General features: G+C 47.8%; 418 protein-coding genes, 1 tRNA gene, 1 other RNA gene and 1 pseudogene. 195 read left to right on the forward strand and 226 right to left on the reverse strand.

Annotation, left to right across the window (positions count from 1 at the left end; translation table 11 throughout):
• The first annotated feature begins 845 nt into the window (after positions 1-845).
• The 5 genes from ACJJI5_RS17050 (at position 846) to ACJJI5_RS17070 (ending at position 4,307) form a co-directional block, all read left to right on the forward strand.
• On the forward strand, positions 846-1,445 hold the full coding sequence (locus ACJJI5_RS17050) for a thiamine biosynthesis protein ThiC (RefSeq protein ID WP_444898038.1): 600 nt from the start codon (positions 846-848) through the stop codon (positions 1,443-1,445).
• A gap of 93 nt (positions 1,446-1,538) precedes the next feature.
• Positions 1,539-1,877 carry a hypothetical protein gene (locus tag ACJJI5_RS17055; RefSeq protein WP_444898039.1) on the forward strand — a complete coding sequence of 113 codons (339 nt, stop codon included), beginning with the start codon at positions 1,539-1,541 and terminating at the stop codon, positions 1,875-1,877.
• Positions 1,878-2,125: 248 nt separating this feature from the next.
• Positions 2,126-2,584, forward strand: coding sequence for a hypothetical protein (locus ACJJI5_RS17060; RefSeq protein WP_444898040.1), 459 nt, complete (start codon positions 2,126-2,128; stop codon positions 2,582-2,584).
• A gap of 144 nt (positions 2,585-2,728) precedes the next feature.
• Positions 2,729-3,586, forward strand: a complete 858-nt coding sequence (locus ACJJI5_RS17065) for an AraC family ligand binding domain-containing protein (protein ID WP_444898041.1) — start codon at positions 2,729-2,731, stop codon at positions 3,584-3,586.
• A 91-nt stretch (positions 3,587-3,677) separates the two neighbouring features.
• Entirely contained in the window at positions 3,678-4,307 is a 630-nt protein-coding gene (locus ACJJI5_RS17070) for a LysE family translocator (protein ID WP_445354724.1), read from the forward strand.
• 14 nt (positions 4,308-4,321) lie between these two features.
• On the opposite strand, the gene ACJJI5_RS17075 is transcribed toward ACJJI5_RS17070, so the two are convergent.
• The 3 genes from ACJJI5_RS17075 to ACJJI5_RS17085 form a co-directional block, all read right to left on the reverse strand.
• On the reverse strand, positions 4,322-5,566 hold the full coding sequence (locus tag ACJJI5_RS17075; RefSeq protein ID WP_445354725.1) for a cation:proton antiporter: 1,245 nt from the start codon (positions 5,564-5,566) through the stop codon (positions 4,322-4,324).
• A gap of 50 nt (positions 5,567-5,616) precedes the next feature.
• A complete protein-coding gene (locus tag ACJJI5_RS17080; protein WP_445354726.1) occupies positions 5,617-6,915 on the reverse strand; it encodes a hypothetical protein in 1,299 nt (432 codons plus the stop codon).
• Positions 6,916-7,652: 737 nt separating this feature from the next.
• Positions 7,653-8,951: a hypothetical protein gene (locus ACJJI5_RS17085; RefSeq protein ID WP_445354727.1), complete on the reverse strand. Its 1,299-nt coding sequence runs from the start codon at positions 8,949-8,951 to the stop codon at positions 7,653-7,655.
• 715 nt (positions 8,952-9,666) lie between these two features.
• Here ACJJI5_RS17085 and ACJJI5_RS17090 point away from each other — a divergent pair.
• The 3 genes from ACJJI5_RS17090 to ACJJI5_RS17100 all read left to right on the forward strand — a co-directional run bounded on the left by ACJJI5_RS17090 (position 9,667) and on the right by ACJJI5_RS17100 (position 11,675).
• Positions 9,667-10,122: a hypothetical protein gene (locus ACJJI5_RS17090; protein ID WP_445354728.1), complete on the forward strand. Its 456-nt coding sequence runs from the start codon at positions 9,667-9,669 to the stop codon at positions 10,120-10,122.
• Between the two features lie 154 nt (positions 10,123-10,276).
• A complete protein-coding gene (locus ACJJI5_RS17095; RefSeq protein WP_445354729.1) occupies positions 10,277-11,368 on the forward strand; it encodes a PA0069 family radical SAM protein in 1,092 nt (363 codons plus the stop codon).
• Positions 11,343-11,675 carry a GIY-YIG nuclease family protein gene (locus ACJJI5_RS17100; protein ID WP_444905908.1) on the forward strand — a complete coding sequence of 111 codons (333 nt, stop codon included), beginning with the start codon at positions 11,343-11,345 and terminating at the stop codon, positions 11,673-11,675. The genes ACJJI5_RS17095 and ACJJI5_RS17100 overlap by 26 nt, the downstream gene beginning before the upstream one ends.
• Positions 11,676-11,694: 19 nt before the next feature.
• Here ACJJI5_RS17100 and tmpT read toward each other — a convergent pair whose 3' ends face one another.
• The 3 genes from tmpT to ACJJI5_RS17115 form a co-directional block, all read right to left on the reverse strand.
• On the reverse strand, positions 11,695-12,333 hold the full coding sequence (tmpT, locus tag ACJJI5_RS17105) for a thiopurine S-methyltransferase (RefSeq protein ID WP_444932631.1): 639 nt from the start codon (positions 12,331-12,333) through the stop codon (positions 11,695-11,697).
• A 240-nt stretch (positions 12,334-12,573) separates the two neighbouring features.
• Positions 12,574-13,083 (reverse strand): DUF1097 family protein, encoded by a 510-nt coding sequence (locus ACJJI5_RS17110; RefSeq protein ID WP_413664981.1) that lies wholly within the window; start codon positions 13,081-13,083, stop codon positions 12,574-12,576.
• A gap of 360 nt (positions 13,084-13,443) precedes the next feature.
• Entirely contained in the window at positions 13,444-14,139 is a 696-nt protein-coding gene (locus tag ACJJI5_RS17115) for an SDR family oxidoreductase (protein WP_445354730.1), read from the reverse strand.
• A 13-nt stretch (positions 14,140-14,152) separates the two neighbouring features.
• On the opposite strand from ACJJI5_RS17115, the gene ACJJI5_RS17120 reads away from it, so the two are divergent.
• From ACJJI5_RS17120 to ACJJI5_RS17140, 5 genes are all read left to right on the forward strand, one after another.
• Entirely contained in the window at positions 14,153-14,515 is a 363-nt protein-coding gene (locus ACJJI5_RS17120) for a DUF3301 domain-containing protein (protein WP_444898052.1), read from the forward strand.
• Between the two features lie 8 nt (positions 14,516-14,523).
• The gene (locus tag ACJJI5_RS17125; RefSeq protein WP_444916550.1) at positions 14,524-14,745 is read left to right on the forward strand and encodes a DUF1653 domain-containing protein; all 222 of its coding nucleotides are present in this window, start codon (positions 14,524-14,526) and stop codon (positions 14,743-14,745) included.
• A gap of 406 nt (positions 14,746-15,151) precedes the next feature.
• Complete coding sequence (locus ACJJI5_RS17130) at positions 15,152-15,637, forward strand: phosphatase PAP2 family protein (protein WP_444912523.1); 486 nt, start codon at positions 15,152-15,154, stop codon at positions 15,635-15,637.
• Positions 15,634-16,707, forward strand: a complete 1,074-nt coding sequence (locus ACJJI5_RS17135; RefSeq protein ID WP_445354731.1) for an MJ1255/VC2487 family glycosyltransferase — start codon at positions 15,634-15,636, stop codon at positions 16,705-16,707. The genes ACJJI5_RS17130 and ACJJI5_RS17135 overlap by 4 nt, the downstream gene beginning before the upstream one ends.
• A 170-nt stretch (positions 16,708-16,877) precedes the next feature.
• The gene (locus ACJJI5_RS17140; protein ID WP_445354732.1) at positions 16,878-18,680 is read left to right on the forward strand and encodes an acyl-CoA dehydrogenase; all 1,803 of its coding nucleotides are present in this window, start codon (positions 16,878-16,880) and stop codon (positions 18,678-18,680) included.
• Positions 18,681-18,708: 28 nt separating this feature from the next.
• On the opposite strand, the gene ACJJI5_RS17145 is transcribed toward ACJJI5_RS17140, so the two are convergent.
• The 12 genes from ACJJI5_RS17145 to ACJJI5_RS17200 form a co-directional block, all read right to left on the reverse strand.
• Entirely contained in the window at positions 18,709-20,076 is a 1,368-nt protein-coding gene (locus tag ACJJI5_RS17145; RefSeq protein WP_445354733.1) for an ATP-binding protein, read from the reverse strand.
• Positions 20,073-20,747, reverse strand: coding sequence for a response regulator transcription factor (locus ACJJI5_RS17150; RefSeq protein WP_444898058.1), 675 nt, complete (start codon positions 20,745-20,747; stop codon positions 20,073-20,075). Before ACJJI5_RS17150 ends, ACJJI5_RS17145 begins: the two co-directional genes overlap by 4 nt.
• Before the next feature lie 34 nt (positions 20,748-20,781).
• On the reverse strand, positions 20,782-21,099 hold the full coding sequence (locus ACJJI5_RS17155) for a PepSY domain-containing protein (protein WP_445354734.1): 318 nt from the start codon (positions 21,097-21,099) through the stop codon (positions 20,782-20,784).
• A gap of 65 nt (positions 21,100-21,164) precedes the next feature.
• Positions 21,165-21,728 carry a glycine zipper 2TM domain-containing protein gene (locus tag ACJJI5_RS17160; protein WP_413664972.1) on the reverse strand — a complete coding sequence of 188 codons (564 nt, stop codon included), beginning with the start codon at positions 21,726-21,728 and terminating at the stop codon, positions 21,165-21,167.
• Between the two features lie 143 nt (positions 21,729-21,871).
• On the reverse strand, positions 21,872-22,573 hold the full coding sequence (locus ACJJI5_RS17165) for a DUF3106 domain-containing protein (RefSeq protein WP_445354735.1): 702 nt from the start codon (positions 22,571-22,573) through the stop codon (positions 21,872-21,874).
• Positions 22,566-22,805: a hypothetical protein gene (locus tag ACJJI5_RS17170; RefSeq protein ID WP_445354736.1), complete on the reverse strand. Its 240-nt coding sequence runs from the start codon at positions 22,803-22,805 to the stop codon at positions 22,566-22,568. Before ACJJI5_RS17170 ends, ACJJI5_RS17165 begins: the two co-directional genes overlap by 8 nt.
• The gene (locus ACJJI5_RS17175) at positions 22,789-23,175 is read right to left on the reverse strand and encodes a hypothetical protein (protein WP_445354737.1); all 387 of its coding nucleotides are present in this window, start codon (positions 23,173-23,175) and stop codon (positions 22,789-22,791) included. Before ACJJI5_RS17175 ends, ACJJI5_RS17170 begins: the two co-directional genes overlap by 17 nt.
• The gene (locus tag ACJJI5_RS17180; RefSeq protein WP_444912518.1) at positions 23,172-23,696 is read right to left on the reverse strand and encodes an RNA polymerase sigma factor; all 525 of its coding nucleotides are present in this window, start codon (positions 23,694-23,696) and stop codon (positions 23,172-23,174) included. The genes ACJJI5_RS17175 and ACJJI5_RS17180 overlap by 4 nt, the downstream gene beginning before the upstream one ends.
• Before the next feature lie 362 nt (positions 23,697-24,058).
• Positions 24,059-24,472, reverse strand: coding sequence for a hypothetical protein (locus ACJJI5_RS17185; protein ID WP_444915971.1), 414 nt, complete (start codon positions 24,470-24,472; stop codon positions 24,059-24,061).
• Positions 24,473-24,621: 149 nt separating this feature from the next.
• Positions 24,622-25,986: an L-cystine transporter gene (locus ACJJI5_RS17190; protein ID WP_413664966.1), complete on the reverse strand. Its 1,365-nt coding sequence runs from the start codon at positions 25,984-25,986 to the stop codon at positions 24,622-24,624.
• 162 nt (positions 25,987-26,148) lie between these two features.
• Positions 26,149-26,610 (reverse strand): TlpA family protein disulfide reductase, encoded by a 462-nt coding sequence (locus tag ACJJI5_RS17195; protein WP_444912516.1) that lies wholly within the window; start codon positions 26,608-26,610, stop codon positions 26,149-26,151.
• Positions 26,528-27,931 carry a YihY family inner membrane protein gene (locus ACJJI5_RS17200; RefSeq protein WP_445354738.1) on the reverse strand — a complete coding sequence of 468 codons (1,404 nt, stop codon included), beginning with the start codon at positions 27,929-27,931 and terminating at the stop codon, positions 26,528-26,530. The genes ACJJI5_RS17195 and ACJJI5_RS17200 overlap by 83 nt, the downstream gene beginning before the upstream one ends.
• A gap of 172 nt (positions 27,932-28,103) precedes the next feature.
• Between ACJJI5_RS17200 and arsC the strand changes: the two genes are divergently transcribed.
• The 4 genes from arsC to sppA all read left to right on the forward strand — a co-directional run bounded on the left by arsC (position 28,104) and on the right by sppA (position 31,378).
• The gene (arsC, locus tag ACJJI5_RS17205; protein ID WP_282931887.1) at positions 28,104-28,448 is read left to right on the forward strand and encodes an arsenate reductase (glutaredoxin); all 345 of its coding nucleotides are present in this window, start codon (positions 28,104-28,106) and stop codon (positions 28,446-28,448) included.
• Positions 28,448-29,068, forward strand: coding sequence for an NAD(P)H:quinone oxidoreductase (gene wrbA, locus ACJJI5_RS17210; RefSeq protein ID WP_445354739.1), 621 nt, complete (start codon positions 28,448-28,450; stop codon positions 29,066-29,068). Before arsC ends, wrbA begins: the two co-directional genes overlap by 1 nt.
• Positions 29,069-29,078: 10 nt before the next feature.
• Positions 29,079-29,426, forward strand: a complete 348-nt coding sequence (locus ACJJI5_RS17215; RefSeq protein ID WP_445354740.1) for a DUF2069 domain-containing protein — start codon at positions 29,079-29,081, stop codon at positions 29,424-29,426.
• A gap of 86 nt (positions 29,427-29,512) precedes the next feature.
• Positions 29,513-31,378 carry a signal peptide peptidase SppA gene (sppA, locus tag ACJJI5_RS17220; RefSeq protein WP_413664961.1) on the forward strand — a complete coding sequence of 622 codons (1,866 nt, stop codon included), beginning with the start codon at positions 29,513-29,515 and terminating at the stop codon, positions 31,376-31,378.
• 30 nt (positions 31,379-31,408) lie between these two features.
• On the opposite strand, the gene ACJJI5_RS17225 is transcribed toward sppA, so the two are convergent.
• The 21 genes from ACJJI5_RS17225 to leuC form a co-directional block, all read right to left on the reverse strand.
• The gene (locus ACJJI5_RS17225; protein WP_413664960.1) at positions 31,409-31,702 is read right to left on the reverse strand and encodes a DUF3175 domain-containing protein; all 294 of its coding nucleotides are present in this window, start codon (positions 31,700-31,702) and stop codon (positions 31,409-31,411) included.
• Positions 31,703-31,774: 72 nt separating this feature from the next.
• Complete coding sequence (locus ACJJI5_RS17230) at positions 31,775-32,983, reverse strand: MFS transporter (protein WP_445354741.1); 1,209 nt, start codon at positions 32,981-32,983, stop codon at positions 31,775-31,777.
• 36 nt (positions 32,984-33,019) lie between these two features.
• Positions 33,020-35,050 (reverse strand): transglutaminase TgpA family protein, encoded by a 2,031-nt coding sequence (locus ACJJI5_RS17235; RefSeq protein ID WP_445356325.1) that lies wholly within the window; start codon positions 35,048-35,050, stop codon positions 33,020-33,022.
• The gene (locus ACJJI5_RS17240) at positions 35,050-36,060 is read right to left on the reverse strand and encodes a DUF58 domain-containing protein (RefSeq protein WP_413664958.1); all 1,011 of its coding nucleotides are present in this window, start codon (positions 36,058-36,060) and stop codon (positions 35,050-35,052) included. Before ACJJI5_RS17240 ends, ACJJI5_RS17235 begins: the two co-directional genes overlap by 1 nt.
• Before the next feature lie 4 nt (positions 36,061-36,064).
• Positions 36,065-36,976: an AAA family ATPase gene (locus ACJJI5_RS17245; protein WP_444898069.1), complete on the reverse strand. Its 912-nt coding sequence runs from the start codon at positions 36,974-36,976 to the stop codon at positions 36,065-36,067.
• Positions 36,977-37,124: 148 nt separating this feature from the next.
• Positions 37,125-38,306, reverse strand: coding sequence for an O-succinylhomoserine sulfhydrylase (locus tag ACJJI5_RS17250; protein ID WP_444916538.1), 1,182 nt, complete (start codon positions 38,304-38,306; stop codon positions 37,125-37,127).
• Between the two features lie 183 nt (positions 38,307-38,489).
• A complete protein-coding gene (purF, locus tag ACJJI5_RS17255) occupies positions 38,490-39,977 on the reverse strand; it encodes an amidophosphoribosyltransferase (protein ID WP_282931878.1) in 1,488 nt (495 codons plus the stop codon).
• A 45-nt stretch (positions 39,978-40,022) separates the two neighbouring features.
• Positions 40,023-40,517, reverse strand: coding sequence for a CvpA family protein (locus tag ACJJI5_RS17260; protein WP_282931877.1), 495 nt, complete (start codon positions 40,515-40,517; stop codon positions 40,023-40,025).
• Between the two features lie 241 nt (positions 40,518-40,758).
• Positions 40,759-41,403 carry an SPOR domain-containing protein gene (locus tag ACJJI5_RS17265; RefSeq protein WP_444942304.1) on the reverse strand — a complete coding sequence of 215 codons (645 nt, stop codon included), beginning with the start codon at positions 41,401-41,403 and terminating at the stop codon, positions 40,759-40,761.
• Complete coding sequence (folC, locus tag ACJJI5_RS17270) at positions 41,384-42,658, reverse strand: bifunctional tetrahydrofolate synthase/dihydrofolate synthase (RefSeq protein WP_445354742.1); 1,275 nt, start codon at positions 42,656-42,658, stop codon at positions 41,384-41,386. The genes ACJJI5_RS17265 and folC overlap by 20 nt, the downstream gene beginning before the upstream one ends.
• Before the next feature lie 77 nt (positions 42,659-42,735).
• Positions 42,736-43,590: an acetyl-CoA carboxylase, carboxyltransferase subunit beta gene (gene accD, locus ACJJI5_RS17275; protein ID WP_282931874.1), complete on the reverse strand. Its 855-nt coding sequence runs from the start codon at positions 43,588-43,590 to the stop codon at positions 42,736-42,738.
• A 160-nt stretch (positions 43,591-43,750) separates the two neighbouring features.
• A complete protein-coding gene (gene trpA / locus ACJJI5_RS17280; protein WP_444932617.1) occupies positions 43,751-44,560 on the reverse strand; it encodes a tryptophan synthase subunit alpha in 810 nt (269 codons plus the stop codon).
• 92 nt (positions 44,561-44,652) lie between these two features.
• Positions 44,653-45,876, reverse strand: coding sequence for a tryptophan synthase subunit beta (gene trpB, locus ACJJI5_RS17285; protein WP_444932616.1), 1,224 nt, complete (start codon positions 45,874-45,876; stop codon positions 44,653-44,655).
• Between the two features lie 310 nt (positions 45,877-46,186).
• Complete coding sequence (locus ACJJI5_RS17290) at positions 46,187-46,795, reverse strand: phosphoribosylanthranilate isomerase (RefSeq protein WP_444932615.1); 609 nt, start codon at positions 46,793-46,795, stop codon at positions 46,187-46,189.
• A 125-nt stretch (positions 46,796-46,920) separates the two neighbouring features.
• Positions 46,921-47,814: a tRNA pseudouridine(38-40) synthase TruA gene (gene truA, locus ACJJI5_RS17295; protein ID WP_444932614.1), complete on the reverse strand. Its 894-nt coding sequence runs from the start codon at positions 47,812-47,814 to the stop codon at positions 46,921-46,923.
• A 132-nt stretch (positions 47,815-47,946) separates the two neighbouring features.
• Complete coding sequence (locus ACJJI5_RS17300) at positions 47,947-51,330, reverse strand: motility hub landmark protein FimV (RefSeq protein WP_445354743.1); 3,384 nt, start codon at positions 51,328-51,330, stop codon at positions 47,947-47,949.
• Positions 51,331-51,527: 197 nt separating this feature from the next.
• Positions 51,528-52,523: an Asd/ArgC dimerization domain-containing protein gene (locus ACJJI5_RS17305; RefSeq protein ID WP_444927231.1), complete on the reverse strand. Its 996-nt coding sequence runs from the start codon at positions 52,521-52,523 to the stop codon at positions 51,528-51,530.
• Positions 52,524-52,713: 190 nt separating this feature from the next.
• Positions 52,714-53,829: an aspartate-semialdehyde dehydrogenase gene (asd, locus tag ACJJI5_RS17310; protein WP_445354744.1), complete on the reverse strand. Its 1,116-nt coding sequence runs from the start codon at positions 53,827-53,829 to the stop codon at positions 52,714-52,716.
• Between the two features lie 69 nt (positions 53,830-53,898).
• The gene (gene leuB, locus ACJJI5_RS17315; RefSeq protein ID WP_444928216.1) at positions 53,899-54,957 is read right to left on the reverse strand and encodes a 3-isopropylmalate dehydrogenase; all 1,059 of its coding nucleotides are present in this window, start codon (positions 54,955-54,957) and stop codon (positions 53,899-53,901) included.
• A 30-nt stretch (positions 54,958-54,987) separates the two neighbouring features.
• Positions 54,988-55,635, reverse strand: a complete 648-nt coding sequence (gene leuD / locus ACJJI5_RS17320; protein WP_108732431.1) for a 3-isopropylmalate dehydratase small subunit — start codon at positions 55,633-55,635, stop codon at positions 54,988-54,990.
• Positions 55,635-57,083 carry a 3-isopropylmalate dehydratase large subunit gene (leuC, locus tag ACJJI5_RS17325; RefSeq protein ID WP_444916529.1) on the reverse strand — a complete coding sequence of 483 codons (1,449 nt, stop codon included), beginning with the start codon at positions 57,081-57,083 and terminating at the stop codon, positions 55,635-55,637. The genes leuD and leuC overlap by 1 nt, the downstream gene beginning before the upstream one ends.
• A 197-nt stretch (positions 57,084-57,280) precedes the next feature.
• Here leuC and ACJJI5_RS17330 point away from each other — a divergent pair, with 197 nt between their 5' ends.
• The 3 genes from ACJJI5_RS17330 to ACJJI5_RS17340 all read left to right on the forward strand — a co-directional run bounded on the left by ACJJI5_RS17330 (position 57,281) and on the right by ACJJI5_RS17340 (position 60,236).
• On the forward strand, positions 57,281-58,153 hold the full coding sequence (locus tag ACJJI5_RS17330) for a LysR family transcriptional regulator (protein WP_445354745.1): 873 nt from the start codon (positions 57,281-57,283) through the stop codon (positions 58,151-58,153).
• Positions 58,154-58,315: 162 nt separating this feature from the next.
• Entirely contained in the window at positions 58,316-59,053 is a 738-nt protein-coding gene (locus ACJJI5_RS17335) for a TIGR04219 family outer membrane beta-barrel protein (protein ID WP_445354746.1), read from the forward strand.
• A gap of 130 nt (positions 59,054-59,183) precedes the next feature.
• On the forward strand, positions 59,184-60,236 hold the full coding sequence (locus tag ACJJI5_RS17340; protein WP_445354747.1) for an NAD(P)H-dependent flavin oxidoreductase: 1,053 nt from the start codon (positions 59,184-59,186) through the stop codon (positions 60,234-60,236).
• A gap of 39 nt (positions 60,237-60,275) precedes the next feature.
• Here ACJJI5_RS17340 and ACJJI5_RS17345 read toward each other — a convergent pair whose 3' ends face one another.
• Both ACJJI5_RS17345 and pcaB read right to left on the reverse strand, forming a co-directional pair.
• On the reverse strand, positions 60,276-61,016 hold the full coding sequence (locus ACJJI5_RS17345; protein ID WP_445354748.1) for a carbon-nitrogen hydrolase family protein: 741 nt from the start codon (positions 61,014-61,016) through the stop codon (positions 60,276-60,278).
• A gap of 320 nt (positions 61,017-61,336) precedes the next feature.
• Positions 61,337-62,686, reverse strand: a complete 1,350-nt coding sequence (gene pcaB / locus ACJJI5_RS17350; protein ID WP_445354749.1) for a 3-carboxy-cis,cis-muconate cycloisomerase — start codon at positions 62,684-62,686, stop codon at positions 61,337-61,339.
• Positions 62,687-63,362: 676 nt separating this feature from the next.
• Here pcaB and ACJJI5_RS17355 point away from each other — a divergent pair.
• Positions 63,363-64,133, forward strand: coding sequence for a class I SAM-dependent methyltransferase (locus ACJJI5_RS17355; RefSeq protein WP_445354750.1), 771 nt, complete (start codon positions 63,363-63,365; stop codon positions 64,131-64,133).
• Entirely contained in the window at positions 64,126-65,061 is a 936-nt protein-coding gene (locus ACJJI5_RS17360) for a TauD/TfdA family dioxygenase (RefSeq protein ID WP_445354751.1), read from the forward strand. Before ACJJI5_RS17355 ends, ACJJI5_RS17360 begins: the two co-directional genes overlap by 8 nt.
• A 389-nt stretch (positions 65,062-65,450) precedes the next feature.
• On the opposite strand, the gene ACJJI5_RS17365 is transcribed toward ACJJI5_RS17360, so the two are convergent.
• The 19 genes from ACJJI5_RS17365 to ACJJI5_RS17455 form a co-directional block, all read right to left on the reverse strand.
• Positions 65,451-65,798, reverse strand: a complete 348-nt coding sequence (locus ACJJI5_RS17365; protein WP_444898083.1) for a hypothetical protein — start codon at positions 65,796-65,798, stop codon at positions 65,451-65,453.
• A 266-nt stretch (positions 65,799-66,064) separates the two neighbouring features.
• The gene (locus ACJJI5_RS17370) at positions 66,065-66,559 is read right to left on the reverse strand and encodes a DoxX family protein (protein ID WP_445354752.1); all 495 of its coding nucleotides are present in this window, start codon (positions 66,557-66,559) and stop codon (positions 66,065-66,067) included.
• 1,506 nt (positions 66,560-68,065) lie between these two features.
• A complete protein-coding gene (locus ACJJI5_RS17375; RefSeq protein WP_445354753.1) occupies positions 68,066-68,581 on the reverse strand; it encodes a ClbS/DfsB family four-helix bundle protein in 516 nt (171 codons plus the stop codon).
• A 120-nt stretch (positions 68,582-68,701) separates the two neighbouring features.
• Entirely contained in the window at positions 68,702-68,950 is a 249-nt protein-coding gene (locus ACJJI5_RS17380) for a hypothetical protein (RefSeq protein WP_445354754.1), read from the reverse strand.
• A 527-nt stretch (positions 68,951-69,477) separates the two neighbouring features.
• Positions 69,478-69,822, reverse strand: a complete 345-nt coding sequence (locus tag ACJJI5_RS17385) for a lipocalin-like domain-containing protein (RefSeq protein ID WP_445354755.1) — start codon at positions 69,820-69,822, stop codon at positions 69,478-69,480.
• 61 nt (positions 69,823-69,883) lie between these two features.
• Positions 69,884-70,234: a hypothetical protein gene (locus tag ACJJI5_RS17390; protein WP_445354756.1), complete on the reverse strand. Its 351-nt coding sequence runs from the start codon at positions 70,232-70,234 to the stop codon at positions 69,884-69,886.
• A gap of 264 nt (positions 70,235-70,498) precedes the next feature.
• Positions 70,499-70,921, reverse strand: a complete 423-nt coding sequence (locus ACJJI5_RS17395; protein ID WP_445354757.1) for a hypothetical protein — start codon at positions 70,919-70,921, stop codon at positions 70,499-70,501.
• Positions 70,922-71,047: 126 nt separating this feature from the next.
• Positions 71,048-71,584 carry a hypothetical protein gene (locus ACJJI5_RS17400; RefSeq protein ID WP_445354758.1) on the reverse strand — a complete coding sequence of 179 codons (537 nt, stop codon included), beginning with the start codon at positions 71,582-71,584 and terminating at the stop codon, positions 71,048-71,050.
• Positions 71,585-72,137: 553 nt separating this feature from the next.
• On the reverse strand, positions 72,138-72,371 hold the full coding sequence (locus ACJJI5_RS17405; protein ID WP_445354759.1) for a hypothetical protein: 234 nt from the start codon (positions 72,369-72,371) through the stop codon (positions 72,138-72,140).
• A gap of 169 nt (positions 72,372-72,540) precedes the next feature.
• On the reverse strand, positions 72,541-74,097 hold the full coding sequence (locus ACJJI5_RS17410) for a transposase (protein WP_445354760.1): 1,557 nt from the start codon (positions 74,095-74,097) through the stop codon (positions 72,541-72,543).
• 183 nt (positions 74,098-74,280) lie between these two features.
• Positions 74,281-74,739: a hypothetical protein gene (locus ACJJI5_RS17415; protein ID WP_445354761.1), complete on the reverse strand. Its 459-nt coding sequence runs from the start codon at positions 74,737-74,739 to the stop codon at positions 74,281-74,283.
• Positions 74,740-74,834: 95 nt separating this feature from the next.
• Positions 74,835-75,329, reverse strand: coding sequence for an NUDIX domain-containing protein (locus tag ACJJI5_RS17420; RefSeq protein WP_444895873.1), 495 nt, complete (start codon positions 75,327-75,329; stop codon positions 74,835-74,837).
• A complete protein-coding gene (locus tag ACJJI5_RS17425; RefSeq protein ID WP_445354762.1) occupies positions 75,326-75,616 on the reverse strand; it encodes a hypothetical protein in 291 nt (96 codons plus the stop codon). The genes ACJJI5_RS17420 and ACJJI5_RS17425 overlap by 4 nt, the downstream gene beginning before the upstream one ends.
• 104 nt (positions 75,617-75,720) lie before the next feature.
• The gene (locus ACJJI5_RS17430; protein WP_445354763.1) at positions 75,721-76,167 is read right to left on the reverse strand and encodes a T6SS immunity protein Tdi1 domain-containing protein; all 447 of its coding nucleotides are present in this window, start codon (positions 76,165-76,167) and stop codon (positions 75,721-75,723) included.
• A gap of 156 nt (positions 76,168-76,323) precedes the next feature.
• Complete coding sequence (locus tag ACJJI5_RS17435; protein ID WP_445354764.1) at positions 76,324-76,719, reverse strand: hypothetical protein; 396 nt, start codon at positions 76,717-76,719, stop codon at positions 76,324-76,326.
• A 70-nt stretch (positions 76,720-76,789) separates the two neighbouring features.
• Positions 76,790-77,179, reverse strand: a complete 390-nt coding sequence (locus ACJJI5_RS17440; RefSeq protein ID WP_413662489.1) for a DUF6678 family protein — start codon at positions 77,177-77,179, stop codon at positions 76,790-76,792.
• Positions 77,180-77,243: 64 nt separating this feature from the next.
• The gene (locus ACJJI5_RS17445) at positions 77,244-78,452 is read right to left on the reverse strand and encodes an IS91 family transposase (protein ID WP_445354765.1); all 1,209 of its coding nucleotides are present in this window, start codon (positions 78,450-78,452) and stop codon (positions 77,244-77,246) included.
• 148 nt (positions 78,453-78,600) lie between these two features.
• A complete protein-coding gene (locus ACJJI5_RS17450) occupies positions 78,601-78,999 on the reverse strand; it encodes a hypothetical protein (protein ID WP_445354766.1) in 399 nt (132 codons plus the stop codon).
• Positions 79,000-79,072: 73 nt separating this feature from the next.
• Positions 79,073-79,405, reverse strand: coding sequence for an immunity protein Imm33 domain-containing protein (locus ACJJI5_RS17455; protein ID WP_444932599.1), 333 nt, complete (start codon positions 79,403-79,405; stop codon positions 79,073-79,075).
• Positions 79,406-80,226: 821 nt separating this feature from the next.
• Between ACJJI5_RS17455 and mutS the strand changes: the two genes are divergently transcribed.
• From mutS to ACJJI5_RS17475, 4 genes are all read left to right on the forward strand, one after another.
• Complete coding sequence (gene mutS, locus ACJJI5_RS17460; protein WP_445354767.1) at positions 80,227-82,878, forward strand: DNA mismatch repair protein MutS; 2,652 nt, start codon at positions 80,227-80,229, stop codon at positions 82,876-82,878.
• Between the two features lie 139 nt (positions 82,879-83,017).
• Positions 83,018-83,341 carry a ferredoxin FdxA gene (fdxA, locus tag ACJJI5_RS17465; RefSeq protein WP_108732342.1) on the forward strand — a complete coding sequence of 108 codons (324 nt, stop codon included), beginning with the start codon at positions 83,018-83,020 and terminating at the stop codon, positions 83,339-83,341.
• A gap of 63 nt (positions 83,342-83,404) precedes the next feature.
• The gene (locus ACJJI5_RS17470; RefSeq protein ID WP_445354768.1) at positions 83,405-84,100 is read left to right on the forward strand and encodes a polysaccharide deacetylase family protein; all 696 of its coding nucleotides are present in this window, start codon (positions 83,405-83,407) and stop codon (positions 84,098-84,100) included.
• 45 nt (positions 84,101-84,145) lie between these two features.
• Positions 84,146-84,304 (forward strand): DUF1328 domain-containing protein, encoded by a 159-nt coding sequence (locus tag ACJJI5_RS17475; RefSeq protein WP_282931841.1) that lies wholly within the window; start codon positions 84,146-84,148, stop codon positions 84,302-84,304.
• A gap of 25 nt (positions 84,305-84,329) precedes the next feature.
• On the opposite strand, the gene ACJJI5_RS17480 is transcribed toward ACJJI5_RS17475, so the two are convergent.
• The gene (locus ACJJI5_RS17480) at positions 84,330-84,872 is read right to left on the reverse strand and encodes a carboxymuconolactone decarboxylase family protein (RefSeq protein ID WP_444898118.1); all 543 of its coding nucleotides are present in this window, start codon (positions 84,870-84,872) and stop codon (positions 84,330-84,332) included.
• Positions 84,873-84,954: 82 nt separating this feature from the next.
• Between ACJJI5_RS17480 and dinB the strand changes: the two genes are divergently transcribed.
• The 4 genes from dinB (at position 84,955) to ACJJI5_RS17500 (ending at position 87,913) form a co-directional block, all read left to right on the forward strand.
• Positions 84,955-86,031 carry a DNA polymerase IV gene (dinB, locus tag ACJJI5_RS17485; protein ID WP_445354769.1) on the forward strand — a complete coding sequence of 359 codons (1,077 nt, stop codon included), beginning with the start codon at positions 84,955-84,957 and terminating at the stop codon, positions 86,029-86,031.
• A gap of 273 nt (positions 86,032-86,304) precedes the next feature.
• Positions 86,305-86,832 (forward strand): RNA polymerase sigma factor, encoded by a 528-nt coding sequence (locus ACJJI5_RS17490; RefSeq protein ID WP_445354770.1) that lies wholly within the window; start codon positions 86,305-86,307, stop codon positions 86,830-86,832.
• 13 nt (positions 86,833-86,845) lie between these two features.
• Positions 86,846-87,310 carry a hypothetical protein gene (locus ACJJI5_RS17495; RefSeq protein WP_444898121.1) on the forward strand — a complete coding sequence of 155 codons (465 nt, stop codon included), beginning with the start codon at positions 86,846-86,848 and terminating at the stop codon, positions 87,308-87,310.
• Between the two features lie 75 nt (positions 87,311-87,385).
• Positions 87,386-87,913, forward strand: coding sequence for a hypothetical protein (locus ACJJI5_RS17500; protein ID WP_445354771.1), 528 nt, complete (start codon positions 87,386-87,388; stop codon positions 87,911-87,913).
• An 89-nt stretch (positions 87,914-88,002) separates the two neighbouring features.
• Here ACJJI5_RS17500 and ACJJI5_RS17505 read toward each other — a convergent pair whose 3' ends face one another.
• Genes ACJJI5_RS17505 through ACJJI5_RS17530 form a run of 6 tightly spaced genes read right to left on the reverse strand, consistent with a single transcriptional unit; the run spans position 88,003 to position 93,057 of the window.
• Complete coding sequence (locus ACJJI5_RS17505; protein ID WP_445354772.1) at positions 88,003-88,461, reverse strand: MaoC family dehydratase; 459 nt, start codon at positions 88,459-88,461, stop codon at positions 88,003-88,005.
• 49 nt (positions 88,462-88,510) lie between these two features.
• The gene (locus tag ACJJI5_RS17510) at positions 88,511-89,287 is read right to left on the reverse strand and encodes an SDR family NAD(P)-dependent oxidoreductase (RefSeq protein WP_444898124.1); all 777 of its coding nucleotides are present in this window, start codon (positions 89,285-89,287) and stop codon (positions 88,511-88,513) included.
• 2 nt (positions 89,288-89,289) lie between these two features.
• The gene (locus ACJJI5_RS17515; RefSeq protein WP_282931833.1) at positions 89,290-90,066 is read right to left on the reverse strand and encodes an SDR family oxidoreductase; all 777 of its coding nucleotides are present in this window, start codon (positions 90,064-90,066) and stop codon (positions 89,290-89,292) included.
• A gap of 24 nt (positions 90,067-90,090) precedes the next feature.
• On the reverse strand, positions 90,091-91,143 hold the full coding sequence (locus tag ACJJI5_RS17520) for a phosphotransferase (protein WP_445354773.1): 1,053 nt from the start codon (positions 91,141-91,143) through the stop codon (positions 90,091-90,093).
• Positions 91,136-92,368, reverse strand: coding sequence for an acyl-CoA dehydrogenase family protein (locus ACJJI5_RS17525; protein ID WP_413664908.1), 1,233 nt, complete (start codon positions 92,366-92,368; stop codon positions 91,136-91,138). Before ACJJI5_RS17525 ends, ACJJI5_RS17520 begins: the two co-directional genes overlap by 8 nt.
• A 14-nt stretch (positions 92,369-92,382) precedes the next feature.
• Positions 92,383-93,057 carry a histidine phosphatase family protein gene (locus ACJJI5_RS17530; protein WP_445354774.1) on the reverse strand — a complete coding sequence of 225 codons (675 nt, stop codon included), beginning with the start codon at positions 93,055-93,057 and terminating at the stop codon, positions 92,383-92,385.
• A gap of 108 nt (positions 93,058-93,165) precedes the next feature.
• On the opposite strand from ACJJI5_RS17530, the gene ACJJI5_RS17535 reads away from it, so the two are divergent.
• Both ACJJI5_RS17535 and ACJJI5_RS17540 read left to right on the forward strand, forming a co-directional pair.
• Complete coding sequence (locus ACJJI5_RS17535) at positions 93,166-94,059, forward strand: LysR family transcriptional regulator (RefSeq protein ID WP_444905975.1); 894 nt, start codon at positions 93,166-93,168, stop codon at positions 94,057-94,059.
• 225 nt (positions 94,060-94,284) lie between these two features.
• Positions 94,285-96,321, forward strand: a complete 2,037-nt coding sequence (locus ACJJI5_RS17540) for an oxidoreductase (protein WP_413664906.1) — start codon at positions 94,285-94,287, stop codon at positions 96,319-96,321.
• Between the two features lie 84 nt (positions 96,322-96,405).
• On the opposite strand, the gene ACJJI5_RS17545 is transcribed toward ACJJI5_RS17540, so the two are convergent.
• Positions 96,406-97,671, reverse strand: coding sequence for an MFS transporter (locus ACJJI5_RS17545; RefSeq protein WP_445354775.1), 1,266 nt, complete (start codon positions 97,669-97,671; stop codon positions 96,406-96,408).
• Between the two features lie 637 nt (positions 97,672-98,308).
• Here ACJJI5_RS17545 and ACJJI5_RS17550 point away from each other — a divergent pair.
• Positions 98,309-103,066: a CapA family protein gene (locus tag ACJJI5_RS17550; RefSeq protein ID WP_445354776.1), complete on the forward strand. Its 4,758-nt coding sequence runs from the start codon at positions 98,309-98,311 to the stop codon at positions 103,064-103,066.
• A gap of 145 nt (positions 103,067-103,211) precedes the next feature.
• On the opposite strand, the gene ACJJI5_RS17555 is transcribed toward ACJJI5_RS17550, so the two are convergent.
• The 5 genes from ACJJI5_RS17555 to ACJJI5_RS17575 form a co-directional block, all read right to left on the reverse strand.
• Positions 103,212-104,120 carry a transglutaminase-like domain-containing protein gene (locus tag ACJJI5_RS17555; protein ID WP_444905978.1) on the reverse strand — a complete coding sequence of 303 codons (909 nt, stop codon included), beginning with the start codon at positions 104,118-104,120 and terminating at the stop codon, positions 103,212-103,214.
• Positions 104,120-105,364 (reverse strand): beta-barrel domain-containing protein, encoded by a 1,245-nt coding sequence (locus tag ACJJI5_RS17560; protein WP_445354777.1) that lies wholly within the window; start codon positions 105,362-105,364, stop codon positions 104,120-104,122. The genes ACJJI5_RS17555 and ACJJI5_RS17560 overlap by 1 nt, the downstream gene beginning before the upstream one ends.
• Positions 105,365-105,386: 22 nt before the next feature.
• Positions 105,387-107,585: a type I secretion system permease/ATPase gene (locus ACJJI5_RS17565; RefSeq protein WP_444898133.1), complete on the reverse strand. Its 2,199-nt coding sequence runs from the start codon at positions 107,583-107,585 to the stop codon at positions 105,387-105,389.
• A complete protein-coding gene (locus ACJJI5_RS17570; RefSeq protein WP_444905980.1) occupies positions 107,582-109,012 on the reverse strand; it encodes a TolC family outer membrane protein in 1,431 nt (476 codons plus the stop codon). The genes ACJJI5_RS17565 and ACJJI5_RS17570 overlap by 4 nt, the downstream gene beginning before the upstream one ends.
• Positions 109,013-109,156: 144 nt before the next feature.
• Positions 109,157-109,921 (reverse strand): hypothetical protein, encoded by a 765-nt coding sequence (locus ACJJI5_RS17575; RefSeq protein ID WP_445356341.1) that lies wholly within the window; start codon positions 109,919-109,921, stop codon positions 109,157-109,159.
• A 66-nt stretch (positions 109,922-109,987) separates the two neighbouring features.
• Here ACJJI5_RS17575 and ACJJI5_RS17580 point away from each other — a divergent pair, with 66 nt between their 5' ends.
• Entirely contained in the window at positions 109,988-112,393 is a 2,406-nt protein-coding gene (locus ACJJI5_RS17580) for a hypothetical protein (protein WP_445356342.1), read from the forward strand.
• A 144-nt stretch (positions 112,394-112,537) separates the two neighbouring features.
• On the opposite strand, the pseudogene ACJJI5_RS17585 reads toward ACJJI5_RS17580, so the two are convergent.
• Positions 112,538-112,753 (reverse strand): annotated as a pseudogene (locus tag ACJJI5_RS17585) (BapA/Bap/LapF family prefix-like domain-containing protein); the annotation flags it as partial.
• A gap of 275 nt (positions 112,754-113,028) precedes the next feature.
• Here ACJJI5_RS17585 and ACJJI5_RS17590 point away from each other — a divergent pair.
• On the forward strand, positions 113,029-114,588 hold the full coding sequence (locus tag ACJJI5_RS17590; protein WP_444905982.1) for a carboxylesterase/lipase family protein: 1,560 nt from the start codon (positions 113,029-113,031) through the stop codon (positions 114,586-114,588).
• A gap of 10 nt (positions 114,589-114,598) precedes the next feature.
• A complete protein-coding gene (locus ACJJI5_RS17595; RefSeq protein ID WP_444905983.1) occupies positions 114,599-115,147 on the forward strand; it encodes a histidine phosphatase family protein in 549 nt (182 codons plus the stop codon).
• Between the two features lie 42 nt (positions 115,148-115,189).
• Here the strand turns inward: ACJJI5_RS17595 and pepN are convergent, their stop codons facing one another.
• Positions 115,190-117,820, reverse strand: a complete 2,631-nt coding sequence (pepN, locus tag ACJJI5_RS17600; protein ID WP_445356326.1) for an aminopeptidase N — start codon at positions 117,818-117,820, stop codon at positions 115,190-115,192.
• Positions 117,821-118,337: 517 nt separating this feature from the next.
• Here pepN and ACJJI5_RS17605 point away from each other — a divergent pair.
• A complete protein-coding gene (locus ACJJI5_RS17605; protein WP_445354778.1) occupies positions 118,338-120,389 on the forward strand; it encodes a hypothetical protein in 2,052 nt (683 codons plus the stop codon).
• Here the strand turns inward: ACJJI5_RS17605 and ACJJI5_RS17610 are convergent.
• Positions 120,386-121,327, reverse strand: coding sequence for an IS110 family RNA-guided transposase (locus ACJJI5_RS17610; protein ID WP_445354646.1), 942 nt, complete (start codon positions 121,325-121,327; stop codon positions 120,386-120,388). The two genes, ACJJI5_RS17605 and ACJJI5_RS17610, sit on opposite strands and share 4 nt — an antisense overlap.
• A gap of 260 nt (positions 121,328-121,587) precedes the next feature.
• Between ACJJI5_RS17610 and ACJJI5_RS17615 the strand changes: the two genes are divergently transcribed.
• The 3 genes from ACJJI5_RS17615 to ACJJI5_RS17625 all read left to right on the forward strand — a co-directional run bounded on the left by ACJJI5_RS17615 (position 121,588) and on the right by ACJJI5_RS17625 (position 123,236).
• Positions 121,588-122,523, forward strand: a complete 936-nt coding sequence (locus tag ACJJI5_RS17615; RefSeq protein WP_445356327.1) for an intermembrane phospholipid transport protein YdbH family protein — start codon at positions 121,588-121,590, stop codon at positions 122,521-122,523.
• A gap of 181 nt (positions 122,524-122,704) precedes the next feature.
• The gene (locus tag ACJJI5_RS17620) at positions 122,705-122,899 is read left to right on the forward strand and encodes a YnbE family lipoprotein (RefSeq protein ID WP_282931815.1); all 195 of its coding nucleotides are present in this window, start codon (positions 122,705-122,707) and stop codon (positions 122,897-122,899) included.
• Between the two features lie 10 nt (positions 122,900-122,909).
• Positions 122,910-123,236: a YdbL family probable chaperone protein gene (locus ACJJI5_RS17625; RefSeq protein WP_282931814.1), complete on the forward strand. Its 327-nt coding sequence runs from the start codon at positions 122,910-122,912 to the stop codon at positions 123,234-123,236.
• A 92-nt stretch (positions 123,237-123,328) separates the two neighbouring features.
• Here the strand turns inward: ACJJI5_RS17625 and rpoS are convergent, their stop codons facing one another.
• The 15 genes from rpoS to ACJJI5_RS17700 all read right to left on the reverse strand — a co-directional run bounded on the left by rpoS (position 123,329) and on the right by ACJJI5_RS17700 (position 141,550).
• Positions 123,329-124,375 (reverse strand): RNA polymerase sigma factor RpoS, encoded by a 1,047-nt coding sequence (gene rpoS, locus ACJJI5_RS17630; RefSeq protein WP_413664895.1) that lies wholly within the window; start codon positions 124,373-124,375, stop codon positions 123,329-123,331.
• A 199-nt stretch (positions 124,376-124,574) separates the two neighbouring features.
• The gene (locus ACJJI5_RS17635) at positions 124,575-125,336 is read right to left on the reverse strand and encodes a peptidoglycan DD-metalloendopeptidase family protein (RefSeq protein WP_445354779.1); all 762 of its coding nucleotides are present in this window, start codon (positions 125,334-125,336) and stop codon (positions 124,575-124,577) included.
• Between the two features lie 194 nt (positions 125,337-125,530).
• Entirely contained in the window at positions 125,531-126,493 is a 963-nt protein-coding gene (locus ACJJI5_RS17640; protein ID WP_445354780.1) for a DUF368 domain-containing protein, read from the reverse strand.
• Entirely contained in the window at positions 126,490-127,161 is a 672-nt protein-coding gene (locus ACJJI5_RS17645; RefSeq protein WP_444927127.1) for a protein-L-isoaspartate(D-aspartate) O-methyltransferase, read from the reverse strand. The genes ACJJI5_RS17640 and ACJJI5_RS17645 overlap by 4 nt, the downstream gene beginning before the upstream one ends.
• 49 nt (positions 127,162-127,210) lie before the next feature.
• A complete protein-coding gene (gene truD, locus ACJJI5_RS17650; protein WP_282931809.1) occupies positions 127,211-128,173 on the reverse strand; it encodes a tRNA pseudouridine(13) synthase TruD in 963 nt (320 codons plus the stop codon).
• Positions 128,166-128,651 carry a 2-C-methyl-D-erythritol 2,4-cyclodiphosphate synthase gene (gene ispF / locus ACJJI5_RS17655; RefSeq protein WP_445354781.1) on the reverse strand — a complete coding sequence of 162 codons (486 nt, stop codon included), beginning with the start codon at positions 128,649-128,651 and terminating at the stop codon, positions 128,166-128,168. The genes truD and ispF overlap by 8 nt, the downstream gene beginning before the upstream one ends.
• Entirely contained in the window at positions 128,651-129,370 is a 720-nt protein-coding gene (gene ispD, locus ACJJI5_RS17660) for a 2-C-methyl-D-erythritol 4-phosphate cytidylyltransferase (RefSeq protein WP_445354782.1), read from the reverse strand. Before ispD ends, ispF begins: the two co-directional genes overlap by 1 nt.
• Positions 129,367-129,654, reverse strand: coding sequence for a septum formation initiator family protein (locus ACJJI5_RS17665; protein ID WP_445354783.1), 288 nt, complete (start codon positions 129,652-129,654; stop codon positions 129,367-129,369). The genes ispD and ACJJI5_RS17665 overlap by 4 nt, the downstream gene beginning before the upstream one ends.
• 95 nt (positions 129,655-129,749) lie before the next feature.
• Positions 129,750-131,036 (reverse strand): phosphopyruvate hydratase, encoded by a 1,287-nt coding sequence (eno, locus tag ACJJI5_RS17670; protein ID WP_444898143.1) that lies wholly within the window; start codon positions 131,034-131,036, stop codon positions 129,750-129,752.
• A 142-nt stretch (positions 131,037-131,178) separates the two neighbouring features.
• A complete protein-coding gene (gene kdsA / locus ACJJI5_RS17675; protein WP_413664888.1) occupies positions 131,179-132,024 on the reverse strand; it encodes a 3-deoxy-8-phosphooctulonate synthase in 846 nt (281 codons plus the stop codon).
• 55 nt (positions 132,025-132,079) lie between these two features.
• Positions 132,080-133,714, reverse strand: a complete 1,635-nt coding sequence (pyrG, locus tag ACJJI5_RS17680; protein ID WP_252085084.1) for a CTP synthase — start codon at positions 133,712-133,714, stop codon at positions 132,080-132,082.
• 125 nt (positions 133,715-133,839) lie between these two features.
• On the reverse strand, positions 133,840-135,150 hold the full coding sequence (gene tilS / locus ACJJI5_RS17685; protein WP_445354784.1) for a tRNA lysidine(34) synthetase TilS: 1,311 nt from the start codon (positions 135,148-135,150) through the stop codon (positions 133,840-133,842).
• Between the two features lie 661 nt (positions 135,151-135,811).
• Positions 135,812-136,561: an alpha/beta fold hydrolase gene (locus ACJJI5_RS17690; RefSeq protein ID WP_445354785.1), complete on the reverse strand. Its 750-nt coding sequence runs from the start codon at positions 136,559-136,561 to the stop codon at positions 135,812-135,814.
• Positions 136,562-137,241: 680 nt separating this feature from the next.
• Positions 137,242-139,833, reverse strand: coding sequence for a glycoside hydrolase family 3 protein (locus tag ACJJI5_RS17695; RefSeq protein ID WP_445354786.1), 2,592 nt, complete (start codon positions 139,831-139,833; stop codon positions 137,242-137,244).
• A 385-nt stretch (positions 139,834-140,218) separates the two neighbouring features.
• On the reverse strand, positions 140,219-141,550 hold the full coding sequence (locus ACJJI5_RS17700; protein WP_413664879.1) for a sugar MFS transporter: 1,332 nt from the start codon (positions 141,548-141,550) through the stop codon (positions 140,219-140,221).
• A 524-nt stretch (positions 141,551-142,074) separates the two neighbouring features.
• On the opposite strand from ACJJI5_RS17700, the gene ACJJI5_RS17705 reads away from it, so the two are divergent.
• Together ACJJI5_RS17705 and ACJJI5_RS17710 are read left to right on the forward strand one after the other, a co-directional pair.
• Positions 142,075-143,247 carry a sensor histidine kinase gene (locus tag ACJJI5_RS17705; RefSeq protein ID WP_445354787.1) on the forward strand — a complete coding sequence of 391 codons (1,173 nt, stop codon included), beginning with the start codon at positions 142,075-142,077 and terminating at the stop codon, positions 143,245-143,247.
• On the forward strand, positions 143,244-144,086 hold the full coding sequence (locus ACJJI5_RS17710) for a LytR/AlgR family response regulator transcription factor (protein ID WP_445354788.1): 843 nt from the start codon (positions 143,244-143,246) through the stop codon (positions 144,084-144,086). Before ACJJI5_RS17705 ends, ACJJI5_RS17710 begins: the two co-directional genes overlap by 4 nt.
• Before the next feature lie 147 nt (positions 144,087-144,233).
• On the opposite strand, the gene ACJJI5_RS17715 is transcribed toward ACJJI5_RS17710, so the two are convergent.
• The 7 genes from ACJJI5_RS17715 to ACJJI5_RS17745 form a co-directional block, all read right to left on the reverse strand.
• Positions 144,234-145,496, reverse strand: a complete 1,263-nt coding sequence (locus ACJJI5_RS17715) for a sugar MFS transporter (protein WP_445354789.1) — start codon at positions 145,494-145,496, stop codon at positions 144,234-144,236.
• 551 nt (positions 145,497-146,047) lie between these two features.
• Entirely contained in the window at positions 146,048-147,004 is a 957-nt protein-coding gene (locus tag ACJJI5_RS17720) for an acetyl-CoA carboxylase carboxyltransferase subunit alpha (RefSeq protein ID WP_444935341.1), read from the reverse strand.
• A gap of 93 nt (positions 147,005-147,097) precedes the next feature.
• Positions 147,098-150,616 (reverse strand): DNA polymerase III subunit alpha, encoded by a 3,519-nt coding sequence (dnaE, locus tag ACJJI5_RS17725; RefSeq protein WP_445354790.1) that lies wholly within the window; start codon positions 150,614-150,616, stop codon positions 147,098-147,100.
• A gap of 58 nt (positions 150,617-150,674) precedes the next feature.
• Complete coding sequence (locus ACJJI5_RS17730) at positions 150,675-150,890, reverse strand: DUF1289 domain-containing protein (RefSeq protein ID WP_444898156.1); 216 nt, start codon at positions 150,888-150,890, stop codon at positions 150,675-150,677.
• A complete protein-coding gene (locus ACJJI5_RS17735) occupies positions 150,883-151,419 on the reverse strand; it encodes a gamma carbonic anhydrase family protein (RefSeq protein ID WP_445354791.1) in 537 nt (178 codons plus the stop codon). The genes ACJJI5_RS17730 and ACJJI5_RS17735 overlap by 8 nt, the downstream gene beginning before the upstream one ends.
• Positions 151,420-151,517: 98 nt before the next feature.
• Positions 151,518-152,039 carry a methylated-DNA--[protein]-cysteine S-methyltransferase gene (locus ACJJI5_RS17740; RefSeq protein ID WP_445354792.1) on the reverse strand — a complete coding sequence of 174 codons (522 nt, stop codon included), beginning with the start codon at positions 152,037-152,039 and terminating at the stop codon, positions 151,518-151,520.
• Entirely contained in the window at positions 152,036-153,502 is a 1,467-nt protein-coding gene (locus ACJJI5_RS17745; RefSeq protein ID WP_444942365.1) for an AlkA N-terminal domain-containing protein, read from the reverse strand. Before ACJJI5_RS17745 ends, ACJJI5_RS17740 begins: the two co-directional genes overlap by 4 nt.
• 1,329 nt (positions 153,503-154,831) lie before the next feature.
• On the opposite strand from ACJJI5_RS17745, the gene ACJJI5_RS17750 reads away from it, so the two are divergent.
• The 3 genes from ACJJI5_RS17750 (at position 154,832) to ACJJI5_RS17760 (ending at position 156,227) form a co-directional block, all read left to right on the forward strand.
• Positions 154,832-155,242 (forward strand): DUF6896 domain-containing protein, encoded by a 411-nt coding sequence (locus tag ACJJI5_RS17750; protein ID WP_445354793.1) that lies wholly within the window; start codon positions 154,832-154,834, stop codon positions 155,240-155,242.
• 72 nt (positions 155,243-155,314) lie between these two features.
• A complete protein-coding gene (locus ACJJI5_RS17755; protein WP_413662942.1) occupies positions 155,315-155,698 on the forward strand; it encodes a hypothetical protein in 384 nt (127 codons plus the stop codon).
• Positions 155,699-155,789: 91 nt separating this feature from the next.
• The gene (locus tag ACJJI5_RS17760) at positions 155,790-156,227 is read left to right on the forward strand and encodes an SUKH-3 domain-containing protein (protein ID WP_445354794.1); all 438 of its coding nucleotides are present in this window, start codon (positions 155,790-155,792) and stop codon (positions 156,225-156,227) included.
• A gap of 72 nt (positions 156,228-156,299) precedes the next feature.
• Here ACJJI5_RS17760 and ltrA (ACJJI5_RS17765) read toward each other — a convergent pair whose 3' ends face one another.
• A complete protein-coding gene (ltrA, locus tag ACJJI5_RS17765; protein WP_445354795.1) occupies positions 156,300-157,571 on the reverse strand; it encodes a group II intron reverse transcriptase/maturase in 1,272 nt (423 codons plus the stop codon).
• Positions 157,572-158,307: 736 nt separating this feature from the next.
• On the opposite strand from ltrA (ACJJI5_RS17765), the gene ACJJI5_RS17770 reads away from it, so the two are divergent.
• From ACJJI5_RS17770 to ACJJI5_RS17780, 3 genes are all read left to right on the forward strand, one after another.
• Positions 158,308-159,864 (forward strand): transposase, encoded by a 1,557-nt coding sequence (locus ACJJI5_RS17770; RefSeq protein WP_445354760.1) that lies wholly within the window; start codon positions 158,308-158,310, stop codon positions 159,862-159,864.
• 157 nt (positions 159,865-160,021) lie between these two features.
• Positions 160,022-160,354: a hypothetical protein gene (locus ACJJI5_RS17775; protein WP_445354796.1), complete on the forward strand. Its 333-nt coding sequence runs from the start codon at positions 160,022-160,024 to the stop codon at positions 160,352-160,354.
• Positions 160,355-160,469: 115 nt separating this feature from the next.
• Positions 160,470-161,162, forward strand: coding sequence for a tetratricopeptide repeat protein (locus ACJJI5_RS17780; RefSeq protein ID WP_445354797.1), 693 nt, complete (start codon positions 160,470-160,472; stop codon positions 161,160-161,162).
• Between the two features lie 56 nt (positions 161,163-161,218).
• Here the strand turns inward: ACJJI5_RS17780 and ltrA (ACJJI5_RS17785) are convergent, their stop codons facing one another.
• On the reverse strand, positions 161,219-162,490 hold the full coding sequence (gene ltrA, locus ACJJI5_RS17785) for a group II intron reverse transcriptase/maturase (RefSeq protein ID WP_445354798.1): 1,272 nt from the start codon (positions 162,488-162,490) through the stop codon (positions 161,219-161,221).
• Between the two features lie 659 nt (positions 162,491-163,149).
• Between ltrA (ACJJI5_RS17785) and ACJJI5_RS17790 the strand changes: the two genes are divergently transcribed.
• The 14 genes from ACJJI5_RS17790 (at position 163,150) to ACJJI5_RS17855 (ending at position 175,544) form a co-directional block, all read left to right on the forward strand.
• A complete protein-coding gene (locus tag ACJJI5_RS17790) occupies positions 163,150-163,659 on the forward strand; it encodes a hypothetical protein (RefSeq protein ID WP_444957082.1) in 510 nt (169 codons plus the stop codon).
• 66 nt (positions 163,660-163,725) lie between these two features.
• On the forward strand, positions 163,726-164,091 hold the full coding sequence (locus ACJJI5_RS17795) for a hypothetical protein (RefSeq protein WP_445354799.1): 366 nt from the start codon (positions 163,726-163,728) through the stop codon (positions 164,089-164,091).
• A 64-nt stretch (positions 164,092-164,155) separates the two neighbouring features.
• The gene (locus ACJJI5_RS17800; RefSeq protein ID WP_445354800.1) at positions 164,156-164,554 is read left to right on the forward strand and encodes a hypothetical protein; all 399 of its coding nucleotides are present in this window, start codon (positions 164,156-164,158) and stop codon (positions 164,552-164,554) included.
• Positions 164,555-164,689: 135 nt separating this feature from the next.
• Entirely contained in the window at positions 164,690-165,118 is a 429-nt protein-coding gene (locus ACJJI5_RS17805) for an MAPEG family protein (protein WP_445354801.1), read from the forward strand.
• Positions 165,119-165,209: 91 nt separating this feature from the next.
• Complete coding sequence (locus tag ACJJI5_RS17810) at positions 165,210-165,572, forward strand: hypothetical protein (RefSeq protein WP_445354802.1); 363 nt, start codon at positions 165,210-165,212, stop codon at positions 165,570-165,572.
• Between the two features lie 111 nt (positions 165,573-165,683).
• Positions 165,684-166,019, forward strand: a complete 336-nt coding sequence (locus ACJJI5_RS17815) for a hypothetical protein (RefSeq protein ID WP_445354803.1) — start codon at positions 165,684-165,686, stop codon at positions 166,017-166,019.
• A 124-nt stretch (positions 166,020-166,143) separates the two neighbouring features.
• The gene (locus ACJJI5_RS17820; protein ID WP_445354804.1) at positions 166,144-166,470 is read left to right on the forward strand and encodes a hypothetical protein; all 327 of its coding nucleotides are present in this window, start codon (positions 166,144-166,146) and stop codon (positions 166,468-166,470) included.
• A 127-nt stretch (positions 166,471-166,597) separates the two neighbouring features.
• A complete protein-coding gene (locus tag ACJJI5_RS17825) occupies positions 166,598-166,843 on the forward strand; it encodes a VF530 family protein (RefSeq protein ID WP_445354805.1) in 246 nt (81 codons plus the stop codon).
• 631 nt (positions 166,844-167,474) lie between these two features.
• The gene (locus tag ACJJI5_RS17830; protein ID WP_445354806.1) at positions 167,475-167,885 is read left to right on the forward strand and encodes a hypothetical protein; all 411 of its coding nucleotides are present in this window, start codon (positions 167,475-167,477) and stop codon (positions 167,883-167,885) included.
• A gap of 1,449 nt (positions 167,886-169,334) precedes the next feature.
• A complete protein-coding gene (locus ACJJI5_RS17835; RefSeq protein ID WP_445354807.1) occupies positions 169,335-170,105 on the forward strand; it encodes an alpha/beta hydrolase in 771 nt (256 codons plus the stop codon).
• An 873-nt stretch (positions 170,106-170,978) separates the two neighbouring features.
• Positions 170,979-171,818: an alpha/beta hydrolase family protein gene (locus ACJJI5_RS17840; protein ID WP_445354808.1), complete on the forward strand. Its 840-nt coding sequence runs from the start codon at positions 170,979-170,981 to the stop codon at positions 171,816-171,818.
• 824 nt (positions 171,819-172,642) lie between these two features.
• Entirely contained in the window at positions 172,643-173,026 is a 384-nt protein-coding gene (locus ACJJI5_RS17845) for a hypothetical protein (RefSeq protein WP_445354809.1), read from the forward strand.
• A 1,014-nt stretch (positions 173,027-174,040) separates the two neighbouring features.
• The gene (locus ACJJI5_RS17850; RefSeq protein WP_445354810.1) at positions 174,041-174,649 is read left to right on the forward strand and encodes a hypothetical protein; all 609 of its coding nucleotides are present in this window, start codon (positions 174,041-174,043) and stop codon (positions 174,647-174,649) included.
• A gap of 484 nt (positions 174,650-175,133) precedes the next feature.
• Complete coding sequence (locus ACJJI5_RS17855; RefSeq protein ID WP_282931751.1) at positions 175,134-175,544, forward strand: DUF4288 domain-containing protein; 411 nt, start codon at positions 175,134-175,136, stop codon at positions 175,542-175,544.
• Between the two features lie 169 nt (positions 175,545-175,713).
• On the opposite strand, the gene ACJJI5_RS17860 is transcribed toward ACJJI5_RS17855, so the two are convergent.
• The gene (locus ACJJI5_RS17860) at positions 175,714-176,757 is read right to left on the reverse strand and encodes an AraC family transcriptional regulator (protein WP_445354811.1); all 1,044 of its coding nucleotides are present in this window, start codon (positions 176,755-176,757) and stop codon (positions 175,714-175,716) included.
• A gap of 178 nt (positions 176,758-176,935) precedes the next feature.
• Here ACJJI5_RS17860 and ACJJI5_RS17865 point away from each other — a divergent pair, with 178 nt between their 5' ends.
• From ACJJI5_RS17865 to ACJJI5_RS17885, 5 genes are all read left to right on the forward strand, one after another.
• A complete protein-coding gene (locus ACJJI5_RS17865; RefSeq protein ID WP_445354812.1) occupies positions 176,936-178,852 on the forward strand; it encodes a DUF3604 domain-containing protein in 1,917 nt (638 codons plus the stop codon).
• A 104-nt stretch (positions 178,853-178,956) separates the two neighbouring features.
• Positions 178,957-179,871 (forward strand): peptidylprolyl isomerase, encoded by a 915-nt coding sequence (locus ACJJI5_RS17870; protein WP_445354813.1) that lies wholly within the window; start codon positions 178,957-178,959, stop codon positions 179,869-179,871.
• Positions 179,861-180,922, forward strand: coding sequence for a HupE/UreJ family protein (locus ACJJI5_RS17875; RefSeq protein ID WP_445354814.1), 1,062 nt, complete (start codon positions 179,861-179,863; stop codon positions 180,920-180,922). The genes ACJJI5_RS17870 and ACJJI5_RS17875 overlap by 11 nt, the downstream gene beginning before the upstream one ends.
• Before the next feature lie 224 nt (positions 180,923-181,146).
• The gene (locus ACJJI5_RS17880) at positions 181,147-181,605 is read left to right on the forward strand and encodes a GNAT family N-acetyltransferase (protein WP_444916435.1); all 459 of its coding nucleotides are present in this window, start codon (positions 181,147-181,149) and stop codon (positions 181,603-181,605) included.
• Between the two features lie 568 nt (positions 181,606-182,173).
• On the forward strand, positions 182,174-185,191 hold the full coding sequence (locus tag ACJJI5_RS17885; protein ID WP_445354815.1) for a thrombospondin type 3 repeat-containing protein: 3,018 nt from the start codon (positions 182,174-182,176) through the stop codon (positions 185,189-185,191).
• A 463-nt stretch (positions 185,192-185,654) separates the two neighbouring features.
• Here ACJJI5_RS17885 and ACJJI5_RS17890 read toward each other — a convergent pair whose 3' ends face one another.
• From ACJJI5_RS17890 to ACJJI5_RS17925, 8 genes are all read right to left on the reverse strand, one after another.
• Entirely contained in the window at positions 185,655-187,172 is a 1,518-nt protein-coding gene (locus ACJJI5_RS17890) for an MFS transporter (RefSeq protein WP_445354816.1), read from the reverse strand.
• Between the two features lie 620 nt (positions 187,173-187,792).
• Entirely contained in the window at positions 187,793-188,605 is an 813-nt protein-coding gene (locus ACJJI5_RS17895) for a right-handed parallel beta-helix repeat-containing protein (RefSeq protein WP_445354817.1), read from the reverse strand.
• A gap of 340 nt (positions 188,606-188,945) precedes the next feature.
• Entirely contained in the window at positions 188,946-189,977 is a 1,032-nt protein-coding gene (locus ACJJI5_RS17900) for a hypothetical protein (protein ID WP_445354818.1), read from the reverse strand.
• A gap of 33 nt (positions 189,978-190,010) precedes the next feature.
• Positions 190,011-191,036 (reverse strand): hypothetical protein, encoded by a 1,026-nt coding sequence (locus ACJJI5_RS17905; protein WP_445354819.1) that lies wholly within the window; start codon positions 191,034-191,036, stop codon positions 190,011-190,013.
• 104 nt (positions 191,037-191,140) lie between these two features.
• Entirely contained in the window at positions 191,141-192,166 is a 1,026-nt protein-coding gene (locus ACJJI5_RS17910) for a hypothetical protein (protein ID WP_445354820.1), read from the reverse strand.
• A gap of 110 nt (positions 192,167-192,276) precedes the next feature.
• Positions 192,277-193,365: a hypothetical protein gene (locus ACJJI5_RS17915; protein ID WP_445354821.1), complete on the reverse strand. Its 1,089-nt coding sequence runs from the start codon at positions 193,363-193,365 to the stop codon at positions 192,277-192,279.
• 687 nt (positions 193,366-194,052) lie between these two features.
• Positions 194,053-195,687: a PepSY-associated TM helix domain-containing protein gene (locus ACJJI5_RS17920; RefSeq protein WP_445354822.1), complete on the reverse strand. Its 1,635-nt coding sequence runs from the start codon at positions 195,685-195,687 to the stop codon at positions 194,053-194,055.
• A gap of 4 nt (positions 195,688-195,691) precedes the next feature.
• Complete coding sequence (locus ACJJI5_RS17925) at positions 195,692-196,063, reverse strand: hypothetical protein (RefSeq protein WP_445354823.1); 372 nt, start codon at positions 196,061-196,063, stop codon at positions 195,692-195,694.
• 437 nt (positions 196,064-196,500) lie between these two features.
• Between ACJJI5_RS17925 and ACJJI5_RS17930 the strand changes: the two genes are divergently transcribed.
• Entirely contained in the window at positions 196,501-198,573 is a 2,073-nt protein-coding gene (locus ACJJI5_RS17930) for a TonB-dependent receptor (RefSeq protein WP_445354824.1), read from the forward strand.
• A gap of 90 nt (positions 198,574-198,663) precedes the next feature.
• Here the strand turns inward: ACJJI5_RS17930 and ACJJI5_RS17935 are convergent, their stop codons facing one another.
• Positions 198,664-199,548, reverse strand: a complete 885-nt coding sequence (locus tag ACJJI5_RS17935; RefSeq protein ID WP_445354825.1) for a hypothetical protein — start codon at positions 199,546-199,548, stop codon at positions 198,664-198,666.
• Positions 199,549-200,258: 710 nt separating this feature from the next.
• Here ACJJI5_RS17935 and ACJJI5_RS17940 point away from each other — a divergent pair.
• A complete protein-coding gene (locus tag ACJJI5_RS17940; protein ID WP_445354826.1) occupies positions 200,259-201,071 on the forward strand; it encodes a right-handed parallel beta-helix repeat-containing protein in 813 nt (270 codons plus the stop codon).
• Between the two features lie 309 nt (positions 201,072-201,380).
• On the opposite strand, the gene ACJJI5_RS17945 is transcribed toward ACJJI5_RS17940, so the two are convergent.
• On the reverse strand, positions 201,381-202,004 hold the full coding sequence (locus ACJJI5_RS17945; protein ID WP_445354827.1) for a NosD domain-containing protein: 624 nt from the start codon (positions 202,002-202,004) through the stop codon (positions 201,381-201,383).
• On the opposite strand from ACJJI5_RS17945, the gene ACJJI5_RS17950 reads away from it, so the two are divergent.
• The gene (locus tag ACJJI5_RS17950; RefSeq protein WP_445354828.1) at positions 202,003-202,128 is read left to right on the forward strand and encodes a hypothetical protein; all 126 of its coding nucleotides are present in this window, start codon (positions 202,003-202,005) and stop codon (positions 202,126-202,128) included. The two genes, ACJJI5_RS17945 and ACJJI5_RS17950, sit on opposite strands and share 2 nt — an antisense overlap.
• Positions 202,129-202,484: 356 nt before the next feature.
• Here ACJJI5_RS17950 and ACJJI5_RS17955 read toward each other — a convergent pair whose 3' ends face one another.
• From ACJJI5_RS17955 to ACJJI5_RS17990, 8 genes are all read right to left on the reverse strand, one after another.
• Complete coding sequence (locus ACJJI5_RS17955) at positions 202,485-203,327, reverse strand: right-handed parallel beta-helix repeat-containing protein (protein WP_445354829.1); 843 nt, start codon at positions 203,325-203,327, stop codon at positions 202,485-202,487.
• A 223-nt stretch (positions 203,328-203,550) separates the two neighbouring features.
• Positions 203,551-204,372: a right-handed parallel beta-helix repeat-containing protein gene (locus ACJJI5_RS17960; protein ID WP_445354830.1), complete on the reverse strand. Its 822-nt coding sequence runs from the start codon at positions 204,370-204,372 to the stop codon at positions 203,551-203,553.
• A gap of 372 nt (positions 204,373-204,744) precedes the next feature.
• Positions 204,745-205,362 (reverse strand): hypothetical protein, encoded by a 618-nt coding sequence (locus tag ACJJI5_RS17965; protein ID WP_445354831.1) that lies wholly within the window; start codon positions 205,360-205,362, stop codon positions 204,745-204,747.
• A gap of 780 nt (positions 205,363-206,142) precedes the next feature.
• Positions 206,143-207,366 carry a VWA domain-containing protein gene (locus ACJJI5_RS17970; protein WP_445354832.1) on the reverse strand — a complete coding sequence of 408 codons (1,224 nt, stop codon included), beginning with the start codon at positions 207,364-207,366 and terminating at the stop codon, positions 206,143-206,145.
• Positions 207,354-209,657: a DUF5682 family protein gene (locus tag ACJJI5_RS17975; RefSeq protein WP_445354833.1), complete on the reverse strand. Its 2,304-nt coding sequence runs from the start codon at positions 209,655-209,657 to the stop codon at positions 207,354-207,356. Before ACJJI5_RS17975 ends, ACJJI5_RS17970 begins: the two co-directional genes overlap by 13 nt.
• A 10-nt stretch (positions 209,658-209,667) precedes the next feature.
• Positions 209,668-210,747, reverse strand: a complete 1,080-nt coding sequence (locus ACJJI5_RS17980; protein WP_444898200.1) for an ATP-binding protein — start codon at positions 210,745-210,747, stop codon at positions 209,668-209,670.
• Between the two features lie 105 nt (positions 210,748-210,852).
• Positions 210,853-212,352, reverse strand: coding sequence for a DUF5691 domain-containing protein (locus ACJJI5_RS17985; protein WP_445354834.1), 1,500 nt, complete (start codon positions 212,350-212,352; stop codon positions 210,853-210,855).
• Entirely contained in the window at positions 212,346-213,734 is a 1,389-nt protein-coding gene (locus ACJJI5_RS17990; RefSeq protein WP_445354835.1) for an SWIM zinc finger family protein, read from the reverse strand. Before ACJJI5_RS17990 ends, ACJJI5_RS17985 begins: the two co-directional genes overlap by 7 nt.
• Before the next feature lie 365 nt (positions 213,735-214,099).
• Between ACJJI5_RS17990 and ACJJI5_RS17995 the strand changes: the two genes are divergently transcribed.
• Positions 214,100-215,080, forward strand: a complete 981-nt coding sequence (locus tag ACJJI5_RS17995; protein ID WP_444898203.1) for an alpha/beta hydrolase family protein — start codon at positions 214,100-214,102, stop codon at positions 215,078-215,080.
• 83 nt (positions 215,081-215,163) lie between these two features.
• Here the strand turns inward: ACJJI5_RS17995 and ACJJI5_RS18000 are convergent, their stop codons facing one another.
• From ACJJI5_RS18000 to ACJJI5_RS18035, 8 genes are all read right to left on the reverse strand, one after another.
• Positions 215,164-215,502, reverse strand: coding sequence for a YnfA family protein (locus ACJJI5_RS18000; protein ID WP_444898250.1), 339 nt, complete (start codon positions 215,500-215,502; stop codon positions 215,164-215,166).
• Between the two features lie 20 nt (positions 215,503-215,522).
• A complete protein-coding gene (locus ACJJI5_RS18005; protein WP_445354836.1) occupies positions 215,523-216,077 on the reverse strand; it encodes a hypothetical protein in 555 nt (184 codons plus the stop codon).
• Positions 216,078-216,341: 264 nt separating this feature from the next.
• Complete coding sequence (locus ACJJI5_RS18010) at positions 216,342-216,998, reverse strand: glutathione S-transferase family protein (RefSeq protein ID WP_445354837.1); 657 nt, start codon at positions 216,996-216,998, stop codon at positions 216,342-216,344.
• 406 nt (positions 216,999-217,404) lie between these two features.
• Positions 217,405-218,229, reverse strand: a complete 825-nt coding sequence (locus ACJJI5_RS18015; protein ID WP_445354838.1) for a right-handed parallel beta-helix repeat-containing protein — start codon at positions 218,227-218,229, stop codon at positions 217,405-217,407.
• Between the two features lie 219 nt (positions 218,230-218,448).
• Positions 218,449-220,170: a DUF8614 domain-containing protein gene (locus ACJJI5_RS18020; RefSeq protein ID WP_444912390.1), complete on the reverse strand. Its 1,722-nt coding sequence runs from the start codon at positions 220,168-220,170 to the stop codon at positions 218,449-218,451.
• A gap of 66 nt (positions 220,171-220,236) precedes the next feature.
• Complete coding sequence (locus tag ACJJI5_RS18025; RefSeq protein ID WP_445354839.1) at positions 220,237-222,054, reverse strand: ABCB family ABC transporter ATP-binding protein/permease; 1,818 nt, start codon at positions 222,052-222,054, stop codon at positions 220,237-220,239.
• Between the two features lie 1,372 nt (positions 222,055-223,426).
• Entirely contained in the window at positions 223,427-224,338 is a 912-nt protein-coding gene (locus ACJJI5_RS18030) for an alpha/beta hydrolase (protein ID WP_445354840.1), read from the reverse strand.
• Positions 224,339-224,349: 11 nt separating this feature from the next.
• Positions 224,350-224,727 (reverse strand): Cif family virulence factor, encoded by a 378-nt coding sequence (locus ACJJI5_RS18035; protein ID WP_413664820.1) that lies wholly within the window; start codon positions 224,725-224,727, stop codon positions 224,350-224,352.
• 111 nt (positions 224,728-224,838) lie between these two features.
• Between ACJJI5_RS18035 and ACJJI5_RS18040 the strand changes: the two genes are divergently transcribed.
• A complete protein-coding gene (locus tag ACJJI5_RS18040; protein ID WP_445354841.1) occupies positions 224,839-225,723 on the forward strand; it encodes a LysR family transcriptional regulator in 885 nt (294 codons plus the stop codon).
• 285 nt (positions 225,724-226,008) lie between these two features.
• On the opposite strand, the gene ACJJI5_RS18045 is transcribed toward ACJJI5_RS18040, so the two are convergent.
• On the reverse strand, positions 226,009-226,362 hold the full coding sequence (locus ACJJI5_RS18045; protein ID WP_445354842.1) for a hypothetical protein: 354 nt from the start codon (positions 226,360-226,362) through the stop codon (positions 226,009-226,011).
• 336 nt (positions 226,363-226,698) lie between these two features.
• On the opposite strand from ACJJI5_RS18045, the gene ACJJI5_RS18050 reads away from it, so the two are divergent.
• Complete coding sequence (locus ACJJI5_RS18050) at positions 226,699-227,214, forward strand: nuclear transport factor 2 family protein (protein ID WP_444898211.1); 516 nt, start codon at positions 226,699-226,701, stop codon at positions 227,212-227,214.
• Between the two features lie 26 nt (positions 227,215-227,240).
• Here ACJJI5_RS18050 and ACJJI5_RS18055 read toward each other — a convergent pair whose 3' ends face one another.
• From ACJJI5_RS18055 to ACJJI5_RS18065, 3 genes are all read right to left on the reverse strand, one after another.
• Positions 227,241-227,852 carry a CoA pyrophosphatase gene (locus tag ACJJI5_RS18055; protein WP_444906063.1) on the reverse strand — a complete coding sequence of 204 codons (612 nt, stop codon included), beginning with the start codon at positions 227,850-227,852 and terminating at the stop codon, positions 227,241-227,243.
• Positions 227,853-227,986: 134 nt separating this feature from the next.
• On the reverse strand, positions 227,987-231,160 hold the full coding sequence (locus tag ACJJI5_RS18060) for an efflux RND transporter permease subunit (protein ID WP_444912383.1): 3,174 nt from the start codon (positions 231,158-231,160) through the stop codon (positions 227,987-227,989).
• Positions 231,161-231,172: 12 nt separating this feature from the next.
• Positions 231,173-232,495, reverse strand: a complete 1,323-nt coding sequence (locus ACJJI5_RS18065; RefSeq protein ID WP_413664814.1) for an efflux RND transporter periplasmic adaptor subunit — start codon at positions 232,493-232,495, stop codon at positions 231,173-231,175.
• A gap of 69 nt (positions 232,496-232,564) precedes the next feature.
• Between ACJJI5_RS18065 and ACJJI5_RS18070 the strand changes: the two genes are divergently transcribed.
• Complete coding sequence (locus ACJJI5_RS18070) at positions 232,565-233,104, forward strand: NUDIX hydrolase (RefSeq protein WP_413664813.1); 540 nt, start codon at positions 232,565-232,567, stop codon at positions 233,102-233,104.
• Positions 233,105-233,152: 48 nt separating this feature from the next.
• On the forward strand, positions 233,153-233,692 hold the full coding sequence (locus ACJJI5_RS18075; RefSeq protein ID WP_444957021.1) for a DUF4124 domain-containing protein: 540 nt from the start codon (positions 233,153-233,155) through the stop codon (positions 233,690-233,692).
• Here ACJJI5_RS18075 and ACJJI5_RS18080 read toward each other — a convergent pair.
• From ACJJI5_RS18080 to nhaA, 5 genes are all read right to left on the reverse strand, one after another.
• Complete coding sequence (locus ACJJI5_RS18080; protein ID WP_444957020.1) at positions 233,689-234,036, reverse strand: YqfO family protein; 348 nt, start codon at positions 234,034-234,036, stop codon at positions 233,689-233,691. The two genes, ACJJI5_RS18075 and ACJJI5_RS18080, sit on opposite strands and share 4 nt — an antisense overlap.
• A gap of 72 nt (positions 234,037-234,108) precedes the next feature.
• Positions 234,109-234,963: a thioredoxin gene (gene trxA / locus ACJJI5_RS18085; RefSeq protein ID WP_445354843.1), complete on the reverse strand. Its 855-nt coding sequence runs from the start codon at positions 234,961-234,963 to the stop codon at positions 234,109-234,111.
• A 45-nt stretch (positions 234,964-235,008) separates the two neighbouring features.
• Entirely contained in the window at positions 235,009-235,389 is a 381-nt protein-coding gene (locus ACJJI5_RS18090) for an MmcQ/YjbR family DNA-binding protein (RefSeq protein ID WP_282931699.1), read from the reverse strand.
• A 2-nt stretch (positions 235,390-235,391) separates the two neighbouring features.
• Positions 235,392-236,768, reverse strand: coding sequence for a hypothetical protein (locus ACJJI5_RS18095; protein ID WP_445354844.1), 1,377 nt, complete (start codon positions 236,766-236,768; stop codon positions 235,392-235,394).
• Between the two features lie 103 nt (positions 236,769-236,871).
• Entirely contained in the window at positions 236,872-238,347 is a 1,476-nt protein-coding gene (gene nhaA / locus ACJJI5_RS18100) for a Na+/H+ antiporter NhaA (protein ID WP_413664807.1), read from the reverse strand.
• A gap of 126 nt (positions 238,348-238,473) precedes the next feature.
• Here nhaA and ACJJI5_RS18105 point away from each other — a divergent pair, with 126 nt between their 5' ends.
• On the forward strand, positions 238,474-239,235 hold the full coding sequence (locus tag ACJJI5_RS18105) for a TlyA family RNA methyltransferase (protein ID WP_445354845.1): 762 nt from the start codon (positions 238,474-238,476) through the stop codon (positions 239,233-239,235).
• Positions 239,236-239,384: 149 nt separating this feature from the next.
• On the opposite strand, the gene ACJJI5_RS18110 is transcribed toward ACJJI5_RS18105, so the two are convergent.
• On the reverse strand, positions 239,385-240,287 hold the full coding sequence (locus ACJJI5_RS18110; RefSeq protein ID WP_445354846.1) for a LysR family transcriptional regulator: 903 nt from the start codon (positions 240,285-240,287) through the stop codon (positions 239,385-239,387).
• Positions 240,288-240,423: 136 nt separating this feature from the next.
• Between ACJJI5_RS18110 and ACJJI5_RS18115 the strand changes: the two genes are divergently transcribed.
• Both ACJJI5_RS18115 and ACJJI5_RS18120 read left to right on the forward strand, forming a co-directional pair.
• The gene (locus ACJJI5_RS18115; RefSeq protein ID WP_445354847.1) at positions 240,424-241,113 is read left to right on the forward strand and encodes a pirin family protein; all 690 of its coding nucleotides are present in this window, start codon (positions 240,424-240,426) and stop codon (positions 241,111-241,113) included.
• A gap of 468 nt (positions 241,114-241,581) precedes the next feature.
• Complete coding sequence (locus tag ACJJI5_RS18120; RefSeq protein ID WP_445354848.1) at positions 241,582-242,085, forward strand: thermonuclease family protein; 504 nt, start codon at positions 241,582-241,584, stop codon at positions 242,083-242,085.
• 113 nt (positions 242,086-242,198) lie between these two features.
• Here the strand turns inward: ACJJI5_RS18120 and ACJJI5_RS18125 are convergent, their stop codons facing one another.
• The 5 genes from ACJJI5_RS18125 to ACJJI5_RS18145 form a co-directional block, all read right to left on the reverse strand.
• Positions 242,199-243,386 (reverse strand): alpha/beta hydrolase-fold protein, encoded by a 1,188-nt coding sequence (locus tag ACJJI5_RS18125; protein ID WP_445354849.1) that lies wholly within the window; start codon positions 243,384-243,386, stop codon positions 242,199-242,201.
• Between the two features lie 204 nt (positions 243,387-243,590).
• On the reverse strand, positions 243,591-244,331 hold the full coding sequence (locus tag ACJJI5_RS18130) for an NUDIX domain-containing protein (RefSeq protein WP_444906074.1): 741 nt from the start codon (positions 244,329-244,331) through the stop codon (positions 243,591-243,593).
• A gap of 120 nt (positions 244,332-244,451) precedes the next feature.
• Positions 244,452-244,847 (reverse strand): GNAT family N-acetyltransferase, encoded by a 396-nt coding sequence (locus ACJJI5_RS18135; RefSeq protein ID WP_444906075.1) that lies wholly within the window; start codon positions 244,845-244,847, stop codon positions 244,452-244,454.
• A gap of 85 nt (positions 244,848-244,932) precedes the next feature.
• The gene (locus ACJJI5_RS18140; RefSeq protein WP_444906076.1) at positions 244,933-245,406 is read right to left on the reverse strand and encodes an OsmC family protein; all 474 of its coding nucleotides are present in this window, start codon (positions 245,404-245,406) and stop codon (positions 244,933-244,935) included.
• A 154-nt stretch (positions 245,407-245,560) separates the two neighbouring features.
• On the reverse strand, positions 245,561-245,905 hold the full coding sequence (locus ACJJI5_RS18145; protein ID WP_108732232.1) for a 4a-hydroxytetrahydrobiopterin dehydratase: 345 nt from the start codon (positions 245,903-245,905) through the stop codon (positions 245,561-245,563).
• A gap of 208 nt (positions 245,906-246,113) precedes the next feature.
• On the opposite strand from ACJJI5_RS18145, the gene ACJJI5_RS18150 reads away from it, so the two are divergent.
• Positions 246,114-247,937, forward strand: a complete 1,824-nt coding sequence (locus ACJJI5_RS18150) for a DUF885 domain-containing protein (RefSeq protein WP_445354850.1) — start codon at positions 246,114-246,116, stop codon at positions 247,935-247,937.
• Between the two features lie 42 nt (positions 247,938-247,979).
• Here the strand turns inward: ACJJI5_RS18150 and ACJJI5_RS18155 are convergent, their stop codons facing one another.
• Positions 247,980-249,488, reverse strand: coding sequence for a fumarate hydratase (locus ACJJI5_RS18155; protein ID WP_413664798.1), 1,509 nt, complete (start codon positions 249,486-249,488; stop codon positions 247,980-247,982).
• A 152-nt stretch (positions 249,489-249,640) separates the two neighbouring features.
• The gene (locus tag ACJJI5_RS18160) at positions 249,641-250,399 is read right to left on the reverse strand and encodes a coiled-coil domain-containing protein (RefSeq protein ID WP_282931689.1); all 759 of its coding nucleotides are present in this window, start codon (positions 250,397-250,399) and stop codon (positions 249,641-249,643) included.
• Between the two features lie 332 nt (positions 250,400-250,731).
• Here ACJJI5_RS18160 and sodB point away from each other — a divergent pair, with 332 nt between their 5' ends.
• The 3 genes from sodB to ACJJI5_RS18175 all read left to right on the forward strand — a co-directional run bounded on the left by sodB (position 250,732) and on the right by ACJJI5_RS18175 (position 255,737).
• Entirely contained in the window at positions 250,732-251,313 is a 582-nt protein-coding gene (sodB, locus tag ACJJI5_RS18165; RefSeq protein WP_108732228.1) for a superoxide dismutase [Fe], read from the forward strand.
• 234 nt (positions 251,314-251,547) lie between these two features.
• Complete coding sequence (locus tag ACJJI5_RS18170) at positions 251,548-253,422, forward strand: DUF885 domain-containing protein (protein ID WP_445354851.1); 1,875 nt, start codon at positions 251,548-251,550, stop codon at positions 253,420-253,422.
• 428 nt (positions 253,423-253,850) lie between these two features.
• Positions 253,851-255,737: a DUF885 domain-containing protein gene (locus tag ACJJI5_RS18175; protein WP_445354852.1), complete on the forward strand. Its 1,887-nt coding sequence runs from the start codon at positions 253,851-253,853 to the stop codon at positions 255,735-255,737.
• Positions 255,738-255,962: 225 nt separating this feature from the next.
• On the opposite strand, the gene ACJJI5_RS18180 is transcribed toward ACJJI5_RS18175, so the two are convergent.
• The 5 genes from ACJJI5_RS18180 to ACJJI5_RS18200 all read right to left on the reverse strand — a co-directional run bounded on the left by ACJJI5_RS18180 (position 255,963) and on the right by ACJJI5_RS18200 (position 261,596).
• Positions 255,963-256,358: a cupin domain-containing protein gene (locus ACJJI5_RS18180; protein WP_445354853.1), complete on the reverse strand. Its 396-nt coding sequence runs from the start codon at positions 256,356-256,358 to the stop codon at positions 255,963-255,965.
• A gap of 272 nt (positions 256,359-256,630) precedes the next feature.
• Entirely contained in the window at positions 256,631-258,448 is a 1,818-nt protein-coding gene (locus ACJJI5_RS18185; RefSeq protein WP_445354854.1) for a DUF885 domain-containing protein, read from the reverse strand.
• 127 nt (positions 258,449-258,575) lie between these two features.
• On the reverse strand, positions 258,576-259,508 hold the full coding sequence (locus tag ACJJI5_RS18190; protein WP_445354855.1) for a universal stress protein: 933 nt from the start codon (positions 259,506-259,508) through the stop codon (positions 258,576-258,578).
• A gap of 275 nt (positions 259,509-259,783) precedes the next feature.
• The gene (gene hda / locus ACJJI5_RS18195) at positions 259,784-260,497 is read right to left on the reverse strand and encodes a DnaA regulatory inactivator Hda (protein ID WP_282931683.1); all 714 of its coding nucleotides are present in this window, start codon (positions 260,495-260,497) and stop codon (positions 259,784-259,786) included.
• Position 260,498: 1 nt separating this feature from the next.
• Positions 260,499-261,596, reverse strand: coding sequence for a DUF2066 domain-containing protein (locus ACJJI5_RS18200; RefSeq protein ID WP_445354856.1), 1,098 nt, complete (start codon positions 261,594-261,596; stop codon positions 260,499-260,501).
• 277 nt (positions 261,597-261,873) lie between these two features.
• Here ACJJI5_RS18200 and purM point away from each other — a divergent pair, with 277 nt between their 5' ends.
• The 6 genes from purM (at position 261,874) to ACJJI5_RS18230 (ending at position 268,632) form a co-directional block, all read left to right on the forward strand.
• A complete protein-coding gene (gene purM, locus ACJJI5_RS18205) occupies positions 261,874-262,935 on the forward strand; it encodes a phosphoribosylformylglycinamidine cyclo-ligase (protein ID WP_282931681.1) in 1,062 nt (353 codons plus the stop codon).
• Positions 262,935-263,579 (forward strand): phosphoribosylglycinamide formyltransferase, encoded by a 645-nt coding sequence (gene purN / locus ACJJI5_RS18210; RefSeq protein ID WP_445354857.1) that lies wholly within the window; start codon positions 262,935-262,937, stop codon positions 263,577-263,579. Before purM ends, purN begins: the two co-directional genes overlap by 1 nt.
• 101 nt (positions 263,580-263,680) lie before the next feature.
• Positions 263,681-264,385, forward strand: a complete 705-nt coding sequence (locus ACJJI5_RS18215; RefSeq protein ID WP_282931679.1) for a DUF3108 domain-containing protein — start codon at positions 263,681-263,683, stop codon at positions 264,383-264,385.
• Positions 264,386-264,629: 244 nt separating this feature from the next.
• Positions 264,630-266,033, forward strand: coding sequence for an outer membrane protein transport protein (locus ACJJI5_RS18220; RefSeq protein WP_413664789.1), 1,404 nt, complete (start codon positions 264,630-264,632; stop codon positions 266,031-266,033).
• A 506-nt stretch (positions 266,034-266,539) separates the two neighbouring features.
• Positions 266,540-267,313, forward strand: a complete 774-nt coding sequence (locus tag ACJJI5_RS18225; RefSeq protein ID WP_444927015.1) for a type IV pili methyl-accepting chemotaxis transducer N-terminal domain-containing protein — start codon at positions 266,540-266,542, stop codon at positions 267,311-267,313.
• A gap of 2 nt (positions 267,314-267,315) precedes the next feature.
• Positions 267,316-268,632, forward strand: coding sequence for a YlbE family protein (locus ACJJI5_RS18230; protein ID WP_444927014.1), 1,317 nt, complete (start codon positions 267,316-267,318; stop codon positions 268,630-268,632).
• A 106-nt stretch (positions 268,633-268,738) separates the two neighbouring features.
• Here the strand turns inward: ACJJI5_RS18230 and ACJJI5_RS18235 are convergent, their stop codons facing one another.
• Both ACJJI5_RS18235 and ffs read right to left on the reverse strand, forming a co-directional pair.
• Positions 268,739-270,598 carry a M2 family metallopeptidase gene (locus tag ACJJI5_RS18235; protein ID WP_445354858.1) on the reverse strand — a complete coding sequence of 620 codons (1,860 nt, stop codon included), beginning with the start codon at positions 270,596-270,598 and terminating at the stop codon, positions 268,739-268,741.
• 250 nt (positions 270,599-270,848) lie between these two features.
• Positions 270,849-270,946: signal recognition particle sRNA small type (gene ffs / locus ACJJI5_RS18240), an RNA gene on the reverse strand.
• A gap of 134 nt (positions 270,947-271,080) precedes the next feature.
• Here ffs and ACJJI5_RS18245 point away from each other — a divergent pair.
• From ACJJI5_RS18245 to ACJJI5_RS18255, 3 genes are all read left to right on the forward strand, one after another.
• Complete coding sequence (locus ACJJI5_RS18245; RefSeq protein ID WP_445354859.1) at positions 271,081-271,941, forward strand: 6-carboxytetrahydropterin synthase; 861 nt, start codon at positions 271,081-271,083, stop codon at positions 271,939-271,941.
• A 54-nt stretch (positions 271,942-271,995) separates the two neighbouring features.
• Positions 271,996-272,712, forward strand: coding sequence for a 16S rRNA (uracil(1498)-N(3))-methyltransferase (locus ACJJI5_RS18250; RefSeq protein WP_445354860.1), 717 nt, complete (start codon positions 271,996-271,998; stop codon positions 272,710-272,712).
• A gap of 259 nt (positions 272,713-272,971) precedes the next feature.
• Entirely contained in the window at positions 272,972-274,324 is a 1,353-nt protein-coding gene (locus tag ACJJI5_RS18255) for a phosphate ABC transporter substrate-binding/OmpA family protein (protein WP_445354861.1), read from the forward strand.
• A gap of 283 nt (positions 274,325-274,607) precedes the next feature.
• Here the strand turns inward: ACJJI5_RS18255 and ald are convergent, their stop codons facing one another.
• Positions 274,608-275,753 (reverse strand): alanine dehydrogenase, encoded by a 1,146-nt coding sequence (gene ald / locus ACJJI5_RS18260; RefSeq protein ID WP_282931671.1) that lies wholly within the window; start codon positions 275,751-275,753, stop codon positions 274,608-274,610.
• Positions 275,754-275,948: 195 nt separating this feature from the next.
• Between ald and ACJJI5_RS18265 the strand changes: the two genes are divergently transcribed.
• On the forward strand, positions 275,949-276,434 hold the full coding sequence (locus tag ACJJI5_RS18265) for an Lrp/AsnC ligand binding domain-containing protein (protein WP_282931670.1): 486 nt from the start codon (positions 275,949-275,951) through the stop codon (positions 276,432-276,434).
• A 50-nt stretch (positions 276,435-276,484) separates the two neighbouring features.
• Here the strand turns inward: ACJJI5_RS18265 and ACJJI5_RS18270 are convergent, their stop codons facing one another.
• From ACJJI5_RS18270 to putP, 3 genes are all read right to left on the reverse strand, one after another.
• Positions 276,485-276,949: an Mpo1 family 2-hydroxy fatty acid dioxygenase gene (locus tag ACJJI5_RS18270; RefSeq protein WP_108732210.1), complete on the reverse strand. Its 465-nt coding sequence runs from the start codon at positions 276,947-276,949 to the stop codon at positions 276,485-276,487.
• 107 nt (positions 276,950-277,056) lie between these two features.
• Entirely contained in the window at positions 277,057-277,569 is a 513-nt protein-coding gene (locus ACJJI5_RS18275) for an O-acetyl-ADP-ribose deacetylase (RefSeq protein ID WP_413664781.1), read from the reverse strand.
• Positions 277,570-277,721: 152 nt separating this feature from the next.
• Complete coding sequence (putP, locus tag ACJJI5_RS18280; protein WP_282931667.1) at positions 277,722-279,188, reverse strand: sodium/proline symporter PutP; 1,467 nt, start codon at positions 279,186-279,188, stop codon at positions 277,722-277,724.
• Between the two features lie 288 nt (positions 279,189-279,476).
• Here putP and ACJJI5_RS18285 point away from each other — a divergent pair, with 288 nt between their 5' ends.
• The gene (locus tag ACJJI5_RS18285; RefSeq protein WP_445354862.1) at positions 279,477-280,004 is read left to right on the forward strand and encodes a hypothetical protein; all 528 of its coding nucleotides are present in this window, start codon (positions 279,477-279,479) and stop codon (positions 280,002-280,004) included.
• On the opposite strand, the gene ttcA is transcribed toward ACJJI5_RS18285, so the two are convergent.
• Both ttcA and ACJJI5_RS18295 read right to left on the reverse strand, forming a co-directional pair.
• Positions 279,889-280,806 carry a tRNA 2-thiocytidine(32) synthetase TtcA gene (gene ttcA / locus ACJJI5_RS18290; protein WP_444912358.1) on the reverse strand — a complete coding sequence of 306 codons (918 nt, stop codon included), beginning with the start codon at positions 280,804-280,806 and terminating at the stop codon, positions 279,889-279,891. The genes ACJJI5_RS18285 and ttcA overlap by 116 nt on opposite strands.
• 120 nt (positions 280,807-280,926) lie before the next feature.
• Positions 280,927-281,595: an arylesterase gene (locus ACJJI5_RS18295; protein ID WP_445354863.1), complete on the reverse strand. Its 669-nt coding sequence runs from the start codon at positions 281,593-281,595 to the stop codon at positions 280,927-280,929.
• A 45-nt stretch (positions 281,596-281,640) separates the two neighbouring features.
• Between ACJJI5_RS18295 and ACJJI5_RS18300 the strand changes: the two genes are divergently transcribed.
• The 4 genes from ACJJI5_RS18300 to ACJJI5_RS18315 all read left to right on the forward strand — a co-directional run bounded on the left by ACJJI5_RS18300 (position 281,641) and on the right by ACJJI5_RS18315 (position 286,947).
• Positions 281,641-282,363: an ABC transporter ATP-binding protein gene (locus ACJJI5_RS18300; RefSeq protein ID WP_445354864.1), complete on the forward strand. Its 723-nt coding sequence runs from the start codon at positions 281,641-281,643 to the stop codon at positions 282,361-282,363.
• Positions 282,363-284,813 (forward strand): ABC transporter permease, encoded by a 2,451-nt coding sequence (locus tag ACJJI5_RS18305; RefSeq protein WP_445354865.1) that lies wholly within the window; start codon positions 282,363-282,365, stop codon positions 284,811-284,813. The genes ACJJI5_RS18300 and ACJJI5_RS18305 overlap by 1 nt, the downstream gene beginning before the upstream one ends.
• A 7-nt stretch (positions 284,814-284,820) precedes the next feature.
• Complete coding sequence (gene bioA, locus ACJJI5_RS18310) at positions 284,821-286,125, forward strand: adenosylmethionine--8-amino-7-oxononanoate transaminase (protein WP_445354866.1); 1,305 nt, start codon at positions 284,821-284,823, stop codon at positions 286,123-286,125.
• Between the two features lie 405 nt (positions 286,126-286,530).
• Positions 286,531-286,947 (forward strand): DUF6746 family protein, encoded by a 417-nt coding sequence (locus tag ACJJI5_RS18315; protein ID WP_445354867.1) that lies wholly within the window; start codon positions 286,531-286,533, stop codon positions 286,945-286,947.
• A 122-nt stretch (positions 286,948-287,069) separates the two neighbouring features.
• Here the strand turns inward: ACJJI5_RS18315 and csrA (ACJJI5_RS18320) are convergent, their stop codons facing one another.
• A complete protein-coding gene (gene csrA / locus ACJJI5_RS18320; RefSeq protein WP_444894824.1) occupies positions 287,070-287,258 on the reverse strand; it encodes a carbon storage regulator CsrA in 189 nt (62 codons plus the stop codon).
• Between the two features lie 1,473 nt (positions 287,259-288,731).
• Here csrA (ACJJI5_RS18320) and ACJJI5_RS18325 point away from each other — a divergent pair.
• From ACJJI5_RS18325 to ACJJI5_RS18335, 3 genes are all read left to right on the forward strand, one after another.
• The gene (locus tag ACJJI5_RS18325; protein ID WP_445354868.1) at positions 288,732-289,334 is read left to right on the forward strand and encodes a hypothetical protein; all 603 of its coding nucleotides are present in this window, start codon (positions 288,732-288,734) and stop codon (positions 289,332-289,334) included.
• Between the two features lie 113 nt (positions 289,335-289,447).
• On the forward strand, positions 289,448-290,314 hold the full coding sequence (locus tag ACJJI5_RS18330; RefSeq protein WP_445354869.1) for a TIR domain-containing protein: 867 nt from the start codon (positions 289,448-289,450) through the stop codon (positions 290,312-290,314).
• Complete coding sequence (locus ACJJI5_RS18335) at positions 290,311-290,886, forward strand: hypothetical protein (RefSeq protein ID WP_445354870.1); 576 nt, start codon at positions 290,311-290,313, stop codon at positions 290,884-290,886. Before ACJJI5_RS18330 ends, ACJJI5_RS18335 begins: the two co-directional genes overlap by 4 nt.
• A gap of 802 nt (positions 290,887-291,688) precedes the next feature.
• Here ACJJI5_RS18335 and ACJJI5_RS18340 read toward each other — a convergent pair.
• From ACJJI5_RS18340 to ACJJI5_RS18355, 4 genes are all read right to left on the reverse strand, one after another.
• Positions 291,689-292,987 carry a hypothetical protein gene (locus ACJJI5_RS18340; protein ID WP_445354871.1) on the reverse strand — a complete coding sequence of 433 codons (1,299 nt, stop codon included), beginning with the start codon at positions 292,985-292,987 and terminating at the stop codon, positions 291,689-291,691.
• Positions 292,988-292,999: 12 nt separating this feature from the next.
• Positions 293,000-294,976 carry an ATP-binding protein gene (locus ACJJI5_RS18345; protein WP_445354872.1) on the reverse strand — a complete coding sequence of 659 codons (1,977 nt, stop codon included), beginning with the start codon at positions 294,974-294,976 and terminating at the stop codon, positions 293,000-293,002.
• A 2-nt stretch (positions 294,977-294,978) separates the two neighbouring features.
• Positions 294,979-295,779, reverse strand: coding sequence for a DNA adenine methylase (locus ACJJI5_RS18350; protein ID WP_445356328.1), 801 nt, complete (start codon positions 295,777-295,779; stop codon positions 294,979-294,981).
• A gap of 845 nt (positions 295,780-296,624) precedes the next feature.
• Entirely contained in the window at positions 296,625-297,416 is a 792-nt protein-coding gene (locus ACJJI5_RS18355) for a transposase (RefSeq protein ID WP_445354873.1), read from the reverse strand.
• 307 nt (positions 297,417-297,723) lie between these two features.
• Here ACJJI5_RS18355 and ACJJI5_RS18360 point away from each other — a divergent pair, with 307 nt between their 5' ends.
• A complete protein-coding gene (locus tag ACJJI5_RS18360) occupies positions 297,724-300,396 on the forward strand; it encodes a CBM96 family carbohydrate-binding protein (RefSeq protein WP_445354874.1) in 2,673 nt (890 codons plus the stop codon).
• A 1,904-nt stretch (positions 300,397-302,300) separates the two neighbouring features.
• Here ACJJI5_RS18360 and ACJJI5_RS18365 read toward each other — a convergent pair.
• Complete coding sequence (locus tag ACJJI5_RS18365) at positions 302,301-302,639, reverse strand: hypothetical protein (RefSeq protein WP_445354875.1); 339 nt, start codon at positions 302,637-302,639, stop codon at positions 302,301-302,303.
• Between the two features lie 139 nt (positions 302,640-302,778).
• Here ACJJI5_RS18365 and ACJJI5_RS18370 point away from each other — a divergent pair, with 139 nt between their 5' ends.
• The 12 genes from ACJJI5_RS18370 (at position 302,779) to ACJJI5_RS18425 (ending at position 313,881) form a co-directional block, all read left to right on the forward strand.
• A complete protein-coding gene (locus ACJJI5_RS18370; protein ID WP_444932504.1) occupies positions 302,779-303,036 on the forward strand; it encodes a hypothetical protein in 258 nt (85 codons plus the stop codon).
• A 263-nt stretch (positions 303,037-303,299) separates the two neighbouring features.
• Positions 303,300-303,764 (forward strand): Tse2 family ADP-ribosyltransferase toxin, encoded by a 465-nt coding sequence (locus ACJJI5_RS18375; RefSeq protein ID WP_445354876.1) that lies wholly within the window; start codon positions 303,300-303,302, stop codon positions 303,762-303,764.
• Between the two features lie 801 nt (positions 303,765-304,565).
• Complete coding sequence (locus ACJJI5_RS18380; RefSeq protein ID WP_445354877.1) at positions 304,566-304,859, forward strand: hypothetical protein; 294 nt, start codon at positions 304,566-304,568, stop codon at positions 304,857-304,859.
• A gap of 769 nt (positions 304,860-305,628) precedes the next feature.
• A complete protein-coding gene (locus tag ACJJI5_RS18385) occupies positions 305,629-306,126 on the forward strand; it encodes a hypothetical protein (protein ID WP_445354878.1) in 498 nt (165 codons plus the stop codon).
• Between the two features lie 582 nt (positions 306,127-306,708).
• Positions 306,709-307,380 carry a hypothetical protein gene (locus tag ACJJI5_RS18390; RefSeq protein ID WP_444915796.1) on the forward strand — a complete coding sequence of 224 codons (672 nt, stop codon included), beginning with the start codon at positions 306,709-306,711 and terminating at the stop codon, positions 307,378-307,380.
• Between the two features lie 80 nt (positions 307,381-307,460).
• Positions 307,461-308,135, forward strand: a complete 675-nt coding sequence (locus ACJJI5_RS18395; RefSeq protein ID WP_444915795.1) for a penicillin-insensitive murein endopeptidase — start codon at positions 307,461-307,463, stop codon at positions 308,133-308,135.
• Between the two features lie 798 nt (positions 308,136-308,933).
• Positions 308,934-309,566: a DUF1294 domain-containing protein gene (locus tag ACJJI5_RS18400; RefSeq protein ID WP_445354879.1), complete on the forward strand. Its 633-nt coding sequence runs from the start codon at positions 308,934-308,936 to the stop codon at positions 309,564-309,566.
• Between the two features lie 779 nt (positions 309,567-310,345).
• Positions 310,346-310,564: a nuclear transport factor 2 family protein gene (locus tag ACJJI5_RS18405; protein ID WP_445354880.1), complete on the forward strand. Its 219-nt coding sequence runs from the start codon at positions 310,346-310,348 to the stop codon at positions 310,562-310,564.
• Positions 310,565-311,090: 526 nt separating this feature from the next.
• On the forward strand, positions 311,091-311,606 hold the full coding sequence (locus ACJJI5_RS18410) for a hypothetical protein (protein ID WP_445354881.1): 516 nt from the start codon (positions 311,091-311,093) through the stop codon (positions 311,604-311,606).
• 108 nt (positions 311,607-311,714) lie between these two features.
• Complete coding sequence (locus tag ACJJI5_RS18415; RefSeq protein ID WP_445354882.1) at positions 311,715-311,891, forward strand: hypothetical protein; 177 nt, start codon at positions 311,715-311,717, stop codon at positions 311,889-311,891.
• 263 nt (positions 311,892-312,154) lie between these two features.
• Complete coding sequence (locus tag ACJJI5_RS18420; protein ID WP_444912330.1) at positions 312,155-312,496, forward strand: hypothetical protein; 342 nt, start codon at positions 312,155-312,157, stop codon at positions 312,494-312,496.
• A 527-nt stretch (positions 312,497-313,023) separates the two neighbouring features.
• On the forward strand, positions 313,024-313,881 hold the full coding sequence (locus tag ACJJI5_RS18425; protein WP_445354883.1) for a PA4780 family RIO1-like protein kinase: 858 nt from the start codon (positions 313,024-313,026) through the stop codon (positions 313,879-313,881).
• 743 nt (positions 313,882-314,624) lie between these two features.
• On the opposite strand, the gene rho is transcribed toward ACJJI5_RS18425, so the two are convergent.
• The 3 genes from rho to ACJJI5_RS18440 form a co-directional block, all read right to left on the reverse strand.
• Complete coding sequence (gene rho / locus ACJJI5_RS18430) at positions 314,625-315,563, reverse strand: transcription termination factor Rho (RefSeq protein ID WP_445354884.1); 939 nt, start codon at positions 315,561-315,563, stop codon at positions 314,625-314,627.
• 439 nt (positions 315,564-316,002) lie between these two features.
• A complete protein-coding gene (locus tag ACJJI5_RS18435; protein WP_445354885.1) occupies positions 316,003-316,224 on the reverse strand; it encodes a hypothetical protein in 222 nt (73 codons plus the stop codon).
• Positions 316,225-316,227: 3 nt separating this feature from the next.
• Positions 316,228-316,473 carry a hypothetical protein gene (locus tag ACJJI5_RS18440; protein WP_445354886.1) on the reverse strand — a complete coding sequence of 82 codons (246 nt, stop codon included), beginning with the start codon at positions 316,471-316,473 and terminating at the stop codon, positions 316,228-316,230.
• 293 nt (positions 316,474-316,766) lie between these two features.
• Here ACJJI5_RS18440 and ACJJI5_RS18445 point away from each other — a divergent pair, with 293 nt between their 5' ends.
• The 17 genes from ACJJI5_RS18445 to ACJJI5_RS18525 all read left to right on the forward strand — a co-directional run bounded on the left by ACJJI5_RS18445 (position 316,767) and on the right by ACJJI5_RS18525 (position 333,844).
• Positions 316,767-317,102 (forward strand): hypothetical protein, encoded by a 336-nt coding sequence (locus tag ACJJI5_RS18445; RefSeq protein WP_445354887.1) that lies wholly within the window; start codon positions 316,767-316,769, stop codon positions 317,100-317,102.
• Positions 317,103-317,438: 336 nt separating this feature from the next.
• The gene (locus ACJJI5_RS18450; protein ID WP_445354888.1) at positions 317,439-317,984 is read left to right on the forward strand and encodes a PIN domain-containing protein; all 546 of its coding nucleotides are present in this window, start codon (positions 317,439-317,441) and stop codon (positions 317,982-317,984) included.
• Positions 317,985-318,644: 660 nt separating this feature from the next.
• The gene (locus ACJJI5_RS18455; RefSeq protein ID WP_445354889.1) at positions 318,645-319,274 is read left to right on the forward strand and encodes a LysE family translocator; all 630 of its coding nucleotides are present in this window, start codon (positions 318,645-318,647) and stop codon (positions 319,272-319,274) included.
• 585 nt (positions 319,275-319,859) lie between these two features.
• Positions 319,860-320,282 carry a GNAT family N-acetyltransferase gene (locus ACJJI5_RS18460; RefSeq protein ID WP_445354890.1) on the forward strand — a complete coding sequence of 141 codons (423 nt, stop codon included), beginning with the start codon at positions 319,860-319,862 and terminating at the stop codon, positions 320,280-320,282.
• Positions 320,283-320,954: 672 nt separating this feature from the next.
• Positions 320,955-321,722: a hypothetical protein gene (locus tag ACJJI5_RS18465; protein ID WP_445354891.1), complete on the forward strand. Its 768-nt coding sequence runs from the start codon at positions 320,955-320,957 to the stop codon at positions 321,720-321,722.
• A gap of 464 nt (positions 321,723-322,186) precedes the next feature.
• Positions 322,187-322,711, forward strand: coding sequence for a hypothetical protein (locus ACJJI5_RS18470; protein WP_445354892.1), 525 nt, complete (start codon positions 322,187-322,189; stop codon positions 322,709-322,711).
• Between the two features lie 141 nt (positions 322,712-322,852).
• On the forward strand, positions 322,853-323,110 hold the full coding sequence (locus tag ACJJI5_RS18475) for a hypothetical protein (protein ID WP_445354893.1): 258 nt from the start codon (positions 322,853-322,855) through the stop codon (positions 323,108-323,110).
• Positions 323,111-323,241: 131 nt separating this feature from the next.
• Positions 323,242-323,457, forward strand: a complete 216-nt coding sequence (locus ACJJI5_RS18480) for a hypothetical protein (RefSeq protein ID WP_445354894.1) — start codon at positions 323,242-323,244, stop codon at positions 323,455-323,457.
• Positions 323,458-323,460: 3 nt separating this feature from the next.
• Complete coding sequence (locus ACJJI5_RS18485; RefSeq protein WP_445356329.1) at positions 323,461-323,700, forward strand: DUF2314 domain-containing protein; 240 nt, start codon at positions 323,461-323,463, stop codon at positions 323,698-323,700.
• Positions 323,701-324,337: 637 nt separating this feature from the next.
• Positions 324,338-325,183: a hypothetical protein gene (locus ACJJI5_RS18490; RefSeq protein ID WP_445354895.1), complete on the forward strand. Its 846-nt coding sequence runs from the start codon at positions 324,338-324,340 to the stop codon at positions 325,181-325,183.
• A gap of 1,092 nt (positions 325,184-326,275) precedes the next feature.
• Positions 326,276-326,539, forward strand: coding sequence for a hypothetical protein (locus ACJJI5_RS18495; RefSeq protein WP_445354896.1), 264 nt, complete (start codon positions 326,276-326,278; stop codon positions 326,537-326,539).
• 70 nt (positions 326,540-326,609) lie between these two features.
• A complete protein-coding gene (locus ACJJI5_RS18500) occupies positions 326,610-327,023 on the forward strand; it encodes a putative signal transducing protein (RefSeq protein ID WP_445354897.1) in 414 nt (137 codons plus the stop codon).
• An 888-nt stretch (positions 327,024-327,911) separates the two neighbouring features.
• Positions 327,912-328,592: a DUF6629 family protein gene (locus tag ACJJI5_RS18505; RefSeq protein ID WP_445354898.1), complete on the forward strand. Its 681-nt coding sequence runs from the start codon at positions 327,912-327,914 to the stop codon at positions 328,590-328,592.
• 843 nt (positions 328,593-329,435) lie between these two features.
• The gene (locus ACJJI5_RS18510) at positions 329,436-329,765 is read left to right on the forward strand and encodes a hypothetical protein (RefSeq protein ID WP_445354899.1); all 330 of its coding nucleotides are present in this window, start codon (positions 329,436-329,438) and stop codon (positions 329,763-329,765) included.
• A gap of 853 nt (positions 329,766-330,618) precedes the next feature.
• Positions 330,619-330,876: a hypothetical protein gene (locus ACJJI5_RS18515; RefSeq protein ID WP_445354900.1), complete on the forward strand. Its 258-nt coding sequence runs from the start codon at positions 330,619-330,621 to the stop codon at positions 330,874-330,876.
• Positions 330,877-331,578: 702 nt separating this feature from the next.
• The gene (locus tag ACJJI5_RS18520; RefSeq protein WP_445354901.1) at positions 331,579-332,286 is read left to right on the forward strand and encodes a hypothetical protein; all 708 of its coding nucleotides are present in this window, start codon (positions 331,579-331,581) and stop codon (positions 332,284-332,286) included.
• A gap of 493 nt (positions 332,287-332,779) precedes the next feature.
• Positions 332,780-333,844 carry an ABC transporter ATP-binding protein gene (locus ACJJI5_RS18525; RefSeq protein ID WP_445354902.1) on the forward strand — a complete coding sequence of 355 codons (1,065 nt, stop codon included), beginning with the start codon at positions 332,780-332,782 and terminating at the stop codon, positions 333,842-333,844.
• Positions 333,845-333,850: 6 nt separating this feature from the next.
• On the opposite strand, the gene ACJJI5_RS18530 is transcribed toward ACJJI5_RS18525, so the two are convergent.
• Positions 333,851-335,536, reverse strand: a complete 1,686-nt coding sequence (locus ACJJI5_RS18530) for an ABC transporter permease (protein WP_445354903.1) — start codon at positions 335,534-335,536, stop codon at positions 333,851-333,853.
• Between the two features lie 122 nt (positions 335,537-335,658).
• Positions 335,659-336,690 (reverse strand): Fe(3+) ABC transporter substrate-binding protein, encoded by a 1,032-nt coding sequence (locus ACJJI5_RS18535; RefSeq protein WP_282931603.1) that lies wholly within the window; start codon positions 336,688-336,690, stop codon positions 335,659-335,661.
• 149 nt (positions 336,691-336,839) lie between these two features.
• Here ACJJI5_RS18535 and ACJJI5_RS18540 point away from each other — a divergent pair, with 149 nt between their 5' ends.
• The 4 genes from ACJJI5_RS18540 (at position 336,840) to ACJJI5_RS18555 (ending at position 339,782) form a co-directional block, all read left to right on the forward strand.
• On the forward strand, positions 336,840-337,247 hold the full coding sequence (locus ACJJI5_RS18540) for a hypothetical protein (RefSeq protein ID WP_445354904.1): 408 nt from the start codon (positions 336,840-336,842) through the stop codon (positions 337,245-337,247).
• 130 nt (positions 337,248-337,377) lie between these two features.
• Positions 337,378-337,644 carry a PepSY domain-containing protein gene (locus ACJJI5_RS18545; protein WP_282931601.1) on the forward strand — a complete coding sequence of 89 codons (267 nt, stop codon included), beginning with the start codon at positions 337,378-337,380 and terminating at the stop codon, positions 337,642-337,644.
• Positions 337,645-337,881: 237 nt separating this feature from the next.
• Positions 337,882-339,327, forward strand: coding sequence for a coniferyl aldehyde dehydrogenase (locus ACJJI5_RS18550; protein ID WP_445354905.1), 1,446 nt, complete (start codon positions 337,882-337,884; stop codon positions 339,325-339,327).
• A gap of 149 nt (positions 339,328-339,476) precedes the next feature.
• The gene (locus tag ACJJI5_RS18555) at positions 339,477-339,782 is read left to right on the forward strand and encodes a hypothetical protein (RefSeq protein WP_413664728.1); all 306 of its coding nucleotides are present in this window, start codon (positions 339,477-339,479) and stop codon (positions 339,780-339,782) included.
• Between the two features lie 99 nt (positions 339,783-339,881).
• Here ACJJI5_RS18555 and ACJJI5_RS18560 read toward each other — a convergent pair whose 3' ends face one another.
• The 8 genes from ACJJI5_RS18560 to ACJJI5_RS18595 all read right to left on the reverse strand — a co-directional run bounded on the left by ACJJI5_RS18560 (position 339,882) and on the right by ACJJI5_RS18595 (position 346,176).
• Entirely contained in the window at positions 339,882-340,880 is a 999-nt protein-coding gene (locus ACJJI5_RS18560) for an AraC family transcriptional regulator (RefSeq protein WP_445354906.1), read from the reverse strand.
• 18 nt (positions 340,881-340,898) lie between these two features.
• A complete protein-coding gene (locus tag ACJJI5_RS18565; RefSeq protein WP_445354907.1) occupies positions 340,899-341,672 on the reverse strand; it encodes an SDR family NAD(P)-dependent oxidoreductase in 774 nt (257 codons plus the stop codon).
• 205 nt (positions 341,673-341,877) lie between these two features.
• On the reverse strand, positions 341,878-342,306 hold the full coding sequence (locus ACJJI5_RS18570) for a hypothetical protein (RefSeq protein WP_445354908.1): 429 nt from the start codon (positions 342,304-342,306) through the stop codon (positions 341,878-341,880).
• A gap of 37 nt (positions 342,307-342,343) precedes the next feature.
• On the reverse strand, positions 342,344-342,760 hold the full coding sequence (locus tag ACJJI5_RS18575) for a PaaI family thioesterase (protein WP_445354909.1): 417 nt from the start codon (positions 342,758-342,760) through the stop codon (positions 342,344-342,346).
• A 117-nt stretch (positions 342,761-342,877) separates the two neighbouring features.
• The gene (locus tag ACJJI5_RS18580; protein ID WP_444894875.1) at positions 342,878-343,240 is read right to left on the reverse strand and encodes a hypothetical protein; all 363 of its coding nucleotides are present in this window, start codon (positions 343,238-343,240) and stop codon (positions 342,878-342,880) included.
• A gap of 252 nt (positions 343,241-343,492) precedes the next feature.
• Complete coding sequence (gene groL, locus ACJJI5_RS18585; RefSeq protein ID WP_108732154.1) at positions 343,493-345,133, reverse strand: chaperonin GroEL; 1,641 nt, start codon at positions 345,131-345,133, stop codon at positions 343,493-343,495.
• A gap of 48 nt (positions 345,134-345,181) precedes the next feature.
• Complete coding sequence (locus ACJJI5_RS18590) at positions 345,182-345,475, reverse strand: co-chaperone GroES (protein WP_020412315.1); 294 nt, start codon at positions 345,473-345,475, stop codon at positions 345,182-345,184.
• Positions 345,476-345,690: 215 nt separating this feature from the next.
• Positions 345,691-346,176, reverse strand: a complete 486-nt coding sequence (locus ACJJI5_RS18595) for an FxsA family protein (RefSeq protein WP_445354910.1) — start codon at positions 346,174-346,176, stop codon at positions 345,691-345,693.
• Between the two features lie 144 nt (positions 346,177-346,320).
• Here ACJJI5_RS18595 and cfa point away from each other — a divergent pair, with 144 nt between their 5' ends.
• Positions 346,321-347,469, forward strand: coding sequence for a cyclopropane fatty acyl phospholipid synthase (gene cfa / locus ACJJI5_RS18600; RefSeq protein ID WP_444916332.1), 1,149 nt, complete (start codon positions 346,321-346,323; stop codon positions 347,467-347,469).
• Between the two features lie 90 nt (positions 347,470-347,559).
• On the opposite strand, the gene ACJJI5_RS18605 is transcribed toward cfa, so the two are convergent.
• Positions 347,560-348,321 (reverse strand): SDR family oxidoreductase, encoded by a 762-nt coding sequence (locus ACJJI5_RS18605; protein ID WP_413664719.1) that lies wholly within the window; start codon positions 348,319-348,321, stop codon positions 347,560-347,562.
• Between the two features lie 84 nt (positions 348,322-348,405).
• Positions 348,406-349,437, reverse strand: a complete 1,032-nt coding sequence (locus ACJJI5_RS18610) for a DUF481 domain-containing protein (protein ID WP_444926956.1) — start codon at positions 349,435-349,437, stop codon at positions 348,406-348,408.
• Positions 349,438-349,678: 241 nt separating this feature from the next.
• On the opposite strand from ACJJI5_RS18610, the gene ACJJI5_RS18615 reads away from it, so the two are divergent.
• On the forward strand, positions 349,679-349,984 hold the full coding sequence (locus ACJJI5_RS18615) for an MGMT family protein (RefSeq protein ID WP_444942508.1): 306 nt from the start codon (positions 349,679-349,681) through the stop codon (positions 349,982-349,984).
• Positions 349,985-350,004: 20 nt separating this feature from the next.
• On the opposite strand, the gene ACJJI5_RS18620 is transcribed toward ACJJI5_RS18615, so the two are convergent.
• The 8 genes from ACJJI5_RS18620 to ACJJI5_RS18655 all read right to left on the reverse strand — a co-directional run bounded on the left by ACJJI5_RS18620 (position 350,005) and on the right by ACJJI5_RS18655 (position 360,427).
• Complete coding sequence (locus ACJJI5_RS18620) at positions 350,005-351,276, reverse strand: AmpG family muropeptide MFS transporter (RefSeq protein WP_444942509.1); 1,272 nt, start codon at positions 351,274-351,276, stop codon at positions 350,005-350,007.
• Positions 351,277-351,512: 236 nt separating this feature from the next.
• A complete protein-coding gene (locus ACJJI5_RS18625; RefSeq protein ID WP_445354911.1) occupies positions 351,513-352,886 on the reverse strand; it encodes an AmpG family muropeptide MFS transporter in 1,374 nt (457 codons plus the stop codon).
• A gap of 71 nt (positions 352,887-352,957) precedes the next feature.
• The gene (locus ACJJI5_RS18630) at positions 352,958-353,530 is read right to left on the reverse strand and encodes a YbhB/YbcL family Raf kinase inhibitor-like protein (RefSeq protein ID WP_413664714.1); all 573 of its coding nucleotides are present in this window, start codon (positions 353,528-353,530) and stop codon (positions 352,958-352,960) included.
• 15 nt (positions 353,531-353,545) lie between these two features.
• On the reverse strand, positions 353,546-354,532 hold the full coding sequence (locus ACJJI5_RS18635) for a threonine ammonia-lyase (RefSeq protein ID WP_444894885.1): 987 nt from the start codon (positions 354,530-354,532) through the stop codon (positions 353,546-353,548).
• A 113-nt stretch (positions 354,533-354,645) separates the two neighbouring features.
• Positions 354,646-356,073, reverse strand: a complete 1,428-nt coding sequence (locus ACJJI5_RS18640) for an aldehyde dehydrogenase family protein (RefSeq protein WP_445354912.1) — start codon at positions 356,071-356,073, stop codon at positions 354,646-354,648.
• A 238-nt stretch (positions 356,074-356,311) separates the two neighbouring features.
• Positions 356,312-357,187 carry a regulatory signaling modulator protein AmpE gene (gene ampE, locus ACJJI5_RS18645; protein WP_444894887.1) on the reverse strand — a complete coding sequence of 292 codons (876 nt, stop codon included), beginning with the start codon at positions 357,185-357,187 and terminating at the stop codon, positions 356,312-356,314.
• An 89-nt stretch (positions 357,188-357,276) separates the two neighbouring features.
• Positions 357,277-357,834, reverse strand: a complete 558-nt coding sequence (ampD, locus tag ACJJI5_RS18650) for a 1,6-anhydro-N-acetylmuramyl-L-alanine amidase AmpD (RefSeq protein WP_413664710.1) — start codon at positions 357,832-357,834, stop codon at positions 357,277-357,279.
• Between the two features lie 190 nt (positions 357,835-358,024).
• Positions 358,025-360,427 (reverse strand): DUF1631 domain-containing protein, encoded by a 2,403-nt coding sequence (locus ACJJI5_RS18655; RefSeq protein WP_444894888.1) that lies wholly within the window; start codon positions 360,425-360,427, stop codon positions 358,025-358,027.
• A gap of 429 nt (positions 360,428-360,856) precedes the next feature.
• Here ACJJI5_RS18655 and nadC point away from each other — a divergent pair, with 429 nt between their 5' ends.
• Entirely contained in the window at positions 360,857-361,711 is an 855-nt protein-coding gene (gene nadC, locus ACJJI5_RS18660; RefSeq protein WP_444894889.1) for a carboxylating nicotinate-nucleotide diphosphorylase, read from the forward strand.
• A gap of 27 nt (positions 361,712-361,738) precedes the next feature.
• On the opposite strand, the gene ACJJI5_RS18665 is transcribed toward nadC, so the two are convergent.
• From ACJJI5_RS18665 to ACJJI5_RS18710, 10 genes are all read right to left on the reverse strand, one after another.
• A complete protein-coding gene (locus tag ACJJI5_RS18665) occupies positions 361,739-362,488 on the reverse strand; it encodes a sulfite exporter TauE/SafE family protein (protein WP_444932469.1) in 750 nt (249 codons plus the stop codon).
• Positions 362,489-362,674 carry a cbb3-type cytochrome oxidase assembly protein CcoS gene (gene ccoS, locus ACJJI5_RS18670; protein ID WP_445354913.1) on the reverse strand — a complete coding sequence of 62 codons (186 nt, stop codon included), beginning with the start codon at positions 362,672-362,674 and terminating at the stop codon, positions 362,489-362,491.
• Between the two features lie 34 nt (positions 362,675-362,708).
• Complete coding sequence (locus ACJJI5_RS18675; RefSeq protein ID WP_445354914.1) at positions 362,709-365,141, reverse strand: heavy metal translocating P-type ATPase; 2,433 nt, start codon at positions 365,139-365,141, stop codon at positions 362,709-362,711.
• Positions 365,138-365,662 (reverse strand): FixH family protein, encoded by a 525-nt coding sequence (locus tag ACJJI5_RS18680; RefSeq protein WP_413664705.1) that lies wholly within the window; start codon positions 365,660-365,662, stop codon positions 365,138-365,140. Before ACJJI5_RS18680 ends, ACJJI5_RS18675 begins: the two co-directional genes overlap by 4 nt.
• A gap of 85 nt (positions 365,663-365,747) precedes the next feature.
• Complete coding sequence (gene ccoG / locus ACJJI5_RS18685; protein ID WP_413664704.1) at positions 365,748-367,166, reverse strand: cytochrome c oxidase accessory protein CcoG; 1,419 nt, start codon at positions 367,164-367,166, stop codon at positions 365,748-365,750.
• A gap of 139 nt (positions 367,167-367,305) precedes the next feature.
• Entirely contained in the window at positions 367,306-368,214 is a 909-nt protein-coding gene (ccoP, locus tag ACJJI5_RS18690; RefSeq protein WP_444906137.1) for a cytochrome-c oxidase, cbb3-type subunit III, read from the reverse strand.
• Positions 368,214-368,447, reverse strand: coding sequence for a cbb3-type cytochrome oxidase subunit 3 (locus ACJJI5_RS18695; protein WP_413664702.1), 234 nt, complete (start codon positions 368,445-368,447; stop codon positions 368,214-368,216). Before ACJJI5_RS18695 ends, ccoP begins: the two co-directional genes overlap by 1 nt.
• Before the next feature lie 18 nt (positions 368,448-368,465).
• Positions 368,466-369,083, reverse strand: a complete 618-nt coding sequence (gene ccoO / locus ACJJI5_RS18700) for a cytochrome-c oxidase, cbb3-type subunit II (RefSeq protein ID WP_413664701.1) — start codon at positions 369,081-369,083, stop codon at positions 368,466-368,468.
• A gap of 11 nt (positions 369,084-369,094) precedes the next feature.
• Positions 369,095-370,549 (reverse strand): cytochrome-c oxidase, cbb3-type subunit I, encoded by a 1,455-nt coding sequence (gene ccoN, locus ACJJI5_RS18705; protein WP_413664700.1) that lies wholly within the window; start codon positions 370,547-370,549, stop codon positions 369,095-369,097.
• Positions 370,550-370,704: 155 nt separating this feature from the next.
• Positions 370,705-371,925, reverse strand: a complete 1,221-nt coding sequence (locus tag ACJJI5_RS18710; RefSeq protein WP_445354915.1) for an argininosuccinate synthase — start codon at positions 371,923-371,925, stop codon at positions 370,705-370,707.
• A gap of 319 nt (positions 371,926-372,244) precedes the next feature.
• Here ACJJI5_RS18710 and pyrC point away from each other — a divergent pair, with 319 nt between their 5' ends.
• The 3 genes from pyrC to ACJJI5_RS18725 all read left to right on the forward strand — a co-directional run bounded on the left by pyrC (position 372,245) and on the right by ACJJI5_RS18725 (position 374,443).
• Entirely contained in the window at positions 372,245-373,276 is a 1,032-nt protein-coding gene (pyrC, locus tag ACJJI5_RS18715; protein ID WP_445354916.1) for a dihydroorotase, read from the forward strand.
• 130 nt (positions 373,277-373,406) lie between these two features.
• Positions 373,407-374,078: a ribonuclease T gene (rnt, locus tag ACJJI5_RS18720; protein WP_282931564.1), complete on the forward strand. Its 672-nt coding sequence runs from the start codon at positions 373,407-373,409 to the stop codon at positions 374,076-374,078.
• Positions 374,079-374,248: 170 nt separating this feature from the next.
• Positions 374,249-374,443: a PFL_1563 family small protein gene (locus tag ACJJI5_RS18725; protein ID WP_413664697.1), complete on the forward strand. Its 195-nt coding sequence runs from the start codon at positions 374,249-374,251 to the stop codon at positions 374,441-374,443.
• Between the two features lie 105 nt (positions 374,444-374,548).
• On the opposite strand, the gene secF is transcribed toward ACJJI5_RS18725, so the two are convergent.
• The 4 genes from secF to queA all read right to left on the reverse strand — a co-directional run bounded on the left by secF (position 374,549) and on the right by queA (position 379,856).
• Positions 374,549-375,550, reverse strand: a complete 1,002-nt coding sequence (gene secF, locus ACJJI5_RS18730) for a protein translocase subunit SecF (RefSeq protein ID WP_444894896.1) — start codon at positions 375,548-375,550, stop codon at positions 374,549-374,551.
• An 11-nt stretch (positions 375,551-375,561) separates the two neighbouring features.
• Positions 375,562-377,430 carry a protein translocase subunit SecD gene (gene secD, locus ACJJI5_RS18735; RefSeq protein WP_445354917.1) on the reverse strand — a complete coding sequence of 623 codons (1,869 nt, stop codon included), beginning with the start codon at positions 377,428-377,430 and terminating at the stop codon, positions 375,562-375,564.
• A gap of 219 nt (positions 377,431-377,649) precedes the next feature.
• A complete protein-coding gene (gene tgt / locus ACJJI5_RS18740; RefSeq protein WP_444898252.1) occupies positions 377,650-378,768 on the reverse strand; it encodes a tRNA guanosine(34) transglycosylase Tgt in 1,119 nt (372 codons plus the stop codon).
• A 14-nt stretch (positions 378,769-378,782) separates the two neighbouring features.
• A complete protein-coding gene (gene queA, locus ACJJI5_RS18745; protein WP_445354918.1) occupies positions 378,783-379,856 on the reverse strand; it encodes a tRNA preQ1(34) S-adenosylmethionine ribosyltransferase-isomerase QueA in 1,074 nt (357 codons plus the stop codon).
• Between the two features lie 444 nt (positions 379,857-380,300).
• Here queA and ACJJI5_RS18750 point away from each other — a divergent pair.
• The 6 genes from ACJJI5_RS18750 (at position 380,301) to ACJJI5_RS18775 (ending at position 382,630) form a co-directional block, all read left to right on the forward strand.
• Positions 380,301-380,387 (forward strand) — tRNA-Leu (locus tag ACJJI5_RS18750).
• A gap of 440 nt (positions 380,388-380,827) precedes the next feature.
• Complete coding sequence (locus tag ACJJI5_RS18755; protein ID WP_445354919.1) at positions 380,828-381,217, forward strand: hypothetical protein; 390 nt, start codon at positions 380,828-380,830, stop codon at positions 381,215-381,217.
• Between the two features lie 21 nt (positions 381,218-381,238).
• Positions 381,239-381,790, forward strand: coding sequence for a hypothetical protein (locus ACJJI5_RS18760; RefSeq protein WP_445354920.1), 552 nt, complete (start codon positions 381,239-381,241; stop codon positions 381,788-381,790).
• Between the two features lie 192 nt (positions 381,791-381,982).
• Positions 381,983-382,267 carry a BrnT family toxin gene (locus ACJJI5_RS18765; RefSeq protein WP_445354921.1) on the forward strand — a complete coding sequence of 95 codons (285 nt, stop codon included), beginning with the start codon at positions 381,983-381,985 and terminating at the stop codon, positions 382,265-382,267.
• Between the two features lie 2 nt (positions 382,268-382,269).
• The gene (locus ACJJI5_RS18770; protein WP_445354922.1) at positions 382,270-382,473 is read left to right on the forward strand and encodes a hypothetical protein; all 204 of its coding nucleotides are present in this window, start codon (positions 382,270-382,272) and stop codon (positions 382,471-382,473) included.
• Positions 382,451-382,630: a hypothetical protein gene (locus tag ACJJI5_RS18775; protein WP_445354923.1), complete on the forward strand. Its 180-nt coding sequence runs from the start codon at positions 382,451-382,453 to the stop codon at positions 382,628-382,630. The genes ACJJI5_RS18770 and ACJJI5_RS18775 overlap by 23 nt, the downstream gene beginning before the upstream one ends.
• A 91-nt stretch (positions 382,631-382,721) precedes the next feature.
• On the opposite strand, the gene ACJJI5_RS18780 is transcribed toward ACJJI5_RS18775, so the two are convergent.
• A complete protein-coding gene (locus ACJJI5_RS18780) occupies positions 382,722-382,973 on the reverse strand; it encodes a hypothetical protein (RefSeq protein ID WP_445354924.1) in 252 nt (83 codons plus the stop codon).
• An 86-nt stretch (positions 382,974-383,059) separates the two neighbouring features.
• On the opposite strand from ACJJI5_RS18780, the gene tnpA reads away from it, so the two are divergent.
• Complete coding sequence (gene tnpA, locus ACJJI5_RS18785; protein ID WP_445354925.1) at positions 383,060-383,350, forward strand: IS66 family insertion sequence element accessory protein TnpA; 291 nt, start codon at positions 383,060-383,062, stop codon at positions 383,348-383,350.
• Positions 383,351-383,387: 37 nt separating this feature from the next.
• On the opposite strand, the gene ACJJI5_RS18790 is transcribed toward tnpA, so the two are convergent.
• The 3 genes from ACJJI5_RS18790 to ACJJI5_RS18800 form a co-directional block, all read right to left on the reverse strand.
• A complete protein-coding gene (locus ACJJI5_RS18790; protein WP_445354926.1) occupies positions 383,388-386,012 on the reverse strand; it encodes a DEAD/DEAH box helicase in 2,625 nt (874 codons plus the stop codon).
• Between the two features lie 4 nt (positions 386,013-386,016).
• Complete coding sequence (locus ACJJI5_RS18795) at positions 386,017-387,531, reverse strand: site-specific DNA-methyltransferase (protein ID WP_445354927.1); 1,515 nt, start codon at positions 387,529-387,531, stop codon at positions 386,017-386,019.
• Positions 387,532-388,006: 475 nt separating this feature from the next.
• The gene (locus ACJJI5_RS18800) at positions 388,007-388,423 is read right to left on the reverse strand and encodes a hypothetical protein (protein WP_445354928.1); all 417 of its coding nucleotides are present in this window, start codon (positions 388,421-388,423) and stop codon (positions 388,007-388,009) included.
• Between the two features lie 485 nt (positions 388,424-388,908).
• On the opposite strand from ACJJI5_RS18800, the gene ACJJI5_RS18805 reads away from it, so the two are divergent.
• The 3 genes from ACJJI5_RS18805 to ACJJI5_RS18815 all read left to right on the forward strand — a co-directional run bounded on the left by ACJJI5_RS18805 (position 388,909) and on the right by ACJJI5_RS18815 (position 391,141).
• Positions 388,909-389,340: a GFA family protein gene (locus ACJJI5_RS18805; RefSeq protein ID WP_445354929.1), complete on the forward strand. Its 432-nt coding sequence runs from the start codon at positions 388,909-388,911 to the stop codon at positions 389,338-389,340.
• 722 nt (positions 389,341-390,062) lie between these two features.
• Positions 390,063-390,482, forward strand: coding sequence for a hypothetical protein (locus ACJJI5_RS18810; RefSeq protein ID WP_444894946.1), 420 nt, complete (start codon positions 390,063-390,065; stop codon positions 390,480-390,482).
• A gap of 2 nt (positions 390,483-390,484) precedes the next feature.
• A complete protein-coding gene (locus tag ACJJI5_RS18815; RefSeq protein ID WP_444894947.1) occupies positions 390,485-391,141 on the forward strand; it encodes a hypothetical protein in 657 nt (218 codons plus the stop codon).
• Positions 391,142-391,657: 516 nt separating this feature from the next.
• Here ACJJI5_RS18815 and ACJJI5_RS18820 read toward each other — a convergent pair.
• The gene (locus tag ACJJI5_RS18820; protein WP_445354930.1) at positions 391,658-392,557 is read right to left on the reverse strand and encodes a hypothetical protein; all 900 of its coding nucleotides are present in this window, start codon (positions 392,555-392,557) and stop codon (positions 391,658-391,660) included.
• Positions 392,558-393,467: 910 nt separating this feature from the next.
• Here ACJJI5_RS18820 and ACJJI5_RS18825 point away from each other — a divergent pair.
• From ACJJI5_RS18825 to ACJJI5_RS18840, 4 genes are all read left to right on the forward strand, one after another.
• Positions 393,468-393,605, forward strand: a complete 138-nt coding sequence (locus ACJJI5_RS18825; protein ID WP_445354931.1) for a hypothetical protein — start codon at positions 393,468-393,470, stop codon at positions 393,603-393,605.
• Between the two features lie 258 nt (positions 393,606-393,863).
• Positions 393,864-395,156, forward strand: a complete 1,293-nt coding sequence (locus ACJJI5_RS18830) for an amidohydrolase family protein (protein ID WP_445354932.1) — start codon at positions 393,864-393,866, stop codon at positions 395,154-395,156.
• Between the two features lie 151 nt (positions 395,157-395,307).
• Entirely contained in the window at positions 395,308-396,339 is a 1,032-nt protein-coding gene (locus ACJJI5_RS18835) for a sensor histidine kinase (RefSeq protein WP_445354933.1), read from the forward strand.
• Positions 396,336-397,073, forward strand: a complete 738-nt coding sequence (locus tag ACJJI5_RS18840; RefSeq protein ID WP_445354934.1) for a LytR/AlgR family response regulator transcription factor — start codon at positions 396,336-396,338, stop codon at positions 397,071-397,073. Before ACJJI5_RS18835 ends, ACJJI5_RS18840 begins: the two co-directional genes overlap by 4 nt.
• A 262-nt stretch (positions 397,074-397,335) precedes the next feature.
• On the opposite strand, the gene ACJJI5_RS18845 is transcribed toward ACJJI5_RS18840, so the two are convergent.
• The 4 genes from ACJJI5_RS18845 to ACJJI5_RS18860 form a co-directional block, all read right to left on the reverse strand.
• On the reverse strand, positions 397,336-398,013 hold the full coding sequence (locus tag ACJJI5_RS18845; RefSeq protein WP_445354935.1) for a DUF7822 domain-containing protein: 678 nt from the start codon (positions 398,011-398,013) through the stop codon (positions 397,336-397,338).
• A gap of 514 nt (positions 398,014-398,527) precedes the next feature.
• Complete coding sequence (locus tag ACJJI5_RS18850; protein ID WP_445354936.1) at positions 398,528-398,794, reverse strand: hypothetical protein; 267 nt, start codon at positions 398,792-398,794, stop codon at positions 398,528-398,530.
• Positions 398,795-398,819: 25 nt separating this feature from the next.
• Positions 398,820-399,047 carry a hypothetical protein gene (locus tag ACJJI5_RS18855; protein WP_413664682.1) on the reverse strand — a complete coding sequence of 76 codons (228 nt, stop codon included), beginning with the start codon at positions 399,045-399,047 and terminating at the stop codon, positions 398,820-398,822.
• 433 nt (positions 399,048-399,480) lie between these two features.
• Positions 399,481-399,978: an SMI1/KNR4 family protein gene (locus ACJJI5_RS18860; RefSeq protein ID WP_445354937.1), complete on the reverse strand. Its 498-nt coding sequence runs from the start codon at positions 399,976-399,978 to the stop codon at positions 399,481-399,483.
• A gap of 872 nt (positions 399,979-400,850) precedes the next feature.
• On the opposite strand from ACJJI5_RS18860, the gene csrA (ACJJI5_RS18865) reads away from it, so the two are divergent.
• Positions 400,851-401,030 carry a carbon storage regulator CsrA gene (gene csrA, locus ACJJI5_RS18865; protein ID WP_299588813.1) on the forward strand — a complete coding sequence of 60 codons (180 nt, stop codon included), beginning with the start codon at positions 400,851-400,853 and terminating at the stop codon, positions 401,028-401,030.
• Positions 401,031-401,150: 120 nt separating this feature from the next.
• Here csrA (ACJJI5_RS18865) and ACJJI5_RS18870 read toward each other — a convergent pair whose 3' ends face one another.
• The gene (locus tag ACJJI5_RS18870) at positions 401,151-401,879 is read right to left on the reverse strand and encodes a helix-turn-helix transcriptional regulator (protein ID WP_445354938.1); all 729 of its coding nucleotides are present in this window, start codon (positions 401,877-401,879) and stop codon (positions 401,151-401,153) included.
• 170 nt (positions 401,880-402,049) lie between these two features.
• Between ACJJI5_RS18870 and ACJJI5_RS18875 the strand changes: the two genes are divergently transcribed.
• From ACJJI5_RS18875 to ACJJI5_RS18900, 6 genes are all read left to right on the forward strand, one after another.
• A complete protein-coding gene (locus tag ACJJI5_RS18875) occupies positions 402,050-402,994 on the forward strand; it encodes an alpha/beta fold hydrolase (protein ID WP_445354939.1) in 945 nt (314 codons plus the stop codon).
• 343 nt (positions 402,995-403,337) lie between these two features.
• On the forward strand, positions 403,338-403,811 hold the full coding sequence (locus ACJJI5_RS18880) for a LabA-like NYN domain-containing protein (protein WP_444906160.1): 474 nt from the start codon (positions 403,338-403,340) through the stop codon (positions 403,809-403,811).
• Positions 403,812-404,168: 357 nt separating this feature from the next.
• Positions 404,169-404,369 carry a hypothetical protein gene (locus ACJJI5_RS18885; protein ID WP_445354940.1) on the forward strand — a complete coding sequence of 67 codons (201 nt, stop codon included), beginning with the start codon at positions 404,169-404,171 and terminating at the stop codon, positions 404,367-404,369.
• A 41-nt stretch (positions 404,370-404,410) separates the two neighbouring features.
• Positions 404,411-404,983 (forward strand): hypothetical protein, encoded by a 573-nt coding sequence (locus tag ACJJI5_RS18890; protein ID WP_444894961.1) that lies wholly within the window; start codon positions 404,411-404,413, stop codon positions 404,981-404,983.
• A gap of 20 nt (positions 404,984-405,003) precedes the next feature.
• Entirely contained in the window at positions 405,004-405,363 is a 360-nt protein-coding gene (locus ACJJI5_RS18895) for a hypothetical protein (protein ID WP_445354941.1), read from the forward strand.
• A 284-nt stretch (positions 405,364-405,647) separates the two neighbouring features.
• The gene (locus tag ACJJI5_RS18900; RefSeq protein WP_445354942.1) at positions 405,648-406,664 is read left to right on the forward strand and encodes a patatin-like phospholipase family protein; all 1,017 of its coding nucleotides are present in this window, start codon (positions 405,648-405,650) and stop codon (positions 406,662-406,664) included.
• Between the two features lie 56 nt (positions 406,665-406,720).
• Here ACJJI5_RS18900 and ACJJI5_RS18905 read toward each other — a convergent pair whose 3' ends face one another.
• Positions 406,721-408,667, reverse strand: a complete 1,947-nt coding sequence (locus ACJJI5_RS18905; RefSeq protein WP_445354943.1) for an aconitate hydratase — start codon at positions 408,665-408,667, stop codon at positions 406,721-406,723.
• Between the two features lie 353 nt (positions 408,668-409,020).
• Positions 409,021-409,677, reverse strand: a complete 657-nt coding sequence (locus ACJJI5_RS18910) for a class I SAM-dependent methyltransferase (RefSeq protein ID WP_445354944.1) — start codon at positions 409,675-409,677, stop codon at positions 409,021-409,023.
• A 945-nt stretch (positions 409,678-410,622) separates the two neighbouring features.
• Between ACJJI5_RS18910 and ACJJI5_RS18915 the strand changes: the two genes are divergently transcribed.
• The 5 genes from ACJJI5_RS18915 to ACJJI5_RS18935 all read left to right on the forward strand — a co-directional run bounded on the left by ACJJI5_RS18915 (position 410,623) and on the right by ACJJI5_RS18935 (position 416,048).
• Positions 410,623-410,934, forward strand: coding sequence for a cupin domain-containing protein (locus tag ACJJI5_RS18915; RefSeq protein WP_445354945.1), 312 nt, complete (start codon positions 410,623-410,625; stop codon positions 410,932-410,934).
• A gap of 257 nt (positions 410,935-411,191) precedes the next feature.
• Positions 411,192-411,569, forward strand: a complete 378-nt coding sequence (locus ACJJI5_RS18920) for a hypothetical protein (RefSeq protein WP_445354946.1) — start codon at positions 411,192-411,194, stop codon at positions 411,567-411,569.
• A 465-nt stretch (positions 411,570-412,034) separates the two neighbouring features.
• Positions 412,035-413,054 (forward strand): cytochrome-c peroxidase, encoded by a 1,020-nt coding sequence (locus ACJJI5_RS18925; RefSeq protein WP_445354947.1) that lies wholly within the window; start codon positions 412,035-412,037, stop codon positions 413,052-413,054.
• Positions 413,055-413,597: 543 nt separating this feature from the next.
• On the forward strand, positions 413,598-414,764 hold the full coding sequence (locus ACJJI5_RS18930) for a patatin-like phospholipase family protein (protein WP_445354948.1): 1,167 nt from the start codon (positions 413,598-413,600) through the stop codon (positions 414,762-414,764).
• Positions 414,765-414,941: 177 nt separating this feature from the next.
• Positions 414,942-416,048: an acyltransferase family protein gene (locus tag ACJJI5_RS18935; protein WP_445354949.1), complete on the forward strand. Its 1,107-nt coding sequence runs from the start codon at positions 414,942-414,944 to the stop codon at positions 416,046-416,048.
• A gap of 97 nt (positions 416,049-416,145) precedes the next feature.
• Here the strand turns inward: ACJJI5_RS18935 and ACJJI5_RS18940 are convergent, their stop codons facing one another.
• A complete protein-coding gene (locus ACJJI5_RS18940) occupies positions 416,146-416,766 on the reverse strand; it encodes a LysE/ArgO family amino acid transporter (RefSeq protein ID WP_282933969.1) in 621 nt (206 codons plus the stop codon).
• A 130-nt stretch (positions 416,767-416,896) separates the two neighbouring features.
• Here ACJJI5_RS18940 and ACJJI5_RS18945 point away from each other — a divergent pair, with 130 nt between their 5' ends.
• On the forward strand, positions 416,897-417,799 hold the full coding sequence (locus ACJJI5_RS18945) for a LysR family transcriptional regulator ArgP (RefSeq protein ID WP_413664659.1): 903 nt from the start codon (positions 416,897-416,899) through the stop codon (positions 417,797-417,799).
• A gap of 11 nt (positions 417,800-417,810) precedes the next feature.
• Here ACJJI5_RS18945 and ACJJI5_RS18950 read toward each other — a convergent pair whose 3' ends face one another.
• The gene (locus ACJJI5_RS18950; protein ID WP_445354950.1) at positions 417,811-418,686 is read right to left on the reverse strand and encodes a nucleoside deaminase; all 876 of its coding nucleotides are present in this window, start codon (positions 418,684-418,686) and stop codon (positions 417,811-417,813) included.
• Complete coding sequence (locus ACJJI5_RS18955; protein ID WP_445354951.1) at positions 418,677-419,546, reverse strand: LysR family transcriptional regulator; 870 nt, start codon at positions 419,544-419,546, stop codon at positions 418,677-418,679. Before ACJJI5_RS18955 ends, ACJJI5_RS18950 begins: the two co-directional genes overlap by 10 nt.
• A gap of 90 nt (positions 419,547-419,636) precedes the next feature.
• Between ACJJI5_RS18955 and ACJJI5_RS18960 the strand changes: the two genes are divergently transcribed.
• The gene (locus ACJJI5_RS18960) at positions 419,637-420,137 is read left to right on the forward strand and encodes a lactoylglutathione lyase family protein (protein ID WP_444914509.1); all 501 of its coding nucleotides are present in this window, start codon (positions 419,637-419,639) and stop codon (positions 420,135-420,137) included.
• 100 nt (positions 420,138-420,237) lie between these two features.
• Here the strand turns inward: ACJJI5_RS18960 and ACJJI5_RS18965 are convergent, their stop codons facing one another.
• On the reverse strand, positions 420,238-421,443 hold the full coding sequence (locus tag ACJJI5_RS18965) for a multidrug effflux MFS transporter (protein WP_445354952.1): 1,206 nt from the start codon (positions 421,441-421,443) through the stop codon (positions 420,238-420,240).
• 280 nt (positions 421,444-421,723) lie between these two features.
• On the opposite strand from ACJJI5_RS18965, the gene ACJJI5_RS18970 reads away from it, so the two are divergent.
• Entirely contained in the window at positions 421,724-422,827 is a 1,104-nt protein-coding gene (locus ACJJI5_RS18970; RefSeq protein WP_445354953.1) for a glycosyltransferase family 25 protein, read from the forward strand.
• An 11-nt stretch (positions 422,828-422,838) separates the two neighbouring features.
• Here the strand turns inward: ACJJI5_RS18970 and ACJJI5_RS18975 are convergent, their stop codons facing one another.
• The 4 genes from ACJJI5_RS18975 to ACJJI5_RS18990 are packed head-to-tail and all read right to left on the reverse strand — an operon-like array spanning position 422,839 to position 426,191.
• Positions 422,839-423,276, reverse strand: coding sequence for an ion channel (locus tag ACJJI5_RS18975; protein ID WP_192879377.1), 438 nt, complete (start codon positions 423,274-423,276; stop codon positions 422,839-422,841).
• Positions 423,263-423,718 carry a tRNA adenosine(34) deaminase TadA gene (gene tadA / locus ACJJI5_RS18980; RefSeq protein WP_445354954.1) on the reverse strand — a complete coding sequence of 152 codons (456 nt, stop codon included), beginning with the start codon at positions 423,716-423,718 and terminating at the stop codon, positions 423,263-423,265. The genes ACJJI5_RS18975 and tadA overlap by 14 nt, the downstream gene beginning before the upstream one ends.
• A gap of 35 nt (positions 423,719-423,753) precedes the next feature.
• Positions 423,754-424,557: a putative RNA methyltransferase gene (locus tag ACJJI5_RS18985; RefSeq protein WP_444906179.1), complete on the reverse strand. Its 804-nt coding sequence runs from the start codon at positions 424,555-424,557 to the stop codon at positions 423,754-423,756.
• Positions 424,554-426,191, reverse strand: a complete 1,638-nt coding sequence (locus ACJJI5_RS18990; RefSeq protein ID WP_445354955.1) for a GMC family oxidoreductase — start codon at positions 426,189-426,191, stop codon at positions 424,554-424,556. The genes ACJJI5_RS18985 and ACJJI5_RS18990 overlap by 4 nt, the downstream gene beginning before the upstream one ends.
• Before the next feature lie 84 nt (positions 426,192-426,275).
• Here ACJJI5_RS18990 and ACJJI5_RS18995 point away from each other — a divergent pair, with 84 nt between their 5' ends.
• Entirely contained in the window at positions 426,276-426,965 is a 690-nt protein-coding gene (locus ACJJI5_RS18995) for a class I SAM-dependent methyltransferase (protein WP_445354956.1), read from the forward strand.
• 26 nt (positions 426,966-426,991) lie between these two features.
• On the opposite strand, the gene ACJJI5_RS19000 is transcribed toward ACJJI5_RS18995, so the two are convergent.
• A complete protein-coding gene (locus ACJJI5_RS19000) occupies positions 426,992-427,144 on the reverse strand; it encodes a hypothetical protein (RefSeq protein ID WP_413664650.1) in 153 nt (50 codons plus the stop codon).
• A 165-nt stretch (positions 427,145-427,309) separates the two neighbouring features.
• On the opposite strand from ACJJI5_RS19000, the gene ACJJI5_RS19005 reads away from it, so the two are divergent.
• Positions 427,310-427,798 carry a hypothetical protein gene (locus tag ACJJI5_RS19005; protein ID WP_413664649.1) on the forward strand — a complete coding sequence of 163 codons (489 nt, stop codon included), beginning with the start codon at positions 427,310-427,312 and terminating at the stop codon, positions 427,796-427,798.
• An 88-nt stretch (positions 427,799-427,886) separates the two neighbouring features.
• On the forward strand, positions 427,887-428,381 hold the full coding sequence (locus tag ACJJI5_RS19010) for an RDD family protein (protein WP_444906181.1): 495 nt from the start codon (positions 427,887-427,889) through the stop codon (positions 428,379-428,381).
• A 13-nt stretch (positions 428,382-428,394) separates the two neighbouring features.
• Here ACJJI5_RS19010 and lptG read toward each other — a convergent pair whose 3' ends face one another.
• A complete protein-coding gene (gene lptG, locus ACJJI5_RS19015) occupies positions 428,395-429,456 on the reverse strand; it encodes an LPS export ABC transporter permease LptG (RefSeq protein WP_444935099.1) in 1,062 nt (353 codons plus the stop codon).
• Complete coding sequence (gene lptF / locus ACJJI5_RS19020) at positions 429,449-430,579, reverse strand: LPS export ABC transporter permease LptF (protein WP_444894983.1); 1,131 nt, start codon at positions 430,577-430,579, stop codon at positions 429,449-429,451. The genes lptG and lptF overlap by 8 nt, the downstream gene beginning before the upstream one ends.
• Positions 430,580-430,768: 189 nt before the next feature.
• On the opposite strand from lptF, the gene ACJJI5_RS19025 reads away from it, so the two are divergent.
• The 6 genes from ACJJI5_RS19025 to ACJJI5_RS19050 all read left to right on the forward strand — a co-directional run bounded on the left by ACJJI5_RS19025 (position 430,769) and on the right by ACJJI5_RS19050 (position 438,277).
• Positions 430,769-432,235, forward strand: coding sequence for a leucyl aminopeptidase (locus tag ACJJI5_RS19025; RefSeq protein ID WP_444892960.1), 1,467 nt, complete (start codon positions 430,769-430,771; stop codon positions 432,233-432,235).
• 128 nt (positions 432,236-432,363) lie between these two features.
• Positions 432,364-432,786, forward strand: a complete 423-nt coding sequence (locus tag ACJJI5_RS19030) for a DNA polymerase III subunit chi (RefSeq protein WP_108732077.1) — start codon at positions 432,364-432,366, stop codon at positions 432,784-432,786.
• A gap of 24 nt (positions 432,787-432,810) precedes the next feature.
• Positions 432,811-433,731, forward strand: a complete 921-nt coding sequence (locus ACJJI5_RS19035; RefSeq protein ID WP_445354957.1) for a hypothetical protein — start codon at positions 432,811-432,813, stop codon at positions 433,729-433,731.
• A gap of 173 nt (positions 433,732-433,904) precedes the next feature.
• Entirely contained in the window at positions 433,905-436,679 is a 2,775-nt protein-coding gene (locus tag ACJJI5_RS19040; protein ID WP_445354958.1) for a valine--tRNA ligase, read from the forward strand.
• 573 nt (positions 436,680-437,252) lie between these two features.
• On the forward strand, positions 437,253-437,807 hold the full coding sequence (locus ACJJI5_RS19045; RefSeq protein ID WP_413664643.1) for a hypothetical protein: 555 nt from the start codon (positions 437,253-437,255) through the stop codon (positions 437,805-437,807).
• 65 nt (positions 437,808-437,872) lie between these two features.
• Positions 437,873-438,277: an ABZJ_00895 family protein gene (locus ACJJI5_RS19050; protein WP_444935093.1), complete on the forward strand. Its 405-nt coding sequence runs from the start codon at positions 437,873-437,875 to the stop codon at positions 438,275-438,277.
• Positions 438,278-438,378: 101 nt separating this feature from the next.
• Here the strand turns inward: ACJJI5_RS19050 and csrA (ACJJI5_RS19055) are convergent, their stop codons facing one another.
• Positions 438,379-438,567, reverse strand: coding sequence for a carbon storage regulator CsrA (gene csrA, locus ACJJI5_RS19055; protein ID WP_445354959.1), 189 nt, complete (start codon positions 438,565-438,567; stop codon positions 438,379-438,381).
• A gap of 713 nt (positions 438,568-439,280) precedes the next feature.
• Here csrA (ACJJI5_RS19055) and ACJJI5_RS19060 point away from each other — a divergent pair.
• From ACJJI5_RS19060 to ACJJI5_RS19115, 12 genes are all read left to right on the forward strand, one after another.
• Positions 439,281-439,736 carry a ribonuclease E inhibitor RraB gene (locus tag ACJJI5_RS19060; protein ID WP_445354960.1) on the forward strand — a complete coding sequence of 152 codons (456 nt, stop codon included), beginning with the start codon at positions 439,281-439,283 and terminating at the stop codon, positions 439,734-439,736.
• Positions 439,737-439,871: 135 nt separating this feature from the next.
• The gene (locus ACJJI5_RS19065; RefSeq protein WP_445354961.1) at positions 439,872-440,387 is read left to right on the forward strand and encodes a hypothetical protein; all 516 of its coding nucleotides are present in this window, start codon (positions 439,872-439,874) and stop codon (positions 440,385-440,387) included.
• 33 nt (positions 440,388-440,420) lie between these two features.
• Positions 440,421-442,037 (forward strand): ATP-dependent nuclease, encoded by a 1,617-nt coding sequence (locus tag ACJJI5_RS19070; RefSeq protein WP_445354962.1) that lies wholly within the window; start codon positions 440,421-440,423, stop codon positions 442,035-442,037.
• An 821-nt stretch (positions 442,038-442,858) separates the two neighbouring features.
• The gene (locus tag ACJJI5_RS19075; RefSeq protein WP_282933996.1) at positions 442,859-443,401 is read left to right on the forward strand and encodes a hypothetical protein; all 543 of its coding nucleotides are present in this window, start codon (positions 442,859-442,861) and stop codon (positions 443,399-443,401) included.
• Positions 443,398-443,574, forward strand: coding sequence for a hypothetical protein (locus tag ACJJI5_RS19080; protein ID WP_445354963.1), 177 nt, complete (start codon positions 443,398-443,400; stop codon positions 443,572-443,574). The genes ACJJI5_RS19075 and ACJJI5_RS19080 overlap by 4 nt, the downstream gene beginning before the upstream one ends.
• Positions 443,575-444,209: 635 nt before the next feature.
• A complete protein-coding gene (locus ACJJI5_RS19085; RefSeq protein ID WP_445354964.1) occupies positions 444,210-444,680 on the forward strand; it encodes a hypothetical protein in 471 nt (156 codons plus the stop codon).
• 780 nt (positions 444,681-445,460) lie between these two features.
• Complete coding sequence (locus ACJJI5_RS19090) at positions 445,461-445,967, forward strand: HEAT repeat domain-containing protein (RefSeq protein ID WP_445354965.1); 507 nt, start codon at positions 445,461-445,463, stop codon at positions 445,965-445,967.
• 953 nt (positions 445,968-446,920) lie between these two features.
• Entirely contained in the window at positions 446,921-447,220 is a 300-nt protein-coding gene (locus tag ACJJI5_RS19095; RefSeq protein WP_413664627.1) for a hypothetical protein, read from the forward strand.
• 818 nt (positions 447,221-448,038) lie between these two features.
• The gene (locus ACJJI5_RS19100) at positions 448,039-448,764 is read left to right on the forward strand and encodes an SIMPL domain-containing protein (RefSeq protein ID WP_413664626.1); all 726 of its coding nucleotides are present in this window, start codon (positions 448,039-448,041) and stop codon (positions 448,762-448,764) included.
• An 821-nt stretch (positions 448,765-449,585) separates the two neighbouring features.
• Positions 449,586-449,933, forward strand: coding sequence for a ribonuclease E inhibitor RraB (locus ACJJI5_RS19105; protein ID WP_413664625.1), 348 nt, complete (start codon positions 449,586-449,588; stop codon positions 449,931-449,933).
• Between the two features lie 255 nt (positions 449,934-450,188).
• Positions 450,189-450,587: a hypothetical protein gene (locus ACJJI5_RS19110; protein WP_413664624.1), complete on the forward strand. Its 399-nt coding sequence runs from the start codon at positions 450,189-450,191 to the stop codon at positions 450,585-450,587.
• A gap of 627 nt (positions 450,588-451,214) precedes the next feature.
• On the forward strand, positions 451,215-451,649 hold the full coding sequence (locus ACJJI5_RS19115; RefSeq protein ID WP_413664623.1) for an FxLYD domain-containing protein: 435 nt from the start codon (positions 451,215-451,217) through the stop codon (positions 451,647-451,649).
• 28 nt (positions 451,650-451,677) lie between these two features.
• On the opposite strand, the gene ACJJI5_RS19120 is transcribed toward ACJJI5_RS19115, so the two are convergent.
• Positions 451,678-452,619, reverse strand: coding sequence for an IS110 family RNA-guided transposase (locus ACJJI5_RS19120; protein ID WP_445354646.1), 942 nt, complete (start codon positions 452,617-452,619; stop codon positions 451,678-451,680).
• A 1,577-nt stretch (positions 452,620-454,196) separates the two neighbouring features.
• Between ACJJI5_RS19120 and ACJJI5_RS19125 the strand changes: the two genes are divergently transcribed.
• Positions 454,197-454,541, forward strand: coding sequence for a hypothetical protein (locus ACJJI5_RS19125; protein ID WP_444912234.1), 345 nt, complete (start codon positions 454,197-454,199; stop codon positions 454,539-454,541).
• 49 nt (positions 454,542-454,590) lie between these two features.
• On the opposite strand, the gene ltrA (ACJJI5_RS19130) is transcribed toward ACJJI5_RS19125, so the two are convergent.
• Complete coding sequence (gene ltrA / locus ACJJI5_RS19130; protein WP_445354795.1) at positions 454,591-455,862, reverse strand: group II intron reverse transcriptase/maturase; 1,272 nt, start codon at positions 455,860-455,862, stop codon at positions 454,591-454,593.
• Positions 455,863-456,437: 575 nt separating this feature from the next.
• Between ltrA (ACJJI5_RS19130) and ACJJI5_RS19135 the strand changes: the two genes are divergently transcribed.
• The 4 genes from ACJJI5_RS19135 to ACJJI5_RS19150 all read left to right on the forward strand — a co-directional run bounded on the left by ACJJI5_RS19135 (position 456,438) and on the right by ACJJI5_RS19150 (position 460,998).
• The gene (locus tag ACJJI5_RS19135) at positions 456,438-457,013 is read left to right on the forward strand and encodes a hypothetical protein (protein WP_445354966.1); all 576 of its coding nucleotides are present in this window, start codon (positions 456,438-456,440) and stop codon (positions 457,011-457,013) included.
• A gap of 811 nt (positions 457,014-457,824) precedes the next feature.
• Positions 457,825-458,301, forward strand: a complete 477-nt coding sequence (locus tag ACJJI5_RS19140) for a YcxB family protein (RefSeq protein ID WP_413664620.1) — start codon at positions 457,825-457,827, stop codon at positions 458,299-458,301.
• A gap of 868 nt (positions 458,302-459,169) precedes the next feature.
• Entirely contained in the window at positions 459,170-459,772 is a 603-nt protein-coding gene (locus tag ACJJI5_RS19145) for a class I SAM-dependent methyltransferase (RefSeq protein WP_445354967.1), read from the forward strand.
• Between the two features lie 581 nt (positions 459,773-460,353).
• Entirely contained in the window at positions 460,354-460,998 is a 645-nt protein-coding gene (locus ACJJI5_RS19150) for a hypothetical protein (RefSeq protein ID WP_445354968.1), read from the forward strand.
• Positions 460,999-461,373: the final 375 nt, after the last annotated feature.

The raw sequence follows: 461,373 nt of genomic DNA on the forward strand, positions 1-461,373 counted from the left end.
TTACTTCGGCCTCACCAGCAGAAGTAAAGTTATTACACCCATTACTTGATGTTACATATAAAAATTGAAAGATTCATCGTTTAGTTTATGGTAAGGCGGCGGACTCTGATCCTCTTCGAGATAGTCTATTGTGTCCTGGAATTGACCTTATCTGGTCACACAGGATTAATAGGAAAAAAGCCTCAAGGCAGGATGGTAGAAGGCTCAGAAGGTATGCCCTCCGTTGGAAAGTTAAGCAGATTTCATGTGGCTAGTAAATTACCGCCGTTTGGTTGTTAGAAGGGAGCGATATTTGTCCACTTATCGTGCTTTTTCTATGTTGCATGTATGTTAATTACGTTAAAGAAGTCATGGAATAGCTTCTAGTTATTTTTATAGTTTTAGTTGCTTCAATTATCAACGTCTGTCAAATTGGCTAAACACGTAACAAACAGCAACAGCATGATCACTTGAAAAACATACGGACTAGACGGGCTACACTTCACTTCGAGCTCTCTTTGCAGATCTTTAGGCGTAGATAGTTATACTAATACCATTCACATATCCATTTAACAATATGATAATAAAATGAAGAAATTGCTCTTTTTTCCAATCGCTTCTTTTTCACAACCATTTTGCCAAGCTATGATGCGACCTCAATCGCGAGGTCCGATCCTAAAAAGTAGACTTTGACACATATAATCTAAAAATTTTCGTTGGGGACGCTTGCTTTCCTATAACCCGATATAAATATATAGTTAGGTTCGAGAAAGCCGCATATCCCAATATTTCGATATAAAATAAATAAGGCCAACCCCTATCTTTAGAAGCAAGATCCATATATAGATAATACAAGGCATCTAACTATGAAGTTCACCAATGCGCGAAATATCCAAATCATAGCTTTTCTGCTGTTGGCGCTAGTAGTTACACAGGCACTCTTTACCATGCTGTATGTTGCAGAGATTAACCCCTCACGGCAACTTTTCTGGGGGCTGGAGGGCTTGCTGTTTACCATTCTTTCAGCTTTTGCTGGAGCGGCCATGGTGCAGACTAAAAACCACCATGTAGGGTGGTCCGCTATTGCATTCAGCTCTGTATTCAATGTGGTGCAAGTTAGCATTGGCGCCACTATGTTTATGCCATTTCGGGAGGTCGCTAGCCAATTAGAGGCGCTTGGAGCTGCAGCGGGGGCCGTTGTGGCTTTTTCATTTATGATCTATTACGCGGCGAAATTTTTGCTGGGCTTTGCTGCTCTTATTTTTGGGGTTGCCAAAATGAATGGGAGCTCCAAAGTGCTGGGAGGTTTGACTGCCTCAGTTGGCGTTATTGCAATGTTTGCTAATGCTATTTCGGTTACGTTTGGACGTGATTCCTATTTACCCTCTTCCGTTGCTGGAGCATCGGGTGTTCTTGCAACCTTACTCTTGGCGATTTGTCTTTTGACTATTGCCCGCGAGGACTGATATACGAAATTTAATCTAATAATCAAGTCGGGCGTGACTTCACAACAGATTGCTCGGCCGCCCATTTAAGACTTATAGAAAGAGACCTTTATAGTGGATGAACTAATATATAGCAAAGAAGAGATCCTGTCGGTTCTTAGAGATATCAATGAATTCGTGGTCTCACTGGATCAAATGAATAAAGTACACCACGAGTTTGGTGAAGAGGCGTGGAAGGATGAAATTATTGATTATTTTCAGAGTGCAAGGGTAAGTGACAGGCTAGCGCAAGTACGCTCGATGCTTTCAAAACCGTTTCCGAGTGATATTGGACCCAATGATATGGATGAGCTTGAGAGAGAAATGCAGGGGGTACAGTATTGGACTTTTGAGGAGTACCTGGCAAAGAACAACTCACCCCACTTTCCAGAAACCGCTTATCGAAAGCGTTAAATTTCGGTAAGGTGATCGGTTATTAATATATAAGAAAATCGTTTCCAGCCTATCATAGGCTTTCTTAAGGAGCCATCTACAAAAAAGAGGGTCATGCTAGTAATGAAATTACTCAAGTAGCATCGTTACACTTTACAAGACTAGTCAACGCCACCTACTATGAGGGCTGGATCTCCATTCTTGGGCTTCGAAGGCTTAAATTAAAAACTTGCCTCTTCACGGGATCCAAAGTCATGGCGTTAAGCAATATGAATAAAATTCGAAGAAAAATCCTAACCAAAATCACTTTAATTATTTTCCTAACAGGTATAGTTTTCTATATGTCAATTGTATTCAGATCAAATAAACCTGTAGATTACGCAAGGAAAAATCAATTTAGAGTTGTGCCAATAGATAACTTATTGGTAGATAAGCCAAAATTATTTGGGCGAGATGAATTGCCAGTCTTTATTTATATTTCCTCTGCTACAGGTGATCCTGTGGTACTGGAAGCTTCTGTTAAATATGATGACTCCGAGTACTATAGATTGATCAGATACAAGCCAGGAGTTTATTCAAATGGGAATAAATGTGCCTTCGTTGAGGAGGGTAAAGGTGGTTGGTTTTCTTTGGACGGAACAATGGTTTCAAGTCCTGGCTGGTACACGGGCAGGATAAAACCAGTGATCTATGAAGTAAGAATGGGCAATATATATTTCGCAAGATAAATACTTACCAAACAAAGGCACTCGACATCAAAAGTACCACTTCAAAATTATCCACTATTCAGTTGTCACTCTCCTATCTGTAACTTTGCCTTACCACCCTTTCTTTCTGTAAAGTGATGGTTATTTATCATACGAGGGTTATCAGTGCGAAAGGAATTCTCTAAGGCTTGGCGAAGTCCGAGTCATTGCGGCATAGAGCTTTTTCACGCCTACTTCCATAAGTTTTCCTTTGCCAAGCATTGGCATGATGAACTCGCTATTGGAATCTTCCTTTCTGGCGTAGAAAAGCTCGATTATCGCGGTGAAATAGTGACTATTCCTCAGGGAACCCTTGCTGCGCTTAATCCAGGGGAGATTCATACCGGTTTTTCCGGAAGTGACTCCGGTTGGTACTACCGTATGTTTTACTTTGACACGGCGCTCATTGAGGAAACCCTCAGAGAACACACTCTGCTGAATCAAACACCCGTACCATTTTTGAAAGGACCACTATTGGATGATCCTGAGCTTTTTCAGCTTCTCTACAAGCTACATAGCAGTCTTGAAATGAACGCTTTATCCCTTTCAACAGACTCTCTACTCACCCTGGCAATTAGCCAGCTCTTTGCCCGTCACGGCGACCAAAAGATCTACCCGAAGGCATCGTCTAACAAACAGGGAGTCTTGAAGGCCCGTGCTTATTTACAGGAAAACTGGCAAAGAAATGTGACACTGGATGAGTTGTGCCAATTAACTGGCATGAGTCGATATCAGCTAATTCGTAGTTTTAATGCCCAGTTTGGCATTCCTCCACATCAATTCCTAATCCTCCTAAAAACCCAAAGGGCCCGCGCATTATTTCGTGCGGGAGCCCAGGTGGCTGAGGTGGCTATCGACTGCGGTTTTTTTGATCAGAGCCATTTGAGTCGAAACTTCAAGCGTGCTTTTGGTATCACACCTGCTCGCTACTTAAAGTCTGCACAGCGCAATTTCGTACAAGAACCTTCCCTCTACTCCCTTTAAGCTCCCCTATCTCTGGGAAAACAAAGCGCACCGTTAAACAGTGTGAGCTACTTCTCATAGCGATATCTCTTCTATGACATGAGTAATATATATGAGCTTAGAGTTTCTATTAGCCTGGTTGGCAGTAATGTTCCCACTAATTTTTAGCCCAGGACCTGCCAATATCACCTTTGCTGCAGCCGGAGCCAGCTTGGGTATTCGTCGCTCCTTACCTTTACTGGCAGGCATAGACATTGTATTTCTGATGAAGGCTTTATTAGTTGGCTTCGGATTTATGAGCTGGCTAATTCACTACCCTATGGTAATGACCATCTTGCAGTGGACTGGTGCCATCTACTTAGTTTACCTTGCTTACGTTTTTGTAAATCCTAATAAAAAGCCTGGAAAAACTGCCACTAAATCGATAAGCATTTGGCAGGGAATGCTGATTCAAAGTATGAATATTAAAGCTTGGATGATAGTAATTACTATGTTCTCTGTGTTCACACCAAAGCAAGTGGAGAGCAATGAGAGCAGTGTTATCACCTTGATTATTATGATCACCATACTCAACTTTGTGACACACTTCTCATGGATCGCTTTTGGTCGGACCTTATCGAAAGCACTTATCAGCGATAAAAATAGAAATCTGCAAAACAAGCTTTTTGCACTCAGTCTGCTTCTTGTCGCTGTGTGGTTAATTGCTGATAACCCTACCGCTATTAGCCTAAATACTGTATGACTTGGAGACTTATCTCAAAGGTTTAATTTATGAATCAAGCGGCCACTGGTAGTCCCCTGCACCAACAATGAGAAAAGGACCACGCCAAATACCATAGATTGAATTGTCCACCAATAGGGCAATTCAACTGGAAGAGAAAGTACCAGAGCGACCGCAATAACCCCTCGCAGCCCGCCCCAACTCATTAACAGACGCCAGGATTTCGGTATCGGGGGGCCAACAAAGCGAGTCAGAGGTGCCACTAAGAATACAGATAATGCTCTAGCTCCTAAAGCAGCCGCTGTAGCAATAAACATTGCCAGCCATTGGTGGGTAAACATCTCAAAAGTTATCACCAATCCCATAATCACAAAAATAATGCCGGTAAAAAACAACCCCATCCACTCCCAGGTTGGACCCGCATTAATCAAATAGGTGTTATTTTGCTTGCTTAAGCACGCTCGAGCAACAATTGCACATATCATTACCGAAATGATACCTGATACATGAAAGATACTTTCCGCCAAATAGAAACTACCAAATGCAGCGATCACTAAAGTCATTAAAGCCGCACTGGGAGATCGCAAAAACAATATGACAAGAGTGGTTATCAAGCCAAAAACAAGCCCAATTGCAACGCCACCAAAAAATACCATGCAAAAATATAGTGTCACTGAAGTGGCGTCCAACGAAGGGGCTGCAGCCCCCATCGACGAGCTTTCCACAATACCATAGGTAGCTAGCCCTAATACTAACGAATAGAGAACTACAGCTGCAGCATCATTAAAGAGACTCTCTCCATCCACCAAGGTTAAGAGATCTTCTCCTGTTTTTTCCTGACGCAACTTATTAACTACAGAAACTGGGTCAGTAGCCGCTAAAATAGCCCCGGTTAGCATGGCCGCTACCCAAGGAAAACCCTCCGGATGACCAATGCCGTAATAAGTAATTGCTGCAATAAGAACTGCACAAATAACCAAACCGAGTGTAGAGAATAACAGTACAGGTCCAATCCAGCGCTTTAAGACTTTGGGCTCCAACTGCCAGGCAGACTCAAAAATTAATACCGGTAAAATAACAAAGAATACCAGCTCTCTGATACTGGTTGCACGTAAACCTGTATCATAGTCAATTATGGGAAGTAACAAAGCCGCCAGCACTCCTGCGACAAGGCAGCCAAGTGTATTATCAATACGTAAGATCCTTGCAATGCCCAGTCCAATAACTGCAGCGGCAGCGAGATATAACCCCTGCCCTACAACAGTGACTATATCATTCACCTATCCACTCCCATTGCCAGTGCATTCTAACTTCGAATACAGACACATCCTCACTGAACACGCCCATCTACAAGTAGAGACTTTACAAGTTTTATATAAGACTCCACATACAAGTGCGCGCTCTCATGGCTAGTTAATGGCTCACAGTATCCAAATACAAAAATAGCGTTTCTACTGGTGGTATACGTAATTACCATTAGCGGGTGTGCGGCATGGGTTTGTACGACCATGCCTGACTCAATTTCAAAGTATCGAAGCTCTCCGGCTAGCCGCTTCATATTGCCGGCATTAGAAACACAAATACCAGATGGAAATACAGTACTTTCTGCTGTCAACATTTTTGCAAAATTTTTCACATCAGAAAATTCGTAATGAGTATCAAAGCTTATTGCAAATGGAGCCTCTTTATTCAAAATCAAACGCAGCTGTTTATCTAAGCCTTTAGCTAGAGACTTTAGACTTTTAGAAAGCATCTCTTCTGTAACACATAAATTGGCCGTTGCCGAAAAGGATCCGACTTCATCCAAGCTTACTGATGGCTTGCATAGTCCACGAATATCTAACGTTACAACTATTTCAGTCTCCCCCGGGAAGGTAGGCATGCTCTGCGCAGCGCAAACGGCTACAGCTCTAAATAATGAACTTAGCGAAACTCCCCAATTTTTAGCAGTTTGTGATAGAGCTTCTGCTACTTCAGGAGGCATCAATTTAAGAATTGAGTATCCTTTTCTATCTTCAATAGGTGCCGCTTGCTCTACTTCCCATCTTCTACAGCTATTGGATTTCTGTATGCTAAATAAATCAACATCCTTAAACCCAGCCAAGTGAAGATATTCACCCGCACTTTTTCTTAACGGCTTAGGTTCTTGGCTAATATAGCTTCCCTCCTTCTCCAGAAAGCTGTCTAAATCACGAAAAAGTGTCATTATTGACCGGCCATCCAATGCAGCATGGTTACTAACAATGATGACCCACTTAACTTCACCATTAACATTAACATGCAAGGTAACCCCATAGACGCAGTTTTCTATGTCAATAAATTGATTTTGCTGCCAAAGGTATTCGCTTTCGTATTCTAAAGGTTCATTTAACTGCTTTATGATTAGAGGTACTTTTTCAAAACCGACATCACAAACCCAAGAAGGCTTGGCGCCCATTTTGATTCTCGCCCGAAGCATCGGGTGCTTTCTATGCAAAAAGATAAAGCCTCTGCATAGCTGTTCGACAGTAACAGAATCGCAGAGACGAACAAACGATATTAGCTGAGCTCCACCACGAGACTCATTAGTCAATTCAACAAATAGAGCTTCTTGGGGCCCCAACTCACGTGAGAGTGGCTCATTCTCCATGCAGGCCTCGCATTTACTAATGGGTACATCACATGTGATACAAGAAGCACCCTCTTCAGTATAGGAAAATAGTTGGACTGTGTTTGTTTGAGATTGTCTATTGACACAGAGAACGGATCACTAAGACAGCTAGCATAATCACAATGCAGTTAATAATCGATTTGTTCCTTTGTCTATACAGATTAAAAGATTAAAATAAATTGCTCATGCATAGATATCTTATTATTCCTTACTTAAGCAGAATTCAACTGATTTTTTATATGAAAAGCGATTATTAATGATCTCTACAAGAATTCCTTTTTGCCAAACCGTCATCACCACTATGGAGAAACTTACCTCAACCGAGTACGAAATAGCAAGTGCGCCTAGCAATCTAGAAATCCTGTATAAAAATTAATGAGCTAGACCAACCTAAGACAACCCAACCAACCCACCAATTATTATTAACAAACAAAATTACTAAACAGGCACAATTTTCAAGTTAGAAATTCATTTCATTAAGTAGACTTTTAATTTACATCCAAACAATAAAACATCAGAAAATATTTTATCAAAACTTCACACACACTCCTCCTCACACCCTAGCAGGCAGCACACCTTATTTAATTGAAGCTAGGCTACGCAACCTAACAAATTAAACAGCCAGAAAAGTACCGTATTCTTTATTGGCCAACTCAGAAACTGAGGCTTTTAAATCTAAGTGAGATAAAATAGAGCCAGCTACTTACTATAAAAAATTAAGAGCGCCATCTCTGAGAGACAAGAGTACGTATGATACCCATAAATCGATCTGCGTAATTAACGGCACTTTTATGGCTGAGTAATGGCTCACAGTAACCAAAAATAAAACTGGAATTACGATTGGTTGTATATGATATTATTGTTAAGGGGCTCAAACCATTTGTCTGTGTAACCATTCCTTTTTCAACTTCAAATATTTTCATTTTCCCACCCAACTTATCCAAGCTACCTAAATTTGATACACAAATTCCTGCCATAAAGGACTCATTCGCAAAAGTGGTTTTTGCAGCCATATTCTCTATGTCGGAAACCGTATAAACGGATTCTAATTTCTTAGCTAGTGGAGTCTTTTTAGACAGAGCAGAAAGCACCTGAAACTGGAAATCTTCTGCAAGGTCTAGAAAATCAATCAAGGCAGCCCCCTTGAGAACCTTCAAACAAGTGGTATATGAAAATGAGCCCACATGCTCAAAGGAAATAGGGGGATCACAAAGCCCCCTAACATCCATAGCTAAAACAATCTCCGTTTCTTTTTTGAGGCCAGGCAGCGTCTCTGCAGCAATAGAGGCAATTGCACAAAGCATCGAAGTAATTCTTATATTCCTAGGCTTACCAATTTTTGCCAGTGACCGAATAATATCTGGATTTAATAAGCGAGCTATCGCATTAGCTCTTCGCTCACCTACAGGCGCAGGTGTCTCTACAAGTCGATTATAAGAATTTTCTTCTCGCCCATGAAAAATATGTTTCTCCCCTACATATCCTGCATCCTTCAATCTACTTACTATACTTTCCTGCAGTGGTAAAGATTCGACCTTTGCTTCTATATAGTTCTCAAGCAGCAGCCTATCCAATTCCAGATATATAGTCATGATAGAGCGGCCATCCATCACAGCATGGATATTATTAAATACCACCCACTCTACCAACCCCTTGTCATTTGTGAAAATCGTAAGGCTATATGCATGCTTCTCACTATCCAAATAGTTCTCCGCTTGACGGGCATATTCCAACTCAAAATTTAAAGGGTTATTTAGCTGGAGAATTTTAATAGGAATGTCTGAAAATTTCACATCACATACCCATTTGTAATGGGCATTCTTTACAACCCTCGCCCGCAATAGGGGATGGTGCTGATGAAGCACAGCAAACCCCTTACATAGTGACTCGGGGGTAAGTGACTCACATACCTTAGTGAAGGTAATTAATTGCAATCCGCCTTTGGACTGCTTGGTCAACTCAACGTAAAGCGCTTCTTGCCGCCCTAATTCACGAGAAAGCACTCTTGAATTCATGCTAAAAAATGTCACCTTATAGCGCGTATAATCACTTAGTATAGGCAACATTATTTAGTAATTTATGTATTTGAAAGCTGAAGAGCAGCCTCTACTAGAAAACTTGATTCCAATTGATTTACCAAGGAAACAGTATATGGTGATATATACGATATGCAGCTTTATGGCGCCCTCAGCAGAAGGCCAAATCATCATATTTACGTCTAATCTTTTGACACAAAAGCAAAATGACAGCCCTCGGATTAGACATATCGGGCAAGAATTATCGCTAAATTTCGCAGCGACAGAACTTCATAAACACTATTCCATGGTGTTTTATTTTAAATTTTACACTTTTTTCAATTGATTACTCTGGGTTTCTAGTGAGTTAAAATATTCATGCATCAACTTAAAGAATGAACATTAAGACTTAAACTTAATAAAGCTATATTAGCAAACACATCGATGATAATTTATTCTCCTACATAAAAATCAAACTTTCTGTGACGCCGCAATAGGTACGAACGCCTCACGGTCTTTCTTGCACAGCTGAGATCAAGCTCACACTTCTCTACTGACATCAATAGAAAAAGGGATTAAGCTCAATTCCAATATAAAGAACATTAAGAGCATGAGAGCAATAAAATCAGTTAAGTATTAGTGGCAAACGTCAGCTAGTACGCTTTCGCAAAGTCCCAGCAGTTTGACTTCATACTTAAAAAGCAAGGAGATGAGTATGAAAGACAAGCTTCAAATTCAAAAAGTAGTAGATGAACTTTACAGCGGTATTTCCGGACCTGCTGGTTTTCAGCGAGACTGGGAAAGACAGGCATCATTATTTTCCTCTGATGCGAAAATGATTCGCACATTTGTGGATAGCAATGGCAAGCCCCAGTCTACTATCCTCAGCGTCCAAGAATATCCAGAAAATTTTGAAAATCTAATTGCAGATCGCCCTTTCTATGAAGCTGAAATACACAACATTATCGAGCAATTTGGAAATATTGCTCATGTCTTCAGTGTTTATGAAGCCTGGAGCGATAGGGAGAAAACCCAATTCCTAAAAAGAGGGATAAATAGTATCCAGCTTTTGAACGATGGCGAATCCTGGAAGGTAGTGCATATGATTTGGGATGACGAAAGACCCGGGCTGACAATGGAATCGAAATATAACCCCGCAGTCACTGCCTAAACAGTATCTAAGAGCACAATTAGACCCTAAGAGGCATTGCCTCTTAGGGAAACCAAATCCAGACTTATTTTCCTCTCCAGGTAAATCCGCTAAGGCTTGCAATCCTCCAAAATTAAGGCGTAAACTGTACATTAATACAGTTATCGCCAAAAAAATGTCAGATCATCCTTCCACTAAAGCGCCATCCCCATGCAAGGGCCGAGGAACCGCTTCTAACCTCCCAGGGCGCTTTGCTGAACTTTCCAGCTCCCGTGAAACTGATGGCTGGCAAGTGGAGCCTGATCAGCCGGTGAGACTAATAACCTCATCCATTGAGGAAAAGGCGAAAACTATTATCTCGACTAATCAATCTCCAGATATCCCTTTCTCCCAATCGATAAACCCCTACAGGGGATGTGAGCATGGTTGCATCTATTGTTATGCCCGCCCAGCCCATGCCTATATGGATTTATCACCAGGGCTCGATTTCGAGACCAAGATTTTCTACAAGCCAAATGCTGCTGAGCTTTTAGAGAAAGCGCTACGAAAGAAGAGCTACCAGTGCAGTCCCATCGCTCTGGGAGCCAATACCGATCCCTATCAACCTCTGGAACGAGAGAAAGAGATAACCCGTAGTTTACTGGAGCTTATGCAGGAGTTTCGCCAGCCGGTAACCATTGTCACCAAAAGCCAGCTAATCTTGCGGGACCTCCCACTGCTGGCAGAAATGGCACAAGATAACTTGGCCCAAGTCGCCATTAGTGTGACCACGCTAGATAATGCCCTTAAGCGTAAGCTTGAGCCAAGGACCGCTAGCCCTGCTGCTCGTCTGCGAACAATTGAACAGCTGAGTACAGCGGGCATTCCTACCGCAGTACTCGCTGCGCCTATGATCCCCGCTCTCAATGACTGTGAGCTGGAGTCGATTCTTGCAGCTGCACGGGAATCAGGGGCTGTAAGAGCCGCATATATCCTATTACGCCTCCCCTATGAAGTTGCCCCTCTATTTCGGGAATGGTTAGAGGTACACTACCCAGAAAGGGCAAAGCATGTCATGAGCCTGGTGCAGCAAAGCCGTGCAGGTAAGGATTATCAAAGTGAATTTTCCCAAAGGCGAACTGGCACAGGCATATTTGCTCAACTACTCCAAAGACGCTTTCAAGTGGCAATGAAAAAGCTGGGCTTGGATCATCGGCGCCTTACCTTGGATCGCTCCCAGTTCAAGCCGCCGCCTCGCACTAATGAGCAGCAGGATTTATTTTCTTGAATCTATGGGCCATATAAAAAAGAAGGAAGAGCTGAGGGTGAATTGGTTTCTCTATCTTGTTCGAACGGCCAGAGGAACACTCTATACCGGTATAACCAATGATTTGGAGAGGCGTTTTTCTGAGCACTGTAGTGATGGCCCAAAGGCGGCAAAAGCACTACGAGGTAAGGGGCCCCTTACGCTCGTGTTCTCTGTGGGGCTACCCGATAAATCAACCGCCTTGAAAATGGAGATAGCCATTAAGAAGTGGCCAAAATCAAAAAAGGAAAAACTAATACTTGGCTCTCATTCCCTGCCAGAAATTTAGCTTGTTGAGAAAGCCATTATCACTTTGGTGTTAACAACCATGCCTCTTCTCTTGCAGGAACCTTGCCTTTAAGTCCACCAACAACATCTCTTGTCGCCAATACTTGTAGGCTATAATCGGCATCATAATATTCATAAATCAAACGGCTCCCAACAGAAAAAGGTGGGCCAGGCATCTGGGTTTGTTCATACTCGAAGGATACGAGGAGTTGCGGTGCGACCTGGGTGATAGCCATTAAGTGTCTGACATATTGCTCACGAATATCTGAGGGGAGGGCTACCAGTGCAGCCCGATCATAAATCGCTACAACCGGCCCCAACTCCTCTCTACCCAAATCGAATATATTGCCAACAAAAATATCGATGTTGGCAGCAGAGTAGCACTTCAGATTACCAACCTGGCTTACCTGTGGGATTACTGCCATTTCACTGAAGAGCTGCTTCACGGCCTCCTCATTGAGTTCACAGCCAACGACTGAGATATTCTGTTCTAATAACCAAGCAATATCTTTCGTTTTGCCACATAGCGGCAAGAAAATCCGATCACCCGGAGACAGAGAGAGACTGGAAAAGAACTCTGTCAACAACGAATTGCCGGCCGCCTCGTGAAAGCCAATATCATTTCTTTTCCACTTATCGTGCCAAAATTCTTCCTTCACAACTGGCTCCTACAATCCAAGGTAAAAAAATAGATAAGAAACGAATTACATCAATGAAGAAGTGTTCTGTAGTATTCCATTTCGATACTACTTTCAGACTCATAGGGTTCAGTAAACGCCAAAGCCGTTACAAATACCATTGCTGTAGATAGCAATATACGTTTTAACATTGAACTACACCTCTATTCAATCTTACTGAACCCCTTACAACCCTTTCCCTCAAGCACTCAGATTCATCTTTCAACAAGTCCTTACTGCTCGTTGCTGACGCGGCCATAAAATATCAATCAGGCCGGCAAATGCTGCACCGATAGATACCGTTGCAATCAGTTGAAAATAGGCATCCAAGGTAATGTCCAACTGCGCAAGAAACGCAATAATGATACCAATGGCATAGCTGGTGACATTCCGAATACCGGTCACCATTCCCATTGCCCATACACTGATAATCGAGAAGAGAAGTGCAATCGGCCCAACCAGGATACTTGGGTCAATTTGCCATTTATGTGCCGCTGTTTGAGCGCCCAACCCCAACCCCAGCCCGGTCACCACACATGCGAGATTGTAGGCACCTGCCCGCCAATCACGCCCCCTGGAGTAATAGGCAATAACACCCAACACCGCTACCCATATTGGCATTCCTCCCAGATAACCGACGAGTGCCGCAACAATGAGAATTGCAAGGATTGGTGACTTCAGTAACTGGGGGGACAAGCTTTTACGCTTGGTTAAAACACTGGGCCACTTCATGATTTCCACTCCTTCGAGGACACCCTGATAAGAGGTAAGATTCCTTGCCTAAAACGTAAAACCCGCCAACACTCTGAAAGGATCTATCAGAACCATTCCTTGATATGAAGCTATTTTCAGCTAGTTCCCACTCTGGGGGATAGAAAACTTCTTCCGTATTCTTGCCCAATCTTGCAATCAGCAGGCAGTAGCACGAAGCAGATAAAACAGACTCACCCGCCGGTCATATGCAAAAAAGTTGAAATGCATAAATTCGACTGATCAAGGCTACTCAAGCGACCTCGTATTCAGGCCGGCAGAGTGTGGGAGCTGCATTCTATTAGATTCTCAAAGGAGTTTTGTCACAGCCCATTACAAGCGTTACCAGGGAATTTCTGTCCCGTCATAGTTATAAAATCGACCCGTTTTTGCTGGCGTTGCTGATAAAAGCAGCTTTTTTAGTCCGCCGACACTTTCCTCAGCAGAAATTAGTGCTCCGGGGCCGCCCATAGCTGTTTTTACCCACCCCGGATGCAAAGCGAGAACCGTGATTCCCCTCGGCTCTAAATCGATAGATAAGCTTTTGACGACCTGGTTTACGGCTGCCTTTGAAGTTCGGTAGATATATCCCCCGCCAGAGCGATTATCAGCGATACTCCCAACCTTGCTGCTCATCACCGCGATTAGCTTGTGCTCACTGGCCGCAACATTGTCACAAAAAGTTTCTGCCATCATATAGGGGGCGATAGTGTTGGACTCTAAAACTCGACGCCACTCTGCGCGGTCAACAGCGCCAAATCCCACGCCCTTCGGCCCGTAGTAGCCTGCATTGTTGAGCAATATGTCTATCGGCTCTCCTCGAAAGGCCTTACCTAGAGAGATCATCTGTTCGTAGTCGGTCACATCTAGGCGAATCAACTGTATCGAGGCGTAGCGCTCTTGCAACATCGCGAGCTCAGCGGCTTTCTTCGGTTCCCGGCAACAAGCCAGGACCTTCCAGCCAATTTCGGCAAACTGGGCACACAACTCAAGCCCTATTCCGCGATTGCAGCCAGTAATTAAAATCGTGCCGGACATTGGCGCTCCTTAAATGGTATTCTTGCAGGAAAGCGATCATAGCAACTGTATAGCAATGTATTACACTCTCAGCGACATACTGTGGCTTTCCCTGTTCTTTGTGGTTCTTTGGTATATCTGGGCCAGTATGGCCGCTAAAGAGCACGTCCGGCGAGCCGCTTCTGATCACTGCCGACAGCTCGGTGTCCAACTGTTAGACGACACCGTGCTTTTGGTTCGTACTCGAATCAAAAAGGATAAGAGGGGGTTTTTCAGCCTTCACCGCAGTTACAAGTTTGAGTTTACTTCTACAGGCGAACATCGCTATTCAGGCACTGCTGTACTTCACGGGAATCGCATCCAACAGCTACAGCTTGCCCCCCACCACGTAAGTTAGAGGTACCCATGCAACGCGGCATATATCGTCACTACAAAGGAAATCTGTACGAGGTTTTACATACCGCAAAACATAGTGAATCCGAAGAAGTTATGGTTGTGTACCGAGCCCTTTATGGAAGCTATGGTGTCTGGGTGCGACCCCAAAGAACATTTAATGAAACAGTTTCTAAAAATGGCGTTAAATCTCCACGCTTTGAATTAGTCCAGGCATTTGACATAGCTGCCTGACCTGACTGAAATATCATTAATTTTGGAGGGGCCATGCTTCCTCCAAAGTCACTTTATCTGTCTATTATTTTTTCCAATAAGATAAGCAACTTTCTCCAGTTATATCTGCACCCAATCCAACTCAATCTTTTGTCTAACTTGCTGGTACTCAGGTGTACTATCAGCTTACAACTGACCCCGAAAACCCCCAGTGTTTATTAATCGAATTACTTATAATTTTGATTTGGAATAATTTTGCGCCAACTATTCGTTGGATCTTTCAGCCTTTGAAATAAGCTCTTTCATTCTATTCTTCCCGCCTGGTCAAGATTTCATTATTGCGACATAAATCGGTCAAGTCCGTGCAATAATCGATTTGTAACTTGTCGGCATGCGAGGCTTACCGATGAATCTAAAGAGTTTTGATGTGTCCATAGTGCTGTATATGGTTGAGCGGGCATCACGCCCCAGCTCTCGCCGGCGCTATCTGTGGCTATCTAAATCTGGGGATGGGTGGGCAGCCGGGGCACTTTTATTCACCTATGTATGGCTCAATTCAGCCATTCAACTGCTGTACTTGGCATGTACCGCAGTTGCCTTGGAACGCGGATTGTACTGGGGGATAAAAAACACGACACGACGACTTCGCCCGCCCCAAGCAATCCCGGGCATGCGTCCCGTAATTGTGGCGCACGATCGTTTCAGCTTACCGTCGGGCCACACCTCATGCGCCTTCCTATTTATAACCGCGATGTCTATACAGGTGAGCCCTATGTGGAGCTTCGGTTATATCTGGGCCACCGGTGTCGGAGCCGCCAGGGTTGGCCTGGGAGTTCATTTCCCGTCTGATATTTGTGCCGGCGCTATTTTGGGGACCAGTGTCAGTTTAATTGTGAGTGCTGCCTTTTTATGAAGATACTTTACGGCGTTCAATCCACGGGTAATGGGCACATCAGTCGCTCCCGTGCGCTGGCTAAGCAATTCGAAAAGTATCCAAATCTCGAGGTCCAGTGGTTGTTTTCAGGCCGTCCTAGAGAAAGCTTATTTGAGATGTCTTCTTTTGGAGACTATTGGTGGCGGGAGGGAATGACCTTTATCCACAGTCATGGCCGCTTGAATAGTTTCGCAACACTGCGAAACATCAATGCAGTAAGATTCATCAAGGATATAAGAACACTGCCGGTTAATAATTTTGATTTAATTATTAGTGACTATGAACCTGTTACGGCCTGGGCAGCGAAATTTAAGAAAAAACGCAGCATCGGTATCGGCCATCAATACGCCTTTGAATTCCCGATCCCTGCACCTCGAAATAAGTGGGCATCCCGCACAGTACTAAGATCATTTGCCCCAACACAAGAGAGTATCGGTTTGCATTGGCACCACTTCGGCAACCCAATACTACCGCCAATCGTCCCTCAGAAATCTGAACTCTCCCAGGAGTTGGGTGAACATATTCTAGTTTACTTGCCTTTCGAACAGCCTATTCCGATGCTGGACGAACTTTCCAGACTGCCCTATCGGTTTATCGTCTACGGTATACCCCACAATTTACCTACCTCTAGTAATATTCAAGTTAAGGCCCCCTCAATTAATGGCTTTCAGAAGGATCTGGCAACCTCTAAAGCAGTAATCTGTAATAGCGGATTTGAATTATTGGCTGAAACCCTGGCTCTGGGAAAACCCATTCTCAGCAGGCCTCTCGCCAATCAATTTGAGCAGGAAGCCAATGCCAAAGCGCTCGATCAGCTCAAACTGGCCACAATCGTAAAACAGATAAATGCCTATACGATCGACAAGTGGCTAGCCAACTGCCCCCCTCCACTTCGGATAGTTTGGCCTGATGTGGCTCAATCACTGGGCAACTGGATTGCTTCCGGGTGCCGACAAAGCCCAGCTGAACTATCCTCCCAACTGTGGCGCAAGGTGGTACCAAAGCCCGTTGCAGAAGCAGCACCAGTATTTCAAAGAATATCCGAGTAAAAGCACTCTAATAATCGCCAAGTCTATTCATAGAATCAGTCATTGCCCAATGCACCCTCTCCACGTTTACATATACACTTGAATCGTAGTGTTCCAGCATAAAAATATTCAATGGAAAACTACCTGGAAATTAAACGGATTACCCAAAAAGAATAATGTAAGAGGTAAACATGGCCCATCAGCTGCTCAACGAGCGTGAAATCGATTTTTTGCTTTACGAATTTTTAGATACCGAGGCCCTAATCAATCGCCCTCGGTACAGTGAGCATTCCCGTGAAATTTTTGATGCAACACTGAATACTGCACACACCATTGCAGAAAAATTTTTCGCTAATCACAACGCCAAAGGCGATGAGATTGAACCGAGCTTTGATGGTGAAAACGTCAGCGTTATCGAAGAAACCAAACAGTCCTGGGATGCTTTTGCCTCTGCAGGATTTCTTGCCGCTCACTGTGATGCAGAGGAAGGCGGACTGCAATTGCCAGAAGTTATTCTGCGCACAGCACTCGCTTATATGGCTGCAGCAAACGTTGCAAGTGCTAGCTACCCGTTCTTGACCATAGGCGCGGCCAATCTGGTTCGCACTTTCGCCAGTGAGTCACTTAAAAAGCAATTCCTTCCACAAATGTTGGACGGACGTTTTGCCGGGACTATGGCACTGACTGAACCGGATCAGGGCTCCGCGCTGTCAGACATTCGCACTAGCGCCCTACCAGAAGAAGACGGCAGCTACCGCATTCATGGGCAGAAAATGTATATTTCTGGTGGCGATCAAAACCTCACTGAGAATATCGTTCACCTGGTTCTGGCAAAAATTAAAGGCGCACCCGCAGGTGTGAAGGGAATATCACTTTTTCTGGTTCCCAAATTCCTTCTGGACGAGCAGGGGAATCCAGTAAAACGCAATGATGTAAAACTCGCAGGCCTGCTACATAAAATGGGCTACCGCAATACCACATCAACGGTATTGAGCTTTGGTGAGGACAGCGGCGCTGTAGGCTACCTGATCGGTGAACCCCACCAGGGCCTGAAGTATATGTTCCAAATGATGAATGAAGCCCGTATCAGTGTGGGAGCTGGCGCTTCTGTACTTGGATACCAGGGGTACACTTACTCTCTTGAGTACGCCAAAGGCCGCCCGCAGGGACGTATGCCCTCTAACCGAGATCCTGAATCCAAACAGGTCCCTATCGTCCAGCATGCCGATGTTCGCCGTATGCTACTGATGCAAAAAGCCTATGCTGAAGGTGGCTTAAGCTTGAGTGTTTATGCCACCTCACTTTACGAGGATGAGCATACAGCCCCTACAGAAGAGCAGCGCAACAGTGCTGCAACACTGCTCGATCTGCTAACTCCCGTAGTAAAATCCTGGCCCTCCAAGTACTGCCTAAAAGCTAATGAATTGGCGATTCAGGTTTTGGGGGGAGCGGGTTATATTCGTGAATATCCGGTAGAGCAGTTATATCGAGACAATCGCCTTAACGCAATTCACGAAGGTACAGAAGGCATCCATGCCCTGGATTTACTGGCCCGGAAAGTACCGTCAAAAAATCTTGCTGGCTACCAACTGTTACAGGCAGAGATCCGCAATACGATTATGCAGGCCAGGGATAAACCTAAGCTCGAATCTATGGCCAAAATGCTGGAAGAAGCCCTGGAAAAGTTGGATGAGACAAGTTTTGCATTATTCTCCCAGCTTCAGGAAGATGTGGATCGCGGCCTGGGTAATGCCACCCTATACTTGGATTTATTTGGCTGTACCGTAGTCGCCTGGTTGTGGCTACAGCAGGCAGTTATCGCAGAAAAAGCACTGGAAAAAAATCCTAACAGTGAAGCTCAGGGTTTTTACCAGGGTAAATTACACACTGCGAAATACTATTTTGAATGGGAGCTGCCAAAAACAGAGACAGCTATCGCACTGCTGAAATCAGGCAATAGCGTTCCTTTCGACATGCAGGAAAATTGGTTCTAGTTAAACGACTTGTCGAGCAAAACGGAAATTACAGTTGTACCGTAATTTCCGTACCTCCCTGAGGAAGAGGGGCCGCATTTATTTGCCCTTCATAGCTCTCAACAATATCCACTACCACGGCAAGTCCAATACCCTGCCCAGGTTGCTGTTCATCGGCACGAACGCCCCGCTGGGTAACCGCTTGCCATTTCTCACTGTCCAGCCCTGGGCCATTGTCTTTAACCCGAATAGACAGTTTGCGAGTATCTTCCATATTCTCAACGGCAACCGATAATTTCCCGTCACCATATTTATAAGCGTTATCCAGCAAGTTACCTAGGACTTCCATCAGGTCACCTTCGTCACCATAAAACAGGGTGTTTTCAGCACAGGAACTTTCGACATCACACGGCTTACTGCGATACACCTTTTCAAGCGCATCCAGTATTTTATGGAGCAGTGGCGCGACCGGTGTCCCCCGTATAATGGATTTCGGCGAACTGGTTACTGCCCGCTGCAGTTGATAACTGATAATACTGTCCATCCGCTGCACCTGATCCGTTAGCGTCTTGCCGGCGGTTGTTGAATCTCCAGAAAATTTAAGACCTTTCAATACCGCTAATGGCGTCTTCAGGCTGTGGGCCAGGTCAGCTAATGTATGCCGGGTTTTTTCTCTCTGGCGGCGCTCATTTTCAATCAACAGATTTAAGTTATCTGTCAGTGGGCGCAGCTCCCGCGGAAAATTACCCTCCAATCGATCAGCACCCCCACTCTGCATCTCCTGGAGAGCGTTAGCTAAGGCTGTTAACGGCGCAAATCCCCAACGTAGAACCAGCCACTGAGCGAAAATTAATAGCAACCCGCCCAATCCAAGCCAGTGCCACATCGTTGAACGGAACTGTTCCACCTGGGCCTGAAGCGGAGCCGCATCCTCAAGTACTGCAAAGGTAAACAGCTCTTCACCTTCCAGCCCCCAAACAACGCCTTGGCGAAAGCTGCTAAAGCTGCCTTCTTTCCCCGGAATAGATACTTGTGAATAGGATTCTTGCCCTTGGGAGAGCGGATAGAACTTCAGTTGTGGCATTGCCAGCGCCGACTCCGACCGCCAGATAACCTCACCTTCACGATCTATAACGGCCCCAACCAAACCTGAATCGGGTTGGTTAAAGCGTTGCTCTGGCAAACTTGAGGGAAGAGTCAGAGTGTTGCCTTCCGGCTCAGCAACAGCCAGTAGAGTGTAAATATAGAGCTGTAGCTCCCGCTGCTTAGCGTCATCTAATGAAGTTCGGTAGGCATGTTCAAGGACTCCCGAGATGAGAAGGATAAAACCAATCAGCACGAGACTGGTAACCAGGGCCAGGCGGCCCTTTAAGGAACCCAAAATGTAAGAAAGCAGGGAAAAACCGACTGATCTCACTGCGGAATCACAAAGCGATAGCCACGACCGCGCAGAGTTTCAATGGGCTTGATCTTGGCCGCTGCATCAATTTTTTTACGCAGGCGACCGATGAACACCTCTATCACATTGCTGTCCCGATCGCAGTCCTGCTCGTAGATATGCTCAGTCAGAGTAGTTTTTGATACCACCTCATCTGGGTGCAGCATCAGATATTCAAGTACCTTGTATTCAAATGAAGTCAGGTCCAACTCAACTTCATCCACGCTAATTCTTTGCGCACTGGTATCCAGAACGATAGGTCCGGCTTTAATCGTCGGTGATGAGAAACCTGCGGAACGGCGAACCAGGGCATTCAACCGTGCGAGCAGTTCTTCAGTATGGAAGGGTTTTACCAGGTAATCGTCCCCGCCAGCTTCCAAGCCGGAGACCCTTTCCTGCCAGTGTCCCCGAGCCGTTAAAATCAGGATAGGAAAATGCTTCTCTTCACGGCGCAGTGTTTCAATAACCTGGATACCATCAATTTTGGGTAAACCCAGGTCCATTACTGCAACGTCGTAGGGATATTCCCTCCCCAGATAAAGTGCCTCTTCTCCATCGGGGGCTTCGTCAACAGTGTACCCGGCCGTGCGCAGGGACTCTGCCAGCTGCTGCCGCAGTAATGCTTCATCTTCAACTAATAGTGCGCGCATAGTAATTACCTTATTGCGGCTCGCAATTATTCTGCTAGCGGGATATACGGCCGCTCTGTTTATCGACAAACACCACATAAACCTGGCTTTTGGCCGACAGTCCTTTCACCCGATACACGGCTCGCCCCTGTTTCTTGGTCTCAGAAATGGCGAGAATTTTTCCACCATAGCGTTGTTTTACGATTGAAGCAGCCCGATCCCTTGAGATTTCTCCCCCTTGAACACGAAGAAAGTGGGGTTGGAAACTCTCCCGCTCATAAGCGGGGTAGCTGTGTACCGTGGCACTGCAGAGCGCCGGCAAAAACACAGCGGTAAAAGCAATAAAGCCAAGTAAGGTACGATTCAGTTTCACGGTGCGGCTCCTGTGGATATCCAATTTTCCACCCTTTATAAACTCCCTGCCGCCCTCAACCGGGCTCAAAGAGCCGGTGAGACGTCGACATGGACCCGGATTCTATCGCCCGGATGATGGTCAGTGCGAGTCAAGTAAACTTGCCCATTATACCGATAGCGGACATCGTATCCGACTAATTCCCTTCTTGTAGAGTATTCATCTACAACATGGCAACGGGACTCTGTTGCATAGTGGACTGGAGCATTGGCACGGCTGATCTGGTTACCTACCAGGGCGCCCACCAAAGCCCCTGCGATTGTGGCGCCGCCACGATTGTGACTGCGATGATAACCGTAGCGTCCACGGTGGCCGTGATCGCCTAAGTTATTGCCGATTGCAGCACCTATAAGTCCCCCCACTACAGTACCTGCCGGGGAAGTCGGCTCGCGATAGGCAACCTGTTCATCGCGACACTGAGTCGTCGGTGTAACAACCTGAACATCGGTGTAGACGGGAGTAACCTCGGTAACTCGCGCATAATCATAGCCACCCGCAGCATAGCCTCGGGGGCCCGCGCTGGCAGTAGAACTTAGACCCACCAGTGCCGCAACTGCCGCACCCGCGATTAGCTGTTTGTATAGTTGCACGATATATCTCCCGCTAGTCATCAACGGGAGCCAGATTACTTAAGATGATCTGAATAGACGCTGAATTACACTGTCGTACCAGCGTAGCAGCGAGGTAAAACGATAAGCCAGCCTCTCAGGATTGGAATTTGAATGGCAGGGCACTATTCAGGAGCCCCAGATGAACTATCAGTCTCCTCATCACCCTCTCGTCGGTCACTGGCCCCTCGATCACGCCTTGGCCGTGAATCCTGGTGCCTTCTCCCCCTTTCGTGCTCCCTTCTGGGCCTATCTCCTCTCGCCCGGTCGCCCCTTGGTCGGTCTTCTCTGTGCCGGTTTCCTCTAGGTCTATTCTCATCGGACCTATCCCTCCTAGGCCCATCTTCCCTGAGTCTATCCCCTTGCGCTCGCTCTCCCCGAGCCCTATCACCTCTGGGCCTTTGCGGTTCACTCTTATCGCCCCTAGCTTCCCGCCAGCGCTCGCGCACTTGCTCTCTCTGTTCGGGGGACATCTGCCGATATCTCTCACGAGCCTCACGGATACTCTCACGCCTGCCTTCCGGCAGGGCACGGTACTGTCGATAAGATTCCCGCAGCTGATTACGGCGTTCCTGGGGCAGAGACTGCCATTTTTCATAGCGCTGCCGAGCATTGTCGCGCTGCTCAGGGCTCATTGAGTTCCATCGACGCGCACCCCGCAACAACCTCTCCTGCTGGCTATCAGACATGTTGGGCCAGCGCTCTTCCATGCCCTGTAACAGCTTGCGATCACTATCACTTAGGCTTTTCCACTCCACCGACCACGCCATACCAGCCCAAAGCAGAGAGGCTGCCATCAAACAAGTTGCGACCAGGGTTTTAGTCATGACTGTCCCCCAGCCACATATCTTTGCTTTTGGTGCCTTCTTGGGTTTGCCCCGGCCCCTGAACCAACTCGGGATCTTCAGGGATAACGACATCACCTTGTTCATCGACCCACTCTTCCAGGAATAACAGGAATTCCTCCGGCAGAGGCTCAGCTTCCTCCGCCTCGGTAGTACCTGGAAATACGAGCGTACACATAGATATGATGAATAAAACACTACGAAGAGTGCCCATCCAACTCCTCCGCCAACCACTGATAAAACTCCATATCCTCAATCATCTCGATATCCATATCTTCATCCAGCAGCCAATCACCACTCACTAGCAGCTCTGTACGACTTCCGTTGTTGATAACAGAACTGGGCCACCATAGAACAAGGAATAGCACTGCGGCAGAAGCCGCTGTAACTGGAAGGTAGGGATACAAGGTGTTGAGTGAAAAGTACCGTTTTTTATTATTTTGATCTTGCGCTGCGGAGCGGATTCGCCGCAACTCAGCCAGGGTTTCCGTATCGAGCGATCTCTCTCTACGTATAACAGCGGCACTGGCCGCTCCGAGTATACGCTTCTCGTTAGTCGATGAATTGTTTTCTAAATTACTCATTCCATCGCCTCCAAATGAACCCGCAGGCTGCGCAATGCTCGAGAGAGGTGAGTCTTCACACTTCCCTCGCTACAAGCCATAGCCCCTGCTGTCTCACTGACATTAAAGCCTTCAACGCAGCGCAACAAAAAAGCCTGCTGTTGACGCAGAGGTAACTTTTCAATGGCGCGGTCAATGGCATCAATCGTACGTTCACCGATTAGGACACTATCCGGGCTGCGGCCGTTGGGGTCGGGAAATTCACTCAGATCCCATTCATCGCCTTCGCTATTAATAGGAAGTTTATCTTTCAACAGCTGCCAACGGGACAGGTTTTTCTTGCGACGATGCCAATCGGTTATGCGGTTATTAAGAATGGTAAAAAATAATGGGCGCCACTCCGCACGGTCTCGGCAGCTATAGCTTTTGACGAGTGCAAGCATAGAGTCCTGAACGATATCCAGCGCATCATCACGGTCCCCTACAGCATATTTCGCCATAGTGAATGCCCGCTTTTCTACTGAAGCGAGAAACTGATCCATAAAAGCCGATTGAGGTCCCTTGACGAGGATGCAATCCTTCTACGGCTATTGCGGAGCCTCTAAATAATTCCGTGATAATTCTTTGGCTGTCAGGGCAGCTCACAGTCTAGGCGCGGCTTCACAGGAGTGTTTAAACCTTTTGAGAAGTCGCAGCACAGAGTATGAACCACTCTGAAATCCCCGTAGGACAGACTTAGAAGGCCCCAGCTACTGCATAGCTCTTGCAAAGGACTAAGCCCTTTATCAGCAGGCTGCGCCTAGCGACTGTAGTCTTCCAAGACTATAGAAATATCACGGAATTATTCAGAGGCTCCTTAGTTTGCCGCAACCCACTAGATAATGCCTGCTACAACCAACAATCACTAATCGTTATTGTTGTCACGGGATCTACGATGGTGCTTTTTTGTCCGCTCGCCGCGTTCGTTCTTCCGATCGTATCTATTATCTATTCGCTCGCCTTTTTTATCGAGGCGCTCGTTTATTTTCTCACCTTTGTTATCCAGGCGCCTATCGATACGATCACCTTTTTTATCTAAATGTGCAGCTAATTTATCTCTCCCATTAGCGGCAGCCTGCTCAGACCGCTGGTCCAGGCGCTCATTAATACGATCACCTTTATCATCAAGGCGCTCTTCAATGCGATCCCCCTTTCGATCGAGACGATTTTCAATACGGTCGCCGCGATCATGTCCATTATCCTCACTGCTTTCAGCTTGCAGCGAGAGGGGAAAACCAAGGCTAAGCGCCAGTACTGACAGTCCTATCAGTTTATTCATAAGTTGCTCCAGTTCCGTGAACAAAAAACTCAATGCATTAACAGCACTGACTATAACGTCAGGCACTGGAGCTGGTTGACAGGACTCCTATGAAAAATCAGCGAAATCAGAAGACAAAAATAATCGGTGCACAAAGTACCATTCTCTGTTCAACCCTCTACAACTTCCGGGCCGGGCACTTCATCGCCGAGCCAGCGTTGTGTCAGGGTGCCAGCGGTCATAGCGCCGTTAACATTCAGCGCGGTTCGCGCCATATCAATCAGAGGTTCAACAGAAATCAGCAGAGCCGCGATAGTGACTGGCAACCCCATCGCAGGCAGTACCACCAAGGCTGCAAAGGTCGCCCCGCCACCAACGCCCGCTATACCGAAAGAACTGATCATTACAACCGCCACTAAAGTAGCAATCCATACTGGGTCCCATACATTGATCCCCATCGGCACTGCCACCATTACTGCCAGCATGGCCGGATAAATACCGGCGCAGCCGTTTTGCCCAATAGTCGCACCGAAAGATGCAGAGAAATTGGCAATTGCTGGAGACGTACGCAGCTGGTCTACCTGAGTCTCGACATTCAGGGGAATAGTTGCAGCACTGGAGCGGGAGCTAAAGGCAAAAACCAGCACCGGCCATACCTTGGTGAAATAGTGCAGCGGATTGATACCATTAATCAGTAGCAACAGACCGTGCACCAGGAACATCAAACCAATAGCCGTAAAGGAGGCCAGCACAAAACTCAATAAGTTAAGAATATCCCCCATACTGGATTTAGCGATCAGGCCTGTAACCAGGGCCATCACGCCGTAAGGGGTAAAAGCCATCACTAGTCGCACCAGCTTCATAACCCAGACTTGAGCCACATGAACGAAGCGCTCAATCGCTGCGCCCTCTTCGGGAAATTCACGGCGAACCGCCAAGGCTGCCAACCCTAAAAGCACCGCGAATATAACCACCGCTATAACAGAAGTAGAGCGAGCCCCGGTCAGGTCCAGAAAAATATTGCGCGGAACAAAAGAGGTAATAATCTCAGGAATGGAAAGGTCCGTGACCTTGCCAATGCGCTCATTCAGCACTTCCACTCGCGCAGCTTCCCTGGAACCCTCAACCAATCCCGCAGCCGACAAACCAAATAGCTCGGCCATAGCCACGCCAATTAGAGCGGCCACCGCCGTTGTTCCTAATAGCACCCCCAGGACTGAAATACTGATTTTGCCCAGCGCCTGGGTATGGCTGACTTTAACTACCGCCACTAATATGGAAGTCAGAACCAGGGGCATCACGAGTAAATACAATAGATTTACGTAACTGTCCCCTATCATCTCTACCCAAGGTATCACCTCTGCGGGTGCAGCCCCCCATCCGCGAGACAGTTGCAGGGTGCCTCCAAAGATAACCCCAAGAATCAGGCCAGCCAGCACTGCTGGTGCGAGGGAGTCACGGCCTCGCTGCCAGCGAAAAAGTCCGTATATAAAAACAATAAATAGAAGCAGGAAAGCAAATGAACTGATATGCATAAGGTCTGGGTCCCACCCGGAACAAAAGGGGAAAGTGGCGGCATGCTATCAGCGATCCGCCACAAGCCTATAGATGTGTTAGTTATAGTTTTATAAAGTTTGGGAGCTTCTAATAATCCACTGTTACCCCGCCGGCTTTTACCAGCACTCCATTAGTACTCGCTATAGATTGAGAGCCGAAATGAAGTCGTCTCTATCCTGCGGGCCAACCAATGTTTTATGCCAGCGACCATCGGTACCAATAATGAACGTAGAAGGCAGCACCTCCGGCTTCTCCTGCCCCCAGCGCCCTTGCGGTTCGGCCACTAGAACGGGAAAAGTAATACCCAACTTATCCGCCTGTTTTTGTATTTCCGCAATCGGTAAATTGTCGAAGTTCACCCCAACAACAACGACATTGTTGTTACCGTCGGCCAGTTGGTTAAGGACCGGGATCTCCTCTCGACAGGGCTTACACCACTCTGCCCAATAGTTAACCAGCAAAACCTTACCCGATACATCCAACTCTTCCCCATCAATGGCTAGAAGCGATTTATCGTCTTTAGCGCAGGCGCTTATTCCGCACACCAACAAAAGAAAGGTGACCGCTGCTGCTCTTGTCATCTTCACTTTGACTATTTTCATCAGGCCCACTTTCTCCCCCGGTTTCAGAGTTTGTTTGCTTATCATCAGTCCCGCCGTCGTGACCCAGCTCAAGGGGCTTATCTTCAGCTTCCTTTTGCTCGGCCTCCAGGAACAACTCCCCAACAGTAATACCTAATTGCTCTCGGGTTGACTCTCTGGCATTGGCAAAGCGTTGCTCTACCTCTCCATACCAGGGCAATCCATCCAGACTCGCAGGAATTCCACTGGGCATCCAATCCGAACTCAGCCAGCCTGCCAATTCAACCAGGGACACCGTATTCAGGTCCCTCAGCAAAACATAATCATTGCGATCAGTCTGGGTCACCATACGATTAGCCTGAAGGATATTCCGCAACCTTCGCCACTGAACAAACTTGATTCCCATACGGGAAATATCTCGCTCCTTCAGAGGCCTCCCCTTCGCGCATTTCTTATACATCTGCCAGAGAACAATAAGGAGGGCAACCAGGTCAGAATGCTCCCGCTCCTGGGTCGCAGCTTGATAAACCGATAGTGTGCGCACCAACACACAGCCAGCCAATACCAGTATCCACATCAGATAAATCCAAAGCAGGAACAGGGGAACAACAGCGAATGCCCCATAGATTGCCTGGACCGAACTCCGCGCTACCAACAAGCCGAATAAGTACTTCATAACCTCGAAAACAATCGAGATTATGATCCCCCCCTCTATTCCGTGGCGCAACGGGACATAGCAATTGGGCACAGCTATGAACAGTAGGGTAAAAACTATGGAGCTGAAAACAAACGGTAGAATCCTGAATAACAACGAAGTTACCTCAAAAGAATCAGCTCCACCCAAGAAAAATTTTTGTGAAAAGACAAAAGTACTTGTCGCCAGTCCCGCCCCTAATAGGATTGGACCGAGACTCAATATCGCCCAGTACAAAAGAAAACTCGAAACGCCGCTGCGGCCTTTTTGGACGTCCCAGATAGAATTAAAGGTCCCCTCGATACCGCGAAGGGTCAAACCCGCAGTAATAATCAGCATCGCGATACCAACGCCAGTCAAACGCTGTGCCTGTTCGGAAAAACTGCTGATATATTTTTGGATCTCGCGCCCACTCTGAGGCAAAAAGTGGGTGAACAGTTGATCCTGTAACCTACTCTGCAAGCCGGCAAAGTCGGGAAACAGTGATAACATGGCGTAGCTCACCGTCACTAGGGGAACTATGCCAAAAAGTGTCAGGTAAGTGAGAGCAGCCGCGCGTTGCCGACAATCCTTTTCATCAAACAGTTTCCACAGTGACGTCGCAAAGCGCAGCCAGTGGTTTCCCCAATCCTTTACGGTGCTTCTCATTGTGATCTCTCTATGCCTGGACATCTCGCCCAGACCGCAGTATTACTGCCCCAAATAGCCAAGGAGCTCCCGAAAACCCCGCAGGACGTTGGGGGGATTATTCAGAAGCGCCTTAGAACTCCGCAACATTCTTCGGTTAGAATACGCCAAACAGTAACAGGATGCCGCCATAATGTGGACGATTTACCACAACCCCCGCTGCTCAAAATCCCGCCAAACCCTACAGCTATTGCAGGATAACGGTATTGAACCGGAGGTGGTTCTCTATCTACAAACCCCACCTTCTGCCGAGGATATTCAGCAGTTGCTACACAAACTGGATATTGATGCACGACAGTTGTTGCGCACTGGTGAAGAGCCCTACAAGCAGTTAAACCTGAAAGATAAAGATCTGGCCGAATCCCAGTTAATTGACGCAATGGCTCAAAACCCTATTTTGATCCAACGCCCGATCGTTATAAAAGGCGACAAAGCAGTGATAGGACGGCCCCCTGAAAATGTACTGGGGCTGATCTGATGGATCGGGACAACGAAGGCTATGTCCTCATTCTCTACTACAGCCGCACCGGTGCTACGGCGCGCATGGCCACCGAACTGGCTCGCGGCGTAGAGGCCAGCGGGATTACCGCTCGCCTGCGCACCGTGCCCGGCGTATCCCCAGACACTGAAGCCAGCGAGCCGCCGGTACCCACCGAAGGTGCCCCCTACTGTACAATCGAGGACCTGCGCAATTGCTCCGGTTTACTGATGGGCAGCCCCACCCGCTTTGGCAACATGGCCTCTCCGCTGCGCTATTTCCTTGACCAAACCAGTGATATTTGGCTCGATGGCAGCCTTACCGGTAAGCCGGCTGCGGTATTTACCGCCACTGGCAGTCTTCACGGTGGTCAGGAAACTACGCTGGTATCCATGATGCTGCCCCTGCTGCACCACGGCATGTTGATCGCCGGCATCCCATACTCCGAAGCCGCCTTAATGCGCACCCGCACTGGCGGCACACCCTATGGTGCCTCACACTGGTCCGGTGAACACGCCACATCACTTTCCGATGACGAAGTAACCCTGTGCCGGGCACTGGGCAAGCGAGTCGGCAGCCTGGCACAGAAGCTGGATAATTCGCATAACAGCGACAACTAGAGGATAAAGTGTGAACGATTCTGTACAGCGCAAGCTCAAGATAGCGCTGCGAATTAACTGGATTTGTTATATCGGCATGCTCGTACTGTTTGTTGCCTGGAATCTATTCGTCGAAGGCGGCTCGTTGTTCCTGTGGTGCTTGCAGACCATACCACTGCTGTTGGTACTACCTGGGTTACTCAAGCAGCGCTATCGCAGCTACCTATGGCTCTGTTTTATTCTTTTGCTGTATATCACTGCCAGTATTGTCGGTGTAACGATGCCTACACGCGGCTGGCAGGATGGCGTACTGGTAGTCCTTAGCCTTATCCTATTCTTTTCATCAATGATGAGCAGCCGCTGGCATCGCATGCAATAGCCATCGGCACTACTCACATTACTAATGATTTTGTAATCGATAAATAGACAACGCTTGCCCCTCAGCGCACTAAGGAGTTTTGAGGTTTGACTGATTCATCCAATGAGAAAGGACTGTTCCGCAGCTTTTTTGGTGCCATTGGCGGCTCAATTACCTGGCTGAGGCGAGTGTTTACCAACCTGGTATTCCTGTTAATACTGGTATTCCTGGGTATCGCAATTTTTGGCAAGGACGAACAGCTGGTGGTCCCACAAGGCGCGGCCCTTCGAGTGGCTCCGAGTGGATTTCTGGTAGATGAGCTCAGCCAGCCCAGCGGATTACCGATTTTCTTCGGTGGCTCCCAGGGGCCAGCGGAAATCAGGGTTAAGGATCTTGTCGACTCTATCGACAAAGCCGCACAGGACAAACGCATTTCCGCACTGGTGCTGGAGCTCGACAATATGGTCGGCGGCAGTCTCAGCAAGCTCGACGAGATTGGCGCAGCCCTGCAGCGCTTCAAGGCTGCCGACAAGCCCATTTATGCGGTGGGTGATAACTACACCCAGGCGCAATATTTCCTCGCCAGCCACGCCGACAAGGTGTACCTGAATCCAATGGGTTCCGTGATGCTCACCGGCTTTGGCGTCTATCGGAATTACTATAAAAGCGCCCTTGAAAAGCTCAAAGTCAATTTCCACGTGTTCCGCGTTGGCGACTACAAGGATTTTATCGAACCCTATACTCGCGACGACATGTCTCCGGCTTCCCGTGAGAATAACCAGCGCTGGCTGCATGAGCTCTGGAGTGAATACACCGAACAGGTAACCGGCCTTCGCAACCTGCCAACTGAAAGCATCGATCTATTTATCGACGAGTTACCCCAGAAACTGCAGCAGCATGAGGGCGACTGGGCACGTACTGCTCTGGCCAATAAACTGGTCGACCAACTCGCCAACCGCAACTTGGCAGTTCAAGAGCTGCGCAAAACCATTGGTGAAGATGAGAACGATGAACGCAGTTATAAGGCCATCGATGCCCTCACCTATTTACGCAGCCAAAAGCTCAGCGAAGTCGCCGCCAAGAAAGAACCCAATAAGATTGCCTTAATCACGGCAAGCGGTTCTATTGTCGATGGCCGCGCTCCCGCCGGCAGGATCGGCAGCGAAAGCCTGGGTGAACTAATCGCACAGGCGCGCAAAAAAGAAGTTGATGCACTGGTTCTGCGCATTGACAGTGGCGGCGGCTCCGCCTTCGCGTCAGAAGCAATTCGACAGGAGTTACTCGCCACCCGCGAAGCCGATATCCCTGTCGTTATCTCCATGGGCAGTCTGGCCGCATCTGGTGGCTACTGGATTGCTACCGGCGGCGATCGAATCTGGGCCTCTCCCGCAACCCTGACAGGCTCCATTGGCGTATTTGGTGCCTTCCCGACCTTTGAGGATTCCCTCGAGGCACTGGGTATTTATACCGATGGTGTGGGCACTTCAGACCTGGCCGGCAGCATGCGGTTGGATCGTGCCCTACCCGAGGCAGCCGCCAGCATCCTGCAACAGGGGGTGGATAATACCTACGCCAGGTTCCTGAGAATTGTGGCCGAGTCCCGTGGCAGCACTCCCAAGGAAGTGCACAAAATTGCCCAGGGCCAGGTCTGGACCGGGCGCGCGGCTAAAAACCTGGGGCTGGTAGACGATCTGGGCAATCTCAACGACGCCATTGCCGACGCCGCACAGCTTGCTGAGATCGAAGAATACGATGTAATAGAGATCCAGCGCGAGCTGACTCCCGGCGAAAGATTCCTGCGCGCCCTGAGCGATAATGTGGATGCACGTATCGCCGCCAGCCTTGAGGCAAACCTGCCACTCGGCGCCTGGTTAAACAGCTTACAACCGGTTTTGGCACCAATCGGCGAACTGCAGAGCTTCCGCGACCCGCGCGGACTCTACGTGCGCTGCCTGCCCTGCCTAGCCCCCTAAAAGACTTCATCGCCTCTAGCCTGCGCCGGCTCAATGCCGGCGCGGACGCCCATAAAGCTCACGCAATTCATTTTTCGCGGCCTCCAGGATTCTGCGCCTGCGCGCAGGTAAATGGTGACCCGCACGATTGATATAAAAAGTGAGCATAGACATGGCTGAGCGGAAAGGCTCTGATTTGCGCTGCTGACTGGCCTCAGCTGCACTCTTCAGGGATTTGGCTATCGCTTTTGGATCATCCAGGCTAAATACACCGGCTTCAAGGTCCAGCGCATGGCTGTTTGTCGTGACTCTCTGTGACCATTTGGCACTTTTTACTGATACCAAACCCCACCTCCATAACCGCAGTTCCCTGTTAAATATATGGTGGCTCAACCGGATTTGGTCGTTGCGGAATTCCTATACCTCGCTATCGGAAATTTTAACCTGCCGTAGAGCCCCACTCAGGGCAACCAGTGCGAATGCCAATAAACTCAGGACTCCCGCCCACAATAGTGTCGTCAAAGGCGCTGCGACCTCGCTCAAAACACCCGCTGCCAGGGCTCCCAGCGCCGCAGAGCCAAATAGGGCAAATTGATAAATGGAGATAATGCGACTGCGATAATCCGCCGGCGCCATCAATTGCACAATGCCTCGCCCCAGCCCTGCGGAGGCTGCCGCAACCGCCCCCCAACACAGACACAACAGGATCAAGCCAAACTTTGTTGGCCCCAGGCTGATAGCAATCAAGAGTGCTGCGCTGTAAAGCAAGCACATCAAAATTCCCCGCCCAGGCTCCGGTCCCTGCCCCCGTCTCAACATAGTCACCGTCGCGATCACCGTGCCCGCTATAAATGCCAGCTGCAGGGTCGCGTAGTAACCGGCACCGCGACCGTAGTCCTCGGCCAGCAGCGGTAAGACCACCAGGAAAACCCCGATATGCACAAAGCCATTGAATGCCATCAATGCGGTCAGCTCCCGCAAAACCGGGTGTTTCCATGCCTGACTGAGACCATCCAGAATCAGGGTATGAGGTCGCTTCTGTGGTGCCTTTTGACGCTCTTGAGGCTGACGCAAGGAGAAAAGTAATAATGAAGCCACTAGCACAACGGCAATCTGTACACCCAGTAAGTGCTGCAAGCCCCACTGGTCAAATCGACTCGCTAGCAGCATTCCCACCGCCTGGCCGCCGTACTGCGCCAACATCATCCAGGTTACGGTTTTTTGCACGCCTCGCTCAGTGGCCTGCCCCTTGCGGTTGCGGGCACTGCGCTGCACCAGGTTGTCCCGTGCCGGCTGTAAAAAAGCACTGCACACCCCCAGGCAAATTCCGTAAACCATCAAGGTGGATAAATTCAGGACATGGAAGGTGAAATACAACAACAATGCGGTATGACAAAGCGCCAGGCCCAAACAGGCCAGAGCCGACACCAGAGCCGGGTCTCGCCTATCCGCCAAAGCACCGCCAAACAACAGGAATACCAGGTTTGGCAGCAATACTGATGCCTGAATCCACCCCAATTGCAGGGCCGGAAGATCCACGATCGTCAGCGCGATCCAGGGCAGCAATATCACCTGCAACCCAGTTGCCAGGGAGGTGCCGCTATAGCCCAACAGAAACCTTTGCAATTGGGTTGGCATTCTAGATACGAAATAACTCAATGATTAATAACCTGCCAACTCACGCTTGTGCGGCGTCATATTTGCCGAGTGCCGCAACCAGAAATACCAGCTTGATAGCTTCCGAAGTGTTCTTAGCCCAGAGCCATCACCACCATAGGCGGCAGACTCAAAAGCCTCTGTCACTGCTGCGGCATAACCAGACATCTCCGGTTTTTCCTCGGCAATCCGGCGGGCATAGGATCCTGCAGTCTCACCGGAATGCCGCTGGACCCCATTGCGGGCCATGCGCCGGCAAAAGCGCTGGTAGAGCTTCTCTGCAGGCGCCAACTTGGGTCCTCCTGCGGAGCGGGCCGCCCATAAACTGATACCCAACAAAAGCACAAGAATCGGCGCCCCCAGTAATAGGGCGATACGCATTGGAGACAGATCACCAAATAGCCGCTGTAACAAATTCTGCTGCCGATCGGCATCAAAGCTCACTACGGTTTGATACCAACGGTAGTTGATCATATCCCACTGTAAGCGCAACTGGCTGAGAATGCCGATACGGTGTAAAGGAAATAGGGAGTCCTGCATAAACTCTTCACCTGCCGCACTCTCCAGACCGTCGCGCACCCGCTCCGGAGCTACTGCCGCTGTGGGGTCTACACGTTGCCAGCCTTGGCCGTCGAGCCAAATTTCAGCCCAGGCATGGGCGTCGTACTCTCGCACCAATAAGTACTCTTCTCCACTGACCCACTCACCGCCCTGGTAACCAGCCACTACTCGCGCCGGTATCCCCCCTGCGCGCATGGCAAACACATAACTACCGGCAAAGTGCTCGCAGAAGCCCTGCTGGCTATCGAAAAGAAACTCATCAATAGTATCGCCGCCCAGTGCTGGAGGCTTCAGGGTATAAGTGAAAGCACTGTGGAAGTGCGACAACAGCTGGGAGGAAACCGCCTCAGCACTGAGCCCCTGGTCCCGCAGGGAAGCCATCCACTGACGAGTACGGCTATTGCCGAAACTGGGAAGTTGCAAATTCCTGCGCCGCTCCGCATTGCTGAGAGTAGCACTGAGCGACAGGGTTTCTCTCGGCCAGGAACTTACCTGGTAAGAAAAGCGGTTGAAAACCGGGGTCCGTTTTACCAGGCGATCATCCGTTGTCTCTCCTACACCCGCGCTCTCTGAAGCCGGTTTTGCCATAGCGAATAGCCAAGGGCTGCGGCTCGCCTCCTGGATAATCTGGTAGCGATAACGGGGACCCACTTGCGGAAGCACCTGCTCACCACTTCTCCAATACACTCGCCCGCCATTTCGAGGGTCAACACCATAGCCCTGGCGCCAGGTACGCCCATCAAATTCCGAATACACCAAGCCCCTCCAGTAGCGCTGCTCAGGCGGGGGGACAGGTCCATCAAAGGAGATACGCAAGGTCGGCTTGCTGGATTTGGAAAGCTCAGTAAAGTCTCCCGGGGCCATCGAATCACTGACACCAGTACGCCCAACGGAGGTATTCTGCGGCACAGACCAAAGGGGCCCCAGCCTAGGTATAACCAAAAACAACAACACCATTAACGGCGTGGCCTGTGCCACCAACCGCAGGGATAACCCCAGAGCCCGGCGCGGGCGCGCACTAAAGTGTCCCAGCTGCGCCGCCATGGCTGCAGTAATTACCAACACACTCAGTAGACCGTAAAGTGCATAGGGAATGGTCTGCTCTTGCACAAACAGAGTGGCGGCTACGAAGTAGGCCAGCAGTAGACTGACAAAGGCATCCCTGCGGCTGACCAGTTCGAGATTTTTCAGGGTGAATGACAGCGCCAAGAGTGCAATCATCGGCTCCAAAGCAAACAAGCGCCGATAGGACAGAGCCAGTCCCGCCACCGTCAATAGAATCACTGTCAGTTTAAGAGCGCGGCCGGGTAAATCCCTGCGCCCGCGAAAGACTTCCAGGCGCCAATAAACCGCAAAGGCCCAGGCAAAAGCCACCCACAGTGGCAGCATTGTGAATTGCGGCAAAAGGGCGACAAACTGGGCAGCAAAAATCCACAGCAAACTTTCCCTGGGCAATAAATCCTTATTCGCAATCATCACTGGCCTCGCCCGGGGTACAGGGCCAATGCCTGCAAGACCTGCTGCTGATGCTCGGGACCGAGCGAAGGCTCTATTGAAATGCCAGGCAGGCACAAACCATATGCAATGCCTTGCTTTTCCGCTTGTAGGGTCCAGTCACAGAGATTGCTCAGGCGCATCTCTATATCCCTACCATCGAGTAAACCCCAGTCGAGCCACAAGCGCGTGTCAGTTTTGCGCTCATAGTCCTTGCTGTAAAGATCGCGTCCGGCCGCGTATTGCTTCCAGGCTACATGGCGTAACGAGTCACCCGCTTGATAGGGTTTTAGCGCGGCAAAATCATCTCCCCCCCGCTTCACCTCACCAAACTCCCCCTCGGCAACAGTCTCTCCTAGCGGTAAAGGGCCCGCAGAAATTGGACGGGGGTAAACCAAAAATTCAACATCCAGGTCAATGCGGCTCCAGCAGCGAAATAACCCGAGAGGGAAACGACTTTCAACCCTCAACCGAGGTGCCTGCACTCGCCCACGTTTTACTACCGGCATAGAGATACAAATATCCGCACTTTTCTGCTCGCACAAATCCACGCGACTGCCCTGCTCCGGTGGCCAACTCAGCTCGAGCCATTCCCGCTCCCGCTTGCCCTCACAACTGACATTAATTTCCGCCTCGGCAAAATCACCAGCAAAAGCTGCTCGGGTATCCACAAGGCGCAAGTGCACGCCACTTAAATTGGCAAAGGTGTGTAGTGGTAGCACCGCCAAAATGCTGACCAACAAAAATGTCAGAGCGAAAACCAGATTGTTTTCATAATTGGTGCCCAGCAACCACAATAATGCCACCACTATTAGGAAACCTAAGCCTGCGCGCGTGGGCAGGATAAATAATCGGCTGTGGTTCAAGGTAATCGCTCGGGCCCGCGGTGCCCGGCGACTAAGCCAGCGCTGCATAAGGTTGCGCCAATATTCCACCAGCAGGTGTATCGGATTGCGGGAAGGGTTCCGACGTTGGGGGTGACTTACACTCATCGACTCAGGCCGCAATCACATCCACTTGGCGCATCAGACGCTCAACCAACTGCTCGCCGTTGCTGCCATCGCTCTGTAATCGATGTCCTGCCACCGCCGGCAACACAGCCTGGATATCCTCCGGCAAAACATGGCCACGATTGTGAATCAACGCCCAGGCTTTGGCTGCGCGCAAAAGGGCCAAGGCGCCTCGGGGTGATAAACCCACTGCGCAATCCGGGCTCTGGCGGGTTTGCAAAACCAGTCGCTCAAGGTAATCCAACAGACTGTCAGAAGTTTTCACCTGCGTAACCAGGTTTTGCATTTTTCCGAGTGTGGCGGTATCGATTCTCGGCTTTAACTTCGCCAGCTGCTGCCTCGGATCGGCCCCCAAATACAAAGCTCGTTCCGCCTCCCGGGTGGGATAGCCGAGGCTGATACGCATCAGGAAGCGATCCAGTTGAGATTCCGGCAATGCAAAGGTGCCCGATTGTTGCATCGGGTTTTGCGTGGCAATCACAAAAAATGGCTGGGGCAGTGTGCGGGTCTCGCCATCGACACTCACCTGGCGCTCTTCCATGGCCTCTAACAGCGCACTTTGGGTTTTTGGCGATGAGCGATTAATCTCGTCCGCCAATAACACCTGACTAAACACAGGTCCCTCGTGAAAGTGAAATTGGCTGGACTCCCGATCAAATATCGAAACACCAAGAATATCCGCCGGTAACATATCACTGGTGAACTGCACCCGCTTATACGTTAGCCCCAGCACCTGTGCGAGTGCATGGGCCAAGGTGGTCTTACCCATGCCCGGTAGATCTTCGATTAACAAGTGGCCTTTTGATAACAAACAGGCCAGCGCCAACTTCACCTGGCGTTCTTTACCCAATAAAACACTGCCGATATCAGACACTATGGCGGAAACTATTTTTTGCACGGCAAATCCATTACTGCTCAATTTTTCTCAAGGAGGCTATTTCTGCACACCGGCAGGGGCGCAACAAAATGCAAACGCTACCGATAGCAGCGAACAGTATTTCACTGTCCGCTAATAATCATAGGTAGCTGGGCGCTTACACCAGCGCTTATAGTTGGGATAATCCACGCATCAGGTCGCGCTTGAGGTCCTCAACATTTTCCAGCCCTACCGAAACACGAATTAAATTTTCGGTAATTCCGGCGCGAGCCTTATCTTCATCACTAAGGCGGCCGTGGGTTGTCGTGGCAGGGTGCACAATAGTGGTTTTTGCATCCCCCAAGTTGGCGGTGCAGGAGAGGATTTTACAATTGTCGATCACTTTCCAGGCAGCTTCGCGACCACCGCGCACAGTAAAACTCAGCACTGCGCCAAAAGCGTCTTGCTGTTCCCGCGCTAGGCGGTGTTGGGGGTGTTTAGGCAAGCCGGTGTAATTTACCTTCTCAACCATCTCCTGCTCATCGAGCCACCAAGCCAAGTCGAGTGCATTGGTGCAATGCGCCTGCATACGCAGCTTTAAAGTTTCCAGGCCTTTGAGGAATACCCAGGCATTAAACGGGCTCATACTCGGTCCGGCAGTGCGCAGGAAAACCACCAACTCATCCATTACATCCTTGCGGCCAACAGCAACACCGCCCAGGGCCCGGCCCTGGCCGTCGAGGAATTTGGTTGCGGAGTGCACCACAATATCGGCGCCCATGGATAGAGGTCGCTGCAGTGCCGGGGTACAGAAACAGTTATCGACAACCAGCATGGCACCAGCGCTGTGGGCGACCTGTGCCAACGCGCGGATATCGGCTACTTCACACAGAGGGTTGGAAGGCGTCTCCATAAACAGCAGCTTGGTGGAACCATCTACGGCCTGCTTCCAGGCATCCATATCGGTCAAATCGACATAGCTCACCCGCACGCCGAACTTTTCCATATAGCGGCCAAATAAAGCCGTAGTTGTGCCGAAAACACTGCGGGAACAGATAACGTGGTCGCCACTTTTCAGTAACGCCATACAAATACTGAGAATGGCAGCCATACCGCTAGCAGTGGCTACCGCAGCTTCACCGCCTTCGAGAGCAGCGATGCGCTCTTCAAAAGTGCGTACTGTGGGGTTGGTATAGCGGGAGTAGACGTTGCCGGAGCTTTCGCCAGAGAAGCGCGCAGCAGCCTCTGCAGCGGAGGGGAAAACATAACTGGAGGTGAGGTAAAGTGCCTCGGAGTGCTCTCCTTCCGGTGAGCGAACCTGGCCGGCGCGCACCGCCAGGGTTTCCAGAGCGTAACCGTCGTCTTCAAACATATACCGCTTCCTGGTCAGTATTTTTGGAAGCAGTCATCTTAACCGAAACGATCTTAACTGGCGCCCTCTTCTGCCGCGAGAAAAGGACGCTTACGCTTTTTTACTATTGGCAGGCTACAAAAACGGTTTTTTTGCCGCCCGCCAATCAGGTGAAGGATATTTAGATATTCCCCCAAGGACGAATTACAAAGCGTTGGCGTCGGCCTTTTTACGCTTGGCCGTATCATTGCGCTGAGCGTGCAGATCGTTCAAGTATTCCTCGTCCACATCACCGGTGATGTAATTGCCGTCGAATACAGAGCAATCAAAACGATCAATTTTTTGCTTGCCGCCGCTGGAGCTGACTACCAGATCTTCCAGCTCCTGGTAGATCAACCAGTCTGCGCCAATCTCCTCACAGATTTCCTCGGTGGTGCGACCGTGAGCTACCAGCTCAGTGGCGGAGGGCATATCGATACCGTAGACATTCGGGTATTTTACCGCAGGGGCAGCACTGGCGAAGTACACTTTGGCAGCACCGGCATCGCGGGCCATCTGGATAATCTGCTTACAGGTAGTTCCGCGCACAATGGAGTCGTCTACCAGCAACACATTCTTGCCACGGAATTCCAGCTCGATGGCATTGAGCTTCTGGCGAACCGACTTCTTGCGCTGCTTTTGACCGGGCATGATGAAGGTCCGGCCGATATAGCGGTTCTTCACCATACCTTCACGGAACTTCACCCCCAAGCGGTGGGCTACCGTCTGACCTGCCGTGCGGGCAGAATCCGGGATCGGGATAACCACGTCGATATCGTGATCCGGGCGCATGCTGAGAATTTTGTCCGCCAGATGCTCACCCTGACGCAAACGCGCCTTGTGTACCGATACGCCATCCATAATGGAGTCAGGACGGGCAAAATACACATGCTCAAAAATACAGGGAGTCAAAGACGGGTTATCTGAACACTGCTCGGAGTGCACAGTGCCATCCAGCTCGATATAGAGCGCTTCGCCAGGAGCGACATCGCGCACCAAGGTGTAACCCAGTACGTCCAGAGCCACGGACTCGGAAGCCACCATATATTCGGTGCCCTTCTCGGTTTCACGCTTGCCGTAAACCAGAGGGCGAATTCCGTTGGGATCGCGGAAAGCAACAATACCGTAACCGACAATCAGGGCAACGCAAGCGTAGGCGCCGCGCACGCGCTTGTGTACAGAGCGCATCGCACTGAAGATATCTTCGGCTTTCGGCTGCAGCTTGTGCAACTTGTGCAGCTCGTGGGCGAACACGTTCAGCAACACTTCCGAATCAGAATCTGTATTGATATGGCGCAGGTCCTGCTGGAAGATCTCATCGACCACCTCGTGCACATTGGTGAGGTTGCCGTTGTGAGCCATGGCTATGCCGTAGGGAGAGTTCACGTAGAACGGCTGAGCCAGCGCCGGGCCGGAGCTACCGGCAGTGGGGTAGCGGACGTGACCAATACCAAAATTGCCTTTCAGACGCTCCATGTGGCGCGCGCGGAATACGTCGCGAACCAGACCATTGGCTTTCTGCTGGTTCAGGCGATCATCGTCACAGGTAACGATACCGGCGGCATCCTGTCCCCTGTGCTGTAGCAGAGTGAGCCCATCATAGAGCTGCAGATTGACGTCACTCTTACCGACGATACCGACGATACCACACATATATTTGACCCTATTGACTCGAGAAGAGCGCTTTTGGCGCTCTATTTAAAACAACTTTACGAAGAATTCCTTAACGGAGCCCGCCAGCTCCCGCGCACTATCCTCAAATTCGAGGAAATGGGGAATCAAAACAGACTGACTCCACCAGCTGTCCTGTTCCACCGGCACCAATGCCGGGGCCAGGATCAACAGCGCCATCACGACAATGGCTCCCCGCACCAAGCCAAACGCCATTCCCAGCACTCTATCTGTACCGGATAGCCCAGTTGCCTCAACAAAGGCAGAAAGCACCATGTTGAGACCGGCGCCAGCGAGTAAGGTGCCGATAAACAGGATGCCAAAAGCTGCAATCATTTGGAGAGAGGGGGTGTCGACGAGGTTGGATAGCATTGGCGCCAGCTGGTCGCGAAACATCATGGCGACGATAAAAGCGGCAATCCAGGTAAGCAGAGACAAGGTTTCCTTGATGAAACCTCGACTAAGGCCGATAAGCGTGGAGATACCCACAATAGCCAGAATGATCCAGTCAGCCCAATTCATTCAATCCTACCTGCGTGGCGGCTGCTGCCGCGAAGAGCGCGCATTCTAACTGAAGGGACTAAGCGCGTGAAGCCGTAGGCCAACCGATTGGAATTTATTACTTGTAGTACCGCTTTCCCTGGACGTTTGGCGCAGTGGCAATCGGTTAATTGCGAATAAAAGTGCAAAGTGGAAGTCTGCCAGCGAGTTGCCACCATCCGCCTCGGGCTGAAATGGTGGCAACCTGAAGTCAAAGGCCAGATCAGGCCTTGAACTGAAGCACGAGGGTCTGGGCTTTCAGAAGGGTATCCAGTTCTTTTTTCAGCTGATGGGCATCGGCCTTGTTGACCTTTGGCCCAACAAAGACCCTCACCAGGCGACCCTTGTCTGTATCCACTGCCCGAGTATAGGCACTGTAGCCCTCGTTCATCAGGCGCAAACGCAGCTTGTCCGCATTGGACTCATCCCGGTAGGAAGCCACTTGAACCACCCAGGCCACAGGCAGGCCATAGGCATCCACAAGCGGCGAGGCTCCCTTCTTCGGCGCGGCCAGTTTTTCCTCCGGCTCATCACTCTTGGCGACCTCTGACCGCTCCTCTCCCTCATCAGCTACTGGAGCCTTCGGGTTGGAGAAGTTCTCCGGCAGATCCGGCTGGAAAGCCTCACCGGGCGCCGGTGCAGGCACAGCATCCGCTACCGGTTGCGGCTCGGCAATTTCAATAGGGCGTATATCCGGCTCCGCCGGAATCTGGCTGGTTTCACTGATATTGCCTGCGGCCTCCCGGTCCAACAGGCTGGGCAAGAAAATAACGGCAAGCGCAGCCAAAACTAGCGCACCGACAATACGCTGCTTAAATCCGTCGTTCAATCGCCCTCGGCGGGAGGGTTTACCCTCGCAATTCTCCATTACCTTCGTCTCGCATCTGCTGCAGAACCTCAGCCACAGTAAAGAAGGAACCAAATACAAGCAACCTATCTTGTGGACCAATGGTCGGCAGCAGCTGTTGTAAACCATCGGCGACGCTTGGACAGCGGCTATCGGCGTTCGTTGCCTCAACACCTGCTGCGGCCAGACCTTCCAGCAAGGTCTCTCCGCTCGCAGCGCGGCTATTGCCCGGTAACTCTGCGGGGTGCCAGGCATCCACCACATCCCGCAAAGGCGCGAAGAGTCCCACCAAATCCTTATCGGCCATGGCCGCTACCAGCGCATGGGTCTCACCATCTACAGGGTGATCTGCAAGGCATTTAGCCAAGTGTTCGGCCGCTGCCGGATTGTGCCCCACATCCAACAGCAAGTTACACCCCTGCCATTGAACCTGCTGACAGCGCCCAGGCAGGGCAATTTCAGCCAGTGCAGATTCGACCTCACCTTGGGGCAATACATTGAGCAGAGCCAGCGCGGTAATCCCAGCAGCGATACTCGGGCGCGGCAAGTTGATCGGGGGGATAGTAAGTTCCAACTCACCAAAACGGTAAAGTTCTTTTTTACCCTCTCCCAAATTGAGAGAGAAATCCTGACCTATAAAGTAACTGGAACTGGACAATTTTTCTGCCGCAGACAGCACAGATTGGGTGGGATTGTTATCAGCACAGACAAAAGGCGCCCCGGCACGCAGGATACCGGCTTTTTCATGGCCGATTATTTCCCGGTCACTGCCAAGCCAGTCCTCGTGATCAATGGCAACACTAGTGATAATAGCGAGATCCGCATCCACCAGGTTAACTGCATCCAGGCGTCCACCCAGGCCAACTTCCAGAAGTGCAAACTCGACGCCTGCCCTTTGAAATAACCAGAGCGCCGCCAGGGTGGTGTATTCAAAATAGGTCAGGCTGGTCTCACCGCGAGCAACCTCGATAGCCTCAAACGCCAGCACGAGATCTTTATCGGCAACCTCTTCACCCCCGATACGCACCCTCTCGTTAAAGCGCAGAAGGTGTGGGGAACTGTAAGCGCCTACGGAGCGCCCTCCCTTACACAGCAGCGCCTCCATAGTGGCCACGCAGGAACCCTTACCATTGGTGCCCGCCACAGTAATCACTGTCGGTGCCGGTTTCTGGATACCCAGTGCATCGGCCACAGACGCGACGCGCTCAAGACCTAATTCAATTTCGGAAGGGTGCAGCTGCTCCAGGCGGGAGAGCCAATCTTGCAGTGAAGGCATAGTTGAAAACATCAATGATGGGGGCTGCAATCAGCGGAAATTAAGCTGATCACAGCATTACCCTATGGGAATGGAAATCAGTTGCCGGTCAGTTTACCCAATATGCGGGACACTGTAGAGCGCATTTCCTTGCGAGGAATAATCATATCAATTGCGCCGTGCTCCAGCAGGAACTCACTGCGCTGGAAACCTTTCGGCAATTTCTGGCGAATGGTCTGCTCGATAATATTCGGGCCGGCAAAACCAGCGCGCGCTCCGGGCTCCGCCGCGTTGATATCCCCCAGCAGGGCCAGGGATGCGGAAACACCACCGTATACCGGGTCGGTCATAATGGAGATATATGGCACGCCGGCCATCTTCATTTTTTCCAGCACCGCTGAGGTTTTAGCCATCTGCATGAGGGAGATCAGGGCCTCCTGCATGCGGGCACCACCGGTAGCAGAGAAACAAACCAGCGGGATACGTTGCTCCAAGGCACGCTGAGCGGCACGGGTAAAGCGCTCGCCGACCACATAGCCCATGGAGCCACCGTGGAAAGCGAACTCAAATGCTACCGCTACCAGGGGAGCACCATTCAGGCTGCCCTGCATAGCGATCAGGGCATCCTTCTCACCAGTGGACTTTTGTGCCTGCACCAAGCGGTCTTTATATTTTTTAACGTCTTTAAACTTCAGGCGATCAACCGGCTGCACATCGGTGGCCAGCTCTTCACGACCTTCCTCGTCGAGGAAGATATCCAGGCGGCGACGGGCGCCGATTCTAAAGTGGTGATCGCACTTGGGGCACACATCCAGATTGCGTTCCAGCTCCGGGCGATAAAGCATCGCATCGCATTTGACGCACTTCTTCCAAACCCCCTCGGGGACCTTGCTGCTGCCGGTGCGACGCTCTGTGCGAATTACCGCAGGGACAATTTTTTCTAACCAGCTCATCTCGTTTCCAAATCCGGATGCTTTCTTTGGGCCGGCACATTTTACCGACCAGTGGGTTTCAGGCTAGGAATTAAAACACTAAGCTGAACAACAAACCCGGCCAGATCAGCCGCTATTTTTGGCTTTCTGGCCAGCTTTGTGCTTAGAGCTATAGCTGCTTTTAGCGATCCAGGGCTTCGCGCATCTCGCTGACAATAGCCCCAACCGCCGCTTTAGCGGCTTCCAGGTCTGCCGCCGCATCTACCGCCGACACCAGCACGCTACCGACTACAGCACCGTCGCCATGGGCACTGACCTGGCGGGCCGAGGTACCATCTTTGATACCGAAGCCAACACACAGGGGCAGATCGGTAAACTGGCGAATATGGTCCAGATTGTTACGCACTGAATCCAAATCCAGGTGGCCTGCTCCGGTAACCCCCTTCAGGGATACATAGTAAACAAAGCCACTGGCGACATCGGTAATTTCACGAACACGCTCTTCAGTGGTGGTAGGCGTCAGCAGGAAGATATTGCGCAGGTTGCGCTCCGCCAAAAAGGCATTCAGGGAACCGGACTCTTCAGCCGGCAGATCTACGGTCAGGGCACCATCGACACCCGCAGTGGACGCCGCTTCAGCAAACTCCAATTCACCCATACGCTGAATAGGGTTGGCATAGCCCATCAGGATTACCGGGGTGTCACTATCCGACTGACGAAATTCTTTCACCAATGCCAAACATTTGCGCAGCGAAGCCCCATTGGCCAGCGCTCGCTCATGCCCTTTCTGAATTACCGGGCCCTCTGCCATGGGGTCGGAAAACGGCACCCCCAATTCAATAACATCGGCCCCGCTGGCTACCAACTGATGCATCAGCGGCACAGTATTTTCCAAGCCGCCATCGCCAGCGACAATATAAGTTACCAGTGCCTTGCGGCCCTCATCGCGCAACTTGGCAAAGCGGCGATCAATTCTATTTTGTTCTGTCACAGTTTATTCCCTGAGCTACTCCTGGCAAAAAGCCAGCTCAATTATTTGATCTTCACCCATTTTGCCCGCCTCAGAGGCGGGCGGTGATATTGCTACACCTCGATACCGTCGATAGCGGCAACGGTGAAAATATCCTTATCGCCTCGGCCGGAGAGATTCACCAGGACATTCTGCTCAGGGCTCATGGAAGCCGCCAATTTGAGCGCGTACGCGACTGCATGGCTGGATTCCAATGCCGGCAAAATGCCCTCAGTGCGAGTGAGACGGCGGAAGGCATCCAGGGCTTCATCATCATCGGCGGTGACATATTCCACCCGGCCGATATCTTTCAGCCAAGAGTGCTCAGGGCCAACACCCGGGTAGTCGAGCCCCGCAGAAACTGAGTGAGTCTCGATAATCTGGCCGTCATCATCTTCCATCAGGTAGGTGCGGTTACCGTGCAGAACACCGGGAATACCATCATTCAGTGGTGCAGCATGCTTACCGGAAGCCAGGCCTTCACCGCCGGCTTCGACACCAAACATTTTCACTTCAGCATCATTCAGGAACGGGTGAAACAGGCCGATCGCATTGGAACCACCACCGACGCAGGCCACCAGCGCATCGGGCAACTGGCCAAAGCGTTCCAGACTCTGGCAACGGGCTTCACGGCCGATAATAGAGTTGAAGTCGCGCACCAATTGCGGATAAGGGTGAGGACCAGCCACAGTGCCGATAATGTAGAAAGTATTATCGACATTGGTTACCCAATCGCGCATGGCTTCATTCATGGCGTCCTTTAGGGTCTTGGAACCGGATTCCACCGGCACCACTTCTGCCCCCAGCAGCTTCATACGGTATACGTTGGGGGACTGGCGCTTAACGTCTTCCGCACCCATATAAACCGTACACTGCAAACCGAGACGCGCCGCCACGGTTGCCGTAGCCACACCGTGTTGACCAGCGCCGGTTTCGGCAATTACGCGGGTCTTACCGCTGTGTTTGGCCAGCAGTGCCTGGCCCACCGTGTTATTTACCTTGTGCGCACCGGTATGGTTCAGGTCTTCCCTCTTAAGCCAGATTCGCGCACCGCCCGCCTGCTCAGTCAGTCGCTCAGCAAGATACAGCGGCGATGGCCGGCCTACGTAGTGCGCCAGATCGTGATCAAAGGCAGCGACAAAATCCGGATCATCTTTCAGGCGGCTATACATTGCCTGAAGCTCATCCAATGCGCTGATCAGCGTCTCCGATACAAAGCGACCGCCGTAGGGACCAAAATGTCCGCTCGCATCCGGGAAGGTGGAAAAATCGATAGCACCTGGCTTACTCACACTCATACTCCGTGGGTCACGTGGGGTTAAAACTTTCTTTCTATTTACCTACTGTTTGAATAGTTCTTCCTGAACTATTCAAACGTCGCCAGAAAATACTGGCGCAGATGCGTCGATCTGCTGGTATTTACTGGCTCGCGCCGGCCAAGCCGGCGGGCGGCACTTCCCTGTGCCGCTTTAATACTATTAGCCCTAGCTCTTCCTGAACTATTCAAACGTCGCCAGAAAATACTGGTGCAGATGCGTCGATCTGCTGGTATTTGCTGGCTCGCGCCGGCCAATCCGGCGGGCGGCACTTCCGGTACCGCCTCTAAATCTATCTCTTCGCCGCGCTGACAAACGCAAAAACTTTTTCTCGATCCTTGCGTCCCGGCTGACACTCTACACCTCCGCTCACATCCACCCCCTGTGGGCGCGCAGCTTCTACTGCTGCAGTTACATTCGCGGGATTCAAGCCACCGGCAAGAACGATCGGGCGATTGCTATCTTGGGGAACCCTGCCCCAATCAAAGGTCTCTCCAGTACCACCGGGGACACCAGGCCTGTAGGCATCCAATAGAAAACCCCGGGCTTTGGGGTGCTCAGTCATTGCGGCTTTGACATCGAGGTCATCTTTCATCCGCAACGCTTTGATATAGGGACGCCGGAATTGTTCGCAGAAACGGGCGCTTTCATCGCCGTGGAATTGCAACAGGTTAAGCGGCACCGATTCCAGTACAGCGTCCACCTCACTCTGTGCCGCATCGACAAATAACCCCGTCAGGGTGACAAATGGGGGAACTGCCGCTGCAACTTTAGCTGCCATATCAAGATCGATATAGCGCGGGCTCGGCTTATAAAATACCAGGCCCAACGCGTCGGCACCTGCATCTACAGCCATCAGGGCATCTTCTATACAAGTGATGCCGCATATTTTTACTTGCATCGTGTAACCTGGACTCAGCCGGCTGGCCGATCAAAAGAGGGAACGACGGATACTAGCAGATAGTCAGAAGGCGCGAAATGCACGCCCTCTCCCAGATTTGCTTTAGCCTCGAAAAATTCAGCAGTCTAACTGGAAAGCAAAGCACCCAAAGGTTGTGGCACCAGCAGTGGCCCAGGCTCACATTGGGGAAGCTGGAAATGATCCGGATAGCGCACATCAACGAGATACAGGCCAAACGGCGGCGCAGTCACGCCTCCGACGGAGCGGTCCCGCTGATCCAGCACCTCTTTTACCCAAATTGGTGGACGCTCACCTCGCCCCACAGCCATCAAAACCCCGGTGATATTGCGCACCATATGGTGAAGGAATGCGTTAGCACTAATCTCCAAGGCAATCAGCTGACCCACTGGAGCAATATCCAGGCGGGTAATTTCACGCACCGGGCTCTTGGCCTGACACTGAGAGGCGCGGTAGCTGGTGAAGTCGTGGCGGCCGATCAAGTAGCTGGCTCCCTCACGCATCGCCTCCAGGTCCAGCGAATGCTGGGTCCAGGTTACCTCAGCGGCGCTGTGGGCCGAGCGGGTCGGTGCGCTGTGGATCAGGTAGCGATAACTGCGGGCGTGAGCGGAAAAACGTGCATGGAACTGCGCCGGCATTTCCCGCGCCCAGCGCACCCGCACTGAATCCGGCAACTTGGTATTAACTCCCTGCACCCAGGCGCGGTCCGGGCGCTGCGCTCGGGTATCAAAGTGGATGACCTGATTGGTAGCATGAACGCCCGCATCGGTACGCCCGGCACAAACCAGGGTCACATCCTCCGCTGCAATAGTGGATAAAGCCCGCTCCAGATGAGCCTGGACAGTCTCCGATGCAGACTTCTGCTTCTGGAAACCGTGCAGCTTGGCTCCGCAATACTCAACGCCCAGGGCTATACGGCGCAGCCCTTCGGGCAGCCCCTCACCTTCAGGTACCTCCCCATTGGGCTTGTAAATATATTCCCTTTGCGTCACCTGACTCATATCACCAAAACCACTCGCTCTCCCCCGCTGCGTCTGCGCCGGGTAAAAATCACTGCCGGGAACTTCCCGGTAAACATAAAAAAACCTCGCAACCAGTGCGAGGTTTTTTCAAAAACGGAATATGCTGCTAGCTTACACCATCCGCTCCAGCATTTCCTCGGCGCGGTCTTTGTGTTCACCGCCACCATCCTGGGCTACCTCTTTGAGGATATCCTTGGCACCCTCTTCGTCACCCATATCCATATAAGCTTGAGCCAGCTCCAACTTGGTCGCCATCTCATCGCCGCCTTCCAGCAAACTCAACTCTGAATTGAGGTCGCTTTCCAGGTTGAAGTCGAGGTCACCAAAGTCAGAATCTGACGGCTTCTCGACAATCGCCTCAACCTGCTCTGTCGCTTCAGGTTTAGCTTCAACCAAGGGTTCTGGCTCAAGAGTCAAATCACCCTCAGTGGATTCATCGATGAGAGCCAGCTCATCCTCTAGGGAGAACTCCTCTTCGATTGCATCCGCATTGAAGTCCAGGTCGCTAGCCCCGGCCAGCTCCATACCTGCAGCATCGAGAGTATCCAGGTCAGCATCGAGGGATAAATCTGCTGCCGGCTCACTGCTGGCCGTGGCTACCTCTGCCGAGGGCTGCTCAGTTGCGTTGAGATCCGCAGCAATATCATCCAGGTCGATACCGTCGAGATCCAGGTCGGAATCCAAGTCGCCGCCGATCATCTCCAGATCGCCATCAGAGAAGTCATCCATGGATAACTCTTCTGCAGACTCCTGGGCAGAGGAGACTCCTTCTGCCAGGGAGATTTCCTCGCTCAAACCGCTGTCAACGGAATCCAGTTCCAGAGCATCATCCAATTCAAAGGCCGTATCCAGCTCAACCGAAGTCTCTTCTTCTGTCTGGGGCTGAATCTCTTCCTCCATCATGGAAAGATCCAGCTCAAAATCCAAACCCGGAACGGAACCACCGCTGGTAGTTGCCTTTTCTTCCAGCTGGGCCTCAACTGAGGCCTCAGAGTTTTCTTCTGCCGCCGGCTCCAAGTCGAGGGAATCCAGATCCAAATCAGAGGTATCGAATTTTATTGGAGCATCGACACTCTCTTCTGTGTTATCAGAAAGCTCAAGCCCCAAATCGTCTTCAATCAAAGCGGGCTCTTGATTACTTGAGCCCAGATCACCCAGGTCCAACTCACCCAAATCAAGTTCATCAAGATTTAAATCGCTTTCAACTTCTGGTTCCGATACCTCAGCAGTAACTTCTTGGCTGTCTCCGTCTAGAGCACTGTCCAGGTCCAAATCATCCAGATTGAACTCGGTATCCAGCGACTCGCTTTGATCTGCGCTCGCCTGCAACGGCTCTTCAAAGCTGCTATCCAACTCCAGATCCAGGGACAGCTCTTGCTCAGAATCAGAGCTTTCCTCATCCAATGACAGATCCATAGTCAGGTCATCGAGGAGAGAGGTATCCGGCTCCAGCGCGTCACCGCTACCAACCAGTCCCGGCTCGGCGCTGGTGAAGTCATCGTCCAGGGCCGCGCCGATATCGTCGAGCTGCGCCGCTTCGAAGGACTCATTGGAAAGACCCATAGCTGGGGCTTCAAAATCCGGCGCACCAGCAATGGATTCACGCAGGCGGGCGGCGCGATCGGCAGCAGGACCGTCGCTGATGCTAAGCAGCTGGCGGTAGTGATCGTCAAACTTTTCAACGTCCTGGTTGTGGGCGTAAACCTCCATCAACATCAGGCGCGCATCGACTACCTGCGGGTCCTTTTCCAGGCCCAGCAGCAGCTTGCTTTCCGCTTCCTCATACTGCCCCAGGGACAGGTGAATCTCCGCTTCAGAAATTGGGTCATCAGTGCCTACATCGCCGAGATCGCCCAGATCGAAGGTATCGTCTGCCTCCATGCTCTCAACTGCAGCGAGAGTTTCATCGGGTTCGGCAATATCCTCAGGAATATCCAGCGGCTCTTGTTCCATAGCCATCTGCTGTTCAAGTTCCTGCTGCGCCTCTTGTTCAGCCTTGCGGCGACGCCAGGTGAACAGGCCAAATATAGCGGCCAGCAGACCCGCACCACCCAGGCCAATCAGCATTCCGTTATCGGCCAGCTGCTCCATAAGGGTTGGCTTGGGCTTGGTTTGAACTTCAACTACACGATTACGCGTCTCTGCTGGAGCCGGTTCGGCTTCAACAGTTTCTTCTTCCGTATCTGCAGCAACATCAAACTCTTCGCTGTCTTCAATAGTCAGGCTGTCATCTAAAGACTCTAATTCAACGCCATCCGCCTCAGTGGGATCGAGCAACACGTCTGACTGCTCCGCGGCGGCCTGCACCGCAGCCAGTTCCTCATTGGAAACATCAATCAGCGTATCCATGGTATCGATCTGCTCGTCGAGCTCGGCGATACGTTCACGCAATTCAGTGTTTTCGAGCTTGGACTTATCCAGCTCTTCCTCAGCTACTGTGAGATCGCCTTCCAGCGCCTCACTGTCATCAGTGCCGACTCCAGAACCGGAGGTAACGGACTCATTGTCTCCCGGAGCGGCTAAGCTAACGCGTCCTTCAACCGTTTCGCTGACAAAGGACTCCTCCTCAACCGCACGGGCATCCAGCGGTGCGCCGGTAGCCACTTCCACTTCGGAGCGCTGGCGCCAGGAGTCATTCTGTTGAGCCACCTCAGAAATCGCCTCCGTCATAGTCAGAGTGCGCAAATCCTCGGAGTTAGGCAGGCGCAGTACGGCACCTTTCTTCAACAGGTTGATATTGTCATTAATAAAGGCTTCTGGATTCAGCCTTTGAATCGCCAGCATGGTCTGCTGAACAGAGAACTCGCGACTGGCGCGATTTTGCAGCGCGATTTCCCACAACGTATCGGAGGAACTTACCGGGCCATATACCTGGCTGTTGCTCTCACTGGTGTCTGTAGTCGTATAACGTGGCTGCGGGCGAGCGGGCTCGCGAGTTTCCGGGGCAGTCCTTTCAGTTGGGGCTGGTTCGGCTGGTGCCTGACGAGCAGCCGGGGCCGGTGTTGTGCGAGGCTGGGGCTGCTGAACTGGGGCTGTGCGACGCACTTGCTGCCGCTCGCGCTCAGCTGCGCGCACGGGTTGCTGCGCAGCCGTTGGGGAAAACGCCGGCAGGTCCATCAGCAGCGTATATTCGCGCAGTAGACGGCCACTGGGCCAGCGAGTTTCAACCAGGAAATTCAAAAAAGGTTCGCGAATGGCATCGCGACTGGAAATGCGGATAACCGGCTTACCACCGGAGTAGTCCACTTCAAAACTTAAAGAAGTAAGGAGGTAAGAGCGCTCGACACCAGCGCGTTCGAATTCTTCAGGACCTGCGAGGCGAACCCTAATTTCGGTATCTTCCAAACCGCGAGTCTGCAGCAGTCCGATTTCCGCATCGAGAGGCTGGTTAAGGGTCGAGTTGAGCTTGATCTCACCTAGTCCAAGCGCCAGAGCCGCGTTGCTTCCCAGTGCACCGACTAGACCAACTGCAAGTGCCAACTTACGCACACGCATATCCGATTCCCTTTATTGTTAGAACCTTCCCAGGGTTTCCGAAAAGCGCGCCTTCAGAATATCCCCATTACTGAACGGTAATCGTTCAACTAATTAGCCGCCGTTTAGGCAGCCGCCAACTATGGCGAATTTTTCGCCAGTCTCAGCCAGGCCAAAGTTAAGATTACACCTTCACTATGGCCGCTAAGTATTAAATATCAGTAGTTTTTTAGCAACAAGTGGGCAATTTGTGCACAGTTTATTGCTACATCTTTACGCAGGTTGTCAGACACCGCACAAAGATTTAACTGTCGCTTGTTGAGTAGACTTTGGCGCAAGCGGCCGATGATTGTCACGTCACTGCCCACCGCACTTTCTGCCGAGGGCTGCTCCGCCATTTTGAGGCCAGCGCCATTTGCCAGCAACGCACGCACTTTTTCCAGGTCGACATCTTCAGTTAAAGCGACGCCCAAATTAGCTAGCTGACCGTGGAAAACAGAGACCGTATTGATGCTGGCATCGACTGCTACCGCGTCTCCAAATAAGCGGCGCAGGTCGTGAACCAAAGTCAGCTCACTGAGGGTGTGGCCACTGGCGAGCAGAGCCTCGCAGGCACTGAGCTGGTTAAACGCCAATCGGTGGCCAATCTCAGGATCAATTTCTGCGTCCTGGCCACTAAACATCCGCGCGGTTTGTGCCGCCATAGCATCAATTGCGGCCTTGCCCAGAGCGGACACCGGCTGATTGAGCTGTACCTCTACCGCTTGCAGTTTATCTTTCAGGGGCGCCAGGGCTTCCGCCACCATTGAGGCGCCGGCACTTGGCAGGGCAACAACGCGGCGCTCGGCAGAAGCGAGTTCACCGCTGTTAAACATTGGGTGTACCAGGGCAACACTTTCATCGCCACGGGTGTTGTTGGCCACGTCTACAATCCAGGCGCCATTTTGTTCTGCAGCAGCCATGGCAGCTTCAACGGCATCGCCGGCGCTCAGCAGAATCACGACCTGTTTATCGTTAAATGTAAATTTCTCCAGGGACTCCACCGGAATATTGCGATTGGCAAATACCTGGGGGTCTACTTCCCGTTCGTCAGTCTCCAGCAAACTCAGCTGCTCGGCGGAAATTACTTCACGCTCTTCGAGTACTTCCAGCAGGGGACCAAAGGCGGCGTTATCAACACCGACAATGACCAGTTCGCGGGTGGCTTCGGACATGGCAAATCACTTCATTGAATTGGAAAGGGAAAAATGAGGGGCGATTATACCCGTGGGGAAAATTCGAAAAAGGCGCTATGACAAACAGTAGCCGTTTTTTACGCGAAGAAGTTCACAGCTTGGCAAAAAGTCCTCCACTAAAGTGGCCTATTTCCACTCTTAGTAGAGGACTTACTCAGGTTCGTACCAGTTACAGTTTGCCGAGTAAAATCAGCAGGATTCTGCGCAGGGGTTCTGCGGCGCCCCAAAGCAGCTGATCCCCTACAGTAAAGGCGTTTAAGTACTCTGGACCAACGCTCAATTTACGCAGTCGACCAACAGGAATATCCAACTTTCCGGTAACTGCTGTTGGCGTCAGGTTCTGCACCGTAGCCTCACGCTCATTGGGCACCACATTTACCCAGTCGTTGGCACCATTTAACAATTGTTCAATGTCGGCAAGTGGCAAATCTTTTTTCAATTTTATGGTGAAAGCCTGGCTGTGGCAGCGCATGGCACCGATACGTACGCAAGTGCCGTCCACAGGAATCGGGGTTTCGGTCTGTAAAATCTTGTTTGCTTCAACTTGCGCCTTCCACTCTTCGCGGCTCTGGCCATTCTCCAATTGAGTATCGATCCAGGGCAACAAACTGCCTGCCAGTGGCGCGCCAAATTCTGCCGTGGGGAATTCTGCTGAGCGCATATCTGCTGCTACTTTGCGATCAATCTCCAGAATGGCGCTGGCGGGGTCGGCCAGCTCTGTTGCCACACCATCGCGCAGCGCACCCATCTGCGCAATCAACTCGCGCATATTGCGCGCACCGGCACCGCTGGCCGCCTGGTAAGTCATGGCGGTAACCCACTCGACCATACCCGCCTTAAACAGCCCACCCAGAGCCATCAACATCAGGCTCACGGTGCAGTTGCCACCGATAAAGTTTTTCTGTCCGGCATCAATCGCGCGATCAATCACATCGCGATTAACCGGGTCCAGCACAATCACAGCATCGTCCTGCATGCGTAAGCTGGAAGCCGCATCAATCCAGTAACCCTGCCAACCGGCCTCGCGCAAGCGAGTAAAAACTTCCTTGGTGTAATCGCCACCCTGACAGCTGACAATCGCTTCCAGCTGGATCAGTGCATCAATATCGTAAGCATCGCCCAGTGGCGGCAGGGGCCTGCCGATGTCCGGCGCCGTGCCTCCGGCGTTGGAAGTTGAGAAAAAAACCGGTTCGGCGATATGGGCAAAGTCATCCTCTGCTCGCATGCGCTCCAGTAATACCGAGCCGACCATGCCGCGCCAGCCGATAAAACCTATTTTTTGCATTGCGGTGTCCTGTATGTGAGGTGGTCAAAGTGCGCCGCCGGGAAAGCGGCGCGATAGTGGAATCGAAACTTAAAGTGCGGCTACAACGGCAGCACCCATCTCTGCGGTAGAGACTTTCTGGCAGCCGTCGGTATAAATATCAGCAGTGCGCAACCCCTGCTCCAACACCTTGCTCACTGCTGTTTCAATCGCATCTGCGGCCTCGTTCATATCGAGGGAATAACGCAACATCATGGCAGCAGACAAAATAGTCGCCAGCGGGTTGGCGATACCCTGGCCAGCAATATCCGGAGCGGAGCCATGGCACGGCTCGTAAAGACCAAAACCGCTTTCGTTCAAGGAGGCGGAGGGCAACATACCAATGGAACCGGTAAGCATGGCGGCAGCATCGGAGAGGATATCGCCGAACATATTGCCGGTTACCATCACATCAAACTGCTTGGGCGCCCGCACCAACTGCATCGCCGCGTTGTCCACGTACATATGGGACAGCTCTACATCGGGGTATTCCGGAGCCAGACGATCCAACACCTCGCGCCAGAGCACTGTTACTTCCAGTACATTGGCTTTGTCTACAGAACAGAGTTTGCCATTGCGCTTTTGTGCCGCCTCAAAGGCAGAGCGGGCAATGCGTTCAATTTCTGATTCGCTGTACACGTAGGTGTTAAAGCCTTGGCGCTCACCATTTTCCAGTGTCTTGATACCGCGCGGCTCACCAAAGTAAATGCCGCCGGTCAATTCGCGCACAATCAGAATATCCAAGCCGGCGACCACTTCAGGCTTTAGCGAAGAGGCATCGGCCAGTTGCGGGTAGAGAATTGCCGGGCGCAGATTCGCGTAGAGGCCCAGGCCGCTGCGAATTTTTAACAGGCCTTTTTCCGGGCGAATTTCCCGCTCCAGGGTATCCCACTGGGGGCCACCTACCGCACCGAGCAGCACCGCATCGCAGTCACCCGCCGCCTTCAGAGTTTCGTCGGTCAGAGGCTCACCGTGGGCATCGATAGACGAGCCACCAATCAGGCCCTGCTCAAAACTGAGCCCCAGATTGAATTTTCCCGATGCAACTTCCAGCACCGCCATGGCTTGTTCAACAATTTCCGGACCAATGCCGTCACCCGGCAGAATCATTACTTTTTTCGTCACAGGAATTTCCTTTAATTACTGAACCGCATCAAAAAGCCAGGGGGCTTTCTCTCGGCGCGCCTGCTCATAAGCGCGAATATCGTCGGCGTGCTCCAGGGTCAGACCGATATGATCGAGACCATTTAGCAAACAGTGCTTGTAGAAGGCATCCACTTCAAATGGAATCAGCTCGCCACAGGGCTTGCGCACATGCTGCTGTTCCAGGTCGATGGTGAGCGCATAGCCCTCCTGCCCGTGTGTTTCCTCAAACAACTGATGCACGACATCTTCCGCCAGGACAATCGGCAAAAGACCATTTTTAAAACAGTTATTGAAAAAGATATCGGCAAAGCTGGGCGCGATAATTGCGCGGAAGCCGTGATCTTCCAGTGCCCAGGGCGCATGCTCACGGCTGGAACCGCAGCCAAAATTCTCCCGTGCAATCAGCACTGAACCACCCTGGTAACGGGGGAAATTAAGGGGAAAGTCCGGATTGAGCGGACGGCCGGAACAGTCCTGCCCGGGAACCCCCTCATCCAGATAGCGCAACTCATCAAACAGGTTCGGGCCAAAGCCAGAGCGCTTAATGGATTTCAAAAACTGCTTGGGGATGATCAGGTCGGTATCCACATTGGCCCGATCCATCGGTACCACGAGACCTTCGTGCTGGGTAAACGCTTTCATCAGACCATCTCCTCTTCCAGCTGTACCGGTGCCATCTCCCGCACATCGACAAAGTGGCCGGCAATTGCAGCCGCTGCCGCCATACTGGGACTCACCAGATGCGTGCGACCACCGTAACCCTGGCGCCCTTCAAAGTTGCGGTTGGAGGTGGAAGCACAGTGCTCTCCCGCCCCCAGCTTGTCCGCATTCATCGCCAGACACATGGAGCAGGACGGTTCGCGCCACTCAAAACCGGCTTCAACAAAAATCTCGTGCAACCCCTCGCGCTCAGCCTGGGCTTTTACCGCCTGGGAGCCCGGAACAATCAGCACCTGCTTGACGCTATCCGCCTTGTAACGACCCTTGGCAACTTCTGCTGCTGCGCGAAGATCTTCAATCCGGGAGTTGGTGCAGGAGCCGATAAATACGCGATCCAGTTTGATATCGCTGATATTCTGCCCGGCGTTCAACCCCATATATTCCAGCGCTCGCTCCATGCCCGTACGCTTGGTGGCATCGCTCTCGTCACTGGGGGTAGGCACCTGGGCGCTGATCGGCGCCACCATCTCAGGGGAAGTGCCCCAGCTGACCTGCGGCTCAATATCCTCACCGACCAATACCACGACTTCGTCGAATACCGCATCGTCATCGGAGTGCAAGTGGCTCCAGGCCTCAACTGCCCGATCCCACATTTCGTCTTTCGGCGCGTAGGGCTTGCCTTTCACGTAATCGAGAGTGATCTGGTCTACCGCCACCATCCCCGCGCGAGCACCGCCTTCAATGGCCATATTGCACACGGTCATACGGCCTTCCATGGACATATTGCGCATCACTTCGCCACCGAATTCAATCGCGTAACCGGTACCGCCAGCAGTGCCAATTTTGCCAATGATCGCCAGCACCACATCTTTTGCAGTGACACCTGGGCGCAGCTGGCCGTCGACGCGAACCAGCATATTCTTCATTTTCTTCTGGGTAAGGCACTGGGTAGCCATCACATGCTCCACCTCAGAAGTGCCAATACCGTGGGCCAAGGCGCCGAGCGCCCCGTGGGTGGAGGTATGTGAGTCGCCACAAACCACCGTCATACCCGGCAGTGTCGCACCTGTTTCCGGGCCGATCACATGCACAATACCCTGTCCCGGCTCATTGATGCCGAACTGGACTACATCAAAGTCACGGCAGTTTTCATCCAGGGTCTGTACCTGGATTCGGGAGATATCATCGCGAATACCACTGACGCCAGCGGCGCGCTCGGCCGCCTCGGAAGGCACATTGTGGTCGGGAGTGGCGACTAGCGAATCCTTGCGCCAAGGTTTGCGACCAGCCAGACGCAGGCCTTCAAACGCCTGGGGGGAGGTCACCTCGTGAATCAGGTGGCGGTCGATATAGATAAGTGAGGAGCCATCATCACAGTTCTTGATCAGGTGGTCCTGCCAGAGTTTGTCGTAGAGTGTTTGCCCTGCCACAGCCATTCCTCTCAGTAGTTAAGAGCCTGAGTCTACCCAGCCCCACCAAATAACACCAATTTATATTTATTATCTAAAGCATTCCTAAATGGAATTCGAAAGCCAAACTGGGGTAATATCCATCTTCTGGCGTCTCTGCCATTTATCCAGCGGCTCAATTTGAGCCTTTATCGACAAACCGCTTCAGGGGAAACAGCTTGGAACTACAGTGGCTGCGGGCATTTCTGGCAATCGCCGAACAGGGTTCGGTATCTGAAGGCGCCGAGCTGCTGCACCTGACCCAGCCCGCGATGAGTAAGCGCCTGGCGGCCCTGGAGCAGCAACTGGGCTCCCCTCTATTCGATCGTATTGGGAGGCGATTGCAGCTCACCGATGCCGGTCGCGCCCTACTGCCCCGTGCCCGCCATATACTTAATGAAATCAGCGACACCGAGCGGGAGTTGCGCGCTTTGAGCAACTCGGTCAGCGGCAGCTTGCGTATCGCCACCAGCCATCACGTGGGTCTACATCATCTACCTCCAGTGCTGAAAGAGTTCAGTTTCCGCTACCCACAGGTTGCCTTGGACATCGATTTTGTCGACTCGGAACAAGCTTACGAAGCCCTGATGGCCGCCAAATATGAATTGGCCGTGGTCACCCTGGCACTTAAGGAGTATCCGCACCTGAATGCCGAAGTGATCTGGCCCGACCCCTGTGTTGTGGTGGCGGCCCCGGATCATCCCCTGGCAAAATTGCCGGAACTGGAACTCACCGACCTCGCCAACTATCCCGCCATACTGCCGGATATGAATACCTATACCGGGCGCCTGATCAAAAGAGAGTTTGATGCCCAGGGGTTAAAACTCACCGCGAAGCTGGCAACCAACTATCTGGAAACCATTAAGATGATGGCCTGTGTCGGTCTCGGCTGGAGTGTTCTGCCCCACACACTGGTGGACAGCAGCCTGGCAGTGCTGCCAGTCAAAAAGCTGCAAGTACTGCGAAACCTTGGCGTAATCAGTCACCGGGGCCGAACACTGAGCAATCCCGCCTGCGCGCTACAACAGATGTTGTTCGAAGCAGCTATTTAGTGAGGCAGGAAAAAAGCGACCAATTTACTAACAGGCAATACCCAAACGCACCATTTTTACCAGTGCAAAACGTTAAAGATTTGTAAAAATGTGCAACTTAGCCACGGCACGGGAAAAATATATCTGTAAACTCCGCGACAAATTCATCACGGAGTGAAGTCAATGAAGAAATCCGCACTTGCCTTGAGTACCCTCCTCGCCTGCGGCACCGCAAGCGCAGATACTATCCTCGGCCTTGATGCTACTGCCGGCGCATGGCTGCCAGGCTATAGCGGTAATATCGGTACCGACGAATACAAGCTGGATAACCTGTCCCTCTCGGAAGATAACATTACCTTCCTGCAGGTTGCCCTGGAACACCCCATTCCCCTGGTGCCCAATGTGCTTCTGGCCCACAGCAATATCGATTCCGACGGTGACGATACCCTGGCCACCTCCGTTACTTTTGATGATGAAACCTTCACTGCCAATTCAGAAATCCGCACAGATCTGAACCTCACCCATACCGACGCCACCCTTTACTACGAAATTTTGGACAACTGGGTAAACCTGGATGTCGGTTTAACTGCGCGTATGTATGACGGTGAATTTACCGCAGTGAGCGATACCCAAGCAGAGACTGTCGACCTCACTGGCTACCTGCCAATGGCCTATGGCATGGCGCGCTTTGATCTTCCATTTACCGGCTGGTCTGTAATTGCCCAAGGCAATGCAACGGCCTACCGTGGCGATACCCATACCGACCTGACAGCTAAAGTGCGCTGGGATTTTGTACCGGCTGTCGACTTTGCTATCGAAGCTGGTTACCGCGTAATGACCCTCGATCTGGAAGAGCTCGACGACTTGCAGAGCGATATTGAAATCAAAGGCCCATACATCGGTTTCAACCTGCACCTGTAAGCAATCCACCTAGGATTGCTGTTCGCGCTCCCCAAAAACTTTTGCAGCAGTAACGCCTGCGAGGTATAGCTACCTCGCACAATCTGCACTAAGGTGGCCCAGAAGGGGAGCGCAACTCACAGGCAGGGCCATGAATCCATTACTCGAAAAACTCGGAATTTCCCATCCCATTTTTGCAGCACCCATGGCCGGGGTATCCACACCCGCTCTCGCCGCCGCTGTATCCAATGCAGGAGGACTCGGCTCACTTGGACTCGGCGCCTGCTCAGTAGAAAAAGCCGTAGATGAAATTCGTTGTACTCACGACCAGACCGAGCACCCCTTTAATGTAAACCTCTTTTGCCACCAGCCCCCGACAAAAGATCCCCAACGGGAACAAGCCTGGCTTTCCCATCTCGCCCCACATTTTGCCGCCTTCGATGCACCGGTTCCCAAGCTGATCAATGAACCCTACTCAACATTTATCGGCAATAAGGCCATGCTGGAAGTTTTGCTCGAGCAAAAGCCACCGGTTGTCAGCTTCCACTTTGGCCTACCGTCAGAAGAGTTTATCACCGCACTAAAAGGTGCAGGGATTATCTTGATGGCCACGGCAACTTCTCCTCAAGAAGCCAAACTGGCTGAGGATGCTGGTATCGATGTTTTAATTGCCCAAGGTATTGAAGCTGGTGGGCATAGGGGGGTCTTCCACCCAGAGGGCGACCAGGAAATTGGAACTCTGGCCTTGGTGCGATTGCTGTGTTGCCACAGTAGCCTACCAATCGTTGCTGCGGGTGGCATTATGGATGGCGCTGGCATTCGCGCTGCACTATCTCTCGGGGCTAGTGCCGTGCAAATGGGAACCGCATTTGTCCTCTGTCCGGAATCTGCGGCCTCCGACAGCTACCGCAGCGCCTTTCAAAGTGAGCGCGCACAGCACACAGAGATCACCGCCAATATTTCCGGGCGCCCCGCTCGCGGTATCAGCAACCAATTCTATAAAGCACTAAGTAAGGGCGCTCCCCCTCTGCCGGATTACCCGATCGCTTATTCCGCAGGCAAAGCCCTGGCTCAAGCAGCTGCAAAAGCGGGCAATGACGAATATGCCGTTCAATGGGCCGGACAAGGAGCCCCTCTCGCACGAGCCCTGCCCGCAGCCGGATTGGTGACAGCTTTAGTAGCAGAGCTGGAAGCGAGTAAATGAAGGGAGCTATTGACCACTACCATTTATAGAGCTACACAATTAAAGAGATACAATCTCCGAACACCACCCTTCATCGTCACGCTCAACGCAAACTAGTTGGCTGGCTGTATCACTCGCGCTGACAATCTCACCTTCGGGGCCCCAAGCTGCACTACAGCCGGCTGTGGAATAACCACCTGTCGGCTGATTAAAGTTCGCAATAGCCACCAATAAATTGTGCTCTAAAGCATAATTTGCCAGCTGTTGACTATCCTCCGGGTATCCCGTCGGAGTAATCAACACCCCTGCCACATAAACTGAAGCCCCCTGCTTTTTATAGGTGGCAACATGACCTGGGTTACACACATCTGCACAAATAGCCAGAGCTACGGTCTCACCTTCGACGTTCAGTGATAGATATTCAGATCCGGGAACGAACCACTTTTCTTCTCCTGGGTGCAAATGTATTTTCAAATAAACAGAAATCTCACCCTGAGGAGAAAATACGAGCGAACCGATCGCAATACCATTCTTCTGACGAATAGGCGCACCCACAACTAGCCAAACACCACTGTCAGCTGCCACCTCCGCTAGAGGGCTTAACTGTGGATCGTCGATCTTAACCGCTAATTGTTCAGCCAAATCCGGCTCATAACCAGTTAAAGAAAGTTCAGGAAACACCACAATAGAGGCCTTTTTCCTTACTGCGACTTTTACAGCATGGATATGTGACTCAATATTGCGTTCTATATTTCCTTTCACTGACGGCAACTGTGCCAATGCCAGTTTGAACCTGCCCATCATCCCCCCCTTCAGATCACCATTTAAATACAACATGAATCGACTAAATCATTGTATATGTTACACCACAAGTAATAAGCATCGATTCTTGAGTGTGTTAATTTTTAAGTTTCTTCCAGCTATAGAATCCCTATCTTTAAATAAACAACCTAAATTTTCTTCAGGTATCTATTTAAAAAAAATAGTTGACTGAAAAAATAAAAACCAGCCAAGATAAAGATTTAAACTCTAATCTTAGAGAGTTTGCATTAAGAGCAGAGGACACAAGAATCAAACCACAGCAGCTAGCACTGACAATTGGGAAAAGGCAGGTTACTGAGTCAGCGCTCTTTTCCAGCAAGCGTTGCATCAACCATCTCCCCGCATGATCCAAGATAGTTATGAGGGTCAAGAAGTTGATCTAACTCCGCATCAGAGAGAGCCCCCGACACCTGTTTATCTTCCTTTAACAAGTCAGAAAAAGGGCGACCCGTCTCCATTGCCTGGCAGCAAATCTGGTAAACCAAATCGTGGGCATTCTCACGCCCCAGTTTCGGTCCCAGTCCCATCATTACAGCCTCAGAGAGCACTAAACCTCCTGTCATTTCCAAGTTTCGCATCATTTTTTCTGGAAATACCTGAAGTCCTTCTAGCGCAAAACGTGCCTGGGATAATATCGATGCGGTTAGGCAGAATATTTCCGGCAGAACAATCCACTCTATTTCCCACGGGCCCGTAGCTCGCTCATGGTCTTCAACCATCGCTTCCAGCAAAGAGGCAACCTGCTGTCTAACCACTGGGACAGTACCGCTGATAAGAACTGCTGATAGAGGATTATGCTTTTGGGGCATTGTACTAGACGCACCCCGGCCAGATATAAGAGGCTCCGCCACCTCCCCGACTTCTGTCTGTGCCATTAGTTTTATATCGAGGGCTATTTTTCCCAAGGTGCCAGTAATCAGCCCCAATAGACAAGCCACTTCGGTAACGCGATCTCTCATCGTATGCCAGGCGATACAAGGGACTCCGAGATCGAGTTCCTGCATAATTCCTTTTTGAACTTCTAGCCCCTGTTGCCCCAGGGAAGAAAGATTACCCGCCGCACCACCAAATTCCCCTACAAACGCCCGAGACTTTAACTCTTTCAAGCGCGCTTGATGGCGATGAATACCAGCCAACCAAACAGCCGCCTTGTAGCCGAACGTTATCGGTACCGCTTGTTGAAGATTGCTGCGCCCAACCATAGGCGTATCCCTGAAACGCTTGGCCAGGCTCGCTAAAGCATCTGCAATCCCATTGACCTCCGTCTCAACAATTTCAAGCGCCGCCCTAATCTGTAAGACGGTTGCCGTATCCGTAATATCTTGAGTAGTAGCCCCCCAATGACACCACTGCCCTAAATCTCGACTACACAGTGCCACTAGCTGCTCTACAACACCCAGCACCGGGTAACCAATCAGCTCCGTTTGCTCCTTGAGCTTTACAAAATCTATCTGCTTGGCATCACAGTGTTGGGTAATGTCCTCTGCAGCCTCTGCAGGGATTATATTTAACCGCGCCTGTACTTTGGCCAGCGCCGCTTCAACATCGAGATAGTACTGCACGCGTTGTTCATCCGAGAAAACTTTACGCATTGCTGATGTACTAAAAATATCGCAAAAAACGACCGAATCAATCGCGGTTGCTCTCATATCAAATCACGCTTAACGAGATGCCTAGACGCCAGAAAAATCAAAAGCACAATAACATCAGACTAGCCAAGGAAAAGATATCCTAAAAAATTAATCTAAGTATCGAGACGCCAAGAATATGGGGAGCTAGAGGCGCCGCTAATCAAACACAGTAATCCAACCGAAGAGAATCGAATACAACAAGATCGAACTTAACTTGCAATTATATTAACCCTTTATCCAAGCAGTACTTTAAAGCGAATTTAATCCATTAAATTCAACCAAAAAAACAAGCCCTATTTGACATATATCAATTTGAGAAACAAAAGCACTGCTAACCTAAGCCGACATGAAAAATATAAATAAAATGTGAGTTATGAGTATTTCACCTCAACTAAAAGCTCTTGACGCTCCACCTCTAGCTTTGCACACTCAACTAAGCAACAAAACCAAACAATGCAAAACTGCTAGCACGCCCACCAAAAAAACAAGTTGTAGAATACAAGAAAACTACCAAATGGACTTCCTGGTAGTGACTAACTTTATATATTTAAAACGCCAGCCTTATCAAAACAGCAACTAAACTTAGACAATTAAAGCCTCAGATAACTAAAACCTCACCAGCTATGTAGTAAACACAAAAAAACTTACCACTGCATAGCATACTTTATCCCAAAAATTGAAGGAGCAGTTCGGGATGAACTTACCACTATCAACTGAAAGCATCTATAACAAACAAGCTCACAGCTGGAATCGCTCGAAGAAAATTCTACTCAGTGACTTCACCGCCCGCCCCAAAGTTTTGGAGGCAATCGGAGATATCTCAGGGAAGAACATACTGGATATGGGCTGCGGTGAAGGCTATGTATCCAGAATGCTGCTCGATAAGGGAGCAGGTTCAATCTTTGGTGTTGACTCTTCTTCAGAGATGATTTCCCAGGCAAAGAAAACGGCTTCTGCTGGAAACTTGACGAAAGCAGAATATGCAGTTGGAAATGCCGTTACATTTAAAGAATTCCCTAGAGATAAATTTGACCATGCTATCGCTGTATTTCTTTTCAACTATCTAACCATAGAAGAAATGACAAAAGTGATAAGCAAGGTCAAGAATCTACTAAATAAAGGGGGAACCTTTATTTTCACAGTGCCGCACCCCTGCCTTCCGTTCATGAGGGAAGAAGCTCCTCCGTTCTACTTTCAGCATGGCAACATGACTTATTTAGATGGCATAGATCAAACATTTGAAGGGAAAATATGGCGCAGAGATGGCAAGCCAGTTTCAGTGCGATGTGTGCATAAAAATTTTTCACACTATTTTGAAGCTCTGGCACAAGCTGGTTTTAAATCCCTACCAACTGTTCAAGAACTCTCAGTGACTCAAGAGCACCTCGACCTAGATCCAGATTTTTTCTCACCACTAGCCGGCTATCCACTACACGTATTATTTAAGGTGCAAGTAAATGACTAACTTAGCCCCAAGTGAAGTAGTTCAAGCTCAAGCCTGGACTGCTAATGATATGACCGCAACTTCCAACTGGAAGTTTCTGTGGCCTTCAAACTGGAAATCTGAAGTCGAGGCTTTGGAGAGCTGGGCCAAACAACAAAACAACCCGATTGAAAATCTGACCCAAGAATCAGTTGCCACACCTGAGTTCGACCAGCTTGCCAACCAGATAAAACATGAAATAGAACATGGTAGTGGTGTGGCATGGATACAGGGCGAGGAATCATTAAGCAAGCCAACGCTTAACCTACTATTTCTAAAGCTTAGCCTGGCAATGGGCAATACTATAGATACTTATGGCCGGCTTTATGGGATTCTCGACACAGGAAAAGACTACACTAGCGAAGCTATTCCTGTATCTCAAACAAATGCACCCACTGGCGTCCATACTGATAGCTCACAACGTACCGTACAACCAAAGATACTTGGATTATGCTGCCTTACTCCAGCAGTTGAGGGTGGAAAATCAAAAATCGTGTCTGCGGCTCAAGTTCATGAAAACTTACGGAAAACTGCTCCACAAAAACTAGAGATCCTGTACAACAATTATATTAGAGACTTAGTTACTCCAGGCAGTGACAAAAACATAAAAAGCATACTTGAGAACTGTTTTCCTATTTTCGAATATTCAAACGAAAAGCTCAGTATTCGTTATATGCGGTACTGGATTGAGAAAGGCCATCAGCGCGTGAACCAGCCTTTATCAAAAGAAGTACTTAAGGCTCTGGATATACTGGATAAGGAATTAAACAGTGCGGAGAATACATTAAGCTTCTACATGAACTCTGGAGATATGGTCTTCGTTGACAACACCAAAGTCCTACATGATCGGGATGGATTTATTGATACTCCGGATCAGAAGCGGGTTTATACCAGAGTATGGATTGATTAGACTCCATCTAATCAATCCATAAACCATATACTATTTAGCAGAACACCATTATTTTGTGAGCTAATAATTTTCGAAATGCTGATTAGCAGCCTAAGAAAAACTGGAGAAGTACTTTAAATACTTCTCCAGTTTTAACGGGTGAAAGACTTCCCCGCAGAAACCCCTATTAACTCCCAATTAAACCTAACGATACCGGATACCCACTAAACACAGGCTAGTCTTTTTATTAACACCTCAAACACCGGACTTATGAAGTTGGAGGCTTTTTTGTGGGCAAAACGAGGCCAGCTTTTCAAAGCTTCATGCTTTAACTTACATGGTTTCACTTGCCTGATTTTGACTCATGTATGCAGCAAAAGATAGGTTGTATGACATGGGGCTATAAGGTATCACAGACGCTGTATTTGAACGTGCTGAATTTTACCACCATATACAACCACATCTTCCAAACCGGAATACTCTACTTTCTCTCCAGCATGTGTTTCACCTGTAAAGTTAAAGTTGAAATGAACTATCCCGGGTTTGGTTTCTGTAACACTGCATACTTCCCACTCAAGCTTTGAAAACATACCATGATGAAGTCTCTGCATAGACATGATGTCATTCACACCTAAGAATAGATCTCCTTTTCCTGACCTGAATGTGGAGCTTTCACAAAATAGCTTTGTGATTTCATCAAAGTTACTTTCGTTTGAGAGTTTGAAATAATACTCTGCTACCTCCAAAGAACTCATCATCTTTTATTCCTCTCGATTACACATATCTGAGTTGTAGCATAGACCTACTCATAAGCGCAACGCTTTACTCATGCCATCACCGGGATAAAGCTGCTTTGGCCTACAGCACAAAGCGAGCAGAACATAGGATTCAGCAGTTTGTTATGCTTTACTCCAAATAATTGAAAAGAAACCCACATGAATATAGGAGTATTGATTCCTAGTGATAAAACACCAAAATATTGAAAACGTTTAAGCTTGGGCAGGCCTTACACACAACACCTCAATCAGCCGACTGCATTAGTGGTCGACTGCTTTAAATTGTTATGACCTTTCACACACAGAAAATATGCCCATGCAATTAGTATGATTTGCAGTGGCGCACGTAATAACAAATAAATAGGCCCCCATTGATGCCCGCCAAGACCAATACCGTTTAATGCCGCATAAATATTTGCAGGAAAGAAAATAACGAAAACTACAATGGCAAGCCATGCAGCATGGAGCTGACATCTTGGCACAAAAAGAGCAATACCTATCAATAGCTCAATCAATCCAGTGAGATAGATTATCGCTAGGCGAAAAGGAACCCAAGACGGTAACATTTCCACCATGCCCTCCGTTTTAACAAAGTGCCCAACGCAGAAGAATATGAAGGTTATTCCCAATCCCCAATAGGCGTACTTTTTAACATTCAGAGGCTTGCCGCTAAACTTTGAATAAATAAAAGAGATACCTAAGGGACTAGACAACAGTAAAAGAATAATTATTGGAGTTATCATAGTTTCCTCATAACGCCAAACTCACACACAGAGACGCATTCGCGCTGGAGCCGGTGACAGCGACTTGTGTGGTTGTTCTTGCCCGATTCTGATATTGAAAGTACTTTTCGCTAACGGGTAAATTGGGAACCATCTTCGGTGGCCACCGAAGACCTTGTTAGTCACAGTTCATTACTGAACCGATTAGTTTATATAGACCATTAAAGAGTACGAACGTGACAGATATCCGCAAGGCACAACTCAGATAGTTATGTGGACCTCAAACCCGAATAGCAAGGTGGAGATAGCTTATCGTATGAAACCTCAATAGATCAATGTCAGAATTGATACCGGCAATAAATAACTCGATATTCATGTGAGATCTACAGGCCAATTCTTTAGTGTCACCAATATAAATTTCATTAAGTCATTAAGGACGCCTCTCAATCTCAAAGAATATTAGCAGAGTCTACAGAAAGACTCGAATTAGAGTTTGTTTGTGCACGGAGAAAGCAGACTCCCCCCTAAATACGACCGTGAAAAATAACACCTACTGAGATGAAAGTATGGCTTAAAAAATTGACGAACAACCATAGTCACTTGCTATGAGAACCTCTCCTTGCGACGTAATCCCAATGAGCGAACTGATTGAGAGTGATTGTTTACAGCTGGGGGATACTCCCTCTGAGCAGCAATATTGGATAGTTATCGCCATATCATAACCCGATGCGGGCATATGAAGTAAAACACTGGGTTGCTCACTGCCGACTTTATAATCCATAGAAGAGCTTGAAATTTCCTTTTTATCAAGCAATAGAAAGGTTTGAACCCGTCCCGCTAAGCAACTTTCGAGTTTGTTAGCAAACTCAAGCTGATATAGAAAAGTATCAACACTTCCAGAATCTATTTTTTCCAACTTAATAGACAGCAAGTCAGCATTTACTCGTGTTACTTAAGTATTTTTAGGTGGGCCAGAGGCCATACATTCGCCACAAAGCGCTAAAAATAAAAATTTTAGAACATGCGTAAACATAGCTCGTTTAGCTCATAATGGCGGATTCAGGCTCGCCAGGAGCGAAGCGCCACTTGTGTATTAAGGGAAGCGCAGCAGCCTTACACTCAAAAGTACGTAGTTTTGGGTATCGACTGGAACCCCTTGTTGTGTAGGGGATTACCATATGAGACTTGTAATTACTATTACTGCTACAATATACAAAACACCATTAATCGCAGTACGAATAGTTAACGGTGGATCAGATTCTCTAGTGCTCAATTTCTTATATAGATAAATACTACTTAAGCTAACAAATACACATATCGTAGCAGTTACATAATCTTGAACGCTAGGCACTGTCTTGTCTGTAAGAATATATGCAAAAAAAAGTAAAATACCTGATATAGGAAGCCCTATAGCTGTATATGCACTTAGCAGTACGCTTTTTGTTTCACTGTTCATTCTTCACCTCGAACAAAACGCTTAAATTAGATACTTCTTAGGTGTCATCTGGGTTTACAGGTTGTATGAATTTACTTGATATTATTCTGCCTCTTAAACCTGCGCACCTTTGTGCGGATATTTTTCATTGGAGATGAAGTATTAAACTGAATCATCCTCCCAAGGGTGTAACTTTTATACCAACTGTGTCCATAAAGTTCATCATTGCTCAATGAATCTACAAGCTTCAGTATTTTTTGTATTGTAAACTGGAATTCTGTCAGCAACTGTTTATAAGACCAATCCTTATAGGATGCATGAAAGTGCTGCGCTAGCTTCCCAAGCTCATTCCAGCTGTAACCTTTTTCTGGAAAATCTACTTCGAGATTATTTGCCCTAAGCTCATGCCATTTTAGGACAAGATTTCCCCAGCCGATCAGATATGAAATAGTATCAGAAACGCTTATTTCTGTGTTTTTTATATTACCTTCAACACCAATCTCCCTCGAAAGCTCCTTGGGGATTTCCAAATAATCAGCAAATAACTTTTTATAAGCATATTCAATCGAGGAAAATAATTCTTCTTTATTTTTCGAAATTGAAGACATAGCTATCAATGGTTACTCGACTACAAAGTTCTTATATAACGTTCACATTTGCGGCGGGTGAAGCGTAGCGTAAGCCATTCGACCGCGATAGCGGCGAATAATATGTGCTTGCTCAGTGATTTAACACCCACCATCACCGCCGCCTCCATCTCCACCACCAAAACCCCCTGAATCACCACCGCCAAAGTAAGCGCCAGAGCCAGATCCCTGAGTTAATCCAAACTTTACAATAAACCACAGCACACTGGAAATTAGGAAGCCAGTGAATACTAACGGGGCAAAAACTGAATTAAGAAAATTTTCGGAAGTAAGATCGATCATATACCAAGATCCGACTAGGCCGAAAAAATTAATTATGAATGATTTCATTTGCCCCTCTTGTACCACTTAACACCTTGCGGAGACCCATAGGGCCGTAGACTCGCTGCCTGTGATTGTTATTTCTGTATACACTCGCCGTCCAGATTGTAGCTTATTTTGAGCTTTACGCCATGAACTGGGGTAGTTACACCTATTAATTCCTTAGGCACTAACTTGTACTTGATAAGAGCTTTTCTAGCTGCCTCATCAAATACGCCTTCAGGATAAGAATCTATGATTTTAACATTTTCAAAAAACCACCAGGCATTACCGTCAGTTCGAACTCTACCCAACCCTCTATGCAATTTTTAAGTGCCTCTAAAGGATAATTTGGCTTTACATAAATTATTGTTGCCGACGCAAATCCGGACACGAGAGAAATAGTGAGAATGAGAGTTATTGGAATGCTCTTCATGTTCTTATTCTCATAGCACTAAGATCAGCGGCGGCTTACTTCGTGAACATTTAACATACATATTGGAGCGCAGCAACGGTATAAAAAGCGCACAAAGTAAAACGTCAGCTACATTGCCTTGTTAAGGCTTTTGCCTGCTAAACGTAAATTTATTGCCATTTTCTACCAGCCCTCTAAAGAAATCCTTATCAATCTCGGCAATATGAGCCTTTACCATATGAGAACCATCCAAGCGAAGAATGAGAGTGTTACCTATTATCTCCCAAGTTCCTTCAAAAGGTAAAACCAAACTGCCTAGCTTTGGATAGTTTGCACACTTAAAAGTGTTGTCATATCGAAACTCACACTCGTCCCAGCCTGAATCACCACCAAATATGCCCCCACTCCTATCCTCCCAAGTGCCTACTAGATCCTGAGCTAGGAAAGTATTGCCGCTTAGTAACAATAGAGTGATGAGCTTATTCATGGAGAACCTTAACGCCTTTAGTATGTGCGGCCGCGTAGCAAACGTCACATGCCTAATTTTATTATCTGCATTTACCTACTGCCTTAATTGAAAAATGTACTGTACCTGCATGACTTGTCTCTTTATATAGGCACAGCTCTGAGCCTATTTTTACTTGGCCAGGAGAGCTTACCCCCACATGAGCCAAGTTGCCGTTAGCTAATTTGACCAAGAGCTTAGGCTCATTTCCAGTTTGGCTGCCATCATAAACCTGAGCATGCGCGACACCTGAAACAAGCTCAGTGCTTTTAGGAAAACCGACATATAGGAAGAGCACTCCAATTCCTAGCGTAACCAAGATTGCGAACAGAATGCCTTTGTGTTCGCAATACCAGAGTTCAACTGTCGCAAATATGGCTCGTTTATCTTTCATAGTCTAGACAATGCTGCCATTGCTTGTTAGCTTTTTTACTGAAAGTCCCCACGAGCTTTTAAAATACCATTTTTCTTCTAAAGAAACAGCTTATCGATATAGTTGCCGTAAACTACTACAGCAGAACTTCCCTCTATTTTGTAGTAAGGCTCAGGGAACTCGATCTTCACTGGCTTGATCTTCATGTTCTTATTATATGAATGGGCATAGTCATAAGTGGCATATGGAAGCCACGCAGAGGCTGGAACGAACATCACCTACTTGTTAGCCTTTGCCACCAAGCTCGAATTTCTGATGCAACTCATAGATTTGCTCCGTAAGGATATTATTACAATTCTGAACCGAAATCCGAGCGCCTGACTTATCTCCGATAACCACATATCTTACCCCGACTTGAAAGTCGTATTTGCACGTACAGGCTGTATCAAGTTTTAGATAGATTTTTTCAATTCTATTTCCATTAAGATCTTCGACCTTATCAAATAGAACTTCAATAGACTCTATTCTTTCTTCATGCCCTTTTTCTTGCGATACGGTAGCCTTTCGATATTGAACCTCTCCACGAAAGGTAAAATTCGACTCTTCTATTCTTTCAGATAATGTTTTCTTCGTATACTCAATCCAGCAGCTTGCCAGCCCACTTGGCGGGCATATCAATAGAGCTAAGACTACTAAGAATTTATTCATGGCTTAGAGGCTAACGCCGCGCTCAGAGGCGGCTTACTTTGGGCGCTTTATGCGCGAAAATAGGAGCAAAGCAACTGCGCATAAAATGCACAAAGTAAGACGTCGCCTTGCAGCGCTTTGTTAGGGCTAACCCCGGGCACTGCCTCTGTGCTTAAGCCAAAACCCAGAATGATGCTGTGCAACCGACAGCCCTAAGCAGAAACGCTCAATGTTCAGCTGTGATTTTGGAAACGTGAATTCACGCACGAACATCGATTGCAAGAGTACTAGTGCCGCCCCTATCTGGGTAGAAGACTCCGGCCCATGCCCGCCATTTATATAGCTGGGAAAAAAGTCCATCATTTCCCTGAAATGAAGGCGAGCCATTGCAACAGCAATTTGTGGGCTAACCATACTACCATTTTTGAAGCGGTTCTTTAGCTCTTCCAGATGCGACTTATTCTCCGAGACAATGAGGCACATACATGCAATTAAGTGCGAACGCCAATTCACATCAAGTAGCAGAGTTTCATAACCTGCATGTTCGGTTTCAAGCTCAGTAGCTAGAGCACTAAAGATAGAAAGATCACTTTCTACTTCAAATGGTTGAAAACTCAAATCAAGGGCCTTCAGGTAGAAGCTACCATCATTACTGAGCTCTTCTAACCTCTTAAATACGTTCATCCACCAATTGCCCTAACGCCCGGTTAATGGGCAAGCGGAGCAACGCGTAGCCTGTCCCAGTGAAAGCTGCGTTTTTCGCAGCTGGAACGAATTGAACCGCTTATTATATTTATGCACTACCAAAGACACGAGCCACACACCGATTACAACCCCAGATTGAAGTCACCAACCCAAGGAAAAATAGAAAGCCAAGAAAAATACAAAGTGACTTTGTAACCATATCTAAAGGTCCTTCGCTTTGGGCTACCCAATATACTCCATAGCCTCCGCCCACTAGGGCAATAAAGCTGAGTATAAAGAGTGTTGGACGTTTCCAGTTTGCTTGAGGCATATCACCCCAAAAGCATAAGAAATTGACAACACTACAAAGATTACAATTTTTTCTCATATGATTTAAATATAACGCCTTTAGCATGGGCGGCCGCTATGGAGCGAAGCGGAATAGTGGACGTCCTGCCCGGCGGCTTTTTGCCGGGCGAGCATACCTAAACTTGTATGGTGTACGGACTCGCAGTATAGCACCATGAAACCATCCCCGATTTTTTGTATGATGCTAACCCCACTGCCCCAAAACGACGACGGATATTGACACCACCAAAAACAGTAAAGCAGCAATAGTAAGCGTTGAAACTAAAATGTACTTGTTGCGATGGAGAGCATACGAACCAAAGGTTAGCTTCGATACAATGCTACCCACTGCGACTGGCGCACCTATAGCTAGGGCTATAGCCATCCAGGGACCTATTGCCTGAATGATTGTGCCTGCGCCGACGAATAATGCTTCCATTCCAAACTCCATCGAGTACACCTAACGAGGCTGTAGAAAAACAGTTTTAGAAAAAGCTGCCAATCCTCAGGCTCCTCTAATTAAAATTTCGGGCTAAATTTAGCTATACCACCAAATTTCTTTCATTGTATTAAATTTAGGCGTCTTGACGCCCTTAATTCATCCTCAATCAGTGAATACTGCCATATCTCATCAACTTTTCAATGTTATGTACCAAGCAGAACATCCGCCATTGTCCCTGAACCTTACTTTTTCCTCGTAGCGAGAAGCGATTTAATCGCTTGTTGGTACCGATGTTCCCAAACACAGGCTCAACAACAGACATTCGATGCCCATAAATGGTCTTGCCTTCGATACTATCAACCCGCTTTTTCATCCAGTCAGTGGCTGTCCGTCCGTTTGTCCAAGTTAGGGATACTTGCCTTCCATGTCCTTTTCGAGAGTCGGCAGAATCTGGATTTCGCATGCACTGATTTTTAAGGCTGCATTTCCTGCAGTCAGTAAGGCGCCCTTCGAACATTAGTTTTTTCTTACCTTCACTGACATGCTCTTCTTTTAACAAGAGCATGGTTTTTTCTGCTGGACAGATGCAGGTTTTCTTTTTCTTGTTGAATGTAAATTCACTAGCAGGGATAGTCTGCTGGACATTAGCCCCACCTTTTTGTTTGCGCTTGCCATGCTTGGTTTTTTGCTTAGCAAAAGCTTTATCACGCGAACGGAATTTATTGTCAGGTATGTAGGCATTGATGCCGTTCTCTCGCAGGTAGCTGTAGTTAGCGTCGTTAGAGAACCCAGTATCAGCAGTAATGATGACCTGTTTGGCCAAGATGTCTTCATCTATTCCTATATGCTGATAATGGCAACTGATGCCATCGAGAATAGGCTTCAGTGTATGATGTTCTTGCCCCTCACCAAAGGCCTGTGCTTCAACGACTATCTGATGCTTCCTATCAACTGCGGCAACACCGTTATAGCCCTGGATGGTTCCCTTGCTGGTAGTCATCTTGGCTGATTCATTGTCCGTGATATTACTTTTTACCTCTTTAGGGTTTTTACCTTGCCCCATTCTGGGAGAGTGATTCTTTAAGAACTGATCAATTTTATCAAAGTGTTTCTGCAGAGTATCAGCCGCTTTAGCTACTGCTTGCTTTCGTTCTTTTTCTTTAGGTTTCCTGCCATCAAGCCTCTTATGCTCTTTGAGGCAATGTTTGATCTTCTTGCGAATTTTTTCCTGCTTCTGTTCTAGCTCTTTAAAAGTCCCCGAATGTTCTTTGCTGGCATTGGATGGCATCTTGCACCCATCTATTGCAAAAAGTTCGTTGCCAAGCAGCCCCTGCTGATCGCAGACCAGTAACACTTGCTCAAACACCGACTCAATCGCATCAGGATAACTGCTTACAAAACTTGCAATACTAGTAAAATGCGGAACGGTATCGCATGACAGTGCTTTGAAGAGGATATTTTTCTCACATTGCCATTGAATTTCACGGCTTGAGGTAATGCCTTTTGAGTAAGCAAACAATATGATTTTCAGGAGGATAGCTGGATCATAAGCTGTTCGTCCGCCGCTATCATTTTGATATTTTTTATGGAAGACAGAGAGGTCGATATGGTCATCAATCAAATGATGAAGTGTAAACTCAAAGGTTTCAGGTTGTAGTTGTTCTTCGAAATTGATGACGACCATTGCATCTTGGTTGTAATCGTAACGTTTGAAATTGGGCATATGGATAATCTCGACATCAAGACCTCCATTTTAACAAAAAAGCTACCTTCTAAGAGTTTTTCTACGGCCTGAACGTTGCCAGTAGAGGCGGCCTACGCTGTGTGTGTGCGCGCAGCGCATAGCGTAGGCCGTCCTGCGGAGGCGCGCAGCGCCGGAGCGTACTGCCTGGCTAGGTTAGGTGACTTACCGATAAATAAGTTCGCCATTCTTCTTTACAAATACAGGTTCTGTTACTGTAAGTCTCTGTCCATCTCTATAAGCAACGGTTTTTAGCTCTAACTGAAAGAACCTGTCGTCCGAATAAAACCATTTAGTTACTGTTGTTTTTACGTTTTCATACTTAGTTCCTGGTGCACCTAATTTACCGAGATTTGCATGTTCGATTTTACTCATGTCGGTTACATGCAGGTCACCTGCCCCGAAGATAATTAAGTAACATTGTGAAGACTCTTCTTTGTAGCAAAGCGCATAAGCGCTTTTCCACTTATTCCACTTTCCTTGGTCAATGGCTAGCGAAAGTTTCTCTCGTGAAATATTTTTGAATTCAGAGATCCGGCTCAAAGTATCTACAAGATCACACTCACCACAAGCAGTCGCTTGTGAAGTAAGAGCTAAAAAAATAGTTAAAAGTATTGATCTCATATTCACCTAACGCCGGTCACACAGGCGAGCGAAACGAAGTGTAGCGAGTCCAGCCAAATGCTGGTTTTTGCATTTGGCGATTGTGCTGGCCCTTGTTATGCATTTTCTTTCGCTAGCCATTTTTTGATCAGTGGTATTGAACCCTTCCCAAAGCTCCAAGACTCTAACTCTTTGCGAGATAGCAACTTGTATGAATCATTCTCTTCGTTGAGGATGATTTCACCCTCTGCTCTAGCATAGTACCCGATCATTACTTGGTTAAGGTTTTCATATATTGAGGTCGTGATAAGTTCAATATAGGTAGTTTCTAAATTTAGTTCTTCGCGAATTTCACGCATTGCGGCTTTTTGTGGATCTTCGTTAGTATCAATAAAGCCAGAGACTAAAGAATACTTCCAATCTGGCCACTCAACGTTATGAGTCACAATGTATTTTCCATCATGTTCCACCAGAACGATTGCAACAGGAGTAGGGTTTTCCCAGAAGATAAACTCGCAAGCATTAGTACTGCAGCATAGTTTATAACCTGACTCTACTAATCGTTCTTCAAGTTTGTGGCTACAGACTGGACAATATTTGAAACTGCTCAAACTTCAACCTCTTCTAGCTTTCTTTTAAGGTCATGGTTAATCTCTTTAGCAGAGTAAATCTTTGGCTTGCTTTTATAGCCTTCAGTATCAACTTGATAATTAATCGAGAACACTTCATCTCCATCTTTTTCAAGTTTGAAGCACAAAAATTCCTCCCAGCGTCCCGCCCAACCAGAAGTAACCGAAAGAGTGTAGCCGTCCTTTTGGTAGGTACTCCCCTTCAATTTATCAAATCTAGTTCTAGAAAACCCAAGATTTGAAACCAAATAGTCAGTAAGTTCTTTCATGTGTATAAAACTTAGCGCCGCCATAACCGGTTTGGGTAAAGTGGCGGCTTTTTTGCGTCAGCGAAAAAGATGACGCTTTACCCAAATCCGAGTTCATGGCCTTGTTATGAGGGTGCATTGATCACTTTAAGATCAACTTTATCACCAGCTTTTAGATCTTTCAGCTGGTATCCGTAGCTTCCAGAAACACGGATTAACTCGACAAACGATATGCTTTGAACATTATCACCATAATATTCACCACCTAACACACCAGGTATTACAAGATAATATTTTCTACCTTCAGGAAGAACCCCAAGCCTACTTATAGCGTCCGATGCAATTTCTTCCATGTACCAATCTTCTATAAAATCCGGCTGTTTAACTAAGACTCTAAAATCTTCAGTAGACTCGGAAATAACCTTACAATAAACGTCTTCTGGAGATAACCTCCAGATTTTTCCTTCAATATCTCTAAGAATGATATTTCCAAATGAGTTTTCATCTATAACATCGATAGGGACAATTCCTGTCCATCCCCATGAATTTCGAACCTCTTCGATGATATTCATATGTGATTACTCATAACGCCCGCAACAGGGGCGACCAATGCTATGCACATTTTGTGCGAAACTGGGAGCGAAGCGATCCGCACAAAATGTGCATAGCGTTGGGCGTCCCGCGGAGGCCCGAAGGGCCGGAGCATCCTGCTTGCGTTTGTTATGAATTTAGCACGCCACTTCACGAATCTCTTCAATTGCAGGTAACCCAGAAAAAATGCCGACTAGCCCAGACACATAGGTAGTCTTACCAATACACCCTTCCATCTCGGAGTGAACGCTGCCATTTCTAATTGCTGTGTCGGAGAACAACAGTAAACTCAATACGTTAGCTGGAGGCTGTGTCTGTAAATTAATATGATCTTTTGATGGGATTAATACTAAAACATTGCCTCTAGGCGGTTTGTACATATAACCGACAACTTGAACATTCTTGCCATAGTAATTTTCAAACATACCGACAACCATAGGCACATCTCCTCGCATAAACCCGCCGGACGGCTTATTACTACAAGCGGTCAGCCCCAAGAGAACTAGTAGTAGTATTGATTTAGTATTTCTCATGAATTCATAACGCCCGCAACACCGGGCCGTTTTGAGCGCAGCGGAAAACGGGTCCGAGTGCTTGCGTTTGTTATACGAAAACTGGTTGCTGGTCTGCATATCCCCATACCCTGTAACACCCATTTTCTAAGGAGTATGGGATATTGTACTTTTTCAGAACAGTTGCTATAAAGCCACTGAAGTCAGTAATTCTATCACTCAAAAGGTTGCCCCTTCGCTCTCTTTTGAATGGGTCAATATCCATCCACTCGATACAGCTAGATTGACCGTAGCGAACCCATTCCCAATCAAGCAGCGAAAACCCAGGCATTGCCTCTAAGTCTCGTAGATATTTAAGCCTTACTTGAGGTTCGAAATCACTGTTACTTGTAATGGCATTAGCGAGTTCTCGCCACTTTGTTTTGTTCATATACGAAACAAGGTGCCGCTCTTCAATAAATTTTAGTGTTTCTTCGTTCATTGCCTACGTATAACGCTTAGATAACCTGCACTGCAGGCGGTAAAAAAATGAACTGGCATTGAATTTAGGCCGAACTAAAGAGGCCCATTCCTGCAGTGTCTGGTTCATCGCCATGTTGTACATTCCCGCCGGCACTATCTTGCCGAGCCGCCCCCTTTATAAAGGAAATTCCTTTTTTCGCCTTAGACCACACTCTGCCAGTCAACTTTGTAGATTCATGGCACTGCCCACACTCTACCACCAGATCTTGGATTTGCAATCCAGCTGGGAGTCGTTGATCTTTCATTAAACCCACTTGATTACTACATAGATCGTGCTTTTTCTTATTGCACCCAGCATATAATCCATAACTCCGTACCATGTGTTTTCCTATTGGAGGTATGTGCTGCAAGACACGTCTTAAGAACTCTTCAGGCTTTAATCTTAGTCGCTTGCGTCGCTGGTCACGGTGATCAAAATAACGAAATTCCGGCCCCTTATGATCCACGTTTAATATCTGCTTTGGCTTCAGCGGGCCACCTTTGATATATCGTGAAAAATACAGAAGCACTCCTTGTCCATGCTCATATCGATCCTGAATACGAACTGACCATTCTTTGCGATAGCAAGCTTTAAAGAGAATATCAAACTGGCCAATGGGCCAACTGGGAGGCAGCTTGATTAGCCCAGCACGATACTGCTCTAGTAACAGCGCTTGAAACTTTCCCCTATAAAGACTCTTAACCACTCGCACAGGTAATAAATACTCACCTGTTTCTTTCCAGTTTTCTCTTAAAGTCAGACCGCCAGCGGTGATCAGGCAGTGTATATGTGGATGTAAAGTTAACTGTCTTCCCCAAGTATGCAGAGCCATAAGCATCCCGGGGGTTACGCTGTGATAGTCCTTACTTGCCATCAATTCAAATAGCGTTTCTTTACTCGACAAAAAGAGTATATCTGTAAGCTTCTCCTCGTTGTATTGCCATATCGGCAGATACTCATGAGGTATAGTAAAGACCACATGAAAATGTTCTGTATCAAATAATTTACGACGCTGCTGATCAACCCACTGGAGCTGTTTTCTGCCTGAGCAAAGGGGGCAACTTCTATGCCTACAAGAATGATGCTGCTCAGTGACATGGTTGTGCTTACAACGATAATAACTGCTTCCCATCGATTTTGTACGGCATTCTTGTATCGAGGAGATAGCCTTTAAATTTTTTAGTGGTTGCGCAGTTTTAGATAAATAACCACTGTACGCAGAAAATATATTTTGCAATACCCGGTTATGCATTTTCTAAAATGCCTCTTATAATTTAAAAGTGGCACCACTCCCGCGCAGCGGGTTTGTACAACGCTCTAATAACCGGCAGCCGAAGCGTCGCGTAGGCTGTCCGGCGCGCGCCTTTCGCGCGCGAAGTTCATTAGCTTGTTAAGCATGGCTACCTAACAAGCTTCAATGCTCGACGGTTATATGCTTCTGCAAAATTTACATTCTCAGAGCACGTAGATGGATCCAAACTTAACCCTAAAGATTTACACCCTAGAGGGTCCGTGACATACCCGATTTTTACAGAGCTACCTTCCAGTGAGCGTAGAAATTCGAGCGCATCCTTACGATCCAAGCCATAGAGATAGAGCCGACTACTCTCAATACGGCCTTTGAATACTATGAAGCCTTGATCGAAATCTGATTTAGCTTCCTCAGCGCCCATCTCGGCACCAGCTTCATTAGAGGAAACCTCCTCAATAACCTTCTCACTACTTTGTATTTGTGTAAATAACACAGCCGAAAGAGTAAGAAGAACCGCTACCCCCAAAATCACTATATTCTTAGACATATGCTTAACGCCTAAAGCACTTGCGTCAAAACTAAAGCGAAGCGGCAGTTTTGACGTCGGGTGCCTTTACTTGTTACATGCTGGTGAGCTGTGGATCATGCCAAACATCCACATACTCTCCAGCTATTAAAAATCTATAACCCGGCGGCAATGCAAGATATTGCTCCACTTCAGGTAAATATTCTGAGATATGTCTAACGTGCAATGGCTTGAAAAAATCTGCATCTTGAGACATTTCTTCGCCGCACCAAATATACCAACCACATGTTCCGTTTTCTGGATTATGTCGCAAGCCATTGATTGGGACCTTGCCAATGGTTTCGATAGCAATACCTAGCTTCTCTTTACCCATGCAAGGAAAAGGTAGAGTATTGAATCTTTTACATACATCCTCTTGACTAGACACAATTTTTCCTAAGGCATGTAACAGTTAATTCAAAAGCAGCGTCTATATATCACCCTTCTATATAATTCTACCGCCCTCAATCAAAGCCCGCTTAAAAACCCAATAAAATCAAAAAAATACATTGAGTGTCACGAAACGAAACAAGTAGATATAAAGCAGCGTCTTTATAATTCCGCGCTCTCCCTGCTTTATATCACTTTTCACATCCTTTAAAAATCAACAAGTTATAGAATTTTTCCCAGAAATAGGAGCAGCGTCTTTTGAATTCTGATATACGAAGCAGGACTTAATTATCAGTACTGTATTTCATCAGCCTACTATGCACATATGTCCCAGCTGGAGGGATGCGCTACCGCGTAAAGAATTGGCTTGCTTAGTACTCGACCTTACTGAGTCAGGAATCTTTTTTGTTGAGATCAGCAGCAGATTCATTAGAGCAAAGAAAAGTGACGATCCCTACCTCAAAGACGAAAACGTCCCGCTTCCCTACAAGGCTCTCATAAAATCACAGGGTCGCTGCTGGCCATTTCACTTGCAGTTGATAAGCCATCCATAGTGGTTTGCCCCCCACTCTGCTATTCTGCGCCCCCTATAAAGAAGCCCTTCGAACTTTGGCCTGGACCTTTCTGTTCAGATCTTTCCCGATTGCATGCTTCAGGAACATCAGGTTTGGGCTTGCCGTTCATTATTTGATCGAACGCTTCTGCTTATTAAGCCCCCGAGGAAACCTGCCCCCTACCCCAATCTGAGCCGGCCGCCACTCCTGCGGGGCTCTTGGGGTTTGCGAACACTTTTGTAACTTACTGATTTTCTTAGAAAAAATGCCAAAAACCGCAAACAAGACCAAGGCCGCGAAACCCGAACACACCCCCATGATGCAACAATACATGCGCATCAAGGCCCAGCATCCTCAAGAGCTGGTGTTCTACCGCATGGGGGACTTTTACGAGCTGTTCTTTGATGATGCCAAGAAGGCGGCTGAGCTATTGGATGTCACCCTTACTGCCCGTGGCAAGTCCGGGGGGGAACCTATCCCCATGGCCGGTATTCCCTACCATGCAGCTGAGGGCTACTTGGCACGGCTGATTAAAGCTGGGGTTTCCGTTGCCATCTGTGAACAAATCGGTGATCCCGCCACCAGTAAGGGGCCGGTTGAACGCCAAGTAGTACGTATTGTTACTCCGGGCACGGTTACGGACGAGGCACTTCTCAACGATCGCCGCGATAACCTCCTGGCTGCTATTTCACACTTGGGCGATGTATTTGGCCTGGCACTGCTGGACCTGGCAACCGGTCGTTTTGTGGTTCAGGAAACAGATACTCTGGAAGCTCTGGCCGAGCAGGTGCAGCGCCACAATCCCGCTGAACTGCTTGCGCCGGAAGAGCTTAGCCTGCCGATTGAAATCGAACGCCGCGCGGGCGTGCGCCGCCGGGCACCTTGGGAGTTCGAGCTGGAGAGCGCTTTGCGTCTGCTCAACCAGCAATTCGGCACCATGAACCTGGAGGCCTTTGGTTGTAGCCATATGCACGGTGCTGTGATCGCTGCCGGCTGCTTGCTGCAATATGCACGGGACACCCAGCGTACCGAGCTGCCCCATATTCGCGGCCTGCTGACGGAAAGTGGTGATGAGACAGTCGCCTTGGATGGTGCCAGCCGCCGCAATCTGGAGATTGATCTGAACCTGAACGGTGGCGATGACAATACCCTATTGTCGGTCTTCGATAGCTGTAAAACCGCTATGGGTAGCCGCTTGCTGCGCCGCTGGTTTAACAACCCCTTGCGCCAGCTGACTACCTTGCGCAACCGCCAGGATGCCATCGCAGCATTAATTGCCGATTATGGCTTTGAGCCTCTGCGTGATGCCCTCAAACCTGTGGGCGATATGGAGCGAATCCTGGGCCGTTTGGCACTGCGCTCTGCACGCCCTCGGGATTTGGCTCGCCTGGGCCAGTCCCTGGCTCAATTCCCGGAAATTCAGCAACAGTTGGCGGAATCTGACGCAACTTTATTGAGTGAATTGTGCAGCCAGATCGGCGAGTGGCCAGAAACCGTAGAGCTGCTGCAAGATGCCATTATTGAAAACCCTCCGGTGGTAATTCGCGACGGTGGCGTTATTGCTGCCGGTTATGACGAAGAACTGGACGAGCTGCGCGCTATCAGTGAAAACGCCGGCGATTACCTGGTGCAACTGGAGCAGCGGGAAAAAGAGCGCACCGGTATTCCCACCCTTAAGGTGGGTTACAACCGGGTGCACGGCTACTTTATTGAAATCAGTCGCGGGCAAAGCGATAAGGCGCCAGCTGAATACATTCGCCGCCAGACCCTGAAAAATGCAGAGCGCTTTATCACGCCCGAGCTAAAGGAGTTTGAAGACAAGGCGCTCTCCGCCAAGAGCCGCGCGCTGGCTCGTGAAAAGGCGCTGTACGAAGAGCTGATCAATCAGCTGAATGAGTCCCTGGCAGAGCTCCAAGCCGCTGCTGCGGGTATCTCCGAATTAGACGTGCTGGCATGCTTGGCCGAGCGCGCTGACGATTTGCGCCTGTGCCGCCCAGAACTGGGCACTGAGCCAGGCCTGCATATTACCGGCGGGCGCCACCCGGTGGTGGAGCAGGTATTGGACGAGCCCTTTGTGGCCAACGATATTGAGTTGCACGACGACCGCCGCATGCTGGTAATTACCGGTCCGAATATGGGCGGTAAATCTACCTATATGCGCCAGACAGCATTGATTGCCCTGTTGGCCCACTGTGGCAGTTACGTACCCGCCGACAGTGCCCAGATCGGCTTGCTGGATCGTATCTTCACTCGCATCGGCAGTGCCGATGACCTGGCCGGTGGCCGCTCCACCTTTATGGTGGAAATGACCGAGACCGCCAATATCCTGCGCAATGCCACCGAGCACAGTTTGGTACTGATGGATGAGATTGGCCGTGGTACCAGCACTTACGACGGCCTGTCCCTGGCCTGGGCCTGTGCCCACTACCTGGCAGGGGAAGTGCGCGCCTTTACGCTGTTCGCCACCCATTACTTTGAACTGACTGACCTGCCCAACCAGTGCCCTGAAGCCGCCAACATCCACTTGGATGCCACCGAGCACGGCGAGGGAATTGTCTTCCTGCACCGCATCCAGGAAGGGCCCGCCTCTAAAAGTTACGGGTTGCAGGTGGCCAAACTGGCCGGTATCCCCAGTGATGTATTGACCGAGGCCCGCGCGCGCTTGGCAGCATTGGAAGCCGGCGCCCAGTCGGTAGATGTGCCAGCTCCTATTGCTACGCCTGCATCGGCCCCCAAACAGGAGCCGGAAGAAGCCGCTGTGCCAATGGCTGCGGGCCCTGGTTCCCCCCAGCAGGTAGATCTGTTTGGCAGCCCGAGCCACCCGGCCGTGGATGCCCTTGAGGAGCTTGATCCAGACGATTTGACGCCACGCCAGGCACTGGAAGCGCTCTATTCTTTACGCAAGTTACTGAAGTAAAAGACCGGGCGACTCTAGTCGCCCAATTCATCCTGTTATAAACAGTGAACTAAATCGACTGAAAAGCCACTACAATTCGCGCCAGTAATTGATAAAATCCGCTGCACGAAGAATTCAGTGGCACTATCGAGGGACAAACATGACATTCGTAATTGGGGAAAACTGCATTAAGTGTAAATACACCGACTGTGTAGAGGTTTGCCCGGTAGACTGTTTTTACGAAGGCCCCAACTTCCTGGTAATTCACCCAGACGAGTGTATCGACTGCGCCCTGTGTGAGCCGGAGTGCCCCGCCAACGCGATTTTCTCTGAGGATGAGGTTCCGGACGATCAGCAGGAATTTATCGAGTTGAACGCAGAACTCGCCGAGGTATGGCCCAATATTACAGAGAAGAAAGACCCATTACCGGATGCCGAGGAGTGGGACGGCAAGAAGGGCAAGCTGGACCAGCTGGAGCGCTAAACAAGTTCAAAGAAAAAAAGCCGTCATTGACGGCTTTTTTTCTATCTGTGGAAAACCCAAAAAATGAAAATAATAATTAATGCTATTTGCATTTGGCTTTTTGTATTTTCAATCTGTGCCCAGGCAATTACCGGCAAGGATAAATGGGTAGCGCTTATTTTTGATGAGGGGCCCTCCCCCGACAAAACCGAGCCACTGTTAAAGCGGCTCGAATCTTTGGACGTGACCGCCACTTTTTTCCCTACAGGGCAGGAAATGGAAAGGTACCCGGAACAGACCCAGGCAATCATTCAGGCTGGACATCAGTTAGGTAACCATGGTTACTCACACACAAACCTTTCCCAGATGCCTTTGAGTAGTGCCAGGGAAGAGATTAAAAAAACCTGTCGGCTACTACAAAGTAATGGCTATACCAGCAAGCCCATGTTTCTCCCTCCTCACGGAAAGATGTCTGACGAGCTGGGCACGCTTTTAAGCGATCACCAGTTCAAGATTGCTCACTGGGATATCGATCCTACTGAGCAACTGCAAGCAGGCGGCGCTCAAGTCGCAGCTGACTATATATCCCAAAAGGCAAAAGACGGAAGTGTGGTTCTGCTGCATCCCATGTATGGTCAGCACCATCAGGTAATGGAGGCCCTGCCCCTCATTACTGCGCAACTCAGGCAAAAGGGCTTCCAGTTTGCCACACTGGAGCAACTAACCCTGATGAAAGCAGGCGACCATTTGGAACCTGTGGAGCGGGACTCTATCAATTAGCGGAACGGGAGCCCAAGGCTCCCTCCACTCTATTGGGAGCCTCTTATGTTGCGCTGGGCTGTCACCTTTCTGGTTATTGCGCTGATCGCCGCCTTCTTTGGCTTTAGTGGCATCGCTTCGACCGCAACTGAAATAGCCAAGATTCTCTTCTTTATTTTCCTTGTGATGTTTGTGCTGGCACTAATTTTCGGCAGACCCAAGTAGAACAGCCGCCCAAGGGCGCCTGTTATTACTTCTTGTGAGGCACTCGGGTCGGCGCCAGGCTGAGCACTTCAGCAATGTGATTGGCCCCCAGTACCATCTCCATTACGCCCAATGCCTCAAGAATCTCATCATCACCGGCACCGAGCTTTCGCGCAGCGGCAATCAGGTGCTCGCGATGGTCATCAGGGGCGCTGTTGGCATTGCGCGCCAAGTCAAACAGGGCGTGCTCTTTTTCAGAAAAGTGCACATGCTTGGGGTCAGTGCGAATCCGCATCACTTCATCGGTTTCCACCCCAAGCATTTGCAGGGACATACTGTGATGGTAAATGCCATAGTCACAGTGGTTATCGGCTGAGACTGCCAGGCCAATGGCTTCTTTCAGCTGCGCCGACAAACAGCCGTGAATCATCACCGTCTTAAACTTGTACCAGTTTGCCTCAAGCAATCCCGGGTGTTGGGCGTAGACACGGAACAGACTGGGGATTCCCCCCAGCTCGTCATCAATCTCAGCAAAAACCCTGGCTACATCATCGGAAGTTGGGTGCTCGACCAACGGAATACTGCTCATTATTCACCTACCTGTCATCGCCGGGTGTCCAAGTGGCATAAATTACTTTCTGGCACGACATAACACTGTATATAATCACAGCATGAGAAAGATTATCCACTGTGATTGTGACTGCTTCTACGCTGCGGTCGAAATGCGTGACGATCCCAATCTCCGTGGACGCCCTTTGGCCGTTGGAGGCAGTAGCGACCGTCGCGGAGTGATCTCTACCTGCAACTATGAAGCCCGCAGCTATGGGGTTCGCTCCGCAATGCCTACCGCCCAGGCCAAGAAACTGTGCCCTGATTTGATTGTAGTACCCGGTAACATGGCTAAGTACCGGGAGGTCAGCGGGCAGATACGGGAGATATTTCTCGACTATTGCGATGATATTGAGCCCCTATCTCTGGACGAAGCCTTCCTGGATGTCACCGACAGTGGCCGCTGCCACGGCAGCGCTACTCTAATCGCTGAGGAAATCCGGCAAAGGGTGCGCGATACCCTGGGTATCACTATTTCTGCCGGGGTGGCCCCGAATAAATTCCTGGCCAAAATTGCCAGTGATTGGCAGAAGCCTGACGGATTGACAGTCATTACGCCGAGCGAGGTCGATCAATTTGTTTTGCGCCTGCCTATCAACAAAATACACGGAGTGGGACGGGTGACCGCAGAGAAAATGCATCGACAAGGCATTCGCACTTGCGCGGATTTACGCAATTTTTCACAAGTTGAACTGAGTAAGAAGTTTGGCAAATTTGGCCGCCGCCTTTACGACCTTTGCCGTGGTGTTGACGATCGCCCGGTAAGCGGCGATGGCTCCCGCAAGAGTGTTAGTGTCGAGCGCACCTTTCGCGAAGACTTATCCAGTTTTGACGAATGGCTGGAACAGCTGACAGAGCTGTATATGCGTCTGCTGGAGCGGCTGGAAAAACTCGGCGATCGTTACGAAGTAAATGGTGCCACCGTTAAAGTAAAGTACGCAGATTTTACTACCAGCACCCACGAGCGCAGCAGCCGTGCCGGGCGCATTTCTGAATTCCGCCAGCTACTGCAGGAGTGTCGGGAAAAACGCCCTGCTCCCATCCGCCTTCTTGGGGTAGGCCTGCGACTCACAGACCTCCGGGCGGGGCAAGGCCCTGTCCAATTGCCACTACCCTTGCCGGAGCAAGCCTCTTTTTGACGTTTGATGGCTTAATTAGGCGCATCATCACCTATCGATAAATCTGGCGTTGGCCCTTACCCGAGCAACCACCTCTCAAACCAGGGGCAACTATACTTCGCAAGCCCGAAGATTCGTATCTGTCGTACCGTGACATCGGCTGAAATTATAAGTACTGGCCAGAGAATAATTGCGACGCAGAACCATACTACAATCTTCTTTATTGACGCCGCATAAACCAATACTCGGCCAGTGGTTCGAGGCGGGATAATTTGCGTACGGAGGCTCAAGACATTGTCTCTCAAAGAGTTACGCCAGCTATCTGACGAGGCGCTATTCCAATACTACAAGGAGTCGCGCAAACCTGCTGTGTTCCGTCAACTCTACGGCCGTCATAAAGATTCCCTGTATCGCTACTGTATGCAAATGGCGCCGTCTTCATCCACTTTACTCTTGCAAAAACTCTGGCATGGTCTTTTGGAAAATCCGCCAGAATTGCACGGGCGCCTGCTTAAGAGTTGGCTTTACATCCAAGTCAATAAATTGCTCAAGCTTGAGGAATTTTCCAGTTCGAAGAAATCCGCGCAAGAGTCTCCCCAGCAGAATAGAATTCTCGCAGCGATTCAAAATTTACCTTCTCAATTGCGCAATGTTTTATTACTGCATATGGAATGCAAGCTGCCACTGGCAACCGTGGCTGACATCGAGCAGCTCTCTCTCAATAAATGCCGCACCCTATATCATCGCGCCCGAACCGCACTGGACGAAGCGATATACGGTTCGGAGAGAAGACCTTGGCAAGTAGAAGTTATCGAAGAGTAATCGAGTTAATGCTATGAGCAATTGGGAAAATCAATATTTTAAAGAAGCCGAGACGTTGACTTCCCCGCAGCAGCTGGATGACGATCTATATAAAACAGCCCAAACCTATAAGCCGAAAGTAAACGTCAATCATCTACTCTCTCGTGCAACAGTAAGTTGTAGCTTGGTAACCGCCTTGCTATTGCTTCTTCATCCAGCCCAACACCTGGGTGCCTTCACTCACAAAGCAAATTCCACCGAGCAGCATTTGTACGAGCCGGCGTTAAGGGATTGGAAAGAAACTGTGATGGCAGTTACCCCAGCACCAGATCCCTGGCTCGCACTACGCAATCAGGTAAATAGTGGCGAGTATGTTGCCTTGTGCCACTATTGGCGGGCAGAACAGCAGGATGCAAGTGAAGAATCCCTACCCGATGAATTACGTAAAAGTGCTAAGCGTCACTGCCGGATTTTATCGAGCACGGCTTCAAGGAGCTAGAAACAACTGATATCAAGTTCAAGCGGCCAATTCGAATTCTCACTCCCCATACAGTCCCAACTTAGCCACTACACTGTGGTGGGCATCTACGGTGCCGGTGGTCCTTCTGCCGGAGAAAATCCGGTACTAAAGTCAGTAATCAACCAACTTCATGGGCGGATATTCTCCCACACTCGAAAGCTCACTATTTACCGTTACCTTAAAAATGGGGTTTCGCGCAAAAAAGCAACGATATTGTTTGGCTACAGCAGAGGGGGAAATGCTGCGATAAAAATCGCCAATGCACTTGGCCGGCAAGGCATCTCTATACAATGCCTGGTGATATTTGATGCCCACAGCATCAATGACAAAAGAAAATTCAAACTCAAATATGACAATATCAAAAGGGCTTACAACTTCTTTCAAAGAAACCCCAGAACCGCTGGAAAATATGGCTGGTGGGGTATAAACCCCTATTGGGGATGCACCCTATTCTCACCATTTATCGAAGTCCAACAGTTTGACTTTACTGGTGAGTACTACAAAAAAGGTATTCCCGCTTCTCACTTGAACATTGTTCGCATGGGTCTCAACACCCTTAAACAAGAAGAAACATTTTTGTAAACTCGCCTTAAACAACTCTCAAACAGATCGAAACCACCACTTTCCTCTGCGACTTAGAAACATGGTGGTCCGGCCTGATACTGATCCCACTAGGTAATCTGTAGGAAAATCCACTCTGCAACTAAAGCTGGCTTCGCCTCACCCTCTATTTCCATTGTTACCATCAGCTTAATTTGATAGTGGGACTCTTTTTTCTCCATAATATCCAGTATTTTCCCAAATACGCGCACCCGGCTACCGGTCTTTACCGGGTTGATAAAGCGGACTTTATCCAAACCATAATTCACCCCCATATAAGCACCTGTAACCGTTATCTGTAGAGCCCCTACAAAATAAGGCAGCAGTGACAGTGATAGAAAACCATGGGCAACCGTTCCCCCAAAAGGCGTTTTCGCCGCGGCCTCTGGGTCTACATGAATAAACTGTCGATCCAAGGTGCACTCAGCAAAGCTATCAACTCTCTGCTGGTCAATTTCAAACCAATCTGTGGGCTCTGTTTCAAAACCAATGTAATAGCCGAGGCGATCAGGTGAAATTTCTACAGGCATCGAAGGCTCCTTTTCGATTCTCTATTCGCTTTCTCAGCGACTCCCAACCTCAATAGGCCGAGAGGCCGCCATCTACTGCCAGTGCCTGCCCGGTAATGTAAGTCATTTTTGGGGAAACCAGCATCAACATGGCCGCTACGACTTCTTCCGGCTTGCCCAGGCGTTTCATCGGGCATCCCTCAGCGAGAAACGCTTGAACTTGTTCAGGGCTGGCATCTTCAGTTGCAATATCGGTAACCATCGGGGTGAGGCAATAGAAGGGGCAAATTGCGTTTACACGGATACCGTACTTGGCGTTTTCCATCGCTGCCGTTTTGGTCAGGCCGATCACACCATGTTTTGCCGCTGCGTAAGAGGCAATCTTGGGAGCGCCGCCCAGCCCCGCCATAGAGGAAACATTCAGTACAGCTCCGCCGGTCATCTTCAATAGGGGCAACTGGTGTTTAAGCCCCAGGAAAACACCCTTAAGGTTAACGTTGTACTGAAGGTCCATCATGGCCTCATCTGTCTGCTTGAGAGACATCATCGGAGGCGCGATTCCGGCATTGTTAACTGCGATATCCAGCTGTCCAAACTCTGACTGAGCCAATTGCGCCAGAGCCGCGCAATCAGACTCTTGGGAAACATCACAGCGCTGGGCGCGCACAGCAATATTTTGGCTTCCCAGTTTGTCCGCCAACTGCATCAAAGCCTCTTCATTGATATCTCCCAATACTAAACGAGCGCCCCGAGAACCAAGCTCCTCGGCCAGTAATTTTCCAAATCCACTGGCAGCACCGGTTATCAGTGCGACTTTATCGCTAAAATCGAGAATTGGATCATGCATGGTTAAATCCCCCCACAAGAAGTCAAACCACCATCTACAACGACACACTCGCCGGTCGTATAACTGGAAGCATCGGAGACCAAGTACAAAACGGTACCCGCCATCTCTTCCGGCTCCGCATGGCGGTGCATGGGAATATGGCCAACCGCAGTTTTATAAATATCCTCGTGGGAAAACAATGCCCCGGCGAATTTGGTTTTTGTAAGCCCTGGTAGTAAAGCATTCACCCGGATATTAAATTGCGCACACTCCTTGGCAAACGCTTTGGTCATATTGACTACCGCCGCCTTGGTGATTGAATAAATACCCTGCCCTACACCCGGTTGCAAGGCATTCACTGAGGCGGTATTTACAATAACGCCACCACCCTGCTCTCGCATCAATTTGCCGGCTTCTACCGACATAAAGAAATAACCGCGTATATTGACCTCTACCGTCTTTTCGAAGGCCGCTAGATCAGTATCAAGAATATGCCCAAAATAAGGGTTGGTTGCCGCATTGTTGACTAAAATATCCAAGCGACCAAATCGCTCGCGAATATCGCCAATAACCTGCTGGATATTATCCATGTTGCCAATATGGCAGGGGATTGCATCGGCACAGCCACCGGCATCCACAATTGCGTCGGCTACGGCCTGACACCCCTCAATTTTTCTGCTGGAAACCAAAACATGGGCACCCTGCTCAGCCAAAAGTTTTGCGATGGCCTCACCAATACCTCGACTGGCACCCGTCACCAGGGCAATTTTTCCCGAGAGATCAAAAATATTCTTTGCCATTTCTTATCCTTATAATTTAAAAAGTTAACCGTTAGCAGCGATATCCAATGCAGCTTGTGCGAGGGGTTCTACCAGGGCTCCCAGTTTTGCCGCATTTTTATTGGAGGCATTGCCGTCTTTTGCACGCTTCACCACCCCCTGAACAATCGCTGCCAGGCGAAAGAAGCTAAATGCCAGATAAAACGGCCAATTATCAATCCCATCAATACCCATTCGCTGGCAGTATTTGGCCACATACTCTTTTTCGGAGGGGATGCCCAAGGCCTTTATATCCAAGCCTAATAGGCCGGACATTTTGTCTTTGCCGGCGGGCATTCGCATTTGCATACACTGGTAAGCGAGGTCGGCATAGGGATGTCCCAGTGTGGAAAGCTCCCAATCCAAAAGCGCTATGACCCTGGGCTCCTGAGGATGGAAAATCATATTATCGAGCCGGTAATCACCGTGCACCAATGCGATACGCCCATCATCATCCGGTAAAACGTCACCCAACCAGGCCATCAACTCATCCATTGCGGCAATGGGCTCCAGCTCAGAGGCTCGATATTGAGTGCTCCAGCGGTCCAGCTGCCGCTGGAAATAATTACCTGGTCGGCCGTAATCCGAAAGACCGACGGCATTAATATCCAAACTGTGCATGGCCGCCAGTACACGATTCATTTCATCGTACATAGCGCTGCGCTGCTCGGCGTCAACTTCCGGCAGTGCCGCATTCCAAAATATCCGGCCCTCACAATATTCCATTAAATAAAACATAGAACCGATTAGGTCCCGGTCCTCACAGAGGTGCAATACCTTGGGCACCGGCACATTAGTATCGGCGAGTGCCGACATTACCCGGTACTCCCGATCTACGGCATGGGCAGATTTCAATAACTTGCCGGGAGGCTGGCGCCGCAAAACATAAGATCGCGCCGGGGTTTGCAACTTGAACGTGGGGTTAGACTGGCCACCGGGAAATTTGGTGACCGTTACAGGCCCATTGAAACCGTCGACTTTGCCGGACAAATATTCTTGCAGTCGCTCAACAGGCAGCTCTTCCACAGAGCTGCGCAAATTGTTTACCGTCTCAGTCACTGAGTCCTCCATGATTTTCCGCGGCGGCATAGTGAGCAGCCAGGTTTCTGCCCAACTGCATCATATGGACTTGATCGGGACCATCCGCCAGACGGATGGTCCGAGCATAGGCATAGTGATGGGCGAGACTGTAATCCTGCCCCAATCCCGCGGCGCCGTGAATCTGTATGGCGCGATCTATTACCTTACAAGCCATCTGTGGCGCGACAATTTTTATCATCGCGATTAAATCTTTGGCCGCCTTATTGCCCAACCGATCCATTTGCGCAGCGGCCTTCAGAGTCAGCAGGCGTGCCTGCTCAATTTCGCAGGCAGATTTGGCAATATCTTCCCGCACTGATCCCTGCTTGCTCATCGGGCGGCCAAAAACAATGCGCTGCTCCGCGCGTGCCGACATCATCTCCAGCGCTCTTTGTGCCTGGCCAATCAACCGCATACAGTGGTGTATCCTGCCCGGCCCCAAGCGTCCCTGGGCAATTTCAAAACCGCGCCCCTCTCCAAGAATTAAATGGCTTGCGGGCACCCGGACATTTTCAAAAATCACCTCTGCATGCCCTTCCGGTGCATCGTCATAACCGAATACCGTCATCGGGCGAACTATTTTGACTCCAGGCGTATCGGTGGGCACCAGGATTTGCGATTGCTGCTGGTGACGATTGGGATTTTCCGGGTCGGTCTTACCCATCACGATCATCACTTTACAGCGTTTATTCATCAGGCCACTGATATAAAACTTGTGGCCGTTAATAACGTAACTATCGCCATCGCGGGTAATCGACGTTTCAATATTAGTGGCATCGGAGGAGGCAACCCGGGGTTCGGTCATAGCAAAGGCAGAGCGGATTTTTCCATCCAAAAGCGGGGTTAACCATTGTTCCCGCTGGGCCTCAGAACCGTACTGAGCCAAAACTTCCATATTGCCGGTATCCGGGGCATTACAGTTAAATACCTCCGATGCAAAAAGCACTTTCCCCATTTCCTCAGCCAGGGGGGCATACTCCAGGTTATTGAGCCCGGCACCGTAACGGGAATCCGGCAAGAACAGATTCCAGAGTTCCGCTTCCCGGGCTTTAATCTTTAATTCTGCCAAAATCGCCGGCTCTCCCCAGCGATCCTCCTGCAATTGCTGCATAAATATCGCTTCGGCGGGATAGATATACTCCTGCATAAAATTTTGCAGGCGTTCCAGCAGTCCTTTTACCTTGTCTGAGTATTCAAATTCCATCGCTACCTGCCCGATCAACTGTAAGTGATATGTTCGTGACGCCCATCCCGATCCAGGTGCGGCACATGATTGAAACTGTGCAGACTGATATTTTCTGCACTGAAAAATAAACGGCTAACGGCTGTGTTTTGGATTTGCATATTGAGATTGGCGACGGTGGAAGTTGAGCCGCCCAATATTTGCGTCAACATCATGGCAATGGCACCGCCCGAACTAACAACCAAGGTTCGGCTGCCTTTGGGGCTATCACAAATGTTTTTAAGCGCATCTGCGATTCTGGCTTCAAAATGCGACCAGGTTTCCGGTGGACTGATGTCACCGGCGGCCCAAGCCAGCATCCCCTGCTTCAAGAATCGATAAAAATCGGCGCGACTGGCACCTGCTCCCGGTGCCTGATCCGGGTATAGCTCACTGTAATGCTTGGCAACCGCTAGAAAATCAAATTCATTAAGCTGGGGGAGTACACTGCGAGTATTTTCACTGGGGAGTTCCAACCCCTCGCAAATACCGTCCAAAGTTTGCCGATGCCGAGTTAGGTTGCCGCACAGCAGCCGGTCGAAACGAATACCCTTATCCCGCCAGTATTCACCCAACCAGCGCGACTGTTGCCAGCCAGTATCGGAGAGATTGTCATAGTCATCGGCCCCAAATGAAGCCTGTCCGTGACGTACCAGAATAAATTCAGCCACCTATTTCCCTCCCCTTTTGATCTCCCCAACCCTATCCCCAGCATTTGAATCATCAAAGTTTATTATGCGAATATTGAATCATTCATGAGAGTGATGACGGTGGCAGCAATGCAATTACAGCGAATCGACATGAACCTCTTTCCCGTGCTGGAGGCGATATACGCAACCCGAAACCTGACTCGTGCCGCTGAGCAACTGCACATCACCCAGCCGGCTGTCAGTAATGCTCTGGCACGACTTCGCCGTACGTTAGACGACCCACTATTCACTCGCAGTCCCACCGGTATGGCACCGACGCCACTGACTGAAAGTATTATGCCGAAGGTCCAGGAAGCTCTTTCTCTACTGGGGGCAAGCCTTAGCGAGCAGCGTCACTTTGTGCCACAGGAAGCCAGAAAAACCTTGCGCCTCTCCATGAACGATATGGCGGAGACTTTCCTTTTACCCAGGCTGCTGGAAGTGCTGGAGCAGGAGGCCCCAGGTATTACTGTCGAGTCTTTCCAGGTCCCAAGGGAGCAGCTGGTCAAGGAACTGGCCGCCAACACGCTGGACTTTGCCCTGGATGTTCCCGTACCCACTTCCCCACAGATAAAACAACAGCGACTGATGAACGATCGCTACCTGTGTATGTTGCGCCACGATCACCCCTTGGCGGATTCCGCCAGCCTTACCCTGGAACAGTACCTGAAGCTGGAACATATCCATGTCTCCAGCCGTCGCAGTGGTCCTGGCCTGGAAGATATTGCCCTGAACAAGTTAGGGCGCCGTCGCAATGTGAAATTGAGGGTCCAGCACTACCGGGTCGCACCGTTAGTGGTATTGAGAACCGACCTGGCACTGACAGTCCCCGCCAGCCTGGCGCGACAGTACTCAGCCCGATTGTTTGAGCTTCCGTTTCAAATACCGCAAATGGACTGGCACCTGCTGTGGCATAAAAATCAACACGACGACCCAGCCAATCAATGGCTGCGAAACAAGTTGGTAAGCTTGGTAGAGGAGTAAATGAGCCTCTGTATACGTCGAGACAGGGAACCCTTAAAAAACACTTTATTTATAGATGAGAATGGGACGCATCAAGGTTAGATAGGGCCCGTAATTGATCACTGAATTCGACCGGTTAAGTCACTGTTTCACAGTGGGCCGTCTTGTTATCCTGCTGGGCAACGATATGCACCTTTTTGCATATACATAAATGAACCCTAAAGGTTACAAGAAGAGAAATTTGCCATGTCCCAAGCCTACCCTAATATGCTTGCCCCCCTGGACCTGGGCTTCACCACCCTGAAAAACCGGGTGCTGATGGGCTCCATGCACACCAACCTGGAAGAACACCCCAATGGCTTCACCCGTTTGGCGGCCTTTTTTGCCGAACGTGCCCGCGGTGGCGTTGGCCTGATTGTAACCGGTGGTATTGCCCCGAACGAAGAGAGTGGCGTATTCCAGGGCGCTTCGAAGATGACCACTTCGGAAGAAGCCCAGCAGCACCGCGAAGTCACCGATGCTGTTCACGCTGAGGGCGGCAAGATCTGTATGCAGATCCTGCACACCGGCCGCTACGCCTACAACGAAAACCTGATCGCACCCTCTCCCATCCAGGCGCCGATCAACCCCTTCACCCCGCGCGAATTGACCAGCGAGGAAATCGAAGGCCAGATCGATGACTATGTACGCTGCGCCACCCTGGCTCGCGAAGCCGGCTATGACGGTGTGGAGATCATGGGCTCCGAGGGTTACTTTATTAACCAGTTCATCGTGAAACGCACCAACAAGCGTACCGATGAATGGGGCGGCTCCTTCGAAAACCGTATCCGCCTGCCGATCGAAGTTGTGCGCCGCGTACGGGAAGCCGTCGGCGAGAACTTTATTATTATTTACCGCCTGTCCATGTTGGACCTGGTAGAAGATGGCAGTGACTTCGATGAAGTAGTGGCTCTGGGCCAGGCTATCGAAAAAGCTGGCGCCACAATTATCAATACCGGCATCGGCTGGCACGAAGCGCGAGTTCCCACTATTGCCACCAGTGTTCCCCGCGCGGCATTTACCGATATCACCGCCAAGGTGAAAAAGCACCTGTCTATCCCGGTAGTCGCCAGCAACCGTATCAATGTGCCGGAAGTCGCCGAAGAAGTTCTGTCCTCCGGCCAGGCTGACATGATCTCCATGGCACGCCCCTTCCTGGCAGACTCTGAGTTCGTCAACAAAGCCGCCGAAGGCCGTGCCGACGAGATCAACACTTGCATCGGTTGTAACCAAGCCTGTCTGGACCACACCTTCCAGCTGAAACTGACCTCCTGCCTGGTAAACCCCCGCGCTTGTCACGAAACCGAATTGAACTACCTGCCTACGGACAACGTGAAAAAGGTAGCTGTAATCGGCGCCGGCCCTGCGGGCATGGCCGCATCTACCGTTGCCGCAGAGCGTGGACACGAAGTAACCCTGTTCGAAGGCAGCGATAAGATTGGTGGCCAGTTCAATATCGCCAAGCAGATCCCCGGCAAGGCAGAATTCCAGGAAACCCTGCGCTACTTTAAGCGCCGCCTGGAAGTCACCGGTGTTGAAGTAAAACTTAATACCATCGCCACAGCGGAAGATCTGCAATCTTTTGATGAAGTGATTATTGCTACCGGTATCGAGCCGCGCACTCCACCGATCCCCGGCATTGAGAGCGATAAAGTCCTGGGTTACCTGGATGTACTGAAGCACAAGAAGCCGGTTGGCGAGAAGGTTGCCATTATCGGTGCCGGCGGTATTGGCTTTGATGTAGCGGAGTACCTGACCCACGATGGCCCCCACTCCACTGAAGATGAAGTGGTCGCCAGCGATAAGGAAGAGTTCTTCAACGAATGGGGTGTCGATATTGCCCTGGAGAATCGCTCCGGCCTGAAGCCTCGCGAAGCAGTAAGCTCTCCGCGCCAGGTATACCTATTGCAACGCAAAACCACCAAAGTGGGCGCGGGCCTGGGTAAAACCACCGGCTGGATTCACCGCGGCAGCTTGCAGCATCGCAAGGTAGAGATGATTGCCGGTGCCCTTTATGACAAAATTGACGATAAAGGTCTGCATATCCGCGTTGGTGAAGAGGAAAAGGTACTGGAAGTCGACAATATTATTGTCTGCGCCGGTCAGGAGCCTGCACGCAAGCTATATGAAGCTCTGCAAGAGCGCGGCGTAACCACCCATCTGATTGGTGGCGCTGATGAAGCCGCAGAACTCGATGCCAAGCGCGCTATCGACCAGGGCTCACGTCTCGCTGCCGAGATCTAATCTCCCGGCGATCACAAAATAAAATACCCCCGTCGACCAGAGTTGGCGGGGGTATTTTTTTGCCCTTAAATTCTGTATCCCTTGCTAGGACACATTGGCGACTCGATCCGCGACTACCGTTCCCTCAGGCTCAGGCCACTCAGGGCGAGACAGATACTCGGTAAGGCGATAGAGCACGAACACAACTCCACATAACGCCACTAACAAGCCGTATAAGGCCGGGCCACTCCACCATTGAATAATCACTCCACCAATTAATGGCGCCATCGACCAGCCAATGGCATAAAAGGAAGAGGCCCCAAAATAGGTACCCCGTAAATGGGATGGTGCCAACCGATCAATTTGAATGCTCATGGTTGGAAACAAAATTGCCTCAGCCAGACTCAAAATAAAAGTCGCTCCGAGCCAACCCCAAAACCAATCTACCGGATTTAGGGCATACCAAATCTGGGAGATCGACAAAATACCCAACCCAATCACAATACGGGTGTTAATGGCCAGCGGCCCCATTAACTTCATAATGGGAAACTGCAGTAATACTATCGTCGACGCATTAACAAAGATCATGCTGGATATCAGCTCCACCAATCCCGGCGCTTCAGCGCGGGTGAGGTATTGCACCAAGCTTGAATCCATATGCGCATAGATAAACAGCGTTAAAATATTCGCAATAATCACCACCAGAAATACCTGATCACGACGCAATACCGAAAGCGTATTTCCCAGAGATACGCCCGCATCCCTTTGCTTACTCGCTAAACGCCCGCTCTCGGTTCTGGCAAAACCCCAAACAAAGGCCAGGGCTAAGAGTAGGTAGCTGAGAGAGGTGAGCCCAAAGGTGGATTGCTGTGCACTCAAACCAGCCCAGACACCTACAATCGGCCCCAGCGCGGCCCCCACATTAATCAGGAAGTAGCGGAATTGCAGCGCCAATTCACGGCTGGCTTGATCGTCAATTAAGTCGCCTATCAGCGCACTCGCCGGCGGCTCCCACATCGCACGACCGATAGCACACAGGGTCATCGCACAGATAAATCCTGCCAAGGTTTGCGTCACAGCCAACAAGGCAAAGGAAAAAATACTCACAATACAGCCAAGCAATAGCATATTGCGGCGCCCATAGCGATCCGATAGCGCACCGGTAAAGAAGCCCAACACAGCAGCACCAACGGCAGATGCACTTAAGATCAAACCAATTTCAGCCGCGCCGAGGTGAAACTTTTCAAATAGAAGGATGGCCAGGAAAGGCCAGACCATAAAATAAGTTCCACGGCTAAAAAAACTGCCAAATAAAATAATCCAAACTAACGGAGGGAAGCTCCTCAAGCTTCTCCACCACTTCCCGTTCATGGTTACTACTCCAATAGATTCACTGCCAACAAATCGATAGAGGCACCTGTCCTGTATGGTTTAAGTTGGCTGGTTCCAGATAAAAGAATGGCGCTAAGGCCACTCGGCGAGTGCCCGTAAGATATTGGTACAAATACAAACCCCGAAGGTTCTCTCACTATTCGGCCAAGGTGCCCATCTTTCGGGGGAGGGCAAGCAGCCTACCTCAGAAAATTAAGAGGCAGACAAAGAAGAGTTTCAGTAAGCAAGATGAATTTGAGACAAACAACCTATATTTACCGACAAAAAAACCCGAGATGATAAGATCCCGGGTTTCCTTCTTGGCAGAAAATGCTCCTGCCCTACGGCTAAACCTTGGTATTAACCCACACTGTTAATTACAGGTTAATAGAGAATAATCTGAGCGAGTTGCACAACAATCATTCTGAATACGGTTACCCAATACTATCCGACAAGATTTGTTTTGAAAACCCAAATTGACAGATAAAACAAAAAAATATTTTCCACACCACCACCCCAGTACAAAGCACTAAAAGCAGAATCTTCACCCCCGTCTATACTCGTTCAGGAAAAGCACCCGAGCCGACCAGCAGAAAAAATACTGCCACGCTTTTTTAATAGAGAGATAAGTCGCGACATGTCCCTATCCAACATGCTCGTTCAAGTGCGTGCTCAGGTTGAGCAGGCATTGAGGAGCCAACGCCCTCCTTATACGTTGTTTTTTTCAATTAGCGATGTAAAGAAGCGTGCCATCGTAAAACATAAAACGGCGGCAGATATTGCAGAGGTATGGCAAGACCTAGCAAAGATCATCCAAAGTGCAGCAAAATCGCACAGGGTGAACCCCTGCTGGTTGAGAGTTGACTGGGTAACTCAAAAAAGTGCAATGACGTTTGCTGGGCTGGAACAAATACTTAGAGATACCAAACGATCATACTTTCGCTATGGTCTGGCATTGGATGATAACTGTGATGTCGCATTCCTTGAACAGGAACTCAATGCTAATGCCATGCTTTATGGCGGGAATCAGATCGATCACGTAATCATCAACGAGAATAATTTCCTTGCCTATGCTAAGAAACGTTTTGGACTAAACACCAAGTTAGATTTTTCAGATGACAGCCCAGTATATCTTCTGTCAACTCAGGGGATTTTTTGTGAAGCTAAACGTGAACCCGTCTGCCTCTATGGTCCAGGATTAGACGCTGGTCGGCGTATCATCGAAAAACTAAATGCTAATACTGTTACGAAATTAATTAAAACAAGCAGCCATTACCTGGGCAGCCAAGTCAAAAACAATGGAGCATTCCACTATGGTTGGCATGCCTGCTTCGACCGGAAGATAGATACCTATAACAATTTGCGTCATGCAAGCAGTACCTATGCGATGATTGAAGCCTGGGAGGTAACCGGTGATAAAGCACTGATGACTTCCATCCTTCGGTCACTAAAGTACCTGACAGAAAAGCTAATACAATCCGCGCTCCTTCCTTCAGGGAAGATGGGTGCATTTTTAGTAGAGTCGAATAATGAGATTAAATTAGGGGGCAACGCTGTATCACTCCTGGCACTAGTAAAGTACTCTGAGGTAACAAAAACCGAACACTACTCCGATTTAATGGAGCAGCTGGCACTTGGTATGGAGTACATGCAAGACGCCGTCACTGGGCAATTTTGTCATGTTCTTGAATATCCTGAACTTCAAGTTAAAGACAAGCATAGAGTCATCTATTACGATGGTGAAGCTGCCTTTGGTTTAATGCGTCTTTACGGATTTACTAAAGATTCCCGCTGGCTGACATTGGTCGAGAAGGCATTCAATTATTTTATCCGAGCTGAGCACTGGCGTGCCCACGATCACTGGCTGAGCTACTGTGTCAATGAGCTGACACTATATCGCCCTGAAGAAAAGTATTATCAGTTCGGTATTCGCAACTTTTCCAGTTACTTGGATTTTGTTGAAAATAGAATCACCACCTTCCCAACTCTGCTTGAATTGATGATGGCTGCTGAAAAGATGGTGACTCGCTTACGCAAAGAGCCCAAGTTTCAGTACCTACTAGACCAGGTAGATCTAAAGCACTTTTACAGAGCGTTACACAAACGTGCAATGTACCTCCTAAACGGCTATTTCTGGCCCGAAATAGCCATGTACTTCAAGAATCCCAGACGAATCTTAGGAAGCTTTTTTATACGGCACCATGCTTTCAGAGTTCGTATTGATGATGTCGAGCACTATCTATCTGGTTTTATCGCCTATCGAAATTATCTTATTGCCGCCAAAGATATACCGGAGGATATTGAGGAGGCATACCAAGAAATGCTTATCGAACCAGCTGCCGATTCACACAAGTCATTGCCTGTGCTCGCTTGGGGGGGGGACGTAAACTTGGCACGAAGGCAACATTATCGCACGGCACAATTTGGAACCGAGAAAGTGCTCGGCACAATTATTGCCCTAAAAAACGCAGATATAAGCGTAGTGAATCTAGAGTGTGTGATAGGGACTGAGGGCGAACAAGGAATCAGTAAGGGAGAGTCATCCCCATACTATTACCGAGCCCGCCCTGAAATGCTATCCGTGTTAATGGAGGCCGGTATTGATGTCGTTGTTACTGCAAACAATCATAGTGGGGACTATGGAAGCAAAGCACTTTTGGAGCAACAACACTGGCTGGATGCAACCGGTATCGGTTACGCTGGATCAGGTATTAATATCGAAGAAGCACTTACCCCAGTATATCGTCCCGCCGGTCGGCTAAACGTCGCCATTTTCTCTATTGATGCCACACAGCCCCGCTTTGCCGCAGGTCCAAGTACGCCTGGTTGCGCTCATCTACCACTTACCATACCCAGCCTCTGGCTTGATAACCTAAAGCCTAGGATTGAAGCAGCGCGCAAAAAAGCACATCTCGTGCTCGTCGCTGTTCATTGGGGAAACAACAGAGAACCAAAACCAAGCGAAGATGAAATAACCATTGGCCACGCCATTATCGATGCCGGAGCAGATGGTATATTAGGTACCAGCGCACATAACCTACAAGGTATTGAAATTTATCAGGACAGACCTATTATCCACGATGCTGGGGATCTTTTGTTCGATGCGGTCCGACGTAACCTAGCCGATAGTGGAATCTTTCGCCTCCAATTAAGCGAAAATGGAATAGAAAAAATCATTTTTGTGCCCGTAGGTGTTGGGTTTGGTTTCAGTAAGCAACTATGTGGAGATGTAGCAAAAGATCTTACGCAACGATTTTCGAAAGCTTGCTCAGAGCTGGGGACACACCTGACCTTAAATCCAGATGGTAGCGGAACCATTCTACTGTCACCTCCAGACAGGCAATACCGTAAACTTCCCCATCTTCTTAAAACCCATTACAAACGAGAAGTAATTAGAGAAAAGCGTCCATTGAACCCTAATTGGACTGTAGATCAAGTCCCCCTAGATGCTCGCATCCCCCCAATAAAATGCGGGCCGCTTAAACTATTGGGAGTAAGATTTTTTCCGCGTGAAATAAAGACTAGACAAATGTTATGGGTAGAGTCATTTTGGACTACCGATAAAAAGGTAAAGGAGGATTTCCGTTTAGATTTTCGAGCGATCCCAATCAAAGAAACATCTATGCCTTATTGGGGAAAGGCGATGGACCACGATCCTTGTGATTGGCAAGTACCCACTTCTCGATGGGAACCAGGAAGAATCTACCGTGACTTTTATGGGTTAAGGGCCCCGGCAGCCAATCAAATTAAGCCTGTTCACCTTCAACTTGCCGTAGGTATTATTTCCAACACACAACAAGTAAAGCCTGTAATTGTTGGCGGAATGATTACACAGCTAAACTTTTCTAAGAAGCCGCCACAAATTCCTACATACAAAACAGATTTTCCTCCGGCTGTATACCAACATACGCCTATGCAGACTTGGAATGCTCAACAACTTGAACTAGTTTCTGGAGGAAAATGGCTAACGCCGCCACCTGAAAATTGGTACATTCGCAGCGTAATTTCTGGGAGTGGATTTTTAGACCAAGCAGTGGGGCCTGTCTTATTTGTTGCTCATACAAGTAAAGACAGAGATTTTCACGAACAGCGCTCAAAGCCATCTGCCAATTACTTTGACTGCCATAAAACCCTTCCTGAATTTGCACATCGTATTGCTGGCGCCATTGTTTCCCACCCTGTAGATGGATTACCTAAGGAACTGCCTGTACTTCAAGTTGAAGACCCATTAAAAGTTATAATTGAGCTCGGATTAGCAGCCAGAAAACGATTCCAAGGCGATGTCATTGCCATTACAGGTACTGCAGGAAAATCAAGCACCCTAAAAATGCTTGTGCAAATTCTGGGCCCCAAAGAAAAGATATTATCCAGTTTAGGTAACTATAACTCACGTGTAGGCGCACCTTCGATGCTTGCCAGTCTAAATCCTGACCATGAAGCTGCCGTTATCGAAGTGGCTCAGAGCGCATTATGGATGAAACGAGGCCCCATCACAAGACAGATAAAACCAACTATATCTATAATTACGGAAATTGGTCTATCACAAACTAACCATCGCATAAAATCAGTTGAAGACACTGCGAAATGGAAATCGTGCATTTTTGACGGATTAACGAATTCTTCAGTAGCTATATTAGGGGACCACCTAAAGTGCTTCGACTATATTCTTTCGCAAGCAAAAAAACATGCTAAAAAAATAATAGTGTTTGGCAAAGGAGAAAGGGCAGATGTTAAGATAATAAATATTGATGCCGATGAAACTGGAAGCAATGTCACACTACAGCTCCCAACTCAAAGATTAGAATTAAAGGTTCCCGCACCCAGCACTGGCATGATGTACAATGCCATAGCTGCTATTTGTGCAGCTTACGCGCTAGATAAAGACCTAGCCCAATGCGCAAATAGATTGCTTGACCTAGAACTTGATGAGGGACATTTAAAAAGAAAAAATTTAAACATTCAAGGTAAATCCCTAACACTTATTGATGATAGCTGGAACGCTGAAGTTTGCTCCATGATTAATGCATTCTCAGTATTTTCTCAGAGTAAAATAAAAAATAATGGACGAAGAATTGCGGTACTAGGTCGCATTGTCCATTTAGGTAAAAAAGCACAAGAATTACATGAAAGTCTCACTCACCCCTTACTCAACAGCAATGTTAACTGGGTAATAACACACGGTGAGGAAATGAAATTTCTCCGGGAGTTATTACCGGAAGAAATTTTAGGACCACATTTTTCAGAGGCTTCACCTCTCGTTGACTATCTAGCTGATTTCTCCCAGGATTCAGACCTAATACTTATCAAAGGATCCAGAAGGGACTCCGACTTTGGCTCAATCCCCATCCTACTAGAAAAACTTCAAAAAACCGGACAACCCATAGAGGTAGAATAAAACTTAAAATCCAACACATGACAACTCAAGAAAAACATGATACAGATCAAACTTACACATCTGGCCGACAGATGTAATTCGCTATACCACTGCACGCCCTACTAAACCCACCCATAACAAATAATTGAATCCAGAAATTCAATATTTATTGCAAACTCCACAAAACAGAAACACTAACATTATTTTTTTTACCTTTAAAATCTTTCGGAAACAAATTAGACCAAACCCATGAAAACTCTCGAGTAAGAACAATTTTACTTATACTACCCTTACCGAAACCATATCCAAGATAAGGCTTCTGCGCCAAATTGGGGTCTACCGGTACCCACCGACCACCCATAAAAACTTCAGCGGCATGATGATTAGGTCGATCAAATCTTTTTTTCTTGGAAAAAAGAAACTCTGAAGTAACTCTTGCAGGATACCCCATAGAGCGTGCCAATGCGACAAAAAGCGCCGCATGCTCTGTACAATCACCCTCCCCTGACTCAAGGCCCGCCAGAGCGCCTTTTGTAGGCTGAACTTTATATTTAATTATTGCTTGAGGAATCAAAAAAGCTGCCCTCAAACGACTCTCTTCATCTTCAAAAGTATTTTGTATTTTAAGGGATAACTTTTTAATTGGAGTGGAATCTGACTCGATAAACCTCGCTGACTCTAAGTAAGTACCACTTGGAAAAAAGTCTCGCCCCCTGCTCAATTGAGTATAATCATATGAAGTAAGCATTAAATCAAACTCAACAATCCTGGAAACTGTCCTTCCAGCAGGAATACTCAGCACAAACTCAAGGTACTTAGAACCCCCTACACCATGCTTCTTGTAAATAATTTTTTCTGGATAATTATATCTAATCTTCTTTAATGACTGCTGCAAACTATACTCTACAGGCATAGAAAGTCTTTGAACATAACCATTAATATCCTGCTTCGAAGAGTTCGTAATTGCGACCTCAACCGAAAGAGTAACAATTTTTGATTCAGCTTGAGATAAGCTAGAAAGACCAAAGAAGCCAAAAACAATGTGCACCAATGAGTTAGCTAACCATTTCGCCATTACCTTTCCCGTAGCGCCTCACCCGCCTTATTGATTGGCTTCATAAGATAATCAAAAACAGTTTTCGAACCCGTTTTTATATCTACCGCTGCAATCATACCTGGCACTATCGGAAATTTATTACCCTCATGATTTTCCAGAGAATCAGTATCTGTAAGGATGAAAACCTTATAATAGTATTCGCCTGGCACAAACTCATCTTGAATCGTATCAGGAGATATAGTCGTCACTGTACCATTTAAGTCACCATAAATCGTATAGTCGTATGCAGTAATTTTTACTTTAGCTACCTGCCCAGGACGAATAAATGCGATATCCCTGGGGGAAATTTTTGCTTCAACTAAAAGCTGATCATCAAGTGGGACAATCTCCATTATCTTTCCATTTGGGGGGATTACGCCACCAATAGTTGTAACCTCAATAGCTTTAACAATGCCTCTTACAGGAGATTTGTGAGTAAGTCTTATTAGTGAGTCAGAACGCCCCTCAACTACAGAAGACAGCGCCTCAACTTCAGCACTAAAGTTTGCCAACTCCTCTCGGGCTTTCACCATGTACATAGATTTTATCTCATTTATCTTTGTCTCCAACTCAGACTTTTGCCTTTGCAGACGTAAAAGATCAACACTACTGGCTGCCCCTGATTCGACAAGCGACCTGGTGATAGACAACTCTTTATTGACCAACTCTAGGGTTTCCTTTGAACCTTTCAACGATTCTGCTAATCCTCTCCGCCGCGTATCAAATAGTTTTCTTTCTTTAGCAATAAGCTCGGCATGCGAAGACAGTTCCTCTGGAAATTTAATCGATGTACTATTTACCTCAGCACTCAATCGCGCGACACTAGCCAAAGCAGCTCTGTAGCGAGCCAATATTTCTTCTACATTCGAACGTAATTTTGTAGGATCCAACTGCGCCAACACTTCACCCTTTTCGACAATATCCCCCTCAGAAACTTTAAGATCCTCCAGTATTCCTCCCTCTAATGATTGGATAATCTGTGAACGCGAAGTCGGAACCACTTTACCAGCGCCAGAAGAAACCTCATCAACCTTGGCCAAGTAAGACCAAAAAACCAACGCGGCTAACAATAAAAAAAATACCCAAACTATTCTTCCTGAGCGTACGAGAGATGCATCATCAATATCATCCTCATATTGTTTTTCATCATTTTGTGAATCAATATCTAAGAGAGCGATGCGTTTTGGTTCGCAGCGAAAACCGAAGTCATCTGGAATTGGCATTACAGCTTCTCCATCCTAACCTCTAGGAAACTTCTTCATCCTTCTTAGGATCCTTCCGTCGAGAAAGAATAGAGAGTGCTTTTTCTTTTGGCTCATCGAGAACAACTCGACCACTATCCAGCACAATTATTCGATCTACAAAGCTAAGGATGCTAGTTCTATGAGTTGCAATAACAACTGTTTTGTTTACACTCCAATCTGATAATGCACAAATAAATTTTTTCTCAGTGGCTTCGTCCAGTGCTGAAGTAGGCTCATCCAGCAAAAGAACATTTGGTTGACGTAATAAAATCCTAGCAATCAGCAGAGACTGCTTTTGCCCTCCAGACAGCCCGTAGCCACCTTCTTGAATCATAGATCCCAAGCCTTTCGGGAGCTTACTCACAAAAGTCTCGGCACCACTCATTTTAAGTGCGACGAGAATTTCATCGTCGCTGGCATTGGGAGAACCTAAGACAAGATTTTCATAAATAGTCCCATGGAATAGCCCTGTCTTTTGGCTAAGGAGAGAAATATCTCGTCTTACATCAGCGGGATCTATATGAGCCAAGCTGACATCATCTAACCGTAACTGACCACGAGCGGGCTCAATATAACCCGACAGTGCATGTAGCAACGTTGACTTACCGGATCCATTTCGACCTAATATAGCAATCCGTTCACCTTGAGTAATTTTTAATTCAGGAATAACTAGAGCGGGATCAGACGTATCATCTCCATAGTTATAAACCGACTGTTTAAAGTGATAATTTCCTTGAAGCGAGGACTTCTGCACTTTCTTTTCATCTTCAGGGTTATCAACCGGTAACTGCATAATCTGATCAATTCCTTTCATCGCAAACCGGGCTTGCTGCCAGCGGCTTAAAACCTGGGTGATATTTGCCATTGGTGACATCATCCGCGAACCAAGAATAGAGGCAGCAACCAGTGCGCCCGTTGTCATGTCGCCAGCCATGACCATCGGAGCTCCAAATAACACAACTACAGCAAAAACTGATGACTGCACGTTATGGGTCCAACTCAGTAAAACACCAACCAGATATCGCAGCTTTAGATTGGAATCTGCGGTGACTGCGTTGAAATGATTCCACTGCCCTTGAAAGCGCTGTTCCGCCTGCATGGCTTTTATATCTTCCAGCCCTTGAACCGTTTCTATTAGCATTGCATTACGTAGCGCTCCTTCTTTAATAGATTCCTTCGATAACTTTGCAAGCCTCGGCTGAAGAAGCAACCCAGGAATAATTAACAAGAAAACTGCTACAAGAGGTATTAGTGCCAAGCTCCCAGCAACCCACCACATAACAAACAGAAAGAGTACAAAAAAAGGTAAATCTGCAAGAGCCAAAACGGTGGAAGATGTAAACAATTCTCTTATGCGCTCAAGGTCTCTAATCTGAGAGATAAATGTACCGGTTGATTTTGGTCTGGCTTGATCTTTAACCCTAATAGCATGCCCAAAAACCAAATCCGACATACGAATATCAGCACGCTTCCCCAGCAAGTCCGTTACCCTGACTCGCATAGTACGCATAATAAAATCAAAGATAATTGCTACTACAACACCGCTAAATAGAACGTAAAGGGTAGGAAAAGACTCAGCTGGAATGACTCTGTCATAGACCTGTTTTGAAAAAACAATTCCAGCTAGTGCTAGAGAATTTGCAATTGTTGTGGCAATCATCACATGAAAATAGGGTTTCAAATCCCTAAGGATAATCCGGCGAAACCAATGCTTGTCTTCAGTCTTAACATAGTCATCTATACGAGAGTCTGTTGCCGTTCTCCTGGGACGAAATATAGCCAGGTTCAGAACATTATTTTTTAAATCGTCCAGATGTACTGTACTCTTTAGACCTTTATCGCCACAGTAGATAACACTCAGTTCCATATCTTTAGATACAGACTCTACAACAACTAACTGACCATCCACCAATTGGGCAACAATGGGCAAACGCCACGAATTGATCGCAGACTCATTGAACGAGCTGAATGTTGCCGTAAGCCCGGCCTGTCGCGCCATCTGCCTAACAACGCTTTCTATAGAGTTATATCCCCCCCAATTCCCAGCTATTCGGACCCTTTCATAAGAGCAATCAATTCGATAATGTCGAGCAATAGAAATTATTGCCTCACACCAAGGAGTAACGTTAGCGGCATTATTTTTAGAGCTGGAAAATGGCTTTTCAATTTCACCCGCAATATCTAATTGGCTTCCATTCAAGGCAACACCTCCACACCCTGAATCTCGGTTCCATCCAGTTTAAATGCCTCGCGCAAACCACCACGACTATGTAGACAATCTATTTTTAGAAGGTGCAAATCAAAAATCGTATTATTTTTTTCTCGGCGGGCAATGTGTAGCTCCTGTTCTGAATTTAGCAAATCAATTAGAGTCCGCGTGCCTAGAGTGGAATACTGCTGTTTATATAGATCCCTTGTTTCAGCTATAGCGCTCTCCCTAGCGCTAAGCGAACTCAAACTACGCATTAACCCTTCAGCTTCTTCTTGTGCCTCACGATATTTTTGGGTTACAAATAATTGTGCCGAGTCTCTCGCCGCATCAGCCGACAGCAAGGCATAACTCGCCCCCTCTCTTCCGGCAGATATCTTTCCACCTTGATAAATAGGCATGGAAACATTAAAGAAAATCGCCTTCTCATTACTATCAAGTGCATTGGCATCAACATAGTTTTGATCCAAGTACTGATTCACATTTCCATCAAGGGTTAAGGTTGGCCATGCATTTGCTTTTGCCGATTTAAGCTGTGCTTCAGCTTCAGCTCTAGATGCGGCAGCAATAAGTACATCTGGTACTGACGACAAATCAAAAGACTGGACATCACATGCTTGTGCGACGTCCTCAGGAACATACATAGCCACCCGAAATGGAGATTGGAATCCAGTGAGATTCTGTAAAGTGGTACGCCATCGGCGTAACAAAGCTTCTACTTGCTGTTTAGATGCCTGTGCAGCATCAACTCTTGATTGCGCCTGTAACACATCTGAGCGGGAACTAACTCCACGCTCCTTTCGAATTTGCACAAGATCAGCAATAGCAGATACGCCATTAACTTGTGCATCAGAAGTTAAAAGGAGAGACTGATAGCGCTGAACCTCAATTGCCGCTTTTGCGGTTCTCCTTGCAACTTCGTCAATAGATTGGAGAACTTCAGCCTGAGACCTTTGTACACCAGCCTTTGCAAAGTCAACATTGCTAGATACTTTGCCAAAGTCATAAACCATCTGGGAAATATTCACCTGGAACGCGTGTCCATCACCTTCGCTTTTGTACTCGGAGTCGTTCCCGGCCACAATTCCAGCATTCAGTCGAGGAAAATATCCCGATCGTGCAGCTTTGACGCCTTGCCTCTGCTGATAGAGATTCCCAACGGCTTCTGCAATTAATGGATGCCAACCGACGGCTTGGTGCACCACTTCAAGCATATTGAATTCAGTTCGCTTTATACCTTCCTCATACTCCCTAAAGGAAAACTTTTTTAATGAATCATAAGCCTCTACTTCCATGCTTCTTGGGCTAATTACTTCAGAGGAACGGGGAGAAATTAATATATCGGCGTCACCTGTGATTGACCAAAACACCAGAGTCAACACAAATGATATTTTCATTTTCTGTTTAAACACTTCCACTATATTCACTTTCAATAATTACCGGGAGGTTAAACACTCTATTAACATCTAATTACATAAATTCTGTAGAGTGGCCACAAAAGTCTAGCCAAAAAAAACCGGGCCTTACGGCCCGGTACTTAAGTTAATTTGTCGCTTTCAGATCTAAGTGTCGCTCAAGCTGTTTTGTTGCCACATATCTCCGATAGTGTCGTCAATTGCTGCCGACATCTCCATCGAATCCATTACTCCACTAGAAATTTGGCTCGTATCTACGCCAGCCACCTCTCCAGCAGACTCGAATATTTGAGTATCGCTACCCACAGATTCGAATAGATCATCAAGAGTCAAGTCAGAGCCACTACCCAGCATGTCAATACCAGGCACAGTTGCAGTACCAACATCCAATATGCCGTCAGAGTCCATTGCCACATCTGATCCAATATTGATGATGGTAATGTCAATATCAATATCGATATCAACTGAAATGTCGATGTTGATATCAATGTCAACGCTAGTATCGGCATCGGCATCGGCATCGGCATCGGCATCGGCATCGGCATCGGCATCGGCATCGGCATCCGCGTCAGAATCCCAAACAAATATCTCATCTGTTGGCATTCCAATACTTTCAACCATGAAAGCGACACCTTCATCTGGGAGCGCATCTGGCTCTTGGTAGTCCCTTCCAATATTGATAATGATGATATCAACGTCGATATCGATATCGATGTCGATATCAATATTTATGTCGATATCCACATCGGCATCAGCGTCGGCATCGGCATCGGCATCGGCATCGGCATCGGCATCTGCATCTGCATCTGCATCTGCATCTGCATCTGCATCTGCATCTGCATCTGCATCTGCATCTGCATCAGCATCTGCATCTCCGTCCGGTTCCCAAGTGAATAACGGCGGATCTGCCAAAATATCTCCGTCGCCACCCAGAGTCGCTACATCACTTCCATGAAGTGCACTCTGCTCGTGCGGATGATGTCCGATATTGATAATGATGATGTCAACGTCGATATCAATATCAATGTCGATATCAATATTTATGTCGATATCTACGTCGGCATCCGCGTCGGCATCGGCATCGGCATCAGCGTCGGCATCCGCATCGGCATCGGCATCCGCATCCGCATCGGCATCCGCATCGGCGTCGGCGTCGGCGTCGGCGTCGGCGTCGGCGTCGGCGTCGGCATCCGCATCCGCATCCGCATCCGCATCAGCATCAGCATCAGCATCAGCGTCGGCGTCGGCATCTGCATCGGCATCGGCATCGGCATCAGCGTCGGCATCCGCATCCGCATCCGCATCGGCATCGGCATCGGCATCCGCATCCGCATCCGCATCCGCATCGGCATCGGCATCCGCATCCGCATCCGCATCGGCATCCGCATCCGCATCCGCATCCGCATCAGCATCAGCGTCGGCGTCGGCGTCGGCGTCGGCGTCGGCATCTGCATCTGCATCTGCATCGGCATCGGCATCGGCATCGGCATCGGCGTCGGCATCTGCATCCGCATCCGCGTCGGCGTCGGCGTCGGCGTCGGCATCGGCATCGGCATCAGCGTCGGCATCAGCGTCGGCATCCGCATCCGCGTCCGCGTCAGCATCGGCATCCGCGTCGGCATCCGCGTCGGCATCGGCATCCGCATCGGCATCCGCATCGGCGTCGGCATCGGCGTCAGCATCGGCATCCGCATCAGCGTCGGCATCGGCGTCGGCATCGGCATCTGCGTCGGCATCCGCATCCGCATCCGCATCCGCATCCGCGTCGGCATCCGCGTCGGCATCGGCATCGGCATCCGCGTCGGCATCGGCATCGGCATCGGCATCGGCATCGGCATCAGCATCTGCATCTGCGTCGGCATCCGCATCCGCATCCGCGTCAGCGTCGGCATCAGCGTCGGCATCCGCGTCGGCATCCGCATCTGCGTCGGCATCGGCATCGGCATCGGCATCGGCATCGGCATCGGCATCGGCATCGGCATCGGCATCAGCGTCGGCGTCGGCGTCGGCATCGGCATCGGCATCGGCATCGGCATCGGCATCGGCATCTGCATCTGCATCAGCATCCGCATCGGCATCCGCATCCGCATCCGCGTCGGCATCCGCGTCGGCATCGGCATCGGCATCCGCGTCGGCATCCGCATCAGCATCTGCGTCGGCATCGGCATCGGCATCGGCATCGGCATCGGCATCCGCGTCGGCATCAGCGTCGGCATCCGCGTCGGCATCCGCATCTGCGTCGGCATCGGCATCGGCATCGGCATCGGCATCGGCATCGGCATCGGCATCAGCGTCGGCGTCGGCGTCGGCGTCGGCGTCGGCGTCGGCATCGGCATCGGCATCCGCGTCGGCATCGGCATCGGCATCGGCATCCGCGTCGGCATCCGCATCAGCATCTGCGTCGGCATCGGCATCGGCATCGGCATCGGCATCGGCATCCGCGTCAGCATCGGCATCGGCATCGGCATCCGCGTCGGCATCAGCGTCGGCATCAGCGTCGGCATCCGCGTCGGCATCCGCATCTGCGTCGGCATCGGCATCGGCATCGGCATCGGCATCAGCGTCGGCGTCGGCGTCGGCGTCGGCGTCGGCATCGGCATCGGCATCGGCATCGGCATCAGCATCCGCATCGGCATCGGCATCGGCATCGGCATCGGCATCGGCATCAGCATCCGCATCGGCATCCGCATCCGCGTCGGCATCCGCGTCGGCATCGGCATCGGCATCCGCGTCGGCATCCGCATCAGCATCTGCGTCGGCATCGGCATCGGCATCCGCGTCGGCATCCGCGTCAGCATCGGCATCGGCATCGGCATCCGCGTCGGCATCAGCGTCGGCATCAGCGTCGGCATCCGCGTCGGCATCCGCATCTGCGTCGGCATCGGCATCGGCATCGGCATCGGCATCGGCATCGGCATCGGCATCGGCATCAGCGTCGGCGTCGGCGTCGGCATCGGCATCGGCATCGGCATCGGCATCGGCATCGGCATCGGCATCGGCATCAGCATCCGCATCGGCATCCGCATCCGCGTCAGCATCTGCATCCGCGTCGGCATCGGCATCCGCGTCGGCATCCGCGTCGGCATCGGCATCGGCATCTGCGTCGGCATCTGCATCCGCGTCGGCATCTGCGTCGGCATCTGCGTCGGCATCAGCATCCGCGTCAGCATCTGCATCCGCGTCGGCATCTGCGTCGGCATCAGCATCCGCGTCGGCATCGGCATCGGCATCGGCATCGGCATCGGCATCGGCATCGGCATCGGCATCAGCATCAGCATCAGCATCAGCATCAGCATCAGAGTCAGGAATAAAAAATTGATCGCGATTGTCATCATCGTTATCGCTAGCCGCTACAGCGATAACAACAACTCCAAGTGCAATTAATGCAGGAATCCACCAAGAAATACCCGGATCGACTGGTGCTGGTGCTGGATAAGAAGCGCCACCAGCCGCAGCAAAGGCAGAGATTAAATCTCCATTAGAAGCTAACATAAGAGGCTCTCCAGCCCCTGTTAGCACTAGCTCACTGTGCTCGCCATCTTCATCTAACAGGTAAAACCCTGAAACAATGACGATCTGGCCGGATTTTAAAACAATAACGAGGTCTAATCCGTCCTTGGAAAAAGACGCAATATCCTCAGGATCTGCGGGCATTTCGACAAGACCAGGAGAGGTCAAAGATAGCCCCTCCAGTGATCGCTCGTCGATTGAGCCCGTGGATTTGTCAAAGATTTTCGCAATCATGCTCTCACCAACTTCAAACGGTGCAACTTCCTAAATACACAGTTCATGGCCTGAGCTTAAAGACGGAAAATACCCCACTTTGAGCCCATCCGTGACTAGATTCACTAATACATTGCCTTACTAATTTCCCTCCATAAAAAAACAATTACGCCAGTACGTTTTTACGCGCACTACTTTTGTATGGACGTAATTCAAAACGTTTTCAAGGAGGAGTTAGGCAGCGGCAGGAGAAAAACAGTTTTCGTGCTAACTTCAGCAAGATTAGGAAGTTACAAATGACTACAGACCCGGAAATTGGCAGGCACTTAAACAAAAAACCTACACCCGTTGTTGATACGCCTGCCGGGCCAATCATCGGAACCACAGATGAAGAAACTGGCGTATATAAATTCTTGGGTATTCCCTACGCTCTCCCTCCTGTAGGGAATTTACGTTGGCTACCACCGCAAGAGTTGGACCCCTGGAAAAATCCTTTCCAAGCGCATAGCTTTGGTTCACCAGCAGCGCAAAACTCATCCGCCCTAATGGAAGTTCGAGATCAAAACGGGAATCTTCCTGAAAGGGAGGAATGCCTCTATTTGAATGTATTTTCTCCCGCAATGTCGCAAGGAAAAAAGCTGCCAGTAATGTTTTGGGTTCATGGCGGCTCTTTTTACATGGGATCAGGATGCCAAGAAATTTACAATGGTAAATACTTAGCAGCTAGCGGTCGGACAATTGTTGTCACTATAAACTACCGTTTAGGCGCACTGGGATTTCTACGTCTAAAGGATATTAGTGATATACCATCAACCGGCAATGAAGGGCTTTTAGATCAAATAGCCGCCCTACAATGGGTTCAAAAAAATATCTCAGCATTTGGCGGAGATCCAAACAATATCACTCTTTTCGGTGAATCAGCTGGGGCAATGAGTATTGCCTCCTTACTTGAAACTCCACAATGTAAAGGTCTTATACGCCGTGCAATTGTCCAGAGTGGGCACCCAAGAGCCTCCCACTCCCTGCAAAGCGCTAACCATGTTGGTAAGACTTTCATTCAACAATATGAAAAAATCTCTGGTGGCATCTCACTACAAAATTGTCCAACCAAACTTCTTCTGAAAACCCAAAAAGCAATACTATCTGACACGTCGATGACAGCAAAATGGGGGCAACTGCCATTTAAACCTGTCGCAGACAGGGAACTTTTTTCCCCTGAAAAGAAGCTCTCCCCGACACACCAAACATCCCTTTTGTTAGGGAACAATTTGGAGGAATGGAATCTCTTTAGCGCGATAAACCCTGAAAGCTTTAACATGGACTACCGGCAAATATGCACTCATCTGGAATGGCTTATCTCAGAATCCGAGCTAAAGCCCCTACTCAGACATTACTATCAACTAGCAAAAAAAATGACAGACAACCCCTGGCCAGAGTGGAGCCGAGCCTGGAACCTTTTGCTCACTGATATGGTATTCACCTTGCCTGGGCTGAGACACCTACAAAGTCATCAGGGGGAAAACTATCACTATCACTTTGCACAACCTCTCGCAGCACAGCCATTGCTAGGGGCTTGTCACGCCGTTGAGCTTGGCTATGTATTTGGAACCCATAGCGATCACTCCTTGAAAACACTATATGGTGCTGAAGAAAACCCCCATTTATTAAGTGCCTCAATGCAACAAGCTTGGCTGAATTTTGCTGAAACAGGGAACCCCGGCAATGATTGGCCAGAGTTTTCAGGAAAACACAGTAAGCGATTTGGCAATCATCCCTCAGCCAGAGCGTTTAACTCACCAGAGCTTCTCAGTTTATGGCAACATATACCCGACGATAGTTTGAATGGTTATCTTTAGGTTGGCATAGATGGCAAGAATTTTTTTAATCAGGCATGGAGAAGCAGCGAAAGGGGAGCACATCCCCGACCCAATACTCACAGACGAAGGTTACAAGCAGGCAGAAGAGCTAGCCCTAAAACTTTCCTCTCTTGAGAAAGTTCAATTAATCAGCAGCCCCAAACTCCGTGCACAGCAAACAGCAAAGCCTTTGGCCGAAGTTTGGGATATAGAGGTTGTAATTGAAAATGCAGTGACGGAAATACCTACACCAGAAGAAATACCCAAAGCTCAACGCCTAACCTGGTTACGAACATTACTTACTGGAGAGTGGGACCCCTGCGACAGAGAACAAAAAGACTGGCGCGAGGGAATAATCAGGTATTTGGAAAGTCTTTCAGAGGACACCTTTATCTTCTGCCATTTTATGGTCATCAATTCAGTTGTTGCACATATCCGAAACCACCAAAAAGTACAACAGTTTAGGCCCGATTACACTTCAATCACTGAGCTAAAAAATGATGGGAACAAGCTACATTTAGTTCAGCTAGGCGAAGAAAAAGTTAACAAAATCCTATAAAAAAATGGGGTATGTGCAGCATACCCCAAGCAGGTATTTATTTTAAATCAAGCTTTTGCTGACCACCTCAAACAAATCCTTAGATAGGTCTCCCGAATCAGCAACCCTTTGCAGGGCAACTTTCATCTTCTCACCCAGGCTACCAGAGTATTTTTTCCAACGTGTGATCGGTATAACCAGCCTTGCTGAAATTTGTGGATTTAGCTTGTCCAAGGCCAGAACCTGATCGGCAACAAACTCAAACCCGCTACCATCGCTCTTATGGAATTGCTTAAAATTACGATTAGCAAAACCACCTATTACAGACCTTACTTTATTGGGGTTTTTCATTTCAAAAGCAGGGTGATCCATAAGTGCACGAATATTTTCCAATGTACCGCGCTTGGGACTACAACTCTGCTGGCTCAGCCATAGTTCTACGACTTGAGTATCGGTTTTCCAGCGCTCATAAAATTGCTCAATCAACCCCCTGGCTCGGTCTTCCGGTGCATGATTAATAATAACAGCGAGAGCCGCCGCACTATCTGTCATATTACTAGCGCTCTCAAACTGAACCTGGGCTATATTTAAGGCCTCCTCAGTTTCTGTTATGCACATATAGGATAAACAGGTATTTTTGAGTCGTCTTTGCGCAACATCTAACGCATTCGGGCTATAGGGCTTTGTCGTATTCAATTCTAGATAGCGCTTGCGAAATTCATCAAATAATTCACCTGCAATTACCTTCCTTACAAAATCCCTCGCAACAATTATTGCTTCCGCATCAATAAATGATGACTCTTCAGCGATAAACTGCTCACTGGGTAACTGCAAGATCTCTGCAACCAGCGCTAGATCGAGATCAACATCCTGTAAAACCTCTTTATAAGCACTGATTAAACTTGATTGTACCTGTAGTTCCTCACCTTTACGAAAAGCCACCTGAAGATCACACAAAGCACTTAATGCTAGGCGCTGACTTGCATCCCAGCGGTTAAACGTGTCCTTATCCTTCCTCATTAAAAATTGAAGCTGCTCATTACTATAGTTATACCTTATTTTTACTGGAGCAGAGAAGCCCCGCAGCAATGAGGGTAAAGGCTTCTCCGTAAGTCCGGAAAACTCAAAAGATTGCTCATCTTCTGTTAACTGTAAAACAGTTTCAGTATCACCCTGCTCATTGAGTACAAGCTCTGCGCCATCAGCCCCCAGCAATCCAATTCTTATTGGTAAGTGGAAAGGTAACTTCTCTTCCTGACCCGGCGATGAAGGGCAAGACTGGCGAATAGCTAGCCTATAAGTGCCATCAGTTTCATTAAAGCTATCTGTCACATCAAGTATCGGCGTGCCTGCTTGGCTATACCAGTTGCGGAATTGCTTCAGTTCAACCTTGTTAGCATCTTCCATCGCCTTGACGAAATCTTCACAGGTTACCGCGCAGCCATCGTGCCGCTGAAAGTACAAGTCACTTCCTTTGCGGAATCCTTCTGCACCTAAGAGTGTATGAATCATCCGTACAACTTCCGCACCCTTTTCATAAATTGTCAGAGTGTAAAAGTTTGAAATTTCTATATAAGAATCTGGCCTGATAGGATGGGCCATAGGGCCGGCATCTTCAGCAAACTGGGTAGTACGCAAAAGGGATACATCTTCAATACGCTTAACCGCTCGGGAATTAAGGTCAGCGGAGAACTCTGCATCACGAAATACGGTAAAACCTTCCTTCAGACTCAACTGAAACCAATCCCGGCAGGTGACCCGATTACCGGACCAATTGTGAAAGTACTCATGCCCTACAATAGACTCGATCCGCTGAAAAGCTGAGTCCGTCGCTGTTTCTGGGCTAGCGAGCACGCAGGCCGAATTGAAAATATTCAATCCTTTGTTTTCCATAGCCCCCATATTGAAATGATCAACAGCAACAACCATAAAGATATCTAGGTCATATTCCCTTCCGTAAGTTTCCTCATCCCAACGCATCGCATTTTTAAGGGATCGCATAGCATGATCACACTTCCCAATATTTTTCGCTTCCGTAAAGATCTGCAACTTAACCTTTCTACCAGAGGCTGTTGTGAAGCTATCTTCCACATGCTCCAAATCCCCGGCTACCAACGCAAATAAGTAAGCCGGCTTGGCAAATGGATCTTCCCAAGTTACAAACTGACGACCATCTTCATATCTACCTTTCTCAATTTCATTGCCGTTGGAAAGTAGTACCGGGTGGTCCATCGGCGCGACGATGGTGGTGGTAAATTTGGACATAACATCCGGCCGATCAGGATAGAAAGTAATTTTTCTAAATCCTTCAGCTTCACATTGAGTGCAATACATACCATTAGAGAGATATAATCCCTCTAAAGATGTGTTTTCCTCCGGATTTATCCGATTGCGGATTTCCAGCAGAAATTCTGGTTTCTCTACAGGGATAGACAGGCCCTCAGGTAGAACCTGATAATCAGATGTAGATAACAAAACTCCATCCAAAGAAACCGAAAGTAATTCCAGCTCAACACCATCCAGCACTAAAGGCGGCAGCCCTGCGTCCGCTTGCGGATTTCTGCGAATATTCAAACGAGATTTGACCAAAGTTGCCTTGGGTTCCAGCTCAAAATGTAAATCAGTAGCATCCACCAGGTAATCTGGTACTTGATAGTCTTTCAGGTAAATGGTCTTTGGCTGGCTATCATTCATTATTGAAACACCTTCAGTCATTCTATGCCCTTCCGGAGCAGTATGAATTCGATTAATTGGACCAACAATATCGTTACCCGGGCTAATACTATTTATCACCCAAGTTAAAAACCGGACTATAGCTTCCCAGCGCGATTGGTGCCACGCATAGATAAGTTAGATTAATACTTGCCCTTGCAGCCTTGCCCACCGGCACTCTTGGCACATCTGCCCCCACAGACGTGGCGGCAACAGCGGCGGAGAAACTAAAAACTATCAGCACAACCATTCATATAGATAAAAACTATTAATTAATGGTCGATTATCTATCTACATAAAGCACTTATTGTCTGCCCCACCCCTTAGCACAGTAGATACTCATCAACATGGCGAGAAATTGCAGCAAGTATAATTATCCAATCTGGTAAACTCCCCATAAGGTAGAAGTAAGGGATTAAAGTATTCCTACTCCGCCCTTTTGTAACGAATAATAGATTTAAGTTTGAACTAATCTCTTGCGAGAACTCCGAGGTTCAGTGTGCGTAAACTCCGTATATCCATCATAACCCTATCTTGTTTTTTAGCTGCGCTCATAGCAGCTAGCTGGTGGAAAAAGGATATCGTTGCTTCTCAGCTAATCAATATTTTCTCAGGAGAGGTAGTTATTCAGGAGCTGACAGGACTACGACTGGGTTTTAAAGAAGTTTCGATCCAGGAAGTTCGCCTAAAGTCCAGTGTAAATAGCATTATCCTCCTTGAGGGAGTAAAAATTGTCTATCCTTTCCATATTATTTATGACCGAGATAACACTCAAAAAATTGAACTATCAATAGAGAAGCTAACCAGGAGCATGGAAGCTGAAGATATCGTTACCAAAGCCCATATCAACGAGCAGCTCCCGGAAAATAATGTCAAGACAAGTAATACATTATCGTTAAGTGCCCTAAGCCAAAGTCTAACCCGCTTTTTGCCAGGCAAGATATCCGTTAAGCAAATAGTACTCGATGGCCAATTGATTGGCGGCCCACTAAATATAGCTCGCGACAACACAAAAATTCATGCCGAAACTCCCCTTAAACACCCCCAGTTTGGCGAGATTAATTTATATTTTGAGGCTTTTTTAGGTTTGTCAGAAATCAAACTAAAACCCAGAATACTAACTAACAACTCAAAGATTCTGTCTGAATCTGATATAACTATTGCTAAACTAGAAACTGACACATGGGTTTTAAACAGTGAACTTGTATCAGAGCTGGAATCTATAGCCCCACTGATAGAGATATTTGAACCTAAAGCTAGCTCTACAACTAAGCCGACAGTATCAGGCAAAATTATAGCTACCACCGCGATTAGCTTGCCAGACAATCTGCTATCCATTTCAAGCTACCGAGAAATTGACATTCAACTTAATGGCAATAACCTAAAGGCCACAATCCCATACGCTCAACTAAACTCCAATATAAAAGCCCAATTATCTATAAGCAATCCAATAAAAATAACACTTGAATCACTATTTCCATTTAAACCTCGACATATCAAGGGGAGTGGCGAGCTTGATATAGCTTTAGGTACTGATAAAAACACCAATACCCCGCTATTAAGTGCGGACTTTAGCTCGAGCACATCGACGACATCTCCCGAATTAGATATCGAAGGTACTTTTCATCTAACAAGTGCAAATACTATAGTTAATTCCCCCCTATATCTCAGGCACTTGCCAGCACTACCTATAGATAGTGTTAATGGAGATGTGGCATTTAAGGGTAAACTTCAACTAAGTTCGCTTAACAATATTAACTCTCCAGAAGTAAATAGCTTTCAATTAGAATTAATACCAAACCAAACTATTCAATTGGATATTTCAGCTCCCACATCAGGGAAAAACTCGCCTTTAATTACTACCGGATTACATCAAAGCAAGATTCAGGCAAGCATTAAAGATCTTATCTCCATTACAGGTGACCTGACCAATCCCAACAAAAGAGATATTGAGGTCGAACAAGGATCTCTAACTGCAACAATACAAGGCTCCAATGGGGACTCGACAGTACAGTTAACCGCTAGCGGCATACAATGTCACTTCTCTGATATCAGTGCCTGTAACTTTGAGCTGAAGACAAAGGTACCCCAACTTTATGAGCGGGCCAGAGAATTAGCAGTTACCAATCTGAGCTCAACGGCCAAGGCAAAGATTGAAAGCAATCTTAAAGGTCAAAAATTCACGCTAGAGAGCATTAAAGTATCTGGAGAAAAAATAGCAACCAAAACATTGGCGGCTGACAGAGTAAACTTAGATATACCAACAGTACACTGCGAAGTAACAGAACCTACAATCTGCACTCTCCCAGAAATAAGCAGTCAGTTTGGAATTATCAACACCGAGCAATTTTCCCTTTCTGGAGACCTCAATTTTCTTGATAGTATCGTTACCATCAAAAATGGTGCTGCAGCGCTGGACAGTGAATTTAATAGTAACAATTTAGAGATTGAGACATCGGAAAAGTACAAGGTTAACTCTTCAGCCAAAGGCAAGCTATCCCTGCAACACAATAAGCTAACAAGTGACTATGGTTACTCGTCAAGTTTTTAAGCCATACTTTCATCCCAGTAGGTGTTGTTTTTCACCATTGTATTCAGGATCGTAATCTGCTTTCTCATGCAGGCAACCAGAGCAACCTTTTTAGGTTTGCCAGCGTCGACTAATCGCTTATACATGGGCTTTAGTTTGGGATGATGTTGTATGGCCGACATGATGGAAACAAAAAGAACCGTGCGTACGCGATGCCTTCCACCTCGAATATATCGTTTGCCCTGGAAGTTGCCGCTATCACGGTTCATCGGGGCGATACCGACAAGTGCAGCGATTTCTTTACGGTTCAATTGTCCTAGCTCAGGAAGTTCACTCATTAACGTATAGGCCAATACATTTCCGACCCCTTTGGCACTCAACAATAGGTCACGCCTTTGCCGCCACTCGGACACACTGTTAACCAGTTTATCCAGTTGCTTGTCGATACCTTGTAGCTCTTTCTTGATGGTGTTTAGAATGGTCTGTATAGGTTTGTGTACTGATTTCGGCATTCTCTGAAGCCGATTCTTTTGCATTGTACTCATCTCTAAACACTGACTTCTTACCGCCAGTAAGTCACTGATCTCCCTAAGTTTTTCTGGTTTTGGCACCGACAGCCCTGGCTTCATGGCCTCACCAAAATGTGCAATATCCATTGCATCTAGCTTGTCAGTTTTGGCGAGGCGCCCTGCGGATTTAGCGAAGCTCCTTATCTGCGACGGATTGCAAACAACAATAGGTAATCCGGCTTTGTCGGCGGCGCAAACAAACTCTAACTCGAGCCTTCCCGTAGACTCTATTAATACTCTTTGAGGTTTAAGAGGTTGTAGTTGTTTAATGGCATCTTTAATGCCATTTTTATCATTGGCAACACTAAAGAACTGGCCAGTAGGTCTCACATAAATATCGAGTTGTTTACTGCTGGTATCGATACCGACATTGATCTCTTGAGGTTCCATAAGATAAGCTATCTCCGCCTTGCTATTCGGGCTCGAGGCCCACATGACTATCCGAGTTATGCCTAGTGAGTGCTTATCACGTTCATACTTGTTATCGGTCTTTTACGAACCAGCCAAGCAGCGAACTGTGATAAACAAGGCCTTCGGTGGCCGCCGAAGGTGGGTCTCAATTTACCCGTTAACGAAAAGGATTTTCAACATCAGAATCGGGCAAGAACAACCATACAAGTCATAGTCAAATTAAAGCAGGTGCAATTAAAATTGATTTAAGCGGCTCTTACGACTTATCAAAATCCTCAGGTGGAGTTGAATTTTCCGTTCCTGAAGTTACCTTTAGTACGGATCGCTCTCTAAACGATACGATCCAGGGGCTTCCCCTCAATATCGTCTCGGGCAGACTTTCTGCCGGTGGTTCTGTGTCTTTGCCCCCCCGGTCCAAAGATAGTATCCATGTTTCATTGGACGATATTGCAGCAACCTATAAGGATAGTTTTGCCACCGGAATCAGTGGAGATCTAAAAGTAGAAAACGAAGATGGGCACTGGATCACACCTACACCATACTCACTATCGATAGAATCTATTAACGCGGGTTTACCAGTAAAAAATATCCAGTTATCACTGCAACTGGATAAACAGAAAGATATTACATTGCATAATTTTTCTGCTGACTTTTTGCAAGGCAAGGTTACTTCATCAGCCCTTATTTGGAATCTCGCTGAAGAGACTCGAAAAAGCATTGTACATGCACAAGGTATTTCTCTAGAGGCTTTAGCACAGGAGACGGACTCAGAGAACTTTGAGGCCAGCGGGCTAATTAATTTAGAAATCCCCATTGTAACGGGGCCTGAGGGTATCACTGTGGAAGCCGGTCACCTTCAGGGTGAAGCTCCAGGCGGACGCTTGCGCTACTACGGAGCCTTTTCTCCGCAGATGCTGGCAAGCAACCCTCAACTCAAGTTGATAGCCAATGCATTGGAAGATTATGAGTTTCAAACACTGGAAGGCAGCATAGACTATCCAGCCAGCGGAGATCTCCAACTACAGCTAAAGCTGGTTGGGCGAAGTGAGGCTATCGATTCTGATCGAGACCTGGTGATCAACCTGAACCTTGAAAACAATATCCCAGACATGTTGCGCTCATTGCAAGCCAGTCGTGATTTGACTGAAACCCTAGAAAAGCAGCTGGACCAATAGGTCAGGAGTGAAGTAGCCTTTATTGGTATGTACAAGCCTGCTTGGTTCATCACCGGTTAAGGTTGACTCAATAAAATACTTGGGTCTGCCGGCATCCAACTCACCTGCTGAACCAGGCAGGTAACACGGGCTAGGTACAAAAAGTAAAAGGGTACCAAAGAGGTACTGTGAGGAGTGTCAGATGAAAGCCAGCCGACTGATTCCTATGGGGCTGCTATACGCTATGGTTGCTACAGGGTGTACACCCACTGTAGCGGTAAAGGCTCCCAGTGAGCCAATTACAGTAAACCTGAATGTGAAAATTGAGCACGAAATTCGGGTCAAGGTCGACAAGGACCTGGACAACCTGTTTGAAGACAAGGAAGGGATTTTCTAAGGAGGCAAATATGAAGACATTAATGAAAGCCTTTTTGGCACTGAGCTTATTAATCGCCCTGCCTGCAATGGCAATTTCCCTAAATGAAGCCAAAAGTAAGGGCCTGGTTGGTGAAGCCAATAGCGGATACATCGCTATCGTAGATGCCAGCTCACCAGAACTGGAAAAACTGGTCAAAGAAGTGAATGCCAAGCGAAAAGCTGCTTACGCTCGAATCGCTGAGCGCAATAAAATTGATATAGCCCAGGTGGCAACACGCGCCGCTGAAAAGTTGGAAGCCCGCTTGTCACCCGGAGAATACTACCAGGACAACCTGGGACGCTGGGTAAGGAAGTAACTCATAGCCCGAAGACTTCAGCTCAGCAAGAAGAGATGATAAAAAACCCCACAGCCAGAAACTGGCAGTGGGGTATTATCAAGGAGTAGAGGCTACAAATTGCCAAATAGTGAATGCCCGTCGAGCCCCTGCTTCTCCATAACCTCTCTTAAACGTTTCAGTGCATCCACCTGTATCTGCCTGACCCGCTCCCTGGTGAGACCGATTTCACGCCCTACTTCTTCCAGGGTGCTCGCTTCAAAACCGCGCAAACCAAACCGCCTAGAGACCACTTCACACTGTTTGTCAGGTAACTCTCCCAACCAGCGGTTGATGCTGTCAAAAAGGTCCCTGTCCTGTAAAAGCTCTGCTGGGTCAGATTCCTGCTGATCGGGGATGGTATCTACCAAGGTCTTCTCAGAAGAGGGCCCAATGGGAGTATCTACAGAAGTAACCCGCTCATTGAGCCCCAGCATACGCTCGACATCTTCGACTGGCTTCTCAAGGAGGGTCGCAATTTCTTCTGCGGATGGCTCGTGATCCAGCTTTTGCGCCAACTCTCGAGATGCACGCAAGTACACGTTTAACTCTTTCACGACATGGATGGGCAGGCGTATGGTCCGGGTCTGATTCATTATGGCCCGTTCTATCGTCTGACGTATCCACCAGGTGGCGTAAGTGGAAAAGCGAAAACCTCTCTCTGGATCAAACTTCTCAACTGCTCGAATCAGGCCCAGATTGCCTTCCTCAATAAGGTCCAGCAGTGCCAAACCTCGGCTAACGTAGCGGCGAGCAATCTTTACAACAAGGCGAAGATTGCTCTCGATCATTCGTTTTCTTGCCGCAGCATCTCCACGCAAAGCCTTGCGCGCGTAATACACCTCTTCTTCTGCGGTCAATAGGGGGGAGAATCCAATTTCATTGAGATAGAGTTGAGTAGCGTCGAGATTTTTCTGCAAATGGCCATCGCCATCCAATCTACAAACTCTACTTTTCTCTGCCTGGGAGGGTGCGGAACTCTTTTTAGCCGCAGATTTCCGCGTGCGACTAACACCTGCTTCAGTTGAACCTAATTTCTGCTCATCATTTTCAACGTCTAACTCAGGAGGAAAGTCTTCTGCCTGGCCAGCCATAGACTGGTCTTGCCGTTGTGCTTCCATTTCCCCTGCTCCTTGTACTTTGCCAATTTCAGCCGCACAACACACTCGGACATTGATAACACAACTATCAATGCCACAGGTATGTGGCGACAGCCACTGAATCGGCTGACCCTGGGATGGCCACGATTACAGTGACTACCTCAAGTGGTACTAGTTAAAAGTCCATTTTTATTTGCAGAGCTTTACTGCGGCCGTGAACTTACGGTAAGTAGGCAAGAGGGTCTACTGGCTGACCGTTTTTGCGAATCTCAAAGTGGAGCTTGTTGCGGTCGGTACCACTCGAACCCAGTTCCGCTATCCTTTGCCCCGCCTTTACCCTGCTGCCCTCCTTTACGAGCAACCGGTGATTGTGTGCATAGGCACTGAGGTAAACCTCGTTGTGCTTGACGATCAGCAGCTTTCCATAACCTCTCAAGGCGCTTCCTGCGTAGATCACGGTGCCATCAGCCGCTGCCAGTACAGACTCACCCTTTTCACCCGCGATATCAACTCCCTTACGCAATGGGTCCCCAGAGCGGAAGTGACTAATCACTTTCCCCTTGGCGGGCCAGCGCCAGTTGACCGATCCGCTCCGGCGAGATGCTGTTGATTGGCGCTTTGGGCTTGGTGTTAAAGATTTTTTAGCAGTGGTCGTTTGTGTTGTTTTCGGTTTAGCTCTTGCGACTGGCGCTTTTTGCTTCTTTTGCGTGCTGGCAGTGCTCTTGGTTGGCACTGAGCCCGTCAGCCTGATTCTCTGCCCAGGATATATTTGATAAGGGGAGCGGATACCATTTATCGCCGCCAATTGGCGAAAATCCTTGCCGTAACGCCAGGCTATCGAATAAAGGGTATCCCCTTTACCAACCGTGTGGTGGGTAATTTTGATACTCGGAGGCTGGCGTAGGGAGCTTGAGGGAGCCTTATGGCTGGAACAGGAGGAAACGGCCTGCAGCAGAACCAGCAAGCCTAATATTTTAAACACCCCCCACAAACAATGACCGATTTTAGGGAGTTTGTTCCGCCAACATCGGCGCTCAAGAGGTTGCAAAAGATGACATTCCATTATTCTCTTTTTACATCAGACCACGGCATTTATGGAAAAAGTGTCTAAAGAAAAGCTCCAAAAATCTCTGAAAAAGTTTGATAAAACGCTGCCATACCGAGATTTTCCAGATCTTATTGCGGAGTGGCGCAAGACTTCTCTCTGTGCACCTTGCCAAAGAAGTCTACAGCGAGAACTAAGAGCGCTGCCACTAGAGCCGCAACAATTGCGCCCCCCAAATGAGCACTGTCGCCGGTTTGCTCGACATAAGTTAGCGGAGAAGTGTTGGATAGCAAAGGGGCCAATTTGCTTGATGCTTCGATTTCCCCAGACATTGGCAGTTTCCAGGGCCAAATAATCTTCAAACTACCCAACAAAACCCCGGCAAGAAATGCCAATGTCCTGGCTACATATTTGTGCATCAGCCAAGACAACAAGCGACTGAAGAGCATCAGCCCTATTGCCGCCCCTGCCGCAAAGCACAATAGGTTTGAAATTTGGAGTTCATGAACTGCAGCTAAAACCTTGGGGTATATCCCGATTAATAACAGTAGGAAAGCGCCGGAAATTCCCGGCAGTGCCATCGCACATATTGCCAAAGCACCTGATAAAAACAGCGTAAGTGGAGTTGCCGGTATCTCCGAAGGCCGCATCTCACTCACTGTTACTGCAAGCGCAATACCCAGTGCTAGAAAAACCAAAACAGATGGCGACCACCGGGGGATATTTCTCACAATGGGAACAATTGAGGCGAGAACCAAACCGAAAAAGAAAGACCACACAACAATTGGATAATTTTGCAGTAAGCCACTAATCAGGTGGGCCAAGCTAAAAACGCTCAACAATACCCCAAGGAAAAGAGAGAGAAGAAAGCTCCCATTAATATAGCGCCAAGCGGGTAGAAACCCCTCCTTCCGCCACACTGTAATACAATGCGGGCCTATTCGACTGAGGGAGTCCAAAAGCTCCTGGTAGATGCCGGTAATAAAGGCAATAGTTCCCCCGGAAACACCGGGCACCACATCGGCAGCCCCCATTGCCATTCCCCGCAGAAGTACTCCGGGGTAGCGACTTTTTAGAACCTCAGTAAATCTCATCGAACCACGCCACCGAGTAAAGGCACGAAACGTACCGCTTCCAACTTTTCCACATCAAACTTATTACTATCCTCACGACGGGTCACCATCGTCAGGTATTGCTGCTCAGCCCCCACCGGAATTACCAAAACCCCATTGGGAGCCAGCTGTTCTCGCAGCTCATCAGGAATCATTGCGGGTGCTGCTGCAGCCAGGATAGCATCGTAAGGACCCTCTTCTTTCCAACCAAAGCCCCCATTGCTGAGCTTGTACTCTACATTGCTATAACCCAGCTCCCCCAACCGATGGCGAGCGGTTTCCAATAGAGGTTCGACACGCTCGACGGAATAAAGTTGTTCAACCAAGCGAGCAAGAATGGCCGTTTGGTAGCCAGAGCCCGTACCCACTTCCAGAACCCGGTGTAGAGACTTGGCTCTACTCAGTAAGAGTTCAGTCATACGGGCGACAATGTATGGCTGGGAAATAGTTTGGCCATACCCTATGGGCAAAGCAGTATCTTCATAAGCCCGAATAGCCAGGGCCTCATCCAAAAAGAGGTGTCGAGGCGTAGATGCCATTACATCCAGTACCTCCTCGTTGGATATCCCCTCTTCCCGCAATCGCTGGATCAAGCGATTACGGGTTCGCTGGGAAGTCATCCCCAGACCTTCTTGTCTCAAGCGATCCATATTCTTTTCTTGTCCATGATTTGTGCAACAGTGCCAGTCACCTAAAATTTTATGTGCACTGTTTAACATTGACCAGCTGAGCTATCTCCCGTAGCAAAGCCGTAGCAAAAGTACCCGGTGGCAAGGCAAATTCGACGATTAAATGATCACCTTCCCACTCATAGCGAAACGCCTCCGGGGATAAAATCATGGCCCGGCGCTCCTGGCTAAGACCGCAGTGCTCCAGCCAGTTGCACCAAGGCTGCCACGGAGACAGCACTTGCTCTTCCAACTGCCCCAGGGCATCCGTTGACAGGTTTCTGCCACGCCCCCAAAGAGGCCCGGTTGGGTAATCTTCAGGCTCTCCAACGAGGGGGCTCTGCCAGGTTCCGGTGTTGACTCGTTCAGCCAAAACCTGATTGAACAGCCAGCTACGGGCAGCAGACATGGCGAAGGCCTTTTCGCTTTTGCGGCAGCGACCGTCTTCTTCAGCTAAGTTTTTTGCCAAGCTAAGGTTATTGCCATCAATCCCAAAGCGCTGTTCACCGAAGTAATTGGGCACCCCTTTGGGAATCAGCTGAAGTACTTCTTCTGCTTTGTCCCGATCACCTTCTACATTGCGCAGACGAATCTTGAAGCGATTCCCCATATGCTCGCCACGACGCAACTTGCGTGGTCCCCGGAAGGCCTGGAGCAATGAAATCTCATCGCTGTTAATTTGCGACCAGTCTGCTTCTGGCTTTTGTCCGAGCCATACACTGAACCATTGAGTGGTAACAGCATGTCGGTCTTTCAAGCCATAAAAGCTGACATCCCGGCTTTGCACCCCAGCTAACTTCGCCAATTCCTTGGCAACCCAGGCGGTATTTGCCCCGCGCTTTTTAACCTGCAAGTAAACATGCTCGCCATCTTTATCAGCCGGCGGCATAGCCAGTTCATCGACAATAAAATCTTCTGGTTCTGTGCGAAAATCGCCAGAAATTACCGCACCCCCAAGCGCTCGGGGCCAATCCAGGTTCCAAACTTCAGACATCTTTGCGCTCTAATAAAACAGTAGCTTGCGCGGCGATACCCTCACCGCGACCAGTAAATCCAAGCTTTTCTGTAGTGGTTGCTTTGACACTGACCGCATCGCAATCAACACCACAGTCAGCGGCAATATTGACTCGCATTCCATCGATATGCGGAGCCATTTTGGGGGCCTGGGCAATCAACGTCATATCCGCATTAACCAGGCGATACCCTTTACTATCGATTAATCCAACAACATGTCGAAGCAGGTTTCTACTATCCGCTCCGGCAAATTGTTCATCGTTATCGGGAAAGTGTTTACCGATATCTCCCAGGGCCAGAGCACCCAGTAAGGCATCCGATAGGGCGTGCAGTAAAACATCCCCATCAGAATGAGCTACCAAACCATACCCATAGGGGATTTGTACTCCTCCGAGCACTACATAATCACCAGGGCCAAATGCGTGCACATCAAAGCCCTGGCCTATTCGAAAACTCACTATCGCTTATCCTCAGTCGGGGAGTAGCGCAGACGTAAAATAGTTTCTGCAATTATGATATCGGCGGGGTGCGTCACTTTAATATTGTCACTATCACCCGCAACCAATTGCGGTGAATGGCCAAAAAACTCCAGTGCGCTGGCTTCATCGGTTACAGCGACCCCTTGCTCCAGGGCTTTACCAAGGCATGAGTGCAAAGTGCTGAGAGGGGCACGTTGTGGGGTTTGCGCCAACCAAATACTTTCGCGGTCAACCGTTTCTTCCACACAGGCTACGCCGCCATTCACATGACTGCGCTTTAATGTGTCGCTCGCAGGGCGCGCCAAAAGTGCCATCGGTGAGACTTCGTCACTGAGTAAAGCGCAAATATCGCGCTCAGACACACAGGGTCGTGCAGCATCGTGGACTAAAACCGGAGTATCGCCGCTTTCTCGCTCCGCCAGGAAATCCAGGGCGGCCTGAACGGAGTCCGCTCTCTCGGCTCCACCAATAACTGTGTGTACCAGGGGGTGGTTTGCTTCTTTCAGGTGGGGGAAGTAGGTATCCTGCTCCGACAGCGATACTACAACACCGGCCAAACCCGGCCACCCAAGAATATTTTTTAAAGTCAGAGATAGCAGTGGACGCCCGAGCAATGGCAGGTACTGTTTCGGGCGATCAGCCCCCATACGTTTGCCAACGCCGGCAGCGGGTACAATGACCCAATAATCCTTAATCAATTTTCAGCCTCTTCCTTATCCAGGAAGATAAACAGTGTTTCCCCTTCCTTGATCAGTCCCAGGTCATAACGGGCTTTCGCTTCCACACCATCAGTGCCAACTTTCAAACTGCGGACTTCCCTAAACAGTTGACGGTTTTCCCGCACCAGCGCGATATTTTTTTCTTGCTGTTGGGCTAATTGACGCTTGAGACGGGTAACTTCGGCGAGACTACCTTCACCAACCCAAAATCGGTACTGGGTGGCGAGGAGCATAATGGTGAGTATTGCCAGCAGCCATTTCATACGAGATTACGATATTTCGCTTGTTCGTATTTATAGTACTACAAAGAGGGGCTGGCCCCTCTTTGTAGTACTTGCACGCTAATTCAAATAATAGATTACTTGAATTCAGCGCGGCCGCGATAAGGAGCGGAGCCATTCAGCTCAGCTTCGATGCGCAGCAGACGGTTGTACTTGGCTACGCGGTCTGAACGGCAAAGGGAACCGGTCTTGATTTGACCAGCAGCAGTCGCAACCGCCAGATCCGCAATAGTGGTATCTTCGGTCTCACCGGAGCGGTGGGAGATCACAGCGGTATAGCCCGCATCTTTAGCCATTTTGATCGCATCCAGAGTCTCGGACAGGGAGCCGATCTGGTTGAACTTGATCAAGATAGAGTTACCGACACCTTTCTCGATACCTTCTTTCAGGATCTTGGTGTTGGTTACGAACAAGTCGTCGCCTACCAGCTGTACTTTTTCACCAATTTTGTCGGTGAGAACTTTCCAACCGTCCCAATCACTCTCGTCCATACCGTCTTCGATAGACAGGATCGGATAGTTGGCGGACAGATCGGCCAGGTAGCTGGCAAAACCTTCGCTATCGAACTGCTTGCCTTCGCCAGCCAGATCGTACTTGCCATCTTTGTAGAACTCGGAAGAAGCGCAGTCCAGAGCCAGGGTAATGTCATCGCCCAGGGTGTAACCGGCCTTTTCTACCGCTTCAGCGATGACTTTCAGTGCCGCTTCGTTGGAAGGCAGGTTCGGAGCAAAGCCTCCTTCATCGCCAACTGCAGTGTTCAGGCTGTTGCTGGACAGTACTTTTTTCAGGGAGTGGAAGATCTCAGCACCTTGGCGCAGAGCTTCAGCAAAAGATTCAGCCTTAACCGGCTGAACCATAAATTCCTGGATATCCACATTGTTGTCAGCGTGTTCGCCGCCATTAAGGATATTCATCATCGGTACCGGCATGGAGTACTCGCCCGGAGTGCCGTTTACCTCAGCAATGTGCTGGTACAAAGGGATTTTTTTGGAAGCAGCAGCTGCTTTAGCGGCAGCCAGGGAAACCGCCAAAATGGCGTTGGCGCCGAAGTTCGCCTTATTTTCAGTGCCGTCGGCATCGATCATCGCCTTGTCCAGGGCGCGCTGATCAGTAGCATCCATACCCTTGAGCAGGTCAGCGATAGTAGTGTTGATATTTTCAACCGCTTTCAGGACACCCTTGCCCAAGTAACGGCTTTTATCGCCATCGCGAAGTTCCAGCGCTTCACGGGAGCCAGTAGAGGCACCGGAGGGGGCGCAGGCGGAGCCAATAGAACCATCCTCCAGGATTACATCGGCTTCAACGGTAGGGTTACCGCGAGAATCCATTACTTCAAAGGCTTTAACAGCGACAATCTTGCTCATTTACAATGGGCTCCGTATTGGTACTTACTGAAAATAGGTTTTCGTAAATCAGACTTTACGCACTTTTGCTACAGCACTCAGGCTAAATAGCAGAGGGGAAAGTGCCGCACGCCCAATCAGGGCGCGCAAAAATATTTCTTTTTTATTTCGTATCCAGCGGCTCAAAACCTTTAATCAGGTCATCTACCGCTTTCATCTGCGCCAGGAATGGCTCCAGCTTTTCCAGTGGCAATGCACTGGGGCCATCACACAATGCTTTGTCTGGGTTCGGGTGTGCTTCCAGGAACAGGCCGGCAATACCGATGGCCAAACCTGCGCGGCCCAGCTCAGTGACCTGTGCGCGGCGACCACCAGAAGCTGCACCGGAAGGATCGCGCATTTGCAGTGAGTGGGTGACGTCAAAAATCAGCGGCGCACCGCCGGAGGCATTGATCATGGTGCTAAAGCCCAGCATATCGACAACCAGGTTGTCGTAGCCAAAGCAGGCACCGCGCTCACACAAAAGAATATTTTCGTTGCCACACTCAGCAAATTTCTCCACCACATTTTTCACTTGCGGCGGGCTCATAAACTGGGGCTTTTTGACGTTTATCACTGCACCAGTCGCTGCCATAGCGGCGACCAGATCAGTTTGGCGGGCCAGGAAGGCCGGCAGCTGGATAATATCCACGACTTCGGCAACCGGAGCAGCCTGGTGTACTTCGTGGACATCGGTAATCAAGGGAACCTTAAAGGTATCTTTGATTTCCTGAAAAATCTTCAGGCCTTCTTCCATTCCCGGTCCGCGATAGGAATTGATGGAAGAGCGATTGGCCTTGTCAAAAGACGCTTTAAAAACATAGGGAATACCCAGTTTTTCAGTGACTTTTACATAGTGCTCAGCCACCTGCATCGCCAGGTCGCGGGATTCCAGTACATTCATACCGCCAAACAGCGCAAAGGGCTTATCGTTGGCGACCTGAATATTTCCGACTTCAATTGTTTTCACTGTCAGCTCCCTGTCATCTCACCCCCAGTCACAGAGACCGGGGGCGGATTACTGATTAACCCTGGTTTTCACGCTGCTTCATTGCGGCGGCAACAAAGCTTTCGAACAGCGGATGGCCGTCGCGTGGGGTTGAAGTAAATTCCGGGTGGAACTGGCAAGCAACGAACCAGGGGTGGTTCGGCAATTCAACCATTTCTACCAGGGTATCGTCTGCAGACCAGCCGCCAATTTTCAAACCGGCTTGCTGCAGGCGATCAACGTAGTTGTTGTTCACTTCGTAGCGGTGGCGGTGACGCTCTACAATGACGTCTGCGCCGTAGATATCGCGAGCCTTGGTATCTTTAGCCAAGCGACACTCCTGGCCACCCAAGCGCATGGTGCCCCCCAGGTCAGACTGCTCGTCGCGCTTCTCGATATTGCCTTCACTATCGATCCACTCTGTAATCAGGCCGATAACCGGGTGCGGGGTTTTAGTATTGAATTCAGTACTGTTGGCACCTTCGAGGCCGAGCACATTGCGCGCGAACTCGATAACCACAGACTGTAAACCGAGGCAGATGCCCAGGTAAGGGATATTGTTTTCACGAGCGTAGCGAACAGATTCAAGCTTGCCCTCTAAACCGCGCTCACCAAATCCACCGGGAACCAGGATTGCATCGGCATCCTTGATCAGGTCAATGCCGTTCTCACCCTCAACGTCTTCAGCGTTGATAAAGTCGATATCCACTTTGCAACGATGCTTGATACCCGCGTGGGTCAGGGACTCGATCAGGGACTTATAGGCATCCAGCAACTCCATGTATTTGCCAACCATGGCAATTTTCACTTCGTGCTGCGGGTTCAGCTTGCCATCGACCACTTCATCCCACTCGGAAAGGTCTGGTGCCTGGCATTCCAGCTGCAGTTTTTCCACAACGATATCGTCGAGGCCGTAACTGTGCAGAAGACGCGGTACGCCATAGATGGTCTTGGCATCGGGCAGCGGTACAACAGCGCGCTCTTCAACATTGGTGAACAGTGCAATCTTGCGGCGGGAGTCCTCATCGATCTCACGCTCGGAACGGCACAGCAGAATATCCGGCTGCAAGCCGATAGAACGCAACTCTTTAACAGAGTGCTGGGTCGGCTTGGTCTTGGTTTCACCAGCAGTGGCAAGAAAGGGCACATAGCTCAGGTGGATCAACAGGGCGCGGTTGGTGCCCATTTCCACACGCAGCTGACGCACAGATTCCAGGAACGGTTGGGATTCGATATCACCTACAGTGCCACCGATTTCAACAATAGCGACGTCGACATCGCGGCCACCTTCTACAACGCGGCGCTTGATCTCATCGGTAATATGGGGGATCACCTGTACGGTGCCACCCAAGTAGTCACCACGGCGCTCTTTGCGCAGTACGGTCTCGTACACGCGGCCGGTGGTGAAGTTGTTACGCTTGGACATCCGGGTACGGATAAAGCGTTCGTAGTGACCCAGGTCCAGGTCAGTCTCGGCACCATCCTCGGTGACATACACCTCACCGTGCTGGAAGGGGCTCATGGTACCCGGGTCTACGTTGATGTAGGGGTCCAGTTTGAGGATGGTAACCTTGAGGCCACGAGCCTCGAGAATGGCGGCCAAAGAGGCGGAGGCGATACCTTTCCCCAACGAGGAAACCACGCCACCAGTTACAAAAATATAGCGCGTCATGCAAAACCTTGGTCAGTTGAGCGCTCGATGAATGTCGAGCTTACAGGGCTGGCCCGGGCGGATAATCCAGCTTCTCCCGGTGCCTTTTAGACGGGGCGCCAGGGTAGCAGAAACCCCCTTAACACTCAATCGAAAAACCGCCAGCCGGGTGGTTCATCCGGGATGGCGCAGCCTGCTTTGCATGAAAAGAGCCCCGCGACAGCCACCAGATCATCCCCCAAAAATACCAATGGGACACGATCCCTGAGCCAGGGCTCTAGAGCCCACTCCTGCAAGAGCTTCTTAAGCGTTTGTGACCTGGAGCGATTTACCGGGTGCGCACGCTCCCCTCCTCTGCGATAACACACTCGATAATCGTCCACTGGCCAATCCGACGAGGGCCTAAGAATGCCACCCGCTGGCAGAGCCAGATTAGAGCGGCCATCCCAGTGCCAACTTTTATCGGAGTTATTGGCAATTGGCGCCAGCTCAGGGGTCAGGTAAAGGCGATTCCGAAAACGCCGCACCACACAACCGCCCAAATTAACTTCAAGCTGTGCATCCTCTGCCGCATGAGTCACCTGGAAAAGCGCCTGATTTAATAGGGCCGACTCTGGCGGCTGCCCCCCTTGGCGCAATACCCAATGCCGCATAAGGTTTTTACGGCGCCCCTCGCTAAAGCTGAAGAAGCGAGGCAGGGCCAGACTTTCGCCAAATCGCTCCACCTTTAAATCAGCCTCCTCCAGGTCAGCAAGTGCCAACTCAGACAGCAAGTCCGCAGACTCCCTAAGGTTCTCAGCTGCCCGAGCGATCTGGCGACTCACTCCCCAACGCTGGTTGAGCAGTGGCACAACTCGATGCCGCAAAAAATTACGCTCCAAGGCCTCATCCGCATTGCTGTCATCTTCAATCCAGCTCAATCCGTGAGCCTCAGCCCACTGCTCTAGCTCTTTTCGCCCCGCTCCGAGTAGAGGGCGTAGTAAGTACTTATTATCTCCGATCGTTCGACTCTCGGACATGCTGGCCAATCCCAACACGCCCGCGCCCCGCATTAAGCGCAGCAGGAAAGTCTCAGCTTGGTCGTCCGCGTGGTGACCGAGCAGAATTTGATCACCTTCGGACATCACCTGATTGAAGGCCGCATATCTCGCCCGGCGAGCCCCCTGCTCCAATCCGCCATCTTTGTAATCAACAGTAACCTGAATGGCTGTGAAGGGTACTGCCAGATTTTCAGCAAACTCTTTACAGTGAGCCAGCCAAATGTCCGCATTTGTATTTAGGCCATGGTGAATATGAAGCGCACGCACGGGAACCTGGCAAGTTACCAGAAGGTGCAGGAGAACAGTGGAGTCCAGACCACCAGAAAACCCAACCCACAACTGGCCGCTGGCAGGGTGGGACTGCAGTATATTCTTTATCAGAGATGGGAGTTTTTCGCTGGGATTTACATTTTTCACTGGGAGTTAAACAAAGTCTAAGCTCCAAACAGTATACCGCTAATAGTCCAGAATGCGGATAGTGAAGCAAAGCCCCACAACTTCAGTCGCGCCAATACCGCAAAATTAAAAAGGCAGTCACTAAAGGTTAAATTTCACACAAAGGCTTTACCTTACACTTTTGGAGCAATTATCTAACACCTCAAATGTCCCTACTAAGACGATTAGCTAGTTGCATATATAAACCTAGAAAGTTAGATGAAATTAATCTTGGAGAATTCACTTCAGGATTTAAGGCACTCACCCTAATTTATACCTTTGTAATGAAGGCGATACTTACCATACTACCGTCAAATTCATCTCAAAACTGTGCCGAAAGGACAAGGTTATTTTTTATCAATCGGCTTATAGCTAACCATCACGATTTTCATACCGTTAATATATAAACCCATAAAATTTAACCATTCACTCTAATCTCAGAGCAATCAATGAATACCGTCTGCTTTTTTTCTCACCTTTAACAAAAATTCTGGGATCATGTAAATCAAACTTTTTATTCAACTTCTAACTTAAAAACCCAACACAAAATATTCGGCAATCGACAGTCAAACACCTAAAAGAACACTACGGTCACACAGCTATAGCAGATACTTTTACCGCTATAGCTATGCAAAAAACGCAGTCAAGCCGTTTTAGCTAGAGGACTTATTAGACTTGAGAGATATCCAGAAAGAAGCTGATAAAATTCTTCAGGCTTTTCCAGCATAGGACTGTGCCCACAATCATACACTTCACAATAATCCAAATTATCATTCTGGGAGGCCAGCGACCGCCAGGATTCAGCCGGTGTTATTTGATCGAAGTCTCCCCATATTAATTTGATCGGGCACCTAACTTTCTTTAAGCTGCCATGAACATCATACTTCCTACTTATATTCAGCCATTTAACTACCGACTTAAACGTTTCGTTGGTGGAGAAAATAGTATTGATATCGGCGACGCCCTTTTCGTAGTCCGGTTTCGGCAGGCGGTTAATATCTCGGAAGACCCGCTCACAAAGTATATTTGCTGCTCCAGGTACCGACCCGCGTAAATCAGAAAGGGAAACTCCTGCCTCCAATTCCTCAAGCCCCGGGGCTCCACTGATAACCACCCCAGCTACCAGTTCAGGATACTTTGCGGCAAAATCTAACGTAATAAGCCCACTCATCGAGTTCCCGACCAGAATATTATTATCCATATCTCCATTTAACTGGAGACACTCTCGAATCATTTCGTGGGCCGAATCCAACTTACCCATAAAAACCTCGGGGATAGATGGCTCGATAACAGTTATTTTATGCCCCTGCTGCCGGCAAGCGTCTGCAACCTGGTTCCAAATCCATCCACGCGCGAAAAGTCCTGGTAAAAAAACGATATGACAAGGTGCCATTAGTTCCTCCAATTCCATTTCAAGTTAATTTATCCGCACCACCCCCGGCACTACCATGACCGAGGACCTCAAAATGCACAAAAATCAAATAGGGAACCAACCCACCATAACCGTCATAATTCAATGGAAGGCCAGGTCTGAAAAGTAAACACTCGAAAAATAACCAGCAATAAGAATGCCAACTATCCAAGAGCCCTAATTTTGAGAGCGAAGTCATACTAACCAGAGTGGAATGGCAGCTTCATTTCAAATTAATTACCTTTCTGTTCCTGAGAAAATGGAACCTGCGCAAAACCTAGTTCACCCTGAAATTTAAATAAGATTAGAAAATAAAATTTATTGAATTACCTATTTGCCTGCACGCTTGCAGTGCTTGACAACTCAACACAGCACCAATAGCGGCAATAATTTTGTGACAAGTAATACTATGAAGGCATGAAATAACAAAAATCAAAAGAGGCAGATTTATTGTGGGATAACGCCGCCCATTGAAAATCTATGAGATGAAAGAAATAGTAATATCTGGAAAGAAGAGATTGGCGGGTAAAAAAGTGCCAAGAGGATAGAACATCACACTGGCACCGTTCCTGTGAGAACAAATTGTTTCAGCCACTAACCGGAACCAAAAAACAGGCTCCGGTTAGAACTGAGGGTAATTAGCCCTTTAAGTGTGTTGTAACTTAACCGTCACAACGAATATCAGCAGATACTCCAGCTTCCGGGGTCAACTTAACGTTGGCAACCGCAATAGCCATCGGAGCTTCACTCTCCAAACCAAAGGCACTAAACACCTTGCCGAAGTCCGCACCGGCTTTTACAAAGCACTGCAGATCTACAGAAACCCGGGTCCAGCTTTTCTGCTCCATGGATTTCAGCGCTGACTCCAGCGGTACCTTGGCAGAACAACCATCACCACAGTTCATGGTAGCCACCACCGGCTTTTCAATTGGCTGATCGACACGGATATTCAGTGTCAGCGCAGATTTCTCTTCCAGGTAGACATTCAGGTCCTGCATATATTCAGCAGACAACTGAACTGCACCAGGACGCAGGCCTTTCCAGGTAATCAGTCGAGCATCTTCCTGGGAAGACATATCGATGGAGCTGACAGTGATGTTTTTATCGTCTCCGCTAACCGCGAAGTTACCGTGTACAGGTACAACCTCTGCCCCAGCTTCAGCAATATTCAACACCCAGGGAGCTTGCGGGCGGGATACCAACAGCCAGGCTTCTTCCAAACCGCCACCGGCACTGGATTCACTGGTCTCAGGCAATTCGTTGCTCACCAGGGATTCCTGTGCCGCAGCCAGGCCATAGCCCAACTCAAACAATGGCTCGTAATTGTCGTGGTATGGATTCAGGACATTCTGATAACTGTGCATTGGCCAGCTGAATGGCAGCTTGCCGGTAAAGTCGTAATGGGCTTCCCCATCGGCGCCTTTAATCAGGACATCCGCAACACCAGCACCTTCAGAGCCAGGCAGCCAGGCGGCAACAAAGGCATCGGATGCATTCAATTCACTGTTAATCCAAAGCGGACGGCCGGACAGGAACACACTGACTACCTGAACACCCTGCTCGCGCAGTTTTTTCAGCAGCGCCAAATCCTTCTTGTTACCGCGCTGGTATTCCAGGTTGGTAATATCGCCGTGCCACTCTGCATAGGGCTCTTCGCCAAATACAACAATAGCAACCTTGGGCGCCTTACCATTGGCAAAAGTGGCATCTGAGAAGCTGCCATCCGCACTCAACACCGCTTCACCGCCAGCCGCTTTAACCGCCGATGAAATACCTTCAAAGATGGAAGTCGCACCGGGGAAATCTGCGCGCGTGTTGCCGGTACCCTGCCAGGAAATCGTCCAACCACCACTCTGCTTGGACAGGTTATCCGCACCATCGCCGGCAACCAGAATATTCTGGTCCGCAGCCAATGGCAGCAGCTGGTCGTTGTTTTTCAGCAACACCAGGGATTTGCGTACCGCTTCACGAGCGATTGCGCGGTGCTCCGGGTTGCCCAGGATGCCGTCTTTGCCTGCCAGCGGCATATTGCGGTCAAACAGGCCTGCGCGGATCTTCACTCGCAGGATACGGCGAACGGCATCATCGATACGCTCTGCACCGATTTCACCGCTCTTGGCCTGGGCCAGGGTGTTGTTGTACAGGGCTTTCCAGTCCGCCGGCACCATAAACATATCGAGGCCGGCATTAATCGCCGCTGCACAGCTCTCTACGGTGCAACCGGGCACGAAACCGTGGCCATTCCAGTCGCCCACCACAAAGCCATCAAAACCGAGGCGCTCTTTCAAAACAGTGGTCAGAAGATATTTGTGGCCGTGGAGTTTTTCACCGTTCCAGCTATTGAATGAAGCCATAACGGTCTGTACGCCTGCCGGCAGAGACGTCAGGTAACCCGCCGCATGGACTTCTGCCAGTTCTTTTTCCGGAACCGCATTATCACCTCGGTCAATTCCTCGATTCGTACCACCGTCACCGACAAAGTGCTTGGCAGTGGCTACCAGGTTTTCGCCGCGCAGGAATTCAGCGCTGGATTTTTCGCCCTGGAGCCCCTTCACCATTGCCTCGGCATAATCCGCAACAATCTTGGGATCTTCGGAATAGCTCTCGTAAGTTCTGCCCCAGCGGTCATCGCGGACTACCGCGACGGTGGGAGCGAAAGTCCAATCGATACCGGTCACTGCCACTTCGCGGGCGGTGGCGCTGCCAATACGCTCAATCAGCTCCGGGTCCTGGGCGGCACCCAGACCAATATTGTGCGGGAACAGGGTCGCACCGATCACATTGTTGTGGCCGTGAACCGCATCGGAACCCCAGATCAGGGGAATCGCAACACCGCCATCGGAAGTGTCCATAGAAGCCTTAAAGAAGGCGTCAGAAAGGGCCAACCAGTCTTGCGGCGTGGCAAACTTATCGTTGTTCGGGAAGGCGCCACCACCATTCAATACGGAACCCAGGTGATAGGTCTTCACATCTTCAGGAGTAACGCTGCGGATTTCCGCCTGGATCATCTGACCCACTTTCTCTTCCAGAGACATGCGGGACATGATTTCAGTGATTTGGGCTTCCAGCTTTTCATCGCGTGGTAAGGCTGGCTTGAGTTCAGGCCAGTTGTCGATGCCCTCGGCGGCACTGGTGCCAGTATCGGCCTGCGCTTTATCGGCTTTTGGCTCAGTTTGTTGGCTCTCGGAATGACACCCGGCGAGCACAGAAGCACAGAGCACAAAGCCCAGCGAAAATCGCTTACTAAAATTCACGAATAACTCCCAAAATTATTCCACGCTTGTTAACTGGCTCTACGAGTTGCGCTCAGACAAACTTCAGAGGAAATATCTCCAAAGCCTTACGCACAGCGCGACCTACTATCGCCATATTTATTATGCCGCACATCACCTGCCCCGGCAGTTGTGCACGGTCTGCCTCCACCGAGCTGAAATATTAGAGATAACTCCAGATCCAGCTCTCGTCGGAATCAAGTTCTGCTAATGCCGTATTCACCGATCGGCCATAAAACTGAGTCATGGCTACCCAGTGGGCACAGTTCGCAATGACAACAAATTGCAGTACTTGTCTCTACAGGCCAATAGAAATCCGATGGGCTGGTCCAAATTGCAGACAAGGCGGAAAGGATAAATGAAGGTTCTACTCCACCGCGCTACCGCGCAGGGTTCGTGAAAAAGCCCCGTAATAAACGATGTAGCAGTAACACACCAGAGGCACCAAAAATGAATACTGGATACCGGCGCTATCAGCCAGCATTCCCTGGAAAAGAGGAATAATTGCACCGCCTACAATAGCCATGCATAAGATACCGCTACCCTGGCTGGTATGTTTGCCCAGCCCGCGCAAAGCCAGGCTGAATATAGTCGGGAACATAATCGAGTTGCACAGGCCCACTGCAACTATGGACCAGACCGCGATCGGGCCTGACGTCATCATTGCGATTGCTATTAGTACCACCGAACCCAGGCCACAAACCGCCAGGGTTTTTCCAGCAGAGACAAAGCGCAGCAAAAAGGCCCCGGCAAAGCGCCCAATCATCGCTCCGCCCCAGTAATAAGAGACATACTTTGACGCTTCAAAAGGAGCCATCTTTGCCACTGATGGTTCACCAAAGAAACTCACCAGAAAACTGCCAATAGCCACCTCCGCACCCACATAGGCAAAAATACCTACAGCCCCCAGGGTCAAGCGGGGGAAACGCCACAGAGAAAACACATCGTGACCATCCGCTCCTCCACCCTGTTGGTGCTCGGGAATGGCCGGCAACCTAATCCAGGAAAAGAAAGCGACCATCACCAGTAGTAGAACCGCTAACCAGAAATAAGGGGTCTCCACCAAAGCCGCTTCGCGAGCCCTGAACTCAATAATACTCGCCGCTGTATCCGGGTCAGCGGTAATAGTAAGTCCCGCAAAGAAAACTGCGCCGCCAATCACCGGTGCCAAGGTGGTTCCCAGGGAGTTAAAAGCCTGGGTAAGATTCAGTCGACTGGGCGCCGTGCGAGCACTGCCCAGCGCGATAACATAGGGGTTTGCGGAAACCTGCAGCAGGGTAATCCCGGAAGCCAGAACAAACAGCCCCAGCAAAAACACTTCGTAGATTTGCAGGCGGGCAGCGGGAATAAAGACCAGGCAGCCCGCACAAGCCACCAAAAGCCCGAGCACCAGCCCAAGCTGATAACCAACCCGCCTCAACAACATGCCTGCCGGCACGGATACCAGGAAATAGGCGGCAAAAAAGTAAAACTGCACCAAGACAGCTTTGGTGTAACTCAACTCAAAAACATTTTTTAAGTGCGGCACCAGCACATCGTTCAGGCCGGTAATAAATCCCCAAATCAGAAATAGGGACGTAAGTGCAATTAAATTGATATAGCGCGGGGCAACGCCGGCCGCTACTCCGGCACGGGCATCAGTGTCATATTTAGCCATCTCGCTCGAGGAGAACCCCGATTCGGGCAACATCTGGCTCATCGGAAACCGATCCCCAAATCTAAACTATTTCTTTCTAGCGGTTGGTCCATTCACCCGGAATTTTTTCCGCCACCACATGATTTTGCGCAAAAGTTAGTATCACCTTTGCGACTGTGGATTCATTCAAGCCGTTAAAGGCCCTGCACATTTTTACCACAATTATTGGCAACTACCTATCTACTCAACCAAATTTCAAATTACCGTTTTTGACCAGATAGACAATCTAATAGTGTCGAGCTGGATAAACAGAAGTACCACTGAACTTTAGCCTCAAAGAAGTCCGGGCTGATTAACTCGTATTTAAAAATAGAGAGGTGTTGTCTTCTGAATCGAGATTGCCGAAAATTACTCGACTATTCACCCCGAAATCAGATAAAAAGGACTTTCTCGGGGACAAGCCGGAAGCGTGGCGCTATCCCCTCTGGCGGGTCACGTTTCTGCAAGGTAATATTCTGCGGATAATAATGAACGCGACGATGAGCGTCTATCCCGTCCTTTTCACAATACTAAATATGCGGGAAATCATGCAGTACTCGACCCGTCTAGATACGAGACCGAACACTGAAATTCAGTCGACCCGCTGGTTTTGGAAACTGCAGCTGGTCAGCTGGGTTGGCATACTGCTGGTCACTTTTCTTTCACTGACCCTGTGGCACTCCCCTACAGAGTGGCCTCACTTCGAGCCGGTCAATACAGTATTCCAGTGCGCTATTGCATTTTTATTATCCCTGTTTCTAAAACCGATTTTTGATGTCGCCTGGGAGTCAGAGCTCGCTTTCCGCACCGTGATCTACCTTCTGGCTGTCGCTGTTATTTCCGGAATATGGACCCTGGTTCGAATGGAGGCCTATATACGCCTCAGTGGTGAACACTCGATCTGGTCTGAGTTCGGCGGCTGGTATTACGCCTCTTTATTTGTATTTTTATTCTGGAGCGCCCTGTACTGCGGGGTAAAATATCACTTCCTACTCAATGAAGAGCACAAGAAAATGCTGGAGGTTGCAGCAGTACATGAACGGGAGCAGCTCCGCAGACTTCAAGCAGAGGCCATTGCCAATGAAGCGCAACTAAAAATGTTGCGCTACCAGCTTAACCCCCACTTTCTCTTCAATACGCTCAACTCCATTAACGCCCTAATTCGATTCCAGCAAGCTGATGAAGCGCGGGAAATGGTTGTGCGTCTCAGTGATTTTTTAAGGCTCTCCCTAAAAGAAGACCCGATGCAGAAAGTTGAGCTTGAACGAGAGATCGAGGCGGTATTGCTCTACTTGGAGATTGAAAAAACCCGCTTTGCCGACAGGTTGTCCGTAGACCTGTCGATCGATGAAACCGTACGCTGCGCACAAGTGCCCAGCATGTTGCTGCAACCACTGGTGGAAAACTCGGTGAAATATGCCATAGCCCCCAACGAAATGGGGGGCACTATCGGTATCCACGCGCACAACACCGATGATCGCCTGGTGCTGGAAGTCTACGACACCGGCTGCCCAGATCACTTTGCCAGCGAATGTGACCCAGAATCCTCCTCAACGGGAGTGGGCCTCAAAAACGTACGCGAACGCCTGTCGACGCTCTACCCACAAGATTTCAAAATAGAACAAAACAAAAACTCTGATGGCGGTATGCAAGTACTCATCAATATTCCACTGGAAATTTCCAACCAATCAACCCACCTGACACAGGGAGAAGTTCAATGAGCAAGCTCAGCGTCGTACTGGTGGACGACGAGCCCCTGGCTTTACGACTACTGAAAAGTATGCTCGAAGAACGCAAGGACCTGGATATTCTCGCCTGTTGTCGCAATGGCCGGGAAGCTGTCCAAGCAGTTTCAGAGCACAACCCGGACCTACTCATTCTCGATGTGCAGATGCCGGGAATGAACGGTTTTGATGTGGTGCGCAACCTGCAGGCTGACACCATGCCCTTGGTGATCTTTGCCACAGCCTACGACCAATACGCCCTTAAGGCTTTTGAAGTCCACGCGGTTGACTATGTCCTCAAGCCACTGGACCCGCGCCGACTGGAAACCGCCCTCGACCGCGCCCGACAGCGCCAGGCACAGATGTTATCCAAAGGAGAGGATGGTCATCAGGAAGAGAAAAATCGCCTGATGCGATCTTTTGAAAGCAGTGCCAACAAAGCCTCAAGTGGAGAGAGTACCGCTGCGGCAGCAACCCAGCGTCTCGCCATTAAAGACCGAGGCAGTATCACAATGGTTAACCAACCGGATATCGAGTGGATCGATGCGGCGGGTGACTATATGTGTGTGCATGCCAAAGGGGAAACCCATGTAATGCGCAGCACTATTAAAGACCTGCAAAAACAACTCTGCCCAGACACTTTTAAACGCATCCACAGATCCACACTGGTTAACCTGAACTTTATTGTACATATCAAGGTTTTAACCAAAGGCGAGTACTTTCTCACCCTGAGCAGCGGTGCAAAGCTGAAAGTAAGCCGCAACTATCGCTTACCGATTAAAGAGTTTCTCGATTCCAACAAACAGTCTGATCTAACTGCCCCCCAAGCTTCCTAACCCCCAACCTCTCTAAAACTGGCAGGGATCGCCGGTACCCCCTCTTCGCCCACCATCCAAAACATTTCAAATTGACCATTTATTCCGGACACAAAAAAGCCGGCATAAAAATGCCGGCAAACGAGCTCAGAAGAGAAGAAAAGAAACTTAAGCGCGTTTATCTGTACGGTGTCCTGAGAGACCGTAGTAGAGAATATAGAGGTAACAGAAGATCGGCAGAACGAACGCCAATTGGATACCAATTTGGTCAGCCAGAAGCCCCTGCAACAACGGCACAATGGCACCGCCTACAATGGCCAGGCATAAGATTCCAGAGCCCTGACTGGTCGATGGGCCCAGCTTGGCCAGCGCCAAGCTAAAGATAGTCGGGAACATAATAGAGTTGCACAGGCCGACAGCCAGTACCGCCCACATCGCCAGATAGCCGCTACCCGTAACAGTAATCAACAACAGTACACAGGAGCCGATAGAGCAGATTGCGAGCACTTTGCCAGCAGAGATAAAGCGCATAATCAAAGCGCCGGCAAAGCGGCCGACCATAGCGCCACCCCAATACAGGGAGATATAGAAGGCGGCTTCAGACTCTTCCAAACCGGCGATGGAATCCTCAGCGATAAAGTTCACCAGGAAGCTGCCGATAGAAACTTCAGCGCCCACGTAGACAAAAATAGCGATCGCGCCCAACACCAAGTGACGGTAGCTCCAGGCGGAAGCGGCTTCAGTATTGGAAACAGACTCAGAAGTTGCACTACTGACAATCGCCGGCAAATTCAAAAATGCGAAGACGATAGCCAGGATCGCCAGCGCGGAGGCCAGAATCAGGTAAGGCACTTCAATAACAGCAGCGCTGGCAGCACCCACTGCAACACCGGCAGCGGGTAAAATCAGCAGTGCACCAAATTGAGGGGCGATAGTGGTGCCCAGGGAGTTAAAGCCTTGGGTCAAGGTCAGGCGGCTGGGCGCCGTGCGCTCATCGCCCAGTGCTGTCACATAAGGGTTGGCGGAAACCTGTAAAATAGTAATACCGGAAGCCAGAATAAACAGAGCACCGAGGAACAGTGCATAAACTTCCATTCTTTCAGCGGGGATAAACAGCAAACAGCCAACCACCGAAATACTTAAGCCGGTCACAATCCCTTTCTGATAACCAATTTTACTGACCAGAGCACCGGCAGGCAGGGAAACGAGGAAATAAGCACCAAAAAAGCAGAACTGCACCAGCATTGCCTGGGCATAGTTCAGCTCGAAAATTCCTTTCAAGTAGGGAATCAAAATATCATTCAGGCAGGTGATAAAGCCCCACATAAAAAATAGTGAGGTCAGCGCCACCAGGGCAAACCTGTGCCCCGACTGGTCACCCGTCGGTATCTGCGCAGCATCCGTTGCTGTATTACTCTGCATTATTGCCATAATTATTAATCCTGAGACTTCAGCTCACAGGCCTCTCCGGTCGATATTTTTATCCGGGCAAACCTGTGCCTATTGCACCAATCTTTATTGTTGGTACTTTCTATCATGGAGGTAGCGCCGCCTCAGAGGGCTTTTCGATAAGGGGGTTCAAAATGGAGGCAGCGTGGACATACAGCGGCCGTCAAGCTCCAGACTGTCTGCTACCAGCCAATAGAGCCTCTCCCTCAACGGCTCCGCTCACAAGAGTAGATCACACTGTTTGTAGTACTTTATTTCTCTTTTCAGTCTTCCCGAGGGTCCAATAACCTATCTATGTCGACAGCTATTACCTAAGGAAACCCAGTAAAGAATAGATTTTTCAGAAAAGAAGCGACGAAGGGAGAGCCCGGCCACACAAAAATGACACACAGCCGCAAGTATCTATGAGTAGGGAAAGAAGGGGCCAGGAAGTAAGCACCAACCGCGCACAAGGGCAATAAGTTTATACACTTGGCGCGGCAGGGGAAGGATCTAGGGAGCCTCTGAACAACTCCCTAAAGCAAAAAAATAGCTTAGGAAACGATATTGCCGTAGCTCATCAGGCGCTGATAGCGCTTCTCCAGCAGCTCATCAATGGGGATGCTGCTCAGCTGGTCCAGCTGCTCGCTGAGACGGTCTTTGAGGCTACTGGCCATTGCATCCGGGTCGCGGTGAGCGCCACCGAGGGGTTCGGGGATGGTTTCATCCACAATACCCAACTCTTCCAACACACTGGAAGTCACCCCCATCGCCTCAGCGGCCAAAGGCGCTTTCTCGACCGTTTTCCAGATAATGTTGGCGCAGCCTTCCGGTGAGATCACAAAGTAGGTGGAGTACTGCAACATGTTCAGCTGGTCACCCACACCGATTGCCAGTGCGCCACCAGAGGAACCTTCACCAATCACGGTACAAATAATCGGCGTGCGCAGGCGGGACATCACTGCCAGGTTCTGGGCGATGGCTTCACTGATGCCGCGCTCCTCACTGTCGATGCCTGGATAGGCTCCCGGGGTGTCGATCAGGGTCAGCACCGGCATTTTAAAGCGCTCGGCCATTTCCATAACACGCAGGGCTTTGCGGTAACCCTCCGGCTTCGGCATACCAAAGTTGCGCGCAACCTTCTCGTTTACAGAGCGGCCTTTCTCTTCACCAATCACCGCTACCGGCTTGCCATTTAAGCGCGCGATACCGGCGATAATCGCCTTGTCATCACCGAAGTGGCGATCGCCGTGCAGCTCATCCCAGTCGGTAAACAAGCGCTCAATATAGTCCTTTGAGTAGGGACGTTGCGGATGGCGGGCTACCTGTACGACCTGCCATGGGCTCAGGTCGGAGTAGATGGACTCGGTCAGGGTTCTACTCTTCTCCCGCAAGCGGGTAACTTCATCGGCGATATTCAGCTCGTTGTCATCACCCACAAGCTGCAGCTCTTTTATCTTGCCTTCCAGCTCTGCAATTGGTTGCTCAAACTCGAGAAAATTAAAATTCATGAAATCTGCGCCTTTAACTCTTTTTGTTACCACCGGGCTATCACAGCGGCATAGCTTAACTGTACAGAACCAGTCAGTCGAGCCCGGTAGATTTTAACGCCGTTGTGCGTATTGAAGCGCCACCTGCTCACGTCCCAACAGTTCCCTGAGGGACTGGACCATCTGGTCGTTTGGTTCTACGTTCCACTGCGGCGGCAGTCGGTACAAGCCCCGGGCATCGTGGCGGGAAACCTCAAGGCTCACCCCGCACTGACCACCGGTATAGGGTTGCAGGCAAGCGGCCAGCCGCTTGGCCAGCCCCGGTGCCACACTGCCGCTATCCACTCGCAAACGCACCCCGGTTACCCGGCTCTGGCGCAGCTCATCGAGCGTGGAAACGCTGTTTACTGTCATCTTCAGGCCGCCGCTGTAATCGTCAGTGGCAACCGGTCCATCCAATACCAGCAATGCATCTTTGGCCAACTTGTCTCTATGTTCGCCAAAGGCCTCGCTGAACATGGCCGCTTCAATACGGCCACTGCGGTCATCCAGGGTAACAATAGCCATGGAATCACCGCGTTTTGTTTTCATTACCCGCATCGCCACAACCAGACCCGCAACTTTTTGCGATTCCCGGCCGGGTTTCAAATCGGCGATTCGCGCCTTCACCAGGTGTTGTAACTCACCGGCATACTCGTCAATCGGGTGCCCAGTGAGATACAGACCCAGGGTATTCTTTTCGCCTTCCAGGCGCTCGCGGATACTCCAGCAGCGTGTGCGACGGAAATCCTCGTACACATCGCCTTCCGATGCCTGGGGCACCACTTCGCCAAACAGGTCCATCATGCCCGCATTGGCATTGGCCTTTTGCTGTTCCGCCGCTTTTACCGCTTCATCCAGCGCGTTAAACAGCACTGCACGGGAATAATCCAAGCCGTCGGCACCATTGGTATCCGGGCCTATGCTGTCCAGTGCCCCGGAGCGCACCAATGCCTCCAGCGCGCGCTTGTTCACCTTGCGTGGGTCAACCCGCGAGCAGAAGTCGAACAGGTCGGTAAAGGGACCGCCCTCTTCCCGCGCCGCAATAATATTTTCAATTGGACCTTCACCCAGGCCCTTAATCGCACCGAGACCGTAGATAATGCGATTGTCGATATCCACCGAGAACTGGAAGCTGCCCAGGTTCACATCCGGCGGCACCAGCACCAGCTCCATGGCTCGGCACTCTTCGATAAAGGTCACCACCTTATCGGTCTTATCCATATCCGAAGACATAGTCGCCGCCATAAACTGGGCGGGATAGTGCGCTTTCAGCCAAGCGGTTTGGTATGACACCAGTGCGTAAGCCGCAGAGTGCGATTTGTTAAAACCATAGCCTGCGAACTTCTCTACCAGGTCGAAGATCTTAATCGCAAGTTCGGGGTCAATTCCTTGCTCTTTTGCCCCATTTTCAAAAGTGGCCCTCTGTTTGGCCATTTCCTCCGGTTTCTTTTTACCCATCGCCCGTCGCAACAGGTCGGCGCCACCGAGGGTATAGCCCGCCAACTCCTGGGCGATCTGCATCACCTGTTCCTGGTAAACAATAACCCCGTAAGTGGGCTCCAGTATCGGTTGCAGTTTTTCGTGCTGGTATTTGGCATCCGGGTAGGCCACCTGGGCGCGACCGTGCTTACGGTTAATAAAGTCATCAACCATGCCCGATTGCAGCGGACCCGGACGGAACAGGGCCACCAGGGCGATCATATCTTCCAGGTTGTCCGGCTGTAGGCGCTTGATCAGGTCCTTCATACCCCGGGATTCCAGCTGGAATACCGCCGTGGTCTCTGCCCTTTTGAGCATTTTGAAGGTTTCTTCATCGTCCAGCGGCAGCGCGGCAATATCCAGGGGCTCCTCACCCACGCGCGCGCGGGTCTCATCCACCATGCGCTTGGCCCAGTCGATGATGGTCAGCGTCCGCAGGCCAAGGAAGTCGAACTTCACCAGGCCCGCATCTTCCACATCGTTTTTATCGAACTGGGTTACCAGACCCGCACCGGTCTCGTCACAGTAGAGCGGCGCAAAGTCGGTGAGCTTGGTGGGGGCGATAACCACACCACCGGCGTGCTTGCCCACGTTACGGGAGACCCCTTCGAGTTGCAGGGCCATCTCCCAAATTTCCTGGCCCTCATCGTCGTGGTCGAGGAATTCCCGCAGGATCTCTTCCTGGTCGAAGGCCTTTTGCAGGGTCATGCCTACATCGGGGGGAATCATTTTGGACAGCTTGTCGGCGAGGCCGTAGGACTTGCCCTGTACCCGCGCCACATCTCGCACCACCGCCTTTGCGGCCATGGTTCCGAAGGTAATAATCTGGCTTACCGCCTGGCGGCCATAGTTATCCGCAACGTAGCCAATTACCCGGTCGCGCTTCTCCATACAGAAGTCGATATCGAAGTCGGGCATCGACACCCGCTCCGGGTTCAGGAATCGTTCGAACAGCAGATCGTATTGCAGCGGGTCCAGGTCGGTAATGTCCAGCGAGTAGGCCACCAGGGAGCCGGCACCGGAACCCCGCCCCGGGCCCACCGGGATATCGTGGTCTTTGGCCCACTGGATAAAGTCCATTACGATCAGGAAGTAACCGGGGAATCCCATCTGGATAATGATATCCAGCTCAAAGCGCAGGCGGTCTTCGTAGACCTGGCGACGCTCGGCATAGTCCGCAGCAGACTTGTCGAGGATGGTGGCGAGGCGCCGCTCCATACCTTCATAGGAGACTTTTTCGAAGAACTGGTCTTCGGTCATACCCTCGGGAATCGGATATTCCGGCAGGAAGTATTTACCCAGCTGGATCGGTGCGGAGCAGCGCTTGGCGATCTCCACAGTGTTTTCCAGGGCTTCAGGGATATCGCTAAACAGCTCCCACATCTCTTCCGGTGTGCGGAAATACTGCTGCGCGGAGTAGCGGCGTTCGCGGCGGGGATCGTCGAGAGCGCGGCCTTCGTGGATACAAACGCGCACCTCGTGGGCCTCGAACTCGCTCTCGTCCATAAAGCGCACGTCGTTAGTGGCTACCACTGGCAAGTTCAGGTTCTGGGCCAACTTCACCGCCGAGTGCAGGTAGTCCTCATCGCCGGCGCGACCGGTGCGCTGTAACTCCAGGTAATAGCGGCCGGGGAATAACTCCGCCCAATCCCGTGCCAGCTCCTCCGCCTGGGCGCGGCGCCCCGCTACCAATGCACGGCCCACATCGCCGTACTTGGCACCGGACAGCATCAGCACCCCTTCGCTGTACTCCTTAACCCATTCGCGCTTGATATAGGCGTTACCGTGATACTGCCCCTCCATCCAGGCGCGGGAAATCAGCTCGGTAATATTGCGGTAGCCGTCGGCGTTCATCGCATAGAGCGTGATCAGCGTAGGCTTGCCCTCGCCGCCTTCGCTGAGCCAAAAATCCGCTGCGGTAATCGGCTTGATACCGGAGCCCAAACAGGCCCGGTAGAATTTAATCTGCCCGTAGAGGTTGCACTGGTCGGTAATCGCCAGGGCTGGCATTTCCAACTCCTGGGCGCGGGCGATGGCCGGCTTGATTCTTACCAGGCCATCGATCAGGGAAAATTCTGAGTGAATTCTTAGGTGGACAAAGGGTTGGGTCATAGTCGCATTTAGTTCCGGGCCCTGCGAGGCCCGGCCCCGACAAAGCGCTATCTATTGTTTACCAGATTCGGCCCATTTGCCGCGCGCGCTCGGTGCAGAGCTTTAACACTGCACGGCGCTCATCATTGTTCATGGCGCCCCAGCGGCTGATTTCATTACCACTGCGAAAACAGCCCTCGCACAGGTCCTGCTCATTCAGGGCACATACGGAGATACAGGGGGATTTCACCGGGCGCTCTTTCGGCTCCACGGTTTTTACCGGTTGTTCAGACATCTTTAGCCTCAAGCGGGACCAGTTCACTGGCGAAATGTTTGCCGTTGGCCGCATAGTGATCGCTGCTGGCTTTGAGCAGCTCGTAGGTGGCGGGATCGAGAGATTTTACTACCTTGCCGGGAGAGCCCAGCACCATAGAGTAATCGGGGATTTCTGTGCCCTCGGTCACCAGCGCATTGGCGCCAATGATACAGCACTTGCCGATTTTGGCCCGGTTTAAGATCACGGCATTGATACCAATCAGGCTGTAATCACCAATGTCACAGCCGTGCAGCATCACTTTATGGCCTACGGTGACACCGGTGCCGATGGTTAATGGCACACCCACATCAGCATGCAGAACCGAGCCATCCTGTACGTTACTGTATTCACCGATAGTGATCAGCGCACAGTCACCGCGCACCACCGCGTTAAACCATACGGAGCTGTGCGCAAGCATACGCACATCTCCAATCACATGGGCACCGGGCGCAATATAGTGGCCCTCACCTTCCAGTTGTGGCTGTTTATCCCCCAATCTGTACAGCATTTGGCCTCCGGCTCAATATGATTATGAACCGCTCATTATCTCGCGCCAAAGAGGCCGTGGCTAGGGAGAGATGATTGCGCTTTTCCCAATATTACCGGCTAGAGCAGCTCGCCCTGCTGGACAAAGTTGGCACCCTCAAGGGTGAGCAAGCGCGCTTTCAAAGACAGGCCGCCGGCGTAGCCGGTAAGGCTGCCATTGGCTCCGATTACACGATGGCAGGGAATAACGATGGCAATCGGATTCGCACCATTGGCCCGCGCCACCGCGCGAATAGCCCGTGGCTGACCCAACCACTGGGCTTGCTGGCTGTAACTGCGGGTTTCGCCAAAGGGAATTTGCAACAGGGCATCCCAAACCCGGCGCTGGAATTCAGTGCCCTTTGGCGCCAGAGGCAGATCAAAATTTTTGCGCTGGCCGGCGATATATTCCCGCAACTGCTGGGCGGCCAAATCCGTCAACTCCGAGGCGCCCCGCTGCCAACCGGCCCCCAAACGCAGTGGCCGTTCATCGTCATAAAACTGGAGTGCAACTATACCTCGGGAGAGACCCTCTCCCTCCTGCTCGCAGGCCGCGATGGCAACATCCCCCAATTCCGTGGTGTAACTCTCATAGACAATCATTTTTTCTCTCCAGATTTCAGGGACTGCCACAACAAGATGGCTCCATATGCCCGCCAGGGCCGCCACTGCTCAGCCCGCTCCAGGGCCTGCTTGGGTTTTGCCTTTTCACCATCACTGCCCAGGGCTTGTAGAATACCCAAATCCGACGCGGGGAAAGCGTCCGGCATCGACAGGCCGCGCATAGCGATATAATGCGCAGTCCAATCGCCAATACCCGGCAGTGCTGTGGCCTGGCTGCACCAATCCTCCAGGGACTGATCGGCAAAACTCACACGGCCATCCAAAGTTGCGGCGACAAACTCCTGTAGGGTTTTCATCCGGGCCCGAGTCAAGCCCAGATCGGCAAAGTCTGCCTCAGCGAGACGCTCCGCCGTTGGGAATAAAAACCGCTCCCTGCCAGCATCGTCCACAAACGATTCCCCGTAGCGGGCCACGATACGTCCGGCAATAGTGGTCGCCGCCGCGACACTGATCTGCTGACCGAGAATCGCCCGCAGTGCATATTCGAATGGGTCCCAGGCACCGGGCAAGCGCAGGCCCGGATTCTTCGCCAACTGATCCGCCAGCAATGGATCTTCGTTTAATACCGTCTGGATCTCTTCAATATCCGCATCCAGATCAAACAGCCGGCGCAGGCGCTGGTTCAGTAGATATAACCCTGCCCCACCTTCCTGACCAAAAACTTCCACCACCAGACGATTGCGTTGCGGATCGTGGGAAACCTCCATCACGCCACGACAGGCATCCAGTTCGAAACTGCGTGAATAGACCTCCCCCTCCACCTGCTCTACCCCGGCCAAAGCGCGAGTTCCCAAGAAAGCCAGGAGTTGTTGCCAATCTAACGGCGGGCGGTAATCCAGGTACAACCGCACCCGTGTGGCACTCGCCTTCTCCGCGCGCTCTGCGTGTCCCTCCCTGCGCACCTCGGATGGGGTGCGCTGATAGATCTGTTTGAATACGCCGTTAAAGCGCCTCAAGCTGTTAAAACCAGACTCGTAGGCGATTTCAGCAATAGGCAAGTCCGTATCTCGCAGTAAGCGAAAAGCAAACAGTGCCCGCTCGGTTTGCCAAACTGCCAAGGGGCTTACGCCCAGATGCTCAGAGAACAGGCGGCGCAAGTAGCGGCTGCTGACCCCGAGACGCTCTGCCAATCGCTCTACAGATTGAGGCTCGCGCTCACTGCGCATCAGTTTTAAAGCGCGCTGTACGGTGGTCGAAACCAATCCCCAAGCTGGACTGCCCGGCGCAGAATCGGGGCGACAGCGCAGGCAGGGCCTAAAGCCCGCATTGGCCGCCTCCGCCGCAGTCTCAAAATAAGTGACATTGCGCTCCAGCGGTGGCCGAGCGGGACAGATCGGACGGCAGAAAATGCCGGTTGTTTTCACTGCGGTATAGAACCGCCCATCAAAGCGCCGGTCTCGGGCCAATCGCGCACTGGAGCAAACTGCTGCATCAATCTTCATAAGTCTCTCTCGTTTCTGGCTACCAGTGTATGGATTGGACGGTATCGGAACTAGTCATAAACGGAACTGACCATTTTGGGCTGTAGACTTATAAGTCAGGCAGCCGCGGCCTGAGAGAGGGAAGCCAATTAGATACTCTTGACTACCTTACGCAAAAAGGCCCTCTGCCGATAAGTCACACCTAAAGATTTTTCTTTAAATAAACTGATAAAACGGAGGCTTTTAACCATTCCAGGGAGGTATTTGTAAGTGGGTTAAACAGCCCCGGAATAGCCCAACTAACCATCAGAAACGCTAATTGATACAAACCCTGAAACGTAAATGTTCAAGGCAATCGCAACGGAGTCACTCATTCTTTGCGCACCTTGAAAACTACAAATAGTAAGCGCAACTCGCCGCAAATGGACCTAATCCTTTCCAAGCCCCGTAATGCAGCAGCTATCGCTTTCAAGACACACCCTTCGACGCTTGTAGAGTTATTAGCAACCTGCACCGCGACGTCGTAATGGTCCAGACATTTCCGTCGAACCGCGTCTTGATTGGGAAACGCCCGGTTAGCCAGAAGTATCATGAAATTAATCAGCAGCACTATAGATTTGAAATACCCAGGCCATAGCTGTTGCTCAATTCCAGCCCTATCTGCACTAACGATCGCTAACAATTAATGGGTATACAGAGGTATTTTTGATCATCTGGACTGTTATTTTTGAAGAACAGCTTTATCAGGCAAAAATTTTATGAAATACAAAGAGTTACAAAGGTAGTCTTTTTTGGGGATAGTAGTCAAAGTGATCATTTTTATATTTGGTACGACTGACATAAAAGCAAGCAATCTTTTGATTTGAATAACATTTTTTAGCCAAGGCGTAAGATTGATTCCAAGATAGTAATCAGGATAATAGTGATCATAATGATTACTATATAGCTGTTATTGGTCACTCGCTCCAGTTTTGCGGGGGTTCAATAAAGGATAGCAGGTAATTATTAGTTTGCTGTATAAAAAAACAGTATTGGCGGGAAAGCCCATAGTCAACGGTTCGACCTTCATGTAAGCTTCGAAGCTTCAGCGACGCTCGCATAACGAAGTTAATGCGGACGGCGCAGCCGCTTCGAAGCAAGGCCGCGAACCTAGTGCTGCTAGTTTCTCTCTCCGAATCGTGGTAGAAAACAAAAGAAAGATATTTGTAGTGAATTTGTACACAGTGCCACGAGCAACAAATAACAACCCGATTATGCGGAAACCTAAAAGTTGTCATTCCCTTTGCTTGCGCAAAGGCACTGCCAACTTTCTTAACGGTTCCGCATATCTATTTTCGTTATGTGTAAATCATGAATACTGAACTTCTAAAAATCATCTCCGACTTCAAAGAAAAAGTTGAAGAGGCCAATGAGCTACTTAAGAGGTATCTTGAGATTGATGAACCTCATAATTGGGGGCCGCCTATTGAGCAGGTTGGCATGCTTGGAGGGAAGCATAAGTACTTTTTCCACGGTATTGGCTGTAAAGTTCATATCAGTAAAAAAGACATTGTTGACTTCGACTATGGAGCCAATGGTCGTATTGATGGTTTCGATGAGTGGAGACTATGTGGCTTCGTTCGTACTCGTAGCAAGCAATATCCCAATGTAAAAGAAAGTAATATTAAACAATGGTTTCAAGAGGCTATTGAAGCCAAAGAAATAAAGAAAGCGGATCCGAGAGAATATGGCAATTTGTACTATCTCGTGCAAAACACATAACAAAGCAAGGCAAAATCGCCCTGCGGGCTGGACGCGCTAACGCGCGCCTTTGCTTGCGGCGTTAGAGAACCAATGAATAACGAACATAGGGCGCGGGATTGGATTAACTTTATTTTAGAGAGATGTCAGTTCCCTGATGCACCAGCGCTAAAGAATCACCTCGATAAAGCCGTGTTTTCTGAGTTCTGTCAGTGCGGTTGTAATAGTTTCAAGGTCCTGGTCCCGGCTTTCACCAAAGCAATTGCAGTTCCAGGTAAATATGGTGTAATTTTTGAAGCACACTTTAATCTTGCAGAAGCCGGTAAAACGTTAGAGATCCTAATATTCTCAGGAAAATCAGGAATGGTTGAGTACATTGAAATAGACTGTTGTGGTAACAACTTGCCTGTTCCAGAAGCAGTTGAGGTTGTTGGGGAACCGTTTCATGTCAGTGCCGGTAGTGCGCTCGCTCTCTAACAAGAGCCGGCACAAGCGCGCACTTCGTGCGCTGGACTCGCAACAAGTTGCTCGCCTGTGCGGCGGGCGTTAAGCCTCTATTGAGATCGAGATGAATACGGATGAATATCTAAATAAGCTATTTGTAGATGCTGGTTGGTATGAAGGTAGAGATATCGAATTAGAGGACCTACGTGATATCGATACGGGGTCACACTCAGCCGCAGTGAAAATCCTCAAAGAGTATGGAGGATTATCTGTCGGAGAAACTGGGCCAGGTAGAGAGTGTGCAGCGAGTGATATCGAATTCTATACAAGGCCTCGTTACGAAGCTGATGGCATGTGTGAAGAATGGGAAGGTAAAGTTGGCCACCTAGTAGCTATTGCAAGTGCTCACCATCAGCATATTATGGTTCTGGTGGATTCTCAGAGCAATCTATACATATTTACAGATCCAAATGAACAACTTTACTATGGTGGCTCATTTTCTAAGGCTACTGCAAAATTGTTATTTGGCTTAGATTATGGCCCCGCAATAAAAAAGGCTTAAATCGGGTAGCCGGTAGTTTCTAGCTACCGGCCCCCACACCACCCATCGTGCGGGTCCGCAATGGGCGGTTCCCTATCCGTAATGAATCTCTACCCAACGATCTCGTAATGAAATCAAACCCATCTCTTCGAAGAACTCATTATTGAGCGCAATATGAATACCCTCAGTTTTTGCGCTTCGCCAGTAACTTTTACCGGACGAGCCGCAGGTAACTGCCAGCGACTCACTCACACCCATACGCAGTAAATTTCGAACTTTCGTTCTCACTCTGCGCCAATTCTTCCAATAGCTCATTCTTAATCGCCGTCGTATCCAGCAGTCAAGATCGATACATTTTTGATAGCCTTGCGCTATCCTAAAATAGTTGATCCAACCACGGAGGTATACGGTAAGTTCTTTCAGTTTCTTTTCCATCGAAATACCACGAGATCGCCCTGTAATCTGGCGGACGCAGTATTTAAATTGGCGCAGTGACTTATCATGCCAGACAAGCTTTGCTCCACGGAAAGAAAAACCCAGAAACTTACAACGACTAACCGGGACTACTTGGCTTTTTGCATCGTTAACTTTGAGTTTAAGCTTGCGCTCAACAAAGCGTTTGATGCTAGCCATAACCCGTTCGCCGGAACGCTTAGAGGAAACAACAATCACAAAATCATCCGCATAGCGGACAAAAAGGTGTTGGCGTTTTTCCAGCTCTTTGTCGAGCAGATCGAGTACAATATTGGACAGCAGCGGCGATAAAGGGCCACCTTGCGGCACCCCCTCATAACACGCTTGCCAACATCCATCTTCTACCCAGCCTACGCGCAAGTAGCTTGCGATCAGTTTGAGTAAACGCTTATCGTTAATTCTTTGGCCGAGTAAGCTCATGAGAAAGTCATGATTCACTCGATCGAAGAACTTGGATAGATCGACATCCACCGCTATTCGCTTGCCACCCTCGATATACTTTTGTAGCTTTTTCACCGCGTGATGCTGTGATCGCTTTGGCCGGAAGCCATAGCTAAACTCTGAAAAAGTCACATCGAAAATAGGGTTGATGATTTGCGCGATTGCTTGCTGAATAACACGATCAAAAATCGTAGGTATCCCTAGACCTCGCTGACCACCGTCTGACTTGCGAATGTAGATGCGTCTAACAGGCAGCGGCTGGTAATGACCTTGCCGAATGGCTTCGATAATTTCATCCCCAACTGCCTTGAAGTGCTGCACAAAATAATCAACGGAAATCCCATCGATACCTGCGGCACCTTTATTGGCTCGAACGTGCTTCCATGCAGCATTGAGGTTTTCTTTGCTGAGGATAGCGTCGAGTAGATTTTCATTTGAGTTGAGTGTCATGGCAGTGCGCTACGTCAATTTTATATCCGGCTGGCAACATATCGGTAGGCTAGCCCTGTCTTTTAACTCGTGGATTTTGGGTTCAGGCCTTCACCCTGTCCAAGGTATTAATCTTGGCATTTGGCTACTATGCCGTCGGCTGACTTCTGTTTAATCACCTCGATCATTACTGACCAAGGCGCCGCTGTGTCCCACCATTTTTGTCTACCCCACGATGGTGGCTAGCGGGCTGGGCCTACTTATGAGTCAGCGGCCACGCTGACAGCTTCACAGCAGCAAGCTAAACAGATCTCCCCAGATAAGAACGTGAACTTTCACTACACAACTGCATCATTTACTCTACCCGTTAGACCACATGGCTTTGGTATCCTTGGCTACCTCGCCTCCAGGCTAAGCCTTATATGATGTTTCTGTTCGTCAGCTCGTAGTTTTGCTAGCGGCTTCCTCCCCACAAGACCTCACGGTATTGCAGTTGCCATTCGCTAGTAGTTGGCATTTAATGAAGTCCATTAAACGGTGATCTTTCTACAGGGGACTTTCACCCCATTAGTTCACGCCCATGCTGGGCGTACCAAGTGGCTGCAACCGACCGCAAAAACCGTCACTTGTTTTGCCAAAAATCCGGCAAAACAACCGCCATTTTTGCGGCGGCTGAGCCAGGCGTTCAGGCCGTAGAAAAACTCTTAGAAGGTAGCTTTTTTGTTAAAATGGAGGTCTTGATGTCGAGATTATCCATATGCCCAATTTCAAACGTTACGATTACAACCAAGATGCAATGGTCGTCATCAATTTCGAAGAACAACTACAACCTGAAACCTTTGAGTTTACACTTCATCATTTGATTGATGACCATATCGACCTCTCTGTCTTCCATAAAAAATATCAAAATGATAGCGGCGGACGAACAGCTTATGATCCAGCTATCCTCCTGAAAATCATATTGTTTGCTTACTCAAAAGGCATTACCTCAAGCCGTGAAATTCAATGGCAATGTGAGAAAAATATCCTCTTCAAAGCACTGTCATGCGATACCGTTCCGCATTTTACTAGTATTGCAAGTTTTGTAAGCAGTTATCCTGATGCGATTGAGTCGGTGTTTGAGCAAGTGTTACTGGTCTGCGATCAGCAGGGGCTGCTTGGCAACGAACTTTTTGCAATAGATGGGTGCAAGATGCCATCCAATGCCAGCAAAGAACATTCGGGGACTTTTAAAGAGCTAGAACAGAAGCAGGAAAAAATTCGCAAGAAGATCAAACATTGCCTCAAAGAGCATAAGAGGCTTGATGGCAGGAAACCTAAAGAAAAAGAACGAAAGCAAGCAGTAGCTAAAGCGGCTGATACTCTGCAGAAACACTTTGATAAAATTGATCAGTTCTTAAAGAATCACTCTCCCAGAATGGGGCAAGGTAAAAACCCTAAAGAGGTAAAAAGTAATATCACGGACAATGAATCAGCCAAGATGACTACCAGCAAGGGAACCATCCAGGGCTATAACGGTGTTGCCGCAGTTGATAGGAAGCATCAGATAGTCGTTGAAGCACAGGCCTTTGGTGAGGGGCAAGAACATCATACACTGAAGCCTATTCTCGATGGCATCAGTTGCCATTATCAGCATATAGGAATAGATGAAGACATCTTGGCCAAACAGGTCATCATTACTGCTGATACTGGGTTCTCTAACGACGCTAACTACAGCTACCTGCGAGAGAACGGCATCAATGCCTACATACCTGACAATAAATTCCGTTCGCGTGATAAAGCTTTTGCTAAGCAAAAAACCAAGCATGGCAAGCGCAAACAAAAAGGTGGGGCTAATGTCCAGCAGACTATCCCTGCTAGTGAATTTACATTCAACAAGAAAAAGAAAACCTGCATCTGTCCAGCAGAAAAAACCATGCTCTTGTTAAAAGAAGAGCATGTCAGTGAAGGTAAGAAAAAACTAATGTTCGAAGGGCGCCTTACTGACTGCAGGAAATGCAGCCTTAAAAATCAGTGCATGCGAAATCCAGATTCTGCCGACTCTCGAAAAGGACATGGAAGGCAAGTATCCCTAACTTGGACAAACGGACGGACAGCCACTGACTGGATGAAAAAGCGGGTTGATAGTATCGAAGGCAAGACCATTTATGGGCATCGAATGTCTGTTGTTGAGCCTGTGTTTGGGAACATCGGTACCAACAAGCGATTAAATCGCTTCTCGCTACGAGGAAAAAGTAAGGTTCAGGGACAATGGCGGATGTTCTGCTTGGTACATAACATTGAAAAGTTGATGAGATATGGCAGTATTCACTGATTGAGGATGAATTAAGGGCGTCAAGACGCCTAAATTTAATACAATGAAAGAAATTTGGTGGTATAGCTAAATTTAGCCCGAAATTTTAATTAGAGGAGCCTGAGGATTGGCAGCTTTTTCTAAAACTGTTTTTCTACAGCCTCGTTAGGCGACAAGAATGGCGATTGAGATTTACTATGATTCAGCTCTTAAAGGCACAGACATACGTGGAGCCGCTATTCATATTGATGATGTTCTTCATGAACAGTTAATAAATTTGTGTGTTTCGAATGAAGCTAAATATAGCCACCTAGTTGCTATAGCTCTTATCGAAGACGATCAATGTCTAGATATAGACCCAGGAAGTACAGAACGGTTTATCCTTGAGCTAAGAGCTCTAATGGATGAAGACACTTTGTTTGAACCAGTAAAACCAAGCATTGAACGGTTTATTTGTGTTTTAAATAAGGCAAATGAACATCATAGTAAATTAAATGTGTACCTTGACTGAATTTTACCGCCTAACAAATAGCGGCAATACGCAGCCTTTGGCTGCCGGACTCAGCACTGTGTGCTTCGCCGTTGCGCCAGGCGTTAGCTACTCCCACACCTAAAAGTACGAGTAAATGAAGAAGATAATTTCAGTAGTAGGATTAATCATTTCAATGAACACATATGCGGGTCTTGATGAAGGAATAGAGCTTTATCATGCAGGAAAATACAAAGAAGCATTTGTAATGTTTAATACTGAATCTGAAAAAGGTGACCCTGCTGGTCAGCATTTAACTGCAAGCTTGTATTACCAAGGGTTAGGAGTCGAAAAAGACCTAGAGATTGCAGTAAAGCTCTTCAAGCAAGCTGCTGAAGGAGGGTATCTACCTTCTATTGCTAATTTGGGTCTTATGTATATGCAGGGTGACGGTGTAGAGCAAGATCCAAATTCATCATTTAGGTACACTGAAAAAGCAGCAGAACTTGGTGATTTGCAAAGTATTTTCAACCTTGGTCAATTTTATCGTAAAGGATTTGGTGTAGAGCCGAACCAAGAAAAAGCGGCTCAATGGTATGGGAGTGCAGCTGAAAGTGGTGTTATTCAAGCACAGAACGAGTACGGGCTTATGTTTGCTCAAGGACATGGCGTTGAACTTGATTATGTTAAAGCTTATGCATGGATCAAAATGCCTGCCGAAGCTGGAGATGGTCAAGCGTTAAAAAACCTTGCCCAACTCAAAGAAATTTTAGGCTCTGATATCAGCAAAGCCGAAAAACTTGCTGAAGAGTACAAATTAAAATATGCAGCTAAATCGGGTAGCCGATAGTTTCTAGCTACCGGCCCCCACACGACCCATCGTGCGGGTCCGCAATGGGCGGTTCCCTATCCGTAATGAATTTCTACCCAGCGATCACGTAACGAGACCAATCCCATCTTTTGGAAAAGCTCTTTGTTGAGTGTAATATGAATACCTTCCGTCTTTGCATTTCGCCAGTAACTTTTACCGGACGATCCACAAGTGACAGCCAGTGATTCACTCACACCCATGCGCAGTAAGTTTCGGACTTTCGTTCTCACTTTACGCCAGTTTTTCCAGTAGCTCATTCTCAATCTTCGTCGTATCCAGCAGTCAAGATCGATACATTTTTGATAGCCTTGCGCTATCCCAAAATAGTTGATCCAACCACGGAGGTATACGGTAAGTTCTTTCAGTTTCTTTTCCATCGAAATACCACGGGATCGTCCTGCAATCTGGCGGACATGGTATTTAAATTGGCACAGTGACTTATCATGCCAGACAAGCTTTGCCCCCCGAAAAGAGAAGCCTAGGAACTTACAACGGCTGACAGGAACCATTTGGCTTTTAGTATCGTTAACTTTGAGCTTAAGCTTGCGCTCAACAAAGCGTTTAATACTCGCCATAACCCGTTCACCCGCGCGTTTAGAGGAAACCACAATCACAAAATCGTCCGCATAACGGACGAAATTGTGTCTGCGTTTTTCCAGCTCTTTGTCGAGCAGGTCGAGTACAATATTGGAGAGCAGCGGCGATAAAGGACCACCTTGTGGCACTCCCTCGTGACAAGCTTTCCAACATCCTTCTTCTACACTTCCTGCGCGCAAGTAGCTTGCGATCAGTTTAAGTAAGCGCTTATCGCTGACTCTTTCGCCAAGTAAACTCATGAGGAAATCATGATTTACCCGGTCGAAGAATTTAGATAAATCGACATCCACTGCTATTCGTTTCCCTCCCTCAATATACTTTCGCAGCTTTTTCACCGCATGATGCTGCGATCGCTTTGGGCGGAACCCATAGCTGAACTCCGAAAAGGTTTTATCGAAACTGGGACCGATGATTTGGGCGATAGCCTGCTGAATAACACGATCAAAGATCGTAGGTATCCCGAGACCACGCTGGCCACCATCTGGCTTGCGAATGTAGACCCGCCTGACGGGAAGCGGCTGGTAATGACCCTGTCGAATGGTCTCGATGAGGTCGTCGCCAACTGCCTTGAAGTGCTGCACAAAATTATCGACAGTAATCCCGTCAATGCCTGCGGCACCTTTGTTGCTTCGCACGTGTTTCCATGCAGCATTAAGATTTTCTTTGCTGAGGATGGCTTCAAGCAGATCTTCATTTGAGTTGAGTGTCATGGCAGTGCGCTACATCAACTTTAACCGACTGGAAACATATCAGTAGGCTAGCCCTGTCTTTCAACTCGTGGATTTAGGTTCAGGCCTTCACCCTGTCCAAGGTATTAATCTTGGCATTTGGCTACTATGCCGTCTGCTGACTTCTGTTTAATCACCCTACTCATTACTGAGCGGAGCGCTGCTGTGTTCCACCATTTTTTTTCTATCCCCGCGATGGTGGCTAGCAAGTTGGGCCTATTTATGAGTCAGCGGCCACGCTGACAGCTTCACAGCGGCAAGTTAAACAGATCTCCCCAGATAAGAACGTGAACTTTCACTACACAACTGCATCATTTACTCTACCCGTTAGATCACATGGCTTCGGTGTCCTTGGCCACCTCGCCTCCAGGCTAAGCCTTATATGATGTTTCTATCCGTCAGCTCGTAGCTTTGCTCGCGGCTTCCTCCCCACAAGACCTCGCGGTATTGCAGTTGCCATTCGCTAGTAGTTAGCATCTAATGAAGCCCATTAAACGGTGATCTTCCTACAGGGGACTTTCACCCCATTAGTTCACGCCCATGCTGGGCGTACCAAGCAGCGGCAATACGCACGCTTTGCGTGCCGGACTCAGCACTTCGTGCTTCGCCGTTGCGCCAGGCGTTAAACGGTAATCGTAGATATGAGTAAGAAAAAGGCATTTAGCTTCACGAAGGGTTATACGTTTACCTTCGAAGAAGACGGAGCCGTAGTTGAGGCTTGGTTCAGTGCTCTTTCTGGACTTGAGAAAGTATTTGTAAATGGCGAGCTAGTATCTTCTCAAAGAAACCTATCAACTGATTCAACCAATAACTTTTCTATTGGGGAAAATGAATATTCGACAAATCTCAACGTAGTAAGCTTATTGAAAGGTCCGTTTGTATGCACACTAAGTAAAAACGGCAAGGAGTATAAGAGGCAAAAGCTAGTTTTTCCCAAGGCTGAACCATCGAGGAAAGGCCTGCCTTTTATTGTTAGGCTTTCGTTCTTCATTCTTTTAGGTACATGCTTTGGCGCTGCCAGTTCTTATTGGCAGCTTTCCAAAGAGTCTATTTGCGTGTTTATCGCTCTAATATTTGTAGTTGTATTCGCCTATCACTCCAAGAACTACAAAGGAAAGGGACCGGTGATTGAGTATGAAGAAATCGTTTAACAAACATAGGCAAGGGGCGGACAAACCGCTGGTTTGTCCGCCCCTAATACGGTCGTTAGGCATCTAATGAGAGTAATCGCACTTTTTATAGTTTTATTTTTATCACTAGCAATGGCCAAGGAATTTGAGCCCCCTAAGTGGTATCCACATAAAGACTATACACCGTCAGATAAACTAATCCTGGCCTTCGATGTCGCTCAGGAATATTATGTAAAGAATTTAACCAGCACAAACCAACCTATTGATTATGAGTTTCATGCTTATGCAACAGATGGTGGCTATATCGTTTCAATTATGGTGCTTTATCGTGAGAAGGATGGCAGGCATAGCGTGGCGATGGATGGCGAACACTGTATATTTTTGAATCAGCAATACATAATAAAAGAATCAAGGCAGTGCATAGCAACAGAGCCAAATCCTTTAAAGCAGTGATATCTAACAACCCACAGCAATCGCTTCCGTTGGTTGCTGGACGTTAAGCATACAGAGAAATATCGTGCCACGATTAAAAAAAATATATATTTGTGTAATTGCTGCATGCTTTATGATCGGATGCATTAATCACGTAGCAGATATCGTAAATGGTGGCCCTTTTCCATATACCTTCGCGCCATTCGGTTTTAATGTGTTCTGGACTGCATTGTCTGTAATTGATCTCCTTGTGGTGGTTTTACTTATAGCTAAATTGAGAGCAGGCCTAATTTTCGCTGCCATAGTTATGGTGCTAGATGTTACCTTGAATTCATATGCAATTTACGGTGTAGGAGTGAAGCTTGCATTTTGGCCTGTACAAATTCAAACGCTATTTTGTGGCTTTGTTCTTGGAGCATTACCGGCATTGTGGGACATAGCTCCTCGCCATAGTATGGTGGAGGCCAATGAGATAAGTGCTTAACAATCACAGACACATTACTGCGGGACTTTGGCCCTTCACGGGATGGCCTACGCGATGCTCCAACAGCCCATTTTTGTAGCCGTTATCCCGCGTTCAACCCTCTAACATCAGTAACTAATAAAAAGGAATCAACGGATGATTGAAAGTGCTCAAATAATTCAGCCTGTAATTGCCTTGATAGCTTGGTCTATGATTATGTGGCTGTGGATGTACGCGACACGATTACCTGCTGTGAAGAAAGCTAAATTAAAGCTTGATCCGAATGCTCCTCGCGGAGAGCAAATGTCAACCCTGCCTCCCCATGTTCGTTGGAAAGCTGATAATTATAATCATCTCATGGAGCAACCAACTATTTTCTATGCATTGGCAATATCGCTTGCAGTCCTTGGCGCAGAAGATGGCATAAATTTTATTCTGGCATGGACATATGTCGGTATTCGAGTAATTCATAGTATTGTGCAAGCAACTTTCAACAAAATTGAAATCAGGTTTTTAATATTTGCTCTATCAAACATTCCATTAATAGCCTTAACGGTGAGCGCTGTGCGAACTACATTCATGTAATAAAACCAGCGGGCATAACAAAACTTCGGCGTTCGGCAGCAAACTGCCAGGGACGCCTACGGCGCCTCACAACTTCGTGTTAGCACAATATATGAAAGCACATATACCTTACGAAGAAAGATCTGGAAGAAAGCCGGATTTTGTAGTCAGGTACAAGATAGACTTATCTGAAGAGAATAAAAATGCCAAGCCGGGACAAGGAATGAGAGTGGATTTTCTATATGACGGGGATGATCCGCAAGTTGAAGGTATACACATGATCTGGCCAGAGATTCTTGATGAAGATGGCAGAGTCATAAGAGATACTACTCCAGGTAATATTCCTAATGAAGGCTTTGCCAATATGTGGATATTAAGTGAAGAGCGCCGTGAGTATCACCATAAAAGGCTTAAGATTGGTACAAAAGGGACTTGGTGGCGCGGTGGTCGCATTGCTAATGTCACAGTAGTTTAGATCAATGCTGTTAAGTAGTACTTACAAATTGTGGCACAATCGCCCACAAAGGATGCGGGCTGGACTCGCTACACGTCGTTCCACTCGCCTGTGTATAAGGCGTTAAAAGTTATGAAAATAATCGCAGCATTAATTTTGACTGCTCTATCTTCTAGTGCCTTATCATATCAGGTAGTTTCAACAGCGGTCAGATCTCTATTAGAATCAGGGAATACAGATAGCTTCGTTCACGTCGGAAACAGCACACAGTCAGAATTCAATAAGCGGCGAAGTATTGCTTCGTCATGCACCCTCAACATTCTAGAAGGCGATACCAAACAACCAATAGGTGATGGTAGTGCTAACAATCATGCTCTTATTATCTGCCCTGGATTTAGAGCTCTCGGCATTCGTTTAAAATCTGAAGAGTCTAGCAAATACCATATATTGGGTTACTGGTGCCAGTGAGCTTTTAACAAGTTGCTGCATCCCCCCACCTATACTCCGTTCGCTTTGTGCTGTACGCTACGCTAGCACAAAGCGGCTCCATTCCGGCGGCACCGGTGCAAGGCGTTATGTGTAAGGAAGAATTGTGGATGTAACTACACTGAGAGAAAAGCAGGAAGAGCTATTTCAGTCAGGTAAAATCAACAAGGCTGAATACAATGAGCTGTCATCGATTCACCAGAGGATATCTGAAATATCATCGAAGGCTGAAATGAGCTCAGAGGAAGCTGAAAAGATAGGTGAACTATTGCAATCTAGCTCAAACATTCTATTAAAAGATGCTATCGAAACAGATACCACCTTTACTCAAAAGTTAACAAAACGAAGTAATCAAAGATTTAAACAATGTATCACTATATTACTTATATCCACATTTATTAGTATATCAATTATAATTATTAAAGGGCTTTAAACACATAATAAGTTTAGGGAAAGGACTGGCAAGCCTGTCACCTAATTTCATTTGCGATTACGTGCCAACTTCATCAGCCCATGTTCACGGCATTATGCGTCATTAAACATAGAGTATTAATTGAAAAATGAGTAAAGATCAACCAAATAATCCGCTACACGGTATTACTCTTGAGAAAGTTGTTACACGTTTGCAGGAACATTATGGCTGGGATGGTTTGGCAGATAGGATTAATATCAATTGCTTTAAGAGCGACCCATCAATTAAATCTTCGCTCAAGTTTTTACGCAAAACCCGGTGGGCACGAGATAAAGTCGAGGATCTGTATATCTCAACTTTTGAAAATAAATCTCCGTGGGCTAATCGTAAATAAGCACTATTTGGTAGCCACATAGATGTCGCTGTGATTAGGTAGGGACAGGCGCATAAATAGGGTAGCCGGTAGTTTTAGCTACCGGCCCCCACACACATATCGTGCCAGTTCGCAATGGTGACTAGCGGGTTGGGCCTACTTATGAGTCAGCGGCCACGCTGACAGCTTCATAGCAGCAAGCTAAACAGATCTCTCCAGATAAGAACGTAAACTTTCACTAAACAACTGCATCATTTACTCTACCCGTTAGATCACACGACTTCGCTGTCCTTGGCCGCCTCCCCTCCAGGCTAAGCCTTATATGATGTTTCTGTTCGTCAGCTCATAGTCTTGCTAGCGGCTTCCTCCCCACAAGAACTCATGGTGTTGCAGTTGCCATTCGCTAGTAGTTAGCATTTAATGTAACCCATTAAACGGTGATCCTCCTACGGGAACTTTCACCCATTATTCCGTGGGCGTACCAAGCACATCAAAGTAAGTCCCAGACAAACGTGTGGGCCGGACAATTTGTCGCACCAGCATTTTGTGCGTTAAAATAATCGAAAAAAACACCTTCACACCAAATTGCCCTTTATGCGAGTGTTATGCGGTCAATCATTTAAATATTTATAATATATAAGGAAAACTAAGCATGCCTGCAGATTGGATATTGATTTTTCAAGGAATGGCCTCTTTATCTGCCATGATACAAGCCGCGAAAGCAGGACTAGATATAACCGGTATCACGAAAGATGAATTGGCCGAAAAAGTTCGAAGTGCAGAGTCAAATGCCAGGGCTGTTTACGAAGCCAGTACTGAAAATAGGGAGTTTGCTTCATCCTTAAGTGAATCAGAAATAGAGTTAATAAATAAAAAACTGGACGAGGCAAAGGAGCGCTGGTATGAGGCAATCTCACATAGTGATGATCAAGCCGATTGGGCTGAAGCTACCGATCGTTCAAGGTCTGATCAATGTGCCCTATTAAAAATTGCTAAGCAGTTACATCGAGGCGTTTTACCTAAAGAATGGTACAAGCTTTGGGTAGATCTCGGTTGCTGCTAGACACGTAACAAAAGCCGACACAGGCGCACCCTTCGTACACTGAACTCACAACAATTTGCTCGCCTGCGCAGTGGACGTTATGCATCTTAGGAACTTATGAATAAGAGAGAAGATAGTGTACTACCTTAGACCTAAGGGCTATCGAGCAAAAATTGAGTGAAGCGGACAGAGAAGCATAACAAACAGCAGCACGTACCCCCGGCAAAGATGACAGGCTGGACGGCCTACACGCCGCTTCGCTTTATTTTGGTTACCCGTGTATTGGGCAGGTTTCTAAAGCATGAATGACACAACACTAACAATACTTGCTGGTAGTTTTGAGTTCGGACTTCTAGCTACTCTTATAATTATTGCTATTCAGTTTCGATCTCAGAGGGATTTAGTCATTCCTGCTCTAGGAGCAGCCACTCCACTCTGTTTATTCATGCTTTATGGTTTGTTCCAGCATTATTTCCTAAACCCGCCAGAAAATAATATGCATATGGCAGGCTTCGTTATGGGCTTCATCCCATATATTTGGTGCATTGTAGCTGGCCTTGTATTGGGGTTGGTCACGCCTCAACAGGTAAGCCCTATAGCGCGCTATTTCATAGGCCTTATTTTTGGGCCTACTGCAGTGGCTATACTGGTAGCAAGCCTATGAATCAGGTAGCCAAGTAGTTTCTAGCTACCGGCCTCCACACCACTCATCGTGTAGGCCCACAAAGGGCGCCCCTTATCCGTTGAATCTCTACCCCAACGATACTATCGTGCAGCTCTTCATTTGGGCTGAATCTCATGGCAGTACGTTACCTGAACTTTATCCGACTATCGGTGGACTAACCTTGTTTTCTAACTTGTGGATTTTGAGTTCAGGCCTTCACCATATCCAAGATATTGATCTTGGTGTTATGCTACTATGCCGTCGCCTGACTTCTGTTCAAGTAGCTTGGCCATTACTGACCGAGGCGCTTCTATGTTCCACCACTTTTATCCCCGCGATGGTGGCTAGCGGGTTGAACCTATTTATGAGTCAGCGACCACACTGACAACTTCATAGCGGCAAGCTAAACAGATCTCCCCAGATAAGAATGGGAAATTCCACTACATAACTACATCATTTACTCTACACGTTAGGTCACATGGCTTCGGTGTCCTTGGCCACCTCGCCATCAAGCTTAGCCTTATATGATGTTAACGTTCGTCAGCTCGTAGTTTTGCTGGCAGCCTCCTCCCCACAAAACCTCACTGTGTTGCAGTTGCCATTCGCTAGTAGTTAGCATTTAATGAAGCCCATTAAATGGTGATCTTCCTATATGGAGCTTTCACCCCATTAGTTCACGCCCATGCTGGGCGGGCGTACCAAGTCAAGGCTATCGGACGCTTCGCTCCGCAGCTTGAGGCGTTAACTGCTTTATTAGCAATTTTACTTGCAAGTGGAAAATCAAGAATACAAAAAGAGGGATTTCATTGAAAACTATATTCTCATTAGTAATATTCTTAATATTTGCGACATTTGAAACTGTTGCTGAAGAAGTTGATACAAAAAAAGATTATCACACCTTTGTTTTGGTACATGGTGCTACAGGCGGTGGATGGGACTGGAAAGAGGTTGGTAAACACCTTAGCGCTAAAGGTCATACCGTCTACAGGCCAACACTAACGGGGTTAGGTGAGAGGCATCATCTTTCCTCTCCTGATGTTAACTTAACCACACATATCAACGATATCGTTAACCTGATTATTTTTGAAAAATTGAAAAATGTGGTACTTGTAGGTCATAGCTATGGTGGAATGGTAATCACCGGAGTTATCGATCGTATTCCAGAGCGAATTCATCATGTTACATTTTTAGACGCGAAAGTACCTGAGGATGGCATGTCAATGATGGAGGGGCAGCCAATACCTGCGGAACATAAAGTGGTAAATGGTCAAGTTCACTTCTCATGGATTGATGTTAATTCCGAATTTCCACGAGATGTTACGCAGCCATTAAAAACACTTACGGAACCTGTATCGTATAAGAATCCTCTGGCAAAACAACTCAATGTCACTTATGTAGCTTTTATTCCTGAGGGGGTGTCAAAAGCTGATAGAGCTAAAGATCCTTCTTGGCTTCGGGCAGTAGAGCGGAAATGGACAATTCGTACATTTAATGGTGATCATGTGATTTATCGGGCCAAGCCCAAAGAATTTTCAGAGATGCTTGAAGAAACCGTAAACGATACAAATAATATTTAAATATTTTGTGGCACGCAGTTAAATCGGGTAGCCGGTAGTTTCTAGCTACCTGCCCCACGCTACCCATTGTGCCGGTCCGCAATGACTGGTTCCCTATCCGCTGAATCTCTACCCAACGATAGCGTCGAGCAGATACTCATCTAAGTTGAGCGCTATGACAGTGCCCAACCTCAACTTTATCTGACTAGAAACATATCGGTAGGCAAATCTGGTCTTTTAATTCGTGGAGTTTGGGTTCAGGCCTTCACTCTGTTAAAGGTATTAATCTTGGCACTTGGCTACTATGCCGTCAGCTGATTTCTATTTAATCACGCTGTTAATTTCTGACCGAGACGCTGCCGTGTTCCACCACTTTTTTCTATCCCCGCGATGGCGGCTAATGAGTTCGGCCTACTTATGAGTCAGCGGCCACGCAGACAGCTTCATAGCAGCAAGCTAAACAGATCTCTCCAGATAAGAACGAGAACTTTATATACACAACTGTATCATTGACTCTGCCCGCTAGATCACCCGACTTCGGTGTCCTTTATCCCCCGCCTCCAGGCTAAGCCTTATAGAATACTTCTGTTTGTCATCTCGTAGTCTTGCTAGCGGCTTCCTCCCCACAAGAACTCATGGTGTTGCAGTTGCTATTCGCTAGTAGTTAGCATTTAATGGGACCCATTAAATGGTGAATGTCCTACAGGGGACTTTCACCCCATTAGTTCAAGCCTATGCTGGGCGTACCAAGCTTATCAACCAGCGCCACTTCGTGGCTGGACAGTCAAAGCGCTGCTTCTTTTGTGCATTTGCTTTGCAAATTGTCGCAGATAGCTTCATCACTTTGCCTGCCGGTTATAAAGGCCTTATACAATCATTTAAATAGGTAATGTTTTGAAGTACTTGTTTCTTGTAGTTTCTATAATTTCAAGTGTATGTTTTGCTGATCCACTAGAAAACACATCAAGAAAAGAGCTAGTCAATCCGAAGACCAATGGGAAGATTTGGGTTTACCTTCCGGCTGATTATGGTAAAAAATCTCTACCTGTGATACTTGTTCCACCCGCGGGAACACGATTATTTCACGGAATGAGCTTAAGTAGTGGTGACATCCCTGAACATACACCTTATGTAAAAGAGGGCTTTGCTGTAATTAGTTTTGATTTAAGCGGATCATGGCCGGCAGATGAAACAGATCAGAATATATTTATGGCAATAAATAACTTTGTTTCAAGAAATGGCGGTGTGGATGATGCGAAGGAAGCATTAAGTATAGCTAAAAGTAAATACCCCAATTTGGATCTTAATGAGGTTTATATTGCAGGTCATAGCTCAGCTGCGACAGTTTCACTTATGGCGGCTCAGCAAATCCCAGAAATAAAAGGAGCTATCGCTTATGCACCAATCATTGACCTTGAGAGTTATTTAGCCGATATAGCTAGTCAAGTTACACCGATAATCCCAGAATTTAAAAAAGTTCTAATTGATAGGTCACCTCATAAAAATCTGGGTATGTATCGCGTACCTGTTTTCCTCTTTGTCGCTAAGGATGACGAGCATATGTCCGATCAAAAGAACAGTTATATAAAATTTATCAAAGCACTTAGGAATAGGAATGTTCAACTTACTTTCAAGCAAGCTAACAGGGGCGGCCACTATCAATCAATGATTGATGAAGGTATCCCGTCAGCAATTAGCTGGTTAAAAACACTAAAAATAAGTAATGAGAAATAGGTATAAATCGTGTAGCCGGTAGTTTTTAGCTACCGGCCCCACACCACCCACCAATCGTACGAGCCCGCAATGGGTGGCTCCCTATCCGTAATGATTCTTAATTTGGTCTAGAATCAGGTGCATATCTTGGAACTGGTTGAACTTGTAAATCAGCTCATTTGGAAGAATCAAAGCACTAATCTGCCACTCAACTAAGCATAGGTGAGAATACAAATTGGACTTATTTTTCGAGACAGCCTAAATAGTTAAGAGCGCCAGATAATTGAGGAGGCAGCTTACAATAAATCCACTAGGCCATCTGAGGCTGCGCTCAAAGCGGCACGTTGTAATAGTGTTACACGCACGGATCAAGTGAATGTTTCTATAGCTGAGGCAGATCAAGATATACTCGCTTGTTATTAGGTTTTATCTCAACTCAGGCCACATATATCTAAAGAAAATTTCTTGAAAAGGATCTTATCTTTAATTCACAACAGCGGGTATAAACTGGCCTAGCTCGGCGATAACGGCGTAAAAGCCGTAGTAGGTTATCGCATATCTGACTGGCTACATACAGGAAAATATCTAGAAATTGAGGCTGCATCAGGTTCGCCTTGCTTCTGGTGTCTAACGAGAGCAAGCTCACAAATTCTATATGGGAAAAGGCATGGTATGGGAAGCAAAGTACTTTTACACTAATGTTTAAAATCCATAACCAAGCTATTAACCTAACCTCTGCGTACTATCAATTTTACGTAGGTGCCAAAAACTATCTCATTTAAGTATGATTATAGCGACGTTATACCTAAGACTTACCCACATTTACGTACAACAAGGTGAAACTTATGTTGAATCCATTTCATCTCTCTTTCGTGGTTCCCGACAAAGAGGAAGCGAAGCGCTTTTATTTGGACATTTTGGGTTGCTCCATAGGTCGTGACAATCCTAGCTGGTTCGACATTTTATTTTACGGTCATCAAATTACAATTCATCAAGCTTCCGACAAAATGCCGGCCTACCAAATTGACCATTTTGGACCAATTCTAAGTAAAGAGGAATGGCTGTCCGTATTAGAAGTTTGTAAATCAAATGACATAGAGTTTGTAGCAAATAGCCTTATAAAAAACGAAGGCACTGAAGATGAGTCAGGCAAGTTTCTTATAAAAGATGCCAGTGGCAATACGCTTGAATTTAAGTATTATATTAAATTTGAGCTTACAGTCGGGTAGCAACATATAAATAGATTAGTCGGTATTAGCGGCTTCTATCGGCCAAAATAAACGAATTTCTGCAACCAAGACCTTCGCCGGGTACTAATAATGGGGGCCAACCTACCCGTTTGTAGTAGAATTTTTCAACATCAAACTTAGATGAGCACAACCATATTAGCTGCTCTCTAGATTGCCTATATAAATGGCACGCAGGCATACCACCTACGTAGCCGATAATGCAGCCATTAGTCAGATTACACAAATGCCGGTTGCCTTCAATGCGGTATGGAATATTCAGTCAGATCGCCGGCCTCTGACCAATTGCGACTGGGCAACCTACTCCATCAATCTCATAAATCTACCTCGCTTTTGGCTACCGATATATTGATGGGAGACATGCGGAACTAGTAATAACGGAACTGACCATTTTGCTCTATAGACCTATATGTTAGAATATGAGTAACTTAGGTTAGCGACTGCTTTTAAAGTTGTCCTATGAAATTCTAAGCTCTATATAGATTCTAGGGGCTCCCTAGGCTCATAATAAACATCACTGAATACTCTTGATTATCAGAAATAAAATCACCGGTTAACTACGCAGTCTCTCTTTGTAAATTCGAATTTTATTTCTTGAGGCTCATTTCCAACAACTCTCAGGTGCTTGTATTTTGATCACCTTACTATCACCGTAGACAAGCTAAACCGTTAATTGGTGCGGATAATGTTCATGTGAACGAATATAAAGCATGTTTTTTGGTCAGCTTGATTGTTTTTCACGCAGACATCTAACAACCAATAAACGGTTGTGATAGCATAAATTACAGGGATTTCATTCAGCTAAAGTAAAACAAGTACGAGCTTTACAATTGGCACGATAACCTTAAGAAAACACCTTGCCGACCCCTCTGAGCTATTGTGTCATAGCTTTACATTGATTTTGGAATAGTAATCCGGATAATGGCAGCCTGAGCAAGCACCAAATAAATTTTAAGTCTCCCATTTGAGACAGACTTAATTAAAAAGGAATATGTTGTGTATAAAATATTATCGCTAGTCCTGCTTATCTCCATGTCACAGATATCTGCTGCGGCGAATTATGAGCTAAAAATTGGAGATAGCTCATATGAAATATCTTTGAATGAAGAAATAGAGATTAGTGTTGGAGAAAAGCACATACCAATAAAGCTGACTCAAAAGGAAATACTTACATATACAACCGATAATTTCTCATTTGAACACCCAAGACAGTATTTACCTTCAAAGACTGACTTAGGAAGTGGCATTTTCCAGACAGCCATGATTACTCCACTTGGTAGCGCTGTCATGGTGCAAGAATATTTAAACTTAGACCCTACCGGTATTATAGATTTAATGGTTAATGAAATAACCAAGGAAGAACGAGAGTACGGCTACAAAATAGAATCTACTGAAACATCTGTAACACTATCTGATGGCAAGATATTAAATGGACAAGCCGTGACATCTAAGTACAAAGGCTCAGATATCAAAAGGTTCATTTATACATATAGCACCAGAGATTCCGGGCTACTTATTTTAACTCAAGTTGATTATGAGTCTGAGCCAAATGCAGACATTTTTATCACAAACATAATTGACTCCCTTAAAATCACAATGAAGTGATTGCTTACCAAAAAAACAAGCAAGGAATCTTCGGGGCTGAATCTTTTATATAAACCTCTTCCATTGCAAGGGACACCATAGTCAAACTGACGAGGTGTCCTATAACAAAACACAACAACCCAAAAAAGGTGTAGCAGTATTAAAATAAACCAGTAATGAATTTATTATCCTCACCACCCTGCTGGCAATGCTTGGTTTGTTGGCTATTCGGTTTGTTAACCCAGAGATGCTAAATCTGCCTATTTTCAATACTCGGGTAGGTACCTTTTTACTTGGCTGCGCATTTTGCTATTTCATTCTAAATGAGTTCAAGACAGCCATAGATAAAAATGAGCGGGGCCCAAACGGAGTTGCAGGTATTATTCGTGTCCCCCTATATTTCGCTGCAGCTTTATTTCTATTTTACATGACCGCAAGCGGGGGAATTAATGCATAAGAAGAGATTATTAGCTTCCCCATCACCGGTGAGTACAAGGCAGTAAAAATGAGTAACCAGAGAATTCCTGACAGAAATAAGAGCCCCTACGGCTGGTGGGTCGCAACAATTATAGAGAGGTTTCAATTTGATGATGAGGAACTCGACAATATGCGTCGGCGCTGCCGGGCATTCTCAAATGTTGTGATACTAAGAGCTGATGATAGAGAGCAAGCTTACCAGAAGGCCATTCAGTACGGGAAGTCCGGCATCGAAGACAAAAGTGACTGGACAAATGATAAAGGGCGTAGAGGTCGCTGGATTTTTGAGGGACTAAGCAGTCTTATTCCCATCTATGATGAACTTGATCCTGAAGGCACTGAAATCCTGTTTGACGATGATAATGGGATTACAGTTGGCAGAGTTAAGTCTTGGGTTCGAAGCAAGGAAGAGCTTGAGGCATTTGATGATACCGAATGAGAAATTCAAGTACTTTATCAGCCCCTTTAAAGACTAGACTTCCCCTCTTTTCTCTCGATAACTATAGAATAGTCCAACCAAATGTAGCTGGGTGGTATGTAATATCCAATAGCCCTAGGAGTAATTAATGCAAACAAATCGAATCCTTTATTGATAAATAAAGTCGCTCTTAATCTATACAGATTTCTGTTGAGGTATCTCTACTATGCTTAGTCCGAAACTCTCGCGGAGATTGCCCAGTCCATTTTTTAAAGCTTCTGGAAAAACTACTGGTATCACCGAATCCCAGTTTGTAGGCGATTGACGTGATCGGAGTATCGTTTTGCTTAAGGTACTGCACAGCCTGATACTGGCGTATTTCATCTAGCACAGTTTGATAACTGGAACCTCTTTCTTTTAGTTTTCTATGCAAACCACGGCAACTAATACCAAGCTCCTTGGCCACGACCTCTTGTGAAAAATTACCTGTAGCCATCAGATCAACAAGCACTCTACTGGTCATGCTAACTATGTCATTCTTCTGCAAACGCTCCAAGTAACCAATTAGGGCTTGCTCGTTGACCCTGACCAGCTCATCGTTCCCCGAAGAGAGCTTTCGATCAACAAACTCTTGTTTAAACCTAATCTCACAAATGTCTGACGAAAAGTTAATTGGGCACTTATACATCAATTGATGCCGCTCAAGGGTAGCAGGTCTGGGCCTTTCCAGATTAATTGAAATCAAATGATGATGCACATCGGGGCATATCTTTCTTATGGACTTTATTAGCAGGGCCATAAAGGCATCTATAGCATGAATACTTGGATCATATGAAAAGTTGTCAACTTTTTCCCAGGAGACTATTACTTGCTGCTGTTCATCATGAACATTGATTCGCATAGCGGTGGTAACCACCTCTGAGAATCGAGCAGATCTTAGTAAGCTCTCCCTGATGGAGCTACTGGCCAAGTGGGCATAGCTTAGAGCGTGAAGGTTTGTATGATTAACATACTTAGTAACTTGCAGGCCGATACAATCATCACCTGATATAGATTCAGCGAGCCCCCATAGTTTTTTCATATTCTCTAAAGGAATTCTCTGGTTCGCATCCACTATGCATTTAGGGTCAATTTCTGCACGCTGCAAAATTTCTTGGGTAGAACAGAATGGTTTTAGGGCCTCAATAATAGGTAATACCCAAGTTGCAATGGTCGTGTGTCCATACTCAGCCATCTACAAGTGTGTCCTAATTGGTCAAGAGATTGGCTTTATTTGCAAAGAAACCTAAAAGCCAAATGATTAGCATCTAATCAATCACTTCCTTATTTACCAAGATTATCCTAACGATCCTGACATGTTAAGAGGATCTAGTCACCTAAAAGATAGCCAGCCGATGCTGGTAATTGGAAATATGAAAAATCCCATAAAAAGAATAGCACGTCTGGTAGGGGTTACATTATCCATCACTCACCTAAGTGTTGCTGCTAGTGAGCCCACTCAGGTTTTCTGGGGAGATATGCACCTTCATACCTCCTACTCATTCGATGCCTTCTTAAGCCAAAATTATTCGGCAACTCCAGACACTGCTTATCGCTGGGCCAAGGGACAGCCGGTTATTCACCCCTACACTCATGCGAAAGTACGTATAGACACCCCCCTGGATTTTCTCGTGGTTTCAGATCACGCTGAAGGGCTGGGTGTTATGAGGGCAGTGGTGAATAAGACAGATGAGCTAGACAGCGATATGTCCTTATACCAGTCGATGATGCGCTGGTTTGCCAAGCAGCATATCCGATATAAAGTATCTATGAATGAAGGTATGGATATTTTCAATGAGTTACTGCCCGCTAAGGCTCTCGGCACAGTAGCTCCCACCGACCCTGTCCAGGACCCGGCTAACAAGTTCCCAGAGCCGGTTCTTGGTGATTTGGATAAAACCCGGACAAGTGCATGGAGCGCAATAGTCGATGCTGCAGAGCGCCATAACAACCCAGGCACCTTTACCAGTTTTATTGGCTGGGAATGGAGCTCAACCCCAACAGGGGCCAACTTACACCGGGTTGTGGTCTCCCCTGATGGGGCGGATAAAGCTAAGCAGTATCTTCCTTTTGGGGCTGATCAGAGCCAGTACCCAGAAGATTTGTGGCACTGGTTAGATGAGACATCTAAACGAACTGGCAGTGAATTCATTGCGATTCCCCACAACTCCAATGTATCCAAAGGTTATATGTTTGCAGAAACCACTCTGCGTGGTGAGCCAATTGATACACAGTATGCGCGTACACGCATGCGCTGGGAGCCTCTGGTTGAAATAACACAAATTAAGGGGGACTCAGAAACCCATTCAACGCTTTCCCCGGACGATCCTTTTGCCGACTTTGAGAATTATCCATTCTACCTACAAGCTGACCCAGAGTCGTACCGTGTTGCCAAAGGTGACTTCGTCCGATCGGCCTTGCGCTCTGGGCTGGAAATACAGAAAAAAATTGGTGTAAACCCTTATAAGTTGGGGTTCATAGGGTCCACAGATTCACACACTGGTATGTCAACTGCGGAGGAGAACAACTTTTGGGGCAAGTTTGCCCACGACTCAGTACCAAGCAGCAAGCGAACTAACACTGTCATTGGCGGAACCAAGGCTACAGGTTGGAACATGTCTGCTTCTGGACTCGCCGCCGCTTGGGCAGAAGAAAATACCAGAGAAAGCCTTTTCGCTGCATTTAAACGCCGTGAAGTATATGCCACTACAGGCCCTCGAATTCAGGTGCGCGTCTTTGCAGGTTGGAATTTTCCTAAGCACGCTATAGATGCTGAAAACATTGCTGAACTGGGTTACTCCCATGGAGTACCTATGGGGGGTGATTTAGTGAAACCACAAGGAACTGACCAACCAATTCAACTACTTATACGCGCGACAAAAGATCCTAAAGGAGCAAATCTGGATCGAGTTCAGGTGGTAAAATCTTGGTTAGACGCAACGGGAAAAAGTCATGAGAAAGTAATTAATGTTGCTTGGTCTGGGGAGCGCACTCTTAATAACCAAGGTCAGTTAAAGCCAGTGGGTGATACCGTGAGTCGAGAAACGGGGCAATACACTAACAATATTGGTTCTATTGAGTTATCGACCTTGTGGCAGGATCCAAGTTTTAATGTGAACGAAAGAGCATTTTACTATGTTCGGGTATTACAAATCCCTACTCCTCGCCATTCACTTTACGATGCAGTGGCCGTAAAAGAAATTAACAACGGAAATATTCAGATACCCTCTGAAGGACCCGCTGTTATCCAGGAGCGCGCTTATACATCCCCAATTTGGTATACCCCCTGATACCGATAGGATACCTCGACGCTACAGCAAGCAAATAGCATATCTAAAGAGTAGCTTGCATACTGATATCAATACTCTCTGCAGGTTTCAATGGAGGAAGCTTCATGCAGCGGAAATTAGAGATTCTGAAAAGGGAGCCTCTGGTACACTTTTCTATTATCGCTTTAGTGCTATTCGTTGTCGCAGAGTTGTTAATAGAAAAAAATGGAACCAACTTTGAAGATACCTTGCTTATCAGCGAAGACATACTAATTGAGCACCTCCAATTCCAGAAAAAAACATTTAACCAGAGTTTTGCACGACGTTACTGGGAGGGCTTGACTCAGCCAGAAAAGTCCAATCTGATTAATGATTACATTAAAGAAGAAGTACTTTACCGAGAAGCCCTTAATCTAGGCCTACAGAAGCATGATCAGATTATACGACGGCGCCTTATTCAAAAGCTGGACTATGTAAATGGAGGCTTTTCCAGTAACACTGACATTAGTGAAGAAGACTTGGAAAACTACTTCCAGCTTCATCACGAAAAATATCGAATTGAAGCATCTATTACCTTCACTCATGTTTTCTTTGATTTTAGACGCCATCCTAAGGACAAGTTAGAGAAGACTGTTAAACAGAGCTTGAACCACTTAATAAAGCAGTCAGTTCCATTCGAGGAGTCCGCCCGCTACGGAGACAGATTCATCTTTCACCGGAATTATGTAGATCGCACTCCCAGTTTAGTGGCCAGCCACTTCGGAGATAATTTGGCAGAAAGTATCTTTCAACTACCATTGAACACCTGGTCCGGTCCATTTGAATCTCCGTATGGTCTACATCTAATTTTGGTTAGTGAAAACAAAACAAGCCGTCTACCCAGCTTTAGAGAAGCCTCCCCCTTAGTACTTGAGGGTTATCGACGAAATAAAATGGAGAAAAACAGACAACTTAGGATACAAGAGCTGTTGGCAGGCTACAGAATAGAGAGGGATGCCTCGATACCATATGTACCTGTGGATATCACCTATGCCAACTAAAAACCCCTACAAGATCATCAAAGCCCTTCTATTCTTATTGTTACTTACAACAATTAGTAATTTTAGTTTCGCTCATGACGGAAGACCGATATACATTGAGTTAAAAGAGGTCACGGAAAGCAGCTATATCCTTCGATGGAAAGTCCCGCCTATCATGCAGCCAGGCACTGAACCTGAGATACACTTAAAGGGCGAATTCTGCCAAATACAACCAGAGATAACAGGACCTGCCGGACCCAACGTGAAGAGTTACCTATGCAGAAACCCCCACCCAAACAATTTTACAAGGCTATATAATCCCCTAACTATAAAAATCACATACCCCATTGCCAACCCAGCCTTATCGAGCTTAATTCATTTTGAAAAATCAGACGGTGACACTATTAATCTCTTTAATAGCCCCAAGGTCTTAGAGATAAATTTACCTTCCCGCCTAACTATTTGGGATTGTGTCAAACAATATATTGAAGCAGGTTTCTTACATATATTGGAGGGCTATGATCACTTACTATTCGTGTTATGTTTAGTCTTTATCGCCAGAAATTTTAGAAGCACTTTAATAGCGATTAGCGGATTTACATTAGGCCACTCCCTCACCCTGGGACTCGCAAGTTTAGATTTATTCACCATAAGAGTAGATGTTGTTGAAGTGTTGATCCCATTGAGTATTATGCTGTTAGCCGCAGAAATTGTATACGCGCATAATGGACAGAGTAAAACGAGTTTAACCCGACGCTATCCTGCGATTGTTGCCAGTGGCTTTGGGTTACTTCACGGATTTGGTTTTGCCAGTGCGCTAGCGGAATTAGGCCTTCCTCACAGCAATAAAATCACCGCATTATTTAGCTTTAATATAGGTGTAGAACTGGGGCAGATATTATTTGTCTTGGTTTTGATTTTCTTATCATCTACAGTTCAGTGGATATTCTCGAACTGGAAGATCTCAATTTTGTATCAACACATTCTAACACAATCAAAATACGCTATTTATCCAGTTGGAGTAGTCAGTGGGTATTGGGCAATTGAAAGGACCGTTGGGCTAATTTCCTAAACAAACAAAGCTTGAATCACAAAAGCTGCTTCAAGACTTACAATCTGCTATCCTCACGCAATCACACAGATCACGGCCTGCAGTAGAGGCCAGTTATAAGTATGAATTGACCGCCACTCAATAGAAATTTGTCTAGCTTTGTTAGCCCACACCAAAGTCAGATACAGGCCTTTGTAGAGTTGGAGCAGTTTTCATGACCAAATCTATCACCACTGAAAATAAAGATGTTAAATTTTAGAACAGCACTTATAGAAGACCTTCCTGATTTACTTAAGCTGGAACAGTGTCTTATCGAAGCCGAAAGGCCATACAATTCATCCATTAAAGCTGAATCAGCATTCTATTATGATATGGAAAAGTTGATACTATCTGATGACTCATATCTTCTGGTAGTTGAAATCGAAGGTGAGGTTATTGGAACGGGATATGCCCAGATTCGAAGCTCAAAAATATCTCTTGATCATGAGCGGCATGCTTATCTGGGTTTTATGTATGTATCACCAGCGCACCGAGGAAAGGGCATTAACTCAAAGCTAATAGAAAAATTAATTGCATGGGGTAAACAGAATGGTGTTCAAGATTTCTATCTTGATGTTTACTCTCAAAATAGCTCAGCGATAAAAGCCTATGAAAAAGTTGGCTTCCAACCATCACTTATGGAAATGAAGTTAAATCTTAAATAGAAAGTTCACAGCCTATAAACCCAGGTGATGTCGATGCCCTTGGCTCACCTGATTTACACCAGGCGATTTCAAAGAGTGTTATTAAAGAAGCCTTAGCCAATATACTTCGATCTAAATACCTGCCTGCAAGATTTATAATCAACTTGAAATGGCGGGGTAATTCCCCATCTTAGTAGCGGCTTAATCAGGCTCAGAATCAGATTCCACTTTAGAAAGAGTCAAGAGCAACAGCAAATCAAGCTGTCAAATTATCTATTCCATTATATTTTATGGCGTAAATTTGTCTTCACTAATTACACGCTTTATCACCCATAAATTATCCCGCCAAAATTTCGCCATTCATCACACATTTAGTGAGAAAGAACGCATAGTTACCACACTCATAAACGGTTGTGCGCCATAACTTTAGTATTAGAAATATGCACAACCAAAATAATGACATCTATCTAAAAATTAGCCGGAGTCCAAGTGCGCCAGCATAAATGATTTATTGCAGGCGTATTTTTATAGGTCTACTGCGCTTGTCCGACAGATAACAAAAATGGATTTTGTTCGGGAGATTATGACCATGCGTCTACCTTCGCTTATTGCGATACTATTTTCAGTGGTGCTTTTAAGTGCCTGCGGTTCTGATGGAGGCCGGGGCGATGCCGCCGATGACTTGCTCCCACCCCCTGGCGTCACAGACTCAGATGGTGACGGTATCGATGATGATAATGACAATTGTCCGGCTGTTAGTAATTCAGACCAGGATGATTTAGATGGCGACGGCAGCGGTGATGCCTGTGATACTGATGACGATGGCGACTCCCACCCCGACACTTCAGACAACTGCCCACAAACCCCAAATTCGGACCAAGCCGACAGTGATAGCGACGGCATAGGCAATGCCTGTGACAGTGATCTGGATGGCGACAATGTCCCCAACGATTCTGACAACTGCCCTGCTGATTCAAATAGTGAGCAGGGTGATATCGATGGCGATGGCGTCGGGGATGTGTGCGACAACGACCGCGACGGGGACAACTACACCGACAGCTTGGATAACTGTCCAGATGTAGCCAACCCAGACCAATCAGATCAGGACAATGACGGTATCGGCGACGCCTGTGACGAAGATAGCGATACTGATAATGACGGCCACGACGATGGCCAGGATAACTGCCCAGCCGTATCCAACCCAGACCAAGCCGACCTTGACGGAGACGGCATTGGCGATGCCTGTGACAGCGATGACGACGGTGATGGCGTAGACGATCAGGACGACAACTGCCCAACCGCAGCCAACTCCTCACAAACCGACCAGGATGGCGATGGTATAGGTGATGCCTGTGATGACGATGCGGACAGTGACGGCATCGATAACGAAGATGACAACTGCCCATCCACGCACAACCCAAACCAAGACGATAACGACGGAGATGGCATTGGCGACGCCTGTGACAGCGACGACGACAATGACTCTGTCGATGATGAGGTCGACAACTGCCCCAGCCATAGCAATAGCGACCAAAGTGATATCGACGAAGACGGTGTCGGCGATGCCTGTGATAGCGACCAGGATGGTGATGGCATTGATAACGACGATGACAACTGCCCTGCTACCGCCAATTCAGACCAAAGCGATATCGATGGTGACGGGCAAGGCGATAGCTGTGACAGCGACGATGACGGCGACGGTATAGACGATAGTAATGACAACTGTCCGGCCGTTGCCAACGATGATCAAACCGATACCGACGGCGACGGCACCGGCGATGCCTGCGACAGCGATCGCGATGATGACGGCGTTGAAAATGAAAATGACAACTGCCCGCTGGTACCCAACGCAGATCAAACAGATACAGATGGTGACGGTTACGGAGATGCCTGCGATGACAACACCGATGTCGACGGCGATCAGGTACCTGACAGCGTCGACAACTGTGTACTCGTCCCCAACACCGATCAAATAGATCAGGATGGAGATGGTGTCGGGGATGCCTGTGACAGCGACCTGGATGGAGACGGTACCGATAACGATACCGACAATTGCCCATCAATACCCAACTCAGACCAACTCGATACTGACGGGGATGGCAGTGGCGATATCTGCGATAGCGACGACGACAACGACGGCGTCGATGACATAGCCGATAACTGCCCCACGGCATCCAATAGTGATCAAACAGATACCGACGGGGATTCAGTCGGTGATGCCTGTGACCCGGATCTCGATGGCGACGGTATCTTCAATGACGACGATAACTGCCCCTATGTCAGCAATACACTACAGGAAGACAGTGACAACGACGGAATCGGCGATGCCTGCGACGGCGACAACGATAACGATGGCGTAGATAACGCTAACGACAACTGCCCGGATACTGCCAACAGCGATCAGTCGGATATCGATCAGGATGGCGTTGGTGATGTCTGTGACAGCGACCGGGATGGTGACACAGTCCCGGACACTTCCGACAACTGCCCGGCTATTCCAAATGATGATCAAGCCGATCAGGACGGTGACGGTATCGGCGACGTTTGTGACGATGACAGTGATACCGACAATGATGGCCACGATGACGGTGAAGACAATTGCCCAGCCGTTCCCAACCCAAATCAAACGGACACGGATGGCGACGGTATCGGTGATGAGTGTGATAGCGATGCCGATGGCGATGGCACAGACAACACCGATGACAACTGTCCGCTAACTCCCAACGACCAAACCGATACTGACGGTGACGGTATTGGGGATGCCTGTGACGAAGACCTGGATGGTGACGGTGTTAATGATAACGTCGACAACTGCCCAATGATTCCGAATCCAGGGCAAGAAGACGGCGATAACGACGGTGCCGGAGATCTCTGCGATAACGACCGCGACGATGACGGTCTTGATGATACCGTCGACAACTGCCCGGCGATTCCAAATCCAAACCAAACCGATACCGATGGTGATGGAGAGGGAGATGCATGCGATTCAGACATGGATGGCGACGAAGTAGAAAACGATCTCGATAATTGCCCCCAGACTCACAATCCCGGGCAGGAGGATTCTGATAACGATGGTATCGGCGACGCCTGCGACCTCGAATCAGGCCTGTCCTGCGCAGCGTTTGAAGACCTGGAGATCGTTAACGGTGTAGATGCAGACCTGACCTACGGTATCGAACAGCCCTGCGATGGATGCTCTATTACTGCAGTAGAAAGGGTATTTAACGGCGTCCTATCGGATGCTGCCAGAATGGAAGTTGTCAGCGGTGCAGGCGGCTCTACTCATATTCAAGTCAACCACCACTCGGTTAAAGAGGGACGCCATGTGGTCGGTTTCCTGGTAGAGCACACCACACCACTGCTGGATATCATCTACCTCAACACCATCACAATCAGTACATACTTGGATGGAGTAGCTACTGGAGAGTCCACCAGCGGATATCGTCTGGCCCCATTCAAAGTCAACGGTGCGCGCAATCACCGCCTGCTATTAGTCACCACCAATAGTGACTTTGATCAGGTCAGGCTATCTTTGAGCGGCTTGAACTTTATAAACAACCAACTGGATGTTTACCTGGCCTGCTCAAAAGCTGTGGGCCAGCCATAACTAAAAGAAGAAATAAAAAGCCCCGGTACGCCGGGGCTTTTTATTTACAATTAAATTGAAAGGAATAAAGCACATAAAGAAAACCAATTCCAACCTTTAAAACAATAAAGAACGCAAGCTAAAGAACTTATTTACCCCCCACCTATTCCCCATACACCAAAAATTACAAAATCAAAAATCCTAAAAAATAAAACTTTTTTAAACATTCAAGATAGGTCTGATCAAATTGACAGCGGAGCGCCTTATAGTTACTGACCAGTAAGTTAACTATATATTGGCCGGCTTATTTTTTAGCCATAGTTGACAATTAAACTTATAGTCACTCGAACGCCTCTCAGAAGCCATTCCAGCTGCAATTAGACTTTAGAAAAAATATGGGCTTGCCATTATCAATAACATGCAGATGTATCTGTACATTCGGATGTGAAGTACTTGACGAGGAACTCCATGGTTTTTTTAATGATTAGCCAACGTCATCAAGTGACTTCCCCGTCATTTCTATCCGGTACTTCCAGGTTATCAGTGCGCCAATCAAGGAAGTCACCGCTAGTGCACTAAGCAACATACTTGCGCCAATGTCGCTAAGTAAAATTGGAAAAAAAAATGCGATTGCGACACCCCCGAACTTTGAGATGGATGCGGCCAATCCCGCACCAGCACCACGATAGCGGGTTGGGAATACCTCCCCAGCGATTAGATAAGTCTGAGAATTTGGCCCCAGATTATTCATCAAGTTGAACAACATAAACCCCCCGAAAATGAATGGTAACTGCTGGCTAGTATTTAAAGATTCTCCATAAGCGGCAATAAGAAGGCCGAGTGCACAACCAAGGAAGCCAAGAACTTGCAATCGGATACGCCCCACCCTATCCACAAATATAATTGCTAGAATAACGCCAACTACCAGCATTACATCGATTAATGCTGCCCCTTTCGCCGCCTCAACTTTGTTATGGATTAATTCCGAAATGGAGCGGGCATGGGGTGACGCATATCCCAACACATTCGCTAAAATTACTGGCGTGAAGATACCAACGCCATAGGTTCCCAAATCCTGCAAAAACCAGGGAATAGAAGAGAGTTTGATTGCTTTTCGAGAATTCTTATCCTGAAGTAAATGCTTAATACTCGATAGTTCACCTATCTTTTTTTCATTCGTCTCCGCTGTGGCAACATTCTTCAATAAGAATCTGGACGGGTATGGTGGATTTCTTTTCAACAGTTGGCTGATAGATTTCTCCGCCTCAGGCATGCGACCTTTAGCCAGAAGCCACATCGCACTCTCTGGAATATAGAAACGTCCAACCGTGATCAAAATCGCTGGAACAATCGCCGCAGCATACATATACCGCCAAGCTTCCAGGGAGGGATACCAAGAGAGGACCAAAAATGCGAGACCTGTACCCACCAAAATTCCAACAGCCTGAAAACTAAAGGCTCCGAGAACTAGCCTACCCCGCATCCGCGATGCCATACTTTCAGAGATCATCATGTGAGCTGTGGGATAATCACATCCAAGCGCCAATCCCAGACCAAATAATGAAATAACAATCACGAGATAAGAATCTGCGAAGGTTAATATCACCAGGAAAAAGATAAACATGATCATCTCAGCGATGAACATTTTCCGCCGGCCATAATGATCGCTGAGCCCTCCTAGGGTTATCGCTCCAACCAGAATTCCAAACAATGTCGCCGATGTCACAAAGCCCATACTAAAGGCGGTCAAACCAAATTCTTTAGCAATTAAAATGTGGGATACCCCAGTCATGAAGACGATCATTCCCTCGAAAAATTTACCAGCTGTCGCAAGCCACCAAATTCGCCACTGCATTGGCGTAAAAATATTCTGCGGAATCGAGGTTCCATCACACCAAACGGGAGTTTCATCAATGTAATAGTCAGCCGAATGGTGTTCGCTGAACCGAGCATTTTCAGTCAATGACGGATTTGGAGTGCCATCGGGCTCATTTCTCTCCATAACTACTTCTTTAAATACCCCAGTGAATTATGGCGAACACTAGCATAAAGTGATGACAACTAAGTGATCGAAATATCAGCATTAAGAAAGATTCGAAAGCATGGTCTGTTACTACATTAGACTAAGGCGGTCGGTGATGCTTTTGTAGGTAAAGACATACCATAAGGCAGCTACTATTATCAGCCCTTGAAGTGTAGTAGTTCAGACTTGACCTGACAGTTACCGATTTTTCATAAGGTGTTCTGCCAAGTCAAGCCTGAACTACTACAACTAATTATATAGTGGGCATACTATTATTCAGGTAATTAGTTAACTACGACAAACTACCAACATTAAGAATTTTGAAACTTTACTAAAATTAAAGGTGGGCACGGTATGGCATCCGCACTGCTCAACTTTTCTTTTGCCTTCACTTCCGCAATTTACAGTTTCACAAGCATACATGGAAATACCATCAGTGAAATTCGTTCCCATATCAATGACAGTCTCATTTTGTCTTCTCCTGATATTAGCCATGGCGCTAAGACAAAAGAGGTTCTAATCAGAGCTATATATAGCTTTGGATGGCATACTTATTGAGCAAGCAACACGCTATTCTCCCACCAATAACAAGAATTCAATTATTCCAAGCAACTTGGGCTAGCTGTATCGAATATGTTACCAAACCAAGTATTACTGGAGAGGCAAGCATCAGGAGTCTCATCTACCAAATCACCTTCACCATTACTACCAGTCACCTGATTTCCAGAAATAATGTAGTTCATTGAAGGTGGATCCACTATATCAAAATCCATCACGATGCCAATATCTGAAGAATTCGATATCACATTCTGTACCACCAATCCATTAACAGTTGGAGGCTCTATAATAATTCCAAAAATAGATCCATCAATGGTATTCTGAATAACCTGACTGAAACTACCCGCAATGACAATCCCTGCTATAGCATCACTATTACCACTTAGAGAGTTCCCTGAAATACGACTGAAATCCCCATTGAGTTGAAAACCAATGCTGCCAGGGCCACCTGAAAGAAACATTGAGCCATTAATAGAATTGTTGTCACTCTCCACTATAAAACCCACCCCTGGACTATCAGAAATCAAACCTTGAACTGAATGAAATCCATCGCCTTCTAAAAAGACAGAAATTCCACAAGTGCCTATGGTACCTCCTACTAATACTGCTCCTAAACCTTCAAGAGAGATCCCTGCGCTATCACTATCTTCACAAGTAAGTACATAACCGTTCATGTCCAGGCTTCCGGAAGGCCCTTCTATTGTGACCTGTGTATCAAGATCACAGGAAATATCCTGACTGAGAACTTCTGCTGTCGTTATCGTATCTCCACATTGAACATCCGCCAGAGAGAAAATTGGCTTTGATATTAAGGTTATTAATAATGCCAATGATGTACATGTCTTCAGGTTCATCTTTTCCTCTAGAATAAATATTTGTCAAAGAGCTTTGATATACGAACAAGAATAGCAGCCTATAAGAAATACTTTAAATGGCTCCGAAGACCAACAGAGGAGGATTTTAGTGAAGTGTTAAAGGCCTTCACTCCCTAACAGACTCCTTAAATTGCCAATGTGTACGCTAAAAATTCCTAGCCAAAAGAGTTCTCCGAAAAATTAAGCCAGGTGATGCGCCACTGAGAATCCCCGGGAAGAAAAAAGGCGCATCAGCTGACTAGTTTGATATAGAGCACGCTATTAAACAAAGTTCTTCACAAGCAGAAACCTACCCACCTCTACACATTGAGAGTAAAACTTATTGCAAGCCGAGCACGGTATTATTGTCCCCAAACTGGACGGCGGTGGCCAGATTACTAACCGTTGTCTGACTTAATCTCAACTGATTGGTATCACCATCCTGTATAGCCACTGCGGTATTAAAACTCTGTAGCTGTACTATCAAGGAATCATTAAGCAAACCACTTAACTGTAATGTTTCTCCAAAATTGAACTCATTGCTTTGCACAGTTTCCGCAGTATTAATCCCGCCGCGCTGTTCAGTTAGAGCCGTATTAAAAGCACCAACCTGTTCATGTATCACCTCAAGACTGGTACCGCTCTGCAGGATATAGCTGTCGTGACCCAGATTTTCCTGAGTAGAATCAATAGAATTAGTATTCCCACTTTGAAGGACAAAAGAACTAGATGCCGTAGCAGAATCTTGTGTAATCTCCAAAATCAAAGAGCTACCTAACTGAATCGCTACAGCAGAATTATCTATCGCCGACCTTTGATTTAGCTGAAAACTTGAGCCTTCTCCTATTTGAAGCACGAATACCTCATTCTCGGAACTATTTTGAACACCGCCCTGATTGATGGCGCTTTGATTAGCAACACCTAGCTGAGTAACCGTCGCTGAATTTCCGACTCCGTTATTCTGCCCTATAGTGGCATCGTTACTTATCCCACCCTGAAAAACAAAAGTAGAGCTATCGTCGACATCACCCTGAAGTGAAGTTGCCGTATTCCCCTCTCCAAACTGATACTGTACAGCTATTGAGTCAATTGCTGCCTCCACCTGTTCCGCACTAGCGGATTGATTACTGCCCACCTGTCGCTGGATAATAGTGCTGGATTCGGCAAAAGGACCTTGAGATGCGGAGGCCTCATTATTAACACCAATTTGTAGTTGAATAATGGTACTTCCATTTACACCAGGACCACTCTGATCGCCCTGTGCCGTATTACCTTGCCCGATTTGAATGAGCTGGTAGGTATTATCAGCAGCTATCCCTACTGCACTGGAAATCGAAAACAGAACGCAGGCCATTAGAGAACTGTACTTCATTAGCGGTTACTCCCTTTCATCTGATAATATTGATTACTGAAGTCCTAAAACTGTGTTGTTGTCACCATACTGGGCGGAAGCAGTTAAGTTTCCAGCCGTAGTTTGACTAAGCCGAGTAGAATTACTAGCCCCGGTTTGTACGGCAGCCGCTGTATTAAATGCCTCCAACTGCACGATTAATGATTCATTTAGCAGGCCACTAAACTGAAGTGTTTCAGCAGAGTTAAACCCTGCACCCTGCACGGTTTCAGCGGTATTTATTCCACCAAATTGCTCTGTATATGCAGTATTAAAAGCACCAACCTGTTCATGTACAGTCTCAAGACTGGTTCCATTTTGCAGTATAAAGCTATCATGCCCCAAATCCCCTTGGGTAGATTGAGCAAAGTTGTTATTTCCTCCCGCCTGTATAATGACAGCATTAGATAGTGAAGCCGAATTTTGCTCGATAACCAATTCCAGCAAGTTGCCCGCCTGGAAACCTGTTGCAGTATTCGCTGAGCCCATAAATTGATTAATAAGGTAAGATAGATTCCCCCCTGCTTGAATCATAGCCCCCTGATTGCCAGCACCATCTCTTTGCGCAGTAGAACCATTATTATTAACCCCGATCTGAGTTACACTAGAAGAATCATCAATACTGTTTTGGTGATCCACCATTACTCGGTTAGAAGAACCCACTTGTACAATTGAGCTTGAGCTACCTATAGACTCAAACTGCAACGAAGAGCCAAAATTATTATCCCCAATCAAATTAATTGTCGAAGATGTAAAAATAGTATTCCCTTGAAGAGAAGCTGCTGAGTTTGAATCTCCAATTTCGACTTGAACGATACTACTTGACACTACCAGTCCGCTCCGGATCACCTCTCCATCATTATTATTACCAATTTGCACTTGAATTATCGTACTGTCCACTACGACTGCATCACTATGATCAGCCGAGGCCATATTGTCATCACCGATTTGAATAAGTTCGTAGGTATTATCAGCAGCTACGGAAAACGTGCTTACTATCGTAACAAGTACACCTACCGAGAAAGACTTATATTTAGTCATCACTATATCCCTGTGAGATTAAATTTGGCCAAAATTATTGTTTCTAGACAGCCTCCCCAAATAATAAGGGAGGCTGGATCTATTCACGAACTTAAATCAACAAGTTACTGAAGTCCCAATACCGTATTGTTATCACCATACTGGGCAGAACCTGCAAGATTTCCGGCTGTTGTTTGGCTAAGCCTTGTAGAATTGCTGGCTCCTGTTTGAACAGCAGCCGCTGTATTAAATCCGCCAAACTGCAATATCAAAGATTCATTAAGTAAACCACTAAACTGGAGTGTTTCTGCAGTGTTAAACCCAACGGTCTGTATCGTTATAGCCGTGTTTATTCCACCAAACTGCTCCGTATACGCTGTACTAAATAGCCCCGCTTGCTCAGTTTCGGCTCCAAGGTTGGTTCCATTTTGAAAAATAAAACTATCATGTCCTAAACCTACCTGACTCGAAATCGCAATATTATTATTCCCACCTGCTTGAATCCCTACAGAATTAGATGCTGAGGCAAAATTCTGGCTAAGAGACATTGAGAGTAAGTTACCAGCCTGAAAACCTGTTGCAGTATTCATCGCACCAGCGTTCTGACTCATAAAAAAGCTGAGGTTTTCACCCGTCTGAACCATCACTCCCACATTACCAGATGCATCCGCCTGAGAGCCAAACCCATTATTATTAACCCCTACCTGGTTAATACTTATGGAATTATTAAAACTACTCGCTTGTTCAACGAACATGGTATTACTGGAACCCGCCTGGAAAATATCACTTACATCTCCCTCCGTATCAAACTGCTGGGAATTACCAGTATTACTTTCTCCATATTGAGCAACTGTAGAGGTCGTAGATATCGCACCTTCCTGCAGCACATCTGACATATTGGCGGTACCAACTTGTCGCTGGATAACTGTACTAGATATAGTCAAGCCTTCCTGTGTTACCTGAGCATTATTAGAATTGCCAATTTGTACCTGAATGACGGTACTGCCAACTACCGTTATCTCACTCTGATCCGCCGACGCGGTATTACCATTACCAATTTGGATAAGCTCATAAGTGTTATCAGCAGCCACTGAAAAAGCGCTAACCATCGCAGCTAAAATACCCACCGAAATAGGCTTAAACGAATTCATCACTAACTCCTTAAAGCAGCAGGCAATTAGGCTTGCCGCCCCTAATTTTTTACAGAGCCAAAGAATGTGACAGATATGCCCCTTATCACTTCAGCACTCGAACCTATAATTTACTGAGTTAACATACCCACATTACCGTCCCCTACTTGAGTAGTAGACACAGTATTATTAGCGTTGGCTTGTGTAAGAGTGATCTGATTTGAGTTTCCTAGCTGGGAAGTGGAACTGGCATTAAAGCTAGCCAGCTGAGTGACCATTACAGAGTTTCCTGATCCCCCTAATTGCATAATATCTACACTATTAAAGGCACCTGCCTGATCGATTTCAGCAGTATTGGTGCTGCCATGCTGTTCCGTAGAAACAACACTAAATTCTCCACTTTGAGTAATGTCTACACTATTTGATTCACCAAATTGCTGAGAGTATGCCTCGTTGTAGACACCGGACTGAGAGTGCCAGGCTTCCAGGCCTTCGCCTTCCTGGCGAATTTCACTATAGTGCCCGATAGATTGCTGCAGAGTATTTGCGCTATTGCCTGTACCACCCTGAACCACAATTGCAGTAGAATCAAAGGCAAGAATATGACTTATATTTAACGTATTAGAACTTCCATATTGCTCAGTGGTAATACTATTCCCTACGCTTGCAGTTTGTGTCACTGCCGCACTCTGCGCACTACCTTCTTGATGCATAGAGATAGAGTTTGCTGCCGAACCTGTCTGCGATACACTCAGAACGTTGGTATCTCCCACCTGAACAATACCAATAAATTCATTCAGTGTATTTGTTTGAGTAAATGAGGCTTCATGATTATCCCCAATCTGCACTATCAAAATAGTGCTTAACTCGGCAAACTCCTGCGCAGGTGTCGCTGAGTTATTATCCCCAATTTGCTCCACCAAAATGCTTGATAATACAGAGCCGACCTGAGTTGCCTCAATATAGTTACTATCACCCACCTGTGATTGCTGGATCAAACTGAAGGAAGTAAATAGGTTCTGGGTGGCATATACCTCATTATCATCGCCCACCTGAACTTGGATTACTGTATCACCAATAGCAGAAGGGTCACTTTGGTCCGAGTTAGCGGTGTTACCCGACCCTACCTGAAGGACATCATAGGTGTGATCTGCGGCAAAGGCGGCAGTTCCAATCATTGAAAGTAAAACAGTTGCTGCAACAGGTCTGTACATGCTCATCTAATACTCCTTAAAGATGACAGGTCCAGCTCGAAAGCTTTTACGACAATTTTTTCAGGAAAGCAGCATCATTGAGTAAAACAAATATTGAGGTCGTGGCGCATTGCATGAGCCACTTAGGGGCGGGTGGTGACAGTTGAATGACTAGCTTCATAAGTCAAACTCATACTACTTCGCATACAAACATCAATATTGCGATACTTCTTGAGTGATAAAACGATGCTGAAGTCAGTATTAATGAAAAAGGATACTTTCTCTATGGGAGATTAGTTGTGAGCGACTGGGAAGAAAGTGTCTGTCTAGTCGCAATGTACGCCTCACTAAATAATGGAAAATAGCTAGTCGTCAGGCAGGAGTATTTGCAGAGAGGAAAAGTGTCTAGGTTTTGAGAGCACCAGTAAATGAATTTAACTCCCAAAATGAAGCATACGATGACCGTGGAAAACCACCAGGCATTGAAACAGGAGGAATTGCACTGTCAAAGCAACTCGCTCTACAGACTAGTAGGATTATTATCAGAAATATTCTATCAAATTATTTCACCGCAGATCTTATTGACCACGACAATAATACTTGCTCATCTACCAGCGTACTTTTTAACATAACCATTGATACCACCACTCCCTTTTACCGACAGTAAACCAATAAAAAAGGGCTCTAAATAGAGCCCTTTTTTAGCCAAAATTGTTATCCCGATGCCTGTGGATGGGTATCAGGTAAAGGATCTTGAATACTGCTCTCTACTGCGGGTTTCTCCACAAGTCCAGACCAGACACTGTCCGCTTCGATTTTTGCCCGCCGCTTGCGAAGATGAATCAAGAGTAAAACAAATGATGCACCTATCAGTAGAGCAACAACGTCAACCGCCCATACCGAAGTGGCAGCTCCTAACAACTCGCCTTTGATAAGTGAGCTAATTGGTATCAGGAAGATAGCGGCGGCACAGAAAACAAGGAGCTGCCGAGCAGCTGCCATGGGACGACGTATAAATGCCCAGATCAGAGCAAATAAGAACCCTGTGTAATAAGCGGCTTTCTGCCAAAACTCAATATCCACCTGCGCATGAGGCAACCACTTAACTGCCAGCATACTAGCGGCGACCCCCAAGATAGTGCCCAGCCCAGCCCCCACTGTGAGCTTTGCCATTACCACTGATGAGGTTGTTTGTACCGGCAGCGCCCCCTGCCCCCTGCGTTTTTTGCGGCGGCTTTCAATCCACAGCAGATTGCCGGTGAAGAAGATCAGTGCTCCCATAATGCCGAGAATAAAGTACACCCAGCGCACGGCATTTCCACCAAAACTGCCAAAATGCAGCGAGAAAAAACTCATTACTGCACCACTGTACCCATTCAAGTTGCTGGGTAGAAAGCTGCTATAGGGAATCTCCCTTTGGTAGGGATTACCGAGCACATAGCCGTACTCAGCACCGCGCACCACCTCACCATGCATGAATCCACCTACACGCATACGCGGAGAGCGAGTATCGAGATTTATATAGAGAATTTCTGCCATTTGGTATTTCGGCTCCCGCTCCTGAATCGCGGATTCCAATTCGGCGACCGGCACCAATTCAGAGAAACTCTTCACCTCTGTTGGCATCGGGCGAGTGAACATGGGGGAGTCACCGTAGGCCGTCACGCGCAGAGCATCATAAAGCGGGTCATGGAAGGCAAATACAAAGGCGGTAAAAGCAATAATCAGGTGAAACGGCAGCGAGGAGATGCCCAGGACATTGTGAAAATCCAGCCAGTATCGCTTGCGGTTTTTACCCTTTCGGAGTACCAATAAATCCTTGACCCAAGTGGGCAGGAAAATAATCAGGCCCGAAATTAGCGCCACAAAATATAGAGCCGCCACAACACCCAGTACATAAGTACCAAAAGCATCGTGGCCCTCGCCACCGGGAATACCGGCAGTGCGATGTAAATGGTCGACAAATTCGCCAATGGCGGAAACTGTAAAACTTTGAGTGATTAGCTCCCCTTTCTCATTGAAACTCGCATACCAGAGAGTATGGTCATGGGTTTTTTCATCCTCTATTTCCCAACTCACCGGTGCCACCTGCAGACCCGCCAGTGGCAATTGGACGGTCATCTGCTTTGCTGCTTCCGGGTGCGCCTGCAGAACCTCGGAAATAAGGCTGTCATACTGATCGATAGAAATACTTGGCAGGGTGGTCTCAGGCTGCAGAGCCCATTGATTGAGTGGCCCTTTAAACATGGTCAGGGCACCAGCAACAAAAGCGATATACAGAAACAAGCCGGCAAGAATACCGGTCCAGGTATGCACGCTCTTATAAGTTTTAATCATTTCAACGCGCATAAGCTCAGCCTCCGAATCTTGCTATCCACAATAGGGTAAACAGCACCAAACTTAGCCCCAGGTAGAGGGACAACATACGCCTGACACTAATAAACAGGTAAACCAGACTCACCAAAGTGAGCCAGACTGGAGTGATCAACCACATTACGAATTGGCTTTTATCATCAACCACTACATCACCGGGGCCCCACAGAGCAATCAACCCAGCAATGGCAATTGCGATAGGCAATCCCAAGAAAACTGCACACAGGCTTTTTACCCACCAGTGGGGTTTATAGCCTTCTAACCCTTTTTCAATTCGCTTCTTTTTCTTTGCCAAAACTTTGCCTGGTTTATCCAGCACCCCGCTAAAAGGCAGCAATCCCAGAGCTAACATAAAAGTACTAATAAGCGTAAAGGAAGCTGACATTGCCGAAAAATTTTGATGGAAAAGCGCCCAGGAAATGACAAGGAGCGCGAAACTGATGAAAAGAGCAGGGTAAAACTCGATTGGCCTCTGCTCGCGCCACTGCTGATTGGGACAGCCTAAATAAAAGACAGAAGATGCAAGGACACAACTCAATAGCCCGAGTCCCGTTAAAACTGAGGAATACATTTCTAGTTTCACTTAAGGGTTAGAAGCACTACCACTAAAGTGGTAGAAAATTGTTTGCCAAGCGTTGATTAATCGGTGCCGCTAATCCGTTGCCAGACCAAATAATAGTGAGAGTTTATTGCGGCAATTTCCCATTTGCAAATAAGAATGATTAGCATTATATTCGCTGCCGATCTTCCTTGTCGTCCTGACATCTTTACCTTGCTAGGGATTACGCTATGTACAAACGCCACCTGCTCAGCAAAGCCGTTTCACTCACTATGCTTGCTTCGATTGGAGCGACTGCGATCGCCGCAGATGAGAAGAAAGAAGAGTATGCCCCGCAGGCAATGGAAAATGTCATTGTTATTGGCGAGAAAACAAAGCGCTCCCTCAAGGAAACCACTTCTTCGGTATCCGTAATTACCGAAGAAACCCTGAATAGCATGCAACACTTGAGCATCACCGATGCGGTGTCCAATATCTCTAACGTGGTAGTACTTTCCGGCGCTACTCCGGATATTCGCGGTGTGTCCGGTAACGGTTCAGCCACCGGCTTTAACTCCTTCACAGGCGGAGCCAAAGCACGAGTTTCCACCCTGATCGATGGTGTCGCCGAGCCATTTGTCGCAGATCTCACGGGTGATTCCGGTATTTGGGATGTGGAACAAATTGAAGTGTTCCGCGGGCCCCAGTCCACCAGTAATGGCCGCAATAGCATTGCCGGCTCTGTATTTATCAAAACCAAAGATCCCAGCTTCGACTGGGAAGGTGCAGCTCGCGTAGGTTACCGCGACCAGGACGGCTACATCGATACTTCTGGCATGATTTCCGGCCCAATTGTTGATGATACCCTCGCATTTCGGATAACTGCTCAACAGCTCACCGGCGACACACTGTCTAATGCTGAAGAATATGAAAATAATCCTGCTGATTTCGACCTAAATGAATTGGAAACCCAGCGACTAAAAGGCAAGCTGCTGTGGACTCCCACAGAAAAACTGAAAGCTCTCGTGGCTGTATCTACCAATAGCGAAGAAGGTAATACGGGGCGTATCTACTATACCCTGGACGATCCCTACGAATATAAGCCTGCTTTCTATCGCAATATGGATACTGAATCCACCACGACTAGCGTCAAAGTGGATTACCAGATCAACGATGATACCTCCATCGAAGTCCTCGCGGCCTATATGGATTATCAGTGGGGCTTTGACTCCTATGAAGAGGAAGCTACTGACCAACAGTATGTTCGTATGGACGAACAGAACATCACGCTCGACGCAAAACTGAACTTTGGCCTCAACAGTGATAGCTTGCACGGATTTATCGGCTTTGCTCACTTTGAAAGAGAGCAAGAATTTGACAGCACTGGTAGTACCATCTATTTCGGTGATGATGAAAGTACCTCTACTGCTTTTTATGGCGAAGTCACTTATGCACTGACTGATAGGCTGAATTTAATCAGTGGTCTACGCGTAGAGCAGGAGGAACAGGACCGTTACTTTAGCTTGCTATTCTTCGGCGAACCCAAGGACGACTCTCTTGATACCGACGAGACAATCGTTCTTCCAAAAATTGCACTGCAATATGATCTTACCGAAAACACTGTCATCTCTGCTAGCGCTCGAAAAGGATACAACTCAGCCGGTGGCGCCCTCACTTTTGACTCGGAAACATTCGAGTACAACTATTATTATTACGATGAAGAGACCGTTAATACCTACGAGCTGGCTCTGCGCAGCTCCCTAGCAGACGGCACCATCAACATAACTGGCAACCTCTTCTACAACGAATACTCCGGCTATCAAGCTCTCAGCTCTGCCCGTAGAATCGTCAATATGGATAGCGTCGAGACTTACGGTGCGGAAGTTGAAGCTATTGCTATGCTAACCCCGCAGTGGGAACTCCGTGCAGGTCTAGGCCTGCTAGAGAGTGAAATTACCGATGCCGGTACGGATTATACAGATGCGAATGGCAATGAACTCAACTCTGCCCCCAATGTCACCGCAAACTTGGGTACAAAGTATTGGTTTAATGATGCACTTAGTGTAGGTATTTCAGCCAATTATGTAGCTGAGTACTATGGTGATTTCGCCAACACTGAAGAAAGAGTCGCCGGTGACTATACTCTGGCCCGATTGAACGTGAACTACGAAGGTGAAGATTGGAACATTGCAGCGTTTATTAACAATGCCCTGGATGAAGAAGCCTATACAAATAGAGAGCCAGCTGGCCGCAGCTACCCAGACGGCTACGCTGCAATTATTGACCCACGTAATTTTGGTGTATCCGCTACCTACCGCTTCTAAATAGCGACGTTATTACCTGCTAAAAATCCGGCCCTGAATGAGTTTCTCTCACACAGGGGCCGGAATTCCGATATCGTCCTAATCCTCGCCCTACTGCACAATTATTACCATATTGCTGTTTCCAATCTGGGAAACATTAGCATTTTGAAAATCGTTAACCTGGCTAACGGTAAACATATTTAAGTTACCCTGCTGTAATGCCGTGGCAACACCATTCGCTCCGCTTTGGATAGTCGAACCCATATTAGTCAAACCGATCTGAGTGGTACTTGCCAAATTAAAGCTACCAGACTGAGAGTGGATAACCGTATTAAATTCGTTCTGCTGACTAATGGCACTGGTATTATTATTATCTGTTTGTATCACAGTAGCATTATTACTATTTCCCAGCTGGCTCAATGTGGAAGTGTTCGTGTCAGAGTTAAACTGCGACACAGTAGCCACATTCAAGTTCCCCTGTTGAGCAGTCACCGCCGAGCTCGTCGTGCTATTGGTTTGAACAACTGTACCGGTGTTGTTGTCACCCACTTGATTAATAACTGCCGTATCAGTAGTACTGTTCGACTGTGTAACAGTGGCAAAGTTAACCAGATTGAACTGATTAATAGTCGCAACACTGGTTGTAGACGCCACCTGATTAATTACGCCAATATTAGTATTCCCATTTTGAGTAATAACGGCAGTCACAGTGTCAGATGAATTTTGAGCAACAGTAGAATTATTTAAATTCCCTGTTTGTATCTGATTAACTGTGCTACCGGTATTTCCGTTTACCTGAGTGGCAGTGGCTGTATTAGTGTTCCCAGTCTGGGTTTGACTGATAAAGTTAAATGTAACGGTTGGATCACTTTGATCCGCTGTCGCGTTATTACCTACTCCACTTTGGTTCTGAACCGCAACATTGTCGGAGGCAAAAACACCCTGGCTTGCAACAGCAAGCAGGACCGCAGCCGCCAACGGGGCACACCTTTTCATATTTATCTCCTTAGAATATGAAATGTCGCTAAATTAAGATTCTTATACTGCATCAACACACGAAGTTAATTAGCACCATATGCAACAACATTAAGAGAAAGCGATTTACGATCAGCTGCGCTTAATTTTGCTAAAACAAATACCGGAACTTCAGCATTTATGCTTATAAACTCTTGCTTCTCAAGGACTCAATCCCCAGCTTCCTTCAGGAATTCATGCTTGATGCTGTGTTGAGTCTTATCTCCGATGGCACTTTCAGCAATAGGAGAATAGTGCGGAAAAAATAGGAAGAAAGTTCCCCCCCTATTTAGGAAATAGCCATACTGTAGGCGAATCCATTATTTTTAACGCCATCACTACACACACGACGAAACCGCTCAAACACACCCTCTCTTAATATCAACCAGGCCACAAACCACTCTAGAAAATCACGCCCTCACTAATTGACACGCCATCAAAGAACAATTATGGAAACACTACGCATATTTGAACCGAAAAGCCAACATTTAAACTCATCTATAAAACACCAAATAATAAAAATCTAACTCCTCCAGTACATATCCCATCAACATAGTTAATCAATAGGAATTATTCTCTATAAATATGAGAACAACTTCCTATTGTCATCAACCAAATAAAGACCAGAATTCGAAATATTTACACCCTATCAACCACTTCAAATATCAGACAATCACAATAGGAATATATCAATGAAGGTGATTTTAAATATTAAAACATCAATAATCGCAGCAGCAAGCTGCGGCTTAATAAGTGCATCGGGTATTGCTTTAGCCGTAAGTTGTGGTGATGTAATCTCTACCGCCGAAGTATTGGATGCGGATATATCTAATTGTGCGATTTCTCCTGCCATCACAATAATGGGCCCTACCGGTAGTCTCGATCTCAATGGATTTTCATTATCCTGTGATGGCTTGGTTGGCACAGGAGTTATGCTTGAAGGAACTGCAGCTGTGCTTACTAACAGTCAGATATCCAGTGGCATCATTACATCATGTGATATAGGCATATCTGTAGAGGGCAGCGGCCTTCACAACATCATTGGCGTTACAACGCAAGAAAATGGATCTTTGGGAATGTCTGTCAGTAGCAGTCGCAATATTGTCAGCGGCTCAATCAATGACTTTAATTTTGGCAATGGTATTATCGTTCTCGGCGACTGGAATAGTTTTTTTGAAGTAAGCGCCACCAGCAATGGGGAAGGTGGCATTATTATCTCAGGAGATAACAATCAAGTTTTCCAAAGCACCGCCAGAAATAATACTTTTTCTGGAATAGCAATCCAAGATGCAAACTACACCAACATTATACTAAATACTACATCAAGTAATAATGAATACGGTATTTCAGTAAGTAATTTTGGGCAAGTAGGGAATTTCGTAACAGGAAATACTGCTGAATCTAATGATATAGATGACCTATTTGATGATAATACTCCTGCCTGTGTAGGAACTACATGGTACGGTAATATTTTCAGCTCATCAAATGACGCCTGCATAAACTAGCTTAAAAATAATTGCGGGATTCAAGGCATTAAACATCTAGCCTTTGAATCCTGCACAAAAACAATTAACGCTTATCTATATCTTACTTCTGAGAATATCTCTCTATAACTGAACCAGCCTAGCAAACCAAGCTCTCCTCTCACCACATCAATCCACACTGGCCGACTAGATATCTCTCAGGAATAAATATGAAAACGAAAATCTAAAGGGAAATCAGGCTTTCAGCAATTACACTAGCTGCAGTATCCGTAATACTGTGGCGACACCATTAAACTGCCTGCAAGCCTATCAACTTATCGTAAAACGCTATTAATTTGACGTTACACAATCTCCGGAGGTAGTAGCGTCAGGTGAATTCCCAACCCAGCTATTTAAACAGGGTGAACTATTATTATCTTGCAGATCAAAATCTATATTGCTGAAAACAGTATTCCCAACAATCACATTGCCAGACTGCCCCAAAAGTTCCAGTAAGATTCCAGCGGTATTCGCCCCTCCAATCCCACTCATTGAGACGGTATTTTGGGCAACCGTATTACCATCTGCTTTACCAATTAAGATACCATTTAATGTGCTTCGACTGATCTCATTGCTTACAATAAGATTGTTATTACCCTCTAACTGAATACCATTCTCTAAATTATCTAGGATCGAGCTAGAAGACACATTATTATTATCACCAGCTATAAATATGCCGGTGCCACTGTTTTTAAATATTCCTGACTGAATAACAGAGTTAAAACTACTATTAACAGCGATCCCTGATATATCTGTTCCATCTACTCTGATTGCCTGTATATTGTGGGCTCCAGTTCCATCCAACGATATTCCGATGTCACATAGTGTTACCACACCATTTGATAGGAAAGCCGCAACACCGTCAATCTGGATACCAACAGCAGAGCCATCGCACCTAAGGGTGTACTCTGCCATGTCTAGGCTACCCGTAGGCCCCATTATCGTTAGTGCCGGTTCTGTTGAGCACAAGATCCTGATCAAGTACTTCAGGACTAGTAATTGTGTCACCACAATCAACCGCAAAGGCGGAACTACCTAAAGCAAAGTATAAAATACCAGGTACCACAAAGTGCCTAGCGGATCCCCTAAATTCATACACCATACAATCCTCCTTGAATCACCTTAACAATCATATCCCTCAGCCAACCAAAAGGCTGGGCTATCTCACGCAGACAAAATAACTATAGAATATATCCCTTGTAGTCTTAGCTAACCTCACCAGCAAAAAATCACACACAATAATAAAACCTATGGGAAATAGAGATAGACGTAAGGCACCTTAAAAAAACTTGCGGCACGTCTCATGAAATTTTTGTAGAGTAAAGACATTAACTCTAGAGATCTGAAGGCAAATAATGAACTGCCTTCAGATCCAAATTTGCAACTAAATTAATGTTACTGTGATGTCACACATTCACCAGAGGTAGTCGCATCAGGAGAATTTCCTATCCAGTTATTCTCACAGGGTGCAGAGTTGTCATCTTGCAAGTCAAAATCCACATTGCCAGAGACAGTATTGCCTACGATATTGTTTCCAGTCTGGCCAAATAGCTCCATTAAGATTCCTGCAGTATTTGACCCTTGAGTGCCATTATTCTCCACCGTATTCTGGCTGATAAGACAGCTACTGGCGTTATTAATTTGTATTCCAGTTAAAGTATTATCCGATACTGTATTTGACGATATTATTGAACTGCTACCATCTACCTGTATACCCGTTATTTCATTTCGACTTATGTCATTAGAAAACAGATTATTTGTTCCCCCAGCGATTATGATACCTGTACCTGTATTATCCGATATATTTGATATGGTTAGCGTATTATTACTACTAACAAACTCAATGCCAGAAGAAGTATTACCAGAGGTGTTCAGGCCGAACAAATTATGAATACCGGAACCTTCTACAGAAATACCTGTATTGCAATTAGATACAAAGCCATCCTGTAACACCCCACCCGATATTATGGCCGCAAAACCATCGACCAAAATTCCCACTGTAGCTCCATCGCAACTCAGCGTATAACCATTCAAATCCAGATATCCGGTCGGCCCAGTTACAGTCAAAGCCGGAGTAACATTGCAGAGCAAATCTTGATCCAGTATTACTGGACTGGTTATGGTGTCTCCGCACTCAACAGCACCATTTGCTAGTGAACACAAAGATGCAGACAATAAAGAAGCCGCCAAAGAAGTTATCAATGTCTTGCTTATCACAGATCGAGATATAAAGCTCACGAGAGTCCTCCCAAATAAAGCTCAAATACAGAAAAGATATGTCATGCTGATTTTGAGCCAAAAACTGGTAACAGCCATGGGAAATTTGTCCGCAAAATTTAGTAAAATAGTTTAAGCGGGGATTGGAGCATATTGATATACAAGCTACAGGAATATAAATTGTAAAAGATAACACCACTACCGAAGCCACCATAGTGGCACTATCTTTTTATATCCGTATATTTCAATCCAGGCAGCTAGGATCTACAGTGTCAAAAGTATTGTTTCGCCATAAATTGGTACCATTGCAGGGATCACTGTTTAAGTCTTGCGCATCGAAATCTTCATTGAGAATCCCCACATTTAAAATGATCAAGTTATATTGCTGATCAAAATCGTTCATTAGGATTCCTGCCGTTCCCGCACCTGAAGTGCCATTCTTTTCTGATGCATTTTCAACGATCCAGCTATTACTGGAATCATTAATCTCTATTCCTGAACCCATATTCTCAAAACAGGAATTCTCTGTTATATATGATCTATCTCCATCCACCTGAATACCACTCAGGGTATTTTCTTCAAAAGTATTCTGGAAGACATTATTTCTCTCCCCACTAACAATTAGTCCAACCCCCGTATTTGCTTGAGCGGTACAGGCTGTCATATAGTTGCTATTGCTCACTAATTCAAATCCGGCACTGGCATTTGCCGTGGTCGATACCGCTTGAATATTATGGAATCCATCTCCATTCGCTAAAACACCCACCTCACAATCTGCAACCTGCCCTCCTCGAAGTAGCGCTGCACGCCCCTCTAACAGCACTCCAACTTCACTACCATCACATTGAACCTCGTACCCGGTCATATTCAAGCGTCCATCTGGGCCTATCACAGTTAAAGCAGGGCTGACATCACAAGTGAGGTCCTCATCCAAAGTAACGGATGTGGTAATCGTATCCCCACATTCAACATCATCAGCCAGTGCTATCTCAGGGATGGATAGATTAGCCCCACTTATCAATATGATCGTGACGACTCTATTAACAATAGAATTAAATATGTTCATCTTTTCCTGCTGGAGTTACGTACATGATTAAAAACTTCCCACTACGCTAGAAATTTTGATCCAACAAACAAAAAGAACCATGAGAAATTACTACTGAATCTACGATGAATTATCATAAAAATTAAAAAACCGACTATCTAATCGCATACGGTAACATAGCAACTTTTCGCCCCAAAAATTAGACAACCTTATAAGCTGAAAAATATTTAGCCATATTGTTTACTCAAACCCAAATAAACAATATACAAATACAATTTGCAATAATATTTACGTGAAGTTATATATAACCTCTAAAATTTTGAGCCAAAATAATAATCCTATGAAACCACTAATTAAAAAATCAAATCAATTGAAACAGAAAAACCGGAATTCTTATTGCAGAATAATTGCACTCTGATTACTACCCAACTGATTAATAACCGCTGTCTGTCTAACTTGAAGACCTTGACTTACGGTATACATATTCATATCCCCTGTCTGTGAGACTGAAGCCAAATGTGATACTCCAGACTGTATTGTTGTACCTATGTTACTTGTACCAATCTGATTGGTAACTGAACTATTAAACATACCAGCATGAATAGTTGTTGCCTGGTTCATTTCCACCTGCTGATTAATGGTGGCGCTATTAAAACTATCTGTTTGGGATATGAAAAACATATTACCATCCCCTTGTTGGCTCCCTATAGCTACATTACTATTAGCTACATTATTAGCTGACATCGAAAATTGGACGGCGGAAACGAAATTATTATCCCCCACCTGAGTGATCATGATTGCACCTTGCAAACTTTCTCTCTGCTCTGAAATAATAGAATTGAAATCCCCTACCTGTTTCAGGGTAGAACTATCATTCATGCTTATCATCTGGGTGATTTGCGCATTATTATTATTACTTAACTGCTCAATTATTGCCGTACTTGAATCTGCCTGTGCTTGAACACAAGATGCCATCAAGGGAATTACTAAAATTGAAGTATATTTTTTCATGCTTATATCCTCAGTAGAGTTAATCTTATATAACCTGAATCATCAACCATCACTTATCTGAAGCTCTCTAGTATTCAAGGAATACCACTAGAATCCAAATGCCCCTTCAGCCTTAACTAGTGTACTCACACAAATTTAAGACCCCGGCCACCTCTACCCAACATAATGATCAATATATCCATGAATAGCGGATAAACAATAGGAGAAAAGCACTAGAAAAATAGGATAATTTTCCTTTTGAAAAAAAACAGTAAAATATTGCCACACCACTCAACAAAATATTCGTATAAATCCTCCCTTTATTTACCTACACTTTCTCCGGCTATTTCTTACCCTTTATATATACAAACATTTACGTAACAACTTAGATGTTTAAGTAAAGATGTGAACAGATCAAAATATTAACTAGGCTATCATTCCAATTGCACCATATGCCACTATAGAGTTCAATCTCTATAGTAATGACTGACTGAGACATGGAAATTTTGGAATGCTCTATAATTGGGCTAAATTGACGACCAGGACTTTTTTCGAGAAAGCTACATTAAACGCATCTTTGGGGTTGTAACCCATACGAACTTCCCAGGATCATACATTCAGCTATTAAACCGATGTCGAATTGAGCAATAACAAATCACTATAAACAATTTCATTTAAAAAATATGTTAGATAACTATCTAATGATTAAAAAACTATGGTTTTAATAATCTGAGAGAATAGAAAAAGTATCAGATATGGAGTAAGTGCCCACACTCACTCCATCACTTAACTAACAAGACATTAAGTCTTTGGCCGAACGGCTTTAATATCCTGATCTGCAGCCCAGTTAAGGACGTCTTCGCGACGCAGCGCCGTTGCCATCAGGTCCGGGAATTGATCCGGTGTACAGGCAAAAACTGGAGAGCCTATTGCAGCAAACTCTTCCGCCAAAGACTGGTCATAAGATGGACGCCCATCATCACTGAGTGCCAGCAAGGTAATCACATTTACATCCTGGCGAACAAGGTTAGCAACCCGCGCTTTTAACTCCTCTTCATTCCCCCCTTCATACAGGTCAGTAATCAGGATTAAATGCGTCTTGCCAGGCCGCTCAATTTTATCCTCACAATAAGCCACCGCCTGGTTAATGTCTGTGCCACCTCCCAGTTGTACGCCAAACAAAACGCTGACCGGGTCTTCCAGGTCCTCCGTGAGATCGACAATTGCGGTATCAAAGCAGACCAGTTTGGTTTTCACTGCCGGTATTGAAGCCATTACCGCTGCAAAGATTGAGCTATACACCACCGATGTCGCCATGGAGCCGGACTGATCGACACATAGAATGACTTCATCCAGGTCCGCAAGCCGGCGACTTTGTCGCATAAAACCAATCAACTTCTCAGGCACCACTGTGTGGTAGTCATGTTGGTAATGCCTGAGATTTTGCTGAATAGTTCTGTGCCAATCGATATCGGCAAAACGCGGTCTAAAGCTGCGTTTTGATTTATTGACAGCTCCCCTAACCGCTTCTGTGGTCTTTCGCTCCAAGCGCTCCATCAGCTCGTCGACCACTTTCTTGATGACCTGGCGAGCAGTCTCAATAGTCTTCTCGGGCATCACTGAACGCAGACTGACCAAGTCTGCGACCAGGTGAACATCCGCTTCAATCGCCGACAAAAACTCGGGCTCCATGAGCATCTGCTTGAGGCCAAGGCGCTCAAACGCATCACGCTGGACAACTTGTACTACCGAAGTCGGAAAGAACTCGCGGATATCACCCAGCCAACGGGAAACTTGTGGCGACGAGCGAGACAAACCACCTCGACCTTTTTTACCAGACTCCGAGTCTCCGCTGCCATAAAGCGCAGTTAACGCTTGGGACAAACGCATATCCCGCTCAGAAAGCCCGGATTCACCTTCATCAGCCCCCAATACCAGGCGCCAACGGCGCTCCTTTTGTTGGTCTTTATCGACCGTTACCTCATCGGGTTGTTGCCCTTCAGACACTTCGTTTACTGCGCCCATGTCTTGTCCTTGTGGATTAATTTGCCGATACGCAATAGATGCTCTGACCACAACGGCAAAACTTCGGGATTAATGGATTTGGATACCGAGTGGTTAGATCGGGCACCGAGTACCAGCTCCATCATGCGCCGACGCTCCATCGCATCGAGACTGGAAAATACGCGTCGGAACAAAGGCAAATACTCGATAAATATTTCTTCGTCCAGGTGCAGCAACCAGCGCTGTACTGCCCCCATCAATACCGGGTCGTACAGCAGACGCTCAACCGCTTCAGCAAAAAAGCCCTCGAAAAATCGTGCTGCATCAGCGGCAGCTACCGCTGGAGACAGTGATTTTTCCAGTAATTGCTGTAACCGATGCCCATCAATTCTCTCGGCCTGATACAAAAGACGCGCACAAAGGCCGCTAACTTGCAAACTGGAAAGAGAGCTATCTACCAGTTGCTCGAAGGCTTGCCACCAGTCCTCCATAACTTCATCACCCAACTCTGCCAATTGCAGTGCCTGGTGAGCGCTGTGAATACTGTTTCGCAGCCGTAGGGACTCTTCATCGTTAAGATTGCGACAGGCGTACGGCAGGGCCAGGGCAGATTGCATGGCTAATCGTTCTACCAGGCCGGCAACTTGCTCCAACGCTAATTCTCGCGCGGTACCATAGCGCTGAACCTGGATTAACGCCGGCAGGCTGTCGAGAAGCTCGATACCGTCACTGGCCAGAGCCGCTCTCTCGGCCAATCGCTTCAGCCCCGCTTCAGAAGCCCGGTGCAACTGAGATTCGAGGGACAGCAAAACCACTTCTGCTAATTTGCCCAAATGACTCTCAGCGGTAATCGCCTCGATAAGTTTATTGTTAGCCGCTTGCTCAATGGTGGAACCGTAAACTAAGTTTTCCACCAACTTAACTGCATACTCCGGCTGCCAGCTGAGCACCCAGTTTTCCCGAAAAGTACCGCGACTTTTTCCGGTATGGGAGGGTTTACCCCAAGGCACTTCCAGCACAGCAAGACGGTGCAGTAACGTAGATTTATTCAGGCCGATATCACTGCGTAAATCCAGGGAAACTTCTTTATCCAGAGCCGTGGGCTTTAGCTTGGTCTTTTTCTGCCAGCGCTGTAGATCCTCCAGCAGGGGCACCAGCGGGGCATCCTCGGGGATGGAGCCAACTTGTTCACCCAGTAGCAACTCTCTTTCTACCTGTTGCCAAATAAGGCGCTCGCCAAAACAGAGGCAGGCCACAGCGGCTTCAATAATTTCTTCAAACCCCGGAGCTGGACGATTTCTAACGGCTGCCAAACTGCGACTCAGACGCACGGCTTCAATAACCGAAGCCGTAGAGACCACTTGTCCACTTTCGCGCAATGCGCGCACCAGCCGCCCAAACCAAAGCTCCAGCCACTGCTCGCCGGTGCCCTCGCGCCAAATATGCTGATACCACATAGGTGCAGCAACCCCAGCCCCGTAACCGGAGGCCATCGCCAATCGCGGCGATGTCCAGGGAATCCAGGTGGTTTTCACTTTGCTCTTGGGCAATTTCGCCGGCAGCTGTTTAATCAGTGCGCGGTCATCTTTTGCTGTGTGCTTTTCACGAAATGCCGGTAAGTGCCAGGCCCCACAGACTACAGCAACCTCACCTTCCACCCCTTTCTTTTCTTTGGCAATTTCCAGGCGCATATAGGCTTCGCGCAGTAAATCCCTTTGCGATAACGGCGCGGTTTCAGTTATTTCTCCGCGCAGCACGGTCATCGCCGACTCTACCCGGGCAAATATCTCCGCACTGTCATCGTTATTCTGCTCAATCAGGTCATTCCACCAGGCCTCACCATCCTCATAACCCGCCAGCTTCGCCAAAAGGCCGATAGGATCAGAGGTATCAGATGGTGGCTCTGGCTCGCCTGCCACCGCAGGGGAATCAGACTCTCCGCCGTTTTGCTCCGCTTCAGGGTCCTGGGCTTCAGATTGGAGTAACTGCGCCAGCTGGATATTAATGGGCAGATCAATGAATTTAACTTCTACCCCCTGTTGTACAGCCCATAGGCAGGCCTGGTACTCAGGGGAGTATTCCACAAACGGGTAGTAAAGGCTGGAGCCGGGCGACTCTGCAGCATAGCCGAGTAGCGCTACCGGCGGCTGCATCTGTGCGCTAGCCAGCAGAGGCAGTAATTCACTGCAATCAGCGGGGCCCTCTATCAATACTTTTTTTGGCTTCAGCTGATCCAACGCGGCGACAAGGCGCCGCGCAGAACCGGGCCCGTGGTGCCGAATACCAAAATAATGACAATCCACCTTGGACACGGGATATCCCTTACAGTACTTCGTTCATGGTGTGGTAGTAACCGGCAAAGTCTCGGCGCTTTTTCAGGACCGTTTCCAAGTACTCTTCCAATACAGCTTTATCCTGCACTGGATCTTTGACAATGGCACCCACCAAATTACTGGAAAGCTCTTCTGCACTGAATTTACCATCGCCAAACCAGTTCGCCTGGCTCAATCCACCCACCATTACCGCAATTGCCTCAGCCGTAGACAAGTTACCGGACGGTGTTTTCAGAGTTATTTTTCCATCGAGTGTTTCACCGCCGCGTAGCTCGCGGAAAATGGTCACTATTTTCTCGATCTCTTCGCCGGCATTTGCCGGTACTGGCAACTCCAGGCTCTCACCCATCTCTGCCACGCGGCGAGAAATAATGCTGACCTCTTCATTCATATCATCGGGCAACGGCAATACCACAACATTGAAACGTCGTTTTAGTGCGGAGGATAATTCATTAACGCCCTTATCGCGGTTATTGGCTGTTGCGATTACATTAAAACCGCGCTGCGCATAAACCGCATCATTCAACTCGGGGATCGGCAGCATTTTCTCTGACAGCACGGTAATCAATGTATCCTGAACATCAGAACCCATACGAGTCAGCTCTTCCAAGCGACACAAGGTACCCTGCTCCATAGCGCGATATAAAGGCGTTGGCACCAGGGCTTCTTTGCTGGGGCCCTTTGCCAGTAGCTGAGCGTAGTTCCAGCCATAGCGAATCTGGTTTTCGTCGGTGCCCGCCGTACACTGGATCACACGGGTACTGTTGCCACAGATCGCCGCAGACAAGTGTTCAGATACCCAGGACTTTGCCGTGCCCGGCACACCGAGTAACAGCAGTGCTCGATCGGTGGCGAGGGTGGCAACAGCAGTTTCAATCAGGCGGCGGTTGCCGATATATTTTGCACTTATCTCAGCACCTTCAGCCGTTGTGCCGCCCATCAAGTATTTCACGACTGCCTGCGGAGACAGACTCCAATTCTCTGGTTTTTTTCCGGTGTCTTCTGCTTTTAAGGCATCCAGTTCTGATTGGTAGGTAATTTCAGCGGGTTGACGAAGTACGTCACTCATGGGGAATCCTTTTGTTTTACCTGCCCGGAAATTCACTGCTTATTTTATGAATTTTGCCGGGCAACGATCGGTCTTAAAATTAAATCTGTGTTGGGTGTGTATGGACTAAAGGCCATCCACGCCGGCAAGCTCGCTATTAAATCGAAGACAGTCAGTTGCGGGGTCTGCCCGTAGCACGCCCTGCTCAAAAAGCGCTTCCAGTAACTGTCGAGCGGTCTCTCTGGGTAACATCAAGCCCAACGCAGTCAACTCCCTCTGTAGATAAATAGACTGCAAATAACCACTCTCACTTAATTCCTCGACAACGAGCTTTAACAGCGCCTTCCAGGGTGACGTTTTTTTCAAATCATCCCAGGAAAGCTCCGTTAACGGTTCGGGCAAAAACTTGAGTAGACCCTGAAAATCAACCTTGGCCTTTTTATTACGCAAAAGTCCAAACATCAATTCGGCACGGCGGGACTGTTCCAGGCGCGGCAATAAACTGTGCAGGAGAGACATACCGGCCTCACCGGTATCCAGGTAGCTCTCAATATTTGTGACCAACAGGGCAATAGCCTTATCTGGCAAAGTATCTACCGCATTGGTAACAAAACTGTGGTTATCATAATCACGATTTTTATCGAGCTGCCAAGCCCCAGCTAAGTCAGTCACGGTGATACCCAGTGCTTCCGCAAGGCTTTGTAGAGATACCTTCTGCAAAAATTCCGAGCGAATGGCTTGCTGTTTTTTGCTCTTGAGCTTGCGGGGCAATAGTTGCAACTGCTTCTTTACCAAGCCCACTTTTTTTAATTCGTAAAACTCAGCCAATTCCTGCGCAGAAGACTCTTCCTGAGTATTGGATTCAAGTTCCGATGACAATCCCAATCGGGATAAATACTGATTGGCAAGACGCGCCACCTTTTGTGAACGATCTTTAAGCAGGGACTGTAAATATTCCCCATCGGACTCACTCAGCCGGATAGCAAGAACTCGCACGATCCTTAAACGTTTATCAGCGGGTTCACGCCCGGCGCAGGTCTGGATCAAATTTAAAGCGGCGGCGGGTTTACTGAAGCGCAACTCCCTGAGCTTTGCCAGGCGACTGGCAGGATACCAATCATCCCAGTTTTCCTCAGTTAACACTTCAGTATTATCAATACTACCCCGCTCATTCGCGGCCCATTGTGACCAGGGAAGATATACTTCCGGCAAGCCTTCATCATTACTTGTGGGAAGCCAGTCCGCAGGATGGGCAATAAATCCCCGCTGTAACAGCAACTTCAGGAGCAATCCGGTTTGCTCCATAGAGCGGGACTGAACGCTTTCAGTGACACGACGAAAATGGGCCCGCATTGGGTAGGGAAGCACGGGCTTATTCAACTCGGGCAACAAGGGAAATTCGCGTAATTCTGCTGGAGCCTGGGGCTGGTAGAGTGCGCTTTGATGCTGGCTGAGAAGCGCTACCGCCGCTGATGCCAAGCGCTCCTCTTCCAGGCCTTCAAACAATGGACGCCAGGACTCAGGTAGGGCGTCGAGCTCTAAGGGCAAATCACTGCCCACCATCCAACGCTGCTGTAGGCGCTCTACCAACAACTGCTCTTCCTGGATTTTCTCAGGCGTTAGCATGCGATTGTCCCCCACTCATCTGTCCGCGCGCTGTGCAGTTCAGCACTGCTTCCATCCCACAAAATAAACGCCGCCTGTAATTTTGAACCCAGTAATAGAGAAGGAATCTGTTCATTGTTGAGCGGTAGCGTTTGCTGACCACTCGAGCAGCGCCACCAGTAATGGCCGTTGGCACAGCGCAGTAGACGCCCCCCTTCAAGAAGGTGCGGTACCTGCTCTATCCAGGGTTGCTGAGACAGCTGCTTTTGGTAGTGGGAGAACACGCTCTCTTGCTGGGCTGGCCATCTCTGATTCACACCATCCTGCACGACTTTAAACTCCACAGGGAAAGCTCTCAGGGGCATGCGACCGGGATAAAAAACCAACTCCCCTTCTACACTGGCGCCGATACCAATTCCCACCTCCCGGCGCCCCGCAGAAGCCGGATAGTGATCCAACAACAGGGCAAATACTGGGGTATTACTATCAAGCTTGAGCAACCAGGAAGTGTGGCTCACCAAACCATCGCGGCGGGTGCTCACTTTCTCTCCTACATTCTGCCAAATGCCCCTTTGCCTGAGGCTGGCTGGGTTTTCCAAGACCTGGTCACGGTTCTCGGCAACGGCAATAGCTCTGCGAGCATCCACATCTTCCTCATCGGTTAGCCAAGCACTGCTGAGTAACATTAATTGCCCCAGCTCCTTGAATACCACTTCCGCCTGTTTCTGTGGTCCAAGCCCCAGGGCCTTGGCTGGAAGCTCATCAACCCTGGATGCCAGGCCGGCAGCTTTGGCATCCACTAAGCGCGCAGAGATATAGCGGCAGCGCTGGCGAAGTTCCTTGAGAAATCCCACCATGCCAGTACGCAATTGATCCTCAACCCACTGCTGGAATTCACCTAGTCCAGTGGCGATACTCTTGTTGGTTTTAGCGCGTGTCTGCGCTGCCCGCTTAGCCCTGGCCGCTTCCTTTTTTTTCTGCGCCTCTTTACTTTCCGAGGTTTCCTCAGAAATACCGTGAATGTTTTTATTGGTAGAAGCTTTTGTCTCAGCTTGGGCTTCAGGCTTACTCTTACGCCGCCGCCCCAACCACTCCACTACCCACTCCGGTGTTTCAGTCTCAATAAAGTCATCCGGGCCGTCGGCGAATTGCCACAAAAGGGCTAGAACATGCTTGCAGGGAAACTTACGTGAGGGGCAGGTACACTTGTAACCGTGATCTACTGTATCTGCCATGGTGTAATAGGGATTGGCCCCCGACCCTTGGCATTGCCCCCATATACAATTTACAGAAGCCGCTTTACCGCGCAAAGGCCATTTAGCCGGCTTCAACAGTTTTTTGGCTGCGTTTAAAGAAGCCTGGTCTGGGGCCAGTTCTTGCACAACCTCTAGGGAAATATTCATCTCTTGCCTTATACAGCTCAATACTGTACATAAATACAGCAATCGCATCTATGTAGCTATAGTGGCGCATAAAGTATCACGCAGCCCACAGAGATTAAAATCTAATTTCTCAAATTTTGATTTTGCCGTCACTCTTGTTGATTTAAGACAAAAAGTACACTCGGCGAGCATTTATTTGGCACGATCGAACAAGCTCTAAAGAAACAAGGTGTTCTCTCCTGCCAGCATTAGAGGGATTTCGCCTAGCCTCTCTAAATAAGTTACCATTTTCAGGAACTGGCTATATTGGCACCAATTCCAGCCAAACCTAATCGCAACAAGATATCCTTCTCTATACGATTAGGTCCATTGGATATCAACGGCCAGTGAAAAATGCAATTAAACTAAATACGATATTTGCTGTCATTAGCACATGCTTTAGCATGTCTAGCTTCTCTCAGAGAATTGCCAAACTTATTGAAAAATCTGAAAGCTTTCCTTTCAATGAGACAATAACCCAAGAACAAATTAAAGACTTAGGGTTTAAAAAAGGCAGCTATGATATAGAAAAAAGCAAAGAATACATCAGGTATTATCACGCTCCTGCTTCATCTAAAGACGGCATTCATTACTCAGTCAAATATGACACCGACGGCAAAGAAAGCACCGTTAAACTTGATTTACCAAAAGATGCACTGAAAGAAAAATATTCTGGAACAGTGATTTTATTACATGGGTTCCGATCATCAAAAGAGTTCATGTTATTTTCTGCTCAATACTTTCGCTTTCTTGGATTTCAAGTTGTAGCTCCGGACCTCCTTGGTCACGGGGAATCGAATAGCACCAAAAAATATGGTGTAGGAGATAGTGAAATCATCAATAAACTTATTGATGCACTCATCAGTAAAGGGGACATCAAGGACAAGCCCTTATATATCGTAGGAAACTCTATGGGAGCCTTAACGGCTCTCTATATCTCAGCCATGAGATCTGACTTAAATGGAATTATTTTACTTGCCCCAATGGTCCCTTTTGATCAAGCCGTGTATAACTACGGTAGGCTCAATCATCCCATACTTAGCCGGGTTATACCCGAAAATAAAATTCGAAAAGGAGCAAATCTGGCTCTGGAGCAGTCTGGTATTGAACCGAGTGATACCAATATACTTCCCCTTCTCTATTCTTCCAAGCTCCCCATACTGCTAATATCTTCCCCCTCGGATCTAATTGCACCCTATGGTAATTATATAGCTTTAGATCAATCAAATATTAATTTGGTGAAAATTCCCAATAGAAGCCACCCAAGCATATCGACCATTGGAAATATTGAACACGAAGCAATTATCAGCTGGCTTAATAAACTGTAAGATATTTACGCGATCCAAGAATTTCTCAGCTTTAAGGATAAATCACAAAGTCACCCTTAAATAAGCGCATAGATTTATCAAATCTAATTGATCATCTGCCTCGGTGAAAACATAATGATAGCCATACCCAGCATTGCTACAGCGGCACCACTCACATCCCAAACAGTGGGTTTAACACCGTTAACCAGCCATAACCACATTATTGAGGAAAAAATATAAATTCCCCCATAGGCGGCATACACCCGGCCCGCTGGAGCCGGATGCAACGTCAATAACCAAGCAAATATCGCCAAACTTATACCGCCAGGTACTAGAAGCCAAATACTCTTGTCCTGCTTTAACCACAAGTAAGCCGTGTAGCAGCCTATTATCTCTGCAAGCGCCGTAGCCAGGAACAAAGCTATAGTTTTTATTTCAAACAGTAGCATGAACGTCTAGGTGTTTAGCTATTTACCGGACAAACATTTTCAAGACGCATTGTGAAGGCTCTCTTCATGTATGAAAATTGCTCGATGGTCTCCATATGCTTACTCAGGGAGTTTCTTGCACGTGTGAATTTTCTCTTTTCCGCCGCATTCATTCCCTCGTTAAACATATATAAACTTTGCAGTGGCTCCATGGCAGTTTTCTCTGTGCGATAAAAAACATCATCAGACATCGCCAAATCAACCTTATCCCGTATGGAGCCGTCCGGCATAATTTGCACGGATACGCTGGGAACGTAATTTGCAATAGGGCCCTCAAAGTTAAGAACGGTGGATTCCTTCTCACTCAATTTCTTCGCCACATAAACCTTAAGCTTGTTATTGCGCACTTCCAATTTTACAAACGGTTTAATAATTTTAAACTTCTCCTTATCCTCCTCGAATAGTTTTACAGAGGCCTCAAGCATTACCAGGCTTTGAGTATTGATAAAGCGTTCATATTCTTCCAAGTGGCACGATGCCTGTACACCACTACTCAACAAGAAACATAGACTAAAGGCTAATCTTTTCATTGATCTAAATATTATCCTTAATATTTGATAAATTGATCGCCTCAAACATCAACTGGCGCACTGGTTAACCCAGCACAGTTTAGACCTCATTGGCATCACTATTAGCCAGTGATTGCGCTTGAAACTTTCTTACGATAAAAAATACGTACCCTGCTTCTTTTTCCGATTAATTTACGCCACTAATAGTAAAAAAGGTGAAGCTGGTACAGCTTCACCTAACGGGTTTAGTCACTAAAAAATCCTGATCTCTGCGGAAGTTAGTCCCTACCGATAATCCGACAGTACTACCGGCGGCAGTTCAGTGGCCTCTGACATCCACTCTTTTACGCTGTCACGCGCCAGCAACCGGTCTATCCACTGTTTAGTAAGCGGCCAGGGCTGCAAATTTGGGGCGTGGGAGAAAATTCTTATCACTGTTGGTACAAAGGCTAAATCTGCCAGGGACAAAGCACCCATCAAGTAAGGGCCACCACTTTGCTCAAGCTCTCCTTCCCAGGCGGCAAATAAGCGCTCCGCATCCATCTCTTCTTCGGGGGTCATTAGACGTTTATCTGGATAAAATGCACTTTCAAAGGATAGGCGTGGACACAACCCGGACAACCCGGAATGTTGCCAGCTAAGCATGGCCCGGGCTCGGGCCCGCATCAATGGATCTTGAGGTAACAGTTCACCAGAGCCAATGTCATTGGCATATTCCATAATGGCCAAGGAATCAAAAATAATTATATCCCCCTCTTCCAGTACGGGTACTGATCTCGCAGGGGATAGCTCTCCTATACGCTGTAAATTCTGGAATCGCTGTGGCCGGCGAATATCTACAACCACTTCCTCAAATTGAACTTCCTGTTCACGCAATGCCAACCAAGCCCTAAAGGCCCAAGTGGATGCATTTTTAGTACCCGAGTACAGAACACGAGACATAATTAATCCATTGTTATAGTTGAATTATATTGATCAATTGGGAGCTTCACTTATACCGCTTAACCGCCAAACAATTAGAATATAGCATCAAATTTATTGTGCATTAACAGCACTACGATTCATAGCCATCAATGCCTCATCACAAACAGCTATTTTTTGAATCGCCTCACAAACTTAAAGAAAACCAAAAGGCGACTCAAGTTTAGGCTAACTCTCACTATTCAATTGAATCGCCTAATAGACACAACTTACTACTGGGGTGGAAGGAAAGACTACACCGCACTCGAGACACGCAGTGAATACATCCCTGTAAGCTCCTAATCGGCATCCATGCCTCATAGGGTCCCGAGCGCGGTGTAGTCTTTCCTTCTCCCTTTTTAGTAAGTTTCGCAAATCGCGAAAAAATTCAATCCAGGCAGCTTGGACTTTTAGTAATGGCATCATTAGCGTACCAAATGTTGGTGCCACTACAATCGGGATCAACCGTATCATATAAATCAAAGGAAAGATTAAGTTCAGAGAAATTTCCAGTTATGACATTATTAGTTGAATTCGTGAATTCCAAAACGATACCTCCACCATCATTACTTGATACTAAATTTTGGGAGATTATATTACTGGATGAGCCCTCGATTAGAATTCCTGCTCCACCATTGAATGTAGATATATTATTGAACACATTTGAAAAGCTATCATCTACCTGAATTCCATCAGAGACACTGAGCGATACAACACAAGAAGAGAGAGTATTGAAATCATCATCCATATCAACACCCACCCGACCACTGTTGGTAATTATGCATCCATTAATAATGTTAAAGATACTGTCAATATCAATACCATCGTCAACACTATTAATAAGTTCAGTTCCTATGACCGTGTGATAACCCACACCCTCTATAAAAATATTGTCAAAACAATCATTAATGGCACCGCCAGTCAACACCGCACCTTGGCCCAGGATACGTATTCCAGCACCGCCAAATCCCGCACCTGTAGCACAGGTCACAGAAAAATCTCCCATACTCAAACTGCCTTCAGGACCAACTATCGTAAGGGCATCAGGCTCAGCGGCAGTAAGGTCACATAGTAAATCCTGTGTAAGCACTTCGGCGGTTGCAATAACATCACCACAGGATACCTGAGCGGATACTACAAAAGAGTATGACGCTGTAAATAGCCCCATTACGCCTAATATTAATAACTTAATAACTGACTGCTTAATATCCATGTAAAACCTCTGTCAATATTGTATAAGAGCTGGATTTCCTAGCCTGGGATGCAGACTGCCTCCTTAGTTTGGACGTGACTATTAATTCCGCCATAAGAAAAAGTACCTAAAGTACCAAGCTGCAATCAGCGGAGAAATAGCAAATCGAAGGGGGGGTAAAGTTTCGGGGCACAAAAAAACCCGGCAGGCGCCGGGTTTTTTAAACAAAAGGTAAGGAAATTACTTCAAACCAAGTACTTCTTTACCCTGAATAAAGGTAACGTCAACAGGAATATTGGCTTCGGCCAAACGATCCAAATCAGCCTGCAGTTCAGGGCCAATTACGCCTTTGGTCTCCAGCAATGATTTGGCTTCCTCGTAATCGCCATCACCCTGAATAGTAATGATTAAACGAGACAAGTTGGTCATCGCCTGCTGCATCTTTTCAAAATCAACACTGTATTGACCAGTCTTGGGATCGCGAGTGAAGGCACCCTGCTCCTTAAAGTAGTTAAAGCGCATCATGTTGGCTTTACCATGGGCACTGGCCGCACCAAAACGTACGCTGCGGAAGATACCCGCCAGGAAGGTCACATAGTTATCCATCAACTGGCCATCTTCCAGCTCACCTTTTTCATGTAAGCGGGTAACCATGTACAGACCCAGGATATCAGCCTTACCTTCTTCCAGGGCAGAAGAGGTTTCCTTCAAAGCCTGGCGAACATTATTACCGCCTTCTACGGTCTTTTTAATTCCCAAACCATGGGCCACTTCATGGAACATGGTATTGGCAAAGAATGCCGGGAAGGTAATATTCTTGCGCTGATCTTCTGCAATCAATACATCGCTAATCGGCACCAGGATCTTGTCAAACTTGGCCTGCATTGCATTCTTCAGCTGCAAACGGCGAGTGCCTTTGGCCAGCTGCACTTCCTCATCATTGGGAAGGTTAATGGCAATAGTCTTGGAGCCCGCGTTACTGTGGCCGGCGTAGAAGAGTACATCGTAGGCATTCAAGTCTGAATCAGTACCGGGCTCTTCAGATTTGTATTTTTCCTCAACTGGCAAACCTTTCTGCAACTCGGGCAGCAGAGCGGCAAACTTGGCCAGTTTTTGACTCCACTCTTTGTCTTTCAGCAGGACGTAGGACTCATAAGCGGTACGATAGGCAAACAGCTGGTCTTCATAGTTTTCAATAGGACCAATAACCACATCGATATCATTCTCCTTCATATCCATCCAGGCCATATCACTGGGGCGGAAATTATCGGAGAGAAGTGCATCGGCACGCATAGTGAGGTAGTTAGCAAATTCTTTGCTCTCAGCCAATTCAGCTGCCTGGCGCAGAATGCTGGCCGCCTTATTCAGGTCCGCATTGTAGGCTTCGTTGTAAGGCACCAGTTCGAGACTGCCAGACTCATTGCGGCGTACCAAGGAGTACAAGCCGTCTTTTCCTGCCTGGTCCCATTTCTCGAACTCTTCGCGGGTCATGTCCGCTGGGTAGAAATTAGCACCCAGGGGCTTATCTCCATAACCAACAATAAACGGCTTATTGTCGTTAAGACGGTCCCAGGGGCCATAGTTGATATCGGCAAACTTACGAGCACGGTTGTCTTCAATATCCGGCAGCAATTCCTCAGCTGGGCCGTAGGATTGCAACCAGAACAGGCGATCCATAATCTGGCTGGCGTCGATCAGCAGGCCAATCATTTTGCGCTGGTTGTCGGAGAGACCACTCAGGTTTGCGGTAAGCTCAACAGGTACATAGATATCAAAACGCTTGTCCGCATCTTCTACCTTTTGGCCTGAGGGTACAGGTACAGTCTTGGACTCCACAATCTGCGCCTCAGCTTCCGCTTTGGCAACTTCTTCGGGCTGCTGCTCTTTTTTGGAACAAGCGCCAACAAGGGCCAGTGCCAACACTGCTGCCGCTATCTTGGTAGCCTGAAAAGGAATGGTCATATCGCTCTGCCTATCATTTTTTTGTATCGGCGCCACATTAGTCTGGCTGTAGGGATTTATCAACCGTCATGGCGTAGGCACCTCGGCCGCCTGGGGCTCAGTTCCACGCTCCTGTTGCTGCATACGCCAGAGGGCCGCGTAGTGTCCGTCAGCCTGCATCAATTCCCGGTGGGCTCCCTGCTCGACTATTCCGCCCTGATCCATTACCAGAATGCAGTCTGCATCCACAATTGTGGAGAGGCGGTGAGCGATCACTAACGATGTCTGCTCGCGGGCGATCTCCTGCAGGGATGCCACTATGCCCTGCTCTGAGTGGCTGTCGAGAGATGAGGTCGCTTCGTCAAAGATCATAATCGGAGGCTTTTTCAGCAGGGCCCGAGCGATAGCAACCCGCTGCTTTTCCCCTCCGGACAATTTGAGACCCCGCTCCCCCACCAGGGTATCAGCCCCCTCTGGCAGTTGCTGAACAAAGCCTTCCAGCTGAGCGTGACGGATCGCCTCATCCACCTCAGTATCTGAGGCATCTACACGTCCGTAACGTACGTTGTCCCGGATCGACTGGTTGAACAACACTGCATCCTGAGGCACAACACCAATAGCCCTGCGCAGCGACTCCTGGGAAACACTGCGAATATCCTGGCCATCAATGGAAATGGAACCGCTGTTAGCGTCATAAAAACGAAACAGGAGCTTAAAGAGGGTGGACTTACCTGCACCGCTAGCGCCAACAATTGCCACTTTTTGCCGTGGTTCCACAACAAAGCTGATACCTTTGAGGATCTGGCGATTATCTTTGTAGCCAAACTGGACGTTATCAAACTCAATTCGGCCCTCCATCACAGTGAGGGGGGCCGCCTGGGGAAGATCTTCCACAGCAGGTTTTACCGCCAGTAAAGAGAACATCTTCTCAATATTTGCCAGTGCCCCCTTCATCTCCCGGTACACAAAGCCGAGGAAATTTAGCGGTATAAAGATCTGCATCATAAAGGCATTCACCAATACGAAGTCACCTATGGTCATAGTGCCTTTGGTGACTCCTACCGCGGCAAGAACCATTGCTGCACACATAGCGCTGGCAATAATCAGCGCCTGGCCACTATTTAGGCCAAACAAGGACAGCCTGTTCTTACGCCGGGCCTTCTCCCAACTGGCCAGCTCCCGGTCATAGTGACCGGATTCATGTCGCTCATTGGCAAAGTATTTAACGGTCTCATAGTTGAGCAGACTATCAACTGCACGGCTACTGGCCTGTGACTCCGCCTCATTCAACTCCCTGACAAAGCGCGTACGCCATTCAGTGGCTACCACAGAAAAGCCGATATAAATAATCACTGCGGCCAGCACTAATAGCGCAAATAACCCGCTGTAATTCCACCAGAGCAACCCCGCCACCATAGCTATCTCTACCAGCGTGGGTACGATATTGAAGACCATAAACCGCATCAGGAACCCGATGCCGCTATTGCCCCGCTCGATATCCCGAGAGAGCCCGCCGGTACGGCGGTTCAGGTGAAAATCCAGGTCCAGTTTGTGCAAATGCTGGAACACTTCCAACCCGATCCGGCGCTGGGCCCGCTCAGTGACACGGCCAAAAATCGTGTCTCGCAGTTCGCCAAACAGAGTGCTGGAAAGGCGCACAGCCCCATAGGCCAACAGCAGCCCCAAAGGTAATGCCACTGCCTGGGCCATACCCCCAGCACTATCCAGGTCATCGACAATATGTTTGAGCAAAAATGGCAGGGTAACGCCCGCAACCTTGGCGCCAATCAGGCAGAGGATCGCCAAGACTACGGCGCGGCGGAACTCCAATAAGTAGGGGAAGAGGGTTTTGAGTGCACCCCAGTGCACCTCATCCAAAGAGACAGTGGATTTGGGTCTCGGCATAATCTATCCAGGAGGAGGAAACAGGCGCCCATTATAATTCGTAGATTAGATTTATATAGACGCTTACTCTCAAATGGGGAAGAGATGTATTTCCTTATAGGATCTACCTTCTAAACTCATAAAGACACAGTAAGCCGCCAGACTTAATTATATTGCTTCAGAAAAACCCCAATTGGCGAAACCTTATAAACCCTGAAGTTTGCCCAATAAAATTACGGCCCGGTTATAGCTAAGCCTTACAATAAAACTCGTGTGCAATTCCCTTGCAAGGTAGCTATTTATTATTTTTTCCTGCTCGCCCAGAACTGTTTATCTATTAGGGTAGTTTAACGGTGACATTCTCATACACTGGGAATTAACAATACTGAATTATCAACCTCTAAACATATAGAATGAGATTCTTCGTCTATTTCTTTAACAAGAAGAATTATTTAAGCCCGCCTTTCTTAACTTGTAAAAAACAGCATATCTGAACCAATCTTTAAGCAACGTCAGTTAAGTCGGCGGGCCACTATATAAGTAACTTTTTATTCATCTTATCAAGTTAACATAAGGGGAATATGCGAATATTGTGCATTATTCCCCCTAACCCAACGAGTTCCGGGAAAGATAGCTCTGCCTGGTCCAAGACCAACCTCAGCATAAGTTAGAAATCGGTTACCTTTTTTAACCCTTAGCGTCCACTCTTGCGCAGCTAAATGGTTAGGATTTGCTCTCGAATCTGGGCCATGCCCCCAGACAGACCACCTGAAGGCAGTGCAGCTCCACTCGTACTTGAATCCAGCAAATGTTCTGGGGCCAGGAACATAAACATCCTGAGTACCCAGGGGAATTAACGCCCCCAAAGCCTCAACATCAATATACCCTTCAACTGCATCCTCAAAATCCTGTTCCGTTGGTACATTCAACCCCCGGGGCACTACCAATGTAGAGAAATTGACCATTGGCATATTAAATCCTCCTTAATTTATTTAAATCAAACCTCGTGTAAAAACATGAAAACTAAAGACCTGTCATTTATCACTTAGCAAACCCGAAAACAGATTTATTTTGAGTCAAACAACCTTATTCCTGGATAACGAAAACAACTTTATGCTTAGCCCCAGCAAAGAACCATTAAAAAAAATATATCAACCTGATAGATATTTACCGGCATGAAAACAATCTACGGATATGTCGAGACCTACTAACAATTTATTACACTAGAAACCAAAAGAATCACGCCATCCCGTCGACGGGCAAAGCATATGGCACTATTTATGTCGAATAGAGCCTCAACCGACAAAGCTGAGGCCTACCCAACCAACAGAGAGAATCAAATAAATTCAATTAATTTAATTTCAGCAGCAGAATTAAAAACAACCTCTTAAAACTACTCTTGCATATTACCAATCATGTAATTCATAATTTCATCTTGATCGTTAACTAGGTTTTCTATCAAGTCAAGATGATCCCGATTATTCGCTAATTTGAAATAACAGGGGTTATCCATTTTTAGCATTTTCTCTTGATATTCTTTCGTCTGCCGAAAAAACTCTGGCGTATCAAATTCAGGCACAATTAGATGCAGCGGGCATTCAGTTGTGTCAATACCCGGCTCTAGCAGCTGGGGGCTTACCTTTTCGGCAGATTCCATCGACATATTAATGGCGTCATTGACAAAACTATTGACCAGTGGCCGAATGTCAAATAGTCCTGCCAGGGAAAATGCACCTTTAAACTTACTTTGAGCAGATGCCGGTACACCAAATTGACTCCAATCCGTTTGATGCAACAGTGCTACCAGTTGACCACCTGCCGAATGCCCCACAAGATACACAGATGGAGCCCCTCTTTCTTCAGCCTCATTCAGCACGCTCGCCATTGCCCACTGCATCTGTAAGACAATAGACTCCATTGGAGTATCATTTTCCCAATCCGGGGCCATACGGTAACCCGGCATATAGACCGCAAACCCCTCTTTATTAAAAGGCTCGGCCAGAAAAGAAAACTGCTCTTTTGAAAACCACTGCCACCAGCCACCGTGAATATAAATTACGACCGGTGCATCCTCAGCAACTTCGTCTGACCTGAAAACATCCATCGAGCCAGCTAAATCACCTTCCCCAAAATTGACAGTTTGCAAACCGCCCTTAATCGCGTTGCGATATGCCGAGCTACGACTACCAGTAAACTCAGCATGAGAAGGCAGCAGCAGATCGGTTGGAAGGCGGCGGGTCCACAACGTTGGGTTATATTGCTCGTCCGTTTTCTCACGGGTAAAGCTATTCCAAAATTCACTCACGGCTAGCTCCCTTACTTTTCGCTAGGATTTATAGCTTCGAACTGGTCATCACGCAGTAGCATAGTACCGTCCTTCTGTAGGACCCAGAGCTCACGAGTGATGACACCTTCTGCGTTGTTCATTTTCCAATTACTTGAGAGTACGGTTGAGACTTCATCCACTACTTCAATTTTTGCGCCAATATAGGTCACATCTGCAAAACCCTGATCTACCAGATTTTGCCAGAAAGCTTGTATATTCTTTCGACCTTCGAACTGGCCAAAGGGTTTGGCAGTCATCTGAGCCTGCTCTTCATACATGGATGCACACCCAGCTGCATTGCCACTATTGAAGTAAGACTTCCACTGTTCACTGGCAGCTTTTGTTTTCTCAATCAGAATGTCGCTCATATCAAAATCCTCTTCTGTAATAGGTAACGACCTTGTGCCTATAGATTGCCCCATAGCCATGGTTGTGATAAACATCCATTAATTGATATTAGTGTTTAGGAAAATTAAACAATGAAGCCAAGCCTGGAGGATATGCAGGTATTCCTAGCCGTTGTAGAGGCGCGCAGCTTCACACTGGCAGCCGACCGCCTGGAGCGGACCAAATCGGCAGTAAGCCAAGCAGTTACCCGGTTGGAGTCTGATATCGGCACCCGCTTGCTTTACCGCAGTACCCGCTCCCTATCTCTCACCGAGGCCGGCTCAGAGTTTTACGCCCATTGCCGGGAGATCAAAGATATTTATAACTCAGCAATAGCGGGTCTTAGGAATAGCGGCGACAAATTGGCGGGCTCCCTATCTGTAACAGCACCTCACGCACTGTGCGAGCCAGTAATTATTCCTGCAATCATTAAGCTGGCCGAACAGCACCCGCAACTGAGAATCAGGCTGTTAGCCAATGACTCACCCATGGATTTGATTGAATCGCAGGTAGACCTGGCCATTCGCGTAGGCAGCCTTGCACTTCAATCGGCAAAAGTTTCAAAGTTGGGATTGTTAGGAGAAAGTCTCTACGCCAGCCCGCAGCTTATTGAAAAGCTATGTGGCATTCCCTCAGACCTTACTGAACTACAAAATTGGCCGCATATCGCTAATGATTGGCAGGGCATGCCATTAAAGTATGAATTGAAAAATGGGATTCAGGTAAAGGCCACGCCTAAGGTTCGCTGTAACTCCCTACACGATATAGTACAGTTAACCGAAGCCGGAATTGGGATTGCCAGGTTGCCCGATATTATCGCTCGAAAAAAAGTGGATACCGGCACACTTTGTCCAATAACATCTGTTGCCGCTGCGCCCATCCATTATATGCATCTATTTTCCAAAAGACCGCCAACAAAAGTTCAGACTTTTATCAAGGCTATCAAGTCCCAATTGCAAATCTGTAGTAAAAATTAATAGTAGAGAAAGGTTTAGTCTATTTATAACTATCAAGATAACCTCATAGCAGCCCAAATAGACCTGCATTTGAAACTTTAGAAATTCACTCTACAGGGAGCTACCTGCAGCCTGTTAACTCAATAGGTACAAAGGGGGGGGTGTTCATTTCACAAAGAAATACAAAGAGAAATTTGTCGCGTGGACCGAGTAGATATTTTAACAGGCAACTCCATATTTAAATGACCAGAGCTGCAAGCTCCAGTCATTTAAACAACTGAGTTCTAACCCAGCCTTCAATGCCAATCAATTGCAGCGGAAATACTTAAACGTAGAATCCTGGGTATAACGTACCAGTACCTTTCCGCCAGATGTCAGAGAGTACACCTCCTCTGACTTCCAAGCTTCTCCTTCACCTTGCATATTGAAAACCAGATGAAGATTGCCATCACTCTGGCTAGCAGACATCAACTGGCCTGAAGACTCCGTAAATTGAATACGACTATCCGCCAGAGTCATCGAGTCGGCCGATGAAGAAGCGTTACAGGATTCCTCGGTTCCAGCCCATTGTCCCTGATACTTAGGAGGTACAGTGGACATTGCACAAGCCTGGATTAATCCGATTCCCAGCAACACACAGAAAAAAGAGAGAGATCTCATTCAAGCAATCCAATAACGTATATAATAAGAAAAATTAAGGATATAAGAACCTTACAGTATATCTAGTGCTTACGTCTCAAATAAATCCCACCATTAGCTAAAACCGTGAAATAGTCACCAAACGACAAAGGATTTTAGGGCTTGGTATTGCTTCACTTTACACAAACAAACACTTCCCGATTTTATTAATAATTCTCTCAAGGTTACTTACAGGATTCCGGGTTAGATAACGGGTTTTGATTAATACTCAATTAATATCCTAGGTGCGCCCCCAAAAACCATCACTAGAAACTATCCTCTTCAATAGCTACTGGCGATAAAGGTCAAGGTGAAGAAATGGATGAGATTCAACAGCTAAAAGATCGACTAGCGATTAGTGATCTACTCGCCCGTTATACATTAACTATCGACAGCAATGATGCCCGAGGCTGGGCCTCATTATTTACACCCAATGGCCGATTTGAGCATGGCAATATTATGATTCGGGGAAGAGAAAAACTGGAGCGCTACGCAGCGGTTCACAGCAAGTTGGGAAGCCGGCATATTACAAGCTCCCCCCTACATTTTATTTCTGAAGATGGGCAATCCGCCTCAGGGAAAGCAACGACCGTAGAAATCATAGCAACACGATCCGGCTATCGCATTTCTGCTGTTGGAGAGTACCGGGACAAACTCGTTAAAATCGATAATAACTGGTTAATCGAATGTCGACGAGGAGAAGAAGTTAAACTTCCTGAAGCCCCTGATTTCCCAATCCTCAGCGCCGACCCTGATGCCGGAAAAATAATGAAAATATTAATCGATGCTTGGGATGACTTAGGTGAGCCAATACCTGAACCTCCCCCAAAATAAAACTAAATCCTATTTAGTAAGCTGAGCTAATTAAGTGCACGCAGCGGCACATCATCCCGGCGCCCTATTGATGCCCCTAATATTTTTACTAAAAATTCGGTTAATACCCCTGCAGTAAAGCCCCAGATTTCATAGTTTTCATACATATACGCCGGAAGGTATATTTCCTGGTTATCAATAATAATACGATCAGTGCGAATACGCGGGTCTGCAAGAAAGAAAGACAGGGGGACTCGAAATACCGCATCCAATTCTCCTGGGTTTGGGAACAATTGGATATCCGGTGAAATTATCCCTACCCAAGGAGTCACATGTACTTGCCAGCGGGTAGTGCGAGGCCAAAGGGGACCCAGTACGCGCACGTCATCCATAGGTAGGCTGACTTCTTCTTCCGCCTCACGCAAGGCGGTAAATTGAAGCGATGGGTCTGTGGCATCCCAGCGCCCCCCAGGGAGAGAAACTTCACCGGAATGTGTGGAGAGATTTGCAGAGCGCTTAGTTAGAATTACTTGAGGGTCCGGCTCTTCTGTCAGGGCAATCAGTACTGCGGCATGGCCTTGCAGGTCAGGTCCTGCCGGAACCCTTGCTTCCAAGTCCTCAATTTGCCCTACGATTTTCTGTTCAATAATCTCTAGCATAAATCTGTGCCCTGCCCCGATCGCTGCGGGGGCTCCATAACATTCATCATACCGTTTTTCAGCGGTAACACTGAGCGATATGCCACAATATCCATTTGTGACTTACCACCCTACCACACAATCAACAGCTTGGCTCAGGTGGATTCAGACCCACCATTCGCGGTCTTATCCTCATCAATTTTGGGGGTATAGCCCCCTTTCAGCTTTTCCCGCACCGTTTGCACCAAGGCGTAATACACAGGCACTAGCAAAGTGGCGAAGAGACTCGCAGCCAACATACCGCCAAAGACCACCAGCCCCAGGGAAACCCGGCTCACTGCGCCAGCACCGGTGGCGACCAGTAGTGGAATTACCCCTAAAATAAAGGACATGGCCGTCATTAATACCGCGCGGAATCGCAGGCGCGTAGCCGATAGAGCCGCATCCGCAATAGACCGACCCTTATCGCGTTCCACGCAGGCAAACTCTACTATCAGAATCGCACTCTTTGCTGCCATCCCAATCAGCAATACCAAACCGATCTGCGTATAGAGATTGTTGATAGACCCCGCGATAAATACCGTAAACATAGCGCCACCAATCGCAATGGGGACGCACAACATCACTGCAAAGGGGATAGTCCAGCTCTCATATTGGGCGACCAAAAACAAGTAGACAAATATAACGGCCAAAGAGAACAGGATTGGGGCCAGATTACCCGCGGTCACCTCCTGTAAGCTGATCCCCGTCCACTCGTATCCATAACCTTCTGGCAACTTTGATGCCAAGTCTTCCATAGCATCCATTGCCTGGCCACTGGAATACCCTGGTGCCGGTGATCCATTGATAGTGACGCTGTTATATAAGTTGTAACGGGTTATTGTTTGTGGCGCGACCACCGGGGTAATAGTTGAGATAGAAGTCAGCGGTACCAAACCGCCACTATTGGCACGAACATAAAAACCAGCCAGATTTTCCTCTTTATCGCGAAATTGAGCATCGGCCTGAGCGATTACACGAAAGACCTTTCCATATAGGTTAAAGTCATTGATGTAATAGCCACCCAAAAAGGTTTGCAACGTTAAATACACATCCGGCAGGGGGACCCCAAGCACATGCGATTTTTCTTTATCCACCTTTAATTCAAGCTGCGGTGTAGCGGCCTGAAAACTGGTAAAGGCCTGGGAGATTTCACTGCGCTGATTGGCATTGCCCAGCAGGTCAAACAAGACCTGTGACAATTCAGTAATACTGCGCCCCTGTAGATCTTCGAGTACAAATTCAAATCCACCAACAGTGCCAATACCCGGAAGTGGTGGAATGACAAACGGCAGCACTTGCGCATCGGGAATTGCAGATAATTTTTTCTGTACCCGATCCATAATGGCAAACTGGCTATCTTCTCTATTCGTGCGGTCATCCCAGGGTTTTAGCACAGCAAACATCATTGCCGTATTGGAAGAAACACTGCTGGTAAGCAGGTTGTAACCGGGCACACCAACCACATGAGCCATACCTGGCTCTTCCATTAGAACATCGGTCACTTGATTGACAATGGGTCCGGTTCGCTCCAGGGAAGATCCATCTGGCAACTGCACGTGCAACATAAACGTGCCCTGATCTTCATCGGGAATAAAACCGGTGGGGATTCGGGTAAAGAGCAAATAACAGAATAATAAAATCAGAATAATTGAGGCGATACCGATAAGCGGTATTTTGATACAAGCCCTCACCATTCCCACATAAAAACCTGTAGAAATATGCAGAGCTTTATTAAAGAAACCAAAAATACCGGTCTCCTTAATACCGGCAACTTCCCCGTCTTTACTCGGCTTTAACAAACTGGCACAGAGAGCCGGACTTAGTGTGAGTGCATTCAGGGAGGAAATGGCCACCGCCATTGAAATGGTGACAGCAAACTGCTGATACATTTTTCCCGTAATTCCCGGCATCAACATTACCGGGACAAAAACTGCAAACAAAACAAGGGTAGTAGCAATAACGGGGCCGGTAACTTCACGCATGGATTCCAGCGCGGCTTCCTTTGGCGGGAGGCCATCAGCCATTAACCGCTGGGTGTTTTCCACCACGATAATCGCATCATCTACCACTATGCCTATCGCCAGAATTAAGGCAAACAATGTGATGGTGTTAATCGTCATCCCAAATGCCAGCATTAAGGCAAAGGTGCCTATCAGGGATACGGGAATAGCAATGGCTGGTACCAGCGTAGAGCGCCAATCCTGCAGAAACAAAAAAACCACCAGGATTACCAGTATCAGGGCAATAATCAGGGTTTCCACGACTTCTTTAATTGACGCTTCTACAAACAAGGTGGTGTCGTAGAGAATCTCCGCTTCCAGCCCATCCGGGAAGCGCTTCGACAACTCAGCAACCTTGGCCTTAATGCCATCGGCCACTTCGATCGCATTTGCCTCGGGCAGCTGGTACACCCCTATCACTGCTGAAGCCTGGTTATCCAATTGCCCATAGGAAGAGTAAGATTCACTTCCCAGCTCCACCCTCGCCACATCCTTGACTTTTACCATGGCACCATCGGGCTTGGCGCGGATGGTGATGTCCTCAAACTCGCTGGGAGATACCAAGCGCCCCTGCACCAAAATATTGTATTGGAACTGCTGATCTTGGCGGATCGGTGGCGCCCCGATCTGACCGGCAGCTACCTCTACGTTCTGTGCCTGCACAGCAGAGATAACATCCTGGGCGGTGACATCTAACGAGGCCATCCGGTTGGGGTCGAGCCAGAGGCGCATGGCGTAATTGCGCGAGCCAAAAATAACAACACTGCTCACCCCCAGCACCCGCGCCAATTCATCTTTTAAATAAATCTCGGCGTAATTTGCCAGAAATAATTCATCAAACTTTTCATCTGGGGAAAACAAATTGACTACTAGTAACAGCGTGGTGCTCTGCTTGGAAACTACCACCCCATCCCTTTTCACATCCTCAGGTAGCTGGGGAGTGGCCTGCTCCACCCGGTTCTGAACATTAACCTGGGCGATGTCATCGTCGTAGCCAGGCTTGAATGTCACTGTGAGACTGTAGGAGCCATCATTGCCACTGGTGGAAGACATATAATCCATGCCCTCCACACCATTAACTTGCGACTCAATCGGCACAGCCACACTATCGCGCACTACTTCAGCGCTGGCACCGGCAAACGTGGCAGCGACATTGATGGTCGGTGGCGTTATTTCAGGGAATTGCGACACCGGTAATTGTGGCAAGGAGAGTATCCCTGCGAGGGTGATCAATATGGAAATAACAAAGGCGAATCGTGGCCGCCGGATACAAAAGGCACTAATCATGGGCAGCGACAGCTATTTGTAGTCATCGTCATGCCCCTCAGATTCAGGGCTTGCTGGTGCCGCTTCCCCATCAATTACCGGTAGCTCTCTCTCCCCTTGACTATCTGTAGAGCCAGATTTCGCCGCAGAACTACTACTTTGCTCGGCGGGAGGGGCTGGTGGTGCTTCAACATCGTAGGGGTTTCTAGGGGTGTTTTGCGGCGTCACCGGCTTTCCTGCGACAACCCTCTGCAAACCATTAACGATTACAGATTCACCGGCGACAAGCCCGCGATCTACAGCCCACAACTCCCCTTCCCTCTGCCCCAAGGTCAGGTAGCGCTTCTCCGCAATATTATCTTTGCCCAAAACAAAGACATAACGGCCCTGCATATCCTCCATGACCGCTGACTGGGGTACCAGCGGCCTCAGGGCGTCATTGCCGGTGTAGACACTTATGGAAACTCGGGCAAACTGGCCCTGTACTAATAGTTGGCCTGGATTGGGAAACAGGGAGCGCACCGCTACCGATCCGGTATTGGGATCGATCTGATTATCGATAAATACGATTTTGCCCTTATGGGGGTAGTAATTGCCGTCGGGTAACTCAATGCGAACATCCAGGCGAGTGGGACTTAAACCCTCTCGCTGTCGCCTCTGGGAATCCACCTGCACCGCATAAAGTTGCTCTTCTGGCACTTCAAAGAGCACATAAATGGGATCCATTTTTACGATGGTGGCCAGGGGATCGGTGCTTGGCCCCACCAGGGAACCCACTGGAAATTCTGTACGCCCGATTCTTCCAGTGAGTGGCGCGTAAACTTTGGTATAAGAAAGATCCAGTTCAGCGCTTTGAACTTTGGCGCGATTGGCATCGACTTGGGATTCCGCTTCCTCAAAATTACCTTCAAGCTCATCCATCTGTACCTGGCTGATAGCCCCAGTGGCCACCAAGCGTCGGCCACGCTGGAAGTTCCGTTCAGCAACTCTCAGGGAGGCTTGGGATTGTTCCAGAGTGGCGCGCTGATTCGCCAGTTCAGCAATAAAAGGGCGCGGGTCAATTTCAAACAGTAACTGCCCTTTCTGGACGGTTTCCCCCTCGGTAAAATTGCGGCTCTGGATATACCCTTGTACTCGTGGGCGGACTTGATATTCATCAGTTGCCTCTACCCGTCCGACGAATTCAAAGCGGGGGATAACAGGCTCCTCCCTAACAACCAGTACTTCTACTGGCGGGGGAGGTGGCGCCTTTTCCTCTTCGCCTTTACCACCACAGGCGCAAAGGGCAAGGAGCGCTAGTCCGAGCAGAAAAAAACGCGCCATCGCAGGGTAGATACCGCCTTTATACTTCAACATCACTAACAACTATAGGCGTCAACCGGTCCGGAAGCTGGCGCTCAAATCTCGCATAGGTATACTGACGCCATGAAATTTTGCAGCCAATGCGGCAGTAACGCCGTAACACTTTCCATTCCCAAGGGCGATGACCGCCCCCGCCACATCTGTGGCAGTTGCGGCGCCATTTACTACATCAACCCCCGTGTTATTGTCGGAGTTGTCCCTTACGTTGGCGACAAGGTGATGCTGTGCAAGCGCGCTATACAGCCACGCCTGGGGCTCTGGACTCTGCCTGCCGGGTTTATGGAGAGTGGCGAAACTAGCGAAGAGGGCGCCTTGCGGGAGTCCTGGGAGGAAGCCCGGGCCAGTATCCGCGTGGACGAGCTCTACTCCGTCTACGATATTCCCCATATCAATCAGGTCTACATGATGTACCGGGGTGAATTGACCGATATGAATTTCGGACCCGGGCCTGAATCGCTCGAAGTTGAGCTATTTCGCGAAGATGAAATTCCCTGGAGGGAGATTGCATTTCCCATTATGCACCGCACTTTGGAGCACTATTTCGAAGATACCCGTATCGGGCAATACCAGTTACACCGCGGTGTCATCAATCGAAAGCTGTAAACCACTTTACTTAGTTTGTTAATGACCCTGCATTAAAAGGATGTTTGCATGAAATACTTTCCAATGCTCGGTGCCTTGTTACTGGTAGGCATTGTCCTGCCTATGATTTTACCGGGCCCAGATGGCAAACCCATCATGTCACCCTCCGACTGGCTGCCGCAAAAACCGGATATTTCAGCGATTCGCGAAACCGGTGAGCGAGCTATGCAAAGTGTGCGCGAAACCACCCAGGAATCAGTGTCAAAAATTGAAGAGCTGGCAACTTCCAGCGGGCTTGTATCTCAAGGGGATTCTGACAAGCAAACATCTGAGGTTTTTACCTGGAAAGATAAAGATGGGAACTGGCACTTCTCAGACACCGTGCCGGAGGGGTTGGATTCACACGTGCGTATTCACCGCGTCAAGCCTCTAAATACAGTCACTGCCAATGACCCAATTGACTTGAGATCCGACTCGACCGTTGAAGACAGTAGCCCCGCTGAAAATAAACTGCCGACCCATCACACCAGCGTTTCAAAATTACTGGAAGATGCGAAAGCGATCGAGCAAAAAAGCCACGAACGACAAAAGGTACTCGATAGCCTTTAAGAGACCCCTGCTTTATTTAAGCCGGCACTACTGCAGCGATCATCCAATCGCCAGAGGTCAAACGCCGGTTCTTCATAGGGGTGGGCTGCTCGCATTGCATCGAGAGCAGCATCCACCAGCTCATCGGCACAGACCATCTCCACGCGGTATTCCATCACAGTCTCGACCTGGCCCGACTGACCAATAAATGGCTGACTCCCATCCAGCGGCCTGAACTGCCCCTCTCCCAGAACTTGCCAACAACAACTATCGTAGTCGCCAATACGTCCTGCGCCCACGGAAAATAGCGCTTGCTTTACCGCTTCCAAGTGAGACTCGGGAATATAAACACAAAGTTTATACATAAATAATCGTCCTTCTCTTCCCCAAAAAACAAAGAGGCCTCTTGGGCCCCTTTGTTTACCGGCAGAGTATTTTTAAAACATCATAGTCATTAACTTGCGCTGGAACTGAGTGGCAACAGGGTCGCCAGCACCCAAACTTTTTACAATATCTAGGAACGTCTGCTTGGCAGCACCATCGGCAAAGCCCATGTCTTTACGCAAAATATCCAGCAATAATTCCAATGCTTCTTCATGGCGGTTGGCTTGGCTGTACTGCACGGCCAATTGATAAGCAGAATCGCTATCCGCAGGGTTTTCTTCCAGCGCCTTTTGCAGAGCCTGAATTTCTGGAGTTTCCGCTGCCTGTTGCTTCAGCTCCAATTGAGCCATCAGCTGCTGGTATTCCGCGTCCTGATCTGCCAGCAGAATTTTACTGAGCACAGTCTCCGCTTCCTGGGCACGGTTTTGGTCGAGCAAGATAGCAGCCAGTTGTTTGGCGATATCAGTGCGTTCAGACGATTCCGTATAAGCCTGACGCAACAAAGGCAGGGCTTCCGCCACTTTATCTTCACCGATTAACGCCTGTGCCTGCTGCAACTTTATGTCCCAGGGTTTTGGCAGATACTTATCCAGCATCTCACGAATCTGTGTCTCTGGCTGCACACCGGCAAAGCCATCTACCGGCTGGCCATCTTTTAAAACCATTACCGTGGGCAAGCTGCGTACACCCAGCTGACCCGCCAGCATTTGCTCGGTATCTGCATTGACCTTCGCCAATAAAAACTGACCGCTATACTCATTGGCCAGTTTTTCCAACACCGGCATCAACTGCTTGCACGGCTCACACCAATCGGCCCAAAAGTCCACCACTACCGGGCGCTTCATGGACTCTTCAATCAGAATTTGCTGGGCGTTCTCTGCCGTTACATCGACAATAAATTCGTTCACATCCTCTCCTAGACTAAATCTGGGTATTTCTATTCTCAGGGGCCTCTAGCGGTAGAGCAGCTCCGCTCCATAGGCCAGTTCCAGGGACTCCCTCTCAAGCTTGCGAAGCCCCTTAACCACCAGGCCATATGAGCGATCTACCATTCGCTCAATCTCATAATCGGGCACTGTGCCATCCAACAACACCGTATTCCAGTGTTTCTTGTTCATATGGTAACCCGGGATAACACCGGAAAAGATGTCCCTTAACGCCTGGGCTTCATCGGGATCGCACTTGAGATTACTGGCGTCCACCCCGCGGTAACAGCTTAAGGTAGCAAACATACGCCCCTTAATCTTAAATACCGCTACATCCGGGCCAAAAGGAAAATCCTCGATAGCTTCCGGTCGCGATAGTAAATACTCTCTCAAAGTGCCTTTCTGCATGATTACCAATCCAGGGATGACGGCAGGCGCGGCGAGGATAATAAACGGGTAAAGCGCTGCCAGCGCTCTTCATTATTTTGACTGCCCTGCTCTACATAATCAGCAACCAGTGTCTTACCCCAATTGTAATTAATTACGTAGGCGCCGTAAGCATCTACAAAATCCTTCCGCTGTGCCGCCTTGGCAGGGCTCATCAAGGTATATTTCTCAAACAACGCAGGTACCTGCGCGCCCTCAATTTCCCCGTCGATATACTGGCGGGCAATCTCATTGCCGGCAAAGCCCAACTTATCTACCAGGGCCATTACCTGCTCATACTTTTCCGCCGTTTTCGGATCCAGGCCAGCTAGGGGGTAGAGAACTTCCATTTCAAAGCGGGTTTTCTCTTCACCGGGGAAAGTCAGCTCAATCCCGTAGTTTGCACTTCCTTCGGCAATCAGTGACTGTGGACTGAAAAGCGGGTAAACGCTGTACTCTGCCCAACCCCGTTCCTTGACCAGAGTTTGCTCCAACAGCGCGTTATAAGTGTGATGCCCCGGATACCCTTCGTGACACCCCAGATCAATAGCCCTATCTATCGTAATAGGCAGGCCATTGTTCACCTGTATAAGACTGTGCGAACGCCCCTTATACCAGTTGTAGCCACTCCAGGGTTTGTCGCTGACATACTCCAGAACAAAGCTCTCATCCGCTGGGAGCGATACATACTGCTTAGTGCGCGCGCGGCATTCTTTAATGGCAGCATCAAATACGGCTTGAAGGCGATCAGCAGGAATTTCATAAGCTTTGCGGAAGCTGGCTACCCTCTCACTCAAGGGCTGCTCACCTGGGAGTAATGCTTCCAACTCCTCCAGCATGGGTTCAAAACTTTCCAAATCCTGCTGTGGGGGCTCGGTGTCGTAGAGGGTTCGAGCTTCATTGGCGAAGCTTCTCGGGCTCTTTCCTGCCAGACTACGAGCATGGAACACCAGGGCCCACAACTGTGTCTTCAGGTAATGCATACGCAGGTTTTCGATAGACCCATCGCCGTCGATTACCGCTGGCAGCTCTGCCAGTAAAGATTCACCGCGCCGGGCAATATCTGCAGCGCTCGCCTTACTCTTGGTGGCAGTTTCACGCAATTCAGCCGGACCGTAATAGGCATCGACATAGCTGTCGTCATGATTTCCCAGTTCAAGTACTAGAAGGACATAAGCCTGGGCCAGACTATCCATCGCACTAACTCCATTATCGGATTTGGGATTGGTTGTAGTCGATTGATTATCAACCCCGACTTCAGAATCGGCTTTTTTATTAGCTGTAGTTTGGCCATCACAAGCCCCGAGCAGAAGGGAAATAGCCAGCACTGGTAGCGCCTGTGCCAGTGTTCTCAAATACATAATTCTTATTTCTCTCACGTACATTAACAATGGGAACTGGAGACTAATGGAATCAGGCCCCTCCAGGACCGAGGGGCAGTGACATCAGGAACGCTAAAACAACTTAACCCTGGCGGCTGGGCTGCTGTTCTGCGTCTTCCCCTTCCCCAAGGCTATCGCTGCCACCTTCATCCAGGGGCTCCCCCTCCCCATGAACTTCAAACTCATCGGCCACCGGAGCTTTGCGCAAAACCAGGAACCCCGCCACCCCAGCAATTACTGATGCCAGTAGGATACCCGCTTTAGCTTGGATCAACAGCTCATATTCAGAGCTAAAGGCCAGCTCGGCAATGAAGATCGACATAGTGAAGCCAATCCCGCCAAGGAGTGCAACACCGACAATATGTTGGAAATTGGCGGACTTAGGCAACTTGCCCCAGCCAAGCTTCCAGCCAATCCAAGTGGCGCCAACGATACCCACCAGCTTGCCCACAACCAAGCCGGAAATGACCCCTAGGGTGACAGGGTTTATCACTGCCGAAGAACTGGTAAAACTACTAAAGGGAATACCGGCGTTAGCCAATGCAAAAATAGGGATTATTACGAAACCCACCGGTGTGTGCAGGCGGGTTTCCATGCGCTGTAGCGGCGATTGCGCCAGGTTGACGCCATTTCCCAGCGCCATCACTCGGGCGCGCAACGCATCGTTAGCAATAATCTTATCTCCTGGACGGAAACAGCGGTCAAAGCTGCGAATAATATCCTTTACAAAGGTACTAAAGGCCACCGGGTCATATTTGGGTTTGGCCGGTAGTGCCATTGCCGTAATCACCCCCGCAATAGTCGCATGTACCCCCGCCAGGTAGAACTCATACCAGAGCAGCACACCGACAAATACATAGGCCGGAGAACTGCGAACCCCCGCCGCTTTAAGCAGCCACATAATCACTACCAGGCAACCCGCCGCAATCAGCGCGGTGATATTCACCTGTTCGGTATACCAGATTGCAATCACTAAAATTGCGCCCAAATCATCCACAATGGCTAGTGCAACCAGGAAAGTAACTACCGCACGAGGCACCCGATTCCCCAAGAGGGCAATACAGCCAACAGCAAATGCTATATCCGTGGCCATGGGAATGCCCCAGCCGCGTTCTGCACCACTATCCGCATTAAAAGAAGCGTAAATAAGTGCCGGCACCACCATTCCGCCAATTGCCGCCATCACCGGAAGTACAGCCTGGCGAAGGTCGGACAGCTCTCCCACCATAAATTCGCGCTTTAATTCCAATCCCACCAGAAAGAAAAAGATCGCCATCAAGCCATCGTTGATCCAGTGATGTAAGGAGAGAGAGAATTCCCAGTTTCCCGCGCTGAGGCTGATGGGCATGTGCAACAGGTGCTTGTAAGCCTCCTGCAAAGGAGAGTTGGCAATAACCAACGCCGCCAGAGCTGATAGCATCAACAAAATACCACTGCTACTTTGGCGATGGATAAATTCTTCAAAGGGAGTAACCAAGCGCCCAAAGGCACCCTCAAGTGGCGCCTCAAAGACCTTTCCCTTGCGAATTTTGAACTTATCCAGAACGCTTTTTGCCATCAGCTAACATCCTCCTTACTAAAGATTAGTCCCACAATTTGCGGAGCCGCACTTCTACCTGCTGGAGCCAGAGGTTAGCATGGGCCCTGTATTCTCAATTATGTAAACAGGATTGCACCGCGAAACATGACCCGATTGGATCAACTGCTTGTACAGAGAGAGCTGGCAAACTCCCGCACCCATGCAAAGAAACTGATTGATGCCGGAAGGGTCATGGTATCCGATGGCGGTACCCTCCAGCCCGCGCGCAAGGCCGGGCAGAGCATTCCGGAAGATTGCGCCCTTGAGGTCACCCCCCTACCGGAAGACCAATATGTTTCCCGAGCGGGCCTAAAATTGGCCGCCATCCTCGACCAGACAGGACTAAACCCCTCTGGGTGGCACGCGCTGGATGTTGGCTGCTCTACTGGCGGTTTTAGCGACTGCCTACTTCAACGGGGAGCAGCATCAGTTGTCGGTGTTGATGTTGGGCGAGATCAGTTGGCGCAGAAGTTACTGGATGACCCCCGTATGCACCTATTTGAAGGGGTAAATGCACGCCACCTGGAAGCTTCCCAAATCTCCCCCCACGGAGACGCAGGTTTTGATGCCATCGTTATGGATGTTTCTTTTATTTCCCAAGCACTCATTCTGCCGCAGTTACCCGCCTTGCTTAAACCTTCGGGGCAACTCTTAAGCCTGGTTAAACCGCAATTTGAAGTGGGCCCGGAGGGGATCGGCAAAGGTGGTCTGGTGCGTGATGCCAAATACTACCCGGAGGTGCGCGAGCGCATCACTGCCTTATGCGAAAATTTGGGACTGGAGGTAAAAGAGTATATTGACAGTCCAATAAAGGGCGGCGATGGCAACCGGGAGTTTTTACTTTGGGCCACTCGGCATCCACGCTAACCTGAATTTCTTCAGGTGAATTAAACCTTACAGAAAAAGCCTTTGCTGAAGTTTCGATAGCCCTAACGAATAAGGGCTATCTACCGAGTTAATATTTAAATACATATTTAGTTAGCTTGATATGCATCTTGAAAAGGTTTTTAACGCGTTCAGCCCAGTCGATTCATACACACCTGCTGAACAAAGGCCAAAAAAGAGCTCACCTTTGGCAATTTTTGTCGATGTTGTGGGTAGAGCGCATACAGATCCACCGGTGGCATCTCCCATTCAGGAAATACTGGCACCAATAAATCCGCAGCTACTTCTTGTTGGCACATATAGTCGGGGAGAATTGCGATTCCACAGCCATCAATCAGCATCTGCTTTAGCATCAAGAAGTCATCGACTCTCACTCTCGGCTCGATCATTATCTCTCGAACATCAGTTCCATTCGTTAAATTCAACCTGCCGCCATACTGTGCACTGCTCATAATTAGAAACTCGCAATCGGCCAAAGATTCTAACTCGGCATTCAGATTCTGACGCTCTATGTAATTTGGGCTAGTGTATAAACGACGCCGAATTTTCCCTAATTTCTTGGCTATCAACCGAGAATCAACCAACTCTCCCACACGGATAACCAGATCGTAGCCCTCCTCGATCAAATCCACTCTTTTGTTAGATAGAGTTAACTCCAACTCAATATCAGGATGGGCCTGTAGAAACTCACCCAGCACATCTTTCAATATCGCATGGCCTACACCAACAGAGACACCCACTCGCAGCCTACCACATTCCTTACTCACTAAACTGCCGACCTTACTTTCTGCTAGATCGACTTCATGCTGTATTCGGCGGCAGTGTTGCAAGTAGGTACTGCCGGCTTCAGTCAAGCTTTGTGTGCGGGTGGTTCGCTCTAGCAGAGTGACTCCCAGAGCATGTTCCAGCTTGGCAATTTTCCGGCTGAGATTTGCCTTAGGCAAATTAAGCCGTTCCGCAGCTGAGGTAAAACTACCTGCATCCACTACTGCCATGAAAAGCAGCATGTCGTTCAAATCAACGTTACGACCCATCCTATGAAACCTGCAAAGCTTTATTGTTGTTAAAAATGGAATAATGATTACGAAAAATAACTATATATCAAACAAAAAGGGATATCTAGAATGACTCCATCGACTACAGCAACAGACAAACCACCCGGAGAAAAAAATGGAAATTTTAGCCCGAGACACACTGGAGTTAGGCGGCTTCGCAGGTATTACTGAACATCGACTGGTGACTGATAGCCGCGTATTTGGTGCTCGCAAAAAAGCAGAGGCTTTTGAAGGACTGGGCAATATGGTGTATTTGGCTGATGCGCGCTACTTACCCCAGGGCTCATCGGGTATGCATCCGCACAGTGAAATCGATGTTATCTCTATCATTGTCGAGGGTCGGGTCAGCCATGAGGGATCTTTAGAACACGGCAAGGATTTAGCTGCAGGTGAAGTTCAGGTACAACGTGCGGGGGGAGAGGGTTTCTCTCACAATGAAATTAATCCAGACAAACAACAAAACAGAATGCTACAAGTCTGGGCGCTGCCAGAGAAAGCTGGCCAGCCTGCGGGGTATAAAACCTACAAACCGGCATTAAATGGCACCACTCGTATTTATGGAGGTATTGACGAGAAAGGCAGTACTTTTGATAGCAGCACTTTAATGGACATTGCACACTTAAAAACAGATGAACAATTATCTTTAAATGAAACTCACTTAATCTATGTGATTGGTGGAAGTGCAAAAGTAACCTCAGGACACATCACAGAGCAGGTAAAGGAGGGCGACTTAATCCGAGGGGATAACTTAACTCTCACCAGTACAGCGGCGTTACACTTGCTTCTTGTGAGCCATAACAATTAGATCCTCAGTTACAGAAATATCATTCAAAACTAGACGACTTACTGAGAATGACCTTTCTACCATTAGTTAGAATGTGAGCTACATCCATTTTGATGAAGGCGCCCAAATCAAAACCAAGCCTCCACAAAATTCTTTTGAAAGAAATTAAACCTAGACCTAAAAACAGTAAACTCAATTTAATGAAAACATCTCACATCAGCATCCAGTAGCTCTTGAGATTAAGAGCTACTGCCCCAAAAAAATCAAATAAATAGACCCACAATAAGACACATCTACCCACCCCTATTTTCGATTCAATAAAGCTAAATATAGCCTTTAGCAGGCTGCAAGGATATACCTCCCTACATTCAAAGCCTGACCTCACCATACATTTAATAAAAATCAATTTTTTATATCACTATTTCTACACAGCACCGTAACAACCCCTACCTATGCTACGCCATGCAATTTTTATCTGGGAAAATCATAATGAAAAAACTACTTATCATGGCGGCCCTATCCACTTCGATTCAGGCTGCTCCGCTAACAAACTATCAAGTTATTGATGGCGATACAGTTCACGGTTACGTCGATAATGAGTATGTAAAAATACGCTTGAATTGCATTGATGCCCCTGAGACCAACCCCAGTACCCAATCGTATGGCCCCGAAGCCACTCAAACCCTAAGCGACCTATTGTCATTTGGTTCAGTTGATTTTGAATCTACAGGGAAAGACATCTATGGTCGGGAAACTGGGTACCTGCATGTGAATGGGTACAACATCAATCAAGAAATGGTAATACGGGGAGCTGCCTGGAATTATGAATACTATTGCGGCAGCGAGTTTGAACTCGAGCAGGAATTTGCTTACTACTACGGCCTTGGGTTGTGGTCGAACACTGATGCTATAGACCCCTACTGTTTCCGTAAGAACTTGGACTACGATTACTGCTACTACAATCCAGAGAACAACTTAATTTTAGATAACTAGATCAAACGCAATAGAAATCAGAATAATACAGCATAAAATAACTTGGCGATCTGACTTTAGGGCAACGGCAGCACTTCAGATCACCAAGTTAAGCATAACTACTGAAAATAAATCTAATCAATCTCAAGTTGAGCCATTCTATTTCTTGCTGTTTCATTATCAGGATTAATTAACAATGATTTTCTATAGCAATCTATAGCAAGCTCTTTCTTACCCTTTACCATATAAGCTTCAGCCAAGCTATCCCAGGTCTTATATGAACCTGGATAAAACTGTGTATTCAATTCGAAAAACTCTATTGCCTTATCAACATCTATGCCAAACTGATCATTATAGAGACGATCATAGCCAAAGAAACTAATAACATCTTCCCTCAACATGAACGTTCCTCCGAGCTTTCTTGAAAACTGTTCGAAGTGATTTTTAACATTCACTGCGGGGCGAAATCTAGCTTGATCATCGATCATATAACCATCAAAAATTGATCGAAGCCCTCTATAAAAGCTAATAACGGGCATGGTATGATGATTTTCTTCTGTCCCATAGGTTACTGAATCTACGTACAGCCCTTTCTTGGGCTTCTCATTTAGCAGCCTAATAAATTCTGCAACATAGTTTTCATCAGGATATACACCTTCCACTCTCTCTGAAGTAGCGATAAACAGCCTGCGCTTCTCAGTTGATTTACCTTGTAGGAATTCAGAATACCGCTTTAACATAATCTGCTCATCCCACCACATACTTGGATCAATAGCGATATACGCATTAAAGTCTTCAGGCGATGAATATAAGCTATGGATAACAGGTAAACCTGTAAATGAGTAACCTGCAAGAATTTGATACCCGGATGTCGGATATTCCGCGTTTATCTCTGGGATAAGCTCTTCTCTTAAAAACTCAAGAAATTGATCAGCGCCCCCTGTATTGGATAGCGCCTGATTTTTACGTCCACCATATTCAGTTAGCGATCGAGTAGGTGAACTATCTCTTACACGCTCTTGACTTACGATACCTACAACAATCATTTCAGGAATTACTGGAGCGGCATCAGAACTCAGCTGCCGAACCATACCCGTGAAGACATGAAAGAAACTATTAAAATCTGCATCAAGTAAATAAAGAACCGGATAATCTTTATACCCACCTTCTTTAAAGGATGTGGGAAGAGAAATCCAATACTCCCTTCTCTCTTCGAGAGTTTGCGAGACAATAACCTTGCGCTCACCAATAGTTAACTCATTGGATTGAGCAGTCAAACTCCAAACTGCGGCAATTAAAATTGCTATAAATTTGCCTTTCATAGGACCACTCCATCTTTCCACCAGCTAACCATTTAACCCACTAATAATTTAATAATCATAAGAGAAAGAAAGGCATACACCGCGTTCTGGACTCAATGAGAATGAAGAATTCACGATGTGTTTAGAATGCAGCTTAGTCTTTCCCTCTGCCCAAAAAGTAAGTAGTTAAACTGCGATATATACTCAACCAATCATTTGGACCTTTTAGGCATTAGTCCAAAATATTTCCTGCTTTGCGAAGGGATCCTTGTAAGAATCCTGGCTGACCTGGGTTAAACCAAGCCTTTGCATGGACATTTCAGCTACATGTCTATTAAATGCTGAGATATGCCCTCCATTTAAATAGTGGTCAATATCTACCCAGGAAGCATGCTTAATTTCTTCCGTATCTGTTATTACAATATCCCGATTTAAGGCGCTCAATTCACATACGAAGTAGATATCCGTATAGCCTAAATTCGTAGGAAATCGGGTAGCAAATCCTAGTACTGAGGAAAACTCGCAGGACACACCGGTCTCCTCATAAACCTCACGAATCACCGCATCGGCTATCTTTTCACCCAGATCAACGGTTCCTCCAGGCAGCTTCGGGCTCGATGCTGCACTGTGGCCCTGGACACAGAGCAGTTGCCCATCAAGAAGTACGAATCCCCCAACTCCCACCGTATGGGTTGGGTAGAAGGGAACATATGCATCTTCCTGAAGCTTAAGAACCAGCCTTGTAGCAGAATCCCGACAGCTATGAAATGTAAAACCATGCTTTAGGCATATCGGGATAAACCGGGTAAGTGCATCTCGGAGATCTATCCATATCAACTTTCGGCTGTTAACTCTGGATACTTCTATAATGGCTACCAGTTCAACCAAGAACTGATTTTCCGTACCAGAAAAATTCTCAAGATCCAAAGTAACGCAATTAAAGGAATCAACTGTATGATGAAACACAAGCAACCTATTCAACACCTAAATGATTTCAATACCATAAACGATATAGCCGACACTGAATCAATCATTCGTTCATTGATGTAAAGCCAACTTAGAATCCACAATAATAGCTCTGTGCCATTATTTGATAAGATACATCCCTTCAGTGTCTGGACGGCTCAATTCAAATCCAAATTTTCTATAAAGCTCGGGAACATCTGCCATCAACGTAATATATGCTGAATGAAGGGCTTCTCGATCCAGGTAAGCCATAATGTGCTCCATGATCTGACGCCCCAGGCCAATACCTTGGAATTTTGGATCGACAGCAACATCCACTATCTCAAAATTAAGTGCGCCATCCCCCACTACCCGCCCCATAGCGACAGTTTCAGATTGTCTTTTTATATGGATACCATACAAACTATTTGGAAGGCCTTTTTCCGCTGCTTCACGGCTTCTGGGGGTTAAGCCTGTTATCTCTCGCAGTTTGAGGAAATCCTCGGTAGAAGCTACTTTCTCAATAATTGTGTACATACCTTGCCGAATAAAATAAACAAATAAATAGTACCGCTAAGCCTACCTAGTACCCAGCGACAACCCAATCGTTATAGGAAGGTACTTAAACTGGAACTTCCTGGATCTCTGTCACCACTTCAGCTTTCACGGAGTTCGCAATAAAACACTGTTTGTGGGAAAGGTGATGTATTTTTTCTAACTGCTCGCGACTGGGTTGTTTTTCACCGGAGAAGCGCACTGAAGGACGCAGGGTAACTTTAGTCATAGCAATTCGGCCATCCTTATCGGCCCCCATAATTCCTATAGCTTCATCGCAATATTCATCAACCACAAACCCTCGCTTGGCTGCAATCGATAGAAAAAACAACATATGGCAGCTGGACAGAGCCGCTACAAAAGCTTCTTCTGGATCAACGTTTTCAACTACTGAATAGGGAATGGGTACAACATGGGGGGAAGAGGAGGCTGGGATAGATGCCCCACCATCAAATTGCCAGGTGTGGGCTCGACTGTATTGATTATCGGTGAAAATCTGCTCGTCGCGTTTCCAGGTCACCGTTGAAGTATACTCTGACAAGACTTATCTCCCTTTAGACGACACCCCTAGTCTTGGAGAAAAGGGGCTAAATTGGGATGCTCACCAGCCCTAAGATTACCAAGAACCGGTGAGTGCTATTTCAAATGGTCCATCGCCTCCCGAAGCCGGATATAGGCGCCACAAGAAATACTAGTTAAGCGGCATCCACCTGCTCATCGGTGCGAGCAGCCATGATAAAGTCATTTTTGTGCAGGCCCTTAGCCTCGTGACTCCACCAGGTAACCGTAACCTTACCCCATTCAGTCAGCAGTGCGGGGTGATGCCCCACCTCTTCAGCAATCGCGCCGACACGGTTGGTAAACGCCAGAGCCTGCTTGAAGTTACGAAACTTAAACACGCGTTCCAGCTGCATAATTCCGTCACGGGTCATCGGCGTCCAGTCAGGGATCTGCCGCAGCAGTCCTGGCAGTTCGTCATCACTCACCAGCGGCGCATCGGCACGACAGGCTTCACATTGTTGTTGAGCTAGTTCGGTCATGAATCGGTCCTCAAAACCTTGTTTATTATCGGCTCAATTGGGCCGGCCTCACTCTACCCGCCCCCCCTTAACGAAACAAGTACAGGGCTCAAAAACGCATTTTATCCGGTTTTACCATCACAAAATGGAACCGCATGCTAAAAATATTGGACGATCTATAGCCACCGCAGCCTTGGGTCGACATCGGCAGATTAACGTGAGGATTGTCATGAAAGCACACCTCAGTCTATTACTACTTCTAGTATCTCTAGGAGCCTGTGAGCGCCAGCAAGTGGATAGAGAGCGCCTTCCTCCACCAGAGAAGGTTATCCTGGAGGAAATGCGCTCCGAGACAAACCTGGCATTCGAGCAGCTCTGTCAGCAATTTATACACGGCCTATGGAATCTATTCCCATCCTGGGCGCTCAGTGAGGGCTACTATGAAGTAGCCAAAGAGCTTCAGGTGCCCGATAAGAGTTATCGTGAATTTGTATTGGACTTTGCTCAAATCTATGAACGCAAATTTGCAGCCTTGGATAAAAGCCAGCTCAATATCAATTCACGCAGTAATCTCGCTCTTATAGAAAATTTTCTGCATCGACTGCAATGGCAATATACCCGCTTTAAGTCATACCAATGGGACCCATCCATATATAATGTTTCCCATTCTTTTGCCCTGATCCTAAACACCGACTATGCGCCACTTCTAAAGCGCCTACATACCGTTAGCACTCGTATGCTGCAAGTGCCCGAGTACTATCAGGCCGCTAAGGCAGCTATCTATCGTCCGGCAGCGCCACAGCTTGAATTAGCAATTCAACAGAGTACAGGCTCACTGGAAGTCTTTGGCGAAGAGCTGGAAAAAACGGTTAAAGAAAGTCAGATGCCTGCGGACGCAAAGGAGATTTTCCTACGGCGAATGCACGATTCTCGCTTAGCGATACAAAGCTATATCCACTTCCTACAAAACTTGCAAAAGAAATTGACTAAATCCGGAAAATTCCGTGATTTTCGTATCGGTGAAAAACTCTACGAAGAAAAATTCCAGTTTGATATCAATATTGGAATGAGCGCTGCTGAACTATACCAGCGCGCCATCATAGAGAAGCAGGTAACCCACGATAAAATGACCAAGCTTGCCGATCAACTCTGGCCAAAATACTTTCCTTCTGATTCCCCACCCAACGAGCCACTGGCAAAAATTGAAAAGCTGCTGAACAAGCTTTCCCAATATCATGCCACCAAAGACACTTTCAAGAAAAAAGTAGAGCAACAGATCCCGGAGCTGGCAGAGTTTGTGACCGAAAAAAACCTGTTAAGCCTGGACAAGGAAAAGCCACTGGTAGTTCGAACAACTCCAGCCTATATGCAAGGCTTTGCTGTAGCTTCCATTAATGCGCCTGGCCCCTACCATAAAAATGCAAATACCTATTACAACGTGATGCCCATAGAGACCTACTCCGATCAACGGGCGGAGAGCTTACTGCGAGAATACAACGACTATATCCTGCAGATACTCAATATCCATGAAGCGATTCCCGGGCACTACACCCAACTGGTTTACGCCAACCAGTCCCCCAGTATCCTGAAAACTATTCTCGGCAATACTGCCATGATCGAAGGCTGGGCCGTCTATGCGGAACGCATGATGCTGGATGCTGGTTACGGTAATTTTTCCCCCGAGCTGTGGCTGATGTACTACAAGTGGAACTTGCGCACTATCACTAATACCATTTTGGATTATGAGGTACAGGTAAAGGGTATCAGCCAAGCAGAGGCGATGAAGTTAATGGTCAGGGATGCCTTTCAGCAACAGGCTGAAGCAGAGGGTAAATGGCGCAGGGCGACCTTAAGCCAAGTGCAGCTCACCAGCTATTTTGCTGGCTTTACAGATATTTTGGCCCTGCGCGAGGAAATCAAAAAGAAAATGGGCAACAACTTTAGCCTCAAGGGGTTCCATGAGATGTTCCTGAGCTATGGCAGTGCACCAATACCAATTATTCGCGAACTGATGCTGGCGGACTTAGCTGAGCAAGGCAATAAATTCCAATAAAAAAGGCCCCTGTTGGGGCCTTTTCTTTAAATGGCGGAAGCGTTACACCTCACCTTCGGCAATCTTGGCTTTCCAGATCAGCGGGCCAGTAGTGTGTACTGACTCACCCTGACTGTCGACAGCCACAGTTACCGGCATATCTTCTACTTCGAACTCGTAAATCGCTTCCATTCCCAGCTCGGGGAAGGCGATAACTTCGGAGCCTTTAATCGCCTGGGCAACCAGATAAGCAGCGCCACCGACGGCCATAAGGTATACCGCTTTATTATCGCGGATCGCCTCAATTGCCATGGGGCCGCGTTCCGCCTTACCGATCATCCCCGCCAAGCCAGTTTCTTCCAGCATAGTGCGAGTGAATTTATCCATACGGGTAGCGGTGGTTGGACCAGCGGGACCAACAACCTCATCGCGCACCGGATCTACCGGGCCTACGTAGTAGATAAAGCGGCCGGTGAGATCCACAGGCAACTTCTCGCCTTTAGCGAGGATATCTACCATTTTCTTGTGCGCCGCATCGCGACCAGTCAGCATCTTACCGTTCAGCAGCAGGGTCTCACCGGGCTGCCAGCTTTGGATATCTTCTGCAGTAATGGTATTCAGGTTTACCCGACGGGTATTGCTGCCCGCTTCGCGGGTAATTTCCGGCCAGTCTTCCAACTTAGGCGGAGTCTGGCGCGCGGGCCCGGAGCCATCCAGGGTAAAGTGGGTGTGACGGGTAGCCGCGCAGTTGGGGATGATCGCTACAGCCTTGTTGGCAGCGTGGGTAGGATAATCCTTGATCTTCACATCCAACACAGTGGTCAGTCCACCCAGGCCCTGGGCACCGATGCCCAGTTTATTGACGGAATCATAGAGTTCCAGACGCAGCTCTTCAGCGCGGTTAGAGGCTCCGCGCTCTTGCAGCTCCTGAATGTCGATGGGGTCGAGCAGGGATTCTTTGGCCAACAGCATCGCTTTCTCAGCGGTACCGCCAATACCAATACCCAACATGCCGGGCGGACACCAGCCGGCACCCATCTGCGGAACCATCTTCAGCACCCAGTCAACCACCGAGTCAGATGGATTCAGCATGGCAAACTTGGTTTTGGCTTCACTGCCGCCGCCTTTAGCTGCCACATAAACTTCTACGGTATCACCGGGAACGATTTCATAGTGAATCACCGCCGGAGTATTGTCTCCGGTATTCTTACGAGCACCATCTGGATCTTCCAGAATAGAGGCACGCAGCACGTTGCTGGCATTTTGATAGGCCCGGCGCACACCTTCGTTAACCATATCGGTAACGCTCATGTCCGCTTCCCAACGCACATTCATGCCCACTTTCAACTTCACGGTGACAATGCCGGTATCCTGACAGATTGGGCGGTGGCCCTCGGCACACATGCGTGAGTTGATCAGGATCTGGGCCATGGCGTCCTTGGCCGCCGGGTTGACCTCTTTCTCATAAGCCTTGTTCAGGGCCTGAATGAAGTCCTGTGGGTGGTAGTAAGAAATAAATTGCAGCGCATCGGCCACGCTGCCGATCAGATCATCCTGGCGGATAGTGGTCATTGCCAACTCCGATTAACGTCTCGAGGCCGGCGATTCTACACGAAATGTAGGGTTATTGACCCAGATATTCCCAGAAATCCCATTCACCTTAAGGGAAAACGGAATAAAAAAAGGCGGACACCAGGTCCGCCTTTTTTAACTCAACCGGAAAACTACATGGATGAAGCTGTGGAATCACCGCTGGACTGCAGGGAGCGAATCGCATCGCGAAGCTGCACCAGATCCTTATTCACCGAACGGCGGTAAGCATCGATAGACTCTACAGCCTCTTCATTCGCACCGACACGCATAGTCAGGTCACTGCGCACTGAAGCCAGCTGGCGCTCCAGGCGAGCAAGCTTATCGGTCATCTCACGCTGGGAATCTGTATTGCCCTTGCGCAACTCTGCCAGCGAAGCCTCTACAGCAGCGATTTTCTTCACGCTGGACTCGAGGCCGCTGAGCTTAGTGCTGAGAGCGGCGACTTGCTTTTTGTTAGCCGCGACTGCTGTTTTATTTGCGGAGATACTCTTGCGGTTGGTGTCATAGGCAACACCCCACAATTTGCGGATCTCCGAGGAGTTTTCCTTGGCTTTTGCATTCAGTACCTCAACCGATGCCGTAGATTCCTCATCGGAGAGGCTAAAGCGCTTCTCCAGTTCAGCAATACGGTTTTCCGCATCGGCAATACGAGTCTCTGCATCACTCAACAGGGTCCGGCTGTCCTGCCATTGCTGGTACAGGAAACCCGAGGCACCCAGGCCACCCATCGCCATAATCAGGGCACATAGACCCAAGAAAGAGAAACCACCTCGGCGCTCCTCCACGATCACCTGGGGCTCTGGTGAATCACTCCTTTCTTCGCTGGTAGTGAGATCCAGTGATGGTTCAAGAGCGGCGCTGCCGCCCAATGTGGGCTCTTTGCGTTGCATGGTTCGATACACCCGATAACTGTGCTGATGAGTCCGGTACCCGCCAGTTCTATGCTGCTCTTTCCGGTACCGTATTTTCAGAAATATATGACAATAGAATCCATTCAGATTCGTCGAATTCTGCGGCAGTTATACCAAAAATTGACGAAAAAGTAAGCGGTCGTCAGTAATAATAGACGACAGTCGAATAGAGCTGACAGCAAAAGCTTCCCCCCTTGTGTTTGAGGAAATCGTCCCAAACTTCCCTAATCCATCGCGCCGGCTTAATTCTGAGATGCGGCACGTGTAGAATGCCCTCACCAATAACCCTCAGACAAAGGAAGGAAAACACCATGGCTTTCGAATTGCCTGAACTCCCCTACGCTAAGAACGCCCTGGCACCGCATATCTCCGAAGAGACTTTGGAGTACCACTACGGCAAACATCATAAAACTTACGTAGACAAGCTGAACGGCCTGCTGGAAGGCACTGCTGACGCTGACAAATCTCTGGAAGACGTGATCAAGTCCTCTTCCGGTGGTGTGTTCAACAACGCAGCCCAGGTTTGGAACCACACTTTCTACTGGAACTGCCTGAGCCCTAACGGTGGCGGCGAAGCCACTGGCGCGATTGCCGAGGCTATCAACGCAGCCTTCGGTAGCTTCGACCAGTTCAAAGAAGCATTTACCACCAGTGCTGTAAACAACTTCGGCTCCGGCTGGACCTGGCTGGTAAAAAATGCTGACGGCTCAGTCGCCATTGTAAACACTTCCAACGCAGCAACCCCGCTGACTGAAGAAGGCGTTACTCCCCTGCTGACCTGCGATGTTTGGGAACACGCTTACTATATCGACTACCGCAACCTGCGCCCGAAGTACATGGAAGCTTTCTGGGCCCTGGTGAACTGGGAGTTTGTAAACCAGAACTTCGCTTAATCCCGAAGTCACCAGAAAAAGCGGGCCATGTGCCCGCTTTTTTATTTCCTGAATACCCTCCCCTCAATCAAATTCTCCCCACTACTGGCCAAATGCTGCTCCAGTCAGCACAATACCTGCTGATCTGCACTACACATCCCGCATAAAGTGTGGGGGGTTTAGGCAGGCAACCTAAAGAATGCCACTGGAGTGGCACAAATTAGCAACGAAGAACCGAACACTGGGAATATGCTCATGAAGTTGAAACCAACCCTGATCGCAGCCGCCATAAGCGCGCTGGTAATCAGCGGCTGTGACCGCGCCCCGAACACAGCCGAGCAGAGTGCAACCGCCACAGCCACGGAAAGCACGGCGACTCAAGAAGTCGCAGGAAAAGTGGACCCAGCCGCAGTCAAACGCGTAAACCAGATGTTCGAGGACTTCTTCCAGGAGCACCTCGCCCGCAGTCCTGAGACCAAAACTTTCCTGGGTAAAAAAGAAGACTACGATAAGTGGGATAACCTCTCCCCAGAATTTGCCAAGGAAACCCTGGAGCTCGACAAGCGTCAGCTGGCGGAACTGAATAAAATTGATCCTTCCACCTTGGATGACGCTACCCGCCTGAGCCTGCGCCTGGCAAAACGCAACTGGCAACAGGATATTGATGGCTACAAGTGGCGCAATCACGGCTACCCGGTCAACCAGATGTATGCCACCCATACCAGCGCCGCCACACTGCTGATCAGCCAGCACCGTATCGATGATGTCAGCGATGCAGAGGCCTACATCTCCCGTTTGAATGGCATGCCCAAGTATTTCTCCCAGCTGGAAGAACAACTGAAAGCCAATGCTGCAGTCGGTACAATCGTACCCAAATTTGTATTCCCTTACGTTATTAGCGATTCCCGCAACCTGATCACCGGTGCACCTTTTAACGGTGAGAAAGACAGCCCACTGTTTGCAGACTTTAAAGAAAAAGTAGAAAAGCTGGAAATCAGTGAAGATCAAAAGAAATCACTGGTCGATAAAGCCAGCCAGGCCCTGACTGAAAGCGCCGGTCCCGCTTACGAAAAGTTGATCAGCTACCTGCAAGAGCTTGAGAAAAAAGCCACTACCGACGACGGCGCCTGGAAACTGGCAGACGGCGAAGAGTTCTATAAATTCCGCCTCGGTGTTTACACCACTACGGATATGACTGCCGATGAGATCCACCAAACCGGTCTTAAAGAAGTTGCCCGTATTCACGACGAAATGCGCGAGATTATGCGCAAGGTGAAGTTCGAAGGTAACTTGCAGGAATTCTTCGAATTCATGCGCACCGACAAGCAGTTCTACTACCCCACCACTGAGGAAGGTAAAGCGGAATACCTGGAAAAGGCCACCGCAATTATCGACACCATGAAGGGCCGCCTGGATGAACTGTTTATCACCAAGCCCAAAGCCGATCTCGATGTAAGAGCCGTAGAGGCCTTCCGCGAAAAATCTGCAGGTAAGGCCTTCTACCAGCGCCCGGCTCCCGACGGTTCGCGCCCAGGTATCTACTACGCCAACCTGTACAATATGAACGATATGCCGTCTTACCAGATGGAAGCATTGGCCTACCACGAAGGTATCCCCGGCCACCATATGCAGCTTTCTATCGCTCAGGAATTACAGGATATTCCCAAGTTCCGTAAATACGGTGGTTACACTGCTTATACCGAAGGATGGGGTCTCTACTCCGAGCTGGTACCCAAGGAATTGGGCTTCTATGAAGACCCCTACTCTGACTTTGGACGCCTGGCTATGGAACTGTGGCGCGCTGGCCGATTGGTGGTAGACACCGGCCTTCACGCCAAGAAATGGACCCGCGAGCAAGCGATCGACTACCTCGTAGAGAACACCCCGAACCCGAAAGGCGACGTGGTTAAAGCGATCGAGCGCTATATTGTGATGCCTGGCCAAGCGACCGCATACAAAATTGGTATGCTGAAAATTGTCGAGCTGCGTGAAAAAGCCAAAACAGAACTGGGTGATCAGTTTGATGTTCGCGGCTTCCACGACACTATCCTGGCCAGTGGCCCAGTCCCCTTGGATGTACTGGAAGAACTGGTTAATGAGTGGGTTGCAAAAGTAAAAACCCAACAATAAATAATAGAAGCGACAGATAAGTACCTGATAACTACTTGTCTGTCTTTTTCTTATCGTCAGTAGAGCATTGCAGAAGTAAAAATTCTGTATAGTTTTTACAATACGGCATTTATTGTTTTACAGGGAAGTCCGGAATGACACTCCGGACTTCTTATTAAGCAATCACCAGCTCCCAGCATGAATGGCACTGTGGTCTTATTTCAACCCCCCCTATTTTCAGCTCACCTTAGCCGCCACTGTCGTATAAAAGCACCAAAATAAAACATACCCAGTATTCCCCATACCAAAAAAGTGCACCGCTCTTATTTTCTGCTGAATTTATATCCACAAAACCAAATAATGGGATGCTTTTACATAAAAAAGTCCATTAACTGCAAAAATAATGATAAAAAAGTAAGAGCTACTCTTTGAACGCAAGGATTGTACTCATGAAGTTAAAAGTAACTCTGATTGCAGCGGCAGTAAGCTCACTCATTCTCACAGGCTGCAACGATAGTACCAACAATGCAGATGCACATAAGATTGCCCCCTTAGAGGAAAGTGCACTTAATCAGTCACCTCCCCCGAAAGTCAGCAAAGAAATGAGTGAGGCCAGCAAGAAGGTCAATTTGCTATTCGATAAGTTCTTCCAGGAGCATCTAGACCGCAGCCCTGAATTCAAAACATTCTTGGGTCTGAAAGAGGAGTACAGCAAATGGAATGATCTAACTCCTGAGTTTGCGCAAGAAACCCATGAAATTAATAAACGTCAATTATCCGAGCTGAATAAAATTGATCCCGCTATACTAGATCGACCTACCCAACTTAATCTTCGACTGGCAAAACGCAATTTGCAACAAGAAATCGAAGCCTATAAGTGGCGAAATCATAATTATCCAGTCAACCAAATGTTCGCCACCCATACCGGCGCCGCTTCAACACTTATCAGCCAGCACCGTATCGATAACATCAGGGATGCCGAAGCTTATATTTCCCGCTTAAATAGAATTCCCCAGTATTTCGCACAGCTGCAAGACCAACTGGAGGAAAACGCCAAAGCTGGCACCACTATTCCAAAATTCGTTTTCCCCTATGTTATTGGAGATGCACAAAACCTAATTACTGGTGCTCCTTTTGATAGAAAAAAGGACAGCCCTCTATTTGCTGACTTTAAGGGAAAAGTAGAAAACCTCGATATCAGTAAAGAACAGAAAAAGTCCTTAATAGATAAAGCTAAAACAGCGCTAAAAGACAACACTGGCCCCGCCTATAAAACCCTAATCGACTACCTGCAAGAGCTTGAGATACGCGCAACTACTGATGATGGCGCCTGGAAACTGGCAGATGGCAGTGACTTTTATAATTTTCGTCTCGGCTTTTACACTTCTACCGATATGACAGCCGAAGAAATTCATAGGATTGGCCTTGAAGAAGTGACTCGCATCCATGATGAGATGCGGGAAATTATGCGTAAAGTAAAATTCGAAGGTAAGTTGAAAAACTTCTTCGAATTTATGCGCACCGACCAGCAATTTTATTACCCGACCACAGAACAGGGGAAAGCTGCATATCTTGAGAAGGCTACTACCATTATCGATACCATGAAGGGTAGGCTGAACGAGTTATTTATCACCAAACCTAGAGCGGACCTCGATGTGAGAGCGGTCGAACCATTCCGGGAGAAATCTGCCGGTAAAGCTTTTTACCTGCAACCTGCTGCCGACGGCTCACGCCCAGGCATCTACTACGCCAACCTCTACAATATGGACGATATGCCCAGTTACCAGATGGAAGCACTGGCATACCACGAGGGCATCCCCGGCCACCATATGCAGCTCTCTATCACCCAGGAATTACAGGATATCCCTAAATTCCGTAAATATGGTCACTATACCGCCTATACCGAGGGTTGGGGCCTTTACTCTGAAATGCTGCCAAAAGAGATGGGACTCTACCAAGACCCCTACTCAGATTTTGGGCGATTGGCAATGGAGCTATCGCGAGCAGGACGCCTTGTAGTAGATACCGGAATTCACGCCAAGAAATGGACCCGAGAGCAAGCCATACAATATCTAATGGAAAACACTCCTGACCCTGAAGGGGATGTTATTAAAGTTGTCGAGCACTATATCGTATTACCCGGTCAGGCAGCAGCCTACAAAATTGGCATGCTCAAAATTTTACAGCTTCGTGAGAAAGCCAAAAAAGAACTGGGAGAGAAGTTTGATATTCGTCAATTCCACAATGCAGTTCTGGCCAACGGCCCAGTACCACTGGATGCCCTGGAGGAAATTATTGACGAGTGGATAGCAAGCACCAGAACTCCAAAAGTATAACTAAAAGGTTAAAACAGAATTAAGAAAGGCCACTATCTGTGGCCTTTCTTGTTTGAGCTATTAGCGAACACCTAACAATTCGAGAGCCAAATATACACGAGGACAAGCGATATACTTGGTTTACCTGCATTTTTAGAACCCTATAGCTCAAGGTTGAAAGCCCCAGCTAACAGCACGCACTCTTGTACTGCAAACCGCTGCCAGCATGTAGAATGATCTTATTTCTTAGGTATCGCATGGCTTAGTAATACTGTGCTCAGTTGGCTGCGGGGTAATAGTCATAACTTTTACTTCGCCAGGCGTTTCAAATCGGTGCCAGACACCTTTTGGTATAACCAATATTTGCCCAGCTGATAATTCGTTCCGCTTCTCTTCACCGTTTACGAGAAGAATTAGAGCTGTTTCCCCACCTATAACTTGAACAAACTCATCTCCATTGGTGTGTCTTTCCCACTCGCTATTCCCTGAATAATGGGCTACGTATATTCCACCATCCCTATACTCGGACAATAAGGCAAATGCATCTTTAGCTTCCTCATCCGTTGTTTCGGGAGTTCTTCCTTTTAGAAATTTAACTCTAGAAAACCCATCATCTACCGTAATAGCTTTTGACTTCGGCACTTACCAACCCCTTACAAGTACTATTCTTACTACTGGGGTGGAAGGAAAGAATACGCCGCACTCGAGACACGCTGTGAATACATCCCTGTAAGCTCCTAATCGGCATCCATGCCTCATAGGGTCCCAAGCGCGGCGTATTCTTCCCTTCTCCCTTTTTGGTAACTAAAACCACATGATCCGAGCACCTTCACCCTTTCTAGCGGTAAAGATGCTCAAACTTTTAAGTTACTCTTTTTTCGATCCTATAGCCGAATACTCTGCAAAAGTGAATCCTAACTCTTGTTGGTTGCTATCCACTGATCTACCTGCTGCTCCAGCACTGCCAATGGCAAAGCGCCATTGGTGAGAACTACATTGTGGAACTGGCGGATATCAAACTGGCTACCAAGCGCTTCTTTAGCGCGTTCACGCAACTCAAGAATCTTCAGCATACCGGTTTTGTAGGCCAGTGCCTGACCGGGCCAAACCATATATCGTTCGATTTCGGTGGTGACTTCAGACTCAGTCATACCGGTCTTTTCCAGCATATACTCAATCGCTTGCTCGCGACTCCAGCGCTTATAGTGCATTCCAGTATCCACGACCAACCGCACAGCCCGGAACATTTCCGCCTGCAACCGACCCAAATCATCATAGGGGTTTTCCTGGAAACCGGCTTCTTTAGCAAGCTTCTCGGAGTACAGTGCCCACCCTTCCGAGTAAGCATTAAACAACCCCATTTTACGGAAAGTCGGCACACCTTTTAGCTCTTGTGCAATTGCCAACTGGAAGTGATGCCCAGGTACCGCTTCATGGTAAGCCAAGGTACGCATTCCAAACTTTTTGGTTTCATGAACATCCCGCAAGTTTGCATAAAATACCCCGGGGCGAGACCCGTCCATTGCTGGAGGATTGTAGTAGGCTCCCGCAGAACCTTGCTCTTTAAACTCTGGGACTCGGCGCACCTCAACACCCATTTTGGGTTTTAAATCAAAATAGTCACCCAGGCCCGCATCAATTTCATCAATCATTACCTGGTAATCGGCAATAATTTTCTCTCGTCCTAAATCTGAATCCTCATAAAGAAACTGGGGATCATTATTCAGTGCAGAAAAACGTTCGCTAATAGTGCCACTGGTTCTACCAACGGATGAAAAAATTTCATTCATTTCCGTTTCAATTCTTGCAACCTCTTCCAATCCAATACGATGGAGTTCCTCCGGTGCAATATCTGTACTGGTAAAGTTGCGTACTTGATAGACATAGTAGGCATCCCCATCCGGCAATGCCCAAACACCATTGTTCTCTCCAACTTTTAACCGGAGAGTACTGAAATAATCGATTAGCCCTTGATACGCGGCGTAAACTTCTGTACCAATCAGCAACTCAGCTTGGCTGAGAATACCTTCCCGCTCCTGTTTATCCAGCTTTTCAATTTTGTTAAGTCGCTCCAGTAATGAGGTATAAAGTATATTTTCTTTTACCGGCGCGGCGATAAAACCCTGCATTTCCTCTAAAACACTATCGACAACAAAGCGCGGGGGCAGGATATCTTTCTCTTCCCTTATCTTCAGACCATCCAGCAATTGATCAAACTTACGTCCGACCTCTCCCAGACGAGACAAGTAATAATCAGCTTCTTTTACATTGTTGATCTGATGTACTTCAGCGAGAAACTCCGGCAACCTATTCTGCTCACCCGACATTTGGTTAAGCGGGTAATCATGGTGCCTCCAGCGTTCAACTTCCGCCTTTATACTGAGAAGATGCTCTAACACATCATAGGAAATGGCCTGCTGCCCTTCCAAACTTTCGCGATCGTAGCTGCGCAATACCGCCAGCTCGCTCTTCATCATTTCAATAACACGCAACTGCTCTTCTTCAGACAAATCATCGAGATGCGCATTGTGTCCATCAATTCCAAATTGTTCCAAAATTCTAATTTGTGAAAGGATTTCCGGACTGCTACTGCCGATTTTTATAAAGACACGTTCAAAAAATACATCTATAGACCAAGGCTTGAAATAAACTGCATTAATAGCAAAAGCAGAAACTGCCAAAACCCCCACAAAAAATAAGCCGCCAAACCATTTGGCAATAGTCTTAATCATTATATTTCTCCCGAATTCTTAGCTGTAATTTTGTCCCGGTATCAGGATCACCTCAACTCCCGCAGCAGAGAATTCCGATAGAGCGATCAGCGCAGGGGCCAAGCTGAATTAGACCCATAATCCACAACTATTTTATCGGCGATACAAAGTCACTGGGCTTCAGAGCCAGCAGGGAGCAACTGACCTTCTGCAATATATTCTCTGCTGTATTCCCCATAATGAAACCGGGAATACCCGCCCGTCCAACAGTGCCCATAACCAGCAAGTCGAGACCCTCTTCATCAATCAGCAATGGAATAAAGTTATCTGGATGGGCAACCACATGGTGAATACGTATTTCCCCCTCAATTCCGGATGCACGTATCAATACATCGAGCTTTGATCGGTGTTGGGCCCGCGCTGATTCAGTGGCTTCATCCAACTCTTCCTCAGAGGCGCTCAAGGGAAAATGGCGCCGCAAGTATTCATCGATATCGAAGTCCCAACAGGAAATAACATTCAATACCCCACTGCAACTGTCAGCGAGTACTCGCGACCAGCGCAGCAACCGGATCGCCAAGTCATAACTGCTGCCATCCTCGCATTCAGGGTCGAGAGCAACAGCCACCTGTATCTTGTTGCGATGTTCCTTGATTGGGCGGCACAGCCATACCGGGCAGGGACACTTTCGCAGCAGATCCATATCCATTGCCTTGAAGCCCTTAAGCTGGCTGCGACCCTCAACATTCTTGATCACCAGGTCATAGCCCTCAGCCAATACCCGGCGAATCACCCTCTCGGCAGGTCGGGCACCACAATCTGACTCAATCTCCAAATTGGTCCTTTCCGCCGATAACTCCATATGTACGCGGGCCGACTCAATTTCACTCCTGACCCTATCAAGCATTGTCCTCACACAGAGCCGACTAAACTCCTCAAACCCTTCCGGCACCTTCGGACAGACCAGTAACACCTTTATCTCCGCCTGATGATTGCGCGCCACTGCAAAAGCCTGCATGAGTCCACTGCTTTCATCCTCAGCAGCATGGCTGACATACAGGATTTTATGAATGTTTGGCATAACGCTGCCCTCAACCAGAGACATTTGGGAGCAAACAGGGGCAAGACTCACCATAAACCCACTCGCTGCTTCAAATTAGTATCGTGAGCAGAGCAGATTTCACACGGAAATACACAGGTGAAGGAGATCGCGCAGGAGTAGATAGGGGAAGGTGAAGTGAGCAAACACCAACCATAATAGACGGAAAAAGCGTCAAGTGTCACCAAAACACAAGGCAAAGGAGCCCAAATGAGCCCAGGAGGCTAAAGCAGGTCGGTGAGGGCCCAATTCTGGGGTCAGATATCCAAAACCTGCTTAACAAAAGGAATGGTGATTTTACGCTTAGCCATAAGAGAAGCCCGGTCCAGCTCCTCCAGACACAAAAAGAGTGCTCGAGTATCCCTCGGGGCGCGGTGCAATATGTACTGGGCCACATCTTCCGGCAGGTCGAAACCGCGCAGACGGCTGCGACGGCGCAGGGCGGCAACTTTATCGCTGTCATTCAGAGTTTTGAGCTGGAACACCAGGGACCAGTGCAGGCGTGACTGCAAATCAGCCAGGGCAATATCCATACCGCGGGGCGACTTGCGAGCCCCCATCAATAACTGCCTGCCGCCATCCTTAACTCGGTTATAGAGATGGAAAATAGCGGTCTGCCACTCGGGCTGTCCCTCCAACAAATGAACATCATCTATACAGACAAGGTCCAAGCGTTCGAGTCCGTCGAGAATAACAGCCGGGTCCATGTTCATTAGGTCTGCGAGAGGGAGATAATGGAAAGAGCGACCATTGGCCTCTGCGCACTGACAAGCAGACTGAAGCAAGTGGCTAATACCACTACCCGCCTCACCCCAAATGTAAATTACAGACTCGGGATTCTCGCCACTGGCAAAAGACTGCAGCAGGGCAACTACCTGTCGATTTGGATCTGAATCCGACAGGTAGAAGTTATCAAAAGTGGCGTCATCCCGCAGGGATACCCCCAGCGGCAATTGTTGCGGAATACTCATCTCAATCCCAGTGATAGCGCAACGGATTCTCAGCGCTGCCCAAGGGTGAACGGTATCCATTCAGGTTAATGGCGTCTCCGTCCGCTTGTGCTCGCAATTTATGGTTTAGAGCCAGCGTATCACGCAAATTGCTCAACCCTGCCGAAGTGACCAGTGCCAGGCGCATTCGGTCCCCTTCAACAGAGAGCAGGTTAGCACTGCTGACCTGTGCCAACCCCTGTAGATAACCAGATGCCTTGGCATAATCAGCAAAACTGTCGATACCAGATAACTCAACAATCACCGCGCCCAACTGATTGTCCTGGCCATTTGGGGACACCGCATAGCGCTGCGCGAGAATATTGGCCAGCTGGTTAACGCCGCGCAGAGCGACCTCTTCCAGCGAACCTCCGGCAGTATCAAAGGCATAACTGCGACCGCCGTGAATTAGCAACCAATCTGCCTGCCAGCGATGGCCCGAAGCTTGAAGCACCCGCCCCATCAAAGTGGCATCGGGACTATAGCGAAAACCCGCCTTCTCAGCTGCCTGCTCATCCTGGGCCCAGAGAGCTCCCAGGGGCATATTGCGCTGATCATTAAGATCCATTACCGGGAAATCCAGGGGGACACCGCGCTCGATAGCCATTGCCTCGAGTACAGAGAAGAGCTCCGGGGTCGCCTCTTCACTCAAAGCACTGCGTCCCTCTTGCAGGGTATCTACTGCAAGCCACACCAAAGTACCGGGGCGATTGTTAGGCCACACGGGCAAGTTCAATTGATTAACTTGCCGGGAGATCGCTTGGGGATCAAAGGAAAGGTGTAAGTAGAGCTGATTGTCCTCGCGGGTATAGCGATACCCCTGAACAAACTGCTGTGCATTCTTTAATATCGGCTGCACATTTGGGTTACTACCGACAGCGGCATCTCCCGTAACACGTACGAACACACGTTCCAGGCCGCGACTTCCGGCTGCTGTACGATCCGTGGCTCCGCGACTCGACACAGCCTCGACAACTTCGTACAAATCCGAGATGACTCGAGCTTGAACCGGTAGGGCTAGAACACTGATGATCAGAGCCAGCAACTGCAACACCAATCCCTGCCGGAGCAGCTTGTGCATAGGACTTCTCTCCAAACCTCTTATTTTCCGCCCCTGAGCTTGCAGAAATTATTATCGATGTGCAAGACGCCAGATTTTAGGGCGGACTAAAAATTGCGGCTATTGTATCAGCGTCAGACGTTTCTCTCAGCCCCGAGTTCTCACTATCGGAGTGATTTCACAGTTCAAATGGCGAGAAAATGCCGAAATCCCCCTTCGAGATGCCGTCTGGGCGTGGCTACCAAGGCAAGACCCAGATAGAATACGCGCCCTTCGAATACCCACCGCAGGAAGAATCATGAGCGATTCCAAGCCGCAATCTACGCAAACATCCCTCTCTTATAAAGATGCCGGTGTCGATATCGACGCAGGTAATGCACTGGTAGAGCGCATCAAAAATGTCGCCAAACGCACATCCCGCCCCGAGGTAATGGGCGGACTGGGCGGATTCGGCGCCCTGTGTGAACTACCAAGCGGCTATAAAGAGCCGGTTTTGGTTTCCGGCACCGACGGTGTGGGTACCAAGTTACGCCTGGCAATGGACTTGGGCATTCACGACAGCATCGGTATCGATCTTGTCGCCATGTGTGTGAATGACCTGATCGTAGCAGGAGCTGAACCCCTCTTCTTCCTCGACTATTACGCAACCGGCAAACTCAATGTCGATATTGCTGCAGAAGTAGTTACCGGCATTGGCAAAGGCTGTGAGCTGTCAGGCTGCGCACTGGTCGGCGGCGAGACCGCCGAAATGCCCGGCATGTACGAAGGCGACGATTATGACCTGGCAGGCTTCTGCACCGGTGTCGTAGAAAAATCTGAAATCATCGACGGCAGCAAAGTTAAAGCTGGCGACGTATTGATCGGCTTGGCCTCCAGTGGCCCCCACTCCAATGGCTACTCCCTGATCCGCAAGGTTCTCGAAGTCAGCGGTGCCGATCTCCAGCAGGACATCGGCGGTGAAACCCTGGCCAAGGCGCTGATGGCCCCGACCCGTATCTACGTTAAAAACCTGCTGCAATTAATGAAGACCTTCCAGGTGAATGCGCTAAGCCATATCACTGGCGGCGGCTTACTGGAAAACCTGCCCCGCGTACTGCCCGAAGGCTGCAGCGCGCGTATTGATGTCACCAGCTGGGAAATGCCTCCAGTATTTAATTGGCTGCGTGATGCAGGCAATATCGATAGCCGCGAAATGTACCGCACGTTTAACTGCGGTGTTGGCATGGTTATTTGCGTGCCTGCAGAGCAATCCGAGTCGGCACTATCCGCTCTCAAGCAAATGGGCGAAGACGCCTTTGTCGTTGGCACTATCGAAGATGCCAAAGAAGGGGCGGAAGCAGTAGAGCTGGCGGGGCTGTAATGTCTTGTAGAGTTGCCGTATTAATCTCCGGTAGTGGCAGCAACCTGCAGGCTCTGCTGGATGCCGCCGCACAAGAGGACGCGCCTTTTTCCGTGACTGCGGTTGTCAGCAATAAGGCAGATGCCTATGGGCTGACTCGCGCAGAACAGGCAGGCGTTCCCACCTCTGTGGTGAATCACCGGGATTACTCCAGCAGAGAAACCTTCGATCACGCCTTAATCGAAGAGATCGACAAGTGCAAACCAGATTTGGTTGTACTGGCTGGGTTTATGCGTATTTTGACACCCGACTTTGTGCGCCACTACAACGGCCGCCTGATCAACATTCACCCCTCCTTACTGCCGAAGTACCAGGGCCTGCATACCCATAAGCGGGCACTGGAAGCCGGGGACAAAGAACACGGAGTAACCGTGCATTTTGTCACCGAGGAGCTCGACGGCGGGCCACCTATCGTCCAAGCCATTGTTCCTGTAAAGGAGGGAGACACTCCAGAGCTATTGGCAAAGCGAGTGCAGGTTCAAGAGCACATCATTTACCCCATGGCGGTTACCTGGTTTGCTCAGCAGCGCCTGCAAATGGCGGATGATCGAGTTCAGCTGGATGGTGAATTACTACCTCACCACGGGGTTCAGGTTTCCGCATAAAACCAGCCCTTGATAGCTGGCGGGGTAAAAGTCCTTCAATGTACTTTGCGCGCCTCGCCAGCTAGTATTCAAAAGGGTTCAGTTTTTTGTGGGATATCACAGTGCGCCTTTTTGCTACCTCTCTGTTTCTTTTTTTAATTACCGGCCAGGCAATTGCTGCTGAGCTGGAACCTTTCAAAGCCACCTACGCCGCCCGATTTAATGGGATCAGCATTACCGCCACTCGGGAATTGTCCGGACAGGACGGCAACTGGCGCCTGGACTTCGATAGCAGCGCCCTTTTTGCCAGCATTAAAGAGTACTCTCGCTTTACCAGCCAGGATGGCCATATCACCCCCCAACATTACGAATATCGCCGCAAAGGCCTTGGTCGAAATCGCGCCACGGTGCTTAATTTCGAACCGTCAAAAGGTATGATCTTTAACGTCCATAATCCGGAGCGAGATCTCAAAGACGCCCCACCCAATATTCTTGACAAGGTGAGCTATCAAATCCAACTGGCACTCGATGTCGCCGCTGGAAAAACAGACCTTCAATACAAAGTTGCCGACGGCAAAAAAATTCGCGATTACAAATTCAGTCAAGTTGGCACTGAAACCCTAAAAACACCTCTGGGCCCGGTGGAGACAATTAAAGTCGCTCGAGTGAGAGATAAAGACTCTGGAAGAGAGACAACTGTCTGGATCGCACCGCAATGGAACTACGCTTTGGTGAAACTTATCCAAAGAGAAGAAAATGGCAAAAGATATCAAATCAACCTGACAAATTTATCCATCAACGGCGAAAAAGTCGCTGCCAGCCAATAAATGGCCACATTTTCGACTGATGGAAAAAAATCCGTCGACTTGGATAGATTTTTGTCCCCATTGTCTTTATAAAGTCACTCCTCTCCCTCACTAGGGCAATGACGTATTGCTAGACTTTTTAGTAAGGGATTTGCTACGGAAGTGGAAGGTACTTATATAAGTCTAAAGGCCTTCCTGCCATGGCAGAGTTTATTCCAACCTGTTTATGGCTTTCAGTAATCAGCAGACTTAGAGATGGGTTCTCATGAATAAAAAATACCTGCGACACGCAGTTCTGGCCGCAGCTATCAGCTCCGTTTCCCAAGGCGCTATGGCTGCAGGTTTCTACTTGCAGGAAACCAGTGCAACAGGCCTTGGCCGCGCATTTGCTGCCGAAAACACTATCGGCGACAACGCTGCAATTCTTGCGCGCAACCCAGCCGGTTCAGCTCTATTCAATACTTACACCATTTCTCTTGGTGCGACTTACGTTGATCCCGAAATCGATGTTGATGGTGATGTCACCTACTATGTCGGCAGTGAGGAAACTGGCTACCTGGGATTCGAAACTCCCGCGAGCGCCAAAGACTACGCCACCAGCGCAGTAATCCCCAACGGCTACCTGGCCGCCCCCATCAATGATGAGTGGTCCTGGGGCCTGGCCATGTACACCGACTTTGGCCTGGAAACTGATTTCCCGGATAACTTCCCCGCAACTACGATCGCTAACAAAACCTCTCTGCTGACTGTAAACATCCAGCCATCTGTTGCTTACGATTTTAACGATCAATTCAGCATTGGCCTGGCAGCGAATATTTTCTACGTTGATGCAGAACTGAACACCACCTTCCCCGATGACTTCCTGATCGGTGACGTTGTAGCACCCGCCTTTGGATTTAACCCCTCCGGCGCCACCGTGTTGGACGTAAAAGGGGATGCCTGGGACCTGAGCTGGACCATCGGCGGCCTGTGGCGCATCAGCGACAACACTCGCGCAGGTATTTCTTACCACGCTAAGTACGACCCCAAAATTAAGGGTGAAGTAAGCTCCGACATCGCTCCGAGCCCGCTGGATTCATTTGACGATACTTCCGGCAACCTGACCCTGAACCTGCCTGACACCCTGGAGCTGGGCTTCTACCACCGCTTCAACAATAATTGGGGTGTGGCAGTAGGTTACATGTGGACCAACTGGGACCGTTTCGAGCGCCTCGAAGCCTTTATCCCCTCCGCTGGTGAAGACTACAACCCGCTTCTGCTGAAAGAAGAAAATTTCCAAAGCGGCTCTCGTTTCAGTATCGGTGGTGAATACTACCGCAATGACGAGTGGACCTTCCGCTTTGGTTACGCTTACGATCAAGGCGCTGCCCGCGACGGCTTGAACCGCCATGAAACCGAAGAACTCTCAGAACTGGTAGGCGAAGACCTTCCGATTACCTGGCGTACCCTGTCTATTCCCGACACTGATCGCCAGTGGCTGACTGTTGGCGGCACCTACTCACTAACTGACAAACTCACTGTTGATGGCGCTTTCGCCTACATCTGGGGTGATGACGAAGTTATCCAGGAAGCTAACAACATTAACGACTCCCTGATTACCTACTTCGATGGTGGCACCACCAAAACCGAAGCTTACCTGTTCAGCTTGGCTCTGAATTACCAGTTCTAAATCACCTTAGATCTGATAGGAAAAAGGCTCTACCCCTGGTAGGGCCTTTTTTATTCCCAGCTATTGTCCTCCTCACCTAAGCCTCCATTAACCCCACAACAATCCACTCCCCAGAAAACTCCCCCTCACCCCCAATCCAAATACCACCAAAGCGTTAACATCGAAAAAAAGGGTTAGATATCTCCATCCTTAAATTTGATATAAGGAACGTCAAATCCTAAAACCAGATGAGTTTGCAAAATCATATTTCCTAACAACGTATTTAAATTATTTATTTTTGCTCAATCAATGGAATTTGGAGCTTATTTGTTTAACTTATCAATATTGTTCAAAATCGCCTTATTCAGAAAGCAGCACCTATAAGCTCACATCACTGTTACTCAAGGACCTCTGAATAACTCCGTAATACCTCTGCGACCTCTCATTAACCGAGAGGGCTCACGCATGCATTGCAAACATAAAACCCACTTAAATTGTGAAGTAAGTCAAACTACAAGAGTAAAATCATGAAGTTGTCAGCAGTATTTATCTTGTTAATTTTAAGCCTGGATGTCGCAGCCTTCTCTATGGGAGACGCCATCAATACGGCTGGTAAACAGAGAATGCTATCCCAGCGCATTACCCAGACTTACATCTTGCGCGGCATTCAACCGGATGCAGAGCGCCACGAAAAGGTATTTGCCCGATCAATTCACGAATTTAAAAAGAATCACGAGAAACTAAATAATTTTCATGGCGCAGAAAAGATCAGAGATCAACTTGTTGAAGTTGAAAAAGAATGGAAAGCGTTTGAGTCTGTCGCCTCACAACCAGTCAATAAACAAAGCGCCAGCGAATTATTTCAGCGCAGCAACTCCCTTCTTTCTGCCGCCCACACCTATGTGGTCCAACTCCAACAAGTCGCCAATCACAACAGCGCCGAGCTCATTAATATCGCCGGTCGCCAGCGTATGCTCTCCCAGAGAATCGCCAAGAACTACGCTGCTAAACTATGGGAAGTATCCTTGGATGATGCCGAAACCGGATTGCAGGAAGATCTCTCCGAATACTCCAACCGACTGAACCAGCTATTGGAGAGCCCCCTCAATACTCCAGAGATCAATGACAATCTACGCAAAGCAAAAGACCACCTGAGTTACGCCAGCCGGGGGTTTGAGGGAAATATGAAAATATCTGAAAAGCGCCAAATTCAGGTAATTACCGGCACCACGGATCTAATGCTACGCAATATGAACATCATTACTGAACAATATGCTGAATTGCTAAATTCAGGGGAGTAGGGATGAGAACGGATATTGAATTCAGGCCCAGTACCGAAGAAATCCTCCATAAACTGGCAACGCCTGAGTTCCAGGCACTCAATCAGCAAGCTAATGACGAATCCATTAAGCGCATGAAGCAGGCTGTGCCGATTTTGATCGGGATAGGTAAAGCTGGCGACAACATTCCCGGAATGCGAAAAAATTTAGTCCTGCATGCCGGTCCCCCAATAACCTGGCAGCGGGCATCTGGACCGTTAAAAGGCGCAATCATTGCCGGTCTGATTTATGAAGGCCTGGCTAAAAATAAAGCTGAAGCGGAGCAGGTTATGGAGGAAGGCCAGGTTGATCTTGAGCCTTGCCATAACCACAATGCGGTCGGGCCCATGGCTGGCATTATTACCCATTCAATGTCTGTGTATATTGTCGAAGATAAGCTATCCGGCAATCGGGCTTATTCCAACCTTAGTGATGATCGCGCCGATTACCGCGGCAGCTCTATTCGCTTTGGCGTGTATGACAAAGAGGCCATCGATTACCTTCGTTGGATAGAGGACGAAATTGCCCCCGTACTAAATCAAGCAATCCAGGATGAAGGCGGAATTGATTTTGTACCTATAATTGGCCGGAGTCTCCTTATGGGAGACGACTGCCATGTAATGACTAATGCCGCCACACTGATTTTCTCTAGAATTTTAATGCCGGGAGTTATTCGGGCCAGTAAAAAGCGAAAAGATATTGAAAGGATTACCAACCAAATCTACAAGGATGAGACATTCCCATTAAACCCAATCATGGCGACCTGCAAAGTTGTTTCCGATGCTGGCAGCGGTATTCCTCACAGCAGCATTATTACAACTATGGCTCGCAATGGGACGGAATTTGGTATTCAAGTTTCAGGGCTGGATAAGGCCTGGTTTACCGGCTTAGCGGGGGTTGGCCATGGACTGTTAATGCCGGGAATCACTCCTGCAGATGTCAACCGGGACATGGGAGACAGTGCTATCACCGAGACCATGGGTTTTGGCGGCACCCTTAAAATATCCTCAGGAACATACCAAGACAACATCGACAGCATATTGAAGATGTATGATATCTGCCACTCTGAGAGTGACTTTGTCGTTACTCCAGGCATTGAGGGTAGAGGCGCTCCATTTGGTTTTGACCTGCTAAAAATCATAAGAACCGGTACAACACCAACTATCAACTCTGGCCTGGCCCACAAAAGCATGAACCACTATCAAGTCGGTACCGGGTCTCTGCACCCCCCGCTGGAAGCATTTTTAAATGCTGCTGCCAGCTTCCTGGATTCAGAGGAAGAGCAACCCTCAGTCCACTAATAACTGAGCCTCACAACGAATTCCCAAGATTCATATTTCACATGGGCATAAAACAGAAAAAGGGGCAAAGCCCCTTTTTCTAATACCGACAAACTAAAAGCTCAGATTACCAACCGCACTGACGCCCTTGGTTCTGCTCTTCCAGATACGCCATCAGCGGCTGGAAGTAATCGATAATGGCGGAAGCATCCAGGTCGCGCTGACCAGTGAGCGCTTCCATAGCATCCGGCCAGGGCTTGCTTGCACCCATTGCCAACATAGCGCGCAGCTTCTTACCAGCCTCATCATTCTGGTAGATGGAGCAGCGGTGCAACGGTCCGGTTTCACCAGCGGCTTCACACAGCGCACGGTGGAATTGGAACTGCTGGATACGCGCCAGGAAGTAGCGAGCGTAAGGTGTATTACCGGGGATATGGTACTTGGCACCCGGATCGAAGTTCTCTTCGGAGCGCTCTACCGGAGCGGCAATGCCCTGGTAATCTTCACGCAGTTTCCACCAGGCTTTGTTGTAATCTTCCGGCTTCACCTCACCGTTGAATACCTGCCAGCGCCACTTATCAACGAGCAGACCAAATGGCAGGAAGGCAATCTTATCCAGCGCCTGCTGCATCAGGTAACCGATATCTTTACTCTCATCCGGCACCTCATTCATCAAACCGATTTCCTTCAGGTACTTCGGCGTGATGGAAAGCGCGATGGTATCGCCAACAGCTTCGTGGAAACCGTCGTTAGCGCCATTTTTATAGAGGAAAGGCTGATCTTTATAGATGCGCTGGTAGAAGTTGTGGCCCAACTCGTGGTGGATGGTAACCAGGTCTTCACCCGTTTTATTGATACACATCTTGATGCGGAGATCGTCCTGCCCATCCATATTCCAGGCACTGGCATGACAAACCACATCGCGATCACGTGGCTGGGTGAACTGAGAGCGCTCCCAGAAAGTTTCCGGTAGAGGCTTAAAGCCCAGGGAGGTGAAAAACTTCTCCCCCACTTTAACCATGTCTTTTTCACTCATGCCGGAATCAACCACCAGCTGAGTCAAATCATAGGGCGCCTGCATGTCATCGTCTTTGACGATGTCATAGACGTTACCCCACTCCTGGGCCCACATATTACCCAACAAGTGTGCAGGGATCTTACCCTGGGCCGGCACTACGTCATCGCCGTAATGCTCATTCAACTTGGCGCGAACATGGCAGTGCAAAGCTTCGTACAATGGCTTCACTTTACCCCACTGGGTATCCATATCCGCCGCAAAGGCATCCGGAGCCATATCGTATTTGGAGCGCCAGAAAACACTCAGGTTGTCATAACCCAATTCTCTGGTGCCCGCATTACCAATCTCCACCTGGCGCTCATACAGAGGCTTCATGGGAGGAGAAACTTTACGCCAACCAACCCACAGATCCTTGAGCAATTCAGGATCGCGGTTAGTCGCCATCACCTGCCCCATCTCGGTCAGGGTATAGCACTTTTCTTCACCAGCATCTTCGCGGCAGTATTTACCGGCACCGTACATGCCCTGCATTTTTGAGCCAATTTGCGCCAGCTCAGAAGTTAATGCCGGATCTTTCGGTGCGGGGAAAACCAAACCCTGCTTCAACATGGTCAACTGGCGACGGGTATCCGGGTCCAGGTCCAGGTCGTTAAATTTGGCGGCCTCTGAAGCCAGCTCCACTGCCAGGGTGGTGTATCGCTCTGAAGCCAAAGCCTCTACATATTGGGAATCAATATTGATATAAGTAGAAGCGAGCCAAGCGGCATGACTTGCCTCTTGTCCCATTTTTTCCATGCGAGCTTGGGCGTCTTTTAAGAAAGCTTGCGCATCTTTGGCTGTCAGCTGGGAATTATCAGCTGGACTTTCCGCAGTCGCCTGGGCCACACCAACCGGTTTTACCGCTTGCTGCCCACTGTCACAGGCAGACAGTGCAACGGCAACCGCTATCGAGAGAGCAACTTTTTTCATTTTCTCCTCAAGAATCATTTTTAGATCTGCTTATAGTTGACGCCGTTTATAGCATAAGCCCCACACGATCAGCGACGGCAAGGCCGAAGATCGAGCCAGATCGACACAAAATCCCCTTTTATATCGTCTTTGCGGGAAAAAATTTGGTGAGGAAAAGAGTAAAAACCCAGGACACGGTCGAGCAAAACACTCTCAACGGGATTTTTCAGGGGATGATTTTTGAAACAAAGAAGGGAGAGATTGGAGGCAGCCCAACCAGCAACACCCTCGGCACATGATACCACTGCTACCGTTGCTCCCTTCCGGGCCTGGCGGAGTTCACAGCTGCTCATTGCGAGGGGACCGGGAGGGCCGCCACAACGATCTTCGGTGCCAGTGCATCCGAAGAGGGCGCGATTATAGAGGCATAAACGAATAAGATCCAGCCCTATTAACAGGTTATAATAAACGACTACTATCTCACCCCCTGCAAAGAGTTACTCATGCACTTGTTTGTCGATAATTTAACCAACGTTGACTTCAGCTACCTCGACTCAAGACGAGGCATCGTAGGCGAGACCTGGCTGGCAAACGCAGCCCTCGATGGCGCCTTGGATGAACAGGGGATGGTTTGCGACTTTGGCATAGTGAAAAAGACCCTGAGGCATTGGCTGGATGATCAAGTCGACCACCGCCTCCTGGTACCTACCCGCTCACCCCAACTGACCCTGGAGCACAATAGAGACCAGGTTAACCTAACCTGGCTACTGGAAAACGGGGCTTCTATTAAAGTCTCAGGTCCAGAACAAGCTTTTGCCTTAGTGGACGCCGAGTTAATTACTCCTGAGAGCGTCGCCGTCTGGTGTGTCCAGCAGCTGGCCAGCCACTTCCCCGACAGCGTGGAGAAGCTCAAGCTCAGCTTCCACTGTGAAGTGATTGAAGATGCCTTCTACCACTACAGCCATGGCCTGAAAAAACACCTTGGCAACTGCCAACGTATCGCCCATGGACACCGTTCACGCATTCAGGTCATGACGGGTGGCCAACGCGATACAGAGCTGGAAAAGTACTGGGCTGAGCGCTGGGAAGATATCTACCTGGGCACTCGCGAGGATCTGGTTTCAACAACTGCCGATGATCGCAGTGAGGAAATCCATAACTTTGCTTACAGTGCGCAACAGGGAAACTTCACCCTGTCCATCCCTGCCAAAGTTTGTGAAATTCTTGACTGTGATACCACGGTGGAGCAGTTGGCCCAATATATCGCCAACACCCTGGCGGCAAGAGAACCGGGGAAAGCGATTACCGTAAGAGCCTACGAAGGTATTGGCAAAGGCGCGATTGCTTCAGCTCAAACCAGCTAATCCAGCCCCATAGCATCGACACCATTATAAATTGAAGTACCAAGGCGCCCGACTTTGAACCTGATTGTTTTACAAAAGCACGACTTTATTAGTCCCAATCGCGTCCGCCTTAGTGGACGCCAGCTGGAGCATATCACCAAGGTTCACAGAGCAGCACCGGGACAACAACTTCGTGTCGGAATGCTCGACGGGCAAATAGGTAGTGGCGAGATTGTTAAACTCGACGAGAAGTGCGTTGAGCTTGAAGTGGCATTCGCAATTGATCCGCCCCAGCCATTACCTCTCACACTTATTTTGGCCCTGCCTCGCCCCAAAATGCTCAAGCGGGTTATCCAGCACCTGACTGCGCTCGGGGTCAAAAAACTGGTTTTAATTAATAGTTACCGGGTCGAAAAGTCTTACTGGCAAACTCCCTGGTTGCAGGAAGACAAACTCTTTGAGCAATGCTTGCTCGGACTAGAGCAGGCTGTCGATACGCAAATGCCGGAAATTCTGTTGCGCAAACGCTTCAAACCGTTTGTCGAAGACGAACTCCCTTCCCTCTCCAGTGACTCTCGTAAACTGGTGGCTCATCCAGTAGGGGGAACGGCTTGCCCTGTGGACATAAAGCAACCGACCACTTTAGCCATTGGCCCTGAAGGCGGCTTTATCAGTTATGAAGTCGAGAAACTCCAGGAAGCAGGTTTTCAATCCGTTCACCTGGGTCCACGTATTTTACGAGTGGAAACTGCACTGCCAGTCCTAATTAGCCGGTTATTTCCCGCTTTTTAACTTACTCAAACTTTAGAGGCTCTAATACACCTTCACGGGGGCCTCTAAACACCTATTTGATTTATTGCTTTTTAAAACATAGAGCAAGCTTTTACGAAAGCTTAACTCTCCATACTTCATTTGTTCAAAAAAAACCCATTAAAGTTACCTATCTCTCACGATGAGACAATTGCGTAATTTAGCAATCAATATTTCATCAATTTGTCACAATTAAGTCATATTTTGCGCCCTCGTTTTACCACCTTACGGTCGAATTACTATGAGCGTATTCTTAAACCGGCTAAAGCAAACCCTTTCCCTCCTTCTTCTTGGGGGGGCACTGGCTGCTACTTCCACAGCCCAAACCCGCTTCCCTCCCGACACATCGGGCCTGCTTTTTACTTTACATGGCTCCAATACTGTCGGTGCAAAGCTGGCGCCCAACCTGGTGAGCGATTACCTCGAAGCCCGTGGTGGCAGTAATCTGGAGATTATCCCTTTAGGGAAAGAAAATGAGGTTCGAGTACAGGGGGATCTCGGTGGCAAAAAAATATATGTCGATATTGCGGCACACGGTTCGAGCACCGGATTTAAAGGCCTTGAACGTTCCCAGGCCAATATCGCCATGGCTTCGCGACCAATAAAAGATACTGAGCACACAGCCCTGAGTCGCTTTGGAGATATGCGCGGCCAAAGTGCAGAACATGTTATTGCCATCGATGGCCTGGCAATTATTATTCACCCTCAAAACCCCATCAGCCAATTAACCCTGCAACAAATAGCAGCAATATTTTCCGGAAAAATTACCGACTGGTCTGAAGTGGGCGGGCAGAAAGGTCGCATCAAAGTTCTGGCGAGAGATAATCAATCCGGCACCTGGGATACGTTTAAAAGCTTGGTGCTTGGAAAAAAGCACTCCCTTATTGCCAATGCAAAACGCTTCGAATCGAATGATCAATTGTCGGACCGTGTTTCGGCAAACCCCAATAGTATTGGATTTGTCGGCTTGGCATCTATTCGACGGGCCAAGGCAGTGTCAGTATCCGATCAGAACACCCAACCACAAGCTCCAGAACATCTGACAATTGCAACTGAAGACTACCCCCTCTCCCGCCGCCTTTTTCTCTATACCGCTGCTTACGGTTTAAAACCCGCCGCCGAAGAGTTCCTGCACTTTGTACAGAGTGAGCAGGGGCAGGAGCAGGTAAAGGCCACTGGGTTTGTCGCGCAGACGCCGATCGGTGTAAAACCTGAAGCCAACCGGGAGGGCCCCAGCGAGTACCTGAAATTAACGGAAAATGCTGAGCGCCTAAGCATTAACTTCCGCTTCTCTGAAGGCAGTGCCTCTTTAGATAACAAGGCAAAACAGGATATACAGCGCCTTGTCCGCTTTATGCAAAAGCCTGAGAACAGCCACAAGCAACTGCTATTGATCGGGTTTGGCGATGAAAAAGTCAGTGAGGGGCGCTCAATCGTTTTATCAAAACTACGCGCAGTTACCGTTCGCTCCGCACTCAGGGATCACCAGATTAATACAGCACCGGTTCAGGGCTTTGGTGCCTATCTGCCGGTAGCCTCCAACAGCTCAAGCTCAAAGATAAAAAATCGCCGGGTAGAAATCTGGGTTATTTAATCCTAGCCCTTCTCCCCCGTGAGGCGACAAGGAAGTCCCTCAGCATCCTTTTTCTTTTCCTCCTCCCCTTCCCCAGTTTTTCCCTAAACAACAAGTTAAGCTTTCTCCAAAACATAAATAACGCGCATAAAAAAGCCGCGTAAGTACGCGGCTATCAATTAGTGGCTATGCCACCAGGTCTCACAGAGAGGAACGCAAAGAGCGCTCCGGGGGAAACTTCCCAACAACAAGCGCGTTACCGCTTATTTACAATGCGGCCGCCCGCAGGCGGCCACCGGGGCAATTAAGCTACAGCGTCTTCCGCTACTGCTTGTTTTTGCAGAGCCAGCTTGGGATCTACAAACTCGTAACCCAATACATCGGCTACGGCTTGGTAGGTCACCATGCCAGCGTGAACATTCAGGCCTTCCAGCAGGTTGGAATCGTCCAACAGTGCCTGCTTGGCGCCTTTGTTTGCCAGGGCTACCGCGTAAGGCAGGGTGGCATTGTTCAGGGCCATAGTAGAGGTGCGAGCTACACCGCCGGGCATGTTGGCAACACAGTAGTGAACGACACCATCAACTACGTAAGTAGGCTCTTGGTGAGTAGTCGCCTTGGAGGTCTCAAAACAACCGCCCTGGTCAATAGCAACGTCAGCTACAACTGCGCCTTTCTTCATACGGCTGATAATGTCGCGGGTCAGCAGTTTGGGGGCTGCCGCGCCAGGAATCAGAACCGCACCAACAACCAGGTCAGCTTCCAGTGCGTGCTTTTCAATAGCATCGTTAGTGGAGTACTCAGTGCGAACCGCGCCACCGAAAATATCGTCCAGCTGACGCAGACGCGGCAGGGAGCGGTCGAGGATAGTAACGTCAGCACCCATACCCAGGGCCATCTTCGCTGCGTTAGTACCAACAACACCGCCACCGATAATCAGGACTTTAGCGGGAGCTACACCGGGAACACCACCGAGCAGTACGCCGAGACCACCCTGGGCTTTTTCCAGGTGGTGAGCACCGCACTGTACAGACATACGACCGGCAACTTCAGACATAGGCGCCAGCAGGGGCAGGCCACCGAAGCGGTCGGTTACAGTTTCATAAGCGATGCAGGTAGCGCCGGATTTCACCAGCAGCTCAGTTTGTTTGGGGTCTGGAGCCAGGTGCAGGTAGGTGTACAGAACCTGCCCAGGGCGCAGCATTTCGCACTCGTGGGGCTGGGGCTCTTTTACCTTGACGATCATATCGGCAGTGGCAAAAATCTCTTCCGGAGTATCGATAATCTTGGCGCCGGCTTGAACGTACATCTCATCGGGGAAACCAATAGCGGCACCACCATCCTTCTGTACGATCACTTCGTGACCGTGGCCAACCAGTTCGCGAACACTCGACGGCGTCAGGCCAATACGATACTCGTGGTTCTTAATCTCTTTAGGGACGCCAATCAACATTTTCCTTCTCCTCGCTCTGTGCGCTCGGTACTGCCTTAATCAAATAGGAGTACCTAATTTCTATGTTTTCCCCAGTATAAGAACAGATAAGAAGTGGATATTTAGCAGATTTTTGATAAAACTAGTGGAATCCACTACACAACCTGTCGGCAAGTCTACTTTTTGACCATGTCGACCAATTCGGAGTCAGCAGTTATGCGCAAACGTGCGGGAGAGCTAAGCACTATCGACCGGAACATATTGCGTGTTCTACAAAAGAATGGACGAACCAGCTATGCAGAGCTGGCCCGACAGGTAGGTCTGACCGCGACCCCCTGCGTCGAACGGGTCAAACGCCTGGAAAGTGACAATGTTATTCAGGGCTACACCGCCCTGATCAACCCGGAGTACCTCGATGCCGCCCTGGTAGTTTTTGTGCAGATCAGGCTGAATCGATCCGCACAGGACGCCTTTGAGGAATTTCGCAACGCCGTGGCCGCCCTGCCGGAAGTGCAGGAGTGTTACCTGGTATCGGGGAATTTCGATTACCTGATCAAAGCCCGGGTGGCGGATATGAGTGCCTACCGTAAGTTCTACGGTGAAACGCTTTTGACACTGCCGGAGGTGCAGGAGTGCACCAGCTATGTGGTGATGGAAGAAGTTAAAGAGACACTGGAAGTACCGGTTCACTACAACCGATAGCAGGATAGATCGATGAGTGGCCGCAGCCACTCATCTGCATAAACCGGCAATCAGTATTGAATGCCCAGTTTCCGATAAATAAACCCGATCACCCAGGCAGGGCCGATCAACAGGAATTGTAAGTCCTTAAAGAAAGAGGGTTTCTTACCTTCGATATGGTGGCCAATAAATTGGAACACCCACATGATGACGAACAGGGCCAGTGCCGTCTGCCAGATAGGCACCCCCAGCCGCTCCAATACCGACCAAGCCCACAAACACAGAACCGTTAATCCCGTCATTCCCAGGGCAATGGGAAACGACATCGCGAAATAAAACAGAAGAATCGGGATTGTCACCACGACAGCCCAGTTCAGCCAGGGAATTGTCGCCATAAATTCCGGCTGCGGAACTGCCCACAAAAGTCCGGCCACAGTTGCATAAATTACGGGAACAGCAATCCAATGAATGGATTTGTTGATCGGATTCTGATGACTCTCACCATACTCGGAAAACCACTGCTGGGCACTGCGCATGACAATCTCCTCATTCTTATATTGTTATTGTCAGAGCAATAATAATCCCCAACCCATGGATATCAATCAATGGCCGAAAATACCACGAGGCCTACAAAACGTGGCTTTTAGCGCCTAACGTAGGCATCCAACTGGGATAGATAGAGATCCGCCATCGATTTATCGAAACAACAGAATACAACCTGCTGCGGCGCCCCCTCCTTCTCCTGAAATTGCTGCACCTGCTCTACAGCCACCTCTACGGCCAGCTCCGGGGGGTAGTCGTAAACGCCACAACTGATCGCCGGAAAAGCAATCGAGCGCATATTTTCGCGCCGAGCCAATGCCAGGCAGTGCCGATAACAGCTGGAGAGCAGCTCGGGCTCACCCAAACTGCCGCCGCGCCAAACAGGCCCAACCGTGTGGTAGATACGTTTTACGGGAATGGAATAAGCGCCAGTGGCGCGCACTTCACCAACAGGACAACCGCCCAAACTGCGGCAGGCCTCCAGTAGATTGGGCCCCGCTGCGCGGTGTATGGCCCCATCGACACCACCGCCTCCCAAGAGACGGCTGTTGGCAGCATTGACGATTACATCGACGTGCAATCGAGTGATATCACCGAGATGAACTTTGATCACTCAGCATCTCCAACCGCTATTTGAATAATTGCTGCGGATGGAAATCCATTTCACTTCACAACAGTCGCACCTTTGCCAGAGATGCGTCCCTAGCGCGGCTGGTCTGTCTCGGCCCGAGCAAGTCGCTCGGGCTCAAGTCCTGCCCTGCCCCCTCAACCAAGCAACTTGCGGTGCTGTGAGGCAACGGCTTCCGGGCACTTCGTCAGCGCGCTCACTAACACGATAGCAGCTGAAGAGAAAACAAAACCCGGCAACAGCTCATAAACATCAAAAATGCCACCGGAGAGTTGCTCCCACACCACAACGGTGAGGCCGCCAACGATAACACCGGCAATAGCGCCACTACCGGTCATACGGGACCAGTAGAGACTGATCAACAACGCCGGGCCAAAGGCAGCGCCCAGACCAGCCCAGGCGTAACTCACCACATCCAGAACCTTGGAATCCGGGTCCATCGCAATCCACACAGCCACCAGTGATAAAGCAACCACCGCCCAGCGCCCCACTTTCACCATGGCTTCCGGAGTGGTCTCACGACCAAACCAAACGTGGTAAATATCCTCCGCCAGCGCAGCCGAGGACACCAACAGCTGGGAGTCTGCCGTACTCATAATGGCAGATAAAATCGCCGCCAAAAGAACACCGGCAACTAGCGGATGGAACAGCACCTGTACCATTTCCATAAATACAGTTTCGCCATCTGGCAGGCTCTGCTGGATTTCCAGGTGTGCAAACAAACCTACCGCCATTGCGCCCAAGAAGCCCGCCAGAGACCAAACCGCCGCCACTGTCGCCGCAACCGGAATATCGTTAGGGCTGCGCACCGCCATAAATCGCGCCAAAATATGCGGCTGGCCGAAGTAGCCCAGTCCCCACGCAAGAGAACTGAGTATCGCCACAAGACTTAATGTTTGCCCGGTGTTATCTGTCATCCAGTGGGTCAGCTGTGGCATCTCCGTTTGCAGGCGAGTCCAGCTGGCAGAAAAACCACCCTGGTCAGAAATAACAACGAGGGGCACCGCAATCAACGCCGCACTCATCAGCAGTCCCTGGAACACATCAGTCCAGGACACCGCCAAAAACCCGCCAAACAGGGTGTAAGAAATAACGGCAACCGCACCGATAATCACCGCCCAGCGATAATCCCAGCCAAACACCGTTTCAAACAATTTGCCGCCGGCAATCAGGCCGGAAGCCACATAGAAAAGGAAAAATAACAGAATGAATATCGCGCAGACGGTGCGCAGATAGGGGTGCCCCATCTTAAACCGACGATCCAGATAGGCTGGCACCGTCAGGGAGTCGTCCAGCTCATAGGTGTAGATGCGCAGGCGCCGGCCCATTGTCACCCAGCTCAGAACGATGCCAGAGAAAAGGCCAATTGCGATCCAACCGGCGGAGAGCCCCGCTGCATAGGCCGCGCCAGGCAACCCCAGAAGCAGCCAGCCACTCATATCCGAGGCTCCGGCAGACAGGGCCGCCACAGCCGGCGGCAGGGAACGGCCGCCGAGGAAATAGTCGCTGGCATTTTTTGTACGCATGTAGGCGTAAATACCGATAACAACAATCAACGCCAAATAGGCGACAAAAGTAAGGGCGATCAGCCACTCGGCGGCCATAAGGGATTCCTTCTGATCAAAGTGGGGTGGTACTTGGCGCGGGAATAGTCTGCGTTTTCCTGCTCAATTTTTCAGCGCATTGAGCTATGGAAAGAGCACCACCTAAAAATTGTTATGTTTATTGCGCGTAAATCTACCCATAAGGTGGCGCCGACTCAATCAGCAAACTACATATATGTTGGATACAACTACAGAAAAAAAGACAACACTATGGGCATTTGTCTGGACGAGCTCCGACTCCAGGTTATCCGTCCAACCCTCAAGCACTTGAGAGCCTGGAGCCAGGGCATGGAGAATCTCCTTCTGGGAACCGCCGCCCAGGAGTCGCAATTGGGCTTCCACCTCAAACAGGGACGGCGCCACGGGCTGGGTATTTACCAAATCCAGCCCCACACCCACCGGGAAATCTGGGATCAATACCTGATCGATCACCCAAGCCTCGCCTCAAAAGTGCGAGGGCTGGCGAGCCAGCGGGATTTTCTCGATCACCCCCACAGCGAACTGACCACCAACCTGCGCTATGCCACAGCCATCGCCTGGCTGATTTACAGGTCGGCCGAGGTGCACAAGATCCAGGACGAGGAAACCTCAGACGTGGCCAATATGGCGCGCCTCTGGCATCAGCACTTTCACCACGGGCCCAGTGCCAGTCCCCGGGACTTTGAATGCAGCTACGCGCAACTGGTCAGCGGTGCAGATCCTACAGATTCAGCGCCTCGATATACTGGGGCTCCACTTCCTGAGCATCCTCAGGCTCCCAAGAATTCACCTGGCGCTGGATTGAATGGTCAGGACGCTCGACAGCCGACGGCGTAGAGCGATCCAGTTCCAGACTCTCAAAATCGTAGAGGTCCCTGTCCGCCAATTGTGACGGGGACACCCGGGTAATCGCGGCGAAAATATTCTCGCTGCGGCCCGGGAATTTCTTATCCCACTCCCGCACCATCTGCTTGATCGCCTGGCGCTGAAGGTTCTCCTGGCTGCCGCACAGGTTGCAGGGAATAATCGGGAACTGCTTGTACTCGGCGTACTGGGCGATGTCCTCTTCGCGGCAATAGGCGAGCGGACGAATTACGATATTGCGGCCATCGTCGGCGCGCAGTTTGGGCGGCATCGCTTTGAGGCGACCACCGTAAAACATATTCAGGAACAGGGTCTCGACGATATCGTCTTTGTGATGGCCCAATGCCACCTTGGTGGCGCCAATTTCTTCAGCAAAGCCATACAGGGTGCCACGGCGCAGACGGGAACAGAGCCCGCAAGTGGTCTTGCCCTCGGGCACCACTTCCTTCACTACCGAGTAGGTATCCTTCTCGACAATATGGTGGGGAACACCCAGGGACTGCAGGTATTCCGGCAGGATATGCTCGGGGAAACCCGGCTGCTTCTGGTCCATATTGACCGCCACCAGTTCAAAGTTAACCGGCGCTGTCCTCTGCAAATTCAGCAGCACATCCAGCATGGCGTAGGAATCCTTACCGCCGGACAAACAGACCATAATCTTGTCGCCCTCTTCAATCATGTTGAAGTCGGCGATGGCGCGGCCCACATGGCGGCGCAGGCGCTTTTGCAGCTTATTAAACTCGAGCCGCTCGCGGCGGTTTTCCAATTCGGGCATGGTGTCTCTCTAACTCATTCGCGACCAGTGACCGGGCCCAGAGTACCGGCACAAAACCTTAAACTTTGGGACCAGAGCCAGGCTTTCCTGTTCCTGGGGGCGCGATTGTACGCATTTCGATCACGGAGTACACGACTCACCAGCCGCCGTCTCCCCCAACAGGGACTTCACGCAAGGCCAGACATGATCCAGCAGGGCCGGCTGCGCCTTGGCGGTGGGGTGGATACCGTCGGATTGCATAGCGCCCTGCTCCAGGGCCACGGTTTCCAACAGGAAAGGCACCAGGGCGACTTCTTCGGCCTTGGCCACTTTGGGGAATACAGCGGCAAAAGCCTCGGTGTAAGCGCGACCGTAGTTGGGCGGGATACGCATCCCCAACAGCAGAACCTCCGCCCCGGAATCCTTAGCCAGCTTGACCATCTGCTGCAAATTGCGCTGCAAACTCTGGGGTGGGTAGCCGCGCAAACCGTCGTTACCCCCCAACTCGACTATCAGCCACTGGGGATTGTGCTCTTCCATCAAGCGCGGCAGCCGGGTCAGGCCGCCTGCGGAGGTCTCCCCACTGATACTGGCATTGACGACCTTCACCGGGCGCCCCTTCTCCTGCAAGCGCTCTTGCAACAGATTGACCCAGCCCAGCTCCTCATCGATACCGTAGGCCGCACTTATGCTATCCCCTAATACGAGCAGAGTGCCGGGCTTGTTGGCACTCAGTGCCAGATTGGGGACCGACAGCATCAGCACCAAGCCGAACCGAGTCAGTAACTGCCGAAAAAAGGCTGTTGTCATGTCATACTCTCCAAAAATCTCGCGTATCCGCAAAGGGAATACAGTATGTCCGCCATTCTCACGGCAGAAAACCTCTATCACAGGGTCTCCACCAGCGAAGGGCCACTGACCCTATTAAACAATATCTCCCTGAAAGTCGCCCGCGGCGAGAGCCTCGCTGTGACAGGGGCCTCAGGTTCCGGCAAGTCCACCCTGCTCGGCCTGCTGGCAGGATTGGACAAACCCACCGAGGGCAAGATCTGGCTGGCGGGGGACGAGATCACCGCCATGGACGAAGAGCAGCGCGCCGCGGTGCGCGCCCGCAGCGTGGGCTTTGTATTCCAGACGTTCCAACTGCTGCCCGGCCTCACCGCCCTGGAAAATGTGATGCTGCCGAGCGAATTGCGCGGTGAGCGGGGCGCCGCCAAGCGGGCGGAAGAGTTTCTCGCCCGGGTGGGCCTGGAACAGCGACTGCGCCACTACCCGCGCCAGCTATCCGGCGGTGAGCAACAGCGGGTGGCCATTGCCCGGGCCTTTGCCAGCTTTAGCAGCAAAGATGCCATCCTCTTTGCCGACGAACCCACCGGCAGCCTCGACGCCGGCAACGGTGCCAAAATTATCGACCTGCTGTTTAAACTGAACGAAGAATCTGACACCACCCTGGTGCTGGTGACTCACGAACAGCGACTGGCAGAGCGCTGTGCCTCCCACCTGCATATGTCGGCAGGCGCCGTAGATACCTACGCTCCGCTTATCGACGGAGACAACCTGTCGGAGGTGTCCGCCTGATGCTGCCACTCAGACTGCTGTTCAGGGACTGGCGCGGTGGCGAGTTGGCACTGATTGCCTCGGCCCTGGTTTTGGCTGTTACCTGTGTCACTGCGATCGCCCATTTCACCGACCGCCTTACCCGGGCCATGGAGCAGCAATCCCTCACCTTCCTGGCCGCAGAGCGGGTGCTGCGCAGCAGCAAACCCGTGGATAGCGCATGGCTGGAGGAAGCCGACAAAAAGGGATTGGAACAGGGCCAGATAGTCCAGTTTTCATCCATGATCTCCGCCAACGACCAGTTCCAGTTTGTCTCGGTCAAAGCCGTCGACAAAGGCTATCCATTGGTGGGACAACTGGAAATCAGCAAGTCCCCGGAAGGCCCAAGGGAAATTGCACCGCAAGGACCTCCCCCGGGAGAAGCCTGGGTGGAGTCCCGCCTTCTGCCATTGATGGGAATCCAGCTCGGTGATCCTATCGCCCTCGGCGACACCCAATTGAAAGTGACAGCCATACTGGAGCGGGAACCCGACCGGGGTACCAGCCTGTTTGATATGGGTGCGCGACTGCTAGCCAATACCGCCGACCTGCCCGCCGCAGGTGTGATCCAGCCCGGCAGCCGAGTGCGCTACCGCTACCTGTTTGCCGGCGATGACCAAGTCCTGAAAGATTACTTTGACTGGCTCAAACCTCAACTGACTGAACACCAGCGGATTCTGGACCTGCGCGAAGGCCAGCCCCGGGTTGCCTCTGCTCTGGATAGAGCCGAGTCATTCCTGTTTCTCGCCGCCAGCCTGGCCGTACTGCTCGCCAGCGTCGCCGTTGGCCTAGCAGCCAGACGCTACGGACTCCGCCACGGCGCCTACGTAGCCGTAATGAAAAGCCTCGGTGCCGGGCGCAACAAAATTCTCGGTATCTACCTGGGGCAGCTGGCCGCCCTCACCCTGATTGCCACTGCTATCGGGCTGGCACTGGGCACCTTTATCCAGAGCCAGGCGGTCAACCTGATGGAAGGGTTCTTCCCGGTTCAGCCCCCGGCCACCAGCTGGAGCCCACTGCTGATTGGACTCGCCACCGGCCTCGCCTGTGCCCTGGGCTTCGCCCTGCCGCCGCTTTTCCGTTTGGCGCGCACAGATCCGATGCAAACCCTGAGGCACGACTGGAGCAATCCGGATAGACGCGAATGGCTCGGGCTGATTCTCGGCCCCAGCGCCATGCTGCTTCTAATCTGGTGGCTGTCCGGCAGCCTGCTCATGACGCTCGCCCTGTTTGTCGGCATGCTCCTGTTGGTAGCCGGCAGCGCCCTGGTCAACCGCCTCTTGGTGCGCGGCAAGCTGGCCTCCCTGGGCGGCGCCTGGCGTATTGCCCTGGGCAGCCTGCAACGCCGCGCCGCGTTCAACACTCTATTGATTGCCGCTTTTGGCACCGGATTATTGGCCATGCTGGCCATGGTCTTTGCCCGCACCGCCCTGGTAGACGAATGGCGAATGCAATTACCGGAAAAAGCCCCCAACCACTTTCTCCTGAATATCGCCCCCCACGATGTTCCAACCATGGAAAATATGCTGGCAGAGGGCGAGGTAAGCAGCACCGAGTTTTACCCCATGGTGCGCGGCCGTTTAGTGGCGATTAACGGCGTCTCGATAAAAGAGAAAAAAGATCGCCCCGGTGGCGTTCGCCGGGAGTTAAACCTTAGCTACACCGATACCCTGGCGCCGGACAACCGCATCCTGGAAGGCGAGTGGTGGGACAAGGCCAGCGAAGGTGTTTCCGTAGAAGTGGAGCTGGCAGCCCAGCTGGACCTATCACTGGGAGATCAGTTGCGCTTTTCCATCGGCGGACTGGAAGTAGAAGCCCCGGTAGCCAGCTTCCGCTCGCTGGACTGGAACAGCATGCGCCCCAACTTCTATATGATATTTGCACCGGGCACTATCGATGATTTCCCGGCTACCTATATCACCAGTTTTTACCTCCCACCGGAGGACAAGCTACTGGTCAACGACCTGGTTCGCGCCTTCCCCAGCGTCAGCGTGATAGAGCTGGATAAGATCATCCAGCGTATCCGCGACACCATTAACCAGGTGTCCTTTGCTATCGAATCGGTGATGGCCCTGATGCTGGTTGCCGGGGTTCTGGTATTAATCGCCGGGGTCCGCGCCAGTATCGCCGAGCGATTGCAGGAAGCGGCAATTATCCGCACACTGGGAGGCCGCAGGCGCTTGTTGCTGAGAAGCCTGATACTGGAATTTGGCCTACTGGGTTTTGCCGCCGGTTTGCTCGCGGCTATCGGTGCTGAAGCCACCTTGGCGGTGCTGTCTTATTGGGTCTTTGAACTGCCGGTGATATTACACCCAGTCCTTTGGCTAACCGGACCACTCACCGGTGCAGTACTGGTTGGCACCGCCGGTACCCTGGCCTGTTACAGCTCGATCAGCCAGCCCCCGCTCAGAGTACTGCGCGAACTGGCCTAACTGATGAATGTCGGCTCTTGAGAATAAAGATGTAGTTTTTATGGACCTGGATTTCGATCGCAAACATATTTGGCATCCCTACTCCTCCCTGATCGACCCGCCCCCGGTATATCCGGTAGCGCGGGCCGAGGGGGTAAGACTTTATCTGGAAGACGGGCGCGGCCTGATCGACGGTATGTCCTCCTGGTGGAGTGCCCTGCACGGATACAATGTGCCCGAGCTAAACCAGGCCATGCGCAATCAGATGGACAAAATGTCCCACGTGATGTTCGGGGGTTTAACTCACGAGCCAGCAATCGAGCTGTGCAAGAAATTAGTGGAAATCACTCCACCCGGCCTCAACCAGGTATTTCTGGCTGACTCCGGTTCAGTGTCTGTGGAAGTGGCTATCAAGATGGCCATTCAATACTGGCACTCCCAGGGAAAACCACAGAAGAGCAAACTGCTTGCCCTGCGCAACGGTTACCACGGCGATACATTCGGAGCCATGGCCACCTGTGACCCGGTCACCGGAATGCATCACCTGTTTGCAGGGCAACTGAGCCAGCACCTGTTCGCCCCCGCTCCGCAGGTTCCCTTTGGCAACACCTGTAGTGACAGTGATATCGCCGAACTGCGCCAGCAAGTGGAAGCAAACCGCGATCAACTGGCAGCGATTATTTTAGAGCCGATCGTCCAGGGCGCTGGCGGCATGCGTTTTTATTCTGCCGATTATTTGCGCCGTGTACGCGAGCTCTGTGACGAGCACGATCTGCTATTAATCGCCGATGAAATCGCCACCGGCTTTGGCCGCAGCGGCAAGTTATTTGCCTGTGAACACGCCGATATCACCCCGGATATCCTCACACTGGGCAAAGCCCTCACCGGCGGCACCATGACCCTAGCCGCCACCCTTTGTACCGATAAAGTAGCTGAAGGTATTTGCCGAGGCGAAGCCGGTGTCTTTATGCACGGCCCCACTTTTATGGGTAACCCCCTGGCTTGTGCCGTCGCCGATGCCAGTATTCAACTGCTACTCAGCGGACCCTGGCAGGAGCGAGTAACCGCAATCGAGCAGCAGCTGACCGAACAGCTAGCCCCATTAAAATCCGCACCGGGTGTCGCCGATGTTCGAGCCCTAGGAGCAATTGGCGTGGTGGAAATGCGCGAGCCGGTAAATACGGCCAAAGTGCAGGAAGCCCTAATCGAACGCGGAGTTTGGCTGCGCCCCTTCGGCAAACTGGTCTACGCCATGCCGCCCTATGTGATTTCGAAAGAAGACCTCAGCCAATTAACTTCGGCGATGGTTGATGTACTGGGAGAGATTTCCTAGCCTCCGTACCAATTAATTTGTGAAGCCGGTCTCAATAATCCCGAACTAACCGACTCATCCTATAAATAACCTTCTCTTTGCTACCGCGAAGAGAGGGTTAACAGATCAAACTCCAAATCACGGGGGCGCCTCCTCCTGGCTAAAAACCTCCGTTGCCCCCTCCCCTGCGCATTCTTTCCAGATTCAATTTTCTTATTCCTTACAAATTTCGATCAGCTTGATCGCAATTTTTGCGACAAATGTTTTGAGCACCTAAAAATTCCTGTATCATGAATGTTAATGATAGTTATCCTCATTTACGATAGCGATCAAAGTGGTCAAAATGATCACTGATAAATGTTAGGCATTCACCTCGCCCGATCAATGCCTTATCAACCCTTAAAGTTTGGGCGTTAGAGAGGAAAGATGAGAACTTTAATTGCATTACTTTTTGCTGTTACTTTTGCTACCACTGCTCAAGCTAGCCCTGCATCAGGCGAAAAGCCCATCCAGCATCTCAAAGTAGCGGACGTTACTTCTATGAAGGATGCCAAGAAGATTTTCATTGAGAAAACAGCAGAAATTAAAAGCAAGCAAAAGCTGAATCCTGCTGAACTTCACCAGATTCATGTCATCACCTACACCCTCGAAAAAAGTGTTGAGTATTTCGCTGAGAACCTGAAAGGCGAAAGACAGAAGCTGGCAAAAGACATCGCCGTTGTTGTGGAGAACATCCACATTAATTCCGAAAACAACCGCCCAGAAAAAACCCGCAAGGATCTGAATCACTACTTTAAATTAGCAGAAAAGTTTGAAGCTGGATTTAAGCATAAACATCACTAATACAGATCACTTCCGAGCTTAACCTGTCTCTATCCGCAGCGAAAGGCTCGACTGAAAGCGCTAACTAACAGTAGTTAGCGCTTTCATAGCAACACCACCCCGCCACAATCTCGATCAACTTCTCAACGATTCCCACTGACCAGATTTCCTTCCTGTCTGATCCGCACATAAATCTCCTCGCGGTGTACTGGCAGGGATTTTGGAGCAATTATTCCTATCTTTACCTGATTGCCCTTAACTTCTAATACTGTGATTGAGACATTCGCTCCAATCCATAAGTTTTCGCCTGTACGGCGCTTTAAAATCAACATATTGGTTTCCTACTGATACTCAAACCATAGGTAGACCTTCCACAAAAGGAAAGCTTGAATAGAAATGTTTTGAGTAACTACGAGGAGGTGCGCGAGAACGGTAGGCATAGAAAAAGAAAAGGCAGACGCAACGCCCCCAGGGCCTGGGGAAACTCTCCAAGCCGCTGATTGTGCTCCACTTTATTGAAGACGAGCGGGTTTCTAGCGTACTATGCATATAGCCATCTTGATAGGACTGTTATCAATTTGGTTAGCTGGCCCCAGGTGTTCCAGCACCTTGGGTCAGCGCCTTTTACTGTTTCTTACTTCACGCTACCGTTCTCCTTTTAAGGGGTGGTCTTTAGAAAATTCTTGGGTTCTTGATTCTCTCGAGACTCTTGAACCGAGCGGCTTTGGTTGTTGCCTTTAGATAGCTTCTTAACCGCAGCCAAACTACCAATAAATATCTATCGATTTTACGTGGCTTTGACACTAAAACAATCCTAATAAAATCTAATAAGATTATTTTTGTGCCTATATTTTTGATTATTCACACTTAGAAAAAATTCAGTCACACATAAAAGTGACGACTTAAATTAGTACTCTCAACTGCTTTTCACGTCAGAACTCAAAAAATAATAGCTATATTGCTACTTGAAATACCTCCTCCATAGTAATAGAACAGATCTCTCGATTGCCTAAATATCTAGCAGACTTTTAACATCTTGCTATGGAATTAGGGTAGGCATTCTATCGGGAGTGATGGTGTTCTTTTACCCCATCATTAAGATCGAAACCTTCTGTTACGACAAACCTTATTTAAAAGGGTTGCACCAGAATATCCTACAAGCGCTCTGATTTGATAGATAGTCTTAGGTAAATATCACCCATAACGGTTGAGCTTGCTGCTTTTATATACACTTTGTTACTTTTATGTACTGGCAATATCGATAAATAAGAGCAGCCGCAACATATCCACTAGAGTAATTTTCCACTGATGCTAGCTAACATACTGATTTATTTTTTTCTAGCTAGAGGGGTTTTCTACTCATGGAATATATTGACTGGTAATATAATACAGCTGACTTCAAATACACGGTTAAGTTTAATGTGGATAAAGCAGAGGAATTAGAGCTAGACGCGTAGTCCGCGGAGCAGGGTCACTGGATACAAGCCAATCAACCAAGCCTATGGCGAAGAAGAGAGGTGGGCATCATGACAGGTAAAGTTGAAAAAACAGTGAAAAATACAGCAACGCAAATACGAGGTTTCTTCACCTTGGACACCGCCCTGATATTAGTAGGATAGATAGCTTTTGCCATCGGCATTTATGTACTTGAGGACCCTTTGTGGAAATTAATCATTCTGGCTGTATCCAGGGCCCTGCCTTAAGTCCTTTGTACGAAAATTTAACAACCGCAGGCACAGGGACAAAATTTCCTGTGCGCTCCAATTTTGCCCGTATTACGGAGCGTTAAGCGATAGGGAGATTGAGTGAACCTACATAATATACAGCCAGTGTTAGCAAGAATGGCTGAAAACAAACCAATAACAGATTTGCGCAGTCATACATATATATCAACTTATCCAGATATTCTTAGCTATGCGAATAGTGCCACACCAATAGGACCTACTGAATTCAGACGTTTGTCTTTAATGGTGTATGGGTGGATGCCGAGGGTATTGCGTTTAGACCCTGCAAGTTTTACAAATGCAGTCGCCGCAGCAAATTGTGCATCAAATGCTACTCAGCATGACTATCAAAGTATTAATATACAGGCAATTGCGAGTTGCATGCGATCTTTAGTTGGAGCTTCGAAGCTGTTGCATTTCATTAATCCTAATATCTATGCGATATGGGATAGCAAAATTCAGTCTTTCCGAGGGCTTCAAAATAGTGATAACTCGATGAATAAGATAGATAATTATCTAGGCTATTTAGATGATGTACATCAGATCGCATCGGATAGCTCGTTTCCAGCTTATTTCAAAAAATATAATCAACTTCATCTTGCCCGGCTAAGTGCAAGTGGGATTGAGAAATACGAGGTTGGACCGCTTAGATCAATAGAAGGAGCGGCTTTTGAACTCGCTTAAAAAGGCGATAAATTTCGCTCCGGGCTAAAGCCCTCTGCCGGACAGACAGCGCACGGCCTGTCGATTATCGCGGTGCTAAGTAATCAAGTTGACATTAATGTTAAGAGTATGAAATGAGCAGAATATTTATATCAAGTACTCATAGAGAAAGGGAAATAGCTCATGAACTGGCTGATAGATTAAGCTGCGAAGGGCTTTCCCCAGTAATGGATTCTTTTGAAGCTGAATTTGCTGATCAGTGGTTACACCATATTCTTTACAGTGTGAAGTCTTCAGACGTAGTTTTGCTATTGATGCCCGAGGACGACTATGAAAGAAAGTGGGTTCGTCGTGAATTTAACAAAACCCTTAAGTACAAGCTCAAGAGTCGGAGCATTTTAGTAATACCAGTATACTTAGGGCGTAATAGATTTGTTAATCCTTCAAGTGAGCAGGTCTCGTTTTTCTTAGAAAATGAAAGCTATAGTCATTCGACAAAAAAGTACTCAGAAAGATCTATTGAAAAGTTGATCACCTATTTAGCCAATGTTCCAAAGGTAGACTTCAACCTCCTTTCTTCGCGTGATTTTGAGAACTTAATAATTGTCTTACTAAGAAAGCTTCGCTTTTTTGATATCGAAGAGCAGGGTTTCGGACATGATATGGGATTCGACATACTTGCCAAAACCAAGACCAGAAACCCTTTCGGGGGTAACAGCTTTATTAGTTGGGCTATTGAAATAAAGTACAACAAAAACTCTAGAGCAGATATTAGCTCATTGAAACAGTTGAGTTACTATCTAGAAGATCGCTCCATGGATGTGAATGGAGTCTTGATAACAAATGGCCAGTTAACATCTACCGCTCTTGAATGGCTTGAATTTAATGAGAAAGAAAAACGAACATCCATTACTGTTGTGGATGGCATTAAATTAAAGCAGCTTATACTTAAACACCCTAAAATAGTCGATGAATTCTTTGGTCATAGAGGTGCTCTATGACAGACATTGCCGATATGGTCAGCAGGCTCAATGCTGTCCCAGCAGGCCAAGCAGGCCAAGCAGGCCAAGCAGGCCAAGCAGGCCAAGCAGGTTGGAGTGATTTTGAAGCGGTTTGTACTGAGATTTTAACGTATCTCTTTGTTCCTCCTTTGTCTTCACCGAAGACTCAGCCTAGAAGTTATTCTGGAATTGATAGGATGGGTGCTGTTTTCCCAAACAGGCAAGATATTGGCGACAATGTATGGGCAAAGATTTACAGAGAGCTTGAAGCTCGACTCATCTTGTTTGAATTCAAAAATTATGATCGAACCGATATAGGAAAAGACGAGGTAAATCAAACACGAAATTATCTAAATAGGGCAATGGGTAAGCTTGGTATTATATGTTCAAACAAATCGCCTGTTGGTCAGGCACACATTAAACGAAATACCATTTACTCCGAGGAAGGCAAGGTTATTCTATTTATCACCAAGGATAAGCTAGAAGAAATGCTTTATATCAAAGAGCGCGGAGATGACCCAGGTGATTTGATTATGGATGAAATTGAATGGTTTTATCTTCAGCACGAGTAGGAAAATACTAACGCCCGACTGCTAGTAAGCCAACACTAGCAACAATAGGACACCCACAGATTGAAAGATAACACTGGAAATAATACAGGCTTTCCACCTTAACGGTCATTTTTCCTGATTTGGTTCGGACGAGGTGAAATGCTGAAAAATTATACTTTAGGTTTGAAAATTGCGTGATTTTGGCCAAACCGAAAGGTTGGGAGGGAATTAGAGGGGCATTGCAGAAAGGAAACGTTGGCAATCGCCTATGCCATGTACCCAGCGTTTATTGAGCTGAATACAGGCTTGCCGTACAGCCTCTGCCCTTGATGGGGTCCAGAAATACCTTTTTTGGGGGTCCAAAAACGGCCACCCGGGAAACGCTCAAAAAATCAACGAGTTAATAAAAAGCTAGCTGAGCGTTTAGCGACAATCCAGACCAATTAAAGATCGAATGGAGATAAGGGGCCGCTGTGGAAAATGAGACACGCCCCCCAAAAAAAACAGGGGTGCTAAGCACCCCTCATGATTCTGCATTTACTTACACTCAATAGCACCCCCAGAAATAACGGGGCTTGCAGAAAAGTTTGTAACTCCTTTGCTCCCTTGCCCATCTAAATCCCGAAAAGTATAAATAGTTAAGCCTTTGAATTTAATGCTAGATTACTAACATAAGTGACACACACTTACCCACAAGAAATTCCAATAGACTCAAGTAATTTAACCCCTTTCTTGGTCGAGTGTTAATTCGAAACACTGCATTGTCAATGCAGTGTTTTTGGTATCTTGCCAATTTCCATGCCTTTTGGAAAGCAACGCTGCATCATTGCTCTGAGAATACTTTCAAAATAGCCGCAGAGGGATAACTCGATAACGATGCTACTCCATTAGCCAACTCCACAGGCACCAAAGCACACTCATGCCTATAACTGACCAAAGCGGGCAATGTGGCTAGGATTCGTGGCAAACCAATAAAGTCATCCAAAGATTCCGTATCTTTGTACTCCCCCGTAGGTACACTAATTACCATATGATGGTATCGATCTAGATTAACGAATACCTTATTCCCATAGTTTGTTCTAAGGCCATAGGGTTCAGAACGCTCAGAACTATACTGGACCTCTTTGCGAATATATGTGTTTGACGGTGCGAAAACTGACTTGTCCGGAGCCTGCCTAGAAATCACATCCAGATGATCTACAAATAAACCAGTCTTTTCCTGCCCCATTACATTTAGGGTAATACCATTACGTTTAGCGTATTCAAATAAGCGCCTAATTGGGATCGCCAACTTAGAATACTGACTCCTTAATGTTAACGGGCCATCTTTAATAAAAAGTGATTGAGACAGCACATTCAACTTATCGGTTTCCCAAAAGTATCTAATCCCTGTAAATAACAGAAGAGTCTCATGGATTAACATATATGAAGTAGCGATGGATTCAGGGGCTACATCTTCCCCCATTTCAAGGTGAAAACCAATCATATCAGTCAGGTATAAATCACCGCCACAATGTTCGCAGACGCCTGTATCTGAATCATATTCAAGGCCGTTCACACCCTTCTCGCAGTGCGGACACTGAAAATTGGGCGATCGATTAGATTGACCAGTCCACTTTTCATAGGCCAACCACTTTAAGGTTTTATATGGCTCAGCATTTAATGAGGCATCTTTAATGGATTCAAAAATAATTCCTCGTACAGCGTGATAATTATTCTTCCCTTCTATTTTCACTCCCTTCAATGGCAATACAGTTGCATGATACATGGCTGAATCAGACATAATATCTCTTAGGGCCATAGGGTGAGGAGCAACTTGATCCAATTTATTGAGAGCATGCTGATCGAGCCTTAGCAAGGCTGTTTTCACAAACGATAATTCTTTATACGGGGGAACATCTGATCGAATTGTTTGCTTGGAACCGTCAACAGCAAAAACCAAACGAAGTGGCTCTACTCCACCACTAATTACCTCCCATTTCGACTCACTTTCAACCTTCGCTGGTTCTGCAGTCTCAAACTGTTTAATCAATTCTATGACTAACTCGCTTTTAACCACATCCAAGTGACCTAGTTTACTTGCCTTTTCTCCAGATAGCCGAGTCCCAGGTTTATAGGGCATAACAAATCCTCTTTATACCACCTCAAACTTATTTACCTGAACGGGAACAACAAATCTATGAGAAAACGTAATCATACGCATATAACCTGGTGTTCTGGTTCTCAAAATATCAGCCTGAAGACCATTAAATTGAATCTGAAGTTTTGCTAACGCATCAACCTCAACTTGTGAGGACATATGTGCAACCAAGAAGTTCTCAGTCTGAGCCAAGAGTTCCCTATTAATTGTGGACGGAGACTGAGTTGAGTAAACCATTCCGATGTGAAACTTAGCCCCCTCTTTTGCAAAGCGAGCGTATACGCCAGTCACCTCCCTATCATCCTTAGGGAATAAGTTATGCGCCTCTTCAAAATACAACTGAATAAAATGCTTACCTAAACTATTGGATGTAAACTTTTTCTCTTGATGACTAAATACTGCCGAGGACAGCAGATCAGAAAAATATCGGCGTATTTCATCCCCAGCGTTACCCAAGTCCAAAATAACCGTCCTTCCATGATCTAAACTACCTAATATTTCATAAACAAAGTTTCCTGCATGCGGAGAGTGATATGACATGAACGGACGGAGTATCTTAGGTCCCCCGCCCATGCTAGGAGAGAAAAAGTCCAGCAGTGATTCATCATCAGCATCAAACAATTTTTTCAAGTCAGCATTCGTCTTATTTGCTAACCGAAACTCCTGCACCTTCTCAAGGTGCGCAACCAACTCATCAAGACTTGCTGGGCTCTGATACTCTCCCTCTGAGCCATAAACGGCAGTAATCACTTTCTTATTAAAGTGGGGGTCAAAATGAGACGGCCCGTGAGGAGTACCCGCTGTCAGCCGCAACGCTTTTAGTCTACCTTCGTCAGCCTTAAATCCTGCTTTAGACAAAATAGCCCAATACAACTGTATCTTCCTCACCCCCCGACTTCTATCACTTCCAGGTGAAAGCCCCTTCAATTCGTTCAAGTTGGGTAATTGTGCGCTATAGAAACTACTAACATATTGAGTCCCCCTGTATTGATGCTCTAACAAAGAGCGTAATATTCCCATACAAGAGTCAGGCTGCTCATAAAAATTGAGTTTCAGAGGCTTCGAAGGAGTGCCTGGACGCTCGGACAGTGCATATACTTCACAGCGATCAGAATATGCACTACGTAGTGATTTGTTCCCATCCTGCGGATTATCATTAGCATATTCACCATTCACATCAAATATGAGTTGGCCAACAGATCTATCAGCCTGAGTGGTTTCAATAATGCTCTTTGCGATTATCTTTACTACGTTACTCTTGCCCAATCGCGTCTTCCCGAACATCGCAGTTCTAAAACCTCGAAAGTCGTTCGTCGATACATTCACAGGAACATTTATCTTCGGACTATTTGCAAAGGGTAGATCACACTCTGTTAAACGTAACTTTCCGATACCAAACTGATTCTCCTTGCGAACTATTCCATTGACAATCATATCTAAAAGCTCGTCAGTCGGAGAAAATACTTTATACCTATGGGCACTAACGACATTATTGACATCACCTGAAAATTTAACAACGGAGCAGTCATTACCATCAGGGAAGTACATTCCCAATACCTTTGCACTCAACGCTCCCCACTGCAATTCACCCTTGGTCCATATATCTAAATCCGGCATGGACTTCTTGTGCAGCTCAAAGTATGTTTGCTGAACATCCTTTGACAAGGGAGTGGGGGCCGTTGCAGTTACACGCAACAAGGTAAAATGAGGAGGCATTCCTTCTAAAGAGTCAGGAGCCATAATCAAATATGATCCCCTAGGTACACCACCTACTGCCTTTTTGAATGGATCTGAGGTGATGATGGTTGCATCTTCAAAGCCAAGATCTAAAACATACCCGACGAACCGCATATCATCATATTTGCCAGCCTCTTCAAGCTTAACCTCTTTCTCCAAAAAATCCGTTAACACTCTAAAAGGGCTATCTAAATATTCGGCCTTAGCAAAGAAGCCTTCTGTTTCATTAAACAATTTTATCCTCCAGAATAAATTATTAACTCCTCGAAACTATCTCGCTTACTTACATCTCCACTAATCGTGCTTGTTCGATTTGCCTCTATAAGTTGAAAATTATCTTGATAAAGATTCCTTACACTCTCATGATATGCATTCGTTGCCAATACTTGTGCACCGCGCCTTCTAGCCCTCTCCAGAGCCATAAGTAACCGCTCTTGATCACACCATGAGAACAGTTTTTCATTGTACTTAACAAAGCCATTGAGATTGTGTTTCACAGTATATGGCGGATCGACAAATAGTAAGTCTCCACGTCCAGCCTCATCTACCAGTGCCTCAAAGTCAGTATGAAATAATTCCGCCCCCTGAAGCATGAGTGAAACTTCCTCAAACTGATCATCAGGGAATATCACACTGCTTTTGGTACCAATTGGGACGTTAAACTCACCTTTGAGGTTAACCCGGTACAGCCCATTCCAACAGGTGCGATTAAGGTATATAAAACGAGCAGCCCTTGTATAAATGCTGCGAGGTTTCTCAGATCGAACTTGGTAGTAATACTCCTTACAGTGGAAGTTGTGGTGCCGCCTCAAATAGCGAAGAACCAAAGACCAGTTTTCCCGCAAAGCGATATAAGTATCAACTAAGTCCTGATTTAAATCGCCCAATATGGCTCGCTCGGGCTCAACATGGAAGTAGACGGCGCCGCTCCCAAGGAAAGGCTCAATATACCTATTGAATTCCTGAGGAATTAGGCTCGAGTGCTTGTGCACAAACCAACGCTTCCCTCCAGCCCATTTAAGAAACGGTTTAATGATCTATCCCCTAACCCCGTTGTTATTTGGCCACAATTATAACGCCCTCCCCGACTAAGTATCACACCGAGAGCAAATTCAAGGCTTCACGCTGATCACTTATTGTACAGCTCAGTGGCACTTTCTGTATTATACCCATTTTGCAGAAACTTGGCGGCTCACGCAAAATATACGACGAGCAGAGAGTTCGAAAATCTAATAAAGAAAGGAGTTGAGTTGAATTACAAGGTAATTCGCTCACGTGGCCGCTACCCCACTCGTGAATAATTGATAGTGCAGGCTACTTGGGATTAATTCACTACACTTTATTTCCTTTAGGTGTGAATGGAGGCGGCTTAGAAGGCTATACATAGCTTCTGGGTACGCTTTGTCAGGAGATAGATTTATTTACTTCAGATGGCTTTTGGGTAATGTTTACAGGGTTTTCTCGGATAAAATGGACCCATGCATTGGGCCAGGGCTACGGAACCATTCTCGACAACATCAGGAAACCCACAGATTGAAAGATGACACCGGAAGTAGTACGGACCTTCCACTTTAAAGGCCATTTCTCCTGTCTAGAGCTGGAAGAGGTTAATTACAGGAGAATTATGTTTGAGCTTTAAAACTTAGTGATTTTGGCCAAAAACCAGAAGGAATAGCATCGAAAGGTCGGGAGGGAATTAGTGGGGCGCTGCAGAAAGGAAACGTTAGCAATCACCTATGCCATGTACCCAACGTTTATTGAGCTGAATACAGGCTTGCCGTACAGCCTCAGCTGATCTCACCAAGCTTTTGAAGCGGTCTTCAAAGTTCCGGAACCAGCGTTTTGCTGAGATGCCCAACCGCTCAAGGATAGGAAGCGCGTTTTAAGGAATGGCACCGCGCTTTTTGGGATCTAAATGCCGGCCACTCCAGTCTACTAACGCCAAATAGTGATCCAATTGGAAGGGCAACCCTTTCGGCATATTAAGGCGCTCGCCGCCGACAAACGGTAGTAGCTCTTTAGGCTGCTCACCTGAGATCACAGCGCGAACACGCTGCTGAATGGACGTGTGATCGGAGTCCTCCGGGGTTTTCGCAATATCGGCACGGATAGGATTGAGATCGACATAGGCCATGCAGGCAGCCAAGGCTCTTTCATCCAATAGCGCCTGAGACTTGAAACGGCCCTCCCAGAAGCGGCCAGTACAGCAGTCTTCTGCGTTGGCTTGGCGAGCAATAGATTCGTTTAGGCAGCGCATAAACCAACCGATATCCATTAATCGCTCTCGCCACAGCTCAATCAGCTCTTTAAGCTTGTTCTTTTCACTGCAATCCAGGGAGGCACCCTGAATAAAGCGCTGAGCCAAATTAGAAGCTTGAAATAGCTCCTGCCAGCGGAAAATGACCTCAGTATCAGACCAAGTTTTGGCTGTTTTAGCATCAATATAGAGCACCACATGGTAGTGATTACTCATTACCGCATAGGCAGCGATATCCAGCGCAAAGACAGCAGCTAGCTTTTGTATCCCAGTCTCAACCCACTGGCGCCGGTGCTCATAATCCCGTCCTATTTGAGTATCTCTTCCACAAAGGAACGCCCTGCGTACACAGCGGGAGACGCAGTGATAGTACGGAGTCGCATCAAGTGAGATCTGTGAGCGGCGAGGCTGGGTCATAGGGTATGGATTTAACTGTTTTAATATCCAGTACTTTTATTGTGATTTCCGTATTGTGTCAATAGCTGTGACGCCTTAAGCTCTACCTTTGATGGGTGTCCAGAAACGGCCTTCTGGAAACAAAAACCTGTAAACTGAATTTGACCTGGCAGAGCACTCTCTGAAAACCTGGTGACTGTCAGATCAAGCCTGAACTACTAGAGCTTAACTTAGTGCCATTCTGATCTAACTGCATTTATTAATTAAATGCCAGCGAAGATCTGCTTCTATTGTTCTACATCGCAATTTTCCGAGGAAACATTTTAAAGTGAAAATAAATGGTATCAAATTCAGAATCGCTAAACTTTTCTTACAACAATTTTTAGCATTGTCTTTTTTTCTCTGTCAACTATCTCACGGCAACGATTACATTGAATTCAGCGCTAAAAATGGTACAGGAACTCTGCTTCCAACCTTTGATACTTATATACGAGGTGGAGATTATGCTAGTGACACCTACTTCTCGGAGCCTATTCTGATGGCAAAGTGGGCGCCATCTGATGGGTTCAAAAGAGAAATATATTTAAAATTTAATTTTTCAGAGATTAATCACCCAGTAGAAAAAGCCGAACTTAAAGTATATGTTTCTAATTCAGGAACCGGCACTGAAAAATATATTGAACTCTACAAAAGTAACTTCGACAACCTAGACAAAACTTCAAACTGGGACAACCTGGAAAGAGAAAATTCCTATTTTCGCAACAGATTACACGTAGATAAAACAAAGAAGTGGTACTCATTTAATGTAACCGAAATAATAAATTGGCAAGTTGAAAACACCAAAACAAAAGAGGTTGTTCTTAAGCTGAAGCTAAACGAAATTAGTGGATCTACCGCGAACCACTGGCTGCATTTAGCCTCACTGGAAGCAGAAACGAGTGAACTAAAGCCTAAACTTGATATCAAATTAGGTGAAAACAATATAATTCATGAATTAGTGACCCGCGACCAATCCAACTTAAATTTTAAAGATGATTTAATTATACAAGACTTCTCATATGCCGGATATAAACAGGGATTAAATATCCCCAAAAGAAAAGTGGAAGATCTAGACTCAAACATTCTCAATGTCAACGACTATCATGGCATCGGCGATGAGCAAGACGATACAATAGCCATTCAAAAAGCGATTGATCATGCAATTATTCTAGCGCGTGCTACGGGTTATCCGCATTATGTCTACCTTCCTAGCAAGAGTAACGGAGAACCATATCAAGTAAGTCTTAAAGAGGCTCAAAAATACTTTGAAAATGCCAGGCACTTTTGGAATGAAAATACAGTTACTAGCGATCCCTTCTGGGTAAGTCACTATGAAAAATCAGAAGGAGTGTCTTTAAATCAAGTGATTTGGATATGGGGCGATGACATTGTATTAAAAGGAGATGGGGTTAATAAAACTTACCTTTTGGGAACTCAATCAACTATTGGTAACCTAGAAGAAAAATACTCCATGAGAAAGAAAAGCATAATTGGAGTAAAGCCCAAAAATAGAGATCAGGACTGGGCAAAGCTTACAAGGACTAATCAACAGTTAGATGAAGAGGGGAATAGGTATTATGAGATAGTCGATACAAGGCCGATTCCACTAGCTTCGAGTGTTTATGGAGTAAAAAACACAATCGAACTTGAAGGTACTTATAATTCAGGTGATGGCTCCCTAAATTATAATGGGAACTCCTTAAAAACTGGTGACTATATCGTTATTAGATCTTTTGCAACACGAAACTTTATTGACTCACATGCAGCTGCCTCTTGGTGGAGATTTTGGGGAGAGGAAGACGGCGTGGACTACACAAATTATCGCGCCAAAATAAGTTTAAACCCACAAAGATCATACGAATATCATTATGGAGTTCAGGGTGTCGGGTTTTTAAGACGTATAGAAGGCATAAATGGAAGCTCTATAACACTAGACAGTCCTATCCGTTATTCATTAGCTGTAAGTTCTGGCGCGATTGCATATAAAGCCAACACCCATATTAATAATATTGGAATTGAGGATCTATCAATTAGTAACATGCCATTACAAAACGATCATGGGGTCAGCTATATTTACCAACAAAATGAAGGGTTTAAAAATAGTGATTACAATACGAAGGGGAGTCCTGCTTATTATGCTCATAATTCAAGCTTAATTAACTTAAATTATTTGGTTGACGGCTGGATCAAGTCAGTAAGTACATTTGATCCAGTACTCGACGGAGAATCATTTAATTTTCTCTCAAATGGAATAGTCATCTCAAACTCTAAAAACATAACCATTGAGGATGTAAAAGTAAATAATTCTCAATATCTAGGGGAAGGTGGAAATGGCTATGCTTTCACTTTAATAAATGCTAATGACTGCTTGCTGAGTAGCGTAGAAGCTAAAAACCATCGACATGGTTATAGTATCTTGAAGAGTTTTAGTTCAGGCAATGTTATTTACAATAGCAACTTCGGAGCAGTAGCTAGCGGGAGTTATTATAGAAATGGGCTTGAGATGCACGATTTCCAATTGGGTAATGATTACCATATGTGGTTTAGCCAGTCCAATTTGATAGACTCTGTAAGTTTAACAAATGACTTTCTAATTTCGACAGCACGCTCTGCTTCGGGAGGAGCTGGCCGTGAAGCTGGAAGAACCTCCATACAATCAATCTTTTGGAATATTGAAGGTAAACAGTACAAACAGGCTGCTTTCTGGGCCCGTGAGACAAGTGAAGACCCATACCAAACACGCTGGGTAAACTCACCTTGGATCGTACTTTCAGATTCTCTAAACGGTTTGGGTGCAATTGTAGGGACAAGAGGGGAGGGAGACATTGGCCGGTATAATAGTGAGAAATATTTCGGTGATCACGAAATTAAAGACCTGATTCTCATGGAGAACATGGGAGATAAATTAGCAATAGATTCCTTGTACCAGTTTCAGCTTGAGAGAAGGCTTCACGATAATTAAAAAGCTTAGATGTGATTTATAACTCTAATTAACCTAGGGAGCCTCTGGCAAATTCGCCTTTGGCTCTGAGAAATCTGTCACATAGCGAATAAGGCTATATTTTAATCAAGTACTAAGAATTTACTCTCTTTCTATCAAGCTGCGTGTTACCGCTTCTATGGCTGTATATGCAGTTGCAGCAACAATAGGACACCCATAGATTGAAAGATAACATCGGAAATAGTACAGGCCTTCCACCTTGACGGCCATTTCTCCTGGTCTGATGTAGGACGAGGTGAAATGCTGAAAAATAATTCTTAAGGTTTGAAAATTGCGTAACTTTGGCCAAAACCCAAAGGAATAGCATCGAAAGGTTGGGAGGGAATTAATGGGGCGTTGCAGAAAGGAAACGTTGGCAGTCGCCTATACCATGTACCCAGCGGTTATTGCGCTGAATACAAGCTTGCCGTAAAGCCTCTGCTGATCCTACCTGACCTTTAAAGCGGCTTTCAAAGTTCCGATTGAGATAGAACCAGTGTTTTGCTGAGATGCCCAGCCGCTCAAGGATAGGGGCGCGTTTTGAGAAATGGCACCGATCGGCTTGAGATCTACGTAGGCTATAAAGTGGGCTTCCTGAATCGGGCTAGCAGGTTGGGCCTTATTTTGACTTTTTGGTCACGCAGACAGCAGCAAGCTAAACCGATCTCTCCAGATAAGAACGTGAACTTTAAATACACGACTACATAATTACCTCGGCCCATTAGCCACATGGCTTCGATGTCCTTTTCCACCTCGCATCCAGGGTAAGCCTTATATGATGTTTCTATTCGTCAGCTCGTAGTTTTGCTAGCGGCTTCCTCCCCACAAGACCTCACAGTGTTGCAGTTGCCATTCGCTAGTAGTTAGCATTTAATGGAACCCTTTAAATGGTGATCCTCCTATAGGGGACTTTCACCCCATTAGTTTACGCCCATGCTGGGCGTACCAAATCAATCAACTACGCGCCTTCGGCGCCGGACAGCTTACACTGCGCTTCGCTTCGTTCCAGCTGCCGGTTATTGAGGCGTTATACATGAATAGGGTTTTACGGATATGTTTAAAGGATTGAAGAAAAGGAATAGTGAATATTCACAGAAGGAGAGAGTTTGTTACGCACTATTGTCCATTGTTGTGATTTTTATGTTTTCATATCTAGTAGCAGGTAATTCAACGGAATCAGTTACTCTTCAATACATCGCAGCTCTTCTTGTTGGTATTTTCGCGGGGGGGGTGGGTTTCAGGTATCCAAAAGCTGTTTATATTCTTGTTCTTGCATTGCCTCTTTCTTTAGTTGGTAGCTAAAACTCAATTTAAACCAAGTATATAAATGCAAGAATGCATAGCAAATAAAACTACGTAAAGCCAGCTAGCTGGCCGGACCTCCACTGTGGTTCTCAATTTTGTGAACTACAAAATTGGCACCTCCGTTCCGACTCGTGTTTTGGGGGTAACAGCAACACTAGGACACCCACAGATTGAAATATGACGCAGGAAAAAGTACAGGCCTTCCACCTTGAAGGCCATTTCTCTTGGTCTGGTGAAGAGCAAGGAGAAATGCAGAAAAATTATGCTTGAGGTTTGAAAATTGCGTGGTTTTGGCCAAGCCGGAAGGAATAATATCGAAAGGCGGGGTGGGAATTAGGAAGGGCTTGCCGAAAGAAAACGTTGACAGTCGCCTATACCATGTACCCAGCGTTTATTGAGCTGAATACAGGCTTGCCGTACGGCCTCTGCTGATCCCACCAGGCCTTTAAAGCGGCTTTCAAAGTTCCGATTAAGATAGAGCCAGTGTTTTGTTGAGATGCCCAGCCGCTCAAGGATAGGGGGCGTCTTTTGAGAAATGGCACCGCGCTTTTTGGGGTCTAAATGCCGGCCACTCCAGTCTACTAACGCCAAATAGTGATCCAATTGAAAGGGTAACCCTTTCGGCATATTAAGGCGCTCGCCGCCCACAAACGGTAGTAGCTCTTTAGGCTGCTCACCAAGATCACAGCGCGAACACGCTGCTGAATGGACGTGTGATCGGAGTCCTCCGGGGTTTTCGCAATATCGGCACGGATAGGATTGAGATCGACATAGGCCATGCAGGCAGCCAAGGCTCTTTCATCCAATAGCGCCTGAGACTTGAAACGGCCCTCCCAGAAGCGGCCAGTACAGCAGTCTTCTGCGTTGGCTTGGCGAGCAATAGATTCGTTTAGGCAGCGCATAAACCAACCGATATCCATTAATCGCTCTCGCCACAGCTCAATCAGCTCTTTAAGCTTGTTCTTTTCACTGCAGTCCAGTTAGGCCTGAATGAAGCGCTGAGCCACATTATTAGCGGAAGAAGCAGAAAGGTTTAGATCAAGATTTTAGGAGGGTTTTATGCAAGAAATCGAATGGAAGGACGGAAACCCTTCACTAGAAGGTTTATATTTTGTAGCGGTTAAAATGGGACCGGCAGCGGGATGTTATGATTTCGCAAGTTGGAATGGCGTGTCATGGGAAAAAAACATTGAAGGAAGTGTAATCGCTTTTTGTGACGCAGGAAGTTTTATACAACAAATTTCAATTAAATGGCCTTTTGCTGATAATGTGGATATAAACGTTAAACCCATGCCCGGCGGGCAGTCCGAGAGCTAAATCGGATAGCAAGTAGTTCCTAGCTGCCGCCCTTCACAAACCTCATGGTGTCTTAGTTGTCATTCGCTAATAGTTAGCATTTAATAGGGTCCATTAAATGGTGATCTTCCTGCAGGAGACTTTCACCTCATTAGTTCACACTCACGCAGGGCGTACCAAGTTAAGGCATATTCAGCTTCGGCTGGTTATCCGTCTCGGCACTTTGTGACTATACTTAAGGCGTTAAAATAAAACCAATTTCAAATATTCAATGGAATGAATTTATGAAAAAAAACAAGAAGGAAGAAGAGTTCTTCATTAAAAAGAGGGAACTTGGTGAACTTTTTGACTCCGAATTTAATTTAGACGTAAATTTGTGGAGAGGGCAGCGTAGAGCTGATCGAGGATCGCCTGTTTTGTATCCTATACTAAAGTCTTTTAGGCTTTCTAACGGAAAAATTAGAAATCCTGACATAGACACATACTGGAGCAATGGTGAGTGGTGGGTAGACTGTACTTCAGGGGGTGTTTCATTATTTGATGTACTGGGAGTACCGGTTTCTCGTTGGGATTATTATAGGCTATCACCAAACATTCTAATCCCTCATGGCCTAGTTATAACGAAGGATTCATATAATAGAAGTTATGAAGCTACACATTACTCAATCCGGCCTCATTGGGATATGCCAGTCGCTAAGTTTTGTTTACTCTTAGATGAACTTACTAAAGAAATAATATTCGAGAATTAATTATGGAACTAAGTCTTTCACATTTGTCACTCATGATCGAGCTAACTGAGTCAGAAATATATCGAATGAAGTTGATAATAGATAATCCCTCTTCAACAGAAGAGGAAGTGGATTCCAGTGGAGAGCATTCCATGCAACTATTATCTCTTTCGACAACACTTGCGGAATTGTATAAGCATAAGTGGAGCGATAACTGTAATTATCCTAGTTATGAGGATTTAGTTTCTTCACTCCAACTGGAGAATTGAACTCTAAATCAGGTAGCTGGTAATTTCTAGCTACCGGCCTCTACACTACCCATCGTGTGGGCCCGCAATTGACGGCTCCCTATCCGTACTGATTTCCTATTCAATGATAGTCTTGGGTAGATCTTCAGTTGAACTGAGTGTTATGGCAGTACGCTACCGCAACTTTACCTAACTGGAAACATATCGGTAGGCTAGCCCTGTCTTTTAACTCTTAGAGTTTGGCTCCAGGCCTTCACCATGTCCAAGGTAATACTCCTGGCGCTAGGCTACTATACCGTCGGCTGACTTCCGTTTAGTCACGTTGGTCATTACTGACAGAAGCGCTACTGTGTTCCACCAATTCTCCTATCCCCACGATAGTGAAAAGCAGGTTGGGCCTACTTACAAGTCAGCGGCCACACACAATTTCATAGCAGCAAGTTAAATAGGCCTTACCGGATAAGAGGCTCTACCTGATTGTAGCCACCAAAAGAATGAGGGTTGAAGACTTGGTAAGTAAGTTAACTTGGGTTGCTGATCGGATGTCAGTAATTAAAGAGGCTCAAGACGCACTATGATTGAATATAAATACCCAGAAGAACGCGAGATCCTTATTCACTACGCTGTAAAGATGGAGAATGAAACTGCACTAGATATTCTTCAGAAAGGCGTAGTTTCTAATCGAGAGCAGGCATTAGCTCTTTCCCAATTCTATTGGGGAATGATAGACGTTGCTGCTGATGATCAAGGTTCTGGATTCCCTCTGCTGGAGAAAGAAGGAATCGAGCAGTGGATGGAGTATATTTTTCACTCTCTGAATGGCTACTTAGTGAGTAATGGCTATAAAGAAGAGTGGGATCAAGAGTAAGGCTCTGAATCGGGTAGCCGGTATTATCTAGCTACCGGCCCCCACATCACCCATCGTGCAGGTCCACAATGGGCAGCTCCCTATCTGTATTGAATTTCTACTCAACTATCACTACTGTGTTCAACCACATTTTTTAACCCACGATAGTGGCTAGCGGATTGGACCTATTCGTGAGTCAGCGGCCACCTGATAGCTTCATAGCAGTAAGCTAAACAGACCTCCCCAGATAAGAACGTGAACTTTCACTATACAACTGCATCATTTACTCTACCCGTTAGATCAGATGGCTTCGGTGCCCTTGGCCACCTCGCCTCCAGGCTAAGCCTTATAAGATGTTTCTGTCCGTCCGCTCGTAGTTTTGCTAGCGGCGTCCTCCCCACAAGACCTCGCGGTATTGCAGTTGCCATTCGCTAGTAGTTAGCATTTAATGGAACCCTTTTAATGGTGATCCTCCTACAGGAGGGGACATTCGCCCCATTAGTTTACGCCCATGCTGGGCGTAATAAGTCAAAGCAGCAACGCTGCACGTCGTGCGCTAGACAGCTTTTCCGCGGCTTCGCCGCTCCAAAACTGCCGCTGTTTGAGGCGTTCAGGCTGTAGAAAAACTAAATTATACTTGTGAGGGTTGAGGTTGATTAAATATCGATCAAAAATCGTGATCCTGCGTGAAATCTGGCTGAGTTTTCACTGACAGAGACTCAATTTTTTACGTACAACCATAATATGAAAAGTAGGGTGAGTTTTTCTACACCCTCGTTAGCATGCAATCATGAAAAAACTATTATTTACGACATTATTATTGTTTTCTTCTTGTTCTTATGCACTCACCTTGGTAGAAGCAGGAATGGGAGACTCCTGTGACAGCCTCCTAAGGGGATTCAAGGAAGAGGGTTTCGATCCGGTTCTAAAAAATGATGGTGAAATATTTATTGGTAAAGAGTATTTCGGGAAAGAGGGGCATCTAAAGATTCAATGTTTTAACGATATCGGGCTTTACGATGTGGTTTTCTTTACAACGGAGGTTGAATTTGAAAGAGCAAAAATACTATTTTGGAAAATATATAACGTTTCGGCAGAAGTGCTAGGTTCTCCAGATGCGCTCCTAACCGAAATTGCCAACAATCCACCAAATCCTTATTCACGCAGGAAAAAAGGGGAAAAGGTGTTTTGCTGGAACAGATTGTATAAAGAAACAAGTTTAGAAATAGGAAAGAATCGAGACCACTGGTACGTAAGATTTGCTACGGGGGACGAGTCTCAATGCTAAATCGGGTAGCCGGTAGTTTTTAGCTACCGGCCCCCACACCACCCATCGTGCAGGTCCACAATGGGCAGTTCCGTATCTGTAATGAATTTCTACTCAACGATCACTACTGTGTTCAACCACATTTTTTAACCCACGATCTTGGCTATCGGATTGGGTCTATTTGTGAGTCAGCGGCCACCTGACAGCTTCATAGCAGCAAGCTAAACAGATCTCCCCAGATAAGGACGTGAACTTTCACTACACAATTGTATCATTTACTTTACCCTTTAGATCGCATGGCTTCGGTGCCCTTAGCCACTTCGCCTCCAGCCTAAGCGTTATGATATTCCTGTTCATCAGCTTGCAGTTTTTCTAGCGGCTTCTCTCCGCAAGACCTCGTGGTGTTGCAGTTGCCTTTCACTAGTAGTTAGCATTTAATGGAACCCATTAAATGCTGATCTTCCTACAGAGGACTTTCACCCCATTAGTTCACACCCATGCTGAGCGTACCAAGGCTAGGCAAAAACATTACGCTACGCTCTATTGGACACCGCATCCGCGGCGCCTTTACTAGCGGCGTTATGACTCCACAGGGATCGAAGAATGATCACCAAGAAATATACCCTAATTGCAATGTCTGTCGTGCTGACTGCGTGCGCGGGTGTCACTGAGCCGATAAAGTTTAAAGCTTCTAGTGTCTTAACAGAGGACTATTATCACGCCACCAAAGTAACAAATGGTGTTGTCCTGCTAGACGTAAACTGGGGGCGTTGGTGGGACTGTGGAGGCTATGAAAATGCGCAACTCATTAGCATGGCATTCGATAAGCTACCAATGAGCTCTATCAATAATGAAGCCGAGCCAGCCCTTGTACTGCATAGCCCTTCACGCTTGGCTGTTGATCCAGTGTTTACAAATTATGCTTACTCTCTAGAGCCCGGAGAATATGCGATCAGCGCCTTTAGCATCAAGGCAGCAAAGTCTGTATCCAATGTAGGTTTTCTTACGGCGCAACGAGATAAACTGTATTCTGCTGGCAAACCCGTTGGTGGTACATTCACAGTTAAGCCGGGCGAGGCCGTTTTTATTGGCAACTTTTACCTAGATTGCGCTTATGGTCCAACATTATGGCGGTATCACTCAGATGGTAGGGAGGCATTCGATGATCAGGTCAAAGAGTACGCTAGCCGCTTCCCTTACCTCGATCTAACTAATGTGCAATTCCGCTTGTTTAAAACAAAAGAATTCGGCAATGACTATAAGCTCGTGCCATGAATTGGCTCCCTGTCATAACAAATTGCGCAAGCGGGACAAAGTGCTGCGCACTTCGCCCCCTCGCAAGGCGATAGCACCACATGAACATAAAGTATCTTTTATTAATTACATTTTTGTTTCCGCTGATAGCTTTGGCTGAAACCAGCACATGCTTTGGGACGACTTCCAATGGCAGCCTTACTAATGGAGTGAAACTGCCATCCGAAGGGGAAAACTACGTAGGCTATAGCACTATAGCGAGATTGACTGGTCGTACCTACGTTCATTCAGAAGTAAGAGATATCATAGTATCTGCATATAAAGACTTAGAAACTGAACAGCCAACAAAGGTCTACAAATACGCAGAAACAGGATTTAAGGATGGTGGCCAATTCAAGCCTCATAAAACCCACAGAAATGGACTTTCAGTTGATTTCATGACTCCAGTAAAGGATAAGAATGGAAAATCAGTCCATTTGCCAACAAACGCATTAAATAAGTTGGGTTACAATATCGAGTTTGATGCTAATGATCATTATGATGGCATGTACATTGATTACGAAGCGATTGCAGCTCATGTTGTAGCTTTACACAAACAAGCCAAGGAACATGGGCATGATTTATGGCGAGTGATTTTCGACCCAAAATTACAGCCAAATTTATATAAGACAAAGTATGCGCAGTATTTGAAGGAATATATCCAGTTTTCCAAAAAACGGTCGTGGGTCAGGCATGATGAACACTACCATGTTGATTTTGCTATACCGTGCAAATAACAGTGCTAAATCGGGTAGCCGGTAGTTTTTAGCTACCGGCCCTCACATCACCCATCATGCAGGTCCGCTATGGGCGGTTCCCTATCCGTAATGAATCTCTACCCAACGATAGCGTCGAGCTGCTCTTCATTTGAGTTGAGTGTCATGGCAGTGCGCTACCTCAACTTATCCGACAGGAAACATATCGACAGGCTAGCCCTGCCTTTTAACTCATGGAGTTTGGCTCCAGGCCTTCACCCTGTCCAGGGTATTAATCTTGGCATTTGGCTACTATGCCGTCGGCTGACTTCTGTTTAATTACCTTGATCATTACTGACCGAGGCGTCGCTGTGTCCCACCATTTTTGTTTACCCCACGATGGTGGCTAGTGGGTTGGACCTACTTATGAGTCAGCGGCCACCTGACAGCTTCATAGCAGCAAGCTAAACAGATCTCCCCAGATAAGAACATCAACTTTCACTACACAACTGCATCATTGACCCTACCCGCTTGATCACCCGGCTTCGGTGTCCTTGGCCACCTCGCCTTCAGGCTAAGCCTTATATGATATTTCTGTCCGTCCGCTCGTAGTTTTGCTAGCAGCTTCCTTCCCACAAGACCTCGCGGTATTGCAGTTGCCATTCGCTAGTAGTTAGCATTTAATGGAAACCATTAAATGGTGATCCTCCTACAGGGGACTTTCACCCCATTAGTTCACGCCCATGCTGGGCGTACCAAGCGTAGGCACGGGAAAAATTTTCCGCTGCGCTCCAAATTTTCCCGTGCTACGGGCGTTAGCCATCAGATTCGAGATGGAGCATGAAGCTTCAAGGTAAAGTAGTAAATTGGAATGATGATAAAGGCTTCGGTTTTGTTGAGCCTAATGGTGGAGGCGATCGTGCTTTTGTTCACATTAAAGCTTTTAAGCCTCGTTCACGTAGGCCTGTTAATGGTGAAGTCATCATCTACGAACTAGTCAGAGAAAATAGTAATCGGTTTAAAGCTATAAATATCAAATTTGCTCGAGATACTGAAGCTTCAAGTAATCGAAGCAAATCTAAAGGTGGTGGCAACTTTGGTGTAGCTTTTATAATAGTTTTTTGTGTTGGCCTTTCGACATCGATCGTTGTCGGTAAATTACCGTTAATCGTTGCTGGCTTGTATGTTGCAATGAGTTTAATAACATTTATCGCTTACGCAATTGATAAGTCCGCTGCTCAAAATGGGCGTTGGAGAACAAAAGAAAGCACATTACATTTGTTTTCAACATTTGGTGGTTGGCCTGGTGCTTACTTTGCTCAAAACAAGTTACGTCACAAGTCGAGTAAAAAAGAATTTAAAAGTGTTTATTGGGTAACTGTCTTTTTGAATTTAGGTGGCTTAATTTGGCTTCATACTGAAAAAGGAACAAAGTTCCTTAATAACACAGTTGTTCCATTATTGAATGGCTAAATCAGGTAGCCGGTAGCTTTTAACTACCGGCCCCCACACCACCCATCGTGCGGGTCCGCAATGGGCGGTTCCCTATCCGTAATGAAGCTCTACCCAACGATAGTCTCGAGCAGATCTTCATTTGAGTTGAGTGTCATGGCAGTGCGCTACATCAACGTTAACCGACTGGAAACATATCAGTAGGCTAGCCCTGTCTTTTAACTCGTGGATTTTGGGTTCAGGCCTACACCCTGTCCAAGGTATTAATCTTGGCATTTGGCTACTATGCCGTCGGCTGACTTCTGTTTAATTACCTTGATCATTACTGACCGAGGCACAGCTGTGTCCCACCATTTTTGTTTACCCCACGATGGTGGCTAGCGGGCTGGGCCTACTTATGAGTCAGTGGCCACGCTGACAGTTTCACAGCAGCAAGCTAAACAGATCTCCCCAGATAAGAACGTGAACTTTCACTACACAACTGCATCATTGACTCTACCCGTTAGATCACATGGCTTCGGTATCCTTGGCCACCTCGCCTCCAGGCTAAGCCCTATATGATGTTTCTGTTCGTCAGCTCGTAGTTTTGCCAGCGGCTTCTCTCTGAAAGACCTCGTGGTGTTGTAGTTGCCATTCACTAGTAGTTAGCATTTAATGGAACCCATTAAATGGTGATCTTCCTACAGAGGACTTTCACCTCATTAGTTCACGCTCATGCTGAGCGTACCAAGTCAATTAACTACGCGCCTTTGGCGCCCGACAGCTTACACTCCGCTTCGTTATGTTTCTGAGGATGACTAGTGCATAAAGATCAAGTTCGAAGATTTTATGAGGTTCTTTGGGATGCCCACGATAAGAAAGCAATGCCATCGATCCTGCATGAGAGCTTCTCCTTTAGAGGATCATTGGGGCAGGAAAAGCGAGGTCTCAAAGGTTTCGCTGAATATGTCGATATGGTTCACAAAGCGCTGGGTGATTTAAAGAGCCTTGAAAACCAGCTCAAGAAAAACGAAATATAACAGTCGCAGTCAGCAGGGCCATCGCTACGCGTCGACCTATGCTGCATAGGCGTAAAATCTAAGCACCATGAAATCTAATATATTCCTATTCCTACTATTCTATTTATTCAGTTTCATTTCTGACGCGGTAGGCATTGAGAATCCGGCAAAAATTATCAACGCAAAGATTGTAACCAATCAATTAGATCGCTATATTTCACTAAGCTGTCAGAAAGGTCAAAAAACGGAAGTGTTTGCCCTTACTGATCACCCTAAAGGCTATGAACTCTCTATTCCTAAGGGTTCAATTTCTGGGTGCCTGCAAGGTGAATACTTAGTTATTGAAGGAGACAATAGAATTCTATTATTCTTTGAATCCAACCCTCAGCCCGTATATAGAACCAAGTAAACTAACCAAGATTTAACAAATATCTGCATCTGACGGCCTACACTCCGCTCGCTTTGTACTGTACGCTTACGCTAGCACAAAGCGGCTCCGTTCCGGCGGCGACTGAGCAAGGCGTTAGTTTCCACCAGGCTTCGATCAATGAAAGTTATATATCTAACCTTATTAATCATCCTTTATTCTCAGCGAGCCATTTCGTTTGAATATGATCATAAGGATTTAAGCTTTGATTTGAATAATGCCACTGACATTGTTATTGCCAAGAAAATCTCAGGTCGCATCGCGTACGCAGATCTGACACATGAAATTAGCTCATATAACGCAAAGCCTATTGAGTGGCGTGACTCTCCAGCGTGGGAGAGATTGCAAGATCTGAATCGAGATATCGACTCAACTTTCTTGGTATTGAATTCAATCACGGGTACTTTTGAAATAGGGGATCGATTTACATTTAATGACTCATGGATACCTGTTGAATTGGGTTCAGTTCAACTGTATTTTCTTTATCAGAAAAACAATCAAATCCAGTCTAATCCATGCCATCGAATACCAATCGGCGATAACAAACAATCAATCGTCGAGCTTTCTTCAGATCCTAATGGGATTATTGATTTGGTTTTACGCGACAAGCTATCATTTTGCGATTCAAAAAACTGACAAAGCAATGCACTGGACTTCCTGTGCATTGCTTTATTTTGTGCTTTAATCGCACAAAATCAATCAACTACGTTCCGTCCAGTGCTTAGGGCGTTATGACTTCCAAATATGAAAGAGATTAAAGAAAGAATTATAAACGCGGGATTAGGTGAAAAAGGGTTGCCGGTATTGGCCAGAATGGGTGAAGATCCAGGAAAGGAATATATAGAACAACTGCTGTCTGATTTGCATTCACTATTTCAAAACCTAAAAAGTTCAAGCAGTTTGAGCAAAGAGTTGTCGTAGGCCTTGTACTGTATAGGCCACTATCCATATATTGAGTACTCAGCATGGATTGATAAAGGTGCAACATTTAGAGGCAACCTAATTGACCCTCAGATATTTCAGTTAGAAATGGCCGTTGAAAGTATATTTTGTAATGAATGGTTGGAGTATGTTAATTAATCAAAGTAAAATAATAATAAAAAGCTCTTACGGAAAACCTACGGGTTGCTTCGGCGTCCGTAAAGCTTTGCATTAGTTATCAACAAGGACAAGAAATCAACGAGATGAAATATTTATTTGCAATAATATCTGGCTTAACTTTAATCTCATGCGCGACCCAAAAAACATATTGGGAACATCCTGAATACGGAAAGCTTGATGGGAACAGTCCGATTGTCTCGTCGGATAGAGATTCCTGTGGAGTTAAGGCATATAGTAAAGGGATTACAATGGATGGGACCTTATATACTGATCGAAGTAAAGTTATTTCCAAGGTGGTAGAAGATTCATTAGCGCGAATAAGAAGCGGAAGTCAAGCAGAGCCAGAGTATTGGAGTGAATATCAAGCACTAGAAAAAGAGTCGATTGAGTGCTTTAAAAACAAAGGGTGGACACGAAGTAAATAGCTAAATCGAGTAGCCGGTAGTTTTTAGCTACCGGCCTCACACCCCCCATCATGCGGGTCATGAATACTAACCGGTTGGACCTACTTACCAGTCAGTAGCCACGCTGGCGGAATCACTGAAACAAATTACACATATTCCCCAAGATAAGAGTATAAAATTTCACAAATCAGCTGCATCATTAACCCTATCCATTAGATCACGTGGCTTTGGCACCCTTGGCCTCCAGATTAAGCCATATAGGATGTTTCTGTTCGCCAACTCATAGTTTGGCTCGCGGTTTCCTCCCCACAAAACCTTATGGTATAGCTATTCGCTGGCAGTTAGAGGTCATTAAACGGTGATCTTCCTACTGGGGGTTTTCATATGTCAAGTGCGATTCTTATTGCCCCCATCCTTTACGCAGGCAATATAGGGCCCCATAATCGCTCTTTATCCATAAGCAAGATTAGATTTCTTGCCTCAAATACACATGGAAATATGTCAATAGCATATATGATTAATTGCCGAACACTCAAAGCTGGTATCTAGTGAAAACTCCCAAACGTCTACAGCCTCTCATCGATGATGGCTTAATCGATGAAGTTATCAGCCGCCTAATGAGCGGCAAAGAAGCCGATATATTTATTGTCCGTTGTCGTGACGAAATTCGTTGCGCCAAAGTCTATAAAGACGCGAATAAGCGTAGTTTTAAAAAGGCCGCACAGTACCAAGAAGGGCGTAAAGTTCGCAGTGGTCGTCAAGCACGTGCCATGCAAAAACGGTCAAATTATGGCCGCCAACAGCAGGAAGAGATTTGGCAAAATGCCGAAGTTGATGCTTTGTCCCGTTTAGCACGCGCTCATGTACGAGTTCCCAAGACTTTTGGTTGTGTTGACGGTGTACTATTGATGGAGTTAATCACTGACGAAGCAGGCAATGTCGCACCACGGCTTGGCGATGTGACAATGTCAGAAGAGCAAGCAATTCAAGATCATGCATTAATGATTCATTACATCATGCTCATGCTTCACGAGGGAATTGTACATGGTGATTTATCCGAATTTAACGTGCTAGTAGATGATTCCGGCCCTGTGATTATCGATTTACCCCAAGCTGTTAATGCCGCTGCCAATAACAGTGCACAAGAAATGTTCACTCGCGACGTCGACAATATGCGTCGTTATTATGGCAGATTTGCCCCCTCTTTATTACAGACTCAATACGCCAAGGAAATGTGGGCACTGTTTGAAGAGGGTAACTTAACGACTAGCTCAACGCTCAGCGGCAAGTTTGATGATGACGATGACAGCGCCGATGTCGATGCCGTGCTAGAAGAAATCAAAGCGGTGATGCAAGAGGAACTGGAACGGAAAGAGCGCATACGAGAATCTTCAGAAGATGCATAAATTTAGATGAAAGCACCCGGTTTAGTAACCTTATTGGTTGCTGCGGGTATTGTTTATTACCCTATTGCACAAATTAGTGCACACACACATTAGGACACCCAAAGGCTGGAGGATGCTGTGTACTGCAGAACAAGCTCTCTTTCTGGGGGCTCTTACCCTTTGATTTATAGGTAAGAGAGATTAAGTTCTGGGAATTGATATGCAGATTTTTGGAAATGCTATTTTGGATACAAGAATGGTAATCGTGTTATAGAGTATTTGGGGTAGGAGTAGATTAGCAGGGTGTGGCTGAGAGGAAACGCCGGCAATCCCTATTCCGTGTACCCAGCGTTTATCGCGTTGGATGCAAGCTTGCTTTACCGTCTCCACTGATCCCACCAAACCTTTAAAGCGGCTTTCAAAGTTCCAACTGAGATAGAGCCAGTGTTTTGCTGAGATGCCCAGCCGCTCAAGGATAAGGGGCGCCTTTTGAGAAATGGCACCGCGCTTTTTGGGGGCTAAATGCCGGCCACTCCAGTCTACTAACGCCAAATAGTGATCCAGCTGAAATGGCAACCTTTCGGCATATCAAGGCCACTTTTCCACTAAGCCCCTCATTGAGCAATATCTTGTAAAAACACACCGGAGAATTGAAGTGTAAAGCCCTCGACTAAATAACGGCTGTCCTAGTAAGAACTCGGTCGCTAAGTAACTAACCCCAAAATACTAAGCGGCTAAATACTACCCTTAAACTTAACTAAAAATTAATGGTCTAGTAACTCCGCATTAGTCGGGTACTTTTCAAGGAGTTCAATAAGCTTTTTAGTGCTATCTACAGGCTTTAGGCTGGTAAGCGTTCTTCGTAAAGCTCTTATCGTTGCAATATCTTTCGAGTTGAACAGGATTTCTTCACGGCGAGTACTGCTTTTAGCAATATCCAAGGCAGGGAAAATTCGCTGTCTCGCAACTTCCTTTGACAATACTACCTCCATATTTCCCGTCCCCTTAAACTCCTCAAATATCACCTGGTCCATTCGGCTTCCGGTATCCACGAGGATCGTTGCCAGAATTGTAAGTGAACCACCACCTTCTATCTTCCTCGCAGCGCCAAACAGCTTTCTGGGGATCTCCATAGCCCTGGCATCTATCCCGCCAGACATTGTACGTCCCCTGCCACTCTGCTGTGCATTATGTACCCGTGAAAGTCTTGTCAACGAGTCAACCACGATCATCACATCCTGGCCCTCACCGGCTTCCTTACAGGCCCTATCATGGAGTTCATTAGCTACTCTCACATGCTCTTCATAGCTATGATCAGAAGAGGACGCATAAACTTCGGCCGGTACACTTCGCTTAAAGTCAGTAACCTCCTCTGGCCTTTCATCAATAAGCAAAGCGTACAGCTTTATTTCGGGGTAAGCCTCCCCCACTGCTTGGCAGATATGTTTCAGGATAGTGGTTTTGCCACAGCCCGGTGGAGCCACAATCAAGCCTCGCTGCCCCTTACCAATTGGCGTAATCAAATCCATCGCCCTTACCGTAAGTTGCTTAGAGCCTGACTCAAGGCGAATAGGCTCAGATGGATTAATAGCTACTCCATTTAAGAACCGCTTCTTTGGATCAGAAGTATCCTCTTGCTTTTTATCAGCCTTCTTAGGCTCCGTATTTCTCTTTACCTTTAAGGATAATATTTTTCTGGACATAACATGCTCTTTATAAATCAATCGAGACCGGGGAGATTGTTAATGATTGTCGATGGCTGGACAAAAGATTAGTACTCCCCCAAATTGGATACTATAGCCAGAACTTGCGGCTAAGCTATTACCCTTCCGAACCCAAGGCAGACAAATAGTCCTATTAAAACATGAGAACACCGATTAACGTCAGCCGTAACCATCGAAACACCAATCAGAAGGTTGAAAAAAACGAAGAACCGCTACTGATTGAAGGTGTACACTAGGACACCCACAGATTGAAAGATGACACTGGAAATGATACAGGCTTTCCACGTTAACGGCCATTTCTCCTGGTCTGGCTCGGACGAAGTGAAATGCTGAAAAAATATACTTTAGGTTTGAAAATTACGTAACTTTGGTCAAATAGGCCTTTGGATTGCTCACCTGAGGTCGCGGCACGAATACGCTACTGAATGGAAGTGTGATCAGAGTCCAGCGAGGTTTTTTCAATGTCAGCTCGGACAGGATTGAGATCGACATAGCCTATGCAGGCGGCCAAGGCTCTTTCATCCAGTAACGCCTTAGACTTGAAATGGTCCTGCCAGGAGAAGCCTGTACAGTGATCTTCTATGTTGGCTTGGTGGACAATAGATTCGTTTAGGCAGTGCATGAACCAGCTGATATCCATTAATCACTTTCGCCATAGCTCAATCAACTCTTTAAGTTTGCTCTCTTCACAACGGTCCAACGAGGCACCATGAATGAAGCGCTGAGCCAAGTTATATGCTTTAAATGGTTCCTGCCAGCGGGGAATGACCTCAGTATCGGACCAAGTATTGGCCGTTATAGCATCAATATAGAACACCACATGATAGTGATTGCTCATTACCGCATAGGCAGCGATATCTCCCGCAAAGATAACAGCCAGCCTTTGCATTTCAATCTCAATCCACTGACGTCGGTGCTCATAATCCCTCCCCCACCTCCATAAAGGAATGCTCTGCTTACACAGCGGGAGACTCAGTGACAGTTTGGAGTCGCATCAAGAGAGATCTGTGAGCGGCGAGGCTGGGTGATTGGGTATGGGCTTAATTATTAATTTTCGTATTGTGTCAATGGTTGTGAAGCCTTAAGCTCTACCTTTGATAGGTGTCAAGAAACGGCCTTCTAAGATAACATAAACCGGCCCCATTTCTGTGGCGGCTGAGTAAAACGTTATATGAAATCGATATGAACAAAATAGAGCTTGCTCGAAAATATATGGACATATTCTATGAATCAAAGGACTTTGATTCATTAGACCTAATACTAGATGAAAAGCTGGGTTTTGAAGGGCCATTGTTTAAATGTAAATCGGCCAAAGAATATATAGAATCTCTGAAAGCTTCGCCTCCAGTTGATGTATCGTATGAGATGGTAGAAGAGTTTCACAATCCGAGTTCAACATGTTACATATATAAATTTACTAAAAATTGTAGAAGTACATTAATAGCTCAAACATTTCATTATAAAGTGGATCGTATTAGCAAAATTCGTCTTATTTTTAATCCAGAGGAAATCTCATAAACCGGGTAGTCGATAGATTCTAGCTACCTGCCGCACATCATCCACCGTGCGGGTCCGCAATGGGCATCTCTCTATCCGTAATGAATATCTACCCATTGGATCACATGGCTTCGATGCCCTTGGGCTCCTCCCTACAAAACCTTACGAATTTGCAGTTGCCATTCGCTAGTAGTTAGCATTTAATGAAGTCTATTGAACATTAATCTCCCCACAAGGGACTTTCCCGATGCTAATACGCTTATCCAGAGGTACTAAGAGGTTCTAGTCAACACCCGATGTGTAGGAAAGCTATATACAAAATACAGGCAACACGATAACACAACAAGGAGCTCTACAATGAAGTGGGCATTTATCGACTACGAAAACGTCGGTGGCATGGAAAAAATAGACCTTTCGCAATATGAAAAAGTGATCGTATTTCTTGGGGCAAAACAACCAAAGCTAGATTTTGGGGCATCAAAATATGATTCGCCAATCAACTTTATCATCATTCAAATAAAGGCTACTCAAGCAAATAATCTAGATTTTCATCTTGCCTACTATTTGGGTAAGTTTGATCATGAAGCAGGAAAAGATATCACGTTTGAGGTTATTACAAATGATAACGGATTTACGCCATTGATCTCTCATTTGAAGTCAAATGGCAGAACATGCAAGCACATTAAGCATGTTACTGTAGCCGCTACTACTCAAAAACTATTGAGCTCACTTACAAGATCGCCTAAGGAAAAACGTCCCAAAACCGCTTCGTCATTAAAAAATCATATTGCGGCGCACTTGAAGCTACAAGGTAATGACATCGCGGTTCAAGGCCAATTAAATAAGCTGGTGCAAGAGAAAAAAGTAGTACTAAATGACGAGTCTGTAGAGTACCAGTTTTAAATTAGATAGTCGGTAATTCTAGCTATCGACCCACAGTATCCATCGTAAGATCCGCAATGGGCAGCTCTCTATCTGTAACCCACCGATAGTCTCTAGCATGTCTTCACGATGTCCGAGGTACTAGTATTAGGCTACTATGTCGCCAGCTGAATTTTGTTTAACCCCCGAGGTCATTACTAATCGAGTCAATATTGTATTCCAGCATTTTTTTATCCGTGCGTTGGTGGCTAGCAATTTGGGGATACCTACGAATCAGTATCCATACTGACAGCTTTATATCAGTAAATTAAACAGATCAGTGCGTGAAATTTCACTACATAAATACATCATTAACCTTACCCATTAGGTCATCCCCGCTTCGGTGCCCTTGGCCACCCCACCTCCAGGCTACGCCTTATATGATGCTTCTGTTCGTCATCCTGCAGATTCGCGAACAGCTTCCTCTTCATAAGACCTCACGCTGTTGCCATTCGCTAGCAGTTAGCATTTAATGAAACGATTAAACGGTGATCTTCCTACAGAGGGCTTCCACCCTATTAGTCCACGCCCATACTGGGCGTACCAAATAAAGGCACCCGATCGACATAGAACCCATCGCTTTGGTTTTCAACTGGACCCTTCAAGCGTAATATCACAAATTGTTAATATTGAGGAAAGAAAATGGATTTAAGTTCTCTACCTTTATTTGTTGTCGCTTGCTTAGCAATCAATATGATACCTGGCCCAGACGTAACCTACATCGTATCGAATACAATGAAAGGTCAAATGGCAAGCGGTATAAAAGCTGCTATTGGGCTAGGTGTTGGATATTTTGTCCACACACTAGCAGCTTGTTTGGGTTTGTCGGCAATAATCCTAAGTTCTGCCATGGCTTTTAGCATAGTGAAGTGGTTGGGTGCAGCCTACTTGGTATACTTGGGTGCCCTGTCTTTACTTTCCATGTGGCGAGGAAGTAATAAAATTGTTGTTGAAGAAAGTACTGATGCAAATAAAAACATATTTATTCAAGGTCTCATTGTTAGCGTTTTGAACCCGAAAGTAGCATTGTTTTTTCTCTCATTCTTACCTCAGTTCATCGATACTTCGACCGATTTAGTATCGTTACAAATATTGATACTGGGTTTACTCTTTAGTACTTTAGCTACAGTATGTAATGTTCTATATGCTTCAGCTGGAACTTGGTTGTTTAGCAAATCAAATTCTAAGCAATTCTCTCGAGCACTCGAAGGCGTATCTGGAGCTCTACTCATCGGGCTGGCTGGGAAAATTGCCTTCACTGAACGTCAGTAGTATCAACTGGGTAACCGGTAGTTTCTAACTACCGACCCCTCCCCCATAGTACGGATCGGCATAGGACGGTTCAGCATCTGTAGTAAATTTTTCACAACGTTAGTGTCAAACGGCTCATTCATTTGAATTGAATGACATGGCAGAAAACTACCTCAAATCAATAGCAGTATGCTAAACAGATCCCCCCAGATAAGGACTTAAACAATCACAACTCATTTACTCTATTTGTTAAATAATATCGTTCCGCTGCCCTTGAATGTCTACACTCCAAAATAGACCTTACGTGATGATTCTGCGGTTTCTTCACCAAAAGAATACTGTGTTATAGTTACCATTCGCTAGTAGTTAGTATTTATGGATCTTATTGATGGGTGAGCTTCCTACAGAGGGCTTTTACCCCATTCAGACAATACTCATACTGGATGTACCAAGTACCAGCAATCCAACATTTATCCTAACACTTGTTTTCTGTTCGCTGCACCTATAAGCCTACTCCCTAGATGCTGTTGCAGTAAGAGTTAGAGAGCCCACGAATTTTAGACTAGGCTTAATATGATAATAAAACTTGACAATTTTAGCGAAGATATGGCAGATCAGATTTTCACAATATTTCAACGCTCCTATAAGGTTGAAGCTCAATTGATAGGTGTTACTGACTTTCCTCCACTATCGCGAAGTGCGCAAGATATAAAGAATTCTAAATCGCGGTTTTATGGATTTATTGACAATGAATGTCTAGCCGCAACTATCGAGATTGCTATAGAAGATAGGCGATTAGAAATTAATAGTTTAACTGTTGACCCAGATTATTTTAGGAAAGGAATAGCAGGTAAATTGCTAAGCTACATTCTTGATGAATTTGAATTTATAGGAGCAATTGTAGAAACAGCTGCTGTAAATGAGCCCGCAATTAATTTATATAAAAAGTATGGTTTTGTTGAGTTTAAACGATGGATTCCGCCTCATGGCATTAAAAAGGTGGCATTATCATTAAAAAATTCGCTCTAAATCGAGTAGCCGGTAGTTTCTAGCTGCCAGCTACCCACGCCATCCATCACAGGGTCCGCAATGGGTGGCTCACTACTCTCAATGAATTTCTACCCGGCGACAGCCTCAAGCAGGCCTTAACCATGTCCAGGGTAATAATCTCAGCAATAGGCTATTAGGCCATCAGCCAACTTCTGATTAATCACCTTGATCATAACTGACCTAGGCGCTGTTATGTTCCAGCACTTTTTTATCCCTTCGATGGTGGCTAGTGGGTTGGGCCTATTTATGTAATCAGCAGTGACAACTTAATTGCAACAAGCTAAGCATAACTTCCTATATAAGAGCGTGAATTTTCACTACACGACTACCTCATTTACTCTACCCATTTGATCACTTGGCTTCTTGTCTTCAGCCACCTCGCCTCACGGCTAAGCTCTGTATGACAGTCTCTTTCGCACTTCGTAACTTTGCTTGGGACTCCCTTCCCACATGACCTCACGGTGTTTCAGTTGCCATTTGCTAGTAGTTAGCATTTAATACCTCTCTTAAATGGTGATCTTTCTACAACGGACTTTCAACTCATTAGTCCGTATCCATACGGCAGTACCAAGACAGCATGCTGTGTGCTCTCGGCACCGGACAGCTTACGCTTTGCTACGGGTTACTAAGGCGTTAAATGCTAAGGAAACTATGAATATTACATTACGCTCAACCGGGTTATTTGGAGTTCTATTTTTTGGAATTCTATTCTCTATTACATTCTTGTCGCCTGAGAGCATAGAAGAATCAGCAAAAGGATTTGTAAAATACCAAATAGAGAAGGAGGTTCGAGAAAAACAGCATCTTGTAAGCGAATCTACAGTTGCAAATCAAGCGCTGAGCATTGCTAATAGACTTGGACTGGAATCGGAAAAAATTAAAGAAAACTTAGATAATAATCTACCGCAAAAAATAGCAAGTGTAATTGCCTCTATGTGTGGTTATGACTGTGAAAGACAAAAGGCTTTGGCTCAGTCTATCACGGCAAGCTACCTCGATCGCCTTAAGAGCATTAAAGTTGCGCAACATACACTTGGCGATCTTATTAAGGGAAAGTACCTTGAGATAGTGGGAAATTTAAAACTTGACCTTCGTATATTCCTTGGGTCAAATTTTCTAATGTTTCTTATCCTCTTGGCTGTATCTTTCGCTAAACCAAAAGCAGTAGCTCACTTGTTCTTACCTGCAGTGCTTTTGTTCGTTGCTACCATCATATCTTCCGCCATATACACATATGGTCAAGATTGGTTTTATACCATCTTATACAATGACTATATGGGTTTTGGATACCTGGCCTATATCTCTGTCATTTTTGGCTTGCTGGTTGACATCGCACTTAATAAGGCACGAGTCACAACTGAGCTAATAAATGGTATAGCAAATGCCTTGGGCTCGGCGCTTTCAGTACTTCCGTGCTAAAAATGTATTGAAATCGGGCAGCCGGCAGTTTCCAGCTTCTGGCTACCCACTATCTATCGTTCGGTTCTATAGTGTGCGATTCTCTATCCACAATGCATTCCGACTCGCAGACAATTATCTGTTTTGGGATAAACAGGCATCCCCCCGAGTAAACCATGCATCCATATGTTTATCCAACCCAGAACAGAATAAACGTTTGAAATAGCTTTCAAAATTTCTGAATTAGATAGAGCTAGAGATTATATACCCAATCTACTTGAAGGCCTATAAAAGACTAAAAAGCCTGAAAGGCTTTTATATTACCGAGTATTTAGGGGCCGTTCATGTACAAGGAATAGTAGTCAAGTCGCTGATAATCACACTTAACGCATCGTCACAACTTAGATCTAACTTACTGATTTTTAATGGTTTTTTAGTGCTTTTATGGTAGATTGATCCCTGAATAGTTTAAAGGGTAGTAAAATATGAAAAGCAAATTTTTACTTTGTGGTTTAGCTGTTTTAGCTTTGCCTTTTGTTTTTCATCAGAAAATAATTGAATTTACCTTTGTGAACCCGTATGCAGAATGGGCTGAAATAATTGATTCTGAAGGCCTTCAAGTTGGTCACCCTCTAGATCAGAAGCACCTTGATATTGCGAAAGAGATAGGTATTAAGAATCCTGAAAAAATAAGACTGGTTTATGTGAATGAAGTGCCATTTCCACGTGAGAATTCACTTCTAAAGTTTATTGGCGAGACGGCCGGACTTATAGGCGACGGAGTTGTGAATAATGCACAAGTATTTGGTTATTCTATATACATAAGAAAGGGGTTCCAGATGGATACTCCGAAGTTGGCACATGAGCTTGTTCATGTTTTGCAAGTAGAGCGAGCTAGCCTTAAGGACGTCCTCTCTGGTCATTTGCTAGGTGTGTTAGAGCATGGGTATGAGGATTCCCCTATTGAAGCCGAAGCATTTAAAGCAAATATTAAATACAAAGAATATTAGTAAGAAATTATAGAAAACGAATCCAGTGGATGCTTTGAGTCCACTATATTTTGGGCGAGAATTTCTAGCGTAGCCAAAACTACGCTGCCGCCCAATGAGCCTCTTAGCAATGCATTTTACATATCAACAAGGAAGATAGTTATGGATGATTTAATTGGGGAGATAGGCAGGGGATTTCTCCGGGGTATAGGATATATCTTAGCGGAAATATTCTTCGGCACCATCTGCTACTGGATTGGCTGGCCCATCTGTAAACTAATCACTCTCGGCCGCTACCCTTCACCAAAACAAACTGTCTATCTAGATAGTTATAACGGCAATAGTCACGGTTTTTGGTGTAGTGCCACCGGCCTTGTTGCAATAGTTATAGCGGGCTTATTCGCTGCCAGACAGTTTTAATATGTACAGAATATATAACAAACAATAGCTCGTACACTCTGTAGAAACACTGAGTTGGACTGCCTACGTACTACTTCGCCCTGCTTTGGTCGCTGATATACTGGGCGCTAGCAGGCAAGGAAAAATCTATAATGATCAAACCGTTATTCAGAGACACGCATAATCAAGATCAAGAAATGCTTGAGGCATTCGCTCAAGCATCGAACACTATTGCTGATTTCATCGATCTTGTGAAATCCGGTCCTAAAGCCATTTACGCAGCAAAGCTAAGGTTTAGAGATCCGGATTTATCTGAAAAGCTTGGAGAAGACAGGTTTCTATACCTCTGGCTGTCAAATGTATATTGACATATCGAAGAAAACTTCCTTTCAGGAGCATTCTTCGATGTCCCAGAAGAGCTTACAAAGTGGCATCAAGTAGGTGAGCGACTTGGTTTCGATCCAGAAGATGTATTTGATTGGATGGTGATTGAAAACGGGCATGCAATAGGCGCTTACACCTTTCGGGTAACAAGAGAACAGCTTGGTTCGGAAAAAGAAAAACAGGAATATGACTCATATATTGGAATTTCATCATATGAGCCAATTTAGAAGGCTAGTGCCTAACTAGCGAATGTCGTTCGTTGCTATCGCGACCAGACAGCTTACGTCACACTCCAGCCGCAGCAAATTCTAACTTCATTCGACCACCCAGCGGTGAATCGTTAAACAACTAACCATTTTCGCACACCTCCAAGCCATATTCGCCCAACGATTTCTCAGGACCTGATTTTTTTAGCTGGTGATCGATTTACACTGATATGGCAGAGTTGAGCTTGGTATGTTTAAAGCTTCGTGCTGACGCTGCAAAATCCTTAGTGGGTACTCTCGGCACAGCAGCGAGAGGCGATCTTATACCCTTTATGGAGGCACTATGCGATGCTCCAGACTAAAGATTTCAGTCCAGTAAGCGCTTCCATCTAGTATCCTTCTTTCAAGGACAGCTGATTGGTACGGATTCCCATGATCTTCCTGCCCTAGATATTTGAAAGCTGACCAGTCTACAGTGCCCAGCTGCCGGTCTTTACTTTTGCCAAGTGTGTCGGTTTTTGTGCACTTTAGGTTTAAAAGTTTGGTGCCGTCAGCTCAAAATCATTTAAAAATCATAAGTACTTCAGGTGTTTTCATGTCGAACTGATTAAATTGCCCGCAGTTCATTTATTCGTTGATGTAAAAACAAGGACAAGCTGTGAAGCATTTTTGTAGTTCTATCATACTCCTGATCTCTCTTCTTGCGGTGAGTAGCCACGGTTGTAGCCAAGAAGCACTTCCCCTGCTGGAAGGCCCCTACCTTGGGCAAACACCACCGGGACTAACACCCAAAATATTCGCGCCGGGCTATGTCGCAACCCGGCATCGTGATTATAGCGGCTCTTTCACACCAGATATGACCGAGTTTTACTTTAGCCGAATGGATGTCGACACTGAAAAGTGGTTGCTCATTCGTTTCAAGCAGATAGGTAACCAGTGGCACGAATCCGTTGTTGGCCCAAGGGTCGGCCGCCCTCTACTTGCCCCAGATGGCAAAACCATGCACTTGGGGAACAAGTACATGGTGCGTACCGAATCAGGCTGGTCAGATATTAAAAGTATGGGGACGATGTTCGACCGCAAAGATTGGGGCATCATGCGTCTGACGTCATCAGCTGATGGCACCATAGTGTTTGACGACTACAAGAGCAATGACGTGCTACGTATATCAACCGTTAGCAACGGCAAGCGGCAACCACCTGTATTATTGGGGCCGCATATCAACTCTGGTAAGTGGACAGCCCACCCCTTCATTGCCGCCGATGTCTCTTACCTCATCTGGGACAGCGAAAAAGACGACGGTTACGGTGACAAAGATCTCTACATCAGTTTCCGCCAACAAGATGGTTCCTGGGGTAAGGCAATAAACCTCGGAGGTACCATAAACACAGCAGGCAATGAAGCCAGCGCGTATGTGTCACCAGACGGTAAATATCTGTTCTTCAATCACAACCCATTAAGAGAGAAGATGATGTCGATCCTGAGGGCGATATCTATTGGGTAGATGCCCAAATCATCGAAAAACACAGACCCAAATTCTAATCCGCGCAATACAAAGATACAGCCAGCCTAAATCGGGTAGCCGATAGTTTAAAACTACCGGCTCCAACACTGCTCATCTTATGAGTCAGCGGCGATACTAATAGCTTTATAGTAGCTCGCTATATAAGAATATGAACTTTCATAATACAACTTCTGCATTCACGATCATATAGTTTTGGTGTCCCTGACCACCTCACCTACAGGTCAAGCCTTAGATCGTTTTCTGTTCGTCAACTCGTTACTTTTATAGGGCGTCTTTCCCTCAGAATCTCGGCGTCTTTTGGTTGCCATTCTTTAGTAGTTGGCATTTAATGGAAGTCATAAACGGCGGTCGTGCTAAAGGGGCTTTCATTCCAGTAATTCAAGCTCAGCCAGAGGAAATTCCACTTCTCTGTGGCCACTGCTGGCGGGTATTATTCCGTTCTGTGCAGTATCCGATTTTGAAAAGAAGATATTGCTTGCTAGTTACCGCTGTATTGGTGTTAGAGAGGCTTACTTTGGAGTGATGCCGAATATGATCAAGAACCAAAGTGGAATATAGGTAGACTCGGCAGTTGTTCCGCTTCCAATCAATAGACTTAGGTTTGGTGCTGTAGCACCAGATGAGTCCGGGACAATTTACCGGTCATTGAGCAAAATAATGGAAGCTACAAATACACAATTGCTTTGAACTCTGGTGTGGATTTGTCTGGGGAATGTGGTTACTTCACTGCGAGTGAGTTTTTCACCAACTTCGTAATTGTTGTTGGGGTGGCAAACGATGTGTCCTGTTCAAGCTGAACGACATTACAATCAAATAAACTAGGCATTCGTTGCTACGGTCCTTAGGGTGGCAGGTGCGATAAAGCTCTGGAGCCGCTGCACTTGCCCATTATATAGACACTATGCTTCATCATAATTGGAACTAATTTTTATGCTCTTTAAGGGGTCGTGTAAATGTAACCGTTGGCATATTGAAGTTCAGTTAGCAAAGCCGCTCGAAGCTTTGAATCCGCGCATTTGCGATTGCAGTTATTGCCAAGCCAATCCTTCCCCAATTATAAGTGACCCAACTATGTCTGCGGTTTTCATTGGCGATGGAATTTCAACTAATCAAAATGGAGATCAGCTTGCAGTTTTCTACCATTGCAAAGGTTGTAATCAACTGCTAGCCGTAGGCTGCAATATAAATAGCCAGCTTCGTGGAGCAGTAAATCTCAACTTATTGAAAGGTGTAGATCAACTTGGCGACCCTATTCAAGTTCAGCCGAGGCTATTGAGCGCTGATCAAAAGCTTGAACGCTGGGGTAAGTTGTGGGGTTTCCTTAGTGGGCTATAAAAACATAACACGTCTAAGTTTTCAGACACTTCGTCCCGCAGCTCAAGACGTTAAGCGCTAAGGTGATCACTTGCTAGTAACCGTTGCTAGATTCTCATTTCCATATGAAGCGCAGATTGCAAAAGCACGACTTGAATCTGAAGGAATACACGCTTTCATTGCAGATGAGCACACAGTCAATATGCAGTGGCTATATTCTAATGCTATGGGTGGAGTAAGGCTTCAAGTGTCGGAAAACGACCTAGATGAAGCCAATGAAATATTGAATCAAGACCGTTCCAATCTTGTAGACCAAGAATTGGGGCATGATGAAGAAAGGGTATGCGAGTCCTGCTCATCACGAAATGTCGAGCCATTTACCAAGGGGAAAAAGCCCGCATTTTTGGTCTTCCTACTTTTGGGGATGCCTTTATTTTTCTATCAACATGGAGTTAAGTGCAAGGACTGCGGCCACTTCCAAAAGCTTGATATTCAGCGATCATAAAATATTGCCCCTTTAATGTTGAACACGGCGCCAATACCCCCACCCATACTCTTTGTTAAAAGAGTATTGATTTGAATATGAGTTTTAAACTAAACAAATAAGGTGTATCCATTCACCAAACTGCTGGATTAAACCTTAATTGCCTGATTTACAATCACCGCGAACAAGACAACGCCATTTTAAACACCCCAATCATTCTTATATGGCCAATCATCTGGAAAAATAGGGGATCAAATGGATGTGATTGCCAGCCCTAACCGAAATATCCAAAGTGAGTCGTAAAGTATGGCAGGGATACCGAGGGCTATGGAATTGAAAACCTATGACTGTCAGTTCTCGTTTACGGTAGATAGGCTTATTCGTGGCACACATCTGAAATCTAAAATGTCTTAGATAAAAGGCAATTACTCTCGTATCAACGACTTATTAGCACCCCCGGCTAAATGTGTTCATCGTAATGACTCGCAAGTATCGAATGGGGTAATACCCCACTGTATTTAATTTAACGGACGTATTAAGACTGTTAAGCGTAAAAGCCAACCCACAGCCAAGAAGCAAAACTGAGACCCATTTTGATCAACTAAATAGATAATGCAACTACCCCAGCGGCATTACACTGGCTTGTTTAACCCTCTCGACATAGATTTTACTTATATAGGTATCTACCTACATAAGCAAACTCAATATAGCTTTATTAGTCTTTTCAGCTTAACTCATAAGATGAATTGAAAACATTGAAGTAGACTTAGTCATCACAATCTAATTCATAAGCTTAGTACAAATTAGCAAAGTCAACTAACTTTCTAGGTTATGGATATTGTTATGTTGCATATCAAATTATACGACTTTGGCTTAAGTTAGAATACATTACATATAGAGAAAATCATTATGTGTTTTTCAGCCACGGCATCGTTCGGATCAGCAGCTCTGCTTATTTTCGGTGGTGCTTTGTGTACAACACATGCTATGAAAAATGATAAAACCTATTTATTACTCGCAGTCACCCCCCTCCTTTTTGCGTTACAGCAAGTAAGTGAAGGGGTAGTATGGATTGGATACAACGAAAATTTGGTGTCACTGACCGCAGCATCTTCTATTTTTTATTTATTTTTTGCTCTGTTTTTTTGGCTTGTCTGGATACCAATTGTTGCCTTTAGTCTTGAGACAAAAAAATGGAAAAGAATTTTCTTTATTATATTAACAATCATAGGTTTTATTTTTGGCTTATATCTTTGGATACCCATCCTATTAGAAACAGGACCAAGACACTTAATAAAAACGAGCGTGTGCGGCCATAGCTTATGCTATATCACATCCGATTACAGCTTATTCGCCATTACAACTGGACATATTATCTATTCTTTACTTGGATTTTTATTTTTATTATCGAGCAATCGAATTTTTATAAAATTTTGGGCACTTGTCATGACACTAGGTGTTATCGTTTATTTCACTCAACGCGAAACATGGGTATCAACCTGGTGCTTCTTTGCTGCGATATCGACCTTATGGATTTACTTTCTATTAATAAATTATTATAAATCAAAAATAGAAAAACAACCCTCATAATTGGGGCAACGAAGTTAGGCGTTAACAGGCAGTACTAAGCACATTAATTTTGGATTCCCACAGATTGAGACTGTTGCCATTCAGACCTTCATCTAAAATAAATGTTCGATTTATGTCTTTTAGGCTTTTAGACTTTTTATCACTTTCATACCTGTTGTTGTTTTTTTAATAAGTCGACCCAGTAGAAAACCATAACAAATATGTCCTTTGCCAGTACCGAAGGCGAGAATCAATTTACTCTCCCACGAAGAGCATCTTAAATATTTAAACCTAGGAAAAACTAAACAAGCGAAATTCTACCTTTATTTATTCGACTGAAAAGAATACCTTTATCAAAAAAGAAACCGTTTCTTAAAGGACTCTTAGCGCGTTGCAGATAATGCACCCTTAGGTGTCATCGGATGATGATCTCAAAAACTACCATCACCCGGAGATGGACAAAGAATACCGACACACCTTACTTGTACAAATTGGTGCTCAGATACCGATAGGACTAAAAAACGGGCAGATAGCATTGAGGATCCTATCATTTATATGTGTTAAGGGGCTGCTATTGAGTACCCCCTATGGAGCATTATCACCAATGATAATTGATTTATTTCTAGTTACATGAAAAATAAGATTTGAGACCAAGAATAGTTATTCAGCTTAGTCCATTGTGCTGTATCATTAATGGAACATTGCGAGTTAAAATACTTCAAAATATTCCAACAAGTATAGCTGGATGATATCATCTAGCCTCACCTGAAATTATTATCTAGTGAAGCCCCGGGAATAAAAGATTTTTCAAGGCCTGATTTTTATAATTTCGCTACGCAACCATTGAAATAGTATAGGAAAAACATGTCCATCCTTAGAAGCCTCTTGGCAACAGCAGCTCTTTTACTTCCACTTTCGGGCAATGCTGCATTTACTGAAGCTCATAAGATAGAAGATCTGAAAGCTCAAACCAATGGTGTATATGTAAAATTAAGCGGATTTGAAAATGATCCCAGTATTAGTAATTTGGATTGCACCAACAACAAGACATTTGTAATGTTAGAAACTTCTGAGAACTATGAAGGGAGATTGTCATTCCTAATTTCTGCATACATGGCAGATAAATCAATACAAATAAGTTACTACGATTGCCAAGGATCATACTTAAATTTGAGTTCTGTGATTTTTAAATAACTCACATCATGTAGCGGGTATGCCGGTAGCTTGTGGCTACTGGCCTCGCGCCACCCGTCATGAAAATCTACAATAGGCAATCTCCTACCTGTAAGGAGTTTTACCCAACAACCATATAACAAACTCAATTCTATTTTCAAAAAAAACATCTCCAAGCGTGAAATATCTATCCCTTTTATTTGTCTAATGTAAATAACTTTTAATGCTGGCCAATACATTGGTGCTTAGGTTCGAGTAAATTACACTTTACCTTGTTATCGATTGAGCTTCAATAATGGAAAGAAATTAGAACAAATAAGCTCAACCATCCTAAACACCATGAATAATTCCAAGAATTAGTGACAAAAATGCCTGGCGGTAAAGCAATATACTAGACCATATATTGGTCAACAAACGTTAGCGGAAGTTCGGTTAACCCCTTCAAAGAATTTTCGCTTCAAATTTTCCTCATATAAAAAGAAGATTGCGCTCGTCATATCGACCTCAGTATTGATGAACGACCAGCGAAGATATCCCTCCTTGAAACATTCAATGTATGTGATGTACTGTTATCTTCACTCGAAATCTCTCACAGTCCAGTACACGCACCAAATACTGAGGCTAATGGTATAATCGGGATTAGACTCGCTTAAACACTGCTGCACAACTAAAAGTATGCATCACTCTGGACTGACTATCGGTCAGTTTGGTGATAGCTATGATCAGGAACTAGACCCAGTAGCTGCCCAAATTGTTTACAGGCCAAACTACTGGAAAACCCGTGCATCCCATACTCACTATTGAAGACCTGCCGTGCCGCTAAGGTGAGCAGGTAGTTATCGAATCAGTCTTCTTTGCTTTACAGGCGGGGAAATTGCCTTTTTGTGGGCCCCAGCGGTTGTGGCAAGACAACGCTGCTACACGCATCGCTGGATTTCAACCAGTCGCAGCAGGGAATATCCAGCTATCCGGGGAAGTGATTTCCTCTCGTGGAAAACAGATTCCCACAGAGAAGTGGAAAATTGGGATAGTATTTCAGGACTACGCCCTCTTCTCACACCTCACCGTTGAACAGAATATTGCCTTCGGTATCCAGTCACTGCCAAAAGCAAGCAAAATCCGAGATGTTTGAATACATTGAGATTTTCTATCTTAGGGTTCGTAGGTGTTCTATATTAAGCTATGAAAGTCCAGTAGGGTATGAACGCAAAGGCGCATAGTCAAAGTTTCCACTTTTTGTGGGCAAGACCACCTTATGCGACGGGCATCTCTGCACCAAGCACACACTTTTGCTTTCGGCGACATTCATCCTAAAAAGCAATGCTTTATTACAGTTTTTTTCAATCACTCTAATGTAAATCGCTAATAGCGCAGTAAAGCTTTAGGGAGATTGTAAAGCCACATCAAATTCCAGCACTCAACTACCCCTCTCATTTTGAACTAGCACGGCACTGATCATATTAGCAGGGAGGTGGGACGCTTGCACAAGACCATAGACCAGTTTCCTAGACGCCCATCATATTTAGCAACAGAAAAAATACCTAAGCAACTTGTTATTTGACTTAAGAGGCATGAATTTTTCACTATTAATATGTGGAAATATGGAAGTTTGAAGAGAAAGTCTTTAGAATCCGCGAGCTCGCATCATTTGTAACTTATTGCCGCAATACTATGGCCATTTTAAAACCTATCACCAAAGTACAAGTTTTGCATATACCCCCCCAACATGGAGAGTTTAAAAGTGCAACAAAATAATGATGGGGCCTAAAGCGAGTCAAGTTAGTCACTAGATAAATGTTATAACATTAAACAAAATATATTATGAGGGTTTAAAATGAAACTAAAAATCACATCAATCTTTTTAGCAATTATTATGCTGGGCGGATGTACTAGAGCTCTGGTAGCCACATACGAGCCAGGTGTTAACCTAGAACACAACGGTATCTCTGGCACAAGATTAGCTGTTTATCAATTTGAGGATTCACGCTCTTGGATTGATGAAAATGATGAAAAATCAAAGAGCTTTATAGGCAAGCAAGGCGCTTGGAAATTTGGCCTAAAGTATGAAGGCGTTGCGTACCAGCCAGTTGCTCAGATACTGCAAGATGTTTTTATTAAAGATTTTAAAATGGTGGGTGTTGACGCCTTTAAAGGTGAGGAGTCAACCTCTCCCTCCTATTCTTTAAATGGTAAAATATTAAATTTTGAGTTTGAAAATGAAACTGGACTAGTGACAGTAACAAGCAGAAGACATGTTTCAATAGTTTTGACTCTGTCTGACAAAGAAGGCCGAGTTATATTGGCAAACGAGTTATTCAATGAAGTCAGCAGAGAAAATGAAGGAATGGGAGTTTTGCACTCTACGAATGTCGATAAACTAATGAAAGAAGCTCTTAAAGAAGTAGTAGTTAGCGTGATCAATCGTACAAATACTGAATTGGCTCACGTCGGACTGGAAGCTATGAGTGTCAGTCTTAATGGCGTAGATATAACCCCATTTTTAGACTCTATGTACTATGCCGGAATAAACCTAAATCAATAGGGTCAATCAAATCTCTAAGTGCCGAATGATCGGCACTTAGAGTATTATTAATTGGAACTATCTCTCTTTATCCTCGCTAAGATCGATAAGAAAACAATGTAAAAAAAGGTGAGTTCAAAACTTCCCCCTCATCTTAAGTCAAGGTAATCGCCCATTTAAATAAGTGCGGGTACGAACATTTATTTCCTAACTGCTCAAATGGCAGGGGCTAACAGCTTTTCAGATTACTCGATTTCCGCCTGTAATAGCTTCGCTAACTCAGGTCACATTTATGAGTATCGCCTTAGATAAAGAGCTATCAAAGTTATATTCAATATATGTATAATGGCTGTTAGTTCTGGTTAACCCTAGATATATTTACGAAAACCTTTTTTGATTATATCTTGCTTCACCACACTATTAAATTTAGTTTCTGGCGACTCTACGCTGTGTGTTACCTGTTTATGGATCCCATCTTCAGCTTTGCGTCTGAAAATTGCTTGAAGTGTCGAGAATGCAAACTACTGGAAAACCCGTGCACCCCATACTCACTATTGAAGACCTGCAGTGCCGCTACGGTGAGCAGGTAGTTATCGAATCGGTTTCCTTTGCTTTACAGGCGGGGGAAATTGCCTGTTTGTTGGGCCCCAGCGGTTGTGGCAAAACAACGTTGCTGCACGCCATTGCTGGTTTTCAGCCGGTCTCAGCGGGGAGTATCCAGTTATCTGGGGAAGTGATTTCCTCCTGTGAGAAACAGATTCCCGCAGAGCAACGGAATATTGGGGTGGTATTTCAGGACTACGCCCTCTTCCCACACCTTACCGTTGAACAGAATATTGCCTTCGGTATCCAGTCAATGCCGAAAAGCAAGCGGCAATCCCGCACCCAGTCTTTGCTAAAGTTAGTGCATCTGGAAGGCTTTGGGCAACAGTACCCACATCAGCTCTCTGGCGGTCAGCAGCAGCGTGTTGCTCTGGCTCGGGCACTGGCACCGCGCCCCAAGCTGTTACTCCTAGATGAACCCTTCTCCAATCTGGATACCGAGTTGCGCCGCAGTCTCGCCGCCGAAGTCCGCCATATACTGCGCGAAGAGAAGATCCCTGCAATTATTGTTACCCACGACCGCCATGAGGCTTTTATTGCCGGAGATAAGCTGGGAGTACTAAGCCAAGGCCAATTACAGCAGTGGGACAGCCCTCAAGACACTTATCAAACACCTAGAAACTTGGCAGTTGCAAGGATTGTTAGTGAAGGGAATATCATTTCCGGTACTGTTGTGGGCAATGACCTGATTAGCACCCCTCTGGGGGAAGTGAAGGTGCCAACAGCTGCATACGAAAGTGGAGATCAGCTCGAACTGTTTGTGCGCAGTGAGGATATTGCCGCAGGTGAACATCCCAGTGCTGTGATGGCTCAGGTTGTGGAAAAGAATTTTCTCGGCAACCAGGTGAGCTATCGCTTTCAGCTAGCCACAGGGGAAACTGTCGAGGCCGCTTTGAATGCAGATGTTCAAGCGGCTCCCGGTGATAAACTTCCCCTGCACCTTTCCTCTGCTCTGGTGTTTGACCAGGCCCGATAAAAGCTATCAGGACAAGGCGGGCGCTTCTGAGTCCGCCACGGCTGTGCGCTCCTCACCTCTGCGCCAACCAATGGAACGGCTTAGTAAAATCACCGGTATCAATCCCACCAGGACAATCAATAAAGCCCCCAGGGCCGAGCGTTCCAGCATCTCATCGGAAGCAAACTGGTAAACATAAGTCGCCAGGGTGTCAAAGCCAAAGGGGCGCAGTAACAAAGTCGCCGGCAGTTCTTTCATACAATCCACAAAGACCACCAAGCCACCCGTTAGTAGACCTGTACGTACCAAAGGTAGATGTACAGCCCACAGGGTTTGCCAGCTATTGCGTCCCAGGGAGCGGGCAGCGCGATCCATTGAAGGGGTTACTTTCTCCAGGCTGGATTCTATGGCCCCTGTGGACACTGCCAGGAAGCGCACTGTGTAGGCAAAAATAATGGCGAAAATACTGCCGCTTAACAGCAGCCCTATGGAGATATCAAAGTGTTCACGTAAAAAAGCATCCACCGCGTTATCAAAAGCGGCCAGGGGAATCAGGACACCAATCGCCAGTACTGCCCCGGGCATTGCATAACCCAGCTTGGAAAAGCCGACCAAGACCCGCACGGATCTTTTGGGTTGCAGTCGCTTACCGTAAGCCAACAGCAAGCCCAGCAGTACAGAGACCAGTGCCGCTGCGATTGACAGCAACAAGCTATTGCTGGCGATCTGTATAAAATCTTCGCTCCAGTAACTGGAGAAATTACTGAGTGCGTAACTTCCCAGAACCAGCAGGGGAATAATAAAACCGGCCACCAACAGTAACCCGCAGAACAACAGGGCCACACCGGATCGCCAGCCGCGCAATACATAGCGTTCACGCTGGGAATTTGGCGATTGTACAAAGTGCTTCTGTCTCGCCCGCCCCATTCGCTCCAGCGTAATTAGCAGAACAACAAAAATCAGGGTACTACAGGCAATTTGTGCCGCGCCTCCTAAATTACCGTGGCTCAACCAGGTATCGTAAATCCCGACACTCAAGGTGCGTACGGCAAAGAAGTCCACTGTGCCGAAATCATTCAGGGTTTCCATCAATACCAGTGATAAACCCACCGCAATTGCCGGGCGTGCCATTGGCAGGGATACGCGCAAGAAGCTCTGCCAGGGCGTACAGCCCAATGACCGGCTCGCGGCACGTATACTGCCGCACTGCTCGATAAAGGCTGCTCGCGCGAGCATATAGACATAAGGGAAGAGCACCAGTGACAGCATGGCAATCGCCCCACCCATGCTACGGATCTCCGGGAACCAGTAATCCCTGGCTGTCTGCCAACCAAACCAGGCGCGCAGGGACTTTTGCACAGGGCCCGCATATTCCAGCAAGTCCGTGTAAACGTAGGCAATCACATAGGCGGGAACAGCAAACGGCAATAACAGCCCCCACTCAAACAAACGACGCCCGGGGAACTGGCACATGCTCACCAGCCAGGCACTGCCCACGCCTGTTATCAGTGTTACCAAACCGACACCGCCAGCCAGAATCAATGTGGAGGACACATAGTGAAACAACACCGTGTCCACCAGGTGCGGCCAGATATTTTCTTCAGGGAAAAATGCCAACCAAAAAATGGATAGCACTGGCAGAGCTACCAGAAGGGAGATAGTAGCTACCAATAGCAGCCAGCGGGAAGCTGATAAGTTTGCTCGGTTTAGCATGGATTAAGGAATCAAAAGCTCATTATAAAAGAACGGCCCTGGTCTCTCGACAGGGCCGTTCGAATAAGGCTGAGATAGTGCTGTCAATTTACTCGGCAGCAATTCCCATTCAGTTAACCATTCTAAAAGTCAAAGCGTACTTCATCAACCATGCGGGAAGCCGCTGGAACGTAGGAGCCGATCTCCGTGAGACTCAGATCGTCTTCTTTAAACTCACCCATATACTCCTTAATCAACTCAGAGCGGGCAGTGCCAGGGCGTACCGGGAACTCAAAGTTTTTCTCAGCGTAAGAGTATTGAGCATCGGCGCCGCTGAGGAATTCCAGCAGCTTAACGGCATTTTCACGGTTGGGGGCGTGCTTGGTCAGCGCCGCACCGGAAATAAACATATGGGTACCGCGATCTTTCTGGTTAGGGAAGACCAGGTTTACAGACTTGGCCCAATCCACCTGCTCCGGCTGCTCCTTATTGGTAATCATTTTACCGAAGTAGTAGCTGTTACCCAGGGAAAGGTCGCAGACACCTTCGCTAATCGCTTTAACCTGAGCGCGGTCATTACCCTGGGGCTTACGCGCCAGATTTGCTTTCACACCTTGCAGCCACTCTTTGGTTTCTGCTTCACCGTGATGGGCGATCATGGAGGCGATCAGGGACAGGGTATAGGGGTGCTTACCGCTACGAGTACAAATTCGGCCCTTCCACTTAGGGTCTACCAACTCTTCGTAGCGAGTAATTTCACCGGGCTTAACGCGGTCTTTGGAGGCGTAGATCAAACGCGCCCGGGTGGTCAGGCCGAACCAGTTGCCGGCCTTATCGCGAAATTGTGATGGGATATTGTCTTCCAGGATTTCACTGCTTACCGGTTGGGTCAGCTGCTTATTAAGCAGATCCATCAGGCTGCTGGTATTGGAAGTCAGGACCAGGTCAGCGGGGCTGTTGCGCCCTTCCCTTTGCAAACGCTCGTTCAAGCCTTTGCTGGCGTAGACCACTTTGGCCTCAATACCGGTTTTCTCGGTGAACTCCTTTAAGATCGGCTCTATAAGGAAAGGCTGTCGGTAGGAGTAGATATTTACCTGCTCGGCCGCACTGGCACCCACAGCACCCAACAAGCCGGCTACAGCCAGCACTTTTTGAAATAGAGCTCTGGTAGACATTATCGTAGATCACCCTTGGATTAAACGAGAAACATTCTCATTTGATTTAATGGCAATGTCAATAAAAATACATATGACCTAAGGCGATAAGGCAAAGTCGTCAATTTCCTCCTATGCTTAGGCTTGATACCGCCACCCATAGAGGTCCCATGTACCGCTTTGGCCCTTTAATAGCACTGATCTTTGTCCTCTGCAGCTGTGGGGGCCCGAAGGACTCCAAGTCACCTGCAGCCCCTCCTGCAGATGAGTCGGCTACCAGCGCCATGAAGGAGCCCATTGCCCCACCGGGCAATGGAGCGGAAGCGGATAAGAAAGCTGCAGCTATATGCACCCCGGAATGGTTTGCCTGGGTTCAACAGCAAGTACTTGCCCAGCAAAATGGCGATATGGCGAAACTATACCCATCCGGTATGCCGACTACCGGTAGTGAGGAGTGGTTCACAGCCATCACCCGGCTCAGCGGAGCCAATACCAACGGTCTCAAACCCGGAGGAATGGAGTGGTGCGAGGCTATCCAGAAGCATCTTACCGAGGGCAGTCCACAAACCCCTTTATAAGTGCCTGGAAACCAAACGCAGACGCATCAGTTTTTATTTTACTGTTTGGAAATACCGATCGCTCGGTTAAGGGAAGATTTGATTCATAGGATACTGCGATTTAGCAAATAGACAGCGAGGTAATAGCACCATGCAGCCTATCAGCAAGTTGTTGCTGGCCTTTATCGCCGCAACAGCACTACCCTATGCACTCGCCAAAGAAAAGCCCCCACCCGGAGCTATGGCCCTTTCCACCGTATTGACCAAATTGGAACAGCAGGGCTACACCCCAATTGTTGAGGTCGATCTGGACAAGGGTAAGTGGAAGATTGAGGCCTATAAGGGTGACCAGAAGTACGACTTGCACGTAGACCCCAACTCTGCGGAAGTTTTGTCGGAAAAACCGGACAACGATTAAGGGTTACTGTCCTCATTCCCAGCTATCCTGCCAAGGCCGGCTGCCAAAGCCGGCCCTAACCTATTCTGCTTGAACATTGCGATGTAATCCGCGCCATAAATTGCGATGGCAAAACAAACTTGGCCATACCCCGGATAAAATTTGTTCTCCGATCATCAAAGGAATTTACCGGATTGGTCAATCACTCCGATTCAATTTCGTTTAGTCTTTCTGAGATCAACGCCACAGGATAATAAAATGACAACACAAACCCTGACCCGGCAGGATGCAGACAAAGCGGTACTGCAAAACTATCTGGACAAACAGCGCAGTGCCTACCTGGCCAACCCGACTCCCAGCTATCAGCAACGTGTGCAGGATCTTAGAACCCTTGCCCAGCTCCTGCGAGAACAGCAAGAACCCATTATCCAGGCGATCAGTAACGACTACGGCAATCGAGCCAGGGAAGAGATACTGCTCTACGATATCTACCCAGCGCTCTCCGGTATTAAAGAGACTATCAAGCGCCTAAAGAAGTGGATGAAACCCAGGCGGCGCCATACAGATTTTAAATCCTATCCCCTTTCTAAAAATCGTGTGGTCCCACAACCTCTGGGGGTAATTGGCGTCATAGTGCCGTGGAACTTCCCAATAAACTTAAGCTTTTCACCACTGACCAATATTTTCGCCGCAGGCAATCAGGCGATGGTCAAGATGTCCACCAATTCCAGGCACCTTGCAGAATTACTCAGTAACGTCTGTGAACAATACTTCCCGGAAGAAAAGCTGGTTTTTATTCCCGATGCCGATGAAATAGGCCCGGTATTTTCCAGCCTTAAATTCGATCACTTAATTTTTACCGGCTCCAGTAATACAGGCCGTGCAGTAATGCGCTCCGCCGCAGAAAACCTGACTCCAGTCACATTGGAGCTTGGTGGTAAATCACCGGCAATTGTTGGCTCGGATTACCCGGTTAAGAAAGCCGCCGAGCAACTAATTTACTGGAAGCTGGTAAACGCCGGGCAGATCTGTGTCAACGTGGATTATCTTTTCTTGCCGGAGGAGCATCTCGAAGAGTTTATCGAGCACGCAAAACATTATGTTCAGAAGCGCTACCCCAACTTAGATGGCCAGGATTACACTTCTATTATCGACGACACATCTTACCAGAGAATCTGGGCAACCCTGGATGACGCCAAGGCTAAGGGTGCTAATACCATAGATTTAAGTGCTGGCAAATTGGATAGGGACAATAAACTGCGAAAATTTCCCCCACATATCCTGACCAACGTAGACAGCGAGATGCTGGCAATGCAGCGTGAGATTTTTGGCCCGCTATTGCCGATTATCACTTATTCCAAGCCAGAGGAAGTTATTGATTATATTAATGCTCGCCCCAGACCCCTGGCGATTTACCCTTACACTCACGACAAAACCTTACAAGATTTATATATCAACAAGGTAATGTCTGGAGGCGTGTCGGTAAATAATTGTGTACTGCACGTTGGTCAGCACGATATTCCATTTGGCGGCGTTGGTGAAAGCGGTATGGGCCACTACCATGGCTACGAGGGGTTTTTAACCTTCTCTAAACTTCGCCCCATCTTCTATCAGGGCCCAATCGATCTATTAAAATTACTGCGGCCTCCCTATGGCAAACTCTCAACTCGTGTTATCGACTTTATGCTAAAACTTACCCGCTAGTATTTTTATGGCCCGGCTACATCCTGTAGCCGGGCCATTCACTGCTATAATCGCGCTCAGATAAGATCGAAATCACTACAGCCCGCTGGCACTGCGATAATCCCTAGTCCAAACTAAAACTATGGCTTGTTAGCTGTTTGGAGCCGTAGATGATTTTTCTTACCGCCATAGCTTTAGTTGGCAATCTCACTAACCCAATCCCCCCCGGCCTCGATCCCAATAAACCCGCCCCCATCTACGACAGCCCCGACCTTTACGGAGCGGAACCCTCGGTCATTGCCTTGGACTTATCCACTATTAAAGCGAAACTGCATGGTCTTGGGTTTAATCCCATCACGCATATCGAATTTGTGGGCGGAAGATGGAAAATCCAGGCGGTCTACGGAGGAGAATTGAGGGCTTTGGAAGTGAATCCGGACAACGGAATAATTATTGCTGACCGACCAGCCAATTAATGGCTGTTTAAATGTTAAAACTAAGGAGCCTCTAGGTCCAAACTGGTCACAAAAATATACAGTGATATGCAAACATTGGCTTTTTACTAACGGATCTATTCAGTGAATAGAGTCCCGGTATTGCAATGGTGTCATTCCTTTCCAGCCCCGGTAGGCCCGAATAAATGAATTGGGTTCTTTAAATCCCAGCATAAAAGAAATCTCGCCCAGATGAAGGCTGGATTTGGCGAGGTAGTGATCAGCCAAACTTGATCTAACTCCCTGTAATACTGTCTGGAAGGATTGATTTTCCTTACCCAGTTTCCGCTGCAAAGTCCTTTTACTGATAGCCAAGCGTTCAGACACTGCTTCGACAGAACTCTCTCCAGCCGGTAGTAACTCTATCAATACTGAACCTACCCGCTCTCCCATTGTGGCTTCGCTATCCAGATCCTTGAGCTGTTGGCTCAATTTACCTTCAAAGAAATCCCACATAGGGGCATTGGCAGTCAGAAATGGCTTTTGTGCATCTTGCGCTGAGAAACAAATTCTCACCCGGTCTGACTGCTTAATTAAACAACCAAAAAACTCCCGATAAGGCGTTTGATCTTCAGGCAGCTGCGGTAGTGCCAATTCCAATGGTTGAATTTCCTCCCGGGTTCCCAACCGAGCCAGGCGGATATAGAAAATTAATTCGCTCAGGCCCAAAGCTTCAGGAATATTTCCATCACTTCCATAGCACTCTAAATTGAGTTTGGTGTACTCATCAGTAATATCCAAGTGCAATTCCATGGGGCCGATCAATGGTTTGTATTGCTGTATCCGCAGTAGAGCTTGATTCAGATTTGCACTGCACAGGCTCGCAAATATGGGAGGGTCAAATGACTCAGCCGAAAGGTGCTCCGCCAGTAAAAGTGGTAGTGGCCGATCCTTAGAGGCCTGATCGATACCACACCAGAAACGGAAATATTCCACCGGAGTGAGTGTCACAGCCTCCCGCTGTAACAGATCCGCAGGTAACCCGGCATAGGCAAGAGCCAGCGCTGTATCGATATTCATATCGTGTAATATCAACTTCCAGCTGGGAGGTACCAGGAATTTCGCTGCACGTTTGATCATTACCGGACCTGCCTGCAATTAAGACTTTTCCATCGTCTGACGAGAAAACTTCAGTACCATTTTACGGGGCAGTAAAGGCATTATCCAATTCAGAAACAACTTGAGCCGTGTCTCATTAAAAGCAACCAGATCTCCCCGCTCCATTGCCTGATAGCCACATCTGGCAACAGACTCAGCCGAACGGGCATTTTTCCAAATATCGACACCCTGAAGATCACCAGCCGCAACAAACCCTGTTGCAACAGCACCGGGGCACAAAGCCGTTACTGTTACACCTGTGCCTTTCAATTCCTCAGCCAGTGCCTGGCTAAATGAAGTTACATAGGCTTTTGTTGCGTAGTAAACCGCCTGTAAAGGGCCGGGAATAAAAGAGGCTGTAGATGAAATATTAAGAATATGCCCACTATTGCGGGCAACCATCCCCTTAACATACAGATGGGTGAGATTGGTAAGGGAAACCATATTCACCTGCATCATGCCCTGCTCAGCTTCCAAATCCCTTTGATGGAAAAGACCATGTCCACCAAAACCCGCATTGTTGATTAGAACGCCAATCTCCACACCCTCACTTTGGGTTCGCTCAAAAATTCTCTGCGCGGACATGGGGTCAGAAAGGTCTTCGGCAATAACCATTGCCTGGATACCAAACTCCTTCTCCAGTTGCTGTTTGAGTGCTGAAAGCTTCCCTTCAGACCGGGCAACCAGAACCAAGTTGCCACCCTTAGATGCATGTATCCTGGCCAGTTCAAGGCCGATGCCACCAGAGGCCCCAGTAATAAGTGCCGTTTCCATCTATCTGTCTCCCAAGCGTTAATCTTGAAATCAGTATATGATCAGAAGGCGCCAACTAAGAATCCGATGATGCCAAGTGACTATCCAAGTATGCCAAAACCACATTGGTAGTTCTTTCATCAAGTGGGAAATTAATCAGTCCGCTTTGAGTCCATAAACGGGCTGGATAAAGTCAACTCCGTTCCACACCAGTAACAATCTGCATTTACGATTTTCGTTTAATCAAAATTATTAACAGATATATCAAACCAAATAGTGTCCCAAACGGAAAAGAGCTAATCCAAATCAGTGAGAGTATTAAAGAATACCAGAACAACCACTTAGTTCGAAAAGACGATAAAAACAAAGCAGCACAGGAAATCAACAAGCCTGGACCAGACAATAGACCTCCTATAACAAAATTAGAGAGGGACTGGCTCATCATGCTTGCCATTACTTCAGGGGATGTATCAAGTGATTGGGCGATCTGAAAAGTTTCCCAAAAACTCAACATCCCCAAATAAAAGAACACAATAATCGGGGTTTGAAGAACAGCACCCAATATAGAAAGAACGCTCCCCAACTTAACCCGCTTATTTCCCTCCGGGCAAAGCTCACTTTCCGGGGAGCTATATATGCCTTGTTCAAAACTCATTTTTACCTCAGAAAACATCACATCCTTCATCAAGGATTTATAAATTTTGTCCCTTTATTAAAGCGGTAGCAGTCGCCCTAGCAATAAGTTTCCCCTCTTGAAGAAGCTCTCCTTCCAGAAAGCAGATAGTTCCACCTCTAGATACAACTCTGCCAACACCCTCAACTGGCCCCACTTTAGCTGGGCGAACAAATTGAGTCTTTAGCTCTAGTGTCGGAGCAAACTGACCAATATTCAGCGAAAATACAAGTGCAGGACCCATTACGTCGTCGAGCATTGCACATAGAAACCCACCCTGTATTGTTCCCGCAGGGTTTAAGAATGACTCCCTGGCAAAAAATCGGGCTTTCATCTCCATTTTTTCACGTGAATAGCTTATCAAGTCAAATCCCAGAGTTTTCGCACACTCAGGTACTGTCAGATCTCCTGACTCGACCATTTCGTAGATATCCATATCCCCTCACAAAGTCTATTCTACGTTTGCTATTTTAAATCCAATCAAGTTCACCACCGACTGCCAGTCTTGCTCTACTTGATCTCGACAACTTAGCCGCTTGTAAAGTAAATCTAATTAGCGAACCTCAAAAATATATAATTTCTTAGGCTCCCCATCTATTGGGGTCCAGGTCTCTTTAACCCCTTTTAAGTCCAATATTAAGTTAGCCTCAGCGATGAAATTCATGTCGAATACGATACAGCCACCTCTCCAACCACTTTCTTCAGAATAAGTGTATGGAGGCATTTCATTTAGAGAAGAAACAGCTGGTACGTTTATCTCTGGTTTACTAAAACCCAGATCGTACCCCTCAAATCCAGCATTTGAATAAACGATATTTTCATCAAGAGTGATCGAAGGTACCCGCTCTACCCTAGAAAACTCTTGCCCCACACAACTCCCCAAAACTAGCGACATCAGTATCACTATATACTTCATTTCAATATCCTCACGAAACTACAATCGAGTTAAGTGGCAACATCTCAAGTAGTCTACTCAAGCCATCAGAACTTCTTACCTAAATCCACCCCTGTAAACCCTGTTCCAGCAGCTAAGTGTCCTCAACCACACCACTAGACTCCCTGGAGAAAGCTATATGCCAACTCAAAGCTGCCTCTAGTAAACCACTTTTCACAAGGCAAAAAAAAGCCCCGCAATTGCGGGGCTCTTTAGATAGGCTTTAAGGCCGGCTTACATCATGCCGCCCATACCGCCCATGCCACCCATACCGCTCATGTCAGGAGCAGCCGGCTTGTCTTCCGGGATTTCTGCAACCATGGCTTCGGTGGTGATCATCAGGCCAGCGATAGAAGCTGCCGCTTGCAGAGCAGAGCGGGTTACTTTAGCTGGATCCAGGATACCCATTTCCAGCATATCGCCGTACTCACCAGTAGCAGCGTTGTAACCGAAGTTGCCTTCGCCTTGCTTGATCTTGTCAACAACTACGGAGGCTTCGTCACCAGCATTGGAAACGATTTGACGCAGAGGCATTTCCATAGCGCGCAGGGCTGCTGCGATACCGTGGTTCTGGTCTTCGTTGTCGCCAGTTACAGAGATAACCTGGGTAGCGCGAACCAGAGCGGTACCACCGCCAGGCACTACGCCTTCCTCTACTGCGGCGCGGGTAGCGTGCAGCGCGTCTTCAACGCGGGCTTTCTTCTCTTTCATTTCCACTTCAGTAGCGGCGCCTACTTTGATTACCGCAACACCGCCAGCCAGCTTGGCTACGCGCTCTTGCAGCTTCTCTTTGTCGTAGTCGGAAGAGGACTCTTCGATCTGTGCACGGATCTGGCTAACGCGAGCTTCGATGTCTTTAACATTGCCAGCGCCGTCAACGATTACAGTGTTTTCTTTGGACAGGGTTACGCGCTTAGCAGTACCCAGGTGCTCCAGAGTGGTACCTTCCAGCTCCAGGCCAACTTCTTCAGAAATCACGGTGCCACCAGTCAGGATAGCGATGTCCTGCAGCATGGCTTTACGACGGTCGCCGAAACCAGGTGCTTTAACAGCAGCAACTTTAACGATGCCGCGCATGCTGTTAACAACCAGAGTTGCCAGTGCTTCGCCTTCTACGTCTTCAGCGATGATCAGCAGCGGCTTGGAAGCTTTAGCTACTTGCTCCAGCAGGGGCAGCAGGTCGCGGATGTTGGAGATTTTCTTGTCTACCAGCAGGATGAACGGATTGTCCAGCTCGGCAGTCATGTTCTCTTGGTTGGTGATGAAGTAAGGAGACAGGTAGCCGCGGTCGAACTGCATGCCTTCTACTACGTCCAGCTCGTTTTCCAGGCCGGAACCTTCTTCAACAGTGATAACGCCTTCTTTGCCAACTTTTTCCATGGCTTCAGCGATGATGGTACCAACGCTCTCGTCGCTGTTAGCGGAGATAGTACCTACCTGAGCGATAGACTTGGTATCAGCACAAGGAGTGGACAGGCCAGCAATGTGGTCAACAGCTGCGGTTACCGCTTTGTCGATACCGCGCTTCAGGTCCATTGGGTTGAAGCCAGCGGCTACGGATTTCAGACCTTCAGTTACGATAGCCTGGGCCAGAACGGTAGCGGTGGTGGTGCCGTCACCAGCGGTGTCAGAAGCTTTGGAAGCAACTTCTTTAACCATCTGTGCGCCCATGTTTTCGAACTTGTCGCTCAGCTCGATTTCTTTCGCTACGGAAACACCGTCTTTGGTTACGGTAGGAGCGCCGAAGGACTTGTCCAGAACTACGTTGCGGCCTTTAGGACCCAGGGTAGTTTTTACAGCGTCTGCCAGGATGTTTACGCCTTTCAGCATTTTCTGACGAGCGTCGTCACCAAAAATTACGTCTTTAGCTGCCATGATTCTTATTCCTCAAATTCTTTTTGCGAGTAAAGTTAAAGGCTGGCCTTAGCCTTCCAACACGCCGTAGATGTCACCTTCGCTCATGATGATCAGCTCTTCGCCTTCCACCTTGAGGGTATTGCTGTCGGCATAGCGACCGAAAACAACAGTGTCACCTACCTTCACAGACAGTGCGCGAACGTCGCCATTGTCCAGCTGCTTGCCCTCACCCACGGCTACCACTTCACCTTGGTTCGGCTTTTCTTTGGCAGCGCCTGGCAGCACGATACCGCCAGCTGACATCGCTTCTTCTTCCTTACGGCGTACTACGACGCGGTCGTGTAAAGGACGAATTTTCATGGATAAGTTCTCCATTGAGTCGTTTTAATGGTTTCCAACATGGGCGGCACTGGCCCTTTGGGCCGGTAACCTCACCCCTCTCTGATCCCCAGAGGCGGGGCTTAATTCTCAGTTGAACCCTATCTATGGGCGGGAATAAGGATTTCAACACCATCAGGTGAAAAAACTGCAAAGCAAATTCTCATCACTGACATTTTGTATATTTTTTAACCCAATTAGGGCTTGGGGCGCTTATCTTCAACGGAGTGTTGACTCTCTCCGGGGCGCTTCTCATCTTTCGAATACTCCCCCTCAATAATGTCGTCGCTACGCTTGTGATTTGGCGACTGATTGAAGTGCTGCGGAGGAACCACTTTGACGTGGCGAAGGATAAAACCGAGCAACAGGTTCCTGAGCCCTGGAATCAGGCAGATAAAGCCAAAGAAGTCAGTAATAAAGCCCGGGGTGAGCAACAGCACACCACCCACCGCGAGGAATATCCCTTCAACCATCTCTTTGGCGGGAATATTCCCAGCCTGCATCTTCTCCTGGGCCCGCATCAGGGTAGAGATTCCCTGGCGGCGAAGCAGTGTCACTCCTACTACTGCGGTCAAAATGACCAGGCCGATCGTTGGCAGGGCGCCAATTTCACTCCCTACGGCAATCAACACCCACATTTCGAGTACAGGTAGGGCTATAAATAGAAGTAATAATGGGCGCATTGCGGAAATTCCTAGTTAACCAGCTTCGCTGAGAGCCGGGACGATCACGGTTTTTTCAATATGCTGTAGTAAATGGAGTGGGGAGGCAAATTATTCAAGGGCGCCTTATTCCACCCCACAGTAACTGGAGAGAGGAAGGATTGAATGGCAAGCGAGCAACAGGATGCTATAGAAGTGCCAGCCATCGGACGCAGTCGCCACTTAGTGGACGATATATTGGCGAAAGCGGACATTCAAATTAACGGGGAAAGACCCTGGGACCTGCAACTCCACCGGGAAGCAGCCCTTGATGAGGTCATCGCCCGGCACAGCTTGGGCCTGGGTGAGTCCTATATGCGCGGCGATTGGGATGTCCAAGACCTGGATCAATTCTTCCACCGGTTACTCAGTGCTGAGATTCATCACAGTATCAAGAACTGGCGCTACTTTTGGCGCGCCACACGCAGCTATCTGGTGAATCTACAAAGCAAAAACCGCTCGTTTAATGTGGGAGAGCAACACTACGACCTGGGCAATGAATTCTATAGTGCCATGCTCGACAATCGGCTTACGTACAGCTGCGGCTATTGGAAAGAGGCTGAAACCCTCGACCAAGCCCAGGAAGCCAAGCTGGACCTGATTTGCCGCAAGCTGGAATTGAAACCCGGGATGCGCTTGCTGGATATTGGCTGTGGCTGGGGTAGCCTGGTTAGCTATGCCGCGCAAAAGTATCAAGTGGAGTGTGTTGGGATTACGATTTCCCGAGAGCAAAAAGCCTATGTGACAGAGCGCTATGGTGAACTGCCAATTACTGTTCGCCTTCAGGATTATAGAGAACTCAAAGAACCCTTCGACCGCATCGCCAGCGTAGGGATGTTTGAGCATGTCGGCCGCAAGAACTACCGAACATTTATGGAAACAGCAGCGCGCTGTCTGAACAAAGATGGATTGATGATGTTACATACGATCGGCAACAACCAGCGCACCGCATCTACGGACTTGTGGACAGAAAAATATATATTCCCAGGTGGTGAGCTACCTTCCGTAGGACAGCTGGGCGACGCGACCGATCGCTTGCTAGTGTGCGAAGACCTGCACAACTTTGGATACTACTACGATAAAACCCTTATGGCCTGGCATGAAAACTTTGAGAAAAACTGGCCGCGCTTTGCCGATCGCTACGGCCAGCGCTTCTACAGGATGTGGCGCTACTATCTACTATCTTACGCCGGTGCATTCCGGGGACGTACACTTCAGCTATGGCAGCTAATGTATTCGAAGTTCCGCGCCGATGGTGTTACGCGTTTGAGTTAAGGCACTATTTGCTGTAAATCAAGAAACTAATTGCGGAATCAAAAAAGGGTGAACTCAGTTCACCCTTTTTATGCTGGGGAAGAGGGAAGCTTACAAGCGCGCTCCGCCATCAATATCTATCACTCGACCGGTGACGTAGTCGTTCTCCAGGATAAACGCTACTGTCGAAGCGATCTCATCCTGCTCGCCCAACCTGCGCAGGGGAACTTGTTTTACCAGACTCTCAAGAATCTCAGGGCGCATTTGCGCAACCATATCGGTGCCGATAAAACCCGGAGCAATCCCGGCAACACGCACGCCGTAGCGCGCCAGTTCGCGTGCCCAGGATACCGTCATCGCTGCAACACCCGCTTTACTGGCGGAGTAGTTGGTCTGCCCCATATTACCCGCACGGGACAAACTGGAGATATTGACCATCACCCCACCCTTACCGCTTTCCGCCATAATACCCGCAGCTGCGCGGCCACAAAGGAATACACCGGTAAGGTTCACATCGATCACAGACTGCCACTGTGCCAGGGACATGCGATCTGTCACTTTGCCGTCTTTACACTTGAGCAACATGCCATCGCGCATAATGCCGGCGTTATTAACCAGAACCTGGAGCCCGCCAAAGTCTGCTGCGATTTTCGCAAAACCGGAGTCCACCGCTTCCTCATCGGCAACATTGATCAAGTAGCTGCGAGCCTCTGCACCGAGCTTTTCACAAGCTGCAACGCTGTCTTTCAGGCCTTCCTCATTAACATCGATCAGGGCCAGGCGGGCGCCCCGCGCAGCCAGATACTCGGCCATGGCTCGGCCCAACCCCTGGCCCGCACCGGTAATCGCAACAATACTGTCAGCGATTTGCATATTGAACTCCTCGTCGTCGCTCGTTTTTTAGATTTATCGTTTATGACTGCCTTCGAACCTGCCCTATGCAGGCTCGAGGGGGAATTACCATTCGTAACCGACACCAACGGTCACTTTGGTATCTTCTTTTTCACTTTCCAGGGAGGGCGTATTGTCGTACTGCCACTCGTAACCGATCTCCATCAGCACGCCTTCAACCAGCGGTGTGCGCACCCCCAGCTTGGCGTTAGCTTCGTAGTCGTTACTGTGATCAAAGGATTGTAAGGTTTCCTGGTCGAAATAAATTTCCGGCCCAAGGGAAAACTTGTAGCGGTAGTTAAGTGCAATTCGACCGGCGACATAGCGCTCATCCTGGTCTTCACTCAACTCTTCGTCGATAAAACTCTCATGCAGGCTACTCACACCACCTTCGAGGGAAAAAGTGGTTTTACTGGTATCGTAAAACAGATAACCCATACCGAGACCGAGCGTAGTTCCCAAGTCTAAGTTCTGGGCCTCTTCCCTTTCCAACTCACTATTAGCCGCGGCAAACCACTTCTCAGCAAAGATCCAGCGAAGATCATAATTGAGCTGGTATTTCTCCAGATCACCTTCTTCCTCATTGTCCTGGTTCTGATACACAGAGCCGATTAGATGGTGGAAATCTCCATGGCGAATATCCAAGTTTATACTGGCATCCAAGTCTTCACGTTCACGGTTACCGCTCTCGAATACGCCCCCGGCGGTAACATTACCGCTGAATAACACCGGACTGGTGGTAAACGTACTGTAAGGCTCTGCTCGTTCAATGCCCGGAAAATCGATCAGCCAGCCGCGACCTTCAGCGCAGTACACTTCCCAGCGCTCCTGGCGGTGGCCGGCCAAGGTACAGGGTTCATCCCTGCCGGCAATTTTGATGTCGGTATCGATATCCATCGACACCACTTTGGATTTGTCGACTTTTACCTCACCAAAAGTCTCTGACTTCCAAGTGACCTGATCCTTTTCCACAAGTACCAACTCACCTTGAATACGATCGCCATTTTCCAGGGTCAGCACACCGGCATAGACCTGGAAGGGCACAAGAAATAAGAGAGTTCGAGCAAAGAACCTGGGAAGTCGTGTCGATAAAACCACTAAGAAACCTTGGACTTTTTAGGTGTATGAACGGTGCAAATAGCCGCAGTAATCGCACCATGATGCCATAACTAGAATCATGTGGCACGCTGTCACAACAGAGGCTTTGCGCCAGTAAACTGTGACCTTGCAAGCTGGTAAAGTATCCATTAATGGCGAATAAAAATCTCGGTTTCAGGAGATTTCCAAGTAAAAAATTGCGCCCAGTCAACGTAGTTCTCCGATATTCAGAGCTTTTTTTATGGAAAAACAGAACTCCCTGGAAAGAATATGCCAAGCCTTGGCGGCGATCCCCAAAGGGCGGGTTGTCACCTACGGGGACTTGGCTGAGATGGCCGGCTACCCACGCGCTGCGAGACTTGCAGGTCAGACCCTGCGTAAATTACCCCAGGGTACCAAGCTGCCCTGGCACCGGGTGATCAACGCCCAGGGGCGCATCTCCCTGCCGGAACCCGGCGCCAGCCGCCAGCGTGAAAGACTGGAAAGAGAGGGGGTCATACTGCTGAAAGGGCGAGTGGATATGGGCAAATACCGCTGGAAACCTTAGCCCCAATCGCAGACAGAAAACTACGCTACTTCATCAGCCCTCCAGGGCGCGACCCAAAATAGCAGGATCATTCCAGGCACCGCCAAAACGGCACACAGGAGAAAGAAATGTGTCCACCCCATTCCCTCCACCAAATAGCCAGTGGAGGCATTGGCGAAGGTGCGCGGGAGCGAGGTCAACGCAGTAAACAAGGCAAATTGAGTCGCGGTGTGCAACTTGCTGGTAGTTCGGGCGATAAATGCAATAAACACCGCTGTCCCCAACCCCACCCCGAGATACTCAAAGGCAATTACTATCGCCAATAGCCAGAGGCTCGGATTGAAATCTGGAGTGCCCACCAGCTCGCCATTCACTTCAGACAAAATCATAAATCCGAAAATTGAAACCAGCTGTACCACCCCGAAAATCCATAGGCACTTATTAATCCCGATCTTCACAATTAATAAGCCGCCAAAGAAACCGCCAATTACCGCAGGCCATAAACCAGCATTCTTTGCCACTATGCCGATATCCGTATTGGAATATCCCATATCCAGGTAATAGGGCGTCGCCAGTGCCGTAGCCATGCTATCGCCGAGCTTGTACAAAAACATAAAGGCCAGTACGAGTACCGCCTGTTTTACGCCATTGCGATTAAAGAATTCGACAAAGGGTAAAACAATGGCCTCGCGCAAAGATTTAGGACGACCTGCTGGATGGTCTGGCTCAGCCACCATCAAGGTCATAAAGACGGCGATCAACATAAAAGCCGCAGTAATCATAAACACCTGATCCCAGGCCAGGTGGTCCGACAGGATCAAGCTGAGGGATCCCGGAATCAAGCCGGAAATACGATAGGCGTTGGCATGAAAGGAATTGCCCAGGCCCAACTCCTGGTCTGGCAGAATCTCGCGTCGGAAAGCATCCAGGACTATATCCTGGCTGGCGCTAAAAAAAGCCACGGCAAAGCAAATTGCGGCAATTGACCAGATATCAAACTGGGGACTGAACATCCCCAGGACGCCAATGGAAACAATCAGTAACAGCTGCATTACCAGCATCCAGCCCCGCCGGCGGCCGAGCATCGGGAATGCGTAGCGCTCCATCAATGGAGACCAGATGAATTTCCACGTATAGGGCAATCCGAGCAATGCAAAAATACCGATAGTGGCCAGATCCACGCCTTCGGTACGCAGCCAAGCGGGCACCAACTGTATCAATACAAAAAGAGGCATCCCCGAAGAGAAACCGGTGCCAATACAAATCAGCATACGCCGATTAAACACCGCCTCCCGGATGGTTTCGTGGGCCATAGTTTGTCGCTTTTATTCGCTGAGCATCATCTACCAGTGATACCCGACCCAACAGGCAACAGACACACAATCAAACATAAGGGCGAGTCTATGGAGGGGTGGGTTTTACCTTTACAACCACCATAGACACAAGCCGGGCAGAATGCCCGGCGAAGAGTTTTGATATGACATAGGGATTTAGAAAAGAGCTGAATTCGGGATGTACTCTTAGAGAGGAAATAGCATCCCTGTAAACCTTATGTAGTGCCCGCTCCCGACTGAACCTCTTCTCCCGGCCAGTCGCGCTGCTCGCGGCGCCAAAAATAAATGGACAGCAGAATGGCTGGTATTCCCATAAGCGCCGCATAAATAAAGAAGTAGGCATAACCCTGAGCATCCACCACTATGCCGGAAAAACCACTAATAAATTTCCCCGGCAAGGTCATCAGGGAGCTAAACAAAGCATATTGAGTGGCGGTATAAGCTTTATTGGCAAGACTGGAGAGAAACGCGATCAGTATCGCATTGGCAATTCCTCCACTGATGTTGTCCGCACTAATTACCAGCGCCAACCAGGCTTTATCGGGACCGATCACAGCGAGTTGGGCAAATAACAGGTTGGTGCAGGCGACCATAACCGAACCCAGTATCAGCGGACGCACAACACCGTATCGCACCACTAACAGCCCGCCTAGAAAGGAACCGATAATGGTACAGAAGAAGCCAAACAGCTTACTGATTTCAGCGATTTCCGTTTTGGTAAAGCCCAGATCCAAATAGAAGGGATTGGCCATCACCCCCATCGCAATATCACTTAAACGGAAGATACCGATAAACAACAACAGAATGATTGCAAAGCGGCCATTGCGCTGAAAAAACTCGATAAAGGGGCAGGCCACGGCGCGAATAAACCACTGCTTCAGGCGACCATGCTCCCCCTTGCCCAACAGGCGCTGGGCCCACTCGCTTTGCAGCTCATCGGCTTCTTTGTTTACCTTGCTGTGATCGGGCTCGGCAATAATCAGGGTGGTAATCAGGCCCACGCCCATCAATCCAGCCATCGCAAGATAAGCACCGGACCAGCTAAAGATATCCGCAATAAACAGGGCGCCCGCTCCGGCTATCAACATTGCCACCCGATAGCCAAATACATAATTGGCAGCCATAGCGCCCTGATAGTCGTCATCCATGGCCTCAATTCGATAGGCATCAATCGCCACATCTTGAGAGGCCGAACAGAAAGCGACCCACAGGGCCAGTAGGGCTACGTGCATCAGGGAGAGCTGGGGATTTACACTGGCCATACCTATCAGGCCAATCGCTATCCCGATTTGGGATACCAGCATCCAGCCCCGTCGCTTGCCCAATTTGTCCGTGAAAAAAGGCAGACGCAGCTGATCGACAATAGGGGCCCAGAGAACCTTGATCGAAAAGGTGATCCCCACCCAGGCAAAAAACCCGATGGCGGTACGGCTGACACCGTAGTCCCGCAGCCAGGCAGTCAAAGTAGAGAAAACCAGCAGTAATGGGAGGCCGGCGGAAAAGCCGAGGAAAAACATGGTGAGTACACGGGGCTTCAAATAAGCGGCCAGCGCTTGCCCCCATGTCATTTGTTTTTGTAAGTTGGTCAAGCGCGGGCCTCCAGAGCCTGAGCCGCTACAACAGCGATCACCGTGCAGCGGGATTAGATTGATTTATTTACTCAGTGGCCCCACAAAACTTCCAGCTCCGCTTCGGCCAACTTATTGGCATTGATATTGAAGCCAACTTTAGCAGGAGAAGTGTTTTCATCCAGCGGCAGGGATTCCACTTTCAAGGCATAGACACGAAAACGATAGCGATGATCCCCGTGCCCCTTGGGCGGGCAGGCGCCACCGTAACCGGAATTACCATAGTCATTGCGCCCCTGCACTGCTTCTGGAATCAGGCCGTTTTTCAGGTCACCGGCCCCTTCCGGAAGATTGGTCGTATCCACTGGGATATTAAATACCACCCAGTGCCACCAACCACTGCCGGTGGGCGCGTCGGGATCGTAAGCGGTAATAGCAAAACTCTTTGTGCCCTCCGGTGCCCCACTCCAACTCAATTGGGGAGACAGGTTCTCACCGCCGCAGCTGCCATAAACATGAGCCATGGGCATTTTCTTTCCAGCTTGTAGGGAGCTGGATGACAGTGTCAGCTTCTCAGCAATCGCGTTGGTTCCAGTCAGCGACAGCGCAGCAGCACAAAGCAGCCCGGCCAAACCCCGGCCGCCCTTTTTCAATAAATGGCTCATATCCCAGTTCCCCTTTTAGTTTTCTTCACTGGACAGCAGTGGGCCCACTTTGTCCAGATCCATATTTCCGCCGGTCAGAACAACCACGACATTCTTATTGCGAAAGCGCGCGCTGTGCTCAATGATCGCAGCGAGACCCACCGCAGCCGACGGTTCTACCAGCTGTTTGGTTCGTGTCCACAATAGCCGCATCGCATTGACGATACCAGCTTCGCTGACTGTCACAATATCCCGCACCGTGCGCTCAATAACGGCGTAATTTTTGCCGCCCAATGTTGTGCGCAGACCATCGGCGATCGTATCGGGTTGTTGTGTGGTGATATGAACGCCACCGCGCAGTGAACGCTGGGCATCATCCGCTCCGGCAGGTTCCGCACCAATTACCAGGATATCGGGGGCAAGCGCAGCCATAGCCAATCCCACGCCGGACAAAAGTCCACCGCCTCCCACTGGCGCCACAATAACGTCTGGAGCAAAGCCCTGCTCGCGACTCTGCTTGAGCACTTCCATGGCTACAGTGCCCTGCCCTGCAATAATGCGCTTATCGTCATAGGGCGGGACTTCGTGCGCACCGGTTTCCTCAAGTACCTTTGCCAAAGTGGATTCGCGATCAGCCAGGCTGGGGCCCGAAGTCACCACTTTGGCACCGTACCCCTCAACCGCCATGCGTTTCGTCTTGGGAGCCGTTTCAGGCATCACCACCGTGCAGGCCAATCCCCGCTGGGCTGCTGCCCAGGCGAGCGCCGCACCGTGATTACCGGACGAATGGGTGGCAACTTCCTCGACCCCGTCTGGGAGCAGCGAAAGCGCATTAGCCGCGCCCCGCGCTTTAAAGGCACCCACTTTCTGCAAGTGCTCACACTTAAACCACAAATTGGCGCCCGTCAGCTCGTTCAGCTGCCGAGAGCTGAGCAGAGGGGTCTCGTGTACCATGCCTGCAATATTTTGTGCGGCACTAAATACATCCTCACTGGCAGGTATCTCGTTGCGATCCAGGGGCATAACACTGTGTATCCTTTTCGACTACATGGGAATAATCCAGCTTATCCACCGCCGATAACATCCAGTGTTCTACGGAGCAGGCACAGTGGAAAACCGTGCCTGTCGATAAGGAATTATTTGCTGAGCATACGCAGGAATTTCATTTTCCTGTCGTTGAAGGGTGCATATCGTATATCGATATCGAGGATATTTCTGCGCCGCATTACGGCCTTGTAATGACTGAAAGTGCGGAAGCCATGCTCTCCATGGTAGGACCCCATACCGCTGGCACCGACGCCTCCAAAAGGCAGGTCCTGGGCCAGCATAAACATCATACAGTCATTCACACAGGCGTTGCCGGAGCTGCAACGGGATAGAATCCGATCCGCCAATACTTCATCCTGGGTAAATACATACAGGGCCAGGGGCTTCTCTCGCTCATTGACAAACTCCTCCGCTTTGGAGAAATCATCCAGTTCAATAATGGGGAGTATCGGACCAAAGATCTCCTCCTGCATAACTCCCGCAGAGAGATTGACGTTGCGCATTATGGTGGGCGCCATATAGCAGTCGTCCACATCGACTTCACCGCCAAATACCACCTCTCCATCCCCCAGGTAATCCGACAGGCGAAGGGTGTGCTGGCTGTTAACAATGCGCCCATAGTCGGCAGATTCTCGCGGATGCTCCCCATACATTTCCCAGAGCACCCGCTGCAACATGGGGGTGAACCGATCGGCTGTCCGCCGACTACAGAGAACATAATCCGGAGCGATACAAGTCTGCCCCGCATTGGTAAATTTACCCCAGGCAATTCGCCGTGCAGCCACTTCCAAGTTGGCATCGTCGGCAACAATACAAGGGCTCTTTCCGCCGAGTTCCAGGGTTACCGGAGTCAGGTATTTAGCCGCCGCACTCATTATGATTTTGCCGACCCGGCCACCGCCGGTGTACATAATATGGTCCCAGCGCTGCTCCAGCAGCGCCGTGGTTTCCGCCACACCACCTTCGACACACGCAAAGGCATCGTTGTCGAGGTAACGCGGTAACAATTCTGCGATTAACCGGGAGGTTGCGGGGGATAACTCAGAGGGCTTTACCACCGCGCAATTGCCGGCGGCAATCGCCGGTACCAGCGGCGATAACAATAATTGCAGCGGATAATTCCAGGCACCGATAATCAGCACTACACCCAACGGCTCCGGTTGCACATAGCTCTTGGCCGGCTGGGTCATCATCGGCGATTGGACCTTGCGCGGGCGCACCCATTTCTTCAGGGACTTCAGGGTGTGATCGATATCGTTGTAGAGAAATGAAATTTCAGTGAGGTAGCTTTCCTGGGGAGCTTTGCGCAAATCATCGTGAAGGGCTTGGACAAAATGTGCCTCGTTCTCGGAGATCATCTTGCGCAGCTGAGACAGTTGCTTGCGCCGCCAACTCAATTCAGTGGTGCTGCCGCTGCGAAAATAGGTTCGCAAGCCCGCCACTAATGTGGCTGCGTTCCAATCGTTTGCCCTAGCCAGATCTGACAACATTTGCGGTTCCAATACCGAAACTTCCAAACCCTACTTCCTCCAATGAGTATAAGCCGTCGCAGGCAATGACTAGCTTCGCTTTATTGATATGGCAAAGCACCGAAGTCCGGCCGCTGGGGCGCGCAATTTCGTAGGAAGGGGGGGATAAGTCAAGATAGGAAGGAGAGAAAATTTTGAAAATGGCGACAAATTCAACAATCGCCCCAGCAGACAAAAGTATCTCTGGGGCGATGGTACAGGCATTGTGGGATTATTCAGAGGCTCCTTAGATAAACAGAACCAGAAGGGCCAAACCAGTGATCCACAGTAGCAAGGTTCTGGATAGCAGCGCTTGCAGCCCTTCAATCTCCGCACCACTTTGGCGCTGCATCTGAGACAGATCGGAACCACCACTGCACTCACTGGCGTCAATACCGCCGAGAGCTCCTTCCAGGTAAGCCTCGAGAACCTGATCGGTATGGCTCTCACGACACATCAACACCCGGCGCCAGGCGCGGTAACAACCGGCAAAGTTACCCACAATGGCAAAGCTCAGCCCCATCACACGGACCGGCAGCCATTCCAGCAACCACAACCAACGCGCCGCCGTCGCCTCATCGGAGGAGCCCCGAGTATTTTCTGCGTACAAAGCACTCAAGCGGAAGAGTACTGCCCCGGGAATACCCAGCAAAATAAACCAGAACAGCACAGCGAAGAGTCTCTCAAAGGCGCAGTAGGCAGCGCCGCGAAATACCTGTTCATGCAGACAAGTGTCATCGGAGGGCGCTTCGTGTAACTCGCGCAAAATGGGCGCCGCCGCTTTGGTGGCACCTTCCAGGTCTCCGCTATACCAGTGGCGCAGGTAATTTGCGACGATATCGTTGAAGTTGCCGCGACCGAGACAATAGAGCAGCAGTGGCACCCCCAACAGCAGGTAGCCCAGACCACCCGCAGCGCCCTCTGCCAGCGTCATCACAATTGCAGAAATCAATACTGGAACCAGGATAGTGACACCAAGCAGCAGGCCGCTATTGCCATTAATGCTGGGCAACGCCTGTAAGTACTGACTCCAGCGACTGAACCAACCATCGCGATGTAACGGAGCCCCTGAGCCCCAGATTTGCACCAGGGCAACGGTGATCAGAACAATTAACAGAGTCATAAATAATCCGAGACTGTTTCAGTTATCAAAATCGTGCTGCGGCTCCTGTTACAGAAACCCTTCCCACTTTTAAGGTCCGCTACTGGGTATCAGACGATTTCTTTCAGCTTGTTGAGGTAGCGCTCCCAGTCAAACCCCGGACCCGGGTCCAATTTCCTTCCGGGAGCAATATCCGAATGACTGGCAATTCTATCGATATCAATAGCGGGGTAAGCTTGCATAATCGCAGCACTCACCTCGGCAAGTGCGTGATATTGGGAGTCGGTGTAAATATCGGTATCCAAACCTTCCAGCTCAATACCAATGGAAAAATCATTGCAATTAGTGCGACCTTTAAACTCGGACTTGCCCGCGTGCCAGGCACGCCGATCAAGGGGCACGTATTGAGTTACCAGGCCATCGCGGTCGATCAAAATATGCGCAGACACCTGTAACGCAGCAATATCGGCAAAATAGGGGTGCGCATCGATATCCAACTGCCCCAGGAAAAAGGCATCGATGTAGGGGCCGCCATACTGTCCGGGCGGCAAGCTGATACTGTGAATCACCAATAGATCCACCGCACAGTCTTCCGGGCGGCTATTGCAATGAGGACTCGGAACCCGGCGCGCGCCCGCCAACCAGCCAGACTCCACTTGATATTTCAATCTGCGATCTCCGCTGCAACCTATTGATAGCCCCGGTATCGACCGAGGCTTCAGCAGTTACCATTCTATGGAAGCGTTGATCGATATGCCAATCTGATCGGAGCAGTATCGCGACATAACTTGCGGAAAACCACTGGCCACTGAGTATCCCTGCTAAATACTCAACGTCCGCTCGTTAAATTCCTGAAAATTAGCGCTGCTCACTGCGCTTCTTGCGCACATTGCCAATTACGGACTGCAGCGCCCGCTCAAACAACATGCCGTCATCCAGCGGCAGCAGTTGTGCCGAACGCAGCGCATGGGCCAGCTCTAGTCGGGCAAATTCAGCGACTTTGGCGCCATTGCGATTAACGAAGATAAACTGGTCGATATCGCGAATTACCGCCGCCAGACGACAACGGAACTGCTCGTCCTCAGAGCGCTTCAGCTCGAACCAACTGCCCTGTGCCAGGCGGAAGGTCATCTGCCAGTGGGGATCATCTTCGTCAAGGGGGGCCAGTCCATCCTGCTCCGGTGCAGCCACCTCTGCGTCGGCAACTGCCTGCTCAAGCTCTTCCATCTGCGGCACAGCCACTTCCTGGGTAACCACGACTTCTGCAATAACCGCTTCAGTCACTGCAATTTCATCAACCGTAGCTTCAGTAACATCAGCGGGTCCGGCATCAGCAGCAGTTTCCTGCTCCACGATAGGGGCAACAGGCTTGTCAGCAACATTATCAGCAACAACAGGCGCAGGCTCAGCAGATTTCGCTGCGCGCACTTCGCGGGCAACCTGCTCTGCCACTTCACGTTCACGCTGCTCCGCCAGTTGCTGGGCCAGGGCAAAGCGCTCGCGATAAACTTCTTTGAGGCCGGTGAAAAGGGTACGCGCTTCGAAAGCGTTATAGGAAAGCGCCTCAATTCCCTCGCGCAATCTCTCCTGCAAAACAGGCAGTAAGCTCAATAACTGTTTGCGGGAATCCGGCATTGGGGCCTGCACACTCCACACGAGATCTCTCGCTGTGCGCACGTCGCGGTTCCAGGCGTCGCTCTCTGTTCCCTCTTTAACACAGGTCAGGAACAGCACGTTGTTCCAAACTTTGTTCAACCAATCCTGTACCACCTGTGGCAGATCCCGCTCTGCAACCAAGGCATCCATGACTGCGGCAACCCGTGCGCGGGCAGCTTGGGTTTTAGCCCGACCATCCGCCTCATCGACAACGCGGCGCTCCAACATCTCGGCACGCTTGCGCTCGCGGACGATAAATTCGCGCAGGGATTCCAGCAAAACGGCAAAGATATTGATATCCCGATCAAACTCATTAAGCACGCGCTCAACAATTTCGGATATCTCTTTGTACAGGGGATCGGATTCGTAGTTATCCCCCGCCTGCCATCCGGTAGCGGCATCGGCCAACTCGTTCAGCAATTTGCGCGCAGGGTGGCCGCCTTTACTAAAAAATGACTTGTCTGCAATGGCTACTTTCAACAGCGGCAGTTGCAGGCGACCCAGAAGTGATTTGATTTGGGTGGCAAGGCTGCGGTCCTCCAGGATAAAGGAAAACAACATCTCTACCAGCTTGATCACATCGCTATCGACTTTTGCCAGCGAAGCGGCCTGGTTGGAATCCACCAAGCGCTGCTGAAGCAATTCGCCCACATTCAAAAGCTGTACCGCACTTCCACCTTGATAGTGGCTGCCACTTTGCAGCGCGCCCAAGTGGGAAAGCAGATCCCCTGCAGGCATAGGAGTAACACCGGTTGCAGCGGACACTAACCCAGGGGGAAAGTGTCCCGTAGTTGCTACGCCACCTTGCGTCGATGGGTTGCCGGCCACCACACTACTCCCCCCCCCAATGGGTACACTGGGAACACCAGGGGAATTGGAAGTACTGTTGTAAGCAGGTACCTGCCTAGCTGCACGCTGCTGCTCCTGTAGCGATGGCAGCACGCCCTGCTCTATGAGCAGTTGATTACAGAATTCGTAGAAGTCGCGCAGCTGCAACATGACCATCTGCTCGAACTTCTTCAGCAGAGTAAGGCGGGCACGAATATGGAGATTCAGTTCTTGAATCGAGTCTACAAAGGCATCACAAATGACATCAGGGCCCAAGGGGTTGTTCTTGTCATAGACTTTGACCGCATAGAGCGTATCGAGCCTCATGCACAATGCAGTGAGGGGCTCGGCAAAATCGCGCTTAGCCGTGGCCACCATGGTATCAGCAGCGACCAATTGCTCTAGGTCATCATTGTGAACTAGCGATAAATTATCGGAAGCGAAATTGCTTTCAGCCTTTTCTTCCTGGCGAACCAGGAAAGCGTGAGAGATATTCTGGACAAAGTGCTCAGCAATATTACGCCGCTCAACGCGCAACAGTCGCAAGGCCTGGAAAAGCCCATCCTGTTCCTCCTGGCCGTGGGCTCGCTCAGCCATGGCAAACAACGAATCATCCACTTTGCCAAACAGTGCTTTAATTCGCTCCAGTAACTGATCCGTCGCTTTTTCTTTCAGCATTGTTACTGCGGCGGGCAGAACAGCGGGCTTACCAGATGCAGAAATATTGCGCGCTCCACTTTTCTCTGAGAGGGAAACTACCTTGCTGGATTCACTCATTTCCAAGAGGTCCTTCGAATACCGTCCGACTTAAAACGCTGTGGCTAATAGCAAAATTGGTGAGTGGAAAAGTGGCTTTCCAAGCGACTACGGGGACTTGCACCCCCGTAAATCGGATCTCCAAACCGCCGATCTCCGGGCGCGATCATCTGTGAAAAATCTGCCGAAGCTCTTGATTTCACTCAAGTTTTGAACGCGAAGGGGCAACGATTCCCAGCCCTGTCCGAGAACAGTTCAGATTGCGATCAAACCTAGCTCTTTGGCATTCTACTAGCGTTTCTGGGCTGTTTTACACAGTTCCGCGACATATTTGAGACACCTATCACAGCTATTCGTCGAGCCAACTGCTACTTGCCGGTGATTGAGTTGAGCAATCAAAACCCCGAGTGTTTTGGTAAACTGCGTCGGCGTTAATTTCGAGGTTTCCCAATGCGACCACAAGACACGGCTATTCCCAATATCACTGCCGACCTGCAACGCGCAGTTCAGGTGGCCCTGGAAGAAGATATTGGTAGTGGCGATATCACCGCCCAGCTGATCCCAGAGGACCGCAATGCGCGGGCTCGGGTAATCACCCGCGAAGATTGCACTCTGAGTGGTCGCGCCTGGGTAGAGGCTGTATTCCACGCCCTGGACCCGGAGCTCGTCCTCACCTGGCACTTCGAGGACGGCGACCGCATCAGCGCCAATGCCGTTATTTTTGAGCTGGAAGGCAATGCCCGCGCCATCCTCACCGGCGAGCGCGCCGCACTGAATTTCCTGCAAACCTTATCCGGCACTGCCACAACCGCTGCGGAGTTCGCCGCGCGAGCTGAAGGCACTGAGGTGAAGATTCTCGACACCCGCAAGACCATTCCCGGTCTGCGCAGCGCACAGAAGTACGCCGTACTTTGCGGTGGCTGCCACAATCACCGCATCGGTCTTTACGACGCCTTTCTGATCAAAGAGAACCATATCTTCGCCGCCGGAGGCATTGAACACGCCGTCGCCCAAGCGCGAGTGATCAAGCCGGAAGCCTTGATTGAAGTCGAAGTGGAAAATATTGAAGAGCTGGAGCAGGCGCTCGCCGTCGGTGTGGACGTGATTATGCTCGACGAATTCAATGATGAAGACACTAGAACGGCCCTGAAACTGGCCAAAGGCAAAGCCAAAATTGAGCTTTCCGGCAGTGTCGACCGGGATCGCATCGCCCAGTTAGCCGAACTGGAAGTGGACTATATCTCTTCTGGTAGCCTGACCAAGCACCTGCGCGCTATCGACCTATCCCTGCGAATCGATCTCTAGCGCCCACAGGACCCATCATCACTGCGCTTAGTGATGGTGATGATGGTGTCCCTGCTCTTCCGTGTCTTCTGCGGGAGCTTCCATCCCGCTCATCTGCCCGTGGTTGGCGTGGTCTCCGTGTCCACCGTGGCCCATAGCCCCCCAAATGGTCCAGATACCAAACAGCAAAATCGCTGCGGCGAAACCATAGCGAACCCCCGGCTTTTGCACTATGCCACGCACCTGTGCCGCCGCAGCACCAGTAGCCAGCATGGCGGGCACGGTGCCCAAACCAAAAGCAAACATCGCCAGGGCAGACCGCTCAGCACTGCCCTGGGCCAGGGCGAAAGTCAGCGCGCTATAAACCAAACCACAGGGCAACCAGCCCCACAGGGAGCCCAGTGCCAATGCCTGCCCCGCAGAGCGAACCGGTAATAATTTGGCCGATAGTGGCTGCACATAGCGCCAAAGGTAGCGGCCCCCTTTTTCAATCCAAGCCAATCCCTGCCAGATACCGCCGATGTACAGCGCCATCAGGATCAACATGATCCCGGCAGCAAATCGCAGCGGAGTTAGTGCCGGCAGTATCGCCGCACCGAGGGCACCGGCGAGCGCTCCCATCAGCGCATAGCTACCCAGGCGACCCAATTGGTAAGAGCCCAGCTGCACCCAAGCAGTCTTTTTCCCCGGTACCGCCATACCCAGCGCTCCGGAGATTCCCCCACACATACCGATGCAGTGACTGCTACCCAAAAAACCGATAGCTAGTGCCGCCGCTAAAAAACCCCAGTCCCCCACTTACTTCTCCTGCTTCCTTTCCGCGTCAGATATGTCCTGCTGAACATCATCGTCATCAAACAAAATGCGACGACCTTCCGTTTCCAGGTCATCGTACTGTCCGTTATTCACGGCCCAGAAAAAGAGCTTCACCGCAAAGCCAACCAAAATCACCGCAATGGGAATCAGGAAATACAGACTTTCCATCAGTTACACCTCCTCTCTTTCTGTGAGCACGGGATTAAGCCGCGGCGCTCACAGGGTTTTCGTCGACTTCCTGTCCACGGGACAGACGCAACGCATTTAGCACTACGATCAGAGAACTCAGGGACATACCGATTGCCGCAGCCCAGGGCGGCACCAGACCGCAAAATGCCAGTGGCAGGGCAATCACGTTGTAGCCCAGAGCCCATGCCAGATTTTGCCGCACAATTCGGCGGCACTTGTGCGCCAGCTCTATAGCTTTGGGCAGCACTTCGAGATCTCCGTTCAGCAAAATGGCATCGGCGCGGGACTGGGCCAGATCTGCCGCAGACATCATCGCCACAGAGGCATCGGCACCAGAGAGCACTGGCACATCATTGATGCCATCCCCCACCATTAACACCTTCTCACCATCGCTTTGCAGCTGCTTCATATGGCTGAGCTTGTCCTCTGGCGAGGCTCCGGCGCGGTAGTTGCTGATACCCGCTCGCCCCGCCAGTCGCTCAACTTCCGCAGACTGGTCACCACTGAGCAGTTCCACTGAAAGACCTTGCTCAGTCAAACCCTCAACAGCGGTGGTTGCCGAATCCCGTAACTTATCCCCCAACGCGATCCAGGCAATAGGGCCCAGTGAGTCGCCGAGCAGCAACCACTGCCCCTCCCCTTCGGGCGTGGAAATTTCCTCACTGGAAACAAAGCTTGCCTTACCCAGCCGGTAGCTGTCCCCCTCAATCCGCCCTTCCAGGCCGGCTCCGGTATGGACTTTCAGATCAGTGGCGATGAGATTGCCACGCCAGGCGCGGAAGGCCCTGGCCAGGGGGTGATTGGTCTGGGATTCCAGGGCAGCGGCAACGTCCTTAACCCGCTGCTCAGTCCAGTTGGCCCGCAGCAAATCAATATGCAGGATTCTCGGTTCACCGCGTGTCAGGGTACCGGTCTTGTCGAACAGCACCCGGCCGATACGCGGCAGCGTTTCCAGTAGGCTGCCTCCAGCCACAAGAAGTCCCAACTGCTGTAAACGCAGGGTGGCGGAGGCCAGGGCAGCAGGGGTTGCCAGCGACAGTGCACAGGGGCAAGTCACCACCAGCACAGACAGGGACACCCAAAAAGCGCGACTGGGATCGATTTGCCACCAGACAACAAACGCCGCTAGTGCCGCGAATAAAACGACACCGACAAAAATACCCGCAACCCGGTCTGCCAGGGCCACTTGGTTGGGTTTATCTAATTGCGCCCGCTCTACCAGGCGCTCAATAGCGGACAGGCGAGTCGACTGCCCCGCTGCCGTAATTCGAATAGTCAGGGTGGAATCGCCGTTGACACTACCGGCATAAACCGGACTGCCTGCAGACTTCTGTTGCAGTGCCGATTCACCGCTGAGCAGGGATTCATCCACACCACTTACGCCCTCCAGCACCTCCCCATCGGCGGGGATAGTGTCTCCTGGACGCAATAAGACTTTATCCCCAGCGGCCAATGCGGCCACCGGTACATGGACAATATCGCCCCCTTGGTATTTGGCCGCCGTCATCGGCAACAACTGGGCCAAACCACCGCTGGCTAAGCCCGCCCGATGGCGGGCGCGCATTTCCACCGTCCGCCCCAACAACAGGAAGAAGGTGAACATGGAGATAGATTCGAAGTACACCTCACCGGTGCCGAATACCGTGGCGTAAAAGCTGGCGACATAGGCCATACCAATCGCCAGGGACACCGGCACATCCATACTCAGGTGTCGGGCGCGCAGACTGCGCAAAGCGGCACTGAAAAATGGGCGCGCCGCGTAGAAAACCACTGGCGTTGCTACCAGCAGGGAAACCCAGCGGAAGTAGCGCTCAAACTCGCCGACGCCCTCTTCCGCTGCAGCACCAAAATACAGGGCGATGGCAAACATCATCACCTGCATGGTGCCGAGTCCGGCGACACCCAGGCGGCGCAGGGCGGCGCGGTGTTCGCTCTGGATCACACTTTCCTGGTTGGCCGCAGTAGCCGGGGCCGGCCGGTAGCCAATCCTTTCCAGTTCGCCAAACAGCTCACTGGGTTTGATCTTGTCGGGATTAAAACCAATCTGGGCACGCTGAGTACTGGCGTTGACAGAGACCTTCTCAATCCCGTCCAACTGCCCCAGGTGCTTTTCTATCAACCACACACAGGCCGCACAGGTAATACCGCTAATCAACAGCGAGGCAATCTTGTTGCCGTTATCCCAATCGTGAACAAACTGCTGCTGCACTTCCGGCAAATCGTATGCCGCCCAGCGGTCCTGGGGTTGAGCTTCCTCCGGCCTGTCACTCTCCTTCTCCCGGAAGCGATAAAAGCCATCCAGACCACCGGAAACGATAGCGCTGGCTACCGCCTCACAGCCTGGACAACACATATCCCGGGCGGCCCCGTCGATAACCACCGAGTGGTTGCTGCCGGGAGGGACTGGAAGTCCGCAGTGATAACAGGAGGAGGAAGACGAAGTCATTGAGTTACTGCGTTCAGTGGCGCGGCATTGCCGAGATCGAAGTTGATTTCACCTTTCAGGCGCCAGTTGGCGTCCTGATGCGCATCGGGATCGAGTTCCGGCATCAAGCGCAGATACCAGCGATTCCCAACGCCTTCAGGCAAAGTGCCCTGGTAGCGGCCCACGGAGAGCTGGGAGAGCTCGATATGCTTATCCAGGTCAGACTCCACCGGGTGGCTCAATGTGAGCAGTAGGGCCTTGGGGTAGTCGAGGTCGCCATTCAGCTCCACGACAACCGATTTTTCAGAAGGCTGAAACTGGACCAAAGCGGCCAGACCCAGCTCTTTCGCGCGCAAGTCCTGCTCGGCGCTGAAGTGATACATGCGGCTGTCTTTGTAGTAAGTATCACTGACTTTATCGTCAGCGAAGCGCACCGCTATCGAGACTGTAATTGTGGAGACAACCACCACTGTAATCAGTGGGGCCAGTACCATCCACGCCCAAGGTTCCCGGTACCAGGGTTTTGGGGTTGATTCATTCATCGCGTTACCAAAAAGTTACCGTTTGTGCACAAAAGTCGAGCCCGCCTGGGCGGGCCCGTACTTTGCAACGGGATTGGCGTCCCGTCTACTGCTTTGGACCAATAAACACCGTTCGGTGCTTATCAACCAGCTCAGGATTGTCGACTGCTTGGACAACAATCTCGATATCGTGCTTGGTATCTTTCAGCTGGTCTCTGGGAACGCTTACCCGAATGGGGACGGAGAACATCTCTCCAGGCACCAGGTAAATCGTCTTCGGCTTGCGAATGGAGTAATCGTATTCAGGCTTACCTTCCACCTTGATGGTGAATTCGTGGGGAGCCTGATCCATATTGTTGATTTTTACCGTGTAGACGTTTTGCACCTGTCCCTGGGACTCACGGAACATACGAGCACCGCGGTCGCGAGTGATTTCTGCCTCGATAGGGCTTCGAGTCATCACTTGCTGTGCAAACAGGCCGGTCATCGCAACCAGTATCAACGCGTAGCCAAATAGGCGCGGGCGCAGGAAGCGGGTCTTTCCACCCTGCAATTCGTCCTCAGAGGTGAAGCGAATCAAGCCCTGCTCATAGCCCATCTTGTCCATCACGCTGTTACACGCATCGACACAGAGGCCACAGTTGATACATTCGTACTGCATGCCGTCGCGGATATCGATATCCACCGGACACACCTGAACACACCAGTAGCAGTCGATACAGTCGCCCATACCTTCCGCTTTGTAGTCCACGTTCTTTTTGCGCGGACCACGGGTCTCACCCCGCTTGGCATCGTAGTAAACCGCCAGCGTATCCTCGTCGTACATCACCGACTGGAAACGGGCATAGGGGCACATGTATTTACACACCTGCTCACGCAGGAAGCCGGCGTTCATATAGGTGGCAAAAGTGAAGAAAGCGACCCAGAAAACACCCTGCGGGTGCGCGTTAAACGTCGCCAGATCCACCACCAGCTCGCGCACACCGTAGAAATAACCCACAAAGGCCAGTGCAGTTGCCAGCGAGATCAACAGCCAAATGGTGTGTGTGCCACCCTTGCGCAGAACCTTTTCCAGGTTCCAGGGGGCCTTATCGAGCTTCATTCGCTTGTTGCGATCGCCTTCACAAACCCTTTCTGCCCAGATAAACATCATGGTCCAGACGGTCTGCGGACAGGTGAAGCCACACCACACCCGGCCCAGTAAAGTGGTGACCGCAAACAGCGCGAAGGCGGCAATGATCAGCAGCCAACCTAGAAGGAAGCCGTCCTGGGGGCCGAAAGTAGTCCAGAAAATATGGAATTGGCGGGTGGGGAGATCAAAGAAGACCGACTGGCGCCCGTCGATATTGATCCAGGGTAGGAAGAAGAAAGCCAGCAGCAAAGGCAGGCCGGTATATTTGCGAACACGGGTGAAAACACCCTTGATATGTCGGATGTAGACTTTGTCTTCCGACTCATACAGCATGCGATAGCGAACTTCGCCATCACCTTCCTGTTCCTCACGGGTTGGAATTAAATCACTCACACAAACCTCACTCTCGCACGGGCACATCTTGTACGTGGGCCAGGTAGCCCCTTATGTTGAGGCTTTTTTCTCCGTCCCTGCAGCGCCCGGAGTCCCTTGATAAAACAAGGCCCAGCAAATGCCGGGCCTCAATAGTTAATTACTGCTTTTCTTCTTCCTGCTGGGACAGGCTGTAGACATAGGCCGCTACGAGGCGGATTTTGTCTTCACGCAGTTTATCTTTTTGCGCGGGCATCATATTTGTACGGCCACCGCGAATAGTGTGTTGGATCTGTTCGCGATTGCTACCGTATAACCAGATGTCGTCGGTCAGGTTCGGCGCACCCAGCATTTGGTTGCCTTTGGCATCCATACCGTGACAAGCCATACACACGGTGTTGAATACCTTCTGACCTTCGGCGGCCATGGCGGTGTCGTGCTCCAGGCCGTTCAGGGAGAGAACATACTCTGTCGCATTTCTAACACCTTCTTCACCGATCACCGGACCCTGAGGAGGCATCATGCCCTGACGACCGTTGTACAGGGTTTCCAGGATTTTCTCCGGGGTGCCGCCGTACAGCCAGGCGTTATCGGTCAGGTTCGGGAAGCCAAAGTTACCGCCGGCATCTGCACCGTGACATACCGCACAGTTGTTAGCGAAGATCCGGGAACCCATCTTGAGGGCTTCGGGGCTCTGCGCAATCTGCTCGATCGGCATATTTTCGTACTTACCGAAGGTCTCGTGGAATCGCTCCTGAGCCTTGGCCTGGGAAGCTTCCAATGCACCGACAGAAGTCCAGTTGCCGACACCTTTGAAGTTACCCAGACCCGGGTAAACCACCAGATATCCCGCAGAGAACACCAGGGTGGCAATGAACAACATGAACCACCACTTGGGCAGCGGGTTGTCGTATTCCTCGATGCCATCGTAAACGTGGCCTGTGGTTTTGTTTTCCGGTTCAGCCTGGTCATCCACTGCCACCTTTCGGTTGGCGAACAGCACCCAGGTAATCAACGCCAGATTGGCGAGGGTGAGCACAATTACCCACACACTCCAGAATGTACTCATTACTTATCCTGCCCCTGTTTTCGATTGGCTCCGGGTTTATCCCCGGAATTGGATTCGTCCTGCTGAGCGGCCGACTTGTCCTTGTCGGCTTGTCGCTCTTCATCGGCAAATGGCAAATTGGCATCTTCTTCGAAGCGCTTCTTGCGCTTCGGAGAGAAGGCCCACCAGCAGATAGCCAGAAAAGCCACAGAGCCCAGAACCAGACCGATTTCCCGCAAAGTTTCAATAGTCACGAGTTTCCTTCCTCGCTATTAGCGTTTTTGGGTAACCAGGGTACCCAGCTGTTGCAAGTAAGCGACCAGCGCGTCAATTTCCTTGACCTTGCCACCTTTGAAAGGCTCAGCGGCGTTGGCGATGTCGTCATCGGTGTAGGGCACACCGACGAAGCGCAGCGCTTCCATCTTACGTGCGGTGTATTCGCCAGTTACCACATTGTCGAACAACCAGGGGTAAGCAGGCATGATTGACTCAGGCACAACGCTGCGCGGGTTGTACAAGTGCGCGCGCTGCCATTCATCAGAGTAGCGTCCACCTACGCGCGCCAGGTCTGGACCGGTACGCTTGGAGCCCCACAGGAAGGGGTGCTCGTAAATGGATTCCTGAGCCATGGAGTAGTGGCCGTAACGCTCAACTTCCGCACGCAGAGGACGAATCATCTGAGTGTGGCAAACGTGGCAGCCTTCGCGAATGTAGATATCGCGACCTTCCAGCTCCATTGCTGTCAGCGGCTTCTGCCCCGGCAGCGGCGTGTAGTTATCCTTGGTAAAGAACTGCGGAACGATCTCAACCAGGGCGCCGAAACTGATGGCGATAATGGTGAAAAAGATCATCCAGCCGATGTTTTTTTCTACGAGGTCATGATTCTTCACGATCTAAACTCCTATGCCGCAGGCACTGCTCGAACGGTGTTATCGGCTTCGGCATCGTTTACCTTCTCGGTAATCGTGCGGTAAACGTTGTAAGCCATCAGCAGCATACCCACCAGGAACATGGCGCCGCCCAACCAGCGAACTACATAGCCCGGATGGCTGGCTACAACACTCTCTACGAAGCTGTAAGTCAGGGTGCCGTCGGCGTTAAATGCACGCCACATCAGGCCCTGGGTAATACCGTTAACCCACATAGCGGCGATGTACAGAACAGTACCTACAGTGGCCAGCCAGAAGTGCGCGTTGATCAGCTTGGAGCTGTACATTTCGCGGCGTTTCCACAGAACCGGAACCAGGTGATACAGAGCACCGATAGAGATCATCGCAACCCAGCCCAAAGCGCCGGAGTGTACGTGGCCAACGGTCCAGTCAGTGTTGTGAGACAGAGCGTTTACAGTCTTAATGGACATCATCGGACCTTCGAAGGTAGACATACCGTAGAAGGACAGGGATACCACCAGGAAGCGCAGGGTCGGGTCGGTGCGCAGCTTATGCCATGCGCCGGACAGGGTCATGATGCCGTTGATCATACCGCCCCAGGAAGGTGCCAGCAGAATCAGGGACATAACCATCGCCAGGCTCTGAGCCCAGTCGGGCAGCGCTGAGTAGTGCAAGTGGTGACCACCAGCCCATACGTACAGGGAGATCAGTGCCCAGAAGTGAACGATAGACAGCTGGTAGGAATAAACCGGACGACCAGCTTGCTTAGGTACGAAGTAGTACATGATGCCGAGGAAGGCTGCAGTCAGGAAGAACCCTACTGCGTTGTGGCCATACCACCACTGGATCATTGCGTCCTTAGTGCCCGAATAGATAGAGTAGGACTTGAACGGGCCAACAGGAATCTCCAGGTTATTAACGATATGGAGAACAGCAATAGTTACGATGTAAGCACCGAAGAACCAGTTCGCCACGTAGATGTGAGAAGTCTTACGCTTCATGATGGTGCCGAAGAACACCAGCGCGTAAGCAACCCAAACCAGGGCAATCAGGATATCGATAGGCCACTCGAGCTCAGCGTATTCCTTGGTGGAAGTGAAGCCCATCGGCAAGGTAATTGCCGCGGCGACGATAACGGCCTGCCATCCCCAGAAGGTGAAGGGGATCAGCCAGCCACCCCAAAGGCGGACCTGACAGGTACGCTGTACCACATAGTAAGAAGTGGCAAAGAGAACACTACCACCAAAGGCGAAAATTACCGCGTTGGTGTGCAGGGGCCTCAAGCGCCCGAAGTGCGAGAAGGGCTGCCAAAAGTCGTTGAGTTCAGGCCAGGCTAGCTGGGCTGCGATCAATACGCCCATGCCCATACCAAAAATGCCCCAGACCACGGACATGATGGTGAACTGGCGCACGATATTGTAGTCATAGTCCGGCACAGGGCCGGTCTTTGCCACCGTTGTCGTCATGTTTTTACTTCCGTTGCTTTTAAGATTCGGTTCCACTGTGCGGGACTGGCCCACCACAGAAGGTGTGTAACCACAATGTGTGAGGCACTGTGGTTACTATTGGCCGGATAAGGATTTAAGCGCATCCTTGCCCGGTGATTGCTGATCTAAATCAACTAAATCAATTTTCTTCCTTTACCTGCGGCAATGCGCAGACGCAGGGCGTTGAGCTTGATAAAGCCCTCCGCATCCTTCTGGTCGTAAGCGCCAGCATCGTCTTCGAAGGTAGCGATACGCTCATCGAAGAGGCTGTCCGCAGAGCGACGGCCCACAGCACTCACGCTGCCTTTGTACAGTTTCAGGCGAACTTCGCCGTTAACCACATCCTGGGACTCATCGATCGCAGCCTGCAGCATGCGGCGCTCCGGGGACCACCAGTAACCGTTGTAAACCAGCTCGGCGTAGCGCGGCATCAGGGAATCCTTCATGTGCGCAACTTCGCGATCCAGGGTAATGGACTCAATGGCGCGGTGCGCCTTCATCAAAATGGTGCCGCCCGGTGTTTCGTAGCAGCCGCGGGACTTCATTCCCACGTAGCGGTTTTCCACGATATCCAGACGACCGATACCGTTGGCTCCGCCCAACTTATTCAGCTTCTCAAGCAAAGTAGCAGGGCTTAAGCGCTCACCGTCGATAGAAACGGGATCGCCCTTCTCAAAACCCAAAGTAATGTAGGTGGGTTCTTCCGGAGCCGCCTCGGGGCTCACACTCCAGCGCCACATATCCTCTTCGGCTTCCGCCCAGGGATCTTCGAGGTTGCCGCCCTCGTAAGAGATGTGCAGCAGGTTGGCATCCATCGAGTAAGGGGATTTCTTCTTGCTGGAAGAGAAGTCCACCGGAATATTGTGCTGCTCGCAGTACTGCATCAGCTTTTCGCGGGAGTTCAGGTCCCACTCGCGCCAGGGAGCGATTACCTGGATGCCCGGCTTCAGCGCGTAGGCGCCCAGTTCGAAGCGCACCTGGTCATTACCTTTACCGGTAGCACCGTGGGAAATGGCATCGGCGCCAGTCTCGTTGGCAATCTCAATCAGGCGCTTGGCAATCAGCGGGCGCGCAATAGAGGTACCCAGCAGGTACTCCCCTTCATAAATCGCATTGGCGCGGAACATCGGGAAAACGAAATCGCGCACATACTCTTCGCGCAGATCGTCGATATAAATCTCTTTAACCCCGAGGGCCTCGGCCTTGGCACGGGCCGGTTCCACCTCTTCACCCTGGCCGATATCAGCGGTGAAAGTCACCACTTCGCAGTTATAAGTATCCTGCAACCATCGCACGATTACTGACGTATCCAATCCACCGGAGTATGCCAGTACCACCTTTTCGATTTTGCTCATTGCTGTCCTCTGCTGCCGGAAATACGTCGCCGCGACAAAAACGCGGAGACGGGGAATGCCACTACGCGAAACTAGTGTCGGTCTGGGGGAGTTATTCTTGGAGATATGCCCAGGATCGGTAAATTGCGGGCACAACAATACCCACACTCTTTGTCGGGGCGCGATTGTAGCGCCTAAGCTCGCGATCGACTAGCGCCAAGGCGCGAGTAAGCACAATTGATTGATTTTTAACCTTTTCGTGCATCGCAATTTTGTACAGCTTCGGGTAGCATTCGCGCCGCACAACGACTCACTACGCTAAGAAGCTTTACGGAGTACCATGACGGAGCAAATTACCCTTCGCGCCCCCGACGACTGGCACATTCACCTGCGCGACGGCGCCGCTCTCGGGCGCACCGTGCCCGATGCTGCAAAACAATTCCGCCGCGTGATTGTAATGCCCAACCTGGTACCCCCTGTGACCGATGCCGAAAGTGCAGTGGCTTATAAGGAACGTATTGACGCCAATGTTCCCGCCGACACCAACTTCGAACCCTTGATGGTAATCTACCTCACCGACAAGACCGACGCTGCCGTTATTCGCAAGGCTCATGAAGCCGGTGTTATCGCTGCCAAACTGTACCCAGCGGGCGCGACCACCAACTCCGATTCCGGCGTTACCGATATCGCCAACATCTACCCGGCCCTGGAAGAGATGCAGGCCTGCGGTATGAAGCTGTTGGTACACGGTGAAGTGACCACCAGCGATATCGATATCTTCGACCGCGAGCAGGCTTTTATCGAGAAAACCCTGTCCCGCCTGGTAGATGATTTCCCCACACTGAAAGTGGTGTTTGAACATATCACCACCGCCCAAGCAGTAGAGTTTGTACAAGGCGCCCGCGAAGGCGTTGCCGCAACCATTACCGCACACCACCTGCTGTACAACCGCAACCATATGCTGGTTGGTGGTATCCAGCCGCATTTTTACTGCCTGCCAATCCTCAAGCGCGGCTACCATCAAAATGCACTGATCGAAGCGGCCACCAGCGGTAACCCGAAGTTTTTCCTCGGTACCGATTCAGCCCCCCACGCCCACCACAAGAAAGAACACTCCTGTGGTTGCGCCGGTTGCTATACCGCCTACTCCGCTATAGAGCTATACGCAGAAGTATTCGAGCGCGCGGGCAAACTGGACAAGCTGGAAGGCTTTGCCAGTGAGTTCGGTCCCGACTTCTACGAGCTGCCGCGCAACGAGGGCACCATCACCCTGGTCAAGAGCCCCTGGACCCTGCCGGAAAAACTGGATATGGGTGGTGAAAATCTGATTCCCCTCGCAGCCGGTGAAACCTTAAACTGGCAACTTGCGTAATCGGCGAATGCCCTGATTACAGCGCCTGCGGGGAGAACACTCCCGGCAGGCGCCGCAATTCGAATACAATACCCTGCCCCACCAGCGCCAAATGCTGCTGGCCTGAAGACAAGATTTACAAGGAACCACCGTGACACCCGCCGAAGAACCCACAGGACCAAAAAGCTCTCTCGCCCAGCGATTCCGAGGCTTTCTGCCCGTGGTCATCGACCTTGAAACCGGCGGCTTTAACGCCCGCACCGATGCACTGCTGGAAATTTCTGCGGTTATCCTCGACATGGATGACTCCGGCAACCTCTTCCCACTGGAGACCCACAGTTTCCACCTGGAGCCTTTTGAGGGCGCCAACGTTGAGCAATCCGCTCTCGACTTTATTGGCATCGACCTGGAATCCCCGGACCGCGACGCCTGGCCTGAAGAAATCGCCATCCCCGAGCTGTTCCGCAAAATTCGCAGCGCTGTGAAAAAGCACAGCTGCACCCGCGCCATCGTGGTTGCCCACAATGCCCACTTCGACCTGGGCTTCGTCAATGCAGCCGTCGAGCGGACCGGCATCAAGCGCAACCCATTCCACCCGTTCTCCTGCTTCGATACCGCCAGTCTCGCTGGCCTCGCCTACGGCCAGACCGTACTGGCCAAAGCTTGTCAGGTTGCTGGAATCGAATTTGATAACAACTGCGCCCACTCCGCCGAGTACGACGCAGAAAAAACCGCAACCCTGTTTTGCGGCATCGTGAACAAGTGGAAAGAGATGGGCGGTTGGCCGCTGGAAACCGAAGAGACCACAGAAGAAGCTGAATAACGCACTATCTTCCGGGCTGCCTCGCAGCAGCCCGATTTATCCAAAAACGACAGAATTATTCGAAAGCTGTCGACAAAACACCCGCTATGTGCAGACTCTGGCCACTTGGGTGATTTTTTGTGCAAGCCGTGCTAATATGGCCCGCTTACACATAAAAACCGGATAGCGCCGTGGCCAAGAAACCTTCCTCTTCCTCCAATCGCAAACAAGCCGCTCCCCTCGAGACCAGCGAAAGTATCGAGGAGCAGGTAAAGGCGTTCCTCGCCGGTGGCGGTGAGATCGAGCAGGTGCCCAAAGGGGTGAGCGGCCAGACCAATACTTCCGGCCCCAAGCACATCACCCTCGGCAAAAAGCCCAGAGCCTAAACTCCGCGCAATAAAAAACCCCGACGGCGCTCCGCTGATCAGCAGCAAAGCGCGGCCGGGGCCGCTCGAATATGGCTGCATCAGCGCAGCCACTTCTCATTCACATCAGGGCATTTCTTCCAGTTCCGCACCCTCTTTCACCGGCGGCATCAGATCTTCTTTGTTGATATTCAAAGCCATCAGCACGTTGGCAGCCACGTAAACAGAGGAGTAAGTACCCACAACCACACCCACGATCAAGGCCAGGGAGAAGTTGTGGATCAATTCGCCACCGAAGAACTGCAGCGCCCACAGCACCAGCAAGGTGGTAAAGGACGTCATAAAGGTACGGCCCAGGGTCTGGCTGATTGAGATATTGATAATTTCCTCAGACTCAGCCTTGCGCACCTTGCGGAAGTTCTCGCGGATACGGTCCGATACCACGATGGTATCGTTCAGGGAGTAACCGATCACCGCCAACACGGCCGCCAGTACGGTTAAATCGAAGTCCAATCCCATCACCGCAAAGAAACCCAGTACGATAATCACATCGTGGCCCAGAGCCGCTACAGCGCCGAAAGAGAACTTGTACTGGAAGCGCAGGGCAACGTAGATCATCACCATGAACAGGGCCAGCATCATGCCCAGGCCGCCGTCGTCACGCAGCTCGGCACCTACCTGTGGGCCCACCATCTCGACACGGCGCAGCTCAACATCACCCTCACTGCCCTCTCTCAGGAGAGCCACAACCTTGTCACCGATCGGCGTCGTTGTTTCCTGATCGGTAGCGCTGATCTGGATTTCTTCCTCGGTCACCGCAGGGGGCAACTTGATCAGCAGGTCCTTCTCAGAACCAAAATTCACTACCGTAGCACCGTCGTAACCCGCTGCTTCCAGCTGATCGCGCACATCGCTGATAAAAGGCGTTACCTCATAGCCCACTTCAACCTGGGTACCACCGGTAAAGTCCAGGCCGAACTTCAGGCCGTTCATTGCCAGTGCGGCGATGGAGGAAAGTACCAGCACCACCGAGACAATCCCGGCGATCTTGCGCCAGCGCATAAAGTCGTAGACGCGCTTGCCCATGTACTCGGTAATTTTGCCGTTATCCACTTTGGTCTCACTCATGACTGACTCCCTTAAATCCAGAGCTTCTGCACACGGCGACCGCCGTAGAACAAGTTAACAATTGCTCGCGTACCCATGATGGCACTGAACATGGAGGTGAGAATACCGATAGACAGGGTTACCGCGAAGCCCTGTACCGGACCGGAACCGATGGCATACAGGATCACCGCCACAATCAGGGTGGTGATATTCGCATCCACAATGGTGCTGTAAGCATTGTCAAAACCGGCACTGATCGCTGTTTGGGGAGGCATCCCATTCCTGAGCTCCTCCCGTATTCGCGAGAAGATAAGCACGTTGGCATCCACCGCCATACCCACGGTCAATACGATACCGGCGATACCAGGCAGCGTGAGGGTTGCACCCAACAGCGACATCACCGCCACCAGCAGGATCATATTCACCGCCAGGGCCAGGTTCGCAGCCAAGCCAAATACGCGGTAGGAAATCAGCATACAGATAATCACGGCCAGCAGACCGATCTGTACGGATTGCACACCCACCTTGATGTTATCGGCACCCAGGGATGGGCCGATCACACGCTCTTCCACAAAATACATGGGCGCAGCCAGGGCACCGGCACGCAGCAGCAGGGCCAGTTCCTGGGCTTCAGCCGGGCTGTCCAGACCGGTGGTGCGGAACTGCTTGCCCAGGGCACTCTGTACCGTAGCCAAGCTGATAATTTTTCGCTCTTCAGTACGCTTCTGCACGGTAACTTCGTTACCGTTTTCGTCGATCTCAGTTACCGGCTCAAAGCGAGTCTCGATAAACAGGGTACCCATACGGCGACCGACATTTTTCCAGGTAGCGCGGTGCATCATCTCGCCGCCACGGGCGTCGAGGGTGATATTTACCTGCGGGAAGCCGCTCTCGTCGTAACCGACGCGGGCATTGGTAACGCTGTCACCCTTGATAATGATCTGGCGCTCCAACCAGGCACCGCCATACATCTGCGCCTGACGATCATCGCGGTAATCGAAGTATTCCTTGTTGGAAACCAGCTCATCCGGGCGAGCTTCCATACGGTATTCGAGGTTGGCAGTTTTACCGATAATACGCTTGGCCTCTGCGGTGTCCTGTACACCGGGCAGCTCCACAACGATACGGTTGCGGCCCTGGCGCTGTACGATCGGCTCAGCAACACCCAGCTCGTTCACCCGGTTGCGCAGGGTGGTGAGGTTCTGGGTTACTGCGTAATCTTCCAGCTGCTTGATTTCCTGATCGGTCAGGGTTGCGCGGATCTCCAGGTTTTCGCCGCTGCCGGACTCGCGCAGTTGAAGCTGCGGAAATTCCTTGCGCATAGTGGACATCGCCAAGCTGCGCAGCTCATCGTTGCGGAAGCGGGCAATAATCTCGCGATCATCCACCAGCTCCACATTGCGGTAACGGGCCTTGGCTTCGCGCAGTTTGCTTTTCACTTCCTGCTCGTAGCTTTCCATGTTGTTCTTGACGATGGTGTTGGTGTCGACTTCCATCAGGAAGTGCACACCACCCGCCAGGTCCAGACCGAGCTTCATCGGGCTAGCGCCGATATCTTTCATCCACTGGGGCGTAGTGGAAGCCAGGTTCAGGGCGACAACATAGTTGGTGGTACCAAGCGCTTTTTGAATCGCCTCTTTAGCCGGCAACTGCTCCTCCATGGAGTTCAAGCGGATCAGTACTGACTTGTCCCCAACTTCGCCGCCGAAGTGAGCAATACCCGCTTCATCCAGGGCTTTTTGTGCATTCGCAAGGACATCGGGGCCGATGGTGAGTGCACTGGATTGCCCGGAAATCTGCACGGCAGGGTCCGGCTTATAGAGGTTGGGCGCGGCGTACATCAGGCCAAAGGCCACAACCGCGAGAATCAGAAAGTACTTCCAGATCGGGTAGCGATTCATGCTGTTCTCATTGTTCTAGTGTGACCCCGAGGGCCGGTAAATCTTGGCAATCTGCCTAAGCAATTTGCCTGGATATGCGGGCAGTATACGCAGAATGCAAGGTACACCGCCCCCAATAAAAGTGGGGGCTGATTATACGGGGATCGTGGGAACGGACAAATTACAGGGGTGCCGCAATGAGACGGGCAGCACCCCAGGCAGGGTAAAAGCGACGCCTGATCAGGCCTCCAGCGCTGGAACCTCGCGGCCCAAACCACGGTAGAACTCGGCGACATAAGCCTCCAACTCATTGGCGGCAATGGCATCGCGTAGCTTTTGCATCAGGCGCTGGTAGTGGCGCAAATTGTGAATCGTATTCAGCTGCGCACCGAGAATTTCACCGCAGCGATCCAGGTGGTGCAGGTAAGCGCGGGAGAAATTCTCACAGGTGTAACAATCGCACTCTTCCTCCAAGGGACCCGTATCGTGACGGTGCCTGGCGTTGCGGATTTTCACCACGCCTTCGAAGGTAAACAGGTGGCCGTTGCGCGCATTGCGAGTAGGCATAACGCAGTCGAACATATCCACACCGCGACGCACCGCCTCGACAATATCCTCCGGCTTGCCCACGCCCATCAGGTAGCGCGGCTTATCTTCCGGCATCTTGTGAGCCAGGTGATCCAAGACCTTGATCATCTCATCTTTAGGCTCACCCACAGACAGGCCACCAATGGCATAGCCATCGAAACCAATCTCAGTCAGGCCGCGCAGTGACACATCGCGCAACTCCGGGAACATACCGCCCTGCACAATTCCGAACAGCGCCGACGGGCTATCGCCATGAGCTTTCTTGGAGCGCTCCGCCCAACGCAGGGACAACTCCATAGATTTGCGCGCTTCGTCAGTGGTGGCCGGATAAGGGGTGCACTCATCGAAGATCATGACGATATCGGAACCCAGGTCCCGCTGAACGCGCATGGACTCCTCTGGGTCCAGGAATACCGGGCTGCCATCGATAGGCGAGCGGAAAGAAACCCCCTCTTCCGTAATCTTGCGCAGTTCACCCAGGCTAAACACCTGGAAACCGCCGGAGTCGGTGAGGATCGGACCGGACCACTGGGTAAAATCGTGCAGATCGCCGTGGGCTTTAACCACTTCGGTACCGGGGCGCAGCATCAGGTGAAAGGTGTTGCCCAGAATAATCTGTGCACCGATCCCTTCGATATCCCTCGGCAACATGCCTTTCACGGTGCCGTAAGTGCCCACTGGCATAAACGCCGGGGTTTCCACCACACCGCGAGGGAAACGCAAGCGGCCACGACGGGCCTTGCCATCAGTGGTATCCACTTCAAACTGCATAAAACATTCGCGGCTCACTGGGTATCTCCTTTCGCTGGTGCTACTTCTTCTTTTTTGGCATTGGGATCGCGGGTAATAAACATGGCATCGCCGTAACTAAAGAAGCGATAGCGCTCTTCAACTGCGGCCTTATAAGCGGCCATCGTATGCTGGTACCCCGCGAAGGCACTCACCAGCATCAATAGGGTGGATTCAGGCAAGTGGAAGTTGGTGATCAACTTATCCACAACCTGGAATTCATAACCGGGATAAATAAAGATATCTGTCTCCCCCACCGTGGCCTGTAACTGGCCACTGCGCGCCGCACTTTCCAGCGCGCGCACGCTGGTGGTACCCACCGCAATCACGCTGCCATTGCGAGCGCGGCAAGCAGTTACCGCATCCACCACATCCTGGGAGACATCCAGCACCTCGCTGTGCATCTGGTGCTCATAAATATTGTCCACGCGCACCGGCTGGAAAGTACCGGCACCCACATGCAGGGTAACGAAGACAACCTCGACACCTTTATCCCGCAACGCACCGATCATCTCATCATCAAAGTGCAGCCCCGCCGTCGGCGCCGCCACAGCACCGGCATTGCGGCCGTATACGGTTTGGTAGCGCTCGCGATCGCTGGCATCGTCTTCACGATCAATATAAGGAGGCAGCGGCATATGGCCGAGGCGATCCAGAATCGCCAGCACACCTTCTTCTTTAGGGAAGGACAATTCAAATAGCGCATCCTTGCGGCCGGTCACCTCTATACGGGTGCCGTCCTCGAGGACGATGGTAGAACCGGGCTTAGGCGACTTACTGGAGCGCACGTGGGCCCAGATATCCGTCTCGTTGAGCACCCGCTCCACCAGGATTTCCAACTTACCGCCGGTTTCCTTCTGCGCGAACAAACGCGCCGGGATCACCCGGGTATCGTTAAAGACTATCAGGTCACCAGCTTGGACCTGATTGAGAATATCTGGGAACTGCCGATGTGCAATGGCCCCGCTGGGCCCATCCAGACACAAAAGGCGGCTGCCACGGCGCTCCTCAGTGGGCGCGCGGGCGATCAGCTCATCGGGCAGATGAAAGTCAAAGTCCTGACGCTGCATGGAATCCTGGAAATCTAGAAACTATGGAGAGGTCGCGAAGGTTATAGGAAATTTTAGGAGCTGTTAAGGAGCCTCTGAAAAACTCCGTGATACCTCTGGCATGCAGAGCAGTTCACAATCAAGGCGCGGCTTTGCAGGAATGTCTAGACCTTGCAAGAAGCCGCAACGCCGAGTGTGAATTGCTCTGCAAGCCCCAAAGGGTGGGCCTTGAGGGCTACAGCTGCCACGTTGCAGCTCTTGCAAAGGACTGTGCCATTCGCGGCGAGCTGCGCCTAACATCTGCAGCCCTCAAGACCCACAGAGGCATTACGGAGTTTCTCAGAGGCTCCTCAACTAGGACGACAGAAAATGCGCTAAGTTATTGAAATCACTGGTTGACCCAAGCGAAAGCATTGCTATAATCACGCCCTCTTCGCACCGACCCCAAGGTCGAGCAGCGAAAGTGCCAGAGTGGTGAAATTGGTAGACACAGGGGATTCAAAATCCCCCGCCCTTAAAAGCGTGCCGGTTCGAGTCCGGCCTCTGGTACCATATCTCAAACCCGCGATAGCGTAGGCTTTCGCGGGTTTTTTAATTCTGGTTTACCTTCCCTAAATTTTGAAGAATGGCGCTTAAAAGACCCAAAGTGTCCACACAGGATTTTTTTAACTCTACCTTGCCCACATGTGGACACCATCAATCTATTGCTTTCCCCCTGTGAAACTCCTCTTCATTTCTCTTCACAACTCTTCAAAGTGTGAAATCCAATTCTTACCCAAACCCCGCACCAGCTCAGGCTAGGGTCGCTAGTCTCATTTCATCAACTAAAAGAACGCCAAAAATCGGCGGGCGTGGGGAGGAGTGACCAGTGGCCATATTTACTGCACAATTATTGATCACGTAAAATCAGAGGGAACTGTTTATGCGGGTTATTAAGGCGCTTTTGAAGATTGGTGCCTGCTTGGCAGCTATACCTGGCTGCCAAGCAGGCAATGAAAGGAAGTGAAAACTACCCAACGAAGGATAACCTAATAGAAATTAAGCCTGATCAACTAAAAATTATTGAGGCTAAGAATATTGCTGGTGGGGTATTAGTGGTTGTTGGTGAATCCTCCAGCCAAAAGTGTGAGATAACGGTTGCAGGTGTTACTCTTCAAGACGGGTTCTCAATAAGCTCGATAGAGGAAGGCAGCAGGATAAAAGCACAGTGTAAGTGGCAAGGGAATCAGTATATACAAGTTGAAAAATATCTAACTCCAGTTGCTCTAAATATAAAAGAACATGCAACGATAGACATTCAAGTATTTCCCCCAAAATCTAAGCAATATCTCGCAATTACAGCAGTAGATTTACAGCTACCAGAATTTTCAAATCAACTTTAAAAAGTGGAGATAATTAGGACCATGAACGCTAGCTTTGTAAATGAGGATATAGATCTCACTGAGTTATTTTTCTCTAATTGTGAACGTAAAAAAATGACCTCCGATCAGCTTCATAGAGATAATTTTAGACTTGAAGCCATAACCCTCATATGCTGCTATATGGAAGCACTTGCCACTTTCGTATACCAAGTTAGAGGCAAAGGCTACTCCAAAGCCTTCTGCAGATTACTTACCGATTATGGTGACAACGACATATTCAATAAGATTCACCCAGCGTATCTAATTAAACAAATTGAAAAAAACGGCAGAATCAAGGATGAAGACAAGAAAAGAAATATAATAGAAGCACTAAGTCATTTGGCTGGGGCATTTCAAGACATCGAGGATGTAAAGCGTGCGATTTTAAGCCCAACTCCCGATAAAGCAGAAAAATGGATAGAAAAGTATTTATACATGGGCACCTTCGCTCACATTATTTATGATTTTGTTCGATCTCGGTCCGTTCATCACAATGAAAATTATACAATCAATTTCGATGGATTATTGCACAACGGCTCCCCCCCCCCCCAGTAATCGACTACAGATTTTTAACTGAAACTTACGAAAGCTTACTGGAGAACTTTAGAGAAGCCTGCAACAACTCCGGCAAGGACCCATATAAATTTGTATCTCAATGAGAATATATGCAACAAACACACCAAAGAAAATACATTTCACATGGTAACCATAGCTTAAAATAAAGAAACCCAGACCCAAGGACGCAATATGGATTTTGAGTGGGACGAGAACAAAAGGGAATTAAACATTCAGAAACACGGGATAGACTTCGTCTCAGTAATTCCAGTTTTTGATGACCCTAATGCTATAGAGCAGTACGACAGCGCCAACTCTGATTTAGAGAATCGATACCAGATTATAGGAATGGCTCGACCTGGCATTTTATTTGTAGCCTTTACTGAACGAGATGAAGGTAACACTATCAGGATAATTTCAGCACGTCGTGCAGAAAAAAGTGAGATCGCTAGATATAGATCCATGAGAAGAGTGTAGCTATGACTATTAAAAAATTTACGAAAAAAGAAGTTGAAAAGTTGAAAGATCTCACTGATTACGAACGGGTCAAAAACATGACGGAAGAGGAAATCAGGGAGAATGCTAAATCTGATCCAGATGCACCACTTCAATCAGAAACTGATTTAGAAAATTTTAAGCCCGCACGAAGGAGAGGCAAAAATGCAAAAAATAACGAAAGTTAACAAAGCAACAGATCCAGCCAAATTGCCTCAAGATAAAACTGACTGGAATCGTGTATACCAGAAGCCTCAAGAAACTGTTGATCAAGAGGCATTGTGGGATAACGAAAACCCAGTAATAAAAAACGGAAAAACCCGTAGATTAAATAATCACAAGTAAGACCCCAAGCTCTTCTCTGTAATCGACGTCTCTCGCTTCAATTCCACCTCTTTATTGGGTTAGAACTGAAGCGTGAACGTAGTACCAGAGGTTAGCAAGGTGAAAGTTCTCTTTTCTCCAATACCCCGCCCCATTTTATCGAATACTCAGTATAGGTCCCGGTCACAATATCAAGTATTTGCAGCCAGATATAAAACTCAGCTTTCTTAGATTTCGCGATCTCTTTTGCTAACTCCATTGCTGCCTCTTCAGTAGACACGGAACCTCTAAAGCTTTTTGCTCCACCATTCATAAGGTGGATTCTCTCGGCAAAAATAGCGTATCGGTTTATATTCTTTTCCATAAGTAAGCGGTACATGAACCACATTATTCAACTTGCTCTGGCGGGCTGCCATGATACCCCCTTCATCAACTTCGGAGGAAAGCCCCATGAATCAGCAACAGTGGCAAAGTCATGTCAGGGCCTACGAGAGAAGCTCTCAGTCCAAACGCGCCTATACTCGTAAGCACAACCTAAACTACAGCCAGTTCCTCTACTGGTACCGCAAGCTATCTGAACAAACGCCTGTGTCTGATATCCCTGACTTTGTTCCCGTGGATATCAAGACTCCTGTGACCACTATGGGAAACCTGGGCGTATTGGAGTTCCCCAATGGCATAAAACTGGTGATCAATAGTCCGGTGTTGTTGGCGCAAATCCCTGGCCTTATGGACCTGTAAAGTCTGCGGTGGCAGGATACCTCCCACAGAAGATAACTTAATTACCAATCACCGCCTGGATCTGTTCATGCACATTGCGGCCCTGTTCGTCCTTTTTCTGAGCCATTAGGTAGAGGCCGTTACCGCCGCTACCCTTGGCCCACAGTTCCCCTACCATACGTTTTTCCTTCTCCTGGTCTGCGGTGAACCGGTCGGCACCTTTATACTCAATGACGAGAAGCCGCTTATCCTTTAGCCGGACAACAAAATCTGGGTAAGTGCGCTGGCGTGATGTGGGCATCCAGAATTGAGAGTTGTGCACCAGGTTACGGACCCAGAACTCTACTTCATCGAGGAAGTCGATGGCTTGGGCACACTCAAACTCTTCGGTGACCTTGCCCTTAGGTGTTTTCCAATCCAGGTCACCCGGCACAGGGTAATAGTGCTTCCGGAATCGGTAGGCACCGGAGTAGTAGTAGTGCGCTGGGTATTCGGCCATGTCAGCAGGGTAGGTATAGGTATGGTCCGGTCCATCACTGGTAACGATTTCCATGCCGCCATCGAATAGCGCTTCCTGGAACCCCTCTTTGTAGGCCTGAATCTTGGCCGTCTGGAGCTGTTCAGACAGCTTGCGGCGCAGGATGAACTGACCTTTCAGCAACTGAGCCAGCGAGAACCCGCGATCTTCCTTCAGCCCATTGATAGCTCGGCGCACCCATTCTCTGAGAACGGGTTGCTTCACAGAGGGCTCTCGGATCTCGTGATCAAGCCAGCCCACGAGATCCGCTTCAGTGCGGTCATGGGCGAAGCCCGGCAGATAGGTGGAAGCGTCATCCTCAATAAGGTGGTAATTGACGTGCTGCCCCTCCAGGTCCACCTCGAAAGTCATGGTTTCGTCATTGATACGAAAGCTGGAAAGGTCCGGGGGGCTGTCCAATAGATCCCAGGTGAAGTTGGCTGAAATCGCGCCTTTATCTACCAGCTCAAGATCACCCTGCTCGATCATGCACAGGCGGGGGACACTGAACGCTGCACCACGCTCACAGGGAGCCTTGGCGGCCAGGGTTTTCAGCTGGTGTTGTTCAACCTGAGCGGCCAATTCTTCCCGCTTCTTGGGCGGTGCCGTAGCGACAATTGCCTCTACGGTAGCCGCGTCAATTTCGTCGGTCAGCTCAATTGAGCCACCGTTCCCTTCTAGATTCGGGGTAAACAGAACCCGTTGCTGATCCCGCTCCGGCGCTTTGGAGAGGTCCGGAGCTTTTCGTACCTCAATACGTGTGGCAGGAAGCGGAGGAGGTGTTACTTCGCCGCCTTGGAGAGGAAGCTCATTATCCTTCCGAATCGCGGTGGCGGCCTCCATCGGATTGAAGCCGATGTTCACCAGGGACTGAGTTAGCTCCCCTGCAGCCCGGCCGAAATCGTCGGTGACGGCATGGGCATATGCCTTGTTCATGTCATCCTGCCGGCGGCGGGTCGCATACGGCATCCGCAATACCCGGCCAAGTAACTGCTGAATGTCCTTGTCACTTTTGACCCGAGCTACTGAACAGAACACATATGCGAAGGAGCAGTCCCAACCCTCCTTGAGAGCCTGCTTGGTGATGATTACCTCGATGGGGCATTCCCGCGCAAAAAGGTCTACACCGTCAATCTCACGGGTCGTGCCGGTGGCGATGGCTATCGCCTTCTCGGCAACCCCTGTCGCGATAAGATGCCGTTTCACTTCCTCAACAGTGGCAGCACCTTTGGCGTTCTGGGCTTGCACCAGCAAGATGGGCCGGATGTAGTCGGGCTCGTCCGTAGCTGTTTTGGCGAGCGTGCTCCGGCGAGCCACTGCGCTGTTGATGGCTTCTTGCCACTCTCCGTTGTGCTCTTTCAGAACAACCGGGAACTTAATCATGTTCTCTGATTTCAGTTCAAAGGCCGAAACACTGACCAGCACATTGGAACTCTTCACGTCCGGGGTTGCAGTTAGCTCTACCACCCCGCGTGGACCTAGCCGCTCATAGACGGTATACGAGAGCGGCGTGGTGGCATTGTGAGCCTCATCCATGATCACCAGTGGCCCGTGTATTCTGAGCAGGTTGGCAAAGGAAGCAACGACTCTGCCACTTTCGTCCCTGTGCAGATATTTCAATTCCTGGGAGCTACTGGTGAAATGCGGCTCTAGCTCTTCGTGGTAGTCGTAAACCTTGCGGCCTTCTTTGTTTTCCACACGCAATGCCGCAACGGTGGAAATAACGATACAGACCTTGGTTCCCAGGTCTGCGGGGCGAATCTGGGAAAAGTCCGCCACGTCAAAGACGGCGACCTGGCCACCGAAGGCTCTATCAAGCTCCTGGCGGTAGGGGTGCCTGGGATCGCTGAATGCTTCCAGCGTTTGATCCTTGATCTGTGATGTTGGAACCATCCACATTACCAGAGGGAACTGCCGCTCCAGTAACGTCCGGCCGGCTGCCTGGATGATGTGAGCCCCCATAATCGTCTTACCGCCGCCAGTTGGGATGCGGAGGCAGACATACGGCACGTCTGGCAAGCCTGGCATGGGCTTGTATTCATCCAACAACCCATCATCCACTGCTTTGTTGAAGGCCGATGCGACGCCTTCAATACGGGTCAATTCAAGGAATTGTTCCAAGCTGGCCAAGGATCGACGCTGATATTGCTTGAGGGTCAGAGCCATATTGCTATGCCTTGATATCGTACGGTGTTTGTTTGAAAGTGATTTCCAGCTCGTCTAGCTGTTCTTCTGTCATTCCGCTGGCCTCCCCATAGATCACCTTCGGGCCATCAAACTTGGAAAGCGATCGTAGGATTCGACGCGTCAGGACATTTCCACCTGTCTTGCTGTCATCGCCCAGAATCCCGTTATACAGCAGGTAATAGCCAGTTCCGTTGTGCTCACCAAGGAAGGGCTTTTTCAGTGCACGCGCTGGGCGGGCGGTGCCTGTTTCGGAGAACCAAACATGTGCGGCCAAGTTTTCAAAGCGTATGCCTTCCCGGATGTGACCATTTTCATCGAATATGGGGCTGCCGAGTTTGAAGAAACGAAAACCACCGCCTCCCTTCCAATTGAGCGACACTGAAATACCGCCTTGCTCGCCATTGATGACACTTTTTAAGCGTGGTTGACAATGGGAGCGGGCATGTTCGCCCATCTCTATACCGATCCATTGGCGGCCCATCTTGTGGGCAACGGCAGCTGTAGTGCCGGAGCCGAGGAAACTATCAAGAACGAGATCGCCCGGCTCTGTGGCGACTTGAAGAATACGCTGTATAAGCCTCTCTGGCTTTGGCGTGCCAAAAACGTCGTCACCAAATAACGAAACTATTTCCTTTTTAGCTTCTTGCGTATGACCGACGTCTTCATAGGACCACCATGTTTGTGGTGTTACCCCTTGTTTGACTTCGCTAAGAAAGATTTTAGGGGCGGGAACGTTCTTTCCCTCAAGGCCCCACCAAATTCTTCCCTCTGCATCCATCTCTCTGAATTTTTCTTCGCTAACGCGCCAGTAAGACCCTTTAGGCGGGCCGGGAATGACGCGGCCGCTCGGGCATGTTATTGAATAGGTGCCCTTGCTATAGAAATTGCGGGCCGCTAGGTTATTTGGTCGCCACGGGCCTCTCGGGTCATTATCTGGGTTCTTGTATGCCTTGTTTTGCTTGTCAGTCCTTGGCATCAAGTTTGGTCGCCATTTATCTTCATCCTTTGCATAGACAAATACATAGTCATGGTCGACAGATAAGTGCTTAGCACTACTCTTGGGTGCGTAATTTTTTCGCCAGAGAACTGTTGTAATGAAGTTCTTCCTGCCGAATATTTCGTCGGCAATTACCTTAAAATAATGCGCTTCATTGTCGTCTAGCGTTATCCAAATTGAACCATCTATCGCAAGGAGCTCGCGAAGCAATTCAAGACGGGGGTACATCATTGACAACCATTGCGAGTGCTCAAGGTTGTCATCATAGTGCTCAAAAGCGCTTCGCGTGTTGTAGGGGGGGTCAATAAAGATGCATTTTACCTGTCCCGCATAGTAGGGGATCAAGGCCTTTAGGGCATCGAGGTTGTCCCCCTCAATTAGCATGTTTGGGGAGTCTGGCTCTCCGTGGGACAAAGTCACAACTGGTTGCAGCAATCGGTACGGGGTGAGGGCCGCGCGGGTCAAATCTTCCTCGCGCTTATACCAGGATAACTGCGGCATCTAATGTTTCTCCCCTAATTTCTATACTTCTGCGGTGGTAAGCCGCGAGAGCAGGCAGACTTACTCTCAGCGGAGCAGGGTCGCCCCAAGGTGTTCAAAATTTAAACGGTATGCCTGTGTGGCGTCCGAGGTAGCCGGACACTTTACCGTAAATTGGGCAATCCCGCTGCTCTCCATCTATGAGCTAATTAATACATCCCCCTTCAGCCGTCGCTTCCGGGACGTGCTCTATTCGCTGTGCTCACTGAGCTACTGCGTATCTCATCCCTCAGGGTAACGATCCCTGGCTCCTTTGGGCGGTGCCCTGCGCGCTCCGCTTGCCCTGGCTAAGGGGCGCCGCCCCTCGCGCCTTGCTAGGCACCCCCCCACCTTCCGCTCTCGTTCGTTGTCCGAATACTCTGCCAGAGCAAGTTGAATAATGTGGTTCATGTACCGCTTACTTCCATAATCATCTTCCTTTAATGCAATAAAAAACTTAGGCCCTTATTGGCTTAAGCTGGCTTTCCAAACTATCCGCACTGCTCTTATGACCATTAATTGCCGCATCCTGATCCGGTTTTTTGCCATTGCTGGGGTGCGTGTGCGTAGCGAGCGTGCCGGCCAGAGCTGACACTACGCCGATTAAATCTTCTAATACCTTCAGCACGTTTAAAGATTCACTACCTAACCAAACCTTGCCGCCGTCTTTAACTTTGATGGTTTGGCGGACCTTGGCCACTGATTCCCAAATATTTCCGATTTGTTCTTTTAAGTCGCGGCCCGCTGAATTGTTAATATCACTGGCCGTTGTAATATTTAGATTATCCAGCGCGGATAAGTTCAGGCTGCCACCGGATAAGAAACGTAAAGCACCTAGGGCTTCAATTATTTTTACTCCCGCTACCTCTTCCACAGAATGTTCTTGTACTTGTCAGTATTCACTGTCGCAGTTTGCTTTAATTTCGGCGGCCTCAGTAATTCTGCGTAATGATTTTTCGCGTATATCGCCGTGGGTTTCACGGTTCCATTCTCCGCTGGCGTCTACCTTTTGCCGTACGGAGTCGCTTTGCTGCCAAATTAAATCTTCAAGGTCGAGCGCTGGGAGTCCTACCCTGTGCGATAACACCGTGCAAATAAATGGCTTATCCGCCATTGCCTGCATAGTGCAACGGTAACAGCATGAAAAATGGCAAGCGATCAAGTAACAAACCACTACCGTCTCGTAACTTATATCGACAAAGAACGGATAAATAACTAGCCAAGCTATCGATATTTATGTTTACATCACTTAATTAGGCTAGCATTTATAATTTAAACAAATAATCTTATAGATGATAAAAGGCATACTTAATTTAGATTCTTATTTTAAATAAACTTTTGCATCTACAGGCTCATTATATGAACAGTAATAATTCAATTACTTCCGGTGGTTGCTTATGTGGAGCTGTGCGGTACGAGGTTAAAGGGCCACTACGCAACGTAGTTAACTGTCATTGTAGTATGTGTCAAAAACTACATGGAAGTTTCGGCCCGCATACCAAAGCTCGCAAGGTCAACATTAAAATAACAAAAGATGACGGGCTGGCGTGGTATAAAACATCAGAAGTAGCCCGCAGAGGCTTCTGCCAGCAATGTGGTTCAAGCCTATTCTGGGAACCATTTAATCTCGATGCAACTGGAATTATTGCAGGATCACTGGATGGCCCAACCGGGTTGAAAACTATGGGGCATATTTTCACCGGCGAAAAGTGTGATTTTTACGAAATCGATGACGAACATCCTCAATTCAAGGAGTCATCTGATGGGCAACTAGTCAATGACTACAAATAGGTTATTTTTTTGAGCCAGAGTGATAGGGGCATGTTTTCGGTAATGCGGCCTCGTTTTCAAGAGCTTAAATACCGCCTGCTCCAGCCCACCAGTTCCAAATAGTGATTCAGCTGGAAAAGCACCCCTTTCGGTATGTTCAAATACTCACCACCGTCAAATGGAACAGATTTTGGGATTATTACCTAAGACTACCGGACTGAATCGAAGTGTGGACAGGCTCCTCATGCGTCTTGACGATACTGCCACAGATTGAGCTGTGAGATCTGCATAAGCCATACAGGCACATCAAGTAAAGCTTAGGGCTTAAAACGCCCCCCCTCCAAAACGCCAGCACAGTAGTCTTAAGCATTAGCTTGGCGAGTGATAGATTCGTTTGAACAGCTCATAAACCAGCTGATATCTATTAAACGCTCCCGCCATAGGGAGATGACTTCTTGTAGCACTTTTACTTCACAGTGATCAAGGGTATTGCCTCGAGGCTAACACTGGGTAAAACTGGAAGCTTTAAATAGATTTTACCAGGAGTAATTACCCCTGAAGGAGATTGCCTATTTGCAGATTTGGTGTTCACATAAAGCGCTATATGGTAGTGACTACTCATTAAACTGCAGACACCTAAGTCCATTTGTTATCGGACTGGTTTACCTAATGAACCTCTAAGATTCTACCCGGATAGTTGAAACATTATCATATTAGAAAAATATTGATTTCCAGAAATTCATATGAAAGTGAATGTTATTGAATTATTTATAACATCACTAGATAATTCCAGCACCATTTGGTTTTTTAATTCCAAACCAGTAACATCAAGAGGGATGTATATGTCTATTTTCTGGGTGGTTGATACTAAAGTAAGAGTTTTACCACAAAGCTCGCTACCTCAAGATGGTAGTACCTTCTACTTTGGAAGATCTATAGTTCCAGACGAATCTAAAGAAAGTGCTGTAGCTAGATTAACCGCCGCACTTGAAGAGGACTTCATGCTAGTTGAGGAGGTTTCCAACGTGACTACATATGATAGTCAGCAGTGGGAAACCGAAGCCGATGAAGACTTTGAGACCAAGGAATCTTATGAGGAAGCCCTCCAAACGGGAGAGATCGCATTCGGTTGTTTTTCGTCAGAGCTATCAATGGAGGATTAATTGTGACAAAGGGAGCCATGACAATAGCCGAAGGAAGTCAGGACAAAAAATTTAAAACCGATGCAACACTTATTTTAAACGGAGTACAAGAACATCAATATGTTCTTCGTACTGCTTTTGATTCACTGTCAGTTTGGAAAACCAAATATGCAGTCAGTGTATCGCCATTCTATCCCCGCCTAAAGACCAGCATTAAAGAGGCAGCTTTAATTGACAATGAAATCTGGGTTTTTGGTATAGATGGCACTAATTCAAACCATATAATTGACGCAGTAACAGTAGCCTCCCAATTCTATATGATTGAGCCTAGGGATATTCTTAGTAATATATATGTGAAAAATCTGAATGCCGAAGGAGAAGCCGGTCTTGAACTCAACTTCTTGGTCCAGCTGAATAAAGATTTATATAGAGCAACAACTGAGGCTATCATGGAGGCCTGCAGGCACTTTGGTATAAATAGTGAAGTAAATCTCCATGTATATAGCTCCAATATAAATCCAAAAATTCCTCAGAAAGATTTACATCAAGCAATGAAAGATGGAGGAGCCTCTTCAGTTGTTACAGACCCTAGAAATATGAAGTATAAGTCAGGAAACAACCTTGGTAGTAAGGGCGCCAATATTAGAACCAATATGCATGTGGCAAAATTAGAGTTTTAACTGTATCGACATGAAATATAAAGCCTGATCGATCTAGTTAGTAAATTATTTACAGCTAGTATATAAATTGGGTTACCAGGAACAATTTATGACCCCATAATTTGGAGTATGATCCAACTTAGGGAACTAGCTCCCCATCTGGTAACTCATTCTATTTGATTTACAAGTAAATGCTCTGAATTTATATTCATATCCTGAATAAAAGAGCGGGATTCAAACTACCGAAAGGAGTAGATCAGCCGGGCGCGGATTATAGGAAATGTCGAACACCATCTACCCAGTATTTATTGAGCGGAGAATTAGCTCTGCTCTGCAGCCTCCACTTATCCCACTAAGCTACAAAAAGAAACCTTTAAAATTTCAGTTGAAAAACATCCAGTTCATAGATGAGAAGCCCAGCAATTCTATGGAGACTTTAGATCTCTATTAGCAGATTAATTACGCCCACATAACGGGATAAAACCTCCTTGTAAATAACAAGCACTGAATATTTCTTAGTGTTAAATGCACCCAGTTTTACGCTACTCTAGTATATTTGAACTCAAAATCTCCCCCACCAAATATAATCAGTAAAATTCCAGCTCCAAGTATTGGTAAATGCCCTATCAATTCATGAATACCGAGAATGGATGCGGTCAAAATGAAGAAACTTAATACCGTAATATTTGCCAACCGCGTTGACCACCCGAGCAAGATAACCAAACCAAAGCAGAATTCAGCCATTCCCGCAGAAAAAACGAAGGTCAAATCGGAGAAAGAGTGCCACCCCAGATTAGACATAAAGTTCCAATGATAGTGCTGCAGAAATTCAAGACCCAAGTGAGGATTGAGCCACTTATTGTGAACTGCCAGAGTCATTAGCTGAAGGCCTAGCCCACAACGTAAAGCAAGCAATCCAAGATCTGGCTTTTGGTACAATATAAATACTAGTGAAAGCCCTAAAAATTCAAAACCGTAATCAATCCAGATTGAGAATGGGTAAGTAGCCATTATTGAGAGCAAAAGCGCGAAGATTAGATACCCGGAGCTTCTTAGGCTGACATCTAAAATTAACACAATACCAATTACCAGCTGAAACTCATTAACAAGACTTTGCGTGGCAGAGAATTCCAGGTTAGGGGCCAGTAATACACCCGAAAAATAATTAAAAACAAAGGTTAACCCGATCAATGCGGACGTAATATGCCAAATTTTGTGGCGGCCAATATCGGACCAGAGGTTGGGAAATCTATTAGATACTCTGTGAACAGCCACTGTTTCAAGCGACTGTAAGGATCTATTCACCATACAGTATAGAAAGCCCCCCAAAAGAACTAACGCATATATCCAATTCCACTCAAACTCAACTACATTACCATCGTTTTGTACAAACCAGCGTACATGAGACCACGCAGGAGGCGAAACAAAGTAGCCCATAAAAGCTATAACCAGTAGAAAGCTGTAAGACTTCCTCCGTGTAAACATAATTATTACCTCAGTGAATACTGCTTTTAGCCTACAGAAACTTATGCAGGCAGATCTTGCACTTGGTCATATATAGTTCACGTATTTAGAGTAAATAAGGTAGCGTTCACATTGCTAGGTACTTAACAAATGTAAAAAAAATAGCATTCTGAGGGGATTCTTTGTCAACCAAAAAATTTCTTGAAGCAAGTTCACAAAGAGTGAAATCATTGCTCATTGGTAATGATCACCAATAGATCTTAGCTATCTTGCGCGCGTCTAGAATGAGCATATTATCCGTCAGACAAATGGGGGAGCAAGCACATAAGTCTATCTTTTATTAATAGTTTTACTAGAACCCAAAAGTGCCGTTTATTTATGATTGAATTTAAAAGATATGCTCATATTGAAGACTTAAGAAAGGGGTAAATAGCACTAGTGAAGCAGAAGAGTTTTCTCTCTTTATTTGGCGGGTTGTTGATTCCATTCATGATGACAAGGAAAACAAAATAGAGGTAATGGGCAGCACAGGCAATCTTGAAATGTTACCTGATCTCGAATATGAAATATCAGGTTATATGCGATCCGTAGGCTTCTATGATGTATGGTGTAGAGTGAGCAAACAGGCTTAATAGTACCAATACTCATTATTCAAGAATTGAAAATAGAAGCTCTACAAACCAGCTTAGTGTTGAGCTGACTAGTACTACTAGCATCTCAAGCCTTCATCCCAACAATTCTGGGCACCCACAAAAGTAGCAGCTTCAAATACATTCCATATTGATACCGCATAAAATACTGAATCAACCAATGCATAAATAGCCAGCCAAATAGGGGGCAACCAATACCTATTCCACGCAGCGCGCAAATCCCATGAGTGGCCATGCACATCGTCTCAGTTGAGCAGGCAAAAGCCAGTTGGCAGATTTCCCAGGATTTCGTAACTTATACCGCAACAAGCAATTGCAAGCCCTCCATCCTCTATATCGATAAAGAGACCATTCTGAAATCTCCTCCGTAGCCAAGGCTAACCTTGACAAGCCAGGAGCAGTCCTCACTACTCAGCTCAATATCACACCACTCACAGGCTAAAACTGTTCGTTCATCTACGAATATGTCGATTCGTCACTTTTTCAAACACCGAGATTACTGTCGCTATAAGCTAGGTCAAAACTCAATAGGAAAAGAAACTCTTATGAAAGTTACAGCCATTGCCTCCTGTTTACTATTAGCCTCAAGTAATAGCTTCGCCCTCGAAACCAATAAGAATGACTACGATTTGAGAATCGACAATGTACAAATATTAACCAGTAATGCAGAAGGCTTTAGCGAGAAAAGCCGTATTTACATTCAAGATGACCGCATAGCCAGAATCACTCCAATGACCAGGACAGCCCTACCTGCCGAGAATACCCACGATGCACAGGGTAAATATGCAATACCGGGCTTAATCGATTTACATGTGCACTTGAGTGCATCTGGGTCAACGTATAAGAATTATCAGCACCTGCCGTTAGAAACCAACTTAAACAATCAACTCTATTATGGCGTTACCGCTGTCACTGACCTTCTGATGTCGAGCGAGATGATGCAATCTATATCCCAGTTGAACGATTTGGCTCCACTAGTATTTGCCTCCGGACCCGCCTTCACCAACCCCAGAGGTCACGGTACCCAATTCGGAGTGAAAGTTCATGAGATTGACAGTATCGAGCAAATCAGTGCGAGCTGGGATGCACACTTAAGTTACCAGCCAAAGTTGACCAAAGCCATCATAGAAACTTTTGATGGTACTGTCGTCCCGCTCTCAGATGATGTACTCAAAGAGATTGGAAAACGCTCCCAAAGCGCCGACTTACCGTTTTTTGTTCATGTCTCCACCCTGGAAGATGGGAAACGAGCAATCAAGGCCGGGGCTACTGCTTTAGCCCACGGTATTAACTTTGAACCAGTAGACAATGAATTTGTAAAGCTCATGCTACAAAACGAGGTTACCTATATACCCACTCTATCAGTGCTTCATAATCAGGCTGATGAACATGAAAATCAATCTATCACTCAATTAGACTTGGCACCTATACACCCAAAAATGAAGGACTGCCTGTTTAATGAAGTCCAGGCACCAACCGCCAGTAGAAAACTAGCCTGGAAGAAAAAAACTATCGCATATAATAACGTGATCAAGCTAGCTAAAGCCGGTATTAAAATTGGCGCTGGCTCTGACTCCGGCAACCCCTACTCGCCACACGGACTGGGCTTAATAAGCGAGATATTAGCCTTGCACAAGGCGGGTCTATCCAACCAGCAAATTTTACTGGCCACGACACAGGTCGCGGCAAATACTTTGAATGCAAGTGAGAATATAGGGTCAATATCCCAGGGAAAACGTGCTGACTTTATTCTGCTAAATAAAAATCCTATTGAGAACATACAAGCAATTACAAACCCAGAAAAAATCTATCTTGCAGGTGTGCCAGTAGAGAGAAAACAGCTCATCGAGAAGAGTTACGCCACTCCCCCTATCGGTTCCAGTTGTGAATCTTCTTCGGAGAAGAAAGACCATAGAATATAAAAGAACCTTATAGTGTCAGCGCCCATTTAAATTGTAACTTATGGGTGCTGATACTCACCTTTAGATAACAAGAAAACACATCAAGCTGGGTTGAATTAAAACTATCTTATCTTATTTAATCCCAATATAATTGGCCAATCCAGAATAAGCTATGATAGCTATTGCTCATCAATATTTTATGTCAATACTAAAAGATCTTAAGCATCCTTTCTTTGCGAAATCATTTGTCGTCGTTCTATTACTAGATATCGCTTGCGTATTTGTTTTTTTTGAATCAGGAGATATAAGCTCGGTTAGTAGTGCTCTAACTGGTGCTCCGATATGGTTTGTTTTCTTTTATTGGCTACCCACCTGGTCCACAGCTCTCATTGTATTGCGCCTTAGACGCAAAGGGTATCATTCATTATTAATAGAGTGGATGATCCTGGTAGTCCATATGACTATTGGCAACCAGTGCGTTAGCTGGTTTATAGAGTATGCCTTAAATGTCGAAGGCGGCTTGAATATGGGACTGGGTATTATCTTTAATGGGCTAATGTGGGCTACCTGTTTATACTGTTCTTACGCTATGCTGGAATACCGCCATAAAGCCTCTGAGCAAAAGCTCGCCATGCAGAAAGCAAAATTACAAACATTACGTTATCAGCTAAATCCACATTTCATGTTTAACAGTCTTAATACAATCTCCTCCTATATTCATAGCGATCCAAACCTTGCTGATGAGGTTTTACATAAGCTGGCAGATATTTTGAGATATTCTCTCGACACTGGCGAGTTAGAAGAAACTACAATCAAAGAAGAAATTGAACTGATTAATAAGTATTTAGAAATAGAAAAAACACGTTTTGGTAATAATTTGAAGGTAGAGATTACGGTAGACCCAAGAGCCAGTGATGTCTCTATCCCTCCCCTATTATTACAGCCAATTTTTGAGAATTGCTTCAAACATTGCCGTACAATAGAAAGCTTACATATTCAATGTCGTATCTACTTAAAGAATGACAAGGTAATTATTGAAGTCGCAGATAACGGATATGGATTTCAGGAAAGCGTTCTTAGTTTTATCCACTCACAGGGAACTGGAATTCATAATTTGCGCCAGCGCATTGAGCTACGACCAAATGGAAAACTTACTCTAAGCAATCAAAGCGGTGCCCACGTTAAAGTTGAGATGTCTGTATGAATTTAAGGGTCATTATTGCCGAAGATGAAGCACCGGCAAGGAATAAATTAAAAGCTCAGCTGGCAACTATTAACTCTATTGAATTGGTTGCAGAAGCAAAATCTGGACTGGAAGCATTAACATTGATTGAGGAGTATCAACCACAACTACTACTGATGGACATTGAAATGCCTCATCTTAGTGGATTGGATGTGCTAGATGCCCTAACTTACCAACCCTATATTATTTTCACAACTGCGTATTCTAAATTTGCCATTGATGCTTTTAACCACGATACAATAGATTACTTGCTTAAACCCTTCCCATTGCAACGCTTAAAAGCTGCCATTGAAAAAGCTGAGAAGCGAATCAAACTTATTCATAACAGTACTCGGGTAGGGGGTGATTCGATAGCACTAAAGCGCCTCGTAAGTAAGTGCGATGATCGCATGACCTTTATTGATCTGAACGATATTTCTTATATTAAGTCTGAACAAGGTTCAATTATTGCTCATACAGAGAAAGGCATCAAACCCTTACAAATGGGCTTAGATCAACTGGAGCAAAAGCTTAATCCAGATCAATTTCTACGCCTACATCGTAGCTATCTGATTAACCTGGACAGAGTCTCGGAAATTCAGCGTTATTTAAATGGAAAATTGGCGGTGATTATTGATGACGAACAGAAAACCACTTTAATATCTAGCCGATCCGGAGCCGATAGATTGAAAATGATATTCGAGCAGGGAAGCTAGAAATCGCTATTTGTTTCTTTATTCTTACATGATTAGACCGTGCTTACACCATAAATGGAAATCGGGCTGAGTTTAATCTGGAATACTGGCAAGTACGTTCTTGATACCACCTCATAAGCACTATCAAGTAATCATTCCAACATCATAACTCATATCGACAAAGATAAAGTGCTGAACCAATTTAATACATTGGTAAAGAAACAGAAACCTTTAAAACCGGCTCAGCATTTCTTTAAGTAAAAACAAGAGTTTCGATATTCAATTATTCAAGAGACTCTTCAAATTCCTTTTTGCTCTCTAAATCGTAATAAAGGATATCACTCCAATACAAACCCACCGGAGGCTCACTCTCAACGTTGTCAAATTTATCATTGAACTGGAGCCCATAAAATGGACTTAAAGCAGATTCTGAATTGTTTTCTGCTGCACTCTTTACAATATCAGCCGATACCTTTGGGTCTTCAGGAAGTGCATCAATAGCTGCTCCAGCTTCACGGCAAGCGATAATTTCAGATTCAACGTAGCCACGCAGGACTGACTCTTCAGAGTCATCTATACAGTCGAGCTCGATAGTCTCAAGCAGTAGATGCCTATCCTTATGCTCTTGAAGGAATTCTAACGTTTCATTTAACATTGAATCCGGCAGATCCGTAATGTCTTTGCTAATAACTCGCAGAACTTCAACAAATTTCTTTAACCGCGCAAATCCTGCCTCAAAGTCACTACTAATAGCATAAAGTTGAGTTTTATCATCAGGTGAATCGTCCTCAAAGCCATCCGAGACCAGTGACGCGCACAGATTGGGATTCCCGGACATTAGTACACGGTAGGTGAAGGGAATACTATATGGCCATTCAGATAAGCCTGAGATAGTCTCGGGGCGGTCTGAATAGGATTTAGGTTGATTACTAAGGCTATAAAGATAAGAACGATTTGCCATTTTGAGGCTCCCTATAAATACTGCCAACGGCACAACTTTATCGCTGTCATGCCTTTTCTGCTCAAGAAAACTATTGGATTGAAACTTCCTGGGCTAAGAAAGTCGAGAGTGAAGTTAACTATGTGTGCTTACCATCCAGTTAGTTGCTAATAACCATCGGTTCATTCGTAAATTGAGTAGATGGATAAGTTAGGTACTGACCGCCAGCGTTCTATTTCTGTTAGAACTAGACTCTACCACTACTGAGCCTGATTATGTACAAAGGGGCTTTATTTTAATGATATTTTTCAGAAATTGATTTTAATCAATTTCAACTTGGAGTTTTTCTAACGGTGCTGTAGCCAGAGCCATTCAACTTTACCCCTGGAAATAGCTCTGGTCACTCGGGAGATTATCAAACCACAACCTGCCTTAACCTGAACTTTAAATTACTCACGCTATACATGTAACTATTGCTTACTTTTTCTACCCTCTGTCTTCGTTCATTAAGTCTACCTTAGTTACCAGGCTCCTATTATTCGGGGCACTCCCTTTCTTCCAATACCCCACCCCTCTTGATTGAGTATTCTGTATAACTTCCGGTCATTATATCGAGAATTTGTAACCAGGAATAAAACATCGCTTTTTCAGATTTAGCAATTTCTTCTGCCAGTTCCTTTGCGGATTCCTCTGTGGGTGCAGAATCCCTAAAGCTTTTTGCACCACCATTCATTAAATGAACCCGCTCTGCAAAAATTGCGAACCGATTGATTTTTCTTCCCATAATTTGCTCCTTATCCATAAAAACAGCTTAAGTCCTTACATTCCTAAGCTGATACTTCCATCCAATTTATACTTCGCTCAACTCCTCGCATTTGCGCCAGGGTCAGCTCTAACTCCTCGCGTAGATTCATCTCTACTGATACCGAAAAGCTGCGTACGTATTTTGTATAGTTAAGGATACAGATAGCGTACATTGGCCGGTTGTTATAACCCGATCGGTAACGGCAGATCCGGATCGGCTCCCCGTCAATAGTGATACTTCTGGCTCCCATTGCTACCTCCACTCAAGATACTGTACATGCATACAGTATACGGTAAGAGGTTCAGGAACTGTCAAGTCACTATTGCCGCCAGTCCAGGGCCCACTCCGCTCAAATCGCCCTTCTGCACGCAAAATTACCAGTGTTATCAAGGAGTTTGGTACGAGGGTAATCACCGTTTACGCCATAGCCGCAGATATACACTTCCTGTGTATTGGCAACCCAATCGTATAAAGTGCTGGGACAAGCCATAGACTGTATAATAAACGATCAGCGATCTATTTTTTGATTAAAAAATGATTAACAAGGCTTAAGGTGAGGGAACACCGGTGAGTAGTACATAGGCTACACCGCTCAACTCACTGCAAGGGAGAAGCAGAGGGGTTGTCGTAGAACAATGTGTATCCTGCTAGCTACCAGGAGTATTTGGGGAATGCTTGGGTAGTCAGCCTTTAGGAGGGTTTTGCGGTACCTCTAAGCTCTCTAGGCTTTTAGCCAGCCAGTCTTCATACCAGTTAAGATAGCTACTAGACCAAGGCTGTGGCTCACGGTAACTCTGAGTAACCCATACCTCTCCCCTATGAGCACCGTTAATAACTAACATAAATTCAATACCACAGCCTATTTCTGCAATATCAATGGTGCCTGCTGACATCGGATATTCATCTTCGTCATCCTGGTAGTAGTACGGAAGACCCTCTACGTTAGCACCGTAAGAATGCCCAGCCCCAAAACCAATCTCAAGAAGAAAGGCCCGAAACTCCTGCGGTAAAGAAATGTTGTATTTCTTCTCGATACCGTTAACTTCTTCCTCCGAAAACCGACGGAAGTTATAGTTCCAGCGCTCTGCACCAAAGAGAGAACAATCCTTATCCAAACCACTCAGCCGCTTAAGTTGTTGTTTGATGCCCAGAAGTCGGCTTTCTATATCTTGCGTACTCATACCGTCTATATTTTAAATATTTATAAGTTTCTGCATTGCCTAGATTACAACTTTTAACGCAACGACTAAACTGCCTCCTCCACATCCTGCCTCACCGAAACCTAACGAAGAGTGAGATTACTTCAATTTGTGAAATTTCGTTAATCTCAATTCGCGACCATAATTACTGCGATAAGAGCCCCAAAAATAAAATAGAAAAATACAATCCACCCTTGCACTAAGATACCTACTTACAAAAATCAAAAGAGATATTTGCGATGTATACCAGTGATTAAATTTAATTTAGCCAATTTAATCTAGATCAACTATGAGCCCAACAATATCAAACCACAACAGCAGATAGCATATTTTTAAAACCTTAAATACAGCTGAAAAGATAGGCACCGAAATGATCTTATTGGAATTTATTCAGATTGTTTTCAGTAACAAAACTGCGTAAGGTAAGTGAACATTTCTCGATATTTTGTTCGCTGCTGAGCAGCGTTATTTGTGGAAAAGTCGAATTCAAAATACCGAAGAACTTTATAAATTGCCTATTCCCTCAAAGGAGAACGGTAGCGTGACCTAAAAGTAAGTAAAAGTCGCTGACCCAAGGTGCTACCAACACCAGGGGCCAGCTAACCAAATTGATAGAATCATTATCAAAGTGGCTGTATGGATGATACGCTAGAAACCCGCTCGTCTTCAATAAAGTGGAGCACATTCAGTAACTTGAGGCACTTTCTCAAGTTCTGGCAGCGTTGTGTCCGTCTTTTCTACTTTTATGCCTACCGTTCCCGTGCCCCACCCCGCATTCACTCTTCAACTTTCTTTCTAAGCTTTCCCATTGCGGAAAGGCTACCCATGGTTTGAGTATCATTAGGGAATAACATATGTTGATTTTGACTCGCCGAATTGGCCAAAACCTCAGAATTGGGGCTAATGTCTCAATCACTGTATTGAACGTTAAAGGCAATCAAGTACAAGTAGGAATAAAAGCCCCCAAATCTTTAGCGGTTCACCGCGAAGAAATTTATAACCGTATCCAGAGGGAACAGAAGATAGGCAAGTAAAATCTGTGAGCGGAAAACCTGGACCAATTATTGGGGCAGCGTCGAGTAAGTTAAGGGGTTACACTGCCACCAATTATTGGCCTTTCGCGAGAGCAATCATACTTACCGTCAAGAACCCAATCATCTTGAAACTTTGGGATTATCACGAATTGGAGATACGCCATCTTCGAAGACTATATGTCGCCTTTGAAACTTCTTGTCCTGAAGGTATTCCGGTTGGCTAATCCGATCCATTCGAAAATGACGAAAGTCATTGCGAGCAGGGTCCCAAGCTACCAGATACCATAAGGGTGGTAAGATCAACATAGCTTGCGGCTCAACAACCCGGCTAGTTACTGCCCCTTTCGCATCACAATATTGGAAGCTCAGGTATAGTCGCTGAAGAAAAGCCGTTTCAAATGTAGGCAGTAGTAAGGGCGACATCTCTCCGACATTAGATATGTCTACCTCCGGTGAAAGCTTACCGATGTACAGGCAATCCATAAATCTGCGTAAATCACGTACCTTATCAACGGGTAAAGCCTTCTCTATTTTTGCCAGCCCGGCATCCGCAAGATCCGAAAAGGGCAAACTCCCTGCTGCACGCACGGATGCAACGCTAACAAGCAGCGCAAAAATCTCAGCGACCGAGAGCCGAGCTGTAGTTTGAACCGATTGCGGATCAAGTTGCAGGCCGCCTCCAGGGCCAGGTTCAGAACGGATAACAAAGCCCTCATCCCGCAACGAGCTGATATCACGCAGCACTGTGCGCCTGGATGCGCCAACTTCAGCGGCTAAATCGGCAATCGTTAAAGTGCCCTTTCGGCGAAGGCTTCGCACTATGGCGTCTTGTCGGAGACGTACATTCATTTTACACAGACATTAATAAATAGTGACAGTTTTTGGCACCATTAGATTCTAGCCTATGCACTCACGATCCAGCAAAGGGATGTTGAAGTTGGAACAACCCTTAAGGATAGAAAGCGTAGCCTGTTGGTAAACAGCAGCTCTCAAGACCTCCCCAAAAAAGAGGAAGTAAATTGTCTAGAATACCCGATTTCCCCACACCTACTCTTATCTCAGTGAATGGCATAGAGCTGGAAGTCTTTGAAGCGGGCCAACAGAACACAGGAAACCCCGTTGTGCTTTGTCACGGATGGCCGGAAAATGCCTTTTCCTGGCGCCACCAAATACCCGTTCTCGCCGCAGCGGGCTACCACGTTATCGTTCCCAATCAGCGAGGCTATGGCAACTCATCCCGCCCAACGGAAGTAACCAGCTATGACATCGAACAATTAACCGGCGACCTAGCTGCACTTCTGGATCACTACGGATACCAAGATGCCACTTTTATCGGTCATGATTGGGGTGCAATGGTCGTTTGGGGAATAGCGCTATTACACCCAAACCGTGTTAATAAAATTATAAACCTCGCACTGCCCTATCAAGCCCGAACAGAAAAACCTTGGATCGAGTTTATGGAGGAACTCCTTGGGAGCGATTATTATTTTGTGCACTTCAACAGGCAGCCAGGTATTGCGGACGCAGTGTTGGACAAGAACGCTTCCCAGTTCCTTCGTAACTTGCTCCGCAAAGACGTACCTCCTACACCGCCGGAGCCTGGTATGGTAATGATCAATCTCGCGAGAGCAGTATCACCGCTTGGTGCCCCCTTGCTGAATGATAGTGAACTGGCTGTATTCGTTTCCGCATTTGAAAAAACGGGTTTTACAAGTAGCATAAATTGGTATAGAAACCTGGATCGCAATTGGCATATCTTGGCAGATGTAGACCCAGTTATCCAAAAGCCGACCCTCATGATTTACGGCGATCATGATTTGATACCTAGGTCTCCAGATATCAAAGATTTCGTCCCCAATGTAGATGAGGTGAACCTTAATTGCGGCCATTGGATTCAACAGGAAAGACCGGAAGAAACCAATCAAGTGATTTTAAACTGGCTGGAACAACAATCCGCTACTTAGTATCCATTTCTCTAGGAAATTCCCTTTCAATTTATCCACACAGAACCCCATAAAAAGGGCGTTCACAGTAGGATACTCACTGTAAAGTGGCCATCTGGGGATAGCATGTGCATATAAGCGAGACATGCTACTTCATAAGGCCACTGCTCAACACTATATATCTCGATACAACTCATCAGCTACTGATAAATTGGCTTTGCTGCCGAGATGTTCCTCACCTCTAAATTTGGCTGACAATCATCCCTTAAGTATGTAAAACTAGTGGCTTAATGCATCCACTCTGGTGCAGGCAGATCATAACTTCACTGTCAATTTCAGAATTTTATAATAACTGGATTCCCAAATGGAAAAGGTTGCCATATTTGTTGATGTGCAAAATGTTTATTACACATGTCGACAAATCTATAAACGAAACTTTGATTACAACAAGTTTTGGCGGGAGGTGACAGGGGGTAAAAAAGTTGTTAAAGCCATAGCTTACGCAATCGACCGTGGTGATAGAAAACAGTATGAATTTCAAAACATCTTAAGGTCGATTGGTTTCGAAGTGAAGTTAAAGCCCTTCACCCAAAGATCCGACGGCTCAGCCAAGGGCGACTGGGATGTGGGCATCACTATTGATGCTATGGAATATTCAAACTCGGTAGATACAGTGATTTTAGTGTCAGGAGATGGCGACTTTGACATTCTTGCCCATAAGCTCAGGTTAGATAGAGGCAAGAAAGTTGAAGTATATGGTGTTCCGGAATTGACGGCTGGAGCATTAATTAATGCGGCGAGCAAATTCACTCCAATTGAAGATAGGTTATTGCTGTAATAACTACCAAGGCTACTAACTGGTGTTCAGTGGCCTTAAAGAAATTTCGCTCAAAATAACCATCTAGTCACTTATGTGATTTTAGAACAAATACCTATGCTATTAGTCAACAGACAAGTCTATTATTGGCTTTTATACTATCTAATAACACCTTAGTAAGGCTCAAGGCGTCAACAAATGAAGAACTCATTAGTTATAATTTTGACCCTATTCTCTATGGCTTCTATAGCAAGAGGGGATGTAAATAATTGCCCTCAATTAAATCTCAACATTCCTGAATCTAAAGCCAACCCAGTAATAAAGGTCGCACCACTGCGTCCAATAGGCACTAACAGGAACTTACCCGTATGCGTAGTCGTGTCCTTTAGACTGGTAGAGAAACCGACGTCTGAAGGTGGAGGTCTTGTTCCTGGGGAAATAGAGATCGAAGGTTCATCTGATAAAGCATGGGATACCCCCGTTAAAGTCGCCGTATCAAGATGGCTTTACCTTTCAGAAGGTATCGACTATCGTGGGCGTCAGTATGTGATCTATAAGATTCCCTCACAATCCCCATAGTCAAAAACTAGAAAAGCTAAATGGTACCGTTTAGAGATTTTATGCGTATATTGGTACTCTTGATTACATTTATCCCCGCAGCAGTTTTTGCAGGAGGTATAAATTGTACTAGCGACGGAGACTCAGATCGCTATAAAAATCAGCTCAAAAAATTCAATGCTCAGCTACTATGCGGCCTAAGTCCTGAGTATGTTGCAGGATTTCGTATTGTTTTTGCTCCATCATTCGGACAAGCCAAGATAACAACGGTTTACCAACGCCATGACGGGACACTAGATGTAAATGGTAAATATCCTCTATCGTTATCTCAGTACATGGACATGGTTTCCCAATTTAAGGATCTCAACCTCTTTGAATTAGAAAGTTATGATAGATTAATTGATTTGTACTGTGCCAAGCCTCCAAAATTATCAACGAAAATAGATTCCTCCGAACCTAATAAATGCCCTTTGGGGTTCGATGGGGAGACCGTTTATATTGAGGCTGCCTATGGAGGCCAAAAAAGGACCGTTCAGCGCTGGAATGGACTAAGTGTTGCTCCCGATGTGGAAAGGGACTTTAGTAAAACTGCAAATTTTCTCCTAAATATACTTGACTCTGAAATTAAGGAATAATTTATTTTTATATATACTCAATGAGAACACTTAAGATTCTATTATTTTGCTTTAGGGAGTGGAAAGGATTTAGCCTAATAGTTCTCCTTCTATTACTGGTGTTACTTCATGTTATTAACCTTGCCAGTAACACCGAGAAGGTTGTAAAGCAAAATGGTACAATCAAATCAAAGTTTTATATTGGTCGCTCCAATGCTGCTCACATACCAAAATACCAATATCAAGTAGAGCTGAAGAATCGCAAGGTGATTGATGTGGGCAGCGATATGAACCTACACCCAGGTGATACGGTTTGTATTGCAAGCATCACTTATAAAAATAGCTTGAGAGTCGCCCAATATACCATAGAGACTTCAAACGGCTGCACCGGTGCACAGTAATCGGCGTTGCGTAAGAATCTAATTTTATGTTCCGACTAACTCCACGAGACTCTAGCCGTTGAGTTTTAGGCGTCAGCTCAGAGACCCGCTAATTCCCATGCCTATCAATTCTTATATTAGTTTCTTTACCTTAACCATATTAATAAACTCAGCATGGTGATAGGTGCGCCTAACTTATTGATATTATATGCTTTTTTAGTGGTATTCAGGGTATATGAAGTATTACCCCTGTTACCAAATGCTATGTTTCTAGAGTCGCGTACAATCTACGGAACCAGAAGGCAATGGCTATCAGAATCCTTTCTATCGATGGTGGAGGAATCCGGGGAATCTTGCCTGGCCAGATACTGGTGTCCCTTGAGCACAAGCTAAAGGTGAAATCAGGCAATCCTGACGCCAGGATAGGCGAGTACTTCGACCTGGTGGCCGGAACAAGTACCGGTGCTGTATTGGGTGCCGCCTATATATGCCCTAACAAGCGAGGAAAACCCAAGTTTTCTGCTCAAGATGCTGTCAACCTCTACCTAGAGAGCGGTGAGAAGGTATTTGGCTCCGGATCATGGCCTTTTCTAGAAAAGTTAAAGCTATTGAAGCAGGAGAAGTACTACTCCAAGGAACTGGATAAAGCTATTACACCATTCTTCAAGAAAACAAAACTTAGTAATTTATTAAAGCCCTGCTGCTTTATTTCTTATGATATCAAAAGACGGAAACCAATCATTTTTAAGCAACACCGCGCCATAGTAAAGAATGAAGATTTTCTGGTTAAAGATCTTCTCTTAGGTAGTACAGCGGTACCAACCTACTTTGAGCCTGCACGCATTTTTTCACTTCCTCCATCCAACAATAAGTATGTCCTCGTAGACGGTGGCATGGTAGCCAGTGATCCAGCTTTATGTGCCTACTCCGAAGCTATCAAATTCAGTGAGGTCTCCGGGATTAAGGATATGATTATTTTGTCACTAGGCACTGGCACAGAACTTTCAGGGTACAAATACAAAGAGGTCAAAGATTGGGGGATGTTTAACTGGGCAAGGCCCGCCATTGATATCGCTGTAAATGGAAACGCACAAATGGTTCATTATTACCTAAAGCAAATCTCCTCTACCGTAGAGAACTCAAATTACTACCGCATACAGCCAAAACTCTATACTGCTGACTCAGCTATGGACAATGCATCACCAGAAAATCTAAAGAAGCTTAAAAAGTCGGGAGAAAGGAATGCAGAGTATTTTGATAAAGAGCTGGAAGAAATAGCTACTATATTAGTCAACAACCAAGGGAGCCATAGGTATCAGTAATGCTACCGATCGGGACCAGCGCTGACTTTATCAAATTACAGCTATAGAAAGTCATACTACTTATTAGAGCTTAGGTATTTTTCTCTTACCTGATTAATCATACCTCCTGCTTCCAACACTTCAATTTCGTCCTTAGCCAAATCACTCCGCAAGTTAATACATTCTCCTGATGATTTAATTATTAATTTAATTGAACTGCTTGACTTTATCTGTGCAATTGGATTGTCAATTTCAAGAGCTACCCCCTGTTGAAGAAGATTGTAATCATCAAAATTCTCAAATAGCAATGGCAGCACACCGAAGTTAATAAGATTACGCCGGTGTATACGGGCCATACTTTTTGCAATTATGCACCTCACCCCAAGAAAACGTGAAGATACCGCCGCATGCTCACGGCTGGAGCCTTGTCCATAATTTTCACCACCGACAACAAAACAGTCTCCATTGAGCTTCACTGCCCGATCATAGAACGATTCATCGATTCGTGAGAATGTATAGCGGCTGATGGCGGGGATATTTGAGCGCAGCGGTAAGATTTCTGCTCCAGCAGGTAATATTTCATCAGTGGAAACATTATCCCCTGCTTCCAGCAATAATGGGCCAGTTAAAACTTCCGGTAGCTTTTCGAAATCAGGAAGGGGCTTGATATTTGGCCCTTTAATTAACTCCACTGCTACTGGGATTTCTTGAGGTGGCTGCAATAACGGACGTATATCAGGTAGATATTCCGGCTCATGGAAGCTGGGGTAATCCATATCCAGGTCACGAGGGTCAGTGATCACCCCTCTTAACGCACTGGCAGTGGCCACTTCGGGGCTGCATAAATAGACTTGGTCGTCTGCGGTGCCTGAGCGGCCACGGAAGTTACGTGGGACCGTGCGCAAGCTGATACCGCCACTGGCGGGAGCCTGCCCCATGCCGATACAGCCACCGCACCCAGTTTGATGCAAGCGAGCTCCCGCTTGTAGCAATTTTGTCAGATCTCCACTCCGACTGAGCTCTTCGAGTAACTGACGTGAGGTTGGATTGATGTCAAAGGAAACGTCATCGGCTATTCGGCGACCTGAAACCATGCGTGCAGGTATCGCAAAGTCTCTCAACCCTGGGTTGGCAGAAGAGCCAATATAGCTCTGATAGATAGGACGGCCCTCCACTTCACGGACCGTCACAACTTTGTCTGGGCTTGATGGACAAGCAATTAGCGGCTCGAGATTTGATAAATCGATAGTATCTTCTTCGTCATAACCAGCACCTTCATCGGCCTTCATTTCGACAAAGTCGTTTTCACGATGCTGCTGCTTTAGGAAAGCCCTTACTGCTTCATCGGCAGGAAAGACGCTGGTGGTAGCGCCCATTTCCTGCCCCATATTGGCGATCACATGGCGATCCATCGCTGTCAATTTAGCCAGGCCGGGACCGTAATATTCAACAATCTTGTTAACACAGCCCTTAACAGACTGCCGACGCAACATTTCCAGAATGATGTTCTTAGCGCTAATCCATGGCGGCAACTCACCTTCGAGCTTCACACCGAGTATTTTGGGCATTTTCAGTGCAAAGGGGGCGCCTGCGATGGCCATTGCTACCTGTAAGCCACCGGCTCCAATCGCCAGCATCCCCATAGAACCCGCTGCACAAGTATGGCTATCTGCGCCAAGTAATGTCTTACCAGGCACATCGAAACAAGCCATCTGTACTGGATGGCTGACACCATTACCGGGCCGCGAAAACCAAATTCCAAATTTACGACAGGCACTTTGCAGGAATATATGATCGTCGGCGTTTTTAAAATCCGTCTGTAACAGGTTGTGGTCTACATATTGTGCTGAAAGCTCGGTCCTGATTTGAGACAAACCAAGTGCCTCAAGCTCCAACATAATAAGTGTTCCCGTCCCATCCTGAGCTAGCGTCTGATCGATCTTTATCTCTATTGGGCTGCCAGGCTCCATTGATCCACTCACGAGGTGGCTTTGGATAAGTTTCTGCGCAAGATTCATAGGCATAAAGGGATACCCGGTGAGTGAGCTGGATCTTTCTAGTATTGATTTAACTAGATCTTGATCATTGTAGCTCTAGCTTCCTCGGCTGAAGCACCGTTATAGCTGCAGGACTATGTAAGCGCCAAGGCTATACCCCCGGACTCTTAGTAGCCCTAACATACGTTAGCGCTACCTGAACCGTTTGCTTCCGCAGTTTTGTAATGTCTGACAAATGACTGAGTATATTCAGCTACATACGATCGATAGGGGGTAATCACTATTAGATAGGGGTTTAATTAAATCCAGAACTTCTATTTAACCAGTCAAAATAAAAAGTGTTCTTCGGAAAGATACAATCTCCCAAGATTGGCTATTGCTTATGGATTCAGCTTACACACAATTATATTAATTTTCTTCTCCACAAGCTGACCTGTATTACTTTCTCCATACTCACTATGATTCCCGCGGGATACAACTTTAAATCCAGTGTCAGACAATTGGGCACAAATATCACCTTCATCAAACAGCCTGAATCCATATTGAGTGAACGGTAGATTTTGCATAAAAGACTTATCGCCAAAAGCCAGGCATAACCTTCCTTTAGGTGCTAGTACTCTGGAGATCTCTGCTAGATGAGTTTTTAGGGTGTCCCAAAAGTATATTGTGTGTACGGCTAGAACCTTATCGAACTGTTTATCGGCAAATGGCAGGCTTTCTGAGCTACCAACTAAAAAGTCCATTTGCCCCGACTCTATATATACAAAATTTAGGCCTTTCGCGGTTGCAACCATATCGCTCGACCAATCAATGCCGGTATAGCGGACACAAGCTCCCTTACGAATTACGTCGACTGCAAATTTGCCATTGCCCGGACCAATTTCTAGAACAGAATCACCATCTACCACATTGAGAGCTGTTAAAGCGGCAAGATTCGTTGCTTCATTCGCTTTGTTCATTTGTTGCGCGGTTTCTGAGGCCAATGTACCAGATGGTTTTCTAAGCTGCTCAGCAACGAGCTTTGGATCTTTTGACATTACTATTCCTTCAGCGTCAAAAATAAAGTACTAACCAGATAATTTATTCTTTAAATTAACCAATCACTACCTGGGTAACCGTTTTTTTTGAACATAGATGTAAAATAAAACATATTCTACACTATCCTATTGCTCAACATCTATATCGATTATGTCAGGTAAAAAGTAGGCGCAGGCAGAATACCTATTAAGATATTCTGCCTGAGCATCTTAGCATTTCCTGCAATACAAATTACTTCAATATGAAAATTTGTTTTTTAAGTACCCCCATCCAAAATAGATTGCAAATTAAGCAAACTAGAACTTGTTATCTTTAATTTGGTTAGATTGCACTTATAACGATATTTAAACATCCGTAGTATGTGCCATGAGCTTGCAAGCAATTATCATAAAGCATATGCTCTGCATGATGCTGAGCATGGTAGCTATACTACCGCCGGGACTAGGAAGGCTTGTCTACGGTTTATTCCTATTTCCCTTCAATGCTCCTATTAGGTATTTTTACGAGCCTATGATGCTAACCACCATAGGAATGCTAATATACTTAGGAATTCGTGAGCAATGGAGATTTGGCCAAATAAAAGTGGCTCTTGGGGTAACGACATGCTCATTTATTACTTCCTATTGGGTAGTCAATGTGGGATTTTTTGAGAGTGGGGAAAGATGGATTTTGAGCACTTAATGTTGACTCCATTTTGTTCCACTAAAAATTTATCTCATTAAATATTGGGTTATTAATGGCGGCATGCTACTTCTTAATTGGACGGATAATTAGCACGCTATTTCCAAAACTCCATCCTTTCGCATAGCAATAGAAAAGAACAAACCAAAAGAGCAATTACAAAGTTAGTAAGAATAGTCTTGGAACTATTAGGATGGTGATTTACTCTACCTACAGGAACTTTAGCCCAAAGCTATTTATACGCACTCAAAAAGGAAGCAGAGATGCCAGGCAGTTATCCAAGTAAAATTAAGGAATTACCTCTCTACGATGGTCGCTTTGATGCTTACAAGCTTAAGGCAGAAAACAGTGATGTTCTATTCGCATCATATCCAGCTGGAACGTTCATTCCACCCCATACTCATGACACAGATAATCATGGCGTTATCACAAAGGGGGAACTAATACTCACCATGAATGGTGCCACCCAACGGATTGGTATTGGACAGTGGTACCATGTACCAGCACATGTAGAACACTCTGCGACATTTGATGTCGAAACCGATGAGATCGAATTTTGGTTTAAAGATAATTAGGATTAAATTTCTACTACAGATCAATTTACATGTATAAAACTATAAATCTTGAAAATTAAGCTATTAAACGGTAGATATAGTTTAATAGCTTAAGATATCGTTTTGATAAAGATATTACTTGGAGACGCAATGATGATCCTAATACTATAGCCACCGGGGATCTTTATCCCGTCAACAGCCCTGAATCATTGGATAAGGGAATAATTTAAAATAACCTGTTAATTTATAGGCAATTACACTAAACAGCCTAGAAATATATGTGGAAATTCATACTTGATTTTATAAATGGTGCTCTTGGTATAAGTTCCATTGAAAGTGGCGAAAGAATACCCCTAGAGGAAGAACGCTTTCCATCCGATGGAATCGTACGCGCACCCTCTTTTGATTCGATTCCACTCAAACAAGAACCTTTGTCCGGCTCAGTCCGCCCAAAAGAACTTGGTGAGGTAGTAGAAGTCATGGTTGGTGTTGATTATCCAATTTACGGTGGACAAACGATACTCGTTGCCGATTTTGGAACTTACACAATTGAGCTGCCCAGCCCTTGCAGCGGAATAATCGAAGAGATTCTTATTAAGCCCGGTAGCTTGATAGGTAGCGAAACACCTCTATTTAGAGTACGTAGACCAATATAAAATTTAAACAGATATAACAATAAGGTTAATAGCTTCCTAAAACCTAAAAGCTCTAACTAAAAAGTTAACCACATTCAGATAGTTAAGGAGTCATTTATCGTTCAAGCAGATATTAAACCACCAACCGGCTACCAGAAATACGAATCATTTCTCTTTGGAGATTCTGATAAGTATCCCCCAAACCCTACACTTTCTCTTCATCTCAGAAATTGCCCTGCAATTTTTAAGGATAAATAGCAAGACTTCAATCTCGCCAAGTCCAGTGCACTCAATGTATAGGCCAAGTTCTGAATAATATTTGAAAGAATATTTTGTGACCAATTCTGAATATTCTAAAAATCCACATCTTTTTTTATTAAATCATGGTATCAGCCGAACGAGCTTCCCTATATAGTGGCGCCGCCTAGCTTTGATTAAAAATAGGTTAGTTGTCATTGTTTTTTGAGATGTGGGAGAGATACCAAAGTGATTAAGAAAATTTTTTCGAAAAGAGATCTCAAGCTTCCAATCATTGGCGGCTTGATAGCGGTAGCAAGCTTGCTATCAACAACTGTACCGGCAACGGCCGAAGTTGATATAAATCAATTACGTCAACAATCAAAAATTATGTTCGGCACTCTCTCAGAAACTATGCCAGGCAGTGAAAATGACACCCCAGCGATGGTTGAGCTTGGAAGAACACTGTTCATGGACAAACGGCTTTCAGTCAATGATAGCCAGTCTTGTAACAGCTGCCATCAAGTAGGGAACTACAACGGCTCGGGTGTCGACAATGAAGCGACATCACCGGGAGCTTTACCTGGCACCAAGGGTGATCGAAACTCTCCAACGGTCTGGAATTCCGGATTCCAAGTGGCTCAATTTTGGGATGGTCGCGCAGAGGACCTGAAGGAACAGGCCAAAGGTCCAATTCTAAACCCTGTAGAGATGGGAATGCCTTCAGAAGAGGCTGTTGAGGCAAAGATTTCAAAAATTGCCGAATATCAAGAAAGTTTCAAACACGCCTTTGGTAAAGAGAATGCTATCTCTTACGACAATATTGCTCAGGCCATAGCTGCGTTTGAGCGCACACTGATTACAAATGATCGTTTTGATGATTTTATAAATGGTGATGATCAGGCTATGACACAAAGTGAGTTAAAGGGCCTGCAAACCTTTATCAACACTGGTTGTTCAGCATGCCACAATGGTGCAACCTTGGGTGGAAACATGTACCAGAAGATGGGGCTGGTCAACCAATATCCACACCAGGAAGATTTAGGTCGTTATAAAGTTACAGGCCTTGAAAACGATAAAATGATGTTTAAAGTTCCAATGTTACGCGACGTAAGCAGAAGCGCTCCTTACTTCCACGACGGGCGTGTAGAAACCATTGAGCAGGCAATTTACGATATGGCTTGGTACCAATTGGGACAGAAATTGAGCACACAACAGATAAATGATATTGCAACTTTCCTAAACGCTTTAGAACATCAAGCTCATTAAAATATTTCCCACCCTTCGGGGTGGGCCCCTTTCACTCTAATCAATTTTGGCTAAGCTCACGGGTTCCCAGTCACTAGCTCATTAACCATTCAACCCTGCGGTTACTTTGTGTTTAAACCACGCTCAGAGACAGCATCCAGTAGACTAAATGGTTTCCTGATTGCCGACCAGCTTATAATATTTAGCGCTCCACCAATACTTATATCAAGCCAGTAAATTGAAATCCTAGGGAAATGTGCAGGCTTCAGCCACCGACTTGGGAGAGTTCCATTAAATTACTGTTCACTACCTGGGCTTTCAGTCATCAGATTACTTTATGTGCTTTTCGCTATAAAGATAGTGAAATTTCCCGCAAGAGCCTCAGAGAATAGAAATTACGCCCCCCTCTTACAGATAAAAACCGCTCATACTGCTTGATTCCTTGCCACAACCCAAAAACAAGACAATAAAACAGCCTTTAGTATCTTTTAAATAACGCAAAGAAATAAAACTTATCTACTTTGCCACACTCTCTGTATTAAGGTTTAGAGTATAGGCAGAGCAATGAAACTTCGGCTAGCGTCAGCCTTCACCATACTAATTATCATAGCGTTTTTAGGCTTGGTGTACGTCTACAACTACCGACTGACCCAAAGTATTCGGTTTGATGCCCACCCTGTTACAAAAGAGTTCATCAAAAGTAATGCTTCCCTTAAAGACAAAGATACTATCAACATCCTTATCATAGATGGCGGTGGAATACGTGGTTTGATACCACTCTATGTTATTCAACATATCGAAGAGCAGACCGGCAAATCTATTGATGAATTGTTTGATGTCTTTAGTGGAGTATCCACTGGTGCCATCATCGCTACTGGTCTCAATGTGACCCAAAAATCATTTGAAGATGATCACCCAGGAACTGAAAACCTAAAATCTCAAAGTGATAAAATCATTAATATTTATAAAAAAGATAGCAGATACGTATTCTCCGTACCTTGGTATCACAAATTACTAACCTTCAATGGTTTTATCTCCCCCCGCTTTAGCGGTGAGCGCTTAAGCGAAACCATGGAAAAAAATTTCACTGACAAATTAAAATTTACGAGCCTGAAAAACTACGTCATCATCCCCTCCCTCAATATTCACTCCGGCCAACTCAACTTATTCAAAAATCGTGGCGAGGCAATTACTAAGCTACCCACCAATACACTCTACCAATTAGTTACAGCCGCAGCTAGCGCGGAAACAGTATTCCCCCCCGTCGATTTTATGACTACCGGACAAGACATACATCATCAGTATTATGCCGATGCTGGCGTAGACGCTAACAATCCCACCAGTATTGTATTACGTGATATTATCAGGGAGTTCCCCGGAAAAAACTATTATGTACTAGTCCTTGGGGCTGGCACGCAACCACTAGCTACCACGGAAACTGACTACAGAAGCCTAAAAAACTGGGGGCAAATTAACTGGATCCAAGACCTAATTTCAAACGTACAAAGGTCTATGGATAATCAACAGTTATATACACTGGAAATTGCGAAATCTCTCACTCCTGAGGGACGGATTAATTATAACTATTTCAATGTTGAACTTGTAAATCCATATGTTGACCCGTTTGACTACAAGGCAAGTAATAAGCTAAAAGTTTTATCAGACAGACTTATCAGGGAGAATAAAGCCGAGATTGATCAAGTCGTCGAGAGGCTCAAAAAAAATGGATAGCGCTACCGTTAATCAATCATCACTAAGATGCTTGGGTCTAGACTAGTACACAGCAAATACAGACAACTATTACCTTTCTTCTTGACAATTCTCAGCTCTCAGGCTTTTGCAAGAGGCATAGTTATCATATTCTGGGCGGAATAAAAGTACACTGACCAAGGGTATGGTCCATCGGTAATGAACACACGCCTTCTTAATCTCGATGTGCTACGGGGGCTAGCTGCAACTTTGGTTGTCTGGCAACACAGTAGTGAAGTATTTATCCGCAACCCATCCATCGCCCAGCACGGCTCGGCACTGGCTGAATTTATCAGTCAACTGGATTTTGGCCGGATAGGTGTACTTTGCTTTTTCCTAATATCCGGCTTTGTCATTCCCCACAGTCTTCTTGCATCTAACCGTACTCTCAAGAGCTTTGCTATCCGCCGCTTCTTCCGCTTGTATCCCGCTTACTGGTTATCTCTGACTGCAATTATCGGACTTACATGGTTGCTCGCTGACCGAACATTCTCTGCATCTACTATTCTTGCCAATACCACAATGCTGCAAGGCCTAATGGGGTTTGAAAGTGTTCAGATTCTATATTGGACTCTCACTGCAGAGCTGCTTTTTTACTGCCTCTGCGCACTGATGTTCACTCTTCGACTACTAGGGAATCCCAGATATCTACTCTTAGTGTGCTGGGGGGCACTATCGGTATTTGTCAGCATGCAACTTTTAGGGCAATCATCCACTCCAATTTCCCAGCTTCCCGCCACCACTACATACCTCCCCTTTGCTATCGCAGTTATGTTCTGCGGAACCCTACTCAGGTATTGCTACGAAACAAGGCGTGGTTATCGTTATATGCTTTGGGGCCTGGTTTCGACTTTCTCGATACCACTACTCGTTATGGCCATGCACCTATTAGGTAGGTCGATCAGCGAAACTCCCCTCCGCTTTGTATCATCTCATTTCATCGCTTTAGCTATCTTCCTCGTTTTTGTATTACTTCCACCAAAGCCAATACGACATTTAGCCGCTCTGGGGACTATCAGCTATTCCATTTACCTGTTTCATTTAATCGTGGTCTTTCTCGTCAGCTGGGCCATAAGCCAACCTTGGGGACAAGGGCTTACAAGTATTTCTCTATCCACGTTGCTCGTGGCAGTAACACTACTTAGCTTCGCTTTGGCGGCAGCCATTTATTGGCTGGTGGAGAGGCCCTGCATGCAATTTGGGCGCTTTTTGAGCGATCGAAACGACGGGTTAAACAGGTCAGGGGAAATATTAAGGGGGAGTTAGTGTGGAAAACTATCGGAATAAGTTAGGGGCCAGGAAGCAAAAAAATAGCCGTAGACTTATCAGTCTACAGCTATTTTTAGCAGCTGTTATCGGGCGTCTACTGCGCCCACAACAAGCTGATAGCAATGGTCCACATCATAATGCCCACCAGTACATCGAGTACCTGCCAAGTTCTCGGGTTCTTAAATAGCGGCTGCATCATGCTGCCACCCACAGAGAGAAGGGTGAACCATAACAGGGATGCACTACACGCCCCCAGCACAAAAAACCAGGTTCCATTACCTGCATACTGCGCCCCTACTGAGCCGATCAGCACAACCGTGTCCACATACGCGTGTGGATTAAGCAGGGTTAAGGCTACCGCAGTAATCAAGGCAGAACGGCGGGATTTCATCCACTCTTTTTGCTCTCCAAGACCTTTGTTAGTGAAGGCCGAACGGAAAGCCATGGCACCGTAGGAGAACAGGAAAGCAGCGCCGAGCCAGGTCAGCCAGATCATCCAGTCGCCACCCGCTTGTGCGAGATTTGCAACCAGGAACACACCACCTGTAATCAAGGCAATATCCATCAGTACGCATAAAGCCGCGATACTAAAGTGATATTGTCGACGGATACTCTGCGTCAGCAGAAACGCATTCTGCGCTCCGATCGCCATAATCAAACTGATGGTAGTCAAAAAACCTTTTGCGAGCGGCGCCAGCAACAACCCTGAAAACACGATGCCTCCTGTGCTTCATTCTCTAATTTGGAAGTGCCCGCAGGGCTGCGGGCCTGAATAGTGGCGCGAGATTAAGAGTCAAACTAGAATAAGTAAACTTAATTATACTGATCCCTCATAAGAAATTCTTATGCTAGACCTAAAGCAACTCCAAGCCTTTGCCTTTGTCGTAGAGGAGCGCAGTTTTGACAAGGCTGCCGCCCTACTCCATGTCAGCCAGTCTGCGATTTCCCAACGAATCAAAGCCTTAGAAAGCCAGGTTGGCCAAGCCCTATTGATACGCTCCAACCCTTTGCGGCCCACTGAAGCCGGCCTCAAAGTGCTGGGGTACTACCAGCAAATGCACTTGTTACAGCAAGAGCTTCTCACTGATATAGATCCAGAGGGGGGCAAGACTCGCTATAGCAACCAGAATAAGGTTCGGATCGCACTGAATGCAGATAGCTTGGACACCTGGTTCCTAGCCGCCATCACACCATTGATTCGGTCCCAGCAGTTGCTCGTGGATCTAAAGGTCGACGACCAGGACGCTACCCATGAACTGCTGAAGAATGGTGAAGTCATTGGCTGTATCAGTTCAACAACCAGTAACCTCCAGGGCTGCCAATCGGTACTGCTCGGTCATATGGCCTATTACCCGGTATGCACTAAGGCCTTCAAAAAGAAGTTTTTTTCAGACCCGATTAAGGTTGAAGAGCTCCACTACGCTCCCACAGTGGAGTTCAACTATAAGGATCAATTGCAGAGTCGTTACCTTAAACAGTTTTGGGGAGTGGAGACTGGTCAGTACCCATCTCATGAAATCCCCTCTTCAAAGAGCTTCCTCAGTTTCTTAACTCTGGGGCTGGGTTGGGGAATGGCGCCAGATATTCAGATCGCCAGCCTGCTAAAAAGTGGAAAGTTGGTGAAACTCGCTGAAGACCAGTATTTGAAGATTCCTCTTTACTGGCATGTTTGGAACTTAAAATCGAAATTGATTAAAGAGATCACTATCAACCTCACAGAGCATGCTCGAAAAGCTCTGAGTCAGTAGTTCTCGAATAATTAGTGATGGTGCAACTGCCAGTATGGACAGTAATCCAGCTGCAGTTCGCCATTTTCCAGCTGTTCTAATATTGACAGTGCTTGATGATATATTAGTTGATTTTCCTTATGCCTTACATCTAGACTTTTGAATTCAAGATAGGAGGACTTATAAATTTTTTTGGTTTCATCGCTCAATAGAAACCCAATAATACTGTCCTCATGCTGTAGTTCATAAGCAAAATAAGCTCCATCTAACTTCTCTTTTTGTATCAGCTTTGACGGTTCTGAAATTATACGGCGAGTGAAATAATTTCCGGGTTTATCCACGATACACTGAGAATTTTTTATGCCGCAGTTTTTGCTATATGCTTGTTGTAGCCGCTCAATGCTTTGACCATAATCTGGATCGGCCTGGCCATATACTACTCTTGATCCCCCTAAAAAAATCATCATGCCGCTACACATCATACAGGGCTCTAATGATGTGTAAACTGTAACAGTGGTATGGATAAAATTTTTTGTTTTCGGCCCGAGACATTTCTCAGCAAGGCACTGCTGCATTAAACGCACTTCGGCATGTTGAGTCTTATCATTGCAGCGTATAACTGAATTTAATTGAACCCCAACTATTCGCTTAGCATCACTGTCAAATAAAACCGCACCAATATTATGGCCTCTTTTATTTTTATCAGTAGGCCTGACCCAGTCCTGGAATACTAAAGAGTAAGCCAACAACATCAGTATCTTATCTTGCTCATCCTTAACACTCTCGGCTTTAGCTATTCCCACAAGAGAGAGTTGTGATAGAGCAAAAAATAACAGGGAGCGAAATAGCCCGGTATTTTTATCATAACCGTTAAGCTTTTTAATACTCAGGAGCCCGATTAAAGCCATTTCTCCATTTCACCAATAATAAACCTGACTCTCGCAGGTACAGGTTGAGTCCGCCTTAGCGCCAAATAAAGTGTCTCACTAACGGGAGTTTCAAGGCTATGAGCCTTGATCAACTTCGGCTTACGAAATGCATTTACCCCATAGGCCGGTAAAACTGTGAAGCCCAATCCCATACTGACGGGCTCCAGTATTAAGCTGATCTGGTTAGAAAACCCTTTTTGTTGAAAAGCTTCGAGACTTCTAAATTGTGGGAAGTTTGCTCCCAATAATAGACTCGCATGGTGTACACCGTCTGGATGGCCTATGTACCCCAGCGCTAAAAGCGACTCCCAATCAGGGGTTTTCACTTCAGCCGGCGTCACTAGCAACAACCTTTCACTGGCGATCGGCCGACTATCAAGCTCCTCTGCTTGTGGCGGGCTAGTCATTAATCCAATATCAGCGCCGTTTTCCGCAATGGCCTTCTCTACATCCAGGTTGGGAGCGAAACGGCAGCTCATCGATAAACCCTGATGGATTTTCTGCAGGGACAACAACTTGGGGTAGAGCTTCAGCCCCACACTCCCGGGGCACATTACTCGCACATCCCCATGGTGGGGAGGGTCTTCACCAACAATTTGCCCCAGGCTGGCAAGCTTCTGAATAATCCCCTGCCCTTCCCGGTAGAGCCGATCACCAGCATCCGTGAGCGTGAAGTGTTTACCCTGTCTAACTAACAGAGCGACACCTAAGTGCTCCTCTAACTTGCGTATATGCTGGCTGACCCCAGACTGAGTCATATGCAAGCGATCCGCCGTACGAGTGAAGTGCCCCTCTTCAGCTAAAGTACAGAAGCTTCTTAACCACACTGGATTTATCATTACGAACGCTACTTAAAAATATTACAAATGATAATTATACGTAATGAATTGGAGGCTGTAACTTAACCGCATTCAACAAAGGAGACAGCTATGAGTAGCGCATACCCGAGAACCTTTTCTCATATCGGTATTTCAGTGCCGAACCTTGAAGAGGCTGTGAAGTTTTACACAGAGGTACTTGGTTGGTACCTGATTATGAAGCCCACAGATATCACAGAGGACAAAAGCGCTATCGGTGAAATGTGCACCGACGTATTTGGCCCAAACTGGGGTAGTTTCCGTATTGCTCACTTGTCGACAGGGGACAGGATTGGCGTAGAACTATTCCAGTTTAGCAATCAGGAAAACCCAGAAGATAACTTTGAATACTGGAAAACCGGTATCTTTCACTTCTGTGTGCAAGATCCCAACCTGGAAGAACTGGCGGATAAGATTGTAGCGGCCGGTGGTAAAAAACGTATGCCGGAGCCCCGTTATTACTACCCCGGCGAAAAGCCTTATCGCATGATTTATATGGAAGATCCTTTTGGCAATATTCTGGAAATTTACAGCCACAGCTATGAGCTGATCTACAGTGCTGGTGCCTACTGATAATAAGTACTCCAGAGTTCACTCAGCATCATTCGAACGATGCTGAGTGAAATGCCGGCACGGAGTTATTCAGAGGCTCCCTAATTTATTTTGGTATTACTCAATCGCTCTGGTCTGCTGTGATGCTGACTACATTACGCAAAACCAACCAGGAAACAACAAAGGCCAAAATTCCACACACCGCAATTACCCCAGCAAGCGATTCTGGTGTTCCATTAAAAACCAAACTGGTTATCAGGATAGCTACAGCCCCGATTGACAACTGCATAGTACCAGCCAGGGCAGAAGCCGTTCCCGCTATAGGGCCATGTCTTTCCATGGAAAGAATAAATGCCGTAGGAAGAACCAAACCAAGAAACATATTACATACAATAAGCATGCATATCAGTAGTACGAGATGATCAAAACCGGCCTCTATCACTAAATACATAGTCACCGAGCTTATTACAAATCCAGTCACACCCCACTTCACCAGCTTCACCATCCCTAAACGGGCACCAAAATTTGCCGAAAATTGACTCGACAGGAAGAAACTAAGCGCATTTAGAGCAAAGGCGAGACTAAATTCGGTTGGGGTCAATCCGTAGTAATTCGTATATAAGAATGAAGCTGCCGCAAAAAAAGCAAGTACACTGGCGAAACCAAACCCTCCTATACAAGTAAGCCCTATATAGATGGGATCACGCAGCAATATCGAATAAGACTCAAGCAGCGCACCTATTTTAAATGGTATGCGCTTATTCATTGGTAAGGTTTCGCGAAGGCTCGTAATAGCAAGTATCAGACTTAAAAAAGTAGCAATGGATATCCCCCAAAATATGCTGCGCCAACCAAACGAAATTAATAGCAGACTACCAATTAATGGCGCCAACATAGGAGAAATTGAAAGGACAAGAATTGCTGTCGTAAGAAGGCGAGTTGCTTGAGTACCCGTATAAGAATCTCGAATTATTGCTCGGGGAATCGACATTACCGAAGCGGCACCCACCCCTTGTAGGAAACGAAAGGCAATCAACCACTCGATAGTGGTAGCAAGGGCACAGCAAATAGATGCGAAAGTAAAAACCAGCAAACCAAAATAGAGCGGCGGTTTGCGGCCAAACATATCGGAAGCGGGGCCATAAAAAATCTGACACACCCCGAACGCAATAAAATAAGCCATCAGCGTATAGGACGCGACCTGGGTTGAGGTGTCGAGGTCCTTTGTCATCGCAGGCAATGCAGGCAGATACATATCAATGGCCATAGGACCGACAGAGCTCAAAAGCCCCAGGATCAACGCCATTTTTATAAAGCCTGAGTTCATCCACAGTCCCTATTGAGCCAACTCCACCTTGGCACCTCTACAAGACACCTCTCACAATTACTAAAAAGGGAGAAGGAAAGAATACACCGCGCTTGCGACCCTATGAGGCATGGATGCCGATTAGGAACTTACAGGGATGTATTCACGGCGTGTCTCGAGTGCGGTGTATTCTTTCCTTCCACCTCAGGAGTAAGTTCCCTCATCCTTTTCGGACTGACAGGTCAAACCTTAACCTTCAATCGTAGCAACTTAACTTAGGACCATAAGATCAGGGGAGTTAATGGCCCATGACGCTTCTATACCGCCTGAAGACGGTATAACTAAAGGTGTTTCAGCCCTGACCTCCAAGCGTCCAGGAGGCTCCTGTGGTGCCCGGCTCTTCTTCAGCGCCTCTTGGTGGAAAAGCCCTGTCATTCTAGCAACTGTGGTAGCTCAGGAATTCTTACCTGGCCTGTTGGCTACGACCAGCCACAAGCCCAAGCGGAACCCGCTTTCCCCACCAACAAGACAACGTCGCCGCCTCCCTTTAAGCTCCAGACGCCCAATTACCCCGCGCAGCCACCGTCAGCGACCCTATATCGCCAATACTCCCTGTTGGATTATCACTCTGCAACCAAACAGTGATGACGTTGATCTATTACTCAGCGCCGGGAAAATGCAGCGACTACATATCAACACGATTGGGGGGATTGATGGGCGCTCAGGCATTCCGGAACTGGAAGATAATGAGCATATCGCGAGTAACGTCACCCGGTGGCGCCACTTGTGCGAACTCAAAAGCTCCGAGATTGGATGCTATCTCGCCCACTTGAGAGCAATTCGCCGGGCATACCGCTCCGGCTTGGACCGGGTCTGTATTCTGGAAGATGATGTACAGCTAGAGCCCTCATTTGGCCGCGTCTTAGCGGAGTTAGAGCAACTCCCTGAAAATATCGAGATGATTCGACTGATGGGACTTAAAGTCCGCAAGCGAAAAGTCGCGCAAACCTTGAATGACGGTGTTCATCAGTTAGTGCGTCCAGAGCGGGGGTGGTGTGGGGCACAGGGATATTTGATTAACCGGCGCGGTATGGAAAAAGTCTTAAAATATGCCAGCCGTATTTTCGAACCCATCGACAAGGTATTCGATCACTTCTGGCAATTTGATCTAAAACTGTATGGCGTTGAGCCCCACCTTCTGTGGGAAAACGCACACATCTCCAATATTGTTAAATCCAATATCCACCGCACGAAAGTCGCCCGGTGGCTCTATTGGCTGCACCCTTTCGGAAAACTCTGGCGCAGTGTGGGCAGGCACTTTTATTTAAGGCTCCACTCAAAAGAGTTCTATCCAGCAGAAAAACCCACACAACGCACAGGGCGTACGGCGCGAATTAAATCTTAAGAACCCTGCGATCAATTCTCCCAATAACGCTGCATTTTTAAAAACATAAAAGAAGCAGTCCAGGTAATCATCACCAGTCCCGTAAGGGCTTCAAGGCCAGCGGTAAAACGCAGGTGCCCCAGAGGCTCAATATCACCGAAACCCAGTGAGGTATAAGTGGTGAATGAGAAATAGGCGCAGTCCAACAGGCTGCCATTAAAGTTGCCCACCAAAGTACCAAAATAAGGCGAATTCACCATAAAGTAGTAGCAATAGGCAAACAGCCATATTTCAGCCACGTGGGCGATCAAAGCGCCAAACACCCCCAGGACAATCGCCAGGTTATGCTTGATCGGAATCCAGCGGCCAATCCGGGCAAGGGCACTCAATACTTCGTGGTGTATCAGGACGACGGTGGCGACAACTATTGAATTCACCACAAAAGCAAATGCCAGATCAGCGTCGATCATGAAAGAACTCGCGCACTAAATTGCTTGCCTCTTCCGTCATGACTCCCGACTCCACCGTAATCTTGTGATTGAAAAAGTTGGCTTGTGCCAATTCCAGCTGGCTCTCAACAACACCGGCCCGAGGTTCGGTAGCGCCGTATACCAGCCGCCCTACCCGCGCATGTACCATTGCGCCAAAGCACATAGTACAGGGCTCAATCGTCACATATAAAGTGGTGTTTGGCAGGCGGTAGTTTTGTTGTTTATCTGCCGCTTGCCGCAGGGCTACGATTTCCGCATGGGCACTGGGATCACAATTCCCAATCGGGCGATTACTGCCCTCCCCTATGATTTTTCCATCCTGGACCAAAACCGCACCCACCGGCACTTCACCGCGCTCAGCAGCGAGTTGTGCAAGCTCCAGGGCTCGCCGCATAAATCCAAAGTCTCTGGGAGTCGCCATAACGCTGCTCTATTACCTCTACTATCAAATGCCTGTTATTTATGTTTAATAAAACGACGAATAACAAAGTCCGCTTCCAGCTCCAGGCTGTCGCGCTCTTCGAGTTTCTGCCGTTCTTCACGGTTGCCCTTCCAGGCAAAAGGCGTCATAGCGAGAAAATCTGAAATGGCCTGCTTGCCCTTCAATACGAAAGGGAAACAGCAACGCATATCGACTTCCGGGGTCAACTTCTCAATCACTTTTGGTGCGGGATGTTTACGCGGCTCTTTATAGAGGTACTTCTTTAGTGACCACAAGTGATCGGGGCCAGGGGATACATCTACCAAATGGCCACCGGTTTTGATTACCCGCTCCATTTCATGATCGGGGGCTGGGGCAAAGATCTTCAGCAGGTTATCCACCGACTCCGAGACCACTGGCAAATTTACATTGCTGGCAACCACAAACTGGGCGCCACTGTCGCGCTTGGCCGCCATTCGCACGCCGGATTTTGAAATGTCGATACCGGAAAGGCCGTGACCATGCCAGCCAGCGGACTCAAGCTCCCGCAGGTAATACCCCTCACCACAACCGATATCCAGTAAACGGCGGCCAGGCTTGTAGGGCAAGAGCGCCGAAATACTATCAACCAAAGGCCGATAGTAACCGGCGTGAAGAAAGCGCCGCCGCGCGTGAAGCATCTCCGAAGAGTCACCAGGATCTTTGCGGCGCTTGCGATAAACGGGCAACAAATTGACGTAGCCCTCACGCGCGCGATCAAAACTATGTCGATTGGTACAGTGCCAAGTATCTTTTCCTAAAGTTAAGGGGGCAGCACAAAGCGGGCATTGCCAAATCATTCAACTTCCTGAGTGTGTCTATTCTCTTTTACAAACGAGCGCGAAGACCGCTGCATAATCAATTCTGCCGCCTTCTCCGCAATAGCGATCACAGGCGCATTGGTATTGCCACTGATCAGGGTGGGCATTATGGAGGCGTCCACAACCCTCAGTCCATCCACACCGTGTACTTTTAGCTCGCTGTCCACTACAGCCAATTCATCACTCCCCATTCGACAGGTACCTATCGGATGGTAGATGGATTCTGCATGCTGGCGAATATAGTGGATGATTGACTCTCTATCACTCAACTTCTGCTCTGGGCGCAAGGACTTTTTCTTGTAGCGGCTCAGTTCCTCCTGGGCGAGGATATCCTGTGCCATTTCAAATGCCTCCACCATTACCTGCAGATCCTCGGGCTCACTCAGGTAGTTGGGTTCAATTCTGGGCAGTTTGCGTGGATCGGTGGAGTCCAGAGTGATCTCACCGCGACTCTTAGGCCTCAGGGCACAGGCGTGAAGAGAGTAACCGTAGCAAGTGCGCTTATTAAACCCGTGTTGGAAAGTCGGGACTGCCGTCATGTGGAACTGAATATCCGGGTTACCCCCCGCCAGACTGGAACTGGCAAAGCCCCCCGCCTCGGCCACATTGCTGGTTAGGGGCCCTTTATTTAAAAAGATCAGTTCTGGCAGGCGCATTGCGGTGAGGAGCTTCGGCCATAGTGCCTCGGAAAAGCTAACCGCTTCAGAGGCTTCCACTACTTGTATGATATCCAGGTGGTCCTGCAGGTTTTTTCCGACACCGGGAAGATGCGCTTGCGAAGTCACTCCAGATTTACGCAATTGGTCCTGATCCCCAATACCGGACAGCATTAATAGCTGTGGCGACTGGATAGCACCCGCACTTAAAATCACTTCCTTGTTCGCCAGGATTTTAGTGCCATCAAGCAATTCGACGCCGGTCGCTTTCTCTCCCCTGAGAATAATCCTCGCCACCTGACTGTTGGTACGAACATGCAGGTTAGAGCGGCTGGAAACTGGGTGCAGATAAGCTGTAGCCGCAGAGCAGCGGCGGCCGCGCCGTTGGGTTACTTGGTAAAAACCCACGCCATTTTGCTGGCTGCCATTGAAATCATTATTCGGCCGGTGTCCCAGGGACTCAGCTGCGCGTAAAAAAGCATGGCCCGATCGGGTTTTCCACTTTAAATCCGAGACCGACAGAGGGCCGTAGCCACTGTGGTGCGCATCAGTACCCCGTTCATTGCCTTCCGACATTAAGAAGTAAGGCAACAACCCCTTCCAGCCCCAACCCGGATTACCCTCTGCTTCCCAGGCATCGTAGTCATCGCTATTGCCACGGATATAAACCATGGCATTTATAGAGCTACTACCCCCGAGGGTCCTGCCCCTCGGCCAAAACAGTTTCCTGTCATTCAGGTGCTTTTGTGGCGTGGTATGGTGGTGTAGGTTATAGCGAGTTCCCGGTAGTAACTCGCCAATACCCACAGGGATAGAGATCAGAGGGCTCCGGTCTTTAGGACCCGCCTCCAGAAGACAAACTCGATTCTGCTCTTCGGCACTGAGCCGATTTGCTAAAACACAACCGGCGGAGCCGGCACCTACGATCACATAATCAAAAATCATTTGAGTGGACATGGGACCTCAGCACCTTTGTAGCTGGATGGTCCACTGACGGTACACTCAAGCTGTGAATAATGACAGGCTGGAGGTCACCCAAGCATGCCCAATTCCGAATTCAGTGATGATCAGGTACTCACCTGCTGGCATAAGAATGCTCATGAGTGGACTAAAGTAGTAGACAATGCCGCCATTCCCAGCCGCCGACTGGTCACTGATGCCGCCATTGTCAGCACAATCATGGCGTACCAACCTGCGAGCATTTTAGATATCGGTTGCGGTGAAGGCTGGCTCAGCAGAAAACTGGCAGAGCAAGGTATTCGAGTCTGTGGTGTCGATGGCGTTAAAGATTTAGTGGATATTGCCAGCGCTCGAGCAGGCGCCAATGAGTCCTACCGGCGATTGCAGTACGAAGAAATTTGCTCCGAAAAACTGGAACAGCAGTTTGAACTTATCGTGTGCAATTTCTCCCTCATCGGAAAGGAATCTGTCGAGCAACTATTCAGTCATGCACGCGAGTTAATGCTGCCCGGTGGGTATTTTGTCATCCAAACTCTTCACCCCCATCAAGCCTGCGGTAATGAGCCCTATCGAGATGGATGGCGCCCGGGATCTTGGGAAGGTATTGAGGGAGATTTTGAAGAGGCCGCTCCCTGGTATTTCCGCACCCTGGAAAGTTGGGTCCAGCTATTTCGTGACAACAGCTTTGCCATAGAAGCGATTCACGAACCCAGAGCCGATAGCCAACCTACCCCATCCTCACTGATTATTTGTGGGAGAATTTTGCGGTAGCGCATTTTGGAACTCTTTCCTGGCACCTAAGCCCCGATCCGGTGGAAAGAGGAGCTATTCAAGACAATTTTTTCATCAGCATTGGCACAGAAATACCAAAACAATAATAAAAAAACATTGGCGGGCTCCTGCTCACGCTCGCGACCACTTAGACAAAAATGAAAAAGTATCCATTTCATGCGGCCTCCAAGGAAAGAGATGACTTTTTCGGACTGTCCAGTAAGTGGAGTTGCATCAGCCGCCTAATTAATTCGAAAAAATGCTTTGTTAAGGGTGACCCATAATAAATTCAACGACCGCTTGCGGCCATCGAAATGAGAAGTTGACACCCAGGGGTAAACAGAATGCTACTCTGCAGTTTCCGATTCAGCGCCAATCAACTAGTGCCAAAAACCGTTGGCCTATTTCTTCTGCCCGCGTGCTGCGTCTGTTCTGCCGATGAGTTATTTATCCCGGATTCCCATGAAACCCTGAATATGGAATCCGGCAGTCTGTTTTTCTCCGACAGTGCATTTGCTATGGATAACGAAGCACTGGTCCAGGCCGCCGAGTACTTGCGCACCAATAGTATGAGCAACGTACAGCGACGCCTGAATTACCAGTGGCTGCAGATGCACACCAATCCAGATAAGTTTAAGCCCCTGAAAGGTGGCAAGGCATTATCCAAAATCCTGCGAATGGGTCTAGAAACGTACAAGACACAGAACTCTCGCGCCGCACGTACAGGCTTGCTCAGGTACACCAACAACGAGGGCAAGATTGGCAGCTCGGTGGACTACGGCATCTCTCTGTCCGACGACAAATTCAAGTTCTCTTTTGAGCTGGAGTTTTAGGGAGCCCCTGAACTCAGGCGCGCTACCACTCCTTCCCCGTTTACAGGTTTGTTAGAATCTCCGCCACTTAAAACCGGCGGAGATAACCGTGAGTAGCTCGAACACCCCCAAATCCTTTCCTGAACTCCCTGTTGCCGGGGTGGGTCCACGCCTGGCCGCACTGCTCTACGACCTGCTGATACTGATGGGCCTACTGGTGGTTTACGGCTTTATCGCGCTGATGGTTGCCTCTACCGTGGTGGGCCTCAACTGCCAGCCCGAGGCAAATGACTACAACCCCTGTGTCAGCGGGCCATTCTTTCAGCTGGGCGCTCTAGCGGTTATCGTAGGGTATTACTTCTGGTCCTGGAGGGCTGCGGGTCAAACTGTGGGGATGCGCGCCTGGCGTCTGCTGCTGGCGAGCCCAAACGGAGCCCAGCTCACTTGGCGCCAATGTATTCTTCGCGCCATCGTAGCGCCGCTGTCTATTGCTTGTTTGGGACTCGGATACTTCTCTGCCTGGGCCAGATCCGACAAGGCCACGTGGCATGACCTTATCTCCGAATCCGAGGTGCGCGTACTTCCCAAGAAGTCTAAAAAGTAGAAGGCCAGGGGCCCTAACGGGCCCGCTGCAGTAGATACCATCCCGCGCCAAAGCACAGCAATATCGGTAGCAGCACCGCGAGGAAAGGCGGGAAGCCAAATACCAGGGAAGATGGCCCCAGCATATCCTGGACAAACTGGAACACCAGGCCAACCACCAATCCGGTAAACACACGCAGTCCGGTGGTTACTTCCCGCAGAGGGCCAAAAATAAAGGAGATCGCCACCATCACCAGACTGGCGATAGTGAGAGGCTGCAATACTTTTTTCCAGAACTGCAACCAGTAGCGACTGGAGTCTTCACCTTTGCGATCGAGGAATTTGCCGTAAGCCCACAGATTGCGCGGTGACAGATCCGCAGGCAAAGGCACCACCAAAGCGAATAACTCTGGCGAAATCTCCGCCTTCCATTCGGTCGTAGGTAACGCCTCACTCTCGGTATGCTCACCGGTGAAGATAGTCGTGCGGCTATTCTCCAGTTCCCAGCGCTTGCCGTCAAAATGGCCGCGCTCAGCAAACTCCACCTGCTCCAGCTCTCGATCAGCACCGAAGTGGTAGCGGGTAACACCGTAAAGCTCACCATCCGGCAGCGCCGCGTTGAAGTGCACAAACTCGCCGCTGTCTTTCAGCCACAGGCCACTTTCCAGACCGCTCGCCTCCAGCTCACCCAATGCCCGGGCTTTGTCACTCTCGGCAATTACATTGGTCTTGGGAATAACAAATTCCGCCAGGCCCAAACCCAGTAAAATCAGCAGCATAATGGGCTTCATCACCGCCCAGGTAATCCGACCGATTGAGACTCCGGCAGACCGCATAACGGTCAGCTCACTGGTACCTGCCAATGAACCCAGTCCCACCAGACACCCGACCAGGGCGGAAAAGCCCAGCTGTTCATAGATACGCGCCGGCAATGTCCAGGCAACGTACTTGATTGCGTCAATAAACCCGTAATCCTTCTTCAGGTCTCCCAGCTGATCCACTAGGGCAAAGACGACTGTGAGGCCAAGGATAATCAACAAAGCCGCACCGACTGAAACTAAGACTGTGCGAGCGATATACAGATCAAGCTTATTCATTTGGCAGCTCCTCCACCCCGGGCAACCGCTTGGGTGGCGCCTTGCGCCAACTTCTTCCCGCCAACAATAACAAACCTATTAGAACGAAAGGTGGGTGCACCAACCAGATCATTGCTGGATTAGCAATCTTGCCATCCTCAACTGCCCCCCTTAACCCCTGTAGGATCACCAAATAGGTGATATACAGTAAAATGGCAGGGATCATCTTCGCAAAGCGCCCCTGGCGAGGATTTGTACGAGACAGAGGCACAGCCAAAATAGCTACAACTAACACCAGGACCGGAAGGCTCAGTCGCCAATAAAGATAAGCTTTCTCCTGGGGGGTATCGCCCTCAAGTAGGTCCAAGGTCGATGCCGATTCCATCTGGTCCTGCTGGCGACTGCGCTCTCGGGGCACCTCAAGAATCACAGAATAACTAGTAAATTTCATCTGGCGATACTCCCGCTCTCCGGGAACACCTTCATAGCGAAAGCCGTCGCGTAATACTAAGTAGCGCAGCCCCGTCTTGGGATCGATTTCCTGCACGCCTTCACGGGCACGGATTACAACTTGCTGATCCGCCTCAGTTTCCTCCTCCGCGCCCCCCAACTCCGCCAGGAACACCCCCAGCATGGTGGACTTGTCCTCGCTCAGCGCATCGGCGTAGTAAACCGCACGGCCGCCCTGAGAGGACACAAACTTCTTTGGTACCAGATGATCAAATTCGTTGCGCGCCTTTTCTGCATTCAACAGACTGGTGGAACGCTCCATACCCGCCGGAGAGAAATACAAACTCATTGAGGCTACCACCAATGCCAGCATCAGAGCTGGAATCATTGTGTAACCCAGCAAGCGCCAATCACTGAAACCACAGGCGTGCAGAACCGTCATTTCACTTTCTATATAAAGGCGCCCATAAACCCAAAGAATCCCTACGAACAGGCCCATTGGCAGAACCAGTTCCAGGAACCCCGGCAAGCGGAAACCCATCAAAGAAAGTAGGACATTCGCTGAAATATCACCTGTCGCAGCCTCGGCTAGATATTTCACGAACCGGAGACTCATCACAATTAACAACAAAACTGCGCTGACCGCCAGCGTGACAAGCATCAGCTCACGGCAGAGATAGCGAAAAATAATCACAGGGCGAACAAATTCCTTGGTGACAGCGGTGTGACGATATCTGAATCAATAACGAGTAAGTTTCCCACCGGGTACAGCAATCCATAAGCAGGCGGGTTAAACTTGTGCGACGCATTATCACTAAAAATTCTTGCTATGTCTCGGCCCTGAGGCATGCAATCTATTGTCAGATTTTAAGGAAAGCGAAAAATGCAGTTCTCCGCCAAGGTTGCAGATATCAGTAAACAACGCAGCGCCTGCTCAATTATTTCAGCAGATGCCAAAAATAACCTCAGCGAAAGTGGCAAAAGCCTGGATAAATTGACTGGGGGAATGATCGCAAAAATCCTCAAGCGCGGGGACTTGGGAGCCAAATCCGGCAGCACCCAGCTGATCAATCTTATCGACGTTCCCAGCGAGCGCGTTCTGGTCGTGCGCACCGGTAAAGGCACCATCAGCCAAGCGGATTTCCGCAAGCTGGCAGCCAGCAGTGCCAATGGAGTAAAGAACTTTAAAGAGGCCGCGAGCTACCTCTGCGAAGTAGAGGTTGAAGGTGCCGATAATCGCTGGAAAGCACAGCAAATCGCCATGGCCGCCGGTCTGGCAAGCTACCGCTACACCCTGTCCCGCACCGATGCAAAGCCCCTGCCCCTGGCGAAATTCACCATCCACGCTCCAGAGAAAAAGCAGCTGAAAGCTATTCAAGGCGGCATGGAAGTGGGTGCCGCTCAAGCACTGGGCAGCAATGTCGCCCGTGATTTGGGGGATCTCCCAGGCAATATTTGTACCCCCAACTACCTGGTTGCCCAGGCGAAGGCGCTGGCTAAAAAACATGCAAAGCTCACCACCAGCGTGCTGGACGAAAAGAAAATGAAAGCCCTGGGCATGGGTGCTTTCCTCAGCGTCTCCAAAGGCAGCGACGAGCCCCCCGCGCTGATTGCCATGAACTACAAAGGTGGCAAGGCCAGCGAAAAACCTGTGGTATTGGTCGGTAAAGGCATCACCTTCGATAGCGGCGGCATCAGCATCAAGCCGGGCCAGGCTATGGACGAAATGAAATACGACATGGGCGGTGCCGCCAGTGTCTTCGGCGTAATGAACGCCCTGGTTGAACTGCAGCCTTCTATCAACGTTGTAGGCCTGGTTGCCGCTGCTGAAAATATGCCCAGCGGCCGCGCCAGCAAGCCCGGTGATGTTGTGACCTCCATGTCCGGCAAAACCATCGAAATCCTCAACACCGATGCCGAAGGCCGCCTGGTTCTATGCGATACGATCACCTACGCAGCCAAGTTCAAGCCCAGCGCAGTGATTGATATCGCCACCCTCACCGGTGCCTGTGTTATTGCCCTGGGCCATCACGCCACCGGTCTCTACGCCAATAACGAAGAACTGGCCAAGAGCCTTCTCCAGGCTGGCGAAACTACTGGCGACCGCGCCTGGCAAATGCCACTGTGGGACGAGTACCAGTCCTCCCTGGATTCCAATTTTGCCGATATCCAAAACATCGGTGGACGCGAAGCCGGTTCAGTAACCGCTGCCTGCTTCCTGGCGCGTTTTGCCAAAGACTACAAATGGGCGCATATGGATATTGCCGGTAGTGCCTGGAAGTCCGGCGCACAGAAAGGTGCAACCGGCCGTCCGGTTCCTCTACTGGTTGAATATCTACTGGGCAAATAAGTAGCCAAAGCGCACAATAGCCGCCGGCACCATCGGTGCCCGGCCGCCGGGCGGTCCATTAATTAATGGACCGCTTTTGTTTTTGGCGGCGTATCAATATGGCCGGGATTATTTGACCAGTATCTGAAATGACTCGCATTGATTTCTATATTCTCTCTTCCGACCAACCGGAACACGCCGATGTTTTTGCCTGCCGCCTGGCTGAGAAAGCCTTCCGCGCGGGTATGCGGGTATTAATCGCGGTGGACGACTCGCAACGGGCGGAGCAGATGGATCAACTGCTGTGGACATTTCGCGAGGACAGTTTTCTGCCCCACGCCCCGCAAACTGAAAACCAACAGGCGCAAATAGAAATTAACAGCGGCGAAGACCCCGCAGATCACCACGGCTTACTGATCAATCTCTGCTCCAAAGTACCCAAGTGGTTTAGCCGCTTTGAACGCTTGGCAGAAGTTGTGATCCAACAACCGGAACCATTAAAACGGTCCCGATTGCGATTTGGTCACTTCCGCGATCGCGGATATCCGTTACAATCCCATAAGATCAATTAGAGCCTCTAACTACGTCCGAGAGTCATGTCCGGCAAAAAAAACAAACACAAGCACCGCGGACAGCAGCGCAAGCAGCCCAGTGAATTTCTGGATGAACTTAATTCACTGCACAACTTGCTTGTCACCGACGAGAACAATGAAGAAATCCCCGTGCTCAGCCAAGTGGCCAAGCAGGGTAATCCTGTAACCCCTGAGCCCCCCACACTTCCCACTATTGCCGACATACCAAAACCCAGTGGGACACCAGCTACCAGTGAGTTCGAAGATATCGATACCTCACTGGAAGATATCGACTTGCCGATTTTATTTTCACCGGTTGAAGAAGAGATGCTGGCCCAGCAATCCCTGTCGCTGGCAGAGTCTGACCTGGCTCTATTGCGCCCGCTTCAAGAGCTGGCTGTAGAGGATGAGGAACCACAAGCTTCCGCAGAAACCGGGCAAATCGAAGAAAAGCCCGCTGAAGATAAACCGGTTGAAACACCGTTAGAGCAGATTTCCCGGGAAACCAAAACTGAAGATTTCCCAGAGTCCCAACAGGAGAGAGAGCCCGAACCGCAGCCGGAGCCCCGGGCGGAAAACCCGTTCCTGCCAAATCATATTCGCTCCCGCCTCACCGGTGGACGGCCCCTGCCAGTTGAAGAAAATACCCAAGTAACCGAAACCCCAGTGCCCCCGGCCCCGGAAGCAGAAGCAGAAGCAGAAGCAGAAGCAGAAGCTCCAGCAACAGCGGCCCCGGCCCCTGAAGTAAAGGAAGAAGCTGAACTTCCAAGCACTGAGGCCCAAGCCGCCGAAGAAGATCCGGTCGCAGACCCTGAGCCCTCCGCCAAAGAGCGCCAGCGCCAGGAATTGATCGAACAACTCGTCGCCCAGCAGCTGCCTAAACTGGAGCGCCGCCTGCGCGCCCAAATAGAACACGTGGTCGACGAGCTCGGCGTTTGGGATTAAGAGACGGCCTAAGGGAGCCTCTGAATAACTCCCTAAGCTCAAATACCGCCTTTTGCCCACCAGACCCCGGCGGTATAATTGCCGCCTTTTCCGCGCAGCCCGAGCAAGCACCAGACTATCCTGAGCCAAAACGCTGTGCACGCAGTCAGTTAAACACAAGGTTTCCCGCCCGCATGGACAAAACATACCAGCCCAACGCCATCGAACAGCAGTGGTACAAAACCTGGGAGGAGAACGGCTACTTCAAGCCTTCCGGGGATACTGAGGCCAAGCCCTACAGCATTATGATCCCGCCGCCGAACGTCACCGGCAGCCTGCATATGGGCCACGGTTTCCAGGAGTCCATCATGGACGCCCTGATTCGCTACCACCGCATGCAGGGAGACAACACCCTCTGGCAAGTGGGCACCGACCATGCCGGTATCGCCACCCAGATGGTGGTAGAGCGCCTGCTGGGCGCCGAAGGCGTATCCCGCCACGACCTGGGCCGCGACAAGTTTATTGAGAAGGTCTGGGAGTGGAAGGAAGAGTCCGGCGGCACCATTACCCGCCAGCTGCGCCGCCTGGGTGCCAGCCCCGACTGGTCCCGCGAACGCTTCACCATGGACGACGGCTTCTACAAAGCGGTGCAGGAAGTCTTTATCAAACTGTATGAAGACGGCCTGATTTATCGCGGCAAGCGCCTGGTGAACTGGGACCCGAAATTCCACACCGCGATCTCCGACCTGGAAGTATTAAACGAAGAGAAGCAGGGCCACCTGTGGCACTTCCGCTACCCGCTCTCCGACGGCTCCGGCCACTTGGTAGTTGCCACTACCCGCCCGGAGACCATGCTCGGCGATACCGCCGTAGCCGTACACCCGGAAGACGAGCGCTACCAGCACCTGATCGGCAAGACCATCAAGTTGCCCCTGGCGGATCGCGAAATCCCGATTATTGCCGACGAATACGTCGATCGAGAATTCGGCACCGGCTGTGTAAAAATCACCCCAGCTCACGACTTCAACGACTACGAAATGGGCCAGCGCCACAACCTCGAGATGATTAACATCCTCGATGCCGACGCCCACCTGAATGACGCAGTGCCGGAAAAATACCGAGGCATGGAGCGCTTTGCCGCGCGCACCCAGATTGTCGACGACCTGGACGCCCTCGGCCTGCTGGAAAAAGTAGAGCCCCACACCCTCAAGGTACCTCACGGAGACCGCTCCGGTGCGGTGATCGAGCCCTGGCTCACCGATCAGTGGTATGTGAAAACCCAGCCCCTGGCCGATGAAGCCATCGCCGCCGTTGAAGATGGCCGCGTTGAGTTCGTACCGAAAAACTACGAAAACATGTACTTCTCCTGGATGCGCGATATCCAGGACTGGTGTATTTCCCGCCAGCTGTGGTGGGGTCACCGCATCCCCGCCTGGTACGACAACGAAGGCAAAGTCTACGTTGGCCGCAGCGAAGAGGAAGTGCGCGAGAAGCACAACCTGAGCGCCGATATCAGCCTGCGCCAGGACGACGACGTACTCGACACCTGGTTCTCCTCCGGCCTGTGGACCTTCGGCACCCTGGGCTGGCCAGAAGATACCGAAGAACTGAAAGCCTTCCACCCCAGCTCCGTACTGGTTACCGGCTTCGATATTATTTTCTTCTGGGTCGCGCGCATGATGATGCTGACCCTCTACTTCAAGAAGGAAGTACCGTTTAACACCGTGTACGTACACGGCCTGGTGCGCGACAACCACGGCCAGAAGATGTCCAAATCCAAGGGCAACGTGATCGACCCCATCGACCTGATCGACGGTATCGACCTAGAGACCCTGGTAGAGAAGCGCACCTCTGGTCTGATGCAACCGCACCTGCGCGAAAAGATCGAGAAGCAAACCCGCAAGGACTTCCCCGAAGGTTTCTCTGCTTTTGGTACCGATGCCCTGCGCTACACCTATTACTCACTGGCTTCCACCGGCCGCGACATCAAGTTTGATGTGGGCCGTATCGAAGGCTTCCGTAATTTCTGTAACAAGATCTGGAATGCCTCCCGCTACGTACTGCAAAACTGTGAAGAGCACGATTGCGGACAGGACGGCAGCACGGATTTTGAACTGACCATCGCCGACCGCTGGATTATTTCCCAGCTGCAGCGCACCGAGATTACCGTACGCGAAGCCATGGACACCTACCGCTTCGACCTCGCCTCCCAGGCCCTGTACGACTTTATTTGGAGCGAATACTGCAGCTGGTATCTGGAACTGTCCAAGCCGGTACTGTGGGACGACAACGCCTCCGACGCAGTGAAGAAAGGCACCCGCCGTACCCTAATCCGCGTACTGGAAACCATCTTGCGTCTGGCCCACCCACTGATGCCGTTTATCACCGAAGAAATCTGGCAGCGTGTAAAAACCCTCGCCGGCTCCAACGGTGACACCATTATGCTGCAACAGTACCCGGAAGCAGATAACAGCAAGATCGACGAGGAAGCTGAAGCGGCCGTTGCCTGGTTGAAGCAGGTTATTGAAGGCGTGCGTAATATTCGCGGTGAAATGAATATTTCCCCAGCGAAGAAAATCCCACTGATCCTGCGTGGCGGTTCCAGCCGTGACCAAGAATTGCTGGAGCAAGCCCGCAGCCTGCTGATCAAACTGGCGAGCCTCGAAGAAATCACCTGGTTGGAAAGTGGAGAAGCTGCACCAGCCTCCGCCACCGCCCTGGTAGGCGATATGGAATTGCTGGTACCCATGGCTGGCCTGATCGACGTTAAAGCCGAGAGCGCACGTCTGCAAAAAGAGATTGATAAACTGTCCAAAGAACTCGCACGAGTTGAAGGCAAGCTCAACAATCCTAAGTTCGTAGACAAAGCCCCCGAAGCCGTTGTTGCCAAGGAAAAGGACAAGCTTGCAGAAATGAAAGGTGCTCACGAGCGCCTGCAACAGCAACTTGAGGAAATCAGTAATCTTTAAGGCTTCTGATAATCCGCGTCATTAAAGAGTGGATCTGATTTAAAAAAGGGGGCTCTGCCCCCTTTTCTTTTTTTGACATAAATCAAACGACCCCTTCTAGCCCTAGTGCCTTTCGATTTTCTATCAACTTCAGAACCTGAGTATGTACTCAATGTACCTGCATCGCCTATGGGTTTGTCAGCGCCAAAATCAGCTTTACCGAAGTGGTATACGACCTAAAGCGCGCTAAAACGCTTCAAGCTACGCTCAATCTTTCAACCCTCCTAAGTACCTGATAAGAAATCAACATGATTTCCGATCGGTTTGACTGTTATTTTTTATACAAAGATTCTGATTGATTGAAAACTCTAGGTCTAATAGTGAGTTAGAGAAAAACTATTCATTGGGGATAGTGACCAAACTAATTATTTTTGAACTTGGGACAAGAGTTCCGGTTTGTATGTGATTTATTGATCCCTCAAGGTTCTTACGTACTTCTTCGTTAGATTGATTCCAGAATAGTAATCATCATAATAGTGGTCAGAATGATTACTATATAAATGCCATGTTTCAAATAAGGGGGAGTCATAAACTATGAGTTATGAGCAAATCACAGACCTAAAAGAGATTGAGTCAAAGTTACAAAGTCTCGGTTGGGAACTTGATGCATGTGAGTATGATGATGAAGATGAATTCGAAGAAGTATTAGACCGACTATATCCGGGTGAGGTGAAAAAGGTAGCAAAACGTGCTTCTGAACTTGGCTCTGTAAAGGGGATGCACTTGTACGGTCGAATGCTAGGAGATGAAGCTAGAAAACTCAAGGAAGACGGAAAACCGTACAAGGATTTACAGACGAAAGCCAGAGAGCTAGTTTTTTACGCAGCCAAAGGTGGTTGCTGGGGGGCTATGGATGATTTAGGAACTGAGCATACTGAAGATTTAGGGCCGCAAATGTACGAACAGCTTGCGTTTATCCAACTCTCCGGTCAAGACCCATTGGAACATGTTGAGTATTGTCGAGAGTATCTCAATATGAACATTACCCAGGAAGAAATAGACAAAGGTGTAAACCTATATAATGAGTTACACGATCACATGGAAGTAAATTCTATACAAAAGGAAAGTTGTAACTGTATTTTTCCATAGCAAATCATAACAAATGGTTGCAGTACGTTCCGCTGAACCTGGCATTAACTACACAAGGAGAAGTAATGAGCATTCGAGGAGTATTAACCCGGTTCGCTTTAACTTATATAACACTGATTTTCATCGTAGGATTTACACTTAACTATTTTGGCCTTAGCAGTAGTAGCGGCGTAAATATCGGAATATTATTAGGCACGATATTTTGGGTATGTTCTTCTTTTGCGAATAAGAATCGTCGCTATTTCAATAAAAGTGAAAAAACCAGGGTAGTGATTGGCCTCATCGCAATTAACATGCTTATTCAAGCTATTTTCGGAGCTATCGCACTTTCCGAATCTGGCCATGAAGTAAGCGGTTCAGTTCTTTTGTTCTCAGTTGCGATTATCGGAGCTATTCATGCAGTCGCTATCTATTTCTTCGTAGGGTTTGCGAAAAAAACACTAATTAAGCAAGGCATCATAGAGAGTTAAGAAGACCAGCCAGAGGGACGCCAAAACCGCCGCTTCGCTTTGGTTTTGCCTCCCCTACTGGATGCACCAACGCGCGCCGCTGCTTCGTGCACACTGAAATCTCAACCAACTCCATCCCCCAGTAGCCCCTCCTTCTGAACACGTCTATAGACTTCCTCACGGTGAACAGGTAGAGATTTGGGGGCACGTATACCTATCTTTACCTGATTACCCTTAACTTCCAATACTGTAATTGAGACGTTCGCTCCAATCCGTAAGTTTTCACCCGTCCGGCGCTTTAAGATCAACATATTTGTTTCCTATTAGTACTCAAACCATGCGTAGCCCCCCCTTAATGGAAGGACTCGAAAGTAACTTTTAGGGAAGTATCGGGTGGGGCGCGAGAACGGTAGGCATAGAGGTAGAAAAGGCAGACGCAACGCTTCCAGAGCCAAGGGACACGCCCCAAACTGCTGAATGGACTCCACTTTATTGAAGACGAGCGGGTTTCTAGCGTATGATCCATATAGCCATTTTGATAGTTAGAGTATCAATTTGGTTAGCTGGCCCCAGGTGTTAGCGCACCTTGGGTCAGCGCCTTTTACTTACTTTTACGTCACGCTACCGTTCTCCTTTGAGGGAATGGTTTTTAGAAAATTCTTAATTCTCTCGAATCTCTTTGATCATTGGCCTTTAGAAGGCTGTTCAATATCGATCCAAATACCGATAAATATCCACCGATTTTACGCAGCTTTGACACTAAAACAAACTGAATAAAATCCAACAAGATTATTTTTGTGCCTATATTTTTTATTGCTCACGCTTTGGAAATTTCGGTTGCGTATAAAAATAGCCGTTAAGACTGGTATTCTCCCTCGCCTTTCATTTTGGAATCCAGAAACAATAGATCATACCTAGTTGCTTCAACTTGCTGCTTTTATATACATTCAGTGTTATCCATTTCGAAGATCAAGAGCAGCCGCAATATATCCACTAGAGTAAATTTCCATCATTGCTGACTAACATGTTGATTTATTTGTTTTTTCTGGCAAGAGCGGTTTTCTCCTCTTGGGATATCTTGACTAGTGATATAATGTGGCTGCTTTTGAATACACTGTTAGGTAACCTTCGAATTATGTCAATAATTTCTAAATTAATGGAAGCTACAGAAGCGGATACTGATGTTCTTCACCGCTTAGATTCCAGCGGTGATGACTTTAGTAAATTCAGAGAAGTAGATTTCACCTTCAAGTGCGACAGTAAGGAAAAAGCAGTCACTGTAGCGGGTTTTCTGGGTGATTTTCAGTACGGGACAACGAATTTTATTGATGAAGAACAGCCATACATAGTGCAAGTACTAATAGATATGCCTGTAACTCAAAACATCCTGCTTTGCGTGTCAGGCTTTATGACTTGCATTGGTGAATTATATGGGGTTGAAGTCGAAGGCTGGGGATGTATCGCGCAGAACGGTACCTAACAAGCGCTTGCAACCGAGGCCAACCGCGACGCACTTTTTGCGTTACTCGCTGCGCTCAGTCAATAACACAAAAGCCGCTTCGCGTTTGGCCCGGCTGAAGCGGGCGTTATGCGACATGGTGTCGGAATGTCATATATGAGTAAAAAATACGAAGACCGAACAGACGTTGAAAAAATTCAATCAAATTGGAAAAAACTTTCCGGCTTGTATTCACGTGGGGAATGGTCTAGCTCTATCGTAAGGGCGGCTACAGCAGCTGAAATCGCGTCGAATTTAGTAGTTCGTGAAGAACTAGAAAATACTAAAGGTATTGACAAACCCTTTGTAAGTCATTTAATGCTATGGGCAAATGGGTTACAAGGAAAGTTTCAGAAATTGATATTGCCCGCTGTTGAAGGGAAGAACTATGCGCAAACCTTTAAGCAACTTTCTAACGATATAGGTGAAATAAATAGGGTTCGAAACGGCATTGTTCATTCCGGTAAATTTGCAGATTCTGAACCAGCGTATCAGATCATAGTAAAGGCGCGAACGGTTATATTGGCTTTTGTCTGTCAATATCATCCGGAGTTTGATTTGGGCGAAATTAGTAAGATCGAAGAATCACATAACAAATCAATGCAACCGACCGTTAACGTATCGGCTGATTGAGGCGTTAAGTTTCAAATTAAGGTTCAGGGAACGATGAAGATATCAAAAGTAACTATCAACAACTTTAGATCAATTGAAAGTGCAGTTTTTGATTTAAATGATTTCAATGTATTCGTAGGTCAAAACAATGCAGGGAAAACAAACCTTTTTGAAGCTGTAGAATGGTTCTTCAAAGGATTACCAAAAGGCAAACCCCTAGAAGATTTACACCCCAATAGAAATACTTCAAAAGAAATTTCTATTGAGATTGAATTTGAAGGCGCCCAGCATGGCGCTGAGAATATGCGGAACGAAGCCAATAAAACGAAGATATTAAACGTTTTAGATGGTAACGACTCACTTTCTGTAAAAAGAACAAGCAATGAACCCACCAAAAGAAAACTAACTATCGGAGGTGTGGAATTAGCCAAAAATCCCGCAGGCTTTGATAAAGCGCTCAACGATTTCTTACCTAAATTCGAGTATATTCACACGAAACAATATTTTGATGAGGTTGCAAAATATTCATCTAAAACTCCTGTTGGAATAATGCTTTCTTCTGTATTGGAAGAGATCCTTCAAGATGATCCTCAGTATCGTGCCTTTAGAAGTAAATTCGATGAGTTATTCGATAATGAAAATTCTGCCGTAAAAGTCGAATTTGATAAACTTGGATATAGTGTAAAGACGCACTTAGAAAAACAGTTCGCAGAATGCACAAAGGTTAGCTTCGAGGTAACTAGCCCTGAGTTTGACGATTTACTGAAGAACTTCCAAACAAGGGTAGATGATGGTGTCGAAACGTACGCATCAGAGAAAGGTGATGGTATGCAGCGAGCACTTATGCTCGCAATAATCCAAGCTTATGCAGAGTATAGAAAAAATCGTGATGATGCAGGAAAATCATTTCTTTTCTTCATAGACGAAGCTGAATTACACCTACATCCAACAGCACAAAGAAAGCTAAAAAATGTTTTGTTGGAACTTTGTGAAGACCTCGATCAAGTGTTTATAAATACACACTCTTCTGTATTCGTAGCAGATGAACATTCCTCACAAAAAATATTCAAAGTCGAAAAAGAGGATAATGTTACTAAATTTAAATCTGTAGATACATTTGATAAACCGTACGTAGTTTTTGAATTATTGGGCGGAAGCCCTGCGGATTTACTATTACCTCGCAACTTCATAATTGTAGAGGGTCCTAGTGAAGTCGAATTGTTAACCAGAGTTATTCGCCGTTTCTACTCAGATAAGCCAAGTATTCAAGTGATTTCAGCCGAAGGTGATACTCATCAAGCAAAACGTTCTATCAATGCTATCAAAAAGGCATTTAAACCGCTTGAGAAGTCAATTTTTGAAGAGAAAATGGTGGTTTTGTGCGATTCTCCTACTAATAAGGCTCAAGCTGGATTTGATGATTTCATAAAGAGCTTCAAAACCTTTAACGATAGAGGGCAAATAATTGTCCTAGAGCATGGTTCACTTGAAGAGTGTTATCCAGACCATCAGGATTGGAAGCGTACGGAAGAGCAAGTATCTAGAATGAGCGGAAAGCAAAAGACAAGGCTATCAAGACGCGTAGGCGATCAAATCACTAAAGAGCAATTCGAGAATGAAATGCAGATAGTGTTTAACACTCTAGTTACCGCCTGGGAATTGGCATATTGAAACTTAAATCGGGTAGCCGGTAGTTTCTAGCTACCGGCCCCCACACCACTCATCGTGCGGGCCCGCAATGAGCGCTTCCCTATCCGTAATAAACCTCTACCCAACGATAATGTCGAGCAGTTCTTCATTTGAGTTGGGTGTCATGGCAGTGCGCCACCTCAACTTTATCCACCTGGAAACATACCGATAGGCTAGCCTTGTCTTTTAACTAGTGGAGTTTAGGTTCAGGCCTTCACCCTGTCCAAGGTATTAATCTTGGCATTTGGCTACTATGCCGTCGATTGACTTCTGTTTAATCACCTCGGCCATTACTGACCGAAGTGCAGCTGTGTTCCACCACTTTCGTCTATCCCCACAATGGTGGCTAGCGGGTTGGGCCTTATGGGTCACCGGCCACGCTGACAGCTTCACAGCAGCAAGCTAAACAGATCTCCCCAGATAAGAACGTGAACTTTCACTACACAACTGCATCATTGTCTCTACCCGTTAGATCACCCGGCTTCGGTGCCCTTGGCCCCCTAGCCTCCAAGCTAAGCCTTATAGGATGTTTCTGCCCATCAGCTCGTATTTGCTAGCGGCCCCCTCCCCACAAGACCTCTCGGTATTGCAGTTGCCATTCACTGGTAGTTGGCATTTAATTGAAACCATTAAACGGTGACCTTCCTACGGGAGACTTTTAGCCCACTCCCGAACTGGGCGTACCAAGGGCCTGCAATTTGACCTCCGACCCCTGTCACCTTTTTTGCAGGAAAAGCTGCATAATAGGTGCCAATAGCCTCCGACAGTTGAAGGGCCGCTAGCGAATATCACAAGGAAGAAACATGTTAGCAACACATCAGGATGCCGAAAGGCGATATGAATCATTTAGAGAAATGGCTAGAGACGCCATATTGAAAGAGCTTCCCTATACCGATAGAAACAACATTCGTCTCAGTAACATTTGTCAAAAAGCCCTAATGCAGGCAAAGCTATGGGATGAAGACCCTAATAGGCGAGTTGATTGGCCTTGGGATAGCGGCTATCAGGATTATTCATATAGAAACCCCAAGCGATTTGAACTGGCCACCTGGTATGGAAATACCCTTGCAGGCCTAAGCTTAGGTAGACCTAGCTACGCAGGCACACGACTTCGCCTAGAATTTATCGAATCTAGGCCGTCTTCAAGCCCTCTTAGAGGGCGGATTGTTCCTATAACCATCTCAGTTGCCGAGCTGTATGCAAATGTTATTGGAGCTGATGAATTACGCATAATTGACCCAATTGATGAAAAATTGATCGAATACTATTCGTCATTCGGATATACATACAGCAAAGCTGCTAGTGAAAAGAATCACAAGCACTATCTTGTGAAGGCCATCTCATGAGCAAGAACGAAAGAAAAAAACCATTAACTCCTGAAGAGCTTAGAAAGAGAGCCAAGAAGATTCTTCAAGATAACCCAACATACATAAATGATGAACCATCGGTTGTCGGATCAACAGAGACACTAACTGAAGAGATTGAGGATGATGATGAACCAACAAACGACAAAAAGTGATAAAGAGGCTAAATCGGAAGAAGAAGCAAAAAGAAAGATCGCCCAAAAACTGCATTCTTTACCGATTAAATCAAAACCGCAGGGCCCACCCCAGCGCTAAATCGGATAGCCGGTAGTTCCTAGCTACCGGCCCCCACATCACCCATCGTGCGGGTCCGCAATGGACGGTTCCCTATCCGTAATGAATCCCTACCCAACGAAAGTCTCGAGCAAGTCTTCATTTGAGTTGAGTATCATGGCAGTGAGCTATTTCTGAGTCAGCAGCAACGCCGACAACTTCACAGCAGAAAGCTAAACAGATCTCCCCAGATAAGAACGTCAACTTTCACTACACAGCTCCATCATTGACTCTACCCGTTAGAGCACATGGCCTCGATGTCCTTGGCCACCTCGCCTCCTGGCTTAGCTTTATAGGATGTTTCTATTCGTCAGCTCGTAGCTTTGCTAGCGGTCTCCTCCCCACTAGACCTCTCGGTGTTACAGTTGCCATTCGCTAGTAGTTAGTTAGCATTTAATGGAACCCATTAAATGGTGATCCTCCTACAGGAGACCATCACCCCAATAGTCCAACCAAGCGCCTGCAATCTGACCTCCGGCAGTTGAGGTGGGCATTATGTGTCTTTGAGAGATTAAGTGTGGAATTTGAAAATGAAAGCGAATTTGAGTCTTACCTTCGAGGCTTGATTGAAACCAGAATATGTCATAATCATCCTGATTTGGTTCTTTTCGAAAATAAAAAGGCCGTCGATATTCTTATTTGCCGTAATGGTGAAAATCCAGCCTTATTTTTTCTTGAGGTGAAATACCACAAGCAATCTCATGGTCGCTTAGGCTTTGGAAGTTCTAGCGGCGGAGGGTTTCAGCCAGAGATAATTTCTAAAGCTCCCAATTATTTTGAAGCTAATCTAATGTGGCTAATATCTGGCGAAGGGCATTCTGATAATGGTGTAATTTTTACCTCTTCTTCAGTTATCAGAAATTACCTTTCAGGTGGATCGGTTGGTGAAAAGTTCAACAATATCCAAAAAAAGATATTTCGCGAAATTAATGGCTATAACGAAGATGAGTTAGTTAATAGAATTGAGTCATGGCTAGTCAACTCATAAATCGGGCAGCCGGTAGTTTCTAGCTACCGGCCCCCACACCACCCATCGTGCGGGTCCTCAATGAGCAGTTCCCTATCCGTAATCTCTGCCCAACGATAGTGTCGAGCAGCTCTCCATTTGAGTTGAGTTTCTTGGCAGTGCGCTACCTAAACTTTGTCCAACGGGAAACATATCGCTAGGCCAGCCCTGCCCTTTAACTCGTCGAGTTTGGGCTCAGTCCTTCACCATATCCAAGGTATTAATCTTGACATTAGGCTACTATGCCGTCGGCTGACTTCTGCTTAATCACCCTGATCGTTACTGACCGAGGCGCTGTTATGTCCACCACTTTTGTCTATCCCTGCGATGGTGCCTAGCCGGTTGGGCCTACTTATGAGTCAGGGGCCACGCCGACAGCTTCACAGCAGCAAGCTAAACAGATCTCCCCAGATAAAAACGTGAACCTTCACTACACAACTGCATCATTGACTCTACCCGTTAGATCACCCGGCTTCGCTGTCCCTGACCACCTCGCCTCCAGGCTAAGCCTTATATTATGTTTCTGTCCGTCAGCTCATAGCTTTGCTAGCGGCCTCCTCCCCAAAAGACCTCGCGGTATTGCAGTTGCCATTCGCTAGTAGTTAGCATTTAATGGAACTCATTAAACGGTGATGTTCCGATAGGGGACTCTCACCCCATTAGTCCCCCCATACTGGGCGTACCAAGGCAAGGCACTATCACCCACTACAGGGGCTGGACCTCCATGCTTCGGCCTGTGCTGGCAGTTATTAGGCATTTATTATGAATCAAACAGAGCAGTGGATTTATTGGTTGACACGCGGTAACCAAAAGCAAAAGAAGGAAGCTACGCTTGCTCTCGGTGGTCTAAACACTGATTCTGCAGTAGACGTAGTTGCTCTAACCTCAGCACTAGAAACAGAGAATGAAAAAATACTGTTTTGGGTAATAGGAGCTTTAGGGGCATTATGCTCTAGATCCAACCAAGCGATCGAGAGAATAATTGAGCTTTGTAATCACCCTTACTTGGCGGTTCGTCAATCGGCCGTAATGGCTCTTTCAAAAATATCTCCGTCAGATCCTAGGATAAACAAAGTTCTAATTAGCAAGTTAGAGGATGAGAATGAATTTGTAAGGTGTGATGTCTTAAGTTCATTTATCGCTATGGATTTTGTTGGGGATGAAGAAATAGATGCAATTAAAAAGATGCTTACTGATAAAAGCAAGTTTGTGGTTGAGAAGGCAGAAGTAACACTTAGAAACATCAAAATACGCGGAAAATATGTCTGACTCAGGTAGCCGCTAGCTTCTAGCTACCGACACCCACACCACCCATCGTGCAGGTCCGCAATGAGCGGTTCCCTATCCGCAATGAATCTCTACCCAACGATAGAGCCGAGCAGTTCTTCATTTGAGTTGAGTGTCATGGCAGCGCGCAACCTCAACTTTATCCGACTGGAAACCTATCGGCAGGCTAGCCCTGTCTTTGAACTCATCGATTTTGGGTTCAGGCCTTCACCCTATCCAAGGTATTAATCTAGGCATTTGGCTACCATGCCGTCGGCTGACTTCTGTTGAATCATCCTGGTCATTAATGACCTAGGCACTGCTATGTCCCAACACTTTTGTGTATCCCCGCGATGGTGGCTAGCGGGTTGGGCCTACTTTTAAGTCAGCGGCCACACCAACAACTTCACAGCAGCAAGCTAAACAGATCTCCCCAGATAAGAACGTGAACTTTCACTACACAACTACATCTCTGACTCTACCCGTTAGATCACCCAGTCTCGGTGTCCTTGGCCACCTCGCCTCCAGGCTAAGCCTTATAGGATGTTTTTGTCCGTCAGCTCATAGCTTTACTAGCTGCCTCCTCCCCACAATACCTCACGGTATTGCAGTTGCCATTCGCTAGTAGTTAGCATTTAATGGACCCCATTAAATGGTGATCCTCCTACATGGGAATGGGACTCTCACCCCATTAGTTTACAACCATGCTGGGCGTACCAAGTCAATCAATGCCACCGACATCTTACTTTATGTACTTTTGTATGGCTGCTACGCTCCCATTTACGCGCAAAAAGTATATAAAATAAGCCGCGACTGATTGCGGCGCTAGCATTCACATCCACATAATCCGTCAAACCTAAAGATATAAGAAAATGTCAGAATTTTACATAACAATTAATTTCAATGTTCCTCAAGATAAAAGGTCTAAAATTGAGAGCTTTCTCGAGGAGGGAACTATGAGCATGGATACTGAGGGTGCTATCAATGCGATCTCGTCGTTGGGAGAAGGTATCCGTGAGCTGCTTGAGATAACGGATGATGAAGGTGAGAGAGAGTGGTTAGATGAGCAGTTAACTTTGGAAGAACAGTTGGAGCCTCAGGAATGGAATATTGATGGAAATTCCGTGGAAATCGAGTACATGTGCGACTCTTGGGTTGCAAAGGGTTTCGTGAACTTGTTAATTAATATCTATCGCCTAGCTGGAATGGAAGGTGTTTCTGCAGCTGAACTCAATGAAGACGAATTTTGCGAGTAATCAAAGCTAAATTGGGTAGCCAGTAGTTCTAGCTACCGCCCCCCACACCACCCATCATGCGGATCCGCAATGGGTGGTTCGCTATCCGTAATAGACCCCTACCCAACACTAGAGTCAAGCATCTCTTCATTTAAGTTGATTGTCATGGCAGTACTCTCCCTCAACGTTATATCCAGCTGAAAACATATCGGTAGGCTACCCCTGCCTTTTAACTCATGGATTTAGGTTCAGGCTTTCACCGTGTCTAAGCTATTCATCTAGGCATTGGGCGCTGCTATGCAGTCTGCCGGCTTTAGCTTAATAAGCTCATCAGCCATTACTGACCGAGGCGCGGCAATGTCCTACCATTTTTGTCTATCCCCACGGTGGTGGCTAGTGGGTTGGACCTAATTATGGGTCAGCGGCCACGCTGCCAGATTCACAACAGCAAATTAAACAGATCTTCCTAGATAAAAACGTAAACTTTCACTACACAACTGCATCATTGACTCTACCCGTTAGGTCACCCAGCTTCGGTGTCCTTTGCCACCTCGCCTCTAAGCCAAGCCTTATAGGATGTTTCTGTTCGTCTTTGCTAACCGCTTCCTCTCCACAAGACCTCACGATGTTGCAGTTGCCATTCGCTAACAGTTAGCATTTAATAGAATCCATTAAATGGTGATCTTCCTACAGAGGACTTTCACTCCATTAGTCCACTTCCGTCCTGGGCGTACCAAGTCAATTAACTACGCGCCTTCGGCGTCCGACAGCTTATACTTCACTTCGCTATGTTTCGGCTGCGGGTGATTGAGGCGTTAAAACTCAAAAAGGAATCGTGCATGAAATTTATTGTTTTGGCTTTAACGCTTGCTATGTCATTGGCAGTTACTGCAAATCCAGTACCTAACTTTCCGTTCGTTATTGTCACGGAGAAACTTGAGCAAAAGGTAAAGCCCGATGTAGTAAAAGTACGCTTCAGTATATTGGCTTACGAACAATCCTCTAATAGAGCTATGGAGCAATTAACAAAATCCTCAGCACTGATGTTGGAGGCGCTTAAAAAGCATGGGGTACTCATTTCAAGCTTAGAGTCAACCCAAATTGATAAAAACACAAAGCGCGCTAGAAAAGACGGAGCTTATAATTTGGAGGTTTTGGGTTATGAGGTACAGCAAGGATTCAATTTGAGGTTAACGAACCTCGATAAATACCCCAGCCTTATGAATGAACTGATCCGGCTAGATGGAGTTCAAAATATAGATGCATTCTTTGAGACGTCTAAAGAAGAAGAGTACAAAGAGAAAATGATAACTGAGCTTAGTGTAAAAGCTCGGAAAAAAGCTAATGCTCTTGCCCAAGCCCAATCTAGAAAGGTAAAAAGTGTATATGGTATAACTACGGAGGAAAACTTTGGTCAGGCGTACGCTATATTTTCCTTAGAGTACAACCCCCAAGAATATGCACTGGCTATGGCCGCAGATTCTTACGGTATGGACTTAGTTATGGCGGTGCCGGAATATATTAAAGTGGGACAAAGAATTACCGCAATATATGAACTTAACTAGCTTAAGTGATAAAAAGTGTAAATCGGGGGACGATAGCTTCTAGCTACCGCTCCCATACACCCCATCATGCGGGTCCGCAATGGGCGGCTCCCTATCCGTAATGAATTTCTACCCAACGATAGTGTCGAGCAGGTCTTCATTTGAGCTAAGTATCATGGCAGTGCGCCATCTCAACTTTATCCGACTGGAAACATATCGGTAAGCTAGTCCTGTCTTTCAGCTCAAGGATTTAGGTTCAGGCCTTCACCTTGTCCAGGGTATTAATCTTGGCATTTGGCTACTATGCCATCGGCTGACTTCTGCTTAATCACCCTGACCACTACTGACCCAGGGCGCTGCTATGTCCCACCACTTTTGTCTATCCCCGCGGTGGTGGCTAGCGGGTTGGGCCTACTTATGAGTCAGGGGCCATGCTGACAGCTTCACAGCAGCAAGCTAAACAGATCTCCCCAGATAAGAACGTGAACTTTCACTACACAACTACACAACTACATAACTGACTCTACTCGCTAGATCATCCGTCTTCGGTGCCCCTGGCCACCTCGCCTCCAGGCTAAGCCTTATAGGATGTTTCTATTTGCCAGCGCGTAGTTTTGCTAGCGGCTTCTTCCCCACAAGGCCTCCCGGTATTACAGTTGCCATTCACTGGTAGTTAGCATTTAATGGCGCCTATTAAACGGTGATCTTCCTGCATGGGACTTTCACCCCATTAGTTCACGCCCATGCTGGGCGTACCAAGCGCATGCTGCCGGACTGTTTTTCCGCTGCGCTTCAAACCAGCTGAAAATGCGAGCGCTAGGCTTTTAGACTAAAGGTAGAACATGTCAGTAATTGAAAAGATGATGGATGCAGCAGAAGCTGATATTGACGTATTAAATTTGTTGAATTCTCAGGGAGATAACTTCGATCTACACAGAGATGTAGACTTTCTTATTGAAGCTCCAACTCAAGAAAAAGCGAAACTAATCTGCGAGTTCATAAATGACTATAACTATGGACACGCCACTCTTGAAGGCGAGCATGATGGGGCTCATCGTGTAACAGTGGTGATAAATATGCCTATTAACCAGAACATTATTACTTCTGTCTCGGGGCTCATGGTATGTATTTCAAGCCTCTTTGATGGTGTTCTTAACGGCTGGGGTTGTTGTGCACAAACCCAATCCTAAATCGAGTAGCCGGTAGTTTCTAGCCACCGGCCCCCACACCCGCCATCGTGCGAGTCTGCAATGGGCGGTTCCTATCCGTACGATAGTGTCAAGCAGCGCTTGAGTTGAGTTGAGTGTCATGACATTGCGCTACCTCAACTTTATCCAACTGAAAACATACCGGTAGGCGAACCCTGTCTTTGAACTCATCGATTTTAGATTCAGGCCTTCACACTACCAAGCCGGTGTTTGAGGCGTTAAGTTTACGGAAATATTATGAATTTAAGCTGGAACCCATTTCCTGAGTATCGAGATTTTTCGTTTCAAGCAATCCATGACGATTCGGAGGGTTTTCGAATACTTTTAGAGGCTTACTGTGACAAGATCTCGAATAAGCAAGCATTACGAGTGAGATTTCCTCTGGCTGGCCCGATGTACTACCACAGAGTAGATGAAGGCTTTTTGTTGTCTCCAGAAAGTACGATAGGTAATCCAGCCGCTACTTTTCAGCAAACAAAAGCATCGGATTTAATTGAGCGTTTTCATATGTTTAGCTGTAATATTTATCGAGAAAGTTCAATTGTTCATTATTGTATTTATACTGCTAATGAATGTATTGAAGTTCTCTCAGAATTTGAACCTGTCTGTGAAGATTTGTCGCGCCTGAAAACTTAACAAGTTGCTTAAATACGTTCCGGGCTGCGCCCTCCACGGACAGCCTACACTGTGTTTCGGCTGCCCTTTAGCAAAGCGTTAACTGGAATTTCTATATGAGTCAATTCAAGCCAGGCTTTAGGATTTCGTTACTCGATATAGCGGTGCTAACCGTCGCAGCTATTCTGACTTATGTGACAAGTAGCAGATCAATGATTTTGATGACGATTGTACTGTTCGTCGTTGGCCACTTTTTCTTGTTTTGTAACGTAATCCGAAGGCTTTAAATAGCGGGAATGAAATGAAGAAAGGAATCAAGACTACAGGAATACAATTACTGATCTTATTGGGCTTGTTTGTTGCTTCTATCGTTTGGTGGAGGCTTTGGTTTTACCAAGGCTTCGTTGGTCCCCCTCCTTTCTTACATTGGTTTATCCGCATGGATGGTGAGGCCTCGTATGACTTAACCTATTGTGAAATGTTAATTTTACTTATACTGGTTTGGTTATCATCTAATGTGTTTTACTATGTTAAAAGACGTTATAGTAAAAGCATTTAACCAACTCAGGCACGCGACCCACTTTCGTTCCGCCTTTCGGCTCCACAAAAAGCGCTCGCATGCTAAAGACGTTAAACGTAAGGAATCATATGAGAATAATGCGCTGGATTGGAGAAAAGCTGGCTTTTGGTTTTGTCTTTGGTATTGGTGTTTTTCTGGCCGTAGAGGGAGGTCAGAGGGCTGAGAAGAAGATAAAACGCATCTTTTATTCAAAGGAATATATTCAGTACTCTGGTGGCAACGAGCTTGAAATCAGTGATCACTCAGATATTCGAGATATGCGAGAGTACATAATCGGCGGTGTCATCAAAAATAACACCGAAGACTCATGGAAGAATGTGACCATTGATGTGGTCGTTCTAAAAAGTGGTATCGAGGTTGATCGCTGTCAGAAGGAGCTAGGGTTTCTGGCAGCAAATTCAACCGAAAGTTTTAGTGTAGTTTGTGATCGCGTGTTCCCAGAAAGAGTTACAAAAGATTATACATATACAATTGAAATTTCTTATGCGAGCCGTCGCGTTTAACAAGTGACTATGGTTACTCGTCAAGTTTTTAAGCCATACTTTCATCCCAGTAGGTGTTGTTTTTCACCATTGTATTCAGGATCGTAATCTGCTTTCTCATGCAGGCAACCAGAGCAACCTTTTTAGGTTTGCCAGCGTCGACTAATCGCTTATACATGGGCTTTAGTTTGGGATGATGTTGTATGGCCGACATGATGGAAACAAAAAGAACCGTGCGTACGCGATGCCTTCCACCTCGAATATATCGTTTGCCCTGGAAGTTGCCGCTATCACGGTTCATCGGGGCGATACCGACAAGTGCAGCGATTTCTTTACGGTTCAATTGTCCTAGCTCAGGAAGTTCACTCATTAACGTATAGGCCAATACATTTCCGACCCCTTTGGCACTCAACAATAGGTCACGCCTTTGCCGCCACTCGGACACACTGTTAACCAGTTTATCCAGTTGCTTGTCGATACCTTGCAGCTCTTTCTTGATGGTGTTTAGAATGGTCTGTATAGGTTTGTGTACTGATTTCGGCATTCTCTGAAGCCGATTCTTTTGCATTGTACTCATCTCTAAACACTGACTTCTTACCGCCAGTAAGTCACTGATCTCCCTAAGTTTTTCTGGTTTTGGCACCGACAGCCCTGGCTTCATGGCCTCACCAAAATGTGCAATATCCATTGCATCTAGCTTGTCAGTTTTGGCGAGGCGCCCTGCGGATTTAGCGAAGCTCCTTATCTGCGACGGATTGCAAACAACAATAGGTAATCCGGCTTTGTCGGCGGCGCAAACAAACTCTAACTCGAGCCTTCCCGTAGACTCTATTAATACTCTTTGAGGTTTAAGAGGTTGTAGTTGTTTAATGGCATCTTTAATGCCATTTTTATCATTGGCAACACTAAAGAACTGGCCAGTAGGTCTCACATAAATATCGAGTTGTTTACTGCTGGTATCGATACCGACATTGATCTCTTGAGGTTCCATAAGATAAGCTATCTCCGCCTTGCTATTCGGGCTCGAGGCCCACATGACTATCCGAGTTATGCCTAGTGAGTGCTTATCACGTTCATACTTGTTATCGGTCTTTTACGAACCAGCCAAGCAGCGAACTGTGATAAACAAGGCCTTCGGTGGCCGCCGAAGGTGGGTCTCAATTTACCCGTTAACGAAAAGGATTTTCAACATCAGAATCGGGCAAGAACAACCATACAAGTCAATCAATGCCGCCCCGTGGTGCTGAATCTTCGCACTGCGTGCTCCGGCCCATCATTGAGGCATTAAGCAATAAAGCTATGGTAAAATATAAAATATACTATTTCCAAATTTAAAATTGCGACAAGATGCATTCTAATTCTTGTATCTGTGTTGGCGCATATCCATAGTTATACTTGCTTCCTATTTACAGATGGATGCGGGCTAGCCGAGGGACTGTACGCTTTATATGGCATTGTCTTCGGGTCGTCATTAACAGCCGCTGGCATCATGCTTCTTCATTTTTCAAAATGACCTGCATGGCTAGGGCAGTTATTCTTAGTTTATATTGCAATATTCTCGGTTACAGTGCAATAAATGCTTAACAACACCTACAATGATCGCCCTTCGAGCTGGACCGCTAAAAGCACTGCTTCGCAGCAACACAGCCGATTCACTCAGCGTTATGGATCATTATGAAGTTTCCTAATCTCAATCTATTATTGGTAATTTTCTTGACGTTGGGAGGTTGCTCTTCATTGGGAGCCCGGTATTATTGCGGTAATCCCGATAACAAAAAGAAGTGGGAGTTAGTTGATCTAACCTCTGAATCACAGCGGGTCTATTTGGAATTAATCCCAAAAGAGTCGGCGTTCTTCAAAACACCCAAAAAGTACTACTGGTATACGTCTGGGAAGCAAACTCGGTTGTGTTCGCCAACTCTGGAGTTGGAACCTGGATTTTTCGATGAATCGGTCGAGGGCTGCTTTATCTACGAGTTCATTTTTGAAGGCAGCAATATAGTACAAGAACGTGAGCTAGTGTGTACAGGCTAAGCCATAACAAAGTGCTTTACCGGACCGCCTACTGCGTAGGCTGGGACTCGCAAAGAGCACGCTTTTTACTCGCCGGTAAGCACGACGTTATGCGTAAGTAGTCATGGAAGAAAAATACGAAGGATTCTGGCTTAATATTGATGAAGATGATTCATCTAGAGTTGTGTATGAAAGTTATAGAAAGAAGCTTGATCTCCTAGAAATAATTTATCAAAGAGCGGACGGTTGCTATCTACCTTCTTCATTTAGAAAGCAACGAGATCCACGTTGATGGCAAGTTCCGTGTCATAGACCAGGCTGACATGGAAGTATTACTCAAGAAACTTACTTCTAACGGCGATCAAAGAATTCAATGTGCTGGTGAAGAGTTTGATATGATCGAGCCTCCTGAAGAAAGAGATGTTGAAGTAAGAATATGTGTGTAGAGAACGTTACAATACTTCAGATATCAATGTCTAACAATACGCTGCACCCGACTCTGGCGCTATCGCGCCTCCGTGTGCAAGCTTGGTGCTCTGTGTCAAAGGAGTTATCGTGAGTATACCTAAAAAGGGAAGTAGAAAAATTGTAGTAAAAGGAAATTCGTACCGTTGGATCGTACGAGACCGGCCTACTTACACACAAGCTTGTCAAGGTGGGAAAATGCTTGCTGCTATTGAATTAGATAGCCAAAAAGGTTCTACGTTATCGGTTGAATTCAAGTGGCTGCGTCCAGATGTTGCAATAACTAGCTATCCAAACTCTGTGACTCCAAAGTTAATTGAATCATGTATTAAGAGTGCAATAAACGAAGGCTGGAATCCAATTAATCCTGGTCCAGTTTATAATTATTATTGCGAACTGGATCAACACAGAAATCGGGTAGCCGGTAGTTTCTAGCTACCGGCCCCCACACCACCCATCGTGCGGGTCCGCAATGGGCGGTTCCCTATCCGTAATGAATCTCTACCCAACGATCTCGTAATGAAATCAAACCCATCTCTTCGAAGAACTCATTATTGAGCGCAATATGAATACCCTCAGTTTTTGCGCTTCGCCAGTAACTTTTACCGGACGAGCCGCAGGTAACTGCCAGCGACTCACTCACACCCATACGCAGTAAATTTCGAACTTTCGTTCTCACTCTGCGCCAATTCTTCCAATAGCTCATTCTTAATCGCCGTCGTATCCAGCAGTCAAGATCGATACATTTTTGATAGCCTTGCGCTATCCTAAAATAGTTGATCCAACCACGGAGGTATACGGTAAGTTCTTTCAGTTTCTTTTCCATCGAAATACCACGAGATCGCCCTGTAATCTGGCGGACGCAGTATTTAAATTGGCGCAGTGACTTATCATGCCAGACAAGCTTTGCTCCACGGAAAGAAAAACCCAGAAACTTACAACGACTAACCGGGACTACTTGGCTTTTTGCATCGTTAACTTTGAGTTTAAGCTTGCGCTCAACAAAGCGTTTGATGCTAGCCATAACCCGTTCGCCGGAACGCTTAGAGGAAACAACAATCACAAAATCATCCGCATAGCGGACAAAAAGGTGTTGGCGTTTTTCCAGCTCTTTGTCGAGCAGATCGAGTACAATATTGGACAGCAGCGGCGATAAAGGGCCACCTTGCGGCACCCCCTCATAACACGCTTGCCAACATCCATCTTCTACCCAGCCTACGCGCAAGTAGCTTGCGATCAGTTTGAGTAAACGCTTATCGTTAATTCTTTGGCCGAGTAAGCTCATGAGAAAGTCATGATTCACTCGATCGAAGAACTTGGATAGATCGACATCCACCGCTATTCGCTTGCCACCCTCGATATACTTTTGTAGCTTTTTCACCGCGTGATGCTGTGATCGCTTTGGCCGGAAGCCATAGCTAAACTCTGAAAAAGTCACATCGAAAATAGGGTTGATGATTTGCGCGATTGCTTGCTGAATAACACGATCAAAAATCGTAGGTATCCCTAGACCTCGCTGACCACCGTCTGACTTGCGAATGTAGATGCGTCTAACAGGCAGCGGCTGGTAATGACCTTGCCGAATGGCTTCGATAATTTCATCCCCAACTGCCTTGAAGTGCTGCACAAAATAATCAACGGAAATCCCATCGATACCTGCGGCACCTTTATTGGCTCGAACGTGCTTCCATGCAGCATTGAGGTTTTCTTTGCTGAGGATAGCGTCGAGTAGATTTTCATTTGAGTTGAGTGTCATGGCAGTGCGCTACGTCAATTTTATATCCGGCTGGCAACATATCGGTAGGCTAGCCCTGTCTTTTAACTCGTGGATTTTGGGTTCAGGCCTTCACCCTGTCCAAGGTATTAATCTTGGCATTTGGCTACTATGCCGTCGGCTGACTTCTGTTTAATCACCTCGATCATTACTGACCAAGGCGCCGCTGTGTCCCACCATTTTTGTCTACCCCACGATGGTGGCTAGCGGGCTGGGCCTACTTATGAGTCAGCGGCCACGCTGACAGCTTCACAGCAGCAAGCTAAACAGATCTCCCCAGATAAGAACGTGAACTTTCACTACACAACTGCATCATTTACTCTACCCGTTAGACCACATGGCTTTGGTATCCTTGGCTACCTCGCCTCCAGGCTAAGCCTTATATGATGTTTCTGTTCGTCAGCTCGTAGTTTTGCTAGCGGCTTCCTCCCCACAAGACCTCACGGTATTGCAGTTGCCATTCGCTAGTAGTTGGCATTTAATGAAGTCCATTAAACGGTGATCTTTCTACAGGGGACTTTCACCCCATTAGTTCACGCCCATGCTGGGCGTACCAAATGTATCAAATTGATGCCTACGCTACCGCTTCGGCACAATTTATACAGGCGTTCTGCGTAAAGACTATGAGTAAACAAATAGAAATCTCTCTAACCCAAGATGATGAAATTCTTCTCGAGAGATACATATCAGAGAGGTTTGATATCAGGGTTGCTAATAGGTTCTATCCTGCGTCTTGGGATAAGTCAGCTCTTTACAAGACAAATGATACAAACCATTGGCTAATAATTGATGCTCGTGCAGAAGAGATTCTGATTGAATCTGCAAACTTGATTGATACTGGACCTAGCAAGGATTTATGGCAAATGAGGAGCAAGTCCTATTCATGCATCGAATGGGAAAGGGATATGAGGCCAAATCCTCAGTTTCCTACTGGAAGGTTGTTCTTAGATACTAGTCCTGGTTCAATATGGAAAGATATTTCATCTATTTCGGGAGATGATGTTTCAAAGATTTATAACCGTGCGTGTAGGTGGCTCAAGAAAAACTGCAAACTTACGGGTAGGGTGTGGTCAAGCAACCACACAGAACAAGGGCCAACAATTGGCTCCAGCCGGCGTGGCCGGTGTTCGTAATGAATCTCTACTCAGTGATAGTGTCGAGCAGCTCTTCATTTGAGTTGAGTGTCATGGCATTATGCTACCTCAACTTTATCCAACTGAAAACATATCGATAACCTAGCCCTATTTTTTAACTGATGGATTTTGGGCTCAGGCTTTCACCATGTCCAAGGTATTCATCTTGGCATTAGACTACTATGTCGTCGACTGACTTCTGTTAAATCACCTCTGTCATTGCTAACCGAAGCGTTACTATATTCCACCAATTTTGTCTATCCCCGCGGTGGTGGCTAGCGGGTTGGACCTACTTATGAGTCAGCGGCCACGCTGACAGCCTCATAGCAGCAAGTTAAACATATCTCCTCAGATAAGAACGTGAACTTTTGTCATATAACTGCATCCTTGACTCTACCCGTTAGATCACCCGGTTTCAGTGCCCCTGGTCACCTCACCTCCAGACCAAGCCAAATAAGATGCTTCTGTTCATCAGCTCATAGCTTTACTAGCCGCTTCCTCCCCAGAAGACCTTGCTGTGTTTCAGTTGCCATTCGCTAGTAGTTAGCATTTAATGGAACCCATTAAATGGTGATCTTCCTACAGGGGAATTTTACCCGATTAGTTCACGTCCATGCTGGGCGTGCCAAATTTAGGCAAGCGGACAAATTACTACGCCTTCGATTCTGTAATTTGCCGTTGCAAGGGCGTAATGTGGGGCTAAGTCGAGGTCTTATTAAGAGATGTGGCGTAATTAACATTAGCTTATAGAATCACCCTGACACCCACTGAAGTGCTACGACAAATTTACTAGACACAATAAGTTGTTTTTATGCAGCCTTTTAATACTCAGTTTACCTTATCTAGAGATTACCTTGCCGAATGCTTTGATCAGTCTCTACCTTATGGGAAAAATATCAAGCCGAATTATCTTCTTCCTACATTATTATTATCTTCTGGTGTGGGATTACTGTTATTTACTGAGCAACCTAAGATCGCAAGTTGCACGTTAATTGCGTTGGGCGCGCTGGAGCTCATACATATTCGATTTCGACGAGCTTGGTGGTTAGCACGGCAGATGCTTGGGAAAAGTGCCGGTAGTGAAGTGAAATTAACTATAGACAAGGATGGAATCCAGACAAAAAATTCTTATACGGTAACAGCTCTGTTGTGGGCAGATATCGAGCGTACTATTGAAACTGATTTAGGGCTTATTTTGGTGACTAAATCTGGAGGGCAACAGTATTTATCTAAATCGTTATTACCTCCTGAATTAATTAATGAGATAGTTACCAAGATTAAGGGTTGATATTAGAGATCGCCCTCAAATTTGATTGTGCTGACCTCGTTTTGGAATTCAATGATTGGCAAGAAAACCACATCACTATCAAGTGTGAGAATACGCAAGGATTTCGGTTTTAAAATTCAGAATACGAGATTTCTGAGTCTGAGAGCTTTGATTCTTGTCACACCCTACATGATTCTGGGAGGATGAAAGAAGATCTTAAGCAGGGTGAAGCCTTGGAAGGTAAAAATTGGCTCCACTATAAATTAAACTTTAATACAGCTGGTGTAGTGGAGGTTCTATGCTCCAAACTTGCCAAAACTTAAATTGGGTAGCCGGTAGTTTATAGCTACCGGCCCCCACACCACCCATCGTGAGGATAGGCAATGAGCGTTTCCCTATCCGTAATGAATCTCTACCCAACGAAAGTACCGAACAGGTCTTCATTTGAGTTGAGTATCATTGCAGTGAGCTACTTCTTAGTCTGCAACAACCCCGACAACTTCACAGCAGAAAGCTAAACAGATCTCCCCAGATTGGAACGTAAATTTTCACTACACAACTGCATCATTGACCCTACCCGCTTGATCACCCGACTTCGGTGTCCTTAGCCACCTCGCCTCCAGGCTAAGCCTTAAAGGATGTTTCTGTTCGTCTTTGCTAGCGGCTTCCTCTCCACAAGACCTCACGGGGTTGCAGTTGCCATTCGTTAGTAGTTAGCATTTAATGGAACCTATTAAACGGTGATCTTCCGACAGGGGACTTTACCCCTATTCGTCCATGCCCATACTGGGCGTGCCAGGGCTAACCAGTATTGCCCCTTCGGGGCTGGAATTCGCTACGCTCGGCTGCTGTTGGCGGCATTATATTTTCTTCTCATCGGAGACAGGGAATGTCATCGAAAGAAATTTCCAACTATTATGACTCAACAGAACATAGTGATACTCGAGAAGATTTAATCTATGCTCTTAGCGAAGTAAAAGGAAGAAAGGTTGCTGTTGATTGTGGCTGTGGAGCAGGATCAGATATAGCTTATTTACGCGGTAAGGATTTCATAGTTCATGCCTTTGATATTGAGAATGAATCTATATCTAGATGTCGCAAACGATTTAAAGATGATGAGCAGGTTATTCTATCAATGGATAGTTTTAGCAGTTTCAATTATCCTGAGTCCTCACTAATAGTTGCTGATGCCAGTCTTTTCTTTTGTCCTGAAAAAGATTTTGAATCTGTTTGGTTGAAAATAACTAACTCTTTGACAAAAGGTGGAATTTTTTGCGGTTCATTCCTAGGGCCGAAAGACACAATGGCTGGGCCTGAGTATGATAAGGAAGCTTTCTGGAATGATACTCTAGTTATGAATGAATCGAAGATAAGAAAACACCTCAGTAACTTTGAGCTATTAAAGTGGACTGAACATGACCTTTCAGGAAAAACTACAGATGGTACACCGCATCATTGGCATATATTCTCCATCGTAGCGAGAAAAATCTAAATCGGGTAGCAAGTTGTTTCTAGCCACCAGCCCCCACACCACCCATCGCGCAGGTCCGCAACAGTCAGTTCTCTATCCATAACGAACCCCTACCCAACGATAGTCTCAAACAGCTCTTCTATTGAGTTGAGTGTCATGGCAGTGAGCTACTTCTGGGTACGCAGTTACGCTGACAACTGCACAGCGGCAAGCTAAGTAGATCTCCACAGATAAGAACGTGAACTTTCACTACACAACTGCATCATCTACCCTACCCGTTAGATCACATAACTTCGATATCCTTGGTACCTCGCTTGCAGACTAAGCTTTATGGTATATTTCTGTTCGTCAACTCGTAGTTTTGTTAGCGGCTTCCTCCCCAAAAGACCTCGCGGCGCTGCAGTTGCCATTCGCCAGTAGTTAGCATTTAACGGAAACCATTAAACGGTGATCTTCCTAAAGGGGACTTTCACCCCATTAGTTCATGCCCATGCTGGGCGTACCATGTACAAGCAGGTTACTTCGGGCCTTTGACCCTTAGCAGGACGAACGACGCTATGCTCCAGCCGTCCCTGTTGTAGTCGTTATAGGCAAGGATAGATATGGAAAGCAATAAGATATTTCTAACAATCAACAGAGTTAACTCAATACTCTTTCTACTATTATTGATTACTTCATTAATTGGGGCGTTTTTTATCTTTCAAGAGATAACGAAAAGTACAAGGAGAAATGCGGTAGAAATTGCTACTCCTGACAAAGAAACTAAAGAAGTAATCGAGCTTTCAGATGTAGAAACAATTCGAGACAAAGGAATCCAGTATATACGTGTCTATTCAAAGCGTGATGGCGTTTTAAAGTCTGGGGGGTATAGCCGAACCCTTCGAAACCTGCTTTTCTTAAGTCAAATCGGGGAGGAACCTATATGGTTACTTCCGAACAATAACTCTCAAATTATTGAACATCGCGTTCTTAAAACATATGATAGTCAAACAAATGAATCGACGTCCGACTACATATATGTGGAGATTATTCCTGAATCTGAAGGGATAAGTGCTTGTGTCAGCGCCACCGATGGAACAACCCTTGAGTGCCTTGATACTGGATTAAACAAAATCATCCAGTACGAGTATTTCTCAGATAAACAGACGCTGGGCTTGCTTGTTCAAGTGTCAAATGAACTTCGCTACAAAGTTTTTAACCTTGCCTCGAAGAATCTAGAGTCTGACAAATTTGTGATAAAGCTATAAATCGGGTAGTCGGTAGTTTCTAGCTACCGACCCTCACACCACTCATCGTGTAAGCCCGTAATGGACGCTTTCCTATCCGTAATGAATCTCTACCCAGCGATAGTATCGAGCAGCTCTTCATTTGAGTTAAGTGTCATGGCAATGCGCTACCTCAACTATACATCCGACTGGAAACATATCGGTAAGCTAGTTCTGCCTTATAACCCGTGAGTATAAGTCCAGACCTTCAATATGTCCAAGGTATTCAAATTGGTATTAGTCTATGACTTCTGTGGAATAACCCTGGTCATTACTTATCCAGACGCTGCTGTGTTGCGCCACTTTTGTCTATCCCCACCCAGGTTGGGCTTACTTATGAGGCAGCGACCACGCTGA

The sequence above is a fragment of the Microbulbifer maximicatervae (SeqCode) genome, from assembly GCF_052467955.1.

Coding starts and splice junctions, on each gene's coding strand:
- ACJJI5_RS18780 (WP_445354924.1), bottom strand. CDS start 382,973: ATGGAAAAGAATATAAACCGATACGCTATTTTTGCCGAGAGAATCCAC.
- ACJJI5_RS17250 (WP_444916538.1), bottom strand. CDS start 38,306: ATGTTTGAAGACGACGGTTACGCTCTGGAAACCCTGGCGGTGCGCGCC.
- ACJJI5_RS17260 (WP_282931877.1), bottom strand. CDS start 40,517: ATGAATTGGGCTGACTGGATCATTCTGGCTATTGTGGGTATCTCCACG.
- dnaE (WP_445354790.1), bottom strand. CDS start 150,616: ATGACCCAACCCTTTGTCCACCTAAGAATTCACTCAGAATTTTCCCTG.
- ACJJI5_RS17950 (WP_445354828.1), top strand. CDS start 202,003: ATGTCTAGGCTACCCGTAGGCCCCATTATCGTTAGTGCCGGTTCTGTT.
- pepN (WP_445356326.1), bottom strand. CDS start 117,820: ATGAATGATAGCCAGCCAAAGACCATTTACCTGAAAGACTATCAAGTA.
- ACJJI5_RS18590 (WP_020412315.1), bottom strand. CDS start 345,475: ATGAAAATTCGTCCTTTACACGACCGCGTCGTAGTACGCCGTAAGGAA.
- ACJJI5_RS18835 (WP_445354933.1), top strand. CDS start 395,308: ATGATAGCTATTGCTCATCAATATTTTATGTCAATACTAAAAGATCTT.
- ACJJI5_RS18810 (WP_444894946.1), top strand. CDS start 390,063: ATGAAAGTGAATGTTATTGAATTATTTATAACATCACTAGATAATTCC.
- ACJJI5_RS19105 (WP_413664625.1), top strand. CDS start 449,586: ATGTCAGTAATTGAAAAGATGATGGATGCAGCAGAAGCTGATATTGAC.
- ACJJI5_RS18245 (WP_445354859.1), top strand. CDS start 271,081: ATGCACTTGTTTGTCGATAATTTAACCAACGTTGACTTCAGCTACCTC.
- ACJJI5_RS18410 (WP_445354881.1), top strand. CDS start 311,091: ATGAAAGTTATATATCTAACCTTATTAATCATCCTTTATTCTCAGCGA.
- ACJJI5_RS17195 (WP_444912516.1), bottom strand. CDS start 26,610: ATGAAAATAGTCAAAGTGAAGATGACAAGAGCAGCAGCGGTCACCTTT.
- ACJJI5_RS18495 (WP_445354896.1), top strand. CDS start 326,276: ATGTCTGCGGTTTTCATTGGCGATGGAATTTCAACTAATCAAAATGGA.
- bioA (WP_445354866.1), top strand. CDS start 284,821: ATGTCGGCTCTTGAGAATAAAGATGTAGTTTTTATGGACCTGGATTTC.
- folC (WP_445354742.1), bottom strand. CDS start 42,658: ATGCCTTCACTGCAAGATTGGCTCTCCCGCCTGGAGCAGCTGCACCCT.
- ACJJI5_RS19080 (WP_445354963.1), top strand. CDS start 443,398: ATGAGCAAGAACGAAAGAAAAAAACCATTAACTCCTGAAGAGCTTAGA.
- ACJJI5_RS17070 (WP_445354724.1), top strand. CDS start 3,678: ATGAGCTTAGAGTTTCTATTAGCCTGGTTGGCAGTAATGTTCCCACTA.
- ACJJI5_RS18615 (WP_444942508.1), top strand. CDS start 349,679: ATGGAAAAACAGAACTCCCTGGAAAGAATATGCCAAGCCTTGGCGGCG.
- ACJJI5_RS17550 (WP_445354776.1), top strand. CDS start 98,309: ATGTCCCTATCCAACATGCTCGTTCAAGTGCGTGCTCAGGTTGAGCAG.
- leuB (WP_444928216.1), bottom strand. CDS start 54,957: ATGATTCTGCCGGGTGACGGCATTGGTCCGGAAATTGTTGAACAAGCC.
- ACJJI5_RS17830 (WP_445354806.1), top strand. CDS start 167,475: ATGCCTGCAGATTGGATATTGATTTTTCAAGGAATGGCCTCTTTATCT.
- ACJJI5_RS17080 (WP_445354726.1), bottom strand. CDS start 6,915: ATGGAGAATGAGCCACTCTCACGTGAGTTGGGGCCCCAAGAAGCTCTA.
- sodB (WP_108732228.1), top strand. CDS start 250,732: ATGGCTTTCGAATTGCCTGAACTCCCCTACGCTAAGAACGCCCTGGCA.
- ACJJI5_RS17925 (WP_445354823.1), bottom strand. CDS start 196,063: ATGTTAGCTCTGGGATTGCTGCCTTTTAGCGGGGTGCTGGATAAACCA.
- ACJJI5_RS17715 (WP_445354789.1), bottom strand. CDS start 145,496: ATGGCAATAATGCAGAGTAATACAGCAACGGATGCTGCGCAGATACCG.
- ACJJI5_RS18990 (WP_445354955.1), bottom strand. CDS start 426,191: ATGTCCACTCAAATGATTTTTGATTATGTGATCGTAGGTGCCGGCTCC.
- ACJJI5_RS17120 (WP_444898052.1), top strand. CDS start 14,153: ATGGTATTCTTGCAGGAAAGCGATCATAGCAACTGTATAGCAATGTAT.
- lptG (WP_444935099.1), bottom strand. CDS start 429,456: ATGAATAAGCTTGATCTGTATATCGCTCGCACAGTCTTAGTTTCAGTC.
- ACJJI5_RS17360 (WP_445354751.1), top strand. CDS start 64,126: ATGACTAACTTAGCCCCAAGTGAAGTAGTTCAAGCTCAAGCCTGGACT.
- ACJJI5_RS18900 (WP_445354942.1), top strand. CDS start 405,648: ATGGCTATCAGAATCCTTTCTATCGATGGTGGAGGAATCCGGGGAATC.
- ACJJI5_RS18545 (WP_282931601.1), top strand. CDS start 337,378: ATGCAGCCTATCAGCAAGTTGTTGCTGGCCTTTATCGCCGCAACAGCA.
- ACJJI5_RS17375 (WP_445354753.1), bottom strand. CDS start 68,581: ATGTCTTCAATTTCGAAAAATAAAGAAGAATTATTTTCCTCGATTGAA.
- ACJJI5_RS17090 (WP_445354728.1), top strand. CDS start 9,667: ATGAAAGACAAGCTTCAAATTCAAAAAGTAGTAGATGAACTTTACAGC.
- ACJJI5_RS17930 (WP_445354824.1), top strand. CDS start 196,501: ATGTACAAACGCCACCTGCTCAGCAAAGCCGTTTCACTCACTATGCTT.
- ttcA (WP_444912358.1), bottom strand. CDS start 280,806: ATGCCCGAATTGGAAAACCGCCGCGAGCGGCTCGAGTTTAATAAGCTG.
- ACJJI5_RS18270 (WP_108732210.1), bottom strand. CDS start 276,949: ATGCGCAGTGCCCAGCAGTGGTTTTCCGAGTATGGTGAGAGTCATCAG.
- ACJJI5_RS17895 (WP_445354817.1), bottom strand. CDS start 188,605: ATGAACCTGAAGACATGTACATCATTGGCATTATTAATAACCTTAATA.
- ACJJI5_RS18390 (WP_444915796.1), top strand. CDS start 306,709: ATGATCACCAAGAAATATACCCTAATTGCAATGTCTGTCGTGCTGACT.
- ACJJI5_RS17860 (WP_445354811.1), bottom strand. CDS start 176,757: ATGGCTGAGTATGGACACACGACCATTGCAACTTGGGTATTACCTATT.
- ACJJI5_RS17405 (WP_445354759.1), bottom strand. CDS start 72,371: ATGGAAGCATTATTCGTCGGCGCAGGCACAATCATTCAGGCAATAGGT.
- ACJJI5_RS18175 (WP_445354852.1), top strand. CDS start 253,851: ATGAAGTTAAAAGTAACTCTGATTGCAGCGGCAGTAAGCTCACTCATT.
- ACJJI5_RS17905 (WP_445354819.1), bottom strand. CDS start 191,036: ATGACTAAATATAAGTCTTTCTCGGTAGGTGTACTTGTTACGATAGTA.
- ACJJI5_RS18285 (WP_445354862.1), top strand. CDS start 279,477: ATGGAGAATCTCCTTCTGGGAACCGCCGCCCAGGAGTCGCAATTGGGC.
- ACJJI5_RS18655 (WP_444894888.1), bottom strand. CDS start 360,427: ATGAGTGAATCCAGCAAGGTAGTTTCCCTCTCAGAGAAAAGTGGAGCG.
- ACJJI5_RS18770 (WP_445354922.1), top strand. CDS start 382,270: ATGACTATTAAAAAATTTACGAAAAAAGAAGTTGAAAAGTTGAAAGAT.
- ACJJI5_RS18505 (WP_445354898.1), top strand. CDS start 327,912: ATGTGTTTTTCAGCCACGGCATCGTTCGGATCAGCAGCTCTGCTTATT.
- ACJJI5_RS17640 (WP_445354780.1), bottom strand. CDS start 126,493: ATGAGATTTACTGAGGTTCTAAAAAGTCGCTACCCCGGAGTACTTCTG.
- ACJJI5_RS17795 (WP_445354799.1), top strand. CDS start 163,726: ATGAGAGTAATCGCACTTTTTATAGTTTTATTTTTATCACTAGCAATG.
- ACJJI5_RS17940 (WP_445354826.1), top strand. CDS start 200,259: ATGAAGGTGATTTTAAATATTAAAACATCAATAATCGCAGCAGCAAGC.
- trpB (WP_444932616.1), bottom strand. CDS start 45,876: ATGAGTGTGAGTAAGCCAGGTGCTATCGATTTTTCCACCTTCCCGGAT.
- ACJJI5_RS18115 (WP_445354847.1), top strand. CDS start 240,424: ATGGAAATTTTAGCCCGAGACACACTGGAGTTAGGCGGCTTCGCAGGT.
- ACJJI5_RS18825 (WP_445354931.1), top strand. CDS start 393,468: ATGCACATCGTCTCAGTTGAGCAGGCAAAAGCCAGTTGGCAGATTTCC.
- ACJJI5_RS18355 (WP_445354873.1), bottom strand. CDS start 297,416: ATGACCCAGCCTCGCCGCTCACAGATCTCACTTGATGCGACTCCGTAC.
- ACJJI5_RS17430 (WP_445354763.1), bottom strand. CDS start 76,167: ATGAATATCATCGAAGAGGTTCGAAATTCATGGGGATGGACAGGAATT.
- ccoP (WP_444906137.1), bottom strand. CDS start 368,214: ATGAGTACATTCTGGAGTGTGTGGGTAATTGTGCTCACCCTCGCCAAT.
- ACJJI5_RS18945 (WP_413664659.1), top strand. CDS start 416,897: ATGCTAGACCTAAAGCAACTCCAAGCCTTTGCCTTTGTCGTAGAGGAG.
- ACJJI5_RS18880 (WP_444906160.1), top strand. CDS start 403,338: ATGGAAAAGGTTGCCATATTTGTTGATGTGCAAAATGTTTATTACACA.
- ACJJI5_RS19065 (WP_445354961.1), top strand. CDS start 439,872: ATGAGTAAAAAATACGAAGACCGAACAGACGTTGAAAAAATTCAATCA.
- ACJJI5_RS18595 (WP_445354910.1), bottom strand. CDS start 346,176: ATGCGCCCATTATTACTTCTATTTATAGCCCTACCTGTACTCGAAATG.
- ACJJI5_RS18335 (WP_445354870.1), top strand. CDS start 290,311: ATGACAGACATTGCCGATATGGTCAGCAGGCTCAATGCTGTCCCAGCA.
- ACJJI5_RS18995 (WP_445354956.1), top strand. CDS start 426,276: ATGCCCAATTCCGAATTCAGTGATGATCAGGTACTCACCTGCTGGCAT.
- ACJJI5_RS18440 (WP_445354886.1), bottom strand. CDS start 316,473: ATGCAAAGGCTGGCTGTTATCTTTGCGGGAGATATCGCTGCCTATGCG.
- ACJJI5_RS18870 (WP_445354938.1), bottom strand. CDS start 401,879: ATGAATGTACGTCTCCGACAAGACGCCATAGTGCGAAGCCTTCGCCGA.
- ACJJI5_RS19110 (WP_413664624.1), top strand. CDS start 450,189: ATGAATTTAAGCTGGAACCCATTTCCTGAGTATCGAGATTTTTCGTTT.
- tadA (WP_445354954.1), bottom strand. CDS start 423,718: ATGGCGACTCCCAGAGACTTTGGATTTATGCGGCGAGCCCTGGAGCTT.
- ACJJI5_RS18295 (WP_445354863.1), bottom strand. CDS start 281,595: ATGACAACAGCCTTTTTTCGGCAGTTACTGACTCGGTTCGGCTTGGTG.
- ACJJI5_RS17515 (WP_282931833.1), bottom strand. CDS start 90,066: ATGGCAAAGAATATTTTTGATCTCTCGGGAAAAATTGCCCTGGTGACG.
- ACJJI5_RS17745 (WP_444942365.1), bottom strand. CDS start 153,502: ATGAAGATTGATGCAGCAGTTTGCTCCAGTGCGCGATTGGCCCGAGAC.
- ACJJI5_RS17385 (WP_445354755.1), bottom strand. CDS start 69,822: ATGAATAAGCTCATCACTCTATTGTTACTAAGCGGCAATACTTTCCTA.
- ACJJI5_RS18065 (WP_413664814.1), bottom strand. CDS start 232,495: ATGTTGAAGTATAAAGGCGGTATCTACCCTGCGATGGCGCGTTTTTTT.
- ACJJI5_RS19140 (WP_413664620.1), top strand. CDS start 457,825: ATGCAGCCTTTTAATACTCAGTTTACCTTATCTAGAGATTACCTTGCC.
- ACJJI5_RS18630 (WP_413664714.1), bottom strand. CDS start 353,530: ATGAGCCATTTATTGAAAAAGGGCGGCCGGGGTTTGGCCGGGCTGCTT.
- mutS (WP_445354767.1), top strand. CDS start 80,227: ATGCCAAAAACCGCAAACAAGACCAAGGCCGCGAAACCCGAACACACC.
- accD (WP_282931874.1), bottom strand. CDS start 43,590: ATGAGCTGGTTAGAAAAAATTGTCCCTGCGGTAATTCGCACAGAGCGT.
- ACJJI5_RS17705 (WP_445354787.1), top strand. CDS start 142,075: ATGCAGTACTCGACCCGTCTAGATACGAGACCGAACACTGAAATTCAG.
- ACJJI5_RS19060 (WP_445354960.1), top strand. CDS start 439,281: ATGTTGATTTATTTGTTTTTTCTGGCAAGAGCGGTTTTCTCCTCTTGG.
- ACJJI5_RS17545 (WP_445354775.1), bottom strand. CDS start 97,671: ATGAACGGGAAGTGGTGGAGAAGCTTGAGGAGCTTCCCTCCGTTAGTT.
- ACJJI5_RS17265 (WP_444942304.1), bottom strand. CDS start 41,403: ATGGAGAATTGCGAGGGTAAACCCTCCCGCCGAGGGCGATTGAACGAC.
- ACJJI5_RS17410 (WP_445354760.1), bottom strand. CDS start 74,097: ATGCCCAATTTCAAACGTTACGATTACAACCAAGATGCAATGGTCGTC.
- ltrA (WP_445354795.1), bottom strand. CDS start 157,571: ATGACACTCAACTCAAATGAAAATCTACTCGACGCTATCCTCAGCAAA.
- ACJJI5_RS17345 (WP_445354748.1), bottom strand. CDS start 61,016: ATGGGCAGGTTCAAACTGGCATTGGCACAGTTGCCGTCAGTGAAAGGA.
- nhaA (WP_413664807.1), bottom strand. CDS start 238,347: ATGGCAAAAAGCGTTCTGGATAAGTTCAAAATTCGCAAGGGAAAGGTC.
- ACJJI5_RS17395 (WP_445354757.1), bottom strand. CDS start 70,921: ATGAATAAATTCTTAGTAGTCTTAGCTCTATTGATATGCCCGCCAAGT.
- ACJJI5_RS17610 (WP_445354646.1), bottom strand. CDS start 121,327: ATGGAACCTCAAGAGATCAATGTCGGTATCGATACCAGCAGTAAACAA.
- ACJJI5_RS19115 (WP_413664623.1), top strand. CDS start 451,215: ATGAGAATAATGCGCTGGATTGGAGAAAAGCTGGCTTTTGGTTTTGTC.
- leuD (WP_108732431.1), bottom strand. CDS start 55,635: ATGAAAGCGTTTACCCAGCACGAAGGTCTCGTGGTACCGATGGATCGG.
- ACJJI5_RS17445 (WP_445354765.1), bottom strand. CDS start 78,452: ATGCATAACCGGGTATTGCAAAATATATTTTCTGCGTACAGTGGTTAT.
- ACJJI5_RS18775 (WP_445354923.1), top strand. CDS start 382,451: ATGCAAAAAATAACGAAAGTTAACAAAGCAACAGATCCAGCCAAATTG.
- ACJJI5_RS17480 (WP_444898118.1), bottom strand. CDS start 84,872: ATGAGCAGTATTCCGTTGGTCGAGCACCCAACTTCCGATGATGTAGCC.
- ACJJI5_RS18395 (WP_444915795.1), top strand. CDS start 307,461: ATGAACATAAAGTATCTTTTATTAATTACATTTTTGTTTCCGCTGATA.
- ACJJI5_RS18255 (WP_445354861.1), top strand. CDS start 272,972: ATGAGCGTATTCTTAAACCGGCTAAAGCAAACCCTTTCCCTCCTTCTT.
- ACJJI5_RS17150 (WP_444898058.1), bottom strand. CDS start 20,747: ATGCGCGCACTATTAGTTGAAGATGAAGCATTACTGCGGCAGCAGCTG.
- ACJJI5_RS17440 (WP_413662489.1), bottom strand. CDS start 77,179: ATGAACGAAGAAACACTAAAATTTATTGAAGAGCGGCACCTTGTTTCG.
- eno (WP_444898143.1), bottom strand. CDS start 131,036: ATGAGCAAGATTGTCGCTGTTAAAGCCTTTGAAGTAATGGATTCTCGC.
- ACJJI5_RS17525 (WP_413664908.1), bottom strand. CDS start 92,368: ATGGAATTTGAATACTCAGACAAGGTAAAAGGACTGCTGGAACGCCTG.
- ACJJI5_RS18110 (WP_445354846.1), bottom strand. CDS start 240,287: ATGGGTCGTAACGTTGATTTGAACGACATGCTGCTTTTCATGGCAGTA.
- ACJJI5_RS18820 (WP_445354930.1), bottom strand. CDS start 392,557: ATGGGCTACTTTGTTTCGCCTCCTGCGTGGTCTCATGTACGCTGGTTT.
- ACJJI5_RS17970 (WP_445354832.1), bottom strand. CDS start 207,366: ATGGGCGCAGTAAACGAAGTGTCTGAAGGGCAACAACCCGATGAGGTA.
- rho (WP_445354884.1), bottom strand. CDS start 315,563: ATGTCCAGAAAAATATTATCCTTAAAGGTAAAGAGAAATACGGAGCCT.
- ACJJI5_RS18860 (WP_445354937.1), bottom strand. CDS start 399,978: ATGAGTACGCAAGATATAGAAAGCCGACTTCTGGGCATCAAACAACAA.
- hda (WP_282931683.1), bottom strand. CDS start 260,497: ATGAGTATTCCGCAACAATTGCCGCTGGGGGTATCCCTGCGGGATGAC.
- ACJJI5_RS18960 (WP_444914509.1), top strand. CDS start 419,637: ATGAGTAGCGCATACCCGAGAACCTTTTCTCATATCGGTATTTCAGTG.
- ACJJI5_RS18385 (WP_445354878.1), top strand. CDS start 305,629: ATGAAAAAACTATTATTTACGACATTATTATTGTTTTCTTCTTGTTCT.
- ACJJI5_RS18050 (WP_444898211.1), top strand. CDS start 226,699: ATGGATGAGATTCAACAGCTAAAAGATCGACTAGCGATTAGTGATCTA.
- ACJJI5_RS18075 (WP_444957021.1), top strand. CDS start 233,153: ATGAAATACTTTCCAATGCTCGGTGCCTTGTTACTGGTAGGCATTGTC.
- ACJJI5_RS19045 (WP_413664643.1), top strand. CDS start 437,253: ATGAGTTATGAGCAAATCACAGACCTAAAAGAGATTGAGTCAAAGTTA.
- ACJJI5_RS18045 (WP_445354842.1), bottom strand. CDS start 226,362: ATGAGATCTCTCTCTTTTTTCTGTGTGTTGCTGGGAATCGGATTAATC.
- ACJJI5_RS17960 (WP_445354830.1), bottom strand. CDS start 204,372: ATGAACATATTTAATTCTATTGTTAATAGAGTCGTCACGATCATATTG.
- ACJJI5_RS17135 (WP_445354731.1), top strand. CDS start 15,634: ATGAAGATACTTTACGGCGTTCAATCCACGGGTAATGGGCACATCAGT.
- ACJJI5_RS18265 (WP_282931670.1), top strand. CDS start 275,949: ATGCGCAAACGTGCGGGAGAGCTAAGCACTATCGACCGGAACATATTG.
- ACJJI5_RS19090 (WP_445354965.1), top strand. CDS start 445,461: ATGAATCAAACAGAGCAGTGGATTTATTGGTTGACACGCGGTAACCAA.
- ACJJI5_RS18930 (WP_445354948.1), top strand. CDS start 413,598: ATGAAACTTCGGCTAGCGTCAGCCTTCACCATACTAATTATCATAGCG.
- ACJJI5_RS17175 (WP_445354737.1), bottom strand. CDS start 23,175: ATGAGTAATTTAGAAAACAATTCATCGACTAACGAGAAGCGTATACTC.
- ACJJI5_RS17645 (WP_444927127.1), bottom strand. CDS start 127,161: ATGGATCGCTTGAGACAAGAAGGTCTGGGGATGACTTCCCAGCGAACC.
- csrA (WP_444894824.1), bottom strand. CDS start 287,258: ATGTTGATTTTAAAGCGCCGTACAGGCGAAAACTTATGGATTGGAGCG.
- ACJJI5_RS18935 (WP_445354949.1), top strand. CDS start 414,942: ATGAACACACGCCTTCTTAATCTCGATGTGCTACGGGGGCTAGCTGCA.
- ACJJI5_RS17435 (WP_445354764.1), bottom strand. CDS start 76,719: ATGAGAAATACTAAATCAATACTACTACTAGTTCTCTTGGGGCTGACC.
- ACJJI5_RS18470 (WP_445354892.1), top strand. CDS start 322,187: ATGAAAAGCAAATTTTTACTTTGTGGTTTAGCTGTTTTAGCTTTGCCT.
- ACJJI5_RS18420 (WP_444912330.1), top strand. CDS start 312,155: ATGAAATATTTATTTGCAATAATATCTGGCTTAACTTTAATCTCATGC.
- ACJJI5_RS18910 (WP_445354944.1), bottom strand. CDS start 409,677: ATGTCAAAAGATCCAAAGCTCGTTGCTGAGCAGCTTAGAAAACCATCT.
- ACJJI5_RS18765 (WP_445354921.1), top strand. CDS start 381,983: ATGGATTTTGAGTGGGACGAGAACAAAAGGGAATTAAACATTCAGAAA.
- ACJJI5_RS17290 (WP_444932615.1), bottom strand. CDS start 46,795: ATGCAAGTAAAAATATGCGGCATCACTTGTATAGAAGATGCCCTGATG.
- ald (WP_282931671.1), bottom strand. CDS start 275,753: ATGTTGATTGGCGTCCCTAAAGAGATTAAGAACCACGAGTATCGTATT.
- ACJJI5_RS18450 (WP_445354888.1), top strand. CDS start 317,439: ATGAAGTGGGCATTTATCGACTACGAAAACGTCGGTGGCATGGAAAAA.
- ACJJI5_RS17750 (WP_445354793.1), top strand. CDS start 154,832: ATGAATACTGAACTTCTAAAAATCATCTCCGACTTCAAAGAAAAAGTT.
- csrA (WP_445354959.1), bottom strand. CDS start 438,567: ATGTTGATCTTAAAGCGCCGGACGGGTGAAAACTTACGGATTGGAGCG.
- ACJJI5_RS18905 (WP_445354943.1), bottom strand. CDS start 408,667: ATGCCTATGAATCTTGCGCAGAAACTTATCCAAAGCCACCTCGTGAGT.
- ACJJI5_RS18530 (WP_445354903.1), bottom strand. CDS start 335,536: ATGCTAAACCGAGCAAACTTATCAGCTTCCCGCTGGCTGCTATTGGTA.
- ACJJI5_RS17730 (WP_444898156.1), bottom strand. CDS start 150,890: ATGTCTGAACAACCGGTAAAAACCGTGGAGCCGAAAGAGCGCCCGGTG.
- ACJJI5_RS18985 (WP_444906179.1), bottom strand. CDS start 424,557: ATGATTTGGCAATGCCCGCTTTGTGCTGCCCCCTTAACTTTAGGAAAA.
- ACJJI5_RS17390 (WP_445354756.1), bottom strand. CDS start 70,234: ATGAAAGATAAACGAGCCATATTTGCGACAGTTGAACTCTGGTATTGC.
- ACJJI5_RS17475 (WP_282931841.1), top strand. CDS start 84,146: ATGTTGCGCTGGGCTGTCACCTTTCTGGTTATTGCGCTGATCGCCGCC.
- ACJJI5_RS18895 (WP_445354941.1), top strand. CDS start 405,004: ATGAGAACACTTAAGATTCTATTATTTTGCTTTAGGGAGTGGAAAGGA.
- ACJJI5_RS18525 (WP_445354902.1), top strand. CDS start 332,780: ATGCAAACTACTGGAAAACCCGTGCACCCCATACTCACTATTGAAGAC.
- ACJJI5_RS17380 (WP_445354754.1), bottom strand. CDS start 68,950: ATGAAATCATTCATAATTAATTTTTTCGGCCTAGTCGGATCTTGGTAT.
- ACJJI5_RS17755 (WP_413662942.1), top strand. CDS start 155,315: ATGAATAACGAACATAGGGCGCGGGATTGGATTAACTTTATTTTAGAG.
- ACJJI5_RS17825 (WP_445354805.1), top strand. CDS start 166,598: ATGAGTAAAGATCAACCAAATAATCCGCTACACGGTATTACTCTTGAG.
- ACJJI5_RS18025 (WP_445354839.1), bottom strand. CDS start 222,054: ATGCCGAGACCCAAATCCACTGTCTCTTTGGATGAGGTGCACTGGGGT.
- ACJJI5_RS19150 (WP_445354968.1), top strand. CDS start 460,354: ATGGAAAGCAATAAGATATTTCTAACAATCAACAGAGTTAACTCAATA.
- ACJJI5_RS18840 (WP_445354934.1), top strand. CDS start 396,336: ATGAATTTAAGGGTCATTATTGCCGAAGATGAAGCACCGGCAAGGAAT.
- ACJJI5_RS18190 (WP_445354855.1), bottom strand. CDS start 259,508: ATGCCAAACATTCATAAAATCCTGTATGTCAGCCATGCTGCTGAGGAT.
- ACJJI5_RS17510 (WP_444898124.1), bottom strand. CDS start 89,287: ATGCATGATCCAATTCTCGATTTTAGCGATAAAGTCGCACTGATAACC.
- ACJJI5_RS18965 (WP_445354952.1), bottom strand. CDS start 421,443: ATGAACTCAGGCTTTATAAAAATGGCGTTGATCCTGGGGCTTTTGAGC.
- ACJJI5_RS17335 (WP_445354746.1), top strand. CDS start 58,316: ATGAAGAAATCCGCACTTGCCTTGAGTACCCTCCTCGCCTGCGGCACC.
- ACJJI5_RS18790 (WP_445354926.1), bottom strand. CDS start 386,012: ATGGCTCTGACCCTCAAGCAATATCAGCGTCGATCCTTGGCCAGCTTG.
- ACJJI5_RS17760 (WP_445354794.1), top strand. CDS start 155,790: ATGAATACGGATGAATATCTAAATAAGCTATTTGTAGATGCTGGTTGG.
- ACJJI5_RS17200 (WP_445354738.1), bottom strand. CDS start 27,931: ATGAGAAGCACCGTAAAGGATTGGGGAAACCACTGGCTGCGCTTTGCG.
- ACJJI5_RS17115 (WP_445354730.1), bottom strand. CDS start 14,139: ATGTCCGGCACGATTTTAATTACTGGCTGCAATCGCGGAATAGGGCTT.
- ACJJI5_RS18620 (WP_444942509.1), bottom strand. CDS start 351,276: ATGGCCCACGAAACCATCCGGGAGGCGGTGTTTAATCGGCGTATGCTG.
- ACJJI5_RS17235 (WP_445356325.1), bottom strand. CDS start 35,050: ATGATTGCGAATAAGGATTTATTGCCCAGGGAAAGTTTGCTGTGGATT.
- ACJJI5_RS18055 (WP_444906063.1), bottom strand. CDS start 227,852: ATGCTAGAGATTATTGAACAGAAAATCGTAGGGCAAATTGAGGACTTG.
- ACJJI5_RS18570 (WP_445354908.1), bottom strand. CDS start 342,306: ATGAGTTTTGAACAAGGCATATATAGCTCCCCGGAAAGTGAGCTTTGC.
- ACJJI5_RS19030 (WP_108732077.1), top strand. CDS start 432,364: ATGACTCGCATTGATTTCTATATTCTCTCTTCCGACCAACCGGAACAC.
- ACJJI5_RS18330 (WP_445354869.1), top strand. CDS start 289,448: ATGAGCAGAATATTTATATCAAGTACTCATAGAGAAAGGGAAATAGCT.
- ACJJI5_RS18005 (WP_445354836.1), bottom strand. CDS start 216,077: ATGAAAAGATTAGCCTTTAGTCTATGTTTCTTGTTGAGTAGTGGTGTA.
- ACJJI5_RS17505 (WP_445354772.1), bottom strand. CDS start 88,461: ATGCCTGTAGAAATTTCACCTGATCGCCTCGGCTATTACATTGGTTTT.
- cfa (WP_444916332.1), top strand. CDS start 346,321: ATGGCAAGCGAGCAACAGGATGCTATAGAAGTGCCAGCCATCGGACGC.
- ACJJI5_RS17965 (WP_445354831.1), bottom strand. CDS start 205,362: ATGAAAAAATATACTTCAATTTTAGTAATTCCCTTGATGGCATCTTGT.
- ACJJI5_RS18380 (WP_445354877.1), top strand. CDS start 304,566: ATGATTGAATATAAATACCCAGAAGAACGCGAGATCCTTATTCACTAC.
- ACJJI5_RS17355 (WP_445354750.1), top strand. CDS start 63,363: ATGAACTTACCACTATCAACTGAAAGCATCTATAACAAACAAGCTCAC.
- nadC (WP_444894889.1), top strand. CDS start 360,857: ATGCGACCACAAGACACGGCTATTCCCAATATCACTGCCGACCTGCAA.
- fdxA (WP_108732342.1), top strand. CDS start 83,018: ATGACATTCGTAATTGGGGAAAACTGCATTAAGTGTAAATACACCGAC.
- ACJJI5_RS18955 (WP_445354951.1), bottom strand. CDS start 419,546: ATGATAAATCCAGTGTGGTTAAGAAGCTTCTGTACTTTAGCTGAAGAG.
- ACJJI5_RS17855 (WP_282931751.1), top strand. CDS start 175,134: ATGAGTAACCAGAGAATTCCTGACAGAAATAAGAGCCCCTACGGCTGG.
- ACJJI5_RS18915 (WP_445354945.1), top strand. CDS start 410,623: ATGCCAGGCAGTTATCCAAGTAAAATTAAGGAATTACCTCTCTACGAT.
- ACJJI5_RS18300 (WP_445354864.1), top strand. CDS start 281,641: ATGTCCGCCATTCTCACGGCAGAAAACCTCTATCACAGGGTCTCCACC.
- ACJJI5_RS17890 (WP_445354816.1), bottom strand. CDS start 187,172: ATGGAGAGAAATGAGCCCGATGGCACTCCAAATCCGTCATTGACTGAA.
- ACJJI5_RS17450 (WP_445354766.1), bottom strand. CDS start 78,999: ATGTCTAAGAATATAGTGATTTTGGGGGTAGCGGTTCTTCTTACTCTT.
- ACJJI5_RS17110 (WP_413664981.1), bottom strand. CDS start 13,083: ATGAAGTGGCCCAGTGTTTTAACCAAGCGTAAAAGCTTGTCCCCCCAG.
- ACJJI5_RS18220 (WP_413664789.1), top strand. CDS start 264,630: ATGAATAAAAAATACCTGCGACACGCAGTTCTGGCCGCAGCTATCAGC.
- ACJJI5_RS17535 (WP_444905975.1), top strand. CDS start 93,166: ATGCAATTACAGCGAATCGACATGAACCTCTTTCCCGTGCTGGAGGCG.
- ACJJI5_RS17140 (WP_445354732.1), top strand. CDS start 16,878: ATGGCCCATCAGCTGCTCAACGAGCGTGAAATCGATTTTTTGCTTTAC.
- ACJJI5_RS17690 (WP_445354785.1), bottom strand. CDS start 136,561: ATGGCACCTTGTCATATCGTTTTTTTACCAGGACTTTTCGCGCGTGGA.
- ACJJI5_RS17810 (WP_445354802.1), top strand. CDS start 165,210: ATGAAAGCACATATACCTTACGAAGAAAGATCTGGAAGAAAGCCGGAT.
- ACJJI5_RS18760 (WP_445354920.1), top strand. CDS start 381,239: ATGAACGCTAGCTTTGTAAATGAGGATATAGATCTCACTGAGTTATTT.
- ACJJI5_RS18475 (WP_445354893.1), top strand. CDS start 322,853: ATGGATGATTTAATTGGGGAGATAGGCAGGGGATTTCTCCGGGGTATA.
- ACJJI5_RS19075 (WP_282933996.1), top strand. CDS start 442,859: ATGTTAGCAACACATCAGGATGCCGAAAGGCGATATGAATCATTTAGA.
- ACJJI5_RS17555 (WP_444905978.1), bottom strand. CDS start 104,120: ATGGCGAAATGGTTAGCTAACTCATTGGTGCACATTGTTTTTGGCTTC.
- dinB (WP_445354769.1), top strand. CDS start 84,955: ATGAGAAAGATTATCCACTGTGATTGTGACTGCTTCTACGCTGCGGTC.
- ACJJI5_RS17580 (WP_445356342.1), top strand. CDS start 109,988: ATGTCCGATATTGATAATGATGATGTCAACGTCGATATCAATATCAAT.
- ACJJI5_RS17415 (WP_445354761.1), bottom strand. CDS start 74,739: ATGAGATCAATACTTTTAACTATTTTTTTAGCTCTTACTTCACAAGCG.
- ACJJI5_RS18580 (WP_444894875.1), bottom strand. CDS start 343,240: ATGAAGTATATAGTGATACTGATGTCGCTAGTTTTGGGGAGTTGTGTG.
- ACJJI5_RS18480 (WP_445354894.1), top strand. CDS start 323,242: ATGATCAAACCGTTATTCAGAGACACGCATAATCAAGATCAAGAAATG.
- ACJJI5_RS17805 (WP_445354801.1), top strand. CDS start 164,690: ATGATTGAAAGTGCTCAAATAATTCAGCCTGTAATTGCCTTGATAGCT.
- secF (WP_444894896.1), bottom strand. CDS start 375,550: ATGAGTGAGACCAAAGTGGATAACGGCAAAATTACCGAGTACATGGGC.
- ACJJI5_RS17050 (WP_444898038.1), top strand. CDS start 846: ATGAAGTTCACCAATGCGCGAAATATCCAAATCATAGCTTTTCTGCTG.
- ACJJI5_RS19095 (WP_413664627.1), top strand. CDS start 446,921: ATGAGCATGGATACTGAGGGTGCTATCAATGCGATCTCGTCGTTGGGA.
- ACJJI5_RS17100 (WP_444905908.1), top strand. CDS start 11,343: ATGAGCAGCAGGATTTATTTTCTTGAATCTATGGGCCATATAAAAAAG.
- ACJJI5_RS17095 (WP_445354729.1), top strand. CDS start 10,277: ATGTCAGATCATCCTTCCACTAAAGCGCCATCCCCATGCAAGGGCCGA.
- ACJJI5_RS18155 (WP_413664798.1), bottom strand. CDS start 249,488: ATGACCACTATCCGCCAGGATGATCTGATCGGCAGCGTGGCCGATGCG.
- ACJJI5_RS17060 (WP_444898040.1), top strand. CDS start 2,126: ATGAATAAAATTCGAAGAAAAATCCTAACCAAAATCACTTTAATTATT.
- ACJJI5_RS17990 (WP_445354835.1), bottom strand. CDS start 213,734: ATGAATATTTCCCTAGAGGTTGTGCAAGAACTGGCCCCAGACCAGGCT.
- ACJJI5_RS18160 (WP_282931689.1), bottom strand. CDS start 250,399: ATGCAACGCAAAGAGCCCACATTGGGCGGCAGCGCCGCTCTTGAACCA.
- ACJJI5_RS18365 (WP_445354875.1), bottom strand. CDS start 302,639: ATGGATATCGGTTGGTTTATGCGCTGCCTAAACGAATCTATTGCTCGC.
- ACJJI5_RS17595 (WP_444905983.1), top strand. CDS start 114,599: ATGGCAAGAATTTTTTTAATCAGGCATGGAGAAGCAGCGAAAGGGGAG.
- ACJJI5_RS17470 (WP_445354768.1), top strand. CDS start 83,405: ATGAAAATAATAATTAATGCTATTTGCATTTGGCTTTTTGTATTTTCA.
- ACJJI5_RS17400 (WP_445354758.1), bottom strand. CDS start 71,584: ATGAACGTATTTAAGAGGTTAGAAGAGCTCAGTAATGATGGTAGCTTC.
- purF (WP_282931878.1), bottom strand. CDS start 39,977: ATGTGTGGTATCGTCGGTATCGTCGGTAAGAGTGACGTCAATCTGCAG.
- secD (WP_445354917.1), bottom strand. CDS start 377,430: ATGAATCGCTACCCGATCTGGAAGTACTTTCTGATTCTCGCGGTTGTG.
- ACJJI5_RS18575 (WP_445354909.1), bottom strand. CDS start 342,760: ATGGATATCTACGAAATGGTCGAGTCAGGAGATCTGACAGTACCTGAG.
- ACJJI5_RS17340 (WP_445354747.1), top strand. CDS start 59,184: ATGAATCCATTACTCGAAAAACTCGGAATTTCCCATCCCATTTTTGCA.
- ltrA (WP_445354798.1), bottom strand. CDS start 162,490: ATGACACTCAACTCAAATGAAGATCTGCTTGAAGCCATCCTCAGCAAA.
- ACJJI5_RS17365 (WP_444898083.1), bottom strand. CDS start 65,798: ATGATGAGTTCTTTGGAGGTAGCAGAGTATTATTTCAAACTCTCAAAC.
- ACJJI5_RS18445 (WP_445354887.1), top strand. CDS start 316,767: ATGAACAAAATAGAGCTTGCTCGAAAATATATGGACATATTCTATGAA.
- ACJJI5_RS18070 (WP_413664813.1), top strand. CDS start 232,565: ATGAAATTTTGCAGCCAATGCGGCAGTAACGCCGTAACACTTTCCATT.
- ACJJI5_RS19040 (WP_445354958.1), top strand. CDS start 433,905: ATGGACAAAACATACCAGCCCAACGCCATCGAACAGCAGTGGTACAAA.
- ccoN (WP_413664700.1), bottom strand. CDS start 370,549: ATGACGACAACGGTGGCAAAGACCGGCCCTGTGCCGGACTATGACTAC.
- ACJJI5_RS18550 (WP_445354905.1), top strand. CDS start 337,882: ATGACAACACAAACCCTGACCCGGCAGGATGCAGACAAAGCGGTACTG.
- ACJJI5_RS18235 (WP_445354858.1), bottom strand. CDS start 270,598: ATGAAAAAAGTTGCTCTCTCGATAGCGGTTGCCGTTGCACTGTCTGCC.
- ACJJI5_RS17370 (WP_445354752.1), bottom strand. CDS start 66,559: ATGATAACTCCAATAATTATTCTTTTACTGTTGTCTAGTCCCTTAGGT.
- ACJJI5_RS18675 (WP_445354914.1), bottom strand. CDS start 365,141: ATGACTTCGTCTTCCTCCTCCTGTTATCACTGCGGACTTCCAGTCCCT.
- ACJJI5_RS18520 (WP_445354901.1), top strand. CDS start 331,579: ATGAAACTAAAAATCACATCAATCTTTTTAGCAATTATTATGCTGGGC.
- ACJJI5_RS17180 (WP_444912518.1), bottom strand. CDS start 23,696: ATGGATCAGTTTCTCGCTTCAGTAGAAAAGCGGGCATTCACTATGGCG.
- ACJJI5_RS17560 (WP_445354777.1), bottom strand. CDS start 105,364: ATGCCAATTCCAGATGACTTCGGTTTTCGCTGCGAACCAAAACGCATC.
- ACJJI5_RS18510 (WP_445354899.1), top strand. CDS start 329,436: ATGTCCATCCTTAGAAGCCTCTTGGCAACAGCAGCTCTTTTACTTCCA.
- csrA (WP_299588813.1), top strand. CDS start 400,851: ATGTTGATTTTGACTCGCCGAATTGGCCAAAACCTCAGAATTGGGGCT.
- putP (WP_282931667.1), bottom strand. CDS start 279,188: ATGGCCGCCGAGTGGCTGATCGCCCTTACTTTTGTCGCCTATTTGGCG.
- ACJJI5_RS17190 (WP_413664966.1), bottom strand. CDS start 25,986: ATGCATATCAGTTCATTTGCTTTCCTGCTTCTATTTATTGTTTTTATA.
- ACJJI5_RS18435 (WP_445354885.1), bottom strand. CDS start 316,224: ATGGATATCAGCTGGTTCATGCACTGCCTAAACGAATCTATTGTCCAC.
- ACJJI5_RS18305 (WP_445354865.1), top strand. CDS start 282,363: ATGCTGCCACTCAGACTGCTGTTCAGGGACTGGCGCGGTGGCGAGTTG.
- ACJJI5_RS18455 (WP_445354889.1), top strand. CDS start 318,645: ATGGATTTAAGTTCTCTACCTTTATTTGTTGTCGCTTGCTTAGCAATC.
- ACJJI5_RS18340 (WP_445354871.1), bottom strand. CDS start 292,987: ATGCCCTATAAACCTGGGACTCGGCTATCTGGAGAAAAGGCAAGTAAA.
- groL (WP_108732154.1), bottom strand. CDS start 345,133: ATGGCAGCTAAAGACGTAATTTTTGGTGACGACGCTCGTCAGAAAATG.
- ACJJI5_RS18560 (WP_445354906.1), bottom strand. CDS start 340,880: ATGATCAAACGTGCAGCGAAATTCCTGGTACCTCCCAGCTGGAAGTTG.
- ACJJI5_RS18145 (WP_108732232.1), bottom strand. CDS start 245,905: ATGACCGAACTAGCTCAACAACAATGTGAAGCCTGTCGTGCCGATGCG.
- ACJJI5_RS18755 (WP_445354919.1), top strand. CDS start 380,828: ATGAAAGGAAGTGAAAACTACCCAACGAAGGATAACCTAATAGAAATT.
- wrbA (WP_445354739.1), top strand. CDS start 28,448: ATGGATCGGGACAACGAAGGCTATGTCCTCATTCTCTACTACAGCCGC.
- ACJJI5_RS19050 (WP_444935093.1), top strand. CDS start 437,873: ATGAGCATTCGAGGAGTATTAACCCGGTTCGCTTTAACTTATATAACA.
- ACJJI5_RS17620 (WP_282931815.1), top strand. CDS start 122,705: ATGAAAGCCAGCCGACTGATTCCTATGGGGCTGCTATACGCTATGGTT.
- ACJJI5_RS18060 (WP_444912383.1), bottom strand. CDS start 231,160: ATGATTAGTGCCTTTTGTATCCGGCGGCCACGATTCGCCTTTGTTATT.
- ACJJI5_RS18015 (WP_445354838.1), bottom strand. CDS start 218,229: ATGGATATTAAGCAGTCAGTTATTAAGTTATTAATATTAGGCGTAATG.
- ACJJI5_RS18970 (WP_445354953.1), top strand. CDS start 421,724: ATGGCCCATGACGCTTCTATACCGCCTGAAGACGGTATAACTAAAGGT.
- ACJJI5_RS18680 (WP_413664705.1), bottom strand. CDS start 365,662: ATGAATGAATCAACCCCAAAACCCTGGTACCGGGAACCTTGGGCGTGG.
- ACJJI5_RS17920 (WP_445354822.1), bottom strand. CDS start 195,687: ATGCGCGTTGAAATGATTAAAACTTATAAGAGCGTGCATACCTGGACC.
- asd (WP_445354744.1), bottom strand. CDS start 53,829: ATGCAAAAAATAGGTTTTATCGGCTGGCGCGGCATGGTCGGCTCGGTA.
- ACJJI5_RS17935 (WP_445354825.1), bottom strand. CDS start 199,548: ATGAAAAGGTGTGCCCCGTTGGCGGCTGCGGTCCTGCTTGCTGTTGCA.
- ACJJI5_RS17720 (WP_444935341.1), bottom strand. CDS start 147,004: ATGAATTTTAATTTTCTCGAGTTTGAGCAACCAATTGCAGAGCTGGAA.
- ACJJI5_RS18415 (WP_445354882.1), top strand. CDS start 311,715: ATGAAAGAGATTAAAGAAAGAATTATAAACGCGGGATTAGGTGAAAAA.
- ACJJI5_RS19135 (WP_445354966.1), top strand. CDS start 456,438: ATGTATCAAATTGATGCCTACGCTACCGCTTCGGCACAATTTATACAG.
- ACJJI5_RS18150 (WP_445354850.1), top strand. CDS start 246,114: ATGAAAGCACACCTCAGTCTATTACTACTTCTAGTATCTCTAGGAGCC.
- ACJJI5_RS17980 (WP_444898200.1), bottom strand. CDS start 210,747: ATGAGTGACGTACTTCGTCAACCCGCTGAAATTACCTACCAATCAGAA.
- ACJJI5_RS18920 (WP_445354946.1), top strand. CDS start 411,192: ATGTGGAAATTCATACTTGATTTTATAAATGGTGCTCTTGGTATAAGT.
- ltrA (WP_445354795.1), bottom strand. CDS start 455,862: ATGACACTCAACTCAAATGAAAATCTACTCGACGCTATCCTCAGCAAA.
- ACJJI5_RS19120 (WP_445354646.1), bottom strand. CDS start 452,619: ATGGAACCTCAAGAGATCAATGTCGGTATCGATACCAGCAGTAAACAA.
- arsC (WP_282931887.1), top strand. CDS start 28,104: ATGTGGACGATTTACCACAACCCCCGCTGCTCAAAATCCCGCCAAACC.
- ACJJI5_RS17815 (WP_445354803.1), top strand. CDS start 165,684: ATGAAAATAATCGCAGCATTAATTTTGACTGCTCTATCTTCTAGTGCC.
- ACJJI5_RS18080 (WP_444957020.1), bottom strand. CDS start 234,036: ATGTATAAACTTTGTGTTTATATTCCCGAGTCTCACTTGGAAGCGGTA.
- ACJJI5_RS18230 (WP_444927014.1), top strand. CDS start 267,316: ATGAGAACGGATATTGAATTCAGGCCCAGTACCGAAGAAATCCTCCAT.
- ACJJI5_RS18845 (WP_445354935.1), bottom strand. CDS start 398,013: ATGGCAAATCGTTCTTATCTTTATAGCCTTAGTAATCAACCTAAATCC.
- ACJJI5_RS19035 (WP_445354957.1), top strand. CDS start 432,811: ATGTCCGGCAAAAAAAACAAACACAAGCACCGCGGACAGCAGCGCAAG.
- ACJJI5_RS17985 (WP_445354834.1), bottom strand. CDS start 212,352: ATGCTAACGCCTGAGAAAATCCAGGAAGAGCAGTTGTTGGTAGAGCGC.
- ACJJI5_RS18710 (WP_445354915.1), bottom strand. CDS start 371,925: ATGAGCAAAATCGAAAAGGTGGTACTGGCATACTCCGGTGGATTGGAT.
- ACJJI5_RS18850 (WP_445354936.1), bottom strand. CDS start 398,794: ATGGATAAGGAGCAAATTATGGGAAGAAAAATCAATCGGTTCGCAATT.
- ACJJI5_RS17790 (WP_444957082.1), top strand. CDS start 163,150: ATGAGTAAGAAAAAGGCATTTAGCTTCACGAAGGGTTATACGTTTACC.
- ACJJI5_RS17865 (WP_445354812.1), top strand. CDS start 176,936: ATGAAAAATCCCATAAAAAGAATAGCACGTCTGGTAGGGGTTACATTA.
- ACJJI5_RS18555 (WP_413664728.1), top strand. CDS start 339,477: ATGATTTTTCTTACCGCCATAGCTTTAGTTGGCAATCTCACTAACCCA.
- ACJJI5_RS18035 (WP_413664820.1), bottom strand. CDS start 224,727: ATGAGCGACATTCTGATTGAGAAAACAAAAGCTGCCAGTGAACAGTGG.
- ACJJI5_RS17625 (WP_282931814.1), top strand. CDS start 122,910: ATGAAGACATTAATGAAAGCCTTTTTGGCACTGAGCTTATTAATCGCC.
- ACJJI5_RS17735 (WP_445354791.1), bottom strand. CDS start 151,419: ATGCTGTACAGATTGGGGGATAAACAGCCACAACTGGAAGGTGAGGGC.
- ACJJI5_RS17910 (WP_445354820.1), bottom strand. CDS start 192,166: ATGAATTCGTTTAAGCCTATTTCGGTGGGTATTTTAGCTGCGATGGTT.
- queA (WP_445354918.1), bottom strand. CDS start 379,856: ATGCAGCGTCAGGACTTTGACTTTCATCTGCCCGATGAGCTGATCGCC.
- ACJJI5_RS19100 (WP_413664626.1), top strand. CDS start 448,039: ATGAAATTTATTGTTTTGGCTTTAACGCTTGCTATGTCATTGGCAGTT.
- ACJJI5_RS18795 (WP_445354927.1), bottom strand. CDS start 387,531: ATGCCGCAGTTATCCTGGTATAAGCGCGAGGAAGATTTGACCCGCGCG.
- ACJJI5_RS18135 (WP_444906075.1), bottom strand. CDS start 244,847: ATGTACACAATTATTGAGAAAGTAGCTTCTACCGAGGATTTCCTCAAA.
- ACJJI5_RS18010 (WP_445354837.1), bottom strand. CDS start 216,998: ATGTCTCGTGTTCTGTACTCGGGTACTAAAAATGCATCCACTTGGGCC.
- ACJJI5_RS17125 (WP_444916550.1), top strand. CDS start 14,524: ATGCAACGCGGCATATATCGTCACTACAAAGGAAATCTGTACGAGGTT.
- ACJJI5_RS17885 (WP_445354815.1), top strand. CDS start 182,174: ATGCGTCTACCTTCGCTTATTGCGATACTATTTTCAGTGGTGCTTTTA.
- ACJJI5_RS18125 (WP_445354849.1), bottom strand. CDS start 243,386: ATGAAAGGCAAATTTATAGCAATTTTAATTGCCGCAGTTTGGAGTTTG.
- ACJJI5_RS17875 (WP_445354814.1), top strand. CDS start 179,861: ATGCCAACTAAAAACCCCTACAAGATCATCAAAGCCCTTCTATTCTTA.
- purN (WP_445354857.1), top strand. CDS start 262,935: ATGTCTTGTAGAGTTGCCGTATTAATCTCCGGTAGTGGCAGCAACCTG.
- ACJJI5_RS18540 (WP_445354904.1), top strand. CDS start 336,840: ATGTACCGCTTTGGCCCTTTAATAGCACTGATCTTTGTCCTCTGCAGC.
- ACJJI5_RS17900 (WP_445354818.1), bottom strand. CDS start 189,977: ATGAAGTACAGTTCTCTAATGGCCTGCGTTCTGTTTTCGATTTCCAGT.
- ACJJI5_RS17870 (WP_445354813.1), top strand. CDS start 178,957: ATGCAGCGGAAATTAGAGATTCTGAAAAGGGAGCCTCTGGTACACTTT.
- ACJJI5_RS19145 (WP_445354967.1), top strand. CDS start 459,170: ATGTCATCGAAAGAAATTTCCAACTATTATGACTCAACAGAACATAGT.
- pcaB (WP_445354749.1), bottom strand. CDS start 62,686: ATGAGAGCAACCGCGATTGATTCGGTCGTTTTTTGCGATATTTTTAGT.
- pyrC (WP_445354916.1), top strand. CDS start 372,245: ATGACGGAGCAAATTACCCTTCGCGCCCCCGACGACTGGCACATTCAC.
- ACJJI5_RS18370 (WP_444932504.1), top strand. CDS start 302,779: ATGCAAGAAATCGAATGGAAGGACGGAAACCCTTCACTAGAAGGTTTA.
- ACJJI5_RS17665 (WP_445354783.1), bottom strand. CDS start 129,654: ATGAAATGGCTGCTGGCAATACTCACCATTATGCTCCTCGCCACCCAG.
- pyrG (WP_252085084.1), bottom strand. CDS start 133,714: ATGACGCGCTATATTTTTGTAACTGGTGGCGTGGTTTCCTCGTTGGGG.
- ACJJI5_RS18020 (WP_444912390.1), bottom strand. CDS start 220,170: ATGACCATTCCTTTTCAGGCTACCAAGATAGCGGCAGCAGTGTTGGCA.
- ACJJI5_RS18120 (WP_445354848.1), top strand. CDS start 241,582: ATGAAAAAACTACTTATCATGGCGGCCCTATCCACTTCGATTCAGGCT.
- purM (WP_282931681.1), top strand. CDS start 261,874: ATGAGCGATTCCAAGCCGCAATCTACGCAAACATCCCTCTCTTATAAA.
- ACJJI5_RS19000 (WP_413664650.1), bottom strand. CDS start 427,144: ATGAAATGGATACTTTTTCATTTTTGTCTAAGTGGTCGCGAGCGTGAG.
- ACJJI5_RS18400 (WP_445354879.1), top strand. CDS start 308,934: ATGAAGCTTCAAGGTAAAGTAGTAAATTGGAATGATGATAAAGGCTTC.
- ACJJI5_RS18605 (WP_413664719.1), bottom strand. CDS start 348,321: ATGCAAATCGCTGACAGTATTGTTGCGATTACCGGTGCGGGCCAGGGG.
- ACJJI5_RS17740 (WP_445354792.1), bottom strand. CDS start 152,039: ATGATTGTCTATGAGAGTTACACCACGGAATTGGGGGATGTTGCCATC.
- ACJJI5_RS18185 (WP_445354854.1), bottom strand. CDS start 258,448: ATGATTAAGACTATTGCCAAATGGTTTGGCGGCTTATTTTTTGTGGGG.
- ampE (WP_444894887.1), bottom strand. CDS start 357,187: ATGACTCTGTTAATTGTTCTGATCACCGTTGCCCTGGTGCAAATCTGG.
- ACJJI5_RS17780 (WP_445354797.1), top strand. CDS start 160,470: ATGAAGAAGATAATTTCAGTAGTAGGATTAATCATTTCAATGAACACA.
- ACJJI5_RS17425 (WP_445354762.1), bottom strand. CDS start 75,616: ATGAAAGAACTTACTGACTATTTGGTTTCAAATCTTGGGTTTTCTAGA.
- ACJJI5_RS17770 (WP_445354760.1), top strand. CDS start 158,308: ATGCCCAATTTCAAACGTTACGATTACAACCAAGATGCAATGGTCGTC.
- ACJJI5_RS19070 (WP_445354962.1), top strand. CDS start 440,421: ATGAAGATATCAAAAGTAACTATCAACAACTTTAGATCAATTGAAAGT.
- ACJJI5_RS17305 (WP_444927231.1), bottom strand. CDS start 52,523: ATGTCCGAAGCCACCCGCGAACTGGTCATTGTCGGTGTTGATAACGCC.
- ACJJI5_RS19005 (WP_413664649.1), top strand. CDS start 427,310: ATGCTACTCTGCAGTTTCCGATTCAGCGCCAATCAACTAGTGCCAAAA.
- ACJJI5_RS17945 (WP_445354827.1), bottom strand. CDS start 202,004: ATGGCAGAGTACACCCTTAGGTGCGATGGCTCTGCTGTTGGTATCCAG.
- ACJJI5_RS18855 (WP_413664682.1), bottom strand. CDS start 399,047: ATGGGAGCCAGAAGTATCACTATTGACGGGGAGCCGATCCGGATCTGC.
- ACJJI5_RS17300 (WP_445354743.1), bottom strand. CDS start 51,330: ATGCGTGTGCGTAAGTTGGCACTTGCAGTTGGTCTAGTCGGTGCACTG.
- ACJJI5_RS17845 (WP_445354809.1), top strand. CDS start 172,643: ATGTTGAATCCATTTCATCTCTCTTTCGTGGTTCCCGACAAAGAGGAA.
- ACJJI5_RS19025 (WP_444892960.1), top strand. CDS start 430,769: ATGCAGTTCTCCGCCAAGGTTGCAGATATCAGTAAACAACGCAGCGCC.
- ACJJI5_RS18565 (WP_445354907.1), bottom strand. CDS start 341,672: ATGGAAACGGCACTTATTACTGGGGCCTCTGGTGGCATCGGCCTTGAA.
- ACJJI5_RS17170 (WP_445354736.1), bottom strand. CDS start 22,805: ATGGGCACTCTTCGTAGTGTTTTATTCATCATATCTATGTGTACGCTC.
- ACJJI5_RS18375 (WP_445354876.1), top strand. CDS start 303,300: ATGAAAAAAAACAAGAAGGAAGAAGAGTTCTTCATTAAAAAGAGGGAA.
- ACJJI5_RS18090 (WP_282931699.1), bottom strand. CDS start 235,389: ATGCAGAAAGGCACTTTGAGAGAGTATTTACTATCGCGACCGGAAGCT.
- ACJJI5_RS18040 (WP_445354841.1), top strand. CDS start 224,839: ATGAAGCCAAGCCTGGAGGATATGCAGGTATTCCTAGCCGTTGTAGAG.
- ACJJI5_RS18465 (WP_445354891.1), top strand. CDS start 320,955: ATGAATATTACATTACGCTCAACCGGGTTATTTGGAGTTCTATTTTTT.
- ACJJI5_RS18890 (WP_444894961.1), top strand. CDS start 404,411: ATGCGTATATTGGTACTCTTGATTACATTTATCCCCGCAGCAGTTTTT.
- ACJJI5_RS18200 (WP_445354856.1), bottom strand. CDS start 261,596: ATGCACAAGCTGCTCCGGCAGGGATTGGTGTTGCAGTTGCTGGCTCTG.
- ACJJI5_RS17590 (WP_444905982.1), top strand. CDS start 113,029: ATGACTACAGACCCGGAAATTGGCAGGCACTTAAACAAAAAACCTACA.
- tgt (WP_444898252.1), bottom strand. CDS start 378,768: ATGCAGTTTGAAGTGGATACCACTGATGGCAAGGCCCGTCGTGGCCGC.
- ACJJI5_RS18460 (WP_445354890.1), top strand. CDS start 319,860: ATGGCAGATCAGATTTTCACAATATTTCAACGCTCCTATAAGGTTGAA.
- ACJJI5_RS17085 (WP_445354727.1), bottom strand. CDS start 8,951: ATGAATTCAAGAGTGCTTTCTCGTGAATTAGGGCGGCAAGAAGCGCTT.
- ACJJI5_RS17880 (WP_444916435.1), top strand. CDS start 181,147: ATGTTAAATTTTAGAACAGCACTTATAGAAGACCTTCCTGATTTACTT.
- ACJJI5_RS18975 (WP_192879377.1), bottom strand. CDS start 423,276: ATGATCGACGCTGATCTGGCATTTGCTTTTGTGGTGAATTCAATAGTT.
- ACJJI5_RS18225 (WP_444927015.1), top strand. CDS start 266,540: ATGAAGTTGTCAGCAGTATTTATCTTGTTAATTTTAAGCCTGGATGTC.
- ACJJI5_RS17915 (WP_445354821.1), bottom strand. CDS start 193,365: ATGAGCATGTACAGACCTGTTGCAGCAACTGTTTTACTTTCAATGATT.
- ACJJI5_RS18105 (WP_445354845.1), top strand. CDS start 238,474: ATGACCCGATTGGATCAACTGCTTGTACAGAGAGAGCTGGCAAACTCC.
- ACJJI5_RS17710 (WP_445354788.1), top strand. CDS start 143,244: ATGAGCAAGCTCAGCGTCGTACTGGTGGACGACGAGCCCCTGGCTTTA.
- ACJJI5_RS18095 (WP_445354844.1), bottom strand. CDS start 236,768: ATGTATTTGAGAACACTGGCACAGGCGCTACCAGTGCTGGCTATTTCC.
- ACJJI5_RS18805 (WP_445354929.1), top strand. CDS start 388,909: ATGAACAGTAATAATTCAATTACTTCCGGTGGTTGCTTATGTGGAGCT.
- truA (WP_444932614.1), bottom strand. CDS start 47,814: ATGAGTCAGGTGACGCAAAGGGAATATATTTACAAGCCCAATGGGGAG.
- ACJJI5_RS18170 (WP_445354851.1), top strand. CDS start 251,548: ATGAAGTTGAAACCAACCCTGATCGCAGCCGCCATAAGCGCGCTGGTA.
- ACJJI5_RS18535 (WP_282931603.1), bottom strand. CDS start 336,690: ATGTCTACCAGAGCTCTATTTCAAAAAGTGCTGGCTGTAGCCGGCTTG.
- tnpA (WP_445354925.1), top strand. CDS start 383,060: ATGAATCAGCAACAGTGGCAAAGTCATGTCAGGGCCTACGAGAGAAGC.
- rpoS (WP_413664895.1), bottom strand. CDS start 124,375: ATGGAAGCACAACGGCAAGACCAGTCTATGGCTGGCCAGGCAGAAGAC.
- ACJJI5_RS17240 (WP_413664958.1), bottom strand. CDS start 36,060: ATGAGTGTAAGTCACCCCCAACGTCGGAACCCTTCCCGCAATCCGATA.
- ACJJI5_RS17495 (WP_444898121.1), top strand. CDS start 86,846: ATGAGCAATTGGGAAAATCAATATTTTAAAGAAGCCGAGACGTTGACT.
- ACJJI5_RS17165 (WP_445354735.1), bottom strand. CDS start 22,573: ATGACTAAAACCCTGGTCGCAACTTGTTTGATGGCAGCCTCTCTGCTT.
- ACJJI5_RS17700 (WP_413664879.1), bottom strand. CDS start 141,550: ATGAGCCAGATGTTGCCCGAATCGGGGTTCTCCTCGAGCGAGATGGCT.
- ACJJI5_RS18315 (WP_445354867.1), top strand. CDS start 286,531: ATGAGAACTTTAATTGCATTACTTTTTGCTGTTACTTTTGCTACCACT.
- ACJJI5_RS18635 (WP_444894885.1), bottom strand. CDS start 354,532: ATGCCCCTGGATCGCAACGAGATACCTGCCAGTGAGGATGTATTTAGT.
- ACJJI5_RS17185 (WP_444915971.1), bottom strand. CDS start 24,472: ATGAATAAACTGATAGGACTGTCAGTACTGGCGCTTAGCCTTGGTTTT.
- ACJJI5_RS17775 (WP_445354796.1), top strand. CDS start 160,022: ATGGCGATTGAGATTTACTATGATTCAGCTCTTAAAGGCACAGACATA.
- ACJJI5_RS17540 (WP_413664906.1), top strand. CDS start 94,285: ATGTCCCAAGCCTACCCTAATATGCTTGCCCCCCTGGACCTGGGCTTC.
- truD (WP_282931809.1), bottom strand. CDS start 128,173: ATGTCTGAAGTTTGGAACCTGGATTGGCCCCGAGCGCTTGGGGGTGCG.
- ccoS (WP_445354913.1), bottom strand. CDS start 362,674: ATGGAAAGTCTGTATTTCCTGATTCCCATTGCGGTGATTTTGGTTGGC.
- ACJJI5_RS18950 (WP_445354950.1), bottom strand. CDS start 418,686: ATGGCTTTAATCGGGCTCCTGAGTATTAAAAAGCTTAACGGTTATGAT.